At 62.7% G+C, this 449,620-nt stretch carries 445 protein-coding genes, 6 tRNA genes, 1 pseudogene and 1 riboswitch (2 of these 453 cut by a window edge); of the genes and pseudogenes, 216 read left to right on the top strand and 236 right to left on the bottom strand.

All coding sequences use genetic code 11. The features are described from left to right. The 17 genes in view from K3163_RS08200 to K3163_RS08120 are tightly spaced (at most 27 nt apart) and all read left to right on the top strand, a layout consistent with a single transcriptional unit that may run on beyond the window. Window positions 1–98: the 3' portion of a hypothetical protein gene (locus K3163_RS08200; RefSeq protein WP_221553769.1), read on the top strand. The gene continues 46 nt to the left of window position 1, outside the view; the window shows 98 of its 144 coding nt (coding positions 47–144); the start codon falls outside the window, past its left edge; its stop codon occupies window positions 96–98. Continuing rightward, the gene (nuoF, locus tag K3163_RS08195) at window positions 98–1,390 is read left to right on the top strand and encodes an NADH-quinone oxidoreductase subunit NuoF (protein WP_221553768.1); all 1,293 of its coding nucleotides are present in this window, start codon (window positions 98–100) and stop codon (window positions 1,388–1,390) included. The genes K3163_RS08200 and nuoF overlap by 1 nt, the downstream gene beginning before the upstream one ends. Continuing rightward, window positions 1,387–2,025, top strand: a complete 639-nt coding sequence (locus K3163_RS08190; protein WP_221553767.1) for a hypothetical protein — start codon at window positions 1,387–1,389, stop codon at window positions 2,023–2,025. Before nuoF ends, K3163_RS08190 begins: the two co-directional genes overlap by 4 nt. Further along, complete coding sequence (locus tag K3163_RS08185; protein WP_221553766.1) at window positions 2,022–2,804, top strand: hypothetical protein; 783 nt, start codon at window positions 2,022–2,024, stop codon at window positions 2,802–2,804. The genes K3163_RS08190 and K3163_RS08185 overlap by 4 nt, the downstream gene beginning before the upstream one ends. Beyond that, window positions 2,797–4,791 carry an NADH-quinone oxidoreductase subunit NuoG gene (nuoG, locus tag K3163_RS08180; protein WP_221553765.1) on the top strand — a complete coding sequence of 665 codons (1,995 nt, stop codon included), beginning with the start codon at window positions 2,797–2,799 and terminating at the stop codon, window positions 4,789–4,791. Before K3163_RS08185 ends, nuoG begins: the two co-directional genes overlap by 8 nt. Beyond that, window positions 4,788–5,840 (top strand): NADH-quinone oxidoreductase subunit NuoH, encoded by a 1,053-nt coding sequence (nuoH, locus tag K3163_RS08175; protein WP_221553764.1) that lies wholly within the window; start codon window positions 4,788–4,790, stop codon window positions 5,838–5,840. The genes nuoG and nuoH overlap by 4 nt, the downstream gene beginning before the upstream one ends. Further along, window positions 5,837–6,322 carry a hypothetical protein gene (locus K3163_RS08170; protein ID WP_221553763.1) on the top strand — a complete coding sequence of 162 codons (486 nt, stop codon included), beginning with the start codon at window positions 5,837–5,839 and terminating at the stop codon, window positions 6,320–6,322. Before nuoH ends, K3163_RS08170 begins: the two co-directional genes overlap by 4 nt. Further along, window positions 6,319–6,807, top strand: coding sequence for an NADH-quinone oxidoreductase subunit NuoI (gene nuoI, locus K3163_RS08165; RefSeq protein ID WP_221553762.1), 489 nt, complete (start codon window positions 6,319–6,321; stop codon window positions 6,805–6,807). The genes K3163_RS08170 and nuoI overlap by 4 nt, the downstream gene beginning before the upstream one ends. Before the next feature lie 27 nt (window positions 6,808–6,834). Continuing rightward, a complete protein-coding gene (locus K3163_RS08160; RefSeq protein ID WP_221553761.1) occupies window positions 6,835–7,455 on the top strand; it encodes an NADH-quinone oxidoreductase subunit J in 621 nt (206 codons plus the stop codon). Further along, window positions 7,452–7,757 carry an NADH-quinone oxidoreductase subunit NuoK gene (nuoK, locus tag K3163_RS08155; protein WP_221428376.1) on the top strand — a complete coding sequence of 102 codons (306 nt, stop codon included), beginning with the start codon at window positions 7,452–7,454 and terminating at the stop codon, window positions 7,755–7,757. Before K3163_RS08160 ends, nuoK begins: the two co-directional genes overlap by 4 nt. Before the next feature lie 6 nt (window positions 7,758–7,763). Then, window positions 7,764–9,758 carry an NADH-quinone oxidoreductase subunit L gene (gene nuoL, locus K3163_RS08150; protein WP_221553760.1) on the top strand — a complete coding sequence of 665 codons (1,995 nt, stop codon included), beginning with the start codon at window positions 7,764–7,766 and terminating at the stop codon, window positions 9,756–9,758. Next, complete coding sequence (locus tag K3163_RS08145) at window positions 9,758–11,302, top strand: NADH-quinone oxidoreductase subunit M (RefSeq protein WP_221428378.1); 1,545 nt, start codon at window positions 9,758–9,760, stop codon at window positions 11,300–11,302. Before nuoL ends, K3163_RS08145 begins: the two co-directional genes overlap by 1 nt. After that, window positions 11,302–12,756, top strand: a complete 1,455-nt coding sequence (gene nuoN / locus K3163_RS08140) for an NADH-quinone oxidoreductase subunit NuoN (protein WP_221553759.1) — start codon at window positions 11,302–11,304, stop codon at window positions 12,754–12,756. The genes K3163_RS08145 and nuoN overlap by 1 nt, the downstream gene beginning before the upstream one ends. Next, window positions 12,753–13,475: a biotin--[acetyl-CoA-carboxylase] ligase gene (locus K3163_RS08135; protein ID WP_221553758.1), complete on the top strand. Its 723-nt coding sequence runs from the start codon at window positions 12,753–12,755 to the stop codon at window positions 13,473–13,475. The genes nuoN and K3163_RS08135 overlap by 4 nt, the downstream gene beginning before the upstream one ends. Before the next feature lie 3 nt (window positions 13,476–13,478). Continuing rightward, on the top strand, window positions 13,479–14,255 hold the full coding sequence (locus tag K3163_RS08130) for a type III pantothenate kinase (protein ID WP_221553757.1): 777 nt from the start codon (window positions 13,479–13,481) through the stop codon (window positions 14,253–14,255). Continuing rightward, on the top strand, window positions 14,252–15,910 hold the full coding sequence (locus K3163_RS08125; protein WP_221553756.1) for a ribonuclease J: 1,659 nt from the start codon (window positions 14,252–14,254) through the stop codon (window positions 15,908–15,910). Before K3163_RS08130 ends, K3163_RS08125 begins: the two co-directional genes overlap by 4 nt. Window positions 15,911–15,924: 14 nt before the next feature. Next, entirely contained in the window at window positions 15,925–16,197 is a 273-nt protein-coding gene (locus K3163_RS08120) for a DUF1467 family protein (RefSeq protein ID WP_221429398.1), read from the top strand. Between the two features lie 4 nt (window positions 16,198–16,201). On the opposite strand, the gene K3163_RS08115 is transcribed toward K3163_RS08120, so the two are convergent. After that, the gene (locus K3163_RS08115; protein WP_221553755.1) at window positions 16,202–18,844 is read right to left on the bottom strand and encodes a coiled-coil domain-containing protein; all 2,643 of its coding nucleotides are present in this window, start codon (window positions 18,842–18,844) and stop codon (window positions 16,202–16,204) included. A 150-nt stretch (window positions 18,845–18,994) separates the two neighbouring features. On the opposite strand from K3163_RS08115, the gene K3163_RS08110 reads away from it, so the two are divergent. Genes K3163_RS08110 through K3163_RS08100 form a run of 3 tightly spaced genes read left to right on the top strand, consistent with a single transcriptional unit; the run spans window position 18,995 to window position 22,583 of the window. Continuing rightward, window positions 18,995–20,206: a hypothetical protein gene (locus K3163_RS08110; protein ID WP_221553754.1), complete on the top strand. Its 1,212-nt coding sequence runs from the start codon at window positions 18,995–18,997 to the stop codon at window positions 20,204–20,206. A gap of 53 nt (window positions 20,207–20,259) precedes the next feature. Beyond that, window positions 20,260–21,207 (top strand): hypothetical protein, encoded by a 948-nt coding sequence (locus K3163_RS08105; RefSeq protein WP_221553753.1) that lies wholly within the window; start codon window positions 20,260–20,262, stop codon window positions 21,205–21,207. Beyond that, a complete protein-coding gene (locus K3163_RS08100; protein WP_221553752.1) occupies window positions 21,204–22,583 on the top strand; it encodes a sensor histidine kinase in 1,380 nt (459 codons plus the stop codon). Before K3163_RS08105 ends, K3163_RS08100 begins: the two co-directional genes overlap by 4 nt. Before the next feature lie 51 nt (window positions 22,584–22,634). Here K3163_RS08100 and K3163_RS08095 read toward each other — a convergent pair whose 3' ends face one another. Continuing rightward, window positions 22,635–23,921 carry a citrate synthase gene (locus K3163_RS08095; RefSeq protein ID WP_221428387.1) on the bottom strand — a complete coding sequence of 429 codons (1,287 nt, stop codon included), beginning with the start codon at window positions 23,919–23,921 and terminating at the stop codon, window positions 22,635–22,637. Between the two features lie 20 nt (window positions 23,922–23,941). Beyond that, complete coding sequence (gene gltX, locus K3163_RS08090) at window positions 23,942–25,372, bottom strand: glutamate--tRNA ligase (RefSeq protein WP_221553751.1); 1,431 nt, start codon at window positions 25,370–25,372, stop codon at window positions 23,942–23,944. Window positions 25,373–25,400: 28 nt separating this feature from the next. Between gltX and K3163_RS08085 the strand changes: the two genes are divergently transcribed. Next, window positions 25,401–27,587 carry a ComEC/Rec2 family competence protein gene (locus K3163_RS08085; protein WP_221553750.1) on the top strand — a complete coding sequence of 729 codons (2,187 nt, stop codon included), beginning with the start codon at window positions 25,401–25,403 and terminating at the stop codon, window positions 27,585–27,587. A 68-nt stretch (window positions 27,588–27,655) separates the two neighbouring features. On the opposite strand, the gene lexA is transcribed toward K3163_RS08085, so the two are convergent. The 10 genes from lexA to K3163_RS08035 all read right to left on the bottom strand — a co-directional run bounded on the left by lexA (window position 27,656) and on the right by K3163_RS08035 (window position 37,142). After that, window positions 27,656–28,348, bottom strand: a complete 693-nt coding sequence (gene lexA, locus K3163_RS08080) for a transcriptional repressor LexA (RefSeq protein WP_221428390.1) — start codon at window positions 28,346–28,348, stop codon at window positions 27,656–27,658. 141 nt (window positions 28,349–28,489) lie between these two features. After that, window positions 28,490–28,963, bottom strand: coding sequence for a cyclic pyranopterin monophosphate synthase MoaC (moaC, locus tag K3163_RS08075; RefSeq protein WP_221553749.1), 474 nt, complete (start codon window positions 28,961–28,963; stop codon window positions 28,490–28,492). 1 nt (window position 28,964) lies between these two features. Beyond that, a complete protein-coding gene (gene trpC / locus K3163_RS08070; RefSeq protein ID WP_221553748.1) occupies window positions 28,965–29,759 on the bottom strand; it encodes an indole-3-glycerol phosphate synthase TrpC in 795 nt (264 codons plus the stop codon). Beyond that, window positions 29,756–30,748 (bottom strand): anthranilate phosphoribosyltransferase, encoded by a 993-nt coding sequence (gene trpD, locus K3163_RS08065; RefSeq protein ID WP_221428393.1) that lies wholly within the window; start codon window positions 30,746–30,748, stop codon window positions 29,756–29,758. Before trpD ends, trpC begins: the two co-directional genes overlap by 4 nt. Continuing rightward, on the bottom strand, window positions 30,745–31,344 hold the full coding sequence (locus tag K3163_RS08060; RefSeq protein WP_221553747.1) for an anthranilate synthase component II: 600 nt from the start codon (window positions 31,342–31,344) through the stop codon (window positions 30,745–30,747). The genes trpD and K3163_RS08060 overlap by 4 nt, the downstream gene beginning before the upstream one ends. 11 nt (window positions 31,345–31,355) lie before the next feature. Continuing rightward, complete coding sequence (locus K3163_RS08055; protein WP_221553746.1) at window positions 31,356–31,883, bottom strand: YcxB family protein; 528 nt, start codon at window positions 31,881–31,883, stop codon at window positions 31,356–31,358. Beyond that, the gene (gene pip / locus K3163_RS08050) at window positions 31,876–32,838 is read right to left on the bottom strand and encodes a prolyl aminopeptidase (RefSeq protein WP_221553745.1); all 963 of its coding nucleotides are present in this window, start codon (window positions 32,836–32,838) and stop codon (window positions 31,876–31,878) included. The genes K3163_RS08055 and pip overlap by 8 nt, the downstream gene beginning before the upstream one ends. After that, on the bottom strand, window positions 32,831–33,679 hold the full coding sequence (locus tag K3163_RS08045) for a phosphodiester glycosidase family protein (protein WP_221553744.1): 849 nt from the start codon (window positions 33,677–33,679) through the stop codon (window positions 32,831–32,833). The genes pip and K3163_RS08045 overlap by 8 nt, the downstream gene beginning before the upstream one ends. Continuing rightward, complete coding sequence (gene trpE, locus K3163_RS08040; protein WP_221553743.1) at window positions 33,676–35,190, bottom strand: anthranilate synthase component I; 1,515 nt, start codon at window positions 35,188–35,190, stop codon at window positions 33,676–33,678. Before trpE ends, K3163_RS08045 begins: the two co-directional genes overlap by 4 nt. Window positions 35,191–35,198: 8 nt before the next feature. Continuing rightward, entirely contained in the window at window positions 35,199–37,142 is a 1,944-nt protein-coding gene (locus tag K3163_RS08035; protein ID WP_221553742.1) for a peptidylprolyl isomerase, read from the bottom strand. 213 nt (window positions 37,143–37,355) lie between these two features. On the opposite strand from K3163_RS08035, the gene tpiA reads away from it, so the two are divergent. From tpiA to pyrG, 3 genes are all read left to right on the top strand, one after another. Further along, the gene (gene tpiA, locus K3163_RS08030) at window positions 37,356–38,117 is read left to right on the top strand and encodes a triose-phosphate isomerase (protein WP_221428400.1); all 762 of its coding nucleotides are present in this window, start codon (window positions 37,356–37,358) and stop codon (window positions 38,115–38,117) included. A 68-nt stretch (window positions 38,118–38,185) separates the two neighbouring features. After that, window positions 38,186–38,545, top strand: a complete 360-nt coding sequence (gene secG / locus K3163_RS08025) for a preprotein translocase subunit SecG (RefSeq protein ID WP_221428401.1) — start codon at window positions 38,186–38,188, stop codon at window positions 38,543–38,545. Between the two features lie 102 nt (window positions 38,546–38,647). Further along, window positions 38,648–40,282, top strand: coding sequence for a CTP synthase (gene pyrG, locus K3163_RS08020; protein ID WP_221428402.1), 1,635 nt, complete (start codon window positions 38,648–38,650; stop codon window positions 40,280–40,282). 340 nt (window positions 40,283–40,622) lie between these two features. On the opposite strand, the gene K3163_RS08015 is transcribed toward pyrG, so the two are convergent. Continuing rightward, on the bottom strand, window positions 40,623–41,093 hold the full coding sequence (locus tag K3163_RS08015; RefSeq protein WP_221428403.1) for an Hsp20 family protein: 471 nt from the start codon (window positions 41,091–41,093) through the stop codon (window positions 40,623–40,625). Window positions 41,094–41,259: 166 nt separating this feature from the next. On the opposite strand from K3163_RS08015, the gene grxC reads away from it, so the two are divergent. The 4 genes from grxC to K3163_RS07995 all read left to right on the top strand — a co-directional run bounded on the left by grxC (window position 41,260) and on the right by K3163_RS07995 (window position 42,930). Continuing rightward, entirely contained in the window at window positions 41,260–41,523 is a 264-nt protein-coding gene (gene grxC / locus K3163_RS08010) for a glutaredoxin 3 (RefSeq protein ID WP_221428404.1), read from the top strand. After that, window positions 41,524–42,342, top strand: coding sequence for a carbon-nitrogen hydrolase family protein (locus K3163_RS08005; RefSeq protein WP_221553741.1), 819 nt, complete (start codon window positions 41,524–41,526; stop codon window positions 42,340–42,342). A 7-nt stretch (window positions 42,343–42,349) separates the two neighbouring features. Beyond that, window positions 42,350–42,814 (top strand): DUF1178 family protein, encoded by a 465-nt coding sequence (locus tag K3163_RS08000; RefSeq protein ID WP_221553740.1) that lies wholly within the window; start codon window positions 42,350–42,352, stop codon window positions 42,812–42,814. 39 nt (window positions 42,815–42,853) lie between these two features. Further along, a tRNA-Arg gene (locus K3163_RS07995) sits at window positions 42,854–42,930 on the top strand. Between the two features lie 8 nt (window positions 42,931–42,938). Here the strand turns inward: K3163_RS07995 and K3163_RS07990 are convergent. The 5 genes from K3163_RS07990 to hppD form a co-directional block, all read right to left on the bottom strand. Next, window positions 42,939–44,114, bottom strand: a complete 1,176-nt coding sequence (locus K3163_RS07990; RefSeq protein WP_221553739.1) for an MFS transporter — start codon at window positions 44,112–44,114, stop codon at window positions 42,939–42,941. Then, window positions 44,111–45,025: a haloalkane dehalogenase gene (locus K3163_RS07985; RefSeq protein ID WP_221553738.1), complete on the bottom strand. Its 915-nt coding sequence runs from the start codon at window positions 45,023–45,025 to the stop codon at window positions 44,111–44,113. The genes K3163_RS07990 and K3163_RS07985 overlap by 4 nt, the downstream gene beginning before the upstream one ends. Before the next feature lie 74 nt (window positions 45,026–45,099). After that, entirely contained in the window at window positions 45,100–45,978 is an 879-nt protein-coding gene (locus K3163_RS07980; RefSeq protein ID WP_345719715.1) for a mechanosensitive ion channel family protein, read from the bottom strand. Window positions 45,979–46,054: 76 nt separating this feature from the next. Further along, complete coding sequence (locus K3163_RS07975) at window positions 46,055–46,627, bottom strand: VOC family protein (RefSeq protein ID WP_221428410.1); 573 nt, start codon at window positions 46,625–46,627, stop codon at window positions 46,055–46,057. After that, window positions 46,624–47,730 carry a 4-hydroxyphenylpyruvate dioxygenase gene (gene hppD, locus K3163_RS07970; RefSeq protein ID WP_221553737.1) on the bottom strand — a complete coding sequence of 369 codons (1,107 nt, stop codon included), beginning with the start codon at window positions 47,728–47,730 and terminating at the stop codon, window positions 46,624–46,626. The genes K3163_RS07975 and hppD overlap by 4 nt, the downstream gene beginning before the upstream one ends. Before the next feature lie 144 nt (window positions 47,731–47,874). On the opposite strand from hppD, the gene K3163_RS07965 reads away from it, so the two are divergent. From K3163_RS07965 to K3163_RS07955, 3 genes are all read left to right on the top strand, one after another. Further along, window positions 47,875–48,189 carry an FtsB family cell division protein gene (locus tag K3163_RS07965; RefSeq protein WP_221553736.1) on the top strand — a complete coding sequence of 105 codons (315 nt, stop codon included), beginning with the start codon at window positions 47,875–47,877 and terminating at the stop codon, window positions 48,187–48,189. 137 nt (window positions 48,190–48,326) lie between these two features. After that, window positions 48,327–49,397 carry a pyruvate dehydrogenase (acetyl-transferring) E1 component subunit alpha gene (pdhA, locus tag K3163_RS07960; protein WP_221428413.1) on the top strand — a complete coding sequence of 357 codons (1,071 nt, stop codon included), beginning with the start codon at window positions 48,327–48,329 and terminating at the stop codon, window positions 49,395–49,397. A gap of 3 nt (window positions 49,398–49,400) precedes the next feature. Continuing rightward, window positions 49,401–50,792: a pyruvate dehydrogenase complex E1 component subunit beta gene (locus tag K3163_RS07955; RefSeq protein ID WP_221553735.1), complete on the top strand. Its 1,392-nt coding sequence runs from the start codon at window positions 49,401–49,403 to the stop codon at window positions 50,790–50,792. Window positions 50,793–50,873: 81 nt separating this feature from the next. On the opposite strand, the gene K3163_RS07950 is transcribed toward K3163_RS07955, so the two are convergent. The 3 genes from K3163_RS07950 to K3163_RS07940 are packed head-to-tail and all read right to left on the bottom strand — an operon-like array spanning window position 50,874 to window position 53,550. After that, window positions 50,874–51,458 (bottom strand): TadE/TadG family type IV pilus assembly protein, encoded by a 585-nt coding sequence (locus K3163_RS07950; protein ID WP_221553734.1) that lies wholly within the window; start codon window positions 51,456–51,458, stop codon window positions 50,874–50,876. 5 nt (window positions 51,459–51,463) lie between these two features. Continuing rightward, entirely contained in the window at window positions 51,464–51,916 is a 453-nt protein-coding gene (locus K3163_RS07945; protein ID WP_221428416.1) for a TadE/TadG family type IV pilus assembly protein, read from the bottom strand. Further along, window positions 51,913–53,550, bottom strand: coding sequence for a TadE/TadG family type IV pilus assembly protein (locus K3163_RS07940; protein ID WP_221553733.1), 1,638 nt, complete (start codon window positions 53,548–53,550; stop codon window positions 51,913–51,915). Before K3163_RS07940 ends, K3163_RS07945 begins: the two co-directional genes overlap by 4 nt. 151 nt (window positions 53,551–53,701) lie before the next feature. On the opposite strand from K3163_RS07940, the gene K3163_RS07935 reads away from it, so the two are divergent. Then, entirely contained in the window at window positions 53,702–54,361 is a 660-nt protein-coding gene (locus tag K3163_RS07935; protein ID WP_221553732.1) for a hypothetical protein, read from the top strand. A 36-nt stretch (window positions 54,362–54,397) separates the two neighbouring features. Continuing rightward, window positions 54,398–54,865, top strand: a complete 468-nt coding sequence (locus K3163_RS07930; RefSeq protein WP_221553731.1) for an EF-hand domain-containing protein — start codon at window positions 54,398–54,400, stop codon at window positions 54,863–54,865. Here K3163_RS07930 and trmFO read toward each other — a convergent pair whose 3' ends face one another. After that, window positions 54,866–56,233 carry a methylenetetrahydrofolate--tRNA-(uracil(54)-C(5))-methyltransferase (FADH(2)-oxidizing) TrmFO gene (gene trmFO, locus K3163_RS07925; protein WP_221429399.1) on the bottom strand — a complete coding sequence of 456 codons (1,368 nt, stop codon included), beginning with the start codon at window positions 56,231–56,233 and terminating at the stop codon, window positions 54,866–54,868. Between the two features lie 89 nt (window positions 56,234–56,322). Here trmFO and K3163_RS07920 point away from each other — a divergent pair, with 89 nt between their 5' ends. Then, on the top strand, window positions 56,323–56,982 hold the full coding sequence (locus K3163_RS07920) for a lysoplasmalogenase family protein (protein ID WP_221553730.1): 660 nt from the start codon (window positions 56,323–56,325) through the stop codon (window positions 56,980–56,982). A 79-nt stretch (window positions 56,983–57,061) separates the two neighbouring features. Beyond that, complete coding sequence (locus K3163_RS07915) at window positions 57,062–57,310, top strand: hypothetical protein (protein ID WP_221553729.1); 249 nt, start codon at window positions 57,062–57,064, stop codon at window positions 57,308–57,310. Window positions 57,311–57,359: 49 nt separating this feature from the next. Here the strand turns inward: K3163_RS07915 and K3163_RS07910 are convergent, their stop codons facing one another. Both K3163_RS07910 and gyrA read right to left on the bottom strand, forming a co-directional pair. Beyond that, window positions 57,360–58,202, bottom strand: coding sequence for a TauD/TfdA dioxygenase family protein (locus tag K3163_RS07910; protein ID WP_221553728.1), 843 nt, complete (start codon window positions 58,200–58,202; stop codon window positions 57,360–57,362). After that, window positions 58,199–61,039 (bottom strand): DNA gyrase subunit A, encoded by a 2,841-nt coding sequence (gyrA, locus tag K3163_RS07905; RefSeq protein WP_221553727.1) that lies wholly within the window; start codon window positions 61,037–61,039, stop codon window positions 58,199–58,201. The genes K3163_RS07910 and gyrA overlap by 4 nt, the downstream gene beginning before the upstream one ends. 304 nt (window positions 61,040–61,343) lie before the next feature. Here gyrA and K3163_RS07900 point away from each other — a divergent pair, with 304 nt between their 5' ends. Beyond that, the gene (locus tag K3163_RS07900) at window positions 61,344–62,675 is read left to right on the top strand and encodes a tetratricopeptide repeat protein (RefSeq protein WP_221553726.1); all 1,332 of its coding nucleotides are present in this window, start codon (window positions 61,344–61,346) and stop codon (window positions 62,673–62,675) included. A 62-nt stretch (window positions 62,676–62,737) separates the two neighbouring features. Here the strand turns inward: K3163_RS07900 and K3163_RS07895 are convergent, their stop codons facing one another. Genes K3163_RS07895 through K3163_RS07880 form a run of 4 tightly spaced genes read right to left on the bottom strand, consistent with a single transcriptional unit; the run spans window position 62,738 to window position 65,427 of the window. Next, on the bottom strand, window positions 62,738–63,460 hold the full coding sequence (locus K3163_RS07895) for an NYN domain-containing protein (protein WP_221553725.1): 723 nt from the start codon (window positions 63,458–63,460) through the stop codon (window positions 62,738–62,740). A gap of 37 nt (window positions 63,461–63,497) precedes the next feature. Beyond that, a complete protein-coding gene (locus K3163_RS07890) occupies window positions 63,498–64,139 on the bottom strand; it encodes a carbonic anhydrase (protein ID WP_221428426.1) in 642 nt (213 codons plus the stop codon). Then, window positions 64,139–64,447 carry a P-II family nitrogen regulator gene (locus tag K3163_RS07885; protein ID WP_221428427.1) on the bottom strand — a complete coding sequence of 103 codons (309 nt, stop codon included), beginning with the start codon at window positions 64,445–64,447 and terminating at the stop codon, window positions 64,139–64,141. Before K3163_RS07885 ends, K3163_RS07890 begins: the two co-directional genes overlap by 1 nt. Next, a complete protein-coding gene (locus K3163_RS07880) occupies window positions 64,444–65,427 on the bottom strand; it encodes a sodium-dependent bicarbonate transport family permease (protein ID WP_247712490.1) in 984 nt (327 codons plus the stop codon). The genes K3163_RS07885 and K3163_RS07880 overlap by 4 nt, the downstream gene beginning before the upstream one ends. An 83-nt stretch (window positions 65,428–65,510) precedes the next feature. Between K3163_RS07880 and lipA the strand changes: the two genes are divergently transcribed. Next, window positions 65,511–66,464 (top strand): lipoyl synthase, encoded by a 954-nt coding sequence (gene lipA, locus K3163_RS07875; RefSeq protein ID WP_221428428.1) that lies wholly within the window; start codon window positions 65,511–65,513, stop codon window positions 66,462–66,464. Then, entirely contained in the window at window positions 66,464–66,919 is a 456-nt protein-coding gene (locus tag K3163_RS07870; RefSeq protein ID WP_221428429.1) for a type II toxin-antitoxin system RatA family toxin, read from the top strand. The genes lipA and K3163_RS07870 overlap by 1 nt, the downstream gene beginning before the upstream one ends. Here the strand turns inward: K3163_RS07870 and K3163_RS07865 are convergent. After that, complete coding sequence (locus tag K3163_RS07865; protein WP_221428430.1) at window positions 66,916–67,419, bottom strand: CinA family protein; 504 nt, start codon at window positions 67,417–67,419, stop codon at window positions 66,916–66,918. The two genes, K3163_RS07870 and K3163_RS07865, sit on opposite strands and share 4 nt — an antisense overlap. Before the next feature lie 16 nt (window positions 67,420–67,435). After that, entirely contained in the window at window positions 67,436–68,578 is a 1,143-nt protein-coding gene (locus K3163_RS07860) for a bifunctional 2-C-methyl-D-erythritol 4-phosphate cytidylyltransferase/2-C-methyl-D-erythritol 2,4-cyclodiphosphate synthase (RefSeq protein WP_221553724.1), read from the bottom strand. Between the two features lie 80 nt (window positions 68,579–68,658). Between K3163_RS07860 and dusB the strand changes: the two genes are divergently transcribed. The 7 genes from dusB (at window position 68,659) to hflX (ending at window position 77,855) form a co-directional block, all read left to right on the top strand. Then, entirely contained in the window at window positions 68,659–69,678 is a 1,020-nt protein-coding gene (gene dusB, locus K3163_RS07855; RefSeq protein ID WP_221553723.1) for a tRNA dihydrouridine synthase DusB, read from the top strand. Next, entirely contained in the window at window positions 69,675–70,745 is a 1,071-nt protein-coding gene (locus K3163_RS07850) for a two-component system sensor histidine kinase NtrB (protein ID WP_345719714.1), read from the top strand. Before dusB ends, K3163_RS07850 begins: the two co-directional genes overlap by 4 nt. After that, complete coding sequence (gene ntrC / locus K3163_RS07845) at window positions 70,742–72,157, top strand: nitrogen regulation protein NR(I) (protein WP_221553722.1); 1,416 nt, start codon at window positions 70,742–70,744, stop codon at window positions 72,155–72,157. The genes K3163_RS07850 and ntrC overlap by 4 nt, the downstream gene beginning before the upstream one ends. 61 nt (window positions 72,158–72,218) lie before the next feature. Continuing rightward, window positions 72,219–74,459 (top strand): sensor histidine kinase, encoded by a 2,241-nt coding sequence (locus tag K3163_RS07840; RefSeq protein WP_221553721.1) that lies wholly within the window; start codon window positions 72,219–72,221, stop codon window positions 74,457–74,459. Window position 74,460: 1 nt separating this feature from the next. Beyond that, on the top strand, window positions 74,461–75,843 hold the full coding sequence (gene ntrX, locus K3163_RS07835; RefSeq protein ID WP_221553720.1) for a nitrogen assimilation response regulator NtrX: 1,383 nt from the start codon (window positions 74,461–74,463) through the stop codon (window positions 75,841–75,843). Between the two features lie 156 nt (window positions 75,844–75,999). Beyond that, window positions 76,000–76,536, top strand: a complete 537-nt coding sequence (gene hfq / locus K3163_RS07830; RefSeq protein WP_221428436.1) for an RNA chaperone Hfq — start codon at window positions 76,000–76,002, stop codon at window positions 76,534–76,536. A 17-nt stretch (window positions 76,537–76,553) separates the two neighbouring features. Continuing rightward, entirely contained in the window at window positions 76,554–77,855 is a 1,302-nt protein-coding gene (hflX, locus tag K3163_RS07825) for a GTPase HflX (RefSeq protein WP_221554005.1), read from the top strand. Here the strand turns inward: hflX and mazG are convergent. The 9 genes from mazG to K3163_RS07780 all read right to left on the bottom strand — a co-directional run bounded on the left by mazG (window position 77,850) and on the right by K3163_RS07780 (window position 85,896). Then, window positions 77,850–78,611, bottom strand: a complete 762-nt coding sequence (gene mazG / locus K3163_RS07820) for a nucleoside triphosphate pyrophosphohydrolase (RefSeq protein WP_221553719.1) — start codon at window positions 78,609–78,611, stop codon at window positions 77,850–77,852. The genes hflX and mazG overlap by 6 nt on opposite strands. 128 nt (window positions 78,612–78,739) lie before the next feature. Then, complete coding sequence (locus tag K3163_RS07815) at window positions 78,740–78,925, bottom strand: hypothetical protein (RefSeq protein WP_221428438.1); 186 nt, start codon at window positions 78,923–78,925, stop codon at window positions 78,740–78,742. After that, window positions 78,922–79,689, bottom strand: coding sequence for an MBL fold metallo-hydrolase (locus K3163_RS07810; protein WP_221553718.1), 768 nt, complete (start codon window positions 79,687–79,689; stop codon window positions 78,922–78,924). Before K3163_RS07810 ends, K3163_RS07815 begins: the two co-directional genes overlap by 4 nt. Further along, on the bottom strand, window positions 79,686–80,462 hold the full coding sequence (locus K3163_RS07805) for a TatD family hydrolase (protein ID WP_221553717.1): 777 nt from the start codon (window positions 80,460–80,462) through the stop codon (window positions 79,686–79,688). Before K3163_RS07805 ends, K3163_RS07810 begins: the two co-directional genes overlap by 4 nt. After that, on the bottom strand, window positions 80,462–82,021 hold the full coding sequence (metG, locus tag K3163_RS07800; protein WP_221553716.1) for a methionine--tRNA ligase: 1,560 nt from the start codon (window positions 82,019–82,021) through the stop codon (window positions 80,462–80,464). The genes K3163_RS07805 and metG overlap by 1 nt, the downstream gene beginning before the upstream one ends. Next, window positions 82,014–82,961, bottom strand: coding sequence for a DNA polymerase III subunit (locus K3163_RS07795; protein WP_221553715.1), 948 nt, complete (start codon window positions 82,959–82,961; stop codon window positions 82,014–82,016). The genes metG and K3163_RS07795 overlap by 8 nt, the downstream gene beginning before the upstream one ends. Next, window positions 82,958–83,599, bottom strand: a complete 642-nt coding sequence (gene tmk, locus K3163_RS07790; protein ID WP_221428443.1) for a dTMP kinase — start codon at window positions 83,597–83,599, stop codon at window positions 82,958–82,960. Before tmk ends, K3163_RS07795 begins: the two co-directional genes overlap by 4 nt. Beyond that, on the bottom strand, window positions 83,596–84,762 hold the full coding sequence (locus K3163_RS07785; protein ID WP_221553714.1) for a D-alanyl-D-alanine carboxypeptidase family protein: 1,167 nt from the start codon (window positions 84,760–84,762) through the stop codon (window positions 83,596–83,598). Before K3163_RS07785 ends, tmk begins: the two co-directional genes overlap by 4 nt. Before the next feature lie 114 nt (window positions 84,763–84,876). Next, the gene (locus K3163_RS07780; RefSeq protein ID WP_221553713.1) at window positions 84,877–85,896 is read right to left on the bottom strand and encodes a lytic murein transglycosylase; all 1,020 of its coding nucleotides are present in this window, start codon (window positions 85,894–85,896) and stop codon (window positions 84,877–84,879) included. Between the two features lie 149 nt (window positions 85,897–86,045). Between K3163_RS07780 and K3163_RS07775 the strand changes: the two genes are divergently transcribed. Continuing rightward, window positions 86,046–86,135, top strand: a tRNA-Ser gene (locus tag K3163_RS07775). 2 nt (window positions 86,136–86,137) lie between these two features. On the opposite strand, the gene K3163_RS07770 is transcribed toward K3163_RS07775, so the two are convergent. The 9 genes from K3163_RS07770 to K3163_RS07730 all read right to left on the bottom strand — a co-directional run bounded on the left by K3163_RS07770 (window position 86,138) and on the right by K3163_RS07730 (window position 93,986). Beyond that, the gene (locus K3163_RS07770) at window positions 86,138–86,317 is read right to left on the bottom strand and encodes a hypothetical protein (RefSeq protein ID WP_221553712.1); all 180 of its coding nucleotides are present in this window, start codon (window positions 86,315–86,317) and stop codon (window positions 86,138–86,140) included. An 85-nt stretch (window positions 86,318–86,402) separates the two neighbouring features. Continuing rightward, on the bottom strand, window positions 86,403–87,131 hold the full coding sequence (locus K3163_RS07765) for a sulfotransferase-like domain-containing protein (protein ID WP_345719713.1): 729 nt from the start codon (window positions 87,129–87,131) through the stop codon (window positions 86,403–86,405). Then, window positions 87,128–88,054: an aminotransferase class IV gene (locus K3163_RS07760; RefSeq protein WP_221553711.1), complete on the bottom strand. Its 927-nt coding sequence runs from the start codon at window positions 88,052–88,054 to the stop codon at window positions 87,128–87,130. Before K3163_RS07760 ends, K3163_RS07765 begins: the two co-directional genes overlap by 4 nt. Further along, window positions 88,051–89,907 (bottom strand): cation:proton antiporter domain-containing protein, encoded by a 1,857-nt coding sequence (locus tag K3163_RS07755; protein WP_221553710.1) that lies wholly within the window; start codon window positions 89,905–89,907, stop codon window positions 88,051–88,053. The genes K3163_RS07760 and K3163_RS07755 overlap by 4 nt, the downstream gene beginning before the upstream one ends. 22 nt (window positions 89,908–89,929) lie before the next feature. Beyond that, window positions 89,930–91,342, bottom strand: coding sequence for a dihydrolipoyl dehydrogenase (gene lpdA, locus K3163_RS07750; RefSeq protein WP_221553709.1), 1,413 nt, complete (start codon window positions 91,340–91,342; stop codon window positions 89,930–89,932). Between the two features lie 125 nt (window positions 91,343–91,467). Then, entirely contained in the window at window positions 91,468–91,845 is a 378-nt protein-coding gene (locus tag K3163_RS07745; RefSeq protein WP_221553708.1) for an acyl-CoA thioesterase, read from the bottom strand. 2 nt (window positions 91,846–91,847) lie between these two features. Then, a complete protein-coding gene (locus K3163_RS07740) occupies window positions 91,848–92,276 on the bottom strand; it encodes an SH3 domain-containing protein (protein ID WP_221553707.1) in 429 nt (142 codons plus the stop codon). Window positions 92,277–92,301: 25 nt separating this feature from the next. After that, window positions 92,302–92,649 carry a hypothetical protein gene (locus K3163_RS07735; RefSeq protein ID WP_221553706.1) on the bottom strand — a complete coding sequence of 116 codons (348 nt, stop codon included), beginning with the start codon at window positions 92,647–92,649 and terminating at the stop codon, window positions 92,302–92,304. A 47-nt stretch (window positions 92,650–92,696) separates the two neighbouring features. Beyond that, complete coding sequence (locus tag K3163_RS07730; RefSeq protein WP_221553705.1) at window positions 92,697–93,986, bottom strand: pyruvate dehydrogenase complex dihydrolipoamide acetyltransferase; 1,290 nt, start codon at window positions 93,984–93,986, stop codon at window positions 92,697–92,699. Window positions 93,987–94,116: 130 nt separating this feature from the next. Here K3163_RS07730 and K3163_RS07725 point away from each other — a divergent pair, with 130 nt between their 5' ends. Then, window positions 94,117–94,569 (top strand): universal stress protein, encoded by a 453-nt coding sequence (locus K3163_RS07725; protein WP_221428455.1) that lies wholly within the window; start codon window positions 94,117–94,119, stop codon window positions 94,567–94,569. Window positions 94,570–94,573: 4 nt separating this feature from the next. On the opposite strand, the gene K3163_RS07720 is transcribed toward K3163_RS07725, so the two are convergent. The 9 genes from K3163_RS07720 to radA form a co-directional block, all read right to left on the bottom strand. Then, a complete protein-coding gene (locus K3163_RS07720; protein WP_221553704.1) occupies window positions 94,574–95,089 on the bottom strand; it encodes a peroxiredoxin-like family protein in 516 nt (171 codons plus the stop codon). A gap of 51 nt (window positions 95,090–95,140) precedes the next feature. Further along, window positions 95,141–97,444, bottom strand: a complete 2,304-nt coding sequence (rnr, locus tag K3163_RS07715) for a ribonuclease R (RefSeq protein ID WP_221553703.1) — start codon at window positions 97,442–97,444, stop codon at window positions 95,141–95,143. A 36-nt stretch (window positions 97,445–97,480) separates the two neighbouring features. Further along, window positions 97,481–99,022, bottom strand: a complete 1,542-nt coding sequence (gene proS / locus K3163_RS07710) for a proline--tRNA ligase (RefSeq protein WP_221553702.1) — start codon at window positions 99,020–99,022, stop codon at window positions 97,481–97,483. A gap of 65 nt (window positions 99,023–99,087) precedes the next feature. After that, entirely contained in the window at window positions 99,088–99,642 is a 555-nt protein-coding gene (gene phaR / locus K3163_RS07705) for a polyhydroxyalkanoate synthesis repressor PhaR (protein WP_221553701.1), read from the bottom strand. Between the two features lie 84 nt (window positions 99,643–99,726). Further along, a complete protein-coding gene (gene alr, locus K3163_RS07700) occupies window positions 99,727–100,764 on the bottom strand; it encodes an alanine racemase (RefSeq protein WP_221553700.1) in 1,038 nt (345 codons plus the stop codon). Next, window positions 100,761–102,425, bottom strand: coding sequence for an MFS transporter (locus K3163_RS07695; RefSeq protein WP_221428460.1), 1,665 nt, complete (start codon window positions 102,423–102,425; stop codon window positions 100,761–100,763). The genes alr and K3163_RS07695 overlap by 4 nt, the downstream gene beginning before the upstream one ends. Window positions 102,426–102,465: 40 nt before the next feature. Then, window positions 102,466–102,894, bottom strand: a complete 429-nt coding sequence (locus K3163_RS07690; RefSeq protein WP_221553699.1) for an iron-sulfur cluster assembly scaffold protein — start codon at window positions 102,892–102,894, stop codon at window positions 102,466–102,468. After that, a complete protein-coding gene (locus K3163_RS07685; protein WP_221553698.1) occupies window positions 102,891–103,442 on the bottom strand; it encodes a CvpA family protein in 552 nt (183 codons plus the stop codon). The genes K3163_RS07690 and K3163_RS07685 overlap by 4 nt, the downstream gene beginning before the upstream one ends. A 34-nt stretch (window positions 103,443–103,476) precedes the next feature. Beyond that, entirely contained in the window at window positions 103,477–104,841 is a 1,365-nt protein-coding gene (gene radA, locus K3163_RS07680) for a DNA repair protein RadA (RefSeq protein ID WP_221428463.1), read from the bottom strand. A gap of 70 nt (window positions 104,842–104,911) precedes the next feature. On the opposite strand from radA, the gene K3163_RS07675 reads away from it, so the two are divergent. Continuing rightward, the gene (locus K3163_RS07675; RefSeq protein ID WP_221553697.1) at window positions 104,912–107,227 is read left to right on the top strand and encodes a patatin-like protein; all 2,316 of its coding nucleotides are present in this window, start codon (window positions 104,912–104,914) and stop codon (window positions 107,225–107,227) included. Window positions 107,228–107,230: 3 nt separating this feature from the next. Here the strand turns inward: K3163_RS07675 and K3163_RS07670 are convergent, their stop codons facing one another. From K3163_RS07670 to dnaK, 3 genes are all read right to left on the bottom strand, one after another. Then, window positions 107,231–108,121, bottom strand: a complete 891-nt coding sequence (locus K3163_RS07670; RefSeq protein ID WP_221428465.1) for an MBL fold metallo-hydrolase — start codon at window positions 108,119–108,121, stop codon at window positions 107,231–107,233. 62 nt (window positions 108,122–108,183) lie between these two features. After that, window positions 108,184–109,305, bottom strand: a complete 1,122-nt coding sequence (dnaJ, locus tag K3163_RS07665) for a molecular chaperone DnaJ (RefSeq protein ID WP_221553696.1) — start codon at window positions 109,303–109,305, stop codon at window positions 108,184–108,186. A 75-nt stretch (window positions 109,306–109,380) separates the two neighbouring features. Further along, complete coding sequence (gene dnaK / locus K3163_RS07660) at window positions 109,381–111,312, bottom strand: molecular chaperone DnaK (RefSeq protein ID WP_221428467.1); 1,932 nt, start codon at window positions 111,310–111,312, stop codon at window positions 109,381–109,383. Window positions 111,313–111,491: 179 nt separating this feature from the next. On the opposite strand from dnaK, the gene K3163_RS07655 reads away from it, so the two are divergent. The 3 genes from K3163_RS07655 to K3163_RS07645 all read left to right on the top strand — a co-directional run bounded on the left by K3163_RS07655 (window position 111,492) and on the right by K3163_RS07645 (window position 113,794). After that, window positions 111,492–111,977, top strand: coding sequence for a copper chaperone PCu(A)C (locus K3163_RS07655; RefSeq protein WP_221553695.1), 486 nt, complete (start codon window positions 111,492–111,494; stop codon window positions 111,975–111,977). 62 nt (window positions 111,978–112,039) lie between these two features. Then, complete coding sequence (locus K3163_RS07650; RefSeq protein ID WP_221554003.1) at window positions 112,040–112,513, top strand: vgr related protein; 474 nt, start codon at window positions 112,040–112,042, stop codon at window positions 112,511–112,513. Between the two features lie 114 nt (window positions 112,514–112,627). Then, a complete protein-coding gene (locus K3163_RS07645) occupies window positions 112,628–113,794 on the top strand; it encodes an indoleamine 2,3-dioxygenase (protein WP_221553694.1) in 1,167 nt (388 codons plus the stop codon). Between the two features lie 21 nt (window positions 113,795–113,815). Here the strand turns inward: K3163_RS07645 and K3163_RS07640 are convergent, their stop codons facing one another. The 3 genes from K3163_RS07640 to hrcA are packed head-to-tail and all read right to left on the bottom strand — an operon-like array spanning window position 113,816 to window position 117,254. After that, window positions 113,816–115,567 (bottom strand): DUF885 domain-containing protein, encoded by a 1,752-nt coding sequence (locus K3163_RS07640; protein ID WP_221553693.1) that lies wholly within the window; start codon window positions 115,565–115,567, stop codon window positions 113,816–113,818. A gap of 25 nt (window positions 115,568–115,592) precedes the next feature. Beyond that, window positions 115,593–116,198 (bottom strand): nucleotide exchange factor GrpE, encoded by a 606-nt coding sequence (grpE, locus tag K3163_RS07635; protein WP_345719712.1) that lies wholly within the window; start codon window positions 116,196–116,198, stop codon window positions 115,593–115,595. A 12-nt stretch (window positions 116,199–116,210) separates the two neighbouring features. Further along, window positions 116,211–117,254 (bottom strand): heat-inducible transcriptional repressor HrcA, encoded by a 1,044-nt coding sequence (gene hrcA / locus K3163_RS07630; protein WP_221553692.1) that lies wholly within the window; start codon window positions 117,252–117,254, stop codon window positions 116,211–116,213. Window positions 117,255–117,340: 86 nt separating this feature from the next. On the opposite strand from hrcA, the gene rph reads away from it, so the two are divergent. Further along, window positions 117,341–118,057 carry a ribonuclease PH gene (rph, locus tag K3163_RS07625; RefSeq protein WP_221428473.1) on the top strand — a complete coding sequence of 239 codons (717 nt, stop codon included), beginning with the start codon at window positions 117,341–117,343 and terminating at the stop codon, window positions 118,055–118,057. After that, the gene (gene rdgB / locus K3163_RS07620; protein ID WP_221553691.1) at window positions 118,054–118,680 is read left to right on the top strand and encodes an RdgB/HAM1 family non-canonical purine NTP pyrophosphatase; all 627 of its coding nucleotides are present in this window, start codon (window positions 118,054–118,056) and stop codon (window positions 118,678–118,680) included. The genes rph and rdgB overlap by 4 nt, the downstream gene beginning before the upstream one ends. Here rdgB and K3163_RS07615 read toward each other — a convergent pair whose 3' ends face one another. Continuing rightward, window positions 118,681–119,247: a CAP domain-containing protein gene (locus K3163_RS07615; RefSeq protein WP_221553690.1), complete on the bottom strand. Its 567-nt coding sequence runs from the start codon at window positions 119,245–119,247 to the stop codon at window positions 118,681–118,683. 48 nt (window positions 119,248–119,295) lie between these two features. Between K3163_RS07615 and hemW the strand changes: the two genes are divergently transcribed. Together hemW and K3163_RS07605 are read left to right on the top strand one after the other, a co-directional pair. After that, window positions 119,296–120,450: a radical SAM family heme chaperone HemW gene (gene hemW, locus K3163_RS07610; protein ID WP_221553689.1), complete on the top strand. Its 1,155-nt coding sequence runs from the start codon at window positions 119,296–119,298 to the stop codon at window positions 120,448–120,450. Next, window positions 120,447–121,346 (top strand): tyrosine recombinase XerC, encoded by a 900-nt coding sequence (locus K3163_RS07605; protein WP_221553688.1) that lies wholly within the window; start codon window positions 120,447–120,449, stop codon window positions 121,344–121,346. The genes hemW and K3163_RS07605 overlap by 4 nt, the downstream gene beginning before the upstream one ends. On the opposite strand, the gene K3163_RS07600 is transcribed toward K3163_RS07605, so the two are convergent. From K3163_RS07600 to rsmI, 4 genes are read right to left on the bottom strand one after another with little or no spacing between them, the layout of a single operon-like run. Beyond that, window positions 121,343–121,774, bottom strand: a complete 432-nt coding sequence (locus K3163_RS07600) for a hypothetical protein (protein WP_221553687.1) — start codon at window positions 121,772–121,774, stop codon at window positions 121,343–121,345. The two genes, K3163_RS07605 and K3163_RS07600, sit on opposite strands and share 4 nt — an antisense overlap. Before the next feature lie 2 nt (window positions 121,775–121,776). Then, a complete protein-coding gene (gene gshB, locus K3163_RS07595; RefSeq protein WP_221553686.1) occupies window positions 121,777–122,736 on the bottom strand; it encodes a glutathione synthase in 960 nt (319 codons plus the stop codon). A 10-nt stretch (window positions 122,737–122,746) separates the two neighbouring features. After that, window positions 122,747–123,097 carry a YraN family protein gene (locus K3163_RS07590; protein WP_221553685.1) on the bottom strand — a complete coding sequence of 117 codons (351 nt, stop codon included), beginning with the start codon at window positions 123,095–123,097 and terminating at the stop codon, window positions 122,747–122,749. After that, window positions 123,094–123,948 (bottom strand): 16S rRNA (cytidine(1402)-2'-O)-methyltransferase, encoded by an 855-nt coding sequence (gene rsmI / locus K3163_RS07585; protein ID WP_247710111.1) that lies wholly within the window; start codon window positions 123,946–123,948, stop codon window positions 123,094–123,096. Before rsmI ends, K3163_RS07590 begins: the two co-directional genes overlap by 4 nt. 37 nt (window positions 123,949–123,985) lie before the next feature. On the opposite strand from rsmI, the gene K3163_RS07580 reads away from it, so the two are divergent. The 3 genes from K3163_RS07580 (at window position 123,986) to K3163_RS07570 (ending at window position 127,550) form a co-directional block, all read left to right on the top strand. Next, window positions 123,986–125,131 (top strand): penicillin-binding protein activator, encoded by a 1,146-nt coding sequence (locus K3163_RS07580; RefSeq protein WP_221553684.1) that lies wholly within the window; start codon window positions 123,986–123,988, stop codon window positions 125,129–125,131. A 63-nt stretch (window positions 125,132–125,194) separates the two neighbouring features. Beyond that, a complete protein-coding gene (gene parE / locus K3163_RS07575; RefSeq protein WP_221428482.1) occupies window positions 125,195–127,186 on the top strand; it encodes a DNA topoisomerase IV subunit B in 1,992 nt (663 codons plus the stop codon). Continuing rightward, window positions 127,179–127,550, top strand: a complete 372-nt coding sequence (locus K3163_RS07570; protein ID WP_221553683.1) for a hypothetical protein — start codon at window positions 127,179–127,181, stop codon at window positions 127,548–127,550. Before parE ends, K3163_RS07570 begins: the two co-directional genes overlap by 8 nt. 2 nt (window positions 127,551–127,552) lie before the next feature. Here the strand turns inward: K3163_RS07570 and K3163_RS07565 are convergent, their stop codons facing one another. After that, window positions 127,553–128,773, bottom strand: coding sequence for a bifunctional alpha/beta hydrolase/OsmC family protein (locus K3163_RS07565; protein ID WP_221428484.1), 1,221 nt, complete (start codon window positions 128,771–128,773; stop codon window positions 127,553–127,555). An 89-nt stretch (window positions 128,774–128,862) separates the two neighbouring features. Between K3163_RS07565 and K3163_RS07560 the strand changes: the two genes are divergently transcribed. The 3 genes from K3163_RS07560 to K3163_RS07550 all read left to right on the top strand — a co-directional run bounded on the left by K3163_RS07560 (window position 128,863) and on the right by K3163_RS07550 (window position 130,909). Then, window positions 128,863–129,408 (top strand): RNA polymerase sigma factor, encoded by a 546-nt coding sequence (locus K3163_RS07560; RefSeq protein WP_221553682.1) that lies wholly within the window; start codon window positions 128,863–128,865, stop codon window positions 129,406–129,408. Next, window positions 129,405–129,977: a hypothetical protein gene (locus K3163_RS07555; protein ID WP_221553681.1), complete on the top strand. Its 573-nt coding sequence runs from the start codon at window positions 129,405–129,407 to the stop codon at window positions 129,975–129,977. Before K3163_RS07560 ends, K3163_RS07555 begins: the two co-directional genes overlap by 4 nt. A gap of 77 nt (window positions 129,978–130,054) precedes the next feature. Further along, complete coding sequence (locus K3163_RS07550) at window positions 130,055–130,909, top strand: AAA family ATPase (protein ID WP_221428487.1); 855 nt, start codon at window positions 130,055–130,057, stop codon at window positions 130,907–130,909. A 76-nt stretch (window positions 130,910–130,985) separates the two neighbouring features. Here the strand turns inward: K3163_RS07550 and K3163_RS07545 are convergent, their stop codons facing one another. After that, on the bottom strand, window positions 130,986–132,386 hold the full coding sequence (locus tag K3163_RS07545) for a methyl-accepting chemotaxis protein (RefSeq protein WP_221553680.1): 1,401 nt from the start codon (window positions 132,384–132,386) through the stop codon (window positions 130,986–130,988). 155 nt (window positions 132,387–132,541) lie between these two features. On the opposite strand from K3163_RS07545, the gene K3163_RS07540 reads away from it, so the two are divergent. Continuing rightward, entirely contained in the window at window positions 132,542–133,723 is a 1,182-nt protein-coding gene (locus tag K3163_RS07540; RefSeq protein ID WP_221428489.1) for a vWA domain-containing protein, read from the top strand. Window positions 133,724–133,788: 65 nt separating this feature from the next. After that, window positions 133,789–134,172 carry a hypothetical protein gene (locus tag K3163_RS07535; protein WP_221553679.1) on the top strand — a complete coding sequence of 128 codons (384 nt, stop codon included), beginning with the start codon at window positions 133,789–133,791 and terminating at the stop codon, window positions 134,170–134,172. Window positions 134,173–134,181: 9 nt separating this feature from the next. Here the strand turns inward: K3163_RS07535 and K3163_RS07530 are convergent, their stop codons facing one another. Together K3163_RS07530 and K3163_RS07525 are read right to left on the bottom strand one after the other, a co-directional pair. Further along, window positions 134,182–135,384, bottom strand: coding sequence for an exo-beta-N-acetylmuramidase NamZ family protein (locus tag K3163_RS07530; protein ID WP_221553678.1), 1,203 nt, complete (start codon window positions 135,382–135,384; stop codon window positions 134,182–134,184). Next, the gene (locus K3163_RS07525) at window positions 135,381–135,923 is read right to left on the bottom strand and encodes a DOMON-like domain-containing protein (protein WP_247712487.1); all 543 of its coding nucleotides are present in this window, start codon (window positions 135,921–135,923) and stop codon (window positions 135,381–135,383) included. Before K3163_RS07525 ends, K3163_RS07530 begins: the two co-directional genes overlap by 4 nt. 32 nt (window positions 135,924–135,955) lie before the next feature. On the opposite strand from K3163_RS07525, the gene tyrS reads away from it, so the two are divergent. The 5 genes from tyrS (at window position 135,956) to K3163_RS07500 (ending at window position 142,454) form a co-directional block, all read left to right on the top strand. After that, window positions 135,956–137,185, top strand: coding sequence for a tyrosine--tRNA ligase (tyrS, locus tag K3163_RS07520; RefSeq protein WP_221553677.1), 1,230 nt, complete (start codon window positions 135,956–135,958; stop codon window positions 137,183–137,185). Window positions 137,186–137,302: 117 nt separating this feature from the next. After that, complete coding sequence (locus tag K3163_RS07515) at window positions 137,303–137,641, top strand: PilZ domain-containing protein (protein ID WP_221428493.1); 339 nt, start codon at window positions 137,303–137,305, stop codon at window positions 137,639–137,641. 74 nt (window positions 137,642–137,715) lie between these two features. Continuing rightward, window positions 137,716–139,026, top strand: a complete 1,311-nt coding sequence (locus K3163_RS07510; RefSeq protein WP_221553676.1) for an MFS transporter — start codon at window positions 137,716–137,718, stop codon at window positions 139,024–139,026. Next, window positions 139,023–139,943: a cysteine synthase A gene (gene cysK, locus K3163_RS07505; protein ID WP_221553675.1), complete on the top strand. Its 921-nt coding sequence runs from the start codon at window positions 139,023–139,025 to the stop codon at window positions 139,941–139,943. The genes K3163_RS07510 and cysK overlap by 4 nt, the downstream gene beginning before the upstream one ends. A gap of 105 nt (window positions 139,944–140,048) precedes the next feature. Further along, the gene (locus K3163_RS07500) at window positions 140,049–142,454 is read left to right on the top strand and encodes an alpha/beta hydrolase family protein (protein WP_221553674.1); all 2,406 of its coding nucleotides are present in this window, start codon (window positions 140,049–140,051) and stop codon (window positions 142,452–142,454) included. Between the two features lie 75 nt (window positions 142,455–142,529). On the opposite strand, the gene K3163_RS07495 is transcribed toward K3163_RS07500, so the two are convergent. The 5 genes and pseudogenes from K3163_RS07495 to K3163_RS13695 all read right to left on the bottom strand — a co-directional run. After that, window positions 142,530–144,335 (bottom strand): acyl-CoA dehydrogenase C-terminal domain-containing protein, encoded by a 1,806-nt coding sequence (locus K3163_RS07495; protein WP_221553673.1) that lies wholly within the window; start codon window positions 144,333–144,335, stop codon window positions 142,530–142,532. A gap of 54 nt (window positions 144,336–144,389) precedes the next feature. Then, window positions 144,390–144,833 (bottom strand): MerR family transcriptional regulator, encoded by a 444-nt coding sequence (locus tag K3163_RS07490; protein ID WP_221428498.1) that lies wholly within the window; start codon window positions 144,831–144,833, stop codon window positions 144,390–144,392. A gap of 31 nt (window positions 144,834–144,864) precedes the next feature. Continuing rightward, window positions 144,865–145,239 (bottom strand): phosphoribosyl-AMP cyclohydrolase, encoded by a 375-nt coding sequence (gene hisI, locus K3163_RS07485; protein WP_221553672.1) that lies wholly within the window; start codon window positions 145,237–145,239, stop codon window positions 144,865–144,867. A gap of 336 nt (window positions 145,240–145,575) precedes the next feature. Next, window positions 145,576–146,112 (bottom strand): ComF family protein, encoded by a 537-nt coding sequence (locus K3163_RS07480; protein WP_345719721.1) that lies wholly within the window; start codon window positions 146,110–146,112, stop codon window positions 145,576–145,578. A 9-nt stretch (window positions 146,113–146,121) separates the two neighbouring features. Next, window positions 146,122–146,343: pseudogene (locus K3163_RS13695) on the bottom strand (double zinc ribbon domain-containing protein); the annotation flags it as partial. A 54-nt stretch (window positions 146,344–146,397) separates the two neighbouring features. Here K3163_RS13695 and K3163_RS07475 point away from each other — a divergent pair. Beyond that, window positions 146,398–147,156: a class I SAM-dependent methyltransferase gene (locus tag K3163_RS07475; RefSeq protein WP_221553671.1), complete on the top strand. Its 759-nt coding sequence runs from the start codon at window positions 146,398–146,400 to the stop codon at window positions 147,154–147,156. On the opposite strand, the gene ppdK is transcribed toward K3163_RS07475, so the two are convergent. From ppdK to K3163_RS07460, 3 genes are read right to left on the bottom strand one after another with little or no spacing between them, the layout of a single operon-like run. Beyond that, window positions 147,153–149,819 (bottom strand): pyruvate, phosphate dikinase, encoded by a 2,667-nt coding sequence (gene ppdK / locus K3163_RS07470; protein ID WP_221553670.1) that lies wholly within the window; start codon window positions 149,817–149,819, stop codon window positions 147,153–147,155. The genes K3163_RS07475 and ppdK overlap by 4 nt on opposite strands. Before the next feature lie 57 nt (window positions 149,820–149,876). Next, window positions 149,877–152,036, bottom strand: a complete 2,160-nt coding sequence (gene glyS / locus K3163_RS07465) for a glycine--tRNA ligase subunit beta (RefSeq protein ID WP_221553669.1) — start codon at window positions 152,034–152,036, stop codon at window positions 149,877–149,879. After that, window positions 152,033–152,932 carry a glycine--tRNA ligase subunit alpha gene (locus K3163_RS07460; protein WP_221553668.1) on the bottom strand — a complete coding sequence of 300 codons (900 nt, stop codon included), beginning with the start codon at window positions 152,930–152,932 and terminating at the stop codon, window positions 152,033–152,035. Before K3163_RS07460 ends, glyS begins: the two co-directional genes overlap by 4 nt. Window positions 152,933–153,041: 109 nt before the next feature. Here K3163_RS07460 and K3163_RS07455 point away from each other — a divergent pair, with 109 nt between their 5' ends. From K3163_RS07455 to K3163_RS07380, 16 genes are all read left to right on the top strand, one after another. Next, window positions 153,042–154,088, top strand: a complete 1,047-nt coding sequence (locus tag K3163_RS07455) for a TraB/GumN family protein (protein ID WP_221428504.1) — start codon at window positions 153,042–153,044, stop codon at window positions 154,086–154,088. 245 nt (window positions 154,089–154,333) lie between these two features. Beyond that, window positions 154,334–154,654 carry a UrcA family protein gene (locus K3163_RS07450; RefSeq protein ID WP_221428505.1) on the top strand — a complete coding sequence of 107 codons (321 nt, stop codon included), beginning with the start codon at window positions 154,334–154,336 and terminating at the stop codon, window positions 154,652–154,654. Window positions 154,655–154,734: 80 nt separating this feature from the next. Then, window positions 154,735–155,160 carry a hypothetical protein gene (locus K3163_RS07445; protein WP_221553667.1) on the top strand — a complete coding sequence of 142 codons (426 nt, stop codon included), beginning with the start codon at window positions 154,735–154,737 and terminating at the stop codon, window positions 155,158–155,160. A gap of 13 nt (window positions 155,161–155,173) precedes the next feature. Then, a complete protein-coding gene (locus K3163_RS07440; RefSeq protein WP_221428507.1) occupies window positions 155,174–155,653 on the top strand; it encodes a hypothetical protein in 480 nt (159 codons plus the stop codon). Further along, the gene (locus K3163_RS07435) at window positions 155,650–155,847 is read left to right on the top strand and encodes a helix-turn-helix transcriptional regulator (protein ID WP_221428508.1); all 198 of its coding nucleotides are present in this window, start codon (window positions 155,650–155,652) and stop codon (window positions 155,845–155,847) included. Before K3163_RS07440 ends, K3163_RS07435 begins: the two co-directional genes overlap by 4 nt. Next, window positions 155,831–156,493: a hypothetical protein gene (locus tag K3163_RS07430; protein ID WP_221428509.1), complete on the top strand. Its 663-nt coding sequence runs from the start codon at window positions 155,831–155,833 to the stop codon at window positions 156,491–156,493. Before K3163_RS07435 ends, K3163_RS07430 begins: the two co-directional genes overlap by 17 nt. Window positions 156,494–156,566: 73 nt before the next feature. Beyond that, window positions 156,567–157,505: a TraB/GumN family protein gene (locus K3163_RS07425; protein ID WP_221553666.1), complete on the top strand. Its 939-nt coding sequence runs from the start codon at window positions 156,567–156,569 to the stop codon at window positions 157,503–157,505. A gap of 117 nt (window positions 157,506–157,622) precedes the next feature. Then, complete coding sequence (locus K3163_RS07420) at window positions 157,623–158,318, top strand: 50S ribosomal protein L25/general stress protein Ctc (protein WP_221428511.1); 696 nt, start codon at window positions 157,623–157,625, stop codon at window positions 158,316–158,318. A gap of 276 nt (window positions 158,319–158,594) precedes the next feature. Then, window positions 158,595–159,164 (top strand): aminoacyl-tRNA hydrolase, encoded by a 570-nt coding sequence (pth, locus tag K3163_RS07415; RefSeq protein WP_221428512.1) that lies wholly within the window; start codon window positions 158,595–158,597, stop codon window positions 159,162–159,164. 65 nt (window positions 159,165–159,229) lie between these two features. Next, window positions 159,230–159,523, top strand: a complete 294-nt coding sequence (locus K3163_RS07410; protein WP_221428513.1) for a hypothetical protein — start codon at window positions 159,230–159,232, stop codon at window positions 159,521–159,523. An 86-nt stretch (window positions 159,524–159,609) separates the two neighbouring features. After that, window positions 159,610–160,611 (top strand): SDR family oxidoreductase, encoded by a 1,002-nt coding sequence (locus tag K3163_RS07405; protein ID WP_221553665.1) that lies wholly within the window; start codon window positions 159,610–159,612, stop codon window positions 160,609–160,611. A gap of 65 nt (window positions 160,612–160,676) precedes the next feature. Continuing rightward, window positions 160,677–161,777, top strand: a complete 1,101-nt coding sequence (ychF, locus tag K3163_RS07400) for a redox-regulated ATPase YchF (protein WP_221428515.1) — start codon at window positions 160,677–160,679, stop codon at window positions 161,775–161,777. 22 nt (window positions 161,778–161,799) lie between these two features. Next, window positions 161,800–163,062: an alkaline phosphatase family protein gene (locus tag K3163_RS07395; protein WP_221553664.1), complete on the top strand. Its 1,263-nt coding sequence runs from the start codon at window positions 161,800–161,802 to the stop codon at window positions 163,060–163,062. Between the two features lie 62 nt (window positions 163,063–163,124). Then, the gene (locus K3163_RS07390) at window positions 163,125–163,925 is read left to right on the top strand and encodes a DUF1206 domain-containing protein (protein ID WP_221428517.1); all 801 of its coding nucleotides are present in this window, start codon (window positions 163,125–163,127) and stop codon (window positions 163,923–163,925) included. A 36-nt stretch (window positions 163,926–163,961) separates the two neighbouring features. Further along, window positions 163,962–164,702, top strand: coding sequence for a MauE/DoxX family redox-associated membrane protein (locus K3163_RS07385; protein ID WP_221428518.1), 741 nt, complete (start codon window positions 163,962–163,964; stop codon window positions 164,700–164,702). Window positions 164,703–164,717: 15 nt separating this feature from the next. After that, complete coding sequence (locus tag K3163_RS07380) at window positions 164,718–165,176, top strand: MaoC family dehydratase (protein ID WP_221428519.1); 459 nt, start codon at window positions 164,718–164,720, stop codon at window positions 165,174–165,176. Window positions 165,177–165,178: 2 nt separating this feature from the next. Here the strand turns inward: K3163_RS07380 and K3163_RS07375 are convergent, their stop codons facing one another. Both K3163_RS07375 and mutL read right to left on the bottom strand, forming a co-directional pair. Then, entirely contained in the window at window positions 165,179–165,670 is a 492-nt protein-coding gene (locus tag K3163_RS07375) for a hypothetical protein (RefSeq protein WP_221428520.1), read from the bottom strand. Beyond that, the gene (mutL, locus tag K3163_RS07370) at window positions 165,670–167,472 is read right to left on the bottom strand and encodes a DNA mismatch repair endonuclease MutL (RefSeq protein ID WP_221553663.1); all 1,803 of its coding nucleotides are present in this window, start codon (window positions 167,470–167,472) and stop codon (window positions 165,670–165,672) included. Before mutL ends, K3163_RS07375 begins: the two co-directional genes overlap by 1 nt. Before the next feature lie 196 nt (window positions 167,473–167,668). On the opposite strand from mutL, the gene K3163_RS07365 reads away from it, so the two are divergent. The 5 genes from K3163_RS07365 to rodA are packed head-to-tail and all read left to right on the top strand — an operon-like array spanning window position 167,669 to window position 173,414. Beyond that, the gene (locus K3163_RS07365; RefSeq protein ID WP_221428522.1) at window positions 167,669–168,712 is read left to right on the top strand and encodes a rod shape-determining protein; all 1,044 of its coding nucleotides are present in this window, start codon (window positions 167,669–167,671) and stop codon (window positions 168,710–168,712) included. Between the two features lie 19 nt (window positions 168,713–168,731). Then, entirely contained in the window at window positions 168,732–169,622 is an 891-nt protein-coding gene (locus K3163_RS07360) for a rod shape-determining protein MreC (protein WP_221428523.1), read from the top strand. Then, on the top strand, window positions 169,622–170,173 hold the full coding sequence (gene mreD / locus K3163_RS07355; protein WP_221428524.1) for a rod shape-determining protein MreD: 552 nt from the start codon (window positions 169,622–169,624) through the stop codon (window positions 170,171–170,173). Before K3163_RS07360 ends, mreD begins: the two co-directional genes overlap by 1 nt. Beyond that, on the top strand, window positions 170,173–172,299 hold the full coding sequence (mrdA, locus tag K3163_RS07350) for a penicillin-binding protein 2 (RefSeq protein WP_221553662.1): 2,127 nt from the start codon (window positions 170,173–170,175) through the stop codon (window positions 172,297–172,299). Before mreD ends, mrdA begins: the two co-directional genes overlap by 1 nt. Next, window positions 172,296–173,414: a rod shape-determining protein RodA gene (gene rodA / locus K3163_RS07345; protein ID WP_221553661.1), complete on the top strand. Its 1,119-nt coding sequence runs from the start codon at window positions 172,296–172,298 to the stop codon at window positions 173,412–173,414. The genes mrdA and rodA overlap by 4 nt, the downstream gene beginning before the upstream one ends. A gap of 4 nt (window positions 173,415–173,418) precedes the next feature. On the opposite strand, the gene K3163_RS07340 is transcribed toward rodA, so the two are convergent. Next, a complete protein-coding gene (locus K3163_RS07340; protein ID WP_282098285.1) occupies window positions 173,419–174,129 on the bottom strand; it encodes a helix-turn-helix transcriptional regulator in 711 nt (236 codons plus the stop codon). Between the two features lie 14 nt (window positions 174,130–174,143). Here K3163_RS07340 and K3163_RS07335 point away from each other — a divergent pair, with 14 nt between their 5' ends. From K3163_RS07335 to ribH, 4 genes are all read left to right on the top strand, one after another. Next, the gene (locus tag K3163_RS07335) at window positions 174,144–174,581 is read left to right on the top strand and encodes a hypothetical protein (protein ID WP_221553659.1); all 438 of its coding nucleotides are present in this window, start codon (window positions 174,144–174,146) and stop codon (window positions 174,579–174,581) included. A gap of 110 nt (window positions 174,582–174,691) precedes the next feature. After that, a tRNA-Lys gene (locus K3163_RS07330) sits at window positions 174,692–174,767 on the top strand. A gap of 116 nt (window positions 174,768–174,883) precedes the next feature. After that, the gene (gene ribB / locus K3163_RS07325) at window positions 174,884–176,122 is read left to right on the top strand and encodes a 3,4-dihydroxy-2-butanone-4-phosphate synthase (protein ID WP_247712486.1); all 1,239 of its coding nucleotides are present in this window, start codon (window positions 174,884–174,886) and stop codon (window positions 176,120–176,122) included. A gap of 5 nt (window positions 176,123–176,127) precedes the next feature. Then, complete coding sequence (ribH, locus tag K3163_RS07320; protein WP_221553658.1) at window positions 176,128–176,550, top strand: 6,7-dimethyl-8-ribityllumazine synthase; 423 nt, start codon at window positions 176,128–176,130, stop codon at window positions 176,548–176,550. On the opposite strand, the gene K3163_RS07315 is transcribed toward ribH, so the two are convergent. Together K3163_RS07315 and K3163_RS07310 are read right to left on the bottom strand one after the other, a co-directional pair. Beyond that, the gene (locus K3163_RS07315; RefSeq protein WP_221553998.1) at window positions 176,547–177,638 is read right to left on the bottom strand and encodes an Rv3169 family protein; all 1,092 of its coding nucleotides are present in this window, start codon (window positions 177,636–177,638) and stop codon (window positions 176,547–176,549) included. The two genes, ribH and K3163_RS07315, sit on opposite strands and share 4 nt — an antisense overlap. Next, entirely contained in the window at window positions 177,638–178,606 is a 969-nt protein-coding gene (locus K3163_RS07310) for an aminoglycoside phosphotransferase family protein (RefSeq protein WP_221553657.1), read from the bottom strand. Before K3163_RS07310 ends, K3163_RS07315 begins: the two co-directional genes overlap by 1 nt. 157 nt (window positions 178,607–178,763) lie before the next feature. Here K3163_RS07310 and K3163_RS07305 point away from each other — a divergent pair, with 157 nt between their 5' ends. Further along, on the top strand, window positions 178,764–179,015 hold the full coding sequence (locus K3163_RS07305) for a hypothetical protein (RefSeq protein ID WP_221553656.1): 252 nt from the start codon (window positions 178,764–178,766) through the stop codon (window positions 179,013–179,015). Between the two features lie 4 nt (window positions 179,016–179,019). Here the strand turns inward: K3163_RS07305 and eno are convergent, their stop codons facing one another. Then, on the bottom strand, window positions 179,020–180,309 hold the full coding sequence (gene eno / locus K3163_RS07300) for a phosphopyruvate hydratase (RefSeq protein ID WP_221553655.1): 1,290 nt from the start codon (window positions 180,307–180,309) through the stop codon (window positions 179,020–179,022). Between the two features lie 176 nt (window positions 180,310–180,485). On the opposite strand from eno, the gene K3163_RS07295 reads away from it, so the two are divergent. The 6 genes from K3163_RS07295 to K3163_RS07270 all read left to right on the top strand — a co-directional run bounded on the left by K3163_RS07295 (window position 180,486) and on the right by K3163_RS07270 (window position 183,302). Then, the gene (locus K3163_RS07295) at window positions 180,486–181,115 is read left to right on the top strand and encodes a hypothetical protein (protein ID WP_221428533.1); all 630 of its coding nucleotides are present in this window, start codon (window positions 180,486–180,488) and stop codon (window positions 181,113–181,115) included. A 23-nt stretch (window positions 181,116–181,138) separates the two neighbouring features. Next, the gene (locus tag K3163_RS07290; RefSeq protein WP_221553654.1) at window positions 181,139–181,570 is read left to right on the top strand and encodes a phage holin family protein; all 432 of its coding nucleotides are present in this window, start codon (window positions 181,139–181,141) and stop codon (window positions 181,568–181,570) included. After that, a complete protein-coding gene (locus K3163_RS07285; RefSeq protein WP_221553653.1) occupies window positions 181,563–181,889 on the top strand; it encodes a hypothetical protein in 327 nt (108 codons plus the stop codon). Before K3163_RS07290 ends, K3163_RS07285 begins: the two co-directional genes overlap by 8 nt. 47 nt (window positions 181,890–181,936) lie before the next feature. Continuing rightward, a complete protein-coding gene (locus K3163_RS07280) occupies window positions 181,937–182,446 on the top strand; it encodes a hypothetical protein (protein ID WP_221553652.1) in 510 nt (169 codons plus the stop codon). A gap of 106 nt (window positions 182,447–182,552) precedes the next feature. Further along, entirely contained in the window at window positions 182,553–182,783 is a 231-nt protein-coding gene (locus K3163_RS07275) for a DUF4170 domain-containing protein (RefSeq protein WP_100258911.1), read from the top strand. A 15-nt stretch (window positions 182,784–182,798) separates the two neighbouring features. After that, entirely contained in the window at window positions 182,799–183,302 is a 504-nt protein-coding gene (locus K3163_RS07270; protein ID WP_221428537.1) for a GNAT family N-acetyltransferase, read from the top strand. A 38-nt stretch (window positions 183,303–183,340) separates the two neighbouring features. Here K3163_RS07270 and greA read toward each other — a convergent pair whose 3' ends face one another. The 4 genes from greA to carA form a co-directional block, all read right to left on the bottom strand. Further along, a complete protein-coding gene (greA, locus tag K3163_RS07265) occupies window positions 183,341–183,808 on the bottom strand; it encodes a transcription elongation factor GreA (RefSeq protein WP_425594719.1) in 468 nt (155 codons plus the stop codon). A gap of 113 nt (window positions 183,809–183,921) precedes the next feature. Beyond that, window positions 183,922–187,245: a carbamoyl-phosphate synthase large subunit gene (carB, locus tag K3163_RS07260; protein ID WP_221553651.1), complete on the bottom strand. Its 3,324-nt coding sequence runs from the start codon at window positions 187,243–187,245 to the stop codon at window positions 183,922–183,924. Then, window positions 187,245–187,469 carry a hypothetical protein gene (locus K3163_RS07255; RefSeq protein WP_221553650.1) on the bottom strand — a complete coding sequence of 75 codons (225 nt, stop codon included), beginning with the start codon at window positions 187,467–187,469 and terminating at the stop codon, window positions 187,245–187,247. The genes carB and K3163_RS07255 overlap by 1 nt, the downstream gene beginning before the upstream one ends. Continuing rightward, on the bottom strand, window positions 187,469–188,653 hold the full coding sequence (gene carA, locus K3163_RS07250) for a glutamine-hydrolyzing carbamoyl-phosphate synthase small subunit (RefSeq protein WP_221553649.1): 1,185 nt from the start codon (window positions 188,651–188,653) through the stop codon (window positions 187,469–187,471). Before carA ends, K3163_RS07255 begins: the two co-directional genes overlap by 1 nt. Window positions 188,654–188,805: 152 nt before the next feature. Between carA and K3163_RS07245 the strand changes: the two genes are divergently transcribed. From K3163_RS07245 to rpoD, 4 genes are read left to right on the top strand one after another with little or no spacing between them, the layout of a single operon-like run. After that, window positions 188,806–189,258 (top strand): GatB/YqeY domain-containing protein, encoded by a 453-nt coding sequence (locus K3163_RS07245; RefSeq protein ID WP_221428541.1) that lies wholly within the window; start codon window positions 188,806–188,808, stop codon window positions 189,256–189,258. After that, window positions 189,255–189,947 (top strand): hypothetical protein, encoded by a 693-nt coding sequence (locus tag K3163_RS07240; RefSeq protein ID WP_221553648.1) that lies wholly within the window; start codon window positions 189,255–189,257, stop codon window positions 189,945–189,947. The genes K3163_RS07245 and K3163_RS07240 overlap by 4 nt, the downstream gene beginning before the upstream one ends. A gap of 32 nt (window positions 189,948–189,979) precedes the next feature. After that, complete coding sequence (gene dnaG / locus K3163_RS07235) at window positions 189,980–191,866, top strand: DNA primase (RefSeq protein WP_221553647.1); 1,887 nt, start codon at window positions 189,980–189,982, stop codon at window positions 191,864–191,866. Window positions 191,867–191,875: 9 nt separating this feature from the next. Next, window positions 191,876–193,879 (top strand): RNA polymerase sigma factor RpoD, encoded by a 2,004-nt coding sequence (gene rpoD, locus K3163_RS07230; protein ID WP_221553646.1) that lies wholly within the window; start codon window positions 191,876–191,878, stop codon window positions 193,877–193,879. A 52-nt stretch (window positions 193,880–193,931) separates the two neighbouring features. On the opposite strand, the gene K3163_RS07225 is transcribed toward rpoD, so the two are convergent. Together K3163_RS07225 and K3163_RS07220 are read right to left on the bottom strand one after the other, a co-directional pair. Further along, on the bottom strand, window positions 193,932–194,321 hold the full coding sequence (locus K3163_RS07225; protein WP_221553645.1) for a hypothetical protein: 390 nt from the start codon (window positions 194,319–194,321) through the stop codon (window positions 193,932–193,934). Between the two features lie 78 nt (window positions 194,322–194,399). Beyond that, window positions 194,400–195,584, bottom strand: coding sequence for a sensor domain-containing phosphodiesterase (locus K3163_RS07220; protein WP_221553644.1), 1,185 nt, complete (start codon window positions 195,582–195,584; stop codon window positions 194,400–194,402). A gap of 176 nt (window positions 195,585–195,760) precedes the next feature. On the opposite strand from K3163_RS07220, the gene rpiB reads away from it, so the two are divergent. The 6 genes from rpiB to K3163_RS07190 all read left to right on the top strand — a co-directional run bounded on the left by rpiB (window position 195,761) and on the right by K3163_RS07190 (window position 199,380). Continuing rightward, the gene (gene rpiB, locus K3163_RS07215) at window positions 195,761–196,198 is read left to right on the top strand and encodes a ribose 5-phosphate isomerase B (protein ID WP_221553643.1); all 438 of its coding nucleotides are present in this window, start codon (window positions 195,761–195,763) and stop codon (window positions 196,196–196,198) included. A gap of 2 nt (window positions 196,199–196,200) precedes the next feature. Next, window positions 196,201–197,514, top strand: a complete 1,314-nt coding sequence (gene glyA, locus K3163_RS07210; protein WP_282098284.1) for a serine hydroxymethyltransferase — start codon at window positions 196,201–196,203, stop codon at window positions 197,512–197,514. A 25-nt stretch (window positions 197,515–197,539) separates the two neighbouring features. Continuing rightward, on the top strand, window positions 197,540–197,863 hold the full coding sequence (locus K3163_RS07205; protein WP_221554021.1) for a hypothetical protein: 324 nt from the start codon (window positions 197,540–197,542) through the stop codon (window positions 197,861–197,863). 14 nt (window positions 197,864–197,877) lie between these two features. Further along, a complete protein-coding gene (nrdR, locus tag K3163_RS07200; RefSeq protein ID WP_221428548.1) occupies window positions 197,878–198,345 on the top strand; it encodes a transcriptional regulator NrdR in 468 nt (155 codons plus the stop codon). After that, window positions 198,332–199,060 carry an RNA methyltransferase gene (locus tag K3163_RS07195; RefSeq protein WP_221553642.1) on the top strand — a complete coding sequence of 243 codons (729 nt, stop codon included), beginning with the start codon at window positions 198,332–198,334 and terminating at the stop codon, window positions 199,058–199,060. The genes nrdR and K3163_RS07195 overlap by 14 nt, the downstream gene beginning before the upstream one ends. 92 nt (window positions 199,061–199,152) lie before the next feature. Further along, the gene (locus K3163_RS07190; protein ID WP_247712485.1) at window positions 199,153–199,380 is read left to right on the top strand and encodes a hypothetical protein; all 228 of its coding nucleotides are present in this window, start codon (window positions 199,153–199,155) and stop codon (window positions 199,378–199,380) included. 19 nt (window positions 199,381–199,399) lie between these two features. Here K3163_RS07190 and K3163_RS07185 read toward each other — a convergent pair whose 3' ends face one another. Next, the gene (locus K3163_RS07185) at window positions 199,400–199,711 is read right to left on the bottom strand and encodes a chorismate mutase (RefSeq protein WP_221553641.1); all 312 of its coding nucleotides are present in this window, start codon (window positions 199,709–199,711) and stop codon (window positions 199,400–199,402) included. Between the two features lie 91 nt (window positions 199,712–199,802). Between K3163_RS07185 and trpB the strand changes: the two genes are divergently transcribed. From trpB to K3163_RS07160, 5 genes are all read left to right on the top strand, one after another. Next, window positions 199,803–201,017, top strand: coding sequence for a tryptophan synthase subunit beta (gene trpB, locus K3163_RS07180; RefSeq protein WP_221553640.1), 1,215 nt, complete (start codon window positions 199,803–199,805; stop codon window positions 201,015–201,017). Further along, window positions 201,014–201,244 (top strand): hypothetical protein, encoded by a 231-nt coding sequence (locus tag K3163_RS07175; RefSeq protein WP_221553639.1) that lies wholly within the window; start codon window positions 201,014–201,016, stop codon window positions 201,242–201,244. Before trpB ends, K3163_RS07175 begins: the two co-directional genes overlap by 4 nt. 184 nt (window positions 201,245–201,428) lie before the next feature. Continuing rightward, window positions 201,429–202,229 carry a tryptophan synthase subunit alpha gene (trpA, locus tag K3163_RS07170; protein ID WP_221553638.1) on the top strand — a complete coding sequence of 267 codons (801 nt, stop codon included), beginning with the start codon at window positions 201,429–201,431 and terminating at the stop codon, window positions 202,227–202,229. Then, the gene (gene accD / locus K3163_RS07165; protein ID WP_221553637.1) at window positions 202,226–203,074 is read left to right on the top strand and encodes an acetyl-CoA carboxylase, carboxyltransferase subunit beta; all 849 of its coding nucleotides are present in this window, start codon (window positions 202,226–202,228) and stop codon (window positions 203,072–203,074) included. Before trpA ends, accD begins: the two co-directional genes overlap by 4 nt. An 8-nt stretch (window positions 203,075–203,082) precedes the next feature. Then, window positions 203,083–204,372, top strand: coding sequence for a bifunctional folylpolyglutamate synthase/dihydrofolate synthase (locus tag K3163_RS07160; RefSeq protein ID WP_221553636.1), 1,290 nt, complete (start codon window positions 203,083–203,085; stop codon window positions 204,370–204,372). Here the strand turns inward: K3163_RS07160 and K3163_RS07155 are convergent, their stop codons facing one another. Next, complete coding sequence (locus tag K3163_RS07155) at window positions 204,373–206,103, bottom strand: AmpG family muropeptide MFS transporter (RefSeq protein WP_221553635.1); 1,731 nt, start codon at window positions 206,101–206,103, stop codon at window positions 204,373–204,375. Between the two features lie 71 nt (window positions 206,104–206,174). On the opposite strand from K3163_RS07155, the gene K3163_RS07150 reads away from it, so the two are divergent. From K3163_RS07150 to rsmD, 3 genes are read left to right on the top strand one after another with little or no spacing between them, the layout of a single operon-like run. Continuing rightward, window positions 206,175–207,338: an aromatic ring-hydroxylating oxygenase subunit alpha gene (locus K3163_RS07150; protein ID WP_221553634.1), complete on the top strand. Its 1,164-nt coding sequence runs from the start codon at window positions 206,175–206,177 to the stop codon at window positions 207,336–207,338. An 18-nt stretch (window positions 207,339–207,356) separates the two neighbouring features. After that, window positions 207,357–208,124 (top strand): pseudouridine synthase, encoded by a 768-nt coding sequence (locus K3163_RS07145; protein ID WP_221428558.1) that lies wholly within the window; start codon window positions 207,357–207,359, stop codon window positions 208,122–208,124. Beyond that, window positions 208,121–208,687, top strand: a complete 567-nt coding sequence (gene rsmD / locus K3163_RS07140) for a 16S rRNA (guanine(966)-N(2))-methyltransferase RsmD (RefSeq protein WP_221428559.1) — start codon at window positions 208,121–208,123, stop codon at window positions 208,685–208,687. Before K3163_RS07145 ends, rsmD begins: the two co-directional genes overlap by 4 nt. A gap of 112 nt (window positions 208,688–208,799) precedes the next feature. Here rsmD and K3163_RS07135 read toward each other — a convergent pair whose 3' ends face one another. Further along, the gene (locus tag K3163_RS07135; RefSeq protein WP_221429567.1) at window positions 208,800–209,189 is read right to left on the bottom strand and encodes a hypothetical protein; all 390 of its coding nucleotides are present in this window, start codon (window positions 209,187–209,189) and stop codon (window positions 208,800–208,802) included. Between the two features lie 121 nt (window positions 209,190–209,310). On the opposite strand from K3163_RS07135, the gene K3163_RS07130 reads away from it, so the two are divergent. Next, on the top strand, window positions 209,311–211,623 hold the full coding sequence (locus tag K3163_RS07130; RefSeq protein WP_221553633.1) for an ATP-dependent helicase: 2,313 nt from the start codon (window positions 209,311–209,313) through the stop codon (window positions 211,621–211,623). Here the strand turns inward: K3163_RS07130 and K3163_RS07125 are convergent. The 3 genes from K3163_RS07125 to K3163_RS07115 all read right to left on the bottom strand — a co-directional run bounded on the left by K3163_RS07125 (window position 211,620) and on the right by K3163_RS07115 (window position 214,544). Next, window positions 211,620–212,435 (bottom strand): sterol desaturase family protein, encoded by an 816-nt coding sequence (locus K3163_RS07125; protein WP_221553632.1) that lies wholly within the window; start codon window positions 212,433–212,435, stop codon window positions 211,620–211,622. The genes K3163_RS07130 and K3163_RS07125 overlap by 4 nt on opposite strands. Before the next feature lie 42 nt (window positions 212,436–212,477). Next, window positions 212,478–213,836 (bottom strand): DEAD/DEAH box helicase, encoded by a 1,359-nt coding sequence (locus tag K3163_RS07120; protein WP_221553631.1) that lies wholly within the window; start codon window positions 213,834–213,836, stop codon window positions 212,478–212,480. 111 nt (window positions 213,837–213,947) lie between these two features. Then, window positions 213,948–214,544: a hypothetical protein gene (locus K3163_RS07115; RefSeq protein WP_221553630.1), complete on the bottom strand. Its 597-nt coding sequence runs from the start codon at window positions 214,542–214,544 to the stop codon at window positions 213,948–213,950. Between the two features lie 154 nt (window positions 214,545–214,698). Between K3163_RS07115 and K3163_RS07110 the strand changes: the two genes are divergently transcribed. Together K3163_RS07110 and K3163_RS07105 are read left to right on the top strand one after the other, a co-directional pair. Next, entirely contained in the window at window positions 214,699–216,147 is a 1,449-nt protein-coding gene (locus K3163_RS07110) for an FAD-binding oxidoreductase (RefSeq protein WP_221553629.1), read from the top strand. An 85-nt stretch (window positions 216,148–216,232) separates the two neighbouring features. Next, window positions 216,233–217,009 carry a SapC family protein gene (locus K3163_RS07105; protein ID WP_221428564.1) on the top strand — a complete coding sequence of 259 codons (777 nt, stop codon included), beginning with the start codon at window positions 216,233–216,235 and terminating at the stop codon, window positions 217,007–217,009. A 229-nt stretch (window positions 217,010–217,238) separates the two neighbouring features. Here the strand turns inward: K3163_RS07105 and K3163_RS07100 are convergent, their stop codons facing one another. Continuing rightward, the gene (locus tag K3163_RS07100) at window positions 217,239–218,069 is read right to left on the bottom strand and encodes an N-formylglutamate amidohydrolase (RefSeq protein ID WP_247710116.1); all 831 of its coding nucleotides are present in this window, start codon (window positions 218,067–218,069) and stop codon (window positions 217,239–217,241) included. Between the two features lie 228 nt (window positions 218,070–218,297). Here K3163_RS07100 and cpdR point away from each other — a divergent pair, with 228 nt between their 5' ends. Then, window positions 218,298–218,687, top strand: a complete 390-nt coding sequence (gene cpdR / locus K3163_RS07095) for a cell cycle two-component system response regulator CpdR (protein WP_221428566.1) — start codon at window positions 218,298–218,300, stop codon at window positions 218,685–218,687. An 87-nt stretch (window positions 218,688–218,774) separates the two neighbouring features. Next, window positions 218,775–218,849: transfer RNA gene (locus K3163_RS07090), tRNA-Val, on the top strand. Window positions 218,850–218,921: 72 nt separating this feature from the next. Here K3163_RS07090 and K3163_RS07085 read toward each other — a convergent pair. The 15 genes from K3163_RS07085 to K3163_RS07015 all read right to left on the bottom strand — a co-directional run bounded on the left by K3163_RS07085 (window position 218,922) and on the right by K3163_RS07015 (window position 235,093). After that, window positions 218,922–219,830 carry a sulfotransferase family protein gene (locus tag K3163_RS07085; RefSeq protein WP_221553628.1) on the bottom strand — a complete coding sequence of 303 codons (909 nt, stop codon included), beginning with the start codon at window positions 219,828–219,830 and terminating at the stop codon, window positions 218,922–218,924. A 63-nt stretch (window positions 219,831–219,893) separates the two neighbouring features. After that, window positions 219,894–220,820 carry a glycosyltransferase family 2 protein gene (locus K3163_RS07080; protein ID WP_221553627.1) on the bottom strand — a complete coding sequence of 309 codons (927 nt, stop codon included), beginning with the start codon at window positions 220,818–220,820 and terminating at the stop codon, window positions 219,894–219,896. Continuing rightward, a complete protein-coding gene (locus K3163_RS07075; protein ID WP_221553626.1) occupies window positions 220,817–222,121 on the bottom strand; it encodes a hypothetical protein in 1,305 nt (434 codons plus the stop codon). The genes K3163_RS07080 and K3163_RS07075 overlap by 4 nt, the downstream gene beginning before the upstream one ends. A 79-nt stretch (window positions 222,122–222,200) precedes the next feature. Continuing rightward, window positions 222,201–223,457 (bottom strand): lipopolysaccharide biosynthesis protein, encoded by a 1,257-nt coding sequence (locus K3163_RS07070; protein ID WP_221553625.1) that lies wholly within the window; start codon window positions 223,455–223,457, stop codon window positions 222,201–222,203. Window positions 223,458–223,479: 22 nt separating this feature from the next. Continuing rightward, a complete protein-coding gene (locus K3163_RS07065; RefSeq protein WP_221553624.1) occupies window positions 223,480–224,385 on the bottom strand; it encodes a hypothetical protein in 906 nt (301 codons plus the stop codon). Next, window positions 224,382–225,257, bottom strand: coding sequence for a glucose-1-phosphate thymidylyltransferase RfbA (gene rfbA / locus K3163_RS07060; RefSeq protein WP_221553623.1), 876 nt, complete (start codon window positions 225,255–225,257; stop codon window positions 224,382–224,384). Before rfbA ends, K3163_RS07065 begins: the two co-directional genes overlap by 4 nt. Beyond that, the gene (rfbD, locus tag K3163_RS07055; protein ID WP_221553622.1) at window positions 225,254–226,099 is read right to left on the bottom strand and encodes a dTDP-4-dehydrorhamnose reductase; all 846 of its coding nucleotides are present in this window, start codon (window positions 226,097–226,099) and stop codon (window positions 225,254–225,256) included. Before rfbD ends, rfbA begins: the two co-directional genes overlap by 4 nt. Then, on the bottom strand, window positions 226,096–227,139 hold the full coding sequence (gene rfbB, locus K3163_RS07050; protein WP_221553621.1) for a dTDP-glucose 4,6-dehydratase: 1,044 nt from the start codon (window positions 227,137–227,139) through the stop codon (window positions 226,096–226,098). The genes rfbD and rfbB overlap by 4 nt, the downstream gene beginning before the upstream one ends. 3 nt (window positions 227,140–227,142) lie before the next feature. Further along, window positions 227,143–227,700, bottom strand: coding sequence for a dTDP-4-dehydrorhamnose 3,5-epimerase (gene rfbC / locus K3163_RS07045; RefSeq protein ID WP_221553620.1), 558 nt, complete (start codon window positions 227,698–227,700; stop codon window positions 227,143–227,145). A gap of 70 nt (window positions 227,701–227,770) precedes the next feature. Continuing rightward, window positions 227,771–228,910, bottom strand: a complete 1,140-nt coding sequence (locus tag K3163_RS07040; RefSeq protein WP_221553619.1) for a hypothetical protein — start codon at window positions 228,908–228,910, stop codon at window positions 227,771–227,773. A 4-nt stretch (window positions 228,911–228,914) separates the two neighbouring features. Beyond that, a complete protein-coding gene (locus K3163_RS07035; protein ID WP_345719711.1) occupies window positions 228,915–231,137 on the bottom strand; it encodes a GumC family protein in 2,223 nt (740 codons plus the stop codon). 1 nt (window position 231,138) lies between these two features. Beyond that, complete coding sequence (locus K3163_RS07030) at window positions 231,139–231,723, bottom strand: polysaccharide biosynthesis/export family protein (RefSeq protein WP_247710118.1); 585 nt, start codon at window positions 231,721–231,723, stop codon at window positions 231,139–231,141. 97 nt (window positions 231,724–231,820) lie between these two features. Beyond that, a complete protein-coding gene (locus K3163_RS07025; RefSeq protein ID WP_221553618.1) occupies window positions 231,821–233,209 on the bottom strand; it encodes an O-antigen ligase family protein in 1,389 nt (462 codons plus the stop codon). Between the two features lie 91 nt (window positions 233,210–233,300). Beyond that, complete coding sequence (locus K3163_RS07020) at window positions 233,301–233,585, bottom strand: hypothetical protein (RefSeq protein ID WP_221428579.1); 285 nt, start codon at window positions 233,583–233,585, stop codon at window positions 233,301–233,303. Window positions 233,586–233,767: 182 nt separating this feature from the next. Continuing rightward, the gene (locus K3163_RS07015) at window positions 233,768–235,093 is read right to left on the bottom strand and encodes an exopolysaccharide biosynthesis polyprenyl glycosylphosphotransferase (RefSeq protein WP_247712484.1); all 1,326 of its coding nucleotides are present in this window, start codon (window positions 235,091–235,093) and stop codon (window positions 233,768–233,770) included. 241 nt (window positions 235,094–235,334) lie between these two features. On the opposite strand from K3163_RS07015, the gene K3163_RS07010 reads away from it, so the two are divergent. The 7 genes from K3163_RS07010 (at window position 235,335) to K3163_RS06980 (ending at window position 244,860) form a co-directional block, all read left to right on the top strand. After that, entirely contained in the window at window positions 235,335–236,555 is a 1,221-nt protein-coding gene (locus K3163_RS07010) for an NADP-dependent isocitrate dehydrogenase (protein ID WP_221428580.1), read from the top strand. 104 nt (window positions 236,556–236,659) lie between these two features. Next, entirely contained in the window at window positions 236,660–238,315 is a 1,656-nt protein-coding gene (locus K3163_RS07005) for a bifunctional GNAT family N-acetyltransferase/carbon-nitrogen hydrolase family protein (protein WP_221428581.1), read from the top strand. Window positions 238,316–238,379: 64 nt separating this feature from the next. Then, the gene (locus K3163_RS07000; RefSeq protein ID WP_221553617.1) at window positions 238,380–239,498 is read left to right on the top strand and encodes an endo-1,4-beta-xylanase; all 1,119 of its coding nucleotides are present in this window, start codon (window positions 238,380–238,382) and stop codon (window positions 239,496–239,498) included. A 210-nt stretch (window positions 239,499–239,708) separates the two neighbouring features. Next, a complete protein-coding gene (locus K3163_RS06995) occupies window positions 239,709–242,237 on the top strand; it encodes a M10 family metallopeptidase C-terminal domain-containing protein (protein ID WP_221553616.1) in 2,529 nt (842 codons plus the stop codon). A 116-nt stretch (window positions 242,238–242,353) separates the two neighbouring features. Next, window positions 242,354–244,114 carry a cation:proton antiporter domain-containing protein gene (locus tag K3163_RS06990; RefSeq protein WP_221428584.1) on the top strand — a complete coding sequence of 587 codons (1,761 nt, stop codon included), beginning with the start codon at window positions 242,354–242,356 and terminating at the stop codon, window positions 244,112–244,114. Between the two features lie 2 nt (window positions 244,115–244,116). After that, window positions 244,117–244,638 carry a hypothetical protein gene (locus K3163_RS06985; protein ID WP_221553615.1) on the top strand — a complete coding sequence of 174 codons (522 nt, stop codon included), beginning with the start codon at window positions 244,117–244,119 and terminating at the stop codon, window positions 244,636–244,638. A gap of 42 nt (window positions 244,639–244,680) precedes the next feature. Further along, window positions 244,681–244,860, top strand: a complete 180-nt coding sequence (locus tag K3163_RS06980; protein WP_221553614.1) for a hypothetical protein — start codon at window positions 244,681–244,683, stop codon at window positions 244,858–244,860. A 46-nt stretch (window positions 244,861–244,906) separates the two neighbouring features. Here K3163_RS06980 and alaS read toward each other — a convergent pair whose 3' ends face one another. The 8 genes from alaS to smpB all read right to left on the bottom strand — a co-directional run bounded on the left by alaS (window position 244,907) and on the right by smpB (window position 256,570). Further along, window positions 244,907–247,570, bottom strand: a complete 2,664-nt coding sequence (gene alaS / locus K3163_RS06975; RefSeq protein ID WP_221553613.1) for an alanine--tRNA ligase — start codon at window positions 247,568–247,570, stop codon at window positions 244,907–244,909. A 72-nt stretch (window positions 247,571–247,642) separates the two neighbouring features. Continuing rightward, a complete protein-coding gene (locus K3163_RS06970; protein ID WP_221553612.1) occupies window positions 247,643–248,269 on the bottom strand; it encodes a glutathione S-transferase family protein in 627 nt (208 codons plus the stop codon). 211 nt (window positions 248,270–248,480) lie between these two features. Continuing rightward, window positions 248,481–249,542, bottom strand: a complete 1,062-nt coding sequence (gene recA, locus K3163_RS06965) for a recombinase RecA (RefSeq protein ID WP_221428589.1) — start codon at window positions 249,540–249,542, stop codon at window positions 248,481–248,483. Window positions 249,543–249,655: 113 nt separating this feature from the next. Further along, window positions 249,656–251,332 (bottom strand): DUF4139 domain-containing protein, encoded by a 1,677-nt coding sequence (locus K3163_RS06960; RefSeq protein ID WP_221553611.1) that lies wholly within the window; start codon window positions 251,330–251,332, stop codon window positions 249,656–249,658. Between the two features lie 16 nt (window positions 251,333–251,348). Continuing rightward, entirely contained in the window at window positions 251,349–252,848 is a 1,500-nt protein-coding gene (locus K3163_RS06955; protein ID WP_221553610.1) for a DUF4139 domain-containing protein, read from the bottom strand. Between the two features lie 44 nt (window positions 252,849–252,892). Continuing rightward, window positions 252,893–255,376 (bottom strand): hybrid sensor histidine kinase/response regulator, encoded by a 2,484-nt coding sequence (locus K3163_RS06950; protein ID WP_221428592.1) that lies wholly within the window; start codon window positions 255,374–255,376, stop codon window positions 252,893–252,895. Then, window positions 255,373–255,906 carry a DUF2062 domain-containing protein gene (locus K3163_RS06945; protein WP_221429416.1) on the bottom strand — a complete coding sequence of 178 codons (534 nt, stop codon included), beginning with the start codon at window positions 255,904–255,906 and terminating at the stop codon, window positions 255,373–255,375. Before K3163_RS06945 ends, K3163_RS06950 begins: the two co-directional genes overlap by 4 nt. Before the next feature lie 181 nt (window positions 255,907–256,087). Next, entirely contained in the window at window positions 256,088–256,570 is a 483-nt protein-coding gene (gene smpB, locus K3163_RS06940; protein ID WP_221553609.1) for an SsrA-binding protein SmpB, read from the bottom strand. Between the two features lie 89 nt (window positions 256,571–256,659). On the opposite strand from smpB, the gene K3163_RS06935 reads away from it, so the two are divergent. Next, on the top strand, window positions 256,660–258,636 hold the full coding sequence (locus K3163_RS06935) for an alpha/beta hydrolase family protein (protein WP_247712482.1): 1,977 nt from the start codon (window positions 256,660–256,662) through the stop codon (window positions 258,634–258,636). Window positions 258,637–258,674: 38 nt separating this feature from the next. Continuing rightward, on the top strand, window positions 258,675–260,636 hold the full coding sequence (locus K3163_RS06930) for an alpha/beta hydrolase family protein (RefSeq protein ID WP_221553608.1): 1,962 nt from the start codon (window positions 258,675–258,677) through the stop codon (window positions 260,634–260,636). 10 nt (window positions 260,637–260,646) lie between these two features. Here K3163_RS06930 and dapA read toward each other — a convergent pair whose 3' ends face one another. Beyond that, window positions 260,647–261,537, bottom strand: a complete 891-nt coding sequence (gene dapA, locus K3163_RS06925; protein ID WP_221553607.1) for a 4-hydroxy-tetrahydrodipicolinate synthase — start codon at window positions 261,535–261,537, stop codon at window positions 260,647–260,649. A gap of 96 nt (window positions 261,538–261,633) precedes the next feature. Here dapA and K3163_RS06920 point away from each other — a divergent pair, with 96 nt between their 5' ends. The 3 genes from K3163_RS06920 to K3163_RS06910 are packed head-to-tail and all read left to right on the top strand — an operon-like array spanning window position 261,634 to window position 264,579. After that, complete coding sequence (locus K3163_RS06920; protein WP_247712481.1) at window positions 261,634–263,595, top strand: lytic transglycosylase domain-containing protein; 1,962 nt, start codon at window positions 261,634–261,636, stop codon at window positions 263,593–263,595. A 26-nt stretch (window positions 263,596–263,621) separates the two neighbouring features. Further along, complete coding sequence (gene greB, locus K3163_RS06915; RefSeq protein ID WP_221553606.1) at window positions 263,622–264,101, top strand: transcription elongation factor GreB; 480 nt, start codon at window positions 263,622–263,624, stop codon at window positions 264,099–264,101. Then, window positions 264,094–264,579: an invasion associated locus B family protein gene (locus tag K3163_RS06910; protein WP_221553605.1), complete on the top strand. Its 486-nt coding sequence runs from the start codon at window positions 264,094–264,096 to the stop codon at window positions 264,577–264,579. The genes greB and K3163_RS06910 overlap by 8 nt, the downstream gene beginning before the upstream one ends. 57 nt (window positions 264,580–264,636) lie before the next feature. Here the strand turns inward: K3163_RS06910 and K3163_RS06905 are convergent, their stop codons facing one another. Further along, window positions 264,637–265,305: an outer membrane protein gene (locus K3163_RS06905; RefSeq protein WP_221553604.1), complete on the bottom strand. Its 669-nt coding sequence runs from the start codon at window positions 265,303–265,305 to the stop codon at window positions 264,637–264,639. Window positions 265,306–265,603: 298 nt separating this feature from the next. Here K3163_RS06905 and rlmN point away from each other — a divergent pair, with 298 nt between their 5' ends. The 7 genes from rlmN (at window position 265,604) to K3163_RS06870 (ending at window position 270,878) form a co-directional block, all read left to right on the top strand. Continuing rightward, entirely contained in the window at window positions 265,604–266,845 is a 1,242-nt protein-coding gene (rlmN, locus tag K3163_RS06900; protein ID WP_221553603.1) for a dual-specificity RNA methyltransferase RlmN, read from the top strand. Next, entirely contained in the window at window positions 266,842–267,441 is a 600-nt protein-coding gene (locus K3163_RS06895; RefSeq protein WP_221553602.1) for a class I SAM-dependent methyltransferase, read from the top strand. The genes rlmN and K3163_RS06895 overlap by 4 nt, the downstream gene beginning before the upstream one ends. Continuing rightward, window positions 267,441–268,085, top strand: a complete 645-nt coding sequence (locus K3163_RS06890; RefSeq protein ID WP_247712480.1) for an MOSC domain-containing protein — start codon at window positions 267,441–267,443, stop codon at window positions 268,083–268,085. Before K3163_RS06895 ends, K3163_RS06890 begins: the two co-directional genes overlap by 1 nt. Window positions 268,086–268,206: 121 nt before the next feature. Beyond that, a complete protein-coding gene (locus tag K3163_RS06885) occupies window positions 268,207–268,596 on the top strand; it encodes a glycine zipper 2TM domain-containing protein (RefSeq protein ID WP_221553600.1) in 390 nt (129 codons plus the stop codon). Between the two features lie 113 nt (window positions 268,597–268,709). Then, window positions 268,710–269,480 (top strand): SDR family oxidoreductase, encoded by a 771-nt coding sequence (locus K3163_RS06880; RefSeq protein WP_221428604.1) that lies wholly within the window; start codon window positions 268,710–268,712, stop codon window positions 269,478–269,480. After that, window positions 269,477–270,148: a cytochrome b/b6 domain-containing protein gene (locus K3163_RS06875; protein WP_221553599.1), complete on the top strand. Its 672-nt coding sequence runs from the start codon at window positions 269,477–269,479 to the stop codon at window positions 270,146–270,148. The genes K3163_RS06880 and K3163_RS06875 overlap by 4 nt, the downstream gene beginning before the upstream one ends. Next, window positions 270,138–270,878 carry a molybdopterin-dependent oxidoreductase gene (locus tag K3163_RS06870; protein ID WP_221553992.1) on the top strand — a complete coding sequence of 247 codons (741 nt, stop codon included), beginning with the start codon at window positions 270,138–270,140 and terminating at the stop codon, window positions 270,876–270,878. The genes K3163_RS06875 and K3163_RS06870 overlap by 11 nt, the downstream gene beginning before the upstream one ends. Window positions 270,879–270,881: 3 nt before the next feature. Here K3163_RS06870 and K3163_RS06865 read toward each other — a convergent pair whose 3' ends face one another. Then, the gene (locus K3163_RS06865; RefSeq protein ID WP_221553598.1) at window positions 270,882–271,319 is read right to left on the bottom strand and encodes a DUF1801 domain-containing protein; all 438 of its coding nucleotides are present in this window, start codon (window positions 271,317–271,319) and stop codon (window positions 270,882–270,884) included. A gap of 45 nt (window positions 271,320–271,364) precedes the next feature. Between K3163_RS06865 and K3163_RS06860 the strand changes: the two genes are divergently transcribed. Beyond that, window positions 271,365–272,690, top strand: a complete 1,326-nt coding sequence (locus K3163_RS06860; RefSeq protein WP_247712479.1) for an SAM-dependent methyltransferase — start codon at window positions 271,365–271,367, stop codon at window positions 272,688–272,690. 4 nt (window positions 272,691–272,694) lie between these two features. Here K3163_RS06860 and K3163_RS06855 read toward each other — a convergent pair whose 3' ends face one another. Next, the gene (locus K3163_RS06855) at window positions 272,695–274,014 is read right to left on the bottom strand and encodes an acyltransferase family protein (RefSeq protein ID WP_221553597.1); all 1,320 of its coding nucleotides are present in this window, start codon (window positions 274,012–274,014) and stop codon (window positions 272,695–272,697) included. 116 nt (window positions 274,015–274,130) lie between these two features. Between K3163_RS06855 and K3163_RS06850 the strand changes: the two genes are divergently transcribed. From K3163_RS06850 to K3163_RS06840, 3 genes are all read left to right on the top strand, one after another. Beyond that, window positions 274,131–274,892 carry a GGDEF domain-containing protein gene (locus K3163_RS06850; RefSeq protein WP_221553596.1) on the top strand — a complete coding sequence of 254 codons (762 nt, stop codon included), beginning with the start codon at window positions 274,131–274,133 and terminating at the stop codon, window positions 274,890–274,892. 81 nt (window positions 274,893–274,973) lie between these two features. After that, complete coding sequence (locus K3163_RS06845) at window positions 274,974–276,188, top strand: argininosuccinate synthase (RefSeq protein WP_221553595.1); 1,215 nt, start codon at window positions 274,974–274,976, stop codon at window positions 276,186–276,188. A 909-nt stretch (window positions 276,189–277,097) separates the two neighbouring features. Then, window positions 277,098–277,610, top strand: a complete 513-nt coding sequence (locus tag K3163_RS06840) for a septal ring lytic transglycosylase RlpA family protein (RefSeq protein ID WP_221553594.1) — start codon at window positions 277,098–277,100, stop codon at window positions 277,608–277,610. Window positions 277,611–277,725: 115 nt separating this feature from the next. Here the strand turns inward: K3163_RS06840 and K3163_RS06835 are convergent, their stop codons facing one another. From K3163_RS06835 to K3163_RS06825, 3 genes are all read right to left on the bottom strand, one after another. Then, window positions 277,726–278,367: a TIGR02466 family protein gene (locus K3163_RS06835; RefSeq protein WP_221553593.1), complete on the bottom strand. Its 642-nt coding sequence runs from the start codon at window positions 278,365–278,367 to the stop codon at window positions 277,726–277,728. 80 nt (window positions 278,368–278,447) lie between these two features. Next, window positions 278,448–278,876 carry a CHRD domain-containing protein gene (locus K3163_RS06830; RefSeq protein ID WP_221553592.1) on the bottom strand — a complete coding sequence of 143 codons (429 nt, stop codon included), beginning with the start codon at window positions 278,874–278,876 and terminating at the stop codon, window positions 278,448–278,450. Window positions 278,877–278,969: 93 nt separating this feature from the next. Further along, window positions 278,970–279,824, bottom strand: a complete 855-nt coding sequence (locus K3163_RS06825) for a hypothetical protein (protein ID WP_221553591.1) — start codon at window positions 279,822–279,824, stop codon at window positions 278,970–278,972. 15 nt (window positions 279,825–279,839) lie between these two features. Between K3163_RS06825 and K3163_RS06820 the strand changes: the two genes are divergently transcribed. After that, entirely contained in the window at window positions 279,840–280,049 is a 210-nt protein-coding gene (locus tag K3163_RS06820) for a hypothetical protein (protein ID WP_221553590.1), read from the top strand. A 226-nt stretch (window positions 280,050–280,275) separates the two neighbouring features. On the opposite strand, the gene K3163_RS06815 is transcribed toward K3163_RS06820, so the two are convergent. Both K3163_RS06815 and uvrA read right to left on the bottom strand, forming a co-directional pair. Continuing rightward, window positions 280,276–281,736: a hypothetical protein gene (locus K3163_RS06815; protein WP_221553589.1), complete on the bottom strand. Its 1,461-nt coding sequence runs from the start codon at window positions 281,734–281,736 to the stop codon at window positions 280,276–280,278. A 119-nt stretch (window positions 281,737–281,855) separates the two neighbouring features. Continuing rightward, window positions 281,856–284,771, bottom strand: coding sequence for an excinuclease ABC subunit UvrA (uvrA, locus tag K3163_RS06810; protein ID WP_221553588.1), 2,916 nt, complete (start codon window positions 284,769–284,771; stop codon window positions 281,856–281,858). Window positions 284,772–285,192: 421 nt separating this feature from the next. Here uvrA and K3163_RS06805 point away from each other — a divergent pair, with 421 nt between their 5' ends. The 7 genes from K3163_RS06805 (at window position 285,193) to K3163_RS06775 (ending at window position 294,820) form a co-directional block, all read left to right on the top strand. Continuing rightward, window positions 285,193–286,581 carry an outer membrane protein assembly factor BamB family protein gene (locus K3163_RS06805; RefSeq protein WP_221553587.1) on the top strand — a complete coding sequence of 463 codons (1,389 nt, stop codon included), beginning with the start codon at window positions 285,193–285,195 and terminating at the stop codon, window positions 286,579–286,581. A gap of 356 nt (window positions 286,582–286,937) precedes the next feature. Next, the gene (locus tag K3163_RS06800) at window positions 286,938–287,864 is read left to right on the top strand and encodes a lysozyme (protein WP_247712478.1); all 927 of its coding nucleotides are present in this window, start codon (window positions 286,938–286,940) and stop codon (window positions 287,862–287,864) included. A gap of 78 nt (window positions 287,865–287,942) precedes the next feature. Further along, a complete protein-coding gene (locus tag K3163_RS06795) occupies window positions 287,943–289,103 on the top strand; it encodes a GGDEF domain-containing protein (protein WP_221553586.1) in 1,161 nt (386 codons plus the stop codon). Between the two features lie 56 nt (window positions 289,104–289,159). Next, a complete protein-coding gene (gene thpR, locus K3163_RS06790; protein ID WP_221553585.1) occupies window positions 289,160–289,699 on the top strand; it encodes an RNA 2',3'-cyclic phosphodiesterase in 540 nt (179 codons plus the stop codon). Further along, the gene (locus tag K3163_RS06785) at window positions 289,696–290,346 is read left to right on the top strand and encodes a TDP-N-acetylfucosamine:lipid II N-acetylfucosaminyltransferase (protein ID WP_247712477.1); all 651 of its coding nucleotides are present in this window, start codon (window positions 289,696–289,698) and stop codon (window positions 290,344–290,346) included. Before thpR ends, K3163_RS06785 begins: the two co-directional genes overlap by 4 nt. Window positions 290,347–290,459: 113 nt before the next feature. Further along, a complete protein-coding gene (locus K3163_RS06780) occupies window positions 290,460–292,409 on the top strand; it encodes a hypothetical protein (protein ID WP_221553584.1) in 1,950 nt (649 codons plus the stop codon). A gap of 164 nt (window positions 292,410–292,573) precedes the next feature. Next, window positions 292,574–294,820, top strand: coding sequence for a M3 family metallopeptidase (locus K3163_RS06775; RefSeq protein ID WP_221553583.1), 2,247 nt, complete (start codon window positions 292,574–292,576; stop codon window positions 294,818–294,820). Window positions 294,821–294,881: 61 nt separating this feature from the next. Here the strand turns inward: K3163_RS06775 and K3163_RS06770 are convergent, their stop codons facing one another. The 6 genes from K3163_RS06770 to K3163_RS06745 are packed head-to-tail and all read right to left on the bottom strand — an operon-like array spanning window position 294,882 to window position 300,669. Beyond that, entirely contained in the window at window positions 294,882–295,880 is a 999-nt protein-coding gene (locus tag K3163_RS06770; RefSeq protein WP_221553582.1) for a hypothetical protein, read from the bottom strand. A 41-nt stretch (window positions 295,881–295,921) separates the two neighbouring features. After that, window positions 295,922–296,212 carry a GCN5-related N-acetyltransferase gene (locus K3163_RS06765; protein WP_221553581.1) on the bottom strand — a complete coding sequence of 97 codons (291 nt, stop codon included), beginning with the start codon at window positions 296,210–296,212 and terminating at the stop codon, window positions 295,922–295,924. A 14-nt stretch (window positions 296,213–296,226) separates the two neighbouring features. Beyond that, entirely contained in the window at window positions 296,227–296,952 is a 726-nt protein-coding gene (locus K3163_RS06760) for an ABC transporter ATP-binding protein (protein ID WP_221553580.1), read from the bottom strand. Continuing rightward, window positions 296,952–297,905 (bottom strand): FecCD family ABC transporter permease, encoded by a 954-nt coding sequence (locus tag K3163_RS06755; RefSeq protein WP_221553579.1) that lies wholly within the window; start codon window positions 297,903–297,905, stop codon window positions 296,952–296,954. Before K3163_RS06755 ends, K3163_RS06760 begins: the two co-directional genes overlap by 1 nt. Beyond that, complete coding sequence (locus K3163_RS06750; protein ID WP_345719710.1) at window positions 297,902–298,714, bottom strand: ABC transporter substrate-binding protein; 813 nt, start codon at window positions 298,712–298,714, stop codon at window positions 297,902–297,904. The genes K3163_RS06755 and K3163_RS06750 overlap by 4 nt, the downstream gene beginning before the upstream one ends. Beyond that, window positions 298,711–300,669 carry a TonB-dependent receptor plug domain-containing protein gene (locus K3163_RS06745; RefSeq protein ID WP_221553578.1) on the bottom strand — a complete coding sequence of 653 codons (1,959 nt, stop codon included), beginning with the start codon at window positions 300,667–300,669 and terminating at the stop codon, window positions 298,711–298,713. Before K3163_RS06745 ends, K3163_RS06750 begins: the two co-directional genes overlap by 4 nt. A gap of 93 nt (window positions 300,670–300,762) precedes the next feature. Next, window positions 300,763–300,953, bottom strand: a riboswitch (cobalamin riboswitch). Between the two features lie 181 nt (window positions 300,954–301,134). Here K3163_RS06745 and K3163_RS06740 point away from each other — a divergent pair. From K3163_RS06740 to K3163_RS06690, 11 genes are all read left to right on the top strand, one after another. Further along, complete coding sequence (locus K3163_RS06740) at window positions 301,135–301,461, top strand: hypothetical protein (protein WP_221428629.1); 327 nt, start codon at window positions 301,135–301,137, stop codon at window positions 301,459–301,461. A 322-nt stretch (window positions 301,462–301,783) separates the two neighbouring features. Beyond that, the gene (gene mdh, locus K3163_RS06735) at window positions 301,784–302,746 is read left to right on the top strand and encodes a malate dehydrogenase (RefSeq protein ID WP_221428630.1); all 963 of its coding nucleotides are present in this window, start codon (window positions 301,784–301,786) and stop codon (window positions 302,744–302,746) included. A gap of 31 nt (window positions 302,747–302,777) precedes the next feature. Beyond that, window positions 302,778–303,668, top strand: a complete 891-nt coding sequence (sucD, locus tag K3163_RS06730; RefSeq protein ID WP_221428631.1) for a succinate--CoA ligase subunit alpha — start codon at window positions 302,778–302,780, stop codon at window positions 303,666–303,668. Between the two features lie 34 nt (window positions 303,669–303,702). Then, window positions 303,703–306,516, top strand: a complete 2,814-nt coding sequence (locus K3163_RS06725) for a 2-oxoglutarate dehydrogenase E1 component (protein WP_221553577.1) — start codon at window positions 303,703–303,705, stop codon at window positions 306,514–306,516. A gap of 28 nt (window positions 306,517–306,544) precedes the next feature. Continuing rightward, window positions 306,545–307,783 carry a 2-oxoglutarate dehydrogenase complex dihydrolipoyllysine-residue succinyltransferase gene (odhB, locus tag K3163_RS06720; RefSeq protein ID WP_221553576.1) on the top strand — a complete coding sequence of 413 codons (1,239 nt, stop codon included), beginning with the start codon at window positions 306,545–306,547 and terminating at the stop codon, window positions 307,781–307,783. A gap of 10 nt (window positions 307,784–307,793) precedes the next feature. After that, window positions 307,794–309,206, top strand: a complete 1,413-nt coding sequence (lpdA, locus tag K3163_RS06715) for a dihydrolipoyl dehydrogenase (protein WP_221553575.1) — start codon at window positions 307,794–307,796, stop codon at window positions 309,204–309,206. A 25-nt stretch (window positions 309,207–309,231) separates the two neighbouring features. Next, the gene (locus K3163_RS06710) at window positions 309,232–310,065 is read left to right on the top strand and encodes a hypothetical protein (protein ID WP_221553574.1); all 834 of its coding nucleotides are present in this window, start codon (window positions 309,232–309,234) and stop codon (window positions 310,063–310,065) included. An 89-nt stretch (window positions 310,066–310,154) separates the two neighbouring features. Then, a complete protein-coding gene (locus K3163_RS06705; RefSeq protein WP_221553573.1) occupies window positions 310,155–311,615 on the top strand; it encodes a DUF4403 family protein in 1,461 nt (486 codons plus the stop codon). Between the two features lie 58 nt (window positions 311,616–311,673). Next, on the top strand, window positions 311,674–313,002 hold the full coding sequence (locus tag K3163_RS06700) for an amidase family protein (RefSeq protein ID WP_221553572.1): 1,329 nt from the start codon (window positions 311,674–311,676) through the stop codon (window positions 313,000–313,002). A gap of 44 nt (window positions 313,003–313,046) precedes the next feature. Then, window positions 313,047–313,751, top strand: a complete 705-nt coding sequence (locus K3163_RS06695; RefSeq protein WP_221428638.1) for a PepSY domain-containing protein — start codon at window positions 313,047–313,049, stop codon at window positions 313,749–313,751. Beyond that, entirely contained in the window at window positions 313,748–314,395 is a 648-nt protein-coding gene (locus K3163_RS06690; protein WP_221553571.1) for a trimeric intracellular cation channel family protein, read from the top strand. Before K3163_RS06695 ends, K3163_RS06690 begins: the two co-directional genes overlap by 4 nt. On the opposite strand, the gene K3163_RS06685 is transcribed toward K3163_RS06690, so the two are convergent. The 40 genes from K3163_RS06685 to K3163_RS06490 all read right to left on the bottom strand — a co-directional run bounded on the left by K3163_RS06685 (window position 314,380) and on the right by K3163_RS06490 (window position 341,539). Next, entirely contained in the window at window positions 314,380–315,111 is a 732-nt protein-coding gene (locus tag K3163_RS06685) for a hypothetical protein (RefSeq protein ID WP_221553570.1), read from the bottom strand. The genes K3163_RS06690 and K3163_RS06685 overlap by 16 nt on opposite strands. A 223-nt stretch (window positions 315,112–315,334) precedes the next feature. Next, complete coding sequence (locus tag K3163_RS06680) at window positions 315,335–315,916, bottom strand: hypothetical protein (protein ID WP_221428641.1); 582 nt, start codon at window positions 315,914–315,916, stop codon at window positions 315,335–315,337. A 131-nt stretch (window positions 315,917–316,047) separates the two neighbouring features. Next, complete coding sequence (locus tag K3163_RS06675) at window positions 316,048–317,442, bottom strand: serine hydrolase domain-containing protein (RefSeq protein WP_221553569.1); 1,395 nt, start codon at window positions 317,440–317,442, stop codon at window positions 316,048–316,050. Then, window positions 317,439–318,590: a saccharopine dehydrogenase family protein gene (locus tag K3163_RS06670; protein WP_221553568.1), complete on the bottom strand. Its 1,152-nt coding sequence runs from the start codon at window positions 318,588–318,590 to the stop codon at window positions 317,439–317,441. Before K3163_RS06670 ends, K3163_RS06675 begins: the two co-directional genes overlap by 4 nt. Then, on the bottom strand, window positions 318,583–319,239 hold the full coding sequence (locus tag K3163_RS06665; RefSeq protein WP_221553567.1) for a DUF4166 domain-containing protein: 657 nt from the start codon (window positions 319,237–319,239) through the stop codon (window positions 318,583–318,585). Before K3163_RS06665 ends, K3163_RS06670 begins: the two co-directional genes overlap by 8 nt. A 35-nt stretch (window positions 319,240–319,274) precedes the next feature. After that, a complete protein-coding gene (locus tag K3163_RS06660) occupies window positions 319,275–319,841 on the bottom strand; it encodes a GbsR/MarR family transcriptional regulator (RefSeq protein WP_221428644.1) in 567 nt (188 codons plus the stop codon). Between the two features lie 102 nt (window positions 319,842–319,943). After that, the gene (gene rplQ / locus K3163_RS06655) at window positions 319,944–320,363 is read right to left on the bottom strand and encodes a 50S ribosomal protein L17 (RefSeq protein WP_221428645.1); all 420 of its coding nucleotides are present in this window, start codon (window positions 320,361–320,363) and stop codon (window positions 319,944–319,946) included. A gap of 101 nt (window positions 320,364–320,464) precedes the next feature. After that, on the bottom strand, window positions 320,465–321,520 hold the full coding sequence (locus K3163_RS06650; RefSeq protein WP_221428646.1) for a DNA-directed RNA polymerase subunit alpha: 1,056 nt from the start codon (window positions 321,518–321,520) through the stop codon (window positions 320,465–320,467). Window positions 321,521–321,630: 110 nt separating this feature from the next. Further along, the gene (rpsK, locus tag K3163_RS06645) at window positions 321,631–322,020 is read right to left on the bottom strand and encodes a 30S ribosomal protein S11 (RefSeq protein WP_006831904.1); all 390 of its coding nucleotides are present in this window, start codon (window positions 322,018–322,020) and stop codon (window positions 321,631–321,633) included. 53 nt (window positions 322,021–322,073) lie between these two features. Next, the gene (gene rpsM / locus K3163_RS06640; RefSeq protein ID WP_221428647.1) at window positions 322,074–322,442 is read right to left on the bottom strand and encodes a 30S ribosomal protein S13; all 369 of its coding nucleotides are present in this window, start codon (window positions 322,440–322,442) and stop codon (window positions 322,074–322,076) included. Between the two features lie 438 nt (window positions 322,443–322,880). Further along, window positions 322,881–323,492: an SRPBCC family protein gene (locus K3163_RS06635; RefSeq protein WP_221553566.1), complete on the bottom strand. Its 612-nt coding sequence runs from the start codon at window positions 323,490–323,492 to the stop codon at window positions 322,881–322,883. A 55-nt stretch (window positions 323,493–323,547) separates the two neighbouring features. Continuing rightward, window positions 323,548–324,192: an adenylate kinase gene (locus K3163_RS06630; RefSeq protein ID WP_221428649.1), complete on the bottom strand. Its 645-nt coding sequence runs from the start codon at window positions 324,190–324,192 to the stop codon at window positions 323,548–323,550. 32 nt (window positions 324,193–324,224) lie between these two features. Continuing rightward, the gene (gene secY, locus K3163_RS06625) at window positions 324,225–325,589 is read right to left on the bottom strand and encodes a preprotein translocase subunit SecY (RefSeq protein ID WP_221553565.1); all 1,365 of its coding nucleotides are present in this window, start codon (window positions 325,587–325,589) and stop codon (window positions 324,225–324,227) included. Window positions 325,590–325,694: 105 nt separating this feature from the next. Next, on the bottom strand, window positions 325,695–326,225 hold the full coding sequence (rplO, locus tag K3163_RS06620; protein ID WP_221428651.1) for a 50S ribosomal protein L15: 531 nt from the start codon (window positions 326,223–326,225) through the stop codon (window positions 325,695–325,697). A 96-nt stretch (window positions 326,226–326,321) separates the two neighbouring features. Then, the gene (gene rpmD, locus K3163_RS06615) at window positions 326,322–326,510 is read right to left on the bottom strand and encodes a 50S ribosomal protein L30 (protein ID WP_221428652.1); all 189 of its coding nucleotides are present in this window, start codon (window positions 326,508–326,510) and stop codon (window positions 326,322–326,324) included. Window positions 326,511–326,515: 5 nt separating this feature from the next. After that, window positions 326,516–327,301 carry a 30S ribosomal protein S5 gene (gene rpsE, locus K3163_RS06610; protein ID WP_247710129.1) on the bottom strand — a complete coding sequence of 262 codons (786 nt, stop codon included), beginning with the start codon at window positions 327,299–327,301 and terminating at the stop codon, window positions 326,516–326,518. Further along, the gene (gene rplR, locus K3163_RS06605) at window positions 327,301–327,645 is read right to left on the bottom strand and encodes a 50S ribosomal protein L18 (RefSeq protein ID WP_221428653.1); all 345 of its coding nucleotides are present in this window, start codon (window positions 327,643–327,645) and stop codon (window positions 327,301–327,303) included. Before rplR ends, rpsE begins: the two co-directional genes overlap by 1 nt. Before the next feature lies 1 nt (window position 327,646). Beyond that, window positions 327,647–328,180 (bottom strand): 50S ribosomal protein L6, encoded by a 534-nt coding sequence (rplF, locus tag K3163_RS06600; RefSeq protein ID WP_221553564.1) that lies wholly within the window; start codon window positions 328,178–328,180, stop codon window positions 327,647–327,649. Further along, window positions 328,180–328,575, bottom strand: coding sequence for a 30S ribosomal protein S8 (rpsH, locus tag K3163_RS06595; RefSeq protein ID WP_221428655.1), 396 nt, complete (start codon window positions 328,573–328,575; stop codon window positions 328,180–328,182). The genes rplF and rpsH overlap by 1 nt, the downstream gene beginning before the upstream one ends. Before the next feature lie 11 nt (window positions 328,576–328,586). Continuing rightward, a complete protein-coding gene (gene rpsN / locus K3163_RS06590; protein WP_221428656.1) occupies window positions 328,587–328,892 on the bottom strand; it encodes a 30S ribosomal protein S14 in 306 nt (101 codons plus the stop codon). A gap of 41 nt (window positions 328,893–328,933) precedes the next feature. Then, window positions 328,934–329,512: a 50S ribosomal protein L5 gene (rplE, locus tag K3163_RS06585; protein ID WP_221428657.1), complete on the bottom strand. Its 579-nt coding sequence runs from the start codon at window positions 329,510–329,512 to the stop codon at window positions 328,934–328,936. Beyond that, window positions 329,505–329,825, bottom strand: a complete 321-nt coding sequence (gene rplX, locus K3163_RS06580) for a 50S ribosomal protein L24 (protein WP_221428658.1) — start codon at window positions 329,823–329,825, stop codon at window positions 329,505–329,507. The genes rplE and rplX overlap by 8 nt, the downstream gene beginning before the upstream one ends. Next, entirely contained in the window at window positions 329,825–330,193 is a 369-nt protein-coding gene (gene rplN / locus K3163_RS06575) for a 50S ribosomal protein L14 (protein ID WP_067464754.1), read from the bottom strand. Before rplN ends, rplX begins: the two co-directional genes overlap by 1 nt. Window positions 330,194–330,249: 56 nt before the next feature. After that, window positions 330,250–330,540: a 30S ribosomal protein S17 gene (gene rpsQ, locus K3163_RS06570; RefSeq protein ID WP_221428659.1), complete on the bottom strand. Its 291-nt coding sequence runs from the start codon at window positions 330,538–330,540 to the stop codon at window positions 330,250–330,252. Window positions 330,541–330,550: 10 nt separating this feature from the next. Next, window positions 330,551–330,760: a 50S ribosomal protein L29 gene (rpmC, locus tag K3163_RS06565; RefSeq protein WP_221428660.1), complete on the bottom strand. Its 210-nt coding sequence runs from the start codon at window positions 330,758–330,760 to the stop codon at window positions 330,551–330,553. Beyond that, a complete protein-coding gene (gene rplP, locus K3163_RS06560; protein WP_040963569.1) occupies window positions 330,760–331,194 on the bottom strand; it encodes a 50S ribosomal protein L16 in 435 nt (144 codons plus the stop codon). Before rplP ends, rpmC begins: the two co-directional genes overlap by 1 nt. Before the next feature lie 21 nt (window positions 331,195–331,215). Next, window positions 331,216–331,911, bottom strand: a complete 696-nt coding sequence (gene rpsC / locus K3163_RS06555; RefSeq protein WP_221428661.1) for a 30S ribosomal protein S3 — start codon at window positions 331,909–331,911, stop codon at window positions 331,216–331,218. A 1-nt stretch (window position 331,912) separates the two neighbouring features. Then, complete coding sequence (gene rplV, locus K3163_RS06550; protein ID WP_006831883.1) at window positions 331,913–332,290, bottom strand: 50S ribosomal protein L22; 378 nt, start codon at window positions 332,288–332,290, stop codon at window positions 331,913–331,915. Then, a complete protein-coding gene (gene rpsS, locus K3163_RS06545; protein WP_006831882.1) occupies window positions 332,290–332,565 on the bottom strand; it encodes a 30S ribosomal protein S19 in 276 nt (91 codons plus the stop codon). The genes rplV and rpsS overlap by 1 nt, the downstream gene beginning before the upstream one ends. A 6-nt stretch (window positions 332,566–332,571) precedes the next feature. Then, window positions 332,572–333,408, bottom strand: a complete 837-nt coding sequence (gene rplB / locus K3163_RS06540) for a 50S ribosomal protein L2 (protein WP_221428662.1) — start codon at window positions 333,406–333,408, stop codon at window positions 332,572–332,574. Window positions 333,409–333,422: 14 nt separating this feature from the next. Next, entirely contained in the window at window positions 333,423–333,731 is a 309-nt protein-coding gene (locus K3163_RS06535; protein WP_221428663.1) for a 50S ribosomal protein L23, read from the bottom strand. Beyond that, window positions 333,724–334,347, bottom strand: coding sequence for a 50S ribosomal protein L4 (gene rplD / locus K3163_RS06530; protein ID WP_221428664.1), 624 nt, complete (start codon window positions 334,345–334,347; stop codon window positions 333,724–333,726). Before rplD ends, K3163_RS06535 begins: the two co-directional genes overlap by 8 nt. Window positions 334,348–334,349: 2 nt before the next feature. After that, window positions 334,350–335,207, bottom strand: a complete 858-nt coding sequence (gene rplC, locus K3163_RS06525; protein ID WP_221553563.1) for a 50S ribosomal protein L3 — start codon at window positions 335,205–335,207, stop codon at window positions 334,350–334,352. Between the two features lie 246 nt (window positions 335,208–335,453). Continuing rightward, a complete protein-coding gene (rpsJ, locus tag K3163_RS06520) occupies window positions 335,454–335,765 on the bottom strand; it encodes a 30S ribosomal protein S10 (protein ID WP_006831877.1) in 312 nt (103 codons plus the stop codon). 321 nt (window positions 335,766–336,086) lie between these two features. After that, complete coding sequence (gene tuf, locus K3163_RS06515) at window positions 336,087–337,262, bottom strand: elongation factor Tu (RefSeq protein WP_221428666.1); 1,176 nt, start codon at window positions 337,260–337,262, stop codon at window positions 336,087–336,089. 93 nt (window positions 337,263–337,355) lie between these two features. Next, on the bottom strand, window positions 337,356–339,449 hold the full coding sequence (fusA, locus tag K3163_RS06510; protein WP_221428667.1) for an elongation factor G: 2,094 nt from the start codon (window positions 339,447–339,449) through the stop codon (window positions 337,356–337,358). Between the two features lie 110 nt (window positions 339,450–339,559). Next, window positions 339,560–340,030, bottom strand: coding sequence for a 30S ribosomal protein S7 (gene rpsG, locus K3163_RS06505; protein ID WP_221428668.1), 471 nt, complete (start codon window positions 340,028–340,030; stop codon window positions 339,560–339,562). Between the two features lie 24 nt (window positions 340,031–340,054). Further along, a complete protein-coding gene (rpsL, locus tag K3163_RS06500) occupies window positions 340,055–340,426 on the bottom strand; it encodes a 30S ribosomal protein S12 (protein ID WP_006831873.1) in 372 nt (123 codons plus the stop codon). A 345-nt stretch (window positions 340,427–340,771) separates the two neighbouring features. Then, window positions 340,772–341,194 carry a hypothetical protein gene (locus K3163_RS06495; RefSeq protein WP_221553562.1) on the bottom strand — a complete coding sequence of 141 codons (423 nt, stop codon included), beginning with the start codon at window positions 341,192–341,194 and terminating at the stop codon, window positions 340,772–340,774. A gap of 81 nt (window positions 341,195–341,275) precedes the next feature. Then, the gene (locus tag K3163_RS06490; protein WP_221428670.1) at window positions 341,276–341,539 is read right to left on the bottom strand and encodes a cold-shock protein; all 264 of its coding nucleotides are present in this window, start codon (window positions 341,537–341,539) and stop codon (window positions 341,276–341,278) included. Window positions 341,540–341,952: 413 nt separating this feature from the next. Between K3163_RS06490 and K3163_RS06485 the strand changes: the two genes are divergently transcribed. The 3 genes from K3163_RS06485 to K3163_RS06475 all read left to right on the top strand — a co-directional run bounded on the left by K3163_RS06485 (window position 341,953) and on the right by K3163_RS06475 (window position 344,282). Next, the gene (locus K3163_RS06485) at window positions 341,953–342,678 is read left to right on the top strand and encodes a HipA family kinase (protein WP_221553561.1); all 726 of its coding nucleotides are present in this window, start codon (window positions 341,953–341,955) and stop codon (window positions 342,676–342,678) included. Beyond that, on the top strand, window positions 342,678–343,526 hold the full coding sequence (locus K3163_RS06480) for a DUF3037 domain-containing protein (RefSeq protein WP_221553560.1): 849 nt from the start codon (window positions 342,678–342,680) through the stop codon (window positions 343,524–343,526). The genes K3163_RS06485 and K3163_RS06480 overlap by 1 nt, the downstream gene beginning before the upstream one ends. A gap of 66 nt (window positions 343,527–343,592) precedes the next feature. Then, window positions 343,593–344,282, top strand: a complete 690-nt coding sequence (locus K3163_RS06475) for a hypothetical protein (RefSeq protein ID WP_247712476.1) — start codon at window positions 343,593–343,595, stop codon at window positions 344,280–344,282. 20 nt (window positions 344,283–344,302) lie between these two features. Here the strand turns inward: K3163_RS06475 and K3163_RS06470 are convergent, their stop codons facing one another. Next, window positions 344,303–345,349, bottom strand: a complete 1,047-nt coding sequence (locus K3163_RS06470) for a copper resistance protein B (RefSeq protein WP_221553559.1) — start codon at window positions 345,347–345,349, stop codon at window positions 344,303–344,305. After that, entirely contained in the window at window positions 345,346–347,061 is a 1,716-nt protein-coding gene (locus K3163_RS06465) for a copper resistance system multicopper oxidase (protein ID WP_221553558.1), read from the bottom strand. Before K3163_RS06465 ends, K3163_RS06470 begins: the two co-directional genes overlap by 4 nt. Before the next feature lie 85 nt (window positions 347,062–347,146). On the opposite strand from K3163_RS06465, the gene K3163_RS06460 reads away from it, so the two are divergent. Both K3163_RS06460 and K3163_RS06455 read left to right on the top strand, forming a co-directional pair. After that, a complete protein-coding gene (locus tag K3163_RS06460) occupies window positions 347,147–347,416 on the top strand; it encodes a metal-sensitive transcriptional regulator (protein WP_221428676.1) in 270 nt (89 codons plus the stop codon). A gap of 47 nt (window positions 347,417–347,463) precedes the next feature. Then, a complete protein-coding gene (locus tag K3163_RS06455) occupies window positions 347,464–347,949 on the top strand; it encodes a DUF411 domain-containing protein (RefSeq protein WP_345719709.1) in 486 nt (161 codons plus the stop codon). A gap of 15 nt (window positions 347,950–347,964) precedes the next feature. Here the strand turns inward: K3163_RS06455 and K3163_RS06450 are convergent, their stop codons facing one another. After that, window positions 347,965–348,585: a DUF305 domain-containing protein gene (locus K3163_RS06450; RefSeq protein ID WP_247712474.1), complete on the bottom strand. Its 621-nt coding sequence runs from the start codon at window positions 348,583–348,585 to the stop codon at window positions 347,965–347,967. A gap of 206 nt (window positions 348,586–348,791) precedes the next feature. Between K3163_RS06450 and K3163_RS06445 the strand changes: the two genes are divergently transcribed. Then, window positions 348,792–349,499: a helix-turn-helix transcriptional regulator gene (locus K3163_RS06445; RefSeq protein ID WP_221553557.1), complete on the top strand. Its 708-nt coding sequence runs from the start codon at window positions 348,792–348,794 to the stop codon at window positions 349,497–349,499. A gap of 10 nt (window positions 349,500–349,509) precedes the next feature. Next, a complete protein-coding gene (locus K3163_RS06440) occupies window positions 349,510–350,106 on the top strand; it encodes a GNAT family N-acetyltransferase (protein WP_345719708.1) in 597 nt (198 codons plus the stop codon). Here the strand turns inward: K3163_RS06440 and K3163_RS06435 are convergent. The 12 genes from K3163_RS06435 to K3163_RS06380 form a co-directional block, all read right to left on the bottom strand. Continuing rightward, complete coding sequence (locus K3163_RS06435; protein ID WP_221553556.1) at window positions 350,103–350,633, bottom strand: GNAT family N-acetyltransferase; 531 nt, start codon at window positions 350,631–350,633, stop codon at window positions 350,103–350,105. The genes K3163_RS06440 and K3163_RS06435 overlap by 4 nt on opposite strands. Before the next feature lie 11 nt (window positions 350,634–350,644). Further along, window positions 350,645–351,304 carry a hypothetical protein gene (locus tag K3163_RS06430; protein WP_221553555.1) on the bottom strand — a complete coding sequence of 220 codons (660 nt, stop codon included), beginning with the start codon at window positions 351,302–351,304 and terminating at the stop codon, window positions 350,645–350,647. Window positions 351,305–351,339: 35 nt separating this feature from the next. Then, window positions 351,340–352,125, bottom strand: a complete 786-nt coding sequence (locus tag K3163_RS06425; RefSeq protein WP_221553554.1) for a LysR substrate-binding domain-containing protein — start codon at window positions 352,123–352,125, stop codon at window positions 351,340–351,342. Between the two features lie 66 nt (window positions 352,126–352,191). Beyond that, a complete protein-coding gene (gene trxA / locus K3163_RS06420; protein WP_221553553.1) occupies window positions 352,192–352,512 on the bottom strand; it encodes a thioredoxin in 321 nt (106 codons plus the stop codon). Between the two features lie 54 nt (window positions 352,513–352,566). After that, window positions 352,567–356,046, bottom strand: a complete 3,480-nt coding sequence (addA, locus tag K3163_RS06415) for a double-strand break repair helicase AddA (protein WP_221553552.1) — start codon at window positions 356,044–356,046, stop codon at window positions 352,567–352,569. Continuing rightward, window positions 356,043–359,069 (bottom strand): double-strand break repair protein AddB, encoded by a 3,027-nt coding sequence (gene addB / locus K3163_RS06410; RefSeq protein WP_221553551.1) that lies wholly within the window; start codon window positions 359,067–359,069, stop codon window positions 356,043–356,045. Before addB ends, addA begins: the two co-directional genes overlap by 4 nt. Continuing rightward, a complete protein-coding gene (locus tag K3163_RS06405; protein WP_221428684.1) occupies window positions 359,062–359,784 on the bottom strand; it encodes a nucleotidyltransferase family protein in 723 nt (240 codons plus the stop codon). Before K3163_RS06405 ends, addB begins: the two co-directional genes overlap by 8 nt. Continuing rightward, a complete protein-coding gene (locus K3163_RS06400) occupies window positions 359,781–360,767 on the bottom strand; it encodes an aminoglycoside phosphotransferase family protein (RefSeq protein ID WP_221428685.1) in 987 nt (328 codons plus the stop codon). The genes K3163_RS06405 and K3163_RS06400 overlap by 4 nt, the downstream gene beginning before the upstream one ends. Beyond that, the gene (tsaE, locus tag K3163_RS06395) at window positions 360,764–361,201 is read right to left on the bottom strand and encodes a tRNA (adenosine(37)-N6)-threonylcarbamoyltransferase complex ATPase subunit type 1 TsaE (RefSeq protein WP_221428686.1); all 438 of its coding nucleotides are present in this window, start codon (window positions 361,199–361,201) and stop codon (window positions 360,764–360,766) included. The genes K3163_RS06400 and tsaE overlap by 4 nt, the downstream gene beginning before the upstream one ends. Further along, window positions 361,198–363,540, bottom strand: a complete 2,343-nt coding sequence (locus K3163_RS06390; RefSeq protein ID WP_221553550.1) for a sensor histidine kinase — start codon at window positions 363,538–363,540, stop codon at window positions 361,198–361,200. The genes tsaE and K3163_RS06390 overlap by 4 nt, the downstream gene beginning before the upstream one ends. 90 nt (window positions 363,541–363,630) lie before the next feature. Then, window positions 363,631–365,040 (bottom strand): adenosylhomocysteinase, encoded by a 1,410-nt coding sequence (ahcY, locus tag K3163_RS06385; RefSeq protein WP_221553549.1) that lies wholly within the window; start codon window positions 365,038–365,040, stop codon window positions 363,631–363,633. Between the two features lie 134 nt (window positions 365,041–365,174). After that, window positions 365,175–365,633: an S-adenosyl-L-homocysteine hydrolase gene (locus tag K3163_RS06380; protein WP_221428689.1), complete on the bottom strand. Its 459-nt coding sequence runs from the start codon at window positions 365,631–365,633 to the stop codon at window positions 365,175–365,177. A gap of 177 nt (window positions 365,634–365,810) precedes the next feature. Between K3163_RS06380 and K3163_RS06375 the strand changes: the two genes are divergently transcribed. From K3163_RS06375 to K3163_RS06365, 3 genes are all read left to right on the top strand, one after another. Beyond that, on the top strand, window positions 365,811–366,293 hold the full coding sequence (locus tag K3163_RS06375) for a peroxiredoxin (protein WP_221553548.1): 483 nt from the start codon (window positions 365,811–365,813) through the stop codon (window positions 366,291–366,293). An 82-nt stretch (window positions 366,294–366,375) separates the two neighbouring features. Further along, window positions 366,376–366,630 (top strand): hypothetical protein, encoded by a 255-nt coding sequence (locus tag K3163_RS06370; protein ID WP_221428691.1) that lies wholly within the window; start codon window positions 366,376–366,378, stop codon window positions 366,628–366,630. Between the two features lie 272 nt (window positions 366,631–366,902). Next, entirely contained in the window at window positions 366,903–368,261 is a 1,359-nt protein-coding gene (locus K3163_RS06365; RefSeq protein ID WP_221553547.1) for a S41 family peptidase, read from the top strand. 119 nt (window positions 368,262–368,380) lie between these two features. Here K3163_RS06365 and K3163_RS06360 read toward each other — a convergent pair whose 3' ends face one another. Both K3163_RS06360 and K3163_RS06355 read right to left on the bottom strand, forming a co-directional pair. Beyond that, window positions 368,381–368,611 (bottom strand): hypothetical protein, encoded by a 231-nt coding sequence (locus K3163_RS06360; protein WP_221428693.1) that lies wholly within the window; start codon window positions 368,609–368,611, stop codon window positions 368,381–368,383. A gap of 91 nt (window positions 368,612–368,702) precedes the next feature. Continuing rightward, window positions 368,703–368,915: a cold-shock protein gene (locus K3163_RS06355; protein ID WP_221553546.1), complete on the bottom strand. Its 213-nt coding sequence runs from the start codon at window positions 368,913–368,915 to the stop codon at window positions 368,703–368,705. 327 nt (window positions 368,916–369,242) lie between these two features. Between K3163_RS06355 and K3163_RS06350 the strand changes: the two genes are divergently transcribed. Next, complete coding sequence (locus K3163_RS06350) at window positions 369,243–369,707, top strand: hypothetical protein (RefSeq protein WP_221428695.1); 465 nt, start codon at window positions 369,243–369,245, stop codon at window positions 369,705–369,707. A gap of 245 nt (window positions 369,708–369,952) precedes the next feature. Here the strand turns inward: K3163_RS06350 and folE are convergent, their stop codons facing one another. The 3 genes from folE to K3163_RS06335 are packed head-to-tail and all read right to left on the bottom strand — an operon-like array spanning window position 369,953 to window position 372,610. After that, the gene (gene folE, locus K3163_RS06345; RefSeq protein WP_221553545.1) at window positions 369,953–370,564 is read right to left on the bottom strand and encodes a GTP cyclohydrolase I FolE; all 612 of its coding nucleotides are present in this window, start codon (window positions 370,562–370,564) and stop codon (window positions 369,953–369,955) included. After that, on the bottom strand, window positions 370,561–372,117 hold the full coding sequence (locus K3163_RS06340) for a phospholipase D-like domain-containing protein (RefSeq protein WP_221553544.1): 1,557 nt from the start codon (window positions 372,115–372,117) through the stop codon (window positions 370,561–370,563). The genes folE and K3163_RS06340 overlap by 4 nt, the downstream gene beginning before the upstream one ends. 1 nt (window position 372,118) lies before the next feature. Beyond that, the gene (locus K3163_RS06335) at window positions 372,119–372,610 is read right to left on the bottom strand and encodes a hemerythrin domain-containing protein (RefSeq protein ID WP_221428698.1); all 492 of its coding nucleotides are present in this window, start codon (window positions 372,608–372,610) and stop codon (window positions 372,119–372,121) included. Between the two features lie 94 nt (window positions 372,611–372,704). On the opposite strand from K3163_RS06335, the gene K3163_RS06330 reads away from it, so the two are divergent. Beyond that, complete coding sequence (locus K3163_RS06330) at window positions 372,705–373,103, top strand: metallopeptidase family protein (protein WP_221553543.1); 399 nt, start codon at window positions 372,705–372,707, stop codon at window positions 373,101–373,103. Between the two features lie 48 nt (window positions 373,104–373,151). On the opposite strand, the gene K3163_RS06325 is transcribed toward K3163_RS06330, so the two are convergent. Continuing rightward, window positions 373,152–373,228: transfer RNA gene (locus K3163_RS06325), tRNA-Arg, on the bottom strand. A 44-nt stretch (window positions 373,229–373,272) separates the two neighbouring features. Beyond that, window positions 373,273–373,665, bottom strand: a complete 393-nt coding sequence (locus tag K3163_RS06320; RefSeq protein WP_345719707.1) for a (deoxy)nucleoside triphosphate pyrophosphohydrolase — start codon at window positions 373,663–373,665, stop codon at window positions 373,273–373,275. Window positions 373,666–373,781: 116 nt separating this feature from the next. Here K3163_RS06320 and K3163_RS06315 point away from each other — a divergent pair, with 116 nt between their 5' ends. After that, window positions 373,782–373,970 (top strand): Flp family type IVb pilin, encoded by a 189-nt coding sequence (locus K3163_RS06315; protein ID WP_221428701.1) that lies wholly within the window; start codon window positions 373,782–373,784, stop codon window positions 373,968–373,970. 130 nt (window positions 373,971–374,100) lie between these two features. Next, a complete protein-coding gene (locus K3163_RS06310) occupies window positions 374,101–374,274 on the top strand; it encodes a Flp family type IVb pilin (protein ID WP_221428702.1) in 174 nt (57 codons plus the stop codon). Window positions 374,275–374,361: 87 nt separating this feature from the next. On the opposite strand, the gene K3163_RS06305 is transcribed toward K3163_RS06310, so the two are convergent. The 5 genes from K3163_RS06305 to K3163_RS06285 form a co-directional block, all read right to left on the bottom strand. Further along, entirely contained in the window at window positions 374,362–375,828 is a 1,467-nt protein-coding gene (locus K3163_RS06305) for a M48 family metalloprotease (RefSeq protein WP_221553541.1), read from the bottom strand. Between the two features lie 119 nt (window positions 375,829–375,947). Then, window positions 375,948–376,892, bottom strand: coding sequence for an acetyl-CoA carboxylase carboxyltransferase subunit alpha (locus K3163_RS06300; protein ID WP_221428704.1), 945 nt, complete (start codon window positions 376,890–376,892; stop codon window positions 375,948–375,950). Window positions 376,893–376,902: 10 nt separating this feature from the next. Next, window positions 376,903–377,781, bottom strand: coding sequence for a tyrosine recombinase (locus K3163_RS06295; protein WP_221553540.1), 879 nt, complete (start codon window positions 377,779–377,781; stop codon window positions 376,903–376,905). A gap of 10 nt (window positions 377,782–377,791) precedes the next feature. After that, window positions 377,792–379,654, bottom strand: coding sequence for a hypothetical protein (locus K3163_RS06290; protein WP_221553539.1), 1,863 nt, complete (start codon window positions 379,652–379,654; stop codon window positions 377,792–377,794). Continuing rightward, the gene (locus K3163_RS06285; RefSeq protein WP_221428707.1) at window positions 379,651–379,791 is read right to left on the bottom strand and encodes a hypothetical protein; all 141 of its coding nucleotides are present in this window, start codon (window positions 379,789–379,791) and stop codon (window positions 379,651–379,653) included. Before K3163_RS06285 ends, K3163_RS06290 begins: the two co-directional genes overlap by 4 nt. A gap of 70 nt (window positions 379,792–379,861) precedes the next feature. On the opposite strand from K3163_RS06285, the gene K3163_RS06280 reads away from it, so the two are divergent. Genes K3163_RS06280 through K3163_RS06265 form a run of 4 tightly spaced genes read left to right on the top strand, consistent with a single transcriptional unit; the run spans window position 379,862 to window position 382,753 of the window. After that, on the top strand, window positions 379,862–380,431 hold the full coding sequence (locus K3163_RS06280; protein WP_221553538.1) for a shikimate kinase: 570 nt from the start codon (window positions 379,862–379,864) through the stop codon (window positions 380,429–380,431). Further along, entirely contained in the window at window positions 380,422–381,531 is a 1,110-nt protein-coding gene (aroB, locus tag K3163_RS06275; protein WP_221553537.1) for a 3-dehydroquinate synthase, read from the top strand. Before K3163_RS06280 ends, aroB begins: the two co-directional genes overlap by 10 nt. A gap of 11 nt (window positions 381,532–381,542) precedes the next feature. Further along, entirely contained in the window at window positions 381,543–382,319 is a 777-nt protein-coding gene (locus K3163_RS06270) for a cyclase family protein (RefSeq protein ID WP_221553536.1), read from the top strand. Next, window positions 382,316–382,753, top strand: a complete 438-nt coding sequence (locus tag K3163_RS06265; protein WP_221553535.1) for a hypothetical protein — start codon at window positions 382,316–382,318, stop codon at window positions 382,751–382,753. Before K3163_RS06270 ends, K3163_RS06265 begins: the two co-directional genes overlap by 4 nt. Before the next feature lie 30 nt (window positions 382,754–382,783). Here the strand turns inward: K3163_RS06265 and K3163_RS06260 are convergent, their stop codons facing one another. From K3163_RS06260 to K3163_RS06200, 13 genes are all read right to left on the bottom strand, one after another. Beyond that, window positions 382,784–383,041, bottom strand: a complete 258-nt coding sequence (locus K3163_RS06260; protein ID WP_221428712.1) for a hypothetical protein — start codon at window positions 383,039–383,041, stop codon at window positions 382,784–382,786. 198 nt (window positions 383,042–383,239) lie between these two features. After that, window positions 383,240–385,306: an acetyl-CoA carboxylase biotin carboxylase subunit gene (locus tag K3163_RS06255; protein ID WP_221553534.1), complete on the bottom strand. Its 2,067-nt coding sequence runs from the start codon at window positions 385,304–385,306 to the stop codon at window positions 383,240–383,242. 77 nt (window positions 385,307–385,383) lie between these two features. Next, window positions 385,384–385,818 carry a hypothetical protein gene (locus K3163_RS06250; RefSeq protein ID WP_221428714.1) on the bottom strand — a complete coding sequence of 145 codons (435 nt, stop codon included), beginning with the start codon at window positions 385,816–385,818 and terminating at the stop codon, window positions 385,384–385,386. Between the two features lie 136 nt (window positions 385,819–385,954). Further along, on the bottom strand, window positions 385,955–386,740 hold the full coding sequence (locus K3163_RS06245; protein ID WP_221553984.1) for a heme-dependent oxidative N-demethylase family protein: 786 nt from the start codon (window positions 386,738–386,740) through the stop codon (window positions 385,955–385,957). 202 nt (window positions 386,741–386,942) lie between these two features. Then, the gene (gene bioB / locus K3163_RS06240; protein ID WP_221553533.1) at window positions 386,943–387,953 is read right to left on the bottom strand and encodes a biotin synthase BioB; all 1,011 of its coding nucleotides are present in this window, start codon (window positions 387,951–387,953) and stop codon (window positions 386,943–386,945) included. Between the two features lie 220 nt (window positions 387,954–388,173). Beyond that, a complete protein-coding gene (scpA, locus tag K3163_RS06235) occupies window positions 388,174–390,423 on the bottom strand; it encodes a methylmalonyl-CoA mutase (RefSeq protein ID WP_221553532.1) in 2,250 nt (749 codons plus the stop codon). Window positions 390,424–390,467: 44 nt separating this feature from the next. Next, window positions 390,468–390,974, bottom strand: a complete 507-nt coding sequence (locus K3163_RS06230) for a hypothetical protein (RefSeq protein ID WP_221553531.1) — start codon at window positions 390,972–390,974, stop codon at window positions 390,468–390,470. A 33-nt stretch (window positions 390,975–391,007) separates the two neighbouring features. Continuing rightward, complete coding sequence (mce, locus tag K3163_RS06225) at window positions 391,008–391,457, bottom strand: methylmalonyl-CoA epimerase (RefSeq protein ID WP_221553530.1); 450 nt, start codon at window positions 391,455–391,457, stop codon at window positions 391,008–391,010. Then, entirely contained in the window at window positions 391,454–391,681 is a 228-nt protein-coding gene (locus K3163_RS06220; protein WP_221428721.1) for a hypothetical protein, read from the bottom strand. Before K3163_RS06220 ends, mce begins: the two co-directional genes overlap by 4 nt. 1 nt (window position 391,682) lies before the next feature. After that, complete coding sequence (locus tag K3163_RS06215; RefSeq protein WP_221428722.1) at window positions 391,683–393,215, bottom strand: acyl-CoA carboxylase subunit beta; 1,533 nt, start codon at window positions 393,213–393,215, stop codon at window positions 391,683–391,685. 54 nt (window positions 393,216–393,269) lie between these two features. After that, window positions 393,270–393,503, bottom strand: coding sequence for a helix-turn-helix domain-containing protein (locus tag K3163_RS06210; protein ID WP_221428723.1), 234 nt, complete (start codon window positions 393,501–393,503; stop codon window positions 393,270–393,272). Next, entirely contained in the window at window positions 393,503–394,126 is a 624-nt protein-coding gene (locus tag K3163_RS06205; protein ID WP_221553529.1) for a DUF2975 domain-containing protein, read from the bottom strand. Before K3163_RS06205 ends, K3163_RS06210 begins: the two co-directional genes overlap by 1 nt. A 100-nt stretch (window positions 394,127–394,226) precedes the next feature. Continuing rightward, on the bottom strand, window positions 394,227–394,964 hold the full coding sequence (locus K3163_RS06200; protein WP_221553528.1) for a TlyA family RNA methyltransferase: 738 nt from the start codon (window positions 394,962–394,964) through the stop codon (window positions 394,227–394,229). A gap of 34 nt (window positions 394,965–394,998) precedes the next feature. Between K3163_RS06200 and K3163_RS06195 the strand changes: the two genes are divergently transcribed. Both K3163_RS06195 and K3163_RS06190 read left to right on the top strand, forming a co-directional pair. After that, window positions 394,999–395,571 carry a hypothetical protein gene (locus K3163_RS06195; RefSeq protein WP_221553527.1) on the top strand — a complete coding sequence of 191 codons (573 nt, stop codon included), beginning with the start codon at window positions 394,999–395,001 and terminating at the stop codon, window positions 395,569–395,571. A gap of 429 nt (window positions 395,572–396,000) precedes the next feature. Further along, complete coding sequence (locus K3163_RS06190; RefSeq protein ID WP_221428727.1) at window positions 396,001–397,080, top strand: branched-chain amino acid aminotransferase; 1,080 nt, start codon at window positions 396,001–396,003, stop codon at window positions 397,078–397,080. Here the strand turns inward: K3163_RS06190 and K3163_RS06185 are convergent. Further along, complete coding sequence (locus tag K3163_RS06185; protein WP_221553526.1) at window positions 397,077–397,991, bottom strand: LysR family transcriptional regulator; 915 nt, start codon at window positions 397,989–397,991, stop codon at window positions 397,077–397,079. The genes K3163_RS06190 and K3163_RS06185 overlap by 4 nt on opposite strands. A gap of 129 nt (window positions 397,992–398,120) precedes the next feature. Between K3163_RS06185 and K3163_RS06180 the strand changes: the two genes are divergently transcribed. The 3 genes from K3163_RS06180 to K3163_RS06170 are packed head-to-tail and all read left to right on the top strand — an operon-like array spanning window position 398,121 to window position 399,877. Then, window positions 398,121–398,822: a pirin family protein gene (locus K3163_RS06180; RefSeq protein ID WP_221428729.1), complete on the top strand. Its 702-nt coding sequence runs from the start codon at window positions 398,121–398,123 to the stop codon at window positions 398,820–398,822. A gap of 14 nt (window positions 398,823–398,836) precedes the next feature. Then, on the top strand, window positions 398,837–399,430 hold the full coding sequence (locus K3163_RS06175; protein ID WP_221428730.1) for an FMN-dependent NADH-azoreductase: 594 nt from the start codon (window positions 398,837–398,839) through the stop codon (window positions 399,428–399,430). A gap of 27 nt (window positions 399,431–399,457) precedes the next feature. Then, a complete protein-coding gene (locus K3163_RS06170) occupies window positions 399,458–399,877 on the top strand; it encodes a DoxX family protein (protein ID WP_221553525.1) in 420 nt (139 codons plus the stop codon). Between the two features lie 60 nt (window positions 399,878–399,937). On the opposite strand, the gene K3163_RS06165 is transcribed toward K3163_RS06170, so the two are convergent. The 3 genes from K3163_RS06165 to K3163_RS06155 form a co-directional block, all read right to left on the bottom strand. After that, on the bottom strand, window positions 399,938–401,281 hold the full coding sequence (locus K3163_RS06165; RefSeq protein WP_221553524.1) for an MFS transporter: 1,344 nt from the start codon (window positions 401,279–401,281) through the stop codon (window positions 399,938–399,940). Window positions 401,282–401,388: 107 nt separating this feature from the next. Then, complete coding sequence (locus tag K3163_RS06160; RefSeq protein ID WP_221553983.1) at window positions 401,389–403,449, bottom strand: NAD(+) synthase; 2,061 nt, start codon at window positions 403,447–403,449, stop codon at window positions 401,389–401,391. A gap of 273 nt (window positions 403,450–403,722) precedes the next feature. After that, window positions 403,723–404,724 (bottom strand): DNA topoisomerase IB, encoded by a 1,002-nt coding sequence (locus K3163_RS06155; RefSeq protein WP_247712472.1) that lies wholly within the window; start codon window positions 404,722–404,724, stop codon window positions 403,723–403,725. Between the two features lie 94 nt (window positions 404,725–404,818). Between K3163_RS06155 and yghU the strand changes: the two genes are divergently transcribed. Then, a complete protein-coding gene (gene yghU, locus K3163_RS06150) occupies window positions 404,819–405,670 on the top strand; it encodes a glutathione-dependent disulfide-bond oxidoreductase (protein WP_221553522.1) in 852 nt (283 codons plus the stop codon). Here yghU and argE read toward each other — a convergent pair whose 3' ends face one another. Beyond that, the gene (argE, locus tag K3163_RS06145; RefSeq protein WP_221553521.1) at window positions 405,671–406,822 is read right to left on the bottom strand and encodes an acetylornithine deacetylase; all 1,152 of its coding nucleotides are present in this window, start codon (window positions 406,820–406,822) and stop codon (window positions 405,671–405,673) included. It lies immediately after the preceding gene. A gap of 80 nt (window positions 406,823–406,902) precedes the next feature. Here argE and K3163_RS06140 point away from each other — a divergent pair. The 5 genes from K3163_RS06140 to K3163_RS06120 all read left to right on the top strand — a co-directional run bounded on the left by K3163_RS06140 (window position 406,903) and on the right by K3163_RS06120 (window position 411,302). Next, a tRNA-Gln gene (locus K3163_RS06140) sits at window positions 406,903–406,977 on the top strand. A gap of 46 nt (window positions 406,978–407,023) precedes the next feature. Then, a complete protein-coding gene (locus tag K3163_RS06135) occupies window positions 407,024–408,532 on the top strand; it encodes an acetyl-CoA acetyltransferase (RefSeq protein WP_221553520.1) in 1,509 nt (502 codons plus the stop codon). A 78-nt stretch (window positions 408,533–408,610) separates the two neighbouring features. Continuing rightward, window positions 408,611–409,396, top strand: a complete 786-nt coding sequence (locus K3163_RS06130) for an enoyl-CoA hydratase-related protein (RefSeq protein ID WP_221428737.1) — start codon at window positions 408,611–408,613, stop codon at window positions 409,394–409,396. Between the two features lie 3 nt (window positions 409,397–409,399). Continuing rightward, entirely contained in the window at window positions 409,400–410,215 is an 816-nt protein-coding gene (locus K3163_RS06125) for an HTD2 family dehydratase (protein ID WP_221553519.1), read from the top strand. A gap of 43 nt (window positions 410,216–410,258) precedes the next feature. After that, complete coding sequence (locus tag K3163_RS06120) at window positions 410,259–411,302, top strand: methyltransferase domain-containing protein (RefSeq protein WP_221553518.1); 1,044 nt, start codon at window positions 410,259–410,261, stop codon at window positions 411,300–411,302. Window positions 411,303–411,366: 64 nt separating this feature from the next. On the opposite strand, the gene K3163_RS06115 is transcribed toward K3163_RS06120, so the two are convergent. Beyond that, window positions 411,367–412,884: a hypothetical protein gene (locus tag K3163_RS06115; RefSeq protein WP_221553517.1), complete on the bottom strand. Its 1,518-nt coding sequence runs from the start codon at window positions 412,882–412,884 to the stop codon at window positions 411,367–411,369. A 100-nt stretch (window positions 412,885–412,984) separates the two neighbouring features. Here K3163_RS06115 and K3163_RS06110 point away from each other — a divergent pair, with 100 nt between their 5' ends. Next, complete coding sequence (locus K3163_RS06110; protein ID WP_221553516.1) at window positions 412,985–413,218, top strand: hypothetical protein; 234 nt, start codon at window positions 412,985–412,987, stop codon at window positions 413,216–413,218. A gap of 39 nt (window positions 413,219–413,257) precedes the next feature. After that, entirely contained in the window at window positions 413,258–413,560 is a 303-nt protein-coding gene (locus tag K3163_RS06105) for a hypothetical protein (RefSeq protein WP_221553515.1), read from the top strand. Window positions 413,561–413,654: 94 nt separating this feature from the next. Here K3163_RS06105 and K3163_RS06100 read toward each other — a convergent pair whose 3' ends face one another. Genes K3163_RS06100 through K3163_RS06090 form a run of 3 tightly spaced genes read right to left on the bottom strand, consistent with a single transcriptional unit; the run spans window position 413,655 to window position 416,514 of the window. Then, on the bottom strand, window positions 413,655–414,341 hold the full coding sequence (locus K3163_RS06100) for a PIG-L deacetylase family protein (protein ID WP_221553514.1): 687 nt from the start codon (window positions 414,339–414,341) through the stop codon (window positions 413,655–413,657). Further along, window positions 414,338–415,252 carry a methionyl-tRNA formyltransferase gene (locus K3163_RS06095; protein WP_221553513.1) on the bottom strand — a complete coding sequence of 305 codons (915 nt, stop codon included), beginning with the start codon at window positions 415,250–415,252 and terminating at the stop codon, window positions 414,338–414,340. Before K3163_RS06095 ends, K3163_RS06100 begins: the two co-directional genes overlap by 4 nt. A gap of 44 nt (window positions 415,253–415,296) precedes the next feature. Beyond that, window positions 415,297–416,514, bottom strand: a complete 1,218-nt coding sequence (locus K3163_RS06090) for a glycosyltransferase family 4 protein (protein WP_221553512.1) — start codon at window positions 416,512–416,514, stop codon at window positions 415,297–415,299. 341 nt (window positions 416,515–416,855) lie between these two features. On the opposite strand from K3163_RS06090, the gene K3163_RS06085 reads away from it, so the two are divergent. From K3163_RS06085 to K3163_RS06065, 5 genes are all read left to right on the top strand, one after another. Continuing rightward, on the top strand, window positions 416,856–418,949 hold the full coding sequence (locus K3163_RS06085; protein WP_221553511.1) for a polysaccharide biosynthesis protein: 2,094 nt from the start codon (window positions 416,856–416,858) through the stop codon (window positions 418,947–418,949). Further along, complete coding sequence (locus K3163_RS06080) at window positions 418,946–420,166, top strand: DegT/DnrJ/EryC1/StrS family aminotransferase (RefSeq protein ID WP_221553510.1); 1,221 nt, start codon at window positions 418,946–418,948, stop codon at window positions 420,164–420,166. Before K3163_RS06085 ends, K3163_RS06080 begins: the two co-directional genes overlap by 4 nt. Continuing rightward, window positions 420,163–421,020, top strand: coding sequence for a sulfotransferase domain-containing protein (locus K3163_RS06075; RefSeq protein WP_221553509.1), 858 nt, complete (start codon window positions 420,163–420,165; stop codon window positions 421,018–421,020). Before K3163_RS06080 ends, K3163_RS06075 begins: the two co-directional genes overlap by 4 nt. 155 nt (window positions 421,021–421,175) lie before the next feature. Beyond that, window positions 421,176–421,751, top strand: coding sequence for a polysaccharide biosynthesis/export family protein (locus K3163_RS06070; protein ID WP_221553508.1), 576 nt, complete (start codon window positions 421,176–421,178; stop codon window positions 421,749–421,751). Between the two features lies 1 nt (window position 421,752). Further along, a complete protein-coding gene (locus K3163_RS06065; protein WP_221553507.1) occupies window positions 421,753–422,982 on the top strand; it encodes an outer membrane beta-barrel protein in 1,230 nt (409 codons plus the stop codon). Here K3163_RS06065 and K3163_RS06060 read toward each other — a convergent pair. Together K3163_RS06060 and K3163_RS06055 are read right to left on the bottom strand one after the other, a co-directional pair. After that, on the bottom strand, window positions 422,976–424,088 hold the full coding sequence (locus tag K3163_RS06060) for a glycosyltransferase family 4 protein (protein ID WP_345719706.1): 1,113 nt from the start codon (window positions 424,086–424,088) through the stop codon (window positions 422,976–422,978). The two genes, K3163_RS06065 and K3163_RS06060, sit on opposite strands and share 7 nt — an antisense overlap. Window positions 424,089–424,153: 65 nt before the next feature. After that, window positions 424,154–425,494 carry a pectate lyase family protein gene (locus tag K3163_RS06055; protein WP_345719705.1) on the bottom strand — a complete coding sequence of 447 codons (1,341 nt, stop codon included), beginning with the start codon at window positions 425,492–425,494 and terminating at the stop codon, window positions 424,154–424,156. 277 nt (window positions 425,495–425,771) lie between these two features. On the opposite strand from K3163_RS06055, the gene K3163_RS06050 reads away from it, so the two are divergent. From K3163_RS06050 to K3163_RS06030, 5 genes are all read left to right on the top strand, one after another. Beyond that, on the top strand, window positions 425,772–427,064 hold the full coding sequence (locus K3163_RS06050; protein ID WP_221553505.1) for an O-antigen ligase family protein: 1,293 nt from the start codon (window positions 425,772–425,774) through the stop codon (window positions 427,062–427,064). Further along, entirely contained in the window at window positions 427,061–428,437 is a 1,377-nt protein-coding gene (locus K3163_RS06045) for a lipopolysaccharide biosynthesis protein (protein ID WP_221553504.1), read from the top strand. The genes K3163_RS06050 and K3163_RS06045 overlap by 4 nt, the downstream gene beginning before the upstream one ends. Next, window positions 428,434–429,597 carry a glycosyltransferase family 4 protein gene (locus K3163_RS06040; protein WP_221553503.1) on the top strand — a complete coding sequence of 388 codons (1,164 nt, stop codon included), beginning with the start codon at window positions 428,434–428,436 and terminating at the stop codon, window positions 429,595–429,597. The genes K3163_RS06045 and K3163_RS06040 overlap by 4 nt, the downstream gene beginning before the upstream one ends. Window positions 429,598–429,690: 93 nt before the next feature. Further along, window positions 429,691–432,018, top strand: a complete 2,328-nt coding sequence (locus tag K3163_RS06035) for a GumC family protein (RefSeq protein ID WP_221553502.1) — start codon at window positions 429,691–429,693, stop codon at window positions 432,016–432,018. 5 nt (window positions 432,019–432,023) lie between these two features. Continuing rightward, window positions 432,024–432,617 carry a sugar transferase gene (locus tag K3163_RS06030; protein ID WP_345719704.1) on the top strand — a complete coding sequence of 198 codons (594 nt, stop codon included), beginning with the start codon at window positions 432,024–432,026 and terminating at the stop codon, window positions 432,615–432,617. Between the two features lie 3 nt (window positions 432,618–432,620). On the opposite strand, the gene K3163_RS06025 is transcribed toward K3163_RS06030, so the two are convergent. From K3163_RS06025 to K3163_RS06015, 3 genes are read right to left on the bottom strand one after another with little or no spacing between them, the layout of a single operon-like run. Beyond that, on the bottom strand, window positions 432,621–433,292 hold the full coding sequence (locus tag K3163_RS06025) for an HAD family hydrolase (RefSeq protein WP_221553500.1): 672 nt from the start codon (window positions 433,290–433,292) through the stop codon (window positions 432,621–432,623). Next, window positions 433,289–434,257, bottom strand: coding sequence for an ATP-grasp domain-containing protein (locus tag K3163_RS06020; RefSeq protein ID WP_221553499.1), 969 nt, complete (start codon window positions 434,255–434,257; stop codon window positions 433,289–433,291). Before K3163_RS06020 ends, K3163_RS06025 begins: the two co-directional genes overlap by 4 nt. Further along, complete coding sequence (locus K3163_RS06015; RefSeq protein ID WP_221553498.1) at window positions 434,254–435,381, bottom strand: glycosyltransferase family 4 protein; 1,128 nt, start codon at window positions 435,379–435,381, stop codon at window positions 434,254–434,256. Before K3163_RS06015 ends, K3163_RS06020 begins: the two co-directional genes overlap by 4 nt. A 198-nt stretch (window positions 435,382–435,579) precedes the next feature. Between K3163_RS06015 and K3163_RS06010 the strand changes: the two genes are divergently transcribed. From K3163_RS06010 to K3163_RS05980, 7 genes are all read left to right on the top strand, one after another. Continuing rightward, window positions 435,580–437,160: a glycosyltransferase family protein gene (locus K3163_RS06010; protein ID WP_221553497.1), complete on the top strand. Its 1,581-nt coding sequence runs from the start codon at window positions 435,580–435,582 to the stop codon at window positions 437,158–437,160. A 155-nt stretch (window positions 437,161–437,315) separates the two neighbouring features. Next, window positions 437,316–438,137 carry a glucose-1-phosphate cytidylyltransferase gene (gene rfbF / locus K3163_RS06005; RefSeq protein WP_221428760.1) on the top strand — a complete coding sequence of 274 codons (822 nt, stop codon included), beginning with the start codon at window positions 437,316–437,318 and terminating at the stop codon, window positions 438,135–438,137. After that, a complete protein-coding gene (gene rfbG / locus K3163_RS06000; RefSeq protein WP_221553496.1) occupies window positions 438,130–439,272 on the top strand; it encodes a CDP-glucose 4,6-dehydratase in 1,143 nt (380 codons plus the stop codon). Before rfbF ends, rfbG begins: the two co-directional genes overlap by 8 nt. Continuing rightward, window positions 439,263–440,483 carry a DegT/DnrJ/EryC1/StrS family aminotransferase gene (locus K3163_RS05995; protein ID WP_221553495.1) on the top strand — a complete coding sequence of 407 codons (1,221 nt, stop codon included), beginning with the start codon at window positions 439,263–439,265 and terminating at the stop codon, window positions 440,481–440,483. The genes rfbG and K3163_RS05995 overlap by 10 nt, the downstream gene beginning before the upstream one ends. Beyond that, complete coding sequence (locus K3163_RS05990; protein WP_247712470.1) at window positions 440,476–441,735, top strand: class I SAM-dependent methyltransferase; 1,260 nt, start codon at window positions 440,476–440,478, stop codon at window positions 441,733–441,735. The genes K3163_RS05995 and K3163_RS05990 overlap by 8 nt, the downstream gene beginning before the upstream one ends. Window positions 441,736–441,763: 28 nt before the next feature. Further along, on the top strand, window positions 441,764–442,732 hold the full coding sequence (locus K3163_RS05985) for an NAD-dependent epimerase/dehydratase family protein (RefSeq protein ID WP_221553494.1): 969 nt from the start codon (window positions 441,764–441,766) through the stop codon (window positions 442,730–442,732). Beyond that, window positions 442,725–443,720, top strand: a complete 996-nt coding sequence (locus K3163_RS05980) for a glycosyltransferase family 2 protein (protein WP_221553493.1) — start codon at window positions 442,725–442,727, stop codon at window positions 443,718–443,720. The genes K3163_RS05985 and K3163_RS05980 overlap by 8 nt, the downstream gene beginning before the upstream one ends. On the opposite strand, the gene K3163_RS05975 is transcribed toward K3163_RS05980, so the two are convergent. From K3163_RS05975 to K3163_RS05965, 3 genes are all read right to left on the bottom strand, one after another. Next, window positions 443,659–444,099, bottom strand: coding sequence for a GtrA family protein (locus K3163_RS05975; protein ID WP_221553492.1), 441 nt, complete (start codon window positions 444,097–444,099; stop codon window positions 443,659–443,661). The genes K3163_RS05980 and K3163_RS05975 overlap by 62 nt on opposite strands. Before the next feature lie 2 nt (window positions 444,100–444,101). Beyond that, the gene (locus tag K3163_RS05970; protein ID WP_221553491.1) at window positions 444,102–445,403 is read right to left on the bottom strand and encodes a UDP-glucose dehydrogenase family protein; all 1,302 of its coding nucleotides are present in this window, start codon (window positions 445,401–445,403) and stop codon (window positions 444,102–444,104) included. Window positions 445,404–445,602: 199 nt separating this feature from the next. After that, the gene (locus tag K3163_RS05965; protein WP_221428767.1) at window positions 445,603–446,220 is read right to left on the bottom strand and encodes a LuxR C-terminal-related transcriptional regulator; all 618 of its coding nucleotides are present in this window, start codon (window positions 446,218–446,220) and stop codon (window positions 445,603–445,605) included. A 740-nt stretch (window positions 446,221–446,960) separates the two neighbouring features. Between K3163_RS05965 and K3163_RS05960 the strand changes: the two genes are divergently transcribed. Together K3163_RS05960 and K3163_RS05955 are read left to right on the top strand one after the other, a co-directional pair. After that, entirely contained in the window at window positions 446,961–448,325 is a 1,365-nt protein-coding gene (locus tag K3163_RS05960; protein WP_221553490.1) for a phosphotransferase, read from the top strand. Further along, on the top strand, window positions 448,325–449,611 hold the full coding sequence (locus K3163_RS05955) for an acyl-CoA dehydrogenase family protein (RefSeq protein ID WP_221428769.1): 1,287 nt from the start codon (window positions 448,325–448,327) through the stop codon (window positions 449,609–449,611). The genes K3163_RS05960 and K3163_RS05955 overlap by 1 nt, the downstream gene beginning before the upstream one ends. Here K3163_RS05955 and K3163_RS05950 read toward each other — a convergent pair. After that, window positions 449,608–449,620 carry the 3' portion of an acyl-CoA dehydrogenase family protein gene (locus K3163_RS05950; RefSeq protein ID WP_221553489.1) on the bottom strand. It continues 1,625 nt past the right edge of the window, so only the last 13 of its 1,638 coding nucleotides appear in the window; its start codon lies beyond the right edge, outside the window; the stop codon is at window positions 449,608–449,610. The two genes, K3163_RS05955 and K3163_RS05950, sit on opposite strands and share 4 nt — an antisense overlap.

Genomic DNA, 449,620 nt, shown 5'->3' with positions numbered 1-449,620 from the left:
TGATCGCATGGAAGGTCTTCAAGGGCATCGTGAAGACGATCGCCCTGGTCGTGATCCTCATCGCGGCTGCTATTTTCGTATTCGGAGGGGTTCTCTGATGCTCGCCGACAAGGATCGCATTTTCACCAACCTTTACGGCTTCCAGGACTGGGGCCTGAAGGCAGCGCAGCAGCGCGGCGACTGGGACGACACCAAGTCGCTGATCGCGCGCGGTCACGATAACATCATCGAAGAAGTGAAAGCCTCGGGCCTTCGCGGGCGTGGTGGTGCGGGCTTCCCGACCGGCCTCAAGTGGTCGTTCATGCCCAAGGAAAGCAAGGACGGTCGTCCGAGCTTCCTCGTCATCAACGCCGACGAATCCGAGCCTGGCTCCTGCAAGGACCGCGAAATCATCCGCCACGATCCGCACAAGCTGATCGAAGGCGCGCTGGTTGCCGGTTACGCCATGCGGGCAAGGGCGGCCTACATCTACATTCGCGGCGAATACATCCGCGAGGCGCAGACGCTCCAGGCTGCCATCGACGAGGCTTACGACGCCGGCCTGATCGGCAAGAACGCCTCGAAATCGGGTTACGACTTCGACGTATTCCTGCACCGCGGTGCGGGCGCTTACATCTGCGGTGAAGAAACCGCGATGATCGAAAGCCTCGAGGGCAAGAAGGGCCAGCCGCGCCTTAAGCCGCCGTTCCCGGCAGGTGCAGGCCTCTACGGCTGCCCGACCACGGTCAACAACGTGGAATCGATCGCTGTTGTCCCGACCATCCTGCGCCGCGGCGCGAGCTGGTTCGCAAGCTTCGGCCGCGAGAACAACAAGGGCACCAAGCTCTTCCAGATCAGCGGCCATGTGAACAAGCCCTGCGTGGTCGAGGAAGCGCTCTCGATCCCGTTCAGCGAGCTGATCGAAAAGCACTGCGGCGGCATCATCGGCGGCAAGGACAACCTCCTCGCCGTGATCCCGGGCGGTTCGTCGGTCCCGCTGGTTCCGGCAGAGCAGATCTGGGACGCGCCGATGGATTTCGACGGTCTCAAGGACCTTGGTTCGGGCCTTGGCACGGCCGGTGTCATCGTGATGGACAAGTCGACCGACATCGTCCGCGCTATTTCCCGCCTGAGCTACTTCTACAAGCACGAGAGCTGCGGCCAATGCACTCCCTGCCGCGAAGGCACGGGCTGGATGTGGCGCATGATGGAGCGCCTGCGCACCGGCGATGCCGCGATCGAGGAAATCGACATGCTGCAGCAGGTCACCAAGCAGGTCGAGGGCCACACCATCTGCGCGCTCGGCGATGCGGCTGCTTGGCCGATCCAGGGCCTTATCCGCCACTTCCGTCCCGAGCTCGAACGCCGGATCGAAGAGCATAACGCCAAGTTCGCCGAGGCTGCCGAATGAAGCGCTTGATCGCTTCCATTGCCCTTGCGGCTGTTGCTGCGACTTCTGCGCATGCACAGACCCGCTCGCGCGAGAACGAGACCGATGTCTCGAAGCAGCGGGCGGCGGTGGAAGCGTGGACTGCGTGTATCGCGGACGAGCGCGGCGAGGAAGTTCGCGAAATGCTGTCGCTGGACTTCCGTTCGAGCGACTACCGCACGCTCATGGGCAAGCTTTCGAAGGCACGCGTGTCTTCCGAATGCTTCAACGCGATGCCGCGTGCCTATCGCAAGATCGAGCTGGGCGGCCTGCCGTTCGCTGGTGGTCTGGCAGAGCGTATCATCGAACAGGACGACGAGCCGCTGCTGCAGCGCCTTTCGATGGCGGCACTGGCAGGCGAAGTTCCCACCTATTCCCGTACCGATGCCATTGCCCAGTGCATGGCGCGAGGTGCACCGCATCTGGTCGCAATCCTCTTCGACACCGAGATCAACTCGGGCGAGGAACTCCAAGCTCTGGCAGATTTGCAGCCGGTTTCGGCCGCATGCACGCGCGGCGCTGCTCTTGAAGCATCGCCGTTCGGTATGCGCTCGATGCTGGCCACTGCCAGTTACAGGCTGCTCGTGGCAGCGAACGAGGGGGAGACGGAAACATGATGAGGGTCGCAGCCCTGATATTCGGCTCGATGGCACTGGCGGCGCCGATGGCGACGCCGGCATCGGCACAGTCGCAGGAGCGCTACGAGCGCGGTGACGAGCAGAAGATCGGTACGCGCTTCAAGCGCAAGGCGGAATCGCCGAACGTTACCGATACGCGTCTCATGCAGAAGTCGGTCGCGCGCTGCGTGGTGTACCGCAACAAGGACCTTTCGCGCGAGCTGCTCGCCAACAGCGACACCATGCGGATCGACTTCTACAAGGTCGAAGATCTCGATGCCGATGGCATGTTCAAGGAACTCGACGTGGCCGATTGCCTGGGTCGCGCGGCAAAGTTCCGTACCCTGTCGATCAGGATGACCATGCCGCTGCGCACCCTGCGCAACCTGATGGCGGAAGAGGTCTACCTGATGGACCAGGACGATCCGCTGGCGCTGCCGGCCGATGCGCCCGAATATCTCGAGAACCGGTATTATGCGACCGGTCGCCACCCGGGTGCAGTGTCCACGGCGAAGCTTTCGGATTGCATTGTCAGGCATGGCACGGCGAGTTCGGACGCGCTGCTCCGCAGCCGGCCCGGTTCAGACGACGAAAATGAAGCGATCGATGCGCTTTCCCCCGCGCTTGTGAAGTGTGCGGGCGAAGACATCGCCGACGCAGAAATCTCTACCTCCATGGTGCGCACGGTCGTCGCAGACGGCCTGTGGGCGCGCATGCATTACGGCCCGACCGCGCCGGTCGCCGCCGTTGAAGAAGAAACGAAGGACGACGATGCCTAAGGTCACAGTAGACGGCCAGGAACTCGAGGTACCTGAGGGCGCAACCGTCCTTCAGGCCTGCGAGCTTGCGGGTAAGGAAATCCCGCGCTTCTGCTATCACGAGCGGCTGTCGATCGCCGGCAACTGCCGCATGTGTCTTGTCGAAGTGAAGCCTGGACCGCCGAAGCCGCAGGCCAGCTGTGCCCTGCCGGCTACCGAAGGTCAGGAAATCCGCACCGACAGCGAAATGGTGAAGACCGCGCGCGAAGGCGTGATGGAATTCCTCCTGATCAACCACCCGCTCGATTGCCCGATCTGTGACCAGGGCGGCGAGTGCGACCTGCAGGACCAGTCGGTCGCATATGGTCGCGGCGCGACGCGCTACGACGAAAACAAGCGCGCCGTGACCGAGAAGTACATGGGCCCGCTGATCAAGACGGTCATGACCCGCTGCATCCACTGCACGCGCTGTGTGCGCTTCAGCGAGGAAATCGCCGGCGTGGACGAAATCGGCGCGGTGGGCCGTGGCGAAGACATGCAGATCACGACCTATCTGGAACAGGCAGCCGAACACGAGCTGTCGGCCAACGTGATCGACCTGTGTCCGGTCGGTGCGCTCACGTCGCGCCCCTACGCTTTCGAAGCGCGTCCCTGGGAACTCAAGAAGACGCTCAGCATCGACGTGTCTGACGCGGTCGGCGCGAACATCCGCCTCGACAGCCGCGGCCGCGAAGTCATGCGTGCGCTTCCGCGCGTCAACGATGCGGTCAACGAGGAATGGCTGTCGGACAAGGGCCGCTACATGGTGGACGGCCTGTCCAAGCGCCGCCTCGACAAGGTCTTCATGCGCAAGCGGGGCAAGCTCCAGCAGGCAAGCTGGGACGATGCCTTCAAGGCTATCGCGAAGCAGCTCAAGTCCGACAAGTCGAGCATTGCCGCCGTCGCCGGTGACATGGTCGATTGCGAGACGATGTTCGCCGCCAAGTCCTTGCTGAAGGCCTGCGGTTCGACCCTGATCGAGGGACGCCAGACCGGCATGGACTACGACGTCTCGAACCTCGCTGCCGTCAACTTCAATTCGACCTTCGAAGGTCTCGAGCACGCCAAGGCGATTTTGATCGTCGGCAGCCACATCCGCTGGGAAGCACCGCTCGTGAACGTGCGTATTCGCAAGGCGGTGAAGCGCGGCGCGAAGGTCTTCGTGGTCGGTCCCAAGTGGGATACCACCTATCCGGCTGAATTCCTTGGTGAAGATCTGGGCGTTCTCAACGACCTGCCGGGCGAAATCGCCGATGCCTTCAAGGACGCAGATCGCGGTGCGGTCATCGTCGGCGGCGGCGCGCTCAAGGGTGCCCATGCCAAGGCGCTCGCGCTGGCAAGCGATTGGGGCGCAGACTTCAACGTGCTGCACTTCTCTGCTGCCCGCATGGGCGGCCTGATGCTCGGTTTCGCCCAGAAGGGCGGCATGGCGGATATCGCCAAGGCGAGCCCCAAGGTCGTCCTCAGCCTCGGCGCGGACGAAATGAACTTCGAACCCTTCGCCGACGCGCTGAAGGTCTACATCGGCCATCACGGCGATCGCGGTGCGCATGCTGCGGATATCATCCTGCCGGCAGCCAGCTATGCCGAGAAGGACGGAACCTACGTCAATACCGAGGGCCGCGTGCAGTTTGCAGAGAAGGCCGTTTTCGCACCGGGCGACGCCCGCGAGGACTGGACCATCCTTCGTGCGCTTGCCGATGCGCTGAAGGTCGAAGTCGGTTTCGACAGCTTCGCGCAGCTTCAGGCTGCGATGATCGCCGAAGTGCCAGCACTGGGCGAAGAGGGGCTGGCTGACTATGGCGCGCTGCCGAAAGCCGATGCCAATGCGAAGGCCGAAGGCACGATGAGCGCCTATCCGATCAAGGATTTCTACCTGACCAATCCGATCGCCCGCGCGAGCGAGGTGATGCAGCGTTGCTCGAGCGAACTGCTCCACGGCGGCGAGCTGGCGGAGGCCGCAGAATGACCGAATTCTTCCAATCCCTCGGCATGAGCTACGAATGGGCCTGGGGCCTGGCGACGCTCGCCGGTATCCTGCTCATTGCACTGCCGCTCATGCTTGCAGTGGCAATGATCATCTATGTCGACCGCAAGGTCTGGGCAGCGATCAACCTGCGCCGCGGCCCCAACGTGGTCGGTCCTTTCGGCCTGCTGCAGTCGTTCGCGGACGGCCTGAAGGTCTTCCTGCAGGAAACGATCATCCCGAGCGCTGCCAACAAGGGCATCTTCATTCTCGCGCCGATCGTGACGTTCACCGTCGCACTGGCTGCCTGGGCGGTGATTCCTTTCGACGCAGGTATGGTTCTGGCAGACATCAATGTCGGCCTGCTCTACATCCTCGCGATCAGTTCGTTGTCGGTTTACGGCGTCATCATGGCGGGCTGGGCTTCGAACTCGAAGTATCCGTTCTTCTCGGCCATGCGCGCATCGGCGCAGATGATCAGCTACGAAGTCTCCATCGGCTTCATCCTGGTCTGCGTGGTGCTTTACGCGGGCACCTTCAACCTGAGCGAAATCGTGATGGCCCAGGAAGGCCATGGCTTCGGCATCGTCAACGGCTACGTCTTCAACCTGCTGCTCTTCCCGATGTGGGTGATGTTCTTCATCTCCTGCCTCGCAGAGACGCAGCGCGTGCCGTTCGACCTCACCGAGGCGGAGAGCGAGCTTGTTGCCGGCTACCAGACCGAGTACAGCTCGATGAGCTTCGCGCTCTTCTGGCTGGGTGAATACGCCAACATCCTGCTGATGTGCATGCTCAACGCCATCCTGTTTTTCGGGGGCTGGCTGCCGCCGCTGAACATCGACCTGATCCCCTGGTTCGACATCCCGGGCATCGTCTGGCTGCTGCTGAAGACCTTCTTCTTCTTCTTCATGTTCAGCTGGGTCATGGCGACCGTACCGCGCTACCGCTACGACCAGCTGATGCGCCTGGGCTGGAAGGTCTTCCTTCCGATCAGTCTGCTCTTCGTTGTCCTCATTTCCGGTTACCTCATGGCGACGGGGCATTACGGATGATCGGCGCAGCACTAATTCTGGCTTCGGTTCTCACTGGCTCGGCGGCGGCCGAATACGACTGTGTCGCCGAAAAGCAGATCCTCTTGATGAGCGATGATGGCAAATGGTCCTACAACGCGAGCGATGTCGCGCGCGACCAACGCGATGTCTTCAAGTGGAAGTTCATCGTCGGGCCAGGTGATGAAGAGGGTTCGTTGAAGGTTTCGCACGATCCCGGGATCATGGATGCTGTAGGCGTTGGTGGTGAGTATGATGCAACTCCGCTGGCGCCTGGACAGTTTGCGTTTTCGACCAGCAAAGAAGGCAATTGCCTTTTCACTGAGCTTGGCTGCGGAGCGATGGTCGAGATTTCCGATATCAATGCCAAGAAGGCGAGTTTCTCACTGGTCCCCATGGGGTCGGTGAAACAGCAGGACGACACCCGCGAGATATTCCAGATGGTGATGCTAGGCACATGCAAGAAGGCCGAGGTGAAGCAATGAGCGCGGTCACCCACTTCATCAAATCGTTCACCCTCTGGGAGTTCGTGAAGGCGCACGCCCTCACGCTGAAGTACTTCTTCAAGCCCAAGGTGACGATCAACTATCCGTTCGAAAAGAACCCGCTCAGCCCGCGCTTCCGCGGCGAGCATGCGCTGCGCCGTTATCCCAACGGTGAAGAACGCTGCATCGCCTGCAAGCTGTGCGAGGCCGTCTGCCCGGCGCAGGCGATCACGATCGAGAGCGAGCCGCGCGAGGACGGCAGCCGCCGCACCACGCGCTACGACATCGACATGACCAAGTGCATCTACTGCGGCTTCTGCCAGGAAGCATGCCCGGTCGATGCCATCGTCGAGGGTCCGAACTTCGAATATGCAACCGAAACCCGCGAAGAGCTGCTTTACGACAAGGCCAAGCTGCTCGCGAATGGTGACAAGTGGGAGCGGGCAATCGCCGCGAACCTTGAAGCCGACGCACCCTATCGCTAACCGCGCCGCAACCGAAACCGGGGCATTATGATCCAGACTTTCGCCTTCTATCTCTTCGCGGTGCTCATGATTGCATCGGCCGTGATGGTAATCACGGCGCGCAATCCCGTGCACTCGGTGCTGTGGCTCATCCTCGCGTTCTTCAACGCGGCAGGCCTCATGGTGCTCGTCGGTGCCGAGTTCATCGCGATGCTGCTGGTCATCGTTTACGTCGGCGCAGTCGCCGTGCTGTTCCTCTTCGTGGTGATGATGCTCGACATCGATGTCGCCGCAATGCGCGCCGGCTTCATGAAGAACTTCCCGCTGGGTATCGCGATCGCGCTCATCCTGCTTGCCGAGCTGGTCCTCGGCATCGGCGCCTACCAGGCCGGGGCAATCGACCTCGGTACGGCGGCGGCGAGCGATGCTCCTGCCATGGTCGAGAGCAACACCGCCGCCATCGGCGCGTTGCTATATTCGAAGTACATCTTCCTGTTCGAAATCGCGGGCATCATCCTGCTGGTCGCCATGATCGGTGCGATCGTCCTGACGCACCGTCCTTCCAAGTCGAAGCGCGGGCAGCAGGACATTGGCAAGCAGGTCCGCCGCAATCCCGACGAGGCTACCGTCATGAAACAGCCCGAAGTGGGCAAGGGGGTCGAGCTGTGATCGGCATCGAACACTATGTCGTCGTGAGCACGCTGCTGTTCGTGCTCGGCGTTCTCGGCATCTTCCTGAACCGGAAGAACATCATCATCATCCTGATGGCCATCGAGCTCATCCTGCTCGCGGTGAACATCAACATGGTCGCGTTCAGCGCCTTCCTCGGCGACCTGGTCGGCCAGGTCTTCGCGATGTTCATCCTGACCGTTGCTGCGGCTGAGGCAGCCATCGGTCTCGCCATCCTCATGATCTACTTCCGTGGCCGCGGCACCATCGCGGTCGACGATGCGAACCAGATGAAGGGATAGGCACCAGTGCAAGCCCAGATCCTCGCCATCGTCTTCCTGCCGCTGCTTGCCAGCATCGTTGCAGGTCTCGTCAACAAGAGCGCACCGAGCGTCTTCGCCAAGTCGATCACGACCGGCGCGCTGTTCGTCAGCGCGCTGCTGAGCTGGCCGATCTTCCTCGGCTTCGTGACCGGCAGCGCCGAAGCGACCGTCGTTCCGGTCCTCACCTGGGTGCAGTCGGGCGATCTCGCCTTCGACTGGGCACTGCGTGTCGATACGCTCACTGCAGTCATGCTGGTGGTGATCAACACCGTCTCGGCGCTCGTCCACCTCTACAGCTGGGGCTATATGGAGGAAGACCCGGACCAGCCGCGGTTCTTCGCCTACCTCTCGCTCTTCACCTTCGCCATGCTCATGCTGGTGACCGCCGACAACCTCGTGCAGATGTTCTTCGGTTGGGAAGGCGTGGGTCTCGCCAGCTACCTGCTGATCGGTTTCTGGTTCAAGAAGCCCAGCGCGAACGCCGCCGCGATCAAGGCCTTCGTCGTCAACCGCGTAGGCGATCTCGGCTTCATGCTCGGTATCTTCGGCACCTTCCTGGTTTTCGGCACGGTATCGATCCCCGAGATCCTCGAAGCAGCCCCGGGCATGAGCGGTGCGACAATCGGCTTCCTCGGCATGCGCGTGCACACGATGGATATCCTGTGCATCCTCCTGTTCATCGGCGCGATGGGTAAGTCGGCACAGCTCGGCCTGCACACCTGGCTGCCGGACGCGATGGAAGGCCCGACGCCGGTTTCGGCGCTGATCCATGCCGCGACCATGGTGACCGCGGGCGTGTTCATGGTGGTTCGCCTGTCGCCGATGTTCGAGACGGCACCCGTCGCGCTCGGCCTCGTGACCTTCATCGGTGCGGCCACCTGTATCTTTGCCGCTACCGTCGGCACGACGCAGTGGGACATCAAGCGCGTCATCGCCTATTCGACCTGTTCGCAGCTGGGCTACATGTTCTTCGCAGCAGGTGTGGGTGCTTATGGCGCAGCCATGTTCCACCTGTTTACGCACGCCTTCTTCAAGGCGCTTCTGTTCCTGGGTGCAGGCTCGGTCATCCACGCGATGCACCACGAGCAGGACATGCGCTATTACGGCGGTCTGCGTAAGGAAATCCCGCTCACCTTCTGGGCGATGATGGCCGGTACCCTGGCGATCACCGGTGTCGGTATCTATCACCTCGGTGCAGGCTTTGCCGGCTTCTGGTCGAAGGATGCGATCCTCGAAGTGGCCTATGGCCGCGGTACCGAGCTCGGCAACTTCGCCTTCTGGATGGGTACGCTCGCCGCCTTGCTGACCAGCTTCTACAGCTGGCGCCTGATGTTCCTCACCTTCTGGGGCAAGCCGCGCTGGATCCAGAGCGAGCACATCCAGCACTCGGTTCACAAGACACCGGAAGAGGCCGGCGAAGACACGACGGGTGGTTATCACCCGCACGAAAGCCCGCTTTCCATGCTGATTCCGCTCGGGGTGCTGTCGATCGGTGCCGTGCTGGCAGGCCAGCTGTTCGCGCCGACCTTCCTCGACAGCGAAGCATTTTGGAACGGTTCGATCTTCTACAACGAAGACCTGATCCACCGTATGCATGCAGTGCCCTACTGGGTGAAGTATGCTGCCTTCGTGGTCATGCTGATCGGCCTGTTCGTGGCGTGGCTGGCCTACATCAAGGACACCACGATCCCCGGAAAGGCAGCCGAGCAGCTCGGACCGATCTACCGCTTCTTCTACAACAAGTGGTATTTCGACGAGCTCTACCACTACCTCTTCGTCGTCCCTGCCTTCTGGCTGGGCCGCCAGTTCTGGAAACTCGGCGACATTGGCACCATCGACCGCTTCGGTCCGAACGGGGTTGCCTGGGTCGTCGAGAAGGGCGCCGTCGGTGCCAAGAAGTTCCAGACCGGATATCTCTATAGCTATGCGCTGGTGATGCTCCTCGGGCTCGTCGCCGCTGTCACCTGGGTGCTCTTCTGATGGAATTCCCCATCCTCTCGCTCATGCTCGCCGTGCCGCTGATCGCGGCCATCGCCTGCCTGTTCCTCGACGCGCCTGCCGCGCGCATGACCGCGCTGTTCGCAACGCTGATCGACCTCGCGCTCGGCGTGATGCTGTGGATCAATTACGACATCGGCGGCGCCCAGTGGCAGTTCCAGGAGAACCTGCAGCTCTTCGCCGGGTTCGAATACGCTCTCGGCATCGACGGCATTGCGCTGATGCTGATCATGCTCAGCGTCTTCCTGATGCCGATCTGCATCCTCGCCAGCTGGGATTCGATCAGCAAGCGCGTCGGCGAATACATGAGCGCCTTCCTGCTCATGGAAGTGCTGATGATCGGCGTTTTCGCCGCACAGGACCTGTTCCTGTTCTACATTTTCTTCGAGGCCGGCCTGATCCCGATGTACCTGATCATCGGTGTGTGGGGCGGCGATAACCGCATCTACGCTTCGTATAAGTTCTTCCTCTACACGCTGCTCGGCTCGGTCCTGATGCTGATCGCGATGCTGTGGATGGTGAACGAGGCGGGCACGTCGAGCATCCCGGTGCTGATGCAGTACGACTTCCCGGTCGGCGCGCAGTTCTGGCTGTGGCTCGCATTCTTCGCCAGCTTCGCAGTGAAGATGCCCATGTGGCCGGTTCACACCTGGCTGCCCGACGCCCACGTCCAGGCACCGACTGCCGGTTCGGTTATCCTCGCCGGCGTCCTGCTGAAACTCGGTGGCTATGGCTTCATCCGCTTCAGCCTGCCCATGTTCCCCGACGCGAGTGCCGATCTGGCCTGGCTGGTCTTCGGCCTGTCGATGGTAGCGGTGATCTACACATCGCTCGTCGCGCTGGTGCAGGAAGACATGAAGAAGCTGATCGCTTATTCCTCGGTTGCCCACATGGCGATCGTGACCGTCGGCCTGTTCGCCTTCAATGTGCAGGGGCTCGAAGGCGCGATGATGGTCATGCTCGGCCACGGGCTCGTCTCGGGCGCTCTCTTCCTGTGCGTCGGCGTTATCTACGACCGCCTGCACACCCGCGAGATCGCGCGCTACGGCGGCCTGTCGATCAACATGCCGAAGTACGCACTGTTCTTCCTGCTGTTCACCATGGCCTCGATCGGCCTGCCGGGGACCAGCAACTTCGTCGGCGAATTCCTGGCTCTGGCCGGTATCTACGAGGTCTCGACCTTCGTGACGCTGGTCTGCACGACGGGTATCATCCTCGGTGCCGCCTACATGCTGTACCTTTATCGCCGCGTGGCATTTGGCGAGCAGAAGAACGCCGATGCCGCAGCCATGCCCGACCTCAATGCCCGTGAATGGGCCATGCTCGCCCCGATCGCGGCCGCAGTGCTGTGGATGGGCGTCTATCCGGAAAGCTTCCTTGCACCCATGCGCCAAGACATTGCTTCGCTCGAAGCCCGCCTTGCCAGCGTTGCCCCGCATTACGACAGCGAACTCGCCGTAGGCACGCCGCGTGAAACGGCCGCCAATTACGTCGAGTACGATGGCGACAAGGAAGGAGCGCACTGATGGACTACGCAGCTTCGCTTCACCTGACCGCCGCCGAGATCGGCCTTTCGGTCGTCGCGCTTGTCCTCCTGCTCGTGACGGCATGGACCGGCGCCAAGGCCGTGCGCGGCGTCACCATCGCCGCTGTCGCTGCACTGTTCGGCGCGCTGATCTTCTCGGTGTCGCTGCCCAATGGCGGCGTCCCGGCAGAAGCATTCGGAGGCCTTCTCCGGGTCGATGGCTTCGCGCTCTTCGCAAAGACGCTGATCTATCTTGCGACCATTGCCTGCCTGATCGTTGCGCCCCGCTATTTCGAGGGACGGGGTGGCTACCGCGGTGAATATGCAGTGCTGCTGCTGTTCAATGCGGTGGGCATGGGCATCATGGTTTCCGCCGTCGACCTGATGGCGCTCTATGTCGGTCTCGAGCTTTCGAGCCTCTCGAGCTACGTGCTCGCCAGCTTCGCGCGCAAGGACGAGAAGTCCAGCGAAGCAGGCCTCAAGTACTTCATTCTCGGCGGCCTCGCCTCGGGCATCATTCTTTACGGTGTGAGCCTCGTCTACGGCTTCTCCGGCACCACCAGCTACGACGGCATCCGCGCGGCATTCACTGCCGATTTCGCGACCGGCGCGATGTTCGGCGTCGTGTTCGTGCTGGCGGGTATGGCCTTCAAGATCGCCGCCGTTCCGTTCCACATGTGGACGCCCGACGTCTATGAAGGCGCGCCGACGCCGGTCACCGCATTCTTCGCCAGTGCGCCCAAGGTAGCCGCTGTCGCGATGATGGTGCGCATGGTGACCTCGCCCTTCGGTGGCCAGGTCGAAGCATGGCAGCAGATCGTGATCTTCGCGGCGCTCGCGTCGATCGTAGTGGGTGCTCTCGGCGCGATCGGCCAACAGAACCTCAAGCGACTGCTCGCATACTCGTCGATCAACAATGTCGGCTTCATCCTGATCGGTCTTGCAGCGGCAACTGCTGCCGGCATTTCGGGTGTGCTGGTCTACCTGTTCATCTACGTCTTCATGACCATCGGCAGCTTCGTTGCCCTGCTCATGCTGCGCGATGCAGACGGCCAGCCCCTTGCGACCTTCGACGACATCAGCGGTCTTGCCACGCGCAGCCCGGCACTCGCGTGGTGCCTGCTTGCGCTCATGTTCAGCCTCGCCGGCATTCCGCCGCTGTTCGGCTTCTGGGGCAAGTTCGTCGTCTTCCAGGCCGCTGTCCAGGCAGACATGATCGCTCTGGCCGCCATCGGTATCGCTGCCAGCGTGATCGGCGCCTTCTACTACATCAAGTTCGTCAAGGTGATGTTCTTCGATGAGGCGAAAGGCGAAGCACCTGCCAAGGCGCCGGTATCGCACTGGGTCGTTCTCGGCCTGTGTGTCCTGATCGTTTCGCCCCTCGGCTACCTGCTGACGCCTTGGCTCGGCACAGCGGCGGATGCGGCAGCGCAGGCGCTGTTCCTGGGCGCTTGATCCACACGGTCCCAGAAACCGGCAGCACCAATGCGGACCTCGCCGCGCGATTGCGCGCGGGCGAAGCCCTGGGTGAGGGGTACTGGCTCGTCGCCGACCGCCAGACGGCGGGGCGGGGTAGGCAGGGCCGCACCTGGTTCGACGGTCACGGCAATTTCATGGGGTCGACTATCGTCCGGCCGCATGAACGCGATCCCGCGCCCTCGAGCCTGGCTTTGCTGGCAGGTGTGGCTCTCTACGAGGCCGTGGTTCCGCTCATCTCGACGCCGGGCAATCTGTCACTGAAATGGCCCAACGATCTCATGCTGGGCGGTGCGAAGCTTGCCGGGATCCTGCTCGAGCGGGAGGGCGATGCGATCATTGTCGGCATCGGCGTGAATCTCGCCGCGGCTCCTGACTTGCCAGATCGTCGAACGGTGGCCTTGTCGTCATACGGACCGGCTCCTGATCGCGACACCTTTGCCAGTTCGTTGGCCAGCGGCTTCGACCGTGAGCTCGAGCGCTGGCGTACCTACGGCCTCGACCCGCTGGTACGCCGCTGGGAAAGCATTGCGCATGCGCATGGCACCCCGCTCAATGTCCATCCGCCGGGTGAGGAGCCTATATCGGGCGCATTCGCTGGATTGACCGAAGCGGGCGCCTTGCGTCTTCGCTTGGCGGGAGGCGAGGAGCGTGTCATCCATGCCGGAGACGTGATGCTTGCGGAAGAGGAGGGCTGAGCCATGCTGCTTGCAGCCGATGTCGGTAACACCAATGTGGTTTTTGCCCTGTTCGAGGGGCGCGAGATCAAGGCGCGCTGGCGCATCGCGACCGATGCCCGCCGTACCGGTGACGAATATGCGGTCTGGCTGCTCCAGCTTCTCGCTATCGAAGGCTACACGCGTGAGGATATCGACCAGATCATCATCGGCTCGGTCGTCCCGCGCTCGATCCACAATCTCAGCGTCCTGTCCCGCAAGTACTTCGATGTCGAGCCGATGATCGCCGGCGCGGGCGAAGCGGACTGGGGCATCGAAGTGGATGTCGACGAACCACGCTCGCTGGGCGCAGACCGGGCCCTCAATGCCATTGCCGCCCACGAGAAATACGAAGGCGACCTGATCGTCATCGATTTCGGGACGGCCACCACCATCGATGCGGTGGACTTCAACGGTGCCTACAAGGGCGGCATCATCGCACCGGGCATCAACCTTTCGCTCGATGCGCTGGTCGGGAACACTGCAAAGCTTCCCCGCATCGCGATCGAGAAACCGTCGAGCAAAAGCGTTATCGGCCGGAATACCGAAGACCAGATGCTGATCGGCGTGTTCTGGGGCTATGTGGCCCTGATCGAGGGGCTGGTGGCGCGCATGAAGGCCGAAATCGGTCGTCCGGCGCGCGTCGTGGCCACTGGCGGCCTCGCCTTGTTGTTCGACGAAATCACCGACATGTTCGACGAGGTCGATAGCGACCTGACGCTCGACGGTCTTGCCATCCTTGCGGAGCGCGCATCCCCTTGAAGAAGAATTTTACCCCCGAAGACGAACTGCTTTTCCTCGCGCTTGGCGGGTCTGGCGAGATTGGCATGAACGTCAATCTTTATGGCTGCCAGGGTCGCTGGATCATGGTCGATCTCGGCATGACCTTTTCGGGCGGACAGTATCCCGGCGTCGACCTGGTATTCGCCGATCTCGAGTTCATCGAGGACCGTGCGAAGGATCTCGAAGCCATCGTGCTCACGCATGCGCACGAGGATCATATCGGCGCCGTCCCCTATTTCGCAGCAGACCTCGGCGTACCGATCTATGCAACGCCGTTCACTGCTGAACTCGTGCGTCGCAAGCTCGAGGAAGCCGATCTCGAGGGAGAGATCGAGGTCCACATCATCGAGGAGGACCACGGCAAATTCAGCGTGGGGCCGTTCGACATCACCTATATCCCGCTCGCGCACTCGATTGCCGAAGGGAACGCCTTGCTCATCGAGACGCCGCATGGGCGCATCTTTCATACCGGTGACTGGAAGCTCGACGAGGATCCCATCATCGGAGAGCCGACGACCGAGGAAGAGCTCACCGAGATTGGCGACGAAGGTATCCTGGCGCTCGTCTGCGACAGCACCAATGTCTTCAATCCATCGCCGAGCGGCTCGGAGGGTGCCGTCTTCAAGGGACTGCTCGAAGAGGTCCAGCGGCACCCGGGCAAGCGTGTGCTCGTCACCACCTTCGCCAGCAATGTCGCTCGATTGCACACCTTGGGGGAAGTGGCCCGAGAGACGGGCAGGCAGGTCTGCGTTGCAGGGCGTTCGCTAGACCGGATCATCGATGTGGCGCAGGAGAACGGCTATCTCACCGATTTCCCCGAGCCGGTCGATTTCGACACCGCGATGGGCTTGCCCCGGGGCGAGGTCCTCATTCTCGCGACTGGCGGGCAGGGCGAGCCTCGCGCGGCGCTTTCACGGATATCGGAAGATAACCATCCGCTCGAACTGGTCCCCGGCGACGTAGTTCTTTTCTCCAGCCGCCAGATCCCGGGGAACGAGCTCTCGATCGGCGCAGTCCAGAACCGCCTTGCGGCCAAAGGTGTGACCATGGTCACCGACCGCCAGAGCATGATCCACGTTTCAGGGCATCCCGGCAGGCCCGAGCTGGAGGCCCTCTACAGCTGGCTTCGGCCGGAGATTCTTGTTCCTGTCCATGGCGAGATGCGTCACATGCAGGAACAGGCGCGCCTCGGCATCGCAAACGCAATTCCCGACGCGGTCGTGCAGCAGAACGGCGATATCGTTCGGCTTGCGCCCGGAGCGCCGGGCAAGATCGCCGAGGTGAGGGCGGGGCGCCTCGTCCTCGATGGAGACATTATCGCTCCGGCAGATGGCGACAGCATCGTCATGCGCCGCCGGATCATGAACGAAGGTGTCGTGATCGTTGCGCTGGATGACCACCTCAACCCGCTGATCGACAGCCTCGGGCTGCCGCTGGACGAGGATTACGAAGATTTCCTCGCGGAGGCGCGGCAGGACATCGCGACTGCAATCAAGCGGCTCAAGGGTAAGGACGGGCGCTCGGCTCCTTCAGTTCATGAGGCAGCTCGCCTCGCTGCTCGAAGGGCGGCTCAGCGCTGGTCCGGTAAGCGTCCCCAAGTGCGTGTGCTGCTGCCTACGAGGCTGCAACCATGAACTTCTCGCTTCCGATGGAATGGACGTCGATCGTCGCGATCTACATCCTGTTCTGGGTCGTCAGCGCCTTCATCATGCTGCCTTTCGGTGTGCAGACGCACGACGAGGCAGGGATCGCCAAGATCCCGGGCCAGGCCGACAGTGCTCCGGCAAATTTCCAGCCCAAGCGCGTTGCCAAGCGGGCGACGGTGCTCGCGACGATCCTCTGCACGCTTTACGTGCTGAATTATGCCTATGGCTGGATAACGCCGGAGGACCTGATGTTCTTCGGTCCCGATCCAAAATGACCTGTTACTGCCGCAGACGCTCGAGGGCCTGAGCCAGAACCACGTAAAGCTTGCCCATGTCGCTCGACAGCAGCGTCACGCTCACCGCGTTGCCGTCGCGCGTGGAGAGCAGGGTACGAAGCATGGCCTCGAAATCGTGAATGTACCGGTTCACGTGCTCTCGGAAGTCGGCATCCGCATCGTATAGCTCGGCGATATCCCTCGCTTCGCTATTGTCGATGAGGCGCACCGCGCGGCGCGTGAAGATACCGCGGTCGCCGCGCAGATAGCTGGCCCATGCGGTGTCTGTCACCTCGCTGGAGAGCGCTTTCGCAATATCGATCGAGCTCGAATTCAGGCTCTCGGTAATGAGTGCCACGCGGCGGGCGAAGTCGCCGTCCACATTGTCCGTCGCCTTGTCACGGGCGTGGGCAATGCGGGTTTCGAGGTTTGTCGTGAGATCGTTGAGCCTGCCGAGCTGGTCACGCAGCTGCTGCGTCATCGCCTTGGCGGCTTCGTTCGAACGCTGGCGTGCTTTGTCCAGCTGGGCGATCGTATCCTGCGTCTTGTCGGTCAGTGCCTTCTCGACCGCTCCGATGCTTTCTTCACCGACCTTGTCGGAAATCTGAGCGATCCGGTGTGCCTGCTCATGTTCGATCGCTGCAAGCGATGCGCGTGCCTTGTCTTCCAGCTGCCCGATGGCTTCGCGCAGTTCGCCTTGGACGTGCGCAGCGAGCTGTGTGCTCTCGTGCGAGAGCTCCACGAGGCCGGCACGCAATCTCTCGACGCTGTGGATCTGCGCGCTTGCAGTTTCGCCGAAGTTCGACTGGAAGGTATCGAAGCCTTGCATCGCAAGCCTGGTGCGCTCCTCGATCGAACCCATTCCTTCAGTAAGCGCGTCGCCCGTCTTGCGGGCCTGCTCGAGCAGTTCGCGGACTTCGCCCGCACGCCGTTCGATTTCCGCCAGGCGGTTTTCCGAGGCTTCCATCGCTACCGGCAAATCATCCTTGCTGTGCTTTGCGCTCGCCTGGATCAGTTCGAGAAGACGTACGCTGGAGTCGGTAAGACGGGCAATATCCTGGTCCGTGCCTTCCAGCGCTTCGCGGCTCTCGCGAAGTTGCGCATCGAGCGCGTCGATCCCGCCGGCAACGGCTTCACGCGCCTGGTGCCCGTGTGCCGCGATGTTGGAAAAGGTCTCGCCGAGCGCGCCTATGCGCTCGCCCAGAGCTTCGCCTTCCTCCGTGAGTTTCGCGATCTGGGCAATCTGGGCTTCACGACGCTCCGCGATAGCCTCGTCGAGAATGGCCAGCTTTTCCTGAAGCTTTGCCAGCATGGCGTCCTGTGCCTCGGCCATCTTGGCAGTGCGCTGCTGGGTCTCGTTTTCGAATAGCCGGTTGCGCTCGGTAATTCTCTGATCGACACGTGCGGCCTCCTCATGGAGCGCGCCAAGCTTGGCGTTTGCCGCTTCGAGTGCTGCCTCGTCGATCTGCCTGATCTCGTCGATGGCTTCGTTAAGTCGCATGCGCATTGCGTCGATCTGCGTCGACCAGGCGCCCATGGCCGCATCCTCGCCTTCACGAACAGAGCGGGCGATTTCCATGGCCTCGTTACGCAGCGTGCCGATCCGCTCGCGCATTGTGGCAAGGGCAAGCTCCTCGTCGGCACTGGCCTGCTTATGGACCTCGGCGATTTCGCTTCTAAGAGTTATCGAGCGGGCATTCAGCGCGGCGAGCGCCTCGATTTCCTGACCCTGCAGCTCCTCGCGGAATGTAGCGCTTTCTTCCCTCAGCGCGGCAAAGCGCTGTTCGGCAAGCTTTTCAAGTTCCCCGGCCTGCTCGCTGAATGCGGTCATGGCCGTATCGACGCTGCCACGGACTGCAGCGATCCGTTGCTCGCTGCGTTCGCCATGCTCTTCGAGCAGCGCAAAGCTGTCGACCAGCGCATTGACCTGTTCCTTCGCTTCGCGTCCGGCGCTACCGATCCGGTTGGTGACATCCTTTGCCGAGCTCGCAATCACGGGCAGATCGTCGCGAAGGCTGCTCATATTCTCGAGCGCCGTCTGGCTTACGCTCGCAATTGCATCGACTTGTTCGCCATTGCCCCTGATCAGCTCCTGCAAACGGTCGGCGTTCTCGGAAATTCGCTCGGTGGCACTGCGCCCGAGATACTCGAGATCACGGGTCTGGCTGCCGAGGAATTCGCGAGCGAGACTGAGCTCGCGGTTCACCACCGCGAGGCGGTTTTCCAGGTTCTGCGACTCTTCAGAAAGGGTGCGAGCTACCTCGCCAAAGCGTTTGGCTTCATGTGAGGAATTGCGAGTGGCCAAAATCCATAGGCCGACCACCAAAAGGACGGGGACGGCCCACGAAGTGATCCAGTCGATCCATTGCTGCGGGCCAGCGCCGGCAAGCATCTCCGTTTGATTGGTCCAGCCGAAAAACCCGGTCCAACCCAGGATCACGATGATCGCAATGGTCGGCACAACCCAGCCGCGATGGCGCCGGGGCGTGTCCTCCTCGTACCACTCTGCCTCTTCGACGAAGTCGTCTTCGGAAAGCTCTTCGGTCTCCGTTTCCAAGGGCTGGGTGGAAACCTCGGTGTTTTCGACCGGGCCTTCGCCGGGGGCCTGTTGCCCTTCGACGACCGAGATGTGCGAGCGCTTGTTCATGCCAGCGATTTACCACATTCGCTCGGGTCATAAAGCCCCGATTAACCATAGGGTTGCCGGATGGCTGTTTTGCGGCGGGTTGTGCGAGCGATGCCGGCAATCGGGCAAAGCGCCGATAACACGGCTTGGCAGCAGGGGCACTGCATCTCTATGACCGTTGTCGGACCCGAGGGAGTATTCCGTTTGCGCATCGCATTGCTGTCGACGCTCGAGAGAAATCCCGAGGGAGGATTGGTGCGCCCCGCCTTCCGTACCTATGCGGGAGCGATGGTCGTCGAGCGGCAGCTCGATCTCGCCCTGAAGATGGGTTGCACGCAAATCGCTTGTTTCGTCGACAGCGTCGAGCGCGAAGTCATCGAGTTGCAGCGCAGGGCCCAGGATGCCGGGATCAAGTTCGTTCACGTCCGTGAGCCAGCTCGCCTTTTCTCGCTCGTGGGCGAGGAGGACGAACTGCTGGTCATGGCGTCGGGTGTCCTGCCCGATTTTGATGCGGCGGAGGCAAGCCTGAAGCGTCAGGGCGTGCTGGCCCTGCCAGCCGATATCGCGGTTCCGCTTGGCTACGAGCGGATTGACCTCGAGTTTGCCTGGAGCGGTGTGATGCTTATCCCGGGCAAGCTGATCAAGACATTGGGTAACCTGCCCGATGACGTCGATGCACCTTCGGCCCTGATGCGTCTGGCGTTGCAGACCGGGACACGGGTGGTGCCGCTCGATCGCGCCTTGATCGAAGATCAGGAATGGCACATCGATCCCGATCCTTCCGCCCTCGCAGCCCGCGAGAAGAAGTGGATCGATGCCCAGCGCGAGCCGGTTTCCTTCGCAGCCCCGGGTCTGGCAGTCGCAGAATATGCCGGCGCACGGCTCGCCCGCGACGTCGTGGGGAGGGGGGCAGAGCGGAGTGCGACCATCGCTGCCGGCCTTTTCGCGTTGTTGGCGGTCGGGTTCGGAGGCTATTTCGCACCGGCTTTGGGACTGGCGTTTGCTTCCGCATCCGCGCTTTTCGCGCGCATGGGACGGGTCGTCGAAAGGGTCGCCCAGCTTGGAAAACCGGAGGCCAAGCCCAGCCTTTTGCACCGGGTCCTCGACTGGGGCCTCGATCCGGTCATCGTGTTCCTGCTCTATCTTGGCTCGCCCGAGGAATACGGGCCGCTGCGCGGTTTCGTACCGATCACGTTGATCGGGCTGCTTCGCCTCTCGGAGAAGTTCGGAAGCGAAAAGTGGCATTCGACCTTCGGCGATCGCATCCTGTTGTGCCTCCTGCTCGCAGGGGCGGCATTCGGCGGGATTTCGCTGGAAGTTTCGGCCGCTCTTGCCCTTATCGTACTCGTCAGCAGGTTTTTCGCGCCCTTCCGGGATAAATAACGGCGGCTTAACCATGTGGGTGCTACACGCGCACGATGGACGGGCTACCACCCATGAATGACGCCGAGAACAAAGGCGGAAGCGGGCTGCGCGAAGCGTTGGCGCGCGCCGATGCGACGCTGGCGGGTATCGAGCCTATTCTCGGGCACCTGCTGTCGGCTCCCGACCACTCGCTTTTCAGCGACGAGATTGTCGCCAGGGTCCGCGGCATGGTGGCCGATCTGGCTCGTCAAATACTCAGGGCGCAGGCCGAAGCGACCGGCGAAAGTGGCCGCGATGCCTTCGTGGAGCGGCACGGGGAAGCGCTACGCGAGCACCTGCAAGGATTCCCGGACCTTTTGCTCCATTGCCATGCCCTGGCCATCGAATGGCAGCTGACCGAGCGCCTGGAAGCCCAGCTGGGTCTCGATCCCGTGCTTTCCGGGCTCATGCAGCGCATGATTGCCGATGCGGATGGCTGGATTTCTTCAGGCGCTATGGCGGCGCTTGCCGCGCAAGCCCGATATGCCCAGGCGCAGCGCCGCATGGAGCTTCCTCTCGGTGAACTGACCGGCGACCTTTTTCATCGCACGCTTCTTGCTTGGCGGGACTACTGCGGGGACGGGCAGTCCGACGCAGTCTCCCGCGCGGAAACGCGCTTGCGGTCCACATATGACGAAAGTGCTGGGCGTCTTGCGCTGTTCGCGCGGCTTGTTTCCGCACTCGGCGACCGTGCAAAGGGGGCGCTGGTCATCGAAGATGCAGGCTGCGGACTGTTCTTCTCGGCGCTTGCCGCACTATCCTCGCAGTCCCGCGATCTCGCGGTTCTCGCAAGCCACGGCAAGCAGGCCGTTCGCCTGGCGTTGAGCCTGAGGGCTGCAGGCATGGAGGCAGGACAGGTCGACGAGCTCCTTCTCATGCTCCATCCCGGAGGCGCGCCCATCGCCGGTCTTGCGGAAATGAGCCAGCGCGAGGCGATGGACCTGCTGTCGTCGGCCGGTAACCCGGGGGCGACACGATGAGCGCATCCGTCCAGAGCTTTTCCCGCGCCCGGACCGACGGCGAAGACCGCGTCATCGAGGTCGAGGGCGAACTCGCTGCGCTGAACGAGGCTTGCGGCGGGGGTGTGGGCAAGACGCTCGCGATCCCGGAATTGCTCGCCCTGGTGACCAAGTCACGCGAGTACGGCTTGAGGCTGGCAAGGCAGTTTCGGGCAGTCGCGGGCGACGACAGGATAACCGCATGGGCCGAAATCGCTCCGATTAAGGGCGAAAGTGAGGGCGCCGATATCTCGATTTCAAGCTGGAAGGTCGAAGACGCGCCTGTCCAGAGCGAGGAGGATGTGCATCAGCGCAGGGCCGAGATCGATCGGCATCTCGCCGAATGTTCGGCGCATCTCGATCCCCAGCAGCGTGTCCTGTCGATCGAAACCGATGCGGAGGACCTTACCGACCTGTCCGATGCAGTCCGTGCGGACATTGGCAAGCCCTGGACCGATTTCGTGGACCTGCCGGGCAATGCGCACGAACAGCCCATGCACTGGCGCCTGCTCGACGGGTCAGAGTGCACCATCGCGGGTTCACGCCGCCGCTGGACGGCGCACCTCGAACCGCTGGGCAAGCCGGAACCCGGAAGCGCCGGTTTCGTGCTCTACCTGAGCGCGGCACAACCGCTTGCCGCCATCGAGAATGCCGGCGGCGGCAGGACGCCGTCGCTGGGCCGGGAACTCACGCCGGTCCTGCGTCAGCCGATCAATCGCATCATCGCGAATGCCGAAACGATCCGGACCAAGCTTGCAGGTCCGCTGGCAGACGAATACGCCGATTACGCAGGCGACATCGCGAGTGCGGGTCAGCATTTGCTGGCGCTCATCGACGACCTGTCGGATCTCGAAGTCGTCGAGGCAGAGGACTTCACCACCGCGCCGGATCGCATTGATCTAGCCGATGTTGCGCGCAGGGCATGCGGTATCCTCGGTGTCAGGGCTACCGAGAAGCAGATCAAGCTGGAACCGCCGGTCGACGGCGAGAGCCAGCCAGCAACCGCCGAGTTCCGCCGTGTCCTGCAGGTGCTCCTCAACCTGATCGGTAACGCAATCCGCTATTCTCCCGAGGAGAGCCGCGTCTGGGTCAGGCTGGACCGGATCGGTAGCCGTGCGCTTGTGACAGTGGCCGACCAGGGCCACGGCCTCGACGATGAGCAGCAAAAGAAGGTGTTCGAGAAATTCGAACGCCTCGGCAAGCACGGCGATGGCGGGTCGGGCCTCGGCCTCTACATCTCGCGAAGGATTGCGCGCGCCATGGGCGGGGACCTGACGGTGGAAAGTGCGCCGGGGCAGGGTGCGCGCTTCACGCTTTCGGTACCGGTCGACGAGGACGGCGGCACCGAAGAACGCTGATACGAAAAAGGGGCGCCGAAGCGCCCCTGATCCATTGTTTCCGGTTCTCTATTAGCGCTGGCCGATCGGAACGTAGTCGCGTTCGGTGGGGCCAGTGTAGAGCTGGCGCGGGCGGCCGATGACCTGGCCGGGATCCGAGATCATCTCGTTCCACTGAGCAACCCAGCCCACGGTACGGGCGAGGGCGAAGAGTGCGGTGAACATCGTGGTCGGGAAGCCGATCGAGTTCAGGATGATGCCCGAGTAGAAGTCGACGTTCGGGAAAAGCTTCTTTTCCTTGAAGTAATCGTCGTTGAGCGCGAGCTCTTCCAGCTGGAGAGCGGTCTCGAAGACCGGGTCGTTCACGTTCAGCGCTTCGAAGACTTCGCGCAGCGTCTGCTGCATCACGGTCGCACGCGGGTCGTAGTTCTTGTAGACGCGGTGACCGAAGCCCATCAGGCGGAACGGGTCGTTCTTGTCCTTGGCGCGCTCGATGTAGTGCGGGATGCGATCGGGCGAACCGATTTCCTGCAGCATGTTGAGCGCCGCTTCGTTGGCGCCGCCATGCGCCGGGCCCCACAGGCAGGCGATGCCAGCTGCGATACAGGCGAACGGGTTCGCGCCCGACGAACCGGCGAGGCGGACGGTCGAGGTCGATGCGTTCTGCTCGTGGTCGGCGTGGAGGATGAAGATGCGGTCCATCGCCTTCTCGATGGCGGGGTGCACTTCATATTCCTCGGCCGGGACACCGAAGGTCATACGCAGGAAGTTGCCCGTGTAGCTGAGGTCGTTCTTCGGCTGCAGGAAGGGCTGACCGACTGCATACTTGTATGCCATCGCGGCGATGGTCGGCATCTTGGCGATCAGGCGATGGCTCGAGATCTTGCGGTGTTCGGGATCCGAGATGTCGGTGCTGTCGTGATAGAACGCCGAAAGCGCGCCCACGACGCCGCACATGATAGCCATGGGGTGCGCATCGCGACGGAAGCCCTGGTAGAACTGGCGCAGCTGGTCATGCACCATGGTGTGGCGCGTGATGGTATAGTCGAAATCGGTCAGTTCTTCCTGGCTCGGCAGTTCGCCGTTGAGCAGCAGGTAGGCGACTTCCATGAAGCTCGAGTGCTCGGCCAGCTGGCCGATCGGGTAACCGCGGTGGAGGAGGACGCCCTCTTCGCCGTCGATATAGGTCAGCGCGCTTTCGCAGCTCGCAGTCGACTTGTAGCCCGGATCGTAGGTGAACTTGCCGGTGGTGCCATACAGCTTGCGGATGTCGATCACATCCGGGCCGACGCTACCCTCGAGTACGGGGAAGTCCTGGCTCTGGTCGCCTACGTTGAGAGTTGCCTGCTTGTCGGCCACGCGTATCTCCTTGGTCCGTCTTATTCCTTGCCTGCGGGCGAGGCCTGCGCGTCGATACGCGCGAGCGATTCATCCTTGCCCAGCAGGACCAGTACATCGAAAATTCCGGGCGATGTGGTGGTGCCCGTCAGCGCCGCCCGCATGGGCTGCGCCAGCTTGCCGAGACCCAGTTCGAGCTGCTCGGCATACGATTTCGTAGTGGCTTCGAGAGCCTCGATTGTCCAGCTATTTTCCTCGGCAAGAACCTTAGACAAACCGCTAAGCCTGTCTCGGGCTTCATCGTCGAGGAGGCCTGCGGCTTTCTCGGTCATTTCGAGGGGGCGCTTCTGGAAAAGGAAGGCCGCGCCATCGGCGAGCTCGTTAATGCTCCGCGCGCGGGTCTTGAGCACCGGCATCGCCTCGGTCAGGAGCGCCTCGTCAGCATCGGGACCGAGCTTCTCGGCGACCAGCGCGGCAAGCCGGGCATCGTCGGCTTCGCGAATGTAGTGGCCGTTCAGGTTCTGGAGCTTCTTGATGTCGAAGCGCGAGGGGCTCTTGCCGACACCGTCGAGGTCGAACAGCTCGATCGCTTCTTCGCGCGTGACTTCTTCGCGGTCGCCATGGCCCCATCCGAGGCGCAGGAGGTAATTGAAGAGCGCTTCGGGAAGCACACCTTCCTCGTCGCGATAGGCTTCGACGCCGACGGCACCATGCCGCTTGGACAGCTTTGCGCCGTCCGAGCCATGGATCAGCGGAACGTGGGCATAGACCGGGTCGGGCCAGCCGCCTTCGATCTCGTTCATCGCGCGGATCACAGGAAGCTGGCGGAATGCGTTGTTGAGGTGGTCGTCACCGCGGATGATGTGGGTGACGCCCATATCGTGATCGTCGACGACCACGGCGAGCATGTAGGTCGGCGTGCCATCGGCGCGTAGCAGGACGTAATCGTCGATTTCGGCGTTCTTGACGGTGACCTTGCCCTGGACCTCGTCTTCGATGACGGTTTCGCCCTCGGTGGGAACCTTGAGGCGGATCACATAGGGAGCACCGGCAGGTGCTTCACTCTCGTCGCGATCGCGCCAGCGACGGTCGTAACGCATGGGCTGCTTGTTCGCGCGCTGCTCAGCGCGCATTTCCTCGAGTTCTTCGGGCGTCGCGAAACATTTGTAGGCGTGGCCGGCTTCGAGAAGCTGGTTTGCCACCTCTGCATGGCGAGCCGCGCGGTCGGACTGGAACACCGGGGCTTCGTCGAAATCGAGGCCCAGCCAGTCGAGACCTTCGATGATCTTGTCGATGGCTTCCTGGGTGCTGCGTTTGCGGTCGGTATCCTCGATGCGCAGCAGAGCCTTGCCGCCGTGGTGGCGCGCATAGAGCCAGTTGAACAGCGCCGTACGTGCACCACCGATGTGGAGGAAGCCCGTGGGCGAGGGTGCGAACCGCGTGACGACCTCTTTACCGGTTTCGCTTGCCATTCCCTCGTCAATCCTTTCAACAGTTTACATGGCGACGCAGGGGACGCCGCTGGTTCCGTTCGGCGATGCGGATGATACCGCCGATGCTGCAGTGCAGCGCCCTTGGCGCATGCGCGCCATATTGTCCAGATTCGCGAGCGGTTTCGAAGGGTTTCTTGGCGCATCGGGCTTCGACCGTGGCCCCTGGCTGGTGGTGGCCCTGGCCAGCGGAGTTGGGAGCTGGTTCGTGCTGGGGGCCCAGTGGCAGTGGATCCTGGCAATCGTCATGGGGCTTGGCCTTTCACTGGCAGCGCAATCACTTTGGCGACAGCGTGAAGACAGAGCAGAGTTGCGCCTCGCAGGAACGGCGCTCGGCGTTGCGTTCGCGATAGGCCTCGTGCTGGTCTGGGCGCGATCCGAGACAGTCGGTGCGGAGCCCGTGGCGCGACCTTCGGTGATGATGCTCGATGCGAGGATACTCGAACGCGAGGAGCAGCCGGCAGAAGGAAGAGTTCGGCTCGTGCTCGCTACGCGCGATGCCGAGAACGGGCGGGCCATGCGTGTCCGGGTCAACGTTCCGCTGGATAAGGATCGGGATTTCCTGCGCGAAGGTGCGAGGATCGAAGCGAGAGCGCGCCTGATGCCCCCATCGGCACCGCTCCTTCCCGGGGCATATGATTTCGCAAGGGCAGCCTGGTTCAAGGGTTTTGCTGCCACGGGGTCGCTCGTTGGGACTATCCGCCTGGTCGAGGAAGCGCCGGGAGGGGAGGGCGCCATCGCGCAAGTGCAGCGCTGGCTTTCGGCGCATGTGAGGGACCAGCTCGGCGGGGCGTCGGGCACGATAGCCGCGGCATTTGCGAGCGGAGATCGCGGATCGATCGCGAGGGAGGACGAGGTCGCCATGCGCGATGCGGGTCTGACCCACCTGCTTTCCATCAGCGGCCTTCACGTGAGCGCCGTCATCGCTGCTGCGTATTTCCTCGCATCGAAGCTGATCGCCCTGTGGCCTTGGCTCACGCTGCGCGTACGCCTGCCGCTCGTCGCTGCAGCGATCGCTGCTCTGGCCGGGATCGCCTATACCTTGCTGACCGGCGCCCAAGTGCCGACCGTGCGAAGCTGCATCGGAGCGCTGCTCGTGCTTGCAGCCCTTGCATTGGGGCGCGAGCCCTTGTCCCTGCGCATGGTGGCTGTCGCGGCGGCCACTGTCCTCTTCCTGTGGCCCGAATCCCTGGTCGGGCCGAGTTTCCAGATGAGCTTTGCCGCGGTTATCGCGATCGTCGCACTGCATAATTCGCAGCCGGTGAGGAGCTTTCTTGCTCCGAGGGAAGAGGGGCGAAGCCGCTGGCTGGTTAGGCGCGTGCTCATGCTGTTCGTGACCGGTGTGGTTATCGAGCTGGCTTTAACCCCCATCGTCCTGTTCCATTTCCACCGGGCGGGTCTTTACGGGGCGTTCGCCAATGTGGTTGCCATCCCCCTCGTCACATTCATGTCCATGCCCCTGATCGCGGTCGCGCTGCTGCTCGACCTCGTCGGCGCAGGTGCTCCGTTCTGGTGGCTCGCCGGACAATCGCTCGATCTTCTCCTGTGGATCGCGCGTGTAACCGCCGGACAGCCGGGAGCAGTCAAACTCGTGCCGCACATCGGGCTTGGCACATTGCTGGTGTTCCTCGCGGGCAGTCTCTGGCTGGCGCTCTGGCGAGGGCGGGAAAGACTGCTTGGTTTCCTCCCGGTCCTTGTCGGCGTGGCGATGCTGATGGCGACCCCGACGCCGGATATCCTCGTGACCCGGGATGGTCGCGACATCGGATTGGTCGATAGTGACGGGGGGGTCTACGTCCTGCGAGACACCGCGGGATCATACGCGCGGGAGAACATCGTCGAGCTGGCAGGCACCGAGGCAGTTCCCATGCTCGTGTCGCAATGGAAAGGGGCGCGCTGCAGCGCGGACTTCTGCAGCCTACCGATAGTGAAAGGCGGTCGCACCTGGCATCTCATGGTCGCTCGCACCAAGAACCGCATCGATGAGCGGCAATTGGCAGCAGCATGCGAAAGGGCCGACATCGTGATTGCCGATCGCTGGCTACCGCGCAGTTGCGCCCCGAAATGGTTGAAGGCCGATGGCCGCTTTCTTGCCCAGAATGGGGGACTTTCGATCCACCTAGAGGAAGAGCGGATCGACAGGGTAGCGGATGGGCAGGGTGCGCATGGTTGGTGGGACCCGCCCGAATTCGACTAGGCAATGGAAAAGGGCGCCCAATCGGCTTGGACGCCCTTTCGAAATCTCCGGACTACTCCGCCGGGTTATCAGTGATAGCGGCGCAGCAGACCGGCAAGCTTGCCCTGCACCTTAACCCGGCCAGCCTCATAGACCTGCGGTTCGTAAGCGCCGTTCGCCGGATCGAGGCGGACCATCGCACCTTCCTTGCGCAGGTACTTCAGCGTCGCTTCCTCGTTGTCGACCAGTGCAACGACGATCTCGCCATCGCGTGCTGTTTCCGCGCGCTTCACGAGCGCGAAGTCGCCGTCGAAGATTCCGGCTTCGATCATGGAATCGCCCGAGACTTCGAGCGCATAGTGATCGCCCGGGCCGAGGAGGGCGGCGGGGACGGGCATGCTCGACTGTCCCTCGATCGCTTCGATCGGAGCGCCTGCGGCGATCCGGCCGTGCAGCGGGACCTCGATAATGTCATTGGCAGGTTCGGGCGCGACTGCCTTTGCGGAATGCGCAGCGACTACGGCGTCATTCGCAGGCGCGCTCGGCCTGGAGGGGCTGGTGACCGAATCTTCGGGCAGCTTGATGATTTCCAGCGCACGCGCCCTGTTGGGCAGGCGGCGGATGAAACCGCGTTCCTCGAGCGCAGAGATCAGGCGATGAACCCCGGACTTACTCTTGAGATCGAGCGCATCCTTCATTTCCTCGAAAGAGGGCGAGATGCCTGTCTCTTCCAGACGTTCCTGGATGAAGCGGATCAATTCGTGCTGCTTGGCAGTCAGCATCGGGTCACTCCCCAATTCGTTTCACATTTATCCTGTTCACAAACCTGTGAACGAATGTGGAACAATTAGGCAACCAATTTTCGCAAGTCAAGCAATCCCGCCATTCTGGAGCAGGTTGTGTGGAGAACAGGCGTTCCCGTTTCAGTCCTCTGCTCGCCAGTTTCCGGACTTGCCGCCCTGCTTTTCAAGGAGGCGCACGCCGTCGATGACCATGGCTCTGTCGAGCGCTTTGCCCATGTCGTAGAGCGTGAGTAGCGCAACGCTGGCAGCGGTCATCGCCTCCATCTCCACGCCGGTTTTACCGGTCAGCGAGGCACTTGCGGTTACGCGAATAGCATCCGATTCGCGGCTGAATTCGACGGTGACACTTTCCAATCCCAAAGGGTGGCACAGGGGGATGAGCTCGCCGGTCTTCTTGGCGGCCATGATCCCCGCAATGCGCGCAGTGGCAAGCGCATCGCCTTTCGCGGTCTCTCCGGACATAATCGCCTCGAGCGCCTCGACGGTCATCCGGATCCGGCCCTCGGCCACGGCCTTGCGCGTCGTTTCCGCCTTTCCTCCCACGTCGACCATGCGGGCCGCGCCGTGCTTGTCGAGATGGGTCAGGCTGCTCACGTCAGTTCGCCTGACCTTTAAGCAGCGTCCTGGTGGCTGCCTCGACGTCAGCTTGCCGCATCAGGCTCTCGCCGACAAGGAAGCTGCGTACACCGGAGCGGGCGAGCCGCTGGCAGTCTTCGTGACTGAAGATTCCACTTTCGCCGACCAGCAACGCGTCAGATGGCGCGAGTGCGGAAAGTTGCTCCGTGGTCGCAAGATCGGTCTCGAAGGTCTTGAGATTACGATTGTTTACCCCGAGAAGGCGTGACGCCAGTGCAGCAGCGCGTTCAAGCTCTTCGGCATCGTGAACTTCGACGAGGACATCCATGCCGCGTTCGATCGCGGCGCTTTCGATCTCCGCCATCTGTCCATCCTCGAGGGCAGCCACGATGATCAGGATGGCGTCGGCACCGAGTGCGCGTGCCTCGGCGACTTGCCAGGGATCGACCATGAAATCCTTGCGCAGGACCGGAAGGTCGCAGGCCGCACGTGCTTCTACGAGGTAATCCTTGTGTCCCTGGAAGTAGGGCGCGTCTGTCAGGACAGATAGGCAAGCGGCGCCGCCTGCCGCATAGGCACGCGCGTGCTCGGCAGGCTGGAAGTCGGCACGGATGAGACCTTTCGAGGGTGAGGCCTTCTTTATCTCGGCGATGAGGCCGAAACCCTTGTCCTGAGCCGCAGCGAGACGCTTCTGGAATCCACGCGGCGCGGATTGCTCGCGGGCAATGCCGTCGAGCTTATCAAGGCTGTGCTCCGCCTTGCGCGCGGCGACTTCATCGCGCTTGGTCGCGCAGATTTGTTCGAGCTTGTTCATCGGGCGAGAGCGATCCAGTCAGCGAGAAGCTGCTTGGCACGGCCGGAATCGATCGCTTCGGCAGCGATTTCGGCGCCTTCGGTCCAGTCGTCGGTCTTGCCCGCGACGATCAGCGTTGCGGAGGCATTGAAGAGCACCGCGTCACGATATGGGCCGGGCGCACCCATCAGGAGTGCCTCGAGCGCTTTTGCATTGTGTGCCGGGTCGCCGCCGCGGATCGCCTCGACCGGCGCGTGGGGGAGGTTGGCCTGCACTGCGACAATCCGGCGCATTTCGAAATCATTGCCGGTGACATCAGCCAGCTCGTTTCCGCCTGCCAGGCTCAGTTCGTCGAGCCCTTCGTCTCCCGAAGCGATGAAAGTGCGTTCCGTGCCGAGTTTCGCCTTGGCGGCAGCGTAGATCGGTACATAGGCAGGGCGCGCGATACCGATCAGCTGGCGCTTGACGCCAGCCGGGTTCGACAACGGTCCCATGAGGTTGAAGATTGTCCGCACGCCCAGCTTCTGGCGAATTGGCTGGATGCGACCCATGGCCGGGTGATGGTTCTTCGCGAATAGGAAGCAAATGCCCAGTTCTGCCAAGGTCTTCTCGGCGGTTCTTCCGGCTGCTTCCATGTCGAGGCCAAGCGCTTCGAGCGTGTCTGCTGCGCCAGATTTGCTGCTCGCGGCGCGGTTGCCGTGCTTCGCCACGGGGACACCGCTGGCAGCGACCAGCAGGCTGACTGCCGTCGAGACGTTGAGCGTATGATGCCCGTCACCGCCCGTCCCGCAGCAATCGACCGTGCCCTCGGGCGCATCGATCGGGATCAGGCGCTCGCGAAGGGCGCGGGCTGCACCGGCGATTTCTTCGGAAGTTTCGCTACGCGCCGACATTTCGACCAGGAAGCGGCCGATCTCGTCGTCACTGGTTTCCCCGTCGAGGATCCAGCCGAATACCTCGTGCGCCTTGTCTTCGGTGAGATGGGTGTCGGCAGGGGGCAGGGTCTTCACGCGGGCTCCTTGGCGTCGATGCCGCAGATTTCGAGGAAATTGGCGAGCAAGGCATGACCATGTTCGGTGGCGATGCTCTCGGGATGGAACTGCACGCCGTGGATGGGCAGATCGCGGTGGCGGAAACCCATGACGCTTGAGCCGTCCAGGCCCGGTGTTTCGCTGGTCGCGTTCACCAGGAGGGAATCGGGAATGTCCTCGACGATGAGCGAGTGGTAGCGGGTTGCTTCGTACGGTGAGGGGAGGCCCGCGAAGACGCCTGTCCCGTCATGAGTGAGCGGGCTGGTCTTTCCGTGCATGAGCCCGCCGCGCACCACGCGCCCGCCGAAATGTTGTCCAATCGACTGATGGCCTAGGCACACGCCAAGCAGAGGCTTCCTCGCATCTGCGCAGGCGGCCACGAGATCGAGACTGACACCAGCCTCGTTCGGAGTGCAAGGCCCCGGTGAAATGAGATAGCCCGCAGCCTCGCGCTCCAGCGCCTCGCGCGCCGTAATGGCGTCGTTGCGAACGACTTCGACCTCGGCGCCCAGTTCCATGAGGTAGTGGACGAGGTTGAAGGTGAAGCTGTCGTAATTGTCGATTACGAGGATCATGATGCGCTGCGCTAAATCTGCTTGCCGGAAGACGCAACCAGCCAATCCTTGATATCGCTAAGGATTGCAGCATCGATCTGCTTCTTGTCGAGATAGTAGAACACTCTGGGGGCTCGGTAGATCAGAAGTAGATCGGCGGCATCATGCCATCCATGCAGTTTTTCCCAAGGAATCGAGCCGCCCAAGAAGTCGGATTCGACGACCATTCCAACTTGGTCGAAATAGTAGGTGGTGGTTCCCTCTTCTAACCCCAATTGCTCCTGCCGGGCCTTGATTTGCGGCTTCAGCCCAAAAGCCTCGAACCTCTTGGGCGGCCACGCAAGCAAATAGGCAACCAGGGTGGCCACTCCCAACATTACCGAAATTTCCAGAACTCCGTCGGGCCGGTGCAAGGAAAAAAGAAGCAGCAAATTCACAAACATCATTCCGACGAAGATATTTCGCCGGATGGTTGGAGTCTTTCTAAGTGAACAGTCGAGCGCAACGGCTCGTACCGCAAGATCGAGATCGTATTCCTGAGTTATCGAATGCTCAGTCATGCTTGCCGGCGAGCTTGTCGGTGGCGCGCACCAGCCCGTCGATGATCCCGGGTTCCCCGGCAGAATGGCCCGCATCGTGGACGATCCAGAGGTCGGCTTCCGGCCAGGCCTTCTTCAGGGCCCAGGCGGAGGTCGGCGGAGTGCAGATGTCGTGACGGCCCTGCACGATGATGCCGGGGATGTGCTTGATCTTGTCGACGTCTTTCAGCAGTTGCGCTTCATCGAGGAAGAAGTCCTCGAGGAAGAACTTGGCGCAGATCCTTGCGAAAGGAACGGCCTTGGAGGGATCGGCGAAGCTGTCGAGCAGGTCCTCGTCGGGCAGCAGCGTTGCGACATTGCCTTCCCACAGCGACCATTCCTTCGCAGCGGCGAGACGGGTTTCCTCATCCTCGCTGGTGAGCCGGTCGTAATAGGCCTGCACGAGATTGCCGCGTTCATCCACCGGGATCAGGCCGGAGAAATCGTCCCACTGCTCGGCCATGATCTCGCTGGCACCATAGGTGTAGAGCCAGTCCTTCTCGGTCTGGCGGGCAAGGAACACGCCGCGCAGGACCAGTTCGCTTACCCGCTCGGGGTACTTTTGCGCATAGGCCAGGGCGAGGGTGGAGCCCCAGCTGCCGCCGAATGCCTGCCACCTCTCGTGGCCGCACATTTCGCGGAGTTTCTCGATGTCCTCGACGATGCGCCAGGTGTCGTTGTTCTCGATGTCTGCGAACGGCAGCGATTTGCCGCAGCCGCGCTGATCGAAAAGAAGCACATCATAGAGCTCCGGATCCCATTGGCGGCGATGGTCCTCAGACATGCCGCCTCCGGGGCCGCCGTGAAGGAAGACCGCGGGCTTGGCTCCAGGCGTACCGACGCGCTCGTAATACAAAGAGTGACCTTCGCCGACATCCAGCATGCCGGTCTCGTAAGGCTCGATTTCGGGGTAGAGGCCGCGGCGTTCGCTATTCACTGGATGCTTCCTTCTTTTCGACCACGATGATCGGCCCGATCGGTGCGCCCGTGTCGAGGCGCTCGGTGACCGGGTTCCACAGGGCCGACACGTTGCCATCGAGATAGAGCGCGTTCTTCACATCGAGTTCGTCGCGGTAGAAACGCGCGAGTTTTCCGAAGCTGATCGGGGCATTCGAGATGACGAAATGCGCACGGCCACGTTCGTCGACGCCTACGCCATTGCGAACGAGGCGCGATTCCCCGTCATGCGAAATCTCGGGATGGAGCTGGCCGTCGATCACCAGCATGGGGCCGGATTGCGTTCCGAACTGCGGGCGCTCGGTCACATTTGCAAGGAAGTCGTCGGTGCTGCGCACTTCCCATTTGCCGTCGGAGCCGAAGAACACACCGTTGGGCTTCATGTGGAAGTTGCCCGCGCCGTCGTTCGTATTGAGCGTCTGGAGACGTTCCGAATCCTCGACAAAGTAGCCGATCGGTTCGCCATCCTCGTCATACATGCCGCCGTTCATCGCGAAGGCGATACCTGCGCTGTCGCGGGTGCGCGAGAAGGCCGAAAGGCTGCGATAGGGTTCACCTCCGGAGGGGCCGAGGTCCGCAGAGATCGTGTGACGCGATGGCGTCGCGAGGCAGTGGGTGAGCGGCGTGTCCTCGAAGATAATCGAGCGGCAGGCGCTTTCGACCTGCGTCGTGACACTCTCGGTCGGCTCCGAGGCGGGAGTGACCTGCTCCTGTGGTTCCGCCTTGCCGTCGATACGCGTGCGGGTAACCGGCTCACCTTCCGCAGGCGGCTCGCATCCTGCGAGCAAGACGAGCGGCATGAGCAATATCGCGCGCATCATTGGCCGTACCCCGGTTCACCGGCGAGGCGCACGGCCTCGCGGGCGGCGGCGAAGAGCGCTCCGGCCTTGGCTTCGCACTCGCGCTGTTCATAGGCAGGGTCGCTATCGGCAACGATACCCGCGCCGGCCTGCACATGCATCGTTCCGTCCTTCACCACAGCGGTACGCAATACGATGCAGCTATCAAGGGATCCGTCCGGCGCGAAATATCCGACGCCGCCCGCATAGGGACCGCGCGTCGCAGGTTCGAGTTCGGCGACGATTTCGCAGGCGCGTACCTTGGGTGCACCACTGACGGTGCCCGCAGGGAACCCCGCGAACAGCGCGTCGATCGCATCCTTCGATTCATCAAGCTGGCCGACCACATTGCTCACAATATGCATGACATGACTGTATCGTTCTACGGTGAAGCTGTCCGTCACCGTGACCGTTCCGCTCTCGGCCACCCGGCCGACATCGTTTCGGCCCAGGTCCAGCAGCATGAGATGCTCTGCGCGTTCCTTGGGGTCAGCGAGAAGCGAAGCTTCGGCGGCCCGGTCCTCTTCGGGAGTGGCGCCGCGGGGACGCGTGCCGGCGATCGGCCGCACCGTCACTTCCCCGTCACGAACGCGAACGAGGATTTCGGGGCTCGATCCAACGACTGCAAACCCCGGCATGTCGAGGAAATAGAGGAAGGGTGAGGGGTTTACCCGTCGCAAGGCGCGATAGAGCGAAATCGGGGGCAGCTCGAAGGGCGCGGTGAAGCGCTGCGAGAGGACGACCTGGAAGATGTCGCCTGCCTCGATATATTCCTTCGCGCGGTGGACCATCGCGGCATAGTCCTCGCTCGCCATTGTGGGCCGTGGCTCGGGCGTTGCGAGGTCGATGGTGCTTGCGACCGAACGGTCTAGACCACTCGTCAGCTTGGCAAGGGCCGCATCTATACGATCCTCCGCCTGGAAGATGGCAGCCTCGGGGTTGCCCTTGTCCGGCCATAGGGGGGCGATGCAGAACAGTTCGTCGCTGAGGCTGTCGAAGACCAGCAGCAGCGTCGGACGTGCGAAAAGCATGTCGGGCACATCGAGCGCCTGCTCTCCTGCGCGAGGCAGTTTCTCGACGAGGCCGATGGTTTCATAACCGAAGTAACCGACGAGGCAGGCGAGGGCAGGGGGCAAGCCCTCCGGCACGTCGATCCGGCATTCATCGAGCAGTGACCTGAGCGCGGCGAGTGTCGGCTCGGCTTGCTTCTCGAAGGCATCGCGGTCGGTAGCCCAGAAACGGTTGATCTCTGCAGTCTCGCCATCGGCGCGGAACACGAGATCGGGATCTAGGCCGAGCAGGCTGTACCGCCCGCGAACTTCGCCGCCCTCTACAGATTCCAGCAGGAAATCGCCACGTCCCTCCTCGATCAGGCGCAGCGCTGCGCCGACAGGAGTGAGGGTATCGGCAACTAGCCTGCGCCAGACGAGCCCGGGCCGGTCCTGCTCCAGCGCACTTTGCGCTCTTGCGCGGCCTTCCAGTTGGCCTGCCAAGCGCGGCCTCAGTTCGTTTCGCCGAGGAGCTGGCGGCGCACCGCGTCGATCGCAGTCTGGTTGCGCTCGACACCGATGGCTGCGCGCATGGCACGCAGCATCTGCTCAGCATATTCGCCGCTCCAGGCCTGTGCGACCTGTGCCTTTGCCTGGTCGATGATCGGGTCGTTCTCTTCGAGCTCATCGAGCGTGATCGTCTCGAGCGCAACGACGTACCAGCCCTGGTCACGCGTGCCTTCGAGCTTCTTGGTCGTGCCCTGGGCCATGCCGAACATCAGAGCGACCGGCGCGGGGACATTGCGCCCTTGCAGGCGGGCAAGCTGTTCGCGGCTGTACTCGACGTCCTCGGGAGCGCGGATCGCTGCTTCCTCGGCTGCAACTGCTTCGGCAAGCGTGCGACCCTCCTGGACACGAGCGAGGATGCGGTCCGCTGCGGCTTCCGCCAGTTCGTCACCGCGTGTGCTGCGCCAGGCGGCGATCGCTTCCTCGCGGATTTCCGCGAGCGGAGCTGCTGCCGACGGCGTGATGCGCGCAACTTCGTAAAGGAGGAAGTTCTCGCCTCCGGGCAGAGCACCGATCTCGGTGTCGCCTTCGTTGATCTGGAAAGCGAAATTCAGCACGGGTGCGAGCACGTCCGGTGCCCGCTGGAGAGTGCCGTAGACCTGGCCGGTTGCAGTCAGCGGAGCCGTCGTCTGCAGTTCGAGGTCCAGTTCTTCTGCGATCGCGGTCAGCGAAGCGCCGTCGGACAGGCGGTCCTCGATCGTCACGGCGAGTTCTGCAATGCCGCGCTGGCGATTGCGTTCACGAAGCGTCGCGACGATTTCCTCGCGGGCATCCTCAAGTGTACGGGCCGGTGTCTGGGTTACGCGGTCGACACGCGCGAGGTGCCAGCCGAGCGGGCTGCGGGCAGGTTCTGTCAGCGAACCCTGCGCGGCAGCGAAGTAGGCACTGGCGACAGCGTCGGAGCCCGAAGCCTGTTCGCGGATTTCCTCGCGGGTCGCGCCTTCGATGCTCGTGGTACGGAAATTCGCATCGGCAGCTGCCTGGGCAAAGGTTGCGCCGGCATTGACGCGTGCTGCGATCGCCTCTGCACCTTGTCGCGTCGAGACGATGAGCTGGGTGAAGCTGCGGCTTTCTCTCGCCGCGAATTCCTCGGCATTCGCGTTGAAGTAGGCGGCGATATCTTCTTCCGAAGGCTGGATGCGATCGCCAAGCGCCTCGCTACCGAAGGTGGCGTAGCGAAGGGTCCGACGTTCGGGACGCACGAAGCGTTCGCTATTGTCGTTGTAGAAGGCGGTCAGGACTTCGTCGCTGGGATCGCCGGACGGAGCATAGAGGCTCGCAGGGATCGTGGCGATCGCGCCGCTGCGGCGCTCCTTGAAGGTCTGTGCGTAATTCTCGGCAAGCGATTCGGGCAGCTTCGCACCGTAGATCGCCGGAAGGATGGTCTGGCGGAAATAGAGCGAGGTGCGCAGTTGCTGGCGGAGCCCTGCATCGGTCAGCTGGGCCGACTGAAGGAACTGGGCATAGGCGTTCTGGTCGAACTCGCCGGTCGCTCCGCGCGCGGCCGGGATGTTACGGATCTCGTAATTGACGAGGTTATTGCCAGCCCGGAACCCGTTCTCCTCGCCCCATGCTGTAATCGCATAACGATCGATCAGATCGTCGAGGATCCGCTCGAGACCGCCGTTGGCGAGCAACTCGTTCATCGTAATTTCGGGGTCTTCCTGCCGCGCTTCGCGCAGAGCATCGTTCGCAGCCTGCTGCAGTTCGGCCGTACCGATCTTCTCGTCGCCCACGACAGCAACGCTATCTCCACCGGCTACGCCGCCGAAGGTGCCGGTGCTGGAGACGTCCATGCTGGCAAAGGCAAAAGCGATCAGCCCCAGGAACGCCAGGGTGATGGCGAGACCGATCTTGGATTTGAAGAAATTGCGGAAGAAAGTGAGCATGGCTTGCGGTGCGGCCTTTTCAGTGCTTTGGGGCGCACCACATCCAACGCTGGACACGGTGCATTGCCTTTGGTGCAGCGCGCTTTATCCGCCCTGCGACCTCCCCGCAACAGGTCCCGTCCGGTTTTGGTGCAGAAACAAACATCTCTGGCGAAGACACGCGCAGTCCCTATATAGCGCCTCGCCTGAATCAGAACGCAGCAGGATTATTCTATGGCCGAACGGCCCTACATTGTTGGCAATTGGAAAATGAACGGTACGCGCGCAATGCTTTCGGAAGCGCGTGCGATCGACCGTGCGGCGCAGCGCTACATGAAGGCCGAAGTGGCCGTGGCACCACCGTACACTCTCATTCACGCCGTACATCGCGAAGCCGAACAGATCGGTGTGGGTGCGCAGGATTGCTTCCCAGGCGAAGATGGCGCGCACACGGGCGACATTTCGGCTAACATGCTGGCCGACGCCGGCGCGAAGTTCGTGATCCTCGGTCACAGCGAACGCCGGACCGACCACCGCGAGACGAACAAGCTCATCAATGCCAAGATCGAAAGCGCGCTCGAAGCGGGCCTGCGCATCATCTTGTGCTGCGGTGAAAGCCTTGAGAAGCGAGACGCTGGCGAGGCCGAAGACTTTGTCCTGAAGCAGCTCGCCGCCAGCCTTCCCAAGATCGAGGATGCTGCCGAGCGCCTGACCGTTGCTTATGAACCCATCTGGGCGATCGGCACGGGCCGGACCGCGACCACCAAGGACATCGCGGCAATGCACAAGGCGATCCGCGGTCTGCTCGATGAGACCTATGGCGAAGAGACTTCGGCAGAAGTCCGTATCCTCTATGGCGGTTCGGTAAAGCCCGAGAATGCTCGCGAGATCCTGTCGACGCCTGAAGTCGGCGGTGCCCTGGTGGGCGGGGCCAGCCTGAGCGCCGAAAGTTTCCTCGGTATCGTTGTCGCGGCTTCGGAAAGCGAAGACGCCTGACGCTTGCCGTTTCACACTCGCGCGCCTAGATGCGCGGGGTACAGATTATTCGATAGAGTTGGTCACCAATGTTCCTCTTCCTCACCGTCGTACAGGCAATCGTCGCAGCAGCACTGATTGCCGTTATCCTGATGCAGCGCAGCGAAGGCGGCGGCCTCGGCATCGGCGGTAGCCCGAGCGGTATGCTCAGCGCACGCGGCGCGGCAGACTTCCTGACCCGTTCGACCAAGTGGCTGGCAGTTATCTTCGTGGTGCTGTCGATCGCGCTGGCAGCGATGGCGGTTAACGAGGATGCCGCGACCGTCGAAACCACGCTGGGCGGGGAGGTTGCTCCGGTCCAAGATTTCGATCCGCTTGGCGGGCCGGGCGCTGCTCCCGCAGCACAGCCGGCACCGGCAACTCCGGCAGACGATCCGCTCGCCGAATAAGCCTTCGGGCACCAAAATTCGCATTGCGCTTGTGGATGGCGGGCTTTTTGCGCGCCTTTTCCCTTGCGCCGACTCAACCCCCACGCTTAAGGCCCGACTCCCATGGCGCGGTATATTTTCATCACCGGCGGCGTGGTCTCCTCGCTCGGTAAAGGTCTCATGGCGGCTTCTCTCGCAGCGCTCCTTCAGGCGCGCGGGTACAAGGTCCGCATTCGTAAGTTCGACCCCTATCTGAATGTCGATCCGGGCACGATGAGCCCGTATCAGCATGGTGAGGTCTACGTGACCGACGACGGGGCCGAGACCGATCTCGACCTTGGCCACTACGAACGATTCACCGGGGTGTCCGCTCACCAGGGCGACAACATCACTTCGGGCCGGGTCTACCAGCAGATCATCGCGAAGGAACGCCGCGGCGATTATCTCGGCGCGACCGTGCAGGTCGTCCCGCACGTCACCGACGCGATCAAGGAATTCGCGCTGGCCGGGCAGGACGATCACGATTTCATCCTGTGCGAGATCGGCGGCACTGTCGGCGATATCGAAAGCCTGCCGTTCATGGAGGCGATCCGCCAGCTCAGGAACGAACTGGAGCCGATGCAGTCGCTCAGCGTCCACGTGACGCTGGTGCCCTACATCGCGGCGGCGGGCGAGTTGAAGACCAAGCCGACGCAGCACTCCGTCCGCGAACTCGCAAGCCTCGGCATCAAGCCCGACGTGCTGCTTTGCCGCGCCGAACATCCGATCCCCGATGGCGAGCGCCAGAAGATCGCCAACTTCTGTAACGTGCGCAAGGAAGCGGTCATTCCCGCGCTCGACGCACCTTCGATCTACTCGGTCCCTCTCCAGTACCACGCGGAAGGCCTCGATACCGAAGTGCTGCGCGGATTTGGCATCACCGATGCGCCTGAGCCCGATCTGTCGCGCTGGTACGACGTGGTCGACCGCCACTCGAACCCCGAAGGCGAGGTTACGATCGGCGTGGTCGGCAAGTATGTCGGTCTGCAGGATGCCTACAAGTCGCTGAACGAGGCGCTCGTTCACGGCGGCATGGCGCACCGCGTGAAGGTCAATATCAAGTGGATCGATGCGGAAGTCTTCGAGCAGAGCGATAGCGACATCGCGTCGCAGCTCGAGCCGATGCACGGGATTCTCGTGCCCGGCGGCTTCGGTGAGCGCGGCAGCGAGGGCAAGATCGCCAGCGTACGCTTCGCGCGCGAGCGCAAGGTCCCGTTCCTCGGCATTTGCCTGGGCATGCAGATGGCCTGCATCGAGGGTGCGCGTAACGCCGGCTTCGACAAGGCGAGTTCGACTGAATTCGGTGAAACCAGCGAACCGGTCGTCGGTATCATCACCGAGTGGATGACCGAAGAAGGCCTGCAGAAGCGGGAAGCTGACGGCGATCTCGGCGGCACGATGCGCCTCGGCGCCTATGACGCGAAGCTTGCGGCAAACAGCCACGTCTCGTCGATCTATGGCGGCGCGACCGAGATTTCGGAGCGCCACCGTCATCGCTACGAAGTGAACGACAAGTACATCGAGCCGCTCGAAAAACAGGGGCTGATTTTCTCGGGCATGTCGCCCGATGGCCTGCTTCCTGAAATCGTCGAGCGACCCGACCATCCGTGGTTCGTCGGCGTGCAGTTCCACCCCGAGCTGAAGTCGAAACCCTTTGATCCGCACCCGCTTTTTGCCGGATTCATCGGTGCGGCGCTTGAACAGGCGCGTCTCGTCTAAAAAAAGTTGCAAAAAATGCAGGCGGGTAAACGCTTGTAATCATTAGACCGGCTGTCGCGGGCTTGTAACCACGCGACAGCGTCCTTTGTCGCGCCCCGGGCCGGTCCCTTTATCTTTTGATATATCTGTTGCAGAACGCTGCCGACTCACAGGCGCAAATGCCTTAAGTCATTGCAGTTTTCGCTGCGCCAGCCAGCGGTGGGGCTTGTCTCGAACCCGGTTGTCTTCTGCGACCCGGACGACCGAATTCGGGACTTGGCGGCGCTAGACGTCGCGGGGGCGGTCCTCTTACGAGGCCGCCCCCTTTCGTTTCCAGTCTAAGCTTGGAATTGAGCCGTTATTAGGCGGCCGCGCTGTCGTCCTTGTCGCCGTCGATCACTTCGAGCGGCTTCTGGTCGCCGATAGCAATCTTCTTCGGCTTCATCGCCTCGGGCACTTCGCGCACGAGGTCGATCACCAGCATGCCGTCCTTGAGGTCGGCGTTTTCGACGCGCACGTAGTCGGCAAGGTCGAAGCGGCGTTCGAAGCCGCGGTTCGCGATGCCGACGTGCAGCATTTCGCCATCGACTTCATCGTCGCGCTTGCGGCCCTGGATGGTGAGCAGGTTCTGCTGGGCGGTGATATCGAGGTCCTGTGCGCGGAACCCGGCCACTGCCAGGGTGATGCGATACTGGTCCTCGTCACGGCGTTCGATGTTGAACGGCGGATAGTTGTCACCACCGGCATTGCGAGCCTGACGTTCCATCAGGTCGAAAAGACGGTCGAAACCTACGGTCGAACGGCGATAGGGGGTGGTGTCAAAACGGTTCATCGAAACAAATCCTCCTGTGAGCAATTTGAGTATGTATTGGGAGCCCGTCAGCGGCACTCCCGCATCGCTGCACCATGCAGCGACACAATCAAGATAGGGAAGGGCAAAGGGCTTTCAAGACACCTTGCAACACCCTATTCTCCGGCCAAGCGACCAAGGAATTTTCATGAGCCAGCCTCATATCGACATCTACACCAAGTTCGGCTGCGGTTTCTGCTATCGCGCCAAGGCGCTGCTCGACAAGAAGGGCGCGACCTATGCCGAACACGACATCACCATGGGTGGCCCCAAGCGCGACGAAATGCTCGATCGGGCCCCGGCAGCACGTACGGTCCCGCAGATTTTCATCGGTGACACTCATGTCGGCGGTTCGGACGAACTGGCCGAGCTGGAACGTGCAGGTAAGCTGGACGCGCTCCTCGAGGGCTGAATGCCGCGCATAGCCGTCCTGCAGATGCAATCGGGCATCGATCCCGAGGCGAATTTCGAAACGATCCGCGATGCTGCGCGCGAAGCCGGTGCGGGTGGGGCGCAGGTACTGTTCACTCCCGAGATGTCGCTCCTGCTGGACAGGAACCGGAAACGCGCCGCCCCGCTGGTAAAAGCAGCGGCCCGAGAATTCCCGGACCGTTTGGCGGCCCTTGCAACCGAGGCGGGGATCGATCTTGCGATCGGCTCCATGGCTGTTGCGCATTGCGGAGGGAAATGGGCGAACCGCGCGTACTATTTTAAGCAAGGCGCGAGCGATGCCGCCGCGACCTATGACAAGATGCACATGTTCGACGTGGACCTAGAGAGCGGTGAAAGCTGGCGCGAGTCGAATGCCTATGAACCCGGTGAGGAGGTCGTGGCGGTCGAGGATACGCCTGTCGGCAGGCTCGGACTTTCGATCTGCTACGACATGCGTTTCCCCGCGCTCTTCGAGAAACTGGGCAACCTTCGCTGTGACACGATTGCCGTTCCCGCGGCCTTTACCGTTCCCACGGGGAGGGCCCACTGGCACGTCCTGCTCAGAGCCCGTGCGATCGAGGCCAGCGCATTTCTCGTGGCCGCCGCGCAAGTCGGGACCCATGAGGACGGGCGTGAAACCTATGGCCACAGCCTGGTGATCGACCCCTGGGGAGAGATCATCCTCGACATGGGCGGCGACGGACCTAGCCTTGGTTTTGCAGATATCGACCTTTCGCGCATCGAAGATGTTCGCCGACAGGTTCCAAGCCTTGCGAACCGGCGCGAAATCGCCAAATAGCGCCCGCATGATCGTCTTCGACCTCCACTGCGACAATGGCCACAAGTTCGAGGGCTGGTTCGGCTCGTCCGCCGACTATGAAAACCAGCGCGAACGGGGGCTCGTCGATTGCCCGCAATGCGGCAGCACGACTGTCGGCAAGGCGCCGATGGCACCTGCTGTCGGTGCCAAGGGCAACACGGTCGAAGCGCTACCGGCGGGCAAGGACGCACAGCTTTCCAACGCGCCCATGCCGCCCGAGGTCGAGAAAGCCTTGAGGCAACTCGCCAAGGCACAGGCCAAGGCGCTCGAAAGCAGCACCTGGGTCGGAGACAAGTTTGCCGACGAAGCGCGCTCGCAGCACTATGGCGAGAAGGACGAGGCGCCGATCCATGGCAAGGCCACCCGCAAGGAGGCGGAGGATCTTGCGAATGAAGGTATCTCGGTCGCGCCGATACTTTTCCCGGTCGCCGAGCCCGACGAACTCAACTGATTGTTTCTTTACGGCGAGCCGCTATACGAACGCCCCGGGGCGCCCGTAGCTCAGTCGGATAGAGCACCAGATTCCTAATCTGGGGGCCACAGGTTCGAATCCTGTCGGGCGCACCAATTCCTTCCTACCTGCCGAGTTTCCGCGCCACGCTGCAAAGAAGCGTCAGCACGGCCGACGAAAGTGTCAGCATGATGCAGACGCCTGGCCAGCCGAAGGCGTCGTAAACCGCGGTGCCCAGCAGGCTGCCAAGCCCGCCGCCGACGAACATGATCACGATGTAAACCGTCGTCAGCCGAGTGCGCAGGTCCGGCTCGAGCGAGAGGAAGGTCATTCGCCCGGTCACATCGACTGCAGGTCCGACTAGGTTAACGATGACCAGAGGAATGAGAAGCGTCCAGACAGAGCCGCCCAATGGCCAGAAGAGCGCGATCCCCAAGAGCTGGATGCCCGCAAAGACAACGCGGGCCTTTCGCGGGCCCACCATGTCCGACCACCGCCCGAGGCGCGGAGTGGAGAAGATGCTGACTGCCGCGATCGCAGCCAGGTAGCCGACGACATCGGTCCCGTAGCCCATCTCAGGTGCGGTGAGATAAAGGGCTAGGCCCAGCCACAAGCCGATGAATTGCGCAAAGTTCAGCGCCTGTATCGTGCCTGAGAGCAGGACCTCGCGATGCTGCCCGGCGAGCCGGAAAACCGAGAATACCAGCGGCCAGTACCTCGTATTGCCGGACGTTCGCTCTCCGCTCTCCATCAGGCGGGGAAGGGCCAGCGTAATTGCGACCATCAAGCCGGTCGCAATCCAGTAGACAGTCCGCCATCCGAACTGCTCAGCGATCCATCCGGCTCCTACCCGTGCGAGCAGGATGCCGAAAATGACACCGGCAGTAAGGAGCGCCGTGACCTGGCCCAAGCGCTCGGGCGCGACGCGCTTCGAGGCATAGGCCGGTAGCAGGTATGGTGCGATCGTACAGAAACCGAGGAGCGTTGATCCCGCCGTGAAGGTCACGAAATCCGGCGCGAGGGTCATGATGGCAAGCGAGGCAGTCTGGCCGATTGCGAAAAGCACCGTCAGGCGGCGGTTCGAATAGCGGTCCCCCAGCGGCAGAAGCAGGAGGATACCGACCGCGAGCGCCAGCTGGTTCAGAGCGGGGACGAGGCCGATCCGCGCCTCGCTCACACCGAAATGCGCGGCAACATCGCCGATGATCGGATGGATGTAATAGGCGTTGGCAGTCACGACGGCCGCAGCCACCGCAAGGAGATATTCCTGCGTGCGGCTCAGCCGCGCGGGTTCGCTCACGTCAGGAGACCGGCCTTGCGGGCCATGTCGATGACGCCTTGCGAGAGCCTTTCGGCCTGGTCTTCCTGGCAGAAGTGTCCGCACGGACTGAGCGTCTCGTGATCAAGCCCCTTGGCACCGGCAATACGCTCGATGAGGAACTTCTCGCTTCCCTTGGTGATCGGATCCTCGTCGCCGAAGAGCGTTAGGAATGGCTTGTCGAACGCCGCCAGATTGGGCCACGCCGCCTTGTTGTCCTCAACCCCGGGCATCCCGTCTTCGACCGGCACTAGCGCGGGGAAAGCGCGCGCCGCCGCCTTTGAGGGTTCGTCAGGGAAGGGCGCATCGTAGGCTGCGATCTCTGCTTCGGTGAGCGGTGTTTGGGTCGCCCTGTCGAGTAGCGGTCCGATCTTGAAGTCAGGCGAAGAGCGGGCGAATTCGCGCCATGCAAGGAAGGCGGGGGAGGGCGTTCCCCCGGCAGGCAGGAAGGTGTTGCTTGCTACCACGCAAGCGAAGAGATCGGGATCGTGCGCCACCATGCGCAGGCCGAGCAGGCCGCCCCAATCCTGACAGAACAGCGCCGCGGGTCGCGGCTCGACCTTGGAGCGCCATTGCTTGAGCCAGTCGACGTGGCGCTCGTAGGTGAAGAAGTCGATGTCGTCCGGCTTGTCGCTCTTGCCGAAACCGATGAGGTCGGGTGCGAGCACGCGGAAGCCTGCGTCGACGAGGACGGGGATCATCTTGCGATAGAGAAAAGACCAGCTCGGCTCGCCGTGGAAAAGCAGCACGGGCGGGGCGTCCTTGTCACCTTCGTCGACGTAGTGCTGGTTGGCGGTGAGGCCGTCGCCCAGATCGATCTCGATCCAGTTTTCAGCGAAGGGGTAATCCGGGATATCGGCAAAACGTTCTGCCGGTGTGCGAAGGATTTCCATGCCTTAATCTCCCCGATTGCGCGGGAGCGGCAAGGGACGAACCGATGCCGTACTCCCGTTTCTCTTTGCAACCTTTAGGGCGTCGGCTTGCTGCTGTCACCCAGCTTGCTGACCGGCACCGTCTCCTTGAAGGTATGGGTGACATAGGGGAAAGGAATCTCGATCCCTGCCTCGTCGAGCGCCGACTTGATGCCGCGCACGACCTTGTCCTTGCTCTCCCACCCTGAGCGCGGGGTGGAACCAGCCCACCAGCGGACCAGGAAATCGACCGAGCTCGAATTGAACTCCTGCGCGAAGATATCGATGCCCTTGCTGGCGAGTACGTCGTCGATGCCCTCCACAGCGCGGCGGATGACAGTAGCGGCATGGTCGAGATTGGTGTCGTAGGACACGCCGACCACAACCTCGTGGCGGCGTTGGTCCTCGTCGGTGAAGATCTCGACAGGGTTCTTGAACAGGATCGAGTTGGGAACGACGGTGAGTTCACCCGAGAGTTTGCGGACATGTGTTTCGCGAAGGGTTATGTGCTCGACCTTGCCGGTGATGCCCTCGCACTCGATGATGTCGCCGATGCGCATCTTCTCGCGCAGCATGATCAGGATGCCGGCGAAGAAGTTTTCGAAGATATCCTGGAAAGCGAAGCCGATCGCGACAGCGCCGATGCCGAGCCCTGCCAACAGACTGGCGGGCGTCAAATCCGGCATCACCACGACTGCCGCAACGAACAGTCCGATGATCCATATGGTCAGCCTGACAGCGGTATCGACGAGGTTCTTAAGGCTGGCGCGGATTTCGGTGCGCCCGACGATCATGTCCGAGATCTTCACCGCGAAACGCGCGACGATCCACGTGATGATGACGATGAACAGCGCGATGGCGAGGCTGGGAAGGCTTTCGACGAAGCCTTCGGCCATTTCCTGCAGCTGGGCGCGCAGAGTTTCGATGTAATTCACACGAGGCTCCCTTTGCGGGGCAACGGTGTGCACCGCAACGGGTTCCGAAATCGCAGAAAATCGCGCTTAGCGGCGATTAACCGTGTCCGTGTTCCTTGCGCGCGATCTCGTGCAGCCAGTCGGCGTGGCGGGGGGCTTTCTTCGTCTCGCTCCATTCGTCGAGCATCAGCGGCGCAACGCGCTTGAGCTCGGCATACTGTTCTTCGGTGCCGATGTCGGCCGCGAGTTCGACGCGGTGTCCATTGGGATCAAAGAAGTAGATCGACTTGAAGATGCCGTGATGGGTCGGACCGAGGACGTCGATGCCAAGGCCCTCGATGTGTTCCTTGGCCGCGAGCAGTTCTTCCTCGCTGCCAACGCGGAAGGCGAGGTGCTGGACCCAGGCCGGCGTATTCTCGTCGCGGCCCATGTCCTTCTGGTTGGGCAGTTCGAAGAAGGCGAGAATGTTGCCGTTACCTGCGTCGAGGAAGACGTGCATGTAGGGATCATAGGCGCCGGTCGAGGGAACATGGTCCTCCGCAAATGCGGTGGTGTAATCCATGCCGAGGACCTTGCCGTACCATTCGACGGTCTCTTTCGCGTCCTTGCAGCGATAGGCGGCGTGGTGGACGCCGCCCAGCTTCACGGGATGTTCGGCAACGTCGCTCATTCGGCAGGCTCCTTGTCAGCTACTTCGAGCACGCCGCGCTTGATCTGGTCGCGTTCCATGCTCTCGAAGAGCGCCTTGAAGTTGCCTTCGCCGAAGCCCTCGTCGCCCTTGCGCTGGATGAATTCGAAGAACACCGGTCCGACCTGAGCTTCTGCGAAGATCTGCAGGAGCAGGCGCGGCTGACCGCCTTCGGTCGTGCCGTCGAGGAGGATGCCGCGCATCTGGAGCTCGCCCACCGGCTCGCCGTGACCCGGGAGACGCTCGTCGAGCATTTCGTAATAGGTTTCGGGCGGTGCGGTCATGAAGGGAACGCCCAGGTCCTTGAGATTGTCCCAGCACTGCACGAGATCATCGCAGATAAGCGCGATGTGCTGGATACCTTCGCCGTTGAATTCGCGCAGGAACTCTTCGATCTGGCCCTTGCCGCCTTCGCCTTCTTCATTGAGCGGAATGCGGATCTTGCCGTCGGGTGCGGTCAGCGCCTTCGAGGTGAGGCCGGTATACTCGCCCTTGATGTCGAAGAAGCGGATTTCGCGGAAGTTGAAGAGCGTCTCGTAGTAGTCCGCCCAGTACTTCATGCGGCCGTTGTAGACGTTGTGCGTGAGGTGATCGATGACGTTGAAGCCAGCGCCCTTCGGCCATTTTTCGACGCCGTCGAGATATTCGAAGTCGATGTCGTAGATCGACAGGCCTTCGCCGTCTTCGTCGGCATAGCGGTCGATCAGGTAGACGATCGCACCGCCGATGCCGCGGATGGCGGGAATGCGCAGTTCCATCGGGCCGGTTTCGACAGCGACAGGTTCTGCGCCACGCTCGAGCAGCTCGTCATAGGCCTTCCTTGCGTCACGGACGCGGAAGCCCATGCCGCACGCCGAGGGGCCATGTTCGCGAGCGAAGTACCATGCTGCGCTGCGCGGTTCGTAGTTGAGGATGAGGTTGATGCTGCCCTGGCGCCACAGGTCGACGTCCTTCGAGCGGTGCGTCGCGACCTGCGTGAAGCCCATCGCCTTGAACACGGGTTCGATCACGCCCTTCTCGGGTGCGCAGAATTCTACGAATTCGAAGCCGTCGAGGCCGATGGGGTTTTCGAAAAGGTCGGGCATGGAATTCCTCTGTCCGCTAGATAGTTTCAATGGAAACCAAATAGGCGGCGAGCGCCTGTCTGTCAACAAACCAACCTAGTGAATGCGTTGGGGGTTCCGCTTTTGTCCTTGCGCCCAAAGGTTAACTGTGATTCTGTGCGTTTTATGAGGCGGCAGGGCAGACTCGATCTCGGACGTAAACGGAAGACGACGCAGAATGCGGCGCTTGCGGTCCTGCTCGTGCTTGGCGGCCTCGCGATTGCCGGTCCTTCGGGTCTTCTTGCATGGAGCGAGAACCTGCGTCTTCTCGACCAGCGTGAAGCCCAGCTCGAAGCGCTCCAGAAGGAACGGGCTGCGCTAGAAAACAAGGTCCAGCTGCTGCATCCCGATCACGCCGACCCCGATATGGTCGGTGAATTGCTGCGCAGCCAGCTCAATGTCGTCCACCCGGACGAAGTCGTGATCAAGCTCGACGACTGAAGGTCTCCGGTCAGCCGGAACCCCTCATTTCCGTAAGGTTTTCGTATGCAGACGCTGCGCCCCGTTGCGCTGCCTGCGAGGCTGTGCCTATAGGCGCGGGCAGAGAGAATTCCCCGATAGGAAAAGGGACAAGCATTTTGGCCAAGGCCCCCAAGAACAAGACCCCCCGAAGCCCCGCGGAAAACCCGGACTTCGCGCTCCATTCGCTTCAGGAAGAGTTCGAGAAGAACAAGCGCTTCGATGCGTCGAAGGAGCAGATGCAGGACTTTTACGAGCAGATGCTGCTCATCCGCCGTTTCGAAGAGCGCGCCGGACAGCTTTACGGCCTCGGCCTGATCGGGGGTTTCTGCCACCTCTACATCGGACAGGAAGCGGTCGCAGTAGGCCTGCAATCCGCGCTGACCGAGAAGCTCGACAGCGTGATCACCGGCTATCGCGACCATGGCCACATGCTCGCCTACGGCATCGATCCCAAGGTCATCATGGCCGAGCTCACGGGCCGCGAAGCCGGTATCTCGAAGGGCAAGGGCGGGTCGATGCACATGTTCTCGACCGAGCATAAGTTCTACGGCGGCCACGGTATCGTCGGCGCGCAGGTCGCGCTTGGTGGCGGTCTGGCGCTCGCCCACCAGTACAACGAAGACGGCGGCCTGTGCCTTGCCTATTTCGGTGACGGCGCAGCCAACCAGGGCCAGGTCTACGAGACCTTCAACATGGCCGCCCTCTGGAAGCTTCCGATCGTCTTCGTGATCGAGAACAACCAGTATGCCATGGGTACGGCGGTCAGCCGTTCCTCGGCAGAAACCGAATTCTACCGTCGCGGGACCGCGTTCCGCATCCCGGGCATGAAGGTCAACGGAATGGACGTGCTCGAAGTGCGCCAGGCTGCCGAGATCGCCTTCAAGCACGTGCGTGAGGGCAGGGGCCCTGTTCTCATGGAATGCGAGACCTATCGCTATCGCGGACACTCGATGTCCGACCCGGCGAAGTACCGCACCCGCGAGGAAGTGCAGGACATGCGCGAGCATCGCGACCCGATCGAAGGATTGAAGAAGACCCTGATCGAACAGGGCAGCAGCGAGGACGATTTGAAAGCCATCGACAAGGACATCCGCAAGGTGGTGAGCGAGGCCGCAGACTTCGCCGAAAACTCGCCCGAGCCGGATCCGAGCGAACTCTACACCGATGTCCTGGTGGAGGAGTACTGAGCCATGGCTATCGAACTCAAGATGCCCGCGCTGTCGCCCACCATGGAGGAGGGCACACTCGCCAAGTGGCTCAAGCAGGAAGGTGACGAGATCGTCGCCGGTGACATCATTGCCGAGATCGAGACCGACAAGGCGACGATGGAATTCGAAGCTGTCGACGAAGGCACGCTCGGCAAGATCCTCGTGGCCGAAGGCACGGAAAACGTGAAGGTCGGTACCGTTATCGCGATGCTGGCGGGCGAGGGCGAGGATGTCTCTGCCGCTGCCGAAGCCGCTCCGGTCGAAGACGTACCGGGTGAGGGCAAGGACGTGGGCCGTCCCGAAAGCTCGGGCGAGGGCAGCGAAGCGGAAATCGCCAAACCGGCCAAGAAAACGGGTGTGAAGGATCCCGAGATTCCGCATGGCACCAACATGCAGACCATTACCGTCCGCGAGGCACTGCGCGACGGCATGGCCGAGGAAATGCGCCGCGACGAGCGCGTCTTCGTGATGGGCGAGGAAGTCGCCCAGTACCAGGGTGCTTACAAGGTCACTCAGGGGCTGCTCGACGAGTTCGGCCCCAAGCGCGTGATCGATACGCCGATCACCGAGTACGGTTTTGCCGGCATCGGCACGGGCGCGGCAATGGGCGGCCTACGCCCGATCGTCGAGTTCATGACCTTCAACTTCGCCATGCAGGCGATCGACCACATCATCAACTCGGCCGCCAAGACCAACTACATGTCGGGCGGCCAGATGCGCTGTCCGGTCGTGTTCCGCGGTCCCAATGCAGCCGCAAGCCGCGTCGGCGCGCAGCACAGCCAGAACTACGGTCCTTGGTACGCGAGCGTCCCCGGCCTGATCGTGATCGCGCCCTATGACGCGTCGGATGCCAAGGGCTTGATGAAGGCAGCGATCCGCTGCGAAGACCCTGTCGTCTTCCTCGAGAACGAGCTCGTCTACGGCCGCAGCTTCGAACTTCCCGAGCTCGACGACCACGTGCTCCCGATCGGCAAGGCCCGCATCATGCGCGAAGGTTCGGACGTTACGATCGTCGCCTATTCGATCGCGGTCGGTCTTGCGCTCGAAGCAGCCGAGGAGCTGGCGGGCGAGGGCATCGATGCCGAAGTGATCGACCTGCGCACGCTGCGCCCGCTCGACAAGGAGACGGTGCTCGAAAGCCTCAAGAAGACCAATCGCATGGTCATCGCAGAAGAAGGCTGGCCGACCTGCTCGATCGCGTCGGAAATCGTCGCGATCTGCATGGAGGAAGGCTTCGACCACCTCGATGCGCCGGTCACCCGCGTTTGCGACGAGGACGTGCCGCTGCCTTATGCAGCGAACCTCGAGAAGCTTGCGCTGATTGACACTCCGAAAATCGTGAAGGCCGTCAAGAGCGTCTGTTACCGCGACTAAATCGAAGAAAGCCGGGCCCGGGATGACGGGTCCGGCTTTCTTTTTGGCATTGGCCGGGTTGTCGGCCTATGCAAGCAGCTGTCAGTTGGTGTGGCCGTAACAGTTGCCCGCTTCGGCGCAATCGCCTTCGACGGGATCGGTCGTTTCGCCATCACCACCGCCAGTTCCATCGTCGATGCCGCCTTCGCCGAACCCGGTGCCGTCGTCGACTGTACCGTCGAGTTCTGATCCGTCTTCGCTGTTGTCGACCTCATCGATCAGGAAGATTGGGCGGGTGAACGACACGTCGAACTTGTCTACCCCAAGGAACGATACAACGGACATGACCTCGTAAGTCGTGGTCAACGTAAGTTCGGTCGCACCCTCGATCCGCTGTGTCGTAGCGGTTTCGACGTCGATCGTGAATTTTGTGGGGTCCAAGCCATGGCTGCCGGCTCGCGCCCTACCATCATCCTCGATCTGCGTATGCGTGAGCTCATTGCTGATCTGGTATTCTACCAGCGTGTAACGCGATGTCTCGGCCGACAGATTGCGCAGCGAATTGTACGTCATCATGCTCATTCCGGCCTGGAGCACGCCGAGGAAACTCCCGAAAATCACCGGGAGGAGAAGGGCGAATTCGACGACCGTTGCGCCGCTCTCGTCGTTGCGAAGGCGTTTCATCATAGCCGTTATCCCACTTGTACCATGCGGACGAAATTGAACCGGAGCGGTTTGGCTCCGGAGATGGTGGACCAAGCCGAAGTGTAGTCCTCGACGATCTCGATACGGATGAAGCGTGCGTAGGGACCGGTGCCGCAGAGATCCGAGTCCGCGACGTAATCGGCGTCCGTGCCGCAACGATAGCTTTCCGTGATGGATACATGATCGGTGTCCAGACCGGTCGAGGTTTGCAGAACCTCTTTCACTGCCTGTCGGGCCGAAGCATCGGTGGGCGCTGCGGCAAGTGCAATTTGCGAGGCTTCCGCCATGGCATTCTGGAGCTCGACCTGGCGCGCGAGCATCGTGCCGTAGTCGATCCCGCCAAGTGCCATGAGAAGCAGGACGGGGACCACGATTGCGGTTTCGATAACGACTGCGCCGTCTTCTTCCTTGCGGAAGCGGTTCTTAATCGCCTTGATCATGCCACTAGCCTCACAGAAATGGTGGTGCCGCCGATTTCGAACGAGGTGACATTCGTCGGCAGGCAAAGGCTCTGAATCGTGTTGTTACCGGTCAACTCGATCGTGCCGGCCGCAAGCATCATGCAGCTTCCGCCGACGGACGAGTTGCCGTTAAACTGGGCATGCCGGTTCGGCATGTAGAGAATGCCGTCGAATACCACGTTGGCTCCGCCGTTGATCGCGATGTCCGCTGTGGATTCCGGATCGTAGACGATCATGCCGTTCATAACTTCGGCATCTTCCGCAGACACGGAATACTCGTTCACGAGCTGGTCGTAGGTAATGCCGGTAAAGTTGACGATCGACTGGGAATTCAGCTTCATCCGCTCGGTGCCTTCGCCGGTGAAGACGAAAAGCACGTTGTTGCCCTGCACTATGTGGTTCTGACCGAAATCGAGAACCCCGGTGATGACATAGACGCCCGGGTTGAAAGTGGTGTCACAACCGATCGTGATGTCCCCATAGGTACCCGGGAGCAAGCCATTCGCGGTGCCCGAAGTCGCAGTGGAGGTCCCGCTGTCGGGAACCACGTTCGAATAGAGCTTGGTTACGACCTCTTGGCGATACTCGTAGATATAGGCGTTCTTCTTGGCGGTGGAGGGCCAATTCTGGCCGGTGTAGACTTCACCGGTATCACTTACCGTCTCGTTGTAGCCCTCGGCCGGAGTATAGCTGAGGTCCTGGGCCAATGCCCTGACGGTCGTATCCGAATTGGTGTTCGACCCGCTCCCCGTATAGGTCACGACGGTTTTCGCGCTGCTCTGGTTTGAACCCTGGTAATAGGTGTAGGTAATCACCGTACGCGTTGCGACATCAGCAGTGGAGTCGCCGGCCACGATCGGCGTCGTCGTGGTCGTCGGACAAGAGTATGTTCGCGCATAGGGCGAATCCGGCGGCGTTACTCCATCGAAAGGATCGCTCAGGTTACTGATGAACTCGTGGATCGTGCCGTTTACGGCCAGGTCCTCATCGATACCGCCTGCGGCAATGAGGTCGGCCACGTCGATCAGCGTCGAACCATTCTTGCGGATTGCAGACACGGAGTTGGACAATGCGCCCACACCGCAGGTCACGTCACCGGTAAGCGACCCCCCGATGACGAAGGCATCGTCAGCGTCCGGATCGAGTGCGAGCAGGCAAGTGGTATAGTTGGTCGCCGCCTGATAGCTGGCCTGCGCCCTGACATTCACAGTCGCCTGGTTCTTCCAGAAAATCGAAGTGAAAGGCAGTGCCTTGGTGTAGGTAGCCGTGGCGACAACGGTATTTCCCGTGCCTCCATTCCAGTCTTCATACCCGATGGTCGGGTCGGCTACCTGGCCCTTGAGGTAGGACAGGTTCGAATTGAACTCGAGCTTCGAGAGCGCGACGTAGTTGTCCCTCTGCTCCGGTTCGGCACTGGCCCAGGCACCGGCCAGCGCAGCCTGGTCGGTCGCGAATTGCAGTTCGCGCTTCCACACGTACCACTGCGCCACGTCGATCGCCATTCCCGAGCTGCCGATGAGGATAGGCATCCCCAATGCAGTCAGCAGCATCGCGTTACCGCTGGTATCGCCTTTGAGCCGACGCATCAGCTTGTTCAGTCGCTTAAGTGCCATAGTGCCCCCGAGCAGGATTCATTGCAGCTTCCGCAATTAAGGCGGAAATCCTGCGGCAACATGGAGGGGAACAGTTAACTTCCGGTTTCCTTGGAGAATTAACAGGCGTTCTGCTTGACAGGGCGGGCTGCCTGATCGGATGCGGGAAAGCATGGATAACGCCGCTAACGAGCAATTGGGCGATTGGGAGAGTTTGGTGGTGGGCAATGCCCGCCCCGGATTGCGCGATCCGCTGCGCGACCTGTTGCTTGTCGACCGGTTGCTTGCCCGCATAGTCCTGACTGCGAACGAACCTGCACTTGCGCAGATACGGCTTGCATGGTGGCGCGAAGAACTGACCCGTGAGCGGGAGGGGTTGGGGGCACCGCCCGACCCGCTGCTTGCATCCTTGCTGGAGAGCTGGCCCTCCGAGCGCAAGGTCCTGGCATCTTTGGCGGACGGTTGGGAAACGCTGCTCCCCGAGGACGAGGACAGCGCCTTCGAGGCTGGTGGGCTTGCTGGGGCGAGGGGCGAGGCATTTGCGGCGCTGGCGACCATAAGCGGATCTGCCGATGCTGCTTCCGATGCAGCCCGTCACGGCCAAGCCTGGGCGCATGCCGAGCTGGTTCTCATTGGTGGAAGTAAAGAGAGCGCGCTCTTGAGCGAGGGATTGCGCGTCGCCGAAGAATTGCCGCGTTTGCCGGCAGGGCTTCGCCCGCTGGCCATGATCGGCGGGCTGTCACGCCGTTCTCTCAAGCGTGGCGGCAAGCCGCTTTTCGGTGACCGCCTCAGTCCCTTTGCTGCATTAAGGCTTGGAATTTTCGGTACTTAGACCTAGGCAGGCACCCTGCAAGAGGGGAACTTGCCGATGAGCCGCATAGTCCTTGGGTGCATCCTGACACTGGTTGCCGCAGGCATCGGCCTGTTCTGGTGGCAGGGCCCGGCGGAAGTCGAGGCTGCTGCTCCTCCGCCGTCGCTGATCTCGCTGGCAGGCGAAGCACCTGATCCCGAAAACCTCCCCACGGTCGATCCCGGTGACCTCGAAGGCCCGGCGCCGCCCGAGGCGAGCGAGCTGACCAAGGAACAGCGCCGCTTCTTCCGCTACGACCGAAACCGTGACTGGCGGATCACGCGCAGCGAGATGCTCTCGACGCGAAGCGATGCCTTCCGCAAGCTCGACAAGGACGGCAACAACCTCCTCACCTTCGAGGAATGGGCGGTGACGACGGTCGAGAAATTCGAGGGCGCGGATGCCAATGGCGACCGCGAACTGTCGCCCGGTGAATTTGCGACCACGAAGCCCAAGCGGACTAGGACCAGGCGCTGCAATTGCTGATCAGGCGGGCACCGCCTCGAGCGTATCGAGCCATTCCCCGAATTCCTGTTTTGCGCGCGAGGTATAAGCTTCCTTGCGCTGCTTCTTCTTCACATCGTGAAGCGGCGGGAAAAGGCCGAAATTGACGTTCATGGGCTGGAAGGTGTCCGCTTCTGCATCGCCCGTGATGTGCGATAGCAGCGCACCGAATGCCGTGGTGCGCGGCGGAGGCGTCCAGTCGCGCCCGGCCAGCTCGCTCGCTGCCATCATGCCTGCCATCAGGCCGACGGCGGAACTCTCGACATAGCCCTCGCAGCCGGTGATCTGCCCGGCGAAACGGATGTGTTCGCCACCGCGGAGGCGCAGCTGGCGGTCGAGCACCAGCGGCGAGTTGATGAAGGTGTTGCGGTGGAGCCCGCCGAGACGCGCGAACTCGGCGTTCTCGAGGCCCGGGATCGTACGGAAAAGCTCGACCTGCGCGCCATACTTCAGCTTCGTCTGGAAGCCGACCATGTTCCACAGTGTGCCCAGCTTGTTGTCCTGCCTCAGCTGGACGACCGCATAGGGCCAGCGGCCCTGCGGGTGTTCTTCGGTGGTGTCATAGGGGTTGTCGAGGCCGACGCCTTTCATCGGGCCATAGCGCAAGGTCTCGACGCCGCGCGAGGCCATTACCTCGATCGGCATGCAGCCGTCGAAGTAGGGGGTGTCGGCTTCCCACTCGCGGAATTCGGTTTTTTCGCCGTCTATCAATCCCTGGTGGAAGGCGAGATACTGCTCCTTGGTCATCGGGCAGTTGATGTAGTCGCCATCCTCGTTCGAGGCCTCGGTGCGCTTGTTCCAACGGCTCTGGATCCAGCATTTCGACATGTCGATGCTGTCGCGGTGCACGATCGGCGCGATTGCGTCGAAAAATGCGAGGCGATCCTGGCCGGTCGCGCTGACAATGCTCTCGGCAAGCGACTGCGCGGTCAGCGGGCCGGTGGCGACGATCGCCGGGCCGTCCGAGGGGAGGGCATCGACCCGCTCGCGCACGACCGTGACATTGGGATGTTCCTCGAGGGTCCGCTGGACTTCGGCCGAGAAAACGTCGCGATCCACCGCCATGGCGGAACCGGCCGGAACGCGTGCCTTTTCGCCGGCGCGCATCACGATGCTGTCGAGGCGGCGCATTTCGTGATGGAGGAGGCCGACGGCGTTCTTGTCGCTGTCATCGGAGCGGAAGCTGTTCGAGCAGACGAGTTCCGCCAGGCCGTCGGTCTGGTGAGCAGGGGTCGTCTCGCCGCTGCCACGCATTTCCGAGAGGCGCACCTTGAACCCTCGCCGCGCAAGCTGCCACGCTGCCTCGCTTCCGGCGAGGCCGCCGCCGATGATCTGGATGTCGTGTGTCATTGCGAGGGCCATCTAGTCGTGTGCGTGGCGGCTTGCAACGCTGCGGCAATTGCGCGATGCGCATCCGCCTATCGAGGGGAATAGACGAAATGCCCAAGCGCGCCCTGGTCGAGCATCGGCCTTACCTGGTTCTGAGCCTCCTTTTCGCCATCACCTATTTCTTCGTGATGGACGGAAAGGTCGGCGGCAGCTGGCTCGCATTGTGGAAGGGTGCGGGCGTGGGTTTCCTTGCCGTCTATGCGGCACACCGAGGTGTAGGCCGTGATGGCGCGCTCATTGCGATTGTTATGGCGCTGGGTGCATTGGCCGACGTGGTTCTCGAATTTAGCTTCATTATCGGCGGAGCGATTTTCGCGCTGGGCCATCTGGTTGCGATATGGCTCTACATGTCGAACCGCAGGCCGAGCACCACCGGCAGCCAGAAAATGGCCGGCATTGCGCTCCTGTTCGGAACGCCGATCCTTGCGGCGCTGCTGACCTATCCACTCGAGAACTGGGCTCTCGTGGCGCTCTACGCGCTCGTGGTCGGAGCGATGGGCGGGGCTGCATGGACCAGCAGTTTTCCGCGATACCGGGTTGGTGTTGGCGCAGTTCTTTTCGTGGTGAGCGACCTCATCATTTTCGCTCGCGAATCCGGCCAATTGCCGGGCGAGATCGCCGAATGGCTGGTCTGGCCGCTGTATTTTGCAGGACAATTCCTCATTGCGACGGGAGTCGTGCAGACCATTCGGGGTAAGTCAGAGGCATAATTGCCTGACTGCCGCGACAGGAGCATACCCCCGCTGCCGAGTTCCTTCGGGCCGCGTTTAGCAAAACGGAGGAGAGACCATGAAGAAACTGGCAATAGCGCTCGCCGCGAGCGCGCTCGTGACAGCCGCGCCGATTTCGGCGGGAGAGGTCAACGGAAACGGCGGCTTCGTTCCCGGCGGAGTGAACGGAGCCTCGGAGTGCTCATACTCCGGGCTTAACGACGATCTGAGCGATGGACTGGGCTTTACGCAGACGTTTGCAGCGGTCTTCCGCCTGTTCGGGCTGCATCCGCGTTTCTTCAATCCCGGTGAATTCTGCCGCGGTTAGCGCGTGAAGGTGTGCCGGAGGCCTGTTTCAAGCGGCCTCCGGCCTGCCGTCACTTCGTCCAGGCCGCAATCGTCGTGCGGTGCAATTCTCGGCGATGGCCTTCGTATCCGCCGGTCGCCTTGTGCAGGACCGAGCGGTTATCCCACATCACGAGCATGTCGTTTTCCCAACGGTGGCGGTAGGTGAATTCCTCGCGCCCCTGCCAGGCGGCCAGTTCGGTGAGGAGTGCGAAAGCTTCCTGGGCTTCCATCCCCTCGATACCGATGATGTACCCGAGCGTTGAGTAGAGACATTCCTCGCCCGTCTCCGGGTGTTGCTGGACGAGAGGGTGGGTCCGTGTTTCGCGAGCGCTTTCGTCCGGACGGATCGCCATGGAACGCCCCTTGTCGCGTTCGCCGTAGGTTCCTTCGGGAGCATAGGCGAGCTGTGCGCTATGGATTGCGGTGAGCGAGCGGAGGTAATCCCTGCGCTCTTCCGGAAGCGCCGCGAAAGCGGCTGCCTGGTCCGCGAACAGCGTATCGCCACCGGTAGGCGGTATATCGACCGCCATAAGGCAGGTGCCTGCAGGGGGATGCTCGAGGAAGCTCCAGTCGCTGTGCCAGTTTTCGGCGAAGAGCGGGGAGGTTTCCTCGGCCTCGCGCAGGATCGCAGCGATATGCTGGCGCCCTTCGATGGGCGCGAAGAACGGATCCTCCCCGAAGCCGCCCATGGCGAGTGTAAATGCCTCGAGGGCATCGTCGTCCATTGACTGACCGGGGAAGGCGAGCACCTTGTGCCTTAGCCAAATCTGCCGGATTTCGGCCGCAAGGTCCTCGGCAACCGGCTCCGAAAGGTCGAGTCCGGTCACGCGCGCACCGCACGCCTGACCGGAGGGCTCGACCTTCAAAGTCATCCACCCGGCTCGTCGTCGATGTTCTTGTCGGAGTGTTTGGTAGTGTAGGGCTCGGTCTTCTCGAGGCCGCCGCGCGCGGCGATCTCGTCCTGCACCAGTTCTTCCGCTTCGTTCTCCGGTTCCTCGGTCTCGTCAATCAATGCTGCCCCGACAATTTGCTCACCTTTGGCGACATTGAAGATGCGGACACCCGACGAACCGCGGCCGGATACCGAGAAACCTTCGTGGCTCTCGAAACCGCCTTCGATCATGTGACGGAACTGGATCGGCAGGCGGATCAGCTTGGCCTGGTCGGTCACCAGCATGAGCTGCGAACCGTGCTTGACCGGGAAGCTTGCCACCACCGGACCGTTGCGATCGGGATTGCTGGAGGGCTCACCGATATTGGTAAGGCCCATGCCGCCGCGGCCGATCGTCCGGTACTCATAAGCGGACGAGATCTTGCCGTAGCCATTGGCGGTCAGCGTGAGGATGAACTCCTCGCCTTCGGCCATTTCCTCGACCTTCGCTGCGTCCAGCGTGGCTTCGTTCTCGTTGTTCTTCCACTCGGCGGCACGCAGGTAGGCATCGCGCACTTCGGTGTCGCGCTCGCCCGCGTCGAGGATTGCCATCGAGACAACCTTCTGGCCTTCCTTGAGTTTCATACCGCGCACGCCGATACCGGTGCGGCTCTTGGTTTCGCGCGCATCGGTGGCGGAGAAACGGATCGCCTTGCCGGAGTTGGAAGCGAGGAAGATCTCCTGCTCTTCGGTCAGCAATTCGACGCCGATCAGGCGGTCCCCGCTGCCATCAACGAAGCCCATGGCGTATTTGCCGTTGCTGGGCACGTTGGTGAAGGCATCCATCGAGTTGCGGCGAACCATGCCCTGCTCGGTCGCGAAGACGATGTTGAGGTTTGCCCATTCCGCCTCGTCCTCGGGGAGGGCGAGCACGTTTGTGACTCGCTCCTCGTCGCCGAGCGGTAGAAGGTTGACCATCGGACGGCCCTTGGTCTGCGGGCCGCCTTCGGGCAGCTTCCAGACCTTCATCCGGTACACGCGACCGGTATTCGTGAAGAACAACACAGGGTTGTGCGTCGAAGTTACGAACATTTCGACAACGGCATCTTCGTCCTTCGTCGCCATGCCGGAGCGGCCCTTGCCGCCGCGAGCCTGCGCACGAAAGGCATCGAGCGGGGTGCGCTTGATATAGCCGCCGTGAGTGACGGTGACGACCATCTCCTCGCGCTCGATCAAGTCCTCGTCCTCGATTCCGTCCCATGCGGGAGCGATCTCGGAGACGCGCGGCGTGGCGTAGGCGGCCTTGATCTCTTCGAGTTCACCGCGCATCACGCCGTAAAGCTTTACGCGGTCGGCGAGGATCGAGAGATATTCCTCGATGGACAGCGAGAGCTCTTTCAGCTCGTCGCCGATTTCGTCACGGCCAAGTGCGGTCAGGCGGTGCAGGCGCAGGTCGAGAATTGCCTTCACCTGCCGTTCGGACAGGCGATAGGTGCCGCCTTCCTGTTCGGCATTGGGTTCGATCGCTTCGACAAGCGCGATATACTTCGCGATGTCGCCGATCGGCCATTCCTTGGCGAGCAGCCGGGCACGGGCCTCGGCCGGCGTCGGAGCGCCGCGGATCATCGCCACGACTTCGTCGAGGTTCGAAACCGCGACCACGAGACCGAGCAAGATGTGCGCACGGTCACGGGCCTTGTTCAGTTCGAACTTGGTCCGGCGGGTGATAACTTCCTCGCGGAAGGATATGAACGCCTGGATGAATTCGCGCAGCGTCAGGACTTCGGGGCGGCCGCCGCTGATGGCCAGCATGTTGGCCGGGAAACTCGCCTGTGCGGGCGTGTAACGCCAGATCTGGTTGAGCACGACCTCGGGTGAGGCATCGCGCTTGAGGTCCACGACCACGCGCACGCCCTGGCGCGAGGATTCGTCGCGAATGTCCGAGATGCCCTCGATCCGTTTGTCCTTCGCAGCCTCGGCGATCTTCTCGACAAGCCCGCTCTTGCCGACCTGGAAGGGGATCGATGTCAGCACGATCGACTTCCGGTCGCCGCGCTTTTCTTCGATTTCGTGGCGCGCACGCTGCAGGATCGAACCTCGGCCAGTGGTGTAGGCCGCACGGGCGCCCGACTTGCCGAGGATCAGAGGCGCGGTCGGAAAATCCGGTCCCGGGATGATCTCGAACAATTCCTCGCTCGTGATCGCGGGGTTGTCCATGTAGGCGAAACAGCCGTCGATCACCTCGCCGAGATTGTGGGGCGGGATGTTCGTTGCCATGCCGACTGCGATACCGCCTGCACCGTTTACGAGCAGGTTGGGGAAGCGGGCGGGAAGCACGGTCGGCTCGCGGCGCGAGCCGTCGTAGTTGTCGGCGAAATCGACCGTGTCCTTGTCGAGATCGTCGAGCAGCGAATTGGCTACACGGGCAAGACGCGCCTCGGTATAACGCATCGAGGCGGGCGGATCGGGATCCATCGAGCCGAAGTTACCCTGGCCGTCGATAAGCGGGACGCGCAGCGACCAGTCCTGGGTCATGCGGGCCAGAGCATCGTAGATCGCGGCGTCGCCGTGCGGGTGGTAGTTACCCATCACGTCGCCGACGATCTTGGCGCTCTTGCGGAACGGTCGCCCGGTAACGAAACCGCCTTCGTTACTGGCGAAAAGGATACGACGGTGAACAGGCTTCAGGCCGTCACGCACGTCGGGCAGCGCACGGCTCACGATCACGCTCATCGCGTAATCGAGATAGCTCGTCTTCATCTCGTCGACGATGTCGATACGGGTATATTCGTCGCCGCCGGGGGCAGGGGGATCGATCAGGTCGGTTTCGTCAGCCAAAACTCGGTATTTCCGTCTGTTGATACAGGTCAGTTATGATTGCAGATGAATGTAGGGTATGCAGGCCAGCGGCGCCACTGCGAACGGGGCCGACGGTAGCCAAACCGGGAGGTTTTCCACATATGGCTGCGCCCAAATGCGTCACTTTGGCTGAACGCGAGGGCGCGGCGTTATTCAATCGCCATTCAGCGGCTTTTCGCTACAAAAATTTGCAATGGGGACGCAGAAACGGCATTGGCGCCGTCGATGACGTATCAGAACGCATCAGGCGTTCCCGCTCCATCCACTCTTGGGAGTTTATTTGATGATTTTCACCCGTCTCAGCCGGGCCTCGCGCCCTTCTTCGGCGATTGCCATGGCTCTTGCTCTCGCAGTCGGCGGCACGCTTACCGCTACCGCGATCGAGCAGCCTGCCCACGCGCAGCGCGACAAGAAAAAGAAGGACGAGGCCAAGCCCGAATACTCGAAGGCTTTCCTCGAGGAATACACCAAGATCTCCGACATCCAGAAGTCGGAAGCACCGGACTACGCCGCTGCCAAGGCGCTGATCCCGGCGATGCTCGCGGAAGTTAAGTCGGACGATGAAAAGAACGCTGCCGGCGGCATGCTGTTCAACCTCGCCAACGACACCGGCGACGACCAGCTGCAGCTTCAGGGCATCGACCTCATGATCGAAAGCGGCAAGATCGATACCGCTCTCGTCGGCCAGCTCAGCTTTGCTGCATACCAGACGTACAACGGCATGGGCGACATCGCGAATGCTCGCGCTGCACTCGAGCGCGCGATCGCTGCGAACTACACGTTCAACGCCACGATGACCGACGGTAGCACGCAGGTCTTCGGTCCTGACCGCATGCATTACCTGATCGCCGACCTTTATCTAGAGAACGGCAATTACGCTGAAGGTATCGGTTATCTGACCGGCCTCATCGAAGCCAAGCATGCTGCGGGCGAGAAGGCTCCGGAAGTCTGGATCCGCCAGGGTCTCGCGAATGCCTACGAGAACAACCTGAACGCCGAGGCGGCCAAGTACGCTGCATTCCTCGTGCGCGACTATCCGACCGACGTTTCGTGGGGCGATGCCGTGATCATCACGCTGAACGGCAGCAACTACGAGAACCCCGAGATTCTCGACCTGCTGCGCCTGTCGCGTCGTACCGGTATCTACAACGACCAGCGTGTCCTTTCGGAATACGTCGAAGTGCTCGACCCGCGCCGTTACCCCGGTGAGGTTGTCGCAGTGATCGACGAAGGTTTCGCAAGTGGCGCTGCCGACCGTACCGATCCCTATCTGATCGAGACGCGCAAGGAAGCTTCGGGCCGTATCGCGGCCGACAAGGCGGACCTTCCGAACCTCGCATCGGACGCTCGTTCGAGCTCGGACCCGAAGACGGTCGTCGTCGCAGGCGACACCTTCCTCAGCTACGACCAGCCGGCCGAGGCAGAGGAATTCTACGCCAAGGCGCTGACCATGGCCGGTGTCGACACCCAGATGGTGCTCACGCGCCTCGGTATCGCACAGTTCGACCAGGGCAAGTATGCCGAAGCTATCGAGACCTTCGGCAAGGTTGACGGCAAGCGCGCTCCGGTTGCGAACCTCTGGGCCATCTATGCTGCCCAGAAGAGCGGCGCATAAGCCAGATCTGACAGATCGAAATCAGCGGCGCGGGTCCCACGGGATCCGCGCCGTTTTCTTGTTCAGCGCAGGCGCTTGACCCAGAGCGTGTTGTCGCGGCGTTCGACCTTGAACTGGTCGAGCGACTGGAACAGGTCCGACAGGCGTTTGAAGCCATAGTTCCGGACGTCGAAGCTGGACCGGTTACCGGCGAGGCTTCCGACCTCTCCCATCTGAGCAAACCCTTCGTCGTCGCGGTTGGCGGCTTTCCACGCAGTACCGAGAAGCTCGACGAGTTCATCGTCGATGGTAGCCTTGACCTTGCCGTTGTTCGACTTCGACTGGGAGGGTTCGTCCGACGCACCGGCAATCAGGGCATCGATATCGATGAACCTCGTGCAGGCGCTCTTGAAAGCGTCAGGCGTCTTCTTCTCACCAAAGCCGTAGACGATCAGGCCGTCCTGCCTCAGCCGCGTGGCAAGGGGCGCAAAGTCGCTGTCGGAGCTCATGATGCCGAAGCCATCCACCTTGCCCTGGTAGAGCAGGTCGATCGCATCGATCGTCATGGCCATGTCGGTGGCGTTCTTGCCCGCAGTCAGGTCGAACTGCTGCTGGGGGAGGATGCCGAACTTGTGGGAGATCTTGTCCCACTTCGAAAGATTGGTCTTGGCGAAGTTGCCATAGGCCCGCTTGATGTTGACCTGGCCCAGTTCGGCCATGACGGTCAGGACGGGATCGATGCCCTGCGGCTTGATGTTGTCCGCGTCGATCAACAGGGCGATGTTTTTCAGTTCTTTTTCTGCCATGCGCGTCCACATGGGCCGCGCACGTCAGGAGCGCAAGTCACTCTGCCGGTTCGAATTCCCCGGTTTTCTCGTTTCGCACGTGAAGCACACCATCCGAGATCGCGAAAAAAGCGCCCCGCAGCTTGAGTTCGCCGCTTGCTTCCTTTTCACGAACGCACGGAAAGGTCCGCAAATTCTCGATGCTCACACCGACAGCAGCCATTTCCATGGCGCGTTCGGCCTCGCGACTTTCGGTGCCGTATTTCTGCGCAACCGGTTCGCGGGCCTCGTCGAGGAGGTGCACCCAATTCGCGACGAAACCGCCTTCGCCGAGCGGATTGCCATGCAGGTCTTGGGTTAGTGCGGCCTTGCACCCCCCGCACATCCCGTGCCCCATAACGACAATCTGGCGCACCTTCAGAAACTGGACCGCGAATTCGAGTGCCGCCGACACGCCATGCTGTCCCGGCGATGTCTCGAACGGGGGGACCAGTGCGGCCACGTTGCGGACTACGAAAATTTCACCCGGATCGACATCGAAAATCTGCGCGGGATCGACCCGGCTGTCGGAACAGCCGATAATCATCAGCTTTGGACTTTGGCCTTTGCTGACGAGGTCGTCATAGCGGGCTTTCTGGCGTGGGTATCCTTCCTTGCGGAAGCGACGATAGCCCTGAAGTAGCTCGGCAAACTCGGGCATCAGAAACGCTCTCCGCGGATGACTTCAACATCCCACATAGTCAGGAGCAATCCGTGAGATGTCAGTATGGGAGCAAGTGCCTGGGCCAAGGCTTGCGAGTTCTCTTGCGACGCGATGGTTACCACCAGATTCTTGTCCGTTCCCATGACGCGTTCTTCGCGCCAACGGCCCTCGCGCCCCCGGCCTGAAGAAACGGGAAGTACCGTCCACCCCGTAATGCCGACCTCATCGATGATGGAGGTCACGCGCTTTACCTGCGCCTGGTCGGCAAGGATTTCGATACGCTTGCGGATAACTGTTTCGATCATGGGGTCACGGCTCCTGCGCCGGTCAGCGTCGCGGCAAGGGCTCCGATCAGGCCGATGTTCAGCAACACGTTGAAGGGGAAGGTGATGCTCAGCGACATCGTCAGGTAAATGCCCGGATCAGCTTCGGGCAGGGCGAGGCGCATGGCCGCTGGTACGGCGATATAACTAGCGCTCGCACACAGCACGCCGAGCGCGGCTGCGGAACCGGTATCGAGCCCAATCGAGACACCGAGGACGGTGCCGATGGCGCCGTTCACCAGCGGCAGCACGATGGCGATGGCGACCAGCCGCCAGGTCAGAGAACGCGCATCGAGAATACGTCGCGCCGCGATAAGACCCATATCCAGCAGGAACAGGCAGAGGATGCCCTTGAAGAGCCCATCGAAGAACGGTTTCACATCGGCGAAGCCTTCGGGACCCGCGATCATGCCGATGATGAATGCGCCCAACAGCAGGACAACCGAAGGATTGAGAAGCACCTCGTGGGCCAGTTCCTTGCGGCTCTGTCCCTCTTCCGAACCGAGACCGCGAGCCAACAGAAGACCAGCAAGGATCGCCGGGCTTTCCATGGATGCCATCACGGCGACCATGTACCCCTGAGGCGGATTGCCCTGAATAGTGTAGATCTCGACAGCGGTGACGAATGTGACGACGCTGATCGAACCATAATGCGCTGCTACCGCGCCGGCATTGATTCGGCTGAGCCGCCCGAAGCCCTTGAGCACCCAGTAAGCGTAGATCGGCATAACAAAACCCGCGCCGATGCCGGCTGCGAGTGCGGCAAGCACCGTGCCGTCGAGGCCGGATTCGGCGACCTCGATGCCACCTTTCAGGCCGATCGCCGCCATGAGGTAGAGGGACATGCCCTTCGCGATGGCTTCGGGTATTGCAAGATCGGACCGTGCGAATGCCGCCAAGAGTCCGAGAACGAAAAACAAGATGACCGGAGAGGTCAGCGCTTGGATGCCCATCGTTTCCATAGCGCGCCGCGTAATCCCAGCTTCGCGAAAGAGCAAGCTGCACCATTGCAGACATACTCGCCTTTCCCTAGATGGGCCGCGCAATGAACGACCTTTCCTCCCCTCCGAAGCCCGAAGGCGAACAGCCCAAGCGGCAGCGCAAGCCCGACTGGATCCGCGTCAAGGCTCCGGTCAGCAAGGGCTATCACGAGACGCGCAAGCTGATGCGCGACCTCTCGCTCAATACGGTGTGCGAGGAAGCGGCCTGTCCGAACATCGGCGAATGCTGGGACAAGAAGCACGCCACGGTCATGATCCTCGGCGATGTCTGCACTCGCGCCTGCGCCTTCTGCAACGTGAAGACCGGCATGCCGCGGATGGTCGACCCGATGGAGCCGGAAAACGTCGCGATCGCGGCGGGGCAGATGGGTCTCAATCACATCGTCATCACCAGCGTCGACCGTGACGACCTGCCCGACGGCGGTGCGGACCAGTTCGTCAAGGTGATCAAGGCGCTTCGCCGCGAGACGCCCGACACGACGATCGAAATCCTCACGCCCGACTTCCGCGGCAAGATGCGCGCTGCAGTCGAAAAGATCTGCGAGGCTGGGCCCGACGTCTACAACCACAATCTCGAGACGGTGCCGCGTCTCTATCCCACGATCCGTCCGGGTGCGCGCTACTACGCTTCGCTGCGCCTGCTCGAGGAAGTGAAGGCGCACGACCCCATGATCTTCACGAAGTCGGGCATCATGCTCGGCCTCGGCGAACAGCGCCTCGAAGTGCACCAGGTCATGGACGACATGCGCAGCGCGGATGTCGATTTCATCACCATGGGTCAGTACCTCCAGCCAACGCCCAAGCACGCCAAGGTCGAGGATTTCGTCACGCCCAAGGCGTTCGCAGCCTATGGTTCGATCGCCCGCGCCAAGGGCTTCCTGCAGGTTGCCTCGAGCCCGCTGACGCGTTCGAGCTATCACGCAGGCGACGATTTCGCCGTGATGAAGGCTGCGCGCGAAGAACGCCTTGCGAAGGAGCAAGCGAGGCAGAAAGCCTGATGCCGGGCATCCGCGAGACGCGCCGTCTCCCTTACAGCTGCGAACAGATGTTCGACCTCGTCGCGGACGTGGCGAAATATCCCGAGTTTCTGCCCTGGGTCGTCGCCACGCGGATTCGCAGTGACAGCGAGAGCGAAATGACGGCCGACATGCTCGTCGGCTTCAAGGCAATCCGCGAGAAGTTCACCTCAAGGGTGATCAAGAATCGCCCGGATCATATCGAGGTGTTTTACGTCGACGGTCCGCTCAAGGATCTCGACAACAACTGGCGTTTCACCTGCCTGCCGGACGGTGGCTGCGAGATAGATTTCTGCGTCGACTTCACCTTTCGCAACGCCATGTTCGAGCGGCTAGCGGGCCAGTATTTCGACCGCGCTTTCCGCAAGATGGTCGAAGCGTTCGAAAAGCGGGCGGACGAACTCTACGGCCGCGAGAACGCGGCAGCCAACCTTTAGGGCAGCAGCAATTCCAGCGCGCAGACGGTCGCTTCTCGGCGGATATCCGCGCGCGAGGTCGGTTCGAACTTCTTGAGTTCACCCTCTGGCTCGCCTTCCTCACCGCGAATGACGCGAGCGAATACGACGGTTCCGACCGGCTTCAGCTTGGTGCCTCCGGTGGGCCCTGCAACGCCGCTGATGGCGACTGCGACGTCGGCGTTGCTCTTCGCCAGAGCGCCTTTCGCCATGGCCCAGGCGCAGGCGATCGAGACCGCGCCGAATGTCTCGATGATGTCGAGCGGGACGTCGAGCGCTTCCATCTTCGCTTCGTTCGAATAGGTGACGAAACCCCGGTCGAAGACGGCAGAAGAGCCGGGAATCTCGGTAAGTGCGGCCGAGACGAGCCCGCCGGTGCAACTTTCGGCGACCACCACTGTGCGTCCGGCCGCTTTGTTCTCGTCGATGACCCGCTGCGCCAGCGCGTCGATGTCTTCGGGGAGAAGTGCCTCGAGCGTCATGCTCACCTCATAGAGTCTATTTACGCAGGACCGTGACAGCCGCCTGGGCTGCGATCCCTTCACCGCGGCCGGTGAAGCCCAGCCGCTCGGTGGTGGTCGCCTTCACCGATATCACGCCCGTGTCAACGCCCAGCAATTCCGCGATGCGAGTTCGGATAGCCTCGCGGTGAGGGCCGATCTTGGGGGCCTCGCAGATAATCGTCAGGTCGACATTGCCTGTCCGGTAGCCGGCTTCGTCAACGAGTTCAGAGGCATGGGTGAGGAAACGGTCGCTGCTCGCACCTTTCCACTGCGGATCGGAGGGCGGAAAGTGATCGCCGATATCGCCATTGCCGATTGCGCCGAGAAGTGCGTCGACGATCGCGTGGAGAGCGACATCGGCATCGCTGTGTCCGGCGAGCCCCTTGTCGTGCTCGATCCTGATACCGCCGAGCCAGAGCTCTTCACCGGCTGCGAGCTTGTGCACATCGAAACCCGTGCCAATGCGTACTGGGGGAAGGTCGGACACGAAATCCTCCGAAAATGTCAGTTTCTTGAGCCTTGCGTCGCCTTCGACCAGCGCAACCGAACCACCAGCAGCGCGCAACACCTGCGCATCGTCTCCGGCATCTCTCGAGCCCTGCCAGCTTTCGTGAGCTGCGTGGATATCGGCGAAGCGAAAGGCCTGCGGTGTCTGGACGCGCTTCAGTTTCTCGCGCTCGCCGCTTCCTGCCATCACGCCGCTTTCGTCGATGACGAGACTATCGACCACCGGCAGGACCGGAATGGCGCCGGGATGCTTTTCGAGAGCGTCCAGCAATCGTGAGATCACGGGGCGGGGAAGGTCCGGGCGAGCCGCGTCATGGATCAGGACGCGTTCGGCCTTCGGTATCGCCAGCAAGGCGTTCCGCACCGACTGCTGCCGCGTTTCTCCACCCACCACGGTCGTCCAGCCCTCGAGGCCAACAAGCGCTTCAGCCGTTGCCGCCTCGCCGCCCTCGGGAATCGCGATGACCAGCGGATCGGCACCTGCCTCGAGTAGCGCCTCGACCGAATGGCGCAGCACCGGCTTGCCGCGATAGGGGGCAAACTGCTTGGGCAGTGGCTGGCCCGCACGCAGACCTTTGCCGGCGGCAACCACGATCGCAGCGAATGGGGGTAGGGCGGTATCGTCCTGCATAGCTATGCCGCGCGCTAGCGGCTTGCCGTTTTCGCTGCAACGCACTATGTGCCTGCCCAATATTTAGGCACACATCGAAAATGAGCGCGATACCCACCCCTCCGGTCGAACCGAAGCCGATCCAGATCGGCAATGTGACCATCGACACGCCAGTGATCCTGGCGCCGATGACGGGTGTCACGGACCTTCCGTTTCGCAAGCTCGTCCGCAGATACGGATCGGGACTCAATGTCACCGAGATGATCGCGAGCGAGGCTGCTATCCGCGAGACGCGGCAGTCTGTGCAGAAGGCCGCGTGGGATCCGATCGAAGAGCCTGTTTCGATGCAGCTCGTAGGCTGCGACCCTCATAGCATGGGCGAGGCTGCCAAGCTCCAGCAGGGCAACGGCGCCGACATCATCGACATCAACTTCGGCTGCCCGGTCCGGAAGGTCGTGGGCCAGCTGGCCGGTTCTGCCCTGATGAGGGAAGTGCCGCTCGCCACGAAGCTGATGGAAGCAACGGTGAAGGCAGTCGACGTTCCTGTGACCGTGAAGATGCGGATGGGCTGGGACCATGCCGATCTCAATGCACCTGAGCTTGCCCGCATCGCCGAGGATCTCGGTGTGAAGATGGTCACCGTCCATGGCCGCACCCGCAACCAGATGTACAAGGGCAGCGCGGACTGGGAGTTCGTGCGCAAGGTGAAGGATGCCGTTTCGATACCGGTCATCGTCAACGGGGACATCTGCACCATCGATGATGCCGGGAAGGCACTGGAACAGTCCGGTGCCGACGGGCTGATGATCGGCCGCGGTGCTTACGGCAAGCCGTGGCTGCTTGCACAGGTGATGCACTGGTGGAAGACCGGCGAGACGCTCGAAAGCCCGAGTTTCGACGAGCAGTACGAGGTCGTCGTCGAACACTATCGCGACATGCTCGAACTTTACGGCGAGCAGGTTGGCGTCAAGATCGCACGCAAGCATCTGGGCTGGTACACGAAGGGAATGCACGGTTCGGCAGAGTTTCGGAACCGGGTGAACTTCATCGACCAAGCCCCTCTTGTTCTTGAAGAACTCGAACGGTTCTACGAACCTTTCCTGCACCGGCGAGCAGCGTGAGCACAGTCCCGGCGGCGTCCGACCAGATAGCCGCAATGGTCTTTGCCGTCCTCTGCATCGATGGCGAGGGCAGGGTGGCAAGCGTCAATCCGGCAGCCGAAGAATTGCTTGGCCGTAGCAGCAAGCGCCTGGTCGGTGAGCCGCTGTTTGAATCGCTTTCGATATCCGACGAACGCGTCGCCGCTTCGCTGCTTCAGTCCGAGGCGCAGCTGATCGTGCGCGGCCTGATACTGAGCGCCGGTGACCGCGAACGCGTCGTGAACCTGAGTTGTTCGCCCATGCACAGCTACCAGGGGTGGCGAGTGATCACCATTTCCGATGCCGGTCAGGATGCGATGGAGGCCGAGGGTGACGAGGAGCGCACCGAACTGCGCGCTCCGGCCGTACTCGCTCACGAGATCAAGAACCCCCTGTCTGCGATCCGCGGTGCAAGCCAGCTTCTGGCCCGACGTTCGGCGGCCAAGGACAAGCCGCTTGCGACCATGATCGAGGGCGAAGTCGACCGCATCGCGCAATTGATCGACCGGATGCAGCAGCTCGGAAGCCGCAAGAAGGTCGAAACCGGCCCCTGCAACCTCCACGAGGCCATCCGCAATGCTATGGCCACGGTGAGGGCAGGGCGCGAGGATGCGTGTGAACTTGCCGAGGAATTCGATCCCTCATTGCCAGCGGTCGAGGCTGACCAGGGCGCGCTCGAGCAGGTCCTGATCAACCTCCTCGCCAATGCCTGTGATGCAAGCTCGGATGTCGAGGACGCCCGTATCATCGTCCGAACGCGCTTCGTAAGCGGGCTGAGTTTCTCGGCCATCCGGCTCGGCAAGGCGACCCGCCTTCCGATCGAGATCACGGTGAGCGACCCGGGTCCGGGCCTGCCGCCTGACCTTCGCGACCAGGTGTTCGAACCCTTCGTATCGGGCAAGCCGCACGGGCAGGGTCTTGGCCTTGCACTGGTGCGAAAGCTGCTGCGCGATATGGGCGGACGTATTTCGCACGAACGCGACGAACGTGCAGGCCGAACCCATTTCCGGATCAACCTACCCGTCGCTGAAGGCAAGACCCAAGCATGAGCCATTCCGTCCTCCTTGTCGAAGACGACCGCGGTATTGCGACGGTCATTACCGAGGCCCTTCGCGACGAAGGTTTCGAGGTGACCGGTTGTACGAGGATATCCGATCGCGACCGCCTGCTTAAAGAGCGGCGTTTCGACGTCATGTTGACCGACGTCATGCTTGAAGACGGTGACGGTCTCGACGCGATCGGCGAAGTTCGCGCGGCGGCACCCGATATGCCGATCATTGTCCTTTCCGCACAGAACACTCTTGATACGGCAGTGCGTGCAAGCGACAGCGAAGCCTTCGAGTATTTCCCAAAGCCGTTCGATCTCGACGAATTGTCGCAAGCTGTCCGGCAGGCCGTCGAGAAGGCACCTCGCCGGGAAGAAGACTCCTCCGCTACGGATGGTGCAGAGCTTCCGCTGATCGGCCGCAGCCGCGCGATGCAGGACGTCTATCGCATGATCACGCGGGTCTTGCGCAACGACCTCACCGTCTTGGTGACCGGGGAAAGCGGGACCGGCAAGGAACTGGTTGCAGAGGCGATCCACCAGCTGGGTTCTCGCCGGACCGGACCCTTCGTCGCGGTCAACATGGCGGCGATCCCGCACGACCTCCTCGAAAGCGAACTCTTCGGTCATGAGCGCGGTGCATTCACTGGCGCCCATGCCCAGCAGATCGGCAAGTTCGAGCAGGCCAACGGGGGCACGCTCTTCCTCGATGAGATCGGCGACATGCCGGCCGAGGCCCAGACGCGGCTCCTGCGTGCCCTCCAGTCTGGTCGCATCCGCCGGGTCGGTGGACGCCAGGAGATCGCGGTGGACGTCCGCATCGTTGCGGCCACGAACCGCAATCTCGAACCGATGATTGCCGATGGAAGGTTTCGCGAGGACCTGTTCTACCGGCTCAACGTCGTTCCCATCCACTTGCCGCCGCTTCGCGAGAGGCGCGAGGATATTGCGGATCTCTCGTCTCACTTCCTCGCGCAGGCGGTCGACGAGGGTCTGCCGCGCCGTCGGCTTTCGCTAGAGGCGATCAACGGGCTGCAGCGGCATGACTGGCGGGGCAATGTCCGCGAGCTGCGCAATGTGACCTTCCGTCTGGCGCTTGTCGCGCGCGATGACGTTATCGACGCCTCGACGCTCGAAGGCATTCTTCCTTCAGGAGTGCCGGAGAAAGGGGAGGGCAGCCGTGATGCGTTCGATGTAGCGCTCTCGACCTGGCTTGCCGGGGCTGGGCCCAGCCACGGCACGCTCTACCATGGCGCGCTCGCCGCGTTCGAGAAGCCTCTTTTCGAGCATGCCTTGCGTGAAACCGAGGGCAACCAGCTCAGGGCTGCACAGCTTCTCGGTATCAACCGGAACACCTTGCGCAAGCGGCTGAGCGATCTCGAAATCGAACCGGAGCGCTTTGCCCGGCGGCGATAGCTGTCGACTGATCGAATTAGGGCTTGCAAAAATGCAACAGGGGCGATGTAACGTTGCCACGATGGCGACGCAGGCTGCCCCCCAGACTCGACGCACACCGCGCTGGTGGCGCAGGTTCGTGGTGGCTTCGCGCCGGGCGAACTTCTTCACTGTCGTCGAAATTCTCGCCGCCACGGCATTCCTGCTGATGGTCGCAACGACTTGGGCAGCGTTTACGAGTGCGCCGGATACAGGCGAACTCCTGCCCAGCAGGCAGGTCGCCGTCCTGCTGATCGGGACGCTCATTCCGGCAATGGCCCTGCTGGTCCTTGCAGGACGCAGGCTTGCCCTTCGAAGGGCAGCCGGCAGCACGGCGAGATTGCACGTCCGCCTCGTGTTCTTTTTCTCGATGATCGCTGCCGTCCCGACACTGCTCGTGGCCGCCTTCGCCGCGATCCTGTTTCAGTCAGGCGTCGATTTCTGGTTCTCCGACAATTCGCGCGGGCTGATGGAGAACGCCAACGACCTCGCGGAGAGCTATTACGAGGATAACCAGCTCGACCTTGCGCAGGAAACCATCTCGATGGCGATGGACATGCGCACGATCCTCCAGCAGGTCTCGGTTACCGATCCGGATTTCATGCTGGTCTACGAATACCAGGCGCAGCCGCGCGAAGTGTTCGAGAGCGCAATCCTGCAGACCTTTCCCGATGGCACCGCCCGCACCGCAGTCGTCTATGGCATCACCGAAAGCAGTGATCCGGTCGGCTTCACCGAGGAAAGCCTCAACGCACTGCGCCGGGGAGAAGCAGTCGCGGTCCGCGGTAGCCCCGAGCGGATCGAGGCCATTGCTCCGATCGACCGGATCGCCGGAATCTATCTCTACACCGCACGCAATGCCGAGGCGGCAAGCTTCCGAAGCTGGGAAAGCGCGCGATCGATCTCGACTGCATATGAGGAGCTGACCAAGCGCGCGCGCGCCTTGCAGTTGCGGTTCAACCTCGCTCTCTTCTTCGTCAGCCTCGCCCTGGTCGGCATTGCCGTGTGGTTCGCACTGCGCTTCGCCGACCGGCAGGTTGAACCGCTCACGGACCTCGTCGCGGCTGCACGCAAGGTCGGCGCAGGTAACTTCGCGCTGCGGGTCGAAGGCCGGACCGGCGCGGACGAGATCGGCCTCCTCAACCGAGCCTTTAACCGGATGACGGCACAGATCGAGAAGCAGACCGACGCTCTCGTCTCGGCAAACAACGAACTGGAAGACAGGCGCAGCTTCATCGAGGCAGTTCTGGAATCGGTCTCTGCCGGCGTCATCACGATCGATGGCAAGCGGCGTGTCCTGCTGATGAACGCGCCTGCACAGGCTACCCTGCTCGAGGGCGGGGAGGGGGCAGCGCATCCCGAAACCCTGGACGAGATGGCCCCGCAGATTGCAGCGATGGTCGCTGCGGGGCTTGAGCGCGGCGTGGTCAGCCATTCGCGGCACGGCGAACTCATGACGCTTGCGGTCAAGCTGGTGCCGGAAGGCGACGGGCACGTGATCACTTTCGAGGACATCACGCGCCAGTTGCTCGACCAGCGACAGGCCGCATGGTCCGATGTCGCGCGCCGTATCGCCCACGAGATCAAGAACCCGCTGACCCCGATCCAGCTTGCCACAGAGCGCCTCAAACGCCGCTATCGCAAGCAGATCGAGGCGGATGGCGAGCTGTTCGACGAGTTGACCAGCACGATCGTGCGCCAGGTCGGCGACCTCAGGAAGATGGTCGACGAATTTTCCAGCTTTGCCCGGCTGCCCAAGCCCGTCTTCCGCCCGGAAGATGCGCTCGACCTGGTTCGCCAGTCACTGTTCCTGCAGGAAGTCGCCAACCCGGACATCAACTACGGGATGACCACCGAGATCGAAGGTCCGCTCAAGATCCAGGCCGACCGTCACCAGCTAGGTCAGGCAGTGACCAACATTCTCAAGAACGCTGCCGAAGCGATCGAAGCGCAAGCCGCACATGCGGAAGCCGATTATCGTGGGCGGATCGCTGTCGAAGTGGCGCAGGACGAGAACTCGATCACGATCACCGTTACCGACAACGGGATTGGCCTGCCGCAGGATCGCGAACGCATCCTCGACCCCTATGTGACCACTCGCGAGAAAGGCACCGGTCTCGGCCTGGCGATCGTCAACAAGATCGTCGAAGAGCATGGCGGCGACATGAGTTTCTCATCCGTCGACGGCGGCGGCACGCGTGTGATGCTGCGCTTCGCCCGCGACCCGCACGGCATGGTGCGCGACAATTCCGAAAAGAACTCCGAAGAAAGAACGGGAAGCTGATATGGCCCTGGATATCCTCATCGTCGACGACGAACGCGACATCCGCGAACTCGTGGCGGGCGTGCTGAGCGACGAGGGCTACGAGTGCCGAACCGCTGCCGACAGCATCTCGGCACTCGACGCGGTGGACGAGAAGCGCCCCAGCCTCGTCCTGCTCGACGTGTGGCTGCACGGCAGCCCGATGGACGGGCTCGAAGTCCTCGATGCGATCAAGCTGCGCGAGCCCGAACTCCCCGTCATCATCTTCTCTGGCCACGGCAATATCGACACGGCGGTGTCGGCCGTCAGCCGCGGCGCGATGGACTTCATCGAGAAACCTTTCGAGGCAGAACGCTTGCTTCACCTCGTCGAGCGCGCAACCGAGACCGAGAGCCTGAGGCGCGAGAATTCGCGGCTGCGCGAAGGTACCAACGAGAGCGGCGAATTCACGGGTAACTCGGCTGCGATCAATGCCGTGAGGGCGACGCTGAAGCGCGTTGCCGCGACCGGCAGCCGCGTGCTCATCAGCGGCCCTGCGGGATCCGGCAAGGAGGTGGCTGCCCGCCTGCTCCACAGCTGGTCCACCCGCGCCGACAAGCCCTTCGTGATCGTCAATTCTGCACGCATAACGCCCGAGCGCTTCGAGGAAGAGCTCTTTGGCGAGGAGGCCGAAGGAAAGCTGGTCCGCCCGGGTCTGCTCGAGACGGCCGATGGCGGCACACTTTATCTGGATGAAGTGGCGGACATGCCGCTTTCAACGCAGGCGAGGATTCTGCGCGTCCTGACCGAACAGAGCTTCGTCAGGGTAGGGGGCAATAGGCAGATCGGTGTCGACGTGCGGGTGATCTCATCGACGGCGCGCGATCTGACGAAGGAGATGGAAGAGAAGAACTTCCGCGAAGACCTGTTCTACCGCCTCAATGTCGTGCCGGTCGAGATACCGTCCTTGGCCGAGCGGCGTGACGACATTCCCGCGCTCGCCGAATACTTCTTCGCGCGCTACGCCACCGAGCAAGGGCTCCGGCCGCCAGCCATCAGTGAGGAAGCGATGGCTGCGCTGCAGGCCTATGACTGGCCGGGCAATGTCCGCCAACTGCGCAACGTTGTCGAGCGCACCATCATCCTCACGCCGCGCGACCAGATCGAGACGGTCGAGGCAGACATGCTTTCCGAAGAAGTCACTGGCGGCAAGGTTGGCGGAACCGGCGGAATGGCGTCTCTCATGGGAGCTCCGCTGAGGGAAGCACGAGAGAGTTTCGAGCGGGAATACCTCGCGATCCAGATCCGGCGCTTCTCGGGCAATATCTCCAAGACGGCCAGCTTCATCGGAATGGAGCGGTCCGCACTCCATCGTAAGCTGAAATTGCTGGGCATGGCCGAAAGGAAGAGCGGGGATCGCAAGTAGGGCTACAGGCCACCTATCCCATTTATTTTATTGCTAAGAGGGAACCAAGAAGGCACATTGCGTTTCAATTCCGGACGGAAATCCGGTGCCCGGACGCGGTGGGAGCGTCCAGATCGTCGCCCATTATACGGGCGGCCAACAACAGGAGACACAACGATGTCTGGCGAACGCACTCTCTCGGCCCGCCCGCGCCCGTCAAAAGAGCCAGCCCCGAAAGGCAAGGCGCCCAACCTGCAAGACGCTTTTCTGAACCTTCTTCGCAGGGAGAAGGCACCCGTCACCGTATTCCTGGTGAAGGGCGTAAAGCTGCAGGGCATCGTTACCTGGTTCGACAATTTCTCGATCCTGCTCAGGCGCGATGGCCAGTCGCAGCTGGTCTACAAGCACGCCATCAGCACGATCATGCCCGGTCAGCCGATCGATGCGCACCAGTTCTCCAGCCAGGGCTCGAACGCGAAGCAACGCCTGCTGCAGGACGTGTTCCTCAGCCGTGTCCGCCAGGCCGAAGCGCAGGTGACGATGTTCCTCGTCAATGGTGTGATGCTGCAGGGCAAGATCGCGGCTTATGACCTCTTCTGCATGCTGCTCGAGCGCGATGGCTATGTGCAGCTTGCCTACAAGCATGCGGTCTCCACCATCCAGCCTGCCACTCCGGTCGACCTGACCGAGGAGTGGGACGAGGACGACAGCTGAGCTTCGACGACGATCTTCTGGGCGAGGTCTCCCGCGGTGCGCGGGCTCTCGTCATCTGCCCCGATATTCGCGGGATGGCCTACGACCTCGACGCGGACAGCCGTCTGCGCGAGGCGGAGGGGCTTGCGCTTGCCATCGGAATTGCCATCGAAGACAGCTTCATCCTGCCTGTCCGGGATGTGAAACCGAACCTTCTGTTCGGTGCTGGCCAGGTCGAAAACATCCGCATCGCCTGCGAGCAGCACGAGGCGGAGCTCGTCGTGGTCGACGGTGCGCTCAGCCCGATCCAGCAGCGCAACCTCGAGGAAAAGCTGTCTCGCAAGGTCATCGACCGGACCGGCCTGATCCTCGAGATATTCGGCGAAAGAGCCGCGACTGCCGAGGGCCGCCTGCAGGTCGAGCTGGCCCATCTCGATTACCAGCAAAGCCGGCTCGTACGCAGCTGGACCCACCTCGAACGCCAGCGTGGCGGCTTCGGCTTCCTCGGTGGTCCGGGTGAAACTCAGATCGAGGCCGACCGGCGGATGATCCGCCAGCGGATGGGGCGCCTGCGCAAGGAGCTGGAGCAGGTTCGCAAGACGCGCGGGCTGCACCGCGAGCGCCGAGAGCGCGCCCCGTGGCCGGTCGTCGCGCTCGTTGGCTACACGAATGCGGGCAAGTCGACCCTGTTCAACCGACTGACCGGTGCCGAGGTCATGGCCGAAGACCTGCTCTTCGCCACTCTCGACCCGACGATGCGGGCTATTTCTCTCCCCGGTGTCGAGAAGGCCATCCTGTCCGATACCGTGGGCTTCATCTCCGACCTGCCCACACAGCTGGTCGCCGCGTTCCGCGCCACGCTGGAGGAAGTGACTGCCGCAGATATCATCTGCCACGTGCGCGATATTTCGAACCCGTCTGCCGAAGCGCAGAAAGCGCAGGTACTTCGCGTCCTGACAGATCTCGGCGTCATCGACGGGGAGGGGGCGCAGTCGTCAATTCCGATTCTCGAAGTGTGGAACAAGTGGGACCTTCTGACGCAGGAGCGAGCAGAGGAACTGGAACCACTGGTCGAGGGCAGCGAGGACATTGTGCGGGTTTCGGCTCTCACTGGCGCAGGCGTTGACGAACTCCTCGCAAGGCTCGGTGACATTCTGACGGCCAAGGCGCTGGTGCAGGAGGTATCCATCCCGGCCAGTGACGGCCGCAGGATCGCGTGGCTTCACGCGCATGGCGAAGTTTTGTCCGAGGAAGACGCCGGCGAGGGTCCAGAAGGCCCGATGCGCCGCTTTGTCGTTCGATTGAACCCGAAGGAAATGGGTCAGTTCGAAACTTTATGAGGCCGCCTTTTCGCGGCGTTTCACTTCCTGCCAGAGCTCTTCCTGGGCCGCGAGATCGCGTTCGGCAAAATCGCCGCCTGCCAGAGCTTCCATTTCCCTGAAACGACGTTCGAACTTGGCGTTGGCGGCACGAAGTGCACCTTCAGCGTCGACGCCATAAGCTCTCACGAGGTTGACGGCAGCAAAAAGGAAGTCGCCCGCTTCTTCTTCAATTTCTTCTCGGGTTGCGTCCCGAAGTTCCTCTATTTCCTCAATAACCTTTGCGCGAGGCCCTTCCGTATCAGGCCAGTCGAAGCCATGGCGAGCAGCTCGCTTCTGGAGCTTCTGGGCCCGCAGCAAGGCCGGTAGAGCCTTGGCCACGCCATCGAGCGCGCCGGTCGCGCCGGATGACTTGCGTTCAGCGGCCTTGATGTCTTCCCAGCGGGATTCTTCCATCACACCACCTTCGTCGCCGAAAATGTGTGGATGGCGCGCTTCCATCTTGTCCGAGATGTCCTTCGCCACGTCGGTGAAGTCGAAATTTCCCGCTTCCTCGGCCATCCGGGCATGGAAAACGACCTGGAAGAGCAAATCGCCGAGTTCACCACGCAGATCGTCCATATCGGAGCGCTCGATGGCATCGGCGACTTCGTAGGCTTCCTCGATCGTATAGGGCGCGATGGTCGAGAAGTCCTGCGCGGTATCCCATTCACAGCCGCGTTCCGGGTCCCGGAGGCGCGCCATGATGCTCAGCAGTCGGTCGATCTGTTCTGACATCGGTTTTCGATAGTTTGCGGAGCGTCAAATCGGAAGGGGAGCCCTGTCGACAACTCCAACTGTTAGAGTGATAATATATATTATGTTAAATAATGGATGGGGTAGCAGGAGGAAAAGCCCCCTCTGGCTCAGCTCATCCCCGTGAACCAGCTGACGATGAAATACGCTACGCCGATGATGCCGACCCAGATCAGCGCCATCTTGATGATCTCGGTCGAACGCAATCCATCGCCGCGTTTCATGCCGACCAGATAAGCCACCACAAGAGCGGCCATCATTGCCGCCCAGGCTACTTCGCCACCACCCATGCTCATAACCGAACCTCCAACCCGTCATATCCGACGATGACGCCCTTGGGCACTTTCTCGCACAGTCGGCGATAATCCATCGATTTGTCCATATGGGTCAGGACAGTTTTGCGCGCTTTACAACGCCTTGCGAGGTCCAGCGCCATGTCGAGGTGCGCATGTGTCGGATGCGGCCGTTCGCGCAGGCAATCGACCACTAGGAGGTCGCATCCCTTGAAGGTTTTGACCATTTCAGGCGTGATCTGGCTGAAATCGGTCGCATAGACGATCGACTTGCCGTCAGCCTCGAACCGGAATCCTGTACTCCGAGCAGGACCGTGAGGCATTATGACATCGTCGAAGGAAAATCCCGCAACCAGCTGTGTTTGCGATGTTTCTTTCAATTCGACGATCGTCGGATATCCGAATTGGCCTTCGAACACGTAGTCGAAGCGCCTGCGCAGCCTTTCGCAGGTCTTTTTCGTGGCAAAACCGGGAAGCGGATTGCTGCGGTCGTACCGCATCACGCGAAGGTCATCGATCCCGTGACAGTGATCGGCATGGTCGTGGGTCCAGAAAACGGCATCGACCTTGGCGATACCGTTGGCCAGCAGCTGCGCCCTGAGATCGGTCGACGTATCTACGAGAATGCGCTGGCCGGCATCGTTCTCCACGATGATCGACACCCGCGTACGGCGATTGCGTGGCTCGTTCGGGTCGCATTCGCCCCAGTCATCTCCGACACGAGGCACGCCTGTGGACGTGCCCGAGCCGAGCATGATGAGCTTCACGCGGCAGCCTTGCTGAACAGCCGATAGAAATTGCGCGTGGTGTATTCGGACAGCTCCTCGAGCGTTTCGCCGCGCAGGTCGGCGATGAAGCTGGCCGTATCGCGCACGAAACCCGGTTCGCAGGTCTTCCCACGGTGCGGCACCGGCGCAAGGAACGGGCTGTCGGTTTCGACCAGCAGGCGGTCTTGCGGAACCGTCTTGGCGACTTCCTGCAGCTCTTTCGCGTTCTTGAAAGTCACGATGCCCGACAGGGAGATCGAGAGCCCGAGTTCGAGCACTTTCCGGCCGAACTCTTCCGAAGCGGTGAAACAGTGGATCAGGGCAGGGAAAGCGCCCTTCTCCATTTCGTCCGCCAGGATCGCGATCGTGGCGTCCTCGGCATCGCGGGTATGGATGATCACAGGCAGGCCCGTTTCGCGTGCCACGTCGATATGCATGCGGAACAGGCGCTGCTGCTCGGTGCGGTCCGAGTGATCGTAGTAATAGTCGAGCCCGGTCTCGCCGATACCGATGACGCGAGGATCTCGGGTTGCCTCGAGAAGCTCCTCGCGCGTCAGATCCGGATGATCGTCGGCATTGTGCGGATGAATGCCGACGCTGGCCCAGACATCGGGCTTGGCATTGGCCGTGCCGACCACCTGGGCCCACTCCGCGCGCTTGGTCGAGATATTGAGGAAAGCCCCCACCCCTGCCCCGCGGGCACGGTCGAGCACTTCGGACTGGCTCTCGACCAGTCCTTCGTATTCGAGATGGCAGTGGCTATCGACCAGCATTACGCTTCTTCCGCCTCCGGCAGTTCGAGACGCGGGAAGGCAGGCGTGGGTTTCTCTACCACGTGACCAGAGGCCACAAGTGCGGGGAACCAGCTTTCATCGGCCAGATCGGCGAAAGTCCGGCGATCCGCCGTGACGCCAAGCTGGTCCAGAACCGCTGCCGATTTTGTCGGCACGACTGGCTGGATCGCGATGGCGAGATCGCGGATGGCGATGAAGAGCGTCTGGAGGACGGCTTTCATCCGCTCCGGATCGGTCTTCCTCAGGGCCCACGGCGCCTGCTCGTCGACATAGGCGTTGCAGGCGAAAACCGCCTTCAGCCATGCCTCGATCCCGACGCTGAAATTGAGCGCTTCGAACTCGCGCGGCAGGACATTGCGGCAGGCATCCTGCACGGTGGTCAGAAGCGTCTTGTCGTCACCGTTTGGCTCGAAGGTCTCGAGCTTGCCGTCCATGTTCTTGTGGATCATCGACAGCGTGCGCTGCGCGAGGTTTCCAAAGCTGTTCGCAAGCTCGGCATTCACCTTGTTTACAAGCGCTTCTGCGGAATAGCTGCCGTCTTTTCCGAACACGACTTCGGCCATCAGGAAGTACCGCAAGGAGTCCACGCCGAACAGGTCGACCAGCTCGTTCGGGTCGGTCACGTTGCCGGCCGACTTCGATTCCTTGACGCCGCGATTGAGCAGGAAGCCATGGCCGAAGACGTGCTGCGGCACTGGCAGGTCCGCGCTCATCAGGAACGCGGGCCAGTAGACCGTGTGGAAACGGACGATGTCCTTGCCTATAAGGTGCAGGCTAGCAGGCCAGTACTTGTCCCACATCTCGCCGCCGTCGGGATAGCCGAGGCCGGTGATGTAGTTGGTCAGCGCATCGACCCACACGTACATGACATGGTTTTCGGCACCGGGGACCTTTACGCCCCAGTCGAAGCTGGTGCGGCTGACCGAGAGATCCTTCAAGCCGCCCTCGACGAAGGCGATCATCTCGTTGCGGCGGCTAGCCGGCTCGAGGAAGCCCGGCTTGTTAAGCAGCTCTAGCAGCGGCTCGGCATATTTCGACAGGCGGAAGAACCAGGTCTCCTCCTCGGTCCATTCGACCGGGGTGCCCTGCGGCGAAAGCTTCTCGCCCCCCTCCCCTTCGATCAGTTCCTTTTCGTCGTAATAGGCTTCGTCGCGGACCGAGTACCAGCCTTCGTAGCGATCGAGATAGAGGTCCCCCTTGGCCTCCATCGCCTTCCAGATGGCGCGGCTCGCCTTGTGGTGATCCTCGTCGGTCGTACGGATAAACCGGTCGTAGGTGATGTCGAGGCGGTCGAAGAGGTCCTTGAAGGCGCCGGACATCTCGTCGGCCAGCTCGCGCGGGGTCTTGCCCAGATCGCGCGCCTTCTGCGCCATCTTGAGGCCGTGCTCGTCCGTGCCCGTCTGGAAGCGCACGTCGCGCCCCATCAGGCGCTGGAAGCGCGCGATGACGTCGGCTGCGATGGTCTCGTAGGCATGGCCGATGTGCGGCCTGCCGTTCGGATAGTGGATCGCGGTGGTGATGTAATAAGGGTCAGCCATTGCCGCGCTCGCTAGCCGCGCCTGCGCCCGCTAGCAAGGTTCCGATTTCCATCCCGAGCAGGCCGGGATCGAAATTGTAGGTCGGCTGCTCGCCGGTCAACCTTACGAGCTGGGCGTGGGTGTCGACCAGCTTGCGCGGATCGCCCGACACCGAAGGGACCTTTTCCGCGAGAATGGCGCGTGCCAGATCGAGCACCGCCTGGAGACGCGGAATGTCCTGCTTCGCGCCGATAACGCCCGCCAATTGGCCGCGCAGGCTGAAATCCCGATCACCCTCATCGACGATGCGCCGCATCAGCTGGGCAGCCTTGCCGAGGTCCAAATCGACGAAGGACAGGGCCGCCCCGGGCGATCCGGCTGCGGCCGCAATGGCGGCATCCCGCGTGGCGATATCCACCTGCGGTGCGAGGTCGCGCAGCAACTCGTCCATCGCCTCTTTCGACAAAGCGGGAAAACGGACGGTGCGGCAGCGTGAGCGGATAGTCGGCAGCAGCCTTGCAGGGCTGTGAGCGACGAGGAGGAAATACGTGCCCTGTGGCGGTTCCTCGAGGCTCTTGAGCAGGGCGTTAGAGGCAGAGACTTCCATGTCGTCGGCAGGATCGATGATGACGACACGCTTCGAACCCATGGTTGGCCGCGTGGTCAGGCGCTTCTGGATCTCGCGTACCTGGTCGACCTTGATGCCGCGCGCCAGTTCGTATGGCTTGCCCTCGTCGCGCTTCTTGGCCTCGTCCTTGTTCTTGGGGCCATAGGTCAGCGTGATGATATCGGGATGGTCGCCCGAACCATCGGCCCCGAGCATTTCGCGAGCGGCGGCCCGCGCGAAGCTCGCCTTGCCGAGGCCCTTCTTGCCGGCGAGCAGCCAGGCGTGGTGCATGCGCTCACCGCCCATCGCTGCCCGCCACTGCGCCCAGGCTTCCTCGTGACCGACCAGGATCATATCCCACCCTCGCCAAGCAGTGGAGCGACCGCCTCGAGCACCCGCGTATGGACTTCCTCGATCGTGCCATTTCCGTCGATGAGTGCGAAGCGTTCCGGCTCCGCCTCGGCGAAATCGGAAAACGCGCGGTTCACCCTTGCGTGATAATCCGCGTCCCTTCCGCCGATCGCGTCCGAAGTATCGCCGTCCCGCTGGCGGAGCCTGTCGGAAACGTCGTGGCCGCTCGCCTCGATCACGAGGGTGAGATCGGGCAGCAAGCCATCACTGCCGATGGCATGGAGCTGTTTGACCTTCTCGTCACCGAGCTCACCGGCAATCCCCTGGTACGCCCTGCTGGAGTCGAGGAAGCGATCGCAGATGACCCACGCTCCGCGCTCGACCGCGGGGGTAATCAGCCTAGCGACATGGTCGGAGCGGGCAGCAGCAAAGAGGAGTGCCTCTGCCTGTGGCCCCCACCCCTCCCCCGGGGGATGGAGCAGGAGGTTGCGGATCGCCTCTGCACCCGGCGTCCCGCCCGGTTCACGGGTGAGTTCGACCGACAGCCCGCGATCTCTCAGAGCATCGGCCAGCAGCCGCCCTTGCGTGGACTTGCCCATCCCCTCGCCGCCCTCGAGCGCAATGAACTTGCCCTTGCTCACGTGATCCAGCTCCGCAGGCCGTTTATGGCACGTTCGAGAACATTGGCGGTATCGACGTCTTCTGCTGCGACTAGCGGGACGCGATAATCGTCCATGCCTTCGACGCTGACCCGCAGGTGGGCGATCAGCTCGCCCTTGGCGATAGGTGCGCGCAGCGGCCCTTCATACTCGAGTGAGAGTTCGTAAGCTGCCGGAGTGCCTTCTGGCAGGTCGACATAAACGCCCTGCGGAGCCACGGCATTCACGCTCCCGCTCGATCCACCCTGAACGCGGACTTCGCCAACTGCAGTCTCCGGCGCGAATAGCTGGGTCTGTTCGAACGCCGCGAAACCCCATTCGATAAGCTGACGCGAAGCACGGTCGCGTGCCCTCGCCCCGGGGCTTCCGGCGACGACCATGACAAGACGCCGACCATTTCTTTCGGCAGAACCGAGAAAGCCGAAACCTGCCTGGTTGGTGAAGCCTGTCTTGATCCCGTCTGCGCCCGACAAGCTGCCGCTGATCGGGTCGTGATTGGGCTGCGTGATGCCGCCGTAGGTGAAAGAGGGCTTGCCGACGAAGTGGCGATATTTGACCGGATGGCGCCGGACCATGACGCTGGCGAGAGTGCTGAGATCGCGCGCCGTCACGAACGTCCTGCCCTCGTCCATCCAGCCATTGGGCGTGCCGAAGTGGCTGTCCCGCATTCCGATCTCGGTCGCCTTGGCATTCATCGCATCGACCCATGCCTCGACCGATCCCGCAGCGCCATGAGCGAGGAGTGCGGCCCCGTCATTGGCAGACACGGTGGTGACCCCATGCACCAGCTCGTCGACCGTGACCGTTTCGTCATATGCGAGGAACATGGTCGAGCCCACACCGCGCCACTTGCGCCATAGCTCCTGCGGCGGCGCGAAGCTCTGCTGCGGGACGATCCGCCCCTCTTCCATCCATTCGAAAGCGAGGAAGGTGGTCATCACCTTGGTGATCGATGCAGGCATGAAGCGCCTGTCCGCCTCGCGTGCGAAGAGAACTTGCCCGCTGGTGACGTCGTAGAGATAGGCGATCGGCGCGTCCTCGACCGCCGGTGGGCCGAGAGGATTCTCAGCCTGCCGCGCTGATACTGCGCCCGTGCAAAGCAGGCAGGCAGAGGCAGCCAGGGTTAGTCGGACAGATAGTCTCAAGCCGCTTAAATCGCCGGGCTCTTCCGGCGTCTCCCTCAATTCGGTGTTACGGCAATTCTATAGCCACCGGTGCAGGCCTTGGCGAGCGTGCGGACGGCCTGTCCACCACTTAGCTCAGCGGGTGATCTCGTCCGACAAGATACCGACGCCCATCGCGTAATAGTTCGAGCAATTGTATTCGAGGATCGCGCGGTAGTTGCTCGTCAGGAGATAGGCATTCGTGCCCGGCCCGTCGGGCTGGAACAGCGTCACGAGCGTATTTTCCGGCAAGGGGATCTGGGGCTGGATGCCAAGCGAGCGCCATTCCGCGACGGTCTTGTAAACGCTGTGGCGCTCGTGGACGCGCACGCAGCTCGGTGCGACGATCTTGGTGCGGTAACGATCGACATCGAACCCGCTCGGGACATAGGCCCTGACGCCCCACGGCTCGCCTTCGCGCCAGCCCGCATCACGCAGGTAGTTCGCGATCGATGCGAGGGCATCAACCGGATCATTCAATATATCGGCGCGGCCATCACCATTGCCGTCCGCGGCGAGGCGCAGGTACACGCTCGGCAGGAACTGCGGATTACCGAAAGCCCCGGCCCAGCTGCCCTTGAGTTCGCTGCGGGAATAACCCTTGTCGGCGACCTGCATCAGGGCGACGAATTCGGACGAGAAGAGTTCGCGCCTGCGGCCTTCCCATGCGAGCGTCGCTAGTGCCTGCGAAAGGTCGAAACCACCCTTCACATTGCCGTAGGCCGTTTCCTTGCCCCAGATAGCCACCAGGATTTCCGCCGGAACGCCGTATTCGCGCTCGATGCGGGCGAGGTCGCCGCGATACCTGGCATAGGCGCGCCTGCCCCCGTTGATGCGGGCATCATCGACAAGGCGTGCAACGTAGGGAGCGAGCGGCGGATAACCGCTAATGGTCGGAGTACCGGGCTGGCTCTGGTCGAGTTCGATGACGCGCCGGTTGGGCGTAAGGCCATCGGTCATGCGCTGGATGGTCGCTTCGCTGACGCCAGCCGCACGAGATCGCGCGATCAGCAGCTGCAGATAGGCATCGAAGGACATGTCCTGTGCCGACGCGGGCAGCGGGGGGAGAGCGATAAGGCTGGCGAGGCCGAGAGCGAAAAGGCGCGAAAACTTCATGCGGTATTCCTCGCATGGGAAAGCTGAACGGTAAATGGCACTTTTGCCATACGCGTCGGAATTGAAACAGTTTCTGGAAGACAGGTCGGGCCTTCAGGCCTTTGGGCGTGACAACCAGCACACAGCGCGCTAGCGGCCTTGGTGCTCGCGGACAGGTGGCAGAGCGGTTGAATGCACCGGTCTTGAAAACCGGCAAGGGTGCAAGCCCTTCGTGGGTTCGAATCCCACCCTGTCCGCCAGCCTATTCTTGCTGTCCAGGATTGACGAGGCTCTGCGCCTTTCTCGTTGCGCGAGGGTAATCCTCCGGCGACACGCTCGACTGGTTCTTCAAGGCGATATGATCTTCGACGAGGCCGCCGTCCGCGGTGTTCTCGTCTTCATCTTCTATGCCCTGAGGTTCGTCCTTGATCTCGTATTCCATTGCGTTTCTCCTCACCGGATCAACGCGTTGAGGACTTTTCGGCGCCTGTAGTTGCGGCCAAGTGAGCAACTGGCGCGCCGGAATGTCAGGCAGAGATGCGATACCGGGCGAGCGCCTCGTAATCATCGCGGCATTCCTCCGCGACTTGGAGATATTCGCCCTCCAGCTCGGGGAGGTCACCCGGCGGCGCGCCGAAGCCTGTCGAGGCGTTAACACGGTCGTACCAATGTGTGCCCCAGACGCCGTCTTCGGGATGCGGACCTTCTTCCCAGGTAAGCATTGCCGGGTCCCAGTCGATTCCAAGTGCTTCGCAAAGCCGGATCAGGACACCTTCGGGATCGGCAAGAATATCGTCGGAATCGACTACCGGCGGCACGGTCCCGCTGCGCTCGCATTCGAAATCGAAATAGCTTCGCATCTGCGCGAAGCCGAGCATCTCGGCACGCCGCAATTCATTCTTCTTGCGATAGCTTGCCACGACGCGCTCCGGTGCACGGATCAGGAAGGCGTGGAGGTGATCGCCGAACGCGGCAATCGAAACCGGCCCGACCATGTGGTGAGGCATATGCTTCTGATACCAGACCGGCTGACCGCCGGGCGCATCGCCCGACTTCTGCCGGAGCACGGTGTGCCAGTCGCACTCCATGCTCTCGATCGTCTCGCGCGCCAGGGGGTGCGGCTCGCCGGTCGCCTTCAGGAACGCGCCATAGAAGGGTTCATCGGATACTGCGCAGTCGGCGCGCGACCCGAAGCTGCGCATCATGGCAGTCGAGATGTTGCGCGGTCCCGACCACATGGCGATCCGGATCGTCACGGGCGCTGCCTCTCCCCGACATCGCGCGACAGACGATCGAGATACAGGCCCTGTAGACGCTCCACCATGGGACCCCTGCTCTCCCCGAGTACACGGCCGTCGACCGACCCGACCGGTGCGACCCCGGCGAAGGTGCCGGTCGTGAAAGCTTCGTCCGCACCATAGACGTGGGTGAGCGAGAAGTTGCGTTCGCGAACGGTGATACCCGCTTCCCGAGCGATCTCGATAACGACACCGCGCGTAATCCCGTCAAGGCAATAATCACCACTCGAGGTCCAGATCTCGCCGTCCTTCACGATGAAGAAGTGGGTCGAATTGCAGGTGGCGACAAAGCCGTGAGGGTCGAGCATCAAGCCCTCGTCCGCGCCGGCCTGTGCTGCCTGGATGCAGGCGGTGATGCAGTTGAGCTTGCTGTGCGAATTGAGCATCGGGTCCTGCACATCCGGATATCCCCTGCGCACATGGACCGTAGCGAGCTTCAGCATCCGCGTCGCGGTTTCGGGAGCGGGCTCCTTCCACTCGGGGATCATCACGATCGTTGCCGGAGTGATGACCACGCGCGGATCCTGGTATGGTGTCGAGCGAATACCGCGGGTCACCATCAAACGGATATGTACCCCGTCCCCGCGCATGCCATTGGCGTCGAGCACGGCGTAGAGCCGGCACTCCATCTCCTTCCGGGTGATGCCGATGTCCATGTGGATCGCCTTGGCACCGCGCCACAGCCGGTCGAGGTGACGGTCTAGGAATGCCAGCCTGCCGTCGTGCAGACGGATACCTTCCCACACCCCGTCGCCAAGCATGAAACCGCTATCGTAGACGCTGATCTTCGCATCAGGGCGCGGCACATGCTCGCCATTGATGTCGATAATGACCTGTTCGTTTCGCTCGTCGGGGACGTATAGATGGGTTCCCTGCGTCATGAGCCCCTCTTCAGGATTTCGTCCATCTGTTCGCGCAGGACCGGGTCCCATTCGGCGCGCAATTCCTTCACGCGGTCCATCAGAGGCTCGTTCTCGTGGTAGGGAATGTCGAGACGGTAGAGATTGGCGACCTCGGGCATGAACTTGCGGTCCATTTCCTCCCAGGCGTCCGTTGCGGCTATGGCCTGCTGACGATCCATACCCAGCGCCTCGTAGGCGGAACGACCCATGCGCAGCGAGCTGTCATAGGTCTCGCGGATGATGTCGCGGCATCCATAGGCCCAGAGCTCGTACACGTGGTTGCGATCGATCGCGCGGGCGATGATGTGAACCTTCGGATAGTGCTGGACGACGTGCTTTACGAGCCGGTCGATCTGCTCTCGCTCGTCCATGGCGACCACCAGCAGCTTGGCATTCTCGATCCCGGCGGAATGCAGCAGGTCGGGCCTTGTCGCATCGCCGAAATAGGTGCGGAAACCGAACTTGCGCACAATCTCGAGCTGCTTGCTGTCGTAGTCGATAACGGTGGTCTGGAACCCAGCGGCCTGGAGCATGCGGTCGACGATGCCGCCGACGCGTCCGCGGCCTGCTATGATGACCGGGTTTTCCTCCTCGATCGTGTCGGCCTGCCGCTCGTCCTCGGTGCAATAGGCATGCGCGATGACCTTGTCGTAGAGGATGAACAGCAGAGGCGTGACGAGCATGGTCAGCGCAACGACGAGCAACAGCAGGTCCGCAAGAGTCTCGGGCAGGACGGCATTGCCGACTGCGAATGCAATTAGGACGAAGGCGAACTCACCTGCCTGGGGTAGGCTCAGGCAGAAGAGCCACAAGGCCTGTCGGCGCAGGCCGTAGAGCCAGCCGACAATCAGCAGAACCACGAACTTGGCTGCGATAGTGACGCTGGCCCAGAAGACGACATCGCGCCAGATCTCGCTGGCCAGAACGAAGTCGATCCCTGCCCCAACAGTGATGAAGAAGAGACCCAGCAGCAGGCCCTTGAAGGGATTGATGTCGCTCTCGAGCTCGTGCCGGTATTCGCTGGTCGCGAGGACCACGCCGGCGACGAAGGCCCCAAGTGCGGGCGACAGGCCCACAAGTGACATCAGAAGGGCAATGCCGATGACTACCCCGAGCGCCGCCGCGGTGAAGAGCTCGCGCAAGTTGGCTCCCGCGATGTAGCGGAACAGCGGACGTATCGCGAAGATCCCGATGGCGATGACCGCCGCCACAGCAGCGATGCGCGAAAGGGCCGCGAGCCAGACGGGCATGCTCGCCGTCAGATCCAGCCCTCCGTGTCCGTGCCCACCGCCATGATCGCCGCTTGCACCGTAGAGTTCTGGCATAGCCAACAAGGGCAGCAGCGCGAGCATCGGGATGACCGCGACGTCCTGCACCAACAATACCGAGAAGCTGGCCTCGCCGCCCTCGCTGCGCATGAGGTTCTTTTCGGTCAGCGTCTGGACGATGATCGCGGTCGAGGACAGCGCGAGCACCATGCCGGTCGCAAGAGCGGTCTGCCACGGGTTCGAAGCGAGGAGGGCAATGCCGGTAATCGCCAGTGTCGTGAGAAGGACCTGCCCTCCCCCGAGGCCGAGCAGCTTGCCACGCATCGCCCAGAGCCTGCGCGGTTCCATCTCGAGCCCGATGATGAAAAGCATCATGACCACGCCGAACTCGGCGAAGACCTGCAATGCCTCGACATCGACATTGAGCCCGAGAAGCACCGGACTGATGGCCATCCCGGCGAGCAGATAGCCGAGAACCGATCCAAGCCCGAAACGGCTTGCCAGCGGGACCGCAACGACCCCCGCCACGAGGATGAGGAAAGCGAGGATCAGGAAACTGGTCATCGCTATCCCCTAACCCAGAGTGTCAGATGTGCAAGGCGCGGCCGTAGCTCGCAAGCACGCTTTCGTGCATGCTCTCGCTGATGGTCGGGTGCGGGAAGACGGTGTTCATCAGTTCCGCCTCCGTCGTCTCCAGTGTCTTGCCCACGACGAAGCCCTGGATCATCTCGGTCACCTCGGCGCCGACCATGTGCGCGCCGAGCAGTTCGCCGGTCTTCGCATCGAACACGGTTTTCACGAAGCCTTCCGCTTCTCCGAGCGCAATCGCCTTGCCGTTGCCGATGAAGGGGAACGTGCCCGCCTTCACCTGGTGACCAGCCTCCTTGGCCTTTTCCTCGGTCAGACCGACCGATGCGATCTGCGGGTGGCAATAGGTGCAGCCGGGGATGTTCGAGCGGTCGAGCGGGTGGGGATGGACGTCCTTGTTGCCGAGTTCCTTTGCAATCGCCTCTGCGGTGGTGACGCCCTCGTGGCTCGCCTTGTGCGCCAGCCAGGGGCCGGGCGTGCAGTCGCCGATGGCCCAGAGGCCCTTCGACTTGGTGCGGCCGTAGTCGTCGATCTGGATAAAACCGCGGTCCATCTCGACCAGCTTTTCGAGACCCACGTTCTCGGTGTTCGGCACGATGCCGATGGCGGTGATGCAGTGGGTGAACTCGGTCTCGGAGACCTTGCCGTCCTTCGCCTTGATCTTGGCCTTCACGCCCTTGTCCGAGACCTTGATGTCTTCCACACCTGCGCCGGTCATGATGGTCATGCCCTGCTTGGTCAGGCTCTTTTCCAGGAAGGCGGAGACGTCCTTGTCTTCGACCGGCACGATCCGGTCGAGCATTTCGACCACGGTCACGTCGCAGCCCATGTCGTTATAGAAGCTGGCGAACTCGATGCCGATCGCACCCGACCCGATCACGAGCAGCTTCTTGGGCATTTCGGGCGGGGTCATGGCATGACGATAGGTCCACACGCGCTTGCCGTCGGCAGGGGCAAACGGCAGGTCGCGCGCCCGCGCGCCGGTGGCGACGATCACGTGCTTGGCGGTGAGCTTCTCCTCGCCCTTCTCGCCCTTCACGGTGAGGCTGGTCGGGCCGGTCAGCGTTCCCTCGCCCATATGTACCGTGATCTTGTTCTTCTTCATCAGGTGCGTGACGCCCTGGTTGAGCTGCTTCGCCACTCCGCGGCTGCGCTTCACCACTGCTTCAAGGTCGGCCTCGATCTCGCCGGCGATCTTGAGGCCATAATCCTTGGCATGCTGGGCATAGTGGAGGATCTCGGCCGAGCGCAGCAGCGCCTTGGTCGGGATACAGCCCCAGTTGAGGCAGATGCCGCCGAGCAGTTCGCGTTCGACGATGGCGGTCTTCAGGCCCAGCTGCGCGCAGCGGATCGCCGCGACGTAGCCGCCGGGTCCGGAGCCGAGAACGATGACGTCGTAATTGGTAGCCATTTGGATTTAGCCTTCGGTTGGTCCGACAGGATGGAACGGATGGAACACGGCCCTGGCGCAAAAAAGCGGCTCAGGCGCGTGAGGGGAAACGGAATAGGTATTCGGGTGCGAGATGGCGGCGCTGCTCATGCCCAGCGCTCCCCGACCGCACGGGGTCGGTTGTTCTCGTCGAGCAAGACGAATTTGAACGTCCCCTGCGCCACCTTGGTCTCGGCCTCGCCATTACGCTCGCGGGCGATGGCTTCTGCGGTGATGGTGAGCGAGGTGTTTCCGGTCGCCGCGATCTCGCAATAGACCGATAGTTCGTCGCCCACCTGCATCGCGCCGGGGAAAGCGAAATCGGATGCCGAGACCACCACCGCCTTGCCCTTGCCCTCACGGCTCGCGAGCGAACCTGCACCAAGCGCCATCTGGCTCATCAGCCAGCCACCAAACACCCCGCCATAGGGATTGGTGTCGGCGGGCATCGCGGTGACCCTGATCATCGGAGTGCGTTCGGTCATGGTCATCCCGCAATCAACCTGATGTAGTCGTCGCTCACCCAGCCCGAGCGGCAGGGTCCGTCATATGCGCGCACCGAGCCGACGGGCGAACCGGTACCGCATTGTAACTCGGGCTCATCCGACGGCGCATAGACGATACCGAGCCATCCACCGGTTTTCTGGCACATGGACACGCCGGTACCCGGACCGATCCGGTCGACTTCCTCCGCACTGGAAGAAGGTCCGGCGCGCACGGACAGGAAATTGTCGCCCTGCGGGTTCAGGTTGTAGACTTCGCCAAAGCTCGCGCAGGCATCGAAACGCGGGCCGTCGAAACCCACCATGACCGGCCGTTCGAGGTTTCTCGTGGTCCGGTCGAGCGGCGTTGGCGGCGTGTCGTCACGCTCTGCTTCCTGCGCACAGGCGGCGGCGAGAAGAGCCGCGAGAGCCACGCTCAATCGCTTCGATACGGCAGTGCTAGGCATTGCCGTTCTCACGCATCGGCCGAAGGATCCAGAACCAGCCGAGCACGGCATAGGTCAATGCGGCCATGACGCTCGGAAGGCCAAAGAACAGGATGCCGAAACTGCCGGCGATCCAGTAGGCGGACAACAGCAGCATCACGCAGACGAGCAGGACAGTGATAGCCAGCGTCTCCACCGAATGAGCCAGCTGTCGTCCGGAAAAGGCCACGACCAGGGTGGCCACGGGAAATCCGATCAGCAGCGTGGCAACGAGCGCCGGGCCGAACATCTTCACGATTTCATCGAAACCGGGACCGCTGTCGCCTGTCAGGAGACCCAGCACAGTAAGCCATGCTGCCACTGCAGCGGCCACGCTGATTGCAAGGAGTTTTGGGATGTGGCGGGCGATCAAACCACCAGCCCCATCGGGTTCTCCACCAGCTGCTGGAAGGCCTGCATGAACTGTGCGCCGTCCGCGCCGTCGATGGCGCGGTGGTCGAAGCTGCCGGTGGCGCTCATCACGGTGGCGACACCCAGTGCGCCGTCGATCACGTAGGGGCGCTGTTCGCCTGCACCGACCGCAAGGATCATCGCCTGTGGCGGGTTGATCACGGCGTCGAACTGCTTGGTACCGAACATGCCGAGGTTGGAGAGCGAGGCGGTGCCGCCCTGGAATTCATGCGGCTGCAGCTTGCCGTCGCGGGCCTTGCCAGCAAGTTCCTTCATCTCGGTGCTGATCTGCGCGAGGCCCTTGCGGCCCGCATCGCGGATGATCGGCGTGATAAGGCCCGACGGCGCAGCCACGGCGACCGAGATGTCCTCGCGCGTGTACTGGTAAAGCTCGTCGCCCTGGAAGCTGACATTGCACAGCGGCACGCGCTGCAGCGCGCGGGCCTGTGCCTTGATCAGCAGGTCGTTCACCGACAGCTTGATACCGTCCGCCTCGAGGCTCTTGTTGAGCTCGCTGCGCAGCTTGAGCAGCGCGTCGAGGCGCACGTCCACGGTGAGGTAGATGTGCGGGATGGTCTGCTTCGCCTCGGTGAGGCGGCGCGCGATGACCTTGCGGACATTGTTGAGCTTCTGCGCTTCGTAAGGCGCGTCGAGATCGCCGCCCATGGTTGCGGGCTTTGCCGGAGCAGGCGCAGGAGTTGCGGCAGCTTCCTTCGCCGGAGCGGCGCCGGGCTTCGCGTCCTCGACATCGGCTTTCACGATACGGCCATTGGGACCCGAACCGTTGATGGTCGACAGGTCGAGACCCCTCTGCTCCGCAATGCGGCGAGCGAGCGGCGAAGCCTTGATGCGATTGCCATCGTCGCTTTTCGCAGCGGCGGGTGCCGGAGCCGGTACAGGAGCAGGCGTGGGAGCCGGCGCAGCTTCTTCCTTCGCTTCGGCCGGAGCCGGTGCGGGTGCTGCATCGCCAGCGGGAGCAGCAGCGGCTGCTTCATCGAGGTCCTCGCCGTCTTCGGCGAGCATGGCGATTACCGTGCCGACCTTCACGCCCTCGGTGCCTTCCTCGACCGCGATCGAAGCGATGACGCCTTCATCGACGGCCTCGAATTCCATCGTTGCCTTGTCGGTTTCGATCTCGGCCATGATGTCACCGGCGGAAACCGTGTCACCCGGCTTCACCAGCCATTTGGCGAGCGTGCCCTCTTCCATGGTGGGCGACAGTGCGGGCATCTTGATCGGCGTGGGCATGTTTTGACGTTACGTCCTCGCTGGGGAGAGTGTTTTGCAGGTCTCTGGCCAATTTGGCCCGCCCTCGCAAGGTCCTTGCGCAGAATACGAATTAGCGGGTAGCCCTTGGCGCAAAGAGGGAGCGGGACCTTTGAGAATATATCTGGTCGTGATGGACGAAACCGAGGAGGCGAAGCTCGCGCTGCGCTTTGCCTCGCTGCGTGCGATGAAGACCGGTGGATCGGTGCATATCCTCGCATTAGTGCCGCAGCAGACCTTCAACGCTTTCGGGGGCGTACAGGCGACGATCGAGCAGGAAGCCCGCGAACGCGCCGAGGTCATGGCCAACAATGCTGCCGGGAATGTCTTCGGGGAAATGGGCAAGATGCCCGTCATCACCGTCAAACCCGGCTCGCCCGCCGAAGTTATCCGCAAGTATATCGAGGATCACGGCTCGATCGCCGCACTCGTCCTGAGCACGGCGAAGGAAGGCGGGAAGAACCCGCTCGTGAGCCACTTCGCAGTGCACGCGAACGCCCTGCCCTGCCCGGTCTATATCGTGCCCGGCAATCTCACCCGCGAACAGATCGACGAATTGGCTTGACCTATCAGGTCAGCGCGCCGCGCGTCGGGTAATCGTTCTCGAGGGTAAAGGTGAGGCCGCTGAGCAGGTCGTCGAGATCGGGGCGCGTGAACGGCGCATTCTGGACCACGGCGAAATGCAGAGTGCCGTCAGGTTTCACGAGGAAGAGGCCCGGTTCGCTGAAGGTATCGGGCTCACCGCTGCCTTCGCGCTTTTGCGAGATGTAGAGACCCCATTCGCGGGCCTTGTCCTCGCTCATTGAATGGGCGAGCGGGAGGTCGCCGGTGTGCCATTCTTCGTGAGAGACCGCAGCGCGTTCGGGGCTGTCCATCGAGACCGCGAAGACGTTGATGCCCTTGTCGGTGAACTTGCCAAGCTTGCTGCCAAGCTCCTCAAGGTACTTCTTGCAGATCGGGCAGTGCTTGCCGCGGTAGAAGACCAGCATGGTGAAGGCCTCGGGGCTCTGTTTCGCCAGTTCGAAACGCGCATCGATGGTCAGCGGCAGGTCGAGATCGGGGATGGCTTTTCCGGGTACGAGCATGGGGGTTTCTCCTTTGACCCTTCAATGGGGATCCCCCCTCGCCCGTTCCGCCTACTTCTTCTTGCGTCCCTGGTGCCGGATGTTGCCCGGACGCCCTCGCTTGCCCTTCGCATGCGACTGGCGCGGGGCGCCCTTGCCTTTCTGGAAGTGCTTCTTCTTCGGCGGTGGGCGGAAACCGCGCTTCTCGATGCCCGAGCCGTCGCTGTCGGGCACTTCGAACTTGAGCGCTCCGGTCAGCGGATTCGCTTCGGCGAGTTTTAGCTTGAGCCTGTCGCCGACGGCATAGGTTTTGCCGCTGTCCTCGCCGGTTAGCTCCTGCGCGCCCTCGTCGTAGCGGAAATACTCGCGCCCCAGCGTGGAGACCGGGACCAGCCCGTCGCCGCCAAGGTTCTCGATGGTCGCGAAGAAGCCGAAGCCCTGCACGCCCGTTATGCGCGTGTCGAAGGTCTCGCCGACACGGCCGGAGAGCCATGCGGCGACATAACGGTCGATCGTGTCGCGCTCTGCTTCCATCGCGCGGCGCTCGGTCTGGCTGATCGCGTCGGTGATCTGGTTGAGTGCAGTGCGGTCGCGGTCCGACAGCCCCGACCCCTCGGGGATCTTGCCCTTGGGCTTGGGTTGTTCGAGCTTGTAGGAATCGACCAGCGCGCGGTGCACCAGAAGGTCGGCATAGCGGCGGATCGGCGAGGTGAAATGGGCATAGCTGCCCAGCGCCAGGCCGAAGTGACCTGCGTTCGCCGGCCCGTAGTAGGCTTGCGTCTGGCTGCGCAGGACCGCCTCCATAATCAGTGCTTTTTCAGCAGGATCGGAGATATCCTTGAGCATCCGGTTGAAGATGCCCGGAGTGATGACCTGACCCATCGCGAAGGGGCGGCCCTGGCTCGCAAGGTATTCCTTGAACGCCATCAGCTTCTCGCGGCTCGGCGTTTCGTGGACGCGGTAGACCACCGGAGCTGCCTTCTCCTCAAGCGCCTTTGCCGCGGCGACGTTCGCTGCGATCATGAAGTCTTCGACGACGCGGTGCGCATCGAGGCGTTCGCGCACGGCGATTTCCTCGATCTGGCCCTCGTCGTTGAGGCGGACCTGCCGCTCGGGCAGTTCCAGATCGAGCGGATCGCGCGCGTGCCGTGCCTTGAACAGGAGTTTCCATGCGCCCCATAGGTTCTTGAGCACCTCGTCAGCGCTGCCATCGTCGATGGCCTTCTGCGCGTCTTCATAGGCGATGTTGGCTGCAAGCCGCACTATCGCCCGGGTGAAGCGCCACTTGGTAACCTTGCCCTCGGGCGAAATATGCAGGTGGCAGGCCATGGCCGCACGGTCCTCGTGCTCAACCAGCGAGCAGACATCTGCGGACAGGATTTCCGGCAGCATCGGCACGACGCGGTCGGGAAAATAGACCGAGTTGCCGCGCTTCCTCGCTTCCTTGTCGAGAACGCCGCCCGGGCGAACGTAGAAGCTGACGTCGGCAATCGCGACGATCGCATTGTAGCCGCCATTCCCGTCGGGTTCGGCCCAGATTGCATCATCGTGGTCGCGCGCGTCCGCGGGATCGATGGCGATGATCGGCACATCGCGCAGGTTCTCGCGCTTCTCCTCGCTAAGCGGAAGTTCGGCGACGCGCTGCGCTTCGTCGAGCGCTTCCTGCGGGAAGATGTGCGGAATGCCGTGCTTGGCGATGGCGATGAGGCTGAAGCTCTTGGGAGCGAGCGGATCGCCGATGACCTCGACCACCTTCACCTTCGCACGAGGCGACTTGCCCATGGGTTCGGCAAGCACGAGGTCGCCCTCGTTCGCCTCGCCCAGATCGCCGATGGGCGATGAATTGCGGACGCGCTTGTCGACCGGTGCAAGCCAGGGCTTTCCGCCGCCGTCGAATTCGACGACGCCCATCAGGCCTTCGGTGCGGGCGGGCAGCTTCTTCATCGGGTGGGCAATCCACCCCTTCCCCCGCTCTTCTGTACGCGCGAGGAAGCGGTCGCCGCGCTTGAGCGCTGCGACCTTCTTGCTTTCCTTCACGACCAGGCGCGGCGGCTTGTCCTTGCTGTCAGGATCCCAGTTCTCGGGAACGGCGATCGGTTCGCCGTCCTCGATCTCGACGACCTTGAGCACGGTCACCTTCGGCACGCCGCCCATGCGGTGATAGGCGGTCTTCCTGCCGTCGATCAGGCCTTCTTCGGCCATGTCCTTGAGGCGCTTCTTCAGCGCGATCTTTTCCTGCCCCTTGATGCCGAAGGCCTTGGCGATTTCTCGCTTGCCTGCGGGTCGGTCGGAGCTCTGGATGAATTCGAGTATTTGCGTTTTGGAGGGCAGCCCCTGCGGCCGCCCTGTTCTGTTCTGTTTTTTCATTGCCGCCATATGGGGATGGCGGGAGCGCATGTCACGCCTTGGCGATCAATATGCCTTGGCAAGGAGCACGCGCTCGGTCGCGGGCGCGCCGGTAAAGATGCACTCGCCGTCAACCGGCGCGGCATCCATCGGCACGTTGCGGATGGTGAGCTTGTGCTCCTTGAGGCGCTCGACGACCTTCTCGAGTCGCTCGCCGGTGGGCTTCGACCACTGAACCTCGACCCAGCCGGGATAGCGCGAGGCAGAGAAGAACTTCTCGACCTCCTCGAAGCTCGTCACGCCGCGGGTGATATTCGTCTCGCGCCGCTCGGCCGCTTCGGTGAGGAAAGCGGACTGCATGTCGGCGAGGATATCGGGGACCGTCTGCCCGGCGACTTCGCGCGTGGGGGTCTGGAAAGCGGGCTTGCCGTTTTCCTCGTTCCACAGCTTGTCGCGGCGAAGCAGGCTGACGACGCCGTTTTCCATGTCGCGGCCACCGACTTCGATAATGATCGGGGCGCCCTTGCGGACATAGTCCCAGCGCTTGGCCGCAGCCTTGCCCGGACGGGTGTCGAGCAGGACGCGCAGCGGTTCGCCAAGGACGTGTTTGCTCGCAAGCGTGGCACGCAGGGCCTCGCAATAGTCGATCAGCGCCTCATCTTCGGGCTTGTCTCGCAGCATCGGCAGGATGACGACCTGCTGCGGAGCGATCTTGGGCGGCAGGCGCAGGCCGTCGTCATCGCCGTGGGTCATGATGACGCCGCCGACCATGCGGGTCGACACGCCCCAGCTGGTCGTGTGGCAGAGGCTCTCGCTGCCTTCCTTGTTCTGGAACTTGATGCCCGATGCCTTGGCGAAGTTGGTGCCGAGGTAGTGGCTGGTGCCGGCCTGCAGCGCCTTGCCGTCCTGCATCATGGCCTCGATCGACCAGGTTTCGACTGCACCGGGGAAGCGCTCGTTCTCCGGCTTCTCGCCGGGGATCACGGCCAGCGCGAGATCTTCGTCCGCAAAGGCGCGGTAGACCTCGAGCATGGTGAGCGTGTGCTCCTTGGCTTCAACCTCGTCCGCATGGGCGGTGTGGCCTTCCTGCCAGAGAAATTCGCTGGTGCGCAGGAACATGCGGGTGCGCATTTCCCAGCGCACGACGTTCGCCCACTGGTTGAGCTTCAGCGGCAGGTCGCGCCAGCTCTGGACCCAGCGCGCCATGGCGTCGCCGATGATCGTTTCCGAGGTCGGACGTACGACCAGGGGTTCTTCGAGCTTGGCTTCGGGATCGGGGATCAGGCCGCCATCGGGGCCAGCGATCAGGCGGTGGTGCGTGACGACCGCCATTTCCTTGGCGAAACCCTCGACATGCTCTGCCTCGCGCTCGAAATTGGAGAGCGGGATGAAGATCGGGAAATAGGCGTTAGAATGGCCGGTCGCCTTGATCCGGTCATCGAGCAGGCGCTGCATGCGCTCCCAGATGCCATAGCCCCACGGCCGGATGACCATGCAGCCACGAACGCCCGATTCCTCGGCCATTTCGGCAGCGGAGATGACTTCCTGGTACCAGGCGGCGAAGTCGTCGGCGCGCTTGGTGTTCAATGCATGGCGGATCTGGGCCACGGAGCGATTCTCACTTCAAAGTTGGATTTGCGCCCGCCCCTAGCGTGTCGCGCGAAGCGGGTCGACTACTTGCTCAGCTCGTCGAGCTTCTTCTGCATGGCAGCCATCTGCTGGCGCATCTGAGCCAGCTCGTCGTCGGCATCCTTCTTCGCCGCATCCGCGCCCTTGCGCGTCACGGGAATGAAGGCCTCCGCGGCATTCTGCATCATCTTGAAGTTGGCCTCGGCCATCTTGGCCAGCGGGTTCGCCTCGATGCCTTTGGCAAAGGCTGCCTGCAGCTGTTCGCGGTTCTTGCGGAAGTTCGCCATGCTCGCTTCGAGATAGCTCGGCATCATCGACTGCATCGAATTGCCGTACATGCTGATCAGGTCGCGCAGAAAGCTGACCGGGAGCATCTGCTGGCCGCCCTGGCTCTCTTCCTCGACGATGATCTGCGTGAGGATCGTATGGGTGATGTCGTCACCGCTCTTCGCGTCGAGGACCTGGAAGTCGACATTTTCGCGGACCATCTTCGCCAGATCGTCGAGCGTGATGTAGCTCGATGTATCGGTATTGTAGAGACGCCGGTTGGCGTATTTCTTGATGATGATCGGTTCGCCGTCGGCGGTCCGCTTTGCCATGTTTTCGCTCTCCCCAAGCGTGCGTTGTTTGTGCAATGCGATGGTGCTTAGCACCTGCACAATGTGCAGCGCAACATGAACTGATCAACGTTGGAAGCGGTGTCCCAGAACGGTAAGCAATTCGTATTGCGATAGAGAGGTTTGCTGCGCAGCATCGGGCAGGTGATAGGGCAATTCCACCCAGTCGCCCTCGGCAATATCGGGCGCTTCGGCAAGGTCGATTACGATCATGTCCATCGACACTTTGCCGAGGATCGGCAGCGATGCATTCCCGCGCTGGAAGGATGCTCCCGACCATGCGCGCAGGATACCGTCAGCGTAGCCGAGCGAGAGTACGCCCACGCGCATATCCTCTGGTGCGGTGAAGGTTGCGTTGTAGCCGACCGTGTCGCCTGCCGAGAGTTCGCGCACCTGGATCACGGCGGCGTAGGGATAGGCGACCTGCAGTATCTCACCGGCAAGTTCGGGCCGCGGTACGCCGCCGTAAAGTGCAAGTCCCGGCCGCGTGAGGTCGAAGTGGTAGGCCTCGCCCAGCACAATGCCTGCACTGTTGGCAAGGCTTGCCTTGCGGTGTTCGACAGCGCTGCGCGCCTCGTTGAAATCAGCCAACTGCTGCGCGTTCATGTCGCTGTCCTCGTCGGCACATGCGAGATGGCTGAGCAGGACTTGCACATCGAGCGCCTGGATCACCGGATCGCCGATGTTCTTGCGGGCGACCCCGAGCCGGTTGATCCCGCTGTCGACCATGAGGTGGCATGGGCCGCCCCCACCCTCCTTCCAGAGGCGTGCCTGGTGGAGGGAATCGATCACGGGGATCGCGCCGGTCTCTTTGGCGAAGGCGACCTCGGCCTCGTTGATCGGTCCGTGCAGCACCGCAAGCTGCTCGGGCGGAATGTGTCCGAGAACCGCCGGCACTTCGCTCCAGTGCGCAACAAAGAAGTCGCGGCAGCCCGCATCGCGCAGAGCGGGAACGCAGTGCTCGACACCGAGGCCGTAGCAATCCGCTTTTACCGCAGCGCCCGCCCTTGCCTTGCCCGACAACCGGTCGAGTGCGCGCCAGTTATCTGCGAGCGCGGTGCGGTCGATGCGCAGCTTGAGGGTTGGCGGCGGGGTCAGCGTCACGGGGTTACGGGCGAGACGGGCGGAGCTTCACCCGAATCCTCGAAATCCGTCGGCGGGCCGCTCGGCAGGCCCCACCATGCGACGACGACACCGAATGCCACCACGACCCAGGTGTACCAGAGGCCGGAGTAGATATTGCCGGTGCTCGCCACGATGACGCCTGCGATCAGCGGCAGGAAGCCGCCGAGATAGCCCGCACCGATGTGATAGGGGATCGACATGGAGCTGTAACGGATGCGGGGTGGGAACATTTCCGACAAGAGTGCGGCGACCGAACCGTAGGTCAGTGCCGAGAGCATGCCGAGGCCGAGCAGCACGGCCACAATGCCCAGGATGTTGCCGAATGCCGGCTGCTGTTTGCTGAAGTCGAAACCGTAGTTGCTGAGTGCACCGCGAATGCCGTCGCGGCGGGCCGCACCGTCTTCGAACCACACAGGATCGATCGCGATCGCTTCTCCGCCCGCAGAAAGCTGCAACTCGCTGCCTTCGGTCAGTTCGTAAGGAACGCCCGAGGCGGTCAGCGTCTCGAGGATCTTGCCGCAATCGCTCTGCTCGCGGTCGAAAAGGTCCGCGAAGGGATCGGTAGTGCATACGGGACCCGAAACAGTGATCGGCGTGCGCTCAGCAGCTTCGGACAGCGCCGGATTGGCAAGGCTGCCGAGCGTCCAGAATGCCGGAAAGAGCAACGCCAGCGTCGCCACGGCACCGATGATGATCGGCTTCTTGCGCCCAACCCTGTCCGACCATTTCCCGATCAGGATGTAGAAGGTCATGGCGATCAGGCCGGAGACGAACAGGATCAGCTCGACCGTGAGATCATCGACATGCATCGGTCCGCGCAGGAAGCTCATCCCGCTGAAGAATGCGGTGTACCAGATCGTGGTCAGGATGCCCGTGACACCGAAGAGCGCGACGAAGATGCGCTTCTTGTTACCCGGATAGGTGAAGCTCTCGACGAAGGGATTGTGCGCGGTTTCGCCCGCTTCCTTCATCGCCTGGAAGACCGGGCTTTCCGACAGTTTCAGGCGCATCCACAGCGAAATCCCCAGCAGGATGATCGACAGGAGGAAAGGCACACGCCAGCCCCAGGCGACGAAATCGTCTTCCGGAATGAGGAACCGGCACGAGAGCACGACCGCGATCGAGAGGACGAAGCCGCCCGCAACACTCGCCTGGATGAAGCTGGTGTAGAACCCGCGCTTTTCGGGCGGAGCATGCTCGGCGACATAGATGGCCGCACCGCCGTATTCGCCGCCCAGCGCGAGGCCCTGAAGCACGCGCAGGATGATGACGATGATGGGCGCGGCTATTCCGATGGTGGCCACTGTCGGAATGAGGCCCACGCCTGCCGTGGCGATCCCCATGAGGGTCACTGTCACAAGGAAGGTGTACTTCCTACCCAGCCTGTCGCCGAGGAAGCCGAAGAGGATCGCGCCGATCGGGCGGAAAGCGAAGCCGACTGCGAAGGTCGACCAGACCAGCAGCAGCCCGAGGGTCTCGTTATCTACGTCGTAGAAGGCATCCTTCAGGATGTAGGCCAGCGTGCCGTAGATGAAGAAATCGTACCACTCGAATACGGTGCCCGCACTGCTGGCGCCGATGACGAGTTTGATTTCCTTCTCGCTCGGCTCGCGCTGCGTTACCGTTGTACCGCCTGCCATGAAACTCCCGCTCCCCTCTCTCTGGTAGGTTGGGTGCGGTTTAGCGAGGGGCGGAAGGCTTGGAAAGCACGTCGAGCGCGGCTCTCCACGGCAAGAGTATCGCGCCGTGCCGCCCGGGATAGGCGCGCGCGGCTTCCAGCATCGCGATATCGGGCCAGGCGGGCGTATCGCCCTCGCCCGCGAGCCAATCCATGATTTCGGCAAGAGACGTCTGGATATCCGCACCGGCTTTCCCGTGAACGTGCCGTGCGAAAATCGCAGCTGCGGCCTGTCCTACGGCGCAGGCGGTCACCTTCAGGCCGAGATCTTCGAACCCATCGGTCGCGGAAATCCGGATAGTGCTCCCGCAACTGCGTGAGTGCGCCTCTCCGATGAATGGTGCGGCGGCGTCGAAAGGATAGGCAGCCAGCTCGACAGCAAGCGCGAGCAAGGCCGGGGAATAGAGAGCGCCGCCCGGGGGGCTCGTCACTCTGCAGCTTCCTCCGCTTCGGCTTCAGCCTCTGCTTCTGCCTCTTCACCGCGTAGCGCCGCACGCCTCTGGGCCAGCACCTCGACAAGCGAGCGCGAGCCGCCGTCGACCAGCTCATAGCTCTGGGCAGTCGTGATCCACACCGGTCGGCCGCGATAATCCCAGACACGGTCGTAGCCGAGAACGAGGAGCGAGAAGCCGATAATGACGATCACGAGCCCCTTGAGCGCACCGAACCCGAAACCGAGCACGCGGTCGATCGGGCCGAGCACAGAATTGCGCGATGCCTTGCCGACATTGTTCGCGATGACTTTCATCGCCGCATAGGGGATCAGCAGCAGCAGCACGAAGGCCATGACGGAGGTCGCAACGCTCGCCCCGATCACATCCTGCATCGCGATGGCGAGCGGCGTGTGGAGATAACGGATGGCAAAGGCAGCCAATATCCACGCGCCCAGCGACAGGATCTCCTGAAGAAATCCCCGCAGGAAGCCACCGATCGCAGCGATTGCCACGATGAACAGTACGATGAAATCGAAGCCCGTCATGAAACCCTATTAATCCCTCAGGGTTGGGGCTTTATTAACTGCTCATCACCCGGTCAACGAGGTTGGCCAGTTGTCCCAAGCCCGAATATTGCAGTTCTGACGAGCCGTTCTTGGTGTCGGACGGGCCGAAACCCTTTTCAAATCCGAGCTTTGCTGCTTCCTTCAGGCGAACTCCGCCATGGGCAACCGGGCGGACTTCACCGGCGAGGCTGACTTCTCCGAGCCATACGCTGCGATCCGGCAAGGGTTTGTCTGCGAGCGCGCTGACCAACGCAGCGGCAACTGCGAGATCCGCCGCAGGATCCGACAGGCGATATCCGCCCGCCACGTTCAGGTAGACTTCCGCCGAGCTGAACGAGAGACCGCAGCGCGATTCCAGCACCGCGAGCAGCATGGCAAGCCGGCCATTGTCCCAACCGACCACGGCACGGCGCGGCGTAGCGCCCGACTGAAGCTTCACGATCAGCGCCTGGATTTCCACCAGCACCGGACGCGTACCTTCCATGGCCGGGAAGACAGCACTCCCCGCCATCGGCTGCTCGCGCCCGGACAGGAACAGCATGGAGGGGTTCTCGACCTCTTCGAGACCGTCGCCCGCCATGGCGAATACACCGATCTCGTCGACCGCACCGAAACGGTTCTTGAGCGCGCGCAGGATACGGTACTGGTGGCTGCGTTCGCCCTCGAAACTCATGACGACATCGACCATGTGTTCAAGCACTCGCGGCCCGGCAATATTGCCATCCTTGGTCACGTGGCCGACGAGCACCAGCGCGACGCCGTTTTCCTTGGCATAGCGGATCAGTTCGAAGGCGCAGCCGCGGACCTGGCTCACCGTCCCGGGCGCCCCTTCGATCGTGTCGGAGTGCATGGTCTGGATGGAATCGATCACCAGCAGCTTGGGCGTCTCCATGCTGCCGAGTGTCGTAAGGATGTCTCGCACGCCGGTTGCAGCGGCCAGCTTTACCGGAGCATCCGACAGGCCGAGCCGAGCTGCTCGCATCCGGACCTGCCCCGCCGCTTCCTCGCCGCTTACGTAGACGACGCCGTGCCCCTCACGCGCAACCTTGGCTGCGGCCTGGAGCAGCAACGTCGACTTCCCGATACCCGGATCGCCGCCCATCAGGATGGCGCTGCCCGGCACGAGCCCGCCGCCGAGAGCACGATCGAATTCCGCAAGACCCGTCTTTTGGCGGATCGGGACTTCACCAGGCTTGTCGAGGTCGACAAACTCCACCGCCCTGCCCCCGCTCGACAAGTCGTGCTTGAGCGAGAACACCGTTGCGGGCGCATCCTCGGCCAGGGTGTTCCATTCCGCACAGTCGGCGCACTGGCCCTGCCAGCGGTGAGATACCGACCCACAGGCCTGACAGACATAGCGTTTCTTCGGTTTCGCCATGCCAATTCACTAACAGAACATTTGAGGAACGCAATTGCCTTTGCAGCGCAACTGTGCACAACGAATAGCGATGCGGCAGAAGGAACTGAGGATCGCGCTGGTCTGCTACGGCGGGGTAAGCCTGGCGGTCTATATGCACGGCGTCACGCGCGAGCTGTGGCAACTGGCCCGCGCGAGCCGCGATTTCCACGCAGGACACGAAGCGCGCGACGGGATCCACAAGGTCTATCTCGATCTCCTGAAGCACCTTGAAGAACATGGTGGACTGCGCCTTCGCGTCCTGCCCGACATCTGCAGCGGTGCCAGCGCAGGCGGAATCAACGCGGTTTTCCTCGCGCAGGCGATCTACTCCGGCCAGAGCCTCGAGCCGCTGACCGACCTCTGGCTCGAAGTCGCTGACGTCGATGAACTGACACATCCGGACGCAAAGATCCGCTGGGCGGGCGGCAAATTCTGGGCGCAGCCGTTCGCAAGCTGGCTGCTAAGCAGGCCAGGCACCGAAATCGCGACCGAGGTGGCTCCTGAAACCCGTAGCGAGGTGCGCCGTAAGGTATCGCATCTCATCCGCGGTCGATGGTTCGAACCGCCCTTCTCGGGCTTCGGCTTCTCGAGCCTCCTCGAACGCGCATTTGCCGCGATGGAGCAGACCGAGAAAGAAGAGCCGCTCCTGCCGCCCGGTCATCCGCTCGACCTATTCGTTACCGCGACCGACTTTTTCGGCCATCTCGAGCTGCTGAAACTGAACAGTCCGCCGGTGGTCGAGGACAGCGAACACCGGATGCCCATCTCGTTCAGGTGCAAGACGCCGCTTGTCGGGGGCGAGAACCTTGCCGACCCGATGGAGCTTGTCTTCGCCGCGAGGGCAACGGCCAGCTTCCCGGGCGCATTCCCGCCACTTCAAGTTAGCGAGATCGATCGGCTGGCTGAAAGCACCGGCCGTGCGTGGCATAGCCGGGAAGAGTTTCTTGACCGGATCATGCCGGTCCATGTCATGCGCGACAATGTCGAGAGCGTTTCGCTGATCGACGGATCGGTGCTGGTGAACAAGCCTTTCGGCGGCGCGATGGCGGCGCTGCAGGGTCGCCCTGCCCAGCGCGAAGTCGACCGCCGCTTCGTCTATGTCGACCCGCGCCCCGACCGGTTCGGTGAACGTCACGCACAGGCCCGGCACGAGGTGGGGTTCTTCTCCGCGATCTTCGGTTCACTGTCGACCATCCCGCGCGAACAGCCGATCCGCGACAACCTCGAACAGCTCGAGGAACAAAGCCGCGAGGCTGCACGCCTGTCGCGTATCGTCAGCGCGCTGCGCCCCGAAGTCGAGCGAACGGTCGAGAAGCTGTTCGGCTACACGCTGTTCCTCGACAATCCTACGCCCAAACGGCTCAAGGCATGGCGTCAGAAGGCACAGCAGGCAGCGGCGGAACAGGCGGGCTATGCCTTCCATTCCTACGCCCAGGCGAAACTGAGCGGGATCGTTACCCGCCTTGCCAAACTGACCTGGGAAGCGGCCCCTGCGCTACACTTGTCCGATCACATCCCGATCGAACACGTGCTGCGCGAGGAACTCCGGTATCGCGGGCTTGAAGTCCTTGTCGGGCAGAACGGCGGCGCAACACCCGACGCGATCCGTTTCTTCCGCGAACACGATATCGGCTTTCGTATCCGCCGTTTGAGGCTCCTCGCCCGCAGGCTGGCGCGCGATTGGGAAGCGGATCCCGACATTCCCGACGATGCGCTCGAGAAGGGCCGCGACGAGATATACAAGATACTCGCGCTCTATTTTCAGAAGGAGAGCCTCGCCTCGCTGGGTGATGAATTCCCTGCCCTCGCGGAAAACGTGCTCGTCGATCCCTCAGGCGTGCTCGACCATATCGAGGCGCGGAGGCTCCTGCCCGACGAAGACGACCATGCAGAGGAAATGCTCGCCGAGGCGCTGGCGGAGATGCCCGACCACCTCAGGCGGCGCATGCTGTTCGCCTATCTCGGCTTCCCGTTTTACGACGTCGCCACGCTTCCCCTGCTGCGTAACGAGGGCCTTACGGAGTTCGATCCGGTCAAGGTGGACAGGATCAGCCCCGACGACGCGCGCAGCATCCGCGAAGGCGGTACGCGCGCGACGCTCCGCGGTATCGAATTCTATAACTTCGGCGCGTTTTTCAGCCGCTCCTATCGTGAGAACGATTACCTCTGGGGCCGTCTCCACGGGGCCGAGCGGATGATCGACCTCGTTTGCTCGACGCTCGACACACCAATGGCCGAAGGAACCTGCAGGGCATTCAAGCGCGATGCCTTCCTCGCCATTCTCGACGAGGAGGCACAGGCCCAACGCTGCGATCCGGGTCTGCTCGACGGTATCCGGGCCGAAGTCCTCGACCGGATGCGCTGAAGCCTATTCGGCCTGGTCGAGGCTGGTGTAGATGGCGGTCACGAACTGGTCGGGCCCGATGAAGCCCTCGCCCCTGTTGAAACCGGCGAGCGGCTTTGCGGCCACCGCCTCTTCGACGGAGCTTCCGGCGTCCCGCAAGGCTCTCACCCGCGACACAGCATCGCCCATCATCGCGCGATAGGCGACGAGTTCGGCCTTGTTCGACATCGGGCCATGGCCGGGAATGACCTTGGTCTCGTCGTCGATCATGCGGATGACAGCATCGAGCGAGTTCATCGCGTGGATGACATTCCCGCCCGACCCGGTGTCGATGTAGGGATAGCCCGGGATCTTGAAGTAGAGATCGCCCATGTGGACCACGTTGCTCTTGGTCCAGTGGACCACGCTGTCGCCATCGGTGTGGCCACCGCCGACGAACATCACGTCGACACGCTCCCCGTTTAGATGGAAGCTGACACCCTGTTCGTACGTCACGACGGGTAGCGCTGCCTCGGGTGCGGGCGCGATGGGTCGCTCGCCCTCGCGACCTTCAGCGAGGCGCGTTCGCACATTGTCATGGGCAAAGATGAGAGCGCCCTTCTCGCCGAGGTTCTCGTTGCCGCCGGTGTGATCGCCATGCCAATGCGTGTTGACGACGAAGCGTACGGGCGTTGCACCGAGGTCGGCGATGGCTGCTTCGATCTTTTGCGTGAGCGGCGCAAACTGGTCGTCGATGAGGACGGTGCCGTCTTTGCCGTGGCTGACGCCGATATTCCCGCCAGCCCCGTAAAGCACCGCAATCCCGGGAGCGAGCTCCTCGGCAGTGATCTCGACTTCGCTGAAATCGCGCTGCGCGGCGGCCGGCGCGGCAAGCGCCAGGAGTGCCGTGCCTGCTACGAGTGCCTTCAAATGCATTCCTCTTCCCCTTTCGCGTCAATCGCTAGTCGGGGAAGCCTTCGCTGTCGAGCGCTTGCCGGTTACCCCCCGAAAGCGGTTTTCAGCTTGTCGAAGAAGCCGCGGCTCTCGGGACATTCGTCGCCGGTCTCGGTGGCGCGGAACTGTTCGAGCAATTCGCGTTGTTCCTTGCTGAGCTTGGTCGGGGTCTCGACGGCGATCTCGATCACCATGTCACCGCGACCTCGCCCCTGCAGCACGGGCATGCCCGCACCGCGCTGGCGCAGCTGCTTGCCCGACTGAATGCCGGCGGGGATTTCGAGGGTGAGTTCTTCGCCATCGAGGCCGGGGATCTCGATCGATCCGCCGAGCGCTGCCTTGGTGAAGCTGATCGGTACGCGGGTGGCAAGCGTAGTGCCCTCGCGCTGGAAGATGGGGTGCTGTTTCACATGGACGAAGATGTAGAGGTCGCCCGCTGGTGCGCCGCGCGGTCCGGCCTCGCCCTTGCCCGACAGACGAATGCGGGTGCCGGTATCGACGCCCGGGGGAATATCGACTTCGAGCTTCTGCGGGACGTCGACGCGCCCTTCGCCGCGGCAATCGCGGCACGGGCTGGTGATGATCTCGCCAGCGCCGTGGCAATTAGGACACGGGCGTTCGACTACGAAGAAACCCTGCTTTGCGCGGACATTGCCCTGCCCGCCGCACAGGTTGCAGGTCCTCGCCCGCGTACCGGGCGTCGCGCCCGAACCGTGACAGGTGTCGCAGGCCTTGCTGACCTCGATCTCGATCTCGCTCGACTTGCCGTGGAAGGCCTCTTCAAGGCCGATTTCCATGTCGTAGCGCAGGTCCGCACCACGCCGGGGACGGGCGCGACCGCCTCCGCCTCCGAAGGCAGAGCCGAAAATGGTTTCGAAGATATCGCCGATATCGCCGAAATCGGCATTGCCGTGCCCGCCGCCGGGGCCGCCGTTCTGAAAGGCGGCATGGCCGTACTGGTCGTAGGCCGCGCGCTTCTGCGGATCTTTCAGGCAATCATAGGCGACACTGATCGCCTTGAACTTGGCTTCGCTCTCGGTGCAGCCCGGGTTCTTGTCCGGGTGATGCTTCATTGCGAGTTTGCGATAGGCGCTCTTGATGGTCGCGCCATCAGCGTCGCGGCTCACGCCAAGCAGTTCGTAAAAATCGACTTCGGTAGCTGACATGCTGTCCCCCGCCCAAAACCTAACCCCCACCGGCGCGGATTTGCACCGGTGGGGGCGTGGTTTTCATCAGGCGTCTCAGTTCTTCGCGTCTTCGTCGACTTCGGAGAATTCGGCGTCGACCACCTCTTCCTCCGACGAGCTGTCCGAACCGGCGTCCCCGCCTTCCGGAGCATCCGAAGCGGCATTCGCCTGCTCCTGCTCGTAGATCGACTGGCCCATCTTCATCGCGCTCTGCGACAGGTCCTGGGCCTTGGCGTTGATGTCAGCTGCATCGTCGCCTTCAAGAGCGGTCTTGAGTGCAGCGACCTTCTCTTCGACTTCGCTCTTCAGCGAAGCGTCGATCTTGTCGCCATGCTCTTCGAGCTGCTTCTCGGTCGCGTGGACGAGGCTGTCGGCCTGGTTGCGGGCTTCCGCGCCTTCGCGGCGCTTCTTGTCCTCGTCGGCAAACTTCTCGGCGTCCTGGACCATCTGTTCGATGTCGCTGTCCGAAAGACCGCCCGAAGCCTGGATGCGGATCTGCTGCTCCTTGCCGGTGCCCTTGTCCTTGGCCGACACGTTCACGATGCCGTTGGCGTCGATGTCGAAGGTGACCTCGATCTGCGGCACGCCGCGCGGTGCGGGCGGGATACCGACGAGGTCGAACTGGCCGAGCAGCTTGTTGTCGCTCGCCATTTCGCGCTCGCCCTGGAACACGCGGATCGTCACCGCCTGCTGGTTGTCCTCGGCAGTCGAGTAGGTCTGGCTCTTTTTGGTCGGGATCGTCGTGTTGCGATCGATCATCTTGGTCATGATGCCGCCAAGCGTTTCGATACCCAGCGAAAGCGGGGTCACGTCGAGCAGCAGCACGTCCTTGACGTCGCCCTGCAGGACGCCTGCCTGGATGGCAGCACCCATGGCAACGACTTCATCCGGGTTCACGCCGGTGTGCGGCTTCGAACCGAAGAATTCCTCGACCGTTTCGCGGACCTTGGGCATGCGGGTCATACCGCCGACCATGATCACTTCGTCGATCTCGTCCTTCGAGACGCCGGCATCGGCCAGTGCCTTCTTGCACGGTTCGAGCGTGCGCTTGATCAGGTCGCCGACCATCTTTTCGAGGTCTGCGCGGCTGATCGTTTCCACGAGGTGGAGCGGAGTGGACGCGCCGCCTTCCATGCGGGCCGTGATGAAGGGCAGGTTCACTTCCGTGGTCTGCGCCGAGCTGAGCTCGATCTTCGCCTTTTCGGCGGCTTCCTTCAGGCGCTGCAGCGCGAGCTTGTCGCTCCGCAGGTCCATGTTTTCCTTCTTCTTGAACTGGTCGGCGAGGTATTCGACGATTGCGCTGTCGAAGTCTTCACCACCGAGGAAGGTGTCGCCATTGGTCGACTTCACTTCGAAGACGCCGTCACCGATCTCGAGGATCGAGATATCGAACGTACCGCCGCCAAGGTCATAAACGGCGATGGTCTTGCCGTCTTCCTTGTCGAGGCCATAGGCGAGCGCCGCGGCCGTCGGCTCGTTGATTATGCGCAGCACTTCGAGACCGGCGATCTGGCCGGCGTCCTTGGTTGCCTGTCGCTGGGCGTCGTTGAAGTAAGCCGGAACGGTGATGACCGCCTGCTTCACGTCTTCGCCGAGATAGCTCTCTGCGGTTTCCTTCATCTTCTGGAGGATGAAGGCCGAGATCTGCGAAGGGCTGTATTCCTCGCCGCCGGCTTCGACCCATGCGTCGCCGTTCTTGCCCTTGACGATGTCATAGGGGACGAGGTCCATGTCCTTCTTGGTCATCGGATCGTCGAAGCGGCGCCCGATGAGGCGCTTGATCGCGAACAGCGTGTTGTCAGGGTTGGTGACCGCCTGGCGCTTGGCCGGCTGGCCGATAAGGCGCTCGTTGTCCTTGGTGAAGGCAACGATCGAGGGCGTGGTACGCGCGCCTTCGGAATTCTCGATGACCTTCGGCTTGCCGCCGTCCATCACGGCTACACAGCTGTTGGTGGTGCCGAGGTCGATACCGATAACTTTGCTCATGGTTTCCCCATCTCTTACAGGTCGTTGGACGCCGCACAGCTGGTTTCCCGTATCTGGCAAAACCGATCGGCGGCTCGATAAAACGGTGTATTACATGGGCGATATAGGAGCGCTTTTCCTTGGCACAAGGGATGCACCACGCTAGTTTTTTCACCCTGTCACGAGAGGGGAAAATTCCAATGAAGAAGCCGATTTACGCTGCCATCTTGCTCGCAGGTACCTCGCTGGGCCTTGCTGCATGCGGGGGCGAAGCGGAAGAACCCGTAGAGGTCGCAGTCGAAGATACCATCGAGGGCGTCGAGATTTCCGATGCTCGCCTGATGCTCCCGCCCGTCGCGGGGAACCCGGCAGCCGTCTATTTCGAACTCGCCAACAACAGCGACCGCAACCTCGCCTTCCGTGGTGCCGAAGTCGAACAGGCTGCCCGCGCAGAAGTCCACGACATGATGGAGTGGGACGGCGAAATGGTCATGGGTGAAGCACCCCCGGTCATGGTGGAAAGCGGAGGCTCGGTTTCGTTCGCGCCCGGCGGAAAGCACGTCATGGCCTTCGACCTGGCCGAAGGCTTTGCCGAAGGCGACACCACGAAGGTGACGCTGATCGCAGCCGGTGGCAGGCGCCATTCTTTCGAAGCGACCGCGCAGGCCGCGGGGGATGATCGCTGAACGATTTGCGCGATACACTCGGGGTCGAAAGCCACGATAAGGCCGTGCCACCGGCATGTCCGGTGGGCGGCGACCGGCCCCTGACCCCGGGTGAAATCACGCTCGCGCGCACCGTCTTCGGTGACGCGATCGATTATGGGAAGGTCACGATCCGGCGGAGGAAATGGTTTCCGTTCCAGCCCCGCCGGATCACCATGGCCCCGCGCGGCCACCTCCACTTCCATCCCAACTCGGAAAACTACTGCGACGATTTCTCGAAGGAGAGCGTGATCCGGCAGGGGCTGCTGATTCACGAGCTCGTCCACGTCTGGCAGACGCAGACGAAGGGCAACTGGTATCTGGTCACCCACCGAATGCCGTGGGCACGCTATGACTATTCCCTCAAGCCGGGCTGGTCGCTCGAGCGATACGGCATCGAGCAGCAGGCCGAGATCGTGAAACACGCATTCTGGCTTCGCAAGGGTGTGAAGATCGCGGGAGTTTCCGATCCAGCTGCCTACGATCTTTTGGTGAAGTTCCCCGGCGCCAGTCGCTGACGCTGCGGTATCCTCAGTTTTCCACCGCCCCCATTTGAGCAAACCGGTTTCATTGGATACGAATGCAGGCATTGACCGGTCGGCCCAACCCGCGACCGGCGATGAGTCATCACAATGGAGCTTAAAGACTACGGTATGAGCCGCGAGCGCGGCTACCTTTCGCATTACGAGATCGACGAGATCACGCTTCCCGAGACCTTCGAACCGATCACGAAGGCCGCCGGCATCCTCTCAGGACTTTTGACCACCGGCCGCGTCCGTCACTTCCTCGACCAGTTGCCCGATCCGGGCATCGAGACATGGGTCAAGGACGCCCCCGAGGAAGAAGTCCGCACCGCGATGGTGCATTACTCCTTCATCGTGCAGGCATATGTCTGGGGTGAAGCAGACCCGCCCCAGCACCTTCCCGCAAATCTCGGTCGGCCGATGTGCGCCCTTGCAGACCGCCTCGGCCAGGCACCCTTGCTACCGTACTCGGGCTATGTGCTCGACAACTGGTACCGGCTCGACAAGTCGGGGCCGATCAGCCTCGACAATGTGGTGATGCACCAGAACTTCATGGGTGGTGCGGACGAGAACTGGTTCGTGCTGGTCCACGTCGCCATCGAAGCCGAAGCCGGCGTCCTGCTCGACAATGCCGCAAAGCTGGTCACGATCGCCAAGGAAGGTGACGAGGCTGAAGCAACGCGCCTCCTGATTGAAATGGACGAGGCGTGGGAGCGTATCTACGGCCACTTCGCGCGGATGCCCGAGCAGTGCGATCCGTACATCTACTTCCACCGCGTACGCCCCTACATCCATGGCTGGGCGAACAACCCTGCGCTCGAGGGCGGCGGTCTCGTCTACGAAGGCATCGACAAGTTCGAAGGCAAGCCGCAGGCATTCCGAGGCCAGACCGGTTCGCAGTCATCGATCGTCCCGGCGATGGATGCGCTCTTCCAGGTCGGTCATAGCGATGATCCGCTCAAGAACTTCCTCGACGAGTTGCACCACTATCGCCCGGTCGAGCACCGCCGCTTCATCGAAGATCTCGCCAAGCATTCGACGCTCCGCGATTTCGTGAGCGCTAGCGACAATCGTGAGCTCAAGGATGCGTTCAATGCCTGCCTCGAACAGTCGGCGCGCTTCCGTACGCGGCACCTTGAATATGCCGCGAGCTACATCAACAAGCAGGCGGGCTCGATTGCCGGCAACGATCCCGATGTCGGTACGGGTGGCACGCCCTTCATGAAGTACCTCAAGAAGCACCGCGACGAGAACCGCGCGCAGGTCGTTTCCTGATTTCAGCCGGTCCGGGGTGGCCTAATCGTAGGTCACTCCGGGCAGGCCTTGCCCGCCATCCACGATGAAAGCATCGATCCGCTCTTCGAGCGCGGGCAGCGGTACCGACCCAAGCGAAAGAACGACATCGTGGAACTTGCGGATGTCGAAGTCATCGCCAAGCTCGGCCTCGGCTTTCGCACGAAGACGCCGCAAGGTCATCTCGCCCAGCTTGTAGGCCAGCGCCTGACCCGGCCAGCTGATGTAGCGATCGATCTCCGTCCCTACTTCGCGGTCTGACAGTGCCGTGTGACTGGACAGGTAATCGACCGCCTGTTCGCGGGTCCAGCCATAATGGTGGAGGCCGGTGTCGATCACGAGCCGCGCGGCGCGCCACATCTCGTATGATAGCTGGCCGAAACGCTCGTAGGGATTGCGGTAGATGCCCATCTCGTTGCCGAGATACTCGGTATAGAGCCCCCATCCCTCGCCGAAGCCGGAGAAATAGGTCTGGCGACGGAAGCGCGGAGCAGCTTCACGCTCGAGTGCGATGGCTGCCTGGAAGGAGTGGCCGGGCGCACACTCGTGCATGGTCAGCGCGGGAATGTTGTAAACCGGACGCGACGGCAGATCGTGCGTGTTGATCTGGCAGTATTCGAGCCCGCCCCTGCCCGCAGTATAGAACGGCGCGATCGCGGGATCGACCGGGCGTATGCCATGGCGATAGCGCGGCAGGAAACCGAAATACTCGCCCAGCTTATCGTCAACGCGCTTGGCGGTGTAGGCAGCCACACCCATCAGCTCGTCCGGCGTATCGGCGACGAATTGCGGATCGGTGCGCAGAAAGGCGATGAACTCTTCCAGAGTGCCATCGAAGCCTGCGTCGGCCTTGGCCTTCTCCATCTCAGCCGTAATGCGCGCGACCTCGTCGAGGCCGATCTGGTGGATCTCCTCCGCGCTCAGGTCGAGCGTGGTATACTGGCGGATCTGCTGCGCATAATAATCGGCGCCTTCGGGAAACTCGCTCGCCCCGAGGCTGGTGCGGGCGCGGGTCATGTACTCGCCCCGGAAAAAGGCGAGCCAGTCGGCATAGGCCGGCGTCACGCTGTCGCGAATTGCGGCCCGTCCTGCGGCTTTCAGGCGATCTCGATCCTCGGCCGGAATGCTCTCCGGCATATCCGCGAAAGGCCGCCAGAACGGGCTCTTCTCAGGATCGTCGACGACGTAAGAAGCGATCGAAACGTCGCGGCCTTCAAGGGTCACTCGAGGAACCGAGAAGCCGCGATCAAGTCCGGCACGCGCGTTGGCGGTATGCTCCGCGAAATAGCGCGGGATATCGTTCATCCGGCCGATGTAGTTCTCGTAGTCCTCGATGCTGCCGAAACCGCGACTGCCCGCGAGGTAGGACCAAAAGTTGCTGTCGCTGTTGAAGGGCATCTCCCACTCGGCAAAGCGGACATCGCCGATATTGCTCTCTAGCAGGGTACGAAGGACGAGCGCATCGGTGGTCGCAGCGTCGGAAAGGCCTTCCTGCTCTAGCGCAGATAGCTGCTCCAGGAACTGCGCGTAGCGGGCGGCACGGGCACGCTCGGCCTGGGGCGTCACCGACCAGAGCCTGTCGCCCTGCCGCGTTCCGCCACTCTCGCCCTCGACAAAGCCGTATTGGGCGAGCTGGTAGTCCTGGTAACTGTCACCGAGCGCCGCCAGCTTCTCGTCTGCGCTCTCCTGCGCAGACAGGGGCATTGCGAACGCAGAGGCGGCGAGGACCGCCGCTCCGAGAATGGCTGTCCTCATCGTTCCTCTCCCAAACGGTCGATTATCAATCCGGCTTCTTCGCCACGCCGACCATGGCCGGGCGCAGCAGGCGATCCTTGATCATGTAGCCAGCCTGCATTTCCTGCACGATGGTGCCGGGTTCTGCATCCTCGGTCGGGATTTCCATCATCGCCTGGTGCTGGTTCGGATCGAGCGGCATGCCCTTGGCAGCGATGCGCGTGATGCCGTTCTGGTTGAAGACCTTTTCCAGCTCGCGCTGCGTGGCCTCGATACCGGCGATGAAGCCCTTGAGTTTCTCATCCTCGCGCTGTTCGGCGGGGATCGCATCAAGCGCCCGGCCAAGGTTGTCGGCAACGCTGAGGATGTCGCGTGCAAATCCGGTCGCGGCATAGTTGCGCGCATCCTGCACGTCCTTCTCCATGCGGCGGCGCACGTTCTGGGTCTCGGCGCGGGCATAGAGCGCATCCTGCTTGGCCGCTTCGAGATCGCCGCGCAGGCTTTCGAGAGCCTGTTCGAGAGCATCGTCCGCGTTACCGGCTTCGTCCTCGCCGCCATCGTCACGCAGGTGCTCGGGCACGCCTTCCATCTCGCGCGCTACTTCTTCATCGACCGCGTTGTCCTGCGGTTCTTTCATCTTATCGTCGTTCACTGAAAAACCCTGTCATCCAATTCGTTTGCCCAAGGAGCGGGCCGTGAAGTCCACCATGGGGACGACACGCGCGTAATTCAACCGAGTCGGGCCGATCACACCCAGCACGCCGACCACCTTCCCCTCGCGATCGCGATAGGGGGAGGCGATGACCGAAGAGCCCGAAAGCGAGAAGAGACGGTTCTCGCTACCGATGAAAATCCGCATGGCTTCGGCCTCGCGTGCGCTTTCGAGCAGGCTGGAGACCGATTGCTTGTTTTCGAGGTCGTCGAGGAGCGAACGGACGCGCTCGATATCCGACAGCGCAGTCTCGTCGAGGAGATTCGCCTGACCGCGAACGATCAGGACGGGCCGGTTGGACGCATCCTCCGTCCAGGTCGCAAGCCCGCGAGCCACGAGATCACGACTGGCCTCGTCCAGTGCGCTTCGACCGCTGGCGATCTCCTGTTCAACCAGTCGGGCTGCCTCGGCCAGTGTGCGGCCCTCGGCCTTGGCGGTAAGGAAATTGCTCGCCTGTTCGAGCGAGGTCCCAAGAGCCTCTGCAGGAAGCGCGAGGATGCGGTTTTCGACATTGCCGTCTTCGCCCACGAGCACCGCCAGCACGCGATTTGCATCGAGAGCGGTCAGTGAGACCTGCGCAAGGCGTGGCTCGCGGCGCGGAACCATGACCATGCCGGCTGCACCCGAAAGATCGGAGAGCAAGGCGCTGGTCTGCTCGAGCGCGCGTTCGATCGGTCCGGGCTCGCCGATCCTCTGTTCGATCGCCGCACGCTCCTGCGCGGTGGGCTCTGCGACCTGCATCATCGCGTCGACAAAAAGGCGCAGCCCGCTGTCAGTCGGCATGCGCCCGGCGCTCGTATGCGGTGCGGCCAAGAGGCCGCGTTGTTCCAGCTCCGCGAGGACGGAACGGATCGAGGCAGGCGAGAGGTTTACCCCGCCCTCGCCCGCAAGCGCTTTCGAACCCACCGGAGAGCCGCTTTCGAGATAACCTTCCACCACGAGGCGGAATATCTCGCGTGCGCGGTCGGACAAATCGGTGAGCGGCGGGGAATTCATGTGTCCTATCTAACCACTCCCCTTGCGGCCTCAAGGGGCTTGGTCCTAATCCGCTCACCAGAGATTCGACTGCATTGGAGACATTGATGCGACCTTCAGGACGCGCGCCCGACGAAATGCGCGCCATCACCATCGAGACCGGTTACACGAAGCACGCCGAAGGCAGCTGCCTGATCAGCTTCGGAGAGACCCGCGTCCTGTGCACCGCCAGCGTGGAAGAACGCATTCCGCCGTGGCTGCGCGGCAAGGGCGAAGGCTGGGTCACCGGCGAATACTCGATGCTTCCGCGTGCGACGCACACCCGCGGCCAGCGCGAAGCGGCCAAGGGCAAGCAGAGCGGACGAACTCAGGAAATCCAGCGCCTTATCGGACGTAGTTTGCGCGCTGTCGTAGATATGAAGAAGCTCGGCGAACGCCAGATCACGCTCGATTGCGACGTCATTCAGGCAGATGGCGGCACGCGCACCGCCTCGATTTCGGGCGCCTGGGTCGCGCTGCGCCTCGCGGTTAACGGCCTGATGAAATCGGGCGACATTGTCGAGGATCCTATCACTGCAAAAGTCGCGGCGATTTCCTGCGGCATCTACAACGGCACTCCGGTACTCGACCTCGACTATCCCGAGGACAGCAATGCCGATGCAGATGCCAACTTCGTGCTGATCGAAGGCGGCAAGATCGCCGAGGCACAGGCCACGGCCGAAGGTGCCCCCTATGACGAGGAAGCGTTCCTGCGCCTCCTGCGCCTCGCGCAGATGGGCTGTGCGGACATCTTCCGCGCACAGGACGAGGCGACCCGCGCATGACACGCCGCATCGGTTCGGGCAGCCTCGTGATCGCCACGCACAACGAAGGCAAGCTCAAGGAGATTTCCGCGCTGCTCGCCCCTCATGGCGTCAAGTGCATCTCCGCAGGCTCGCTGGGCCTGCCCGAACCGGCGGAAACGGGCACGACCTTCGTCGAAAACGCCCTCATCAAGGCACGGGCGGCGGCGGAGGCTTCGGGCCTCCCTGCCCTCGCCGACGACAGCGGCCTTTCCGTCGATGCGCTGGATGGCCGCCCGGGTGTCTATACGGCGGACTGGGCCGAACGGCAGTGGTTCGAAGGCGATCCGGGCCGCGACTGGTACATGGCCATGGGCAAGGTCGAGGGAATGCTCCAGCAGAAGGGCGCGGATGTCGACCGCTCCTGCGCCTTCCATTGCGTGCTTGCGATCGCCTGGCCCGATGGAGAGCAGGCGGTTTACGAAGGTACCGCTCCCGGGACACTGACCTGGCCTCCGCGCGGCGAAATGGGCTTCGGCTATGATCCCGTCTTCGTGCCCAAGGGCCGCGAGCAGACCTTTGCGGAGATCGATCCCGAAGAGAAGCACGCCATCAGCCACCGGGCCGATGCCTTCGCAAAGCTCACCGCCAAACAGTTCGGTTGATCAGTAGGCTTTCTGGCCCCAGACGTTGCCTGAGGGCCAATAGCGGCAGACCAGAACGTCCCAGCCCCTGTCGGTGACGACCGAGCAACCGACCTCCTGCGTGTCGCGCCAGACGATCTGGGTGTAGTGCGCGACGTCTGCCCATTTTCCCGTGGTCGATATCTCGGGGAAATCGCCGTGCCGGTACATACGCTTCTCGTCGATCATCATCTGGAGGCCGCTCAGAACGTCCCATTGACCGGCGCTGCCCATCCACAGGTTCTCGCCGGTGCCGTTGCGGCGCTTGTTGTCGGCATGTTCGAGCCTGCCCTTGCGTGCGAGTTCCCGGCCCCATTCCCCGGCTTCGCGCTCAAGTGCGCGGTTCCACTTGAGCCGCGGCAAGCCGAGGCTTTCCCGCTCGCGATTATGCGCGTCGAGGAGGCGAACCGCGAGCCGGTCGTTCATGCGATTGTCGTAATATGCCCGCTCGGCGCCGCTGTCTCGCGCGCTTGCGGAAACGGCCACACCCGTGGCAGAGAGCGCAGCCATTCCGGCCAGCGCAGCGATGATGATTTTCGACCCGTCCATGCATCGCTATAGAACAACCTCCCGCTTAATTTGACGTGAAGGCAGACCTTGGCGCGATCGCTTTACATCCACTGGCCATTCTGTCTCGCGAAATGCCCCTATTGCGACTTCAACAGCCATGTCCGCGAGCGAACCGACATGTCCGCGTGGGAGGCTGCGTTGCTTGCCGACATGGGCGCCGAACACGCGGCTGCGCACAGCCATGAGCCGCTCGCCAGCATCTTCTTCGGTGGCGGAACGCCATCGCTGATGCCGCCTGCCCTCGTGGCGTCACTGTTGAACGAGGCTGAGCGGCTCTGGGGATTTGCACCCGGCATCGAGATCACGCTGGAGGGCAATCCCTCATCGGTCGAAGCGGCGAACTTCGCCGATCTTGCGAGCGCGGGTATCAATCGCGTGTCGCTTGGCGTGCAGAGCCTGCGCGACGATGTGCTCAAGTTTCTCGGTCGCCTTCACGGAGCGCAAGAGGCCCTCGACGCGGTTGCAATTGCGCAGAAGCATTTCGCACGTGTCTCGATCGACTTGATCTACGCTCGCCCGGACCAGACGCCCGAGGATTGGCGCCAGGAACTTTCCGAGGCGCTGACGCTCGGCACCTCGCACATGTCGCTCTACCAGTTGACGATCGAACCGACGACGCGCTTCGCAACCGATGTGAGGCGCGGCGTGTTCGACCCGCTCGAGGACGATCCGGCCGCCGATCTCTTTGCCCTCACCCGCGAAATGACAGCCGCCGCAGGCCTGCCTGCTTACGAGATCAGCAATTATGCCCGTCCCGGCGAGGAGAGCAGGCACAACCTGACCTACTGGCGCTATCTCGATTACCACGGCATCGGTCCGGGGGCGCATGGACGGCGTGACGGGATTGCGACCCTGCGGCACAAGAAGCCCGAGAACTTCCTCACCGCTGTTGCGAAACAGGGAGACGGTATCGTCGAAGCGCGTCAACTTGGCAGACGCGAACAGGCCTCGGAAGCCTTGCTCATGGGCCTTCGGCTGACAGAAGGCGTCGATCTGAGCGGCATAGCCCGCAGGTTCGATATCCCCTCCGGGCAGCTCGTGGACGCGAAAAAACGCGACCTCTACTGCGGGCTCGGCCTCACGTGGCAGGATGGCGAGCGCTTCGGCGTCACCGATGCGGGTATGCCCTTGCTCGACGCGCTGCTCGGCGAACTCGTGCCCGCAGAACTGGTGAGCAGTTGAGCCGCGCCGATATCCTCCAGGCTTGGCACGATCACCTCTCGCTCGGCCTCAGGCGTTCGCCGCATACGGTGCGCGCCTATCACAAGGCGGCCGAGCGCCTACTGACCCGGCTGGACCTCGAGACATTCGACGCGGTAGCGATCCTTCCGGCCGGCAAGTTGCGCACACATCTAGCCGCACGGCGGGCCGACGGTCTGACCAACGCATCGGCAGCGCGCGAGCTCTCGGCGCTCAAGGGGTTCATCAGCTTTGCCAAGGTACAGGCCGGACACGAAGTCACCGAACCGCCGCGGCTTCGCGGGCCGCGGTTGAAGAAGGGGCTTCCCCGCCCCGTCTCTCCGGATGACGCCATGGGGCTTGCCGAGACCGTCGAGGCGCTCGCGGCGGACGGCTGGATCGGCGCACGCGATCGCGCCGTTCTGCTGCTGCTATACGGTGCCGGCATGCGCATTTCGGAAGCGCTGTCGCTTACCGGAAGCGTATTGCCTCTTGGCGAGACGCTGACCGTCACCGGCAAGGGCAACAAGCAGAGGGTCGTGCCCATCGTCCCGCTGATACGCGAAGCGCTTGACGACTATGTGCGCAAGTCGCCCTGGCCGTTCGGACCGCAGGATCCGCTATTTCGGGGGGCCAAGGGCGGGCCGCTCTCACAAGGGGTGGTTCAGAAAGCGACCGCACGCGCCCGGCGGGCGCTGGGCCTCCCCGATACCGCCACCCCCCACGCCTTGCGCCACAGTTTTGCAACGCATCTGCTGGGGGCAGGAGCCGACCTGCGTAGCCTGCAGGAACTGCTCGGCCATGCGAGCCTGGGGTCGACACAAATCTACACGAAAGTCGATGCAGCGAGCCTGCTCGACACCTATCGCAATGCCCACCCGCGAGAGCGCGAAGACTAGGCTGGCTTGGGCTTCCTGACCGCGGCAATCAGAGCGCACAGGACAATGCCGGCCACGAGGTACCAGATCTTCGGATTGATCGTCAGGTAATTGGCGAAGAGCGCTGCGTGCATCGCAAGATACAGCGCGATCAGCTTCACGCCCCAGCTCTTCCGGCGGAGCGCCCCGATTGCCCCGATCGTCACGACGACACCCATCGCCACGATATAGGCGAGATAACCCTGTACGCTGAACGCGAAGAGGCTTCGCTCGGAACTCATCGCGAGAAACTCGCTGGTGTCGGCAATTGCCGAAGCGAACTCAGAATATTGGACCATGCCCATGGACTGGGCGAGCAACCCGCCTCCGACGCCGATACGGATGATACCGAAGGCGAGGAAGCCGATGCAGGCGAGCAGCGCGAGCGCGCGGGTGAATCCGTTGTCCATGGTTACAGCTTGCTCTCGATAGCGTCCCAGATGCGCCCTGGTGTGTCGGTTCCGTTGAACTTGTCGATTGCCACGATTCCGGTGGGCGAGGTGACATTGATCTCGGTGAGCCACTTGCCGCCGATGACGTCGATACCGACGAAAACAAGGCCACGACGCTTGAGCTCGGGCCCCATCGCTTCGCAAATTTCCTGCTCTCGATCGGTGAGCGTCGCCGCCTCGGCATAGCCGCCCTGCGCGAGATTCGAACGAAACTCACCTTCGCCCGGGAAACGGTTGATTGCGCCTGCAAATTCCCCGTCGACCAGCACGATCCGCTTGTCCCCCTCGGCGACCTCGGGAAGGAATGGCTGGATCATGTGCGGCTCTGGCCAGGTCTGGTCAAAAACCTCGCTCAGCGCCGAGAGGTTGGTGCCCTTTTCGTCGAGCCGGAAGATGGCCTTGCCGCCATTGCCGTGGAGCGGCTTGATAACGACCGAACCGTGCTTGCGCTGGAAGGCGCGCAGGTCGTCGAGATGTCGCGCGATCATCGTGGGCGGCATGAAACGCGAATAATCGAGGACGAACATCTTTTCCGGTGCGTTCACGACTTCACGCGGGTCGTTCACGACCAGCGTCGTGCCCTTCAGGCGGTCGAGCAGGAAAGCGGCGCTGATGTATCCGAGGTGGAACGGCGGGTCCTGCCGCATCAGGATCACGTCGATGTCTTTCGCAAGGTCGATCCTGCGGCGCTCGCCGGCGGTGAAGTGGTCGCCTTCCACGCGCTGCACGGTTACAGGAGCGGCGTGAGCGGTGATCTTGCCGGAGGGCGTCCCGTCGCTTTCCCAGGCGATGCTGCCGACGTCATAGTGCCAGACTTCGTGACCCCGCTCCTGCGCAGAGAGCATCAGGGCAAAAGAACTGTCGCCCGCGATCTTGATGCTTTCGAGCGGGTCCATCTGGACGGCGACGCGTATCGGCATGGATATTCCTTCAGGGTTGCCAGGCATTGGCGATGTGGCGAGGGAACGCGCCGGGTGCAAGGAGGATCACGTCCACGCGGATGTCCTCGCCCTCCCCGGCATAGCGATGAGCAACCGCTTCAGCGGCTGCTGCGACCCGCGAAAGACGATGCTGATCGATCGCGTGATCGAGTTCCTCACGTTTGCGGCGCCATTTGACCTCGACGAAAGCCACCAGCTTGCCGCGCTTCGCCACGAGGTCGATCTCTCCCACAGGGGTCTTCACCCGCTCGTCGAGTATCTGCCAGCCCTTGGCGCGAAGCCAGAAAGCGGCACGACGTTCACCGCCGCGGCCGCTGCGCTCGGCAAGCTGGCGCTTCATTCGGCCTTGATCTCCATCGCGCGGGCATAAAGCGTCTTTCGGTCGAGACCGGTCGCCTTCGCGACATGCGCGGCGGCCTGGCTCGTCTTCATCGTGGCCAGTGCCTCGCGCAGCATGGCCTCGGCATCCGCATCGCTGGGCACCTCTTCTGCCGGTGGGCCGACCAGCAGGACGATCTCTCCCTTGGGCGGGTTGGCCTCGTAATAGGCCAGCAATCCGTCGGAGAGGCCACGGCGACACTCCTCGTGCAGTTTGGTGAGTTCGCGCGCGACCGCGATCTCTCGTTCGGGCATTACCTGCCCGAGCGCGACGAGGGACTTCAGCAGGCGGGGCCCGGTCTCATAAAAGATCAGCGTCGCATCGATCGGCGCAAGCTCTTCAAGCGTCTCGCGCCGCGCCTTGTCCTTCGCGGGCAGGAAACCTGCGAAGAGGAAACGGTCGTTGGGAAGGCCCGAGAGGGTCAGACCGACGATGGCTGCACAAGCTCCGGGAAGGCTCGTCACCGGGATGCCCTCGAGGCGGCAATCGTTGACGAGGCGATAGCCGGGATCGGAAATCATCGGCGTTCCCGCATCGGTCACCAGCGCCACGGCCTTTTCTCGCATCGAATCGACGAGCCGCTGGCGGTCACGATGTTCGCTATGGTCATCGTACCGCCACATGGGCTTGGAAATGCCGAGATGCTTCAGCAACTTGCCAGTAACCCGCGTGTCTTCGCAAGCTACGCCGTCGCAGCGTTTCAGGATATCGGCGGCCCGAAACGTAATATCGCCGAGATTCCCGATAGGGGTGGCGACAAGATAAAGACCGGGTGTAAGGCGGTCCGAAAGGGAAGGCGCTTTGTCGCTCACCTTCCTTCCATGAACTACCAATGAGGGACGCGGCAAGATGAAGAGCGGATTTGTAAACCGGCGTAATGTAATGGTGGCTGCAGGCGCAGTCCTGCTGTCGGGTTGTTCCATCATCCCGAAGACGGCGGATACCCCGACTTCAGGTACGCCCACGCCGGAGCCGAGCGCGACCGCCCTCCCCGAAGACGAAGCCCGCCACCGCGTCGCCCTGCTCGTTCCCCTTTCGGGCCAGAACGGCGAAGTCGGCCAGTCGATCGCCAATGCGACGACCATGGCGATTCTCGACACCGGTGCCGACAACCTGCGCATCACCACCTATGACACCGCGCAGGGCCCGCAATCGGCGGCACGTCGCGCTCTGGCAGACGGCAACAAGCTGATCCTCGGCCCGCTGCTCGGCAGCAATGTCGTCTCGGTCCGCGCCGAGACAGAGGGCACCGCAGTCCCGATCATCAGCTTCTCGAACGACACGACGATTGCCGGCCCCGGTGTTTTCGTGATGGGTCACATTCCCGAACAGTCGATCGCGCGCAGCGTGCAGTATGCACGTAGCCAGGGTTCGCGCGATTTCGCGATCCTCGCGCCCGACGGTGACTACGGCAACCGCGCCGAGGCAGCTCTCCGCAATGCGCTTACGGAATATGGCGGACGCTATGTGACCGGCGAACGCTATGCGCGAACCAACACCTCCGTGGTCAGCGCTGCCGGGCGGCTGAAGCAGCGCGGCGGTTTCGACACCGTGCTCATCGCCGACGGAGGCAGCAACTCGATCCGGGGCGCCGGGGCGGTCAACTCCGATGGTCTCCAGATCCTCGGCACCGAACGCTGGAGCGGCGATAGCGCCGTCCTGCGGTCGTCCTCGCTGAGGGGCGCGCTTTTCTCCGCCGTAACCGACAGTCGCTACGGCGGGTTCGTCAACAGCTATGAAGAGCGCTTCGGCGGCCAGCCCTACCGCGTCGCCACGCTTGGCTACGATGCCGTCCTGCTGACCCTGCGCGCGACGCGCGACTGGGGCGTAGGCCGCGATTTTCCCGTGAACCTGCTTTACCAGGCAGGCGGCTTCGACGGCATGGACGGTCCGTTCCGTTTCCAGCGCAATGGCGTCGTCGAGCGCGCGATGGAAGTGCGCGAAGTGCAGAGCGGGGACGTTTCGGTCGTATCGGCTGCACCGGTAGGCTTCTGACAGGCGGATAACGTCACGCGCCTCCTTGTGCGCGGGAATTTGCACGCGATATAGCTTGCAACCATGTCCGACGATCTGTTCGAAAACACGCCGACATCTTCCGGCGACTATGACGCTTCCTCGATCGAGGTCCTCGAGGGCCTCGAGCCCGTACGTCGCCGTCCCGGCATGTACATCGGCGGCACCGATGACCGAGCGCTGCATCACCTCGTAGCCGAAGTTCTCGACAACGCGATGGACGAGGCGGTTGCAGGCCATGCGAGCCGTATCGAGATGCGACTCGAGGAAGGCAATCGCGTCACGATTTCGGACAACGGGCGCGGCATTCCCGTGGGCGAGCACCCTAAGTATCCGGGCAAGTCGACGCTCGAGGTGATCCTCACCACGCTGCACTCGGGCGGCAAGTTCTCGGGCAAGGCTTATGCCACCAGCGGCGGCCTGCACGGCGTGGGCGTCAGCGTGGTCAACGCGCTGTCGGACTACACGCGCGTCGAGGTAGCCCGCGACAAGACGCTGTACGCGCAGGAATTTTCCAAGGGGGCCCCGAAGGGCAAGATCGAGGAGATCGGATCGACCCCGAACCGGCGCGGAACCACGGTCACCTTCGTGCCCGACACCGAGATTTTCGGCGACCGCAAGTTCAATCCCAAGCGCCTGTTCAAGCTCGCCCGCTCGAAGGCCTATCTCTTCGCTGGCGTCGAAATCCGCTGGAAATGCGCGGACGCGCTGGCGTCGGAGGACGTGCCTGCGGAAGCTGTATTCAAGTTCCCGGGAGGCTTGGCAGATCACCTGACCGAACAGCTCGGCGGGCGCGAATGCGTCACCGCGCAGCCCTTCGCAGGCAAGCAGGACTTCCCGGAAAACGAAGATGGTCTGCAGCAGGGCAGCGTAGAATGGGCTATCGCCTGGCCACTCTACTCCGAAGGTTCGACCAGTTGGTATTGTAACACGGTCCCAACCCCTGACGGCGGAACGCACGAGCAGGGTCTGCGCGCAGCCTTGACCAAGGGCTTGCGGGCATTCGGCGAGCTTACCGGAACGAAGAAAGCCAAGGATCTTACCGCCGACGATATCATGTCGGGCGCAGAGACCATGCTCAGCGTCTTCATCCGTGATCCGCAGTTTCAGAGCCAGACCAAGGACCGCCTGACCTCGCCAGAGGCCGCGCGACTGGTCGAGAACGCAGTTCGCGATCACTTCGACCATTTCCTCTCCGACAACATGGACCGCGGCAAGGCGCTGCTGGGCCAGGTGATGGAGCGGATGGACGAGCGCCTGCGCCGCAAGCAGGAACGCGAGATCAAGCGCAAGACCGCGACCAACGCCAAGAAGCTGCGCCTGCCCGGCAAGCTGACCGACTGTTCCGGTGAGGGCGACGGCGAGACCGAACTCTTCATCGTCGAAGGCGATTCGGCAGGCGGCAGCGCCAAGCAAGCGCGCAACCGCAAGACGCAGGCAATCCTTCCGATCCGGGGCAAGATCCTCAACGTCGCCAGCGCAACCGCCGACAAGATCCGCGCGAACAGCGAAATCGCCGACCTCACGCTCGCCATGGGCTGCGGGACGCGTAAGGACTGCGATCCGGAAAACCTGCGCTACGACCGCATCATCATCATGACCGACGCGGACGTCGACGGCGCGCATATCGCAACGCTGCTGATGACATTCTTCTTCCAGGAGATGGCGGAGATCGTTCGCGACGGGCGCCTCTATCTCGCCCAGCCCCCGCTCTACAAGCTGACGGCGGGCAAGGAGAGCCGCTACGCCCGCGACGACGAGCATCGCAAGGAGCTCGAAGAAACGGTCTTCAAGGGCAAGAAGGTCGAGGTTGGCCGCTTCAAGGGCCTCGGCGAGATGAACCCGCAGCAGCTTCGGGAGACCACGATGGACCCGGAAACGCGCAGTCTCATCCGCATCACCCTGCCCAGCGAATTCGAACAGCGCGCGGTGGTGAAGGAACTGGTCGACCAGCTGATGGGCCGCAACCCGGAACACCGCTTCAATTTCATCCAGAACAACGCGGGCGAATTCGACCGCGAGATGATCGATGCCTGACGGGCGTTATCCCGACCCGCGCGAGGAAGACATCATCTACGACGATCGCCGCATCTCGCGGCCCGACGTCTCCCTGCCCGATTGGGAAGTGCCCGACAGCACCTATCGCCCGGTGCCGATCGTCTGGTTCACCCGGGCGCTGATCCTGCAGATCATCCTCCAGCCCGTGCTATTCGCCGTGCTTGCAGGCCTCCTTGGATTGCCCCGGGTAATCCTCGGCGGTACCGCATTGCTGCTGACTGCGATGATCGGCTTTCACGCGTGGGAAAGCGGCATACAGAACTCCGCAAGGGGTTGGCGGATCGCGACCTTCCTGATTCTGGCCGTCACGCTCGGCTTAACCCTGCTCGTGATCCAGGTCTGATCTCAATCCTCGCGCGTGCTGGTGTGAACGTGGAGTTCGCCTTCCAGCGTGCGGTGAACAGGGCACTTGTCCGCGATCTCGATCAGGCGGGTGCGCTGATCTTCATCGAGATCCCCGCGGATGGCGATTACCCGGTTGAGCGCCTGCAACTGCTTGCCCTCCTCCATCGCCTCGACATGGTGGCACTTGTGGCCATGGTCGCGTTCATGCGTGACTTCCACGCTCACACCTTCGAGCGGCCAGCCCTTGCGATCGGCGTACATCTTCATCGTCATAGCCGTGCAGGTGCCGAGCGCCGCGTTGAGCAGGTCGTATGGCGTGGGTCCCGTATCGTCGCCGCCATAGCTCTTCGGTTCGTCGGCAATAAAGCGGTGGCTGACGGTGTGGACCTCGGTCCCGAACTTGCCGTGGCCGGTGCAGGCGACGATGCCTTCCTCGGGCATCGGCCAGTCGTCGCGCAGCGGCAGGTAGCGATGCGCCCAACCGGCGATGACGCTGGCGACGAACCGCGCATCTTCCTCGCGCACGAGGAGGTGGTCGGCACCCTCCAGGCTGACGAAACTCTTCGGATGCTTGGCGGCCTGAAACAGGGCACTTGCATGTTCGATGCCGACAATGTCGTCGGTCGGTGAATGGAGGAACATGAGCGGCTTGCGCAGCCGTGCGACCTCGGCAAGCAGGTCCGTGTTCTCCACCTTCTCGATGAATTCGCGCCCGAGAGTGAACGCGCGGCCGCCGATTTTGACCTCGCCTTCTCCCTGCTCGCGGATCTGTTCGATATCGCCGTCGATATTGTGGAGCACATGGGGCACGTCGGAAGGTGCGCCCAGCGTGGCGATGGCGGCGATCCGATCGAAGCCGATCTGGTCCGCTGCAGCCAGTACCGCTGCGCCTCCCAAACTGTGACCGACGAGCAGTATGGGTGCCGAGAATCGATCGATCAATTCCTCCGCCGCCGCAACAAGGTCCGATACGTCGGCAGCGAATCCCGCGCGGCCGAAATCGCCTCCGCTTCCGCCGAGCCCGGTGAAGTCGAAGCGGAGCGTCGCAATTCCTTCCCCCGCGAGCGCACGAGCGACGGTGACGGCCGCCTTGCTGTTCTTCGTGCAGGTGAAGCAATGCGCGAACAGCGCCGCGCCCCGAACCAGTCCGGTGGGCAGTTCGAGCGATCCTGTCAGCTCGTGTCCGGCGTCGGTTTTTATGGAGATATTCTCGGTCGGCATCGTCGCTCCCTGTGTCGGCTTGAGCCATCGTGACGGGATTTTTTTGGCCCGGTGTGTAAGAAATACGCTCGGGGACGGACTAAGGATACATGACCGTAGCAAATCAACACGATCTGTATCGCGAAGCCGGCGAACTTTTCGCCCCGGCCATTGCTCGCCTAGCGCGGGCCATGGAGTATGACGGCGAGAAAGCGCGCGATCTCGAACAGGACATTCATTGCGAGCTGTTTCGCAGTTTCGCGCGCTTCGAAGGGCAATGCGCTCTCAAGACCTGGGTTTACCGGGTGGCGCATAACGTGGCCGCGGAGCACCGCCTGCGAGAGAGCCGAGGGAAGACGCCCCTCGCTCTAGACGAGATCGAGGACCTTCCCGAACCCGGCGACGCCGAGCGGTCTGCGGCTGAAAACCACGCCGTTGCCCGCGCCCAGCGCATGATCCGCCGCCTACCCACGCTCGACGCGCAGGTCATGCTGCTCTGGCTCGAGGGCGAGAGCGGGAAGGACATAGCCGACGTCACCGGCCTTTCCTCCGGCAGCGTCACGACCCGCATACACCGCCTCAAGTCCGCCCTCGCTTCGGAGTTCGAGGCCGAGACCTCTCCCTCCCCCGCCCCCAATCAGGAGACCGCCCGATGACCGACAAGCCCTTTTCCTTTTGGACCTCGCAGAACACCGCCGCTTCCTTCAGCGAACCGGGCGCCTGTCAGGCACGCGCCACGGCCTTCGAGAAGAAAATCCGGCGCCGCAACGTGATCGAATTTGCTGCGGGCGGTCTCGTCATCGTCCTGTTCGGAGCGATGGCCGTCATGGCCGCCTCTGTCGGCGAATGGCTGTTCGCCGCGGCGGGCCTCGCGATCGGGATCGCTGCGATCTTCGTGATTGCGAAGCTTCATCGCGATGGCAGCGCACAGCCACGCGTTCCCGAACAGAGCTGCCGCGAACACCTGCGCGCACAACTCGTCCGTCAACGCGACCTGCTTCGCAGTGTGCCCAAGTGGTATCTCGCCCCCTTCGTCCCCGGGCTGCTCGGCTTCTACCTCGTGGTCACCGCGAAGGTTGCAGAGGTCCAGGGCTGGACCGTAGCGATCGACGGGGTCTGGCTGAAGGTCACCGGTACCGCTGCGTTCTTCGTTTTCGTGGGCTGGCTGAACCTCTATGCCGCGAAGAAGATCGACCGCGAAATCGGTGCGCTCGACCGCGCCTGAGACATCGAGTGCCGGAGCGCCCTTGCGTGCTCCGGCGCTTGCCCCTAACGCAAACGTAAAGTTGCAAGGGAAAACCGATGTCCGAACCGACCCGCTTTGAAGGTACCAGCTCCTACATCGCGACCGACGATCTCAAGGTCGCTGTCAACGCCGCAGTCACGCTGCGCCGCCCGCTGCTCGTGAAGGGCGAACCCGGGACCGGCAAGACGGTGCTGGCGCACGAAATCGCCAAGGCCATCGACGCACCGCTGATCGAGTGGAACGTCAAGTCGACCACCAAGGCGCAGCAGGGTCTCTACGAGTATGACGCGGTCGCGCGCCTGCGCGACGGCCAGCTCGGCGACGAGCGCGTCCACGACATCTCGAACTACATCAAGAAGGGCAAGCTGTGGGAAGCCTTCACTTCCGAACAGCTCCCGGTCCTGCTGATCGACGAGATCGACAAGGCCGACATCGAGTTTCCGAACGATCTCCTCCAGGAACTCGATCGCATGAGCTTCGACGTTTACGAGACACATGAGCGGATCGAGGCGAAGGAACGCCCCATCGTCGTCATCACCTCGAACAACGAGAAGGAACTGCCCGACGCTTTCCTGCGCCGCTGCTTCTTCCACTACATCAAGTTTCCCGACCGCGACACGATGCGCGACATCATCGAGGTGCACTTCCCCGACATCCAGAAGAACCTCGTCACCAAGGCGATGGAGATCTTCTACGAACTGCGCGATGTGCCCGGCCTCAAGAAGAAGCCCAGCACCAGCGAATTGCTCGACTGGCTCAAGCTGCTGCTGAACGAGGACATGCCGCTCGAAGTGCTGCAGGACAGCAACCCCAACAGCGCCATCCCGCCGTTGCATGGCGCGCTGCTCAAGAACGAGCAGGACGTGATGATGTTCGAACGCCTCGCGTTCATGGCACGCCGCCAGACCTGATCGCGCGCTTCAGGCAAACAGAAAGGGCCGGGAAGCTGATTGTGCTTCCCGGCCCTTTTCCTTGGGGATCTGGTGATCAGCCGAAGCTGTAGGCGAGCTCGGAATCGCCCCAGCGACGTCCGTTGATGTACAGCGGGACGTAGACGTTGCGAACCACGAGGTAGTTCGTGCCATCGCCTTCCTGGCGGTAGACGGCCATCATGTAATCGTCCGTGTTCTTCTTGGCCTTCTTGTCGATCGTGTCGAGCAGGATGCGGCCGTTGCGGCAATAGGTGGTGTCGTGAACCACATCGCCGGTCGGCTTGCGCGAACGCTCGGAGACGTGGGTCGGCAGGAAGCCGTTCATATCGGCAGGCGAGCACATCTTGATCGCGCCCCCTTCCGAGACGACCTCGTCGATAACCGGGCGCCAGTTGTTGTCCGCCCAGTCGCTGGCCTTGCTGCGATAGAGCTGCGGGTTGGTCCCCTGCACCGGCACGTAATTCGTGTCGAACAGCTCCTCCATCGTGATATCGCCGCGAGCAATCGCTTCCTCGGCGATTCTCGACAGGTTCCTCGCATGCTCGAGCGCACGCTCGACGAGCTGGCTGTCCTGAGGTGACAGGCCCGCCTTGACGATGCGATCGAACATCTCGCTCGCCGTAAGCTCGAGGTCCTCGATGCGGTCGTGTGCGGTGGCGAGGCGTTCCTCGTTCTCGTTCGCAGCGCGGTCGTAGCTGTCGAGCACCGACGAAACGCGGTCGACGTGTTCGGTCATCATGCCGGTTGCGCGGGTGATCTGGTCGTTCTGCTGGTCGACTTCTTCCACCAACTGGCTGACACCTGCGATGGTAGCATCGATGCTGGCGACCGAGGACTTGGCCTCGTTCGACGCCTTCGCGCCTGCCTCGATACGCTCGATCACGGTCGAAGCCTCGCTGCCGAGAGTTTCGATCACGTCGCTGATCTCGTCTGTAGCCTTGCGGGTTTCGCCCGCGAGGGTCTTCACCTCGTTGGCGACCACGGCAAAGGTGCGACCGGCCTCGCCTGCACGCATCGCTTCGATGGTAGCGTTGAGAGCGAGGATGTTGGTGGTTTCCGCGATCTGTTCGATGTCCTGCGAACAGCGCTTCACCTGGTCCATCGCGGCAGCAAAGCCCGTGACATGGGTTGCCAGCGTTTCGACGAGGTCGAGCAGGTCGGTGATCTGCTGCAGCGAGGACTGGATCTGGCTGGTGCCGAGTCCCAGACGTTCGATGGCGCGAGCAGAGAGAAGGCGCGCTTCGTCGCTAGCTTCTGCGACCTTGCGCTGATCCGCTTCCAGTTCCTTGACGGTACCCTGCAGTTCGATGTGCTCGGCGCGCAAGACGCCCGAACTGTCGATCACTGCCTGGACGATCCCGGCGACATCCGAACATCCAACGGTTACCTTGCCGCAGGCCTCGGGAATTTTATCCAGCGCCGATGCTCCCCGTGCATCGATGGCATTCAGTTCCATATGTGCTGACCCCTTTTTGGTCTTTTGCACGCCGGTCACTAGGAGAAAATGGTTATCAGCGAATTAAGACTGGCGAAAATCTACAAAATGCGAACCTCGCCTCCAGTTGCGTTTTGCCACTGGCCTACGGCATCGCTTTTCCCTAGGCAGAGATCATGTTCTTCAATTTCGTAGACGAGCTGCGCGCCGCGGGCATTCCCGCCAGTTTCAAGGAGCACCTCACCCTGCTCGAAGCCCTCGATCGCGAGGTTATCGAGCAGACGCCGGAAAGCTTCTATTACCTGAGCCGAGCGACCTTCGTGAAGGACGAGGGCCTGATCGACCGCTTCGACCAGGTCTTCTCGAAAGTTTTCAAAGGCATCCTGACCGATTACGGGCAGAACCCCGTCGACATTCCCGAGGACTGGCTGAAGGCAGTCGCCGAGAAATTCCTCTCCGAAGAGGAGATGGAGGCGATCAAGAGCCTGGGCGACTGGGACGAGATCATGGAGACGCTGAAGAAGCGCCTCGAGGAGCAGGAAAAGCGCCATCAGGGCGGCAACAAGTGGATCGGTACCGGTGGCACCTCGCCCTTCGGCAACTCGGGCTACAATCCCGAAGGCGTGCGGATCGGCGGCGAGAGCAAGCACAAGCGCGCGCTCAAGGTCTGGGACAAACGCGAGTTCAAGAACCTCGACAACACCAAGGAACTGGGCACGCGCAACATCAAGATGGCGCTGCGCCGCCTGCGCCGCTTCGCCCGTGAAGGTGCGGCGGACGAGCTCGATCTCGACGCGACGATCGACGGTACCGCCAAGCAGGGCTGGCTCGACATCCACATGCGCCCCGAACGGCACAATGCGGTCAAGCTCTTGCTCTTCCTCGATGTCGGCGGATCGATGGATCCCTTCATCAAGATCACCGAGGAACTGTTCAGCGCGGCCACCAGCGAGTTCAAGAACCTCGAATTCTTCTACTTCCACAACTGCCTCTACGAAGGTGTCTGGAAGGACAACCGCCGCCGCTGGCAGGAACGCACCAAGACCTGGGACGTGCTCCACAAATACGGCCACGACTACAAGGTCGTCTTCGTCGGTGACGCGGCGATGAGCCCTTACGAGATCACCCACCCCGGCGGCAGCGTCGAGCATATGAACGAGGAAGCCGGCGCAACCTGGATGCAGCGGGTGGTGAATACCTATCCTGCCACGGTCTGGCTGAACCCCGTTCCCGAGAAGCAGTGGGGCTATTCGCAATCGACCAAGGTGATGAAGCAGCTGGTCAATGACCGGATGTATCCACTCTCGCTCGAAGGGCTGGATGATGCCATGCGCGAGCTGAGCCGCAAGCAGGGCTGAGCCGGGCATTCATCCTCGGTATAGTCTCTCCGGCCTAGTCTCGGCGAAGTATTGGGGAGAATGCCATGAAAAACCTGTCACTTTTCGCTTTCGCGGTGCTTAGCGGCGGTTTGGCATCTGGTATCGCCAGCGCTCAGGACGCTCCGCCGCCCGAGCCGCACAGCAAGCTCGATATGCCCGCCTATGAAGAACCCGCTTCCCGCTGGGAGACCATCGAAGAGGCGACCGCGGAGGACGAGAACTGCCGCGACCGTATCCGCGAGGTGCGCGAGGAAACCGGCCAGCCCGAACTCGAGGATGACACCGGCAAGCCCGAGGAGCCCATGGTGATTGCCGCGGTCGACCACCGGATCGACGGGTGCAGCGTGCTAGTGATGCGCGGGAATACGGACGATGTCCGCCCGCTTCCAAAGCCCGCCGGCGAGCCGAAACTCGTTCCGGCCGAATAAGCCTTCCGCTCAACCGTAGATGAGATGCGGCGCGATGGTCTCGCGCCAGGCCTGCTCGTCAGCATTCGCAATGGCATCGAGATCGCCGGCCTCTGCGTCGCTGTCGTCCACCCATTCGCGTAGCGCCGGACCGCCGTTGATCACGTCGATCGCGAGCCGGTCGAACTCGTACTCGTAGGGGAAATCGCGCCAGATCTCGTAGTCGGGATAAAGATTGCGAATTGCCTTGAAAGCGAGCGCTTGCAGGCGCCATGGTTGGAATTCGTGATGATCGTAGAACGGACCTTCTGCGTGGATCATCAGCCCGTTACAGAGCGTTCCTGCGTGCTTGTGGAAAGTCGGTTCGAACCAGCATTCGCGCAAATGGCAGCCGCGTAGCCATGCCGGAGCAAGTGATTTCATCTCCGCCAGCACGGCCCCCGCATCGATGTCGGGGGCGCCGAACAGGACTTCGAGCGGGCGGGTCGTCCCCCTGCCCTCGCTCAGCGTCGTTCCTTCGAGCATGACCGTGCCGGCATAGGCCCGCGCCATGTTGAGGCTCGCGGCATTCGGACTTGGATTGATCCAGACCCGGTCTTGCGGCCACCCGTATCCCGGCGCCTTGCCGGGCTTCCAACCCTCCATCTCGATCACGCGGTAATCGACATCGAGATTGAAGTGCTTGACGAACCAGTGCCCCATCTCGCCCATGGTCATGCCGTGACGCATCACCATCGGAGCGGCGCCCACGAAGCTTTCCTGACCTGGCAGCAGCAAGGTTCCCTCGACCGGGCCGCCTGCCGGATTGGGCCGGTCCAGTACCCATACGGATTTCCCCGATTTCTCGGCTTCCTGCAGCAGGTAGAGCAGCGTCGTGACGAAGGTGTAGATCCGGCAGCCGAGGTCTTGAAGGTCATAGATGAACACGTCCGCGCTCGACATCATCTGGCCGGTCGGGCGGCGCACTTCACCATACAGGCTGAACACCGGAATGTTGTACCGGGGATCGGTCTCGTCCTCGGTCTCGACCATATTGTCCTGCTTGTCGCCCTTGAGGCCGTGCTGCGGTCCGAAGGCCGAGGTCACGTTCACGCCCTTTTCGATGAGGGCGTCGAGCGAGTGATCGAGCTGTGCGGTGACAGAAGCAGGATGAGCGATGAGCGATACTCGCTGGCCTTCCAGCGGTGCGCGCAGATCGTCTTCGGTGAGGAGGCGGTCTATGCCGAATTTCATGAGGTTGTGCGTGCCGGAAGCCGCGCGGTGAAGCAAGCGGGATCGTGAAAATCGGGCTCGTCTTGCGGGTGATATAGCGCCCAGAAGCTCTTGATGCCGCCTTCTTCCTCCAGAACGCAGGTCAGACCTGCATCGCAATCGCTCCGGGGAAGCGCCGCGGCGGGGATGGCTGCATCGAAGATGGCAAAGCTGCTGCCCTGGCGCATCGTGCAATCGGGCTCGCGCGGAGCGGGCCGATTCTCCATCCCGTCACGGCGCGAGGAGAAATCGTAAGCTGCCCAGCGCTCGGAAGGTGACAGGTTGAACTCGCTGTACGCCTCGCCCCCGTCGGGCTTGAGGAAGAGCTCGAAACAGGTCGTACGCCACAATTCGTCGGCCCTGCCCCGCCCTGCAAACGGCGGCACGACGAGCTTGCCCGAGCCTTCGATCCGCCAGCGCAGGCGCAGCCAGTTCTCGTCGCGCGATATGATGCTCGCGCGGACCGCCGAGACCATCAACGGCGGATAGGCGCGGTGTGCGCTCAGTTCATGCGTTTCCAATTACAAATACCCATGCTAGCGGGCGCTCCGTCATGAGCACCTACAAATCCGAACTCCTGCGTCTGCTCGAAGAGCGCGGCTATATCCACCAGATTACCGATGCGGAAGGACTGGACGCCCTTGCCGCGCGGCAGGTCGTGCCGGGCTATATCGGTTTCGATGCGACCGCGCCGAGTCTTCACGTCGGAAGCCTGGTCCAGATCATGATGCTGCGCCGCCTCCAGCAAGCCGGCCACAAGCCGATCGTGGTCATGGGCGGCGGGACGACCAAGGTGGGCGATCCGTCCGGCAAGGACGAAAGCCGCAAGATGCTCACGGATGCGGATATCGATGCGAACATCGCGGGTATTCGCGAGGTGTTCGAACGCCTCCTCACCTTCGGCGACGGCCCGACCGATGCAGTCATGGTCAACAATGACGAATGGCTGAGCCAACTCGGCTACATCGAACTGCTGCGCGATGTCGGCCCGCACTTCACGGTAAACCGCATGCTGACCTTCGATTCGGTGAAGCTGCGCCTCGACCGCGAACAGCCGCTGACCTTCCTCGAATTCAATTACATGATCCTGCAGGCCTACGATTTCCGCGAGCTGGCGCAGCGTTACGACTGCCGCCTGCAGATGGGTGGAAGCGACCAGTGGGGCAATATCGTCAACGGCATGGAGCTTGCCCGCCGCATGGACGGACGCGAGCTGTTCGGCCTGACCACGCCGCTGCTTACCACGGCAGACGGTTCGAAGATGGGCAAGACCGCTGCAGGTGCGGTCTGGCTCAACGAAGCACAGCTGCCGAGCTACGATTTCTGGCAGTACTGGCGCAATGTAGACGACCGCGACGTGGGCCGCTTCCTGCGCCTCTTCACCGACTTGCCGCTCGAAGAGATCGAACGCCTCGAATCGCTCGAGGGCGCCCAGATCAATGATGCCAAGACCGTGCTCGCCAACGAAGTCACCGCGCTCGTGCGTGGCCGCGAGGCCGCCGAGACTGCGGCCAAGACCGCAGCGGAAACCTTTGCCGGCGGGGGTGCCGGTGAAGACCTGCCAACACTCTCGGTCGGCGCGGAAGGCATGCGCATCGGCGCGGCGCTCACCGCGATCGGTTTCACGGCCTCCAACGGCGAGGCAAAGCGCAAGCTTGCCGAGGGCGCTGTGAAGCTTGACGGCGAAGCGGTTTCGGACCCTGGTCACCTCGTCGAAATCGAAGAAGGTGGCGAGGTGAAGCTCTCTCTCGGCAAGAAGAAGCACGGCATCCTGCGCCGCTGATTTTCCTCGCGGGAGACCCTCCCCGCGGGAAAAGTGACCCGCCGGTTTACCATTTATCAGCCTTTCTGGGCGATTAGGGAGCGGGTCATAGAGAAATAACAAGAGGGTTCACGTCGCATGAGTGCCGGAGCACAACTCAGCGTTACCGACCAGCGCCGCATGGCGCGCCATCCGGTCGACCATCCCGTCATTGCCGAGCACTTCGGCAAGGGCGACATGCGCATGCATATCGCGAACATTTCGGCCAACGGTTTCATGATCGATGACGCCGACGGCGTGAACCGCGGCGAGCGCATCGTCGTTCGCCTCCCGGTCATTGGCCGTATCGAGGCCTACTGCATCTGGTGCCGCGACAATCGCGCGGGCTTCCAGTTCGAACGGATCATCCGCGTGGACGACTTCCTGGCGCTGATCGACACGATCCAGCCCAATCCGCGCCTGCGCAAGATGCGCTGATCGCCAACATTCAGTTCTGAATTCAAAAGCAGGCGTCTCTTCACAAGCGAAGGGGCGCCTGCCATGCGTCTGGCGTGACTTCCGCCGCCGACACACCTGCCGAAACATCGCCGCTGCGGATACCGAATTTCCGCGCCTACTGGCTTTCGCGCCTGACGATGACGCTCGCGCAATATGCGATGATGCTCATCATCGGCTGGCAGACCTACAACATCGCCCGCGACGGCGGCATGAGCGTGGGCGAGGCTTCGGGCCAGCTTGCACTTATCGGCCTGCTCCAATTCGTCCCGCTATTCATTCTGACGCCGTTCTCCGGCTGGGCCGCCGATCATTTCGACCGTCGCAACCTCGGCCGCCTGATGGTCCTGCTGCAGCTGCTTTGCGCAGGCATTCTCGCGTGGCTGACCTGGAGCGAGACGATCTCGCTCACCTGGATTTTCGGCGTAGCCATTCTGCTGGGTATCTCGCGCGCCTTTGCAGGGCCGGCATTCTCGGCCCTTGCGCCGAACCTCGTGCCCAAAACGATCCTGCCCAACGCGATCGCGCTCTCAAGCATCTCGTGGCAGGTCGGCATGATCGTCGGGCCCGCGCTCGGCGGCTACCTCTACGCAGTGGTGCCCGCCCTGCCCTATGCCGCAGCGGTCGGACTGTTCCTCTTTTCCGCCACCGCGCTCTCCTTCATCGGCAAGGTTCCCCAGCCACCGCGCCCGCAGAACCAGCGGCCGATCCATGCCATGGTGGAGGGCCTGCGCTACGTGGTGCGCAACAAGATGGTGCTCGGAGCCATCACACTCGACCTCTTTGCCGTATTCCTCGCCGGGGCCACCGCGCTCTTTCCGGTCTACGCCCGCGACATCCTGGAAGTCGGAGAAACGGGCCTCGCGCAATTGGCCATGGCACCGGCTGTCGGAGCCGCGCTGACCGCGCTATGGTTCAGCTTCAGGCCGCTGAAGACCAATGTCGGTCCCAAGATGCTCTGGGCGGTTGCACTTTTCGGGCTCGCCACGATCGTCTTCGGTTTCTCGACTTCGATGCCGCTCAGCCTCGCAATGCTGTTCATCGTGGGCGCGGCGGACATGTTCAGCGTCTATATCCGCCAGTCGCTGATCCAGCTGCATACCCCGGACGAGAAGCGTGGACGCGTTTCTTCCGTCAGCTTGCTGACTATCAGCGCCTCGAATGAATTCGGCGACTTCTTTTCCGGCAGCCTCGCCTATGCGATAGGTCCCGTAGCAGCCGTGGTCAGCGGCGGTGCCGGGGCGATCGCGACGGTTGCCTTGTGGAGCCGGTTGTTCCCGGTCCTGCGCACTACGCGGACCTTCGACCCGCCTGATGAATTGCTAGAACCAACCCCGGAAGAAAAGCTGCAGGAGCAGATGCCATGAAAGCCCAGTCCGTCCTCGAAACCATCGGCGGCACACCCCACATCCGCCTCTCGCGCCTGTTTCCCGACCACGAGGTCTGGGTGAAGAGCGAGCGCGCCAATCCGGGCGGTTCGATCAAGGACCGCATCGGCCTCGCCATGGTCGAGGATGCCGAGAAAGCCGGCAAGCTGAAGCCCGGTGGGACCATCGTGGAGCCGACCAGCGGCAACACCGGTATCGGCCTCGCAATGGCGGCAGCGGTTAAGGGCTACAAGCTCATCCTCGTGATGCCGGAAAGCATGAGCCTCGAACGTCGCCGCCTGATGCTTGCCTATGGTGCGACCTTCGACCTGACGCCCAAGGAAGGCGGCATGAAGGGCGCGATCCAGCGGGCCGAAGAGCTCGTCGACCAGATAGATGGCGCATGGATGCCAAGCCAGTTCGACAACCCGTCGAACTTCGAAGTCCACAAGCGTACCACGGCCAAGGAAATCCTCGCCGATTTCGCCGACAGCCCGATCGACGTGATGATCACCGGCGTTGGCACCGGCGGCCACCTTACAGGCTGCGCAGAGGTCCTGAAGGAAACGTGGTCCGGCATGAAGGCCTATGCCGTCGAGCCCACACTTTCACCCGTCATCAGCGGCGGGCAGCCCGGCCCTCACCCGATCCAGGGCATCGGCGCAGGCTTCGTACCGGAAAACCTCCACACTCAGGCCATTGACGGCGCGATCCAGGTCGAGCCCGAAGATGCCAAGGAATGGGCACGTCGCTGCGCTGCCAAGGAAGGCCTGCTGGTCGGCATCTCCAGCGGTGCGACCCTCGCGGCCATCGCGAAGAAACTGCCCGAGCTCGATGCAGGCAGCCGCGTGCTCGGGTTCAATTACGACACGGGCGAGCGCTATCTCTCGGTGCCGGACTTCCTGCCCACTGAATAAGCGCTTTTCCACGAAGGGCTTACCCCTCACCACGAAGGCATTGGCAGTTCCCCCCACCTCGCGCTAACCCATTGGGAATACGCGAACAGGGAGGGACTGCCTTTTATGAAGACTTTCGCCAGCATCGCAGCGCTTGCCGCGGCGACCATTGCCGCACCGCTCGCCGCACAATCGACCTATGACACGCCGCCGGCCGCTATTGCCGACATTGTGACGCGCGCGCCCTCCCCTGGGGTTTCGCTCTCACCAGACGGGTCCACCATGCTGCTGATGGAGAGCGAAGCGCTGCCTCCGGTTTCGGAGCTCGCGAAGCCGATGGAACGGCTCGCCGGCCTGCGCCTCGATGCAGCGACCAACGATCGCCACAACCCGCGCAATGTCGTGGGCCTCATGCTGCAAGACGTCGCGAGCGGTGAAACCCGCCGAGTTGCGCTTCCTGCCAATGCAGACATCTCGGACATCAACTGGGCGCCCGACGGAAGCAAGATCGCCTTCACCAACACGCTGGCCGACGGCATGGCGCTCATGGTCCTCGACGTGGAGACCGGCGAAGTCACCACGCTGATGCGCGATGGGATCAACGCGATCTTTGCCGAACCTCGCTGGATGCCCGACGGCAAGCTGCTGGCGCTCGCCATCCCCGAGGGCCGAGGCGCCAAGCCTGTAGAGAGCCTGACCCCCGTCGGCCCCGCCATCCAGGACGCAACCGGCGGTGAAGAGGCCCAGACGCGGACCTATCAGGACCTGCTGAAGGATGCCTATGACGAACGCCTCTTCGAATGGCTCGTAACCAGCGAACCCCGCCTGTTCGATCTCCGCAACGGCAAAGGCACGACGATCCTGCCGCCGCGCATCTACACCGGCATCGCACCCTCGCCCGACGGCAAATACCTGCTTGCGAGCTGGCTGGAGAAACCGTTCTCCTACCAGGTTCCCTACTATCGTTTCCCGACAACGACGGCCGTTTACACGACTGACGGCAAGCTCGTGCAGACGATTGCCGAGCAGCCTCTGGCCGACAACCTGCCCGTGCAGGGCGTTCCGACCGGACGGCGCTCCGTGGGATGGCACCCCAACGAAGATGCGCTTCTCGTCTGGGCAGAGGCTCAGGACGGTGGTGATCCGCGCGTCGAAACCGATGTCCGCGATGCGGTCTATACGCTTGCGGCGCCCTTCGATGGTGCCCCTCGCGAAATTGCCAAGCTGGAAGACCGGTATTCTGGATGGATCGGTCTGGAGGACAGCGACGACCTGATCGTTGTCGACTATGACCGCGACACCCGCGAAGTGCGCCAGACACTGGTCGATGTGACCGGCAGCGATCCGGCCCGCATGCTCAACATCCGCAACTACCAGGATGTCTATGCCGATCCGGGCAATCCGATCACGGTGCCGAACGATGCCGGATACTACGTCGCCAAGGTGGACGACGGCCAACTGACCATGAGCGGCATGGGCGCGACGCCCGAGGGCTATCGCCCGTTCCTGCGCCGCTTCGATCTGGTCACGACCGAGACAAGCGAGATCTGGCGCAACTCGGGCGAGAACTTCGAATATGTCGTCGGTCTGACCAACGACGATGCCTCGAGCTTCCTCACCTATTACGAGAGCCCGACGAACCCCGGCAACTTCCGCCTTCATGAGGCAGGCGATGCCCGTTTCGTCACCGACTTCAAGGACCCCCACCCCGAACTCAGCGGGATCGAGCGCGAGCTCATCACCTACAAGCGCTCCGACGGGGTAGACCTCACCGCGACGCTCTATCTCCCGCCGAGCTACAAGGAGGGCGACAAGCTGCCCGTGGTCGTCTGGGCCTATCCGCGCGAGTTCAACGACGCGGCAACGGCAGGCCAGGTGCGCGATTCCAACTACCGCTTCACCCGCGTGGGTGGCTATTCGCACCTCTTCTTCCTGATGCAGGGCTATGCCGTGATGGACCGCGCCGCGATGCCGGTCATCGGTGACGATCCCGAGACGGTGAACGACACCTTCATCGAGCAGATCGTCGCCTCGGCGCAGGCCGCAGTGGACGAGAGCGTCCGACGCGGCTTCGGTGACGGCGAACGTGTCGGCGTGGGCGGCCACAGCTACGGCGCATTCATGACCGCGCACCTCTTGGCGCAGAGCGACATCTTCCGCGCCGGGATCGCGCGTTCGGGCGCGTACAACCGCACGCTCACGCCCTTCGGTTTCCAGTCCGAACGCCGGATCTTCTGGGACACGCCGGAAACCTACTACAAGCTTTCGCCCTTCATGGCGGCGAACAAGATCAACGAGCCGATGCTGCTGATCCACGGCGAGAAGGACAACAACTCGGGTACCTTCCCGCAGCAGTCCGAACGCATGTTCGCAGCGATCAAGGGCACGGGCGGTACTGCCAGACTGGTCATGCTCCCGCACGAGAGCCACGGCTATCGCGGCAGCGAGAGCGTGCTCCACACGCTCGCTGAAATGATCGACTGGTTCGACACCTATGTGAAGCCTGAAGAGGTAGAACTGGCCGGCGACTGAGCCAGCTGAGCAACCAAACGAAAAGGGCGCCACCCGCGAGGGAGGCGCCCTTTTCTTGTGTCGTGACCTAGGGTGTTAGGCGGCGGTTGCGAATGCATCCTCGCCAAGCGCCATCAAGCTGTCGCTACCGGCTTCGAGCTTGCGGCGCAGTGCGCCTGCGTCGGGCAGGTAGCGGTCCATGTAATAGCGCGCGGTGGCAAGCTTCTGCTCGTAGAAGGCCTTCTCGTCGCCGGCACTGCCGACCTTGGCAGCGGCGACCTTGGCCATCTTGAGCCACATCAGGCCGAGCGTCACGATGCCCATGATGTGCATGTAGTGGTGTGCGCCCGCGCCGAGGTGGTTCGGGTTCTGCATCGCATTGTTCATGAACCACATGGTCGCAGCCTGCTGCTGGCCGAGTGCCTTTTCGAGCTGCTCTGCCATTTCCTTCAGCTCGTCGACTTCCTTCGCAGCAGCGATTTCCTCGCCGACATGCTTGAAGAACGCCTGCACCGCTGCGCCGCCCTTCTGGGCGAGCTTGCGTCCGCAAAGGTCCATGGCCTGAACACCGTTGGTTCCTTCGTAGATCTGGGCGATACGGGCATCGCGCACGAACTGGCTCATGCCCCATTCCTCGATGTAGCCGTGGCCACCGAAGACCTGCTGCATGTTGGTGGCGACTTCATAGCCCTTGTCGGTGCCGTAGCCCTTGATGACTGGGGTCATCAGGCCGAGCAGGAGATCTGCTTCCTCGCGCTCTTCCTCGGTCTGTGCCTTGTGCGTCAGGTCGACCAGCAGGCCGCCCCAAAGTGCAAGAGCGCGCATGCCCTCGGTGAAGGACTTGGCGTCCATCAGCATCCGGCGAACGTCGGGGTGCACGAAGATCGGATCGGCCTGCGCTTCTGGTTCTGCCGGACCGGTCAGGGCGCGGCCCTGACGACGGTCGAGCGCGTAGGCGACGGCGTTCTGATAAGCGACTTCGGCCTGGCTCAGGCCCTGAATGCCGACGCCGAGGCGCGCAGCGTTCATCATGATGAACATGGCAGCGAGGCCTTTGTTCTCTTCACCGACAAGCCATCCCTTCGCGCCATCGTAGTTGAGCACGCAGGTCGAGTTGCCGTGGATGCCCATCTTGTGCTCGATCGAACCGCACATCACGCCATTGCGTTCGCCAACCGAACCATCGTCGTTGACGATGAACTTCGGCACCACGAACAGCGAAATACCCTTGGTGCTGTCAGGCGCGCCCGGCGTCTTGGCGAGCACCAGATGGATGATGTTCTCGCTCATGTCGTGTTCGCCGGCCGAAATGAAGATCTTGGTGCCGGTGATCGCGTAACTGCCGTCAGCCTGCGGTTCCGCCTTTGTGCGGATCATACCGAGGTCGGTACCGCAATGCGGCTCGGTCAGGTTCATGGTGCCGGTCCATTCGCCCGAGACCATCTTCGGCAGGTACATTGCCTTCTGCTCTTCCGAACCCTTTGCGACCAGCGCACTGATGGCGCCGTTGGTGAGGCCCGGATACATTCCGAAAGCCTGGTTCGCGCTGGAGATGAACTCTTCCATCACGAAGCCGAGGACATGCGGCATGCCCTGCCCACCGAATTCTTCCGAGTGAGCGAGCGTGCCCCACCCTGCCTCGCGGAACTGGTCGAAGGCTTCCTTGAAACCCGGAGGCGTGGTCACCGAACCGTCTTCATTGCGTACGCAGCCCACTTCGTCGCCAACGCGGTTGAGCGGCGCGAGAACCTCGGCGCAGAACTTGCCGCCTTCATTGATGACCGCATCGGTCACATCGTCGGTCGCCATCTCGAAACCGGGAAGGTTGCTGTAATTCGCGAGCTCGAGGACTTCGTTGATGATGAAGCGCGTGTCGCGGGTGGGAGCGGTATAGGTGGGCATTGTTTGTCCTTGGAGAGAGGTTGTTTTTCTGGCGTCTCGCCGGGGAGGAAAAGATTAGTCGAGCTGTTCTTCGACAAGCCCGATGAACTCGGTCAGTTCCTTGATCGAACTGTCGATATCGGCACGCTGCGCCTTCAGCTTGGCAACGTGCTTCCTGCACTTCTCGAGCGTGACGCGCCGCTGTTCGGCACGGCCATCGTCGAGATCGTACAGGTCGATCATCTCGCGGATTTCGGTCAGCGAGAAGCCGACGTTCTTGGCGCGCATGATCCACGCAAGGCGAGCGCGATCGCGCTTTGAATAGATGCGGGTCAGACCGACGCGCGAAGGAGCGATCAGCCCTTCGTCCTCGTAGAAACGAAGTGCGCGGGCCGTACAACCGAACTCGCTGGTGAGATCGGAGATCGAATACTGCTCACGCTCGAGCTTGTCGGGCCGCTCTAGATGCGCCCCTGCATGGCGACGGTCATTCTCTGGGATTGGAAGCGACTGGGTCATGTCGCTTTCCTACCCAACGTTTACGTAAGCGTCAAGAATTGACGGGTTGGAGAATGCCCTCGTCCAGCCTTCGATAGAAGCAGCTCCGGGCGCCGGTGTGGCACGTCGGCCCCTTCGGACGACATCTGAGCACCAGGGCATCCTGATCACAGTCCACCAGGACCTCGTCGACGCTCAGGACATTACCGGAGGTCTCGCCCTTCTTCCAAAGCTTGCCGCGCGAACGCGAATGGAAATGCGCCTCACCGCTTTCCAAGGTAGCCTCAAGCGCTTCTTCGTCCATGAAAGCTACCATGAGAACCTGCGAAGAATCGGCATCGAGAACCACCGCAGTCAGCAGGCCCTTGTCATCGAACTTGGGCATGAATTCACTACCGCTCTCGCGCATGGTCTTGGCGTCGGACAATCTTGTCTCCGCTATTTGTATGTTTGCGACATCTTGTTGCAGGATAACCACAAGCTGATCCCAAAATCGTACATAGGGGAACAAGCCTGTTTGAGGAACGGGCATTTTCGGAGATTAACGTTCTCACAGGTCATGTGTGGCCTGTCCACCGGAACGACGGTGCCGCGAGAGCGCCAGGTTCAGGGGGTCCCGGGTCCGCGGCCGCATGGGGGTTTTATGCGGCGCACCCGGTAACGATGAGGGATAGGATCTGGTGCATGCTGGGGGGCAGCACCAACATGATCCGGTGTATTTCGTCACGTGGCGCCCGGGATCGAGAGATCCCGGGCGTTTCGTTTATGCGGCGTGTTCCAGCGCCTCGTCCAGCACCCGCGCGAAGCAGGCTATCACGACCGATTTTGCCCCGGCACGCTTGAGCGCCTTGACGCAGGCCGTGCTGGTTGCGCCCGAAGTGAGCACGTCGTCCACCAGCAGGATATGGCGTCCCTTAATCCGCTCGGGCTGTGGCACCGAGATCGCGCCGGAAAGCACCCTCGCCCGCGCTTTCGCCCCCATTCCTCCGAGGCTGGGTGTACGCTTCACACGTTTGAGCCCGTCGACGAAGAGTTCACCCTGCCCGGACCGTCCGAGCTCGCGTGCCAGCAGGGCCGCCTGATTGAAGCCGCGTTGCCACAGGCGCCAACGGTGCAATGGAACGGGCACGATCAGCCTGCCCCCACTCTCGGCTTCAGGCAACCGGGCCGCAATTAGTCGTGCCAGCATCGGTGCGAGGGCGATACGGCGTCCGTGCTTGAGCGCCAGCACAAGTTTTCGCGCAGTGTCTGTATAGAGCGTTCCCGCAGCGATCCCGTCATGTACCGGGGGCGCAGCCATACAGGGTGCACAGGCTGCTCCCTCTCCCGGTCCCCTATCACCGAATGGTCTCTGGCAGAGCGCGCAGCTCGGTTCGGTCGGGATGGCAAGGCCGATCCAGCAGTCCGCGCACAGCCCGCCATGCTCTCCGATACCCTCGCCGCAAGACGGGCAACGAGGCGGATAAACGAGGTCGACGATCGGTGCTAAACCCTCGCCAAGCGTTTGACGCAGTTTGGTTACTCTCCCCACAAGGTCTTGCTGCACGGCTTGCGCGGCCGATGCAAGCACGGCAGGTGCATCGCGATGGATTCGCAAAGCCCTCCCCGAATTTTCAGCCGCGACCGCCGTCGCGCCGGACTGCGCCGTGCGCTTGTCCGCCAGTCGCAGCGCGACGCTGCACGCTACGTCCTGCAGGACATGGTCGAGGATGTTCTCGACCGGCTCGAATTCATGCGCTTCGAACCGGCGCGCGTGCTTGTCATCGGTGACTGGACCGACACGCTTGCGCTCTCATTGCGTGGCCGCGGAGCCAAGGTCGATGAGGCGAATGTCCGGACGATGGACGAGGAGCTACCGATCGAGGGTGCGCCCTATGACTTGATAGTGAGCCTCGCCTCACTCGACCGCGTGAACGATCTGCCCGGCGCCTTGCTCCACATCCGTAATGCTCTGACCAAGGACGGCATCATGATCGCCAGCATCGTGGGTGCGGGAAGTCTCGCAAACCTGCGTCGTGCGATGATCGCTGCAGAACCGGACAGGCCCGCTGCGCGGATGCACCCGCTGGTCGACAATGCTGCCGCCTCGGCGTTGATGCAACGCGCGCTGTTCAAGCGGCAGGTAGTGGACAGCCATGCGCTCGAGGTCTCGTTCGGATCGCTCGACAAGCTTGTCTCTGACCTGCGTGACCAGGGCCTGGGTTCGAGCCTCGCCTCGCGCGCCCCGGCGCTCGGCAAGAATTCGCTTGAACGCGCCCGCGAGGCCTTCCTGCAGGCCGCGAACCAGCAGGGCCGCGTCCTCGAAACCTTCGAGGTTCTGACTCTAACCGGCTGGAAAGACTAGCGCAGGCTCGCCTGTGCCGCTGCGAGCCGGGCGATCGGTACGCGATAAGGCGAGGCGCTGACGTAGTCGAGCCCGGTCTTCTCGCAGAACGCGATACTGGCAGGATCGCCGCCATGCTCACCGCAGATGCCTAGCTTGATGCCGTCGCGCGTCTTGCGACCGCGTTCGGCGGCCAGTTCAACCAGCTGCCCCACCCCGTCCACATCGAGGCTGACGAAGGGGTCGCGGGCGAAGATACCCTTGTCGACATAGTCAGTCAGGAAACGGCCGGCATCGTCGCGGCTGACGCCAAGCGTCGTCTGCGTGAGATCGTTGGTGCCGAAGCTGAAGAATTCGCCCACCTCGGCGATTTCGCCTGCCATCAGCGCAGCACGCGGCAATTCGATCATCGTGCCGACGAGGTAATCCACCTTGCAGCCCGATGCTTCGAAGACCTCCCCCGCTACGCGGTCGACCACCGCCTTGAGCAGCTCGAGCTCCTTGCGGGTCGCGACCAGCGGGATCATCACTTCGGGCACCGGCGCTTCGCCGCTGCTCTTTGCAACTTCGCAAGCCGCCTCAAAGATTGCTCGCGCCTGCATTTCGTAGATTTCGGGATAGGTGATCCCGAGACGGCAACCACGGTGCCCAAGCATTGGATTGAATTCGTGCAGCTCGCCCGCACGGCGCTTCAGCTGGTCCACACTCTTGCCCGTGGCCGAGGCCAGTTCCTCGAACTCGGCATCGCCATGTGGCAGGAACTCGTGGAGCGGCGGGTCGAGCAGGCGGATGGTGCACGGAAGGCCCGTCATCACCTCGAAGATCTTCACGAAATCGGCGCGCTGTTCGGGCAGCAGCTTGGCGAGCGCTTCGCGCCTTCCCGCCTCGTTATCGGCCAGGATCATCTGGCGCACGGCGCTGATGCGGTCGGCATCGAAGAACATGTGCTCAGTTCGGCACAGGCCGATGCCCTCGGCACCGAACTGGCGCGCCATGCGGCAGTCGTTCTCGGTCTCGGCATTGGTGCGAACGCGCATGCGGCGATGCTTGTCGGCCCAGTCCATGAGTGTCCCGAAGTCCCCGGCGAGTTCGGGTTCGATCGTGGCGACTTCGCCCGCCATGACCTGGCCGTTCGCGCCGTCGATGGTGATCGTGTCGCCTTCCTTCAGCTCGCGATTGCCGAGGGTGAGCGTGCGACCTTCACGCGCGATCGAGACCTGCGAGGCGCCCGACACACAGGGGCGACCCATACCGCGGGCAACCACTGCCGCGTGGCTGGTCATACCGCCGCGTGCGGTAAGGATACCGGTTGCTGCGTGCATGCCGTGAATGTCTTCGGGGCTGGTTTCGACGCGCACGAGGATGACCTTCTCGCCGCGGTTGGCCCACAGCTCTGCTGTATCCGCATCGAGCACTATTTTGCCGCTTGCTGCACCCGGCGATGCGGGCAACCCGGTGGTCAACACGTCTCGCGGCGCGTCGGGATCGAGCGTCGGGTGAAGCAGCTGGTCGAGAGCCATCGGGTCGACGCGAAGAATCGCGGTCTTCTCGTCGATCAGCCCCTCGCCCACCATGTCGACCGCAAGCTTGAGCGCTGCCTTTGCCGTGCGCTTGCCGCTGCGCGTCTGGAGCAGCCATAGCTTGCCCTGCTGCACGGTGAACTCGATGTCCTGCATGTCGGTGTAATGCTTTTCGAGCAGGTCGAAGAGGCGCGCCAGCTCTGCGAAGGCTTCGGGCATGGCTTCTTCCATGCTCGGCTTGTCGGCCCCGGCAGCCTCGCGGGCAGCCTTGGTGAGATACTGCGGCGTGCGGATACCCGCGACAACGTCCTCGCCCTGCGCATTGACCAGCCACTCGCCGTAGTAGGCCTTTTCACCGGTCGAGGGATCGCGGGTGAAGGCAACGCCGGTTGCCGAAGTATCGCCCATATTGCCGAACACCATGGCCTGCACGTTCACGGCGGTGCCCATGTCGTGCGGAATATCGTTCAGGCGGCGATAGACCTTCGCGCGCTCGGTATCCCAGCTGTCGAACACCGCGCTGATCGCGCCCCAGAGCTGCTCGTTCGGGTCCTGCGGGAACGGCTTGCCCAGCTCCTGCTCGACGATCGACTTGTACTCGGCAACGAGCGTCTTCCATTCTTCGGCGGAAAGCTCGGTGTCGGCGTAGTAGCCATTGTCTTCCTTTGTGATCTCGAGCGCCTCTTCGAACAGCCCGTGATCGACGCCGAGGACGACGTCGCCATACATCTGGATGAAGCGGCGGTAGCTGTCCCAGGCGAAACGCTCGTCGCCACTGGTCTTGGCGAGGCCTTCGACCGTCTCGTCATTGAGGCCGAGGTTGAGGACGGTGTCCATCATGCCCGGCATCGAGATCGCCGCGCCCGAACGCACCGAGACGAGCAGCGGGTCCGATGCATCGCCGAAGGCCTTGCCGACCGTCTTCTCGACATGCTTCAGCGCTTCGGCGACGTCGCTGCGCAGCTTTTCGCTGAAGTCGCTGCCGCCAGCGAGGTACTTGAGGCATTCCTCCGTCGCGATGGTGAAACCGGGAGGAACCGGAAGGCCGATGCTTGCCATCTCGGCGAGGTTCGCGCCCTTGCCGCCGGTGACGGTCTTGTCCTTCTGCCGTGCATTCGAATGCGGAGCATCGCCGCCGAAGGTGAAGACCGTGTCGTTACTCATCAACGCAATTCCTACAGCTTGGAACGCTTGGAACAGGGTCCAGGCGATGTAATCTCGTCAGCCTTCGATCCGGCTGAAATCGGCGACTTTGTGCACTGCAGCACGGAAGTCCGCAAGCAGGTCGAGACGATGTGCCCGCTTGTTTTCTTCATCAGCATTTACCGTCACTTCATCGAAGAAGCGGTCGATCGGTGCGCGCAGGCTTGCCAGAGCTGCCATTGCGCCAGAGAAGTCTTCCGATTCAATGGCTTTGGCCGCCGCCGGTTCCGCTTTCCCGAGTGCATCCATGAGTGCCTTTTCGGCAGGCTCGAAGTCGTAGGAAAGCTCTTTGGCGTGGCGCTCGGCCATCTTGGCTTCGACAACGGCCTTCATGTCCGGATCATCGACCAGCGCGAGCGGGTCTTCCTCGCCGGTGCGGGCAATTTCACCCTCCGCGCCGTGCCAGTCTTCCTTCTTCAGGATGTTGGCCGCGCGCTTGTAGCCGGCAAGCAGGTTTGCTCCGTCTTCGGTCCCGAGGAAGTCTGCCAGAGCCCTCGCACGTGCCTCCACGCGGTCGACGCGCATGTCGGGGCGACCCTGCCAGTTTCGTGATGCCTGGATGTAATCATGGCGAACGCCTTCGTCGCGCAATTGCACGGCGAGGCGGTCGAGGAGGAAGTCGGCAAGTTTTTCGGCGAGATCGGTATTCGGGCGGCCATCCCATGCGTGGATTACCGTATCGAGCGAAAGCTTGAGATTGTTCGCCTGAACGAGACGCAGGTAACCGAGAGCTGCGCGGCGGAGCGCGAAGGGGTCCTTCGAACCGGTCGGCAGGATGTCGATCTTGAAGAAGCTCAAAAGATTGTCGAGCTTGTCTGCGAGGCTGACGGCAACCGTGGTCGGCGCGGTTGGCACTTCGTCATTCGCGCCGACCGGCTTGTAATGGTCGCGGATCGCTTCCGATACTTCGGCCGGCAGGCCCTCGGCCTTGGCGTAGTATCCGCCCATCAGGCCCTGAAGCTCGGGAAACTCGCCCACCATTTCGGTGACGAGATCGGCCTTGCTCAACTCGGCAGCCTGACGCGCAAGTTTGTGATCGCCGTTCGGAGCCTTGGCGTCGAAAACCAGCCAGTCGGCCAGCTTCGCCACGCGGTCCACCTTGTCGGCGACCGTGCCCAGCTTCTCGTGGAAAGTGATGCGCTCCAGCCCCTTGGCGTGTTGCGCCAGGGTCTTCTTGCGGTCGACGTCCCAGAAGAAGCGCGCGTCGGAAAGGCGTGCGGCGAGAACCTTGCGGTTGCCGTCGACCACGCGCGCGCCGCCGTCTTCCGCCTCGATATTGGCGGTGCAGATGAAGGCGTTGGCGAGTTCGCCCTTGTCGTCTTCGCAGACGAAATACTTCTGGTTCACGCGCGCGGTGAGCTGGATCGTCTCGGGCGGGACCTCGAGGAAGTCCTCTTCGAAACGGCCGAGCAGCGGAACGGGCCATTCGGTAAGGCCGGCGTTCTCGATGACGAGACCTTCGTCTTCGACCAGCTTGAGACCGGCGTCGGAGGCGACTCTGGATGCGCCCGAGCGGATAAGGTCCTGACGCTCTTCGTGGTCGACGATTACGTGACCGGCGCGCAGCTTCATCGCGTAGTCGTCGGCATTGCCGATTGTGATATCGCCCGAATGATGGAAGCGGTGGCCCAGCGTGACCGAGCCAGAAGTGACGCCATGCACCTCGCATTCGACCACATCGTCGCCCAGCAGCGCGACGATGCCCGACAGCGGGCGCACCCAGCGCAAGGACTCGGTGCTGATCGAGGCCGCGCCCCAGCGCATCGACTTGGGCCAGCTGAAATCGCGGATGATCGCGGGGATCGCTTCCGCGAGCAGGTTCTTGGTCGCACGGCCGGGCACGTTCTTCACCGCGAAGTAGGTCGCCCTGCCCTTCACATCGCGCGTTTCGAGCGATGCCTTGTCGACACCGGCCTTGCGGCAGAAACCGTCGATGGCCTGGTCGGGCGCTCCGACCGGAGGGCCTTTCAATTCTTCGCTGACGGCCTCGGTAGCCTCGGGCAGCCCGCGTGCGATCAGCGCAAGACGGCGCGGGGTCGACCAGACGGTGATCTCGCCCGTCGTGACACCGGCAGCGTCCATCTCGCGGCGGAACAGCTTTTCGAGTTCGGCGCGCGCACCGGCCTGCATGCGGGCGGGGATTTCTTCGCTGCGCAGTTCGAGGAGGAAGTCGCTCATTTCGACCACTCCGGATATTTCTCGGCCCACACGGGCGCTTCCTTTTCCATGTAGGCTTCGCAGCTGCCGCGGGCGAGATCGCGGACGCGGCCCATGTAGCTGGCGCGTTCCTGCACGCTGATTACGCCGCGTGCCTGCAGCAGGTTGAAGATGTGGCTGGCCTCGATCGCCTGCTCATAGGCGGCAATGGGCACTTCGTTGGCGAGCGCATTCCTGCACTCGGCCTCGGCCTTGTTGAACAGGTCGAAGAGCGCATCGGTATCGGCGACTTCGAAGTTCCACTTCGACATCTGCTTCTCGTTTTCGAGGAAGACGTCGCCATAGGTGACGCCCCGCCCGTTGAAGTCGAGATCATAGACGTTGTCGACGCCCTGGATATACATGGCGAGACGTTCGAGCCCGTAGGTCAGCTCGCCCGCGACAGGCTTGCAGTCGAAGCCGCCCATCTGCTGGAAATAGGTGAACTGGGTGACTTCCATCCCGTCACACCAGACTTCCCAGCCAAGACCCCAAGCGCCCAGCGTCGGGCTTTCCCAGTCGTCTTCCACGAAGCGGATGTCGTGCTTCAAGGGATCGATGCCGATCACACGCAGGCTTTCGAGGTAGAGGTCCTGGATGTTCGCCGGGCTCGGCTTCAGGATCACCTGGTACTGGTAATAGTGCTGCAGGCGGTTCGGGTTCTCGCCATAGCGGCCGTCGGTCGGGCGGCGGCAAGGTTGCACGAAGGCCGCGTTCCACGGCTCGGGCCCCAGCGCGCGCAGCGTCGTGGCGGTGTGGAAGGTGCCCGCGCCCATACGCATGTCGTAGGGCTGCAGGATGAGGCACCCGTTGGCACTCCAGAAATCGTGGAGCGCGAGGATCATGTCCTGGAAGGATTTACGCGGATTACGGTCCATGGAGCGGCGCAATGGCGGATGCGCGAAAAGCGGTCAATGCCGCATTGCGGCGCGATTGCGCATCGCACACCGCGACCCTATGCTCGCCGAAGTATTCTGAAAGGGTCACATGAAGAAATCGCCTCTCGTAGCAGTGCTCGCAAGTCTCTTGCTGGCCCCGCTTCCCGCCGCCACTTGGGCGCAGGGCATCAATACTGACGAAAGGCCGGGCAGCGCCAAATCGACGCGCAATATCGGCGCCGGAAACTCCGTCACCCAGCGGACGCCGGACCCCATCGTCGTGGAGCAGGATTACGAGCCCGCACCGGCGATCTGGCTGCTCGAAGACGAGGACACGAAGATCTACATGTTCGGCACGATCCACGTGCTGCCCGAAGGCTTCCGCTGGCGGAACGAGACCTTCGATAACGTCGTCAGCGAGGTCGACGAGCTGGTCGTAGAGACAAGCGATGCCGACGGCGAAGGCGCGATGGCAGCCTTTACCGCCAAGATGATCGCCGACACGCTGACGCGGACACCCACTTCGCAGCGCCTGTCGCCCGAGGCTGGCGAGAAGTGGCTCAAGATCGCCGAACTCACAGACTTGCCTGTGGACTATTTCGATGGCCTGCCCCCGCTGTTCGCAATGTTCGGCGCGGGCATCTCGATGCTCGAAGGTCAAGGGTCCCAGCATGAGTACGGCGTGGAATCGGTTCTCGAGGCGGAGTTCGCGGCGGCCGGAAAGCCCATCGGCTCGATCGAGGATTCGCTCGAAGTAATGACGGCGCTTCTCGCGATCGATGAGCAATTGCTCCTCGATCTCCTCGAGAAGGACCTCGCCGAATGGGACGGCTCCTCGATCGAGACGCTCATGGTGGATGACGCGGTCCTCAATGATGAGGGCGCCCTCGCCGACCCTTTCCAGGGCGAGCACAACTGGGCGCAGGGCAAGACTGAAGGTCTCGAAGACTTGGGTTTCGAGGATTCCCCCTTCGAGATCGAACTCGAGCGCGTCCTCCTTGAAGACCGCAACCGCGACTGGAGCGTCTGGCTGGAGCAGCGGATGGACGAGCCCGGAAGCATCCTGCTCGCTGTCGGGGCTGCACACCTGGCCGGGGATGTCTCAGTGCAGTCGATGCTTTCCGAACGCGGATTCGAAGTGAAGCGAATCCAGTAACTTTCAGAGCGAATCGCCGAATCGATTCGCTGCAGATCAGGGGCCGGGAGCGATGCTTTTCAACGCATTGCTCCCGGCCTTCTGGCGTCGAGATCCGCAGAATTCTGCGGCTGTGACAGGTTATCCCGACAGGATGTCAGGTCTTGTTGACAACGGAAACAAGACGCGACATAAAGTAAGGGCAACCTGACATTTCGGAAGGTTGACCTAACCACTGGACCCAATATCCAAGCTGGAGACCTGACATGAAAAAGACCTTCGTTCTCGCCGCTGCTGCCCTCGCTGCCATCGCAACTCCCGCCATGGCCAAGGATGCTCCCGACACCTCCGTCGCCATCGGCGATCTCGACCTGACCAAGCAGGCCGACCAGGACAAGCTCGACAACCGCATCGACAACGCCGTGCGCCGCATGTGCCGTGTCGAAGGCTTCGACCTGCAGGCCCGCAAGCTCGAACGCAGCTGCCGCCTCGCAGCAGAAGCAAACGCCGCCCCGCAGATCGAACTGGCCATCGCCGGCGCCCGTGAAGAGCGCTTCGCAGCCATCGAACTCGACGTGCAGGGCTGAGCCTTTCGCCGGAGCGCGCTGGCGACAACCCGCGCTCCGGCGGCCCCTTCCTTCCCCAAACCAGACAGGATCGCGAACCGATGAACGGCAAGGCTCTTACCCCCCGCGAGAAGCGCGTCCGCAGGCACAATGTCTCGACGCTTGTCGCTTTCTTGTCCTTCGCTGTCTGGATCACCGCGTTCACGGCATTTGAAGCTGAATTCGGAGCGGTGCGGGGGTTCACCTCCATGCTCTTCCTGGCCGCGCTCCTCGTGATGTTCACCACCCGCAATGCGGATGAGTACACGGCAGCAATCTGGCGGGCCGGCACCAGCCTCGCATTCGTGGTGACGGTAGGCTTCATGTTCTTCGCACCGTTTATCGAGGGCTTCCTCGACGGGCTGTTCGAAGGATTCACCGAGCAGCCGACCGAACGCGATCTCGACACGGGCGAACTCCTCCCCCTCGTCGCCCTCGCCTCCTTCTTCATCGCCAACGCCTGGACCCGCATCCGCGGGACATTCTGACAGGGGAACGCTCGTGACCGAGACGACAGCAAAGCGCGATTTCAAATACCGCCTCTATTTCTGGCTGATGGACTTCTCGTTCCTCTCCGCCCTCGTGATCATCAGCAATGTGGTCCTCGACCACGGCTTCGGGATCGACACCTTGCCTGCGGACAAACCCTGGGCAGCAGTTATCGCAATCCCCTCGATAATCGGCGTTTCGCTGATCCCGGGCTTCCTGATCGTGGCCAAGTTCATGCGCGACGAATATGCCGAGCTGCTCTGGCGGCGAACCGGCGTCATCGTGATCTACCTGCTCGCCTTCACACCATACGTCTACATGATCTCCAACTGGATCACCTATTGGATCCTGCGTTCGGAGAAGGCCCCCTTCCCCTACAACATCACCGTGCCCGAGACGCATCTCCATACCGTGATGGCGTATGTCAGCATCTACGTGATGATCGTATTCGTGTGCGTTTTCCAGTTCCTGCGCTGGAAGGACAGCCGTTGAAGAACCGCCTCCGCGTCCTCCGAGCCGAGCGCGAGTGGAGCCAGGCCGAACTGGCCGGCCGTCTCGACGTGTCGCGCCAGGCGGTCAACGCCATCGAAACGGGCAAGCACGACCCGTCCCTGCCGCTCGCGTTCCGCATCGCGCGCCTGTTTGAAATGCCAATCGAGGAAATTTTCGATGACACGGAAGGATGAAATGTTCGAGGACGAGAAGCCCTTCCACATGGGTCGCTATTTCGCTCATGTCATTGGCTGGAGCATCCTTCTGAGCTTCCTGCTGGTCGGCCTGATCTTCGTGTGGGCGGGCAGCAAGGACATCGTCACTGGCGAGGCAACGCAGTCGGACTGGATCTTCACCGCAATCGGTATCCTGATGATCCCTCCGGTCTGCTGGGCGCTCTGGAGGTACATGCCCGATCTCACCATGGGTGAACCCAAGACCCCTCGCGGCAACCGGATCCGCTGGATACTGGGCGCCGTCATTGTAATCGGGGTGGCAATCAGCTTTCCGCTGATCAACCGCGATGGACCGGATGGCGAACGGCTGCACCTGTTCTCGAACAGCCCTTTGCCCACCGATGCCGTCTGGCCGATGATGGCACTGTGGGCGATCGCGATCCCGATCATCGCCTACATCGCGCGGCGCAACTCGGACGACTACACGCTGGCAGCGAACGACTTCGGGTTCATGCTGGGCGGCTACCTCTTCTACTTTACGGCCCCGCTCTGGTGGATCGGCTGGCGCGGCGGATTGCTGCCGCAGCCGGACGTCATGATCATCTTCATCGCCAGCTTCGTAGTCATCAACTTCGGAAATTTGTGGAAGCGCCATGTAGGCTGACCGCAATGACTGTGGACTGCTGCCCGAATATTCAGTCTAGTAGTCGTCAAGTATAGAGAAGGAACATTTGGCCGTGACGAAATCGAACCTGTTCAAGAGCACCGTAGCCGGCCTCGCCCTCGTGGCCCTCCAGGCCTGTTCCACCCTGCCAGACGAAGCCGCGGTTGCCGCGGTAGCGGAAGAAGCGGCGGCAGAACTCGCCGCCGAGAGCGGCCCAGCCATGTGGAAAGTGGCTGACGAGGACACCACGATCTACCTCTTCGGAACGGTCCATGCCCTGCCCGCGGATGTCGACTGGTACAGTGGCCCTGTGAAGACCGCGCTCGACAGCAGCGGTTCGCTCGTCACCGAGATCGACATGAATCCCGAAGTGATCGCCGCCATGGGCCAGACGATCGCTGCCAAGGGCATGCTGCCCGAGGGGCAGACGCTTCGCGGGCTGATGAATGCAGAACAGCTCGCCACTTACGAGGCGGGCCTTGCCCAGATGGGCATCCCGCCCGAAGCGCTGGACAGTCTCGAACCGTGGTTCGCGGCGATCAACATCACGCAGGTGCTGCTGCAATCTGCGGGCTACAATGGCGAAAACGGCGTCGAGAAGGTGCTCGAGGAAACGGTCAAGGAAGGCACCGCCCGTGTCGCACTCGAGACCGTGGACTTCCAGATCTCGATCTTCGACGAGTTGCCGATCGAGAACCAGCTCCAGTTCCTGCTGCAGGCGGTCGAGGACCCTCAGGCGGGCGTCGCCATGCTAGACAAGATCATTGCAGAGTGGGCCGAGGGCGATGCCGAAACGCTTGGCGCCATGCTGCAGGAAGCCAATGCGCAGGACCAGCTCATCACCTCGCGCCTGTTCTATGAGCGCAACGCCAACTGGGCGGTCTGGATCGACGAGCGTCTGGATACGCCGGGTACCGCGTTCATGGCGGTCGGTGCGGGCCACCTCGCCGGAGAGAACAGCGTGCAGGATTACCTCGCACAGCGGGGTATCAGCGTGACGCGCGTCCAGTAGCTTCACGCTTGCATTTCGCGCGTGTCACGCTATAGGCGCGCGCTTCGGCGTCATGGTCATCCCTGGAGGCGTGGCGGACCGAACTTGTAAATCAATGCATTTCGAAAGGTAAGCGACATGAGCGATGCTCTGACACTTCCGGCCGAGACGCGCGAACGGGCTGGCAAGGGAGCCTCCCGTGCACTGCGTCGCGAAGGCCGTGTCCCCGCCGTGATCTATGGCGGCAAGGAAGAACCCATCACGATCCACGTGGAAGCCAAGGAACTGGTTCGCCAGCTCGGCACCGGCCACTTCATGAACTCGATTGTCACGATCGAGCTGGGTGGCAAGAAGATCAAGACTCTCCCCAAGGACGTGTCGCTTCACCCCGTCTCCGACCGCCCCGAGCACGTCGACTTCTTCCGCCTCGCAAAGGGCGGCAAGATCGAAGTCCACGTTCCGGTGGTCTTCATCAACGAAGAAGCCTCGCCGGGCCTCAAGAAGGGCGGCGTGCTGAACGTTGTCCGTCACGAGCTCGACCTGATCTGCGAAAACGACAAGATCCCGGGCGAAATCGAAATCGACGTCACCGGCAAGGAAGTCGGCGATTCGATCCACATCAGCGAACTCACGCTGCCGGAAGGTGCCGAAAGCGCCATCACCGACCGTGACTTCACCATCGCGACCCTCGTCGCTCCGTCGGCGCTCAAGAAGAGCGAAGGCGACACGACCGCCGAAGGCGAAGAAGAAGTGGATGCCGATGCCGTTCCCGCAACCGAGCAGGGCGAAGACGCCGATGCTGCGGAAGAGCAGGAAGAGAAGAGCGAAGACTAATTCGCACTTTCCACTCGGAAATCACCAAGGCGCCGGTCTCGCAAGAGGCCGGCGTTCTTGTTTGTGAACCCGCCTCCGCGGGTTCATCCTCGCTAGATGTGCGGCAAACCGCACCCGCTGCGGGCGCGCGGTCGCGCTTGCCGGGCCCATCGGCCCGGTCTTGGTCACGGCAGTCAAAGGCCGACCGGCCGTCGCGCCAAATGGCGCGCAGCCAAGCCGCACGGAGGTGCGGCGCCCGGCGCTTGAGGGGCACGCGCAGCGTGCTAAAGGCAAAATATGCAGATCTGGACAGGCCTCGGAAATCCCGGACCGCAATATGCGATGCACCGGCACAATATCGGTTTCATCGTGTGCGACACGATTGCCGAGATGCACGGATTCGGCCCGGTGCAGAAGAAATTCTCCGGCTGGGTGCAGGAAGGCCGCATCGGCAACGAGAAGATCGTCCTTCTCAAGCCTGCGACGTACATGAATGAAAGCGGCCGCGCCGTCGGCGAGGCGATGCGCTTCTATAAGCTCGATATCGAGGATCTTACCGTCTTCCACGATGAGCTCGATCTCGCGCCCTTCAAGGTCAAGGTACGCCGCGGAGGCGGGCTGGCAGGGCACAACGGCCTGCGCTCGATCAACCAGCATCTCGGCCCAGACTTCCGCCGCGTGCGGATCGGCATCGGCCATCCGGGCAGCAAGGACCGTGTCACCGGCCACGTGCTCGGCAACTACGCCAAGAGCGAGATGGACGACCTCGCCGATATGCTCGGGGCGATCGGTGCGGAAGCCGAATGGCTGGCCAAGGGAGACGATGCGCGCTTCATGAACGATGTGGCGCTGCGCATGCAGGAATAAGTGCTTTGTCTTCCTGTGTTTAACCAAATATTTGGTGGTACTCTGACACAGCGATTACCACCATCATGTCGAACAAAATTACCACCTTTCTGGCCCTGCTCATAATTGCCTTTCAGGCAGTCGTTTTCTTCGCGTTGGAGATGAGCACAGGTGAACGGATATTCATCCTTGTGCTAATATCGATAGCAGCCGCGACTACGATTCTCGGCAACATCTACAAACGGACCCTCATCCGTGCGGTTGGAGAGGCGATGGCCGATGAGGACCGTGGCGAAGAGTTCGATGTGGACGCAGCGTTCGAGCGCGCCATGCGGCGTCGCGGAAAGACCGCTCAGGATTACGACACGCCGCCCGAGTGAGTGACAGGCTGCGCGTGGCCGACATTCGAATTGCCGACTTGGCGCAAACCTGTGTAGCCTTGCTATCAAAGTGAGGAGAGCTGCACATGCCCCAGATCAATCGCCGTACCCTTCTTGCAGGTGTCGCTGCTACCGGCGCGATCGCCGCCACCGCCACCCGCGCACAGGATGACCAGGTAGAGGCCCCTGCCCCCGACCTGTCCGGCAAGGCGATCCTCATCACGGGCTGCTCGTCTGGCTTCGGCCGATTGTCAGCAGAGCATTTCGCGCGGCTCGGCGCGACGGTCTTCGCCACCATGCGCAACACGCCGCGCCCGGAAGCGGAAGAACTCCGCCAGCTTGCCAGCGACGAGAAGCTGGATATCCGGGTGAAGCGTCTCGATGTGCTTCTCGATGACGAGGTTGCGGCGGCTGTCGGCGAGGCAGAGCGCGAGATCGGGCGCGGTTTCGATGTCCTTGTGAACAATGCGGGCATCGGCATCACTGGGCCGGTCGAAGTGCAGGACATGGAAGCCACCCAGCTCGCCTTCGACACCAATGTCTTTGGCTATCACCGGCTCGTGCGGGCGGTACTCCCCAACATGCGTGCGCGCAAACAGGGACATATCTTCAATATCTCGAGCCAGCTCGGCCGCGTGATTGTACCCTTTGCGGGACATTACTCGGCCACCAAATTCGCGGTAGAGGCTATGGGCGAACAGCTGGCCTACGAGCTGGTGCCGCACGGCATCGGCGTGACCGTGATCGAACCCGGCGGATACCCCACCAAGGTCTGGGTCAATCGCAACCGCTATTCCTCCGAGCTCAAGGCACGCGCGCTGGACCTGCATCTCGACGGCTATCCGCAAGTGGTCGCGCGCATGGGGCAGGAAGACGGTTCGGGCCGAAGCGCGGACCCGATGGACATACCGCACGCCATGGCCCGGGTCCTCGCCATGCCCGCCGGAACACGCCCCGTTCGCCTGCCGGTCAGCGGCGGCGGCATCCCGCAGGCAGCGATCAACGAAGTCAGCGCGAAGACCCAGGTCGAATGGCTTGGCCGCTCGGAAACGCTCGGCCCGCTCGTTCGCGCGGTCCACAACGTCTGATCCTCTGGCATTCGGCGCGCACCGGCGCTAAGGGCGCGGCCAACACATTTTTTCCGGAGTAATCGATGGGTTTCCGTTGCGGGATCGTCGGCCTGCCGAATGTCGGCAAGTCCACCCTTTTCAATGCACTGACCGAGACGCAGGCCGCGCAGGCTGCGAACTATCCGTTCTGCACGATCGAACCGAACGTGGGCCAGGTTTCCGTACCTGACGAACGTCTCGACAAGATCGCCGCGATTGCGGGTTCGGCCAAGATCATCCCGACCCAGCTCGCCTTCGTCGACATCGCGGGCCTCGTTAAGGGCGCGAGCCAGGGCGAAGGCCTCGGCAACCAGTTCCTCGGCAACATCCGCGAGGTGGATGCGATCGTTCACGTTCTGCGCTGTTTCGAGGACGACGACATCCAGCATGTCGCCAACAAGGTCGATCCGATCACCGACGCCGAAGTCGTCGAAACCGAGCTGATGCTTTCGGATCTCGAAAGCCTCGAAAAGCGTGTCCCGGCCGCCGAGAAGCGCGCCACCGCAGGTGACAAGGAAGCCAAGATCAGCGCGAGCGTTCTTGGTCAGGCCCTGCAGTTGCTGCGTGACGGCAAGCCTGCCCGCCTCACCGAACCGAATGACGAGGAAGAGGCACGTGTCCTGCGACAGGCGCAACTGCTGACTGCCAAGCCCGTCCTCTACGTCTGCAACGTGGGCGAGGAAGATGCGGCCAATGGCAATGCCTTCTCCGATCTCGTATTCGAGAAAGCCAAGGCAGAAGGCGCGCAGGCCGTCGTCGTCTCAGCCGCCATCGAGAGCGAACTGGTCGCAATGGATGCGGAAGACCGCGCCGAATACCTTGCCGAGCTTGGCCTCGAAGAAAGCGGCCTCAGCCGCGTGATCAAGGCAGGCTACAAGCTGCTCGGCCTCAACACCTTCTTCACCGCCGGCCCCAAGGAAGCGCGTGCATGGACCTTCCCCGAAGGTGCCAAGGCACCGCAGGCCGCAGGCGAAATCCACACCGATTTCGAAAAGGGCTTCATCCGCGCCGAGACCATCGCTTACGAGGACTTCGTTGCCCTCAATGGTGAAAGCGGTGCACGCGAAGCAGGCAAGCTGCGCCAGGAGGGCAAGGAGTACCTCGTCCAGGATGGCGACGTAATGCTCTTCAAGTTCAACGTCTGATCCACTCCGGAATGTCGCCAAGATGAAAAAGCTCGCTGCCGCCCTCGCCCTTGCCGCCATCACGGCGCTCCCCGCCTGCGCACCGCAGGTCGAGAGCGTTTCGGCGGCAACCGTGGAAGTCCGCGAGCCGGTCACGATCCTCGTGTCGATCGACGGCTTCCATCCGGACTATCTCGATCGCGGCATCACGCCGGGTCTGTCCGCGCTCGCCGAAGGCGGCGTGAACGCCGAGATGCGGCCCTCATTCCCGACGAAGACCTTCCCCAACCATTGGACGCTGGTGACGGGCCTCGTCCCGGACCATCACGGCATCACCGCCAACCGTATGGAAGACCAGGGCAGGCCCGAAGAGACCTTCACCATGGCGACGGTCGATCCTTACTGGTGGAACGACGCCAAGCCTGTCTGGGTCGAGGCGGAAGAAGCCGGTATCCGCAGCGCCGCCATGTTCTGGCCGGGCTCGGCAGTGCCATGGGGCGGCACCGCTGTACGTTTCGGGCCGGTTATGGACGGCATCCTGCCGAGCGACTGGCAGCAATTCTCGATGCAGGTTTCGAACACGCAGCGCGTGAATTCCGTGCTCGACTGGCTCCGCCGTCCCGCGGACATCCGCCCGGAATTCGTCACGCTCTATTTCGACACCGTGGACACTGCTGGGCATGACGACGGCCCCGAAGGCGAAGAGATCGACGCCGCGCTCCGCGATGTAGACGCGCACATCGCAATGTTGGTCGAACAGCTGCGCGCGATGCAGCAGCCGGCGAACCTGGTGATCGTCTCCGACCACGGCATGGCACCGACCAGCTCCGAGCGTGTAATCGCCCTCGACGAACTCTTCGACAGCTCACTCTACCGCCTCGTCGAAGCCGGCGCCTACGCCACTTTCGAACCGGCCGAGGGCAAATCGCGCGAGTTCCGCGAGGCCATCCTCGCCGATCACGACAACATGACGTGTTGGGCGAAAGAGGACATTCCGGCGCGCTATAACTACGGCACGCATGACCGTATCCCTCCCTACTTCTGCCTGCCGGAAACAGGCTGGACCATTTCCCGCTCGCGTTCCTCCGCCAACTGGAGCGGCGGGAACCACGGCTATGATCCGTTCTCTCCCGAGATGAAGGCGCTCTTCATCGCCAACGGCCCGGCATTCCGCGCAGCGACGACAGTGCCGATTTTCGACAACACCGATGTTGCGCCTCTGCTGCGCCATCTGGTCGGTCTGCCGCAGGCGGGACGCGCAGACGGTTCGCTCGACAGTCTCAGGCCCGCTCTCGTAACGGACTGACTGAACACTAGGAACACCCCGCCCCGCCTCCCGTTAGGCATTCAAACAAGGGGAGTATTCCGGTGGTAGACAAGTCCGAGAAGTTCAATTGGCTGGTGCGCGTTGGCTATCTGAGCCGCGCGATCCTTTATTTCGTTCTCGGCCTTGTCGCCCTGACGAGCGCGAACCAGATCGCCGAAGGCACCAATGGAATTTTCGAGGCCATCAAGGCTTATCCGGCGGGCACTGCCATCCTCTGGATCATGGTGATCGGACTGTTCGCCTATGCCCTATTCCGGTTTTGTTCGCCGCTCTTCGATATCGAGAACAACGGCTCGGATGCAAAGGGATGGGGCAAGCGGCTCGGCCATGCCGGTAGCGGTGTGGGCCACCTTGCGCTTGCCTATTCGGCCTACCAGTTCGCCAACAACAGCGGCGGCTCCTCCGGCGGAGGCGCGCAGGAAGCCGCTTCAGGGGTCCTCTCGATGGAATTCGGAGGCGTGTTGCTTGGCCTGCTCGGCATTGCCCTGTTCATCGCCGCGGCCTTCCAGGCAAAGAAGGGTATCACCGGCGAATTCATGCAGCGCATCAGTGGACAGGCACCCAGTTCGGTGCGTTGGCTGGGCCTGGCAGGCTACCTCGCCCGCGCCGTCGTCTACACGGTGATCGGCTGGTCGCTGTTCAAGGCAGGCTTTATGTCGAGCGGCGCAAGCGAAGTGAAGACACTCGGCGATGCCGTAGCCAGCCTCGCTGGCGAAGGCTTCATCTTCACGCTGACCGCCGTCGGATTGCTCCTGTTCGGCATCTACAGCGTCATCCAGGCGCGCTACCGGATCATTCCTGAGCTCGATAGCGATGCCGGAGTTCCGCAATTCAGGGCGTGACTTGAAACATACCCCCTAGGGGTATATTTCACGGACATGACGAAGACCGCACAACTCTACCGGATGGTGATGGACAAGCATGTCTGTCCCTATGGCATCAAGGCCAAGTGGCTGCTTGAAAAGCACGGCTACACGGTCGAAGACCATCACCTCTCCACCCGCGAACAGACCGATGCTTTCAAGGAAAAGCACGGGGTCAAGACGACACCGCAGGTCTTCATCGAGGGCGAACGGATCGGGGGCTACGATGCCCTGCGCGAACATTTCGGAACTCGCACCAAGGCAGAGGGAGAGAAGAGCTACAGGCCCGTCCTCGCGGTCTTTGCCGTCGGCGCCGCGCTGGCCATCTCCCTGAGCTTCTTTGTCTATCAGGCACCGTTCACGATCCGCGCCGCGGAATGGTTCGTCGCATTCTCGATGGCCATGCTCGCGATGCTGAAGCTGCAGGACGTGGAGCAATTCTCCAGCATGTTCGTCGGCTACGACCTGCTGGGTCGCCGCTTCGTGCCCTACGCTTATGCCTACCCTTATCTGGAGGCGACCGCGGCGGTACTGATGGCAGGCCGCATCCTGCCCTGGCTCTCGATACCGATTGCCCTGATTATCGGCACCATCGGCGCGGTCAGCGTCTTCTACGCCGTCTACATCCAGAAGCGCGACATCAAATGCGCCTGTGTGGGCGGCAGCGCCAGCGTACCGCTGGGCTTCGTGTCGCTCACCGAGAATCTCGCGATGATCGGCATGGCAGTTTGGATGTTGCTTCGCCCGACGCTGTAAGCCACAGCAACGCACATGAAGTTCTATGAAGACATCGAGGTCGGCACGAAGAACGCCTTCGGCCGCTACGAAGTGACCCGTGAAGAGGTGATGGATTTCGCCTCGAAATACGACCCCCAGCCCTTCCACCTCGACGACGAGGCGGCTGCGCAGACGCACTTCGGACGTTTGTCCGCGAGCGGCTGGCACACCTGCTCGATGACGATGGCCATGATGGTCGAGAACATGAAGGACGAGAAGTCGGCCGGTCTCGGCTCTCCGGGCGTCGACCAGATCCGCTGGAAGAAGCCGGTGTACCCGGGCGACACCCTGCGCTGCGAAACCGAGATCATCGAAAAGCGCCGCAGCGCTTCGCGTCCCGAAATGGGGATCTTCAAGAGCCGCATCCGTACGTACAACCAGGACGATGTAGTGGTTCTGGAAATGGTGTCGAACGGGCTCATCAGGACCCGCGATCCGGAAGGATCAGACTAACCTCAGGCCCCGCATTGGGTCAAACCTTCTGCCCGGTAGACGACTGCATCGCTGCTGTCGCGTACCGTTAGAATCCCGCGATAATCGCTTGTTTCCATACCGGTTTTTTCACCGCTCGCCTCGTCGAGGTCGAGTGTGAAGGAGTATTCGAGCCCGTCGTATTCGCGGCGCGCGAGATAGGGGAGTTCAGCACTGCCCTTGTCCGCGGCAAAGCGCAGCAGCTCGCCATTGCGGATGGCGTAGCCTTCGTCGGCCATCGCGATCGCGACCGCGCCCAGTCCGCCACCATCGGGCACGAAACTGCAGCCCGCACCGTAAAGCTCGAATTTTTCGATCTCGCGGTAGCGAATGGGGTCCAGCACGAGCTGCTCAGCCGGAGCATCCTGGTTGGCCTTCACCTCGGCGACATCGCGCGCATCTGCTGCGGCCTGTTCCTCTGGAGTGGGGCCGCAAGCCGCGACGGCAAGGGCAAGACCGACAGCAATCCAGCGCATCAATGTCTCCCGAACAGCTTCTCGACGTCTTCCATCGAGAGTTTGACCCATGTGGGACGCCCGTGGTTGCACTGGCCCGATCGCGGCGTGCGCTCCATTTCGCGCAGCAGGGCGTTCATCTCGTCGACGCGCAAGGTGCGCCCTGCCCTGACAGACCCGTGACAAGCCATGGTGGCAAGCACGAGGTCGAGCTTTTCACCAAGGTGCAGCGCCTCGCCATTGAGTGCGAGATCGTCGTCTATATCGCGCAGGAGCTTTTCCGGATCGGTACGCGCAATTGCGTGCGGAAGGCTGCGAACGAGCATGGCCGAAGGGCCGAAGCGTTCGATCGCGAGGCCGTGCTTGGCCAACGTGTCGGCAGCTTCCTCGAGCCGGTCGCAGCTGGTTTCGTCCAGTTCCACCACTTCGGGGATGAGCAGCGCCTGGCTGCGTGCAACCGCCTCTTCGGCGCCGGCCGCTTTCAGGCGTTCTAGCACGAGGCGCTCGTGCGCAGCGTGCTGGTCGACGAGGACCAGCCCATCCTTCGCCTCGGCCACGATGTAGGTGTTCGCAACCTGACCACGCGCGATGCCGAGTGGGTAGTCCTGCGCTTCGGCGGCGACCGGTGCGGCTTCCTCTGCGCGGCCCTGCGGAGCGGCCATCACATCGGTATCGGCCCCGCGCCAAGCCTGTGACGGTTCGGACACGCGCTGCTGCGGTGACGACCAGTCTCGGCCTTCGAAGATCGAGCGAAGCGCCGGTGCAGGTTCTTCGCGAACCGGTTCCTGCTGCCAGCGCGACATTGCGCCTGCATCGGGAGACTGGGCGCTGCGCTTGTCCCCGGTCGCAAGTGCGTTGCGGAGGCCCGAGACAATGAACCCGCGCACCGCCTGTGCGTCACGGAAGCGCACTTCGGTCTTCGCGGGATGGACGTTCACATCCACCTCTTCTGGCGGGAGATCGAGGAACAGCGCGAGCACAGCATGGCGATCGCGCGCCAGCATGTCGGCATAGGCACCGCGCACTGCGCCCGTCAGCAGCCGGTCCTTCACCGGGCGACCATTGACGAAGAGGTACTGGTGATCGGCAATCCCGCGATTGTAGGTCGGCAGGCCGGCGATACCGCTGAGGCGCATGGTCCCGCGATCGAGATCGATAGCGACGCCGTTTTCCTTCAGCTCGCGTGCCACGACCTGTGCCACGCGATTGGCCAGCCCTTCCCCGCCCTGCAGGCCGAGAATGCGCCGCTCGCCATGGTCGAGCGTGATGGCCACATCGGGCCGCGCCATCGCGAGGCGCTTCACGACATCGAGGCAGGCGGCATATTCGCTGCGGGGCGTACGGAGGAACTTGCGGCGCGCGGGGATCTTGCCGAACAGGTTCTCGACCCGCACGCGCGTTCCTGGCGGGAGAGCTGCGGGCCCTTCCGAAACCAGCTCGCCGTGATCGACCACTCGCTTCCAGCCCTGCTCGGCGCCCTTGGGGCGACTTTCGAGCGAGAAGCGCGCCACGCTGGCGATGCTGGGCAATGCCTCGCCCCTGAAGCCGAGCGTGGCGACCTGCTCGATCGCTTCGTCGGGCAGCTTCGAGGTGGCGTGGCGCTCCAGAGCGAGGGCCATCTCGTCCGGAGTCATGCCGCAGCCATCGTCGGTCACTTCGAGGCTCGTCAGACCGCCTTCGACCAGCTTCACGGCGATCCGTGTCGCACCGGCATCGATGGCGTTTTCGACCAGCTCCTTGAGCGCCGAAGACGGGCGCTCGACGACCTCGCCAGCAGCGATGCGATTGACCAGATTATCGGGCAGGCGGCGTATTTCGGGCATGGACATCACAACATAGCGCCGAACCGGCAGAAATCCGAGACGATACGAATTCCTATCCCCCATCGAAATTACGGAAATTTTTGGCTTTCGGAGCGTAATATCGCTAAAGCACCGCCACCGCTTTCCCCCGGGCGCAAACGAGCGGTGCGATTCACATCATTCGCCAACCCCGCAGTACACGGATTACGACACCAAAATGGGCTTCTGGAACAACCTCTTCAAATTCGGCGTGCAGAACATGGCTATCGACCTCGGTACCGCCAACACGCTGGTCTACGTGCAGGATCAGGGCATCGTGCTGAACGAGCCGAGCGTGGTTGCGCTCGAGACGATCAACGGCATGAAGCGGGTCAAGGCCGTGGGTGACGATGCGAAGATGATGATGGGCAAGACGCCCGATTCCATCGAGGCAATCCGTCCGCTGCGTGACGGCGTGATCGCCGACCTCGACGTGGCCGAAGAGATGATCAAGAGTTTCATCAAGAAGGTCACCGGTCGCAAGAGCCTGATGCGCTACCCCGAGATCACGATCTGTGTCCCTTCGGGCTCGACTTCGGTCGAGCGGCGCGCAATCCGCGATGCGGCATCCAACGCCGGGGCTTCGCAGGTCTACCTGATCCTCGAACCGATGGCCGCAGCTATCGGTGCAGACATGCCCGTGACCGAGCCGGTCGGCTCGATGGTCGTCGACATCGGCGGCGGCACCACCGAGGTTGCCGTCCTCTCGCTGCGCGGCCTCGCCTACACCACTTCGGTCCGCACCGGCGGCGACAAGATGGACGAAGCGATCGTCAGCTATGTCCGACGACACCACAACCTGCTGATCGGTGACAGCACGGCAGAGCGTATCAAGAAGGATTACGGTGTCGCCCGCCCGCCCGAAGACGGTGTCGGCGAGCAGATCACCATCAAGGGCCGCGACCTGGTGAACGGCGTGCCCAAGGAAATCACGATCAACCAGGGCCACATCGCAGAAGCCCTGAGCGAACCGATCGGTGCCATTGTCGAAGGCGTGCGTATCGCACTCGAGAACACCGCTCCCGAACTGGCAGCCGACATCGTCGACCAGGGCATCGTCCTGACCGGCGGCGGCGCGCTGATCGGCGGTCTCGACGAGTATCTTCGCGACGAAACCGGTCTGCCGGTCACCATCGCGGAAGATCCGCTGTCCTGCGTTGCCGTGGGCACGGGCCGTGCCATGGAAGACCCGATCTATCGCGGCGTTTTGATGACCGCATAAGCGAAGAAGGGGGCAGACCATGGCGCCGAGCGGCCAGCGGCGCTCCACTTATTCCAAGCGGGCGCAATACAATCTGTTCACCGGCTACATCGTGGCCGGTCTCGGTGCCCTCATCGGCGCTGTGCTGCTTGGCGTTTCCTTCTTCCAGCCCGACCTTTTCGGCGGCCCACGTGGTGCGGCACAGGATGCGGCAACTCCGGCTACCGAAACCGTTGCGACGGTGAGGACGGAATCCAAGGGACTGTGGGACTCGATCAGCGGCTACTACCGCGCCGGATCCAAGAACGCAGAACTGCGGCGCGAAATGGAACTGGCGCGTATCCGCCTCGCCGAGGCAGAGGCCATCCGTCAGGAGAACGTGCGCCTCAAGGGTCTGCTGGACCTCCAGGACAAGGACCGTACGCCGGTCGCGGTTGCGCGACTGGTTGGCTCGTCCTCTTCGAGCACGCGGCGTTTCGCCTATCTTGGAGCTGGGTCGGATGACGGTGTCGAAGTCGGCATGCCGGTGCGCAGCCCGCGCGGCGTGGTCGGGCGCATCCTCGAAACGGGCGGCTCGTCCTCGCGCGTCCTGCTGCTGACCGACAGCGAGAGCGTCCTGCCGGTTCGCCGGGCCGGAGACGAGGTGGTCGCCTTCGCGGAAGGCCGCGGCGACAGCCTGCTCAGGATCAAGCTCATCAATCTCGGCATCAACCCGCTGCAGCCCGGCGACATGTTCGTGACGAGCGGCGCAGGCGGTTACTATCCGCCCGGCATCGCGGTCGCGATCGTGACCGAACTCAACGATGACGGCGGCCTCGCGCGCATCGTCAGCGATCCCGCCGCAACCGATTTCGTCGCTGTCGAGCCCATCTTCGAACCCGATGCCGCCATCGGCGCGCAGACGCCCATCGAAGAGGAACTGACCGACTGATGGAGCGCAACGATCCGCGAGCGCGTAGCGACGCCTATGGAAGCAGGATCAATCGCTCGCACTCCCCCCTGCTGGCGAATATCATTCCCTGGGCCAGCATACTGATTGCCTCGCTGCTACCGATCTTCGCAGTTGCAGCCGCTCTCCCGATGGTGCCGCCACTCGGGTTCATGCTGCTCATCGCATGGCGCCTCGTCAGGCCAGGACTGCTGCCCGTCTGGGCCGGCTTCCCGCTTGGCCTGTTCGACGATCTCTATAGCGGCCAGCCCTTCGGCTTTGCCATCCTGACATGGTCGGTGGTCCTTCTCGTGATCGAGCTGATCGAAAACCGATGGCCGTGGCGCGCCTTCTGGCAGGACTGGTTCACAGCCTGTATATTGATCGCAATATATCTCCTCGTGGGTTGGCTGCTTTCCGGCGCCACCCCCACGCTGCATTCGCTGATCGGTGTCGTGCCCCAATTCGTGCTTTCCATCCTGATTTTCCCCCTCATCGCCCGCATGGTCGGGTGGTTTGACGACCTGCGGCTGCGTCGCTGGAAGCGCGTCTGATGGGCCTGTTCAGGAAGCGGGGCATCCGTAACAAGCCCAAGGAACTGGTCAGCCAGACCACGCTGGAGAACGCCTTCAACCGGCGCACCTTCGTGATCGGCGGCGGCATGGGCGGGATCGGCGCAATCCTGGCTGCGCGCATGGGTTACATCGCCATCGCGGAGAACGAGCGCTGGGTGCTGGAATCGGAAAGTAACCGCGTAAACCTCTCGCTGATCCCGCCGCGCAGGGGCTGGATTCTCGACCGTAACGGTGCCCCCCTCGCCTCCAACCGCGCCGACTTCCGCGTCGACGTGATCCCGGACAGGATGGAAAATCCGGAACGCACGCTCGATGCACTTGCCGATATCCTTGACCTGCCCGACACCACGATCGCCGACATCTCCAAGCGGATCGACGAAGCGCGCGGCTTCCAGCCCATCGAGGTGGCGACGGGTCTCGATTATGACGAATTCGCCGCGATCAGCGTGCGGCTTCCCGACCTGCCGGGCGTAGTCCCGCAACGTGGCTTCTCTCGTTTCTACCCGACCGGGCCGAGCGTCGGTCACCTGCTCGGCTACGTAGGCCCCGCGTCGGCAGAAGAATACGAGGAACGCCCCGACCCCATCCTGATCACACCAGGCTACAAGATCGGCAAGGATTCGCTCGAACAGCAGTTCGAGGAAGAGCTGCAGGGCAAGCCGGGCGCGCGCCGGGTCGAAGTCACTGCATCGGGACGCATCGTGCGCGATCTGGAAACCCGGGAGGACACGCAGGGCAAGCCCGTACGCCTCACGATTGACGGCCCGCTTCAGGACTATGCCGCACGGCGCATCGGCCTCGAGAGCGGGTCCTGCGTCGTCATGGATTGCGAGACCGGCGACGTCCTGTGCATGTCCTCCATGCCCAGCTTCGATCCGAACAGCTTTTCCGCCGGCATCGGCCGCGTCGAATATGCGATGCTTCGCGAAGACGAGCGCGTGCCGCTGCGAAACAAGGTTCTCAAGGGCCTCTATCCTCCGGGATCGACGGTCAAGCCGATGCACTGCATGGCCTTCCTCGATGCGGGGGTGAAGCCGGAAGAGACCATCATCTGCGGTGGCGGACGGCGTATCGGCAACCGCTTCTTCAATTGCTGGAGCAATCACGGCTCTGTCGACATGGCGAAGGCCATCTACCAGAGCTGCGACAGCTATTTCTATCACTTCGCCCAGCAGGTCGGCTTCGAGAAGGTCGCCGAATGGGCCCACAAGATGGGTCTGGGCGAGGAATTCGATCTGCCGGTCACCAGCCAGTTCTACGGCACCGTGCCGGAACCCTCGTGGAAGCAGCGCAAGTACGACCAGGCGTGGCAGCCCTTCGACACGGTCAACGCCTCGATCGGCCAGGGCTATTACCTCGTGAACCCGCTGCAGCTGGCGGTGATGGCCTCGCGACTGGCGACCGGATACAAGGTCGTCCCGCACCTGCGGATGGACGACCCCCGGCCGGAATTCGAACATTTCGACTTCAGCGCCGAAGAGATCGACTACGTCCGCAAGGCCATGAGCGACGTCGTCAACGGCCCGGGAACCGCTGGCCGTGCGCGCTTGCCGATCGAAGGCATCCAGATGGCAGGCAAGACCGGTACGGCTCAGGTGGTCTCGCTCAGCATTTCGGACGGGAAGACAGGCCCGTGGAAGTACCGCGACCACGGGTTGTTCGTTTTCTTCGCGCCCTTCGACAAACCGAAATACGCAGGCGCAGTGGTCATCGAACACGGCGGCGGTTCGGGTTCGGCCTACCCGATCGCGCGCGACGTGATGACTTATCTGTTCGATCCGGCAAAGGGTCTCGAAGCGCTCCGCGCCCTGGAAACGCAATGGGGCGGAACCGCCCAGCAGCGCCTCGATGCCAAGTACCGCGCCTATGCCGCGGCAAACGGTGCCTCGGTGCCGCCTATCCCCACCCGCGACGACGATATCTTCGACAAGGTCGAGGCCGAGGCTCGTCTTGCCGCGAGGCAGGCCGAGCAACTCGGGGATTCGGTCACCCCTCGACGCGAGGACAACGAGGCAACCAGCCAGATCAGCCGTGCACCACCCTCCGCGCAGACGCCCGACAGGCAGGCGGCAACCGCAACCGATGTGCCGGAGGCAGGTGAATGAGCGGGATCGTCCCGGATCCCGTAGCCCGCCAGCCATGGCAGATGCTGTTCCCGCTCTTCGCGCTGATCATGTTCGGGGCGTTGGTACTGACATCTGCCGCAGCAGGCGATTTCGACGCCTACGCACGCTCGCACCTGCTGCGGTTTGCTATCCTCTTCGTAATGGCTGTGGTGATCTCGCGTTTCTCGAAAGAGTTCGTGAGCTTCTTCACCTATCCCGCCTATCTCGTCATCCTGCTGCTGCTGATGGCGGTGGAGATCGTCGGCCAGGTTGGCGGCGGTAGCCAGCGTTGGCTCGAGGTCGGACCGATCCGCATCCAGCCTTCGGAACTGATGAAGCCCGCCGTGGTGGTCGCATTGGCGAACTACTACGGCTCATTGCCCGTCGGCATGATCCCAAGCTGGCGGGCGCTGATGCCGGCAGCCGGTATCATTCTCGCGCCTATGGCTTTCGTCCTCCTGCAGCCTGACCTCGGCACGTCGTTGGCGATCGCTTTCGGCGGAGGTGTCGTGATGTTCCTCGCAGGGCTTCCACTGCGCTGGTTCGTCTTTGCCGGGATCGCCGGTGTAGCCTCGCTGCCGCTTGCGTTCTTCTTCGCGCTCCAGCCCTACCAGCAGGACCGCGTGACGACGTTCCTCGACCCTGAAAGCGACCCGCTCGGCGAGGGATACCAGATCACCCAGTCGAAGATTGCGATCGGGTCCGGGGGTATTTTCGGAAAAGGCTTCAATGAAGGGTCACAGAGCCATTTGCGCTACCTGCCCGAGCCGCACACCGACTTCGTCTTCGCCACCATGGCCGAGGAATGGGGCTTTGTCGGCGGCCTCTTCGTTCTTGGCGCCTTCGCGATGATCCTGCGCTGGGGCCTGTCGGTCGCGCGCAACGCGAACGACCGTTTCTCGAAGCTGCTGGCGGCCGGCATGACCGCGACGATCTTCTTCTACGTTGCGATCAACCTGCTGATGGTGATGGGTTTTGCCCCCGTCGTCGGCATCCCCCTGCCCTTCATCAGCCACGGCGGCAGTTCGATGATGACCAACATGATCTGTATCGGGGTGTTAATGATGGTCTATCGCTGGAACCAGAAAGCTCCGCGCACCGGCCTCATCACCTGAGCCCTCAGATCGTGATGAGGCCCAGCCTGAGCCCCTTCACCGTCGCCGCAACGCGGTCCGTCACGTCCAGCTTCTCGTAGAGCCGTCTGATGTAGGTGCGCACAGTATCGGGCGAGATCTTCAATATTCCCGCGATCTCGCTCGCGCTCTTGCCACCGGCCATCCAGCCCAGGACCTCTCGCTCGCGGTGGGACAGTTCGACACTTGCCTCGTCTTCGGAGGTAATCTGGCAAATCCGGACATGAGCGGCCTGCACCATGCTGTTCATGAGGCTGACCAGCCCCTCCGGCAATTCTTGCGGCGGCTTGTCGAAAATCATCGTAGCGTAGCCGTTTCGCGAACGTGGTCCGTAAAGCGCGAAGCTCGCGCCATTGCCCATTCCGAACGACCGCATCCTGGCGAAGTACCGCATGGCTTCGGGGTCGTTTTTCGAGAGCGCGATCGCTTCGTCCCAGAAGAGCACCGGTGGATTGTCGAAGGTCAGTCGAGGTACCGGATCCTTCCTGATCAGACCCTCGCTGACGTAGGCTTTCTCCCACTCGCGCGGGAAACCTTCGGCATGGACGAACGCTCCTCGCGCAATGGGTGATCCGAAAATCGGAAAGTAATGGTAACTAAATGCCAAGATACCGTGATCAGAGCCGAACGAAATTACGTATGTGAGGATTTTCTCACAATCATCGAGTCGTTCGAGTTCTGCTACGAATTCCTGCATTTGTTGATCCAAAAATGGCCGGTCACCTACTCAGGGGACTACCAATTCTCCGGGAAGAATATATCGGCTCTCAAAACTTCGAGCAAGCGAAGGAGAGAGCGCTTGCGATTCGCAAGGAAACACTTGTGTCTGGTCGCATCAGCTCTCACCCGAAGAGCACCCTGGAATTCGAGCAACTCGATTGCTCAAAGCTTGCCGAGCTTGCGGGCGACGGTGCCTGCAGTGTCGTGCTTGAAACAGTCTGCACCCGAGCCCGCGAGGGGCTGGAAAGTACCGTGTGGGAAATCCACCAGTCGACCGGCCTGCCGCTGCACGAATCCTTCGCTGCACTGCGCACGCTCGAGTACGGCAAGGTCATCGAAATCCGCGACAATCCCAGCGATCCGTTCGGGGCGACAATCTGCCTTCTCCTCGAAGGGATCGAGGCGATGAACAAGCGAAATGTCGCCTAAGGCAATTTTGCCTCTTTCAATCGCGGAAGCAGCCGCTATATGAGCGCCTCCCCCGAGTCGGGGGCCGCCCGCACCACCGGGCCGGACACGGAAAAGAATGCCGTGAGAGTGGACGCATAGCTCAGTTGGTAGAGCAGCTGACTCTTAATCAGCGGGTCCTAGGTTCGAGCCCTAGTGCGTCCACCATTTCCTCCCTTCCCCGATCGATGCCGATCCACACTTTGCGTCACCCTTGCGTCTGATGCACATTGAATGTGATGTTCGTTTGCGCATCACATTATGATGTGATACCGGCTGTGGGTATGGATACGATCGAAAAAGTCCGCACCATCGTCGGCACCGGTCTGATGACCCGCGCCGGGCTCGCCCGCGCAGCCGGCCTCCACGCCAATACCTTGCGCGACTGCGCCGAAGATGGCTGGAACCCCACCGCCGAAACGCTGGGCAAGCTCGAAGCCTTTCTCGAAGCCAATGACGAGACCCCGGTCATCGTCGGCGCCGAGGAAATCATCGACGAGGCGCGCAACGGCCGGATGTTCATCCTGGTCGATGACGAGGATCGCGAGAACGAGGGCGACCTCGTCATTCCCGCACAGATGGCCACGCCGAACGCAATCAACTTCATGGCGACGCATGGCCGTGGCCTCATCTGCCTCTCGCTCGACACCAAGCGTGTGAAAGCTCTCGGCCTCGAACCGATGAGCCGCGACAATCGCGAAAGCATGCAGACAGCCTTCACCACCTCGATCGAGGCGAAGACCGGCGTCACCACCGGCATCAGCGCAGCAGACCGCTCGCGCACGGTCTCGGTCGCAATCGATCCGACCAAGGGTCCTGAGGATATCGTCACCCCCGGCCATGTCTTCCCCCTGACTGCCCGCGACGGCGGCGTGCTCGTGCGCGCTGGCCATACGGAAGCTGCGGTCGATATCTCGCGCCTCGCTGGCCTCAATCCCTCGGGCGTGATCTGCGAGATCATGAAAGACGACGGGACGATGGCCCGCCTCGACGATCTCGTCACCTTCGCGCGCAAGCACGACATGAAGATCGGCACGATCCGCGACCTGATCGAATATCGAATGCGCCATGACCACCTGGTCGAACGCATCGCAGAGGACAGCTTCACCTCCGACTATGGTGGCGCGTGGCAGATGCTGACCTACCGCAACACGGTCGACGGCAGCGAGAGCTATGTCCTCCAGAAGGGCGAAGTGAGGGAAGGCGAGCCCACCCTCACCCGCGTCCATCCTATCTCTATCTTCGACGACGTTCTCGGCAAGCCCGGCCCGCGCAAGCGCACCCTACAGCGTGCCATGGAAGCCGTGGGCGAGCATGGTTCGGGCGTTATCGTCATTATCACCGGACGTCCCGCGACAGGCTATGGCGAGAACGAGGCCCAGCGTAATGTCGGTATCGGCTCGCAAATCCTCGCCGATCTTGGTGTCGAGGACATGATCCTGCTCAGCAATTCCCAGCCCAATGTCGTTGCTATCGAAGGCTACGGCCTCAATATCGTCGACCACAAACCCATTCCGGAGTGAACCAGATGGCCAATTTCCTGATCGTCGAAGCGCGTTTCTACGACCACTTGAACGACATGCTGGTTGCCGGTGCCAAGGCAGCACTCGAGGCCGAAGGCCACTCGGTCGAGGTCCTCACCGTCCCCGGCGCGCTCGAAGTTCCGGGCGCAATCGCCATGGCCGCCGAGAGTGGCCGCTATGACGGTTTCGTAGCCATCGGCGTGGTGATCCGCGGCGAAACCTATCACTTCGAGATCGTGGCGGGCGAAAGCGCACGCGGGATCATGGCACTGACGATGGACGGTATCGCCATCGGCAACGGCATCATCACGACCGAGAACGAAGAACAGGCTATCGTACGCGCGGATCCGACCAAGAAGGACAAGGGTGGCGAGGCTGCCAAGGCCGCCATGGCGCTGCTCGACCTGCAGGGCCGTTTCGGGGTCTAGTCCGCTCCGTCCACCATCCCGGTCAGACCAAGCGGTGCGAACGGCCCCATGATGAGCTGTTCGAACACCCCCAGCCCTTCGCTGCCGTCGTTTCCGTTGACACGCACGAGCGTTTGTACGTGCAGGTTCTCGGGCGCGAGCGGATCGATCGCGTCGAGTTCGATGTCCTCGCGCTCGACGCGGAGCTTGCCGTGATGCAAGCCATGGTTCCACTCGGGATGCGTGTAGCCGATCCCGCGCATCTGGAAGCGACCCAGCGGTTCGAAAGTGACCTGCTCGGGCGCGCCTTTCACCGCTAGCGACAAGGTCCCACCGGCAGGCCATCGCGTGCCCGGCAAGAGCCGCGTGCGCATGCTGCCATGCCCTTCGGCAATGTCGCGAGCATCCGCGCCGTCGCCAGCCCAGGCAGCACGGGTATTCCATGCCTTCCCGCTCGGGTCGTTGTTCACATGGAAGAAAAGGCTGCCGTTCGCAAAACCGATCGGGGTCCATTGCCAGAAGAATGCAGGCACCGGCGCATCGGGCATCGGCTGCATGTCGCGCGCGCCCACCGGCCTGATCCCCCAGCTGCGATCGCGCGTACCGGCGGTGCCTTCCGCCATATCGTGACGCTCGCCATCGAGGGAGATCCAGCCCTCGTAGTGCCCGTTCTGCGTCATTCGCGTGTAGTCCATGAAAGCGCGCGGCCCAATCCTGTGCGTAAAGCGCGGCTCTTCGATCGGGAATGCGCGGCCCGTGAAGGTAAACTCGCCGGCGATCCCGTCGGTCTCGTCTATCGTGACTTTCAGTGCGTGCAGCGGTTCCACGATCTCGATCGAGATCGGCCCGACGCGCATCGCCATCCGCTCCATTCCCATCTCGGCGCTTGCATGCAGGCAGTACTGCACCCCGCCCCGGATGAAACTGAAATGCGCGTCCGCCACATCGAGGTGCGGATAGATGCCGAAGGCGCAGGCAAAGAAGCCGCTCCCGTCGGGCGCATAGCCATTGAAAAAATAGCGGTCGTAGAAATTCCGGTCGGTCCCGGAATATGCGACCGGCTCGGGCGTCTGGTGGATCGGATATTCGTCCCCGCGGGAAAGTACCATCAAGCTGCCTCCTTCAACGCGCCGATACTGTCATGCTTCAGGGCCAGCGCGCAGGCTCCTCGTGCCATGGACAGGAAATTGTCATCTCCGCGCTCGGTGCGCTCGACGAAAGCTGCGCTGAATACAGCGGTCGAAACACCATGGAGGATGCCGCGGCGGTAATCCTGCGCAATATCGGCGCGCGTCAGCTCAACACCCCTGTTCGCCATTTCGCCGAGGTAGAGATCGAGCAACTCACCCTCGTGATCGAGGCCGAGCTTGCCGATCCCGCAGCCGAGGAAATAGCCGACGTCGATCATTGCCTTGCCGACAGTCACCGTCTGCCAGTCGAGGATGGCGACGGGTTCCTTTCCGCCGCAGATGTCGAACAGCATATTGTCTAGCCGGAAGTCACCATGGACGAGGCACTGCATCTCCGGCTCGCGACGGAAATAGCTCGCCGACAGGCCTGCCAGTTCTTCGCAAATTTGCATGTACTCGCCCTCGAGCGAATCTGCGTAGCGATCGCGGAAGATTGCCTGCGCTTGCGGATACATCGCACCGACCTTGTCTCCCAGATCCTCGGGCGGCTGGATCCAGTCGGCCTCGATGATGTCGGCCCTGCCCCAGCTCGGCGCATGGATCGCGGCCGCCTGCCGGATCGCCGCGCGGGCATCCTCGATGCCACATCCCGAGATCTGGTCGCCTTGCCTTGCCGGCCCCATGTCTTCGAACAGCAGCGTGAATTCCGCCCCGTCTTCGCTCACCTCGGCAAGATGGGTTTTCGGGACACGCACGTCGAGCAGCGGCGCGGCCTGGCGATAAAATTCCACTTCCTTGCGATAGAGGCCGAACATGGCTGCCGTGCCCCGGCTTGTCGCGTCGGCGGCGGGAAATTTGCCGGCAAGCGTTGCAGGAACATCGCCCCCCTCGAGATGGAAACGGGCACTGTCGCCGACCTGCCCCGTGCCGATCGGTTCCCAGCTCACGCTCGTGACCGGCCGCCCGAAAATCTCGGACAGCAACCGCGGCGTAACTTCATCCGGATGCACGGGAAAATCGCGCAAAGCCCCTCTCCCACAAAGAGCAATTGCCGGAACGCTAACCCGCGAGAAGCGTCGTGGCAATCATGGGAGCATGCAAATCATGAACGGTCCGTTGGAGTGGATCGCCTCGATCGGTACTGTGATCGCTGCATCGATGATCGCGTTCGATCTGGGGCGACGGGCAACCGCCTGGGGCTTCATCCTCTTCTGCGCCGTATCCTGCCTGTGGATCTATATCGGCCTGAGCGAAGACGCGATGCCGCTGGCCGCAATGAACGGCCTGCTGCTGCTCATCAACGCATGGGGCGTTTACCAGTACTGGTTCCACCCGAAGAACCGGGCGGGCGACTAGCGTCTCAGCAGACGATCTTGCCCAGGCAGTCGCGCCCTGCGTAGATCGCGCTGTCACCGAGCTCTTCCTCGATACGGATAAGCTGGTTGTACTTGGCAAGCCGGTCCGAACGCGCAAGCGAGCCGGTCTTGATCTGTCCGCAATTGGTCGCAACCGCGAGATCGGCGATGGTCGCATCCTCGGTCTCGCCCGAACGGTGCGACATCACGGCCGTGTAACCCGCGCGGCTGGCGATATCGACAGCGTCCAGCGTCTCGGTGAGCGTGCCGATCTGGTTGACCTTCACCAGCAGCGAATTGGCCAGCCCCTGGTCGATACCTTCGCGAAGGCGCTGCGGGTTGGTGACGAAGAGATCGTCACCGACCAGCTGGACATGCTTGCCGATCCGGTCGGTCAGCGCCTTCCAGCCTTCGAAATCGTCTTCCGCCATGCCGTCCTCGATCGAGCGGATCGGGTATTCGGCGCAGAGTTTGTCGAGATATTCGGCCATCTCGTGACCGTCGAGCGAGAGGTTCTCGCCCGAGATCTCGTATTTGCCGTCCTTGAAGAACTCGGTCGATGCGCAATCGAGCGCGAGCACGACATCCTGCCCCGGCTTGAAGCCTGCCTGTTCGATCGAAGCCATGATGAAGTCGAGCGCGTCGCGCGTGCTTGCAAGGTTCGGAGCGAAGCCGCCCTCGTCACCAACGGAGGTCGCCAGACCTTTCTCGTGCAGCTTCTTCTTCAGCGTGTGGAAGATCTCCGCACCCCAGCGCACGGCCTCTGCGAGGCTGTCTGCACCGACCGGCATGACCATGAATTCCTGGATGTCGATCGGATTGTCGGCATGCTCGCCGCCATTGATGATGTTCATCATCGGCACGGGGAGGACGTGGGCCGATACGCCGCCGATGTAGCTGTAGAGCGGAAGGCCGCGGGCATTCGCTGCAGCCTTTGCAGACGCCATGCTGACACCGAGGATGCCGTTCGCGCCGAGCCCGCCCTTGTTCGGCGTGTCGTCGAGCGCGATCATGGCGTGGTCGACATCGCGCTGGTCCTCGGCATCGAAGTTGCCGACCAGCAGGTCGCGGATCTCGGTGTTCACCGCATCGACCGCCTTGGTGACGCCCTTGCCGAGATAGCGAGACTTGTCGCCGTCGCGCAGTTCGACCGCCTCATGAGCGCCGGTCGAGGCACCCGACGGCACGGCCGCGCGGCCGAAGCTGCCGTCTTCCAGAAGGACATCGACCTCCACCGTGGGATTGCCCCGGCTATCGAGGATTTCACGGGCGTGGATGTCGATGATCGCGGTCATGAAAATTTGCACTCCGGGGACAGGTGTTGTAATTTAGTAGAACACCCCCAAATCGAGGGTAGGAAAGCGCTCTATTCGCCGGAACATCGGCGCGCAAGTTGCGTTGCACCATTGAAGACCCCGTTTGCCTCCAAGCAGCGGGAAATGAATACGAATTGAGGGCAAGGACAAGAGCAATGTCAGAAACGACCGGATCGGGCGCAACCAAGAAGCGCAAAACGAGCGCCGCAAAGAAATCAAGCACCGCCAAGAAGCCGCGCAAGACCGTGGCGAAGAAGGGCGCAGCAAAGGAGACCACCCCCGTGACCAATACTGCAATCACCGAAACCAACGCCGACCATCGCTCCGAAGCCAAGAGCCGTTTCAACGCTGCTCTGGAAGAAGCGAAGGCAGGTGCCGCCGCACTCAAGGCAGAAGGCCAGGAACGCGCCGCCGCCTATCGTGGCCAGGCCAAGAGCAAGGGCGACGACTGGGTTGCGGAAGCCAAGGCCTATGGCGCAGACGCCAAGGTCAAGGGCAAGGAACTCGCCACCGAAGGCAAGGTCAAGACCAGCGACGGCATGCGCACGCTGAGCCGTACGATCAGCGAGAACGCACACCAGGTCGACGAGAAGCTCGGCGCGAAATACGGCGACTATGCCCGCAGCGCATCGACCGCTCTCAACGACTATGCCGCCAAGCTCGACGAAAAGAGCGTGGACGATCTGGTCGAAGACGGCCGTGAATTCGTCCGCAAGAGCCCGGGTACCGCGATCGGCATCGCCGCAGTCGCAGGCTTCCTGCTCTCGCGCCTGTTTCGTCGCTAATCGAAAGCGGCTACGGGGGCTCGATGGTGGACAGCGAAACTCAGGATCGGGCGGATTATGAAGGTCCGCTCGACCTGCCCGACGACTACGAGCCCGAAGCGGAGGATCATGGCGATCCGGGACCGTCACTGACCGACGATCTCGTGGCCTTGCTGGAAGACGGCAAAACCTATGCCGAGGCCGAAGTCGCCTACCAGAAGAGCCGCGCTGGCTTTGCCGCGAATCGCCTCAAGGGCGCCATTGCCTTCGGGCTTGGCGCCTTTGGTGTCTTTCACCTTGCGCTTATCGCTTTCACGGTGGGTGCGGTCATCGCGCTGATGCCCCTCCTCGGTCCGTGGGGCGCGACTGCGCTGGTGACCGTGATCCTCATTGTGGCCGGTGTCATCATGCTGCGGCTTCTCAAGGGCCGCATCGACGACATCCGCGACGCATTTTCGGACAATAACGATGAGTGACCGCAGGGCCCGCATGCTGGAGGACAAGTACCTGCGCGATTCTGCGCGGGCGCTGGTCGAGGCCGATATCCAGCACATCAAGGCGGACTTCGCGCACAAGAGCCTTGGCGAGCGTGCGATGGACCGCGTCACCGAGGGTGCGATGGACCTCTACGAGGAAGCCATCGATGTCGCCGAAGACAACAAGGGCGCTCTCGCCGCACTCATCGCTGCAATCGTGGTATGGTTCGCGCGCAACCCGCTGATGTCCCTTTTCGGCCTCGAGCCGGATGAAGACGATGACGAGTGGGACGGGCGCGACGAACCGGCGGAACACTGACCCTGCCGACACCGTTGAACAGGTGAACGCAAATTCAAGAGGATATCATGGCAAACGCCGAAGAAACCAACGTCACCCCGATCAGCGCCGACCGCAGCCTGACCGATGAACAGAAGCGCGAACAGCTGCGTGCCCGCATCGAAGCCGGCGAAAAGCGAAACGAAGAACGCTCGCTTGCCGACCAGGCCAAGGACGTCGCCGACAGCGCGATCGAATTTGCGAAGAAGCATCCGGTCGCAACCGTCGCCGGCGCAGTAGTTGTCGGCCTTGCGATCGGCGCGATGACCAAGCGCGGCCGCGACCTCGGTCGCCGTGGAGGCTCGCTCGCTTCCTACGCCGCCGATGCAGCCCTCGCCTATGGCCTCGCCATGATCGAAGGCGCGGGCGACAAGTTCGAAGACATCAGCGATGCCGCCGGCACGCAGGCCCGCCGCATCAAGCGCGACGCAGGCTACAGGCTCGACTCGATGGGCGACACCATCCGCTCGAGCGGCCGCAAGGCAAGCCGCAAGTCGTCGCGAACATATCGCGACCTGCGCAACCGCCTGACCAGCTAAACCGAATCTCAACCAAACTGCATTAGCGGCGTGATAGGCTTGCCTGTCGCGCCGCTTTCGCTATTGGCGTGGCCGATTTCCTCCTCCCCTAGCGAAAGATACGACCATGGAAGAAAAAGAGAGCAAGCAGACGCTGTACCTGGTGATGGGCGGCCGCGTAACCGATCCGCGCAGCGTCACCTTCTCCGACCCCGAGAGCATCCACGTTGCCGGGGTCTATTCTACCTACGAGGATGCCGAGAGCGCGTGGCGCGGCAATGCCCAGCGTACGGTCGACGATGCGGAAATGAAGTACGTCATCGTCCACCTTCACAAGCTGCTCGATCCCGAAGCTTAAGGACCTGCCGAGACGATGGGCTATTCGATCCGCTCTTTCGAGGATGGCGATGCCGAAGCGCTCGCCGAGCTCGGGCGCGCAGCGATCGGGGCCATTGGACCGGATGCCTATAGCGAAGAGCAGGTAGACGCCTGGCTCTCCAACTTCGCGGGCCCCGAGGTCTACCAGGCGCAGGCAGATGCCGGCACTCAGATCTTCATCGCCACCAACGATGATGACGAGCCGGTCGCCTACGCGATGCTGGAGGAGACCGGTCATCTCGACCATCTCTACTGCCATCCCGACCATACGCACGAAGGCCTCGCCTCCAGCCTGCTGGAGACGGCGGCACTCTATGCGAAGTATCACGGGATCACCCACCTCTTCACCGAGGCGAGCGAGATAGCCAAGCCTGCGTTCGAAAGCGCGGGCTATACGGCGATGAAAAAGCGGACATTCGAGATCGACGGCGTGACCATCACCAATTGGGCGATGGTTCGGACGATCGAAACGGCCACGGGCGCGAAAGTCCCCGCCTAGAAAAAAGCCCCGGCGATGGCCGGGGCTTTTTCACATTCTCAGACGAATTCGATCTTCTCGACGAGGTAGAACTTGTCGCCGCTCGGCACGGTGACCTCGATCTCGTCCTCGACCTGCTTGCCGATAAGCGCGCGTGCGATCGGCGAGGTGTAGCTGATGCGACCCTTGCCTGCATCCGCTTCGGTCTGGCCGACGATCTGGTATTTCACCGGCTTGTCGTCTTCGTCGAGCAAGGTCACGGTCGCACCAAATACCACTTTGTCACCCGACAGCGCGGTCGGATCGATGATCTGGGCTCGGCTGATCTTGTCCTCCAGATCACCGATCATCGCCTCGACCTGGCCCTGTCGTTCCTTGGCCGCGTGGTACTCGGCGTTTTCCGAGAGGTCGCCATGCGCGCGCGCTTCCTCGATCGCGTCGACGATCTTGGGGCGTTCGGCACGCAGAGCCTTCAGGTCTGCGGTGAGTTTCTCATAGCCCTCGGCCAGCATCGGCACTTTTTCCATGGGCTTCAGTCCTTCCTGCTTTGCGCCCCTCTCCCGGACAATTCGACCCAGGTCCGCAATATCGCGGAAGCCAGATCGGTCGAATGTGAGGAAGGGGTACGCGTGTGTTCTTGTCAGCTATAATAGTCTTGCAAGGAACGCACTTCAAGCTGCTCGGTGGAAACCTCTGCAATTGCACGCGCCGCAGCCAGGCTTCCGGCTGCCGTCGTGTAATAGGGAAGCTTTTTTTCGAGCGCCGCCTCGCGGATCGACTGGCTGTCGAGAAGCGACTGCCAACCCTCGGTCGAGTTGAAGATCAGTGCCACCTCGCCGTCGATGATTGCATCGACGATATGCGGGCGACCCTCGGCTACCTTGTTGACGCGCTCGACCGCAAGGCCCTGCTCCTCGAGGAAGCGCTGCGTGCCGCCTGTTGCGATTACCTTGAAGCCCTGTTCGATCATGGTGCGCACCGCGGGAAGGATGACTTCCTTGTCGCTGTCCTTGACCGAGACGAACACGGTCCCGCCCGTCGGCAATCTCATCCCCGCACCGAGCTGCGACTTGTAGAACGCCGCCGGGAAACCGCGGTCGATGCCCATCACCTCGCCGGTCGACTTCATCTCGGGCGAAAGGACCGGGTCGGAGCCGGGGAAACGGGCGAAGGGGAATACGGCTTCCTTCACCGCCATGTGGTCCGGGCGCAGGTTGAAGGGCTCGAACGATGACAGGGGCTCGCCCGCCATGACACGCGCTGCCACCTTGGCGACCGGCTGACCGATCGCCTTGGCGACGAAAGGCACGGTGCGGCTGGCGCGCGGGTTCACCTCGATCAGGTAGACCTCGCCGTCCTTCACCGCGAACTGGACGTTCATCAGGCCGCGAACCTTGAGGGCTTCCGCAAGTGCAGTCGCCTGGCGCTCCATCTCTTCGACGATGTCGTCAGGCAGGCTGTATGGCGGCAGGGTGCAGGCGCTGTCGCCCGAGTGTACGCCGGCTTCCTCGATATGCTGCATCACGCCGGCAATGCGGACGTCCGTGCCGTCGGCGATAACGTCGACATCGCATTCCACTGCGTCGCGCAGGTACTGGTCGACCAGCACGGGGCTGTCGCCAGAGACGTTCACGGCGGTGTTGATGTAGTCATCGAGCTGCGCCTCGCTGTCGACAATTTCCATCGCGCGGCCGCCAAGAACGTAGCTGGGGCGAAGCAGGACCGGATAGCCGATACTGCGGGCGACCGCCGCCGCTTCGTCGCGGCTGCGGGCAATGCCGTTCTCCGGCTGCTTGAGCTTTAGCTGTGCGACCAGCTTGGCGAAGCGCTCGCGGTCCTCGGCAAGGTCGATCGCATCGGGCGAGGTACCGAGGATCGGAATGCCCTCGCGCTCGAGTGCGGCTGCCAGCTTGAGCGGTGTCTGGCCGCCGAACTGGACGATGGTGCCGACCACCTCGCCCTTCGACATTTCGACGCGCATGATCTCGAGCACGTCTTCCTCGGTCAGCGGCTCGAAATAGAGGCGATCGGAGGTGTCGTAGTCGGTCGAAACCGTCTCCGGGTTGCAGTTGACCATGATGGTCTCGAAACCGGCTTCGGCGAGCGCGAAACAGGCGTGGACGCAGCAATAGTCGAACTCGATGCCCTGCCCGATACGGTTCGGGCCGCCACCGAGAATGACGATCTTCTTGCGGTCGGACGGATCGGCCTCGTCCTCGGCCTCGCCGAAGCTGGGCGCCTCGTAGGTCGAGTACATGTAGGGCGTAATCGCCTCGAATTCCGCGGCGCAGCTGTCGATGCGCTTGAACACGGGATAGACGCCAAGCTTGTGGCGCAGCTTGCGCACCTCCTGCTCGCTCGTCGCGCCCGCCATGGCGCGCAAGGCATCGTGCAACAGGCCGGACCGGCGCGCCTGCGTCTCGGCAAGGCCGCCTGCGACACCGACCGAACGTACCGCCAGCGTGGCGAGGCGCTTGTCGGAGAAGCCCATCGCCTTGAGACGGCGCATCTCGGCCTCGTCACGCGGCAGGCCGTTGTGGCCGAGCATCTTCTCTTCGTAGATGATCGCCTCGATCTGGCGGAGGAACCACGGGTCGAAGCCGGTGATCTGGGAGATTTCCTCGACCGTGAAGTCCTCACGGAACGCCTGCGCGATCTTGAGGATACGGTCGGGCGTGCGCTGTGAAAGCGAAGCGGTGATCTTCTCTTTCGAGACGCCTTCGAGCTCGGGCACCCGATTGAAACCGTCGAGGCCCGTCTCGAGGCCACGGAGCGCCTTCTGCATGCTTTCGGCAAAGCAGCGGCCGATTGCCATGACCTCGCCAACCGACTTCATCGCGGTCGAAAGCTCGTTCTTCGAACCCTTGAACTTCTCGAATGCGAAGCGCGGGATCTTGGTCACCACGTAGTCGATCGTCGGCTCGAAGCTCGCGGGCGTCGCGCCGGTGATCTCGTTCTGGATCTCGTCGAGCGTGTAACCCACGGCAAGCTTCGCCGCGACGCGCGCGATGGGGAAGCCGGTGGCCTTCGAGGCGAGCGCCGAGGACCGCGAAACACGCGGGTTCATCTCGATCACGATCAGGCGGCCATCCTTGGGATTGACTGCGAACTGTACGTTCGAACCACCTGTTTCCACACCGATTTCTCGCAGCACCTCGATCGAGGCGGTGCGCATGATCTGGTATTCCTTGTCGGTCAGCGTCAGCGCCGGGGCGACGGTGATCGAGTCGCCGGTATGCACGCCCATCGGGTCGACGTTCTCGATCGAGCAGATGATGATGCAGTTGTCCTTGCGGTCGCGCACCACCTCCATCTCGTATTCTTTCCAGCCGAGGAGCGATTCCTCGATCAGGACTTCGGTGGTGGGCGATGCGTCGAGACCTTCGCGGACTATGCGCTCGAACTCGGCCTTGTTGTAGGCGATGCCGCCGCCGGTGCCGCCAAGCGTGAAGCTCGGGCGGATGATGGCAGGAAGGCCTGTGCGTTCGAGGACGGCATATGCTTCCTCGACGGTATTCGCGACGCCGCTGCGCGCGCTTTCGAGGCCGATCTTGTCCATCGCCTCGCGGAAGCGCTGGCGGTTCTCTGCCTTGTCGATGGCATCGGCATCGGCGCCGATCATCTGCACACCGAACTTCTCGAGTGTGCCGTCATTGAACAGCGACAGGGCGCAGTTCAGCGCCGTCTGGCCGCCCATGGTGGGCAGAACCGCATCGGGGCGTTCCTTCTCGATGATCTTGGCCACGATCTCCGGCGTGATTGGCTCGACATAGGTCGCGTCGGCCATTTCCGGATCGGTCATGATCGTGGCGGGGTTGGAGTTGACCAGGACGACCCGGTAGCCCTCCTCCTTGAGCGCCTTGATCGCCTGCGTGCCGGAATAGTCGAACTCGCAGGCCTGGCCGATGATGATCGGGCCAGCGCCGATGACGAGGATCGAGGAGATGTCTGTGCGTTTGGGCATTAGAGGTGCTTTCTGGCCAGCTCTGCAAGCTGTTCGACAGCTTCCTTGCTTAGGCGGAGTGTCTGCGAGACTTTTCCAGGGATTTCGCGGTCTGCTGAACCCATGGTGTTGATTTGGAGAAACTTTTCACCGTCTTGACCCTGGATGGACCAACCTCCGTAGGTCTCCGAATGACGAGCGTTTGCTTTGAGTTCGAGTTCCTCGAAATTCCGAATGATCGCCATTAGTTTTCTCCAAGACCTCCTACGAACTTCTCGAACAGGTAGAAGCTGTCTTGCGGTCCCGGGCTCGCTTCGGGGTGGTACTGCACGCCGAAAGCCTTCTTGCCCTTGATCGAGATACCGCAATTGGTGCCATCGAACAGCGAGACATGGGTCTGCTCAACCGTATCGGGCAGCGTTTCGGCATCAACTGCGAAACCGTGGTTCATGCTGGTAATCTCGACGAGGCCCGCGCTTTCGCCCCAGCCCTCGCCCACACGCTGGACCGGATGGTTCGCGCCGCGGTGGCCCTGGAACATCTTCGCGGTCTTCGCGCCAGCCGCGAGGCCGAGCATCTGGTGTCCGAGGCAAATGCCGAAGAGCGGAATATCGCGTTCGAGCAGGCCCTGGATTACCGGAACTGCATATTCGCCGGTCGCCGCCGGATCGCCCGGTCCGTTCGAGAGGAACACGCCGTCGGGCTGGAGAGCGAGGATATCGTCGAGGCTTGTACGCGCGGGAACGACAGTGACCTTGGCACCGGCGCGAACGAGGTTGCGGAAGATGTTGTCCTTCGCCCCATAATCGATCGCGACGACATGCGGCTTCTGGTTGTCGGCTTCGGCATAGCCCGTGCCGAGCTGCCAGTAGCCGCCCTTCCATTCCTCATGGGCTTCACGAGTGACGCTGGGGACGAGATCGAGGCCCTCGAGGCCGCTCCATTCCGCAGCCTGCTTCTTCAGCGCCTTCAGATCGAAATCACCGCGCGGGTTGTGCGCGATGACCGCATTGGGCGCGCCCTGCACGCGAATGCGGCGGGTCAGTGCCCGCGTGTCGACACCCGAGAGGCCGATCTTTCCGTGCCTGACGCACCACTCGATGAATTCGTCTCGCGCGCGGAAGTTCGAATGACGCGTCACGTCCTGACGGACGATGCAGCCCACCGCGCCGAGGCCGCGGCTTTCCACGTCTTCCTCGTTCGCGCCGACGTTGCCGATATGCGGGAATGTGAAGGTGACGATCTGGCTGTCGTAGGAGGGATCGGTCATCACCTCCTGGTAGCCCGTCATTGCGGTGTTGAAGCAGACTTCGCCGACGGCGCTACCGGAAGCGCCGAAGCCTTTGCCCCAGATAGTTGTACCGTCGGCAAGGACGAGGACTCCCGTCGCGTCTTTAGGTTGCGCGTGCGAGAATGCGGACAGGGCCATGGGCGCTCCGGGTCAGGGGTTTACCAGCGATGTGTGCTAAGTCCCAGCCGCTAGAAGGCGTAGCGATTCCCGTCAAGCGCAACCCTTGGCTTTCCGCGTCCGTTCGCTACATGATGCGCGAAACTTCCACAGCTTAGCGAAAAAGAGGCCCGATGCTCCGCGAAAAGATCCAGTCCGAAACCGTTGCCGCGATGAAAGCGAAGGACAAGGAGCGTACCGCAGCGCTCCGTCTCATCGGCGCGAAGATCAAGGACCGCGACATCGAACTGCGCACTGCCGACAAGAAGCCCGAGGACGACGAGCTCGTCACCGATGTGCTGATGAAGATGGCCAAGCAGCGCAAGGAATCCATCGCCATGTACGAAGATGGCGGACGGCAGGAACTCGCCGACAAGGAAAAGGCGGAGCTGCTGGTCATCGAGGAATTCCTCCCCCAGCAGATGAGCGAGGAGGAAACCCGCGCCGCCATCGCACAGATCAAGGCCGATACCGGTGCCGAAGGTATGAAGGACATGGGCAAGGTCATGGGCGAGCTGAAAGCACGTCACGGCGCCACGCTCGACATGAGCAAGGCCAGCGGTCTCGTAAAGGAAGCTCTTTCGTGAGGAAGCTGCTGCTACTCACTCCTCTCGCCCTGGCGGCCTGTTCCGATAGCGAACCTCGCGAGAAACCCACGCCCACGCCGACCGTCGCGCAGCCCCGTGCTCTTGCATCGGCGGACTTCGACCTTCGGACACTGGGGGCGAGAATCGTCGGACCGCAGGGACCGCAGGTGGAGACCGTGCTGAGCGCAGGCAATCGCGAGATCGCCAAGATGGTGAGCTACGTGGCCTGCCCGGAGGAGTTCGACGAGTGCAATCCGGGTGAACTTCCGGAAGGCACCCTCTTTACCTACGTCCACGAAGTCACGCTGGCAGAAGAAGCGGCAGATGACAGTCCGGCGGAAATGGCCGAAGGCCCGGAGATGGTCGAAAGCCCGCCAACGCTCTTCCGCACGACAGAGCGCGCCCACGGCTCCAATTTCGCAGTCGGCTACTCCAACTCGCAGGCGCTCGAGGCGCTCGGGAACGAGGATGCAATATCGATCACCGCGGATGACGGCCGCCTGATCTGGCGCGTGGTAGAAGGGGACGGCTGGGCACCGGGTACGACCATCACCTTCTGGTGGCAATCGACCCAACCGCCCGCCGGGCCTGCCGATGCGTACCTTCTCGAGGTGAACGGGAACCAGGCGATTGCCCGCGGGCCCTTCCCCGCCGAAGAAAAGCGGGCAGAGCAAACGCCTGCCAACTAGCGGCCACGCCCCGCCCGCGATAGGTAATCGCCATGGCCCTATCACCCCAATGGCTGGACGAATTGCGCATGCGGACCACGCTGTCCGCTGTGATCGGCCGTACAGTTCGCCTGACCAAGGCGGGGCGTGAGTTCAAGGCCTGCTGCCCCTTCCACAACGAGAAGACGCCGAGCTTTTACGTCAACGACGAAAAGGGCTTCTACCATTGCTTCGGTTGTGAGGCGCATGGCGATGCGATCCGCTGGCTGACCGACCAGCGCGGCATGCCGTTCATGGACGCGGTGAAGGAACTGGCAGCAGAGGCCGGCATGGAAGTGCCCGCGCCCGATCCGCGCGCCGCAGAGCGGGCTGAAAAGCGTGCCAGCCTCCACGACGTCACGGCCGCAGCGCAGCAGTGGTACGTCGATCAGCTGGGCTCTGCAGAGGGCGCCGAAGCGCGCGCCTATCTCAAGAGCCGCGGTTTCTCTGCAGACGTCGTACGAGAGTTCGGCTTCGGCTTCGCACACGAGGACCGGCAGGCGCTGAAACGGGCATTGTCGAAATTCGACGAGCGCATGCTGATCGAGGCCGGCATGCGGATCGAGGTCGAGGACAAGGACCCCTACGACCGGTTCCGTGGCCGCCTGATGCTGCCGATCCAGGATACGCGCGGACGGGTCATCGCCTTCGGTGGCCGCATCCTCGACAGCGATGCCTACGGGCCGAAATATCTCAACAGCCCCGATACCCCGCTATTCGACAAGGGCCGAACGCTCTACAATCTTCACCGCGCGGCACCTGCCGCACGCCAGAGCGGGCGGATCATCGTCGTCGAGGGCTATATGGACGCGATCGCGCTCGCCAATGCGGGAATTGCCGAAGCCGTGGCTCCGCTCGGCACGGCGCTGACCGAGAACCAGATCGAACTGCTGTGGCGGCAGGTCGAGCGCCCGATCCTTTGCTTCGATGGCGACAATGCCGGCCAGCGCGCCGCCATGCGTGCGGTAGGCCGCGTCCTGCCGATGCTGCGTCCGGGCCATTCGCTTTCGATCGTACGCATGCCCGCGGGCAAGGACCCGGACGATCTCATCCGCGAGAAAGGCGTCGGCGCGATGGAGGAACTGCTCTCCTCGCCCGCGAGCCTGCTCGACACGCTCTGGACTTTCGAACGCGACGCAATGCCGCTCAACTCGCCCGAGGAGAAGGCGGGATTGAAGGAGCGGTTACTGGGCCATGTAGAGGCGATCCAGCACCCCGACATTCGCGCGCTTTACAAGAAAGAATTGCTCGAGCGGTTTTCCGCCTTCGCCTTCCCCCCGCGCGAATTCAAACCGCGTGGCAGCTGGCAAAAGGGCGGTTTCAACGCCCCTCCCCCGCGCCTTGCACCCGAGACTGCAGCGCGGCTCAAGCACGCCATGTCGGGCGGCGCGCGTGATGGCCTGGCCATCGCCGTCATCCATGGACTGCTGCGCCATCCCAGCGAGATCGCACGGCACGAAACGGCCCTCTCGCGCTTCGCCGCGCGTGACCGAAATGTCGGCCCGGCGATAGATTCGCTTCTCGCCGCGGCGGAATTGCTTGATTCGCGCGCCGATTCCCCCATATCCGTTCCAGAAGGCCTACCCGCCCCACCGGCAAACACCCATTTCGCCTTTCTCGACAAAGGCACCGACCCGGTAGATGCGTGCGAGGATCTGGCTGAAGCCGTGTCACTGCTGGTCGAAAGACCTGCACTCGAAGCTGCGCTCGCCGAGGCGACTGCTCGTTTCGAGACAGACCCCGAAGGAGCTTTCGCGGATCAACAGCGTTTGTTGAAGCGGAAGCTGGAATTCGAGGCACGACTCGGGCAAATGGCAAGCCGCAAGGCCGCATCGCCGGCCGGAAGAGATTTAGACACCGCGCGGGAAGATGGTCCCGAGAGCGGTCACAGTACGGACTGATTGCAGTTTATGGCAACCAAATCGAAGTCGGGTGACAAGGACGATGCACCCCTGATCGATCTCAACGAGGCGTCGGTCAAGAAGCTCCTCACCAAGGCGAAGAAGAAGGGCTACGTCACCTATGACGAGCTCAACGACGCGCTGCCGCAGGGCGAGATGAGCTCGGACCAGATCGAGGACATCCAGTCCGCCCTGTCCGAAATGGGCGTCCAGATCGTCGAGAACGACGAGGATGCGGAGCAGGAAGACGAAGTCGAAGAAATCGCACCGGCTCCCTCCGCCAAGGAAAAGGATGCCGCGAAGAAGCCTGCCGCCAAGAAGACCGGCACCGGCGAACGCACCGACGACCCGGTCCGCATGTACCTGCGCGAAATGGGCGCGGTGGAACTGCTCAGCCGTGAAGGCGAAATTGCAATTGCCAAGCGCATCGAGGCCGGCCGCGACATGATGATCATGGGCCTGTGCCAGAGCCCGATCACCTTTCACGCCATCATTCAGTGGTCCGAAGCGCTCAACAACGAGGAAATGCAGCTGCGCGAGATCCTCGATCTTGACGCCATGCTTTCCAAGGAGCCGCCGGCCGACAAGCTGAATGATGACGCCGAGGACGACGATGACGACGGCGAGATCTCGGAAGAGACTGCCGGTCCGTCGATCCGTGACGACGACGAGGATTCCGACGAGGATTCCGAAGGCGAAGACGGCGAGGAAGGTTCTTCCAAGGACGACGAGGAAGAAGAAGACAACACCATGTCGCTGGCGCAGATGGAAGCGGCCCTCAAGCCCGATGCCATCGAGCGCTTCGCACGCATCAAGGACCTCTTCGGCAAGTTCGAGAAGCTCCAGATCGAGCGCGTCGAAACCATGGCCAAGGGCGAGAATTTCCCGCCCGCCAAGGAAAAGAAGTACGAAGCGCTATCCGACCAGCTCACCGCTGAAGTCGAGAGTGTCCAGTTCCACGCGACGAAGATCGAGTTCCTCGTCGACAACCTCTACGCCTTCAACCGCCGCCTGACCGCCCTTGGCGGCCAGATGCTGCGCCTTGCCGAACGCCACAAGGTCAAGCGCGTCGACTTCCTCGATGCCTATATCGGCAACGAGCTCGACGACGGCTGGATGGATGACCGGGTCAAGAAGGACAAGAAGTGGGCTGCCTTCGCCGAGAAGGAAGCCGACGCGATCGACCGCATCCGTACCGAGATCTCGGACATCGCCAGCGCCACCGGCATGGCCCTGCCCGAGTTCCGCCGCATCGTGAACATGGTCCAGAAGGGCGAGCGCGAAGCGCGTATCGCCAAGAAGGAAATGGTCGAGGCGAACCTGCGTCTCGTGATCTCGATCGCGAAGAAGTACACCAACCGCGGCCTGCAGTTCCTCGACCTGATCCAGGAAGGCAACATCGGCCTGATGAAGGCGGTCGACAAGTTCGAGTACCGCCGCGGCTACAAGTTCTCGACCTACGCGACCTGGTGGATCCGCCAGGCGATCACCCGCTCGATCGCCGACCAGGCGCGCACGATCCGTATCCCGGTCCACATGATCGAGACGATCAACAAGCTGGTCCGCTGCTCGCGCCAGTTCCTGCACGACCAGGGCCGCGAACCGACACCCGAAGAGATGGCGGAGAAGCTCTCCATGCCGCTCGAGAAGGTGCGCAAGGTGATGAAGATCGCCAAGGAACCGATCAGCCTCGAAACGCCGATCGGCGACGAGGAAGATTCGCACCTCGGCGATTTCATCGAGGACAAGAACGCGATCATCCCGGTCGACGCTGCGATCCAGGCAAACCTCAAGGAAACGGTCACCCGCGTCCTTGCTTCGCTCACGCCGCGTGAAGAACGCGTGCTGCGCATGCGCTTCGGCATCGGCATGAACACCGACCACACGCTGGAAGAAGTCGGCCAGCAATTCTCGGTGACGCGCGAACGTATCCGTCAGATCGAGGCCAAGGCGCTGCGCAAACTCAAGCACCCGAGCCGCAGCCGCAAGATGCGCTCGTTCCTCGACCAGTAACGATGAATTGGGGCCGGTTGGGACATTTCCTGACCGGCCTCTTTTTCTGGACTCAGATCGCCGGGTCCACCAACTTACCGGTTACGACCTGGTAGCTTTGCACTCCGCCGATGACCGGCATGGCGATTTTCATTTCGAAGCTGTCGCTGCGGTACCACCCGGAAACGCTCTGCGAGTGCGCCGGGAACGGTGCCACCGCCCCCTGATCGAGATGCCCCGAGATTTCGCCATCTTCAAAAGTCACGTTCGCTGCCTTTGCGCCGTGATAGAATTCTGAAAAGAAAACCGCTTTCGGAGAGGCCGATGCGAGATCCTGGGTGATCGTGACGCTGTCCGTCATCTCCCCCGCCCGCACACCCGGAGTATCGCCCTCGAGCCACGCTTGGAGTTCCCAATCGCCGGGCTGGAATGAATTCGGATCACTTCCACAAGCAGAAAGCATGACAATCGCTCCCAGAAGGACCGCGCCGGACTGAAACCTTCTCAACGTTACAGCTCCAATATCAAGGGGGGGGCGTTCTCAGCCCTTCTTCAGATGCTTTACCGCGTCTGCAACGGGCATGGGTTTGGCGTAGAGGAAGCCCTGCCCGAATTCGACGCCGAGCCGCTTCAGGACTGACGCTTCCTCTGCATATTCGATGCCTTCCGCAACCACCTTGCAGCCGATCGCCTCGGCGAAGCGAACGATCGCACCCACAAGCGCACACCGCGCAACGTCCTGGTGAATGTCGCGGGTGAGTTCCAGGTCGAGCTTGAGAAGTTTGGGCGACAGGTCGATCAGGTGCCGCAAACACTCATAGTCCAAGCCGACGTCGTCGATGGCGATCCGCGCGTAGGGCGAAATCCGCTTAAGGGCCGCGCGCAAAGCATTGAAATCGCTGGCACGATGATGGCCCGTGACCTCGACAACGATATCGCGGTTCCCCATCTTGGCTAGCATCGGCTCCAACCTGCCCGAAACGATGGTTTCAGGAGACGCATTAACCGAGATGTAGAACTCGGGCGGGATCTTCTCGAGGCTCGCCAAAGCGACCTCGACTGCCAGCACCTCGAGTTCCACTCCGCGTCCGATTTCGGCAGCTTCCGTGAACCATTTGTCCGGACTGCGCATCATCGCATCGGGGAATCTCGAAAGACACTCGACACCCACCGGCTTGCCGGATTGCACCGAGTGTATCGGCTGATGGACGATCTCCAGCGCTTTTTCCTCGATCAGCTTGGTGATCCGCTCGTCGATGCGCTGACGACGGAAATCATTCTCGACCACTTTCTCGACCTGCTCCGCAGCCAGCGCAGCGAAACCGCGGAACACGGCTAGATCACGTTCGTGCAGGGTGCGGTCCGGCGTACGGCTGAAGCTGCAAAGGCTGCCATAGAGCGTGCCGTCGGACAGCCTTAGCGGAGTACTCAGATGGCACCCCACGGGCAGCGAGCCGGTGATTGCAATTTCTTGCGTAAGCGCATGATCGGCAGGATCCTGGATCAGTTCGGGCAAACGCTTTTCGGCGACGTACCAGCAATAGCTATTCTCACGCGGATCACGAAAACCCGGCCCCATGGCGATCTCAATACCCGCATCAACATGCGTCAGCTCGCGCTCGTTGTTCTGGGTGAATCGCGATACGACGGCAACTTCGGTTCCCAGATGCTCGCGAACGGCGCGGAGGATGCGCTCGATCGAAGGATTCTGCAGCGGTTCGGCCAACGACCTGCCGGCCGCGGCGGTTACAAGGGAGGCGTTTGCGGACATATCCATATGCGCGCAGATAGACCGGCATTCATTAATTATTTGCCATAACCAAGGCGTTTTTCGGCACTTTCGTGTGCACTAGACCCGCCTTCGGGGTGGAGAGAATCGCCTTGAGCGCCTATGTGCGCCCCATGCGTATCGCCCTTGCCTCAGACCATGCCGCAATCGAGCTCAAAGCGACCTTGCGCGACTGGCTTATCGAACTGGGTCACGAGGTCGCAGACCTCGGGCCGGAGACCACCGACAGCGTCGATTATCCCGATTTCGGCTACAAGCTGGCCAGCGTGGTTGCAGATGGTACGGCAGAGCGCGGGATTGCGCTGTGCGGAAGCGGCATCGGCATCTCGATTAGCGTCAACCGCAACCCGAACGTGCGTTGCGCGCTCGTTTCCGAACCGCTCTCGGCCTCGCTCTCGCGCGAGCACAACGATGCGAACTGCCTCGCCCTCGGTGCCCGACTGACCGGCGTCGATATGGCCAAGGCCTGCGTCACCGCCTTCCTCGAAACCGAATTCGCCGGCGGTCGCCACCAGCGCCGCGTCGACAAGCTTTCCAACCCGGACATCTGATCATGGCTACCCAGGCAAAAGAAACCGCGCGCACCCCGATGGACCGCTTCTGGCACGACAGCCTCGCCGAAGCCGATCCCGAGATCTACGACGCCATCCGCAAGGAGCTGGGCCGCCAGCAGGACAAGATCGAGCTGATCGCGAGCGAGAACATCGCGTCGACCGCCGTTCTCGAAGCCACCGGCAGCGTCTTCACCAACAAATATGCCGAAGGCTACCCCGGCAAGCGCTATTACGGCGGCTGCGACTATGCCGACGTGGTCGAAACGCTGGCGATCGAGCGCGCGAAGGAGCTGTTCGGCTGCAACTTCGCCAACGTGCAGCCCAACTCGGGCAGCCAGATGAACCAGGCTGTCTTCCTCGCGCTGCTTCAGCCGGGCGACACCTTCATGGGCCTCGACCTCAATTCTGGCGGCCACCTCACCCATGGCTCGCCGGTCAACATGAGCGGCAAGTGGTTCAATCCGGTCAGCTATGGCGTGCGCAAGGATGACGAGCTCATCGACATGGACGAAGTCCGCGCGACCGCTCTCGAGCACAAGCCCAAGATCATCATTGCAGGCGGCACCGCCTATTCGCGCGTCTGGGACTGGGCGGCCTTCCGCGCGATCGCTGACGAAGTCGGCGCCTACCTAATGGTCGACATGAGCCACATCTCCGGCCTCGTCGCCGGCGGTGCTCACCCCTCGCCCTTCCCGCATGCTAATGTCGTCACCTCGACGACGCACAAGAGCCTGCGCGGCCCGCGTTCGGGCATCATCCTGTGGAACGACGAGGAACTCACTAAGCCGATCAATATGGCGGTCTTCCCCGGCATGCAGGGCGGCCCGCTGATGCACGTGATCGCTGCCAAGGCCGTGGCCTTCCGCGAAGCGCTGCGCCCCGATTTCAAGGATTATGCTGCAAATGTCGTCGCGAATGCCCGTGCATTGGCACGCGGTATCGAGGCGAACGGCCTGCGCGTTGTCTCGGGCGGCACGGACAACCACTCCATGCTGGTCGACCTCACCGCCAAGGACGTGACCGGCAAGGCCGCGGAAGCCGGCCTCGACCGGGCATGGCTCACCTGCAACAAGAACGGCATTCCCTACGACACGCGCAGTCCCTTCGTGACCAGCGGCATCCGCCTTGGTTCGCCCGCCGGCACGACCCGCGGATTCGGCGAGGCCGAGTTCGAAACCATCGGCAAGCTGATCTGCGAAGTCGTCGACGGCCTTTCGAAGAACGGCCCCGAGGGCGACGGACAGATCGAGCAGAGCGTGCGTGACCGCGTGGCCGAACTATGCAAGGCTTTCCCGGTCTACCCCGGACGCTAAGGCCCGGAGGCTAAGGAGAGCAATCATGGCCAATATTCCCGACGACCGCGAGCCGACCGGCTATCGTCCGTCCGATGACGACCGCCCGAGCGGCCGCGACGACGACTTCGGCCGCAATCGCGAAGACGAACCGTCCAAGCCTGCATATGGCGATCACGACCTCGTCCCGGATGCGACTGCCGAGATCAAGGCCATGGCGAAGGAAGGTCTCGACCATCCCTCGACCAAGCCCGTTCTCACTGGCGCTGCCATCGGCGCGATTGCTGGTGGCGTGCTGCCCGTCGTGACCTGGCCCATCGGCCTTATCGCTGGCGCCGGCTTCATGCTCTACAAGCGCCTGCGTCCCTGACCGGAAATACCTGAATGCGTTGCCCATTCTGCGCCCATGACGACAGTCAGGTGAAGGATTCGCGTCCCACCGAGGACTCGACATCGATCCGTCGCCGGCGCCAGTGCTCCAAGTGCGGAGCCCGCTTCACCACTTTTGAACGCGTACAGTTGCGCGAGGTTACCGTCGTGAAGTCGGGCGACCGGCGCGAGGCGTTCGACCGTTCGAAGCTCGAGCAGTCGATCTCGCTCGCCTGTCGCAAGCGCGAGGTCGCGCAGGAGCAGATCGACCAGCTCGTCAGCGGTATCCAGCGACAGGTCGAAACGGCCGGTGAACCCGAAATCCCATCACAGAAGATCGGCGAACTCGTGATGGACGGCCTGCGCCAGCTCGACAGCGTCGCCTACATCCGCTTCGCCTCGGTCTATCGCGACTTCAGCGAAGCACGCGACTTCGAGGAGTTTGCCAGCACCGTGCAGGAAGCCGCCAATGGGCGCCCCTGACGAGCGCAAGCCCGTCGTCGTTCTCGTCCGTCCGCAACTGGGTGAGAATATCGGCAAGGCGGCACGCGCCATGCTCAACTTCGGGCTGACCGAAATGCGCATGGTCGAGCCGCGCGACGGCTGGCCCAATCCAGACGCGGGCCCGGCAGCGGCGGGCGCTGATATCGTGCTGGAGAACGCCAAGGTCTATTCCTGCACCGCCGAGGCAGTGGCCGACTGCGCGCATGTCTATGCGACCACGGTGCGCAAGCGTGGCGTGACAAAGCCCGTCTACACGCCCGAGGAAGCAAGCCGCGAGATGGCAGCTGCCGAAGGACGCAGCGCGATCCTCTTCGGGCCGGAGCGCTCGGGCCTCGAAACCGAGGACGTTGCCCTCGCCCGCGCCATCCTCACCGTGCCCATCAACCCGGAATTCGGTTCGCTCAACCTCGCACAGGCCGTGATCCTGTGCGCCTATGAATGGTCCAAGCACGAGAGCCTCGTGCAGCCAACGCAGGAAGAACTCCTTCCGCCCGCGCCGCAGGAAGAGCTCGAAGGCCTGATCGGCCATCTCGAGGGCATGCTGGAGCCGAAGGGCTATTTCCTTCCCGAGGCGCGCGCCGAGGCCACGCGCAGGACCTTGCGCGGTGTGCTTACCAAACCGGGCTGGAACCACCTCGAAGTGCGCACGCTTCGCGGAGTACTTTCTTCGCTCCAAAGAGGACCGAAGAAGTAACGAAGTAGTTCGTCGAATTGTCATCGACGGTTCATGGAAGTCTGGTTAGCCCGCCAGCGAACTAAATCTCCTGACAATTCAAGGAATTTCTAATGCGCCTCGCACTGCCTGTTCTCGCCCTTGCCGCTCTTTCGATGCCCGCTCTCGCAGGCGAGCCGGAAGAAAAGAAGGACGAAGGCGAGAAGACAGAAGTGCAGGCGACCGAGAAGTCGGACAACAAGAAGATCTGCCGCTACATCCGCATGGACATGAGCAGCCGCCGCAAGGAGCGCGTTTGCCTGACCAAGGAAGGCTGGCAGGAGTTCAACCAGGGCAACTAAGCGCCCTCTAGGGTCGCGATCAGCTGCGGATTCGGTCCCACTCGACCAGTTCGTAAGCGATCGAGGTTTCGACCAGAAGCTCCCAGATTTCAGCGATTTTTTCGGCCGGCAGCTCGCGGGCCGAGGCATCGTGGCGGGCATTGTCGATAACTTCGGTCTTGCGCGCCTCGTCGCGCACAACGCCACGATCGGTCTTGATCCGCGCGGCGGCGCGCATGTAGCCGAAGCGCCGGTCCAGCAGCGCCATCAGTTCGCGGTCGGTCGCATCGACACCTTCGCGCACCTCGCGCATGTCGTTGCAGTCTTCGGGAAGCTTGATTCCGTCCTTCATGGCCGCGCCGAATGGCGGTTTGAATTCGGCTTGTCGAGGACAAACGAAACCCTCACTCGACTTGTCTGCTTCACCTCGGCAATAGGGCCACATGGCAAGCAATCCCAACACTTACCGCAACCAGCCCGACGAGCGGGGCCATTTCGGCGACTATGGCGGACGTTATGTCGCCGAAACGCTGATGCCGCTGATCCTCGACCTCGAGCGCGAATATCGTGCCGCGCAGGCCGATCCGGAATTCCAGCGCGAATTCGACGACCTGCTCGAACACTATGTCGGCCGCCCCAGCCCGCTCTATTTCGCAGAGCGGCTGACCGAAGCGCTCGGCGGCGCGCAGGTCTGGTTCAAGCGTGACGAGCTCAATCACACTGGCGCGCACAAGATCAACAATTGCATCGGGCAGATCCTTCTCGCACGCCGCATGGGCAAGACGCGTATCATCGCGGAGACCGGTGCAGGCCAGCACGGCGTGGCCACGGCTACCGTTTGCGCGCGTTTTGGCCTCCCTTGCGTGATCTACATGGGTGCAGAGGACGTGAAGCGTCAGTCGCCCAATGTCTTTCGCATGAAACTGCTCGGCGCCGAAGTCGTCCCCGTCACCAGCGGCGGCGCGACGCTAAAGGATGCCATGAACGAGGGCCTGCGCGACTGGGTCGCGAACGTCCACGACACCTTCTACATCATCGGCACCGCCGCAGGTCCTCACCCCTACCCCGAGCTTGTCCGCGACTTCCAGAGCGTGATCGGCCGCGAGGCGCGCCAGCAGATGCAGGACCGCATCGGCCGCTTGCCGGACCTGCTGGTGGCAGCCATCGGTGGCGGCTCGAATGCGCTGGGCCTGTTCCATCCCTTCCTCGACGATCCTGAAGTGAAGATGCTCGGCGTCGAAGCTGCAGGCCACGGCCTCGACGGAGATGAGCACGCAGCCAGCCTGCTCGGCGGCGTTCCCGGTGTACTGCACGGCAACAAGACCTACCTGCTGCAGGACGAGGACGGCCAGATCACCGAAGGTCACTCGATCAGTGCCGGCCTCGACTATCCCGGCATCGGCCCCGAGCACGCCTGGCTGAAGGAAATGGAGCGCGTCGAATACACCGCCGTGACCGACGAGGAAGCGCTCGAAGCCTTCCAGCTCCTCTGCCGCACCGAAGGCATCATTCCCGCCCTCGAACCCAGCCACGCCATCGCGGCCGTGGCGAAGATCGCGAAGGACATGCCGAAAGACAGCGTGATCCTCGCCAACCTGTGCGGGCGCGGCGACAAAGACATCTTCACAGTCGCCGAACGGCTGGGAGTGGAAATGTGACGAGAGACTGGCGGCTCCTGCTGACTGCCGCATTGCAAGCGCTGATGTGGATTTGCGCCGCCATCTGGTATCGGTTGGCTTCTGCCAGACTGAGGCGCGCAGATAGCGACTTCATCAACAACTACATGCCGGGCATGCAGGAAATGGCGGTGTTCTTCGCCGCATTGTCATGCGGCGCCCTCACTTTCCTGATCCTCGGATGGATGTGGCTGAGGCCGAAGCCATGACCCTTGCAATGCCCACCTATCGAGAAATGCCTATGTCCTACTCGCCCTCGGGTCTGACATAAGACCGTTTTGATGCTGATTCCCGGTCTTCCACCCTCGCTTATCCGCCATTTTCGGCACAGGATAGTTTTTCCGCCTAGACCGTGTTCCAAGTGTTCCAAGCTGTAGGATTGCCGACCAAATCATGAGCGCCGAAAGCCGCCTCTCCAACGCCTTCTCCAAGCCCCACCCCGCGCTCGTCTGTTTCGTCACCGCGGGTGATGGCGACACTGCGGCCAATCTCGACGCGCTGGTCGAGGGCGGTGCGGATGTGATCGAGCTGGGCATGCCCTTCACCGATCCCATGGCCGATGGCCCCGCGATCCAGGCAGCGAACCTGCGCTCGCTCGGTGCGGGGACGACGACTGCCGATGTGCTGCGCATCGCGCGCAAGTTCCGCGAACGTCATCCCGAGGTGCCGCTGGTGCTCATGGGCTATGCCAACCCGATGATCCGCCGCGGGCCCGAATGGTTCGCCAATGCCGCCAAGGAAGCGGGCGCGGACGGCGTGATCTGCGTCGATATCCCGCCCGAGGAAGACGATGCGCTCGGCCCGGCCCTGCGCGAGAGAAGCATCGCGCCCATCCGTCTCGCCACGCCGACCACCGATGCGAAGCGCCTGCCTCAGGTTCTCGAAGGATCGTCCGGCTTCCTCTACTACGTCGCCGTGGCCGGCATCACCGGCATGCAGCAGGCGGCGATCGAATCCATCGAAGCGAATGTCAGCCGCATCAAGCAGTCGACCGATATCCCGGTCGCCGTCGGCTTCGGTGTTCGTACACCCGAGCAGGCTGCAGAAATTGCCGAGGTCGCGGATGGCGTGGTCGTCGGCTCGGCGCTCGTCGAACTGGTCGGCGAGCATGGCGAAAAGGCGCCGGAAAAGCTGCGCGAATACACTGCAAGCCTTGCCAAGGCGGTCCATTCGGCGGCAAAGGCCTCCGCATGAACTGGTTCACACGCGTACGCAATTCGATCTCCTGGCTGCCCAAGCGCAGCACCGACAAGGACCTGTGGGTCAAGTGTCCCAACTGCCAGCAGATGGTGTTCGGGCAGGAATATGCCGAGAATGCCGACGTCTGTCCGCGCTGCGACCACCATGGCCGCATCGGCGCCGACAAGCGCCTCGCCATGCTGCTCGACGAAGGATTCCAGACGCTTCCCGTGCCGGAGGTGACCGAAGACCCGCTCAAGTTCCGCGATTCGAAGAAGTACACCGACCGCCTGAAGCAGGCGCGCGCCAAGAGCCCGCACAAGGACGCATTCCTCGTCGGTGAAGGCACGATTGAGGGCAAGCCTGCTGTAGTCGGCGTTCAGGACTTCACCTTCATGGGCGGAAGCATGGGCATGGCCGTAGGTACTGCCTTCTGCCAGGGCGCAGAGCGCGCGTTGACACTGCGTGCACCCTACATCGTCGTCACCGCCGCCGGCGGTGCGCGCATGCAGGAAGGCATTCTCAGCCTGATGCAGATGCCCAAGGCGACCGTGATGACGCGCCGCCTGAAAGAGGCAGGCCTGCCCTATATCGTCGTGCTGACCGACCCGACCACGGGCGGCGTTACCGCAAGCTATGCGATGCTGGGCGATGTCCATATTGCCGAGCCCGGTGCGCTCATCGGCTTTGCCGGCCAGCGCGTGATCCAGGACACGATCCGCGAACAGCTGCCCGACGGCTTCCAGCGGGCCGAGTACCTGCACAAGCACGGCATGGTCGACATGGTCGTCCACCGCCACGACTTGCGCGACACGCTGGCGACGATCATCGACTATCTCGCGCCTGCGGAAGCGGCCTGACCCCTCCCATGCGGGACTTCGCCCGCTCCGAGAATGCCAAGGTGCAAGCCCAGCTCGACCGGCTGGGGCGCTTGAGTGTGCCCGACGGGCGACTGGGCCTCCATACGATCCGCGCACTTCTGGAGAGGCTCGGCAATCCGCATCACAAACTGCCGCCGACCTTCCATGTTGCCGGGACAAACGGCAAAGGCTCCACCTGCGCCTTCCTGCGCGCGATGCTGGAGGCAGAGGGCTACAAGGTCCACATGACCACCAGCCCGCACCTGGTGCGCTACAACGAGCGCATACGAGTCGCCGGTGAGCTGATTTCGGACGACAGACTGGCCGATCTGCTTGCCGAGGTCCTTGACGCCGGTGAGGACCTGAACCCTAGCTTCTTCGAAGTGACCATAGCCGCCGCCTTCACCGAATTCGCGCGCGTCCCGGCGGATGTTTGCGTGGTGGAAGTCGGTCTTGGCGGACGCTTCGACGCGACCAATGTGCTCGAAAAGCCCGCCGCCTGCGGGATCGCCGCGCTCGGCATCGATCACGAACGGTTCCTGCTCGCGCCCGAAGAGGGCACTCCTGATGTGCCGATTGCTCGTATCGCCTTCGAAAAGGCCGGGATCGCGAAGCCCGGTTCGTCACTCGTGACGCTCTCCTATCCGGACGAGGCGACCCACGAGGTCGAGACCGCTGCAGCTCGCAATGGCGCTCCGCTGGCCATGCGTGGGCGTGAGTGGTCGATGAGCGAGAGCGGAACAGGTCTCCACTATTCCGACCGGCATGGCGAACTCGTCTTGCCGCTGCCAAGCCTCCCCGGCCCTCACCAGCCCGAGAATGCCGCGCTGGCCGTCGCTATGCTCCGCCATCAGGATTACATTTCAATCTCGCGCGATGCGCTGGCTGAAGGCATCCGCACCGCGACCTGGCCTGCGCGACTCCAGCGACTCGCGCCCGGCCCGCTTACCGGCGACCGAGAGATCTGGCTCGATGGCGGGCACAACCCTTCCGCCGGTGCCATCCTCGGCAAGCACTTTGCAGGCCAGAGGCTGCACCTCGTCGTCGGAATGCTCGATGCGAAAGACCCGACAGCCATTACGGGTCCACTGGGCGACTCGATCTCGACCGTTACCGTGGTCCCCGTCCCCGGGCACGACTGGCACCCCGCCTGTACATTCGGGGACGAGGCGCGCGAGGCACAGGATGTCCCTACGGCGCTCGCAGCACTGCCCGATGACGGATTGCCGGTGCTGATCGCGGGCTCTCTCTACCTCGCCGGCGAGGTGCTGCGTCTCAACGACGAACTGCCGGACTGATCACTCCGCGGGAACGCGCTCGCCGGCTTCGGGTGCGACGATGCCTGCAGCAGCCTTGCCGCGGCTCTCGCGGTACCATTCGAAGCACACGAGCACTGCTGCAGCGAGGCCAATCCATGTCGTCAGGATGAAGACGTCGTAATACCCCTGGTTCTCGATCATCTCGCCCAGCGCGCCGCGTCCGAGGGTGCCGACCAGCAGCGTCAGCGAGGACAGCAGCGCATACTGCACGGCGCTGAACTTCTTCGACACGATCGAGGACAGCCAGGCGATATAGGCGGCTCCCGCGATGCCGATCGCGAGGTTCTCGAAAGCGATGGTGATCGTGAGCTTTGCGAGTTCCGGATCGCCGATCTCGGGGATCTGCGAGATGAGGTAAGTGAAGCCCACCGCATCGCTGAAGGCCTGCATGTTGGCTCCGCCCATGGCCATGTCGGCATAAAGCAGGTTGGTCAGCGCTGCGAGGACACCGCCGATCAGCAGTGTCGCCATGCGGCCGATCGAGGTCAGCATGAAGCCGCCAAGTGCGAGACCTGCGATGATTGCGCCCACTCCGAAGAACTTCGAGGCGAAGGCGACATCGTCATTCGTGTACTCGAGCTCACCGAGGTAGAACGGGTAGGCAAAGGTACCCCAGATCGCGTCGCAGATACGATAGGTGAGGACCACGGCGAGGATCAGCACGAGCGACCAGCCCATGCGGCCGACGAACTCTACCAGCGGAAGCACGAGCGCGCGATACAGGTGGTCGAGCGCATAAGCGCCGCCTGTCGCGGGTGCCTCGTCCTCGGTTAGGAGGTGTTCGCCCTTCGCCTTCTTGGAAGCCAGCCAGCCTGCAATCAGTGCGGGCAGGATAATCGTCGCCACGATGATCCACGGGCCGATATTGAGCGTGAACTCGGTCGGGTTCGGCCGGTCTTCCGGCGCATAGGTCATCGACATGATCATGAAGGCGAGGACAATGCCGATCGCGCCTGCCCAGAGCAGTCCGACCAGCGCCAGCGCACGGTTGCGGACAGTTGGCGAAAGTTCGCCCGCCTTGCGCAGCGCGCGGACCTGCAACTCGCTCTCGGTCGCCACGTCCGCGTCAGTTTCCGAGGCGTTGGGCGCCCACAAACCGACAAAACCGACAGCCAGCAGGATCGCGCCCATCAGCGCATAGGTCTCCGGCCAACCGATACGTGCGGCGATGATGAGGCCGAACGCGCCCCCCACGAGTGACGATAGACGGTAGCCCATCTGGTAGACGGTCGAGAGGATATCGATCGTCGCCTCATCGTCGGCAACGTCGATACGCCAGGCGTTGATCGCGATGTCCTGCGTCGCGCTGGCGAAGGCACCGATACCGGCAAGCAGGCTGAACCAGCCAAGCTGGCTCTTGGGTTCGAGCACGCTCATCGTCACGAGGATGGTGCCGAGCAGAACCTGTGCAGGCACGATCCACTGCTTGCGGCGGCCAAGGCGGCGCAGCAGCGGTATGTTGACCTTGTCGATCAGCGGCGACCACAGGAACTGGAATGCATAGGCAAGGCCGATGAGCGAGAAGATGCCCATCGTCTCGAGGTCGACTTCCGCCTCGGTCAGCCAAGCGAACAGCGTGCCCAGGAAGAGCGCGAATGGCAGGCCGCTGGCAAAGCCGAACAGCAGCATGAAACCGGTTTTTCTGTTCCTGAGTGCGAGCCCGAGGACCTTCCACGCGGATTTTTTCTTTTCTGCAACCGCTTCGGCCATTCCCTAGCGTCCTTCCTTTGAGACGTATTTTTTGCGACACTAGCCGCCGGAGAGAGAAAGGAACAGGCGCGATGGGAGGTTCCTCCACGCTGCTCGAAGGACGCCGGCCTACCGATGGCATGCTGGCGCTCGCACAGGATATTGCGGACAACAAGACACGCGACGGCCTGGGCCAGACCGTGGTGCCCGCGCATGTCTATACCGATCCTGAATATTTCGCGCGTGAGAAGAGCGCCATCTACGACCGGCTGCCGCAGATCCTCTGCCCCAGCGCGCTCCTGCCCGATCCGGGAATGGCGGTTCCGCACGATGCGACCGGCCGTCCGCTGCTGATCACGCGCGACGCCGACGGCAAGGCGCATGTCTTTCTCAACGTGTGCCGTCACCGCGGAACTCGCCTCGTCGAAGGCAATGAGGTCAGCTGCACCAAGAAGCTGGTGTGTCCCTATCACGCGTGGACCTATTCGGTGGACGGACGGCTGCTCGCCCTGCCCCGCCCCGATACCTTCCCCGATCTCGACAAGGGATCGATGGGACTGGTCGAACTACCCTCGATGGAAACAGGCGGCGTCATCTGGTTCAGCCCGAAGGAAGAAACCGCCGACTTCACCTTTGCAAAGAAGGTGGGTGAGGATTTCGAAGCGCTCGGCATGGGCGAACATTTCCTGTTCCGTCGCAAGACCCACGAGGTCGCGGGCAACTGGAAGCTCATCATGGATGCCTTCCTCGAAAGCTACCATGTCACCCGGCTTCATGCGCAGACCATCGGGCCTTTCTTCAAGGACGGCGTGACCAGCGGCGACATGATCGGGCCGCATGCGCGCAGTGCCGTTGGCAGGTTGGAGGAAATGGATGGCGTCGACCTGACCGACATGGCGCAGATGCGCCGCGTCGTGACTTTCGCCTACCAGCTGATGCCGGGCGCGCTGGTCATTCCGAGCCCCGATTACATTAATCTCATGGTGATGATGCCGCAGGCGCATGACCGCACGCTGGTCGAAGACTTCATGCTCATCCCCGAACCGCCCGCCAACGACAAGGCGCGCGATCATTGGGAGCGCAGCTGGGCACTGCTCGACGGCGGCGTATTCGCCTCCGAGGACTTCCGGGCCGCCGAACTGGGACAGCAGGGCCTTGCCACCGGAGCGGTGCCCGAACTCACGCTTGGGACGATGGAAGGCGGTATCCGCCGCTATCACGAGACGGTCGAGGAAGCCTTGCGCGCCGCCAATTGAGCGCCTAGCGGGCTTTGCATGTCCGACAACAGACTTCCCGAAACCGGCGACCGTATCGCCAAGCTGCTTGCGCGCGCTGGTGTCGCAAGCCGCCGCGAGGTCGAGCGCATGATCGCCGACGGTCGCGTGGCCATCGACGGCAAGGTTCTCGATACCCCCGCTGTGAAGCTCGAAAGCCTGCGCGGCGTGACCGTGGACGGCAAGCCGGTGGGCAAGCCCGAAGACACGCGCCTGTTCGCCTTTCACAAGCCTTCGGGCCTGATCACCGCCGAACGCGATCCCAAGGGGCGCCCGACGATCTATGCAGCGCTTCGCAATGCGCTGCCCAAGGATGCTGGCCGCGTGATGCCGGTCGGCCGGCTCGACTTCAACACCGAGGGGCTGCTGCTGCTGACCAATGACGGCGAGATGAAGCGCGCGATGGAACTGCCCTCCACCGGCGTTCCGCGCACCTACCGCGCGCGAGCATTCGGCGACATCACCCAGGCGCAGCTCGACGAACTGATCGAAGGCGTCGAGATCGACGGTGTGCGCTACGGCCAGATCGAAGCGAATCTCGAGCGTGGATCGGGCCGCAATCGCTGGATCGAAATGACCTTGCGCGAAGGCAAGAACCGCGAAGTGCGCCGCGTACTCGAACATCTCGGCATGGAAGTGAACCGCCTGTTGCGTATCGGATACGGGCCGTTCCATCTCGGTGACCTTCCCCGCGGACAGGCAGCCGAGATCAAGCGCGGCGATGTCGAAGCATTCAAGCGCGAACTCGCTCGCGGGGGCCGCCAGTGAGGATAATCGCCGGCGACTGGCGCGGTCGCAAGCTCGTTGCGCCGAAGGGCGATGCGACACGCCCGACCGCCGATCGCACGCGCGAAACGCTCTTCAACATGCTCTCGAGCCGCCTCGGCAGCCTCGAAGGCCTCTCAGTGCTCGACCTCTTCGCAGGATCGGGAGCACTGGGCATCGAAGCCCTCTCGCGCGGAGCGGCACACTGCCTCTTCGTCGAGCAGGAGCCCGACGCCGTGAAGGCTATCAAGGCCAATATCTCCTCGCTCGATGCGCGTACCCGCACGACCGTGCAGCAGGGTTCGGTCATGAGCCTTGGCCCGGCGAAGGCGCCGCACGACCTCATATTCCTTGATCCGCCATACTATACCGGCGCTGCCAATGTGGCGCTTGACCGGATGACGCGGCTTGGCTGGATCGGACCGGCGACGTGGATCGCGGTGGAAACAGCGAAGAACGAGGATGTCGAAGTCAAGCGCCTCGAACTCGAGGCTGAACGCCGCGTCGGGAAAGCGAAGATCACGCTTCTGAAACTGGGCTCCGACGCGGCGCCAACCGGCGACTGAGATCAGCGACCCTCAGGCCGATCGCCAAAGAAAAGGGCGGAACCGCTCCTGCAGCCCCGCCCCTTTCCAAGCGTGAGCGCTTCGACGAAGCGCCCTACAGATTCGGTCGATTTTATTCCGGATCGGCGCTGTCAGCGTCGTCCTCGACCTTTTGCATGCTTTCGAACTCGGCCTGCGTGGCAGGAAGCGGCTCGTCGATCTCGCTTGCCGGACGACCAGGCCAATATTCCAGCGGACGCGTGCCGGTCTTGTTCGCTTCCCAGCTGTTGATGCAACCGTCCTGCTGACCTTCGTTACAGACCGGCAATTCGCCATCGCTGGCAGCGGCATAACCTGCAGGGGTAGTCTGCGTGACTTCGCTGCGAACGAAGCGCGGTGCGGGGGTCTCGGTCGAGACTTCGGCCTGCGTTTCCGTCGTCGCCTCAGCCTGTGCATGGTGGTCGGCGGCTGCGGGAACTGCGGCGAAGGCCAGGGCGGCGCCGGCCAGATAAAGCGTTTTCATACAAATATCTCCGTGTTCTGTTATGGCCCATCTACGCTGGAGCTTCCACGAAAGTTCCGGGCGCACCCGTGAGCGCAGGTCTTGTGCTGTAGCGCAACGTTCCCTAGCTGTTCCCTAACGCATGCCAGATTTTTCCAACTCTTCCGAAATCGCCCGAAATGACGCGATTCCGCCCTATGCGGAGCGTTTGAACACGGCCCAGCGCGAGGCGGTCCTTACCACGGAAGGACCCGTGCTGATGCTGGCAGGTGCCGGCACCGGCAAGACCGCTGCACTGACCGCACGGCTGGCACATCTCATCGCAACCCGCCGCGCCTGGCCCAGCGAAATCCTGTGTGTCACCTTCACCAACAAGGCTGCGCGCGAAATGCGAGAGCGTGTCGGGCGGCATATCGGCGATGCTGTCGAGGGAATGCCATGGCTTGGCACCTTCCACTCGATCGGGGCACGCATGCTGCGCCGCCACGCCGAACTCGTCGGGCTGCAGAGCAATTACACGATCATCGACACCGACGACCAGCTGCGTCTGCTGAAGCAGCTGATCCAGGAAAACGACCTCGACGAAAAGCGCTGGCCCGCGCGGCAGCTGGCAGGGCTCATCGACCGCTGGAAGAACCGCGGTCTAAACCCGGGCGATCTCGATGCGGTGGAGAACGAGGCCTATGCCAATGGCAAGGGCGCGCAGTTCTACAGGCTCTACCAGGACCGGCTGAAGGCGCTGAACGCCTGCGATTTCGGCGACCTGCTGCTGCACATGCTCAACATCTTCCGCAAGCACCACGATGTGCTCGAGCAATACCAGCAGCGCTTCAAATACATCCTCGTGGACGAATATCAGGACACCAACCAGGTCCAATACCTGTGGCTGCGCCTACTCGCCCAGACCCGCAAGAACATTTGCGTGGTCGGTGACGATGACCAATCGATCTATTCATGGCGCGGCGCCGAAGTAGCCAATATCCTGAAATTCGAGAAGGATTTCCCGGGTGCAGCGGTGATCAAGCTGGAGCAGAACTATCGCTCCACCCCGCAGATCCTTGCTGCCGCATCAGGCCTGATCAACGCCAACAGCGAACGTCTCGGCAAGACCTTGTGGACCGAACTTCCGGCAGGCGAGAAGGTCCGCGTCGTGGGGGTGTGGGATGCGCCCGAGGAAGCGCGCCGGGTCGGAGAGGCGATCGAACGCCTCGAAAGTGAAGGCGCACCTCTAGACGAGGTCGCAATCCTCGTCCGCGCCCAGTACCAGACGCGTGAATTCGAAGACCGGTTCATCCAGATCGGCCTCAATTACCGCATCGTCGGCGGCTTTCGCTTCTACGAGCGCGCCGAGATCCGCGACGCTCTCGCCTACTTGCGCACCATCGCGCAGCCCGCGGACGACCTTGCATTCGAGCGCATCTATAACCAGCCCAAACGCGGTCTCGGCGCGAAGACGCTGGAGGCCATGCGTCGCCACGCCCGTCGCACCCAGATGCCCCTGGCCGCCGCATCGCTAGACCTTGCCGACAGCGACGAGCTGCCCGCCCGTGCGCGCAACACGCTCGTGGGTTTGCTGGGCCAGTTCGTGGCCTGGCGCGAGATGGCGGAGAAGGTTACGCCCTCCGAGCTACTCCGCACCGTCCTGACCGAGAGCGGCTACGAGGAGATGCTCCAGAAGGACCGCAGCGCCGAGAGCGCGGGCCGTCTCGAAAACCTCACCGAACTCGCCCGCGCGATGGAGGAATACGAGACGCTCACCGATTTCCTCGAACATGTAAGTCTCGTCATGGACAACGACCGCCGCGATGATGGCGAGAAGGTCACGATCATGACCATGCACGCGGCAAAGGGTCTCGAATTCGATCACGTGTTCCTCCCTGGCTGGGAAGAAGGCGTTTTCCCAAGCCAGCGCGCGATCGACGAGGGCGGGCTCGCCAGCCTCGAGGAAGAGCGCCGCCTGGCCTATGTCGCGATCACTCGCGCAAAACGACGCTGCACGATCTATCATGCCGCGAACCGGCGGATTTATGGTCAGTGGACCAGCTCGATCCCGAGCCGCTTTATCGAGGAATTGCCGGACGAACACGTCGAGAGCGAGACCACGATGAGCGGCGGCGCTTCGCTCTGGCGCGCCAACTGGACCGAGCAGGAAGATCCCTTCGCTCACGTATCGAGCGCAAGGCCCGACCGCAGCACCGCGCGAGGCCCGGGCTGGCAGCGCGCACTATCGACCGGATACGACAGCACTCCCAAGCGCCTCGCCGAACCTGGCAAGAGCGCGGCGAGCTTCGCCGCCAAGCCGAGGAGCGATATCGCCATCGGTGCGCGCGTCTTCCATGAGAAGTTCGGCTACGGCTTCGTTACCGATCAGGAGGGCAACAAGCTGGAAATCGAGTTTGAAAAGGCCGGTACCAAGCGGGTGCTGGACAGCTTCGTAAGCCTCGCAGGCGACTAGGCCGGCGCTTCGGTCTCGTCCGAGGTTTTCTTCCAGTAACGTTTCTCGAACGGCCGCATGAGCTCGCCGGCAACCCCTCGCGTGCCTTCGGCAATACCGGTCTCGCAATCGAGATAGGGCGCGGGATCGACATAGGTGCCGAACACCTTGTCCCACAACGTGACCGTGTTCCCGTAGTTGCTGCCCATCAGCGCTTCATCGCGAATGTGGTGAAGGCGATGCGCGGCGGGCGAGATCAGCACATTTCCGAAGATGCCGAGCGTCCATGGCACGTCGCAGTGGATGAAGAATGCCCACCAACTGCGCAGCAGCAGAGCCGCCCCAACTGCCCAAGCAGGCACCCCGAGATAAAGCACCAGCAACATATCGACGCACACGCTCAGCAGCTTGCTCAGCGGGTGCTTGCGCAGCGTGCTCATCCATTGAAGCGTCGTATCGGCATGGTGAGTGGCATGGATCGGCCACAGAAGCGGATGATGTTCCAGCCTGTGCCGCCAGTAGACCACGAGGTCGAGAAGCAGGATCGCGAGCAACAAGGTGACGGGTTTCCAGACCCCGTCCCACAGACCCGCGAGCGTCTCGTTTACGCCCAGCGCCCCCGAGATTGCATTGCCCGGGAAAACGAACAGGGGTGCTAGGATGATCGCATTGATCAGCGCCAACCCGAGATTGGTCATGAACTCCCGCCGCGAGAGCTTCACCGCTTCGACTATCCGGTTGCGTTTCACCACGAGCGCAAGCAGGCCGAAAACCAGCCCGGTCGATGCGAGCAGGGTCAGCGTTGCGCGTGCGTATGGAGCGAAGATTTCCATGACCGCTCAAACATGCAACGGCCTTGGTAAAAACGCAATTAATCAGAGAGCGGAAACGTCGAGGAAACCGGGGCGTGGGCCGTTCCATTCGCCGGCGGCGACGGGCTCGTCATCCTCGCGGTCGCGACGGCGCGAGCGCTTGCGCTTGTCGTCTTCCGCCCTTGCAGGCTTTTTCTCGCGCTTCGGTGGCGCATTCCTCGGCGCTTCGTCCTCGTCGCGCTTCTTGCCGCGCTTGGGCTTGCTCTCGGCCTCTTCCGCAGGCTTTTCGACGAGTTCGACGCGGACGTCCTTCTTGCCGAAGACGGGAATTTCGCTGCCGGTCAGCTTTTCGACGTTCTCGATCGCTTCAGCGTCTTCGTTCGCGACGAAGGTGAAGGCGCGGCCCTTGGCCCCTGCCCTGCCCGTACGGCCGATGCGGTGGACGTAATCGTCCGGGTGCCAGGGCGTGTCGAAGTTGAACACGTGGCTGACGCCCTTGATGTCGAGACCGCGGGCGGCGACGTCCGAGGCAACGAGGATGTTCACATCGCCCGACTTGAAGCGGTCGAGTTCCTTGATGCGGCTCGCCTGGTCCATGTCGCCATGTATCTCGCCACTCGCGAAACCGTGGCGCTGGAGGCTCTTGTTGAGCTCGCGCACGGTCGTCTTGCGGTTGGCGAAAATGATCGCGGTTTCGACATGGTCGTTGCGCAGGAGCCAGCGAAGCGTCTCGCGCTTCTGGCGGCTCTGGACGGGCACCTTGAACGCGGTGATGTCCTTGTTGGTGGTCGCCGCGCGTGCCGTCTCGATCCGCTTCGGATTGCTCATGAATTTCTTCGCGAGCTTTTCGATCGGCGGCGGCATGGTGGCGGAGAACAGCATGGTCTGGCGGTTCTCGGGCAGCTTGTCGCAGATGAACTCGATATCGGGAATGAAGCCCATGTCGAGCATGCGGTCGGCCTCGTCGATGACGAGCAGTTCGCAACCGTTGAGCAGGATCTTGCCGCGTTCGAACAGGTCCATCAGGCGGCCCGGCGTTGCGATCAGCACGTCGACGCCTTCGTTGAGCGCCTTGACCTGGTCACCCATTTGGACGCCGCCGATAAGCAGGGCCATCTTGAGATCGTGGTTCTTGCCGTATTTCTCGAAGTTCTCGGCGACCTGTGCGGCCAGTTCGCGGGTCGGCTCGAGGATAAGGCTGCGCGGCATGAGCGCACGGCGGCGACCGCTGGCCATCACGTCGATCATCGGCAACACGAAACTGGCAGTCTTGCCGGTTCCGGTCTGCGCGATACCGATGATGTCCTTCATCATCAGGATCGGGGGAATGGCCTGCGCCTGGATCGGAGTCGGCTCGGTATAGCCTGCCTCTTCGACGGCTTTCAGCAGGTCTTCAGATAGGCCGAGATCGGCAAAACTCATGCGGTTGTCGGACGCCCCAACGATAGTGGATATAGAAAAGGCCGCTCGCAGGCAGCCTTCACCGAAGCGCGCCCTTCGCCTTTTTGCCGGTTCAAGTCAAGGAAAAGCGCCCTATTCGGGCCGCTCTGCCACCAGTTCGCTGAAGCGGTCGATCTGGCATTTCGCGCCCGAGCGACTCATGATCCGGTCACGCTTCACGCACAGCTTCCCGTCATCGCTCCGCTCGACATAGAATCCGCGGTAGAAATCGCGCGGACTGCAACCCTTCTCGAGCCGTGCCACCATCATGCTGCGATCACGCATCAGCATCAGGAGATGGTCGCCTCGATCCGAAACCCCGCGGATGCGGGCGCTATCGAGGCACTTACCCGCCTTGCGTTCCACAAGTTGTGCAGGCGGCTGCTGTGCACGGGTGGCCTCCGCCGTCAGGTTCTGGCGAGCAGGACCGGGCGCGCGTGCGGGAGAAATCCGCAGGATTACGCGGCGTTCGATCCTGACCTGCTGGGAGGCCGGCGGCGCGATCCCATCGAGGATGGGAGACCATGCCGGCGCATCGGCCGACAACGGCAAAGCGGAGACATTGCGGTCCGAGGGGCGCGACTGCTGGGCAACCGGCTCTTCTGCCGGCTCTCCAGTCACCGACAATCCGAGACCGCCAAGAGGCAGTATCAGCGCTATCGGCGCGATGAAGGCGGCAAGACTGGGCATGTCGGGTGCGAAAAGCTCCTCATGGCCGCGCGAAGGATGCACGCGACGTTCGCTTGCCGCCTATGCCCCCGCTCAATTGAATATCGGCTTAATTGGTTTGCGGGGTTTGGCAAGAGGTGGCCATTCGATGCCCGAGTGTGGCATGGGCGCAACCATGAGCGATATCGATGCCTTCGCAGAGGCTGCCCTGCAACTCCTCGGCCCGCGTGGCTTCACGCGTGATGGCGACATCGTGGAGCCTTGGCTGTCCGACTGGCGCGGCCGCTACACTGGCAGGGCGATCGGCCTCGCCTCTCCTGCCTCCACGAGCGAAACCGCCGAACTGGTGAAGCTCTGCGCCCGTCATGGCATCCCGATCGTCCCCCAGGGTGGAAACAGCGGGATGTCGGGCGGCGCGACGCCGGACGACACCGGAACGGCTATGATCCTGTCGCTTCGCCGCATGGACCGGATCCTCTCGCTGGACCCCGACGCGATGCAGGTCACCTGCGAAGCGGGAGTTGTCCTGCAGAGCCTTCACGAGGCGGCCGCAGAGCATCGCCTGCGCTTTCCTCTGACCCTTGGCGGCAAGGGATCGGCCACGATCGGCGGTCTGATTTCCACGAATGCGGGCGGCACGCAGGTCCTGCGCCACGGGACGATGCGCGCGCAGGTCCTCGGCCTCGAGGCGGTGCTGGCAGACGGCAGCGTCCTCGACACGCTCACGCCGCTGAAGAAGGACAACCGCGGGTTCGACCTCAAGCAGATGCTGATCGGTTCGGAGGGAACGCTAGGCGTGGTTACGGCAGCAACCCTCCGTCTCCTTCCTGAGATCGGCGGAAGAGCGGTGATCTGGGCGGGCCTGCCGTCGGTCCAGCAGGCACGGCGCTTGTTGCTCCATTTCGAACGGGCCGCCGGGAACAGCCTCGAAGGCTTCGAAGTCCTTCCAAAGCAATGTCTCAAGGCCGTCCTCGACTATTTGCCGGATGCCCGAGCGCCGCTTGCGGGCGAGCACGAATGGCACGCGCTGATCGAGCTCGTGTCAGGCCCTGACGGCAGCGATGACTTGCCTGACTTTGCGCAGGGCATACTCGAAAGCGCCTTCGAGGACGGCTTGCTCGACGATGCCACCATCGCCGCCAACGACAGCCAGGCCGAAGCGTTCTGGCTGTTGCGCGATTCGATATCCCCCGCCGAACGTGCGATCGGCCCGGCAATGCAGCACGATATCTCGGTTCCCGTGAGCCGCATGGCCGATTTCGTGGCTGCCGCCCTCCCCGCGGTCGAACAGCGCTTTCCCGGCAGCAGCGCGCTTGCCTTCGGGCATTTGGGTGACGGCAATGTCCATTTCCACGTGCTCGCCCCCGGCGATGCGACGCCGGGTGAGTGGGAGGATGGCGAAGGCAAGCATATCAGCGCCTTCGTTCACGACCTCGTCACCGAGTGGGGCGGATCGATCAGCGCGGAGCACGGAATCGGGCAGATGAAACGCGACGAACTGGGCCGTCTGGGCGACCCTGTTTCACTCGCGCTGATGCGAAGCGTGAAGCAGGCACTCGACCCCCGGGGACTGTTCAACCCGGGCAAGCTCCTTCCGCTTGCGCAAACCGGCGTAAAACCCTAAAGCGCGCAGCTTCTGGCGTATGGGGTCGTCTGGGTCCTTCGCCTCACCCAATCCTGCTAATTTCTAAGATTTTCGGAGAGTATTCATGGCGAGCGCGCCGCAGCAGCCCCAACTGCCCCTGTTCTTCAACGACCTGATGCCGTTGAACAGCAACGATCACAAGAACTTCCGTACGCGTTCGCTGGACAGCGCGCCGTGGCTTTCCAAGGCGCATGCCATCCCGCTGACGGTCGATGAATTCGTGCAGTCGCAGCGTCACTTCCCGATCGTGTTCTCGAGCGGCGACAATCCGCTTCCGCTCGCCCTCATGGGCCTCAACGAAGGTGTGAACACCTTTGTCGACGACGCCGGCAAGGTGACCGAGCAGATCTATCTGCCGGCCTATATCCGTCGCTATCCCTTCATGCTCGCCAAGCTCTCGCAGGATGCGGACGAGCTTTCGCTGATGTTCGACCCGAGCAGCGGCGCAGTCGGCGAGTTCGAAGACGGCGAGCGCCTGTTCGACGACGAAGGCAAGCCCACCGACGCCACCAACCGCGTTCTGGAGTTCTGCCAGCATTTCGAAGGTGCCGCGCAGCGTACGCAGGCTTTCCTGACCGAACTGAAGGACAACGGCCTGCTGATGGCCGGCGAAGTCGCCATCCAGCGCGAAGGCGTTGAACAGCCCTACATCTATCGCGGTTTCCAGATGGTCGACCAGGAAAAGCTGCGCGAACTCAGCGACGAGAAGGTGCTCGAGTGGAACAAGAACGGCATCCTTATGCTGATCCACGCGCACATTTACTCGCTCGAGCTGATGCGCACGATTTTCGCGCGCCAGACCAGCCAGGGCAAGGCTCCGCAGCCCGAAGCCGCAGCCTGATTTCTGCCGGCACCGCCGGACAGAACCTAAAAGTGGCAGAATCGCGCTCTACCGGCCGATTCTGCCACTTTTTGCATGCTTGAAAGCAAACACCATCGACACCATCTAGATCATGCCGGCGGCGCTCCCCTCATGGCCTGCCGGCAGGATGCACGAAAGTGCATCTCCTCCCTGAACCTTGGCCACCTCGTGCAAACTGCACGGGGTGGTTTTTTCGTGGGTTTTCGGACTACTCGGCCGCCTGCGCCAGCTGCTCGCCGCGACCAATCTCGACCACCTCGCCAGCCAGCCTGCAAACAAGGCCCGACAACAGCTTGGCGATCGCAGGATGCCTCGCACTAGGCGTCTCGAGGCGGGCATCGAGATAGGTGCTCCGGCACACTTCGATCTGCATCGCGTGTATCCCGCGAAGCGGCGCACCGTGACGATCGAGGACATAGCCACCTGAATAGGGGCGGTTGTGCGCGACCGCCCTGCCCTCGCCGCCAAGATGATTGAGCGCACTGGCGATCAGACGCGAATCGCAGCTTGCCCCGAAACGGTCCCCAATCACGAATTCTGCAGTCCGCTCTTCAGGATGTCTGCGGCGTAGCGGAGGCATCGAATGGAGGTCGATAAGGAGCGCCGCCCCCCAATGGTCGCGTAGCGCCTCCAGAGTACTACCCAAGGCCTGGTGGTAGGGCCGGTGAACTGTCTCGATCCGCTCGTCTAGATCCGCCCTTTCCAGCTTGCGCTTCCATATCTCGCCAAGCCCGGGCAGCCGGCGCGGAACCAGCCCCAGACCGCTGCGTGCTCGCCGGTTTGCAAGCGAGTGGCGCATGCGGACGGCCTTCTTTCCCTGAACCATCGTCCAGTCGACGTCGTCAGGCGCACGGTTAAGATCGATGACCGCGCGCGGCGTATTCGCCACAAGAAGAGAAGCACCCGTCTCTTTCGCGATATCATGAGCGAGCCCGTCGACATGGCGATCTTCGAGACGGGTGAGGCAATTTGGGTCGCGGAGGTTGGCGAGAATTTCGTCCGAGTAGTCCCGCCCCCCGTGAGGTGCGGCTATCAGCACCGGTACTGCCGGAGAATCGGTAACTGATAGGCTGAAACTCGAATTCGGCATTTTGCCCCAATCTCGTTGGAATAAGCCACGAATCGGCGCAAGAGCGCCAGATTTTCCCCTGCCTTGCCCGGAATGCTGCCGCCTCAAATTCTCCGTGTCAAAGAAAGTGGTCTCGATTAGGGACATTGGTGAACGGAACGGAAGATTTGTTAAGTCATTTCAGCTATGGACGCCCGTATGAGTGAGCTGCACCAGAAACGAATCCTGCTGGCCGAAGACGACGAGGCCATGCGCACCTACCTCGAGCGCGCGCTCGAGAATGCCGGTTATTCGGTCGACGCCGTCGATCGCGGTACAGCCGCCCTCCCGCTGCTCGAGGACGAGCGTTACGATCTCCTGCTTTCCGACATCGTGATGCCGGAAATGGACGGAATCGAACTGGCGCAGCGTTGCAACGAGATCAGCCCGGCGACGAAGGTTATGTTCATTACCGGCTTTGCCGCAGTCACTCTCAAGGCGAGCCGCGAGCAGCCGAACGCCAAGGTTCTTTCCAAGCCGTTCCACCTTCGCGACCTCGTTCTGGAGGTCGAAAGGGTGCTGGAAGACAAGGTCAGCGCGCAGCTCTGACGAATTCCGCAAGATTGCCTCTTGCGCGCCTTTCGTGCCCTCGCTAAAGGGCGCGCCTGCCGCACAAAACGGCTTGTTCGATAGCGTGGGCGTATAGCTCAGTGGTAGAGCACTATGTTGACATCGTAGGGGTCCCAAGTTCGAACCTTGGTACGCCCACCATCGAACGAAAAACCCGCCTCTCCGGCGGGTTTTTTTGTAACTGACATCGATGTGAAGCCCGTCCGACTTGCGTCAGGAGGGCTTGCCCCAGGGCAGCTCCCGTCCGAGCAGAGCCTCTAGCCTGCGCGTGTCCTCGGAGAAGATGCTGGCATATTTGGCGCGGTCCTCGGCGCTCAGCACCATTCGCTCGCCAGTGTTCATTTCCTGCAGCTTGCGCTTAACGGCCGCGCCAATACCGCGCGGGACGACTTTCTTGGCGAAGGTCGCCAGCGGGCTGGCGTCCAAGGCCCGGGCGACCAGTCGCGACTTGGGCAGTCCGGAGCGATTGAATTCACCTTCCAGGTCGAGATCTGATCTTGGAGCCACACCGATGAACTCCTGGATCGACATGACCGTACCAAGCGTATCCTCGCGCATCTCGCTTGCGAGGATCACCTTCACGTTGTCGCGTCCGAAAGTGTCGAAATAGCGTTCGACCGAATCCGCGCTCATGGCAGAACGGCGGTAGAGCCACATGTCGCCCCACCCCTGCGCAAACCGGCTGTCCTCGGCTGCCAAGGCCGCTTCGAAATCGAGATCCTCGCGCGCGGCGCGGCGCAAATGCATGTACTGCGAATACATGCGGTCCACCGGGTCGCGCAGCATGATGATGATGCGGACATCGCCGAGCAGATCCTTGATCCGCGAAGGTGCCGAGGGCGAATTCAGGTAGGACGGCGAAATGTCGCCGCTGATCGCGTTGTCGGGGACCGCGGAGAACAGAGCGCGATACTCTTCCTCGCTGCGGATGATGTCCTCGAGCACGTAACGCATGCCCGGGCCATTGGGCCTCTCCAGCAGGTCTTCCGACGAGAAGAAGTGCAGTTCCTTCTGCTCGGTCAGGAAGATGTCGGGATGGCCCTTGAGATAGTGATAGAGCGAGGTGGTCCCGCACTTTGCTGCTCCGACACATACGAAGCCGGGCAGTTTCGTTCCGCTCATTGTTTTCTCATCGTTCCTGTCTTGCGCGCTCGGCGCTTCGATACTTCTAATGGCCGGCGGTAGTCAGCCCGCAGACCTGGCTTTCCAGGTCATGTATTTCATCCGCAGCATGGCATGCATGGCCAGCCGCGAGATCGGCCGGTCGCGATAGGTCTTGTCGATGAACACGCGAAGACCGTCGAATTTGAGATCCACGACCTTGCGCGATGCCTTCACGCTCTTGCCCCAACCGAACTCGTGGATCACCGGTGTGACATTTGCTTTCTTGACCTTCCAGCCATTCCGCGATGCGCGCAGACACAGCTCCTCGTCCTCGCCGTACATGAAGATGTCCGGATCGAAGGCATGGCCGGCTTCTTCGATGGCGGCATCGCGGATGATCATGGCGGCGCCGCACACCCAGTCGACGTCCTCTGCAGGAGGTTGCTCTATGTCCGTGCTTCCACCCTCAGCATGGGTCGCGACGAAGGTGCGACCAAGACGGTGCTTGCCAAGCACGCGCGCAGCCAAACCCTCGGGGTTACCCTCCACCAACTTCTTCACCAGAGCACCGATACCCAGACCCTGCAGGGCCCACTTCAGCGGTGTGCTGGCCGAATATGCGGAGGTTTGAGGGCTGAAATCGGGAAACACCAGCGGCAGTCCCACAATACCCAGCTTCGGATCGGCATCGAACAGGTCGATTGCTGGATCGAGGACATTCGCCTGCAGGTAGGCATCGGCGTTGTGGCAATAATAGAACCGCGCCGGCGCGTGCTCGAAGCCGGCATTGTTGCCCCGCCCGAAGCCCACATTCTCCGGCAGGCAAACCAGCTCCACCTGAGGGAATTCGGCGCGCACGATGCTCGCAGTCTCATCTGAGGACGCATTGTCGACCACGACGATACGATGCGAGCGGCGAGGCCGGTTTTCCAGCACGCTGGTCAGGCACCGCCGGATGAACTCCTGCGAGTTGTAGGTGACGATGACTATGGAAATGTCCGTCTTCACCGGGCGTCCTCGCGCGATAGCCTCGCCCGGGTGACGAGTGCGGTGAGCCAGGCGGCGAGAATGTAGAACAGCGGGTGTAGTGTGAAGATCGACAGGACAGCCATGAAGCCCGCACCGAAGAGGCAACCGAGCCAGAGGCCGATTGCAAGGCTGTCCATGCCCTGAGCGGCGAGACGTGCCCGCGTGATCCCCTTCAACAGTACGTCCTTCCCCTGAGCAAGGATTGCCGCGATTAGCGCAAGGAAGGCAAAGAAGGTGGTGAAACCGGAGCTGAGGAGCACCGACAGGAACCAGTTGTCCACCGTCGAGAGGTTCTCGCGCCAGAGCCGCATCGCCCCGACACCGCCTCGCATACCGTCCGTGATGGCTGCAATGGCTCCCGGTCCCGGACCATAGCCAAACCATGGCTTGGCCTGGATCCCGATCATCCCGTTCCTGATCTGCGCCGAACGCACCCCGGATTCGAACAGGCTGGTTCCCGATATCTGCTGGGCGACATAGATTGCCAGGCCGATTGCGATCGGGCCTAACAGCAGGGCAACACCACGCGATGTGAAGGTCGTCGCTCCGGTATTGAACCGGATCGGCCGCAGCATCGACCAGATTCCGAGCTCCAGGACCATCAGGACCACGAGTGTTCGCGACCCGGTCGAAAGGCCCATCAAGATCAGCGCCAGTACCGCCGCGACCCGGACAAAAGGACGAAGTCCCACGCTGGAGAAGAGCAGCACCGGCAGGATCATCACAACCATGTGGGCAAGCGTGAGCGGATGCTCGAAGGTCCCTTTGACGCGCAGCAGCCCGCTTCGAACGATCGCTTGGTTGTTGATGGCCGTACCCGCTCCTTCCGGGGCGAGCGAAGTGAGGAAGTTCTGTCCGAAGGCCAGTTCAACCAGAACGATCAGTAAGATGAAAAAGATCGACAGTGCAAAGATCACCCCGATCTGACGCCGCAAATCGAAATGCAGGAAGAGCGAGAAGAAAACCAGGAACACGAAGAGCTGCGAAGCGATCTCGTTGACAACGAACAGCACCGAAACCGGAAAGGGCGAGAAGAGCGCCGAGATGAAACGGAGCATGAAATACGCCGTCAAAGTGACCGCTACGAGCGCTCTTTGCCGAAGCAGTACATTCGATCCTCGGAAGAACATTTGCGCACTGCCGCGATCGATCAGCGAGGCCGCCAACAACACCAGCAGGAACCTTTCTGCATTCAGCTGTGCATTGGGCGCCAGTTCCGGCCCGATGTAGAAGGGCACCACCAGCAGCGCAGCCAGGAATATGAGGGCGATTCTGGTCATCAGCCGATAGAATTCCGGACACCTTGCAGGGCCAGCTCGCTCCGGCACAATTCGTGCGATGAAAGCTTGAGAATTACGTTCACTGTCCCTGCCCTGACCCGATTGGCGAAGCCTTTGCGGACCTCGCGATAACGAGCGATGAGATAGTGAAGCTGCTGGCCCAGACGAAGGCCGAGACAGCAATAGCCATCGCTCCTCCGACGAAGCCATATCGCGGAGCAAGGTAGAAACAAAGCGCGAGGAACACCGCAATGTTGCCGCAGTTCAGCATAAAGCGGACGGTCTGGCGCCCAGCGGCAACAATCCAGATCGAAGGGCCGAGCAACCAGAGCCTGAACAGGATCGCCAGGGACAGCCAGAATGCCATCGCCTTGGTCCCCTCGAAACCGTCTCCGTAAAGGATGTCGACCGCCAGCGGGAATGCAAAGTAGAACACCAGCGATATAACCATTCCGAGGGCAGTCGTGCTGGCAGCGATCGTCAGGAGGCTCTTGAGGTCGAGGCCTGCCTTGCGCTCCTTGGCGCTGAGAATGGGGAGGAACACGTTGTTGGTGATCTGGTTCACGGCCAGTGCGACCAGCAGGAGCTTTTGCCCTGCCTGATACAGGCCCAGTCCCGCGTTTGAGACAAACAGTGACAGGACCAGGACATCGACGAAGCCGAAGGAGCGTGTGACCCAGATATCCGCCGCGTAGCTTATCCCACCGCGCACTTCACCGATCACATGCGATGCCGAACTCGCCTCTGAGACAATTCGGCTTCTTGCCCGGAATGCACGCCAGCTGAGAGTGAAATAGATAGCTCCAAGGACGATGAAGAGCGCGAAGTATGCCAGCGGCTGATCGTTCTCCGAAAGATAGAGAAGCACCGCAAGCGCTGCGGCCGTCCCGTTCGCCGCGAGCAGGTTCGTACTGTCGACCTTGTGCTCACCCATGGCGCGCAAGCATGAGCCGAAGAATGCTCCGAAACTGACAAGCACAATGCCGGTCCAGATGACACCCATCAGGGCTAGCTCGATCCCCATCACCAGGCAAACGACGAGGTTGATGAGGCTCGCAAGGATCAACAGGGCGAATTTCGTCTTGAGCACCCGTGAAGGGAGTCCACCGAACTTCTCGGTATAGACGTAAAAGTCCTTCAGGAAGCGCTGCGGATAGCCGAAGTCGACCACCAGCCCCAAGACGCTGGCGGTTGCATAGATCACCGCGAAGCGGCCGAAGTCTGCCGCACCGAATGCCCGTGCGATGATCAGGAAGATGAACGCATTGCCCAGCAGCGAAGCGAAGAGGCCTGCACCGCTGCTGAAGAACTTTCCAAGGTGAAGATGGCGCGTCAACGGGATGTTCCGAGGTGGCTTTTCAGACAGGCACGACTGTCGAGGAGAGCTTGTCGTCAAGCCGCTGCGCCAGCTCGCCGTTGAGATCAAGGGCAAGTGTCACCTCATCCTCATCGAGCAAGGTCTTCCAGTAGTCCGTGATGCTCTTCGCGTCGCGATTAGCGATGTGCGCCTTCTGCGGCAGCGGCTCCTGCGATGGGACAGTCATCTCGGACTCGGCCTTTTCGAGGGCAACCGGAAGTCCGGTAATCCGGTGAAGCCTTTCGCTGACCTCGTCGGCGCTGAATAGCAGGTCGTCGTTTCTCACCACATGCACCGGTTCACCATCGTCGAGCCAACGTAGGAGCGCTAGGTTCAAGAGATGCCACATCAACGCACCGGTTTCAGTGGGCGTTGAGGCATCCTGGCAGCGGATGAGCAATCCCGGGTCGATATCGTATCCCGCTTCGCCCATTCGTTTCGACAGGTCACCCACTGGGGCAAGCCAGTCCATGCGCTTGAAGCTGCCCACGAGACTGAGATGGTTCCTCACAGTCACGATGACCGGCATTCCTCGCCGAGCAAGATGCGGGGCACAGAAAAACGCGAACGGATCCTTCCAGATCAGATGCGTCACCAGGGGCACGAAATTGGCCCCTGCCATGCTCATATTGGTGCGATTGAGGTAGGGATTCCGCTGCTTCAAGAGCGACTTACGCAGCCGGAGCCGACCGGTCTCTATCCGCTCGACCAGGTCATCGAGCGCTGCTTTGGAAAAGCCCCCTGCACCCGGAACTTCGAACTGGTTTCTTATCGCCTTGTCACCGACGAAAGCATTCATCGGCTCGTAAATCTCGCGATGCCGCCACGAGGTACGCAGGGCATTGCCGACAACGGTTGTGCCCGAGCGCGGAGCTCCCGTGACTAGGACGATCTGGCGCTTGCTCACCGGACGAGCAGCCGCTGGAGATAGGCGCCATAGTCGGTCTTGCCGAAGAGTTTCGCACGCTCGCGAAGCTGAACTTCGTCGATCCAACCGTTGTCGAAAGCGATCTCTTCGGGACTACCGACCAGCATGCCCTGCCGCAGCGAGAGCGTACGCACGAAATTTCCGGCATCGAGCAGCGAACCGTGCGTGCCCGTGTCGAGCCATGCGAAACCGCGTCCCATTGTCTCGACCGAGAGAGTACCCTCGCCAAGATAGGTTTCGAGCAGCGAGGTGATCTCGAGTTCACCGCGCGCGGAGGGCTTGATTTCCTTGGCACGCCTCGGCGCATCACCGTCGAGGAAATAGAGGCCGGTGACCGCATAGTTCGACGGCGGGTCGGAAGGTTTTTCGATAATCTGGTTCGCCTGCCCGTTCGCGTCGAAACCGACAACGCCGTAATGCTGGGGTTCTGCCACATGGTAGCCGAAGACCGTGCCTCCATCGGCGCGTTCGTCGGCAGACTTGAGCATCTTGGGGAGGTCGTGACCGAAGAAGATGTTGTCGCCCAGGACCATGACCGACGGAGCACCATCGAGGAAATCCTCGGCGAGCAGATAGGCCTGCGCCAGCCCGTCGGGCGAAGGTTGTTCGATATACTCGAAACTCATCCCCCACTGCGAGCCGTCGCCCAGCAGCCGGCGGAACTGCGCCTGGTCTTCCGGCGTGGTAATGATCGCCACTTCCCTGACGCCTGCCAGCATGACGATTGACAGCGGATAGAAGATCATGGGCTTGTCGTAGATCGGCATGAGCTGCTTTGAGACGGCCATGGTCAACGGATAGAGCCGCGTGCCCGAACCGCCTGCCAGGATGATGCCCTTGCGCTGGGTCATGATGCTGCGAATTCCTCGATTATCGGTTTCAGGTAGAGCCGCCAGTCGGGCCGTTCCAGGCCAAGGCGCTCGAGGCTGGAGCAATCCAGCCTGCTGTTCAATGGACGTTTCGCCGGCGTTGGGAACTCGGCGCTCGGAATGTCGGCAACCTCTACATCCATCCCGGCCTGCGCGAAAATCTCGCGCGCGAAGTCTGCCCAGCTTACATCCGGCGCTCCGGAGAGATGGTAGGTGCCGCAAAGGGCCTTGTCCGCAGTAATCGCCGCAAGCGAACGTACGCAGGCTTCTGCGATGGCCGCAGCAGGTGTCGGGCCGCCGATCTGGTCCGCGACTATCCGGAGGCTGTCGCGCTCGCTCCCCAACCGCAACATCGTCTTCACGAAGTTGTTGCCGTGGGGTGAGAACACCCAGCTCGTGCGGATGATGGCATGACCGGCGCCGCTCGCGCGAACGGCGGCCTCGCCCGCCGCCTTGGTCCGGCCGTATGCATTGGGAGGAGCGATCTCATCGCCCGGCTGGTGAAAATGATCCCCCTCGCCTGCGAAGACATAGTCGGTGGAGATATGGATCAGCGGGATCCCGGCTTCGGCGCAGGCGGCAGCGATAGCGCCCGGCGCTTCTCCGTTCACGAGCGAGGCGAGTTCTTCCTCGTCCTCAGCCTTGTCGACTGCGGTGTAGGCGGCGGCATTGATGACGCCGGCGGGTTTCAGCTTTCGAACAAGTGCAGCGCATTCATCGGGACGCGACAGGTCCGCTTCGCTACGGGCAGCGAAATGTGCATCGGGCAGCATCGGTGCGAGCTCGCGTGCAACCTGACCTGTTTTGCCGAAGACGAGAATCATGCCTTGGTGCCGAGCCTTTCGCCCACACCCTTGCGGTCCAGAAGCGCCTGCCACCAGACCTCGTTGTCGAGATACCAGCGAACCGTACGCTCCAGGCCTTCCTCGACCGTCACCGAGGGGCGCCAGCCAAGTTCGTCACGAATACGGCTCGGGTCGATCGCATAGCGCTGGTCGTGTCCCGGACGGTCGGCAACGAACTCGATCTGGTCGAGATAGGAGCCATCCGCCTTGGGCCGGACCTCATCGAGAATGGTGAGCAGCGTGCGGACGAGCTCGAGGTTGGTGCGCTCGTTCTCGCCGCCGATATTGTAGCTGCGACCGATCTTCCCTTCCTGCACCACCAATAGGAGGGCGTCGGCGTGGTCTTCAACGAAGAGCCAGTCACGTACGTTGTCACCCTTGCCGTAGATCGGGATGGGCTTGCCTGACAGCGCGTTGATGATGACGACAGGGACCAGTTTCTCCGGGAAGTGGAAAGGCCCGTAGTTGTTCGAGCAATTGGTGATGACGACGGGGAGGCCATAGGTCTCGTGCCATGCGCGTACGAGGTGGTCAGCCGACGCCTTGCTCGCAGAATAGGGCGAGCGAGGATCATAGGCCGTCGTCTCGGTGAACAGGCCCTCTTCGCCAAGCGAGCCGTAGACCTCGTCGGTCGAGATGTGATGGAACCGGAAGCTTTCCGGCTTGCCCGCATCGATCCAGTATCCGCGTGCAGCCTCCAGCATGTTGAAGGTACCGGTGATATTGGTTTCGATGAAGTCGCTCGGCCCGTCGATCGAACGGTCGACGTGGCTCTCTGCCGCAAGATGCATGACCGCATCGGGCGCGTACTCGCGAAACACCTCGTCGAGCTTGGCACGATCGCGGATGTCGGCGTGAACGAAGTGATAGCGCGGATTGTCCGCCACCGCGGCGACGTTTTCCTGGCAGGCCGCATAGGTAAGCGCGTCGAGGTTGATGACCTCGTGACCGCGCGCGATCGCCAGCCTGACCACTGCAGACCCGATGAACCCGCTCCCTCCCGTAACCAGAATTTTCACGGTTCAGTCCTCGTATTTGAAAGGGGTTTCGAATTCGGCGAAGGGGATGGCGGCCCGGTCCTTGTCGGAAAGGGTCGGTTCCAGATCGCCCATCGGCCAATCGATGCCGACACTGTCCCAGCGGACCGCGCCATCGCACTCGGGCGCGTAGTGATCGGTGCACTTGTAGATGATTTCGCTATCGGGCTCCAAGGTCGCAAACCCGTGGAGGAAACCCACAGGAACCCATAGTTGCCTGCCATTTTCATAGCTCAGCTCCGTGCCGAACCACTTTCCGTAGGTTGGCGAGCCCTTGCGTACATCCACTGCCACATCGAAAATACTGCCCCGGCCGCAGCGGACCAGCTTGCCCTGTGCGTGCGGAGGGGACTGGTAGTGCAGCCCGCGTACCGTGCCGGCATCAACCGACATCGAATGGTTATCCTGCACGAAAGCAGGCAGTTCGAGTCCTGCATTGCACAAAGTCTTCGCATTCCAGCTCTCGCTGAAAAACCCGCGCGCATCGCCGTGGCGAGGCGGGGTGATCTGGAAAACTCCGGGAAGAGGAGTTGCTTCAATCATCAGCCGTCCAATTTCAGAATTCGAGAACAAGAAGCTCCGGCGAACATCCGGATCAGTGCGCGCGTCTAGGTTATAGCTTGGTCAGTTTCAAATCCGCCACGCGCCCCCGCCTTGCGTTCAGGGCTATGAATTGCATGGGGCATCCCTCGGGCACGATGAATTCGTAGACACCCGCTTCGTCCGATTGATCGGGAAGAAATGGGCCACTGTCCCTGTTTCCGCATCGCATGATGAGGCTTGTCTCCCCCGTCTCGCGTGAAACGGAGGGGCGCTGGTCGTCCGATTGCAGGCGGAAACGGTGCCTACCCGGCTCGAGGAGTGCAAACCGGGAAGCAACGAGACGGGCTGCCGGCGAGCGGTTGACCACGGTCACTGCATCATCATCCCGCCCCGGGCGCGTCGAAACGCCGCGACCGCGCTGGAATTGCCATGCGAAGGGCCCCGCTTCCTCATCGCTGTAGACGAAACCATAATCGTTGATCTCGGCTAGTGTACCGCAACCGGCGGTCCAGCTTTCCAGAGCGAGGTCCGCTTCGCCTTGAATAAGCAGGTGACGCCCGATGCGGGAGACCTCTTCGCAAGGAACTTGGTAGTCGAGTTCGCTCGCATGGATAATCGCGCGCGCCGCATCCGGCGCAAGGGTGCGATCGCGCTCCACCAGCTGCGTCATCTGGAACGAAAGCCGCGGGCTATCGGCAAATCTTGCGGCGAATTCCTGACGCGCGCTCTCGACTTCGAGCACCTGGCGCGCAGCAGCGATCTGGATTTCCCACTCGTCGCGGCCACGCATCAGCGCCTCGAGCCGCTGTGCCGCAGCCGCGCCATTGTCGTTCGCGACAGCTGAAGCCAGCACCATGATCTGTGTGTAGCGATCCCGCCAGCCACGCTGCGCTGCCAGTGTAAGGGCTGCACCACCCTCCTCCGGACGGTCGTTCTCGACAAGGTAGTATGCCCGCAGGCTGAGGTGCGAAGACGGGACCGGTCGATGCCGCAGGAGCGAGGTCGTGGCGAGATCGGCCAGCTCGGGATTGCTCGTCGCAAATTGTTGCGCGCGCTCACGATCCGCCTCGCCGCCAAGCCCCATCGGGACATAGGCAGTAAGCGCCGGACGCTCGGCGGACGCCCGGTCCAGCTGGAACAGGCCGATTATTCCGCCAAGCAGCAGGAACAGGCCGATCCGTACAAGCAAGCTGGCTGTCCGGCCTTGCACGATATCAATCCTTCTTCGTGCTTTCGTACGTGTAGTAATCGGCCGCATAGTACTCGTATTCGCCGCCCAGCTTGCGGGCATCGAACTTGGTGAGAACCGCGCCGATCAGATTGGTCTTCACGAGCGAGAGCCTGCGCAGCGATGCCTTGATCGCGCCGCGATTGGCGCTCGAGGAATCGATCACCATCAAGAGCGCATCGACATGGGCCGCGAGCGTTGTCGCATCGGCAAGCCCAAGGACCGGCGGCGCGTCAAAGACGATGCAATCGTACTTGCCGCGCATTTCCTCCAGCAGCTGGTCGAAACGCTCCGACACGAACAACGCAGCCGGGTTCGGCGGGATAGGCAGTGCCGTCATGTAGTGCAGGTTCGGTTCGCCCGAAGGGAAGACCACGTTCTCGAAGCGGTTCTCGCCTGCAAGGATGGTGGTGAAGCCTTCGCGCTCGAGATCGCCGGTCCGCTTGTGCAGCGTGGGACGGCGCAAGTCGGCATCGATAAGCAGCGTCGAACGGCCAAGCTCGGCAATTCCGCGAGCCAGTTCGTGCGACGTCGTGGTCTTGCCCTCGCCAGGTTGCGAGCTGGTGATCGCAATGGTTTCGGGAATTCCGTTCGCGCTGCTGTACCGGATGTTGGTGAGCAGGGAACGATAGGCCTCGCTCATCGGGGACTTGGGATCCTCGAGCTCTTCCTCCGGAGTTTCCTCGATGGTCTTGGGCACCAGTCCCAGCAGCGAGACGCCCAGCTTGCGCTCGACATCGTCGGGCGAGCGGATCACGTCGTCGAAGTGGTCGCGCAGGAACACGAAGCCCGAAGCCGCCACCACGCCGCCCAACAATGCGATGATCATGTTGATCAGCGGATTGGGATAGCTCGGCTCGCGCGGCGTCTCGGCAAGGTCGACCAACGAAACGTTGTTGGAAGAAGCACCGGCAGTCGCGTTCAACTCGTTGAAGCGCGTGAGCAGCGTGTTGTAGAGCGCGCGGTCGGTTTCGGCGACGCGCTTCAACACGTTGTACTGGACACCGCGATCCTGTTCGTCGAGCGCGGCCGAACGCAGGCTGTCGACCTGGCCGGAGATCACGTTTTCCTGTTCGAGCGCGGATTCGTACTGGAGCTCGACCGAGCTCTTGATCGACCGTGCCACTGCGTCGATCTGCGCGTCGATCTCGGCGACGCGGGCTTCCAGCGCCTTCACGTTGGGGTGATCTTCGAGGTGACGCGAACGTTCAGCGGCGAGAGCCGACTCTGCTTGGCTCTTTTCCGCCAGAAGCGATTGTACTGCATTGTTCTGCAGAACCTGCGGAATCGCCATGAGCGGCTGGTTCGAAATGCTCTCCCAGCTCTGCTGCGCGGCGATCCTGCGCGCCGTCGCGAGGCTCGCAGCCTCGTTGATCTGCTGCAACGCATCGTTGGTGATGGAGAGCGTCGTCTCCTGGTCCGCGTTCTGACCCTGCCCGGTGACACGGATCAGGCCGGCGGCGCGCGAATACTGGTTCAGGTCGCGCTCGCTCTGCTCGAGCTTGGCGCGCGCATCGGCGAGCTGTTGGCCGAGATAGTCACGCGCATAGGCCGAACTGTCGAACTTGCGGGACAGATTGCTGGCGATGTAGCTCTCTGCCATTGCATTCGAGATCGTGGCGGCCAGCTGGGGATCCGCGCTCCTGAAGGACACCGAGATGATGCGGCTGTCGAGCGGAAGCGTCACGTTCAGATTTTCCTGGAGGATGTCGATTGCGACTTCCTCGCGGAATTCAGGAAGTGCCCGCTCGGCATTCACGCCTTCGGGAAGATCGCCCTCCGAGGGGAGTTCGGCGCCCTGCGATGCGAAGAACTCTTCGCTTTCAGACAGGTTCTCCTGCTCGACGACCCGCCGCGCCAGCGATCGGCTGCGGATGATGTCGATCTGCGTTTGCAGGAAGCGGTCTGCATCCTGGTAGGCAGCCGTGGGGAGCGTCTCGGCGCCCTCGATAATCTGTTCCGATTCAAGCTCGACGAGCACGCGCGACGTCGCGACATATTGCGGCACGACAAGAACAGTGAACAAAGCACCGGCCACAAGCGCGCCGCCAACAATCAGGCAGACCCACAGCAGGTTACGACGGAATGCCGAAATGATCGCGCGCAGATCGACATCCATCGAAGTCGCATCACCCTGCCCCATGGCAGAGTCCGACCGGGTCTTGGCATCGACATCGGCGAGCGCCGGCGATTGGGAAAGAATGTTCACGTCAGAACCTTGTGAAGAGGTTTAGGATCGGCGCTGCACGAAGGAAGTCCTGATAGACTCCGCGCACTGCAGAATAGCCGACCACGATGCGGTCCCCCCCGAGAACTTCGGGATCGTCCGCACGACCTTCGCGGATGTGCTTGAGATTGAAAACGGCGCCGTAACGTTCGCCGTCGATCTCACGGAAAATGATGACTTCATCGTCGACCGCGGTGTTGGTGATGCCTTGCGCTCTCGCAATCGATTCAAGGAGCGAGGAAGTGCCGGCGATCTCGTAGACGCCCGGCGCCGCGACCATGCCGTCGACCGTGACGCGCTGCGCCGCCGATGATACGACGCCGACGACAACCTGCGGGTCGCGGATATAGCGCGATCCGAGGCCAGCCTCGAGCTCGCGGCTGAGTTCGATCGGGGTCTTGCCCTCGGCAACCACCTCACCGACGAAAGGAAAGTTCAGCGTGCCGGCAGAGTTCACCGAGATCTGGTCGAAGGTGAGTTCGGGTTCCTGGAAGACGCGGACCGAAAGAACGTCGAGCACGCCGATGCGGTATTCGCTCACCTCTTCGCGGTCGCCTGCAGCAGGCATGACACGATAGGCGTCCTCGCCCCTCGGCAAATCGGCGGACGGCGAGAAGCATCCGGCCAGAAACAAGGGTGCGCCAAGAACGCACAGTTTCAGAAATTTAAGTCGCATTACGATCCCTCTTCGCGGGCTCCCTGCCAACCATCACAGCTATGAGCAAGCCCGCAATGCAAAGCATTGCCTGATTTCTGAGGGGGTAATCGATCAAAGATTGCGCAGCGATGCACAGGAAGCCGATTGCTGCAGCCTGCACCACCGGCCAGTGCTTGTTATTGCGCGCTGCAAAAACCTTGATCGCGAGCCAAAGGCCCCATGCCGCAACGAGGAGGAGCCCGAAAATGCCGGCTTCGATCGCAATCTCCATATAGTCGTTATGGGCACGGCCAGCCTGCCCGGCCAATACGTATTCAAGGGATTCGTCGACGGGGAACACATCCCTGAAAGTGCCCAGACCGCTTCCGAAAGGGAAGAATCGCTCGATGGATACGAGACTGTCCGTCCAGATTTCGGGTCGATGATCCTCCAGAGTGGCAAATCGCGAAGCTGTCGCGCCCAACCTGCTGTTCTGTGTGAATAGCAACGCCATCCCGCCGAGCGAGACGACAGCCGCGGCTGCGACTGCCATTCGGACCTTGCCACCGAAGCGGGCTAGCTTGTTCCAACCGATCCAGCCCGCAAGCGCCAACGGCAACAGCAGCAGTGCGGTCGACGAACGCGAGTTGGTGAGAACAGCGCCAAGGGCGAAGATCGCGCCGCTACCCCAGAAGAATGGCCGCAAGGCTGGGGTCGCGAGCGATGAACGCGCCGCACCGATAGCTGCACACAGGGCGATCACGAAAAACAGCCCGCTGGAGTTATGATTGGCGAAGAACCCGTAGAGCCGGCCCCCATCGCGTACGGGATAGGGATTGAGTGCATTCTGCGGCGCGAACAATTGGAGCGCTCCGAATGCGAAATTGAGCCAGCCAAGCACGACGATAAGAAGAAGCGCCGCCTCGGCAGCCCCTTCCTTGCCCCATGGATAGAGAAGCAGGATGGCAAGAACCGGCACCAACGACGCCATGGCGACCAAGGTTCGCCCGTAATCGACGCTCAGCGGAAACCACGCAGCCGATTGCCCGATAAGTTCGAGGCTTTCAGCGACCAGGTCCCTGCCCGGAAGCGCTTGCCACAACGCAGGAGGGAGCGGGACGATCTGCAGAAGCGGGAGAAGGAACGAGCAGACAACCAGAAGGCGAAGGCCGCGAGGCATATCGCCAAGGCTCTTTCGGAAGTGCGGGATTGCAAAAGCCATCGCGCCAAGCGCGGCGATCTGCACGAGCAGGTTCGCAAGGGCATAGCGACTACCCCCGCCTCCCATCACGAACGCAAAGAACGCGAGGGCCAGCAACACCACCCCAAGCTGCCCTGGCGCTTGCCTTAGGTTCAGCAGCTCAGCGTCGGCGCTCTTGCGCTTGTGACTGCGACTGCGTCCAGCGGAATACCCCATCTACCGTCTTTCCCACAAACGCATGGCACAATAGAAAAATCCCGCCGATCATCAAGGATCGGCGGGACTTTAAATCTAGCAGTCGAGTGTCTTACGAACCCGGCGACAGATCGTCGTCGTCGTCGTCGACAGCTGCGATGATACCGATGATCACAGCGACAGCTGCGATGATTGCAACGATGGTAGCGGTGCCGCCAGCTTCGCTACGGCTCTCAGCGCCTTCCGAAGCGCGGCTGACTGCCGACATCTTCACCGGCTGAACCGAAACGACTTCGGCGTCAGCAGCGCGGGTACCTGCGTTGGCAACCATCGGGGTGGCGACCATTGCCATTGCACCGGCACCGGCCATGATACGTCCGAGCGTCTTCTTGATCATAAGGTACTCCTAGTAATTATTATTCTGAGAACTCTGAGTGGTGGCTAGCAACATCTCTTGAACCACGCAACCACGAAAAGCCTAACAAAAAGCATCAGTTGTTCGCTATATCGCTGATTAGACACAGTTCATCCAGATCAGCGAAATGTTGTTGCACAGAAGCAACAGCTCGCATTCGTATTCTAAAAGGCATTCTCGTGCAGCATCACCCTCGCGGTCGCCAACACGATCTTAATGTCTGTGACCAGTGACCAGTTCCCAATATATTCCAGATCGGCATTTAGCCGTGATTTCAAATGGCTCTCGCTCTCGGTGGCGCCGCGGTGGCCGCGAACTTGGGCAAGGCCAGTGAGGCCCGGCTTGAGCGAATGGCGCTGCCAGTATTTGTCGTCGACTTCCCAGAACAGCTTCTTTTCCGCGAGCGAACCAAGGGCGTGCGGCCGTGGCCCGACAATGCTCATTTCGTTGCGCAGCACATTGAAAAGCTGGGGCAACTCATCAATCGAAGTCTTGCGAATGAAGCGCCCTATACGCGTTACGCGATCGTCCGACCTCGACGTCGACCTTGCACCGTCGTGATCAAGTCCGTCGATCCGCATCGAGCGGAACTTGAACATCCTGAAAATGCAATTGCCTCTTCCCATTCTCGGCTGAACGAAGAGAACCGGTCCGCCGTCCTCGAGCTTGATCAGGATCGCAGTGATGATCATCACCGGGCTCAGCAGGACGAGTGCAGCGGTACAAACGACCACGTCGAAAGCACGCTTCAAAAGGCGTGAACGCAGACTGAGGGGCCCCGTCGACACGACCAGGAAGGACTGCCCATCCTCGCGATTGAGCGAGATTGCGCCCAGCTCCTGTATCACTTCCGAGATGACTTCGCCGCGCACGCCAGCCGCACGCAGGATCTCGGCCCAGTAAGCGCGGCGATCGGCCGTACAGCTCACGATGACACGGTCCATACCCCTGATCACGCGCCCGATCTCGTCGAGGCTGGAGGGATCGGAACGGGCCCCCTCGATGTTCATCGTCCCCGTGTTGATGGTGACGGTACGCTTCGCATTCACAGGCGGGCCACCATCGAGAATGACGAGCGTGGAAACGACGCTCTCGCCGTAAACGCGGCGCAGGAGCTTGTGCAGCGCCGCCCTTGTCATCGCCATCATCGCGAAACCGAAGATCAGTGCCAGCGAAAGCATGACGCGCGAGAATGCCTGAGCCGCCTTTGCATAGAAGATCATCACCATGCACAGGATAGCGGATATCGCGAGGGCTGCGCCCAGCCGGGTGATCGAATAGCGAAAGTCGTCCAGTGACCTGAGCGAATAGCACCTCTGGTAGAAGGCGATCGCTGCGAATACCGGTATGAAGGCATAGGCCATGTTGAGGGCGAAAGGCATCGGCCAGACCCCCCGGTAGATACCCCCTGCCAGCACGAACGCGGCCAGCAGAGCCGCCATATCGGTGACGAAGAGCAGCAGGTAGAGCTGGAGGCGACGTTGCTCCATAATCGGCCGGGAACCGGACTTCTGCTCTGTTTCCATTAACATTCTATACGATCCAACTTCTTGGAATATCGAAAACTTTTCCAGAGTTCGGAGCTTTGCGAGCGACCGCGTTCCCCATGGAACCAAGCCCCGCCCTTACTCCCAAAGGGGCGAAAATAACAAGCCTGCACTTGGTCGACCTTGTCCCAGCGGGTGTCTCTGCTAAAGCGCCGCCAACTTCATTCGAACTGACAGGAAACCCATGGCCAAGATCAAGGTAGCCAACCCGGTCGTCGAACTCGACGGCGACGAAATGACCAAAATCATCTGGAAGTGGATCCGCGAACGGCTGATCCTTCCCTATCTCGATGTAGACCTCAAATATTACGATCTCTCTATCGAGAAGCGCGACGAGACCGACGACCAGATCACCATCGATGCGGCCAACGCGATCAAGGAACACGGCGTCGGCGTTAAGTGCGCCACGATCACGCCCGACGAAGCGCGCGTCGAGGAATTCGACCTCAAGAAGATGTGGCGTTCGCCCAACGGCACGATCCGTAACATCCTCGGCGGCGTGGTCTTCCGCGAGCCGATCGTCATCGACAACGTGCCGCGTCTCGTCCCGGGCTGGACCGATCCCATCGTGGTCGGCCGTCACGCCTTCGGTGACCAGTACCGTGCCACCGACACGCTGATCCCGGGCGCCGGGAAGCTGCGCCTCGTCTTCGAAGGCGAAAACGGCGAGAACATCGATCTCGACGTGTTCGAATTCCAGAGCCCCGGCGTCGCCATGGCGATGTACAACCTCGACGACAGCATCCGTGACTTCGCGCGCGCCAGCTTCGCTTACGGCCTCGACCGCAAGTGGCCGGTGTACCTGTCGACCAAGAACACCATCCTCAAGAAGTACGACGGCCGCTTCAAGGACCTGTTCCAGGAAGTGTTCGACGCCGAATACAAGGCCGAGTTCGAGAAGCACGGCCTCACCTACGAACACCGCCTGATCGACGACATGGTCGCAGCAGCGCTCAAGTGGAACGGCAAGTTCGTCTGGGCCTGCAAGAACTACGACGGCGACGTGCAGTCGGACATCGTCGCGCAGGGTTTCGGCTCGCTCGGCCTGATGACCTCGGTCCTGATGACGCCCGATGGCAAGACCGTCGAAGCGGAAGCTGCCCACGGCACCGTTACTCGCCACTATCGCCAGCACCAGCAGGGCAAGGCGACCTCGACCAATCCGATCGCCAGCATCTTCGCCTGGACGCGCGGCCTCATGTATCGCGGCAAGTTCGACAACACGCCCGACGTGGTGAAGTTCGCCGAAACGCTCGAGCAGGTCTGCATCAAGACCGTCGAGAGCGGCAAGATGACCAAGGACCTCGCGCTGCTTATCGGCCCGGACCAGAGCTGGATGACCACCGAGCAGTTCTTCGAAGCCATCGTCGAAGGCCTCGAAGCAGAAATGGCGAATTGGGGCTGAAACTTCAGCACATCTGGGGCATTACCCAGATAAGCCAGATCACCGGGGTCGGCGAAAGCCGGCCCCGTTTTCGTTTGGGGTCGACACATTTAGACGGGGTTTGAATGGCCAAGCAGCCAGCAAAGAAGCGCACCACACGCCGCAAGGGTTCGGAAAAGTTCGGGCAGAAGCGGCTCGACGTGCGCAACGCGATGATCAAGGACATCCCGGGCATCGCGAACCTCGTGCGCCGCGTCTACGAAGACATGCCCGCCTATACGCACGGCGAAATCCGCGGCCAGATCAACAATTTCAAGGAAGGCTGCTTCGTCGCCCTGCTCGACGACGAGGTCGTGGGCTATTGCGCGACCATGCAGGTCGCCGAGGCCCTCGCCTTCCAGGACCACGACTGGGACGAGATCACCGGCAACGGTTACGGCAGCCGCCACGATCCGACCGGCGACTGGCTCTACGGCTACGAGATGTGCGTCGACCCCAAGGTGCGCGGCGTGCGCATCGGGCGGCGCTTGTACGAAGAGCGCCGTGCGCTGGCAGAAGAGCGCGACCTCACCGGTATCGTCTTCGCCGGCCGCATGCCGAACTACCGCCGCTTCCGCCGCCGCGTGGAAGGGCCGCAAGATTACCTCGAGAAAGTTGTCGAAGGTAAGCTGCACGACCCCGTGCTGCGCTTCCAGCTGGCAAACGGCTTCGAGCCGGAGCGGATCATCGAGGGCTATCTGCCCGAGGACAAGGCCAGCATGGCCAATGCCGTGATGATGGTCTGGCGCAACCCTTACGTGGAACGCGACCAGCCGGTGAAGAAGCGCATCCCGCGCGGCGTGGAGGCGGTGCGCGTCGCGACATGTCAGCTGCAGGCTCGCCAAGTGGCCGACTATGAAGAGTTCATGCGCCACGTCACATATTTCGTAGACGTTGCAAGCGATTACGAGTCAGACTTCATTGTCTTTCCCGAGCTCTTCACCTTGATGCTGCTGAGCTTCGAGGAGAAGGAGCTCTCTCCAGTCGAGGCGATCGAGCGCCTGTCGGAATACACCCCTCGCCTGCGCGACGACATCTCCGAAATGGCGATGCGCTACAACATCAACATCATTGCCGGCAGCCACCCGACGCGCATGGATGACGGCGACATCCACAATGTCGCCTATGTCTGCCTGCGCGACGGCTCGGTCCATGCACAGGAAAAGATCCACCCCACTCCCAACGAGCGGTACTGGTGGAACATCAAGGGCGGCGACAAGGTCGAAGTGATCCAGACCGACTGCGGACCGATCGGGGTGCAGATCTGCTACGACAGCGAATTCCCCGAGCTCAGCCGCCGTCTTGCCGACGAGGGCGCGCGCATCATCTTCGTGCCCTTCTGCACCGACAGCCGTCAGGGTTACCTTCGAGTGCGCTACTGCGGACAGGCGCGCGCAATCGAGAACCAATGCTTCGTCGTGCTCTCGGGCAATGTCGGCAACCTGCCGAACGTGGGAAACATGGACATCCAGTATGCCCAGAGCTGCATCCTGACGCCTTGTGACTTCCCCTTCGCCCGTGACGGTATTGCCGCGGAATCGACCGAGAATGTCGAAACGCTCACTATCAGCGACGTGAACCTCGCCGACCTGCAGTGGGCCCGCGCCGAAGGCACCGTCAGGAACCTCGCCGACCGGCGCTTCGATCTTTACCGGATCGAGTGGGACGAGGACGGCAAACACCCCGGCAAACCGCGCCCGCGCCGCGAACCGCTCGGCCCGGCACATCCCGGCGGAGGCTGAACCGGGACACCGTGAGGGTTTAAGCGGTGGTTCAGTGCCATCTGCGAAAATTGCCGCAATGCAAATGAATCGCAGATCATTCCTCAATGCCGCGAGTACGGCGACACTCGCATGCGCTTCGGGCATGGCGACCCCGTCACTCGCACGAGGCAGCTCTACGCTCGATGCCCTCGCCCGAAGGAAAGGCCTGACCTTCGGTATCGCCACCAGCCATCTCGAGCTGGCCAACCCGCAACTCGCCCGCCTGCTGGCCGCCAGTGCTTCCGTTACGCTTGCCCGCAACGAAATGAAGTGGAAGCGGATCGAGAAGGTCGAAGGACAGCGCGACTACAGCCGGGCACGCGTGGTTGCCGACTTTGCAGCCAATAACGGGTTGTCTCTGCGCGGACATAATGTCGTCTGGAACATGGACGTCTTCCTGCCACCTTGGCTTGTGGAGATAGGCCAGGGCCCTCCTGCCGCAGCCCGCAAGGCGGTCGCAAGGCACATGTGGCATCACGGGCATCGCCTTGCGAAGGCATTCCCCGAAGTCGGCTCGTGGGACGTCGTGAACGAGGCGATCAATCCGTTCAGCGGAAAGCTGCGCAACTCGGTGCTCACCCGCCTCTTCGGCGAGGGGGTCTTCGATCTGTCTTTCAGGATCATGCGGCAAAAATCACCCGGTACCCAGCTCGTCTACAACGATGTCGTCGACTGGCGAGAAGACTCCATGCACCGTACGGCCCTGCTGCGGACGGTCGAGGGCGCGCTGAAGCGCTCGGTGCCCATCGATGCCATCGGCATCCAGAGCCATCTCGGACCGAATCTGGGCAAGCCGATCGATGTCGCTGCCTGGTCATCATTCCTCGACGATCTTTCGGATTTCGGGCTGCCGGTTCTGCTGACCGAACTCGATTGCGACGACCGTAACCTGGGGCGCATCGACCCGACGAAACGCGATCGTATTCTTGCAGACGAAGTGCGGCGTTACCTCGATGTCACGCTCGATAGCCGCAACGTGCGTGAAGTGATTTCGTGGATGAGCCTCGATTTCGACATGCGCCGGTTCTGGCATGGAAAACAGCGTCCAAAATGGATTCCTGAAGAGCAGAATTTCGTTGGCGGCGTATTCGACGGGAATTTGCAAAGAACACCTGTCCACCACGCAATCGAGGCTGCATTTAGAAGCGCTCCCGAACGCTAACCGAAATCCATTGCCATGATGTCGCCGCTCTTTCCGTCCACGGGAGGGGGCGCTCCGACTATTAACTATGGTGAAAGCGGGGACTTTTAATTACTGCTATGCAGGATTCGGCATGTCGGGATTTGCCGTTTCTATCGACCAGGGGTCTTCAAAATGTTCGCTGCCAATTCAACACGTGCGCTTGAAATTGTCGAGGCCGACAATGCTACCATGACCGTTCGCAGTGCCTACGATCTTTCGCGTCTCGATCTGGCGACCTTTGACTTCAACCACCAGGAATCCTGTGGTTGCGTCTGCTGCGGCGCACAGGATGCGATCAAGATCGCGAATGCGGATATCGTGAATCAGTCGTCTGGCCAGTCCTCCGCCAATGGTGTCGATATCCCGGGCGATACCAGCACGACTGCCACGATCGGCATCGGCGGCAGCGTGACCGACGAGCTGGAAGTGGTGGGCGATACCGACTGGTTCCGTATTACTCTCCAGGCCGGCGACCAGATCGATATCTCTCTGTTCGGTTCGGGCGCTACTCCGGTTAGCGACACCTACCTCCGTCTCTATGACGAGAACGGCGTCCTCGTTGCCGAGAACGACGATGGCGGTACGGGCCTGAACTCGTTCCTTCGCTTCCTATCCGAAAACGGCGGCACCTATTACATCGAGGCCGATTCCTACGCGAACAACAAGACCGGCGAGTACACGATCGAGGTCACCGAGACGCAGCCGATACCGGTCTATACCTATGACCAGATCGCCGATCAGCTGACCCATGGTTACTGGGGCGGAGCTTCGCGGTCATTCAACGTGGGCGCGGATGGCCAGCTGACCTACGATGTCAGCGCGCTTCCCGCAGATGCCCAGTATCTGGCCGAGCAAGCGCTGGCGCTTTGGTCGGACATTACCGGCATCGAATTCGTATCGGTCACTTCCGGTGCCGAGATCACGTTCCAGGACACGGATTCCGGCGCTTACGCATCATCGTCACGCATCGGCTCGACGATCACCTCGTCCACGGTGAATGTTGGCACCGACTGGCTGGCGAGCTACGGCACCGACCTGAACAGTTACTCGTTCCAGACTTACATTCACGAGATCGGGCACGCGCTGGGCCTTGGCCATGCCGGCAACTACAATGGCGGCGCCGACTACGCGACCGACGCGCTCTACGAGAATGACGCATGGTCCACTACCGTGATGTCGTACTTCAGCCAGCTCGAGAACAGTTACTTCAGCACCCAGGGCTTCACCTACGCCTACGTCACGACCCCGATGAATGGAGACGTGGTCGCGATTACCAATCTCTACGGGTTCTCGTCCACGACGCGCACAGGCGATACGACCTATGGCTTCAACAACAATTCGGGCCGCGACGTCTACGACGCCACGCTAAACCCGGACACCGCCTACACCATCTACGATAGCGGCGGTAACGACACTCTCGACTACAGCGGTTTCACCAACGACCAGCTGATCGACCTGCGACAGGAGTTTTTCTCGAACGTCGGAGCCGAAGTCGGCAATGTCATGATCGCACGCGGAACCGTGATCGAAAACGCGATCGGCGGTTCTGGGGCCGACCGGTTCTTCGGCAACAGTTCGGCGAACCAGATTACCGGCAACGGCGGTAATGACCGTGTGTTTGCGCTTGGCGGTAATGATATCGTCGATGGTGGCGCCGGTGCCGACCTCATCTTCGGCGGCGACGGCGCGGACCAGCTTTCGGGTGGTACCGAGAATGACGCCATCTATGGCGGCAACGGCAATGACGACATTTTCGGCGGCGCCAACGACGACTTCCTCGACGGGGAAGCCGGCAACGACACCATCAACGGCGAGGACGGCGCTGACCTTCTTCGAGGCGGCGCAGGTGACGACATCCTTTCCGGCGGAATCGGCGCCGATCACCTGGAAGGTGGCAATGACAATGATACGCTGAACGGCGATGCCGACAATGACCGCCTCTTCGGTGGGGCTGGCAACGACATCCTCAATGGCGGAGACGGCGAGGATTCGCTGTTTGGCGGCAACGGTGCAGACACGCTCAACGGCGGTGCCCTGGCAGACCTGATGTATGGTCTTGCGGGCAGCGACATCGCGTCCGGCGGTAGCGGCAATGATTTCGTGCACGGCGGGACCGAGAACGACCAGGTCAACGGCAATGACGGCAACGACCAGCTCTTCGGCGGCGCGGGTCTCGACACGCTCGACGGCGGCAACGGCGCGGACTCGATCTATGGTGATGGCGGCGACGACACGCTGATCGGCGGTGCGGGCAATGACCGTATCGTCGCCGGCGCGGACAACGACACCATCTACGGCCAGCTGGGCGCCGACATCATCAACGGTGGTCCCGGCGACGATGTCTTCGTGTTCGATACGGCACTGGGCGCCGATCAGGTCGACCAGATCTACGATTTCGGGAATGGCGACGACACCATCTGGCTCGACAATTCGATCTTCACGTCGCTGAGCCTGGGTGCGCTCGACCCGTCGGCCTTCCACCTCGGAACCTCCGCACAGGATGCCGACGACCGGATCATCTTCGATTCGGCGACCGGCAACCTCTGGTACGACGAAGACGGAGCTGGCGGTGCTGCGGCGCAGCTTGTGGCGAAGCTCAACCTTTCGGCGGGCCTCACCGCGCAGGACTTCCTCGTGGTCGGCAACGTGCCGCAGACCCCGCTGGCCGATCCCGACAAGGACGCGCTTGCAATGGTCGAAAACGCGATCTTCGTCTAAACCGCACCCGACCCAGACTGCCCCGATCTGGCTAATTGGGGCAGCGGGTGAGCCTGACGGTCAATAACCCGATCTTGTGGTGTGACAGCACGACTAAATACCACTAACCAGCGGTTATGGCATCGGGCGAACTCGCATCACCGGCACTCTCGGACGCGCTTGTAATCCTGGGCGCGGCCGGGCTCGTCATCCCGGTCTTTACGCGTTTCCGGATCACGCCGGTCATCGGCTTCATCCTGATCGGCATTCTCGTCGGTCCCTATGGCCTCGGCCAGATGGTTTTCGAGCGACCATGGCTCGAACACATAACAATATCGGATCCCGGGGCGCTCGACATATTCGCCGAGTTCGGGATCATCCTCCTGCTGTTCGCGATCGGGCTCGAGCTTTCCTTCAAGCGCTTATGGCAGTTGCGCAGGCTCGTGTTCGGGCTTGGCGCAGCCGAGCTCCTGATCGGCGGCCTCTGTCTTGCCGTCGTCCTTTCGATGATGGGGCAGTACTGGATTGGCGCCCTGGCGCTGGGCTTTGCCCTTGCCTTTTCCTCGACCGCCATCGTCCTGCCGATTTCGGGCAGCACCAGCCCCGTTGGCCGCGCGGCGCTATCGATGCTCTTGTTCGAAGACATCATGATCGTGCCGATCGTCTTCATCCTCGGCGCAATGGCACCGAACGCCGCGTCCGAGGGCTGGGAAGGCCTGATGACCACGCTGTGGCAAGGCGCTCTGGTCATAGCGGTCATGATGATCGCGGGGCGCTTCGCCCTCCCCCGCCTCTTCGCTCAGGCGGCCCGCACCAAGAGCCCCGAACTCTTTCTTGCCGCTTCGCTGCTGGTCGTGATCGGCGCGAGCCTTGCCACTGCCGCGGTTGGCCTCTCGCCGATCGTCGGGGCCCTGATTGCAGGGCTACTGATCGCGGAGACCGAATATCACAGCGAGGTCGAGAGCATCATGGAGCCCTTCAAGGGGCTGGCGCTCGGTATCTTCCTCATCACCATCGGCATGACGATCGACCTGCGCACGATCTGGGACAATCTGGGTGCGATCGCCACCGCCGTCATTGGCGTGCTCGTCTTCAAGGCGCTGCTTACGGGCGTCTTGCTGCGCCTAATGGGGGCACGCCGAAGCACTGCGGCTGAAACCGGCATCCTGATGGCCAGCCCTTCGGAGACGACGCTGATCGTCCTCGCAGCCGCCGGATCGGCGCTGCTACTGCAACCGGGCACGGTCCAGTTCTGGCAGATCGTGACCGCCATCGGCCTCACGGTCACCCCGCTCCTGGCTCGCCTCGGCCGGATCGTTGCGCGGCAGATCGAGCCTGCCCCCGAATTGCCCGACGAAGACGAGGACGAACCCCGCGTGATCATCATCGGGGCCGGCCGCGTCGGCCAGATCATCGCGCAGATGCTCGATACGCATGAAAAGCCCTATGTCGCGCTCGATTCCGATGCCGACCTAATCGAGAGCGCAAAGCGGCAGGGTTTCCGCGCAGTTTTCGGGGATGCGGCCCGCGGCGACGCGCTCCACCGCCTCGGGATCGACAACGCTCTGGCGGTCGTCCTCACCATGGACGAACCCATCCTGGCCGAACGGCTCGTCCGCAAACTGCGCGGCGAATATCCCGACCTGCTGATCGTGGCTCGCGCACGCGACGTGGAGCACGCCGCCGAACTCTACCGCGCAGGTGCCAGCCACGCTGTGCCCGAGACGCTCGAGGCCACCTTGCAGCTCACCGAAGCGGTGCTGGTCGACATCGGCGTCGCCATGGGGCCGGTTATTGCTTCGATCCACGAGAAGCGCGACGATTTCAGGGCGCAGATCGAGGAGAAGGGTGCGCTCGACTACAAGCCCAAGCTTCGCTCGAGCACGAGCCAGGGCTGACGATGTCCGCCAAGCTGGAAACGCGCGCTGATTGCAGCCGCTGCGCAGCGTTGTGCTGCATTGCCTACCCGTCGGATGAAATGCCCGGCTTCTCGGCTTCAAAAGCGGCAGGCCAGCCCTGCCCCAAGCTCGGTGGCGACGGGTTTTGCACCATCTACGAACGGCGCGAGCAGGAAGGCTTCAGCGGCTGCATTCGCTACGAATGCTTCGGTGCCGGCCAGCATGTGGTCCAGACACTGTTCGAGGGACGAGACTGGCGGGAGGACACCAAGCTTCTCGGCCCGATGGTCGAGACATTCCTCGCGATGAGACCGCTCAGCGACCTCGCCTATCTCGTCGAAAGGGCGCAAGCGGTCGTGGACGACGAGACGGCCAAGGAAGAATTGTCCGGCCTCGAAAAGGAACTCGCGCGGATCGGGCAATCACGTGCCTCGCTTGCGGATTCAAAGGCGTTGAAGAAATGCCAGAACGCAGTCAGACGCATCTACACCACGATCGATCCCGCCAAGCTGCGGAAATCATGATCTTTTCCGTTCGTCGACCGTTGGTCGGGAAAGGAGATCATCATGAGCAATCCCGACCCGACCAAGCCCCTCCCGAACGACGAGAAGTTCAAACCGCAGAATGTCGAAGGTCCGCTGAAGGATCAGGCGCCCGACCAGCTTCGCGGCAAGCCGGGCGATACCGAAGGTTATGACATAGAACAGGGTTCGAGTGGCGTAACGAAGAAGACGCCCTCGGCCTGATCCACTCCGGAGAGGAGAGCAGAACGCCTGATCGGTTTCGCGCCGGTCAGGCGTTTTCTTTTGCCAAGGCCTCGCGGACCGCGGCGATCGCTTCATCGCCCTTCGAACCGTCGGGTCCGCCGCCCTGCGCCATGTCGGGACGGCCGCCGCCGCCCTTCCCGCCCAGCGCTTCCACGCCGGCCCGAACGAGATCGACAGCGCTGAAGCGGTCGGTAAGGTCGTCGGTTACGGCCACGGCGAAGGCCGCCTTGCCCTCGTTGACCGCGCAGATCGCTGCCACACCGGATCCCATGCGGGTCTTGGCCTCATCGAGCAGCGGGCGCAGTTCTTTCGGGCTGAGACCGTCGATCACCTGGCCCGAGAAGGTCACGCCGCCGATATCCTCGTCGGCAGGCCCTGCATCGCCGGAACCGCCGCCGCCGAGCGCCAGGACGCGCTTGGCCTCGGCCAGTTCCTTTTCGAGCCGCTTGCGCTCGTCGACCAGTGTTGAAACGCGTGCCGCCGCTTCATCGGGCGAGGTCTTCAGCGCGCCTGCGATCAAACGGACAGTCTCGTCGCGGGCGAGCAGCCATTGGCGCGCGGCCTCACCGGTGAGTGCCTCGATGCGGCGCACGCCCGAGCTGACCGCACTTTCGGAGACGATCTTGAACAGGCCGATATCACCCGTCGCCTCGACATGCGTTCCGCCGCAGAGTTCGACAGAGTAGTTCTTCCCCTCGTCGCCCTTGCGGCCCATCGAGAGGACGCGGACTTCATCGCCGTATTTCTCGCCGAATAGAGCCAGCGCACCTGCCGCGACGGCATCATCCGGTGTCATCAGGCGAGTGCCGACGGTCTCGTTGGCGCGGATTTCCTCGTTCACCTCGGCTTCGATGGCCGCAATGTCCTCGTCGCTCAGTGGCTTGGGATGCGAGAAGTCGAAGCGGAACCGATCGTCCGAGACGAGCGAACCCTTCTGAGTGACGTGGTCGCCGAGGCGATTGCGCAGCGCCGCGTGAACAAGATGGGTGGCCGAGTGGTTAGCGCGAATGCGGTCGCGGCGTTCTGCGTCGATCTCGAGATGCACGGCATCGCCGACCTTCACGCTGCCCTTCTCGATCTTGGCGATGTGCGTATGCAGACGACCGAGCGGCTTGTTCGTCGTCGAGACAGCGATCTCGAGGCCTTCGGGCGTCCAGATCCGTCCGGCATCGCCGGTCTGGCCACCGCTTTCGCCATAGAAAGGCGTCTGGTTGGTCAGCACGATCACATCGTCGCCTGCCGAGGCGCTGTCCACTTCCTTGCCGTCCTTCACCAGCGCGACGACTGCGGCCTCGCCAGTATCGGAGCTGTAGCCGGTGAACTCGGTCGAACCCTCGCGCTCGGCGATGTCGAACCAGACTTCCTCGCTGGCAGCTTCGCCCGAGCCCTTCCAGGCAGCGCGTGCGGCAGCTTTCTGCTGGGCCATGGCTGCATCGAAGCCGTCCTTGTCGACGCCGATGCCGCGATTGCGCAGGGCGTCTTCGGTAAGGTCGTAAGGGAAGCCGTAGGTGTCGTAGAGCTTGAATGCGGTTTCGCCGTCGAGAGTGCCGCCCTCACCCATATCGCCGGTCGCTTCGTCGAGCAGCTTGAGCCCCTTGTCGAGCGTGCGGCGGAATTGGGTTTCCTCGCGCTCGAGAACTTCCTGGATAAGAGGCTGGCCACGAACCAGCTCCGGATAGGCGGCACCCATTTCGCTGACGAGTTCGGGCACGAGGCGGTGCATCAGCGGTTCGCTCGCGCCGAGAAGATGGGCGTGGCGCATGGCGCGGCGCATGATGCGGCGCAAGACATAGCCGCGGCCTTCGTTGCTCGGCAGGACGCCGTCGGCCAGCAGGAAGCTGGTCGAGCGCAAGTGGTCCGCAATGACGCGGTGGCTGGCGGTCTTGTCGCCCTCGGCCTTGACGCCGGTCAGGCTCTCGCTCGCGCCGATCAGTGCCTTGAACGTGTCGGTATCGTAGTTGTCGTGGACACCCTGCATGACCGCAGCCACGCGCTCGATGCCCATGCCCGTGTCGATGCTGGGCTTCGGCAGGTCGCCAACGATCTCATCCGCTTCCTGCGTGAACTGCATGAAGACGAGGTTCCAGATCTCGACAAAACGGTCGCCGTCTTCTTCGGGGCTTCCCGGAGGGCCGCCCCAGATGTGATCGCCGTGATCGTAGAAGATTTCCGAACACGGACCGCAGGGACCATCCGAGCCCATCGCCCAGAAATTGTCCTTGGTCGGGATGCGGATGATCTTCTCGTCAGCAAAGCCGGTGCGCTTCTTCCACAGGTCGAAGGCCTCATCGTCGGTGTGGTAGACGGTGACCAGCAGGCGCTCTGGATCGAGACCCCATTCCTTTGTCAGCAGCGTCCAGGCGTGATCGATCGCCTGTTCCTTGAAATAGTCGCCAAAGCTGAAGTTGCCGAGCATCTCGAAAAACGTGTGGTGCCGCGCCGTGTAGCCGACATTGTCGAGATCGTTGTGCTTGCCGCCTGCACGCACACACTTCTGCGCGCTCGTCGCACGCGGCGCGGGCGGCGTTTCGAGGCCTGTGAAAGCGTTCTTGAACGGCACCATGCCCGCATTGACGAACATGAGCGTGGGATCGCTGAACGGCACGAGCGGCGCACTCGCAACCTCGGCATGGTCCGCGGCTGCGAAATAATCGAGGAAGGATCGGCGGATTTCGTTGGTCGACGTCATGCCAGCGCAGTTAGGCAATCACTGCCCGCGCGACAAGCCGGAAAGCTCCCTGTCTGTGAGCGAATTGACCGCTTACCAGACGAAGTAGGGACCGCCCCGCTCACGTGCCCGCTGCCATGCGGGGCGCGCGTGGATCGCTTCTACGAAGCGTGCAAGCTTCGGGGCCTTCTCACCATAACCCTGCATTACAGCGATCTCGGCAGGGAAGCTCATCATCACGTCGGCGGCGCTCCATTCGTTGCCGACGAAATGCAGGTCGTCCGAGATCTTCTCCTCTGCATAGAGGATATGAGCCTCGAGTTGTTCGTCGACGCGCGGCATGAGAGGTGCTGCCGCCTCGCCAAGGCGTCCGGCATAGATCTTGAGCATGACGGGCACGAAGAAGGAACTTTCGCCGAATTGCATCCATTCGAGGTGGTCGATCCATGCATCGCTTCCGCAATCGGGGATCCAGCTTTCCCCGCCGTGGCGGGTGCAGAGATACTCGATGATCGCCCCGCTCTCGCTGATCATACGGCCGTCGTCCTCGATCACCGGAGATTTCCCGAGAGGGTGCGCCTGCTTGAGTTCCGGCGGTGCGAGATTGGTTTCCGCATCACGCTGGTAGGAGACTATCTCGTATTCGGCACCCAGTTCCTCGAGGAGCCAGAGGATGCGCTGCGAGCGGCTGTTGTTGAGGTGGTGGACGGTGATGGTCATGGCGATCTCTCCTTGCTTGGGAGCGGCTTAGGCGGCCCGCCCGCCCTCCGCCAGCAGGAATTTCCCGCGTCAGACGCGAAAAGCCGGTGCGGCGGCAATGGAGAGAGCGCGCGCACCGGCTTTCCGTGTTTCCGGGAGCGCCGGGGGACAGTCCGGCTGGCGCGTGGCGGGGGAATGGTTGCCGCGCGCGCTCCCGCTTGAAGAGGCGTGATCAGTCTTCCGCGTCCGGACCAGTCATCATCTCTTCGGCGACCTCGTCGGTTTTGCCGCGGATCGCGGCTTCCAACTTGGCGCACATTTCGGGGTTTTCCTTGAGGAAGGTCTTGGCGTTCTCGCGGCCCTGGCCGATGCGGACGCTGTCGTAGCTGAACCAGCTGCCCGACTTTTCGACTACGCCGGCTTTCACGCCGAGATCGAGGATCTCGCCGATCTTGGAGATGCCTTCGCCATACATGATGTCGAATTCGACCTGCTTGAACGGAGGGGCGACCTTGTTCTTGACCACCTTCACGCGGGTCGAGTTGCCGATCACCTCGTCACGGTCCTTGATCTGACCGGTACGACGGATGTCGAGACGGACCGACGCGTAGAACTTGAGCGCGTTGCCGCCGGTGGTGGTTTCCGGGTTACCGTACATCACACCGATCTTCATGCGCAGCTGGTTGATGAAGATCACCATGCACTTCGAGCGGTTGATCGAGCCGGTCAGCTTACGCAGCGACTGCGACATGAGGCGCGCCTGGAGGCCGACGTGGCTGTCGCCCATCTCGCCTTCGATTTCTGCGCGCGGAACCAGCGCGGCGACCGAGTCGACCACGAGGATGTCGATCGCGTTCGAGCGAACCAGCGTGTCTGTGATTTCGAGTGCCTGCTCGCCAGTGTCGGGCTGCGAAACGATCAGTTCGTCCACATCGACGCCCAGCTTCTTGGCGTAGACGGGATCGAGGGCGTGTTCCGCATCGACGAACGCCGCAGTGCCGCCGGCCTTCTGGGCTTCGGCAATGGCATGCAGCGCCAGAGTGGTCTTGCCCGAGCTTTCCGGACCGTAAACCTCGATCACACGGCCTTTGGGCAGGCCGCCAATGCCAAGCGCGATATCAAGGCCGAGCGAACCGGTGGAGATTGCCTCCACATTCATCGCTTCCTTCTGGCCCAGCTTCATCGCCGAGCCTTTGCCGAATGCGCGATCGATCTGCGACAGGGCGGCGTCCAATGCCTTCTGACGGTCTGCGTCCACTTTCTTTCCTTCTACAAGCTTCAGACTAGCCGCCATGACACATTCCCCTTTTGCATTTCCAGAGCCGGATGTGACTCTTCAACTGCCAAGGCATGTACCGTGTTTGTTCCACAAGAACAAGAGTGGAACAGAAATTTTTTCCAACTTCGCTAATTTTCGCTCAGCCAGAGCTTCGACCGGCGCACCCTGAAGCTGCGGTCGAAGCGGGAATTGGCGGGGACATCCACGTCGATCACGAGGTCGCCATTCTTGACGTAGGCCTCGGGGCCCCAGCTTCGCACCTGCCAGTCGTCGGGATATCCGAGCACCAGCCTCACGCGGGCGGTGGCTTCATTCGCATTCCACAAGACGACGTTGATATTCGACCACTTGCGACCGCGCTCGTCGGGGTCGTCCTCGTGCGTATAGCCACATTCGGCGTAGACCTTCGCGCTCTCACCGAGGTCGAGATCTATTTCCTGGCCCACGGGATAATCACGCAGATCCAGTTCGGCGACAAGCTGAGGTCCCTCACTGGTCGATTCGAACGCATTGAGCTTCCCGAGCGGCAGGGATGCGCCGAGCCCGTAGTCCTCCTCGTTGCGGGTCAGCAGCTTGATCTCCGTCTCGTCGAGGTCGTCCATTTCCTCGACCTCGTACCATTGCTGCTCCAAGTCGCATTCCGCCTCGTAGAGCCAGCGGGTGCGAACTGCTTCGCGCGAGAGGAACGCGACCTGTTTCATGCCCTTCGAAGCGACCGTTACCCGGCGCGGAACACGGTAGAGCTTAAGGTCTGCAAGCTGTTCTTCGCGGGCCATCGCCTCCTCGGAGAGGACCGCGATCGGACTGGCGGATTCCAGATTGCTGCGCCTGATCCTGGAGGCGGTGACCACGATCGCGTCGCCATTGAAGCCGTCTGACATGGGGGGTGGCGGCGGCGCCGGCGGCGGCGGCGGGCCATAGTTCGGGATCGGCGAACCGCGCGATGTGCTGCCGATCGGATAGCAGGTGAGGTAGAGCCCGCGCGCCTCCGGTGGCTCGGCCAATTCCTCGAAATCGGATTCGATCGCGATGTCGCCCGCGATCACCATCAGCTCGGCATCTTCGAAAGACTGTCCGTTATCGTTGAGCACAGTGAGCCAGCTCATCAGACCCATGTCGAATGTGCCGTCGCGCCTGCCCTCGCCCAGCTGCGCGACATAGTTTGCCTCCCAATCGAAGCCCCAAGATAGATAGGTCAGCACCACTTCATATGTGCCGCCGGTTTCGCTGAAGGTATCGATGTTGAAGATCGGCCGCGCCGAAAGCTCGGGCGGGACACCGTCGAAGGTCAGCTTTTCGGGAAGCCCGGAACAGCGCACCGCTTCATATCCGGCGCTTGTCTGGAGCACGAGGCCGCCGTCGGCTCGAGTGCGAACGATCGCTTCCTCGCTCTGCGATACACCTGTCGCCGGGTTCTGGCGCGTAATCGTCACGCGGTTGCCGAGCGTCCGGTCGACCAACGCCGCGGGCGAAAGAAGATCGGCATTGCGGTTCTTCTCGATGGTACCGCCGGGCAGGCCCGTGACGATGGCGCTTACCGCCACCATGCCTTCCGCGACCCCTTCGAAGAGGATCGTCGAACGGCCGGGAGGCAGGGTGACCGTACGCGTCTCGCTGATCATCGCGTAGCCGCGCGGCATGTCGCGCTCCATGCGCTCGCCAACCGAGCGCTCGGGATCACGGTAAACGGTCACGGCATAATGGCTCGCATCGGAGGCGAAGACACGCTGCCGATCATCCTGCGCGGATGCGGGAGTGCCCGTCGCAACAGCAGCAAGGATGCCTAGTGAGGTTAGGAAACGCATGACCGCGCGCCCCGGCTCAGTGCTTCGTCTCGTAGACCACCCGGACCACGCGTTCGCCCTCGGCAGGCACGCGCACGTCCCACTTGCGGGTACCGACACCCTGCTGTTCGCCCTGGACATCTTCGGACACCACACGGAAATCACGCGCCCACCATCCACGATAAAGACCGTCCTGGTAGAACTCGACATTCACCGGAATGCGCTTCGCGTTGTAGAAGGTGTAGCGCATCGTCGTGCGGTAATACTTGATCTCGCGCTCGGTCTCGACGGTGCGGACGACCTGGTCATCCTCGATGACGCGATAGCGCGCAGTCTTCTCCCATTCGCCCTTGCTGATCTCGTCGCGGCTTTCGACCTCGGCCTGGACATAGACATCGAAGGCGTTGCCGGTCCTGAGGAAGAGACTGCTGCCCATCGGCGTGTGGCCGATGCGCGATTCCCCGATGAACTGCGGAGTGCCCTGGCTGTCGCGCTGGTAGAAGCGCACGGTTCCGGCCGGCAGCGCGTCACCGAGTCCCTGCGAGCGAGAGGTATTGAAGGAAATCGCCGTGCTTACGGCCACCGGCTGGTCATCGCGCGACAGCCAGCCCAAGCGGCGTTCGTAGCGTCGCTGGGCTGGTACGCGCTGGACGTCGAGGAAGCTGACCTGCTTGGTCTGCGCATTGGCGACAGTCGTCCGCTCGTCGAGCGGGTAGAGATAGAAGTCCCCCAGCGATTCGCGTTCGGCCGCCTCCGTACCCGGAGTGACCATGCTGCGCCCGCGATTGCTGCGCCCATTGCCGCCTGTCGGGTCGCCCGCGACAAGCAGGAGGTCGGCATCATGGAAGGTAGTGCCGGTCTGGTTGGTCAGGGTCACCCAGCCCTGCATATCGATCGTGCTGTTGCCCTCGTCGAACAGAGCGACATAGTCGGAGGTCCAGCCAAGCCCGCTGGTAAGATAACGGATCGAGGCGGGGCGCGTGCCCCCACGCGTGGAATCTAGGGTGACCGAAAGTGTCGGGCGAGCGCGCAGGTTGCTCGGCACGCGGTCGAAGATTGCACGGACCGGGAGACCGTCGTCACGCAACACCTCGATGCGTTCGCCGATCTTGACGACTACTCCGCCTGCGGTCGAGAGTACCGTCGCACGTTCGCGCGTCTGCTGACCGGTCGCCGGGTTCGTCCGCAGCAAGGTAATCGTCTGCCCGATCGCCTTTTCCATCAGCTTGGTCGGCGTCAGCAGGTCGAAGTCGAAATTTTGTTCGACGATTGCGGTGCCGTCAGCAGCAAAGCTCAGCGTTTCAGGCTGGATACGCGCCGAGACATCGGGAAAGCTGATCGTGGACTGTCCCGCCGGGATCGACAGCTGGCGAACGTCCTGCACGAGGCTGCGTCCGCCATTGTAGATCGTGATCGAGACATCGCCCTGCGCAGTGGCATCGGGATCAGCGAGCGCCTCCGCGCTCGACTGCGCCAACAGCGGAGCCGTGCCCGCCAGTGAAACCAATGCTGCAAAAGTAAAGCCGCGAACCCTCATCACAATCCCCCCTTTACGAGGCCAGGATCGTGACACCCATTCGGTCAGGCGTCGACCTTGGCCTGCTCTCCAAGCACTTCAGATACCTTCGCATTTATTTGCTGAACACTGAACGGCTTCGGAATGAAGTGCATGTTGTCGATATCGATGTTGTTGCGCAACTGCTCTTCTGCATATCCCGACATGAAAAGTATCGGGATGTTCGGTTTTACCTTGCGAATTGCACGCGCCATGGCCGGTCCGTCCATCGCTGGCATGACCACGTCGGACACGATGAGGTCGAATTCCGTATCGCCGTTCGCAATTTCGGCGAGGCCCTCCTCGCCGTCGCTGGCGGTCGTGACCTGGTAGCCCGCGCGGGTAAGCGCCCGCTCTGCAACGGCGCGCACCATGTCCTCGTCTTCGACCAGAAGCAGCTTGCCGCCACCCGACCAGTCGCTGGCCTTGGCCTCTTCCTGGTCCTCGCCGCGCTGATTCTCGGGCAGCTCGCCCTTGTGCACCGGGAGGTAGACCGTGAAGCGGGCGCCCGCGGGGGTTCCGTCGGCACCGGTCACGTTGTCGGCGAAGATGAAGCCGTTGGACTGCTTCACGATACCGTAAACGGTCGAGAGGCCGAGGCCGGTGCCCTTGCCCTGCTCCTTTGTAGTGAAGAAGGGCTCGAAGATCTTGTTGAGATGCTGTTCCGGAATGCCGCCGCCGGTGTCCTGGATAATCAGCACCGTGTAGTCGTCGGCGGGCATGATATCGATGCCCATCTTGCGAACATCGCGGGCCGATATACGCCGCGTGGCCAGCGTGAGCCGCCCCTTCCAGTCCTGCTTGCCGGTCTTGTCGGCATGAGCCTGCATCGCGTCGCGCGCATTCACGGCGAGGTTGATGATCACCTGTTCGAGCTGCTGGGGGTCGGCCCTCACCGGCCCAAGCTCGCGGTCGTGGCGCACGGCGAATTCGATCTTGTCGCCCATCAGGCGCTTGAGGAGCTGGCTCACTTCGCTGACGACGTCGGGCATCTGCAGGACGACCGGACGCAGCGTCTGCTGTCGGCTGAAGGCGAGGAGCTGACGCGTCAGCGACGCAGCGCGGTTCGAGTTGGCCTTGATCTGCTGGATGTCATCGTAGTCGCTGTCGCCCGGCGTGTGGCGCAGCAGCATGAGGTCGCAATAGCCGATGATGGCGGTGAGCACATTGTTGAAGTCGTGCGCGACACCCCCCGCGAGCTGGCCGACTGCCTGCATCTTGGTTGCCTGCGCGACCTGCCTGCGCAGACGCTTCTCCTCGGTGGAATCGCTGATCGAGAGCAGCACGGCAGCATCACCGAGGCCGCGTACACCGGCGAGGCCGATGGAAACCGGTTCCTCTGTATCGCCAGCCAGTCGAACCGCCATGTCGCCGCTCGCTGTCGCGCCCTTGGCGAAGCGGCGCACCGTGTCTGCCATCGCCGATTTATCCTCGCGCACCACGAGATCCGAAGGGAATTGCGGAAGGCCGACATTCTCGCGCTCGACAGCTCGGAGGAATGCCTTGTTGGCGAAGAGGAAGCGCCCGTCGCGATCGGTCAGCGCCAGGCCGAGCGGAAGTGCCGAAAGCAAGGCCTCGAGCTGCGGGATCGCCGCCTTGCCGCTACCCTGCCAGCCACCGCCGATCCCGACGCTGCTGTCGACGAGCAACATCAGCGAAGGCGCCTGGTCCGCAGCCAGTCCTTCGGATGTGCGCGGCAGGTCGAGCGGTACGTGCACCAGCGTTTGCGGCGTGCCTTGCTGGCCCTCGCGCGCAAAGAAAATGCGGTCTCGGTCGTCCGAACGAAGCAGCTGGACGAATTCCTGTCCGTTGAGCGAAGAATCCTTGGCCCCGGTCGCCCTTTCACCGAGCCCCGGAGTTGACGCCTGGACAATACCATCGGGCGAGACGAGCGCGAGTTCGATCCCGGCACGCGATATCATCGTTCCAAACGGTCCGGAAATACGCTCGGCAACACCATCGTAGGTCTGGCGCATGACCACTTCGGTGAAGCGCCACACCAGATAATCCTCGCCGCGCCCTACCCGCTCGATCGACAGGTTGAAGATCTGGCTACCTTCCTCGAGGCGCAGATTGTTCCTTTCTGCGACGCCTTCGCGCCAGGCCTGGCGCTGCCCGTCGATCAGCTGCTGGCGCGATTCCGCGTCGAGCGGGACTTCATGCGGCGCGACATCGTGCCCGAACCAGTTCGAAAAGCTTTCATTGGCGCAGGTCAGGCGGTTCGCACGGTCCGAAATAGCGATGGCTCGGCGTGCGTTCTCGATCGCCGCCGCAGTGACTGCCCAATCGGGCTGGCCCGCAGCCTCCTCGACCGGCGCGCTGCGCAGGCGGGCGGCGAGTAGCAGACCAAACAGAACCGCTAGGAGTGCGCCGCCATAGGCGATTGCAGCGAGCGAATTTCCGGCCGCGAGCCAGATCACCCCGACCGATACCGTAAAGGCGAGCAATATCCCGAACAAAAGCGGGAACGGCGGAAGACCTTGTTGTGCCTCGTCGCCCGAGAGGCTCATTCACCCTTCTCCCGCATCCTCTCGTCGAGGCGCTTTTCCATCGCCACGAGCCGTTTCTTGCGCTTGCGCGCGACGACGAAGCGCCACGCAAACCCTGCGATCAGATAACCGACCGCAGCGCTTACTATCGCAAGAACGAGGAATCCGAAAGCGGTCACACCGCCGACCTCGAGCCAGCGGGCCAGCGCACCGCCGTCCTCTGCGAGCTGACCTGCGCCGGAACCCATCGCCCGGTCGATGTTGAGAACGAACGCGCCCGTCTTGTTGGCGAAGATCAGCCAGAAAGGCAGCGTGAACGGGTTCGTCACGAAGGTGACCAGCGCGCTCAGCGGGACATTCGCCCGCGCGGGAAGCGCAAGGAAGGCGGCGAGGAAGATCTGTCCGATCGGGACGATGAAGGCAGCAAAGAGGCCCAAGGCCACGCCGCGCGGCACGCTGCGCCGTGTGAAACGCCAGAGCTCGGGTGTAAGGAACCGGTGCGCGATCGGCTTGAGATATTTGTTTCCGGCCATTTCCTCGCGCGTCGGCATGTACTTGCGGATAAAATCCGCGAGGAAAGTCTTGGACCTGAAGCTGCTCACGACCGCGCTCCTGCAGGGTTGCCCGCGACAGCTTCTGGCACAGGCAGGTTACAGGCAAAGGGCGGCGAGATCAGCATAACATCCTATGTGGTAGCGCGTCGGCGTTGAAAAAGGGCAAATATCGGCGCGATTATCCCTTTTCGCGCATCAGCCTCGCCTTGTCGCGCTTCCAGTCGCGTTCCTTGATGGTCTGGCGCTTGTCATGCGCCTGCTTGCCCTTGGCCAGCGCGAGCTCGACCTTGGCGCGTCCGGTCGCATTGAAATAGATCGAAAGCGGGACCAGCGTCATGCCCTTGCGCTCGACCGCGCCGAACAGCTTGTCGATCTCGCGCGTGTGGAGGAGCAGCTTTCGCGGACGGCGCGGTTCGTGATTGAGCCGGTTGCCGTGCGAATATTCGGGAATGTTGGCATTGATGAGCCACACCTGCCCGTCGCGCACCTCGGCATAGGCTTCCTTGATGCTCGCCTCGCCAGCGCGCAGCGCCTTTACCTCGGTGCCCTGCAAAGCGAGGCCCGCCTCGAACTTTTCCTCGATCGCATAGTCGAAACGCGCGCGACGGTTGTCGGCGACGACTTTCTGCTTGTCGAAGGTGGCGGGCTTGGGACGTGCCATAACGAGGCGCGCATGTAGGCGCTGTGGGGGAAAAGGGAAAGGGGCTTGCGGGCCCCTTGCAATCGGCAGGTAATTCGAAGACATTACAAATGGATCGTAAGTACTTCGGGGGTCGTATGCTGAAGCTGGGTCGCTTCCTGCCGCTATTCGCGGCAGTTCTACTTATTTCGATGGGAACGGCTGCACATGCGCAAGTCGATGAGCCGCCGCCGCTCTCGGCTTATGGCGCGCTACCGGGCGTCGAAATGGCCGCGATCTCGCCCAGCGGCGCCAATATCGCTGTTCTCACCACGATCGGAGAGACGCGGCTGGTACTCTTCCTCGGCCCCGACATGCGGCCGATCCGCAAGATGGAAGTCGGCGATTCCAAGGTCCGCAGTCTCGACTGGATCGGCGATGACCGGGTCCTGCTGCAGACCAGCAAGACTGAAGATCTCTGGGGCTTCACCGTCGACAAGGCCGAACTCTTCAGCGCCCATATCGTGCCCGTCACCTATGACGGAGAGGTCACGACCGTATTCAAGCGCACGCGTCGCCTCGTCGATGCAGTATTCGGTTCGCACGGCATCCGCTTTGTCGATGGCCGCTGGCAGGCCTATTTCGGCGCGCTGGAACTGCGCCGCGACAGGCGCGACGGTTACACTTTCAACCACAGCCGCCCGTATCTCTACAGGTTCACGGTAGACACACAGGACGCCACGCGGATCGCCACAGCTACAGGCGAGGACCACTATCGGGACTGGCTGGTTGGCAGCAATGGCGGTGTCGCCGCCGTTTTCGACCTTGCCCGCAGCGACGGCGACTGGAAAATCTCCAATTCACAAGGGGTAGCCATTGCCGAGGGTACCCATGCAGCCGGCCGTGTCGGCCTGGTCGGCCTCGGCTACGAGGGCGCATCGGTCATCTACTACCTGCGCGACGAGGACGGCGTATCGCACTGGTACGAAGTGCCGCTGGCGGGCGGAGCGTCTACCCCGTTCCTGCCGGATGCCGACGTCGACCGGCTCTATTTCGATACCCCGACCGGAAGACTGACCGGCTACCTCGACGCCGAGGACGGTCCGGTATTCGCCGATCCGACACACCAGATGGCCGTGAGCCGCATTCGCAAGGCGTTTGCCAAATACGACATGCGGATGGTCGACTGGACCCCGAATTTCGAGAAGGTGCTCGTGCGCACCAGCGGCAATGGAGACAGCGGGTCGTGGTACGTTGTGGACCTCGGCACGATGCGTGCGGACGGTTTCGCCTATGAACGCATGCGGATCCTGCCCGACATGGTCGGCCCGATCTCGACCTTCTCATACACTGCTGCCGACGGCCTCGACCTCGACGGGATCCTGACGCTTCCGCCTGGTCGTGAAGCGAAGAACCTGCCGCTCGTCATGCTGCCGCACGGCGGGCCTCATGCGCATGACAGGGAACAGTTCGACTGGTGGGCGCAGGCCTTCGCGTCGCGAGGCTACGCCGTGTTCCAGCCCAATTTCCGAGGCTCGACCAATCGCGAACAGGCTTTCAAGCTCGCAGGCTACGGCGAGTGGGGCCGCAAGATGCAGACCGACCTTTCCGACGGCCTTGCTGCGCTGGCCGAGAAAGGCATCGTTGATCCCGATCGCGCCTGCATCGTAGGCGCAAGTTATGGCGGATACGCCGCACTTGCCGGAGTGACCTTGCAACAGGGCCTCTACCAGTGCGCCGTAGCGGTGGCCCCTGTCAGCGACATCGGGGACATGTACAACGAGGATTATCGCGCCTCCGGACGGCAGAGGATCACAAAGGCCGCCCTGCTGGAACAGCTCGGCCCGAAAGACCGGTGGGACGCAGTCTCGCCGCGCCGCCATGCCGATCAGGCAGATGCCCCGATCATGCTGATCCATGGCGAGGACGATACGGTCGTTCCTTACGACCATTCGTACAAGATGGCCGACAAGCTCAAAGATGCCGGGAAGCCTTACGAACTCGTCACGCTGGAGGGCGAGGACCATTGGCTCTCGCTGTCCTCGACACGCCAGCAGATGCTCGAAGCCGCAGTAGGCTTCGTCGAAAAGCACAATCCCGCCGATTGACGCGTCGGCAAGAACCACATTTCACGGAAACCGACAGAATGAAGACGAAGACGTTTGCCTTGATCGGCGCGAAACTCGGAATGCTGGCTACAACCGGAGCAATCGCGCTCGCCGCTGTACCGGCCAATGCGCAGGCGCCCGCTGCGCTTCCGATCGAGGCCTATGGCGCGCTACCGGCGCTGGAAGAGGCGGTGATCTCGCGTTCGGGCGCCTATACCGCCATGCTCATGACGGCGAACAACCAGCGCCAGATCCTGGTGGTCGACAGCAGCGGTGCGCCGGTCAAGCAATTCGTTGTCGGCGATGCGAAGGTGCGCGGCATCGACTGGGTCGGCGACGAGGCTATCCTGCTTCGCCGCACGGAAACAGATACGGTCGCTTATGGTGCAGGCCAGAACAAGGGCGAATGGGCCCGCGCAAACGTTCTCCCGCTGGACGACAACCGCGATGTTGTCTCGATCTTCGCGGAGCAGCGCTCGATTGCCAATTTCGTCGCCGGATTTGACGGAATCCGCGAAGTCGAAGGTCGCTGGAAGGGCTTCTTCCGCGGCTATCGCATGGGCAGGCGTTCGGGTGAGGATCGCATCCTCCATTTCCGCCCTGCTCTCTTCTCCGTCGACCTGTCTACCGGCGAAGCAGAGCAGGTCGCCTATCCGGCGGGCGAGAACGAGTTTCGCTCGTGGCTCGTCGGTGACGAAGGCAAGATCGTGGCCACGCTTTTCATCGACCAGAAAAGCGGCAGCTGGAGGATCGAGAACGAAGGCGGCAAGACCATCGTGCGCGACAAGCAGGAGGAAGGACGTATCAGCCTCGTCGGTCTCGATGCCTCCGGCTCGTCCCTGATCTACCGCAGCTACGACGACGACCTTGCCGAGACGACTTACCTCACCTTGCCGCTTGCCGGCGGTGAACCGCGCGAGGTGTGGGCCGACGAGGAAGTACACCGCCTGATCCACGGAGATGATGGCCGCGTGCTCGGCATCGTGAGCCGTTCGCGCGAGGTGATGCTTTCGGAAGGCCAGGAAAACCCTGCACTTTCCGAACTTTACGCCAAGTGGACCGCGGGAGACATCGACCTCGAGAGCTGGACGCCCGATCTCTCTGCAGTGGTGTTCGCGACCAGCGGAAACTACGACAGCGGTACCTGGTACCGGATGGACACCACCTCGGGCGCGCGTGCGATGCTCGGGCTGGAACGCCCCTTCGTGCAGGGCCTCGCCATCGGTAAAATCCAGACAGTAGAGTTCGAGGCGTCGGACGGCCTCACGATCGAAGCCATCCTCACCCTGCCCTCGGGCAAGGAAGCGAAAGACCTGCCGGTGGTCGTGCTGCCCCATGGCGGCCCGACCTCGCGCGACGAAGAGGCTTTCGACTGGTGGGCACAGGCCTTCGCTTCGCGCGGATATGCGGTGATCCAGCCCAACTTCCGCGGATCAACCAATATTGACGACAGTTTCGTCGAAGCGGGCGACGGCGAATGGGGCGGCAAGATGCAGACCGATATCGGCGACAGCCTGCGCGCACTTGCCGAACGCGGAATTGTCGATGCCGATCGCGCCTGCATCGTCGGCGCGAGCTACGGCGGCTACTCGGCGCTGGCCGGAGTGACGATCCACCAGAACGGCTATCGCTGTGCGGTTGGCGTAAACGGTGTCTACGACATCGAGGACTTCTTCCGTTACGAACTGTCCGGACAGTCGAGCATCCTGAGCCGCGGCATCGAACGGCTGGTCGGAGAGGGAACGAACCTCGACGCGATCTCGCCTACCGCGCAGGCCTCCAAGGCGAGCGCTCCCGTGCTCCTCGTCCATGGCCGCGACGACACCGTGGTTCCCTTTGCGCAATCCGTCCTGATGGAGGATGCTTTGCAGGACGCCGGAAAACCGGTCACCCTAATCGAGCTCAAGGGCGAGGATCACTGGCTATCGCAAGCCGATAGCCGGACGGCCATGCTGAAGGCGGCAGTTGCCTTCGTCGAGAAGCACAACCCCGCCGATTGAGTTCTGCCGTTCAGGCGGTCTCGAGGATCCCTGCGTGCACGAGAGCCTCGTCGACCGCCTTGCGGCTGGCTTCGCTGGCGTTGCACAGCGGCAGGCGGACATCGCACGCGAACCAGTCGTGAACGCGGCTGAGCGCATATTTCACCGGTGCCGGGCTCGCGTCCGAGAACATGGCGTAATGGAGCGGGAAGAGCCGGTCGTTGAGTTCACGCGCCCTGACGAGATCGTTTGCGGCAATCGCCTCGTGGAATTCCGCGCACAGCGCCGGTGCGACATTGGCCGTGACCGAGATGCATCCCGAACCGCCGGCCGCGCTGTGCGGCAGCCAGAGTTCGTCATTGCCCGATAGCTGGCAGAAATCGTGATCGAGCCCCATCCGGTGGTCCGCCACGCGCGAAAGATCGCCGCTCGCATCCTTGATGGCGACGATCCGGTCCGGATACTTGCGGACGAGTTCGACGACCGTCTCGTCCTCGATATCGGTCACGGTACGGCTCGGAACGTTGTAAAGCACGATCGGCAAGTCGCTGTTTTCCGCAAGGTAGCTGAAGTGCGCGATCAGGCCCGCCTGGCTCGGGCGGTTATAGTATGGCGCCACGCACAGTCCCGCGGCGGCGCCAGCTTTCTTGGCGAACTGCATGTGCAGGAGCGCGTTGCGCGTATCGTTCGAACCGCAGCCTGCGATCACGGGCACCCTGCCCGCGGCCTGTTCGATGCAGACCTCGATCACGCGGTGATGTTCCGCATTCGAGATCGTCGAAGCCTCTCCGGTGGTCCCGCAGGGAACCAGCGCCTTGCTTCCGTTTTCGATTTGCCAGTCGACCAGCTTGCGGAAAGCGGACTCGTCAAACGATCCGTCGCGAAAAGGAGTCGCTAGAGCCGGAATTGAACCTGAGAACATTTACGGAAGTCCTGCGTTATAAATATGGAGCGATGTTGCTCCGATGCTTCAAAAGATAGAATTCATTCAGCGCCTGATAAGGAGGGTCTTGGGATAATGTCCACCATGGGCAAGAAAACTCTTACGTCTTACGTACTTATGGCTGGCTCCGCGCTGGCCCTTCCCTCCGTGGCGCAGGCACAAACGCCCACAAGCTGGCCCGACAGTGGCACTTCAATGGTCGCGCAGCAGCCCACGCGCGCCTCTCAGGCCATCAACAACTGGGAATATCTGACCAAGCGGGACGACCTCTCGTTCGCCAGCTACTCCGGTTTCGTCTCGAAATACCCCGAGTTCCCCAAGAGCGAACTCCTGCAGCGGCGCGCTGAAGCGGCGCTCGACCGTGATGCTGTGTCGCCGCAGTCGCTCGTCGCCTTCTTCGACAAGCATCCGCCGATCACCAATGGCGCCAAGGCACGCTACGCGCTGGCTCTCGCCTCGATGAACCGACCCGAGGCGCAGAAGGTGGCGCTCGAGGCTTGGCGCGGCGGGATGATGAGCGGTCCTGCAGAGGCCTATATGCAGGGCCTGTTCGGACAGTCCTTCTCGCCCGAAGATCATGATGCGCGCATGGACGCGCTTCTGTGGCAGGGCGAACTCGAAGCCGCATCGCGCCAGATCGTGCGCGTTTCGCCTGCCTATCGCGGCATGGCACAGGCGCGGCTCGCGATGCTTCAGGGCACCACGCCCAGCGAGGCCGGGCTGACCGTGCCCGCAGGCGCTCTCGGCGACAGCGGCTATGTCTACAATCTTGCGCGCTACTATCGCAGCAACGGACAGTTGCCCCAGGCGATCAACCTGCTTGCGACCCGTGCCGATTTCGGAACGCCCGCCCTCAACGGAACCTCGTTCGTCACCGAAAGCCTGCGCATCGCTCAGGGCGCGGACGCACGAAGCGCGGTCAGGATCGCTTCGAAAGTCGACGATCTCTTCGCCCCCGGCACAGACATTTCCGACGGCAGCTTCACGCTGCGCGACAAATATACAGATCTCATGTGGCTTGGCGGCACCAAGGCGCTGTGGTCGCTGGGCGACGGCGCGCAGGCCGCGCCGCTCTTCTATCGCTACGGCGCAGCGGCCAAGACTCCGCTGACCCGTTCCAAGGGGTTCTTCTGGGCTGGCCGCGCCTCCGCGCAGGCCGGCAACCGCGCCGAGGCAGAGCGCTACTGGAACATGGCGGCAGCCTATCCGGACTATTATTATGGCCAGCTCGCGCTGAGCGAACTCGGTCGTCCCATGCCCTCGTTCGCTTCGCTGCGGACAGACGGTATCGACGAGGCAGACAGGCGCGCCTTCGACGCCGATCCCCTGACCGAGGCCCTGCGCGAAATGGCCCGCAACCGCCGTGCGTGGCAGACCGAGCGGGCATTCTTCGAAGCCTTGGCGGAAAAGGCCCAGACCCCGACGCAGATGGCACTCGTCGCCGAGCTGGCCCGCGAGACCGGACTCGACGAAATGGCCGTTGTCGCGGGAATGGTCGCAGGCGAAACCGGAGTGAACGGATTCGAGCGGCTCGGTTTCCCGACGGTTCCGACCCATTCGGGCGCAAACTGGACCATGGTCCATGCGATTGCCCGCCAGGAGAGCGAATTCGACCGCAATCGCGTCAGCCATGCCGGTGCGCGCGGCATGATGCAGCTGATGCCCGGCACCGCCCGCGAGGAGGCCGGCAAGATCGGCGTCCAGTACATGTCGGCCAATCTGACCGAGAGCCCGAGCTACAACATCCGGCTCGGCGATGCCCATTTCGCGCGTCTGATGGACCGCTATAATGGAGCTTACCCGCTGGCCATCGCCGCGTACAACGCAGGCCCCGGACGCGTTAACGAGTGGCTCCGCCTCAACGGCGATCCACGTACCGGCGCCGTCGACTGGGTGACGTGGGTCGAACAGATCCCCGCCAATTTCGAGACCCGCTACTACGTGATGCGGGTGATCGGGAACGCGGTGACCTATGCGAACATGCACCCCGACAAGTCCCGCAGCTATGAGCGCGATATCCGCCATTACCTGCGCTGACTTTTGCCGCTAGGGACGCTCCTGCAATGCAGGGCAAGACCAATCCGATCACTCCGGCAGGCTATGCCGCGCTCAAGGCGCGCTACGACCACCTGCTCGGCACCGAGAGGCCAGAGATCGTCGAGATTGTCAGCTGGGCGGCCGGCAATGGCGACCGCAGCGAGAACGGCGACTATCTCTACGGCCGCAAGCGCATGCGCGAGATCGACCGCGAGCTTGGCCATCTCTCGCGCCGGATGAAAGCTGCTCGGGTAATCACGCCCGAGGACCAGCCCGACAAGTCGCGCGCATTCTTCGGGGCTACGGTCACGCTGGCCGATGAGGACGATAACGAGAAAGTGGTCGTCCTGGTCGGCGATGACGAGCAGGATGCGAGCGCTGGGCGGATCGGCTGGTCGAGCCCGCTCGCTCGCGCATTGAAAGGCGCGGCCGTCGGCGATTTGCGAACCGTGCGACTTCCGTCGGGCGACAAGGAATGGGAAGTGATCGCAATCGACTATGCGTAGGCTTGCCCTCCCCGCCCTCCTCCTGCTTGTCGCCGCGCCGCTCGCAGCCAAGGACAGTCTGGGCATTTTTTCCGATTGGGGCGCTTTTCGCGAGCCTTCGGTGCCGCAATGCTATGCCATCGCGGAGGCCGAAGAGAGCCCCTTCTCGCGCGAATTCGATCCCTATGCGACTATCGCCACATGGCCGGCGCGCCGCATACGCGGACAGGTCCATTTCCGTCTCTCGCGACCGATGCGGCAGAATAGCCGCGTCTCACTGCGGATCGGGCGCCAGACCTTCACCCTGACCGGCGGCAGTGCAGATGCCTGGGCCCGTGACGCGGCAATGGACGCCGCAATCGTTGCTGCGATGCGTTCCGCCGATGCGATGACCGTCAGGGGCACCGATACGCGCGGACGGCGCTTCTCCGACCGCTATTCGCTGGCCGGCGCAGCCACTGCAATGGACGCAGCGACGTTGGCCTGCCCGCGACGATAGATACAAAAAGGGCCGGAAGCGCGAGGCTCCCGACCCTTCCATTGCTATCGAAGACGCTTAGAAGCGCATGCCGAAGCCGACCATGACCTGGTGACGGTCGAGGTCGATATCGGGGACCGCCACGTCGGGAGCGTCACCCTCGAAATCCAGCTCAGCATCGCTGTAGTTCGAATATCGGTACTCGACCTTGGCAAAGGTATTGTCGCTCAACGCATATTCGACGCCTGCACCGAGGCGATAGCCATCAGTGTCGAGATCGGCATCGTACTGCGTCGTGCCATCGTCAGAGCGGATGTTGTAGCTTGCGTTGGTATAACCGCCCTTGGCGTAGATGAGCAGGTCATCGGCCGGTTTCACACCGACGCGCGCACCGAGATAGAGGTCGCGGCCCGTTTCGACGTTGCCGATACCAAGGTTCTCGAAATCGCCATCGTCGAACTCGGTTTCAGCCGTGGAACCGGCAAACTCGCCTTCGACGCCAAGGACGACACCGCCCGCATCATAGTCGTAGCCGATACCGAAACCGTAGGAGAGGCCGTCGATCGACTGGTCGTCATTGGGATTGGCATCATTGTCGACGGTGCTGCCGGCCTGGCTGACATCGTAACCGGCAAGAGCTTCGACACGAAAGCCGCTGAAATTGTCGTCATCCGAGCTCTGCGCCATGGCGGGGGTTGCCACTGCAAACATCGAACCTGCGACAAGAAGGGCTGCTGTCTTTTTCATTTTTGTACTCCGTTATTGTTTTCCCGCGAGCCGTCATTGCGACCGCGTGGACCCATCAAACGGAGCTGAACGGGTTCGAGTTTCATGAACGCTGCACAACAAGAAAACGTTGTTTTTACGTCACATTTAAGCGGTCACGCCGTGCGGTGCGTGCGATGAAATGCTTGCCCGAAGTTTCATCGACTAACCGAAGCCGACATTCGACGGAGTGTTGGAACCCGATGACGATGTCGCGACTTGTTTCGCCCCCGCTACGGGCTTTCAATCCGCGCCGCTTGCGCCTATATGCGCCGCTCCCATGGCAGATACGAACCTGATGAGCATTCCCGGGCAGGTGGACCCGGTTCCCGTCGCGCGTGACATCACGCCGCGCGAAGATGGCCGCGTGGACCTGATCGGCTTGCCGAAAGAGCGTATCCGCGAACTGTTCGAAGAAGCCGGGCTCGAGCCGAAGCAGGCCAAACTGCGTTCCAAGCAGGTCTTCCATTGGCTCTACCACCGCGGTGTGACGGACTTCGAGTCGATGACCGATATCGCCAAGACCATGCGCCCCTGGCTTGCCGAGCGGTTTGTTATCGGTCGTCCCGATGTCGTCGAGGCGCAGCACTCGACCGACGGCACGCGCAAGTGGCTGCTCAAGACCGCCGACGGTCACGAGTTCGAGATGGTCTTCATCCCCGACGCCGATCGCGGAACGCTATGTGTATCGAGCCAGGTCGGTTGCACGCTCAATTGCCGCTTCTGCCACACCGGCACCATGCGCCTCGTGCGCAACCTGACGCCCGGCGAGATCGTCGGCCAGGTCATGCTCGCTCGCGATGCGCTTGGCGAATGGCCCAAGGGTTCGATGGCCGGCCTCGACGAAGCGGAGGACGAAGGCCACTATACGTCCGACGGTCGCCTGCTCACCAACATCGTGATGATGGGCATGGGCGAGCCGCTCTATAATTTCGATAACGTCAAGGGCGCGCTCAAACTCGTCATGGATGGTGACGGCCTCGCCCTGTCCAAGCGACGCATCACGCTTTCGACCAGCGGCGTCGTTCCGGCGATGGAACGCTGCGGCGAGGAAATCGGCGTGAACCTCGCCGTCTCGCTCCACGCGGTGACCAAGGAAATCCGCGACGAGATCGTCCCGCTGAACAAGAAGTACGGTATCGAGGAACTGCTCGAGGCCTGTGCTTCATATCCCGGCGCCAGCAATGCCCGCCGCATCACTTTCGAATACGTGATGCTCAAGGACAAGAACGACAGCGACGAGCACGCGCGCGAACTTGTACGCCTGATCAAGCAGTACAAGCTGCCCGCCAAGGTAAACCTCATTCCGTTCAATCCCTGGCCGGGCGCGCCCTACGAGTGTTCGACACCCGAACGCGTGAAGCGCTTTTCCGACATCGTTTTCGAAGGCGGCATTTCCGCCCCCGTCCGCACGCCGCGCGGGCGTGATATCGATGCAGCCTGCGGCCAGCTGAAGACGGCGGCGGAAAAGAAAAGCCGCGCCCAACGCGACCGCGAGGCGGCAGAGGCTGCCTCCGCGTGAGCAGCGACGCGGCGACGATTGCCTATTACGAGGCAAACGCGCCGCGCTATACACTGAGCTTCGGACAGGCGCCGAGCCGCCATCTCGACAGGTTCCTAGATCGGCTTAGCCCGGGAGCTCGCATCCTCGAACTGGGCTGCGGCGGCGGACGCGATTCCGCGCGCATCATCGAACGCGGCTTCGATCTCGATGCGACCGATGGCACCCCGGCCATGGTCCGCAAGGCCAACGAACGTTTCGACGTGGGCGCGCGGGTCATGCTATTCGGCGATCTCGCCGCCAAAGAAGAATATGATGCGGTCTGGGCACACGCGTGCCTCCTCCACGTACCGCGCAGCGACCTTCCGCCGATCCTCACGAAAATCCTGGAGGCGTTGAAGCCCCGCGGCCTCCATTTTGCGAACTACAAGCTCGGCGAAGCGGAAGGCCGCGATCCTCTGGGCCGCTGGGCAAACCTGCCCGACGAGGAATGGCTCGAGAGCACCTATCGCGAAGCGGGCTTCGAAGTGCTTGCGGCGGAGCGCTATCGCGGCAAGGGTGCCGACGGTGTCCAGCGCGACTGGTACGCCCTCACCCTCTCCGGGAAAGACGGTTGATGCCCGAAGTCTTCGCAATCTGCACTGGCCTGCCCAAGCCCTTCAATGGTGCCGAACTGAGCGCGATCGACAAGAAGCCCGTCGAAGGCCCCGTCACCATTCGCAGCTTCGGTATCGAAGGTGACATGATCGCCGACACGAAGCATCACGGCGGACCGGACATGGCCGTGCATCTCTATCCGCACGACCATTACGCCGAGTGGGACGCATGGCTGGGCGGCCATGATTTGCTCTCTGCCCCTGCGGCCTTCGGCGAAAACCTGATGGTCGACGGTCTTGCCGAAGATGGCGTCCACATCGGCGATCGCTTCCGCCTCGGCGAAGCCCTGCTCGAGATCAGCCAGCCCCGGCAGCCGTGCTGGAAGATCGAACATCGGTTCGGTCGCAAGGGAATGGTCGCGCGGATCGTGAAACGGCACAATTGCGGCTGGTACTTCCGCGTATTGGAAGAAGGCAGCACCAAAGCAGGTGACATGCTGCAACGGGTCGAAACCGGCCATGACCAGTGGACGGTCGCGCGCCTTTTCGCGTCTCTCTATGACCCCGCCGAAAGGGCCGACCGGGGCCAGCTCGAAGAGATCGCGAATCTCGAACGCCTCTGCGTCCCTTGGCGAGAAAAAGCGCGCAAAGCCTTGGAAAGCTAACGCTTCGTCGCGCACTTCCAGTCGGTTTATCGCTAATTTCGGATTAATCGCGTTCGTTCAGCCGCGGTTGTCCTTCCGCGCTCAATCTGGCTGCAATCCACTCTTCAGATGGGAAGCAATAATGAAGAAGTTCGCAATCGCTTTTGCCGCCGGAACGCTCGCCGTTACCGGCATCGGTACCGCCGCTCCGGCTGCTGCAGATCCTCCCTCCTGGGCTCCTGCTCACGGCAAGCGCGCAAAGGATCGCGCCGCCCGCTACGATTCCCGCGGCTACTATGTCGAACCTCGCCGTATCACGCGCGACAGCTACATGTGGCGCGGCCGCGACGGGCGCTACTATTGCAAGCGCGACAACGGCACCACCGGCCTGGTGATCGGCGCCGGCGTAGGTGCGCTGGCGGGTCACGAACTCGCCGGTCGCGGTGACAAGGCGCTCGGCACCATCCTCGGCGGTGCCGTCGGCGCGGTGATCGGTCGCGAGATCGATCGTGGAAGCCTGCGCTGCCGCTAAGTTCCTCGGGTCGCACCTTCGAACCCGGCGGCGTCGTCACTCCTTGAGTGGCGGCGCCGCTTTGGTTTTGCAGCCCTTTCCTTTGTCGATGCGCGCCTTATGGTGGCCGCTGCATGACAGAGAGCAAACCCAGCGTACTCGTGACCGGCGGCGCCAAGCGGATCGGCAAGGCAATTGCCGAGACTTTCGGGCGGCAGGGCTGGCATGTCGTCATTCACTACAATCGATCGGGCGACGCGGCTCGCAAGGTCGCCGAAGACTTGCCCAGTGCCGAAACAATCGGTTGCGATCTAAGCGACGGTGATGCCGGCGTCGCCATGGTCGAGGAATTCGCTGTAAAACTGGGCGACTGGGCCGTGCTGGTAAACTGTGCCTCTATATTCGATCCTGACGATGTAACCGCGCTCGATCCGGTAACGAACAAGCGTGCGATGCAGATCAATGCCCGGACACCCACGCGCATGGCGCAGGCCTATTTGGCCAAGGCAAAAGCCAGTGGCGGGCGGCGCGTCATCCAGGTGACCGACCAGAAGCTGTCAAATCCAAATCCCGACTTCTTCAGCTACACCATGAGCAAGCACGCGCTCGACGCGACGATCGCAATGCTGTCGATGGGTGCGGCGAATGAGGATGACCGCGTCTACGGCCTCGCTCCGGGAGCCATTCTCGCAAGTCACGACCAGACGAGCGAGGAAGCGGAGATATCGCACCGCCTCAACCTCCTCCAACGGCGAACCCGCTCGCAGGAAATTGCAGATGCGGCCTACTTCCTAGGCCAGGGGCATCTGGCCAGTGGCCAGACGATCTACTGCGACAGCGGACAGCACCTGCTGCGCCAGTCGCGCGACGTCATCTACCTTGCCCGCGAGGGAAAAGAGGCATGAAACGCCACGCGGCAACCACGCGCATCTGGCATTGGCTCAACCTAGTTTGCGTCGTCGTCCTGTTCATGTCCGGGCTGACGATCTCCAATGCGCACCGCAGGCTCTATTGGGGCGACTGGGGCTTCTCTGTCGAACAGGCCTGGCTGATCGTTCCGCGCTTTCCCGACTGGATGACCATTCCCGGCTATTACAGTCTCGCGGTCGCCCGCGACTGGCATATCCTGATGGCATGGCCCTTCGCGCTGCTACTGCTCTTCATGTGGGTCGCCATGCTCGTGAACCGGCACTTCTCGCGCGATATCGCGACTTCGCGCAGGGAATGGAGACCGTCGGCGATCCGGCATGACATCGTCCAACACCTGAAGCTGAATTTCGAACACGAAGGCGGGAAGTATAATTTCCTGCAGAAGCTCGCCTACGGGCTCGTTCTCGGCGTCTTCCTGCCGATGATGATTTTCACCGGCATCGCCATCAGTCCTGGCATGGAGCCGACCTTCGGCTGGCTGGTCGACCTGCTCGGCGGGCGGCAATCGGCGCGCAGCCTGCATTTCATCTTCGCGTTCGCCCTCTTCGGGTTTTTCGTGGTCCACGTCGTTCTGGTTATCCTGGCCGGGCCGATCGGGCAGATCCGCGACATGATTACCGGAGGCAGGCATGATGAAGCGTAGAGGGTTCATAGCCGCAGCCGGTGCCGCCTTCGTGGCCGGCTGCAACAAGATCGCCGATAGCGATACGGGTTCGCGGTTGCTCGGCGCGGCAGAGGACTGGCACAAAAAGGCGCACCGCCTGCTGACCGATCGCGAAGCGCTTGCCCCAGAGTATCCGCGCAGCGCGATCTCGCCCTTCTTCCGCGGCAACGGTTCGACCGATCCGCAGAACGGCGACTACCAGCAGCAGGCGGCCGAGAACTTTGTTAACTGGCGCCTCGACGTGCGCGGGCTCGTCGACAACCCGATGAAGCTCAGCCTAGACAACATCCGCAAGCTCCCCCAGCGCACGCAGGTCACGCGGCATGATTGCGTCGAAGGCTGGAGCGCGATCGGCGAATGGACCGGGCCGCAGCTTTCGTTGCTGCTCGATGCTGCCGGACTGAAGCCCGAGGCGAAATTCATCGTTTTCCGCTGCGCCGACAATCTCAACGGGCAGGACTATTACGAGAGCGTCGACCTGATCGATGCCTACCACCCGCAGACGATCGTCGCGCACCTGCTCAATGGCGAACCCCTGCCCATCCGCAACGGCGCCCCCTTGCGCATGCGGGTCGAGCGGCAGCTCGGATACAAGCACCCCAAGTACCTGACCGCGATCGAAGCGGTCGCCAGTCTTGACGATATCGGCGGCGGCAAGGGCGGCTATTGGGAAGATCGTGCCGGTTACCAGTGGTACGCCGGCATCTAGCCGCTACTCCGGATATATCCGGCCCATCGTCTCCCAGTCCTCGCGGATCATTTCCTCGAGCACGTCCATGTCCACATCGGCCAGCTTGTTGATGTAGAGGCAGCTCTTCCCCGTCGAGTGCTTGCCCAGCCTCTTCAGCTGCGCCTCTCTGCGCTTTGCCGCCACATCGTCGCAATAGCCGCCCATGAGGTAGAGCGAATGCTTGGCCTTGCGCGGGCTGAACCCGCTGCGCATCCAGTGCACGTCACGGCCGCTGGCATAGGTCGTCCGGTATTGACCGTAGCCGATGATGCTCGGGCCCCACATCTGCGGCTGCTCGCCTGTGACCTTGCGGAACAGCGCGTCGAGCACCTTCGCTTCCTCGCGTTTCCTCTCCGGCTCCACACCATCGATGAAATCCGCCGGATCGACGTCGGTGATCTGGGTCTTTGCCTCTGCCATGTGGGCAATCCTAGCATCCGATTGACTTGCCGCCAACGCGGGGCGATGCTCCGCCCGGGTTGGATAGGGGAGACCAAGCCGGTGTGGCTACTCGATAAATTTCTGAAGACCGCGATCAAGCATGGCCGGATGGTCGTTACGGATCATGACGGCAAGACTTATGAGTACGGCACGGGAGACGCCTCCGAACCGCCGCTCCGCATCACGCTGACCAACAAGAAGGCCGCCAACCACATCGCGCGCTATCCGCAGATGGGTGCGGGCGAGGCGTTCATGTGGGGCTGGCTGAAGGTCGAGGAGCCGCACGATATCCGCGACCTGATCCTTTTCGTCACCCAGCAGGCGGGCAAGCCGGGCGACAAGGCTCTCAAGCCCAAGGGCAAGCTGCGCACCGCCGCCCAGCGCATGCTCGCGAAGGCCGACAGCATCAATTTGCGCAGCAAGGCGCGCAAGAACGCAGAACACACCTACAATCTCACCCGCGAACTCTACGAGCGCTTCCTCGACGAGGACCGCCAGTACACCATGGCCTATTATCGCGAGGATCCGGAGACGACCTCGCTCGAAAAGGCGCAGCTCGACAAGAAGGCGCACCTCGCCGCCAAGATGTACATAAAGCCCGGCCAGCGCATCCTCGACATCGGCTGCGGCTGGGGCGGCTTCGCACTCTACCTTGCCCGGCATTACGACGTGGAGGTCCACGGCGTCGCCCTCGCCCCCGACCAGATCGCCTTCTGCAAAGAGCGCGCGGAGGAAGCGGGCGTGGCCGACAAGGTCAAATTCAGCCTTACCGATTACCGCGACGTCGAAGGCCAGTTCGACCGCATCAGCTCGGTGGGCCTGCTCGAACACGTGGGCACGCCGCATTACCCGCAGTTTTACGAGCACACGAGCCGCCTGCTCAAACCCGATGGCGTGATGATGAGCCACTGCTGCGGGCGCGCCGGCCCTCCCGGCTTCACCGACGCCTGGACGCGCACCTACATCTTCCCCGGCGGCTACATCCCTGCCCTGTCCGAACTGGTCAGCCAGTCCGAGCAATACGGCTGGCAGGTGATGGACGTGGAGGCGATGCGCTTCCACTACAGCCACACGCTGGAGGAGTGGTACAACCGCACGGTCCAGCACCGCGCCGAGATCGTCGATATGTACGACGAGACCTTCTACCGCATGTGGCTCTACTACCTCGCCGGCGCCGAACAGAGCTTCCGCCACGGCGACATGGTCAACTGGCAGTTGATCTACGTGAAGGACCGCAGCGCCATTCCCATGACCCGCGAATGGATCATGGAAGAGAGCGCCCGCCTGCGCGCCGCCGACGCGGACAAGGTGCCCGAGTGGCGCTTCGCCCAGCGGGAAGCGGCGGAATAGCGGGCTAGCTTTGCACCCACCGATAAACCGGCCCAAACCCTACCAGCGCGGCTCCCACGAAGGGCAGCGCCACGACCCATAGGCGGACGCCGGTCACGCCCTCGGGGCTGGCGATGCTGATGGCGGCGGTCATGGCGAGGCCGACGCAGATCGCGATCATGGCGATCACGAGGCGCAGGCGCGGGATCGGGGCCTCGCGCTTGGCGGCACCCATGCCTCGCTCGTAGCGGGCAAAGATGGCAATCAGCGGGAGCGTTGCGGCGATATAGAGCACGAACCAGACCGGGCGGCTCCACCACCATTCGGCTGTTCCCGGCATGACGCGCAGGCCTATGCCTCCGGCTGCCCAAGCGGCGACCATTACCAGCACGTAAGCCGTCAGGTGCCAGAGATAGACGGTCATGATCATGCCGTTCATCAGCACCGTCGCGGTCCAGACGGAGAGGTTGTCGAGCAGCTTCCTGCCCCACGGTTCCAGCCCCAGCACCAACCCCGTCTGCGTCACACCCAGCGCCAGCAGCGCGAGCGTCGGCGGCATGGAATTGGTGATCTCGGCCCCCGGCACGCCGATCATGGCGATGGGATAGGGGCCGTAGATGGTGAGGCCGATAAGCGTGGCAAGGCCGGCGAGGAACAGCGCCAGCGCCCTCCCCAGCGAAAGCCTCCCCTGTTGCCACGCATAACCCAGCTGGTGGATGCCCAGCCACACGAATAGGAAATTGAGGAAGTTCACATAAGGCACACCCTGCGAGAGCGTCAGCCAGTCGATCGCCACCGCGCCCGCGATGAACAGCGCTATGCTGCCCCAGCCCAGCTTCTCCCAAAGCTTCCACGTCAGCGGCGCAAGTGCAGTCACCAGCAGGTAGACCGCGAGGAACCACACGGGGATCAGCGCGAGGAACACGGCCATACGCACCGTCTCGCGCGCCATACCAGCCTGCGTGGCGACGAAGGCGAATGCCGCCCACACCAGCAGCACGGGGAAGACCGGATTGATCAGGCGCTGGATACGGCTCGCGAACCAGTCTGAATAGTGGCCGTTTTTCGCGCGGGTCGAGGCCCAGCTCACCCCGTTCGAATAGCCGCCGACGAGGAAGAAGATCGGCATGACCTGGAAGCCCCAGGTAAGCCACTGCGTCCACGGCAGGATGCCGAGCAAATGCCCGCCGACCACCTCGCCGTCCGCGCCGATATAGGGTGCGGCGACCAACCAGTGCCCAACCACCACCGCGAGGATCGACAGCGCGCGTAGGAAATCGACATATCGATTGCGCTCTGGCGGCGCCTGTTCCGCCAGCGATTTCGCCTTGTTCAACAATCCCATGCTGCGCGTCCCCTACCCCGTTACCCGTGTCGCTATGCCAAATGGCGGGCCTCCGGGAAAGCGACTACGTGGTAGCGGTTAATGGCCCATCAACCCCTCTGACCTAGGAAGAGTTCATGGCTTCAGACCTGCTCATCAACCGTCGGGTCGTGAAAAATACCGCGCTCATCGCTGGCACGCTCACCGCAGGATCGCTGCTATGCACGCTGATCGTCATGGCCTTCCAGCCCAGCGACGGCGAGAATGTAGTCCTCGCGCTCTCTCTCGCGCTCGTGATACCGTTGGTGTGCAGTATCCCTGTCGGTCTTTACGTCACCTCTCAAGGGGAAAGGCTCGCACAGCTCAATGCCCTGCTCGAGCATGAGGCCACTCAGGATGCGCTGACCGACCTGCCCAACCGACGGGCCTTTTTCGACGCGCTCGAACGTCGGTTGGACACCGGGAAAGAAGCAGGGCTCCTGCTGATAGACGCCGACCGGTTCAAATCGCTGAATGACAGTCACGGGCACCACACGGGTGACGAGGCGCTAAAGGCACTCGCCCGACTTTTCGCCGAAGAGGTTCCGGTAGAGGCATTGGTCGCAAGGCTCGGCGGTGAGGAATTCGGCGTGTTGCTTCCCGATGCGACGCTCGCAAAAGCGCGGGATTGTGCCGAAAGCCTGCGCCGACGCGTGTCTGAACTCGACTTCCGCTCGCCCGAGGGTGCATCCTGCCTTCTGAGCATAAGCATCGGTATCGATGTCCTGCGAATTGAGGATCGCCCCTTCCCGCTCAAAGGTGCTGACCACGCGCTCTATGCGGCCAAGCAGGACGGGCGTAACCGCGTTTCCTTTTACACGCCGCCAGCCAGTTCCGCGCGTGACGAAAAGGCTGCCTGACCGCTACAACAGCGCTTCTTGATTGCCACGCGCCCTGCCCCCCTGCTAGCGGCGCGGCAAACGCAATCAAGGTGCCTGCACATGACCGATATCAAGCGCGTCGTCCTCGCCTATTCCGGCGGCCTCGACACTTCCGTCATCGCCAAGTGGCTCGAAGTCGAGCGCGGGTTGGAAGTCGTGACCTTCACCGCCGATCTCGGTCAGGGCGAGGAAATCGAGCCGGCACGCGAAAAGGCCCGCGCTATGGGCATTCCGGACAAGCACATCTTCATCGAGGACCTGCGCGAGGAGTTCGTGCGCGATTTCGTCTTCCCGATGATGCGCGCCAATGCCCGCTACGAGGGCGACTATTTGCTCGGCACCAGCATCGCACGCCCGCTGATCTCCAAGCGCCTCGTCGAGATCGCGCATGAGACCAACGCGGATGCCATCGCCCACGGTGCGACCGGCAAGGGCAACGACCAGGTGCGCTTCGAATTGTCGGCCTATGCGCTCGACCCCGACATCAAGGTGATCGCTCCCTGGCGCGAGTGGGACCTGACTTCGCGGACCGCGCTGATCGCATGGGCCGAGGCACACCAGATCGCCGTCCCCAAGGACAAGCGCGGCGAGAGCCCCTTTTCGACCGACGCGAACCTCCTGCACACCTCTTCGGAGGGCAAGGTGCTCGAGGATCCGTGGGAAGAGACCCCCGACTACGTCTATTCGCGTACCGACCATCCAGAGGATGCGCCCGACACGCCCGAATACATCACGATCGACTTCGAGAAGGGCGACGGCGTCGCACTGAACGGCGAAGCAATGAGCCCTGCAGAACTGCTGACCGCGCTCAACGATCTCGGCCGCAAGCACGGCATCGGCCGCCTCGACCTCGTCGAGAACCGCTTCGTGGGCATGAAGAGCCGCGGCATGTACGAAACCCCCGGCGGCGAGATTTACGCTCGCGCCCATCGCGGTATCGAGCAGATCACGCTCGATCGCGGCGCTGCGCATCTCAAGGACGAACTGATGCCGCGCTATGCCGAGCTGGTGTACAACGGCCTCTGGTTCAGCCCCGAGCGCGAGATGCTGCAGGCGGCGATCGACCTCAGCCAGGAGAAGGTCAGCGGCACCGTTCGCCTCAAGCTCTACAAGGGGAATGCCCTGGTGGTGGGCCGCAAGTCGGACAATTCGCTCTACTCGGAGGCCCACGTGACCTTCGAAGACGACGCCGGCGCCTACGACCAGAAGGATGCGGAAGGCTTCATCAAGCTCAACGCGCTTCGCCTGCGCCTGCTCGCCAAACGCGATCGGTAGAAAATGTCGTCTGGAAATCGCTTCGGGGGCTGAAAATTACGCCCTCGCCGCGATGACGTTCCGATTTTTGCGATGAACCGTTGACTTATCCACCCCCCTCCACAGCGAAATGCGGGGAAAGTGGATAACTCGCCTCTTGTCAGCTTGAAGAATCGGCTTTCCGGGTGCAGCTTTAATTCATCGGAACGGCGAAGAAAGCTTCCAGCCAAGACGGTCTAACGACTTGAAAGGCAACGGAAATTCGGAGCCGGAAAGACGCAGCGGGATCTGTCCGCGCACATCTCGAGACCCTCGCGCAGAAGGTTCACGCCGGACGCAAGGCGGGTCGATGACGGAAGTGCGAAGGTTTCCAGCTGTGAGTCAGGCCAACCCGGCCGGATGCCGAAGGTGGCGTCGTATAAAGGTCTTCGGACCGGAAGGCGATGTGACCGTTTGAGGTACCGGCCACCAACGGAAGGTCAGACTGCGGAACCGCCCGTTGAAGCGCGGCTGGGCAAGGTAAGCGAGCGATTGCAAGATCGTGACGCGACCGACACCGGGCCGAGTGGAGGGTAGATCCGGATGCCGGTGCGAGCGCCGGTGACAGAACCTGAAGACTGTCTTCGGATAGCCGGATGGGAAAACATCGGATGCCAAGTCTGCGTCCCTGGAACTTCGGTGAAAGGAACACGGCCACGCATCGGTGAGAGTGGGGTCGGCAGCGATGCCGGCCCCATTTGCTATGGGCAATCCGCAAGCCCGCAATATGCGGCTCACAGTTCCCGGATCGTCCAGAAAACCCCATGAAACCCGCATATCGAGGCGAAAGCCGCGCCGAATGGTGGCGATTTCAAGGCAGTTTACGTCCGCGTTAAGGACTCGGCGATTGCTATGCCCTATATCCTCCCGAACCGAACGGGAGGTCCATTCATGGCCAAACGCGCGCTTTTGAGCACGATCTTTCTTGCAGCGCTGGCGCTGCCCGGCACCGCCGGTCATTCCGAGGAAAGCGATGCCAAGCCGATCCTTCAACCGACATTCGAACAGCATTTCGCGGATTTCGCGGAGCTGCCGCCTGCGCCCGAACCGGGTCCGCGGGTCGTAGACCTCGAGACCTTCGAACCGCCTGTAGAAGTCGAGCCCGCCGGAACACCGCTCGGCACCGGCGTCGCATCTTATTACGGCAAGCGCTTCCACGGCCGCCGCACCGCCAATGGCGAGCGGTTCGACATGCATGCCATGACCGCCGCCCACAAGACGCTGCCCTTCGGCAGCATGGTCCGCGTGACCAACCCGCGCAACGGCCAGTCGGTCATCGTTCGCATCAACGACCGCGGACCGTTCACGCGTGGCCGCACGATCGACCTCAGCCGCGCCGCAGCCGAGGAAATCGGCATCGTGCGCCGCGGACACGGCTCGGTCGAGATCGAACTGCTTGATTAGGTCCCTTCGGCCTTACCGCTTCGCTGCTTGAGGGCGAATTTCCCTTCCGCACTACCGCTTCGCTGCTTGAGGGCGAATTTACCGTCCGCCCTACCGCTTCGCTGCTTGAGGGCGGTTAGAGCTTCAGTTCGCTCACATCCCGGTAATCGCCGATCTTCCCGCGCGGGAAGGTGTTGAAGGCGATCGAGTAGCGGTTCTGCTGCGAGTGGTTGGTCTCGACGAAATGCAGGATCGAGCTGGCGAACAGCACCAGGTCGCCCTCTTTCGGCACGATCGCGTTGCGCTGCGTATTGTAGACATTCGTGCGCGCGCTATCGACCGCCATCTCGATCTGGCGATAGCCATTGGTGCGCTCGAAGATCATGTTGCCCGGCGGATCGGGCATCGGCGCGTAGTAGAGCGAGCCCGAGATCAGCGAGTTCGAATGCGTGTGCGCGTGCATCCCCACGCCCGGCGGATTGATCAGCGACCAGCTCTGCGTGACGTCGAGCTTGTGCGAGATGCCCATCACCTCGAGCGCGAAGGTCGCCAGCGCCTCGTCCACCGCCTTCTTGATGCTGCGCATTTCCGGCAGGTCGAACAGGTAGAGCTCTTTCGAAATCTTGTTCACCTGGTTCTCGATCATCTCGAGCGACTGGATGAACTTCACTTGCTTCGGCGAGATCGCGTCCTTGATGTTCATCACGAAATACGGCTCTGCGAAGAGCGGCTTGACGGTGAATTCGCGCGCAGAAGCGCCTTTGGCAGCGGTGGCCATGTATGCAGTCCCCAATTGTAACCCCGCCCAGGGTCATAAACCGGACGCAAACGGGCTTTCAAGACCGCCACGAGCGGTGTTCAACCGCGCAATTGGCCGCGCAGCGCGCCGCGGGGGTGCGCATCGGTGTGCACATCGATGTAGTAATGGGCGGGCCGCGCGATCATCGCTTCGATCGTCGCGCCATCGGCCGCGGCGCATACCTCGTCCATCTCCGCCAGCTCCAATGCGACGAGCTCGCGCCCGTTCTTGCCCGACTTGCCGAGATGCACATGCGCGGAGGTCACTTCCCCCACGCCGGCGACTTCGAGGTAGTAGCACAGGCTCTGCGCGTCGGGTTCGGCATAGGCGTTGAAATCGCCATATGCCTCGCTGCCCGCGCCGCCGCCCACCACCTCGTCACCGAAGAGGTTCGCGCTCAGCACTGTGCCGGATTGCGCTGTCGCACTCAGGAAGAGCGCTGCTGCGGCAATACCGGCCAATGCGATTGCCCATGGTCTGAGTGTCATGACCGGTCTCCTTTCCTAAGGGACCGTGCGCCCGCAAGCGGTTCCCGGATGCGGGCCCGGTCCCGCAAAGCGCAGTATATACCCCTTTTGTTCTCATGGGAAGCGTTTCAGCGAGCCGCCCTCGCCTGCCGCTGCACAAGCCTCACCCGCCTTCGCGATCGAGGCCTCCAGCGCCTCCTCGCTCGCGACGAGCCACCATTCGTGCCCTCCCGCCTCGTAGGCCTCCATCTGCAGCGCCTCGACCTCTTCTGCGTCATAGCCATCGCTGGCGAGCCGGGCGACATCAGGCACGCCGCGCGGCCGCGCATCGTAGAAGCGGTCGAGCCGGTTGCCGAACCACTGGCAATCGGCCTGCGTGAGCGTGGCCTCCGGATCGTCACACTTCCCTCCGCAGCTTTCACAAGCTGCGTATTCCTGTCGCCCTACCCCGTTGGTGCTTGAGGGCGGGTATTCCCTACAGGGTGGAACGGATGGAACACGGTCCTGGGAGAAATCGTCCGCCCCCTCCCCCCGTCCGCTTTCGGCACACGCATCCGGCGCAAGCTCCGGCCCAACATCGGGCAACGCCTCCCCTTCCCGCAAGCCGTCGATCAGCGCATCGAGCCGCGTGAGCGTTTCGGCGACCTCCTCGCGCGCCTCCAACCGGTCGAGCCGCGCCAGGTGCGCGAGCAGCAGGCGGCTGTCATAGCGCCTGCGCCGCGCGACCTCCTCCCCGTGATAGAACACTGCCTCCTCCACCCCGTTGAGCGCGCGATCGGCGAGCGTCGCCTCGGCATGCGCCCGCGCCGCGAGCAACGCCGCATCCCACGCCTGCGCCAGCGCCGGAGAGGCCCGCCGCTGGCGATAGGCCGTCTGCGCCGAAATCCGCGCCCCGCGGCAGGCGAGCCGGACATTGCCGAACAGCTGGAGGCTTGCGAGAAACTCGGCCTGCCGCCGGGGCGAGAACACGGTCTGGCCCTCCCCGTGCGGACCGGCGGTGGGGGCCTGCTCTACAGTCACGAGCGCATTCATGCGACACCTCCCACGCTGCTGGCCGGCGAGATGACCGAGCCGCTAGGCGAGGCAAGGCCGGAAGCGAAGTCGAAGACGCAGCTGGCCAAAGGCCACCTGCAAGGCCGCCGCGGCTTATGCCGCGAAGCCAAGGAGCGCGGACGCGCTCTGCCCGGCGTTTGAAGGCGCAAACAAAAAACAGCGTTCATGGTTCACCTCATGGGTTTGAGTGAACCGGGTTAGCTATACTCGGGATGGAGAGTAGGACAGCCCAATCCTCAGGCCAAAGTTCTTGAACAAGCTGAAGATCAGAGAATTCGTCAGTGGGCGGATACCGAGGCGAATACCGTGCCGAAAACATCTGGAGGCCCAAGGTCGAATCCGAAATCTCGCGCGAATGATTAGGACTTCAGAACAAGGTCTTCCAGTTCTTCGAGAATGCGAACAAAAGAGCCAATCCCGCTATCAATGCGGAGACGAAGGTCGCCACTAAGGAGAACCGAGCAATTCGAGCCATTTCAAACATTGCATAGGTCTCATTTATCGCACGCCTTGCATCGACAATATTTCTGTGATGCGCCTTAACGGCTTCAGCGCGCTGGAGAATTTGCTCCATCACTTGCTCAGGTAGGCTATGGAAGCCCGATCGACTTGGGCTTTCCATCGTAAAGTTATGCATTTGGGAAGCGAGCCAAGACAACCGTTCTTGAGTGATTTCGGCCGTCACCAATTCGATATCCATCATTTCGTGGGCCTTCTCCTCGGTCAGGACTCTGCCGGACTTCCGAAAGGAAGTTAGAGGCCTGAATTCAGCATCGCGGACTCGCGAAATGATTTCGTCATAGATCGAGAGAAGTTCGGTTACGGCAAGCATTGTCCAATTCGATGGCAGCGAAAACGATAGTCTAGAGATTAGAGCATCGACGTTTTCACCACCCCAAACTTCGAAGTCTTGGCCCTCGAAGCTTCGCGACGTGAACGACATGACCGAATGCCCAACAGGCGCTTCCCGAGAAGTAGACCAAATGAGATCATTAAGGCTTCCGCTCCAAGACCGTATATCGTCATAGAACGCTTCCCGAAAACGAGCATTTACCCCCGGAGAGAACTCTAAAACCTCAACGGTCGTGATTCTGCTGCGATCATGGCTAGTGAAAAAGCCACCAAAGTTCCGCGCCATGAATTCGGAAACTTCGCCTCTCAAGGTCTCTCTAAGCTGCTGGATTTTTCCCTTCTTGATGACCCAAGGATCATGAATAGCAATCGATCCGTCTAGCTGGGGTATTGCTCTTTGAAAGTGATGGGATTTGAAAATATCCTGATATGCAGATCTATTCTCTCTACTCAGAAAGAAACAGCCTACAATCGCCGAGACTGATGGGGTAACTTTGATTGCATGAAAGTTCGCATATTCAAAAGACTTAGGAAATCTTCTGAATTTTTTTCGCAAACCGAGCCAATTCTTGCCAATCGGTGCAGCGGAACCCAGATTTTTCCAACCACCTGAACTGATGTTCCGATTTCGCTCTACCCAATCATTAGCCCCGTCGTTCGTACCGATTGAAGCATTCCAGTCTACACGAGCAATCTTCCGACTTGATCTCTTGAGCTGTGAAGGCGTAATTAGTTCGACAGCCCAGATTGCATGCAGCGTCGCCGATTCATCTTTCAAGGGATGATAGTCGAAGTATTTTGAAGTACGCAGTCGGTTCTCACTCCTGCCTAAGAACGCCATCTCCCTAAGCGGAGGTAGAACCGGAAACTTGTAGGCGACAATATTGTAGGTCGCCCGAATTCTGCGGCGAGCAATCAAATATCCATGTCGAATGTAGTCACGCAGCGACATCCGCTCCCCCAAAGAAATGCTCACTCAGCTAGGGGTGAACTTGATGTTATTGCAAACTATTTTAGCAACAGAGGCCTGATGCAAGTCCGTCGCATGTACAAACCGCAGCGAAAATGCTGCAGAGGTCGGGTTCGCGCTCGCGTCTACTCCGCCGCCTCGCGCTGCCGCTCGAGCATCGGCTTGAGATACTGCCCCGTATAGCTCTCCGGCACCTCTGCCACATCCTCCGGCGTGCCCTGCGCAACGACCTCGCCGCCGCGTACGCCGCCGCCCGGCCCCAGGTCGAGGATGTGGTCGGCGGTCTTGATGACGTCGAGATTGTGCTCGATCACCACCACCGAATTGCCCTGGTCCACCAGCCGGTGGAGCACTTCGAGGAGCTTGCGGACATCCTCGAAATGGAGGCCCGTGGTGGGCTCGTCGAGGATGTAGAGCGTCTGGCCGGTGCTGCGCTTGCTGAGTTCCTTGGCGAGCTTCACGCGCTGCGCCTCGCCGCCTGACAGCGTGGTCGCCTGCTGGCCGACCTTGACGTAGCCCAGCCCAACCTCGTTCAGCATGTGCATCTTGTCGCGGATCGGGGGGACGGCCTTGAAGAAATCCTCCGCATCCTCGATCGTCATGTCGAGCACGTCGGCGATGGAGTGGCCCTTGAACTTCACCTCCAGCGTTTCGCGGTTGTAGCGCTTGCCGCCGCATTCCTCGCAGGTGACGTAGACGTCGGGCAGGAAGTGCATCTCGATCTTGATGAGGCCGTCGCCCTGGCATGCCTCGCAGCGGCCACCCTTGACGTTGAAGCTGAAGCGGCCGGGCTTGTAGCCGCGCGCCTGCGCTTCGGGGAGGCCGGCGAACCAGTCGCGGATCTGGGTGAAGGCGCCGGTGTAGGTCGCCGGGTTCGAGCGCGGGGTGCGGCCGATGGGCGACTGGTCGATCTCGATAACCTTGTCGCAATATTCGAGGCCGGTGACCTTGTCGTGCGCGCCCGCCACGATGCGTGCGCCGTTCAGCTGGCGCGCGGCGGAGGCGTAGAGCGTGTCGATGGTGAAGGACGACTTGCCCGAGCCCGAGACGCCGGTGATGCAGGTAAAGGTGCCGAGCGGAATGGAGGCGGTGACGTCGTTGAGGTTGTTCGCCCGCGCGCCGTGGACGGTGAGCTCGTGCCCGTTGCCCTTGCGGCGGGTGGCGGGGACTGAAATTTCGCGCCGCCCGGTGAGGTAGTCCGCGGTGAGCGACTTCTTCGACTTCAAGACCTGTTTGAGCGTGCCCTGCGCCACCACTTCGCCCCCGCGCACGCCCGCGCCGGGGCCGAGGTCGACCACGTGGTCCGCCTGGCGGATCGCGTCTTCATCGTGCTCGACCACGATTACCGTATTGCCGAGATCGCGCAGGCGCTTCAGCGTTTCGAGCAGCCGGTCGTTGTCGCGCTGGTGGAGGCCGATGCTGGGCTCATCGAGCACGTAGAGCACGCCCGAGAGGCCCGAGCCGATCTGCGAAGCGAGACGGATACGCTGGCTCTCACCACCGGACAGCGTACCGCTGGTCCGGTCCAAGTTGAGGTAGTCGAGCCCGACATTGTCGAGGAAGCCCAGCCGCTCGTTGATCTCCTTGAGGATGGCCTTGGCGATCTGGCCTTGCGTATCGTTGAGATCGTCGGGGAGCTTCAGGAAATACTCCTTCGCATCGGCGACGCTCATCTTCGTGGGCGTGGCGATGTCGGTCCCTGCGATCTTCACCGCGAGCGCCTTCTCGTTGAGGCGCTTGCCGTGGCAGGTCTCGCACGGCTGGCTGGTCTGGAACTTCGACAGCTCCTCGCGCATCCACGCGCTCTCGGTCTGGAGCATGCGGCGGTTGAGGTTGCCGATCACGCCCTCGAACGGCTTCCTGACCGTGTATTCCTTGCGCCCGTCCTTGAAGGTGAGCGGGATGGCGCGGCCCTTGGTGCCGTAGAGGATGATCTCGCGGATCTCCTTGTCGAAATCCTCCCACGGCGTCTCGAGGCTGAACTCGTATTCGCGCGCGAGGCTGGCGAGGACCTGCATGTAATAGGGGCTCGGCGGGTTGCTCTTCGCCCAGGGCACGACGGCGCCCTTCTTGAGGCTCAGCGCCTCGTTGGGCACGACCAGCTGCGGGTCGAAGAGCTGCTTTTCGCCGATCCCGTCACAGGTCGGGCAGGCCCCCTGGGGCGCGTTGAAGGAGAACAGGCGCGGCTCGACCTCCTCGATGGTGAAGCCCGAGACGGGGCAGGAGAAGCGTTCGGAGAACACGATGCGGTTCGCGGGCAGCCCCGCCCCCTTCATCGCACCGCCACCCTCGGCCTCGTCCTCGCGCCCCGGCACCACGCCATCGGCGAGGTCGACATAGGCGAGGCCGTCGGCGAGCTTGAGCGCGGTCTCGAAACTGTCGGCGAGGCGCGTTTCCAGCCCCTCCTTCACCGCGAGACGATCGACCACCACTTCGATGTCGTGCTTGAACTTCTTGTCGAGCGCAGGCGCTTCCTCGATCGGATACATTTCGCCATCGATGCGCACGCGGGTGAAGCCCGCCTTCTGCCACTCGGCCAGTTCCTTCCGGTATTCGCCCTTGCGACCGCGCACCACCGGCGCGAGCAGGTAGAGGCGCGTACCCTCGGGCAGCGCCATCACCCGATCGACCATGTTGGAGACGGTCTGCGCCTCGATCGGCAAGCCGGTGGCGGGCGAATAGGGCACCCCCACCCTCGCCCACAGGAGGCGCATGTAGTCGTAGATCTCGGTCACCGTCGCCACGGTCGAGCGGGGGTTGCGGCTCGTCGTCTTCTGCTCGATCGAAATGGCGGGAGACAGCCCGTCGATATGCTCGACATCGGGCTTCTGCATCATCTCGAGGAACTGGCGTGCGTAGGCGCTGAGGCTCTCCACGTAGCGCCGCTGGCCTTCCGCATAGATCGTGTCGAACGCGAGGCTGGACTTGCCCGAGCCAGAAAGGCCGGTGATCACGATCAGGCTGTCACGCGGCAAATCGATATCGACGCCCTTGAGGTTGTGTTCACGCGCGCCGCGGACGGAGATCTTCGTAAGTGCCATGAAGGAAGCGTGTTCCCGAATTGTTCGCTTGGGTCAAGTGGGCTGCGAAACCGATGCCATCATTCCCCGAAGCGTTCGGTGACGGCGTAGTTCCCGCGACCCCTATCTGGTGACAGGCGCGCCAATCGCAAGGCTGTGGCCAGTATCGATCATCACACTTGTAATGCACAAGAAATCGTCGCATTGTTTCTGAGCCCGTTTCGAACAGGATCGATCGAGAACGGTAATTTGGTAAGTATTTATTGGGGGGTTTCAAATGCGGGTCGCTTCCGTTCTCGCGCTCGGCGCGAGCGCCATTGTTCTTGGGTCTTGTGGAGGCGGCGACAGCTCCGGCCCTCCTACCGGCGGCCCGACGCCGCCCCCTACGCTGTCGGTCACTCTTTCCAAGTCGTCGGACACGATCGTTCTCCAGGAAGGAGAAATGGCATCCTTCGGGTTTGACGCTAGCTATACCGGCACTTCGCCGCAGCCGATCGTTGCCGATGTCGCGATCGGGGGTGAGCGCTACGCTCTCAAGGGGAGCCCGACCGCGAATGGAACCAGTTTTACGCTCGAGTTCGAAACGCTTCCGCTCGCCGCGGGCGGCGAAAAGACGAGCACGATTACCTTCCGGCTGTGCACCTCCGCCAATTGTTCAACCGTTTATCCCGGTTCCACACAAACGTTCCAGCTCACGCTGGATGTCCAGCTAGAAGATTGGGGCATGTTCCAGCGAAATGCTGCACATACCGGCTATGTCGCGGCGCATTACGATCCGGCCGACTTCGCCGATGCCTGGACATGGGACCTGGCCGCTGGCGAGACACTCGAACTCTCGTCGACGCGTGGCAAGGTCTTCGTCACGCAGCGCAACTACTTCGGTCAGTCCGACGTGCACGCTCTCTCCGCTGAAGACGGCAGCAAATTGTGGACCCGATCGCTGGGCGACCAAGCATACACCAGCGGGCCGAGTTTTTCGGATGGCAAGGTCTTCGTGACCTCGATGCAAAGCTCGTCCGATACCAACCCCCAGTGGGTGCTGGACAGCGAGACCGGAAACGTCCTCCAGCAGATGATCTTTTCGGCGCAATGGCATGATTTCGCTCAGCCCACCGTTTTCGGCGACAGCGTTTTCGTTGCGGCAGGCTATTACGGCAATGTTGTCTATGACTTCGACCACACCGACGGCACAAAAGTGTGGGAGAGGAACGGGTCCGGTGGCGCCATCTGGGACGGCCAGACCGTGGCTGCTGACGAAGACTACGTGTACTACTACTCCGGCGGAGCGATGGATGTTTTCAATCGCCTGACAGGAGAGCTGGTCAAGTCGATGGCTGACCCGGACTTCGATTGGCGCGGCTATTCGTGGGAGGCGGCACCTGTCCTTGACGGGAATGGCCGTGTGTTCGGATTCACCTCGCCCAGGGCATATGAATGGGACACGAAACTTTCGGGTTATTCGGTCACCTCAGGCGCCAAGATCTGGAACACCGAGGCGCTATACACGACCGCGCCAGCCTATGCGCATGACCGTCTGTTTGCGGCTCGGCACGGGCTTCAGCTGATCGACGCGATCAATCCGGCTACCGGAGCGGTCGACTTCTCGCTGGCGTTCCCGGGAAGCGACACTGCCAGAAGCAACGTCGTGATTGCCGACAATCTCCTGTTCGTATCGGGTACGACCAAGACCTACGCATTCGATCTCTCGCAAACGGGCTATCCGGTCGTATGGGAAACCGATACCTACGGAATGCACCTCGCCATATCTCCGGACAATCTCCTGCTGATAAGCGACAGCAACAGGGTGCGCGCGGTCTCGCTTGCCCCCTGACACGGATGCTGGAGGGGCTTCCTGCTCCTACGCTTTGAAGTAACCAGTTTCGGCCGGGCGCATGCGAGAGCTCCCGGCCGATTTCGTGTCGGTCGCGATCTTCAGCCCGTTATTCGAAGTCCCAGCCCTGCTCGTGACCCAATCGATCGTCTGACGGGGCAGTTCGTGCCTCCGCCGTCAACCGTCAGGCGTTGCCCACCATCGGCAGACTGTGGACCCAACTGCGCCTTTCGTCCGTTCTAAAGACAAGCACCAGCCGGACGCCTCCCGCCCAGCGGATCAGGCCAGAAATCCGGAGACGCGAAACCCGACGACGGGTTTCGCCAGCAATTACAGTTACAAGGCGCACGAATTACATGTCAGACGAAAAGCAAAGGGAAAAGGTCGCGCGCCCTTCATCGACTACGCCTGAGAGCACCGCCCGCCAGACAATCCAGAGCGAGCGGCTCAAGGCGATCATGAAGGAGCTCGACCGTCCGCTCGACAACGAGAAATGGACATCGACACCCCATGCGGGCGAAAGCAAGCGGGCCTCGGGCCTGCTGCACCGCATAAGGCGTCACCGCGATCACCGCCGCGCCCTGAAGAAGGCGCGCCAGGCGGCAGCGACGGTCTACAAGGTCAAGCCGCGCCTTTCGACACGCAAGCGCGCATCGCTGATGATGGGCGCCGGCGCGATCAGCCTCGCCGCCTTTACCGGACCTCCGGCACAGACGCCGCGAGCAAAGCCCGAAGTAAAGGTCAGCCAGCCGATCGTCGCGAAGGACGTGCGCATGCCCGCCGCCCTGCTCAAGGCCAGCGACGAGTTCAAACAGGCGCTGATCGAAGAGGAAGGCGTGCGCTACACGGTCTATCGTGACGTAGCCGGATATCCGACGGTGGGCGTCGGCCATCTCGTACGCCCCGCGGACAACCTCCGTGTCGGCGACCGAATTTCCGAACAGCGCGTGCTCGACTTCCTCGATGCCGATCTCGAAACGGCCGAGGAAGGCGTCCGTATCCTCGTAGGCGACCTGCCGCTTTACCAGCACGAATTCGATGCGCTGCTCGACCTCGTTTACAACGTCGGCCTCGGCAACGTGTCGGAGCGCGAAAGCCCGCGTCTCAACGCGGCCATTGCGGCCGGCGACTACGAAGGAATCGCGAGCGAACTCGACTACCGACACGCGGGCGGAAAAGTTGCCCGCGGTCTGGAATTCCGCTCGGAACGTCGGGCGAAGATCTTCATGGATGCGACCTACGAAGACCCCCGCGAACCGACCAGCGGGGCTTCGAATACTTAGCTTCCGATTGTTGGTTTCTTAGGACAAGGTTGATAGGGCGCGCACCTCAACGACACGGGTCTAACGGGAAATTCGGGTATGCGCCGCGACGAGCGCGATTCTGACTGGCTTGCAGAACGGCAAAGTGAAACCCTGCGCGCGATTGGTGACGTTGAAAAGCGCACCCTTCTTGCGAATATCCTGGCAAGCGCCGCGATTATCGGTCTTTCGCAGACGCTCCCCAACGCAACGGCATTCTATCTGCCGGCGCTATTGCGTTTCGTCATCATATTCCTGTCTGCCATTGTCTACACTCGGATAAGGCGGGAACTGGGGGTGAATGCCCCTACCATGACAACCATCTACTTCGGCGTGTTCGTCAGCCTGCTCGGTGGCCTGAGCTGGGGACTGCTGCTGTTGCCCGTGATGCTCGAACCGGTGCTCCACGCTGCCTCGTTCATGATCTTCGGCGCCATTCTGGTCTGCGTGAGCCTCATCTCCTCGAACACCTCCTCCGCGCCGCACATGTGGGTGCCCTTCATCCTCTCCTTCCTTGCCTCGGCCTTGGCCGGGCTGGCTATGGACGCCGGGCCCTTGGCACTGCAATTCGGTCTCGGTCTCACGATCGTGGTGGCAGTACTCACCTTATTCAGTTTCGGAACGGCGAAGCAGAGCATCAGGGCTGCGGACATGCTGGTCGAAAACCGCAGGCTCGGCGAAGAGCTCGCCGATGCGCTCAGCCACGCGGAATTCCTCGCCAAGCGCGATCCGCTGACCGGCCTCTACAATCGGCGTGCGGTCTTCGAATACCGTAACCACGAGAATGCCCGAAATGATCGGGCACACGTCATGCTGATCGACATCGACAGGTTCAAACAAGTCAACGACCGCTTCGGTCACGACCTTGGCGATCGCCTGCTTGTCGCGATCGCCACTGTCATACGGGACACACTGCGCGAATTGCCGGGCGAAACTCATTATGCCGCGCGGCTCGGTGGCGAGGAGTTCGCGATATTCCTGGACCTCTCCGAAGAGGCAGAGGCAAGCGCCTTTGCAGAGTGTGTGAGAATGAAGATCGAACGGGTCGCCTTCGAATTCTCCATGCCCGAAGGCTTAGCGACCGCGTCCATCGGGCTTTCGCATCTCTACCGGGGCGAGCCGATTGCGCATGGCTTGCAACGTGCCGACACGGCACTCTACGAGGCCAAGAACGCGGGACGCAATACCGTGCGCTCCCGCGACCGCGAACTAGCTGCCTGATCGCGGTACCGAACCAAGCCGCGTTCTGTTACGCGCTCTGAAAAATCCGTACCGTCATGTCCCACCGCCTCTTCATCGCCATCCGCCCGCCATGCGCCATCCGTGATGCGCTTATCGACCTCATGGACGGCGTCGAGAATGCGCGTTGGCAGGATGACGACCAGCTGCACCTGACGCTGCGCTACATCGGCGAAACCGATCCGCACCAGGCGGACGACCTTGCCGAAGCGCTAGGGCGGCTGAGCGTTGCCCCGTTCGAATTGGCAGTTAGCGGCGTCGGCTCGTTTGAGCGCAAGGGCGTGCCGCACACGCTGTGGGCGGGCATCGCTGCCAGCGAACCGCTTCTCCATCTCCAGCGCAAGATCGAGCGCATATGCGTGTCGGTCGGCATCGCGCCCGAGAGCCGCAAGTTCGCGCCGCACATAACTCTGGCCCGCCTCAACCAGTCATGCGGACCGCTTGCCCCATTCCTTGCACGCCATGCAGGGCTTGCGCTTGGACCATGGCAGGTGGACACCTACGCACTGTACGAGAGCCATTTGCGCCCGCAGGGTTCTCTCTACGAACCGGTCGTGACCTACCGCTGCGAGGAATGATGCAGAACGCACTTCGCCTTACCCTGACCGTCGCCCTCACCGGCGCGCTGGTGGGCGCATGTTCGCGAGCCGAAGGCGAAGCTACGGACGAGGCCCCGGGGAGCCAGCAACTTCTCGAGACGATCACCGAGCAGGACGATCCTGACGCCATAGAGAATTGCCTCCTGCTGGTTTGGTCGGAGGAAGAGGAACCCGACATCGAGTTCGACCGGGCGAACGACGTCGTCAAAGGTGGCGCGATATCCTGTGCGACCGGCGCCAGCCCGAGCCGGTTCGAGGCCGCGATCGCCGCGCTTCGCGAAGCCGCGCGGAGCGGCGACAAGGCGCGCATCCTCGCGCAGCTCGGCATACCGCTGCTCTACATCGACGAGAATGGCGAGCGGCAGGACCTCACCGAAGAGCAGGTGGAGGCTTTATTCGATGACATCTTCGATCCGCACATGCTCGATATGCTGCAGGGCCTCGACCTGTCGCAAATGACCGTCGAGAAGGAAAAAGGCGCGTTTTTCGCGTTAGGATCCCTGTGGCTCGTCGTCGACGAAAAGGGTCAGCCCAAAGTGGTAACCGTGAACCGCCAGGCTCTGCTCGAAGCGGCTACCGCTGCTGTCGACCAGGCCGATCTCGGACAGGGTCGACTAATCGACTGACGAGACGAAATGCCGGTCTGCGAAATTCTGCAGATGGCGTGCGGATTTATTTGCTCTCGCCCCTGAAACGCGGCAAATTACGCACAGGGATTCGTATATTCAGGGGTTGTATCATGAAATATCTGTCTGGCGTCGCCGGTTCGGCGGCAATTGCTGCGCTTTGCGTCGGTTCAATGGCGGCTGCGCAGGAGCGTCCGCCCGTGCCGGTTCAGGCCGTACCTGCGCCATCGTCCACGACACCGCCGCCGGTCATGGTACCTCCGCCCGCACCCGCCACTCAGGAAATCGAGGCGGAAGAACGCTCGCTGTTCGAAATCATGGCGGAAGGCGTGAACCGTCGCCTCGATCCGCAACAGCGCGCACAGGCTCTGCTCGACGAAATTCCCATCGCCGTGGCGATCGAGCCGATGGCTCTCGCCGAGATGTTCACCCGTACCGAAATCCTGCACCGCTCGGTCGCGATCGACGTGCCGCTGCGCCTCACCGCGCTCTCGGGCAACGAACGCGCCGGCAGTGTCTGGCACACCGGCGATGCGCCGAAGGACCGCTATCTCGGTGAAACCGGTGCGCGAGCTGCATCGGCTGCCACCACAAACGTGACCTGGAAGGACGGCAGCACCGGCGAGATCGACCTCTACGAGGCTCGCTTCCGTTCCACCGATGACAAGAACAGCCTGACCACGCTCGAAGGCGTCGTCTATTGCGGAACGCAGGTTGCAACCCCCAGCGGCGAGAAGGACATGTGCCTGATCGACCGCGACGGTGACCGCAGCTTCGACGAGTTCGCCTTCATCGCCAGCCGCAGCGGCAAATCGGTCCACGGTGCAACCGTGCTGACCGCGGCGGTCCCGATGCAGGCAGCCGCGCCCTACACCGTGCGTAACGATGGCCTTCCCGAGATGAAGGCCCAGTGGACGACCTGCGGCAAGGACTGGGACCTCCCCTACTACCAGCTGCGCCTCGGCACCGACGAGCATGGCAACGAGCCGGCTTCGCGCGCGGGCACCTATTGGGGCGATCCCTACTGCGCCAAGTCGGAGAAGTACGAACGCGTCGAGCCTGCCAACAAGGGTGGCCGCGTGGCGCGCATGGGTCCGGCCTATGCACAGATCAGTTCGAAAAAGTCGGGCGCCTCGATCCAGCTCGAGCGCGTGCTCGACACCGAGACGCTCTACCGCGTCGAGGGCCGCGACAAGCTGGCACCGCTCAGCGCCGGCTTCGCCCCCGCCCAGGCGCAGCTTTCGGCGAACCAGCAGTTCACCCGCCTGCCCTACCAGAGCACCGGTGACGTGACTGTCGCCGAGACTCCCTTCAAGGTAGGCGACCACTTCGTCACCTCGGCCTTCCGCCATGGCTACACCGGCGTCGTGACCGAGGACGTGAAGATCCGCACGCTGCTCTCCAGCCGTTCGGTCGAAGGCGGTATGCCGGTCTATGGTGTCCCCGCCAAGCGCACGACCGTGACCTATGGCGGCTATGGCTACCAGATGCCCGCGACCCCGGCGATCGAGCGAAAGATCGACATGGACCTCATCTGGTGCCTGCCGACACGCGAGGAAATTCCCCTCGTCGACAGGGACAAAAAGCCCACGGGCAATGTGAAGATCGAGTGGACCGCGACATGCCTGCCCGACAACCGTCGTGGCCAGCACACCATCCTCAAGGACCAGTCGCCCGCACTCGCAGTGCGCAACATGCGCATGGACGCGACGATCTCGACCAATGACGGCCCGCCGCCCGTGGCAGAGCGTGCCAACGCCGACTTTGGCGCACCGCTCTACTTCCGCTATTCGCTGAAGGAGGCGAGCAAGAACCTCTACACGCTGACCGAGGAAGTGCTGCTGGGCGAGGAAGTCACCTCGAGCAACGACATCATCCTCCTGAAGGACGAGGACGGAAAGGCAGTGGTCGAAGTGGCCGGCGGCTCCTTCATGCTCGAACCCGATGGCGAGCAGTACAAGCTCACCGCCATGCTGCCTCCGCGCGAAGGCGAGGATGCACGCGTAAAGGGTCTCGACGTGATGGCGCTCATGCGCCGCCTCCTGGCCGATATCGAACGGTAGAGCCCGAAACACTGCAGAGAATGTCCTCCGCCGACCGGAATCGGCGGTTGGACGCCCTGTAGCTTGCCAAAAACCGCGGTTTCCGCTCAATAGCGCGCGTCGCACGCGCGTGCGCCCGGCCCTGCCCGCAATCCACGCGCCACCGCAGAAATATTGGAGAGACCATGAAGGCCCACATTCTGGCCACTACCGCCGCCGCCGCCCTGCTCGCAGCATGCAGCACCACCCCGGGAGGAGAGATGGACCCGCTTGCCGACGCCGATGTCGAAAACACCGTGACCATCCCCGAAGGCACCGGCTACTTCGCAGCCGACAGCACGCTGCCCTTCCTCGCGCCCGATTTCACCAAGATCTCGGAAGACGACTACATCCCCGCGTTCGAGCAGGGCATGGCGATCCAGAAGGCAGAGGTCGAAGCGATCAAGGCCAATCCGGAAGCACCGACCTTCGAGAATACCATCGTCGCGCTTGAAAAGTCGGGCCGCATGCTCGGCCGCGTAGCGCGCGTTTTCTTCAACCTCACCGGCACCAACACCACGCCGGGTCTCGACGCCATCAACAAGGAAATCAGCCCCAAGCTGACCGCGCATGGCGACAGCATCCGTCTCGATCCCGTCCTCTTCGCACGCGTGAAGGCGGTGTATGACAGCCGCGCTTCGATGACGATGACGCCCGAAGATGCGACCCTGCTCGAGAACACCTACGAGGGCATGGTCCAGGCCGGCGCCCTGCTGACCGATGAGCAGCGCGAGCAGGTCAAGTCGATCAACTCGCAGCTGTCGACGCTCACCACCGAGTTCGGCCAGCTCGCACGCAATGCGATGTCCGAACAGCCGGTCATCTTCGACAGCCGCGATCAGCTTGCCGGCCTTTCGGATGCCGACATCCGCTCGGCCGCCGATTTCGCGACCGAGCTGGGTCATGAAGGCAAGTATGCCATCGCGCTCCAGAACACGACGCAGCAGCCGCTCATCCCCGCGATGGACGACCGCGAAGCACGTCAGAAGCTGTTCGAGGCAAGCTATCACCGCGCCGACGGCACCACCGATATCGACACGCGCCTGCTGATCGCCCGCATCGCCGAGCTGCGCGCCGAGAAAGCAGAGCTCTTCGGCAAGCCCGACTGGGCGAGCTACACCATGTGGGATCGCATGGCCGAAAAGCCCGAAACCGCGCTCGCCTTCATGGAGCAGATGGTCCCGGCCCTCGCCGCCACGCAGCGCCGTGAAGCCGCCATGCTGAACGAAGCGATCGCTGCCGACGGCGGCGATTACGAAGTGAAGCCGTGGGACTGGTATCGCTATGCCAACCGCATCAAGGCCGAGCAGTACGATCTCGATGAAGATGCCGTCATGGAATACTTCGTCCTCGACCGCGTGCTCGAAGACGGCGTCTTCTTCATGGCCGAGAAGCTTTACGGCCTCACCTTCGAGCGCCGCACGGACATTCCGGTCTATCACCCCGACGTGTGGGTCTACACCGTGTTCGACCGCGACGGCAGCGAGCTCGGCCTGTTCTACTTCGACCCGTTCCAGCGCCCCTCGAAGCGCGGCGGTGCATGGATGAGCAACTTCGTCGACCAGAGCTACCTGTGGGACACCAAGCCGGTGATCTACAATGTGCTCAACATCCCGAAGGCGCCCGAAGGCGAACCGCAGCTGGTCAGCTTCGACTGGGTCAACACGACCTTCCACGAATTCGGCCACGCGCTGCACGGCTTCTTCGCCGACCAGCGCTATGAAAGCCTCTCGGGCACGGCGACCGCGCGCGACTTCGTGGAATATCCCAGCCAGGTCCACGAGATGTGGATGACCTGGCCCGAAGTGCTCCAGAACTACGCATTCCACTACGAGACCGGCGAACCGATCCCGACCGAGATGGTCGAGAAGATCCAGGCCGCCTCGAAGTTCAACCAGGGCTATGACTTCGGCGAAGTCGTCGAGGCCGCCCTGCTGGACATGAAGTGGGCCGCGCTGAGCAAGGAAGAAGCTGCCGCACTCGACACGCCGGAAAAGGTCTCGGCCTTCGAACGCCAGTCGCTCGAAGAGCTCGGCCTCGAGATCGATCTCGTGCCGCCGCGCTATCGCAGCACCTACTTCAACCACATCTTCAGCAGCCCGGAAGGCTATTCCGCCGGCTACTACAGCTACCTGTGGACGCAGATGCTCGACCACGACAGCCGCAACTGGTTCCGCGAGAACGGTGGCCTGTCGATCGAAGCCGGCCAGCATTACCGCGACACCGTGCTGAGCCGCGGCGGCACGCAGGACTACTTCGAGATGTACCAGACCTTCGCCGGCCGTAAGCCCGACGTCCGCTACATGCTCGAAGCGCTCGGCCTCATTGCTGGCGACGAGACGGGCGAAGGCACGGCATCGGACGGCAAGCTGCCCGAAACCGCTGTCGAATAAGCCTTCGATACGAGGAAACGATTGGGGGTCGGGCCGCGAGGTCCGGCCCCCTTTTTCTTGCCTAGAAGAGAGTCTGCTTGAGCGGGATCGGAAGGCCGGTCTGGCCAGCGATAATGCCGACCCATTTCTCGACCTGCTCGATCTCCTCGACCAGTTTCGCGTCTTCTTCCTCGGCAGCCTTTTCCTTGAAGGAGCCGCCCAGCTTCGAATGCTGAGAGAAGACATCCCCCGTGGCCAGCTGGCCCACCAATCCGTCCGGCGCATCCACACCGGCGAAATCGAGCACGGATGCGATCGTGGTCTCGCGCTCTGCATCGAAGCGGTCGCCATCGAGAACCCGCATGCGGTCACCGGCAACGCCCTGCACCTGCCCGCCGAGATGCAGCGCAAACCAGCGCTGGGCTAGGAACCAGGCGAGGCCTGCCGCCTGCAGGTCGCTCATCGCGAAACTCTCGCGCGCGTCCATGCCGAAATCCATGCCTGCATAACCTTGCATCTCGAGGAATAGCTGGCGGCCCCAGCGCCTGCCCATGAGGCCCTTGCGGGCGACAGAGCGCAGGAACACCGGAAGGGCGTTGGACATGAGGATCGCACGCGCGTCGGGCCGCGCCTGAAGAAGCGAGGGCATCAGCATGTTCGAGTGATTGGTAGGCTTCACGAAAACGGCTTCGCCCGGAGCATGCGGCCTAGCGAGCAGCGCCAGCAGCGGCGCGATAAGCGGCCTTGCTGCCTCGCCCGCATTGTACATGCTCACGATGATGCCCGGCTCGTTGAGCCCGACCGAAACGCCGGGTGCATCGAGCGCACGCGCCAGGAGGGTGGAGCGGCAGAACGCGGTGTGAAAGATGAAGTGCAACTTGCCGCTTTCGGGGCGCATCGCGGTCACCTCGTCCCACGAGACCATCGCCTTGGCGTCGCCTTCCCCGCTGCGGTCGGCGAGGAAGCCCTGTGCGGACAATTCGTCGCGCTCGACACGGATGAATTCCACCATCCGCGTGGGCACGTCGATCCGGTGTGGGAGCCAGCTGGGGTCGGCGGCAATACTGCTCGTGTCGGTCATGCGACACGCCTAGCCCATCATGACGCTGGCGCAAGCCGTGCCTAGAGCTTGCCCCGCCATGCCAGCGAATTGGCGTTGAGTTCGGAAAGGTCCGCCTCGCCCGCGATCACGGCCTCGCCCAGGCGTGTCGCCCGCTCGAGCACTTCGTCCGGCGCATGGCGATAGGCCGGGGCGGGAATTTCCTCGTTCCACTTAGCGCCCACTGCATTGTCGAGCAGGATGCGCTGGAAACAATGGTCGAACCGGACCGGCCACGAACGCGCCTCGGCAAGCCCGGGCATACGCTCGCGCGTCAGGTCGAACCACTTCTCGGTCAATGCATCGCGTCCCATGGAAGGATAACGCCTCAGCTCGTGACGAGTGCCCTCGCCCCGGCTTCCCCCAGCCACCTTGCGTCGACTCCCCAGACCTTGCGCAGGCGTTCTTCCGACAAGGCAAGCTCCGGCGCTTCGGTGGCGACCAGCCTGCCTTCCGACAGCACGAGGACGCGGTCGGCGAAATTCATCGCATGCGCGAGGTCGTGGAGGACGATGACGACGCCGCATCCGCTGTCCGCCGCTGCGCGAAGATGCGAGATCAGCGAGAGCTGGTGGCCGAGATCGAGCGCTGCGAGCGGCTCGTCGGCGAGGATCCAGTCGGGCTCGCCCGCAAGGACGCGTGCGAGCAGGACGCGCGCCGTCTCGCCGCCCGACAGCGACTGCGCGCGGCGGTCGGCGAACTCGGCAAGGTCGAGAGCGGCAAGCGCCCTGTCCACCGGCTCGGCAAGATGATCGCCATGCGGCATGCGCCCGAGCTCGACCAGACTGCGCACCGACACGTCCCACGCGATCTGTGCAGATTGCGGCAGGTAACCGATCCTGCGCGCCCGCTCGCGGGGATGCATGCTGGCAAGGCCCTGCTCGCCGATGACGACCTCACCGCCGTCGGGCACGAGCAGTCCGGCAAGTACTTCGAGCAGGGTCGACTTGCCCGCTCCATTGGGGCCGCAGATCGCGGTGATCTTGCCCGGCTCGATCCGGCAGTCGACACCCTGAAGGCGATCTTCGACCGAAAGGTTCATCGTCCCGAGCATCAGGCCAGTCCTTTCCGCATGCGCAGGAGGAGCAAGAGGAAGAACGGTGCCCCCAGCAGGCTCAACGCGATGCCGAGGCGAAGCTCGGTGACCAGCGGCAGGACGCGCACCACGCTGTCGGCCACGAGTACGAGCAATGCGCCTGCGAGCGCGCTCGGGATGATCAGCTGCGAAGGCCTGCGATCGGTCAGCGGCCGGACGAGATGCGGCACGATCAGGCCGACGAAGCCGATGATCCCCGCCACGGCGACACCCGCCCCGACAGTGAGGCCGATGCCGAGCACGAGGAGCCAGAGCAGCCGTCTCGTGTCGACGCCCAGCGAGCGCGTCACCGGCTCGCCCAGCGTCAGCGCGTCGAGAGAGCGCCCGCTGCGCCACAGGAGCGCGATACCGACCAGCACGAGCGGTGCGGCAAGCCACACCTCGCGCCAGCTGCGGTCGGTCAAAGCGCCGTTGAGCCACAGCACGATCTGGCTCATCGCGAAGGCATTGGGAGCCATACTTATGGCAAGCGCGGTCAGTGCTCCGGCCAGGCTCGCCACCATCAGACCGGCCAGCGTGAAGAGCGCGATGCCGCCTGTTCGCCCCGCGATGGCAGCAAGCAGCGCCATCGCCCCGCCCGCCCCGATCAGCGCGAAAAGCGGCAGCAGCCAAGCGCTTGCCGTGAAGCCGAACCACAGCGCCACGACTGCACCCAGCGCGGCACCCGGCGCGATGCCGAAAAGGCCCGGATCGGCGAGCGGATTGCGCAAGTAGCCCTGCATCGCCGCACCGGCAGCACCGAGGCCGCCACCCACCACGATCGCCAGCAGCGCACGTGGCAGGCGCAGTTCGGCGAGTATGAGAGTGGCATTGGGGGTCGTCGCCGGATCGATCCAGACCCGCCCGGCCATCAGCGAAAGCGGGACTGCCACGAGCAGCAGCAGCGCGAAGACGAGTGCGGCGCGGTTCATGTCGAACTCCCGCGGATCTCGGCGAGCCTTGCAGCGGCCTCGATGATCGTCGGGCCGCCGCAATAGAGCAGGCGCGTATCGAAAGTCTCGCGGCGCAGGCCCGGCAGCGTGTCGAGCACCGGATGTTCCTGTCCTGCCTCGCTGCCCGCCACGAGGAGCACCTCGGGCGGGTCCGCCACAACTTGTTCGAGCGGGAGGTAATCAGCCTGGGCCAGCCCGCGCTTGGCTGAATAGCTGCCGAAGCCCGTGCGGCGCATAAGATCGCTGACCAGCGCGCCCTCGCCCGGCACGATCCCTCCCGGCTGCCAGAGCACGGCCTCGATCTCGTTTCCATCTGCTGACAGGTCCGCGATCGCCTGCTCGATCTCGCCGACCAGCACCGCTCCGGCCTCTTCCCTACCCGCAAGCGCAGCCAGCCTGCGCACCTGCGCGATGCTGTCATCGACGGTCGCGGCGGCGCCGAAGGTCTCGACCGTGAAACCAAGTTTCTCAAGCGCATTGCGCGTCGCCGGCGCGATGAAGGTGCTGGCAATCACAAGGTCGGGTTCGAGCGCGATGACCTCCTCAACCGTCCCGCCGGTCGCAGCAAAGCGCGCCGCGTCACTCTCGCTCATCGAGCTGGCCCGCGGGTCCTTGCTGTAGTGCGAGATAGCGAGCAGCTGCCCCGGCGCGGCGACCTCGGCGAGGATCGCATCGGTGCAGGGATTGAGACTGACGATGGTCGGCCCGCTCACGCTTCCGGACGAAGGGTCACCGCTGCCCGCGCATCCGGCGAGCAGCAGGCCCATCGCCGCTGCGAGCGGCTTCACATCCTGGCCCTCACTCCGGCGAAGACGCCTGTGCCTGGGGTCCCGTAACCGGTGACCGTTTCATACTCGGTGTCGAAGACATTCTCGACACGGCCGAAGACTTCGAAATTGTCGCCGAAGTCGAAGGAGGCGCGCAGGTCGACCAGCTCGTAGCCGTCGATCGGCGTGAAATTGCCCGCGTCGTTGAAGCTGTCGCCCACGATGCGCAGGTCTGCGCCGAGGCTTAGCCCGAACTGCGATTGCCAGTCGGCGAAGAAGGTACCGAAATTGCGCGGACGGCGGGCGAGCTCGTTGCCGGTCATGCGGTCTTCGGCATCGACCAGCGAATAGACACCCGACAGGCGAAGGTCGCTCGTCAGGTTGATCCCGGCCTCAGCCTCGACCCCCTGCGAACGCGCGCGTTCGACGTTGTCATAGGTGCCGAACTGTCCCGGGCTGCAGGGCGTGGGTGCCACGCCGGTGCAGAAAACGAAATCGATCAGGTTCTCGCTGTCGCGGCGGAACGCGGTCAGCGAGAAATAGCGACCTGAATCGCGGCGACCCGTCTCGATACCGATGTCGACGCTGGTACTCTGTTCTGGCTCGAGCGCACGGTTTCCGTAATCGGAAAACAGCTGGAAGAGCGATGGAGCCTTGAAGCCTTCGCCAACACTCGCACGGACACGCCAGCCGTTGGAGAGCACGTAGCTCGCATCGGCGCCGAAACTGGTCTCGCTGCCGAAATAGTCATGATCGTCGACGCGCGCGCCTGCATGGACGGAGAGGTTGCCCATGACCCAGCCCATCTGGGCGTAGACGCCCTGAATATCGGCCTGCGCGAACTGGTCGAAGGTCGTTTCGTACTGGTTGCGCTGGTAGTCGTAACCGAAAGCAGCCGTCAGCCCACCGACAAGGCGGTACTCGCCGCGAATGTCGGCCCGCTCCATCTGGCCCTTGCTTTCGAAAGCAACTGTCCGGTCCTCTGCACGGTTGGTGCGATCGGTGTCCGCGCGGCTGTAGCGGGCACGCAGGGTAAGGTCGGTGCCGTAGTAACTAAGTCCGATATCCCCCCAGTAACGCAGCGTTTTCTGGGTCTCGCCCGTATCGGCCAGCGCGAACGAAGGTGCCGGGAAGCCGTCGATGTCGAGCTGGCTCTCGCTCATGTTGAGGTGGCCGGAGAGCTCGAGATTCCCTGCCACGTCGTAGAAGGCGGTGATGCCCGTGGCCATCTGCGTGAAGCCGTCGTCCTCGACACCGTTTGCGGCGCTGGAGAACCCGTCGGTCGCGTACCACGAGCCGGTCAGGCCGACGTAGAACTTGTCATCGCTCACGCCGCCGAGCGCGCTGGCGAAGACCGAACCGCGCGAGCCCGCCTCGAGGCTGCCCTGAAAGCCTGTATCGGCGCGGGTGGAAATGTCGATCACACCGCCGATCGCGTCCGAACCCCAGATCGTGGAGTTGGAGCCGCGCAGCACGTCGATCTTGGACGCCGTGCCGGTAAGGAGGCTGCCGAAGTCGAAGCCGCCGGCCGGCGCGGAAGGATCCGCAACGGGAACGCCGTCGACCAGAACGAGCACCTGCTCGGAGCCTGCGCCGCGCAGGTTCACCCCGGTGAATCCGCCAACTCCGCCGTTGCGGGAGAAGGTAAGTCCCGGCACGCGCGCCAGGACGCGGGTCGGATCGGCACCCTGCACCGAGACGATTTCCTCGCGCGCGATGACAGTGACGGGCTGGCCGGTATTGCGGATATCGGTGCCCAAGCCGTTGGCCGTGACGGTAATCGAAGCTGCCGGTTCGTCGACTACAGGGACAGGCTCGACCTGACCTCTCGGCGGCTGGCCGTAGTTAGCCTGATCGGCGGGTTCACCGGCATCCTGCGCAGCGATGATCTCCGCCAGCGCATCCTCGGTCGAATCCTGCGCGAGCGCGGCGCTGGGTATCGCCGATGCAGTCAGCAAGAACACATACTTAGTCACTCAAACCTCCAATCATGAACGCATACGCCGTCCATGACGGGAGAGAGCCGGTTTGCCCCCATCCCCGCTTGCCATCGGTACACCCCGCCCGCGGCCGAACGACTGGTACGGGCAGGTCTCCTGGCTCGCCGGATCTTCGCTTTCCCGCCGCCTTCCCGGCCCGAAGGCCAGTGGCATATGGCGGGATCGCTCCCCGGTCACAGTTGCGGGGGCAGCCGGGGCATCGAACCCCGTTCCCTCTTAGGGGCAGCTTTCGCTACCCAACCCGTTCCAATTTGCCCGCAATAACGGCGTTGTTCCGCGGCGACAAGTTTCCTCGCGCAACGATCATAACCCCGAGCGCAAGATTTACATCTTCTCAAGCATGATGCGGAACCGATGTTTAGCGAGGTCGCGATTACACAGGTCCCACGAGCCGGACCGGGCTTGGTCGCATCGGTCCCTGCCTTCGGGGAGAAAAGAACAATGTCCGTCCATTTCGCAGCCGCGCGCTGCACCACGCGATCGCCCCTCGCCCGCATCCTCGCCAAGAAGCCTTGCGGCAAACCGGCCAACGACAATGGCAATGCGGCGCTGGCTCCGATCATCGACCAGCGCACGCGCGATGCTCTGCTGCATTTTGCCGCGCACGGCCTCGATGCCGCCAATGTCGCCGCCCGCCAGGCAGAGACTGCCGCTGCGATCGAAGACAGCGAAAGTTACGATCGCTGGCTCGGCATTTGCGATGCGCTCGACACGCGCGAAGCGGCCCGCGTGCGTGAAGCTTCACGCGACGATTACCTGATCGGCTGACACCTCCAAGATATCCCCAGATACGCGACTGCGGTACCTGCCGGCTATAGAGCCGCGCAGTTCCCGCTGCATGCGCGTCGTGGAACCGGATCGGCTCCCGTGCGCTCTTAGGATATCCCCCGCAATTCCCCACCTTATTGCTATTGCGAACTACTTGCAAAGATAGTTCGTATATCCGACCTTTTGACGGTTGCATTCACCGACTGCGAGGCCTAGGTCGCGAGCCGAAACACCGGGCGCGCGCACCCACGCGGGACACTTTGCGCAAGCCAGATCGGTCGGACATCTCGGTCCCGCGCTGTTGGAAGGACGTCTTACTCCTATGGCACGCAAGAAGATCGCGCTCATCGGCTCCGGCATGATCGGCGGCACCCTCGCCCACCTCGCCGCGAAGAAAGAAATGGGCGACATCGTCCTGTTCGACATCGCCGAGGGCATGCCGCAGGGCAAGGCGCTCGACCTCAGCCAGTGCGGCCCGATCGAAGGTTTCGATGCCAAGATCACCGGTTCGAACGACTATGCCGACATCGCAGGCGCGGACGTCGTGATCGTCACCGCCGGCGTGCCCCGCAAGCCCGGCATGAGCCGCGACGACCTGCTCGGTATCAATCTCAAGGTGATGAAGGCCGTCGGCGAAGGCATCAAGAACAACTGCCCCGACGCATTCGTGATCTGCATCACCAACCCGCTCGACGCGATGGTCTGGGCACTGCGCGAATTCAGCGGCCTGCCGCACAACAAGGTCGTCGGCATGGCCGGCGTGCTCGACAGCGCGCGCTTCGCCACGTTCCTCGCCTGGGAATTCGACGTATCGGTGAAGGACGTGAACGCCTTCGTCCTCGGCGGCCACGGCGACACCATGGTCCCGGTCACCAGCTACACCACCATCAACGGCATCCCGGTGAACGACTTCGCCAAGATCAAGGGTGTGTCGGAAAGCCGCATCGATGAAATCGTCGACCGCACCCGCAAGGGCGGCGGCGAGATCGTCGGCCTGCTCGGCAACGGCTCGGCCTATTACGCACCGGCCACCAGCGCGATCGCGATGGCCGAAGCCTACCTCGGCGACCAGAAGCGCATCCTGCCTTGCGCCAGCTACGTTGAAGGCAAGTACGGCCTCGACGGCCTTTATGTCGGCGTGCCCACCATGATCGGCGCAGGCGGCACCGAGGAAGTGATCGAGATCGAACTGTCGGACGAAGAGAAGGCCAACCTCAAGGTCTCGACCGACGCTGTCGAAGAACTGCTCGAAGCCTGCAAGGGCCTCGACAGCTCGCTCGCCTAACCCACAAAACCAATCGAACAGGAGAGGCGAAATGAGCATTCTCGTCGACAAGAACACCAAGGTCATCACCCAGGGCATGACCGGTAACACCGGCACCTTCCACACGCAGCAGGCGCTCGACTACGGGACGCAGATGGTTGCGGGTGTGACCCCAGGCAAAGGCGGCACCGACCACATCGGCCTGCCGCAGTACAATACCGTGCGCGAGGCCAAGGCCGAAACCGGCGCGACCGCTTCGTGCATCTACGTGCCGCCGCCCTTCGCAGCCGACGCGATCCTCGAGGCGATCGATGCCGAGATGGAACTGATCGTCGCCATCACCGAGGGCATTCCGGTGCTCGACATGGTCAAGGTGAAAGCCGCCCTCACCGGTTCGAAGAGCCGCCTGATCGGCCCGAACTGCCCCGGCGTGCTGACGCCTGAAGAGTGCAAGATCGGCATCATGCCCGGTTCGATCTTCAAGAAGGGCAGCGTCGGCGTCGTCTCGCGCTCGGGCACGCTGACCTATGAAGCCGTGCACCAGACCACCATGGTCGGCCTCGGCCAGACCACCGCAGTCGGCATCGGCGGCGATCCCGTGAATGGCACCAACTTCATCGACGTGCTCGACCTCTTCCTCGACGATGAGGAAACCAAGTCGATCATCATGATCGGCGAAATCGGCGGCAGCGCGGAAGAAGAAGCAGCCGAATTCATCAAGCAGGAAGCTGCCAAGGGCCGCAAAAAGCCCATGGTCGGCTTCATCGCGGGCCGCACGGCGCCTCCGGGCCGCCGCATGGGCCACGCAGGCGCCATCGTCTCGGGCGGCCAGGGCGGCGCGGACGACAAGATCGCAGCGATGGAAGCAGCGGGCATCCGCGTGTCGCCCTCGCCCAGCGAGCTTGGCACCACGCTCGACGCGATGCTGAAGGAACTCGCCTGATCCTCAGGCGCTCCCTCCCTAGCGAGGTACGATAATGGGTAACGAGAGCCAGAACTTCCTGCCCGAAATGGGCGACCAGGAAGGGCCGCAGCAGGGTCCCAGCTGGGGCAACCCCCGGTGGCTGGCAGAAGTGGTCGACAGCGGCGCGGACCTAACCGCGGCGCTCGACCCGACGCAAATGCGCATGGCGGTCAAGGCCGCAGCGGAAAAGGCCGGCAAGCCGACCGATCCCAAGGCGATCGAACAGGCCGCAGACGACAGCATCAAGGCGATGCTGCTCGTGCGCCTTTACCGTGTGCGCGGTCACCTTGCGGCGGATCTCGACCCGTTGGGCCTCTCGCACCGCGACGTGCCCGATGACCTGACGCTCGAATGGCACGAACTTGCCGGCCTGGAAGACCGCGAGGTCTATGTCGGCGGCGTGTTCGGCTTCGAATGGGTCACCGTCGGCGAGCTCTTCCGCGTTCTTCGCGAGACCTATTGCGGCAAGGTCGGCCTCGAATACATGCACATCTCGGACACGGAGGAGCGCCGCTTCCTCCAGGACAAGTTCGAGACCCCCGAGGACACGATCCAGTTCACCGAGGAAGGCAAGCGCGCCATCCTCGCTGCCGTGATCCGCGGCGAGCAGTACGAGAAGTTCCTCGGCAAGAAATACGTCGGCACCAAGCGCTTCGGCCTCGATGGCGGCGAATCCATGATCCCCGCGCTCGAAGCGGTGATCAAGTACGGCGGCCAGCTCGGCGTGCGCGAGATCATCTACGGCATGGCCCACCGCGGCCGCCTGAACGTGCTCGCAAACGTCATGGGCAAGCCCTACAAGGTCATCTTCCACGAGTTCTCGGGCGGATCGTCCAACCCCGACGACGTCGGCGGTTCGGGCGATGTGAAATACCACCTCGGCACCAGCACCGACCGTTCGTTCGACGGCATCGACGTGCACATGAGCCTCGTTCCCAACCCCTCGCACCTCGAGGCGGTGAACCCGGTCGTGCTCGGCAAGACCCGCGCGCAGCAGGCCATCCGCGACGATCTGAAAAAGCACGAGCAGGTCCTGCCGGTCCTCCTTCACGGCGATGCGGCCTTCGCCGGCCAGGGCATCGTATGGGAGTGCCTCGGCTTCTCGGGCGTGCGCGGTTACAATACCGGGGGCTGCCTGCACTTCGTCATCAACAACCAGATCGGCTTCACCACGAGCCCGCAGTTCGCGCGCTCCAGCCCCTACCCGAGCGATGTCGCCAAGGGCGTCCAGGCACCGATCCTCCACGTGAATGGCGACGATCCGGAAGCGGTGACCTTCGCTTGCAAGCTGGCCGTGGAATACCGCCAGAAGTTCGGCCGCGACATCGTGATCGATATGTGGTGCTATCGCCGCTTCGGCCACAACGAGGGTGACGAGCCGAAATTCACCCAGCCGCTGATGTACGACGCGATCCGCGCGCATCCCAAGGTGAGCGAGCTCTACACCAAGCGCCTCGAGGAAGAGGGCGTGATCGAGAAGGGCTATGCCGACGGGCTGATCAGCGAATTCAACGATCATCTCGAGCAGGAATTCACCGAGGCGAAGGACTACAAGCCCAACGAAGCCGACTGGTTCGGTGGCCGCTGGGCTGGCATGAACAAGCCGGCCGATCCGGAAACCGCGCGTCGCAACGTGGAAACCGCGATCGACAAGAAGCTGTTCGACAGCCTTGGCCGTACGCTGACCACCGTCCCCGACGACGTGACGATCCACAAGACCCTGGGCCGCGTGATCGACGCTAAGCGCGAGATGTTCGAGAGCGGTGAAGGCTTCGACTGGGCGACCGGCGAAGCGCTCGCTTTCGGCAGCCTCGTGACCGAGGGCTTCGGCGTGCGCCTGTCGGGCCAGGATTCGGGCCGCGGCACCTTCAGCCAGCGCCACGCAGTCTGGATCGACCAGAAGAACGAGCGCAAGTACATTCCGCTCACCACGCTGCCGCACGGCAAGTTCGAGGTCTATGACAGCCCCTTGAGCGAATACGGCGTGCTCGGCTTCGAATACGGTTTCGCCATGGCGGACCCGAAGAGCCTCGTGATGTGGGAAGCGCAGTTCGGCGATTTCGCCAATGGTGCGCAGATCATGATCGACCAGTTCATCGCGGCCGGCGAAGTGAAGTGGCTGCGCGCCAACGGCCTCGTCCTGCTGCTGCCGCATGGCTACGAAGGTCAGGGTCCGGAACACAGCTCGGCGCGTCTCGAGCGCTTCCTGCAGCTGTGCGCGAACGACAACATCCAGGTCTGCAACATCACCACGCCGGCGAACTACTTCCACGTGCTTCGCCGCCAGATGCTGCGCCCGTTCCGCAAGCCAATGGTCATCATGACCCCCAAGTCGCTGCTCCGCCATCCGCTGGCGAAGTCGAGCGCCGAGGAGTTCATGGGCGATCATCACTTCATGCGCATCAAGTCCGACATGAAGGACATCGACGACAAGAAGGTGAAGCGCCTCGTCCTGTGCAGTGGCAAGGTCGCCTACGACCTCATGCAGCGCCGCGACGAAGCGGAGCTGGAAGATGTCTCGATCGTGCGTATCGAACAGCTCTATCCCTTCCCCGGCGAACCGCTGGCCGTGCGTATCGAGCGCATGACCAATCTCGAAGAGATCGTCTGGTGCCAGGAAGAGCCCAAGAACAACGGTGCATGGTTCTTCGTCGATCGCCTGATCGAGGAAGCGGCCACCAAGGCGGGCAAGGACGGCATGCGCCCGACCTACGCCGGCCGCGAAGTCGCCGCATCACCAGCAACCGGCTTTGCCAGCCGCCACCAGGTCCAGCAGGAAGCGCTCGTGAATATCGCGCTCGGCCTGAACGGCGGCACGAGCAACTGATCGAGGCCCGAAGAGGAAAGCAATCACCATGGCCACCGAAATCAAAGTCCCCACGCTCGGCGAGAGTGTCACCGAAGCCTCCATTGGCGAGTTCCTGAAGAACGTCGGCGATGCCGTTGCGGTGGACGAGCCGATCGTCAGCCTCGAGACCGACAAGGTCGCTGTCGAAGCACCCTCGCCCGTCGCCGGCGTGATCAAGGAATTCAAGGTCGAGGTCGGCGACACCGTCGAAGTCGGCGCGGTTCTCGCCATCGTCGAAGAAGGGGCAACCGGCGCAGCTACCGGCGAGGAAGCCGGTCGTGCAGCGCAGGAACGCGAAGAGGGAAAGGAAATCCGCGAGGTAAAGGGCGAGGCAGCTTCTTCAGACGCCTCGCAGACGCTTTCACCCGCAGTACGCCGCGCGGTTCTTGAGCATGGCGTCGATCCCTCGACCATCAAGGGCACCGGCAAGGACGGCCGCCTGACCAAGGAAGACGTGATCGCTGCCGCCAAGGCCAAGGGCGATCCGGCACCCGCCCCGGCTCCCGCAGCATCGGCTCCCGCACCGGCCCCTGCAGCCACCGGCGAGCGCCGCGAAGAACGCGTCAAGATGACGCGCATGCGCCAGACGATCGCCAAGCGCCTCAAGGGCGCGCAGGAAAACGCCGCACTGCTCACCACCTTCAACGATGTGGACATGAGCGCGGTCATCGAAGCGCGTACGAAGTACAAGGACCTGTTCGCCAAGAAGCACGACATCCGTCTCGGCTTCATGGGCTTCTTCGCCAAGGCTGCCTGCCTTGCGCTGAAGGACGTGCCGGCGGTCAACGCCTATATCGAGGGCGACGAGATCGTTTATCACGACTACGTTGACATCTCGGTCGCCGTTTCGGCGCCGAACGGCCTCGTAGTCCCTGTCATCCGTGACGCGCAGGACAAGGGCTTTGCCCGCATCGAAAAGGACATCGCGGACTTCGGCAAGCGCGCCAAGGAAGGCACGCTCACGATGGAAGACATGAAGGGCGGTACCTTCACCATCTCCAACGGCGGCGTGTTCGGTTCGCTCATGTCGACCCCGATCATCAACCCGCCGCAGAGCGCCGTCCTCGGCCTCCACCGCATCGAGGACCGCCCGGTCGTCGTCGACGGCGAAATCGTCATCCGCCCGATGATGTATATTGCCCTGTCCTACGACCACCGCCTGATCGACGGCCGCGAGGCGGTCACCGCACTCAAGATCATCAAGGAAGCGATCGAAGATCCGACCCGGATGCTGATCGACCTCTGAGGAAAGACACATGGCTGAATACGACTACGACGTCCTCGTCATCGGTGCTGGCCCGGGTGGCTATGTCGCCGCGATCCGCGCTGCGCAGCTGGGCCTGAAGACCGCCTGCGCCGAAAGCCGCGAGACGCTGGGCGGAACCTGCCTCAACGTGGGCTGCATCCCTTCTAAGGCGATGCTTCACGCGAGCGAGTTCTACGATGCTGCCGCAAACGGCGCGATGGAAGACATGGGCATCGAGGTGAAGCCGAAGCTCAACCTCGGCAAGATGCACGAACAGCGCCTCGACGCGGTGGGCGGGCTCACCAAGGGCATCGAGTTCCTGTTCAAGAAGAACAAGGTCGACTGGAAGAAGGGCCACGCCACCTTCCAGGACGCGCATACGGTCAAGGTCGGCGACGAGACGGTCACCGCCAAGAACGTGATTATCGCGACCGGCTCCTCGGTCACTCCGCTGCCCGGCGTCGAAGTCGACAATGACAAGCAGGTCGTGGTCGATTCGACCGGCGCGCTGGAACTCAAGGCAGTTCCGAAGAAGATGGTCGTCATCGGTGGCGGCGTGATCGGTCTCGAGCTGGGGTCGGTCTGGAACCGCCTCGGTGCGGAAGTCACCGTGGTCGAATTCCTTGACCAGCTGCTGCCCGGCATGGACGGCGACGTCCGCAAGGAAGCGGCCAAGATCTTCAAGAAGCAGGGCATGGAGCTGAAGCTCAAGACCAAGGTCACCGGCGTGACGGTCAAGGGCAAGAAGGCCACGCTGACCCTCGAACCCGCCGCTGGCGGCGATGCGGAAACGCTCGAAGCCGATTGCGTGCTGGTCTCGATCGGGCGCCGCCCGAACACCGAAGGCCTTGGCCTCGAGAACATCGGTCTCGAAGTGAACAAGCGCGGCCAGATCGAGACGGATCACGATTTCCGCACCGCCGTCGACGGTGTCTGGGCGATCGGCGACTGTGTCCCCGGCCCGATGCTCGCGCACAAGGCCGAAGACGAAGGCATCGCCTGTGCTGAGAACGTCGCGGGCCAGACCGGCATCGTGAACCACGACATCATCCCGGGCGTGGTCTACACCCTGCCGGAATTCGCCGGTGTCGGCCTGACGCAGGAAGAAGCGCTCGAGAAATTCGGCGGCGACAAGGCGAAGATCAAGGTCGGCAAGTTCCCGATGATGGCCAACAGCCGCGCCAAGACCAATCACGAGCCCGACGGCTTCGTGAAGGTTATCGCCGAAGCCGAAAGCGACCGCGTACTCGGCGTCTGGGCGATTGCCAGCGTCGCCGGCACGATGATCGCGCAGGCCGCGCAGGCGATGGAATTCGGCGCTACGTCGGAAGACATCGCCTATACCTGCCACGCCCACCCGACGCATTCCGAAGCGATCAAGGAAGCGGCCATGGCGGTACAGGGCAAGCCGATCCACATCTGACCGGAGACACAGGCGGGGGCAGGATATGGGACAAGCGCTTCGCAGCCGGCTGACCGCGCTGCTTGCGCTTGCCCTCCCCGTCCTCGCCGGTCTCGGATATCTCCAGCTCGCTGGCGCTCCTGCCAACTACCTGCTGGTCAACGCGGGTGCGCTCGTTGTCGCCCTGCTGCTGGTACTCTTCGTATCCGCGCCGCGGTCGCTGCGCGTTCGTCGTGGCATTATGCTCGCGCTGTTGCTCGCCCTCTTCGTGCCCCTTGTCACCGGACCCTCGGTCGAAGGCGTGGCGCGCTGGCTCCCTCTCGGACCATTTCGCCTGCATACAGCCGGCCTGCTGGTGCCCACCATTCTAGTCCTCGCGCTGAAGGACAAGGACTATGCCGCCCCGATCCTGCTGACCGCGATCCTTGCCGGCCTTTTGCAGCCCGATGCCGCGATCGGTTTCGCCATCGTCTTCGCGGCAATCGGCTTCCACGATGTCTCCAAGGACTGGCGCATCGGATTGGTCACGATCTTCGCATTCTTTGCAGCCATAGTGATGGCGATACGCGGCAATCCCCCGCCCCAGCCCTTCGTCGAGCGTGTCCTGATCGACGCGGCAGGCGTTTCGCCGCTCCTGATGGCGGGACTGTTCCTTTCCCTGGCTGCCAGCTTCTTCCTGATGCTGCGTACGATCCACGCTCCAAGATCGATGCGCTACACTCTCGCAGGTAGCCTGTTCGGATTCACGATCCTCTCGATCATGAACCACTACCCCAGCGTCCTCATCGGATACGGCGCCGCACCGATCCTCGGCTATGGCCTCGCGTTGGCCCTCGCCTGCGGCGATACGCCCGAAGTTTCCGAGGCGAATGGAGCCTAGAAAGGCAATCGGATTACAATTCTCTGGCTGATTCTGGCGTTTTGCCTATCCTCGCAGGCGTTATGCAGGGCTTGGGGACAGGTGCGGCCATGCGCGGAGCAACGATTTTCGCCATCATGCTCGCGCTCGCTGCTTGCGCGAAGAAGGAGGCCGAGCCGCCGCCGCGCGCAGACGATCCGGTAGAATTCGAGAGCGGGACCAGCCAACTTTCCGCTCTGGTCGAAATTGCCCTGTCCGACGTGAAGCGCGAGCTTGAGCGCGAGATTCCCCGAAGACTTTTCTCGATTTCGCAGGAAGATGCGACCTGCGTTGCACCCGAGAAAGTCCGCATTGCATTCATCAAACTCAAGACGCCCGAAATCGAATGCGATATCCGTGGCCATGCCGACCGCGGGCGCTTGCAGGTAGCGGGACGCGGCGAAGTCTTCACGGTCACAATGCCAGTCACGGCAGTGGTCCGCGCGAGCGATATAGGCGGTATTCTGAAGAACGAGACTGCGACGGCCCGCGCCCGCGTCCACGCCGATGTGAGGCTCGATGTCGACGAGGGCTGGGAGCCCAGTGCCAGGGTTTCCATCCGCTACCAGTGGGTCGACGCGCCGCATTTCGAGTTCCTCGGGCGGCGCATCGACCTGCAGAAGCATGCGGACGAGAAACTGGCACCGATTGTAGGTCGTATCGAAACGCTGCTCGAACGACGCGTCGCGAACTTCGGGCTTCGCGAGCGGATGGAGCCCTTGTGGGAACAGAGCTTCACCGTGATCGAACTGAACCGCGAGAACCCTGCCGTCTGGATGCAGGTCGAGCCCAAAGCCCTGAGATACGGCGGATACGATGTCGCTGGCGAGACGATCACCCTCAAGCTTGCCATGGATGCACTCACCACCACTGCCGTCGGCACGAAACCGCAGCGACCAGCGCCTGTGCCGTTGCCGCCAAGGAGCCCGTGGCTGGCTCAGTCGGGAAATCTCGCGCTCACTGTGCCGGTCATCGCGGATTATGCCGTGCTCGAACCGGTCATCCTCCGCGCACTCGAAGAGCGCGCGGAGCGCCCGTTCGACATTCCGGGGCTCGCCCCGGTCGAGGCGACTTTCTCCAACATAAGGGTTTATGGCACGATCGGCGGCAGGATCGCAGTCGGAACCGATATCGAAGCACGCCTGGCGGGATCGGAGACGCTCGAGGCCGACGGAACGGTCTGGATCACCGCCCTGCCCCGCAATTCCGCGAATTCCCGCAAGGTCGAATTCGCCGAGCTGGACATCCACGGCGTCACGAGTTCGCTTCCGACCGAACTGCTCCTCAGGATCGCGCGATCACCGACCTATCGGGCAACTATCGCCGATGCCCTGACGCAGAATTTCGAGAATGATTTCGATGACTTGCTAGGAAAGATCGACACCGCACTAAAGGACAAGCGCATCGGCGATGTCGTGCTCGCTGCCAGTATCGAGAGCGTCCAGACGGGGCAGCTGAAAGCCGCAGGCGCGGGCCTCTACCTGCCGGTAGAAGCAACCGCAGATGCAGCCCTGACCTACAACCCCCAGTAATCCCTCGCCTTGCTTTCGGCGCTGTTTACGCCAGACTGCGCGGAGAGAGGGGAATCGATTGGCTTATCCGAAACTGACCGACCAGCCCGGAGCGCTCGAGCTGGCAGCGAAAATTGCAGGCGGCGAGCTTACGCCGCTCGAAGCGGTCGACGATGCGATCGCGCGGATCGAGCATCTCGATGCGCATATCGATGCCGTGGTGGTTTGCGATTTCGATAGGGCACGCGATGCGGCAAAGGCACTCGGCAAGCCGTCCAAGGATCAGCCGCTGTTCGGCGTGCCGATGACGATCAAGGAAAGTTTCGACATTGCAGGCCTGCCCACGTGCTGGGGGCACGAGGCGTACAAGGACAATATCGCGAGCCGCGATTCGATTGTGGTCCGCAAGCTCAAGCAGGCTGGCGTCGTCTTCCTCGGCAAGACCAATGTCCCGCCCGACCTCGCCGACTGGCAATCGGCCAACCCAGTCTATGGCCGGACGCATAATCCGCACGATCACGAACGCTCGCCCGGCGGCTCGTCCGGCGGATCGGCTGCGGCAGTAGCGGCAGGGATGGTGCCATGCGAATTCGGGACCGACATCGGCGGCTCGGTTCGCGTACCGGCGCATTTCTGCGGTGTCTGGGGCCACAAGACGAGCTGGGGCCTGATCAGCAAGAAAGGTCACGATCATCCGCTGATGGCGGGTCGCGGGGCGCATGACGGGGCGCTCTCCATCGCGGGCCCCCTTGCCCGCAACGCGCAGGATCTTGCGGCCCTGCTTCGCATCACGTCCAGCCTGCCGCTGGTGCAACCGAAGCAGGCCCTGCGCGATACGCGCGTCCTCATGATCATCGACCATCCCGACTGCCCGACCTCCGATGCCGTGCGAGGGCCGATGGAGGCAGCGGCAAACGCGCTGGAGGCCGCAGGTGTCCGCGTCGACCGGCAGAGCGCGCTCGTCCCGGACCTCAAGGCCCAGCACGCCGACTACATGCGTATGCTGAACGTCGCGATGGCGCGCGGTGCTCCCTCGAAGGACGGAAAGCGCGCGAGCGCGACCGACTGGTTCAACATGCTCGACCAGCAGGCGCGCAACGAGATGGCCTGGGCCGCACTGTTCGAGGAGTACGATTTCGTCCTCGCTCCGCCCGCCCCCGTCCTCGCCGTGCCGCACAGCAAGACGCGGGTCTTCGATGGCATGATCGATATCGACGGCACCGACGTGCCGGGCGCTGCGGGCCTTTGCTGGGCCGGCCTTGCGACCTTTCCCAACCTTCCTGCGACCGTCCTGCCCATTGGCGGGACCGGAGGCCTGCCCTGCGGAATGCAGGTGATGGGACCGCGCTGGTGCGATCTGGCCTGCATCGCGGCTGCGGATGAAATCGGGCAGGTGTTGCACTCCTGAACGCCATTGCCCAATGCTCGCGCGCAAAGTTCGGGAGCAAATGAATGGCGCAACAGCGCATGATGCAGCGATACGCAAAGTGGCACATCTGGCTTGGCTGGCTGGTGGGTTTTCCCATCCTGATGTGGACCGTCACCGGTCTCGTCATGGTGATCAAGCCGATCGAGGAAGTGCGCGGCAACCACCTTCGCCTGCCTGTGCAGGAGGAGGCGCTGCCCAAGGACACCAATATCTCCGTCTCGCTTCCATCGGAAAGCACGGCTCCGGTGCGTTCGGTCGCAACGCAGGTCGAGCGCGGCGAAACCGTCACGCGCATCACCTATATGGACGGCACCAGCGAACGCTTCCGCGCGAATGGCAAGAAGATGTCGCCGCTCTCCGAAATAGAGGCGCGCATGATCGTCGAGAGCGGAATTGTCGGCGGCGACAAGGTGGTGAGCGCGACGCGCTTCGATGCCGAAAACGTCCCCTTCGATTTCCGCCGCCCGATGCCGGTCTGGCAGGTGGCACTAGCGGACGGGACGCATGTCTATGTCGGCACCGAAACAGGCCGGATCGAGGCCGTGCGCACCGAATGGTGGCGGACCTTCGATTTCGTCTGGGGTCTGCACATCATGGACCTCCAGACCCGTGAGGACACCAGCCATCCGATCCTGATCCTGTTTGCAGGCCTCGGCGTCCTCGGGTCGCTCCTTGGCTGCATCCTGATGTTCCGCCGCCGCAAAGCGAAAGTGAAGGTCCCGGCTTGAACGAGACGATCCTCACTCCCGTGCTCGACTGGCTCGATCTTGCGGGCGTGGCGATCTTCGCCCTGACCGGAGCGCTGGTTGCGGCCAAGGAGAAGCAAACGCTCGTCACCCTGGTGTTCTTCGCACTGATCACGGGCGTCGGTGGCGGCTCGATCCGCGACCTACTGATCGGAGCGCCGGTCTTCTGGATCACCGATGGATGGGTGGCCGTGGTGTGCCTGGCCGTGGCGCTCTTCGCCTGGTTCACGCCAACCCGCTGGTGGGAAGGACGTTTCCTGTCGATCGCCGACGGGCTCGGCCTTGCCGCCTATGCAGTGCTCGGCTCGGCCAAGGCGCTGGAGTACGGCGTGCCGGTCGTGCCGGCGATCCTCATGGGCGTGATCACGGGTACGGCGGGCGGCATCATCCGCGACGTGCTTGCCGGACGGCCATCGATCCTCATGCGGCCCGAGCTTTACGTCACCGCCGCAGCGCTGTCGGCCAGCCTCACCGTGCTTGGTTCGATGATCGATCTGGAACGCTGGTGGGTGTGGATCGCGGCGACGGTGGCAGGCTTCGGCCTCCGGCTCGCCGCAATCCACTGGAACCTCGGCCTGCCTTCCTACGGGGAGCGCGAGGCCGGGAGCGATCAGGCGCCCGGGTAACCGGTCCCGATTTCGAGGTCGCCGTCGACCTCGTCCTCGCCTTCGATCGGCCCGCCCGGATAGGCGGCTTGGGCATCGCCAGCATCCGCCGCAATGCCGCCATCGATGCGCGCACGCTCGGCTGCGTAACGATCGTCGTCCCACTGCCGGTCCTCGACATCCGCACGCGCGAAATCGTCGTCCAGATCTTCGTCGCCGGGGATGTAGCGGGCATCGCGATCGCCATAATCGATGTCGCGAATGCGGCCGTTCTCGCCGATGGTGCAGGTGAACGCGTCGCCGTTGAAGATCGTACCCTCGACCTGCCAGCCACGAGCGGTGCGGTCCACGCGGTCCACCGTCTCGACCCGCGTATCGCGCTCGACCCGGTCGATGCACATGCGCACCGCACGGTCGATCCCGCGGACATCGTCATAGCGGACGTCGTCGCGGCGATAGTCGGGATAGTCCCGATCCCGGTATTCGCGGTCGCGATAATCACGGTCCCGGTCGCGGCGGCTCGCACGGTCGGCGGCAGCGGCGATCGCGCCGAAGATCAGCACACCCGCGATCACGTCGCCTGCATCGGGCCCGCGGCGATAGCGATAACGCCGGTAGCGGCGGTGCTCTGCGGTCTGCGAGTTCTCGATATCGAATACCGGAGCCGCGTCTGCATGCGCCGGAGCGGCCCGGACGAGCTGCGGCAATTCGGCTGCCGAGGCGGGGGTCAATGTCATGGAGAAAGCCGCCAGCAAGGCAGGTGCTGCGGCAAGAGTTCTAATTTGCGGCATGGGCCGGTCCCTGTCTGTCACCCGCACCCCCACCTGGCACGAGTCGTGTCACACTGCGTATCCCGTGCGCCTCGCGGCATGTAGCGTAGCTGAACCGCGCACGAAAAAGCGGCCCGGAGATGTGGTCCGGGCCGCCCGTGACGACTGTGAATGTCGCTAGATGATGGGATTAGCGGAGGCCGCGAATTCCCTTGAAATCGACCTGGGCACCGCGGCCTCGCTCGACGTAGCAGGTGAACTTGCCGCTATCGCGGTCGCGGTAGCCGCGACGATCATAGCGACGGTCGTAGCGGTCATATCCGCCCCAACCACGATTGCCGTCGACAACCATGCGGCCCTTGACCCTCCAGCCATAGCGCGTGTCGTCCACGTCGCGGATGTCGGTCACCTGGGCGAAGCGGTAGCCGCTGCGGTGCGCGATGCGCTCGGCCTTGCGGATACAGCGTTCGACGGCTTGGCGCGGGCTTCCACGGTGGCGATAGGCGCCGCGGCGATATTCGCGGCCGTCTCGATAGTAACGACCATCGCGGTAATAGCGGCCGTCGCGGTAGTAGTCGCGGTCCTTGCTCGCCGCATTGGCGATGGCGGCGATACCACCGATGATCACGGCACCGGCGATCACGTCGCCAACAGAAATGCCGTCATCGTCGCGGTCACCTGCATATGCGGGGGTAGCTCCTGCCAGCGCCATTGCGCCGACAGCTGCGGTTGCGATCCCACCTTTCGCAAAAGCCTTTGTCTTGATGTTCATGTGAGGCTCTCCTCAAATTCGACCGCGGCGGGATTGCCTCGGTTGATTGAGGTTCTAGGCGAGTCGCTCTGAGGTGACGCTGAATCCCGATTGCAGGCGATGTTCAGGAAAGTAGTCGGTTTTCTGAATACCTATTTCTCAAGAGATTCAAGGACATCGCGCGTGAATGACGCAATATCGAAGCGCGAGCCTGCAGGATCTTCACCCCTTCTGACGATCACGACGTTCAGACTCGGGACGATAATTATGAACTGTCCGCGATTGCCCATGGCGGCGAAAGTGTCGCTCGGAATGCCCTCGGACTTGTTGAACAGCCAGAACCCCGCGCCATAGCCGAAAGGGCCATCCGGTTGCGGACCCGATGGGGTGGAGACGTATTGCGCCCAGTCGGTCGGAAGGAGGCGCTCCCCGCTGGGTAGGATACCGTCGTTGAGATAGAGATTGCCGATCCGCGCTAGATCGCGCGCCGTCGACCAGACCTGGCTCGAGAGAATGTAATTCCCCTTCCAGTCGGTCTCGGCGACCGTGTGGTGCATCCCCAGCTTGGCAAAGAAGTCAGAGGGCGGGCTCTCCTCGAACCCCTCGGAGATGGCCTGCACCGCGGCGAGCGTATCGTTGTTGGCATAGCGGAAGACAGTGCCGGGCGTATTCACCAGCGGCCAATCGAGCGCGACCTCGGTCACGGTGGCGCCGCCGAAGTAGAGCGCGTCGGTCCGGTTGCCCGGCGTATCCGAATAGCGGCCGCTCGCCATCCGTATGGCATGATCGATCGAGATTGCGTGACGCGGTTCGCCCAGCCTGCCGAAGCCCAGGCCGGCGCTGTCACTCACATCGACTTCGCCGCGATGGACGGCCGCGCCCAGAAGCGTTGCGGCGATGCTCTTGGCAACCGACCACGTTCGCTGGGGCACATTCCATGCGAAGTCAGGATGGTACATCTCGATGAGACCCGCACCCTCTCTCTGCACGAGGACCGCAGTGGTACGCGTGCCGTCCCCATAGGGGCTCTCCTCGCTAAGTGCGCTGGCGGCGACGTCGCTGAGGTTCTCGTGCACATCACTTCCAAGCCGGGCTTCGACACGGCTGTCTTCGAGCGCAGCGCTTGATGGGACCTGCGGCGCTATGAAAGGTATTTGTGGGCCGCCCATGGCGGTCAGGAAGCAGCCCTTCTCGTTGTTGTGCATGGCGGTGCGTGGAGCCATCTCCTCGTCCCACCAGACACGAACCGAATGCACCAGTTCCTGTCCATCGAAGAGCGGCTTCCGGTCGATCGAATAGCGCAGCTCGCCCACGATCCCGTCGAACGGCGACTGGATGCCGGTCAACTCCCACTTCTCGACGCTCTCCGGCGTGCGAGTCGCACCGTTCCTCTCGGCATTGAAGACTGCACTGCACAGGAACAGCGCCTTGTAGCCTGCCGCTAGAGCGCGGTCGTAGCGTGCATCGATCTGTTCCTGGGTGGTCGACTGGGCGAGAGCCGGCGTGGCGGCGAGCAGCGCGGTAGCTGCGAGGGCGGTCCTGATCATGCGGCGGAGGATTGCAGCGCCTTGGCCTCCAAGTCAAAGCCCGCCACGTCGCCATCCATCCAGTGCTCCATGCCGAGAGCCTCCATGTCGGGCAGGAAGTCGGCAAGGTCGAGCAACCCCGAGCAGACGTGCGCGCCTGCAGGCGGGCCGCTCTCATCGCGAAACCGGCGTATCATGGCGAGTGCGGCCAGCGTCGGAACATATGGCCCGCGATTGGCATCGGCGCGCAGCGTCCAGAGCCGTTCGACCTGCTCGCCGGAAGGTTCCTCCCCGCTTGCCCTCACCGTCATGGCACCGCGATCGGAACCGACAAGGCGAATGAGTTCGGCCAGTTTGAGCATCGGCAGCGCGAAGGGTTGCAGGCTCTTCAGCCAGCCCCAGCGCACCGGAAGCGAGCAGAGCCACAACCCGACATGGAGCAGGCCCAGTTCCAGCCCGGCGAAGAACTCGGCCGATTGGCGCGGCTTGTAGCGGGCCACCAGGAGATCCTGCTCGGGCGTGTCGCAGACCGAGGCCCAGCGCTTGCCGATCCGCGGTATGTCTTCCCGATGTAGCCCGCCCCACCCGGCAATCTCCTGCCATTCGCCGTCACGAAACACGCGCACGGGCTTGCCGACATAGGAGAGAATGGCCTCCACGACCGAGCGTCCACGCGGGGCACGATTGCCGGGGTAAATGCCGATGCGGATGCTATCGATCGCGCTCCAGCCCTTCGTGAGTTCGTCGAGAACCGCATGGCTGAGCGCGGGGATCGAGCTAGCGCCCGTCACCAGCGAAACACCGGCCTCCCGCGCGTCCTTGTCGAAGCGCGGGAAGCGGGCGATGAAATCGCGCCCGTCGGCCAGGTCGACATAGTGGACCCGCGCGCCGATGGCGGCATCGATCAGCTTTGCGTGCGAGGACTGGAATGGGCCGGCCGCATCGATCACGAGGTCGTAGCCGACAAGGTCGACCGATTTCACGCAGTCGCGGTCGATCCGCGCCAGCCCGACATAGTGGGGAAGGCGGGCGGCGAGTGCTTCCAGCTTGCGCAGATTGCGCGCGGCTAGCGTCAGGTGGACGCCCTCCTCGCATGCCGCGAGCTCGGCAAGGCGCGAACCGAAGACGCCGCTTGCGCCGACCAGCAGGACCTTCAGCGGATCAGCCATCGCGGAACACTCCCGACTGGTAAACCATCTCGCCAAGCAGCGGGTGGACCAGCTGCAACGAGAACTCGAAGCTCCCCTCGCCCAGATCGCGGTGGCGGACTACCGTCCGGCCCGGCCCGATCCAGTGCGGCAGGCGCAGGCGGACGGGGCCGACATCGAGGAAGTAGTGATCGCTGCGGAATTCGAGGCCATCCTCGATCGCCACCACCTTGAGCGCCATGGCGATCCCGCGCCCGAGATATTCCTCGAGCCCTGACTTGCCGGCAAAGCGCTTGGCGCTGTGGATCACTTGGGGGAAGCCGCGCTTGCGGCCGTAAATCCTCGTCCAGCACTGGCCTCCGCTCGCACCGTCTTCGCTGACCGAGACCGTGGCGGGCACGCCCTTGTCTGCATGGAGAGGCAGCGGCGCGCCAATCACGCGGCACAGTTGCGCCAGCAGCCAGCCAGCGCGGCTGAAGCGGACTTCCTCGATGATGCCGGGGTAGATCGCGACCCTCGCCTCTGCGAGGCGCTTCGAGAAACGCTTCTGCACCGCGAGGGGCAAACCATACCAGGCCTCTTCGCCCACGAGGGCACGGAAGCGCGTGTCGTAAGCCTCGCCGCCCCTGAGTGGCTCGATCCTTCCGACTTGCTGCAGCTGCGCCTGCATTGCACTTCCCCTTTGTTGCCCCTTTGACGGGGTCGCTATTTCTTACCCTTGCCGGGCCTCCATCCGATGACCTTCACGATGCCCGAACCCATGGCGATCAGCGTCATGAGTGCGCCCTTGGGCACGCTGAGCATCTCGTCGTGCCAGCGCGACATCGTGGAGACGAACTCGAGCATATCGGCGAGCTTCTGGCGGGCCTGCGGGCTGATCTTGGGATCATTCGCCGCTTCTTCGTTGCATAGCTTGAGAGCGGCCTCAGCGGGATCGATCTCGCGTTCCTTACGGCCCTTGGCGATGCGCGTCGCCATTTCCCAGATATCGGCTTCCGCCGTGAAATGGTCGCGCCGCTCGCCCAGCACGGGCACACGCTCGATCAGTTTCCACGAGAGCAGCTCGCGAATCGAATTCGACACGTTCGAACGTGCGAGGCCGAGCGTGGCAGCGACCTGCTCGGCATTGAGCGGCTCGTCCGAAATAAACAGAAGCGCGTGGATCTGCGCCACCGAGCGGTTCACGCCCCACTGGCTGCCGAGATCGCCCCAATGCAGCACGAAGCGTGCAATCGAGGGCGACAATTCGATCCTGTCACTTTTTTCTGTCATGACAGAAATGTCTGCCCAAACGAGCAAAGAGTCAAGCGGATAAACAAAAAGGCCGGAGGATTTCTCCCCCGGCCTCTCTTTGTCTCGGTATGGAGCCGCGGATTACGCGTCTTCCATTTCCTCGTCATTCATGACGGGGCCGCTGTCCTGGCCCTTGGCGTCGACGTCACGGTCGACGAACTCGATCACGGCCATGGCGGCTGCGTCGCTGTCGCGGTAGCCGGCCTTGATGACGCGGGTGTAACCGCCGTCACGGTCCGAATAACGCTCTGCCAGAACGTCGAAGAGCTTCTTGAGCTGCGTTTCGTCCTGAAGCTTGCTCATCGCAAGACGACGGTTCGAAAGACCGCCACGCTTTGCAAGCGTGATCAGCTTTTCGATGTAGGGACGCAGTTCCTTGGCCTTCGCCTGGGTTGTGAGGATCTGTTCGTGCTTGATGAGCGCGGCGCTCATGTTGCGGAACAGGGCCTTGCGGTGGCCAGTCTTACGCTGAAGCTTACGGCCTGCAATTTTATGACGCATTGTATTTCCTTCTTCGTTCGAAAAGGGCCCGTTCTAGGTAGCCCAGTGCTGGCGGCGGTTAGGGCCCGCCGCCCCTGCCCTGATAAGCCCGAAGGCCCGGATTAGCCGAGAAGTTCCTGTTCGAGCTTCTTGGCCATTTCTTCGATGTTCTCCGGCGGCCAGCCAGGGATGTCCATGCCGAGGCGCAGACCCATCGACGAGAGCACTTCCTTGATCTCGTTCAATGACTTGCGGCCGAAGTTCGGTGTACGGAGCATCTCGGCCTCGGTCTTCTGGACCAGGTCGCCGATGTAGATGATGTTGTCGTTCTTGAGGCAGTTTGCCGAACGGACCGACAGTTCCAGCTCGTCGACCTTCTTGAGGAGGTAACGGTTGAGCTGGTTGGTGTCGCTTTCCTGCGGCTCAGCAGCCTGGCCGATCATGGCCGAGCTGGGCTGCGGAATGCCGTCTTCGAAGTGGACGAACAGCGTCAGCTGGTCCTGGAGGATGCGTGCGGCATAGGCCACCGCGTCTTCCGGAGTGACGGTGCCGTCGGTTTCGATGGTCAGCGAGAGCTTGTCGTAGTCCAGTTCCTGGCCAACGCGGGCGTTCTCGACCTTGTAGCTCACCTGGCGAACCGGCGAGTACAGGCTGTCGACCGGGATGAGGCCGATCGGCGCGTCGGCCGGACGGTTCATCACTGCCGGGCGGTAGCCCTTACCGGTGTCGGCGGTCAGCTCCATGTTGAGCGTGGCGCCTTCGTCGAGGTGACAGATCACGAGGTCCTTGTTCATGACCTCGATGTCGCCCGAAACGGCGATGTCGCCAGCCTTCACTTCGCCCGGGCCGGTGGCCGAGAGCTGGAGGCGCTTCATGCCTTCACCTTCCATCTTGAGCGCGATCTGCTTCACGTTCAGGACGATGTCGGTGACGTCCTCGCGCACGCCGGCGAGCGAGGAGAATTCATGCAGCACGTTCTCGATCTTGATCGAGGTGATGGCTGCACCCTGCAGCGAGGACAGGAGAACGCGACGCAGCGCGTTACCGAGCGTCAGGCCGAAGCCGCGCTCGAGCGGTTCTGCAACGAAGGTCGCCTTGCGGTCCTTGTCGCCACCGTCCTTGATGTCGAGGGTGTTGGGTTTCTTGAGTTCCTGCCAGTTCTTGATGTTGACGGACATGGATTTCCCCTGGTGTGGATGCGGGCGGGACCGGAGCTCTTTATCGGAGCGTCCGGTCCGTCGAAGGGTGTCGGTGACCTAGAGAACCCAGGCCACCAGGCAGGTACGGATCAGACGCGGCGACGCTTGGAAGGACGGACCCCGTTGTGCGGGATCGGCGTCACGTCGCGGATCGAGGTGATCGTGAAACCAACTGCAGCGAGACCGCGCAGTGCACTTTCACGGCCCGAGCCCGGGCCCTTCACTTCGACCTCGAGGGTGCGAACGCCGTGTTCGGCGGCCTTGCGGCCTGCGTCGTCGGCGGCAACCTGCGCGGCATAGGGAGTCGACTTGCGGCTGCCCTTGAAGCCCATCATGCCGGCGCTGGACCAGCTGATCGCATTGCCCTGCGCATCGGTGATGGTGATCATGGTGTTGTTGAAGCTAGCGTTGATGTGCGCAACGCCCGAAGAAATGTTCTTCTTGTCGCGGCGCCTAACGCGGCCGGGTTCGCGTGCCATGGTGTTTCTTCCTCTATATTCTCAAGAAGGGAAAAGCGTCGGGAGGCCCGAGCTTACTTCTTCTTGCCGGCGATCGGCTTGGCCTTACCCTTGCGGGTGCGGGCGTTGGTGTGGGTGCGCTGGCCGCGAACGGGCAGGCCGGCACGATGGCGAAGGCCGCGATAGGACTTGAGGTCCATCAGGCGCTTGATGTTCATCGCGGTGTTGCGACGAAGGTCGCCTTCGACGGTGTAGTCAGCGTCGATCGTTTCACGGATGCGCAGGACTTCCTCGTCGGACAGGTCCTGGACACGCGCGGTGTGATCGATGCCGAGCTTGTCGGCGATCTCAACGGCCGTGGTACGGCCGATACCGTGAATATAGGTGAGCGCGATGATAACGCGCTTGTTTGTGGGGATGTTTACCCCGGCAATACGAGCCACTTAATTCTCCATGCTCCACAGGGTCTCTTTAAGCGGGACCCCATCTCAACGCTTTGTTTTCATTGATATTGCGAGAGCGCCGGTAGCGCAAAAAGCCCGGATGGCGTGCACGATGGCTGCCGCCTGCCGGACTTCCCGAAATATCGAATGAACGGCGCGCTTAGTAGGATTCGCTCTCAGCGTCAACCTCCAGCGCGCGCAAACAGCCGAGGCCGCCCATATGGGCGGTCTCCGGTCATGTTCAAGTGGCACACATAGACTGTGGCATCCCGAACGTCAAAATGCGGTTAAACGATGCCGAAGTCGAGCATCACCGCGGAGAGCATTCAGTCGAGCTTCTCTTGTTCCCCGCTGACACGCCCGATCCCCAGGCTCATCCAGAAGCCCTCTACGGCAACACCGTCGTCTCTCGCAGCCCTCACCGGCAGGAGCGGACGCTCAGTCCTCTTCTGCAGGCTCATCCTCGTCTTCGGGAGCGTCTTCCGCGTCCTGCTCTTCGTCTTCCTCGTCGAGTGCCCCGAGGTGATCGCGCAGTCCGCGAAGCTGCTGTGTCATTACGCCGTCGACTGCACCGGCAATCACATCGATATCGAAGCCGGTCACGCTACCGACGTGATATTCCCAGCCAATCTGCGTACCGCCATCGATCTCGGTAAGGGTGACCGTCAGGACACCGGTGGCAGGCACCGCCTGAAGCGGCCCCAGCTCGCCCCTCATCCGGAGTGCCTTGTCGGGGACGGCCTGCACCACCAGCGCGTGCTGCGCGCTTCCGTCGAGCGGGATATCGCCCTCGCCCGGAATCTTCTCACAGAAGCAGCCACCGGCACTCGGCACCAGTGACATGTTCGAAGCATCGGCCGACCAGGTGTGACTGTCGTTCCACCAGTCGCCCGGCTTGATCAGCGCCATCCACGTCTGGCGCGGACTGGCCGCAACGCGCGCGGTATCCTGAGTGACGAAGCTGTCTTCGCCCGTCGCGACCACTTCAGCGGCCGCCGGTGCAGCAGCGGCCACTGCCAGAGCGCCAGCCAGGATTGCGTGTTTCATCATCGACCTCTCCCCTTCGAGGAGCGGTTCTATGACCGGGCGATTGGTTTGGAAAGCCTCAGGAGAGGATTGCGTCGATCGCGTGCGTGACTTCGTCGATCCCGCCCATGCCGTTGACCCGGCTGACAATGCCGCGTGCCTCATAGCCGGGCAGGATCGGAGCGGTTTCGCTGCGATAGACGTTCATGCGGTGCCTCACGGTTTCTTCCGTGTCGTCGGGACGGCGTTTGAATTCGGTCGAACCGCACTCGTCGCACACGCCTTCGGTCTTCGGCTGCTTGAACGTGTCGTGATAGCCAGCACCGCAATTGCCGCAGGTGAAGCGACCGGTGATGCGCTCGACAAGCGCATCTTCGTCCACCTCGAGCTCGATCACGTGATCGAGACTGCGGCCGTGCTTGGCGAGGATCTCGTCAAGCTGATCGGCCTGTGCCGCGGTGCGCGGGTAGCCGTCGAAGATGGCGCCCACATCGGGGCCCATATCGCTGAGCTTGGCGTCGATCATGGCCGAGACGATGTCGTCCGAAACGAGCGAGCCCGAATCCATGATGTCGGCGACCTTGCGGCCAAGTTCGGTATCGGCCTTGCGCGTTTCGCGCAGCATGTCGCCGGTCGACAGCTGGAGCATACCGTGATGCTCGACCAGGCGCTGTGCCTGAGTGCCCTTGCCTGCGCCCGGAGGGCCGAGAAGAATGATATCCATCGAAAGAGGTCCCCTTCCTCGATAGCCCTGCCTTAACGCAGGCGGCCCTTCAACTTAGCCTTTTTGATGAGATCGCCGTACTGGTGCGCCAGCAGGTGCGACTGGATCTGACTGATCGTGTCGACCGTGACGTTCACGACGATGAGCAGGCTGGTACCGCCGAGGAACAGCGGCACGCCGGTCTGCGCGATCATGTATTCGGGCACCACGCAGACGAAGGTCAGGTAGATTGCACCGATCACGGTGATACGCGTCAGGACATAGTCGAGATATTCTTCGGTACGCTTGCCCGGACGAATGCCCGGAATGAACCCGCCGTTCTTCTTCAGGTTCTGCGCGGTCTCTTCGGGATTGAAGACGACGGCAGTGTAGAAGAAGGCGAAGAACATGATGCCGATCGCATAGAGCGTCATGTAGAGCGGCTGGCCATGCTGGAGGTACTGCAGCACGGTGCTGAAGCTACCGCCCACACCGCCTTCGGGATCGAGCGAGTTGCCGGCGAACTGCGTGATCGTCAGCGGCAGCAGCAGAAGCGAGCTGGCGAAGATCGGCGGGATCACGCCGGCCGTGTTGAGCTTGAGCGGCAGGTGCGAGCGATCAGCCTGCATCATGCCCTTCTGCGTCGCGCGCTTGGGATACTGGACCAGCAGGCGGCGCTGTGCACGCTCGAAGAAGCTGATCAGCAGGATCAGGCCGATGACCATGGCGATGAAGCCGAGGAGGATGCCGGTGGCGATCGAACCTTCGCTGTAGCCCGAAGCCATGTTCGAGACGAAGGTCGGGAACTGGGCGACGATGCCGGCCATGATGATCAGCGAGACGCCATTGCCGATACCGCGGCTGGTGATCTGCTCACCCAGCCACAGGAGGAACATGGTGCCGCCGACGAGGCTGATGACCGCACCGATGCGGAACATGTAGCCCGGGTCGACCACGGCTGCGATGCCGCTGGAGGCACCGAAGCTCTCGAGACCTGCTGCGAGGAACCAGCCCTGGATCGTGCACAGGAAAACCGTGCCGTAGCGGGTGTACTGGTTGAGTTTCTGGCGCCCGACCGTGCCTTCCTTCTTCAAGGCGGCAAGCGTGGGGTGGAGGGCCGAGGCCATCTGAACCACGATCGAGGCGGTAATGTAGGGCATGACGCCGAGCGCGATGAGACTCATGCGCTCAAGGCTGCCGCCCGTGAACATGTTGAACATGTCGATGATGCCGCCCTGGGTCTGGTCGGCAAGCTGCGTCAGGGCGCGAGCGTTGATACCCGGAAGCGGAACGAAGCTGAGGAAGCGGAAAACGATCAGCGCACCGATGGTGAACCAGATACGCTGCTTGAGCTCCGTGGCTTTGGAGAAAGAGGCGAGGCTGATGTTGCTCGCGAAACTATCGGCGCTTGATGCCATTGGTCGTCTTCGATCCTAGCTTGTCGCCGGCCCGTCCCGGCTTAGACCGGACAGATAGGGAGCGGGATGACCTTTGTCGAACCCCGCTCCCAGATTTCCATCAATTTATTTGGACTTCTTGGCCTTGTTGGCTTCGGTCCGCTTGGCCTTCTTCTCGGCTTCGCTTTCGCCCTTGGCGATCACTTCGACCGAACCGCCGGCCTTCTCGACCGCCTCGATGGCGCCCTTCGAGGCACCGGCGACGATGAACTTGGCCTTGGCCTTGATTTCACCCTTGCCGAGCAGGCGGACGCCGTCCTTGCCGCCACGTGCGAGGCCGGCGGCCTGCAGTGCTGCGTGATCGATGTCCTTCTTGGCGTCGAGCTTCTTCGCGTCGATGAACTTCTGGATCATGCCCAGGTTCACTTCGGCATAGTCCTTGCCGAACGGATTGTTGAAGCCGCGCTTCGGCAGGCGCATGTGAAGCGGCATCTGGCCGCCTTCGAAACCCTTGATGGCGACGCCCGAACGGCTCTTCTGGCCCTTCTGGCCACGGCCGCCGGTCTTGCCCTTGCCCGAGCCGATGCCACGGCCGACACGGATGCGCTCCTTGCGGGCGCCGGGATTGTCGCGGATGTCGTTAAGTTTGATAGTCATGTCTGCACTCGCTTTCGCTTTTGTTCGCGCTGTAAAATGGAAGCGGCCCGCTAAAGCAGCAGGCCGCCCCCGTCAAATTGTCTTTCGCCCGAAGACTTAGTCTTCGACGATCGCCACGAGATGCGGGACCTTGGCGACGGCGCCACGCACCTCGGGGGTGTCCTGGCGTTCGACGACCTTGTGCATCTTGTTCAGGCCGAGACCGATGAGGATCTGGCGCTGACCTTCGGGGCGGCGGATCGGCGAACCGATCTGCTTGATCTTGATGGTTTTCGCTTTGGCCATCTTGATTACTCCACGACTGCCGCGGCGTCGGCTTCAGCCTCTGCCTCGGAAGCACCACCGCGGCCGAGAAGGTCAGCAACCTTCTTGCCACGACGCTGGGCAACCGACTTCGGCGAAGTCTGGTCGGTCAGCGCGTCGAAGGTGGCGCGGATCATGTTGTAGGGGTTCGAGGTGCCGACCGACTTGGTCACCACGTCGGCAACGCCGAGGCTCTCGAACACGGCACGCATCGGACCACCGGCGATGATACCGGTACCCGGAGGCGCCGTACGCACGGTGACCTTGCCTGCACCGAAGCGACCGTTGCCGTCGTGATGGAGGGTGCGGCCCTCCTTCAGCGGAACGCGGATCATCTTCTTGCGAGCAGCGGCCGAAGCCTTCTGGATCGCTTCCGGCACTTCGCGGGCCTTGCCCTTGCCGAAGCCGACACGGCCCGAACCGTCACCCACGACCACGAGTGCAGCGAAACCGAAGCGCTTACCGCCCTTCACCGTCTTGCTGACGCGGTTGATGTGGACGAGCTTCTCGATGATGCCGTCGTCTTCTTCCTCGCGGCGGTTGTTCCGGCGGTTGTCGCGACCACCACGGCCACGGCCACCATCACGGTTGCCACCACGGCCGCCACGACCACGACCTTCGCGCTGCTGCGGCTGGCCTTCGGCGCCCTGTGCGGGATCCTGGTTGGCAGCGGCTTCCGAAGGAGTGTCGGCGATCGCCGGCTGCTCGTTCGTCACAGCGGTTTCGGTTTCAGCCGTCACGGCTTCTTCGTTCTTGTTTTCGTCAGCCATCATCAGAACTCCAGCCCGCCTTCACGAGCGGCGTCGGCCAGCGCCTTGACGCGGCCATGGAACAGGAAGCCACCGCGGTCGAAAACGACGGTGGTCACACCGGCCTTCTTGGCAGCAGCAGCGATATCGGCGCCGACCTTCTTGGCGGCATCGACATTCGCGCCCGAGCCCTTGGCACCCAGCGTCGACGCCGAAGCGACGGTCTTGCCGGCTGCATCGTCGATGACCTGCGCGTAGATGTGCTTGCCGGTGCGGTGCACCGACAGGCGAGGCTTGCCACCGGCACGGCTACGAAGAGCGGTGCGGACACGGCGACGGCGACGTTCGAAAAGAGAAAGCTTTGCCATCTTACTTCTTCTTCCCTTCCTTGCGGAAGATATACTCGCCGCGATACTTGATACCCTTGCCCTTGTAGGGTTCGGGCTTGCGCCACTTGCGGACGTTCGCCGCGAACTGGCCCACGGCCTGCTTGTCGGAACCGCTGATTTCGACGGTGGTCTGGTCCGGGGTCTTCACCTCGATACCTTCCGGAACGTCGAGATCGACGTCGTGCGAGAAGCCGAGCTGAAGCTTGAGCTTCTTGCCCTGGGCCTGTGCACGGTAGCCGACACCATTGATTTCGAGAACCTTGGTGAAACCTTCGGTCACGCCTTCGACCAGGTTCGACACGAGCGTACGCTGCATACCCCAGTGGTTGCGCGCCTGACGCGTGTCGTTGGCCGGAGTGACGGAGATTTCGTCATTCTCGAGCTTGTACTCGACGAGCTCGGACAGACCCATCGAAAGGGTGCCCTTGGGACCCTTCACGTTGAGCGTGCCTTCCTCGATCGTGGCAGTGACCCCGCTCGGGATCGCTACCGGCTTTTTGCCGATGCGGCTCATCAGAACACCTCCGCCAGCACTTCGCCGCCGACGTTTTCGGTGCGGGCTTCCGCGTCGGAAAGCACGCCCTTCGGCGTCGAGACGATGGTGATGCCAAGGCCGTTGCGAACGACGGGCAGTTCTTTCGAACCAGCGTAGACGCGGCGGCCGGGCTTGGAGACACGGGCAACGTGCTTGATCGCAGGTTCGCCCTCGAAATACTTCAGTTCGATCCGCAGCGCAGCGTGCTTGCCGCTGTCGTCCTGCGCGTAGCCACGGATGTAGCCTTCACGCTGGAGAACTTCGAGCACGTTCGCACGCAGCTTGGAAGCGGGCGAAAGGACGCTGTCCTTCTTCGCCTGCTGGCCGTTGCGGATACGGGTGAGCATATCACCCAGGGGATCGGTCATAGCCATCTGTCTCTACCTCACCAGCTCGACTTCGTGAGGCCCGGAATCAGGCCCTTGTTGCCGAGGTCACGCAGTTCGATACGGTTGAGGCCGAACTTGCGGTAATAGCCGCGCGGGCGGCCGGTGGTGGCGCAGCGGTTGCGCACGCGGGTCGGGTTCGCGTTGCGGGGCAGCTCAGCCATCTTGAGGCGCGCGATGAGGCGCTCGCCTTCGTCGAGGCTCTCGTCATTAGCGATAGCCTTCAGCTTTGCGTACTTGTCCGCATACTGCTTGACGAGCTTCTTGCGACGCTCGTTCTTGTTGATCGAACTCAGTTTCGCCATTGGACTTAAGTTCCTTCCTTATCCAGCGATCCGGGGGCGGCTCACGCCGCCTCCTTCTCTTCCGACTTGTCAGCCGGGAACGGGAAGCCGAACAGCTTGAGAAGCTCGCGAGCTTCTTCGTCGGTCTTCGCCGTGGTGGTTACGATGATGTCCATACCGCGAACCTTCTCGATCTGGTCGTAGGAGATTTCGGGAAAGACGATCTGTTCTTTGAGGCCCATTGCGTAGTTGCCACGACCGTCGAACGACTTGGCGTTGAGGCCACGGAAGTCGCGGATGCGGGGCATTGCAATGGTCACGAGACGGTCGAGGAATTCGTACATGCGGTCACGGCGCAGGTTCACCTTGCAACCGATCGGCATGCCGTCGCGCAGCTTGAACTGTGCGATCGACTTCTTCGCGCGCGTGATAACCGGCTTCTGGCCGGCGATCTTCGCCATTTCTTCAGCAGCGGTCTGGACCTTCTTCTTGTCCTGGCTGGCTTCGCCAACGCCCATGTTGAGCGTAATCTTTTCCAGCTTCGGGACTTCGAGACGGTTCTTGTAACCGAACTTTTCAGTCATCGCCTTGACGATCACGTCTTCGTAGCGCTGCTTCATACGGGGGGTGTAATCAGCCATCGATGGTCTCCCCACTCTTCACGGCAACACGCACCTTCTTGCCGTCCTTTTCTTCGAAACGGACGCGGGTGGGCTTGCCATCCTTGGGATCGGCCACAGCAACCTTGCTGATCGGCATCGGCGCTTCGAAGCGATCGATACCGCCCTGCGGGTTCTGCTGGGTCGGCTTGCGGTGACGTGCAGCGACGTTGACGCCTTCGACGACGATCTTGCCTTCCTTCGGCATGACCTTCGCGACGGTGCCGGTCTTGCCCTTGTCCTTGCCGGACAGGACGACGACGCTGTCACCCTTCTTGATCTTAGCGGCAGCCATTACAGCACCTCCGGAGCAAGCGAGATGATCTTCATGAAGCCACGGCCGCGCAGTTCGCGCACCACCGGGCCGAAGATACGGGTGCCGATCGGTTCTTCGCTCTTGTTGACGAGAACAGCGGCGTTGCTGTCGAAGCGGATCACGCTGCCGTCGGGGCGGCGTACGTCCTTCTTCGTGCGCACGATGACAGCGCGATGGACATCGCCCTTCTTCACCTTCGTACGCGGCTGGGCTTCCTTGACGGAAACCACGATCACGTCACCGACGGACGCGGTGCGGCGCTTCGAGCCGCCCAGTACCTTGATGCACTGGACGCGCTTGGCGCCGCTGTTGTCCGCGACGTCGAGATTGGATTGCATCTGGATCATTGATCCGGTTCCTTCTCTTGGCTTGCCGGGACATCTGCCCGGCAGTTCCTAAAACGTCAGTTGCCTGCGGCTTCGACTTCGAGGTCAGCCTCGACAGCCTGGGTTCCGCCTGCCGTCACGCGGTCCTTGACCATCCAGGTCTTGGTCTTCGAGATCGGCTTGGTTTCTTCGATGCGCACGACGTCGCCGAGTGCGTACTCGTTCTTCTCGTCGTGTGCGTGGTACTTCTTCGAGCGACGGATGATCTTCCCGTAGAGGGGGTGCTTCACCTTACGCTCGACCAGTACGGTCACGGTCTTGTCGGTCTTGTCGGAGGTGACGGTGCCGATAAGGATACGCTTGGGCATGGTCTACTCCTTACGCCTTGGCTGCCGCTGCGCGGGCACGTTCGCCCTGCAGCGTCTTGATCTTGGCGATCGTACGACGGACTTCGCGGATGCGCGCCGGAGCTTCGAGCTGGTTCGTTGCCGACTGGAAACGCAGGTTGAACTGCTCACGCTTCAGCGTGGTCAGCTCTTCGTCCAGCTGGTCGTCGCTCTTCTGGCGCAGATCTTCGATCTTGCTCATTATTCGCCTCCGAGGTGCGAGGTGTCGCCCAGGCGGGCCACGACCTTGGTCTTCACCGGCAGCTTCATGGCTGCGCGGCTGAACGCTTCGGCAGCCAGCGGGCCGGCCACGCCGTCGAGTTCGAACAGGATGCGGCCCGGCTTCACGCGAGCTGCCCAGTATTCGACCGAACCCTTGCCCTTACCCTGACGGACTTCAGCAGGCTTCTTCGAAACCGGCACGTCGGGGAAGACGCGGATCCAGAGACGACCCTGGCGCTTGATGTGACGCGTGATCGCGCGGCGAGCCGCTTCGATCTGGCGCGCGGTGATACGCTCGGGCTCGAGAGCCTTCAGCCCGTACGAGCCGAAGTTGAGCGTGGTGCCGCCCTTGGCGTTGCCGTGGATCTTGCCCTTGAACGCCTTGCGGTACTTGGTTTTCTTCGGTTGCAGCATGGTTCTTTCCTATACCTGCAATCAGCGAGCCGGACGGACGCCGGACGTCTGCGATTCCATCATCAGACGGTCCTGCGCGGTCGGGTCATGGCCGAGGATCTCACCCTTGAAGACCCACACCTTGATGCCGATGATGCCGTAAGCGGTCAGAGCTTCGGCTTCAGCGTAATCGATGTTGGCGCGCAGCGTGTGCAGCGGCACGCGGCCTTCGCGATACTGTTCGACGCGGGCGATTTCCGCACCGCCGAGACGGCCGCCACACATGATCTTGATGCCTTCGGCACCAAGGCGCATGGCCGACTGCATGGCGCGCTTCATCGCACGACGGAATGCCACACGGCGGATCAGCTGATCGGCGATGCCCTGGGCGACGAGCTTCGCATCGACTTCCGGCTTGCGGATTTCAACGATGTTCAGCTTCACTTCGCTTTCGGTCATTTCCGACAGCTTGGCGCGCAGCTTCTCGATGTCCGCACCCTTCTTGCCGATGATGACGCCGGGACGCGCAGCATAGATCGAGATGCGGCAAAGCTTTGCCGGACGCTCGATCACGACCTTCGAGATAGCGGCCTGGGCAGCGTTCTCGAGGATGTACTTGCGGATCTCGATGTCCTCGGCCAGCAGCTTGGCGTAATCACGCCCTTCGGCGTACCAGCGGCTGTCCCAGGTGCGGTTGATCTGCAGGCGCAGACCGATCGGATTGCTCTTATGGCCCATCTTACGCCTCTTCCTGCTCGCGGACGACGATACGAAGGCGGCTGAACGGCTTCAGGATGCGCGTCGACTTGCCGCGACCACGGGTGTGGAAGCGCTTCATCGTGATCGACTTGCCGACCGAAGCCTCAGCGACGACCAGCGAGTCGACATCGAGGTTGTGGTTGTTTTCCGCGTTGGCAATCGCCGAGGCGAGAACCTTCGTGGCATCCTTGGCCATCGACTTCTTCGAGAAGGCCAGGATGTTGAGGGCCTCTTCGGCCTTCTTGCCGCGGATGAGCTCGGCAACGAGGTTCAGCTTCTGGGCGCTACCACGGATGGTGGTACCCACTGCCAGTGCCTCGTTGTCGGCGACGCGACGCGGTGCTTTCTGCTTGCTCATCAGCGCTTACCCTTCTTGTCGGCAGCGTGACCCGGGAACGTACGCGTAGGAGCGAATTCGCCGAGCTTGTGGCCGACCATTTCTTCCGAAACGGAGACCGGGATGAACTTGTGGCCGTTGTACACGTTGAACGTGAGACCGACGAACTGGGGCAGGATGGTGCTGCGGCGCGACCAGGTCTTGATCGGCTTGGCGTTGCTTGCTTCCTGCGCCTCTTCTGCCTTCTTCAGAAGGCTGAGTTCGACGAACGGACCTTTCCAAACGGAACGAGCCATGTCGGATTACCTCTTCTTCTTCGCGTGGCGCGAACGGATGATCATCTTGTCCGTCTGCTTGTTCTTGCGAGTACGGGCGCCCTTGGTCGGCTTGCCCCACGGAGTGACCGGGTGACGGCCGCCCGAGGTCCGGCCTTCACCACCGCCGTGCGGGTGGTCGACCGGGTTCTTGGCGACACCGCGGGTCAGCGGCTTCACACCCATCCAGCGACGACGACCGGCCTTGCCCAGGTTCTGGTTCTGGTTGTCCGGGTTCGACACGGCGCCAACGGTGCCCATGCAGTCGGCGCGCAGGTAACGCTGCTCGCCGCTGTTGAGGCGCACGATGACCATGCCGCGGTCACGACCGACCAGCTGGACATAGGCACCTGCCGAACGTGCGATCTGACCGCCCTTGCCGGGCTTCATTTCGACGTTGTGGCAGATCGTGCCGACCGGCATCTGGCCGAGCAGCATTGCGTTGCCGGGCTTGGTGTCGGTCTTTTCGGCCGCGATGACCTTGTCACCCACAGCGAGACGCTGCGGAGCGAGGATGTAGGCCATCTCACCGTCGTCATACTTCACAAGCGCGATGAAAGCGGTGCGGTTGGGATCGTATTCGATCCGTTCCACGGTGCCTTCGACGTCCCACTTGCGACGCTTGAAGTCGATGAAGCGGTACTTCTGCTTGTGACCGCCGCCGATGCCACGCGAGGTGACATGGCCCTTGTTGTTCCGGCCGCCGGTCTTGCGCTTGCCTTCCGTGAGCGACTTGACGGGCTTGCCTTTGTACAGGCCCGACTTGTCGACGAGGATGAGGCCGCGGCGTGCGGGGCTCGTCGGTTTGTAGTTCTTGAGTGCCATTTCTCTCTAGCCCCTCAGATACCGCTGGTGACGTCGATCGAGTCGCCGTCCTTCAGGGTGACCACGGCCTTCTTCAGGTCATTGCGCTTGTAGGGCTTACCCCTCCAGCGCTTGGTCTTGCCCTTCACGTTGATGGTGTTGACGCCCGTGACGCTCACGCCAAAGATCGCCTCGACGGCTTCCTTGATCTGCGGCTTGGTCGCATCGTTCGCCACCTTGAAGACGACGGCGTTATGCTCGGAAGCAAGCGTCGACTTTTCGGTGATGTGCGGAGCCAGGACGACGTCGTAGTGACGTGCTTCCACTTCCTGCTTCTTAGCCATTGAAACGGCCCTCCAGCTTTTCGACAGCGTCCTTGGTAAGGACGAGCGTGTCGTGCTTCAGGATGTCGTAGACGTTGGCGCCCATCGCGGGGAGGACGTTCACGCCCGGCAGGTTGCCGGCGGCCTTCTTGAAGCCGTCGTTCACGCTTTCGCCGTCGATGATCAGGACCTTGCCGGCCCAGCCATTCTTGTCGAAGTGACCCTTGAGCGCCTTGGTCTTGGCGTCCTTGAGCTCGAGGCTGTCGACGACGACGAGGCCGTCCTTAGCCTTGCTCGAAAGAGCCATCTTGAGACCGAGTGCACGGATCTTCTTGTTCAGCGACTGCTCGAAGTCACGCTTGCGCGCACCATGAGCCTTACCACCGCCGATGAAGATCGGAGCGCCACGATCGCCGTGACGTGCGCCGCCCGAACCCTTCTGGCGGCCGAACTTCTTGCCCGTGCGGGCAACGTCCGAACGCTCACGCGTGGGGCGTGCGGTACCGCGACGGTTCTCGAGCTGCCAGGTGACAACACGGTGCAGGATGTCAGCGCGCGGCTCGACGCCGAACACATCGTCGTTCAGCTCGATATCGCCCGACGCCTTGCCGTCGATTTTCTGGACCTTGACCTTCACGATCAGGACTCCTTGCTCTCACCGCCGGCATCGCCGTCGGTCGTGGTTTCGGCGTCCGCACCCGAATCCTGCTGCTGCATCAGCTTTTCCTGCTGCTCAGCGGAAACTTCGGTGCCGACTTCATGCTCGGCTGCGCTCTCGATGAGACCCGCATCGGCTTCTTCCGATTTGAACTCATCTTCATTGCGACGCATCACGCCGGGGAACGGCAGATCGTCGGGCATGGCAACCTTCACGGCGTCGCGAACCATCAGCCAGCCATTCTTCGCACCCGGGACCGAACCCTTGACGAAGAGGAGACCGCGATCGGCGTCGGTGCGCACGATCTCGAGGTTCTGCTGCGTACGCTGGCGGTCACCCATGTGACCGGCCATCTTCTTGCCCTTGAACACGCGGCCCGGGTCCTGACGGTTACCCGTCGAACCGTGCGAGCGGTGCGAGATCGAAACACCGTGGGTGGCGCGCAGACCGCCGAAGCCCCAACGCTTCATGGCGCCGGCAAAGCCCTTACCCTGGGTGTGGCCGGTGATGTCGACCTTCTGGCCTGCAACGAAGTGCTCGGCAGAAATGCGGGCGCCGACCGGAAGCAGGGCTTCCTCGCTGTCCACGCGGAATTCACCGACCTTCATCTTCAGCGGAACCTCGGCCTTGGCAAAGGCTTCGCGCTGCGGCTTGCTTACGTTCTTTTGCTTCGCTTCGCCCGAACCGACCTGGACGCCATAATAGCCGTCACGGTCTTCCGTGCGATGAGCGGTGACCTGGCAGTCTTCCAGCGAAAGAACGGTCACGGGAACGTGCCGTCCGTCCTCCTGGAAGAGGCGGGTCATCCCGACTTTCTTTGCGATAACGCCTGTGCGCATCGTCAAACTCCTCAACAGAGGCACCCAGAGGCCCATCCCCAGGGTGCTTGCCAGCCCGAATGTGCGATGCGTGCCCCCGTCCGGGCTGATTGCCTCTGCTGAGAGAGGCAGACGGGGGACGCAGTCCCGGATGAAATCCGGCGGTATCCCGATGTCTTGCCTGATCCTTGGATCAAGCGGGGCTATCGAGCGCCCCTTAACTTCCCTGCGGCTTTAGGTCCTGCAGGTGGACCGAAACCAATGCGCTTAAGCGAGCTTGATTTCGACGTTCACGCCGGCAGCGAGGTCGAGCTTCATCAGCGCGTCGACGGTCTGGGCGTTGGGCTGCACGATGTCGAGCAGCCGCTTGTAGGTGCGCACCTCGAACTGCTCGCGCGACTTCTTGTCGATGTGCGGGCCGCGGTTCACGGTGAACTTCTCGATGCGCGTCGGCATGGGAATGGGACCACGAATAAGGGCACCCGTGCGACGCGCGGTGTCTGCAATCTCTCCAGTTGCCTGGTCGAGAACGCGATGGTCGAACGCCTTGAGGCGAATGCGGATATTCTGTGCTTCCATTACCTACACCGATGCGAAAGAGCCAAGCGGACCAGCGGGTGGCCCGCAAACAAAAAGAAAGGTCAGCCCCACGTTGAGCCCGGTTTCCCGGTTGCGGGCGACCTTCCATGAATTCTCGTGACGGGGACGAATCCCTGTCTGTGGGCGCGCATATACGGGCGAGACCCGCATCTGGCAACCCCCGATTTCCGCACCACTGAACAGGCGTTCATCGGGAGCGGCGAACCGTGCATCAGCGCGGTTCACGTGCCCTCATAAATAGCCAAGGGCCCGCCCTCCCCTGACGGGAGGACGGGCCCTCAACTAAGTTTCAGCTAAAGCTTACTTCTTGATGGTGCCGACGACACCCGAGCCGACCGTACGGCCGCCTTCGCGGATTGCGAAGCGCAGGCCCTGGTCCATGGCGATCGGTGCGATCAGCTTGACGTCGATCGTCACGTTGTCGCCCGGCATAACCATCTCGGTGCCCTCGGGAAGGATCACTTCGCCGGTGACGTCGGTGGTGCGGAAGTAGAACTGCGGACGGTAGTTCGCGAAGAACGGCGTGTGACGGCCACCTTCGTCCTTCGAAAGGACGTAGACTTCTGCGCTGAACTCGGTGTGCGGCGTAACCGAACCCGGCTTCGCGAGAACCTGGCCACGCTCGACTTCTTCACGGCCAACGCCGCGGATCAGTGCACCGATGTTGTCGCCAGCTTCACCGCGATCGAGCAGCTTGCGGAACATTTCGACGCCGGTGACGGTCGTCTTGGTGGTGTCCTTGATGCCGACGATTTCGACTTCGTCGCCAACGTTCACGACGCCGGTTTCGACACGGCCGGTGACAACCGTACCACGACCCGAGATCGAGAACACGTCTTCGATCGGCATCAGGAAGTCCTTGTCGACCGGACGATCGGGGGTCGGGATGTAGCTGTCGACAGCGTCCATCAGAGCCTTGATCGAGCTTTCGCCGATTTCCGGATCGCGACCTTCGAGAGCGGCCAGAGCCGAACCCTTGATGATCGGAATATCGTCGCCGTCGAAGCCGTACTCGCTGAGGAGTTCACGAACTTCCAGTTCGACGAGCTCGAGGATTTCCTCGTCGTCGACCTGGTCGACCTTGTTCAGGTACACGACCAGCTTCGGAACGCCGACCTGGCGTGCAAGCAGGATGTGCTCGCGGGTCTGCGGCATCGGGCCGTCAGCTGCGTTCACGACCAGGATGGCGCCGTCCATCTGGGCTGCACCGGTGATCATGTTCTTCACGTAGTCGGCGTGACCCGGGCAGTCGACGTGTGCGTAGTGACGCGCGTCGGTTTCGTACTCGACGTGTGCGGTCGAGATGGTGATGCCGCGCTCACGCTCTTCGGGAGCCTTGTCGATGTTTGCGAAATCGACGGCCGAACCCTGGACCTTGGTGATCGCCGCGGTCAGCGTGGTCTTGCCGTGGTCAACGTGACCGATGGTGCCGACGTTAACGTGCGGCTTATTACGCTCGAACTTTTCCTTCGCCATTTTCCAATAACCTCTGTCTTAAAATTTGGGATTTCTGCGGGGAGGAAACGGCGCCCGCTGAATCAGGCGCCGCCCCTAGACCGGTCGGCTCGCTTACGCAAGCTTCTCCTTGACTTCCTGTGCCACGTTAGCCGGAACTTCGTCGTAGTGGCTGAACTGCATCGTGTACTGTGCACGGCCCTGGGTGAAGGAGCGCAGCTCGTTCACGTAGCCGAACATGTTGGCCAGCGGCACGAAGGCTTCGACGGCCTGTGCGTTGCCGCGGCTGTCGGTGCCCTGGATCTGGCCACGACGCGAGTTGAGGTCGCCGATGACGTCGCCGAGGTAGTCCTCGGGGGTCACGACCTCGACCTTCATGATCGGTTCCAGCAGCTTGATGCCAGCACGCTCTGCGACTTCGCGCATAGCGCCACGGCCGGCGATTTCGAACGCGATCGCGCTCGAGTCGACGTCATGGTAGGCACCGTCGTACAGGTTGACGGTGAAGTCGATGATCGGGAAGCCGACCAGGTGGCCGCTTTCGGCCTGCTCGCGCAGACCCTTCTCGATCGCCGGGATGTATTCCTTCGGAATGTTACCGCCCTTGATTTCGTCTTCGAAGACGAAGCCCTGGCCGCGCTCACCCGGAGTGACCTTCAGCTTGACGCGACCGAACTGACCCGAACCACCCGACTGCTTCTTGTGGGTGTAATCGACGTCGACCGGCTTGCCGAGATATTCACGGTAAGCAACCTGCGGTGCACCGACGTTCGCCTCGACCTTGAACTCGCGCTTCATGCGATCGACGAGGATGTCGAGGTGAAGCTCGCCCATGCCCTTGATGATCGTCTGGCCCGATTCGTGGTCGGTGGTGACGCGGAAGCTCGGATCCTCGGCTGCCAGGCGGTTGAGGGCAACGCCCATCTTTTCCTGGTCGGCCTTGGTCTTCGGTTCGACCGAAAGCTCGATCACCGGCTCAGGGAATTCCATACGCTCGAGGATGATCGGAGCGCTCGGTGCACACAGCGTGTCACCGGTGGTGGTTTCCTTGAGACCCGCGATTGCGACGATGTCGCCTGCGAATGCTTCATCGATGTCCTCGCGGTTGTTCGAGTGCATCAGCAGCATACGGCCGATCTTTTCCTTCTTGTCCTTCACCGAGTTCAGGACGCTGCCCTTCGACAGCTGACCCGAGTAGATGCGGGTGAAGGTGAGCGAGCCGACAAACGGGTCGTTCATGATCTTGAAGGCCAGCGCGCTGAAGGGCTCGTCGTCCGAAGACGGACGCGTCTCCTCCTTGTCGCTGTCGGGCAGGACGCCCTTAATGGCCGGAACGTCGAGCGGCGACGGCATGTAGTCGACAACCGCGTCGAGCAGGGGCTGGACGCCCTTGTTCTTGAACGCCGAGCCACACAGCACCGGAACGAACGCGCGCTCCATCGTGCCCTTGCGGATGAGACGCTTGAGCGTCGCCGCGTCGGGCTCGTTACCTTCGAGGTAAGCTTCCATGACATCGTCGTCCTGTTCGACGGCGGTCTCGATCAGCTTCTCGCGGTATTCGGCAGCCTTGTCAGCCATGTCGGCGGGGATGTCGACGTAGTCGAACTTCGCGCCGAGGTCTTCGGCCTGCCACACGATGCCGCGGTTGTTCACCAGGTCGACAACGCCCTGCAGGTCGCTTTCCGCGCCGATCGGGAGATAGAGGACCAGCGGGTTCGCGCCGAGGCGGTCGATGATCGACTGGACGCAGTAGTAGAAGTCTGCGCCGGTGCGGTCGAGCTTGTTGACGAAGCACATGCGCGGAACGCCGTACTTGTCGGCCTGGCGCCACACGGTTTCGGACTGCGGTTCAACGCCGGCAACGCCGTCGAAGACTGCAACCGCGCCGTCGAGCACGCGCAGCGAGCGTTCGACTTCGATGGTGAAGTCGACGTGGCCGGGGGTGTCGATGATGTTGATGCGGTGCTTGGGACCCTGGCCGTCTTCAGCCGACCAGAAGGTCGTCGTCGCAGCCGAGGTGATGGTGATGCCGCGTTCCTGCTCCTGCTCCATCCAGTCCATGGTCGCAGCGCCGTCGTGGACTTCGCCGATCTTGTAGGACTTGCCGGTGTAGTAGAGGATACGTTCGGTCGTGGTGGTCTTGCCGGCATCGATGTGGGCCATGATGCCGATGTTGCGGTACCGCTCGAGCGGATATTCGCGTGCCATGTGAAATTCCTCGTGGGGTTGGGACGACAGTTTCGCCGCCCCTTTGGAAAACTAATGTGACCGTCCGGCGACCGTTCCACCCGAAGGCGAAACGGTCTCCGAGCCGGTGCTTACCAGCGGTAGTGCGAGAAGGCGCGGTTCGCGTCCGCCATGCGGTGCGTGTCTTCGCGCTTCTTGACGGCGTTGCCGCGGTTGTTCGCAGCATCCATCAGCTCGCCCGACAGGCGCGCGGCCATGGTCGTTTCGGGACGACCACGTGCAGCGCCGATCAGCCAGCGGATGGCGAGTGCCTGTGCACGCTCGGGGCGAACCTCGACCGGCACCTGGTAGGTCGCACCACCGACACGGCGGCTGCGCACTTCGACCTGCGGCTTGATGTTGTTCAGCGCCTCGTGGAACAGCTCCACGGGGTTCGTCTTGGCCTTGGCTTCGACGGTGTCGAGCGCGGTGTAGACGATACCTTCAGCAACGGCCTTCTTGCCGTCATACATCAGGTTGTTCATGAACTTCGAAAGGACCTGATCGTTGAATTTCGGATCAGGCAGGATTTCCCGCTTCTCGGGACGACGACGACGACTCATTGATTATCTCCTAAGTCCCGTGGATTACTTCGGACGCTTCGCGCCGTACTTCGAGCGCGACTGCTTGCGGTCCTTCACGCCCTGCGTATCGAGCACGCCGCGAAGGACGTGGTAGCGAACGCCGGGAAGGTCGCGAACACGGCCGCCGCGGATGAGCACAACGCTGTGCTCCTGCAGGTTGTGGCCTTCGCCCGGGATGTAGGAGATGACTTCGCGCTGGTTGGTCAGGCGAACCTTGGCCACCTTGCGAAGTGCCGAGTTCGGCTTCTTCGGGGTCGTCGTGTAGACGCGGGTGCAGACACCGCGCTTCTGCGGGTTCTGCTCCATCGCAGGGACCTTGCTCTTGGCCTTCTGCGGAACGCGGCCCTTGCGGACCAGCTGGTTAATAGTCGGCATATGAGTTCTTTCTCTTCACCGTTTGATGGCGGCGACTAGCAGGTTGATCGGTGGTGTATCGGGTTCGTGTTCTCAGGGCGCACGCGGCGCTGGCAAGCACCGGGGCGGTCTGTTCGCACGAGCCTGAAACGCTCCACCCATCGGCCCACACGGCCACCGGGTTACTTTGACGGCTGCCCCGAGCGATCCATGAGGTTCGCTGCAATAGAAAAGAGCCTTATCGCATCAGCGACAGGCCCCCGGGTCATGACCGGCAATGTTCAGCTCTATCTGGCCAGCGTTGGCTTCGCGCACAGCGATTCCCTCACCGGATGGGCGCGCACATAGTGTTGGAGGGGGAATTGGTCAAGCCGTGCCGTGGTCGGCCGCAGCGAGCTGTCGCAGGTGTTCGGCCACCGCCAGGTCCAGATCCTGGTAGACATACGGCCCGACGCGATACTCGCGCACCAGCTTCATCTCAATGCCCTCTGGCAGGGGCGTAAGCGGATGGCGCACTGCCCCGCCCTCGTCTTCCCACGATGCGACTGGCGGAGAGCTCTCGGCTTGCGCGTCATCGCCCGCATAGGTGCCGTAAATGATGGTCGGAGGACCTTCGGCCTTGTTCGGGGTGTCGGGCATGGGCTCTATCTTTCTGAGCGCGCGAACACGCTCGGCATATTCGGCGACCTTGGCGAAGTGGTTATCCCGTTCCGCCCCGTCTCCGGCGGCCGCGGCTCTCATCACCGCAGCCTGGTGCTCGTGCAGCAATTCATTGAGGTCCATTGCCATGTCGTGTTCCTGAGGCGGAGGATGATGGGATCGGGCGGAATGAACCGGGCGCATCCCGCAGATGCGCCCGGCCATCATGTGTCAGCCCTGCTGCTGGCGAGCCTGCTCGCGCTGCTTGCCGCCCTGGCGGACAGCCTGCTCCTGCTGGCGCAGGTTGGTAGCGCATTCCTTGCCGCCATCGACCTGCTTCGTTTCATAGCTGAAACGCTCGCCGGACTTGGGGGTAGAGGCTTCCTGCTGCAGGTCGGACTTTCCGAATTCGAGCACTGCGCCGCCCTGCTCGGGAGCGATGGTGCCGCTGCCCTTGCCGGTGTCGTAGCTCCTGATGTTGCCGTATTTGGTCATGGGAATGTCCCTTCGATTTCGCGCAGGCGCTCAAAAGCGACCGCTTGTGCGCGGTGGCTAGAAGGCGAAATAGAAAGAAGGGAGGGCAACTGGCCCTCGGGACCGTCGATCGCGACTGGTAGCTAGGTCTGAGATGGGGTGGGCGCGGGATGCTTACAAGGGGCTGGGCCGCCTAAATCGCACGAGGCTGAAACACTGCCCCCATCGGGCCGCCCGGGCGCAGGGTGATGACCGGCAATATTCAGCTCTATCTGGGCAGCGTCATATCAGCCCGTTGGACGAAACCTACGCCGGATGGGCGCGCACTGAGTGCGGACGGGGGGATTGGTCAAGGGCGGGGGAAAAGGAGCGAGCGAGGTTGAGCAGAGCAAAACAATCCCTTAGCTCAGTGACTTCCGGAGGACTGCCTCGCTGTGATCGAAATATTATCCGTTACAGAAGTTATCGATCCGATTGTAAGCGGCATGACGGAACCGTTTCGCTGCCGATTGTCGGATGACAATCTGTATGCGGTCAAAGGTAGGCAGGCGCTCATCCGTGGGCTTATTTCGGAAGCTGTCTGCGCTCACCTAGCCCGTAGAATAGGTATTCCCATACCCGATTTTGTCATCGCGCACGTAGACCACGGCCTAATTGCGGCAGCGGAAGACCCGCAATTCGCACGCTCAATCGGTGAGGGTTATGCGTTCGCTTCGATCTGGATCGAGCCAACGCAGCCACTTCCTCAGTCATTAATCCCTAGCCTTGACCGCCGACTCCTGGCGACCATTTATGCGTTTGATCACTGGGTGAAGAATGGCGACCGAAGTCTTACCGAGTATGGCGGCAACCCAAATCTGCTGATCGAGCTTGAGACCAACTCGCTCATCGCGATCGACCACAACCTTGCCTTTTCGCCAACCTACACCCCAGCCGAGCTGGAAGTTCATGCATGCCGAAATGCATGGCTGGACGAGCGCCAAAACATGGTGTTTAGAGATGAGTGCAAGACGAATTTCGACAACGCAATGGAAGGCTTGGGCCGCTTCATAGACGGCCTGCCCGAAGATTGGTTGGAGGCGGAAGAGGGATTGGTTGACGAGATTGGAAGTAGCCTCGCTAGGGCCTCTTCCGACATGTTCTGGGACGAGATGGGCTAGTGGGCATTTATCGTTATCTGATTGTGCGGTTTCGCCCATATGCCGAGACCGGAGAATTCGCCAATATTGGCGTGATCGTTTTCGATATGGAGAACGATGAAGCGGATTTTCGTCTAGCTAACCGTCGCTTTGCTCGGATTGGTCACTTTTTTGACCCCAAAGCCCACCGCGCCTATTCCCTTGCCATTCAGAATTTACGGGTCGAAATCCCCCGTATTACAGAGTATCTACCAGAAAATTTTGCTTCTCACCCAGCAAGCGATCGCAGTCACTTTTGGGAACTTAAAGAGTCAAGTATTCTATTCTCTACTCCTAGAGTAATTAGAAGTGACTTGTCCCTTAAGGCGGTTACGCATCAATTATTTGACAGATTCGTGAAACGTGACTTCGAAAAACCGGAGGCACTTGAGTCTGCTCTTATTAGGGATATACGGAGGTTGCTCAAGCGAGAAGGTATTACTCATTTTCGCGGTATAGCGATTGAAGATGAACTAATCCCTCTGAAATTGCCATTGGGATTTCAGAACGGCCGTTTAGCTGCGATCAAGCCACTTGCTTTCGAGCACAAAAATCCCCTGCATATCATTGATTATGGCGCGCATTGGAAAAAGCGACTTTCCTATCACCTCGACAAGGGCAACCTTTTCGAGAAGCGCGTCTTATTGCCGCTCAAGCTCCCGAAAACAGCTGACAGTGCACATCGCGAAGCTTTTCAGATTGCGTATAAAGATTTGAAGCAACTGCCTTTCGATTTCTCGCTCGATTTCGGAAATGACGACCACATTGCAGGCGACGTTTTGAACTTTGCGAGCCGCTTTCCTCCGTTACAGCGAGAATGGACGAGTTAGCTCTGCCGAGCGACGGGGCCGATAGCATTTTCCTACTTCGCCCAAATATGCATCCTGCTTCGGGCCATGACCGAAAGCACCCGCAAGATCGCCCGCCAGGCCACCTCTGCCGTTGCGCATGTCGCGCCCGAGCCCGAGGACGACGATCCCCTCCTCGCCTTCGCGCCCTTCATCCACTCTCACCCGCGGCGCAATTCGATTACACCGCAGCTCCAGCGCCGTTTCGTCGCCACGCTGGCGGCCACCGGGATCGTCACGCAGGCGGCGCGCTCCGTGGGCAAGAGCATGGAGGCGCTCTACAAGCTGCGGGCGCGGCCCGGGGCGGAGGGGTTTGCGGCAGCCTGGGACGCGGCGCTGGAGCGCGGGGTCCAGCGGCTGGAGGATTGCGCGCTCGAACGCGCATTGAAGGGCACGCCGACGCCGATCGTCTCTGCCGGCAAGCTGCTCGGCGTGTGGGACAAGCCCGACAACAATTTGCTGAAGTTTCTCCTCCAGCACCGGTTGGGGGAGAGATACTCCCCGGCCTCAAGCAGCGCAGCGGTAGGCCAGAACAAAAACGCCTCAAGTAGCGGAGCGGTAGGCCGACAAAATCTCTCACCCGGCCATCCGGAATACGAGCGCATCCGTGCCGAAGTGCTGGCGGCGGACCATGCGGAGCGCGCCGCGCGCGAAGGCTGTCCGCAGGCGCAGGAAGCCGAGCGCCGCGCCCTCGCCTTCGAGCTCTACGGCTGCGATCCGATGGAGGAACCTGACTAGGAGGACTGGTGGCGGGCGCCCTAGAACCAGGCGCGGATGCCGACCAGCGCCACCAGCGCATTCGGATCCTCGCCCGCCGCGCGTGCGATATCCGCGGTCTCGCCCAGTTTCGCCTCGTATTCCACGCCCACATAGGGCGCGAATTCGCGGGCGATCTCGTAGCGCAGGCGCAGGCCCGGCTCGATCTTGGTGAGGCCGGCGCCGATCGCGCGTTCGGGAATGTCCTGTGCGGACAGTTCGAGCTCGACGCGGGGCTGCAGGATCAGGGCTTGCGTGATCTTCTGGTCGTATTCTCCCTCGATCCGCGCGGTGAGGTCGCCGCGGTCGGACAGGAACAGCGCGCCGTCGACGTGCCACATGTAGGGCGCGAGGCCCTGGATGCCGAGGACTAGGTGGCTGCGCGTGTCCGGTTCGAGGTCGATGCGCGCGCCGGCCTGCAGGTCGAAGAACGGGCCGATGGCATGGCCCCAGAGCGCCTGAATCTCGGCGTCCTCTATTTCGCCGCCCAATTCGCCCTCACCTTCGGACTTGAGCACGAAGTTGTCGATGTCGCCGCCGTACCAGCCCTGGAGGTCCCACAGGAAGCCTTCCTCGCCGTCCTTGAAGCGGGCCTCGAGCCGTTCGGCCATCAGCGTGCCGGTCAGCATGTCGCCGTGGGTGGCGTGGTTGTTGGCGCGGGCCTCGGCCATCGCCTCGGCGCCGAAGATCGCATCGGCCGCGTGCTGCGGGCCCTCGAAGGCCTCGGGCGGCGGCGGACCCTGCGGGACATCGCCGACCTGGTGCATGGAGTGGTCGGCCATCATCGCGTGGCCTGTGTGGTCTTCCTGAGGTTTCTCCTCGTGCTGACCATGCGCGGAGTGGTCCGGCATAGCGTGGCCTGAATGGTCCTCCTGCGGCTTCTCCTCGTGCTGCGCGTGCGCGGAGTGGTCCGGCATCGCGTGGCCCGAGTGGTCCGCTTGAGGCTTCTCCTCGTGCTGGGCGTGCTGCCCATGCGCGGAGTGGTCCTGCGCAGCGGCCGGAAGGGCGAGCGCCATCAGCGGCAGCGCGAGCGTCGATGCGAGCCTCATGCCGCGTCCTCCGGTGCGGGGAACGGGCGGACAGTCACCGTCTGCATCATGCCGGCGTGCATGTGGTAGAGCAGGTGGCAATGGAACGCCCAGTCGCCCGGCTCGTCGGCGGTGAGGTCGAAGGTCGCGGTGCTGCCCGGCTGGACGATCACCGTGTGCTTGAGCGGCTGGTTCATCATCCCCGCCCCGTTGACCAGCTCGAAGAAGTGGCCGTGCAGGTGGATCGGGTGCGCCATCATCGTGTCGTTGACCAGCTTCACCCGCACCCGCTCGTCATAGGCGAAGCGGATCGGATCGTCGGTCACGGCGGAGAACTTCCTGCCGTCGAAGCTCCACATGTAGCGTTCCATGTTGCCGGTCAGGTGGATTTCGAGGCTACGCGTCGGCATGCGATGCGGGTTCGTCCGCTTCGCCTTCAGATCGGTATAACGCAGCACCCGGTGGCCAACATTGTCGAGACCGAGGCCCGGGTAATCCATCCGGTCCATCGGCATGGGCGAGACCATGTCCAGCCCCGGCCCAACCTTCACATCCGCCGGCAGCTTCGAGGTATCGCGCATCGAGTGATCCATGTCGCCATGCCCCATCGCGCCATGGTCCATCCCGCCATGCTCGCCGCCCATCGAACCCATGCCCATATCGGCCATGGTGAGCGTAACCGGCTCGCGCAGCGGCGGCGGCGTGGCGCGGTGGCCCTTGTGCGAGGTCAGGGAAGCCACACCCATGCCCGAGCGGTCCATCGCCTCGGCCACCAGTGCATGGCTGCCGTCGGGCGGCGTCACGATCACGTCGTAGGTCTCGGCCGTGCCGATCTGGAATTCGTCCACCTCGACCGGTGCAACGTCCTTCCCGTCGGCGGCGATCACGGTCATCGGCACGCCGGGAATGCGCACGTTGAAGAAGGTCATCGCCGACCCGTTGATCACCCGCAACCGCACCCGCTCGCCCGGCCGGAAGAGATATTCGAGACCGTCCATCGGCCCGTGGCCGTTGATGAGGAAGGTGTAGGTCGAGCCGGTCACGTCCGAGATGTCGCGCGGGTTCATGCGCATACCGCCCCACATCAGGCGGTCCTTCACCGACATCTCGCCTTCGGTCGCAGTCTGCATCTGGTTGTTGAAGTAATGCTCGCCGACCTTGAGCAGCCGCGCGATCTCGTGGGGGTGCCGCGGCGTGAATTCGCTCAGCAGGACGACATAATCCCGGTCGTAGCGCGGATCCGGTTCGGCGCTTTCGATGATGATCGGGCCATAGTGCCCCGCCTGCTCCTGCAGGCCCGAGTGCGAGTGCCACCAGTAGGTGCCGTTCTGCCGGATCGGGAATTCATAGGTGAAGGTCTCACCCGGCTTGATACCGGGGAAGCTGACCCCCGGAACACCGTCGAACTGGAACGGCAGCAACAGGCCGTGCCAGTGGATCGAGGTGTCTTCATCGAGATTGTTGGTCACGTCGATGCGGACCTTCTGGCCTTCCTTCAGGCGAAGGAGAGGCCCGGGCACGGTGCCGTTCACGGCAATCGCATGCCCCTTTCGCCCGCCGACACCGAAATGGTGGTCGCCGACACTCAGCGCGATCTTCTCGCCGGAAACCTCACCGAAACCCTGCTTCGCATGGGTCAGGCTCTCACCGCGCGCCCATGCCGGAAGCGGAAGCGACATGGCTGCTCCGAGGGCTGCAGTGCTGGTGATGAATTTTCGGCGATCGATGGACATGAATGCTACCGTCGGAATGCTCGGTTGTAGGACTTGGAGCGATCACATATATACCCCCACAGGGTATTACAACTGGATGGACGACATGGCTGCGAACGCCGACGCAAAAATCAATCGACTCAACCGGATTGCCGGCCAGGTGAACGGCGTCGCCAAGATGATCGAGGACGATCGCTACTGCATGGACATCCTCCACCAGATCCAGGCCATCAAGTCGGCCCTCGCCAAGGTCGAGACGCAGGTCCTCAAGGACCATGCCGCCTGCTGCGTGGCCGAAGCGATCGCCAGCGGCGACGAGGCCGAGCAGCGCGCAAAGTTCGAGGAACTGGTCGAACTGCTGGAAAAGCGTCGCTAGTCCGCGCCAAGATACCCCCTCTCAAGAGATATCAGGAGCCCCGCCCCGTGAGCATTCGATCGCTGACCCGCACCCCGCTTCGCCTCGCCCTCGGCCTGTCGCTTGCCGCATGCGCCGGCGCCGCGCAGGCGACGAGCATCGCCATGTACCGTGATCCCAATTGCGGGTGCTGCCTCGCGTGGCTTTCCCATGCGAACGAACACTTCGCCAAGCTCGACGGCCAGCTGACCAGCAAGACGATCGACAGCGAGAACATCGCGGCGGTCAAGGCGGACAACGGCGTGCCTGCGGACCTTGTTTCGTGCCACACCGCCATCGTCGACGGCATGGTGATCGAGGGCCATGTGCCTGCAGCCGATATCGAGCGCCTGCTTGCCGAACGTCCGGACGGCATCACCGGCCTCGCGGTCGCCGGAATGCCGCTCGGATCACCGGGCATGGAAATGGGCAACCGGCGCGAGGCCTACCAGGTCATCGCATTCGGCCCCGAGAAGCGGATGGTCTGGGCGAATTATCCCGCCAGCGCCCAATAGGCCCGAAGGCCGGGCTCAGGTCCCGGTCTCGACCTCTTCCAACAGTTCGGGCGTCACGGGGCGCTCGACGGCCTTCTTCGCCTCTTCGAGCAATTCGGGCGTAAGCTCTGCCGTTCGCGGCGGGAGCGCTTCACCGCTGCCCATCTCGCCGTTCACCTCGATATCCTCGAGCAGCAGCTTCATTTCGGCTATTTCCTTCACCTGGGCCTCGATGATCGCATCGGCGAGCTTGCGTACGCGCGGGTCGCTGATCTCGGCCCGGCGGCTGGTCAGGACTGCAATCGAGTGGTGCGGGATCATCGCCTTCATCCACGCCTCGTCCTCGACGGTTGCCTGGCTGCGGGCAAGGAACAAGAACAGGAAGAACCCCGCGATGGCCGCAACCATCACGATGATCTTCGTGGTGAGCGTCTTGTACATGCCCCACATGAAGCCGAGCATGACGACGATCATGGCCATGCCCATCATCAGCGCCATCCACATGCGGGTCTGGCTGAAGAAGGCGTGGTCGGGTTCGTAGACGTTCGAATATTTGAGCACGAACATGGTCACGATGGACGTCGCAATCATGGCGAAGAAAGTGGTCCACTTGCCCTGATTCGAGCTGCTTTGAGAGTTTTCCTGTTGGTCGTTCATTGTTTCCCCTTTCGGTGGAAACAAAGACCAAGAGGAAGATCGGGTTCCGGTGTGCCCGATTTCAGTGCCCAATAGGACCGAGGCAATTCGTCAGTTCGGACAAGTGTTTAGCGCGCTGGTTCATGACAAAACCGGACAGGACTGGCGCTCCGGGCGATGAGTAGTATGATACCACGTCACCCGCAGCCAGTCCCGGTCGCCCAACCATGGAAGCATTTTTCACCGAAATCGCAGAGAGCCCCGACGTGGGCTCGCTCTGGGATAGCCTGAAGAAAGCTGCTGCGACCTACGGCGCGGACAAGTTCAGTTACCACTTCACGCCGGTCTTCGCCTCGCAGGTCTCTCGCGAGACGCAGGTCATGGCGGAAGGGTTCTCCCTGGCCTGGCTAGATCTCTACGAAAGCGCTGATTTCCGCAGCGTCGATCCGATCCCCGATGTCGTGATGAAAGCCGGTCACACCATCTCGTGGGACGAAGCGCTCGAGCGGGTCGAACATTCGCCCGAAGTGAAAGCCTTCGTTTCCGCCATGCAGGAGTACGGCATCGTGAACGGCTTCGGCGTGCCGCTCTACGGACCCGACGACCGCGATGCCTATGGTGCTTTCGGTTTCCCCGAGGGACACGTGCCCGAGGTGGAGCAGATCGTTGCGCTGACCATCATCGCACGCGCCGCGCATGATCGGGTGTGCCAGCTGGTCAATGTCGAGCAAGGCGAGATCGCATTTTCACGGCGCGAGGCAGAGGTGCTCGAACTGATCGCGCAGGGCAAGTCGAACCCGGTCATTGCACAGGTGCTCGGTATCTCGCCCGACACCGTCTCGACGTATGTGCGCCGGATCTACGCCAAGCTTGGCGCCAGCGACCGGGTGGGCGCGGTGATAAAGGCCCTTAAACTGAAGCTTATAGCGTTGTAGGCTCGACCCCGTGCAGAACGCCGATATCGTCATCCACACGAAGCTCGAGAACGGGCATCCGGTGTGTATCCGCTCTATTACGCAGAGCGATGCGGAGCGGATGCGAGTGGGGATTTCGCGCATGTCGGCCCAGTCGCGCTACCTGCGCTTCTTCTCGGGCGCTGCCACGCCTCCCGACTGGGTGATCGAGCGCCTCACCGAGGTCGACGGGCACGAGCATATCGCCTGGGGCGCGGTCGATGCGGCCGATGAGGGCGAGCCTGCGATCGGCGCAGTCCATGCCTTCCGCCACCATGAGGACGAGGATTGCGCGGAGTTCTCCGTCGGCGTGCTCGACGATTATCACGGGCTCGGCCTCGGCAAGATGCTCACCGCCACGATCCTGATCGACGCGCGGCGCGAGGGGCTGGCGCATTTCGCGGTCAACATCCTCGCCGAAAACCGCAGCGCGCGTGACTTCGCCAAGTCGCTGGGCGCGACCTACGAGGGTCTCGAAGACGGGGTCATGCAGTTCCAGCTGGACGTCGAAGGCGCGATCGAGGCGCTGCGTGCCGAGTGCGACCCGCCGGGGATGGCGGAAGTGTTCGAGGCGTTCGAAGGCGCCTAGCCGAGCGCCGACCACTCGCTGGCGAGCAATCCGTACATCATCACGTCGCGCAGGCCGATGTGGGTGGTTTCGTGCTCGCGGAAGAAGGCCTCGCGGGCAAAACCGAGCCGCTCGAGCAGGCGGACAGAGGCGGTGTTGTCCGCATCGACCTCGGCGGTGAGCTTGCGCAGGCCGTCGGCGGTGAAGAGGTGTGCGACCAGCGCCCGAGTGCATTCGCGCGCCACGCCCTCGCCCTGCCGGTGCGCGCAGGTGATGTAGCCGATCTCCTCGACGCCATCCTCGTGCCCCGGCACGGAGACGAAGCGCGCGGCGACTTCGCCCTCACCATTCTCGGCAATCCATGTGCGGCCGTTCCAGTCCGGATCGGACAGCCAGCCCCACAGCTCCTCCTCGCTCTCGAAAGCGGGGCGCGTGAGATAGCGGCACTGGCCTTCGTCGCCGAGCGTCGGGAACAAGGCGGCAGCATCCTCGCGCCTGAGGGGGCGCAGGATGAAACGGTCGGTCTTGAGAGTGGGAACGTCGATCATGGCGCCCGCACTTAGACCGCAGCGACCGCAGAGACGAAGGCAAGAATGATCACCATGGCCAGCAGGAAACTCGACACCGCACTGCCGAAGCCGCGCCAGAAGCTGTAATCGAGCGTCCGCGCAAACCAGCGCGCCTGGAGGATAAGATACCAGATAGCCGCTACGCCGATCACGCCGAGCGCTGCCCCTAGCGAGTCCAGGGTCGCCCCACCCCAGGCGAACGCCAGGAGCGGAACGGTGCCCACGACCAAGGCCCACGGCGCCGCGACGTAGCATTGAGCGTAGAATGGCCCCTTCAGCGCTTTGCGGTCCAGCGGTTCCCTGCGTTTGCGCAACAGCCGCACCGCCAGAACCAGCGGAAACGTGCTGAACATGACCATGCGGAACGCGAGCAGGTTCCTGTCGTCCGCGAGAAAGCCTTCTAATTCAGAGGAGCCAAGCCCCAGTTCCAGCAGGTGCGCCAGCCCGAGGGTGATGGCGAGAAATATGGGCGGGCTGAGCTTGTCCGAATACCGGTCCTCATCCTCGTCACCGAGCTCGTGGGCGGCATAGGCCATCATGTATGCCGGCTGCGTCAGCACGCGCCAGAAGGTCAGCGGGTAGAACACCAGCCAGACCATTACCTCGTACAAGGCCTCTTCGAGGCTCTTGAGTATTTTCATGAAATCCATTGCGCACCCCCGTTGCCGGAGAATGCTAACGCGTGTCAGCCCGCGAGGAAAGCGACCAAAGCCTTCACCTTCTTCGTGCGCCATTGCGGCGTGGGGGCGACGAGCCAGTAGGCGCGCGTGCCCTGCTCGGGTCCGTCGAGCACTTCGAGCTGGCCCGCCTCGATCGCTTCCTTGGCGAGCAGTTCGGGCAGGATCGCCTTGCCCAGCCCCGCCATCGCGCCGGAGAGCGCCTGGCCGGCATTGCTCACCGTGACATGTGCCTGCACGCCGTCCTGCAGAGGGAGGCCCCAGTCGATCCAGCGATCGGGAGCACCGGGAGCTGCCACGGTCACGCGGCGCGCGGCGGCGAGTTCGACGCCCTGGAGATCGCCCGGCCCGTCGACCAGACGGATCGCGCAATCGAGGTTCGCCTCGGTGAAATCGGCGTTCTCGTCCGCCACGAAGACGAACTTGATCTCGGGATTGTCCTTCGAGAACTGAGCAAGCCGCGGCGCGAGCCACTGCGCGTAGAATTCGCGCGGGCAGGCGATGGTGTAGCTGTCCGAGGCCTGCCCCGCCTGCATGGCAGAGACGCTTTCCTCGAACTTCAGGAATCCTTCGCGCAGCGCGTCGAGACCCGCCGCGCCTTCCTGCGTCAGTTCCAGACCCTTGCTGGTGCGGCGGAACAGGACGGTGCCGAGGTGATCCTCAAGCGCACGGATCTGCTGGCCGACAGCGGCCGGCGTCACCGCCAGCTCGTCCGCAGCGCGGGTAAAGCTGAGGTGCCGGGCAGCGGCGTCATATACGCGCAGGGCGTTCAAGGGCAGATGCGTGCGCTTCATGGTCTCACGCGTTTAGCAATGTTGCACCGCAACGCAAGATTGCGGCGAAAGGATGGCTGAGAGAGCTTAGAGCTCGCTTTCGAGCCACTGCTTGAGCTGGCCCTTGGGCGCAGCGCCGCGCATCTGGGCGGCCGGCTCGCCGTTCTTGAACAGAACGAGGTAGGGGATCGACTGGACGCCCATCGCGCCGGGCACGCCGGTGTTTTCCATGATGTCCATCTTGGCGATGGTGACCTTGTCGCCCAGCTCGTCGGACAGTTCCTCGAGCGCCGGAGCGATCATCTTGCACGGCCCGCACCACTCGGCCCAGAAGTCCACGAGAACGGGCTTTTCGCTTTCGAGAACGTCCTTCTGGAAGCCTTCGTCGGTGACGTTGATGGTGGCCATGGGAATACTCCTGATATCTGAAATCTTGCCGCTCCATATGGGCGGCGCGTGCAATTACTCAACCGGCGGGAGGGCAAAGCTTTCCTGCCGATCCGCAAACGCGGCCTTGTAGGCGGCCAATTTGTCCTGCGGCAAGGCGATGAGCTGCGGCGTCTGGGTATAGAGCACCGCGGCCTCGACCGCGCGCCCGGGATAGATCGCCTCGAGCGCTGCCACATAGGCGGCCATCTGCCGCATGGTGCTCTCCGGAATGCCTTCGAGCGAGGAAGGCGGACGCCGCGCGGTCTTGAAATCGACCACGGTGACCTTCTCAGGCGTGACCAGCAGGCGGTCGGCGGTGCCCATCACCACCTGGCCTTCGACAGTGGCGGCGAGCGGTATCTCGGCCAGCGCGTCCGGACCGAAGATGTCGGCAAAGCCTGGCTCCTCCAGCATGGCGAGCGCGCGCGCCAGCATCTCCTCTCGCTCGGCATCGTCCAGATCGGGAGCCTGCCGCGCGAGCCAGCCGCGCGCCTTCTCTGCGCGCTTGTCCGTCGCGACCTCTGGCAAACGCTCGAGCAGCGCGTGGATGAGCACGCCGCGCCTCGCGGCTCCGGCTGCAACTTCGGGCGGGAGCGGCGGATCACTGCCCTCGACCTCGCCCAGACCCGAGGGGGCCAGCGGACGCGGCGGGCGCGGCTCGGGGCTGACAGGTTGCTTTGCCCACAAGGGAAGCTCCATTGCGGGAGCGATCTCGGCCTTGGCACCGACAGGCACCGGCGGGGCACGCTCGCCCACCTCCCAGCGTGCGCCCCAGATCGGGTCTTCCAGCCCCTCACCTTCCTCGAACAGCTGCGCCAAACGCGCATACCAGCTGTCCTCGTGCGGACCGTTCTTCGCATCGCGCGGACCGAGCGAGCCGCCGACGAACAGCGCCTCTTCCGCACGCGTCATCGCGACATAGAGCAGCCGCCAGTGCTCCTGCATCGAGCGCGCGGCATTCTCGTCCTCCACATCGCGCACCGGACCTACCTTCTCGTCCTTGGTGAGCGAGGGGAGCGGCACGACATTGCTCTGGTCCGCACCCAGCGGTGTTTCTTCCAGCGACAAGTCTCCCGAGGCATCGGGGCGGATCGCGGCATCGGCAAGAATGACGATCGGGGCCTGCAGGCCCTTGGACCCGTGGACGGTCATCACCTTGACCTGGTCACCGCCCTCGCCCGCCTCGCGCTTCAACTCGCCATCGCCCGCGTCGAACCAGCGGATGAAGCCCTGAAGGCTCGCGACATGGCTCGACGCATAGGCATTGGCGGCGTTGAGAAGCTCGTCGATCGGATCATTGGCCTCGCGCCCCAGCCGCGCGACCAGCTTGCGCCGACCGTCCATCGGGCCGACGAGGATCCAGTGGAGCAATTGCTGCGGGCTGTCGAAATCGGCGCGGCGCAGGATTTCGCGAAGATCGTGCACGGTCCGGGCGACGCGCGGCTGGTCGGAGCCCCGCAAGTGCTCCCACAGCCGGATACCCTTCTCGCGATAGCCGAAGACCAGCAAATCCTCCTGGCTCCAGCCGATCAGCGGCGAGACGAGGAGGTTTGCAAGCGTCAGATCGTCCAGCGGCTGGGCGGCAAAGCGGATCGCGGCCATCAGGTCCTTCACCGCCAGCGGATTGCCCAGCCTGAGCCGGTCGACACCCGCCACGGGCACGCCATGCGCATAGAGCCGCGCGACGATCAGCGAGGCGAGCTCGCGGCGCTTCTGGACGAGGACCATGACATCGCCCGCCCCTGCGCGGCGCGGTGCGCCTTCCTTCACCAGCGTAAAGCCGTCTCCCTCGGGATCGAGCCATTCAGCCACCTGCCGCGCGATCCTGTCGGCCATCAGGCGATCATGGCGGGCGAGCCAGCCGTTCTCCTCCTCACCCTCCTCGTCCTCGCCTTCCGCGATGCGGACGTCCTTCCAGAGCGTGACGAGGCCCGGCTTGTCGCTGCCCCTGTGCTCGCCGTCGGTCTTTTCGAGGCCCAGTCCTTCCGGGCCGATCGCGCGGATTGCCTCGTCGACGAAGCTGAGCACGATCTGGTTGGTGCGGAAGCTGCGCTCGAGGTCGTGTTCCTGCAGCCGTCCCGCGCTGCCGTTTGCGCGCGCTTCCTCGGCGGCGCGAGCGGCCTCTTCCATCCGGTCGCGGAAATAGTCGCGTGCGGCGCGGAAATTCTCGGGGCTGGTACCCTGGAAGCCGAAGATCGCCTGCTTGTAGTCGCCCACGGTGAAGATGGTGCGGATCGCATCGCCGCGCGCACCCAGACCGTCGAAATAGTCGTCGGTCAGCGCCTTCACGATCTGCCACTGCGCCTCGTTGGTGTCCTGCGCTTCATCTACGAGGATATGGTCGAAGCTGCGGTCGAGCTTGTAGCGGATCCAGTCGGCCATCTGGCTGGAGGACAAGAGCCGCGCGGCGCGGTGGATGAGGTCGTCGAAATCGACGAGGCCTTCGCGGGCCTTGGCCTCTTCCCAGCGCTCGGCAAAGGCGCGGCCAGCTTCGAGTTGCGGGGCGAGGAAGCCGGCAAGGTCGAGCAGTGCGGCGCGTTCGGCTACCGCTCGGACTGCCTCGGCAATGATCGCCTGCTTGTTGCCGAAATCGGGATCGTTCTTCTCCGCGCCCTTCATGACACGCGGATCGCCATCCTTTTTCAGCAGCGTGTCGAAGAAGCCGTCGAGACGCTCGAACCGCTCTTGGGGATTCGCAACTAGCCAGGCTGGCACGAACTCGCGGACCTTGTCAGCGCCCTGCGATTTCCACCCGTCCATCGCCTGTAGGGCACCACGCAGTGTGTCGACAGGGAAGTTCTCGTCCGAGCAGCCTTCGGCCACCCAGCCCTCGTCCGCATCGACCGGAATGCCAAGCAGGCGGCGCACCGGGTCGCGAAGCCCGTGCTGCCAGCCGGGCTGGTCCCACAACTCTTTGTGGCGCGCACAGCGCATCAGCCAGCCGAGCACGGCATCGGGGCCCTTGCGGCGGCTCATCTCGGCCACTGCCTCGGCGATGTCGGGTTCGCCTTCCGCCAGCAGGTCGGAGAGGACATCGCGGCTCAACAGGTCGCGGTCGCGATCTTCCATTGGCTGGCTACCGGGCAGGACGCCCGCCTCGCTCGGGAATGCAGCGAGGAGGTACTGCGCGAAGGCGTGGATCGTATCGATCCGGAGGCCACCTCCCGGGCAATCGAGCACGCGGGCGAAGAGCGAGCGAGCGCGGGCCTGCGTATCCGGATCGACGCCTGCGCCGAGATAGCCCAGTTCCTTTGCCAGCTGGCCTGCATCCATCCGCACCCAGCGCGCGAGCACCGAGTTGACGCGCACCGCCATTTCCGCCGCGCCCGCCTTGGTGAAGGTAAGGCAGAGGATCTGCGAGGGATCGGCATGCGGTTCGAGCAGCAGGCGCAGCACGCGCGCGGAGAGCACCTGCGTCTTGCCCGTCCCCGCGCTGGCGGACAGCCAGACGCTTTTCCGCGGATCGACCGATGCGCGCTGCGGGCCTTCGAGATTGTGGACCTTGCCGCTCACGAAGCGTCCTCCTCGTCGGCCTGGCGCGGAAGCCACTCCTCGAGCCGCATCAGCTGGTCGTAAGTGTCGTAGGCCGGGTAATCGGGGTTCTCGCGCGCAGTGAACGGTGCATCGCCCTTGATGTACTTGCCGATGGCCTCGCCCAGTTTCGTGTGCGTGTGCGGCAGGAAGTCCTCGGGCAGCACGCCTTTCTGGCGGTCGGTAAGCTTGAGCGGAACCTCGACATAGCCGAAGCCATGCGGGTTATCGTCCTTCGCGCGGCCGAGCGACCAGTATTCGTAAGCCCCGGGCTGCCCTTGCGCGTCCGGGAAGCCACCGCTTTCGGCGATCAGGCCGAGGATGCCGAGCTGCAGCGCAAACCCCTCTTCCACCATCGCCTTGCTCGGCGGCTTGCCGGTCTTGTAGTCGACGATGGCGAGCGTGCCGTCCTCCAACCGGTCGATCCTGTCGGCGCGGCCGTGGACGAAGACATCGTCGAAATGCATCGCACCCCTGGCCTCCACCGCCACGACCTCGCGGCCAGAATAGCTGGTGACCGTCTCCTCGATCCATTCGAGCGCTTTCTGGAGGCGCGGCTGCCAAAGGCCGCGGACCAGCGGATCGGCGTTCTCCTCGTCGAGCACTTGCTCCATGATCGGGGCGATGCGTGCGGCAGCATCGGACTTTCGCGCGATATGCCAGCGCTCGAGAATCTTGTGGGCGACGTTGCCCTGCCAGAGCGGGTTGGGATCGGTGTCGAGCGCGTCGAGGTCCGAGAGGCCCATGATCTTCTGAGCGAAGAATTGGTAGGGATCGCCCAGCAAGCGGTCGAGCGCGGTAGCCGAGATATCGACATCGCGCTGGTCGGCACTGGGCGTAGGCTTCGGGCGCGGATATTCGGGCGCGGGCGCGGCGTGCGTCATGGTGCGGGCGAGTTCGATGATCTCGTGGTCCTCGTAGCGCGGCAGCAATTCACCGAGCAGCGCCTGAACGCGCAGGAGGAAGCGGCTGGGGATGGCAGGGCCGCCCTCGTCGCGCTCGCTGCGGCTCAGAACCACTTCGGGCGCGCCCATCGCTCCGGCAAGGTCGTGTGCGGACAGGCCGATGCGGAAATCGCCGCCGGGCACGCCCAGCGCACGCAGCACCGGCGGGGCGAGCAGAGCGTCGACACTGCCACGCGCGGGCCAGATGCCCTCGTTGAGCCCCGCACAGATCACGAGGTCGGCGCGGTTCATGCGGGCCTCGAGGAGGCCGAGCACCTGCACACGCGCATGGCCACCATAGGGCGGGCGCACCGCGCGCTCTTCCATCGCATCGGCAAGCACGGTCGCGACATCGCGCGGGGCCACGGCAAAGCCGGCCTCGCGGGCGTGGAGGCGGAATTCCTCGACGAAGCTTGCAAGCGTGCGTCCGTCCTCCTGCGCCCACAGCTTCTCGCCGCACAGCGCCTCGGCCGAGGCCGCCAGAGTGTCGATCAGGTCGGCAAGACTTGCAGGCGCATCGCGATCGATCTCGACCAGCGGGAGGAGCGTCTCTTCCGCTGCCTCCCACCATTCGGCGATCTCGGGGCGTTTCTCGGCCAGCTTGGCGACTTCCGCGCGTGCCGGTTCGAGACCCGGTGCAAGGCGCGGGCCGCGCATGGCACGCTCCAGACGGCGCACCCGCCGCAGCCAGACACCGCGCTCCATCCCGCCATCGACCAGCGGATGGCCGAGCAGCGCCATCAGCGGAACCGCCCTCGCCCCTTCGGACATGACCTCGGCGGCAAGCAGGAATGCCCGGCCAGCGGCAGTCTGCGAAAGCGGGCGACCGGCGGAATCGTCGGCGACGATGTTCCAGCGCGAGAGGTGGTGGACGACGCGGCGCGCAAGCGGACGGTCGGGCGTGACCACCGCGACGCGCTTTTCCGGCTCGGCCAGGGCTTCACGCACCAGGAGCGCTATCGCCTGCGCTTCCTCTTCGGGATTGGCGGCCTGCATGATGCGCACACCAGAGAGGCGGCGTTTCTCGGCCGGCAGATCGACCCAGGCCTTGCTCGCCTCGGGCGGCAGGAAGACGGCGGAAATCGCGTGGCTGCGCTCGGGCGGCGCGGCCGTCATGCCCTTGCGGTGCCAGGGCTGCACTTCCTCGCGGCCCACGCCCATGCGGTTGAGCAAGAGCTTGAGGTGATATTGCGGATGCGTCACCGCGTCATCGCGGGTGAAGACCGTATCGGCCGGCGTCGGAGCAGCCCCCGCGCGGCCCAGTTCGTCCCAGACATCGGCATCCATCGTGAGATCGAAATCGGGCAGGATTACCGCACCTTGCGGCAGTTCGCTCACAACCCGTAGCAACTTCGCGAGAGCGGGCGCGGCACTGGTCACACCGGCGGCCACAATGGGCGTGTCGGGCGGCGAGGCCTTCCATGCCTGTCTTGCTTCATCAAACAGGCGGTTACGGCGCGCGGCAGCATCGAGCACGCCGTTCTCGCCCAGCCACGCGAGCCATTTTGCCTGCACATTGGCGAAAAGCCGGATCGAATCCTGCCAGTGCTTCGACAGGTCGGGGAAGATGTCGACCACCTTCTCGTCGACCAGCTGTTCGGGCCCGATATCCTCGACCAGCAGCCGGTCCATGGTGGCGCCGGTCTCGCGAGCGAGCCGGAGCAGCGTTGCGCCCTTGAGTGCATCGTCGCCCATTTCCTCGGCAATAAGTCCGGCCAGCGCGAACAGGCGGCGCTGCGGGTCGATGGCTGGCGGAATTTCGCTTGCCCCGAGCGGGTCGAGCAACGGGCCAAGCGCCTCGTCGAGGTCGAGATCGCCCACCACCGCCATGCGCGGCATCAGCAATCCGCTGTGCCCCGTCTCACCCGCATGGCGGATGAAGGCTTCCGACACGGTCCGGCGCGCACGCGAACTTGGCAAGAGAAGGGTGAGCTTCGCCAGGCCCAGCTCGGGATCGGCGTAACGCGGGACCAGTCCCGCGACCAGCGCATCGGCGAAACCGCGGTGCGCGGCGATGGAATAGACCTTCGGCTGGCTTGCGACCCTGCCCTCTTCAGCCACCCGTCAACGCCTCCTCGGTAGGCTTGATGTGCTGCGGCGTGCCGACCTCGTACCACATGCCGGTGAAGGCGACGCCGAACAGGCGATCCTCCTCGATCGCGCGATCCCACAGGATGTTGGTCGAGAACTTGCCCTCTGGCGCATCGCGCAGGAGGCGGTGCGAGACCAGCTGGATGCCGGTGTAGATGAAGGGGGCGATCCGGCCCGGAAGCTTGCGCTTCAGCCGTCCGGCGCCATCCATGTAGAAATCGCCCGTCCCGTCGAAATTGTGTGCGCGGGCATGGGTCACGACCAGCAGAAGCGCATCCATCCTGTCGGGATCCCACGCCGCAGAAAGGTCGGCAAAGGCATTGCGCGGCCCGTCGAGCCAGATGCTGTCCGCATTGCAGGCGAAGAAGGGATCGGGAAGCAATCCCGCCTGCTGCGCCTTCACCATGCCGCCGCCGGTTTCGAGCAGGAGCTCGCGCTCATCGGAGAAGGTCACCGCGGGCGCCTTGCGCGACTTGATATGCGCCTCGATCGTCTCGGCAAGGTAGTGGACATTGACCACGGCCTTGTCGACGCCGGCATCTTCCAGCCGGTCGAGCGCGCGATCGATCAGCGGCTTGCCCGCAACGCGTACCATGGGCTTGGGCGTGGTGGCCGTCAGGGGCCGCATGCGTTTGCCGAGACCGGCAGCCATCATCATGGCGGTGTCGGACACCAGCTTGCTCATGCGATCTTGCCTCCCAGTTCGTCGCGAAGCGAGCGCGGGATATTGGTATCGAACCAGGCAGCTACCGGCTCCATCGCCGGATGCGAGAGGTCGCGTTCCATGGCGGCCCAGACACGCGGGATCATGTCGAGATAGCGCGGCTTGCCGTCGCGCTTGTAGAGGCGCGTGAAGATGCCGACGATCTTGGCGTTACGCTGTGCACCGAGCCGAGCGTAATCGGCTTCGAAGTGCTCGCCCGGATCGGCGGCGGCGCGATAGCGGCACATCATGTCGTGTTCGAGTTGCTGGGAGACATCGCGCCGTGCGTCCTGCAGCAGGCTGACAAGGTCATAGGCCGGGTGTCCGACCAGCGCGTCCTGGAAATCGATCAGCCCCTGCTCGCCGGCAAGCTTGCCCGGCTCGAGCAGCATTATGTTCTCGGCATGGTAATCGCGCAGCACGGTGACGCCGGGCTGCTGGCGCTCCATCAGCGGGAACAGCACCACGTCCCAGGCGGCCTTCCAGCCCATCTCGTCGACATCGAGACCGGCTGCCGGACAATACCATTCGGTGAACAGGCCTGCCTCGCGCTGGTAGACCGCGACATCGTAGGGTTCGAAAGGCCCGGGCGGCAGCTGGTGGAGCTGAACCAGCGTGTCGATCGCCTTGGCATAGACCTCCGCTTCACCCTGCGGATTGTCGTCGATCCACTCCTTCATTCGGGTATCGCCGAAATCCTCGGTCAGGACCCAGCCATTGGCCGCATCCTCGGCAAGGATGGCCGGTCCACGCATGCCGCTTTCCTCCAGCCAGCGCGCGACATGGAGGAAGGGCTTGGGATCCTCGTGCGGCGGCGGGGCGTGCATAAGCATCGCGGTCTTGCCGCCCATCTTCAGGCGGAAATAGCGGCGGAAGCTGGCATCGCCCACCAGCGGGGCGATTTCGGCGCCCTCCCACTGGGTGTCGCCAAGAAAATTGTGGATGCCGTCGGGTAGCGCGCTCATGGCATGCGGCTTTGCCAAGCCTTGCCTCCCTTCACAATGGCTTGGCGGCCCTCTCCCACGGTTTCCAGCGTGATCGAGAGGCAGCCCGCCTCATGTTCGAAGCCGCCCGCGTGATCGGGCCATTCGGCGATGAGCGCGGCACCCTCGCGATAATCGTCGAGACCGATCTCCAGCGCTTCTGACGGGTCCTCCAGCCGGTAGAAATCGGCATGCACCAGCGGCAGGCGCAAATGATCGTAGGTCTCGATGATCGTGAAGGTCGGGGACGGCACCTCGCCTTCGTGGCCGAGCGCGGCGATGATCTCGCGTGCGAGCGTGGTCTTGCCCGCGCCCAGCCCGCCCGTGAGCGCCACCACATCGCCCGGCTCGAGCCGTTCGGCAATGCGCGCGCCGAAGCCCTTCATGGCCGCAAGATCGGGAAGGTCGACGGTCACGGCAGCGTGATCGTCGCAGTGGTGCCCGCGTTCTTGCGGCTCTGGATGTCGAGCGTGCCGCCATGGGCCTCGACCAGCTGGCGGGCGAGCGGGATGCCGAGCCCCTGGCGGCGCTCGATACCCTTCCCGTCGGCACTCATGCGAATGCCTTCGAGCGCGCGGGCAAGCTCGTGCTGGCTCATCCCTGCGCCATTGTCCGAGATCACGATCCGGTTGAGGCCGCGACGCTTGGCGATGTCAATCAGGATACGGCCACCGCGCGGCGTATTGGCGATGGCATTGTCGAGCAGGTGGCCGATGGCGCGCTGCATCTGCTGGCGGTCGGCTTCGACGACCTTGTTGGCATTGCCCTTCACATCGAGCGTCAGCCCGTTTTCTATGATCCGGCTCTCGCGCTTGCGCACGATCTGCTCGATGAAAGGCAGCACCTCGAGCTTGGACTTGCGCAGCGGCATGAGGCCGGCTTCCGACTGCGATAGGTCGAGCACGTTTTCGACCTGCGCGGTGAGCTTGCCCACCGACATGGTGATCGCCTGCACATATTCCTGCGCCTGCGGCGTCAGCTCGCCCGCAATGCCCTGCGCAAGGAGCTCGGCAAAGCCGCCGATCGAGGTCAACGGAGTGCGGAACTCGTAGGACATGTTGGCGAGGAAACGGGTCATCACCGCATCAGCCTCTTCGAGTGCGCGGTTGCGTTCGCGCAGCGCCTCTTCTGCCTGCTGCGAGGCGGTGACGTCGAGAATGGTCAAGAGGCCGTTGCCGTCGGGCAGCGGAACGCCCGCGTAGTCGAGCGTGCGCCCGTCGGCCAGAGCGATGCGCCCGCGGCTGTTCTTGCGGTCGAGCGTGGCGGAGCGGATCGTCTGCCCGATCTCGGTGATCTGCTTGGGATCGGCGAGTTGGCCCGCGATCGCCTCGAGCAACTCATCGACCTGCGGGTGTCCGTCGAGCACTTCGCCTTCAAGCCCCCATGCCAGCGGAAAGCCGCGGTTCCACAGCTCCAGGTGTCCGTCGGGCGCGAAGACGGCGAGCGCCTCGAACAGGCTGTCGAAAGTGGCCGTACGGGTGCGCAGGAGCGTGTCTCGCGTCGCGGAAAGCGCGAGCTGTTCGGTCTGGTCCTCTGCAATGAGGACGAGCCCGCCATCTGGAAGCGGCTGCGCGACGAGGCGCAGGTGCGTACTATCGGGCAGCGGCCAGGCGACTTCCTCGGTCTCGTCGAGCTGGAACCACTCGGCCAGCTCCTTGCGCCATGCTGGGAAGTCGCGGACCTCGGGAATGCGGCCGTTCTCGCGCGCGATCATCAGCATCTGCTCGAAGGTCGTGCGTTCGTTGACGACCCCGGGTGGCAGCGAGAAGACGCGGTGGAACGGCTGGTTCGCAAAGGTCATCCGGTGCTGCGCGTCGAACTGCCCCACCCCGATCGACAGCTGGTCGAGCATCGAGCGCTGCGCTTCGCGGAAGGCCCGGAATTCGCGCGCCTGCTCTTCCATTTCCTCGATATCGACCGCGTATCCGGCAATCCCCTCGCCCACGAGCGGGAGGTCGGTCACGCGGATCGTGCGGCGCGCGTTGTTGATCGTCGCGGAGAGGATACGTTCGATCGGCTGGCGGCGGTCGGCCGCCTGCTGCGCGACCTGCGCGGCGCTGCGTCCGCCGACTTTCTCGACCAGCTCGATCTGTTCGGCGACGACCTGGTCAGCGCTCTTGGCGCCCACCGCTTCGACATAGGCCTTGTTGACCAGCCGCAGCTGCATGTCCGCGCCGCGGAACCACATCGGCATGGGCGCAGCCTCGATCAGGCCGACCAGCGCGCCGAAATCGTCACGCGCACGCGCCGCTTCCTCGCCGAGGCGGGCGAGCTCGTCTTCAGTTTCGGTAAAATCGAAGACCCAGATCAGCGCCGCGCCGCTGGGCGATACGGCCGGGTCAGCGAGCGCTCCGCGCAGGGCAAGCGACTTGCGCGAACCGGGCGGGCGCAGCGCCATCTTGAAGGGCTTGGCGCTTTTCTGCGTGCGGCGGACATTGGCCGAGAGCTGCTCGACCTGTTCCTCGGAGAGGCCCATGTCCTCGCCGCCTGCGAGTTCGGAGAGATATTCGGGGACCTTGTCCAGCCCGATCCAGCGGGCGAAGCGGTCCGGGGCCTCGATCCGTCCGTCGACACGGACAAGCAGCGGGATCGCGGGGCCTTCCTCGACCATGCGCGACAAGCGCCGCGCGGCCTTCCTGTGGCCTGCCGCGGCCTGGCTGTCGCGGCTGGCCTTCAGCATCAGCCAGACAGCCGCGCCGGTCCACAGCGCCAGCAGCAGGCCGATGATGGGCAGGAATACGGAGGAGTTTTCCATCAATTGCGAGCTATGCGCCCTGCGGCATTGATGCAACTCGAAGATTCAGGCGCGCGCCATGAAACACGCACGGCGCGCGCCCGATAATGCTTAGTAGCGGTAGTGCTCGGGCTTGAACGGCCCTTCCACCGGAACGCCGATGTAGTCGGCCTGCGTCTTGCTGAGCTTGGTCAGCTTCACGCCGAGCTTGTCGAGGTGTAGCGCAGCCACCTTCTCGTCGAGCTTCTTGGGCAGGACGTAGACGTCGTTCTCGTACTGGTCGTCGTTCTGCCACAGCTCCATCTGCGCCAGCACCTGGTTGGTGAAGGAGCAGCTCATCACGAAGCTGGGGTGACCGGTGGCGCAGGCGAGGTTCACGAGACGGCCCTTGGCCAGCACGATGATTTCCTTGCCATCCGGGAACTTCACGAGGTCCGTGCCCGGCTTGAGTTCGGTCCACTCGTAATTGTCGAGCGCCGAAATCTGGATCTCGCTGTCGAAGTGACCGATGTTGCACACGATGCTCATCGGCTTCATCGCCTTCATGTGCTCGGCGGTGATGACGTCTTCATTGCCCGTGGTGGTGACGAAGATGTCGGCGCGCTTCACGGCGTCTTCCATCGTCACGACCTCGAAGCCGTCCATGGCGGCCTGAAGGGCGCAGATCGGGTCGATTTCGGTCACGAGCACGCGCGCACCGCCGTTGCGGAGCGACTGGGCCGAACCCTTGCCGACATCGCCGAAGCCGGCGACGCAGGCTACCTTGCCCGAGAGCATCACGTCGGTCGCGCGGCGGATCGCGTCGACCAGCGATTCGCGGCAGCCGTAGAGGTTGTCGAACTTCGACTTGGTGACACTGTCGTTCACGTTGATCGCCGGGAACGGCAGCTTGCCGGCCTTGGCGAGGTGGTAGAGGCGGTGCACGCCGGTGGTGGTTTCTTCCGAAACGCCCTTGATGGCCTTGACCGACTTGGTGAGGTAGCCCGGCTTCTTCGCGACGAATTCCTTGAGCGCGCGCTGCATTTCGATTTCTTCGGCATTGGTCGGCGCGGGCATTTCCTCGCCGGCCTCGATGCGTGCGCCCCACAGCGCGAACATGGTGGCATCGCCGCCATCGTCGAGGATCATGTTGGCGGTGCAATCGGGGTCTTCATCGCTCGACCAGTCGAAGATCTTGCCGACATAATCCCAGTATTCGGCGAGGCTTTCACCCTTCACGGCGAAGACGGGGATGTCCTGCGCAGCGATCGCGGCTGCGGCGTGGTCCTGCGTCGAATAGATGTTGCAGGTCGCCCAGCGCACTTCTGCGCCGAGCGCGACCAGCGTCTCGATCAGGACGGCCGTCTGGATGGTCATGTGGAGCGAGCCGGTGATGCGCGCGCCCTTGAGCGGCTGCGCTGCGCCATACTCCTCGCGCGTGGCCATCAGACCCGGCATCTCGGTTTCGGCGATGCGGATTTCTTCTTTGCCGTAATCGGCAAGGCCAATGTCTTTGATGACGTAATCGGTGAATTCGGTCACGGGCGATCCTTGATAATGATGGAATTTACGCCGCGCACGAAGAAGGGGCGGCACCTTCGAAGCGCCGCCCCTAGCCTTTCAGCGGAGGCAGAGCAACTGCCCCTCCGCTCTACCTCATTTGATCCCGAAAGGCCTTAGCGGCGCGCCCAGCGTCCCCCGCTGCGCGGTGCCGGTCCAAGCAGCTCGTCGGCAGCCTGTGCAAGGACGTTCGAGTCCTTCGAGTTGGAGAGATCATGGGTGATCTCCTTCAACTCCTGGCAACCGAGCCACGGATGGCCCTGGCCATACTGGTTGGCCATGCCGACGCTGATGCGGTCGAGTGCGCGCTTGGCGCCCTTCTTGCCGTGGCGTGCAACCAGGCCGCTCTCGAGATTGCGGGCAGCGTGGTTGAGCGCCGTGATGTGGTTGGCAGAAAACTTGCGATAGTGCGGCTGGAAGTCATGTTCGCCCATGCGGCAGCGGAGCGAGGTCACCATCAGCATGATGTCGAGCTTGCGGATCTGCTCGTGCTGGCTTCCTGCAGATGCGGCGGTAGGCGTCATGGTAAGGGCAGCGGCCGTCGCGGCGGCTGCCAGAGTCTTCTTGAAATGCATGTCCCTGGTCTCCCGTCGGCAGGCGTCCCTTGCCTGCAACTGGAACATGCGTGCAAAAAGTTTACCCCCATTTAAAGGTCCGAAGTAAACCGCGGTTAACCATCCACCACTCTTGCATGCACGGCCCATCGCACTAGATCGGGGGTGTGCGCTGAAAGACACAGGAGAACTTAACAAATGACAATCGCTGTAGGCGACCGCCTTCCCGACGTAACGCTGGTCAAGGCTACTGCCGAAGGCCCCGAGCAGGTCCAGTCCGCTGACTATTTCAAGGGCAAGACCGTGGCGTTGTTCTCCGTACCCGGTGCCTTCACTCCGACATGCTCTGCCAAGCACCTTCCCGGCTTCGTGGAAAAGGCCGGCGAGCTCAAGGACAAGGGCGTCGACGAGATCGTCGGCACCGCCGTGAACGATGCCTTCGTCATGGGCGCGTGGAACCAGGCCGCCGGCAGCCAGGACATCACCATGCTGGCAGACGGCAATGGCGACTTCGCCGAAGCAGTCGGCCTCACAATGGACGGTTCGGGCTTCGGCATGGGCAAGCGCGGCCAGCGCTACTCGATGCTGGTCGAAGACGGCGTCGTGAAGCAGCTCAACGTCGAGGCACCCGGCGACTTCAAGGTCTCGAGCGCGGACCACATGCTCTCGCAGTTGTCCTGAGCTAGGAAACAGAAGGTCCCTTTGCGGACAAAGCGGCGCCCCGCCTTGCCATCCGGCACGGCGGGGCGCAGTCTTTCGGGCCATGGGACAGGGACCAACCGACAAGGACGCTTTCGGCATGCTGCTGGGCTGGAAGGCCGATCCGGCAGGCGAGAAGATCGCCTTGCTGATGCAGAGCACGAGCAAGGTCGTCGACAGCAGCGAGGACGTGCGCGAGTACCGCTATTTCATGACCAAGCAGCAGGCGGTCCAGCTGGGGAATTACCTTTACGAGCTGGCCGGTGAAACTGCGCCGAAGCGCAAGCGCGGGTGGATGGAGAAGCTGTTCGGTGGGTGACCGCTAAGGACGCGACTGCGACAGCCGGGTTTGGTCGCGAACTGGGTGGATAGCGGACTGCCAGGTTCTCGACAGAAGGGGCCAATAGCGGACCGCCAGCTTTCTATTCATTGCCGACATCGGTCGAGTTTCGTATACAGTTCGAGGTGGCAGCCTTGTCTTTGCGCGGCGCAAGATGCAGCCCGCCGAACATGACCTGTTCGATAAAGCCCATCGCCGTTTTCCTGCTCCCCGTACTTGCGGCGTGTACGCCAACCTCGACCTCTTCCGAGATGGCTCAGCCATGGCGCTCTGCCGGACCGATCCATCCTATCGAGACCGATCAAGGTGAAACCAATCCGGCGATCCGCGGCGTTTGGCAAAGCCGCGGCTATGGTCGATTGTTGCGGATTGACGAGGCTGGGGTGGCCAAATTTGAAATCGGCGAGACCTGCTATCGTCCTCCAATCTCAGGCGAGGCGCTGAGCGCGATGGACTCTGTTTCCTACCGCTATTTTCGCATACTTCCAGGTGGCGATAGCGCGATCTTTCAGCTGCTGCGCGGCGATACCAATGTGGTATTCGATAGGCTCGATACGCTTCCCGAAGGATGCACCGAAGACCCGGTTGCCACGCCGCCAGCGGTTGCGGATGCTTTTCTCGATGCCTTCGATCGGCACTACGCTTTCTTCGACCGTCGCCTACCCGACCATTCGACCCGGGCCGCGCGCGTGCGTGCTGCCATCAGGCCAGACATGAGCCAGGCCGAATTGTGGGATGCCTTGGCTGGCTACATGCAATCTCTGTCGGATAGTCACACAAAGCTGATCGGCACTGTCGGCGGTGAACGTCGCCGGGTGCAGGACGGTCAAGGCACGACCCTGCCCCGAATGCGTGCGGCCAATGGCGGAGAAACTGCATGGCTGGTCGGCTTGATCGACACCACCATGCAGAAGCTCGGCGATTCAGCGCACCACACGGGCAACGACCGAATTGTCTGGGGCCTAATCGACGGACGCATCGGCTATATTCAGGTCTTCCAGATGGGCGGCTTCACAGACCGGCAGGACTTCGGCAGCGAGGCTTGGGCAGCGGCCGAGATTGAAGAGTTCGACCGCATCATGGACGAAGCCATGATCACCTTTGCCGATGCCGAGGTGGAGAGCGTGATCCTCGATCTGTCGAACAATCGCGGTGGTTGGGATAAGATCGCCAAAGCGATCCCGGCGCGTTTCACGGACGAACCTTATGTTGGTTTCACGACCGTAACCCGCGGATCGGGACTCTCTCCGTTTCCGCACATGATCGAGCCTGCATCCGGCCCGAGATTTAGCGGTCCGGTCTACCTGTTGACCAGCGATGTGACGGTGAGTGGCGGAGAGCTCGCCACGCTTGCGCTGCGGCAAAACCCCCGGGTGGTACATGCCGGCGGCGTGACACGCGGTTCTTTCTCGACTCCGCTTGCCAAACGGCTTCCCAATGGCTGGCTGCTCGAGCTTTCAAACGAGGTCTTCGCTGCGCCCGACGGCAGCGTTTACGAGGAAAGCGGGATAGCACCCCAAGTGCCGCTCGCAGTCTATCCTGCAGATGCACCGGTTGAAGGTCACTGGCGCGCAGTCGAAACGCTTGTCACAATGATCGACACTCACTGATCGAGCATTTCTAGGCTTTTCGAAGTTGCAGTCATGACTGCTATCGGCCCGTTAGCTGACGGTCCGCCCTCGGCACAGCGCTATCTCGGTGTAAGCGTCGTCAGATGGGTGGATAGCGGTCACTCGGCAGTATCAGCCGCGCTTGATCGCTCCTCGATTTCGCGCCGCACAGCCCTAGCTTTCCTTGCCTTTTCACGGTCGACTTCAACCTTCCGCGCCTGTTCTGCCAAGCCCCGCCATGTCTTCTCGGCCTGGAGATGGCGCTCCTTTACATTCGAAAGTGTAGCGCCTTTTGCTTCGGAAGCTGCGTCCTCCGCCCTGGCTTTGTAAAACGCATAGGACTGACTCATGGCGTAGCTCCCGAAGTCAAACCCGCATAAGTGAGATGCCCCTTCCGTGCGCCGGGTCGCAGAAGCACACGGAAGGGACCAGCGAAACCTGCTAGTCGGCGGCCGAAAGGTTGACCGCGCTCACTTTACCGTTGCGGCCAGTCTCGACTTCGTAATTTAGGCGCTGCTCTTTATCGAGCGTTTGCATTCCGGCGGCTTGCACCGCGGTCACATGCACGAAATCATCTGACGAACCGTCGTCGGGCTGGATAAATCCATAGCCCTTGTCGCTGTTGAAGAATTTGACTGTTCCGGTCTTACTCATGTCCGGGTCCTTTCAAGAACATTTGTGTTGCCTCGCAGCAGCGCGCTGCGAAGATCGTGCGTAAAATCGTCCGATGAAAGGAAGTCGTCGTAAGAATAGCGCCGGAGCCATTGGAGGCAGATGGCGATCGTCAGAATCCGAAGTCCGTCGCAAATTTCGACGTCAGCAAAGCTCTATTAGCATCATCATTGCAATGAGAAAACACTTTCAAACATTTTTCGTACAAGGTTGCGAAAAAATGTTATACGATTTTCCATCGCGGTAGAATTCCTGCAAGATCGCGACTGAGAGACACGTTGCGCTCCCGCCAATTTGGAGGATGCCGACGTGGATCTCAATCAACTATATCGCGACCATCAGACGGCGCGGATGCGCGCCGGTGCCGCTGTTTCCGAAGGTTTCCGTGAAACTTGCCTAAGCGACGCCGCACGCCTGGCTCGCAAAATCGCCCGGCATCAGGTTTCGTTAGGCGCCGCAGCAGCGGCGGCATGGACAGCGATGGGCAGCAAGCGAAATCTCAAGACTGAAATTGCGTCGGGACTTGCAAGTGCGAGTACGGGCGCCCCGACAAGGGCTTTACAGCGTGATGATGAGGGTCCGGAAGGACTCAGTCGACAACGTGAAACGTCGCGATTGGCGATGCTCGTATTGGGACGAGATGCAGCAATTGAATTTATGAACGGCGAAAATTCGGCATTGGGGGGACGTCCCATCGATATCGCGCGGGCTAGTGAAGAAGGCCGTGCGCGCATCGAGACCCAGCTCTTAGAACTGACGTTGAACGCAGAATAATCAAATCGGTCACGAAATGCGGCAGTCGGCTGCGACAAAGCGACCCAAGGGGTTAGGCGGAATACACGTGCTTGGCCCCCTCCTATCAGGCCTCCATTTCATTCGAGATGGGGGCCTTTTTTCTCCGCTTAGATAAGGCCTTCGAACCGTCGGGGATTATTACTCACTCGAGTGTTGAGGCTCGCGAACGTCCGCAATCGGGTCGTTAGCAGAATGTCCGCTCAGAAGCGCCCTGCCCCCCCAATTCAGCCATACCCCATCAGGCTCAGCACTTCTTTGCGGCTGCGCTGGTCTTCGAGGAAGGTGCCCATCATGCGGCTGGTGACCATGCCAACACCGGGCGTGCGCACGCCGCGGGCGGTCATGCAGCTGTGCGAGGCCTCGATCACCACGGCCACGCCCTGCGGCTGAAGGTTTTCCCAGATGCAGTCGGCGACTTCGGCGGTCAGGCGTTCCTGCACCTGGAGGCGGCGAGCGAAGCCGTGCAGCACGCGCGCCAGCTTGGAAATGCCGACCACGCGGTCGTTAGGCAGGTAGGCGATCGCCGCCTTGCCGATGATCGGCGCCATGTGGTGTTCGCAGTGCGACTGGAACGGGATGTCCTTCAGGAGGACGATCTCGTTGTAACCGCCCACTTCCTCGAACACGCGGCTGAGGTGGTATCCGGGGTCTTCCTCGTATCCGAGACAGTATTCTTTCCACGCGCGCGCGACGCGCGCGGGCGTATCGAGGAGGCCTTCGCGGGTCGGATCATCGCCCGTCCATTCGATCAGCGTGCGGATCGCGTCCTGCACATTCTCGGGGACCGGGGGCTTACCGCGGGGATCGTCTTCGTCGGGTCCGACCAGGCTGCTCACTTACCGTTCTTCCTTCTGAATTTGTCGCGCATGCGTTGCAGGCGGCTTCCCTTGCGGAAAAGCCCGCCCTTTGCAAACGGCTCGAACATATCGTCAGGGTCTTCGGGGTCGAGAAGGCCGCTTTCGGCGATCGATTCCTCGATGTCGTTGAGGTCGGGCGGATGGTAGCGCACGAGGTTGCGCCCACCCTTGGTCGTCGAGTGGTCGATCATCGTCGCCATGCTCTTGTGGAGCTCGAGCAGTTCGGCGACCTCTTCTTCTTCCAGGCCGCAATGCTCTGCGAGCAGCGAGTGGCGGATCCTGGCGATCGCCTCGCATGCGTGCCCGTTACCCTCCCGTTCGCAATCGATGAAGACGTCGCATTCACTGTCGAGCCCCATCGAGCGGTTGTTCATGTTGGCCGAACCGATGTGGAAGATGCGATCATCGACGATCATGATCTTCGCATGGACATAGATCGGGGTATCGCCGGTGTAGGGGTTCCAGATGCTGAAGCGGCTGTGATCGTCGGCCTCCTCGATGCAGCGCACCAGTTCCGCGCGCGAGTGGTCCATCGCCTGCTGTTCGAGCCAGCCGTCGGCATTCTTCGGGTGCACGATGACGATTTCTGGCGGGTCGTCCTGGTGGAGGCGCTCGACGATCGCCTCGCAGATCGAGCGCGAGGCGAAATACTGGCTCTCCGCATAGATGAAGTGCTTCGCCTTGCGGATGTGCTCGACGAAGAGGTGCTCGATCTCATCGACCGCGTCCCAGTCGCGATAGGCTGCGCGGGTGCGAGCGATGCCGACTTCCACATTCTCGAAATCCGCGCGCAGCCCCTCGGGCCACAGGCTCTCCTCGCGGCGCTGGATCGGCAGCAACGGCTTGCCGCCCGCCCTTTCCCAGCGGTCGCGGCCGAGCTCGCTCAGCGCATCGGCGATCTCGCCTTCCATCATCATGGAAGCATCGTGCCAAGGCTCGTAGTCAGAGCCGCGCGGTGTCTTGCGCAGCGGCTCGTCTTCCTTGTGCTCGCGCGTGTCCCAGCGACCGACCGTCATGTCGATCCCGCCGCACACGGCAAGCGAATTGTCGAGGACTGCGATCTTCTGGTGGTGGCTGCAGCCGACCGGGTGCGCGGTATCGAATTTGAAGTCGATCCGCCGGTGCCTCAGCCAACGCAGCAGGTCCCACCACATCGAACCGCGTATGGCGAACTTGAAGACGCCGAAGCTCCATTTGAGAATGCGGATCTCCAGCGTCGGGCGGTGGCGGACCAGCCAGGTGAAGAAACTACCCAGCCGCGACGGATACTTGTCCTTCCAGCCTTTCTGCCACCAGCTGCGCCCCTCGGCGAGGTGGATACGCGTGTCGAAGTCCCAGCCGATCAGGAATATGCGGTGCTTGGCGTTGAGCATGGCCGCCTGCATCGCGGCGAAATAATCCGCCGCGTCGATGATGACGGCTGCCCGGTCTACCTTGGCATAGCGCCAGACGCTGGGCGAAACGCCCTCGTCCAGCCGCGAGACGCGTTCCGGATCGGTCTCCGTGTCGTGGGGTGCCCCCTCCCCCGACATGCTAGTCCTTCGCGTCCTCTTTGGCCTCGGGCGTCACCTCGGCCTCGGCCTTCTCCTCGCGCTTCCGGCGCTCGAAGACCTTGCGCATGTGCTCCATGTCCTTCTCGTCGAGATGCTTCTCGAAATCGGGGAAGTGATCGTCTTCCTCTTCCTCGATGTGGTGGCGATAGCGGTGGTCGAAGCTCTTGAACTTCGTCAGCCAGCCGCCTTCGGACATATCAGTCGCGGCGAGGTCGTTGAGCGCTTCGTCGATCTCGTGGTGCTCGGCAACCGAGTGGCGCGTCTCGCCCGTGGTCGGCGGCTTGCGCAGCATGGTGGAATAAAGAGCCTGCTCTTCGGCAGCGGCATGGCTCTTCAGTTCCTTGGTCAACTCGGTGAAGAGCTCCTTGCGCTCGGGCGAATCGCCGGTGGTCTCGAGCAGCTTGTCGAGCAGTTCGCGATGCTTGTCGTGGTCCTGTTTGAGCTTGGCAAAAATCTCGGTGGCGTCTGACATGGGGCAAATCTCCTTTTCCATTGGAGAACAGGCGGCAAGCACCCCGGTTCCGAGCATCCTTGAATGCGGTATCCGTGCACCGCATATCGGGGCCATGATGCACGATCGAACCGGTCCGACGCAGGCGCAGATGCAGCAGATGGCGGAAAGCGTTGTTGCCAAGCTGCCGCAAGAATTCCGCGCGCAGATGGGCGAGATCGTGATGCGGGTGGAAGATTTCGCCACTGCAGAACAGCTCGAATCGGTCGAACTTTCCGACAAGTGGGAACTGACCGGCCTCTATGAAGGCGTGGCCCTGACCGAACGCTCGGTTTGGGAAAGCCACCGCATGCCCGCGCGGATCTGGCTGTTTCGACAGCCGCTGATCGCCGAGTGGCGCGAGACCGGCGTGCGCATGGACGACCTGGTGCGCCACGTCGTCATCCACGAGGCCGGACACCATTTCGGCTTCAGCGACGACGACATGCACTGGCTGGAAGACCAGGCCGACTGACCCCCAGAACCACAAAAGCCCACGACCCTTGCGGGTCATGGGCTTTTATGGCGCGCCAGGAAGGATTCGAACCTCCGACCGCCTGATTCGTAGTCAGGTACTCTATCCAGCTGAGCTACTGGCGCGTTGGAGGGCGGCAAATAGGCAGGTGGCCTGAACTTGGCAACACCTAATCCGCCTTTTTTTGCATCAACCCTGCAGCGAGTTCCACATCGAGCGGCGGCTTGGCCAGTTCGGCGATCGCATCGGGGGTGAACCAGTCGATGGCGCCCCCTTCCAGCGCGGCTGGCTCACCCTCCCAGCGGGTGCATGTGTAAAGGAGTATGACAATCGGGCGCTCGCGCGCGTTCTCCTCTTCCTGCGCGAAACCGGCAGGTATGAGGTCGCCCGCGCGGATAGTGATTCCAAGCTCCTCCGAAATCTCCCGAACCAGCGCATTTACGGGCGTTTCGTGCGATTCCACCTTTCCGCCGGGAAACTCCCACAAGCCGCCATGGTGCTTGTGATCGGGCCGCCTGTGCATGAGCCAGCGCCCCACCTCGTCCTCGAGCGCCAGCGCCACGACCAGGGTTATTGTCGGGATATTTTGCAAATCGTTGGAACCTCGAAACACTTTCTTAACACCTGGGCGATTACCTAGCCCCTGTCAGCTACGAATTGACATTGGGGGCAACCAAAGTGGTCGAGTTCTTCAAGAAACTGAAACGCGACGACCGCGGTGCCACTGCAGTCGAATACGGGCTGATCCTCGCGCTGGTCTTTCTTGCGATGATTGGTGCTGTCCAGAGCTTTGGACAGACTTCCATTCAGATGTGGGATCGGATCTCGGTGGCCACTCAGGGGGCTAACCAGTCGGCCGGCGTCTAAAAAGACGCTGCGAGGTCTAAAAGCGTCGATCGAGTTACGATTTGTCAACTTGTCGGCGTCAGAACGAGGATTGCTCAAGCCGTGGGACACGGTGAGAGTCGGGTACGAAGACTGAACCAGGAGACTACACATGAAGTTCATCAACAAGCTGCGTCGCAACGAAGAAGGTGCAACCGCTATCGAATACGGCCTGATCGCTGCTCTGATCGCCGTTGCTGCTATCACTGCAATGCAGACCCTCGGTAACGAGCTGAACACGACCTTCGGCACCGTGTCGACCACGATGCAGACTGCTAACGTCTAATCGACGCAAGCATCTCATGAAGAAGGCGGCGAGGATCACTCCTCGCCGCCTTTTTCTTTGCCTGAAACGGATTTGTGAAACGTCGTCCTAGCTTCCGCGGACGACGATCTTCACCTTCTGGCCGGCCCGGACTTCTTCGCCCGAGGCAAGGCCGTTGAGGACGCGGAAGCGTTCTTCCTGCGCGCTCGAATACGCCATCCGACGCGAAAGCGAAGCTACCGTATCACCCCGTGCGACCGTGATGACGTCGAGCACGCGCGGCACGACACTGGCCGCTTCCTGGGTCGAGATACGGCGCACCGACGAATACATCTGGTTGAACGTGCTTGCGCTGCCCGCAGGCGTAATGCCGAGGAAGTGGTATGCGCGGTCGTTGCTGAACTCGTAGGCGAAGACGGTCACGTCGACCTGGCTCTGCCCGTTGTTCACCCGTGCGGTGCCATAGGCGGCAGGCAGTCCGTTGACCGTGGTGCGCTGAATGTTCGACGGCCGGATCTGCTGCTGCTGGCTAAGCGAGCTGAAAACGCTGTTCACGTAGCTGTTGAGGTCGCCATTGTACTGGGCCAGCGTGAATTGCGCCTTGCCCGACTGGCCGTTGACCGTCACCGCCCGCGTACCGTTGACCATGTAGAAGCCCTGCGGCGCAGTGAATGCGAGACGCAGTTCGGGATGGATGAACTGGCGTCCTTCCACGACGCCCTGCTCGGGATCATCGCCATAGACCAGCCCGTCGATGCGGGTGAGGAATGTGTCGCGATTGATCGTGCCGGTCATCCCTGCCGCCTTGTTCAGCGCTGTCTGCACGCGGCTGGCGGGATCGGGGTGGGTCGAGGCCCATTCGGGGAGACGCGCATCGTCCCGGCCCTGAAGGCGGGCGTCGAGTGCGTTCTGCGCCGCGAGGCTGGATAGCACCGTGCCCATCGCGCGCGGATCGTAGCCCGCAGTGTCCAGGTACCGGATGCCCAGCTCGTCGGCCTCGAGCTCCTGGCTGCGCGAGAACTTGAGAGTGAGCAGCTGCGAACCCTGCAGAGCGGCCTGGCCGAGCTGCTGGCCGAGCGGATTTCCGCCCAGCAGGATGCCCGAAAGGATCGCCCCGGCTGCGCCCAGGATCGAGTTGCGCTGCGCGGTCGCCTGCCGGCGCTGCGAGTGGCGCGCCGCGACGTGGCCCACTTCGTGGCCGAGCACGGCGGCGAGTTCCGCCTCGTTATTCATCAGCGTCACCAGCTGGCGCGTCGTGTAGACATAGCCGCCGGGGATCGCGAAGGCGTTGTTCACCGGGCTGTTGACGAGGCTTACGGTGAAGCTGTCGCGCGCGCCTGCAAGGCCCGACTGGACCGCGATGTTCTTGCCGACCTGTTCGACATAAACCGCCTGGCTGCCCGTCATCGCGCCGCCGAATTCGGCGAGCAGCTGGGGATGAGCCTCGGCCCCGGTCTGCGCTTCGCTCTGCGTGATCGGAGCAGAAGCATCGGGGATATTGCCCCCCATGCAGCCTGCGAGCGCAAGCGACAGGACGGCGGTGGTGGAGGTGGCGGCTATTCTGGTGCGCGACATGCGATACTCCCTCGTGGAGGCTGCGCGCGATCTTGGTGCCGGTACGCAGGCCCGATTCGTTTACCTTGGGAGAACAGTGGGATGGGCCGCTTTGTTCCCGTCCCCGTGCAAGCAGCAGATCAGCCTGCCATTTGCAGGAAGCGTTCCTCGCGCATGCGCTTGAGTTCCTCGGCCGATTTGTTCGACAGCATGTCGAGCTCTTCGCCGATCGCTTCGCCCAGCGCCTTCGCCATTGCCTGCGGGTCACGATGCGCGCCGCCTACAGGCTCGTTGACGATGCGATCGATCACGCCGAGCTTTTCGAGGTTCTGCGCGGTGATCTTCATCGCCTCGGCCGCATCGGGTGCCTTTTCCGCGGTGCGCCAAAGGATCGAGGCGCAGCCTTCGGGCGAAATCACCGAGTAGACCGCGTGTTCGAGCATGAGCACGCGCTCTGCACTGGCCAGCGCGACAGCGCCGCCCGAACCGCCCTCGCCCACGATGGTCGCGACCATGGGGACGGGAAGCGCGAGGCAGGCCTCGGTCGAACGGGCGATGGCTTCCGCCTGTCCGCGCTCTTCGGCTTCGACACCCGGGAATGCACCCGAAGTGTCCACCAGCGTCACCACCGGCAGGCCGAATCGGCCCGCCATGTCCATCAGGCGGATCGCCTTGCGATAGCCCTCGGGCTTGCCCATCCCGAAGTTGTGGCGGATGCGGCTCGCCGTATCGTTGCCCTTCTCGTGGCCGATCAGCACGACCTTGCGGCCGTTGAGCTTGGCAAAACCGCCGAGAATCGCCTCGTCCTCACCGAATGCGCGGTCACCGCCGAGCGGCACGAATTCGTCGAAGGCATGCTCCACGTAGTCGCGGAAATGCGGGCGCGAGGGATGCCGCGCGACCTGCGTCTTCTGCCACGGGGACAGCGCCTCGTAGGTGCTCGCGAGCAGCTGCGCGCTCTTCTTCTCGAGGCGCTTCAGTTCCGCGGAAATATCGACATCGTCGCCTTCCGACGCGTCGCGCAGTTCGGCGATACGCTTGTCGAGCTCGGCAACCGGCTTTTCGAATTCGAGATAAGAAACCATCGGCAGTCCGCTAGTCGCTACGGCGGGCCTGCGCAAGCGGGTGACGCTCGTTTACCAGCTTCACGAGCCGCGCGGCATCGACATGCGTGTAGATTTGCGTGGTGGCGATATCGGCATGGCCGAGCAGGGTCTGCAATGCGCGAAGGTCCGCACCGCCCTCCAGCAAGTGCGTGGCAAAGGCGTGGCGCAGGACGTGGGGGCTGAGCTTTTCGGGCGGCAGGCCGGCACGTGCAGCCAGTTCCTTCAGCATCTGGAACAGGCGGACGCGGCTCAGATGTGATTTTCGCGAAGGGAAGAGCCACTGCGATCCATCCTCGCGCAGGGCAAGCCAGCGCGAGAGGACCTTCTTCGCCCGCGAGCTCACGGGCACAAGGCGCGCCTGCCCGCCCTTCCCCGTAACCGTCAGGAAAGGCTCGTCGCGCGGGACTGCGGACAGCGGCAGCGACACCAGCTCGGTCGCGCGGAGGCCCGAGCCGTAGAGCAGTTCGAGCATGGCGAGCAGGCGCACCGCCTCGGGCTTGTCGCCGCTCGCCTCCTCCTCCGCTCGCTGGAACAGCGCCTCGACCTGCGCATGTCCGAGGATCTTGGGCAGTGGTCGGCGTGTCGCGGGCCGCGGGAGCGCGTGGGTCGGATCGTCCTCCCGATCGCCCTCGTCGATGAGGAAACCGTAGTATTGCCGCAGCGCAGAGACCTTCCGCGCCAGCGTCGAGGGCGCGAGCGAGGACCAGCCCTGCCCCAGCCGTGCCAGTTGCGCAGGCTTCGCCTCGGCCAGCGTCACGCCCAGCATCTCCTCGGCCTGTCGCAGGTCGCGACCGTAAGCGAGCAGCGTGTTGCGTGCCGCGCCGCGTTCGGCGGCGAGCATGGCGAGGAAATCCTCGATATCGCTCATCTTGCGGGCATCAGGCCCGTGCGACCGCCTCCGCGGCGATCATCCGGGCTTCCGCTTCGAGCCCCACGCGACTGAGCGCGGAGACGATATGGTAGAGGTGACGCGCGGTCATCTGGTCCCAGTCGGTGCCCTGCATGCCGAGGCCTGCGAGGATCACCACCAGCGCGGCATTATCTGCAGCGGCGGCCTTCTCGATCATGCGCGTCCAGGATGTCTGCGCGGAGAGGTTCACGCCGAGCCGTTCGCTGTACTCGGCGATATTGTCGCTGTCGGTGCGGCCAAGACCGGCAAGGCCAGCGAGCAGCATCTTTGACTTGCGTTGCCCGGCGGATTCGTCGCCATTCTCGAAAGTGTCGAGCTGACCGTCGGTCACCTGCACGTCCTGCGGGTTCGCGAGAGCCAGCAGGGCCCAGCCTACGCTGCCAACTTCGACCACGCCTGCCCAGCGCATCGCATCGCGATCGAGGCCGGCGGTCAGCATCGAGGCGATGAGCTCGGGCGCATCATCGGCGAAATCGTCCGAAGGCGTCAGGCGCGCAGCCGCATAGGCGGTCAGCACCAGGCCGCTGTACCCGTCCTCGCCGTTCCAGACCTCGCGAATGGCGGCCATGCGCTGGCCGGCATCGGGATCGACATAGGCGTTGCGCAGGCTGGCAGCGCGCGCAATCGCCTCCTCAGCGGTGCTGTCCTCCTGCCGGTTGGCGTATATCTGCGAATAGAGATCGACCATCGCGGTCGCCGAGAGGATGCCCGATGCGGCCGCAAGGCTCGCTCCGCGAAGGCGCTGGGCAACCGGCAATGCAGGCGTGCTGGCGCTGGCTTTCAGGTAATACGGCCCGAGCGTTTCGGAGAGACCTTCCGGGATCGGCTCGCCCAGCGCGTTCGACAGGGCAAAGCGCCAGGGCGTCATCGATTCGATATCGTCCCACTCGATAGTGACGGCGCGGCGTCCCGATCCGGCGGCTCCGGCAAAGCGCTGCGCCAGCAACACGTCGATGCGGTCGTCCTCGGTTCGGCTCAACAGGCGGCGCAGGTCGTTGTTGGCAGCGGTCGTCTCGCCCGCATAGGCCGAGCAGATGCCCTCGAGCATCAACCATTGCAGGTCGTCACGTTCCGACTGGCCCAGCCGCACCACCGGGCACGCGCCGAGAATGTCCGAGGTCCCGATATGCGCATCGAGCGCTGCCGTGGTGAGATCCTCGGAATAGTCCGCCGTATCGACGTCCTGCACCAGAGCGCGCGCAGCGGCATGTTCACCCATGGCATTGAGCGTGGCGGCCCTCAGCGATGCGAACGCCACCGGGTCCATCCCGGCCGGCGCATTCAGGCGGCTCGCCAGTGCACGGCGCAGGACGATATGCCCCCAGCGCGACACGAGCGGCTGCGTCGTATTGGCCAGGGCAGCACGCACGATCGAGGCAGGCTGGCGGGCGAGCGAGCCGACCGGCAGGCCGCCCTCGGCCTCGCTGATGATACCTACGCGCTCGGTCGAGCGGCGTGCGGCAGGCGGAATGTCGTAGCGCGGCTTGAGGCCCAGAAGGTCGTCGAGATCGTCGACGGTCATTTCTTCCAGTTCCTCGACGGAGGGGATATCCGACAAGGTCACGCCGGACACATCGACAGGGCCCGATGTGGAAGGAACTTGCTGTACGACCTCTCCCCCGCCAGCGGGCGCTGCAGGAGCTGACGGTGCAGTTGGCGTCGAAGGCGTCGGTGCCTGCGTTGCCGTTGCCGTCGGCCTGGGCGTGGGTGTCGGTGTGGGCGTCGACGTACCGACTCCGGGCGGGAGCAGGCTTTCAGGCGCCCGCTGGGCGAGCACCGCACTGGAACCGAGCACCAGCGCTGCTCCGGCAAGGAGTGCTGCGCGCTTCATCGTGCGCTCTCCGGGATTTCCACCGGCTGCGAGATGGGATGCAGCGGCTCTTCGCCCCCGTCGATCCATGCGACGACAAGGATGGCGACCAAGCCGAGAATGACGATCCCTGCGATGCGCGAACGTTTGACGGCCAAGTTTTTCGTATCCCCGGTGAACAATCCGATGTCTTGCCCGCGCCCTAGCGCATCTATAACCCCACCGGCAATGAGCAACACGCCTTCCCCTGCCTACGATATCGACACTGCCGCGATTGCTGCACGCATCGACCGGCCGCTGGTGCTCGTCGGGCTGATGGGCGTGGGCAAGTCGACCATCGGCAGGCGGCTGGCGGGCGCGCTCGGCCGCAGCTTCGTCGATGCCGACGAGGAGATCGAGCGCGCGGCCAACCGAAGCGTGGGCGAGATCTTCGAGGCGCATGGCGAAGCCTACTTCCGCGACGGCGAGCGGCGCGTGATCGCGCGGCTGATGGAGGAAGGTCACGGCGTGATCGCAACCGGGGGCGGTGCCTTCGTCGACGACGAAACCCGCGCCCTGGTGCTGGAGAACGGCCTTGCGATCTGGCTCGACTGCGATCTCGACACGCTGGTCGAGCGCACCTCGCGCAAGGACACCCGCCCGCTGCTCAAGACCGGTGACCCGCGCGAAATCCTCTTCAACCTCAAGGAACAGCGCGGTCCTGCCTATTCGCAGGCGCAAATCCATGTCGTGACCGACGACGGCCCGCACGAGGCGACCGTTGCACGCATTCTCGAGGAGTTGGCCGCATGGCGGTAATCCCCGTCGCACTGGCCGGCCGCAGCTACGAAGTGCGCGTGGGCGGCGGACTGCTGGCGAATGCCGCCGGGGAAGCCGCTGCTTTCCTGCGCAAGACGCGCGTGCCGATCGTGGCCGATGCCAATGCGAGAGCGAAATGGGGCGACGCGGTTGAAAGCTCGCTCGTCGCAGCGGGCAAGGAAGCACGCTGGTACGACGTCGAGCCGGGCGAAGGTTCGAAGAGCTGGGAAAGCCTCGCCCGCCTGACCGACTGGCTGCTGGCGGAAGGCGTCGAGCGCGGAGACCACGTGCTGGCACTCGGTGGCGGCGTGGTCGGCGATCTCACCGGCTTTGCCTGCGCCATCCTCAAGCGCGGCTGCGGCTTCGTGCAATTGCCCACCACCCTGCTGGCGCAGGTCGACAGTTCGGTCGGCGGCAAGACCGCGATCAACACTGTGGCTGGCAAGAACCTCATCGGCGCATTCCACCAGCCCTCGCTGGTGCTGGCCGATCTGGACGCGCTTTCGACGCTTCCGGCGCGGGAACTGCGGGCGGGCTATGCCGAAGTGCTCAAATACGGCGTGCTCGGCGATGCGGAGTTCTTCGGCTGGCTCGAAGAGAACGGATCGGACGTGCTCGCGCTCGAAAGCGACGCACTGACACACGCAGTTGCGACCAGTGTCGCCGCCAAGGCGCGCATCGTCGCCGAGGACGAACGCGAGACGAGCGGCGCGCGCGCACTGCTCAATCTCGGCCACACCTTCGGCCATGCGCTCGAGGCGGAGACCGGCTTTTCCGACAAGCTGCTTCACGGGGAGGCAGTGGCGCTCGGCATGGTTCTGGCCGCCCGCTATTCGGCGCGGCGCGGTGAGATATCTTCCGCGGAAGCTCAGCGCGTGACCCGCGCGATCGACGCAGCGGGACTGCCCGCCGAGATCGCCGCACTCGGCCTCGATTGCAGCGGCAAGGTCCTTGCCGACCACATGCTGCATGACAAGAAGATGGATGCAGGCACCCTGCCCTTCATCCTGCTGCGCGGGATCGGCCAGGCTTACCTCGCGCGCGATGTCGCGATGGACGATATCGCGGACTTCCTCGACGAGCAGCTCCAGTCGCACTAACCTCCGCGTCCATGACGCGCTTCATCGACCTGTCCATCCCGATCACCAACGACGTCGTCTCCGATCCGGAGGTGATGCGGCCCAAGATCCAGTACATGACCCACGAGAACACGTGGGAGCAGATCGCCATGTTCTTCCCAGGCCTGGAGAAAGCCGACCTGCCCGACGGCGAAGGCTGGGCGGTCGAGATGCTCGAGCTCTCGACGCACAACGGCACCCATATGGACGCGCCGTGGCACTATCACTCGACCACCGATGACGGGGTCAATCCCGCACCCAGCATAGACGAGGCCCCGCTCGACCGCTTCCTGCGCCCGGGCGTGAAGCTCGATTTCAGCCATTTGCCGCATGGCCACGTGGTGAGCGCGGCAGAAGTGGAGGAGGCTTTCGACAAGATCGGATACGACCTCCAGCCGCTCGATATCGTGTTGGTGCAGTCGGGCGCGGTCTATGGCACCGAGAATTTCACCGACCAGGGCGTGGGGTTAGGCGCGGAGGCAACGCTCTGGCTGACCGAGCGCGGCGTCGAGGTTGTCGGCACCGATGCGTGGAGCTGGGATGCTCCCTTCAGCCACACGGCGAAGCGCTGGGCGGAGAAGCGCGACCCCTCGATCATCTGGGAAGGCCACAAGGCTGGCCGCATCCGGCCCTATTACCAGATCGAGAAGCTCACCAATCTCGAAAGCCTACCGTCGCACGGCTTCACCTTCAGCTGTTTCCCCGTGAAGATCGAGCGCGCAAGTGCAGGCTGGATTCGTGCGGTTGCGATGATAGAAGGCGAGGAATGACAAAGAGATACATCCCGCTCGCCCTCGCTTTCCTCGCCACGCCGCTGGCTGCCCATGAGGGCAGCACAGAGATCATGTCGTCGCCCTCGCCGGTTGACTATGCGGCTTCGCAGGCGGTCGTCGAGCCGGTGCTTGCAGAGCTCGAAGCGGGCAATACGGACACGGCTATCGAACTGATTACCAGTCAGAGCGAGATTTTCGCATCGAAGAAGGCCGAGGTGAACGTGCTCGCCGGACAGGTTCGCACGGTCTACGAAATCTATGGACCGGTCACGAAGTGCATCATGTCGGAACGTGAGCACGCGTCGGAACTGCGGATCAAATACACATATGTGTGCCAGCACCGTGAACTGCTGGTGCGATGGAACTTCGCCGTCGACAATGTGCCGAAAGGCTGGATCATCACCAACTTCCGGTTCTCAGATACCTTCTGACCTGGCTGCCGACACACAGGTGTCGGCAGGTCAGCTCGCGCGCGCCTTGATCGGCGTGACCTTGCCAGCGCCGTGCGGCTGGTATTCGGCCATCATCACGTCGTGCTCGGCAAAGAGACGCTCGATTTCGCTGCGGCGGTCCAGCAGCATCTGCGCGATGCCCGGCGCGAGGCTGTCGCCTTCACCGATCTTGCCCAGAATGCCAGCGAGATCGCTGATCGTCGCGTCTTCAGGGGTCTTGTGATAATTGCCCCTGCCGTCGAAGAACCCTGTTCCCCTGTGTGCCATGTGCTTGCTCCTGTTTGCATGTGTCAGAAGCGACTCGAAGGCATGCAGTATCTCAACGGCGGGAAATTCTTAAAAGTGCGTTTACCCTGAAACGCGCCCCGACCCCCAAATTCGCAAGATTCGAAAAGCACCCGGCAAGCCGGATTGCGCGGCGATTTGGTTAATCGCCACGCCCGATATCCGATTCAGCAATTTCGACTATTCGAGTTCGAGGATGACCTCGTCGACCGCGAGCGAATCGCCCTCGCCTGCATTGATCTTTCCGACGGTCGCCTGCTTCTCGGCGCGAAGGATGTTTTCCATCTTCATCGCCTCGACCGTGGCGAGCGGCTGGCCGGGCTGGACTTCCTCGCCCTCGGCTACGTGCAGCTTCACCAGCAGGCCCGGCATCGGGCAGATCAGCATCTTGGAAAGATCCGGCGGCTCCTTCTCGATCATGTGCGATGCGAGGTGGGCGATACGGCTCTGCAGGATGCGCAGCGAATGGGTCGCGCCGCGGGTGGTCATGTCATAGCCGGTGCGCGTGGGCTTCAACTGGATCGTGTAGACCTCGACCGGCTCGGCGTCCTCGTCGGCATCGTTATCGTAGAGCGCGACGTCGACCATGTTCTCGCCGGGCGTATACTGCATTTCGATCGTGACCTGCTCGCCGTCGACCGTGAGCGCGGTTTCCTCGAGACGGACCTCGTGCCTGGTCGAGCCTTCCTCGCGGTCGCCGATGCGGATGGTCCAGTCGCCCGGCGCATATTCGTCGCCGTCGAGCTGCTGGTTGATCCGGCGTGCGCGGTCGGCATCGGCCGTGGCGATGACACCGCCCACTGCCGCAAGGACGCCCTTAAGCCGGTCACCGGCAGGTGCACCCTCGAAGCCTTCGGGATATTCCTCTGCGATGAAGCCGGTGGTCAGCTCGCCCGAACGGAAGCGCTCGTGCTGCATGATCGCACTGAGGAAATCGACGTTGTGGCCGAGACCCTCAATGCGGAAGGCGTCGAGCGCGGCAATCTGGAGGTCGGCTGCCTCGTCGCGCGTTTCGCCCCAGGTGATCAGCTTGGCGATCATCGGGTCGTAGAACATCGAGACCTCGCCGCCTTCGAACACGCCGTCGTCGACGCGGATACCGTCGAGGCCGCGGCGGCCGTTCGCCTCGCCATCGTCGGCCCAGGGCTCGACCGGCGGCTGGTAGCGCACGAGGCGGCCCGTCGAGGGCAGGAAGCCGCGATAGGGGTCTTCGGCATAGACGCGGTTCTCGATCGCCCAGCCGTCGATCTTCACGTCATCCTGCGTGATCGACAGCTCTTCGCCTGCGGCAACGCGGATCATCTGCTCGACGAGGTCGACGCCGGTGATCGCCTCAGTAACGGGATGCTCCACCTGCAGGCGGGTGTTCATTTCGAGGAAGTAGAAGCTCTCGCCGGTCTTGTCCGCGCCCGAGACGATCAGTTCTACCGTGCCCGCGCTGTGATAACCGACCGCCTTGGACAGGGCGACGCACTGTTCGCCCATGGCCTTGCGCATCTTGGGCGTCACGAAAGGCGAAGGCGCTTCCTCGACCACCTTCTGGTGGCGGCGCTGGATCGAGCATTCGCGTTCGTTCAAATAGATCACGTTCCCGTGCTTGTCGCCGAGGATCTGGATCTCGATGTGGCGCGGGTCCTCGATGAATTTCTCGATGAAGACGCGGTCGTCGCCGAAGCTGTTCAGGCCTTCGCGCTTCACGCTTTCGAAGCCTTCGCGCACGTCCTTTTCCGAATAGGCGAGACGCATGCCCTTGCCTCCGCCACCGGCGGAAGCCTTCATCATCACCGGGTAGGTAATCTCGTTCGAAATCTCGACCGCGTGATCGGTATCGCGGATTTCGCCGACGAAACCGGGGACGACGTTCACGCCTGCCTCGCGGGCGATCTTCTTGGATTCGATCTTGTCGCCCATCGCCGCGATCGCATTGGTGGGCGGGCCGATGAAGGCGATGTTTTCCTTGGCCAGCGCCTCGACGAAGCTCGCACGCTCGGAAAGGAAGCCATAGCCCGGATGCACCGCCTCGGCGCCGGTCTGCTTGCAGGCTTCGATGATCTTGTCCGCGATCAGGTAGCTTTCGGCTGCCGGAGCGGGGCCGATATGCACTGCCTCGTCAGCCATGCGCACGAAGGGCGCGCGGGCATCGGCGTCGGAATAGACGGCAACCGTGGCAATTCCCATGCGCCTGGCAGTCTTGATGACACGACAGGCGATTTCACCGCGGTTGGCGATCAGGATCTTGGAAAACAAACGGGCCTCCGGAAGGCAGGTGTACAAACGTATGCACGCCCATGCCGCACCGGAGGCCCCGTATCAAGGCAGCTACCTCAATCGCGGTCGATATGACCGATATGACGCTGTTCGCGCAGGATCAGGGAATCGAATTCTTCCCAGATCGCCTTGGCCTTGTCCTCGCCGCCCATCTGGCGAACGAACTCGGCTTCCCACTTCTTGCCCTCGGGATTTTCGCTCCAACCCATGGCGGCAATGCCCTGCCGCATCGGCAGCGCGACGATGGAATCCCATTCGCCGGTCGCCATGTGGAAATCGATCACGTCGCTATGACCGAGAGCGGTGTCCACCTTCTGGAACATCTCGATGATTTCGTGGGCGCGCTCGCCTTTGCCCGGTTTCCACTTGATCAGGTTGATCCGGTACCAATCGAGCTCTGCAAGTGCAGGCTCCTCGTGATTGTCCGCGAATGCCGGTGCTGCGGGAATTGCAAGGCCGATCGCGGCCATTGCGAGTACAAGCTTCTTCATACAGTCCACTCCCCTGTAAGGATGCGCGACCCCGAGAAGCGACCCGGAAACCGATCCTTTTTCCCAGGACCGGAACAGGCGGGAAAACAGTCTTTTGAGGCGATAAAGTCAATCACCCGCGGCAGGGGCAGGAGGGTTACTCCGGATGCGCCACATAGCCTGCCAGCGCGTGGGCATAGGCCTGTGCGCCGCGGCGGTCGCCCTCGCCTTCGAGCAGCGAGGTGACGGCAGTGGCGAGACGGTGCTGGTTCTCCTGCGAAAGCTCTCCCAGCGGCGAGACGTAGATGCCGATGGTGAACAGGATCGCGCCGGTTTCGGGCAGGCGTCGCAGGGTCTGGCGTTCGGAGCGCACGAAGAGCGTGTCTCCGGCATTCTCGGGCGTGACATGCGCGAAGGCCTCTTCGGGCGGCTCGGCCACCCAGCGGCGTTCGCCCGTGGCGGCGATGAACCAGTTGCAACGTCCGTAGATCGCGCCGGCCTTCAGCTTTGCCATGAAATGATCGACGCCGCTGGCGAGTTGCTCTTCATAGCCCTGGATCGGCGCGTGGAGCGCGCGGAGCGGCAGGCCCATCTTGTCGGCCGGCGTCCAGTCGGAAGGCCAGGCAACAGCCGCGCCGACGAGGCGGTACTGATCGTCCCCTTCGCGCAGGGTGAGGAGGCACATGTCCTCGTGATGCGCGGCGGCTACTTCGGGAAGTCCGCCCGACAGGCCGAGCATGGCGGCAAGCTCCGCACCAGGAGCCTCGCCTTCGGGGGAAACCTGGACACCCTCGGGATAGGCTGCGAACCCCGCTTGCCGCGCGGCTAGGTCAGGCTTGGGCTGGAGCCAGTCGCTCTCGTCCAGCTTAGCGAGCCCCATCTTGAGCACCCCGCCGCCGCGCGCCTTGGGTAGCAGATCGTCGACGGAGAAGCCGAGGGTCATGGTTGCGGCCGCCAACGCACTAAATATGCAAGCCCTAGGCTCAACAGCATTCCGCCCCACCCCAGAAAATCGAAAAGGGGATCGACGGCCGCGCATTCAAAGGACTGGTCAATCCATTCGCAGGAATGAGAACTCCAAGCGTAAAATGCGAGAGCCGCGGAGAACAGAAAGCCCAAAAGGCAAACTGTTAGGCCAATTCGTCTCACTCGGCGGGCTCCATTGCCTTGCAAGCCCGCATAGGTTCCTCCTGCGCCAATGCCGTCAGGCCCAGCTTGGCAAACAGCGCCGCATCGCTGTCGTCGCCCGCATTGGGCGCGGTGAGCAGCTTGTCGCCGGTGAAGATCGAGTTCGCGCCGGCCATGAAGCACAGTGCCTGGGCGGCCTCAGACATGCTTTCACGACCTGCGGAGAGACGCACCATGCTCATCGGCATCGTGATCCGCGCGACCGCCACGGTGCGGACGAATTCGATATCGTCGATCTTGGCGAGCGGCGTGTCGGCCAGCATGTCGCCCAGCACCGTGCCCTTGACGGGTACCAGCGCATTGACCGGCACGCTTTCGGGATGGCGTTCGAGCGTGGCGAGCGTGTGGACGAAGCCCACCCGGTCCTCGCGCGTTTCGCCCATGCCGACGATCCCGCCGCTGCACACGTTGATGCCCGCATCGCGAACGTTCTGCAGCGTGTCGAGCCGGTCCTGGTAATTGCGGGTCGAGATCACGCGCTCGTAATATTCGGGGCCCGTGTCGACATTGTGGTTGTAGTAATCGAGGCCCGCTTCCTTCAGCATGTCCGCCTGTTTCGGCGTCAGCATGCCCAGCGTCATGCAGGTTTCCAGCCCCATGGCGCGCACGCCCTTCACGATCTCGACGATCGCGGGCATGTCGCGGTCCTTGGGATTGCGCCACGCCGCGCCCATGCAGAAGCGCTGCGAGCCCTGGTCCTTAGCCTGCGCCGCGCGCTGGAGGACCGATTGCACCTCCATCAGCTTGGTCGCCTCGACCCCGCTGTCGGCCTTCACCGACTGCGAACAATAGCCGCAATCCTCCGGACACCCGCCGGTCTTGATCGACAGCAACGTGCAGAGCTGGATCTGCTCGGGCGGATGGAATTCGCGGTGGACGGTGGCGGCCTGGAAAAGCAGCTCGGTAAAGGGAAGGTCGAACAGTCCCGCGATTTCCTCGCGGGTCCAGTCGGTGCGGATTTGGGTCATTCAGTTGGTCCCGAGTTCGTAATCTTATGAATTAGAAAGAGAATGAAAACCGCGCCGAGGTAGCCGAGTAGTACGAGTCTGTGAGGCCATGGAGACATGTCGTCCGTAAGGCCGAATTCAGAATCTGCAGCCCAATAGTAGGTGGCTTGGCCTGCCCAGGACAGGCCGATTATCCAATAAGCAACCGAGCAAACAAGAAAGAGAACTACCCGGCGCGGCCTCACTCCGCCGCCTCATCCAGATCCTCTCCGGCAGGCGGCATGTTGTGGCCGAGCAGGCGCAGCACGTCCGCCGCGCACTCGACCACGTTGCTGCCCGGGCCGTAGATGCCCTGCACGCCTGCATCGCGCAGGAAGTCGTAGTCCTTCTGCGGGATCACGCCGCCGGCGATCACCTTGATGTCCGCCCGGCCTGCATCGCGCAGGTGGTTGATGAGTTCGGGAATGAGCGTCTTGTGGCCCGCCGCGAGGCTGCTCGCGCCGATGGCGTCGACATCGTGGTCGAGAGCCATCGCTGCGGTTTCCTCGGGCGTCTGGAACAGGGGGCCGGAGACCACGTCGAAGCCCATGTCGGCAAAGGCGCTGGCAATCACGTTCGCCCCGCGATCGTGGCCGTCCTGGCCCATCTTGGCGACCATCAGACGCGGTGCGCGGCCGAGGCGGCGCTGGACGGCCATGACGCCTTCCACCACCCGGCGGTAATAGGGATCGCCCGCATAGGCGCTGGAATAGACGCCGCTGACGGGCTTGGGCGTGGTGTCATAGCGCCCGAAGGCCTCTTCCATGGCCGCCGAAATCTCGCCAAGCGTGGCGTTGTGGCGCGCACATTCGACCGCGCGGGCAAGCAGGTTGATGTCGCCGCCCGACTGGAGCTCCGCCATCTGCGACGGACGCAGCGGCACGCCCCGTTCGTCGCGTCCCTCGGCGAACTTCGCGCGGGCTGCGGTGGGATCGGCCTTGGCTGCCTCGGTCAGCGCCTTGAGTGCAGCCTGGCAGGCGTCCTCGTCACGCGCCTCGCGCACCTTCCTAATGCGCGCGATCTGGCTCTCGCGCACCGCGTGGTTGTCGATGTCGAGCGTGTCGATATCGGCCTCGGTCGGCAGGCGGTACTTGTTGACGCCCACGATGACCGTATTGCCCTTGTCGACGGAGGCCTGCTTGGCGGCGGCCGCTTCCTCGATCTGCGCCTTGGGCTTACCGCTGGCGACATATTCGGTCATGCCGCCTGCCGCCTCGACCTCTTCGAGCAGCTTGCGGGCCTCGTCCACCAGAGCGGCGGTGAGGCTCTCGATGTAATAGCTACCGCCCAGCGGATCGGCGACATTGGTGATGCCGGTCTCTTCCTGGATCACCAGCTGCGTGTTGCGCGCGATGCGGGCGGAGAAGTCGGTCGGCAGTGCGATCGCCTCGTCCAGCGCGTTGGTGTGGAGCGACTGCGTGCCGCCCAGCACCGCTGCCATCGCCTCGATCGTGGTGCGGATGACATTGTTGTAAGGGTCCTGCTCCTGCAGCGAGACACCGCTGGTCTGGCAGTGGGTGCGCAGCATCTTCGACTTGGGGTTCTGCGCCCCCAGCCCTTCCATGACATCGTGCCACAGCGCACGCGCGGCGCGCATCTTGGCGATCTCCATGAAGAAGTTCATGCCGATGCCCCAGAAGAAGGACAGGCGCGGCGCGAAGGCATCGATATCCAGCCCCGCTTCCATCGCGCGCTTGGCGTATTCCTTGCCGTCGGCGATGGTGAAGGCGAGTTCCTGCACGGCGGTCGCCCCGGCCTCGTGCATGTGATAGCCCGAGATCGAAATGCTGTTGAATTTCGGCATGTTGGCCGAGGTATATGCGATGATGTCGGAGACGATCCGCATGCTCGGTTCGGGCGGGTAGATATAGGTGTTGCGGACCATGAACTCCTTGAGGATGTCGTTCTGGATGGTCCCGGCGAGCTTCTCCTGGCTCACCCCCTGCCGCTCTGCTGCGACGATGTAGAAGGCGAGCACGGGGATCACCGCGCCGTTCATCGTCATCGACACGCTCATGGTGTCGAGCGGGATCTGGTCGAACAGGATTTCCATGTCGCGCACGGTGTCGATCGCGACACCCGCCTTGCCGACATCGCCGACCACGCGCGGGTGGTCGCTGTCATAGCCGCGGTGCGTGGCGAGGTCGAAAGCGACCGAAAGGCCCTTCTGGCCCGCCGCGAGGTTGCGGCGATAGAAAGCGTTCGATTCCTCGGCGGTCGAGAAGCCCGCATACTGGCGGATGGTCCACGGACGGCCGGTGTACATCGAGGCATAGGGCCCGCGCGTGAACGGCGCGATGCCGGGAACGCCGGGGTCGATCGCTTGCGTATCCTCGCTCGTGTAGAGCGGTTTCACCTCGATACCCTCGGGCGTGTGCCAGGTGAGGTCGCGGCCCTTCACCTCCTTGTCGGCAAGGGGCTTCCAGTCGTCATATGTCGGCTTGTCGGTCATGCGGCCTCCCCTAAACGCATTCCTATGCGCAGAAAAGCCGCCGATTAGAAAAGCTCTTCAAGCTTGGGCAGGCCCGGCCCGGTCCAGGCGGACGCTGCCTCGATTTCCTCCACGGTCATCGCCCCGTGGATCGCGAACCAGCGGTCGTACTGGTGGGCCGCAGCGTGCGCGAGCACCCCGGCCAAGACCAGGGTCGCTGCCACCCACAGGCTCTTCACGTAACGGCCCAATCCCATGCCCTCGCGGCCCGCGATGAAGAAGTTCGACAGCACGGTCCATCCGCCAATGCCGATCAGCCCCCACCCGACCCAGCGGTAGTACTTGCCCATGTCCGGATCGGGCGGCGCGTTCTGATACAGGAAGCCGTCCGCTTGCAGGCCCGGCCCGTAGAATATGGCCCACGCCAGCCCGACGATCATGGCATTGAGCATGACGAGCGACACGATGCCTGCCCAGCCCTCGTTCTGCTCCCGGCTCCTCCGCGCATAGTCGGCGTAGGAACGGCGCAGGTCACCCCAGCGCAGCGGCTTGGCCTCATTCCACTCGAACATTCACACCCCTCCCCGGTAGGAATGCCGCTGGCCTCAGTTCGACCAGTGCGCGGTTTCCTTGGGCGTTTCCATGATTTCGGTGAGCTGGCCCATCATGTCCTTCGGGTGGAGGAAGAAGATGGGCGTGCCGTGCGCGCCGATGCGGGTGGGGCCGAGGATGCGCTTGCCCATGTCCTCGAACCACTTGCGCGCGTCCTCGATATCCTCGACCTCGTAGCACAGGTGATGCTGCGCGCCGGCGGGGTTCTTCTCGAGGAATTTCGCGATGGGGCTGTCAGGGCCAAGCGGCTCGATCAGCTCGATCTGCGTGCCGTTGGTTCCGTTCTCGCCGGGCGTGTCGACGAAGCAGACTTTCACCCCCTGCGCCTCGAGATCGAAGGGCTTGTGGAACGAGGTCGCGCCCATGACATCGCGGTAATAGCGGATCGATTCTTCGATCGAGGGCGTGGCGACGCCAATGTGGTTGAGACGGCCGAGTTTCATAGAACTTCCCAAAAAATTGCCAGAAGAAGGCCTAGGCTGAAAAGGGAGAAGATGGTCGTGACGATCATCTGGACGTAGAACGCTCCACGATCCTCCTCCCGATCGAAAAAGACAACCAGCCTCGAAGGAAAACGCACGATCTTGCCGGTCGCAAAGGCCCCGATGATATTCGCGGCCCAACCTACGAGGACACCGAAGATCAAGAGCTTGCCTAGCGTTTCCATATCACAGCGGAATATTGTCGTGCTTCTTCCACGGGTTCTCAAGCTGCTTCGTCCGCAGCTTGCGTAGCCCCAGCGCGATCCGCTTGCGGGTCGAGTGCGGGTAGATCACCTCGTCGATATAGCCGCGCTGGGCTGCCACGAAGGGGTTGGCGAAGCGGTCTTCGTATTCCTTGGTCTTCTCGGCGATCTTGTCGGGATCGTCGCGGTCCTGGCGGAAGATGATCTCCACCGCACCCTTCGCGCCCATCACGGCGATCTCGGCGGTGGGCCATGCGTAGTTGAGGTCGCCGCGCAGGTGCTTGGAGGCCATCACGTCGTAGGCGCCGCCATAGGCCTTGCGGGTGATGACGGTGATCTTGGGCACGGTCGCCTCGGCATAGGCGAAGAGCAGCTTCGCGCCGTGCTTGATGATGCCATTGTGCTCCTGCGCGGTGCCGGGAAGAAAGCCGGGCACGTCGACGAAGGTCAGGATCGGGATTTCGAAGGCATCGCAGAAGCGCACGAAGCGCGCGGCCTTCTTCGAGGAATTGATGTCGAGCACGCCGGCGAGCACCATCGGCTGGTTCGCCACAACGCCCACCGTGCGCCCTTCCACCCGGCCGAAGCCGCAGATGATGTTGGCGGCATGGTTCGGCTGGATCTCGAAGAAATCGCCCTCGTCCAGCGTCTTCCTGATGACTTCGTGCATGTCATAGGGCTGGTTGGCATTGTCGGGGATCAACGTGTCGAGGCTGTCCTCCATGCGGTCCCACGGATCGCTGGTCGGTCGCTCGGGCACGTCCTCGCGGTTCGACAGCGGCAGGTAATCGAAGAAATTGCGCGTCGCGAGCAGCGTCTCGATGTCGTTTTCGAAGCTGTTGTCGGCAACGGAGGTCTTGGTGGTGTGCGTTTTCGCCCCGCCCAGCTCTTCCTGCGTCACGACCTCGTTGGTCACCGTCTTCACCACGTCGGGACCGGTGACGAACATGTAGGAGCTGTCCTCCACCATGAAGATGAAGTCGGTCATCGCGGGGCTGTAAACCGCGCCACCCGCGCACGGGCCCATGATGAGGCTGATCTGCGGCACCACGCCCGATGCGAGCACGTTGCGCTGGAACACCTCGGCATAGCCGCCGAGCGAGGCCACGCCTTCCTGGATGCGCGCGCCACCACTGTCGTTGAGGCCGATGACGGGAGCGCCGACCTTCATCGCGGTGTCCATCACCTTGCAGATTTTCTCCGCATGACGCTTGGAAAGAGAGCCGCCGAAGACGGTGAAATCCTGGCTGAAAACATAGACGAGACGGCCGTTGATCGTGCCCGATCCGGTGACCACGCCGTCGCCCGGGATGCGCTGCTTCTCCATGCCGAAATCGACGCAGTCATGTTCGACGTAACGGTCGAGCTCTTCGAAGCTGCCTTCGTCCAGCAGCACGTCGAGCCGCTCGCGCGCGGTCAGCTTGCCCTTGGCGTGCTGTGCGGCGATGCGCTTCTCGCCGCCACCCAGCTCGGCTGCGGCGCGGCGGCGTTCCATTTCGGCGATATTGGCGGACATGTTCTCTCCGTTTGAACTCTCGGCGAAGCGCCTAGAGCGGGGAGCGTGGTAACGTCAATCGCCGCCCGCCTCTTCTTCTTCCTCGCCGGGTCGATATTCGAGGATATCGCCGGGCTGGCAGTCGAGCTCACGACAAATCGCGTCGAGCGTCTTGTAGCGCACGCCCTGCACTTTTCCGGTCTTGAGCAGCGAGAGGTTGGTGTTGGAAATGCCGATGCGGTCGGCCAGCTCTTTCAAGCTGACCTTCCGCTTCGCCATCATGACATCGAGATTGGTGACGATCGCCATCAGACCACACTCTCGCTGTCTTCGCGGAAGTTCATTCCGAGCCGGAAGGCGGAGGATGACAGGAAGGCGATGAATGCCATCAGCAAGGGCAGGATCGGCGGTTCGTATTCGAGCCAGATGTTGTTGACGCCCTTTGCATCCCAGCTGATCGACGGGTGGACCTTGATGCCCTCGATCGGTGGCAGGGCCTTGAGCATCCCGGCCTGCACGATGATCGTGGCGCCGATCGATACGAGGCTGGCGATCAGCAGGAACCAGCCGATCCGGCGCAATGCGTCGACATTGGCATCGTTGAACATGTCGCTCGACGCGATGCGCCCGAGAATGCCGCGCAGCTTGACGAACACCGCAAGCATCAGCCCCAGCACCACCAGCCGGGCGAGCCAGTAGATGGCGTTCACGATGTAGAGGCCTTCAACCGAAAGATCGCCGGTCTTCGCTGAAAAGGCGGCAGCATCGCCGATCGCGATTTCCGGACCCGGATGGCCCGAAGCTTCCCACGTCACTGTGCCGAATGTGTCGCCCATGATCGAGCCGACAAGCTGGATCAGCGACCCAAGGATCACCAGCGCGAACATCGCCACCAGCACATCGACGAAACGTCTTACCCAAATTGCATTCATTGTCTTGCCCTCATCGGATTTGATGAGCGCATGTAGACTCAGGCCATAACGATTCGCAAGGTATTTTTTATGTTTTACGTAAATTCGATGTTGCGAAGCACTAAGATCGATGAGTGCTTATCAGGAACTCCACATTGCCTTCCGGTCCCTTGATCGGGCTTTCGACAATGCCCTGCACCTCGAAGCCGAGCCCCTCTGCCCACTCGCGAATTTCGTCGCAGACGCGCTGGTGGAGAGCGGGGTCGCTGACGACACCTTTCTTGCCCACCTCGTCCCGGCCGACTTCGAATTGCGGCTTGATCAGCGCGACGAGGCGGCAGTCCCGTTCGGCGAGTTCGAGCGGACGCTCGAGCACCTTGGCGAGGCCGATGAAGCTCGCATCGCACACCACCCAGGTGACGGGCCTATCGATCATCTCGGACGTCAGGATACGCGCGCTCGTCTGTTCGAGCACGGTCACCCGCTCATCCTGCCGCAGCTTCCACGCGAGCTGGTTTGTCCCGCTGTCGACCGCGAAGACGTGGCTAGCCCCGCCCTGCAGCAACACGTCGGTGAAGCCGCCGGTCGAGCTGCCGATATCCATCGCGGTGACGCCCTTGGGATCGAGCCCGAAATGCTCGATCGCATGCGCCAGCTTGATGCCGCCGCGCGAAACCCAGGGATGGTCGCGCCCGCGTACTTCGAGCGGCGCGTCCTCGGCCATCTGCTGGCCGGGCTTGGCCAGCTTCTGCTCGCCCGAAAAGACGAGGCCCGCCATCACCAGCGCCTGTGCGCGGGTCCGGCTTTCCACGAGCCCGCGGTCGACGAGCATCTGATCGAGGCGACGTTTTTTCGACATAGGAAACAAAGCCGTTAGCGAGCATTGGGGAAGCATGAAAGCCTCGCGCACCGCCATCGCCCTCTCGCTGCTCGCTACTGGCGCGCTCGCCATTGCCGCTTGCGTGCCCGCACCCGATTCCACGCCTGCGCCGAGCCCGAGCCCGAGCCCGACGCCGGTGACGCAGGCTCCGCGGCCCGAGCCGACACCGACACCGTCTCCGGCGCCCGCTGCCGCCGCCCAGTTCGAGAACTGGATCGATGCGCCGCGCACAGCTGGCAATTGGCGCTACCGGAGCGGAAGCGGCCTCAAGGTTGCGGAATATGTGGGCGCCGACAAAGAGGTGAAGTTCCAGATGGACTGCTCGCCCGAGATCGGGATGCTCCTTTCGGTGGCCGGCGACGCAGCCAACGCAACGGCGATCCAGTTCCGCACGGAATCCACCGAACGCCTGGTACCGGCCGACGCGCGCGAGGGCTGGGTCCAGGCTGTCGTCAGGCCGACAGACCCCCTGCTCGATGCCATGGCGCGGACCCGCGGTCGATTCGCTGTGGAAACTCCCGGGTTATCCACACTCTACCTTCCGCCATGGGCCGAAGTGACCCGCGTCATCGAGGAATGTCGCTGACCCGATTCCCTGTCCGGGCTGCCGACTGCGGACCCCGCCATAAGCGGACATGAAAAAGGGTCGGAGAACGCTCCGAGCCACAAACGCCAATTCTGACGTGGGAAAACTTTTTTGCAAGCCTTGTTTTGCATCCCGAAACGACTCAAATTGTGCACAAGATCAGCGGCGAACGCGATCTTGGAGCCCCTGATAAGGCTTCTAGCTCACTAGCGCGAAAGGAGGTGATCCGATGTCTCATGGTTCAGCAGAGAGGTCGGCAAGTTTCCGCGCGAGGTACTATCGGTAATTCCATACCCTTAGAGACTTCGTGAGCGGCGCTTCCGCCGCTGACCATGAAAAGGGCAGCACCATCTCAGGATGGAGCTGCCCTTCTCATTTTTGGCCCTAGAAAACTTGCCCTGCGCGCCTACTCACACTAACCGCGCGGGCATGAATTTCGAGCACATCCCCCATCCCGCCCCCACGCCCGCCGACAAGCGCGAACAGGCGTTGAAGGACCCCGGTTTCGGCAAGCTGTTCACCGACCACATGGTCGTGATCGACTATGACGAGGCAAAGGGCGGCTGGCACAAGGCAACGCTCGGCCCGCGCGAGGCGATCAGCCTCGATCCGGCAGCTGCCGTGCTGCACTACGCCCAAGAAATCTTCGAGGGGATGAAGGCCTACAAGCAGGGTGACGATACGCTCGCCCTCTTCCGCCCCGAACAGAACGCGCGCCGCTTCAACGAAAGCGCACGCCGCATGGCGATGCCCGACCTGCCCGAGGAACTGTTCCTCGAATCGATCCGCCAGCTAGTTGCCGCCGATCGTGACTGGGTGCCTGGCGATCCCGACGGCTCGCTTTACCTGCGCCCCTTCATGTTTGCCTCGGAAGCCTTCCTCGGCGTGCGTCCGGCCAAGCAGTACAAGTATATCCTGATCGCCAGCCCCGTCGGCCCCTATTTCAAGGGCGGCGCGAAGCCGGTGAAGATCTGGGTCAGCCGCAACTACACGCGCGCAGCCCCCGGCGGCACCGGCGCGGCGAAGACCGGCGGCAATTACGCCGCAAGCCTCGTCCCGCAGGCCGAAGGCATCGAGAACGGCTGCGACCAGGTGGTCTTCCTCGATGCGGTCGAGAAGAAGTGGGTCGAGGAACTGGGCGGAATGAACCTGTTCTTCGTCTTCGACGATGGCACGGTAATCACGCCGCCGCTCACCGGCACGATCCTGCCCGGCATCACCCGCAACAGCCTGATCGAGCTGTTGCGCGAAGAAGGCCTGCAGGTACGCGAGGAGCCCTACAGCATCGACCAGTGGCGCGCCGATGCGACCACGGGCAAGCTGCTCGAGACGATGGCCTGCGGCACCGCGGCTGTCGTCACCCCGGTCGGCACCGTCCTCGGCCCCGATGGCGAATTCCATATCGGCAGCGGAGGGATCGGCCAGATGACCAACAAGATCCGCGAGAAGCTCGTCGGCATCCAGAAGGGCAAGGTCGAAGACACCCACGGCTGGGTGACCAAGCTCTAGACGGCTTCGGCCCCGCTGCATTTGCCCAATTGTTCACGGATCGCGTCGATCAGCCAGCTGGTCGCGGGACCCGGACGCGCATCACGGCGCCACAGCGCGCTCAATATGTAATTCGCGCCCGGCTTTTCGGGCAGGTCGAGCTCGCACAGCCGCCCCTCATCGATATCGCCGCAGACCATGTGGCGCGGCATATTGCCCCAGCCGATCCCTTCCTTGAGCAGTGCATGCTTTGCGCCGAGGTCCGCCAGCCGCCAGCTTTCGGGCGCAAGGACCGAAAACTCGCGTCCCTCGGTCAGCGGTGACCGATCCGTTAGCACGAGCTGGAGGTGCTTGCGGCTCTCGCCCGGCTTCACGCCCGAGCGTGACAGCGGATGATCGGGCGAAGCAACCGGCACCAGTTCAACCGCTCCGATAGCCTGTCTTTCGAGTTCGGCATGGTCCGCCAGCACCGGCCCGCCGATCGCGAGGTCCGCGCTGCCGTCGAGCAGGCAGGCTGCCACAGCCCCCAGCGCCTCGACCTGCAGGCGCAGGGCGACGTTGGGGTAGAGACGGCGGAAATCGCGCAGCACGCTCGCCGTCACTTCACCGGGCAGCATGACATCGACGACCAGCGAGACCTCGCTTTCGAGCCCCGCATGGAGCCCCTGCGTCTTGGCCAGCAGAGTATCGATTCCATCCGCGACCGCCTTGGCCTCGGCCAGCAGGCCCTTGCCTTCCTCGGTCAACACCGGCCTGCGCGAACCTTCGCGGGCGAAAAGGGTGACGCCCAGCTGTGCCTCCATCTGAGAGATGCCGTAGCTGACCGCCGAGACCGCGCGCCCCATCTTGCGTGCAGCCGCACCGAAGCTGCCCTCCTCCGCCACCGCGAGGAAGATGCGGATCTGGTCTAGGCTCGGCTCACCCAATTTCATCGCGAGCGCTTCACTGTTCGTATTTCCTGAACATCTTGCCGTGTTTTATCGCAGTTTTCGGAACGCGAGGCAACGCCTAACTCTTGGTCCAACGAAGCAATCCTCCCGACCATTTTCAGGAGACCAAGCATGATCGAACATCGTCCCTTCGAAAGCCTCGGCTCGGCCAACCATGGCTGGCTCGACGCGAACCACCACTTCTCTTTCGCCGGCTATCACGATCCGTCCCGCATGAACTGGGGCGCGCTGCGCGTCTGGAACGACGACAAGATCGCCCCGAAGAGCGGCTTTCCGACCCACCCGCACCAGGACATGGAAATCATCACCTATGTCCGCACCGGCGCGATCACGCACCGCGACAGCATGGGCAATGAAGGCCGCACCGAGGCCGGCGACGTCCAGGTGATGAGCGCCGGACGCGGTGTCGCGCATTCGGAGTTCAACCTCGAGGACGAGGAAACCACCCTCTTCCAGATCTGGATCATCCCGTCCGAGCGTGGCGGCGATCCCGACTGGGGCGCACGCAAGTTCCCCAAGGGTGACCGCGCAGGCCAGTTCGTCCCCCTCGCCAGCGGCGCTGCCAACGATGACGACGCCCTGAAGATCCGCACCGACGCCCGCGTGCTCGGCGCGACGGTGAAGGCCGGCGAGAGCGTGACCTACACCCCGCGCACCGCCGACCGGCACCTCTATCTCGTGCCCGCCACCGGCAGCATCCGCGTGGGCGACATCGAGGCAAAGGCCCGCGACGGCCTCGCCATCACCAAGGAAGACACCATCACCATCACCGCGCTCGAGGACAGCGAACTCGTCCTCGTCGACGCAGCCTGAACAGGAGACCACACATGAGCAATATCCTCCACATCACCGCCAGCATCCGTAACGGCGAGAGCGTCTCGCGCAGCCTCGGCACCAAGCTTGTCGAAGGTCTCGCAGCCAAGCAGGGCGCAAGCGTCGTGACCCGCGACCTGTCGAAGAACGACATTCCCTTCATCGACGAGGACCGCTTCGCGGCGAACCTCGCCCCTTATGCCGAGCGTTCGCCCGAGCAGCATGAGCTCGCCAAGATTGCCGACGAGCTGATCGATGAGCTGCAGAATGCCGATACGCTGGTGTTCAGCGTGCCGATCTACAACTTCTCGGTTCCCGCGACCGTCAAGGCATGGGCCGACCTCGTCGCCCGCGCCGGCACCACTTTCCAGTACACCGCCAACGGTCCGGAAGGCCTGCTGACGGGCAAGAAGGCCTACATCACGGCCGCATCGGGCGGCACGCCGGTGGGCAGCGACTTCGACTTCATGACCCCGTGGCTCAAGTTCTTCCTCGGCTTCCTCGGCATCCAGGATGTCGAAGTCGTCGCAGCGGACGGCATCATGGGTGAAGGCGGCGAAGAGAAGATCGCCGAAGCACACGACCAGGTCGAACGCCTCGCCGCCTGAGGCAGGTCAAGTAAAAGGGGAAGTACAATGAACACTGCAACCACGATCGACGGCGCAGCGACCACCGGCTCCAGGAATGACGTGGTGCTGCTCGCAGCACGTGTCATGCTTGCCGCCCTCTTCATCCTTGCCGGCGTGAACAAGCTTGGCGGGATGGAAGGTACGGTCGGTTACATCGCCGCCATGGGCCTGCCGCTTCCCGAGCTGGTCTATATCGGCACGGTGGCGCTGGAAATCGGTGCGGGCCTCATGCTCGCGGTTGGCTTCAAGGCCCGCTTCGCGGCAACCGCACTGGGCGTCTTCACGGTGCTCGCCGCGGTCATTTTCCATCGCGATTTCTCGCAGCAGATGGAGCTGACGATGTTCCTCAAGAACCTCGCCATCGCAGGCGGCATGTTCGCCGTCGCCCTGTCGGGCCCGGGTCGATACAGCCTCGATCGCGGCTGACCCGAAGACAAAGTTCGAGAGCCCGCCGGAGAGCACCTGCTCCCGGCGGGCTTTATGCATTCAGGCAGGCTTGTGCGCGGACACGATCTCGCGCCGCTTCTGTATCTCGTAATATTCGGGCCGCCTCGGGAATTTGGCCGTCACCAGGATCGTCAGGGCGATCGTCAGGCCCGTACCCACGACGACGAAGATGCTCGACAATCCGCCCATCGCGTCGGTCCGGCCGAGCATGAAGGCGCCGAATGAAATGCCGAAGTTCGACACCGCCATGTAGATGGTGAACTGGGTCGCCGCGACGGTGGGGTCGCACAACCGCATGGAGATCGGCAGCAGCGCCACGGTGATCAGCATGTCGAGCGGGATCCAGAGGTAGACGAAGGCCATGAAGAAGGTCGAATTGCTCCAGAATTCGACACCGAGGAACATGACCGTGCACAGGCCGATGCCGCTCGCCAGCCACATCACGCCGATCCGCTTGGCCCCGAACTTGTCGCCGAGCCAGCCGCCCAGTGTCATGCACAAGACGCCCGCCACGAGGCCTGCCGTGGCGGTCAGCGCGGCGATTTCCGAGGTATCCCAGCCGGCATAATTGGCCCCGATCAGGGGCGTTGCACCGGTAAAGCCGCCGTAGAGCACGCCCCTGCCGAACAGGCAGGGTATCCAGAGCAGGCTCACCCCGCGCCGCATCGAGTTGAAGGTGGACTTCAGGATCGGCCACCAGGCGCCGAGCTGGATTTCGAGGTTGCGCTCATGCGCCTCGCCCCTGCTCCAGGGCAACACGCGCTCGCCGCCCCGCTCGCGGAAGAAGGCGACATAGGTACTCAGCGCGAGCAACAGCGCCGCCACGATCAGGAAGGCCGCAGGTGCGCCGAAATCCTCGATCACGAAGCCGCAAATCGCGGTCGCCGAAGCAATCCCGATCGCCTGCCCGCCGAACATCATGCCCGCGCCTCGGGCGCGCTCTCCTTCGGTCATGATATCGACGGCGAGACCGTCGACGGCAACGTCCTGGAAGGTGGTCGCCATGTTCACGGCGAAGCCGATCGTGCCGAGGACGGCGACATCGCTCACCGTCGGATCGATCACCGAAGCGGCAAGCAGGAAGGCGATCATCACCAGCTGCGCGCCGAGGATCCAGATCCGCCTGCGTCCCATCGGCAGGAAGGTATAGCGGTCCATGATGAAGCCGTTCACCAGCTTCAGTGACCACGGCAGCGCCGTCAGTGCGGCGACTGACCCGACATCGGCCGCCGAAGCACCGTTCACCGCCATCCACGCAGGGATCGCGAACCAGAAGAGGCCGATGGGCATGCCCTGCCCGACGTAGAGGATGAAAAGCGTGAAAAGCCGCAGGCGCTGGCTTGTTTCGAGAATGAGCGAATTCGCGGACGCGGCTGATGCCATCCCGTACCCCCTTGGTCAGAGTGTCGGCTGGCTATATGCCCTTGGCCGATCGCGTCCCTACGATCCGATAAGCCGAACGCTGCCCCAATCGGCGGTTTCGCGCAAGATCAGCCGGGCAGGTTCTCGCGCAGGTCCTCGAGCCAGATGTCGGCCACGGCATCGCTCGGCGCGCGCCAGTCGCCGCGCGGGGACAGGGCTCCGCCAGCGCTCACCTTGGGCCCGTTGGGCAATGCGCTGCGCTTGAACTGGCTGAAGCCGAAGAAGCGTTTCACGAAGTTTTCCAGCCATTTGGTTATCTTGGCGAGATCGTATTCGTTCTTTCCCTCTTCGGGGAAGCCGATCGGCCACTGCCCTGCCTTCGCATCCTTCCATGCATGCCAGGCGAGGAAGGCGACATGGCTCGGGCTTTGTCCCCAGCGGATCACGTGATGCAGGAAAAAATCGTTGAGTTCGTAGGGACCGATGATCGATTGCGTGCTCTGGATCGTACCGTCCGCGCCTGCCGGGACGAGCTCGGGGCTGATCTCGGTGTCGAGAATGGCGTCGAGGATTTCATCGACGCCGTGGTCGAACTGCTCGGTCGTGATGGTCCAGCGGATGAGATACTGGATGAGCGTCTTGGGCACGCCCGCATTGACGCCATAATGGCTCATCTGGTCGCCCACGCCATAGGTGCACCAGCCCAGCGCCAGCTCCGACAGGTCGCCCGTGCCGATGACCCAGCCGCCGTGCTGCCCGGCGAGGCGGAAGAGGTAGTCGGTCCTGAGGCCCGCCTGTACGTTCTCGAAGGTCACGTCATAGACCGGCTCGCCGTCGGCAAAGGCATGGCCGATATTCTCGAGCATCATGGTCGCGGTCGGTTTGATGTCGATTTCCTCGGCGGTGATGCCGAAGGCTTTCATCAGTTTCCACGCGTTCGACTTCGTGCCTTCCGAAGTGGCGAAGCCGGGCATGGTGTAGCCGCGAATATCGGTGCGCGGGCGGCCGAGCCGGTCCATCGCCTTTGCCGCCACCAGCAGCGCATGCGTGCTGTCGAGCCCGCCCGAGATACCGATGGTGAGGCACTTGGGCCGCGTCGCCTCGATCCGGCGCATGAGCCCGTCGACCTGGATGTTGAAGGCCTCGTAGCAATCCTCGTCGAGCTTCTCCTGCCGATTTGGAACGAAGGGGAAGCGGCGCACGGGTCGCTCCAGACCAATATCCTTCGGCGCGTGGCCGTGATCGAACGGGACACGGCGGTACCAATCCTCGGGCCGTCCTGCGGCATCGGCAGCATCGCCCCAGGTCTGCATCCGCATGCGTTCTGCGAGCACCCGCTTGGTGTCGATATCGGCGACGCACATCTCCGGCTCGAGATCGAAGCGGGTGCTTTCGACCAGCAGGTCGCCCAGCTCGTAGATCATCCCCTGCCCGTCCCACGCGAGATCGGTCGTGCTCTCGCCATAGCCGCTCGCCGAATAGGCATAGGCGCAGACCGAGCGGCTCGAACTTGCGCGCGAGAGCATGTGCCGCTCGTCCGACTTGCCGATAGTGATGTTCGAGGCGGAGAGGTTGAGGAGGATGGTCGCTCCCGCAAGCGCGGCCAGCGTGCCTGGCGGATTGGGCGACCAGTAGTCCTCGCAGATCTCGATACCGAAGACGAAGCCCGGCATGTCCGACGCTTCGAACAGCAGGTCGGTGCCGAAGGGAAGCGTTTCGCCGCGCAGCTCGATCTCGAGACCCACGCAATCGCGTCCGTGGCTGAACCAGCGCTTCTCGTAATACTCGCGGTAGTTGGGCAGGTAGCTCTTGGGCACCACGCCGAGGATCTGCCCGCGGGTGATCACCACCGCGCAATTGTAGATCCGGCCATTGCGCCGCAGCGGAGCACCGATCACCAGCACGGGAGCAAGCGAACGCGACGCCTCGCAAATCTCGCCCATGTGCCGCTCGACCGCTTCAAGCATCGCGGTCTGCAAATGAAGATCGTCGATGGCGTAGGAGGAAAGCGAAAGCTCGGGGAAGAGCAGCAGGTCGACACCGCGCTCGTCGGCCAGCTTCGCCTGCTCGATGATCCCTTCGGCATTGTAGGCGACATCGGCCGTGCGGACCTTGGGAGTGGCCGCCGCCACGCGGACGAAGCCATGCGTGTGCAGATCGAAAAAGGGATGCGTGCCTGATTTCGCCATGCGCTTGGTATCTTTCTTTTCGGGTGCGGCGGGTTCGATCCAGTCGGCTGGCTGGCAGATGCCTAGCTGAGCCAGCTTGCGCTGCGCATCGGCGCGTGCCACCCGCCCCTTGCTTTCCCAACCGAACACCGTCTGCGTCTTGAAGCCGTGACGCGCAGCAAATTCTTCCGCCGAAAGAGGCGGTTGCTGCGCGAGGCGCCACGCTTTGAGCTTCTGTCCCGCAAGGTGCATGAACAGGCAATTATCTCTAAAAGATAATTACTGCAAGGCCTGTCAGGCCGCCAGCAAATCAGCGGCGCTCGGGCTTTCCTGCAGCAATTCGATCAGGCCGCGCTCCTCGCGGGTGAGCCAGCGGGTTGCGCGCGGCAGTTGAAGTCCGTCTCGCCATTCCTCCTGCCGCTCGACAAGCTCGATCACGGCAGGGTGGATGTAGCTTTTGCGGGTGACGGCGGGCGTATTGCCGAGCTGTCCGGCCACGCATTCGAGCACGGCCTTCATCGGCATCGCGCCCTCGCCCGTGCGCAGGCATTCGAAGCCCATGACACTCGCGTGCCAGGTGCGGAAGTTCTTCGCGGTGAAGCGCTCTCCCATGCACTCTTCGAGATATTCGTTCACGTCGGACGAGCCGACGGCCTGCACATCGCCATCCTCGTCGACATATTTGAAGACGTTCTGCCCGGGCAGGTCCTGCATCTTGCGCACGATGCTGGCGAGGCTCCCGTCGGTCAGCGTGACCTCGCGCATGCTGCCGGACTTGCCCTTGTAGCGCAGGCGGAGCGTCTTGCCCGTCACCTCGGCATGGCGGCGGCGAAGCGTCGTCGCGCCGAAACTCTTGTTCTTCTCCGCATATCCCTCGTTGCCGACACGCACGGCACCCAGATCGAGCAGGCGCACCACGCTTGCGATCGCACGCTCGCGGGTGAGCTTGCGGCCGCTGAGGTCCTCTTCCACCCGCTTGCGGACCAGCGGCAGCAGGTTGCCGAATACGAGGCAGTTGTCGAACTTCTCGCTTTCGCGCGCGGTCCTGAAATCGGGGTGATAGCGATACTGCTTGCGCCCCTTGGCATCGATCCCCGTGGCGAGGATGTGCCCGTTGGGAGCAGGGCAGAACCACGCATCCGTGTAAGCCGGAGGCAGGGCAATCGCGTTCAGGCGCTGCTTCTCCGCCCGGTCGGTGATGAGCTCGCCCTTCGGACAATAGTAAGCCCATCCCTTCCCCGCACCCTTGCGGGTGATGCCGGGCAGCTGGTCGTCGACATAGATGAGCTTCGTCATAGCGAAGGCAAGAACCGTGGCATGGCTGTATCCGTTCCCCATCTTGCGACGAACGGTTGGGCGTAATAGCCACCGACCAAACAGGAGAAAGAGCTTGGCCGATCCCACCTACACCCCGCCCGAAGTCTGGAGCGTCGACACCGAAAGCGGCGGCAGGTTCGCCAATATCAACCGCCCCACCGCCGGCGCGCGCGAGGAGAAGGACCTCCCCTCGGGCGAGCATGATTTCCAGCTCTATTCGCTCGCCACGCCCAATGGCGTGAAGGCGACGGTGATGTTCGAGGAGCTGCTCGAAGCAGGCCATTCGGGCGCGGAATACGATGCCTACACGATCAACATCGGTGACGGCGTGCAGTTCACCAGCGGCTTTGTCGACGTGAACCCCAATTCGAAGATCCCCGCCCTGCTCGACCGCAGCGGCGACGAGCCCGTTCGCATCTTCGAAAGCGGTGCGATCCTGATGCACCTCGCGGAGAAGTTCGGCGCCTTCCTGCCGACCGACCACACGCGGCCCGAAGTGCTCAGCTGGCTTTTCTGGCAGATCGGCAGCGCACCCTTCATCGGCGGCGGCTTCGGCCATTTCTACGCCTACGCGCCGGAGAAGTACGAGTACCCCATCAACCGCTACGCGATGGAAACGAAGCGCCTGTTCGACGTTGCCGACCAGCGCCTCGCGAAGAGCGAATACCTCGGCGGCAAGGACTACACGATCGCCGACATCGCCGCCTGGCCCTGGATGGCGCCCTTCGTCGAAGGCACGATCTACAACGAGGCGAAGAAATTCCTCTCGATCGACGAATACGAAAACGTTGCCCGCTGGGCGAAGCAGATTGCCGCGCGTCCTGCGGTGAAGCGTGGACGGATCGTCAACAAGGCGTGGGGCGATGAAGACACGCAGCTTCTCGAACGGCACTCGGCCGCCGATTTCGAGGGCAAGAAGCTCTGATCAGGCGAGAGCCCGGGCAAGGCGCTCCATGAAGCGGGCGCCTTCCTCGAACTGGGAAATCGCAATCCACTCGTCGGGCTGGTGCGCCTGCTCGATCGAGCCCGGACCACATATCAGGGTCGGGAAACCGGCCTGCTGGAATTGCCCGCCCTCGGCGCCATAGGCGACCTGCGAGGGCGGAGCATTCTCGCCCGTCAATTGCCGCACGAATGCCACCGCATCCTCGCTGCCCGCAGAGGTCATGGGCGGGGCCGAGGCGAGCTGGGCGAATTCGATCCCCGTATCGGGGAAACGCGACTTCATCTCCGCGTCCAGCTTCGCGCAAAGCTCCTTGAACGGCGCGAGCACCGCGTCGGCATCGACATCGGGAGGACAGCGCAGGTCGAAGATGAAGCGCGCGTGGCCGGCGAGTATATTGATCGCCGTGCCCCCGTGCATCTGGCCGATGGTCAGCGTCGCCTGCGGCGGGTCGAAGCCGTTGGAGGTATCGGCATTGCGCGCGAGCTCGTCGGCGATCTCGTAGAGCTTCGCCATCAGGCGGACCGCGATCATGTTCGCCGAAATGCCGTGATCGACCAGCGAGCTGTGCGCTTCGTGCCCGGTCACATTGACCTCGAACGCGGCGATGCCCTTGTGGCCGGTGATGATCTTCATGCTGCTCGGCTCGCCGATCACCGCGAGGCGCGGCGCGGGGATCTTGGCCGCCATACGCTCGATCATTGCAGGTGCGCCCTTGCAGCCGATTTCCTCGTCATAGCTGATCGCAAGGTGCACCGGCTTCGAACCACGCACGAACTGCGGGACATAGGCCAGCGCCAGCGCGATGAAGCCCTTCATGTCGCAGGTCCCGCGGCCGAAATATTTCCCGTCGGCCTCGCGCAGGGTCCACGGGTCGCTGCTCCAGTCCTGCCCTTCGACCGGAACGACATCGCTGTGCCCCGAAAGGATCACCCCGCCTTCTGCCGCAGGGCCGCAGGTGGCGAAGAGATTGGCCTTCTTCCCGCCTTCTCCGAGCACGCGCTCCGCCTCCACGCCGTGCTCGGCGAGGTATGCCTCGACCCAGTCGATCAGGTCGATATTGCTGCGCGAGGAAACCGTGTCGAAACCGACCAGCGTTTCCAGAATCGAGCGGGCTGTCGCGGTATCGGTCATGCAGGGGTTATCGCCCATCATTTCGCGCGCCGCTACCCCTTCACATTGTCGCCCAGCGCGCTATAGGAGCGCCCGCCTGCTGGGGTGTAGCCAAGTGGTAAGGCATCGGTTTTTGGTACCGACATTCGCAGGTTCGATCCCTGCCACCCCAGCCACTCTCCCACATTTGCGAAATCGCTCCGCCCCGCTAAGCCTTGCGGGATGAGCGAAACAGACCCGCGCAAAACCCCCGTCATCATCGGCGTCGGCCAGATCAACGACCGGCCGGAGGACCCCGGCGACGGTCTCGATCCCGTCCATCTGATGGCGGAAGCATTGAAACTGGCCGACGATGACGCGGGCGGCGGATGGCTGGGGACCTGCGATTCGCTTGCCGTTGTCGCGCAGCTCGCCTGGCCGCAGCTCAATCCGGTCGACGGAAAGCTTGCGGAATTGCTCGGGATCGATCCCGCGCACCGGATGCAGACCGCCATGCCCAATGGCGACAGTCCGATCCTTCTATTGCACGAAGCCGCGAACAGGATTGCGCGCGGCGAAGCCAGTGTCTGCGCGGTCGTTGGCGGAGAAGCGCTGCGCACCGCAGCCAAGCTGGCCGCGATGAAACCGCGCGAGGACGGCAGCAAGCCCAACGCACTGCGCGATGCCAGCCACCGCAAGCGCACGGGCTATGCCCAGAGTTACGGCCTCGTCGTGCCGACCGATGTCTATCCGCTTTACGAGAACGCAGGCCGCGCGGCCTATGGGCAGACGCTCGAGGAGGGGCAGGCCGAAAGCGGTGCGATCTGGTCGCGCATGAGCGAGGTCGCGGCAGGCAATGAGGGCGCGTGGATCAGGCAGCCGGTGAGCGCCGAAGACGTCGTGACGCCATCGGCCTCGAACCGGCCCATCGCCTTTCCCTACACCAAGCTGCAGGTCGCCAATTCATCGGTGAACCAGGGAGCAGGCTTCATCGTCACCAGCCTTGCCGAGGCGCGCGAGCGGGGCCTTGCCGATGATGCACTCGTCTTCCTCGGGCACGGCGTAGCGGCGCACGAGAGCGGCAATTTCCTTGCCCGCGACCGCTATGACGCCTCGCCCAGCCTCGCCACCTCGATCGAGCGGACGATGCAGCTCAACGGCGTGGGCGCAGACGACCTCGCGCATGTCGAGCTTTACTCATGCTTTCCCTGCGTGCCCAAGATGGCGAGGCGCGTGCTGCGATGGCCGCTCGACAAGCCTGCGACTGTCTTTGGCGGACTGACTTTCGGCGGCGGCCCGATCGGCAACTACATGAGCCACGCGGTCGTGGAGATGGTCCGCCGGTTGCGCGGCACATCCGATAAGGGCCTGCTTTTTGCCAACGGCGGATACGCGACGCACAACCACACGATACTGGTTTCCGGCGCGCCGACCGGAGCCGCCTTCCCGCAGGACTTCGACTACCAGGCCGAGGCCGACGATCGCCGGGGAGACGTGCCGGCCCTGGACGAAGGCTACGCAGGCGAGGCGACGGTCGAGAGCTATACCGTCCACTACGGGCGCGACGGCACGCCGCGTTCGGGAGTGGTCGTGGCAAGAACGTCCGATGGCGCGCGGACGCTGGCGCTGGTGCCGGGCTACGATGCATCCACCATCGCTTTCCTCACCGATGGCAAGATCGAGCCGGTCGGAACCGCCGGCAGCATCGTGCGAGACGCGGATGACATGGGCATCTGGCAGAAATCCGGGTAAGCGCCCGCGCGCATTCGGTTGCAATCGCAGACCGATTTGCCCAAGAGGTCAGCGAGAGAAGATTCCAGGGAGCGAGCAATGAGCGATTTCGAAATGATCCGGGCCGAACGTGCAGGTGACATCCTGACCATCACGCTCAACCGGCCCGAGCGGCTCAACGCCTGCCCTCCGGCAATGGCGGATGAAATCTTTGCCGCCCTGCGCGATCTCGGCGATGCGCGAGCCGTGCTGATGAAGGGCGAAGGCCGCGCCTTCTGTTCGGGTGCAGACCTTGCCGCCAATGCGGAGATGTCCGTGAGCGGAGGGGACCGCGCCTTTGCCTCGCTCAGCCAGCACTACAACCCGATGGTCCAGGCGCTCGCCACCGCGCCCGTACCCGTGGTCTCGGTCGTGCAGGGTCCGGCAGCAGGCGTCGGTTGCTCGATCGCGCTCGCAGCGGACTTCGTGCTCGCCGGCAAGAGCGGCTATTTCCTCCAGGCCTTTGCCAATATCGGCCTCGTTCCCGACGGCGGGTCGAGCTGGATGCTCCCGCGCCTGATCGGCACTGCCCAGGCCACCCGCATGATGATGCTGGGCGAGAAGATCCACGGCGAAGAAGCGGAGCGCATCGGCCTGATCTACAAGTGCGTCGAGGACGATGCGCTGGAAGCAGAGGCGCAGGCGCTCGTCGAGCGTCTCGCCAAGGGTCCGACGGTGGCGCTCGGCCTCATGAAGCAGACGCTGCGCTCCGGTCTCGAAGCCGATTTCACCGCCACTCTCGCGGCAGAGGCCAAGGCCCAGCGCGAGGCCGGCAATACCCAGGACGCCGTCGAAGGTGCGCTCGCTTTCCTCCAGAAGCGCAAGGCCGAATTCAAGGGCGCCTGAGCAATGTCCGGCGTCAGCGAAGCGCAGCTCGCCCAATGGCAGGCTGCGGTAGGGCGCGAAATCATCGAAGAAGAAGTGCTCGACCCGCTCGCCTTACGGCGGTTTGGCCGCGCAGTGGGCCGCCAGGACGAGAACGACCGCGTTCCCCTGCCGCACTGGGCCTTCTTCCTCCCCTGCCCACATGATGACGAGATCGGGCCCGACGGTCACCCGCGGCGCGGGGGCTTTCTCCCCGATGTGACTCTACCCCGCCGGATGTTCGCGGCGAGCGAAATCGAATTCCATGGCGAGCTTGAGCTTGGCACGAGAGCACGGCAGACCAGCCGCGTGGCGGAGCTGACGCACAAGTCGGGTCGCTCGGGCGACCTGGTCTTCGCCAAGGTGGAAAAGCTGATCGAACAAGGCGGGAATTTGCGCGTCCGCGAAGTGCAGACCTACGTCTACCGCGAGGATGGTGCCCCCTCCCCCATGCCCGAACCGGCTGCCGAGGCACCGGACGGCGAGGAATGGAAGCCCGACGGTGTCAACCTCTTCCGCTTTTCGGCCGCGACCTACAACGGCCACCGCATCCATTACGACAAGCCCTATACGACCGGTGTGGAAGGCTACCCGGCGCTCGTAATCCATGGCCCCTTCACCGCCGCAAAACTCGCGGCGCTGGCGATGGAAGACGGCCCGCTCGCAAGCTTCTCCTTCCGCGCGATAGCGCCGCTGTTCCTGGGGCAGCCGGTCTACCTGCGGAAGGCGGATGAGGGTCTCGTCGAAGCGGTGCGCTGCGACGGTGTGACCGCAATGCAGGCGAAAGCGGCGCACAACTGAGAAGGGCCTGAAAAGCGCTACAAATTGCCCCAAATGATTAGGCGTGACCCCGATCGCGGGTCATTGGGGGTATGGCCTTGATACAATCTGCTCGGCACAACAGACTGACACCCGACGTTGCCGATGTGCAGGAGCCGGAATGCTAGTCAGTGTCGAGGATTGCATCGCGAACCTGCGCTGCCCGGTGAGCAAGCGGCCGCTTGAGAAAATCGGCGACCGATTGCTGTCTGTGCCCGCCAACGGCGATGCCCGGCGGGAATACCGGATCATCGACGGGCGTCCCGTGCTGGTCGACTTCGAGACCTCGGTGCTTGAGGAAAGCACTGTCGAGACAACCGCAGCAGCCAGCGAGGTGGAACGCGCCAACTATTCGGGCATGTCCCAGCTGATCAAGAAGATGCTCTCCCCGGACAAGGACGGCACCCGGAAGCATATTGAGAAGCTGAGGGAACAGCTTGCCACCTCGGAAGGAAAGTCCCGCGTTCTCGTCATCGGGGGCGGTTCGATCGGACAAGGCATGCAACCGCTCTACGATGATCCGCAGACCCAGATTTACAGCTTCGACATCTACGCCACGCCCAACGTCCAGTTCGTCGCCGATGCGCATGCGATCCCGATCGAAGACGGGTTTTTCGACGCCGTTGTGATCCAGGCGGTTCTCGAACACGTGCTGGAACCCGAGAAAGTCGTTGGCGAGATATGGCGGGTCCTGAGGCCAGGCGGGACGGTCTATGCCGATACGCCCTTCATGCAGCAGGTCCATGAAGGCGCGTATGATTTCACCCGCTTCACCGAAAGCGGGCACCGCTACCTTTTCCGACGGTTCGATCTGATTGAATCGGGTAGCAATGGCGGTCCCGGACTGCAGCTCATGTGGTCCGCGGATTACTTTGTCCGCAGCCTTTTCCGGTCACGCATCGCTGGCAAGATTGCGAAGCTGGCCTTTGCATGGGCGCAGCTTCTCGATCGCTTCATTCCGGAGAATTATTCTGTCGACGGGGCGAGCGGCGTCTATTTCCTGGGCCGCAAGATGGATCGAACCATCTCACCGCAGGAAATTATCGAGCACTACCAAGGCGCCCAGTAGGTTCTCGTAGGCACAATCGTTCGGCGGCGCGCATCGCTCGAGAACGAGCGCGCCGCCGTGATCGTCAAGGGAACTGCGGGCGGCCGCAGTTGTAAGCCGGCAGGGCGCCTTTCCCCGAACTGTAGATGTCGCGGTACCTCAGGTGGTCCTGCGCGAGCATGTTCAGGTACTCTTCGATGTTCGGATAACCGTCACCGTCCGCGTCCTCGTTGGCATCCCAAACGCCTGCATTGGTGTTCGAGTAGAGATCTTCCCACTCGTCGGGCATGCCGTCGTTATCACGGTCGGGCTTGGCCCCGCCCGTCGACGAGATCCGCGCATAGCCACCGACCGAGGCGGCCGTCCTGATGTCCGCCGGGTTCTCGACCAGGTACGGTGCCGCATCACACGACCGCACATCCTCCACGAATGCGCTGTCGATGTTGTCGCGGCAGGTTCCGTCGCGGCAGAGTTCGGCACCGGCATATGCAAGCACGTTGCGCATACCCTGCATCGGGCTGGCGATCATCCAGTCCTCGAAGGTCTTCTGCGTGCCCGGGGCCACGACGATACTGCTGTCCTGGACCACGTTCTTGCCCGACCTCGAGCAATCCTGGAGGCCGTTGGACGTCACGCCGCAAACCGTGGATGCCACCACTCCCTTGAAGAAGCCGACCGCGTCCCTGAAGAAGTCCGTGACAGTCGATCCGAACTGCCCGGATATCCGGTTACGCGGAGAGATGTTGTTCTTCATGTAGATCGAGAATCCGAACGGCTCGGTCGTCGCACTGTTATACAGGGCGGGCCAGTAGTTGCCGTTCTTGTCGGTGTAGACCGAGCCGCGGAAATACACGTTGCCGATGTAATTGGCGTAGACCGAACCGTACTGGTTCGAAATGAGCCCGCCTTCCTCGACGAAGTTGTAGATCACGTTGTTGAGCGCATCGACCTGGCTAACCGTACCGGTCGGGGCGCGCAGGACACCGGGGGCAACGTTCAGCCCGCGCTGCACGCCGTGCTGCGACAGGTTGTAGGCCAATGTCACGCGGTTACCGGGTTTCAGGAACAGCGTCTTGCAATGCAGCGCAGAACTGTGTCCCGCGTCACGGCAGATGTTCGGGCCGACGATCGACCACTGGATAGTGCAATCGGTACAGCTCGCCTCGATGCTTTCGTCAGTGCCGTACTGGGCGGTGACGTGGTCGAGAATCTGGAACCGTGTTCCGTTGAAGCGCACCGCGTCCCCATTGTCCGAGGGGCGGTCGGGATGTTCGCCGATGCGCGCGCGGATGTGCCGCGCAATCAGGTGATCGCCTCCCCGCCGTGTATCGATGAGCGAGTCCACCGGATCGTAATTGGCGCCGAGGCGCAGTTCGATACCTCCGGGAGAGGTCTGGCCCGCGATGTAGATCTTGGGAGTCTGGATCCAGGCCTCGGACTGCAGCACGATCGAACCGGCGACGTCGAACACGCAGTAGCGCGGCCTACCGGCAGGAATGCTGTAGGGCGAGTTGACCTGCAACGCCTTCGCACACTCGCGATAGGTGATCTTGCCGTCGTCCGGGTTGGCCGTGTCCTCGAGCGAGTTGATCTTGTAGACCACGGCATTGGGTGAACGAACCGAGGTCTCGCGTCCGAAGCCGATTGCCGTGGGAAATGCGATCGGGTGTGTCCCGACATCGGGAATGCCGCCGTCATCGGGGTTGGCGAAAGCATCCGACTTGCCGCCGGTCGTCGGGGGCGGTGTCGGGCTGGGAGTAGGAGTAGGAGTAGGCGTCGGTGTGGGCGTCGGAGTAGGAGCCGGGGTCGGCGTCGGTGTGGGGACCGGTGCGGGCGTCGGAGTAGGCGTCGGCGCGGGTGTGGGCGTCGGGCTCGGTGAAGGTGTCGGCGACGGGCTCGGCGTCGGCGAGACGGTCGCCGACGGAGAGGGCGCCTGACTGTTACTGTCGCTTCCGCCGCCGCAGGATGCGAGGGCGATGGCGGAAGAAGCTAGTGCGGCGTTTTTGACAAACGTGCGGATGTTCACAGGCAATACCTTGCTGGTGCGCAGAAATGCGCAAAATCTTGAATTTATGAATGTTTATCGTCGTTGGGCCCGCAAGGACCGACGGCACAAGGACGATATCGCTACCCGAATAATCTTCCCGTCCGATTGGTGCGATAGGACAATGATGGTTAGCATCCAATTACCAACGCCTAGAGCACGCGGCGAATTGTGTCGGGAATTCGGTAAGCCGTATTTATTTCAACCAATGCAACTTGGTGAATCTTTCAAGTAACCGAAAGAAATATTCACCCCGTTCATTCAGCCAACAAACTGATTCACAAGGGTTTTACCAACCGGAGGGAGAGTAGTGGCGATCTCCCGCCGCTTCAGCGGATGATCTGTCTCACGTTCATGAAGGCTTCGGCAGCTTTGACATGCACCGTTGCACCGCGCGAACGGGCGAGCGCCTCGAGCGCCTCGATGGACCTTTCTTCCGGGAACGGCCGGACCTGGGACTGGAAGCAACGGAAGGCATCGAGCTTGCGGTCCAGCGTTTCGGAAACGTCGATGAAGACATTGGGCATGAACGCCGGTGTCATCGGCGGCGCGTACCAATTGGTCTCGGACAGCGTTTCGTAACACAGGATGCGGGCCGGGGCGCGATTGTGGCGCGGCCGCGCAGCGACCATCGAGGCCTGGAAAACGATGGCATGGTCGCCATGGATGTCCCCGATGTGAGGCAGGAACAGCGTGTCGGGCGATATGTCCTCGATGATCCTGCCGATCTCGGCATTGACCTGTGCCGCCGGAACCGTGTCGAGTGCGGCCGCGGGCAGGTCGACCTCGTGCGTTTCGACCACTTCCAGCAGCTTGTGCGCCTCGAGCATTTCTGCCCGGACCTGCGCCACGCCCTCGGGGTCGAAGGCTGGAGGCTTGCCCTTTGTCGCCACAAGCACGTGGACCGAGATACCCTCGGCTGCCAGCCGCGCCATCGTGCCGCCACAGCCCAGCACCTCGTCGTCGGGGTGCGGCGCCACCACGAGCACCCGGCCTAGGCTCGCCAGATCGTTCATTCCGCCCTCCCCAGTATCGCGTGGAGCCGCGGTACGGCGTCACACTCGCACTCCCACTCGTTGGCTCTGAGCAAACCCGATCCGCACTGGATCAGCAGGCATCCCTCCTCGCGCGCCACGATCTGTCCGGGTGCCGCGTGATACGGGGAAGGACCGTGAACCGGCGTGCTCGACCAGATGACCAGCTTCTGCCCCCGGTCATGGGTGAAGGCCCCGGGATAAGGCTTGCCGACGGCGCGGACCAGCCGGTCGACGGAGACCGCATCGCCATTCCAGTCGATCAGCCCGTCGCGCGCCGTGCGCTTGGTCGCCCATGTCGCATAGCGCTCGTCCTGTACGGTCCGCGGCTCCTCGCCCGAGGCAAGCCTGGGCAGGCTTTCATCGAGCATCGCCCGAAGTGCCCGCATGTGCTTGTCGTAAAGCTCAGATACCGTCTCGTCGGGCGCGAGGTGGAAATAAGACTGGGCCAGCAGGTCCCCGTCGTCCGTCCCTTCTTCCATCCAGAACAGGCTGCCAGCGGTGATCTTTTCGTCGAGCAGGATCGTCCAGGGCAGCGCCGCCCTTCCCCTCAGCCGCGGGAGAGCGGCAGGATGATAGCCGATGACCTTGCGCGGCCTGATGCCGAGAAACGCGCTCTTGCAGAGCTGCGACCAGCCGACGACGAAGATGTAATCGGGTTCCGCTCGCCGGATGGCATCCAGCGTTTCGGGATCGTTGGTCTTGCTCGTTCGCAGCACTTCGGCGCCGAGGCCTTCAGCCTGGGAAGCGAGGTCGACGAAGTCCGAATGGCGGGAACTGAGCTCGAGCGGCAGTGTGACGACGAGCGGGACTTCCCACCCCTCGGCCGAGGCAAGGGCGTCGAGCACGACCTCGGTGCTACCCACCGCACCGACGACAACCGCACGCGTCACAGAAGCTTCTCCATCGCAAGGCCCATGCCGTCAGCCCCCACCGTTCAGCCCTGCTTTCTCGCAGGCGCAAGGGCGCGCGCAGGCTTCTCGACCGCGCCCAGCTCGATTGGCGCTCCCGGGGTGGATGGCCTGCCCGAATGGCGCAGGAGGTCCATTTCGTAGAGTAGCGTGCGGTTGACCAGCTCGACGTCGTAAACCTTCTCGGCGCGCCCACGCGAACGCTCCCCCATCGTCGCTGCCAGCTGCGGGTCGGCCACGAATTTCAGCATTGCGCGCGCGAGGTCGGCAGCATTGCCGGGCTCGACGAGGAAGCCGTTGGAACCGTCATCGACCGCGTCTCGGCACCCGGGTGCATCGGTCGCGATGATCGCGCGTCCCGTAGCCATGGCCTCGAGGATCGTGCGCGGCAGGCCTTCGCGATAGGTCGTCGGAAGGACGAAGACCGTGCTGTCGGCTAGGAACGGCCGCACGTCGTCGGTGCCCGGTACGAATTCGACGGGATAGTCGCGTGCGAATTCAGCCAGCTCTTCCTCGGTGAAACCGGCCGGGTTCTCGCAATCGATATGGCCAAGGACGGAGAAACGGGCGTCGGGCTTGGTCTTCTGTACCTGCCTCGCAGCTTCGAGGAATTCGGGAATGCCCTTATTGCGCAGCAGCCTCGCGATGAGGAGGAAGTGCAGCTTTCCGGCCTCGGGCTGGACATGGGCAAAGCGCTTGAGGTCGACCCCCGAACCGGGGACCTGCAGGACCTTCTGTTCCTTGGTGACGATCCCGAGATCGAGCATGTCCTTCCGGTCGTCGGAGTTGAACACGAAGATGGTCTGCGCACGCCGGATGGCAATGCGATAGAGGCGCGCGACCAGCCGCTTTATCGTTTCGCTCACCCCGCTGTCCGGGCTGAAAACATGGCCGAGGCCCGACATGAGCGGGAAAAAGCGCGGGATTGCCAGGAGACGTGTGACCAGCCCGCCGTAAACAATGGGCTTCTGGGTATAGGCAAGCACGAGCTCGGGACGCTCACGCAGCATCAGCATGATGTATGCGAAGATCAGGCGGAGGTCGGCGAAGGGGTTCATGCCCGCCCGGCTCATCGGGACGGTGCGGAATTCGATCCCGCTCTCGGCAAGCTCGCGCTCGACCTGTTCGTCGCGATCGGGCGCGACGGCGACCACCTCGTGACCGTTCTCCCTCATTGCGCGCAGCAGGTCGCCGCGGAAGTTGGTGAGGGAGTAGGCCAGGCTCGATAATACGACGATCTTCAAGCGGGGCTGGTCCTTCGGGCCGGTTCGTTTCTCATTGTTTCACCAAGGACAGCATCTGCGCCCCCATCGCGGTGCATCATCGGCGTGAAGCGAGGCCGAGAGCAATCGGCAATAGGGGGCATACCCATTCGAGATGGGGCACGGGCGATCTTGCCAAAGGGATATGGCAGGCCACCCCCTTCACGGGATGGAGTAGTGGCGGGCACCACCTTTTGCGACGCGGCGACCATTCCGGCTGATGTCTTTCTGCGCCGCTTATGCATCGCGCGCGATGGACTATTCATACCGGCTCCAGAACCCGTTTCCATTCAGCGCGCACGCCAAGGAACCCGACCGCCGGCATGACAGACAAGGTCCGATCCGCAAATGACGACTGGAGCGCGGATAGCGTGAAGACCCCGCCCATCCGCAAGGTGGTGGGCCTTGGTCGTGCGCCTCGCAGGGTTCGGCCCTATCGCCCTGCCTCGCTACGCCGGCTGTTGAGGACGACCCTGCTGGCGGCCCTCGACATGACAGCATTTGTCGTCAGTCTCCTCGTGGCGGCCTTTATGGTCCCGCTTGCCGAGATGGGCCTCGAGGTGGTGAACCTGCCGACGCTCTTCGGATTTGCATTCGCGGCGACGGCAACCCTCTTCGCGCTCCGGCTTTACAAGCACAGCTGGCGCTTTTTCGGATTCCGTCACGCTGCGGCAGTTGTCGCGTTCGGCCTTGCCGGTTCTGCCTTGGGCTGGACCGTGATCCTCGTGAGCCAGGGGATCGCACTCACCTTGCCCGTCACGGTCACGGCAATCACCCAGTGGATGCTGGCAACCGGCCTGCTGCTCGCGCTGAGATCGGCCCGGCGGCTTGCACGAGAGAGCCTTTCGGGTTCGCACATCACTCTGGGCAAGGCCACCCGCACCGACCTTCCCCAGGCGCTGCTGATCGGCCCGGCACAATGGGCAATGTCGGTTATCGAGCTGATGCGCGCAGAAGACGAACCGCAGTTCGCGATCGCGGGCATCCTGTTGCCATCGGAGGCCGACGTGATCGACCGGATCGGCGGCGTTCGCGTGCTCGGCAGTCACGACAAGCTGGTCGATGTGGCAAAGGCCGCCGAGGAACAGGGACGACCCTTCTCGATCGCGATCACGCTCGATGACGGGATGTATCTCGGCAACCGCGAAATGACCCGCCTCACCCACCGGGCCCGCGAGCTCGGCCTGGAGCTTTCGCGGATCAAGAACCACTGGAGCCAGATCCTGCAGCGCCCGGGCAATGGCGAGGCAACCGAACTGTCGGTGCCCGACCTGCTCGGCCGCAACGAATACGAGCTCGAGGGCGACGTGATCACCCGCCAGATCGAGGGACAGAGCGTGCTGGTCACCGGTGCGGGCGGCACGATCGGCGGCGAACTTGCACGCCAGCTCGCAAGTTTCCGACCTTCGCGCCTGATCCTGCTAGAGCTGTGCGAGTACAATCTCTACTCGATCGAGATGCAGCTGCGCGAGGCCTATCCGGACCTCGATATCCGCCCCGAACTCTGCGACATCCGCTCGCAGGAAGAGGTGCTCCGCGTGTTCGACGACCACCGCCCCTCGGTGGTCTATCACGCAGCCGCGCTCAAGCACGTCCCGATCGTGGAACTGAACCCGTGCGCGGGCGTGCACACTAATATCATCGGCACGAAGCACGTGGCCGATGCCGTCACCCAGTTCGGCGCGCGGGCCATGGTGCAGGTCTCGACCGACAAGGCGGTGAATCCGGTCGGCATGATGGGGGCGACGAAGCGCGTGGGCGAACTCTACAGCCAGGCGCTCGACATGTGCGGCGTCGACGATCCGGGCGCCCCGCGTTTCATGACCGTCCGGTTCGGCAACGTGCTCGGCTCGAGCGGCTCGATCCTGCCGCTGTTCCGCCGCCAGCTCGAAGAGGGCAAGCCGCTCACAGTCACCCACCCCGACATCGAGCGCTTCTTCATGACCGTGCGCGAAGCCGTGCAGCTGATCCTGCAAAGCAGTGCGGCAGCGCTGGCAGAAGACCTCGAGCGCGGCAGCATTTACGTCCTCGACATGGGCAAGCCGGTGCGCATCGTCGATCTCGCCTATCGCCTGATCGCGCAATACGGGCTCGAACCCGAAGTCGACGTGCCGATCGAATTCGTCGGCCTGCGCCCGGGCGAAAAGCTCTACGAGGAGCTCTTCGACGATTGCGAGGAAGAAGTGGAATCGCGGATCAAGGGCATCTTCGAAGCCCGCTCGCACCCGATCCCGCTGCCCTTCATCAACAAGAGCATCGACCGGCTGCGCGAAGCGGTTATCCGCGGCGATCCCAGCGAGGCCGAGCGCATCGCGCATCACCTGGTCAAGATCCCGAGCAGCGGCGCGCGTTTCGACCTCATTCCCGCAAAGCGCGGTAGCGAACGGCTCGGCGAGGCAGCGCCGGTGACGACATGAACAAGCCGGTCGTGCCCGAGCATCCCGTCGCCGCCCTGCGCCCTCGCCCGAGTCATTGGCCAAGGCACGAGCAGGACGAGATCGACGCGGCGTGCGCGGTCCTCGCATCTGGCAAGGTCAACGGTCTTGTCCACGGCGAACAGACGACTGCCTTCGCCAGCGAGTTCGCCGAATACATCGGCATGCCGCACGGCTTCTGCGTCGCCAACGGCACGGTCGCGCTCGAAGTAGCCTTGCGCGCGCTCGGCATCGGTCCGGGCGACGAGGTCATCGTCCCCGCACGCAGCTTCTTTGCAACGGCCAGTGCAGTGTTGGCGGTTGGCGCGTCGCCCGCCTTTGCCGACGTGCTGTCAGATACGCACAATATTGACCCCGCCTCGATCGAGCGGCTCATCGGTCCGCAGACCAAGGCGATCATCTGCGTGCATCTCGGCGGTCTTCCGGCCGAGATGCCGCGCATTTGCGAAATCGCCGACGAGCGCGGGCTCTTCGTGATCGAGGATTGTGCGCAGGCCCATGGCGCTGCGATCGATGGCCGAAAGGCAGGCGCATGGGGCGACGCTGCGGCGTTCTCTTTCTGCACCGACAAGATCATGTCGACTGGGGGCGAAGGGGGGCTTTGCCTGTTCCGCGACAGCGAGGCCTGCGAACGCGGATGGTCTTACAAGGACCACGGAAAAAGCCGCGCCAAGATGCAGGACGGCCAAGGCATTCCCGGACAGTTCCGCTATGTCTGCACGCAGCCGGGCACCAATTTCCGCATGACCGAAATGCAAGCCGCCATCGGCCGGCGCCAGTTGCATAACCTGCCCGGCTGGCTCGACCGACGACGCTCGAATGCCGCGATCCTCGAAGAGGCCCTGCGCCCCGATCCACGCATCAGGCTCCAGCGGCGGGAACAGGGTTATGAGCACGCCTGGTACAAGTTCAATTTCACCCTCGCCGATCCTCTGCACGAGCCGGTCGAGGACCTGCGCGCGCAGTTGATCGCGAAGCTGCTGGCCAGCGGCGTTGCCATCGGGACGGGTACCTGTCCCGACATGAGCAGCGAGCGCGCTTTCGACGGGATGGGCGTCAAGCGCGACGGCCATCTGGAGGTCGCACGCGACCTCGGGCGCAGATCACTCATGTTGCAGGTCGACCACACGCTCCTGTGCGACGATATGCGGGCGACCGCTACAGCCCTGCTGCTGGCGCTCGACGAGCTCTCGGCATGAGCGCAAGCCGCCGCCTTCCCGACTTCGTGATCATCGGCGCAGCCAAGGCCGCGACGACATGGATCCAGATGCGCCTGCAGGAGAACCCGTCGATCTTCATGCCCGATCCCGAGCCGCACTTCTTCTCGCGGGAGTACGACAAGGGCGAGGACTATTATCGTTCGTGGTTCGAGGACGCTCCCGGCTGGGCCGCGCTGGTAGGCGAAAAATCGGCCGATTACCTATCGGATCCGGCAACTCCCGCGCGGCTCGCAGCGATGATGCCTCAAGCGAAGCTGGTCGCGCAGCTCCGAAATCCCGTCGACCGGGCCTATTCGGACTACAAGATGCTCTACCGCCGCGGGCTGGTGAGCGATCGTCCCGAAGACTACCTATCCTCGCCCGACAACCCCGAGCCGCGCTTCCTGCTGGACGGCCTTTACGGGCGGCACCTCTCAACCTGGCTGCGCCACTTCGACCGCGAGCAATTGCTGGTCTTCCCGTTCGAGGATGTGAAGGCCGATCCGGCCGGCGTGATCGAGCGGGTCTCGGCCCACATCGATGCGCCGATTGCCCCCGATACCGACCGTGAAACGGTGAGCCGGCGTGAAAACAACAGCCGCGAAAAACTGCTTCCCTTGCCCCTTCGCCAGATGCTCGCCCCATTCAAGGAGACGGTGCGGCCATTGCGCGGAAAGCCCTGGTTCGAGGGCGCGCGCGCGCTCCTCGCACGCGAGGTGAAATACCCTGCGCTGGAACCTGCCCTGAGGCGCAGGATGGAAGAATTCTACCGCGATGACATTGCACTGACCGAAGAGATCACAGGACTCGACCTCGCGCACTGGAAAGTGCCTGCAGCATCGGTTGCCGCCTGACCGTGGCGTAGCGCTCAACCGCACCTAACCCGAAAGGATTAGGGCCAATAACCGCTTTATGATCATCGCCTTAATGGTCGACCCGCAAGCGGCGCGCTTGGGCTAGGGTAACATTGGAAACACTTCCATCGGTCGCGATGATTATGGAGATAAACATGTCCCAAATGCTCCGGAAAACAGGCCTTCTGATCCTGGCGCTGCTTGGCAGTCTTTCGCTGGCGAGTTGCGGCGGTGCCGGTTCGCTCGCGTCGATCCCCGCTCCGCCGGGCGGCGAGTATCGGGTCAATACCGGTGACAGCCTGCAGATCGCGGTCCAGGACCTCGATGCTGCGGACGGGGAATACACCGTCGACGACAGCGGCACGATCTCGCTGCCCATGATCAAGGAAATCGAGGTCCGCGGCCTGACATTCCGCGAGATCGGGACCAAGATCGAGGACCAGTATCGCTCTTCCGGCATTCTGAATGCGCCAGTGGTCAACGTGCAACCCGCTGCCTTGCGTCCCTATTACGTGCTTGGCGAAGTGAACCGTCCAGGCGAGTTCGAATACCGCCAGGGCATGACTGTCCTTGCCGCAATCTCCGCCGCCGGTGGCTATACCTACCGCGCGGACACAAAGGCTGTCGAAGTCACGCGCACGATCGAGGGCCGCGAGGTCGTCGGGCGCGCGGACGAGACGACGGTCGTCCAGCCGGGCGACCGTATCCGCGTCTTCGAGCGCTGGTTCTGACATGACGCGCGGGGGCAAATACCTGTCGCTTTCGGCTAGTGCGCTGGCGCTGCTGCACACGCCTCTTGCGGCGCAATCCATTCCGGAAACCGCGCCGGCCATCGAGCGCGACGATCCCGAGTTCGAAATCGATCCCACCCGGATCGGTCCGTTCGATGTAACTGTCGGTGTCGAGCTATCCTCCCACTACGACAGCAATCTCTATGCGCTGCCGGACAACGAAATTGACGATGTCGTGTTCGAACTGGCGCCCCAGATGCGCGCCGTGCACAGTTCCGGTCCGGTCGAGATTGCCTTCGGGACCCGCACGGTAGTCCGCCGTCATGCCGACCAGACCTCGGAAGACAGCGAAGCGGTGCGCTTTTCGGGGGATTTCACCTGGTCACCCCATGAAGAGGAAAGCCTGAGCCTCGGCGCAGCTTTCGAACGCGCGATCGAGGATCGCGGCGATCCCGAAGCGCGCGATATTCTGGCGCCGGGCCCGCGCGAGCTCGACATCTGGTCCGGAGCGGCTCAGTACCGCCGGGCACGTGGCAGGATCCTGCTCGATATCAGGGCACAGGCCGCGAAGTACGATGCCCTCTCGTCCCTCGACGACAATCGCGATTTCAGTGCCTATTCGGGTAGCGCTACTGTCGGCATGCGGGTCGGCGGATCGATGTTCCTCACTGCGACCGGCTTCGCCAATCGCCGCGATTTCCGCCTCGAGACCGATATGCTGGGACAGGAGCGCAACGCGACGACCTGGGGCGGCCGTGTCGGCTTCGATTTGGCCCCGGGCGGCCTCGTGGAAGGTTCATTGTCCGCCGGTGTTTTCCGCTACGAACCCGACGAGCCGACCTTCGAGGATCGCACGGGCTTTTCGCTGGCGGGCAATCTCATCTACCGCCCGCGACGGCGGACTGCCCTCATTCTGGACGCGTCGAGCGGCGATGTCGCGACCTTCCGGACCGGAGCGACCGGACGAACCGACCTGACCGGCAGGATCACCTGGCAACAGGAAATCCGTCACAACCTGCGTTCCAGTTTCAGTGCGGGCTATCGTCGTAGCCGCTTTCGCGGGACGGACGTGACCGAGAAAACCTTCGTGGGCCGGGGCGAGCTCGAATTCCTGTTCAGCCGCCACCTCTCACTGGTCGCCGAGGCAAGCTACGGCGATCGCACGAGTGATCTGGATTTCGATGAATTCGACAGGTTCCGCGGAGGCCTGAGCGTGCGCCTGCGCTACTGAACCAGTTCGTGGTAGATCGCCTCGATGGCAGCTACATGCCTCTCTCGTGAGAACCTGTCCTTCGCGCTCACCCGTGCCCGCTCGGTTATATCACTGCGACGCAGATCGTCGGCCAGGAGTTCGTGAGCAGTCCTGGCCATGGCCAAGCAGTCGCCGGGTGGGACAAATATCCCGCAATCCCCTCGCAGGGCTTCCGGATTTCCACCTGAATGCGTCGCGACCACGGGCGTCCCGACCAGCATCGCCTCGACGAGTGTACGTCCAAGCGGCTCCTCGATCGCGGGCACTAGCAACAGATCGCAACCTCCGAGCCATTCGTGCCCCGGTGTGCGATAGCCCATCAGGATTGCGGTGCCTTCCGATGCCTTGACCCGTTCCTCCACGGCTCGTCCGAGTTCGGGCTCGACGGCCTCGCCGAACAGCAGGCCGACGACCGGCCGGTCCTCGAGTTCGGCCAGCAACTCGACCGTTTCGATGAATTCAAGCGGCTTCTTCCGGTCGATGAAGGTGCCGAAATAGCCGCAGATCACCGTGTCCTCGGCAAGGTCGAGTTCCGAGAGTATCCTCTTTCGCGCCTCCACCCTGTCGACCGTGATGGACACATCGAAGGGGCTATGGACCACACGGGCCGAACGCGCCGACCCGCGCTTGGTCCGCGGAAGCGCGAAGGAAGACACGGTCACGATCCGGTCTGCAAGCAAGGGAGCCACGAAGCGAAGCCCTCGGGCGGTCGGATTGCCGCGGTGATGCCATAGCAACTTGGCTCCTGCGATCTTGGCCGGAAGTGCCCAGGACGCGTGGCTTCGACCGTCGTTGGTATGCACGATATCGACCCCGTGTTCCTTGAGGAATCGCGCGCGCTTCATGACGGAAGGGAGGGTCCTGAAGAATTCGGAAACTCCGAAGGGTACCCCGGCTTCGAAGGGTCGGTCGGGAGGTGATGGATCGGGAATTTGCTCGTAGGCGGCATAGTGTTCGGCCAGCCTGCCGTCCGGCGCCTCGGGCACGATGATGATCCGGACCTCGTCTCGATCAAGCCCGTCGAGCAGTCCGCGCAGCGAGACATGGCTGCCACCCATCACATCGCCCGCGAACGGGTAGCACACGGTCAATGGCCTATGTGGTGGCCCATCGGCCATGTCGGCGGGTTCGATGGGGTGCCGCGAGGCATTCATCGTGCCAGCTCCGCATCGCGGTGGGCAAGAAACGCCGACAGGTTCGAGATACCGTCGCCATCGGCGTCGCCCCAAGGGTCCGACACTCCCGTGTCGGCGCCATGTGCCAACTCCCAGACATCGTCCATCCCGTCGAGATCTTCGTCCGGATAAGGCCTTTCGCCGCGTCCCTGCGCGAGCATCTTGGGCCATCTCCCGATCCTGCCACCGCGTGCGTGAACTTCACCGACGACTTGCCGGTCGATGGGGTCGCGCGGCATGGCACCTGCATTCGCAAGAACGTCCAGCATCGCCTCATGGGAGGAGCGCGGCTCCGTGGTCAGCGGACAGGGCGGATCGCCGACCAGCCTTTCGCGCGTGGCCGGCGCGACCTGTGTGAACTCGCCGAGAAACGCATTGTCGTGGAGGAAGACGCTTGCCGGCCCCGTAGAGGCAATGCGCTCGTTCGCGATGCCGATGGTCGCGCGCCGCGTATCGGGTCCCGCAACGAAGCTGTTGCCGATCAGCGAGACCGGGGTGCCGCCCGCCCCTTCCCACACCTCGGCGAATTCCGACTGGGCATTGTAGAACACGTTGTTGAGCACTTCGATGCAGGAACCGGGCGGGAAGTTCACGTCGGGATTCCGGTCACCGTTGTGGGCGCAAAGGTTCGAGATGAAGCTGAAGTTCTGGGGGCCGACCGGGTCGCTGCCGAGCAGCGCGCATTTGTCATGCCTCGGAACGCCATAGGAAAAGATCGAATTGGTGATGGAAACTGCGTCGTTGTCGGCGAAACCGTTGATGTTCTCGTCGCGCGCACCGCTGACGCTCACATGGTCGATCATAACCCGCCGGGAGTTCTCGATGGTGATTCCGTCTTCGGCTTCGCGCGCACCGCCCGGCCGGTCGAGCCGCACGCGTATGTTGCGCACGACGACGTCATGGGTGCCCTTGATGACGAGCGGTGTGCGCCCGTGCGGAGCGCCCGAGTGAGCCAGGGTAATTCCGTCGCCAGGTGCGGTCTGTCCGGCAATGGTGAGATAGGGCGACGATATGATCGGAGGCCTGCCGGTGAACCGGATCACGCCTTCCACACGGAACACGCAAACGCGCGGCATATCCGCTGTTACACAGGCCCGGTAGGAACCCGGACCGTCGTCGGCCAGCGTAGTCACCTGGATGATCTCGCCTTCCGCCCCTCCTTTCGAGATTGCCCCGAAACCAAGCGCGCCCGGAAAAGCGTTCGCCGAAGTCTCCACGACCGGCAGGGTGCCTTCGAATGTGAACTGCCCCTCGGCATCTCCCGCAGGACCGTTCGAACACGCATGAAGCATCGCGAAACACAGGAAGGTGCTCACTGTAAGCGGCGCGGCCCTCCGCGCAGGCTTTTGCTTCACTAACGTCGTGATCGCGTGTCCTCCTCCATCTCGTCTAACTTGCGGAGGGGACGGAAGATAAGCGGCGCTCTGGCGGCCCGACAGCTATCAATTCGAGTTACGCTGTCGATGGCAAAAGTGCCGGAGACTACTGCCAAAGATTCGCGCGCGATCCCGACTTGCTTTTGCCTTGCGTGCAGGCAGGCGACATCATCGGGACATGGAGTCTCACAGCGCAGACTTGCCCGCCGCCTCTCGATTGGCGGAAAATCGGCATGCGACCAGCATCGCGCCGATCACTGTCGCGCCGCTATTCGGCCAGATTACCATCATCGCCTGCTTCTTCCTTTCGTGGAACCTGCTGCGCGTACCTTCGACGAATATCACCTTCTCGGCGGCCGCGATCTTCCTTGTGGCGTTCCTCTTGCTCTTCTCAACCCGTCTGAGAATGGCCGTATTCGGGCGCTTCACTGCATTCTGGCTGCTGGGCGTAGCTATGCTGATCGGGGGACTTCTCATCGGGTCCGTGCTCAATGGGGCGACGACCCGATGGCTCATCGTCGGTGGGCAGTACTTCTTCGCGCTGGCAATGCTGGCCGCGGTTTTCGCCAGCCTGAGCGAATGGACCCTGCATCGAGCGGCGCTGGCGTTCGTTTTCGGTGTGGCGCTGTCGCAGCTGATCGGCGTGATTGCGATCCAGTTTTACACCTATGAGGACCTCACGCCGATCGTCGGACGGACCTTCCTGATGGGCAACGGCCGCCTCGGGGCGATGACCGGGGAACCCAACTCCAATGGCGCCCAATGCGCCTTCGCGCTTGTCCTTCTGGTTCATGCAGCGCTTGGACATCGCATCTCGGGCTGGCTCGCTTTTCTCACCGGGGGCGTGATTGTTGCGGGAATGGTCGCCAGCGCCAGCGTGACTTCCTTTATCGCCTGCGTGCTTGGCCTTGGCATCCTGCTCGTTTTCACGAGCTTCGGAGTAATGGCCAAAATCATCGTGCCGACTGCGCTGCTGGCAATTGCCTATGTCGGCATGGGCGGTCCCGTACCCGAGATTTTCCTGAGCCGCGTGGCCGAAGCCCTGGTATCGTTCGATCCGACACAGGCCGGTACGTTCACCGGGCGAGTTGCGCTTATGGATGAAGCCTGGCGCATGGCAGACGACAATATCTTCTTCGGCCTCGGCGTCGACCGTTTCCGCGAGGTCAGCGTGTTCGGCGCACCTGTTCACAACCTCTACCTGCTGCTGCTAAACGAGGGCGGCATCCTGTCGCTGCTCGGGCTGATCACGCTGATCATCTGCCTGTTCGCAGCAGCCTTCGACATCCAGCGCCGCAATCGCCTGAACGGTGCCATGTGCCTCGCCATGGCGTCGATCTTCTTCACCTACGCCGCCTCCATGCCGCACATGTACGACCGCATCTGGGCGGGCCCCGTGCTCCTCGCCTTCGCCATCGGGATGGCTCCTGTCGCCTCCTGGCTCCAGACCTATGCCGGACCGCCCAGCTATGCGCCGCCACGCGGGGGCAACGCCGGGGCGGTCGCATGAGCCGGACTCACGACCTGCGTGGCGCCGTGGATGGCGGTTCGGGCACGAATGCCAGCGCCCATTCGCTCGGCGAACTGGTGAGAAGCCGCATCGCGAGCATCGCCCATCTGCTGACCGGCAATTTCGGTGTCGCCATTCTCATGTTCGCCAGTATTTCGCTTGCGGCACGGGCGCTTGGTGCGGCCGAATTCGGGGCCTTGGCGCTGATCCTTGCTGTCGGTCGAGTGAGCGAGCGACTTGTCCGCTTCGAATCGTGGCAGCCCCTGATCCGATATGTCGCGCAGGAGGAGAATTCCGGCGACGCTCAAAGCCTTTCACGACTTTATGCATTCGGACTGCTCCTCGACATATGCAGCGCGCTGCTGGCAGCGGTCCTCGCCATCTCGGCAGGCCTGTTCCTCGGTCAATTCTTCGGTCTCGAAGCCGACCAGCTGCACCTCGTGGCAATCTATGCATGCGCCATCGCACTGAACATCCGGGGCATGCCGAGTGCGGCTCTCAGGATGTCCGGAAGGTTTCGCACGCTCGCCTATATCCAGGGCTTTTCGGGCCTGCTTCGCCTCTTGGGCACGCTCGTACTGCTCGCTCGTGGGGACGGCCTCGCCAGCTTTGTGCTGCTCTGGACTGCCGCGCAGATCTTCGACGCGATGCTGTTCAATCTGGCCGGCTTCAGGGCGCTGCGCGACCAAGGGGTTCCCAATCCGCTGCGGGCAAGCTGGCGCGGCCTGAGGCAGCGCTATCCCGGCTTCCTCAAGTTCGCGTTCTCGACAAACCTTTCTTCCATGCTTCGAACACTGACGCACGAGGTCGATACCCTGCTCGTCGGCGCATTGGTCGGACCTACCGGGGCCGGCCTCTACTACCTCGCCAGGCGCATTGCGAAGGTGGCGCAGCAGGCTGGCGACCTGGTGCAGACCGTTGTCTATCCGGACATGGCCCGCGTCTGGACGGGAGTGGCGTGGCGCAACATGAGCAAGATCGTAACGTCGGTGCAGCTTGTGCTCGCAGCTCTCGCCCTCGCCGCGATCTTTATCATCTTCCTCACCGGAGAGCCGCTGCTGGTCTTCGCGCTCGGCAACGATTTTGCGGATCTTTTCCCGCTGCTCCTCGCCCAACTCGTGGCGGTCGGCCTCATCCTTCACGCCGCACCGTCGCGTTCGGCGCTGCTGGCCATGAACAGGCCTGGCCTGGTGCTGGTGGTTGCTGCGGCCGCAACGGCCCTATTCTTCGCAGTCGCATTGCTGGCAATCCCGCAGCTCGGACCGCTGGGTGCAAACTTTGCGCACATCGCCTTCGGCCTGTTCACCGCCGTCTGCCTCGACATCGCCATGTGGCGCGGGATCGGGGCTCGTGGCGCGAGTGAGAAGCCATGAACGTCGCGGGTCTTGAAGCCCGGATCGCGGAGAAGCCGCTGACCGAGGAGGCTACGGTACCGTCGCAGACGGTCTGGTCGGTGATTACCAGCCTGACATCGGGCGGGGCCGAAATGCTCGTGGTCAATCTGAACCGCGAATTCGTGAAGGCGGGTTGGCGTCACCATGTCATCGCACTGTGTGACGCAACCGAGCTGGGCAATTCCGAGACCACCGAGGCAGCCTTGCGCCAGCGTATCGAAGATACGGGCGGACAGTTCACATCATTGAAGCTGCCCAAGTCGCGGAACCCCCTCTCGGCCGCTTCGCCGCTGCGTCGCCTGCTGAGAGGAGAGGCGCCGGATGTCGTGCACCTGCATACGGCACGCGCGGTTCCGATGCTGGCCCTGTCGCGCTATCGCGGGCCGACCTGCCTGACACATCACAACAGCCGGCTTTCCTTCCCGCGGCACATATTCCCTGCCCTTGATGCATATGTCGACGAGTACGTGGCGATCTCGCCCGAGACGGAGGATATCTACGCTCGCCTCAGCAAGCGGCCGGTCACCACGATACCCAATGGCCCCGGCGAGGATTTCGCCGCCTCCGAACCGCGCAAGTCGGTAGGAACACCGGCCCGGATCCTCAGCGTGGGAGCCATTTCGGAGCAGAAGAACTATCCTCTCCTCCTCGACGTCGCTCGCCGTCTGGCGGCCCGACTGGGCAATAGCGAGCCGCCGCAGTTCGCCATTGCGGGAAGCGGGAGGCCGCTTGAACAGTTCCGCGCAGAAGCCGAACGGCTGCCGGACAAGGACATGGTTCGCTTTCTCGGCGAGCGAGGAGATGTGCCGGACCTGCTCGACGAGACCGACATCTTCCTCAACACCTCGCTCTACGAGGGTCAGTCTGTTGCGATCCTCGAGGCCATGGCAAAGGGGCTGCCAGTGGTCGCCACCGACGTTCCCGGCAACCGGGACCTGATCGCTCACGGTAAGAACGGCCTTCTCTGTCCGGTCGACAATCCCGACGCGATTGCCGAAAGCATCCTGACCCTGGTGAGAAATTCCGAAATCTATAGCCGGCTATCGGCAGGTGCCCTTGCCACCGGAAAGCGTTTTTCGATCGGGAATACTGCGGCGCGCCACATCGATCTCTATCGGCGGCTAATCAGCGCAAGCTAGCCGACTACCCGAATGGGCTAAGCCCCTTTACCCTGCCTTCCACACCTCTGCCCGATAGGCGCGCTCTGCGGCCGGGTGCATAATCCAATCGCCATGCAGAACGCCCTCGCACCAACATACGCTAGCCAGGTACCGGCCGGTCCTGCCCAGCTTTCGGCCCACCCGCTCTCGCAGGACATCGTCAGACCGATCTCCTTGCGCGACCTGCTGCGGATTGCGGAGCGCTACCGCAAGATGATCATCGCCATCGTCGCGACGATCACACTGGGAGTGCTCTTCCAGCAGTTGATCTCTCCCACGATCTATCAAGCCACGAGCCACGCGCAGGTCGAGCTGATCGACGAGGTCGGGACGAACCAGGCCGACATCAGTTCGCGCAACGCACAGCGTGTCGCGAACGCCGTACGCCTGCACCGATCCCGTGCATCCGCCTCACGCCTGATCGACGATCTCGCGCTGCTGAGGAATTCCGATTTCGCCCGTGAACTGGGTGGGTTCGATCTTCCCGAACAGGAATTGCGCCAGGCGGCGATCAACAAGGTCATCGACATGGTGTCGGTCACCTCGGAGCCGAATTCGGACCTGCTGCAGATCACCGTCAGCTCGCGCTCGCCCGAGCTCGCAGCCGAGATCGCCAACCAGCTGCCCGTTTCGGTCGGCACCGTCCGCAACGAGACCAGTGAGCGCCGGCGCGAGGAACTCCTCGCTTCGCTCGAGGAAGAAATGGAAACCCGCGGAGAAACCGCCAGGGAGGCAGCACAGAGGGTGGCCGATTTCCGGGCCGAGAACCGCATGCTCGTTGGTGCAGGCGGTGCTGAAGACATGGCGCAGGTGAACCGTATTGCCGCCCAGGCAGCCTCGGCCAGCGCAATGCGCGCGGGATCTGCAGCGCGCAGCGGCGGCGTGGCTTCGGCAAGCACCATGTCGAGCTCGGCCAATGCAACTTCGGCCGCAGTGCAGACGCTCGAACGCCAGCGCGCGGAGCTCGTCTCCGAACAATCGAAACTTGCGACCAGTTTCGGTCCCAACCACCCCGACATGGTGCGCGTGTCGTCCCAGCTAGCAACCGTGGACCAGAACCTCGCGACCGAGCGCGCCCGCGCACAGTCCGCGGCTGACGAAGTGAATGCCGCGAATGCCGCCCGCATGCGTCAACTGGCGCAGAGCGAGGCCTCGCGCGACGCGGCAACCGCTGCCCGCCTCGCGGGTATCGCCTCGCAACTCGAAGGCGCGGCATACCGCAATGTCGAGAACTCGGTCGCGCTCGAACAGCTCGTGCGCGAATCCACGCTCGCCGACCAAGCCTACAGCGCGATCGCGGACCGCGTAGAGCAAATCCGCTCGCAGATGCAGCTCGAAGGCGTGTCGACCACCATCGTTTCATCGGCAGTGCCAGACTACGATGCCGTTGCACCGGCACCGCTCAAGATGACGCTGTTCGCGCTCATCGGTTCGATCGTGATCGCATTCCTCGCCGCATTCGTTCGCGAATTCCTCGACGACCGCCTCAGGACGGCGAAAGAAGTCCGGCGCAACTTCGCGCTTCCGACTTTCGGCATGTTGCCGGCGCTGCCCGACGGTTCGCTCGCAGACGATCCGAACGAGAGCCCCGTTATCGAGGACCCCCAGTCGCTGTTCGCGGAGGTTGCCCGCTCGGCCTATACCGATGTGCGCATGCTGCGCGAGCGCAATGGCTCGCAGGTCGTGCTCGTCACCTCGCCGCTGCCGGGCGATGGCAAGTCGACTGTCTCGCTGACACTTGCCGCGGCAAGCGTTGCTGCGGGCGACAGGGCCGTGGTTCTCGATCTCGACCTTCGCAAGCGAGGGATCCTGCAGAAACTGCAGAACAATGCCGAGGCACCCGACCTGCTCGATATCTTCACGGGGCAGGTGGATCTCGATTCTGCCTTCCCTATCGGCATCGAGAGTTTCGACGAGGACCACGCCTCCTTCGTCGAAGACATCGAGCCCGGGCACATCACTTTGCTCAGCACGCGGCGTCCGGTCGATGATCCGGCAGCGCTGTTGTCATCGCGACGCCTCACGCAGCTGATCGACGAGCTTCGCGAGCGCTTCGATTTCATCGTCATCAACGCACCTGCCACCCTGGCGGTGCGCGACGCACGCGCGATGGGCCAGTTTGCAGACCACACGCTGATGGTCTCGCGCTGGGGCCGGACGACCAGCGAGCAGATGAATGCCGCGCTCGAGCTTCTCGGCCAGTCGGTCAACGCCGTGATCTTCGACCATGTCGATTACGCCGAGCACGCAAGGCGCCGCTATGGGGACTCGGTGCAATTCTATGTCGACTCCTCGGATTATTACTCCGATGATTTCGAGCAACCGCAGTCGTTCACCCGCTTTAAGCGTTTCCTGAACCAGCTGCGTGGTGGACTTCGTCCGAGCGTCGAAGCCGGTTAGTTCCGGTGCTCGCCGAGGTCCCCAGCCGGTTTGCTGCGGCGGTCATGCTACTCCTGTTGGCGCCCGTTGCAGCATTATTGGCACTGGTCTCGCTCATCTCGATGGGCGGGCCAGTGCTTTTCCGGCAAGAGCGCTCGGGCTTGCACGGACAGCCCTTCACCATGGTCAAGTTCCGCTCGATGAACGATGCCCGCGACGCGGAAGGTCGATTGCTTCCCGACGGACAGCGCGTGACGGCCTGGGGACGCTTCCTGCGCCGTTCGCGGCTCGACGAACTGCCCGGCCTTTGGTCCATCGTGCGCGGCGACATGGCGTTCGTTGGCCCCCGCCCGTTGCTTCCCGGTACCATAGCGTCGCTCGGAGAACGCGGTCGCCAGCGAGGACAGGTGCGGCCGGGGCTAACCGGCTGGGCGCAGGTCAACGGCAATACGTTGCTCAGTCTCGACGAGAAGGTGGCGCTGGACCTCGACTATGTTCGCAATGCCTCGCTCGGCCTCGACTGCAGGATCATCCTGCGCACCATTGCCGTCATGATCGCGGGCGAGAAGCGCACCGGCGAAGCGGCAATGATCGATCCGCCTTCGCGGCGGCTTCGCTAGGCATCAGGCAGGTTTCAGCTCCTTCAGCGAGGTGAGCGAGAGCCGCGCCGCGTGATCCGGCGTCGGCGGGGAACTGTTGTGGACACGTCCCGGCCGCACGACCTGGATCGTGAGCCAGCCCATTTCATTCGGCGCAAGAAAGTCCTTCGAGGCATTGTCCGCAATGTAGACGAGCTCTTCCGGCGCGTGACCGCTGCGTTCGGCGACTTCGCGGAAGGCTCGCGGATGCGGTTTCCCGAAGTCCCCCTCCCACTGGCCTGTCAGGATAATGTGGTCGATCCGGCTGTCGAGACCGAGCGCGCGAACCTTCGCCGCCTGCATGGCCTCGGGCCCGTCGCTGATCAGCGCGGTGCGTTTTGCGGAGAATCGCTCGAGGAAAGCGGGCACGTCGTCGCAGAGGGCAATGTCCGGCTCGTGCCCGCGATAAGTGCGAACCATCGCGGGAATGTCCCGCTCATCGCCCTCGATCCCGAAGTAATCGAGCGCGCGGTCGAAGATGTCGCCCCTGTGCCCGATGGCGAGCAGTTCGAAGCAAACGGTTGCGAACTGCTCCGGATCGACGAGCCGGGAAAGCGAACGGCCCACTGCCGCATATCCGCTGCGCGCGAAATCGCGCTCGAGATAGAGCGTGTCGTCGAGATCGAGGACGATGGTCTTGGCGGTGAGCTCGATCACACGAAGATCGCCGCATCGTAGCGCAGCATGGTCGCGCCCTCGCGCCAGTCGTCCGATGCGCATTCGGCATTGCCGCTGGCGAGCGCGAGGATGCTCTCGGCAAACCTTCCCCCCGCGTGATCGGCAAGCGGATAGCCGCCCCCGAAGCGCGCGTTGATCTCGAACACCCGCAGCCCGCGCGCTGCGTCGCCGATCAGCTGGAAGCAGGCAATTCCGCGCAGGCCGGGTAGCGCATCGACGATCGCCTGCGCGATGGCGTGAATGTCGGCCCTCCTGACAGTGCGCCCCTTTTCGACCTCACCTGCCCGCACGGACAGCCGGACATGGGGGATCACCGACTGCAGCCTTCCCTCGGCATCGACATAGATGTTGACTGTGTATTCGTCGCCGGAGAGCAGCTCCTGGAGGATCATCGGCTCGTCATAGCTATCGCGAATATCCGCGGAGGTTTCGACCACGCCGATGCCGCGGCTGGCGCTTCCGCCCGAGGGCTTGATGAAGGACGGCCAGTTCCAATCAGAGGGCAGCGCTTCCCCCGTAGAGAGTTCGATCGTGCGGGGTACCGGCACGCCGGCATCTCCCAGCGTCGAAGCGGTCAGTGCCTTGTCGCGCACGATCCCGATCGTCGGGGCGGAGCTCACATGGACGAAGGTTCCTATCTCGGCGAAACGCTCACGCGCTTCTGCAAGCGGTGTCAGTTCGGGATCGATCGTCGGGACAAGCAGCTTGATCCCGTTCTCGCGGCAGTAGTCGAGCAAGGTAGGGATATAGCTCTCGTCGGTGCAGCGCGGGACGGCAAATCGCCGGTCGGCGTCCCTGCAAGCGGCGCTGAGTTCGGGATCGAGATCACAGGCATGAACCTCCAGCGCGAGACCGAGCCGCTCGGCAGCATCGCGGAAACAGCGGGTCAGCTCGACGCGCCGCCCGGCAGAAGTGAAGAGAATCGGGAATGCGTGTTTGCTCATCCCTTTGCCAGAGCCCCCTCCGCGCCGATTGCCGGAATGCCGGCACTCTCGTGGCTGCTTGCGAGCCGGTCGACCAGGCCGTCCCACAGGGGCAGAATTGCCGAAGGCGCATAAGAGCGGGCCTGCTTGCGCACAGCCTCGCCAAGACGGGTGCGCAGATCCTCGTGCGTGATGAGGCGTTCCATGGCGCCTGCAAGCTGTCCGACCTGCTCGGGGGGCACGAGGAGGCCGTTCACGTCGTTATGCAGCATCTCTTCTGGACCGAAGTCGCAGGACGTCGAAATTATCGGCAGTCCCGCCGCCATCGCCTCGCCGAGGACATTCGGAAAGCCTTCGTAACGTGAAGAGAGCACGAAGATGCCGGTCGAGGTGATCCAGCTTCCGGGCTCCTCGCTCGTGCCTCGCAGCGTTGCCCTTCCCGTAAGTCCCTTGCGTTCGATCAGCGCCTCGAGCGCGTCCCGCTCAGCGCCGTCGCCCCAGATGTCGAGCTGCCAGTCATCATGCCTCGCCGCGACGAGCGCGAAGGCCGAAACGAGCACATCGAAACCCTTCTGCCGGTCGAGACGACCGACCGCCGTTATCCGCTTGGAGCCAGTTTCGGGCGCAAATCCGGGCGCGGCCACCGGATTGTGGATCACCACCATCCGGTCACGCAAAGTGACGGGGAAACAGCGTTTTACGGCATGGGTCTGACAAACGATGGCATCACTGCGTTTGTAGGCATGGCGCAGCAGCCGGTTCCACAGCGGATGGGTCTTCTGCCGTTCCGGATTGTTCCGCTCGCACGCAGCCCAGGCGTGATCCATCCCCAGCCCCGCCAGGGCGGCAACGAGGTTGTTCTTGGTCAGGAAGGACAGGAGCACATCGGGCTGCAGCTCCTGCAGAACCTTGCGCAGGCGCCAGGCCTTGCGGAGGACCGAACGCACACCGCCTCCCGGGCAATCCAGCCGGACGAGATCGATACCCTCAGGAAGCGGGTGGTAGACCGGGTCATCGGGCGCATCGAAGGCGATGACCGTGACCTCGCGCCCCGAAGAGGCCCAATGCGCACACAGCTGGGCGATCACCCGCTCTGCTCCACCCGCTCCCAGAGCGGTAATGAGTATGGCGACATGACGGGCCACGAAACTGGTCTTCGATCTCCTGAATCCGGGAATCTGAAATTAGCACAGGGGTGCACTCAAACGAGCGGTGCATCCGGTCTAACCCCTATTGCCAGCGGACACGCCCAGCCTCGCTAGCGATCGTGAAGTTTCGCCGCCCGAAAGGGGTATATCGTCATTCCAGTCGCTTGGATGGGCGGAGGCGGTCAGTCTGCCTCAATGCACACGCCGAGAGACGACGCAGCGCCGACGATGGATGCGGCCTTGCAGGGGCAGCCGTTCTGGCGCGCCTTGGGTGTTGGCGCGCTTGCCATCGCCGTTCTCGGACTGATCGGAAGATTGCTGTCCTACCCCTTGAATCGCGACGAGAATATGTTCGTTTCGGTGGCGCAAATGCTGGGCAGCGGCGATCTCTACCGTGACTTGGGGTACAATCACCTGCCCAACCTGCCCTACCTGCTCGGCGGAATCTTCGCCGTTACGGGGTCCTCCGGATATCTCCTCACGGCGCGGCTCCTTGTGGCCGTGTTCTGGGTGCTGGCGCTGTTCTTCCTTTGGCGCATTTCGCGCAAGGAAGCTGCCGGCCTCCCCGCCTTCCTTGCGGCTGCGTCGGTGCTGGTCGGCAGTACATTGCTGCTCGGCGAGCCGGGAATGCTGGCGACCAACAACCTGATCCCGGTCGCGCTGGTTTTTCCCGCGGTTTTCTTGCTGTTTCGAGGCCTCGATGAGGAACGGCCCTCCGCCGGATACCTTCTCGGTGCAGGCCTCGTCGCCTCGCTGGCGATCGGGTTCAAGGCGAACTACACTTTCCTTGCCGCCTTCTTCGTACTCGCCGTGCTGATTGCGCCCAAGGGGGCAACCGTGGGCCAGAAACTGCTATACGGGCTGCTCCCGCTAGGGATCGGAGGTCTCCTTGGCGGGCTCCCCTCCCTCGTGCACATGCTCGGCGATCCCGATGCATTCTTCGCGCATACGCTGCGCTACTTTACCGAGCTGCAGACCGCCTACTGGGCGGAGAGCGAAGCCCCGAAGACCGTATCGCTCAAAGGGAAGATCCTGCTCGCCCAGAGCATCTGGTTCGCCAATACCAGCCTCATCGCCCTGATGCTCGTGGTCACACAAATGGCTCTCATCGCTTCGACCGACGGTTTGCGTGCCCTCTTCGACTGGAAGGTCACGATCCTCGGACTGGCCGTGATAAGCGGTCTCGTCGTCGCCTTCGTACCGACGCCGTCATTTGCCCAGTATTTCGTTCCGCCCCTGCCCTTCCTTGTCCTGTTGATCCCGGTGCTTGCCGGAAAGCTACCAGGAGGAGCGCGCCAGTTCGCGGGCATCCTCCTCGCGGCTGGTGCGGCGCTAGCGCTGGTCAATGCCGTTCCGCGCCTCGGTGCCGGACTGGCTGCCTTCGCAAGCCCGTCTTCCTGGGGCACGATCGCCGACGGGCGAGCGATTGCTCGTGCCGGTTCGGAGGCGGGCCTCCGGCCGGGAGATCGCGTTGCCGCCTTCACCCCCGTCTGGGCACTCGATGCCGGCTATTCGATCTATCACGAGTTCGCAGCCGGCCAGTTCGTCTACCGCGTCGCCCCTTACATTCCGCCCGAAGATCGCCCTTTCTACCGAACCACTTCGCCGGCCTCGCTCACCAGCTTTCTCGATGCCGATCCCCCGGCAGCTGTCCTAGTGAACCGGGCAGAGCCGATGGAGGCAGACCTCGCCGCCTACGCGCTCTCGCGCGGATACCGTCCGGCAGGCCCTTCCGGCGAAGATCGCTCCTTTGATCTTTACGTCGCTCCGCGCTGACCATTTCGTATGGTGCTAGCCCCTTGGGAGGGGCGCTGGCTAAACCTGCCTAACCCCGATGCCCATTTCGGCAAAACCCGCACTTTCCGTAGAGTCTTCAGGTGGACGGGGCGCTTTTTCGCCCTCCAACCCGATTGAGGCGAAAGGAAGCTCAGATGAAGGTCGTTCTGCTGGCAGGTGGGCTCGGATCCCGACTTGCGGAAGAAACCGTCCGCATCCCGAAGCCCATGGTCGAAGTGGCTGGCCGCCCGATCATGCTTCACGTCATGGATATCTACGACCGCTTCGGCTTCACCGATTTCATCGTCGCCTGCGGCTACAAGGCGATCTCGATCAAGAGCTTCTTCCAGGACCTGCACCTGATGAACAACGACTTCACCGTCGGCATCGGGAATGGCGAGATGGACCTGAAGCCGACTTCGAAGGTCGACTGGAAGGTCTCGGTGGTCGACACCGGCCTGTCCACGATGACCGGCGGCCGCCTCCGCCGCCTGCGCGAATGGATCGGCGACGAGCCCTTCATGGTCACTTACTCGGACGGTGTCGGCAATATCGACATCGGCAAGCTGGTCGAATTCCACAAGGCGCATGGCAAGCTCGCGACGGTCACCGCTGTCCAGCCGCCCGCTCGCTTCGGCAACCTCGAACTCGACGGCGACAAGGTCTCCGAATTCACCGAGAAGGTCCGAAAGCACGAGACCTGGATCAACGGCGGCTTCTTCGTCTTCGAGCCGAAGGTGCTCGACTACATGCTGGGCGACGACGAACCGCTCGAGCAGGCACCCCTGACCAATATCGCGCGCGACGGCGAGCTGATGGCCTTCAAGCACAAGGGCTTCTGGCATCCGATGGATACCGTCCGCGACCGCGATACGCTCAACAAGCTCGGCACCCAGCCCGTGCCGCCATGGCTGGACTTCGAGAATGGCAAGCCGGTCCTTTCGACCGACGCGCCGGTGCAGCTGGTCAATGCCTGACAATCCCCCCGTCCCGATGAAGGCATTGGCCGGCTGCTTCTCCGGCAAGCGCGTGCTCGTGACCGGGCATACGGGCTTCAAGGGTAGCTGGCTCTCGCTATGGCTCGACCGCCTCGGCGCCGAGGTCACGGGTGTTGCACTGGAGCCGCCGCCCGGCCCCTCGATGTTCGAGATGGTCGGCCTGTCGTCCATGGTCGATCACCGGATCGGGGACATCCGCTCGGCAGAGGACTTCGAGCGCGCGACGGCAGAGCTTGATGTCGATCTCGTGATCCACATGGCCGCCCAGTCGCTGGTGCGTCCGTCCTACGAGAACCCGGTCGATACCTTCGCCACGAACGCCACCGGCACTGCGGTCGTTCTCGACCGTGCGCGCCGCATGCCGTCGCTCAAGGGCGTGGTCGTGGTGACCAGCGACAAGTGCTACGAGAACCACGAGTGGGAGTGGCCCTACCGCGAGACCGACCAGCTCGGCGGCGCCGATCCCTACAGCGCCTCGAAGGGCTGCACCGAAATCGTCGCAAGCTCGTTCCGCCGCTCCTATTTCGCCGGGGACGACACGGCGCACATCGCCACGGTTCGTGCCGGCAACGTCATCGGCGGCGGCGACTGGGCAGTCGACCGGCTGATCCCGGACATCATCCGGGCCACTCTTGCTGGCACGGCCGTCACGATCCGCAATCCGGCCAGCGTGCGCCCCTGGCAGCACGTGCTCGAACCGCTTTCGGGCTATCTCGAGATCGGCCGGCGGCTGATGGAAGAAGACGGCGCCGACTTTGCCGAAGCATGGAACTTCGGACCCTCGCCTAGCGCCTTCCAGGAAGTCGAGCCGATCGCACGCAAGCTGCAGGCTGCCTGGGGGCCGGGAGCGGCACAGATCGCCTTCGGCAAACGCCCCGACGAGCCGCACGAAGCGCGTCTTCTCACCCTCGACAGCAGCAAGGCCATGCAGCGCCTCGGCTGGACCCCGCGCCTGACCACGGACGAGGCGATCACGATGACCGCCGAATGGTACCGCGCCGCAGCCGAGGGATCGCTCGACATGCGCGAACTCACCCTCGCCCAGATCGACCGCTTCTGCGGCAATCCGACATCCACGAACCAGCTTGAAGGGAAACGCCCGGTATGCGCGTAAATTACGGACAGACCGTCCACGGCGAAGAGGAAATCGCAGCCGTCGTCGAAGTGCTGCGGACCTCCACGCAGATGGGGCCGAAGGTGCGCGAGATGCAGGAGCGCGTCTCCAAGCTCTTCGCCAAGAAGCACGGGATCATGGTGAATTCGGGTTCCTCGGCCAACTACTTGGCGATGGAGCTGCTCGACCTCGAAGAGGGCAGCGAGGTCATTACGCCTGCACTTACCTTTGCCACCACGGTGGCGCCGATCGTGCGCGGCAGGCTGGTGCCCGCATTCATCGATGCCGCCGTGGGAACCTACAATATCGACGTCGAGAAGATCGAGGAGATGATCACGCCGAAGACCAAGGCGATGATGATCCCCTCGCTGATCGGCAACCTGCCAGACTGGGACCGCATTCGCGAGATTGCTGACCACCACGGCCTCATGGTGATCGAGGACAGCGCGGACACGCTCGGCGCAACGCTGCGCGGTGAAAGCACCGGTACGCGTTCGGAAATTAGCACGACCAGCTTCTACGGTTCGCACGTCATCAATGCGGCGGGCAATGGCGGAATGCTGTGCGTCTCGGACGAGGAGCTCGCCCGCAAGGCCTTGCTGCTGCGTTCCTGGGGGCGGACTTCCTCGCTCTACCAGGACAGCGAGAGCATCGAGAAGCGTTTCAACGTCGATGTCGACGGGATCAGCTACGATGCGAAGTTCCTGTTCGACGAGCTCGGCTTCAACGTCGAGCCTTCGGAAATGGGCGCGGCCTTCGGTCTCGTCCAGCTGGACAAGCTCGAGAACAACATCTCCGCGCGCGAGCACAATTTCGCCCGGCAGATGGAATTCTTCAAGCAATACGAGGAATGGTTCATCCTGCCCGAGCAGATGCCGGATTCGCGCACGGGCTGGCTTTCCTTCCCGCTCACCATCCGCCCCGATGCGCCGTTCGAGCGCCGCGAGTTGCAGATCTGGTTCGAGGAACGCGACATACAGACGCGTCCTGTTTTCACCGGCAACATCCTGCGCCAGCCGGCAATGCAGAACGTCGAAACACGGGTGACCAAGGATGGCTACCCGGTTTCCGATGCCGTGATGCGCGGAGGCATTCTCCTCGCCTGCCACCACGGTCTCGACGAAGCGCAGATCGACTACATGCACGAGACTTTCGAGGGTTTCGCAAAGTCCCGCCTGTCCAACCCAATCAGCGAGGCCGCCAATGCTTGATCCCCGCAATACCGAAGCTCACCGTGAATCGACGATGGAAAAGTGCCGTGCCTGCGGCGCGGATCAGCCCTATCTCTTCCTGAGCTATGGCGAGCATTCTCCCGGCCAGATGCTGATCCGGCCCGAGGACATCGACGCGCCGCAGCCGGCATTCCCGCTCAATGCGCAGGCGTGCCTCGAATGCGGCCTGATCGCGGTCGCAGACCAGATCCCGGAAGGTTTCTTCACGCACTACCTCTACGTTCCGTCGGGCGCGGCGACGATGCACAGCCATTTCGACGAATTCGCAGACGTCATTGCCGCCCGCGCAGGGGACGGGCTGGTTGTCGACATCGGCAGCAATGACGGCCTGCTACTGGCCGCCTGTAACGCGAGGGGCTGCAAGACACTCGGCTTCGACCCGGCCGAGAACATTGCGGAGATTGCCGCCCAGCGCGGCGTCGAAACCCACGTGGATTATTTCCACCCGCAATCCGCCCGCGAAGTGCGCGATTCGCGGGGGAAGGCAAAGGTCATCACGACGACCAATACCTTCAACCACATCGGCGACCTGCACAGCTTCATGGAAGCGGTCTGCATCATGCTTGAGGATGACGGAACCTTCATAATCGAGGTGCCGTGGGCGAAGGAAATGCTCGAGAAGGCCGAATTCGACAACATGTACCACGAGCATGTTTCGGAATTCAGCGTGCTCTCGATGGTGAAACTGGCCGAGCAGTTCGATCTGGAAGTCAGCGACGTCACCTATCTCGACGGCATCCATGGCGGTTCGTTCCGCACCTTCATGACCCGCAAGAGCGCCGGTTTCCCGATCGGCGGGAACGTGGCGAAGATGCTCGAGGAAGAAGCCGCTATCGGCATGCTCGACCAGGCGACCTACGATGCACGCACCGAGGAATTCGACGCGATCGGCACCGAACTGCGCCGGATCATCGACGAACTGAAGGCGCAGGGGAAAAAGATCGCAGGCTACGGCGCATCGGCCCGTGGCAGCACCACGATCACCTACTTCGGCATCGGCGCAGACGATCTGGACGCTCTCTTCGACAAGAACCCGCTGAAGCACGGCCTCTATTCGCCCAACACGCGAATTCCGATCAAGCCGGTGGAAGCGATCGAGGAAGACAAGCCCGACGTGCTCTTCATGCTCGCGTGGAATTTCTTCGACGAGATCTACGCGCAGCAGGAAGCATTCCGCGCGCGTGGCGGCCAATTCCTCGTGCCCTATCCGAAACCCCGGCTGGTTTCCTGACCCGGCCCAGCGGAAGAAGGACTTAAGCGTGGAAGGCAAACGCTGCCTCGTTACCGGAGCTGCAGGGTTCATCGGATCGCATCTTTGTCGCCGGCTGGCGAGCGAGGGTGCCGAGGTTCACGCGCTTGTGCGACCCGGAAGCGGGCCGGAAAGGATCGTCGGCATCGCCGACAGGATCACGATCCACCGCGTCAACATGGTCGACCGGCGCGCGATGGAAGACTGCCTGAAGTCGGTGGAGCCGGATCTTGTGTTCCACCTTGCCACGCCTACACGCGGGCTCGGAGAGCCGACGGCCGAAGCCTCCCGCTCCTCGGTCGACACGATCCTCCTGCCGCTGATCGATCTGGTCGACATCCTCGCCGCGCTGCCACGCCCGCCGATCAATGTCGTGCGGGCGGGCACCATTGCAGAATACGGCCACATCGCCGTGCCCTATCGCGAGCACCAGCACGAAGAGCCGGTCACTCCCTATGGTGCCGCCATGCTGGCAGGGACCAAATACCTCGGGATGCTGGCTAGCCAGCTGCCCTTCCCCATCGTGAGTGCACGCCTTGCGCTGACATACGGGCCCGACCAATCGCGCAATTTCCTGCTTCCTTCACTGTTCGAGGCATGCAGCCGCGGAAATGAAATCGAGATCAGGCGACCCGACGACCGGCGCGACCTCATTCATGTGGAGGACGTGGTCGACGCCATGATCTGCCTGGCCGGGGATCCGCGTCCCGGAGCCAGTCACGTCAATATCTGCACCGGCATCGCTCCCACGATGAGCGAAGTCGCCCTGATGGTTGCCGAAGCCATGGATGCCGATCCTGGGATCGTGAGGCTGGGCAAGACACGGACGGGAGAAGAGGTCAGCCATCTTCTGTCCGATCCCGGAATGGCAGCACAGGTCTACGGATGGCGTCCGAAGATCGGCATCAGGGAAGGCATCGGTATGCTCGCAGACCATTTTTCCGGCTCATTGAAGGCGGAGGTGCGTTCGCGTGGCTAGCTCCGACAAAACCCTCGTTTCCGTTCTCGTTCCGGCCTTCAACGAGGAGGAAAATGTCGAACGGGCCTACAGCTCGATCGTGACGACTTTCGACCGGCTGCCGGACTACGACTACGAGATCATCTTCACCGACAATCACTCGACCGACCGGACCTTCGAACTGCTCGAGGGGATTGCGCGCAAGGATCCCAAGGTGAAGGTCATCCGCTTCTCGCGGAATTTCGGATACCAGCGCTCGCTACTGTGCGGCTACAAGGCGGCCACCGGCGCCTGCTCGATCCAGCTCGACTGCGACCTGCAGGACCCGCCCGCGCTCATTCCGGAAATGCTCAAGCTTTGGCGGATGGACCACCAGGTGGTCTACGGCATCCGCCGCTCGCTTCCCGACGGTTTCGTCGTCCGCCAGCTTAGGCGCGGCTTCTATCACCTGATCTCTAAAGTGAGCGAGGACGACCTTCCGGTGAACGTCGGCGAATACCGCCTGTGCGACCGCCGCATCCTCGACGAACTGCGCAAGGTGAACGACACCACGCCCTATTTGCGCGGCCTGATCAGTTCGATGGGCTTCTCCCAGATCGGTATCGAATACGACCGGGCAGACCGCGTTGCGGGGCAGAGCAAGTTCCCGCTGCGCTCGATGATCTCGCTGGCGGTGGACGGCCTGCTGAACCACTCGCTGCTACCGCTGAGGCTCGCCTCCTATGCGGGCATCATCATCGGCCTGCTGACGATGGTCCTCTCCTTCGTCTACATCGTCGGCCGCGTGCTGTTCGGTCAGGCCTGGCCGGCCGGCTTTGCAACCACCACCATCCTCCTGCTGATGTCGATCTCGATCAACGCGATCTTCATGGGGATCCTCGGTGAATATATTGGGCGGCTCTTCATCCAGTCGCGCACCGACGCCGACCCGATCATCGAGGCAAAGCTCAATTTCGACGAGCCGCGACAGCATCCTCCGCACCTTCGCGAAATACGAAACGGCGGCTGAGCAGGTAGAATACCGCGGCATAGACGCAGATGGCCGCCAGCTGGACGAACGGGTTTTCGACAAAGCCCGCCGCTCGCCCTGCCGTCACTATGCCGAGATTGACGGCGTAGGATACGGCCACGACCGCGATGTAGCGCCCCATCTCGCCTCTCGAGATACGCTTGCGTACGCGGAAGGTCAGGACACGGTGCAGCATCCACGAAATCGGCACGCCCAGCGCGAAGCCGATGGCATTGGCAGCATAGTCTCCTGCCCCGAAGAACAGAGCAGCGAGGATAAAACCGTAGCCCAGCAAGGTGTTGAAGCCGCCGACCAAGAGAAAGCGCGCGATCTCCGCGAGGTCGCGCGTCGGCGCATTGCCTGACGGAATGCGGTCCATTCCTAGCGCCCCACGGCCACGTATTTCATGCCGAGCCGCTCGACCTCCTGCCGGTGGTAGATATTCCTGAGGTCGACGAGGACGAGATCGCGCATGCAGTCGCGTATACGCGAAAGGTCGAGGGCGCGAAACTCGTCCCACTCGGTAACGATGACAACCGCCTCTGCATCCTCAGCCGCTTCGTAAGGCGAGGACGCATAGTCGACGTGGGAGAGAACCTTGCTGGCCTGTTCCACCCCTTGCGGATCATAGGCGGAAACATTCGCGCCCGCATCCTGCAGCGCCTGGATGATCGCGATGGCCGGGCTGTCGCGCGTGTCGTCGGTCTCTGGCTTGAAGGTCAGGCCGAGGATGGCGACCTTCTTCCCCCGCGCATTGTCGCCGATGGCATGGACGATGCGCCGCCCCATCGCCCGCTTGCGCTTGTCGTTCGACGAAACGACCGATTCCACGATCAGCTGCGGCACCTCGTAATCCTGCGCTGTCTTCAGAAGGGCGAGCGTATCCTTAGGGAAGCAGCTCCCGCCATATCCCGGGCCGGCGTGGAGGAACTTGGGACCGATGCGCTTGTCGAGCCCGATCGCATGGGCGACGTTCTGGACATCCGCGCCGGTCTTCTCGCACAGGTCGGCGATCTCGTTGATGAAGGCGATCTTGGTCGCGAGGAAGGCGTTGCTCGCATATTTGGCAAGCTCGGCGGAAGAGCGGTTCATCTCGACCACCGGCGACTTGTTGAGGAACAGTGGGCGATAGACCTCGCGCATCACCTCGAGCGCGCGCGGGTCGTCGCTGCCGATCACGATCCTGTCGGGTCGCTTGAAATCGGAGATGGCAGCCCCTTCACGCAGGAACTCCGGGTTGGAGACGACTGCGAAATCGGCATCCGGATTTGCCTCGCGGATGATCTCCTCCACCCGCTCTCCGGTTCCGACCGGCACGGTGGACTTGGTCACGACCACGGTGAACCCCTCGATCGCAGCTCCGATCTCGCGGGCAGCGCTTTCGACATAGGAAAGATCGGCATGCCCGTCGCCGCGACGTGAGGGAGTGCCGACAGCGATGAAAACGACATCGCTGGCGCGGACCGTTCCGGCCAGGTCGGTCGTAAATGCGAGGCGACCTGCGGCAACGTTGCGCTCGATTAGCGTGTCGAGCCCCGGCTCGAAGATGGGTACTTCGCCGCGGTTGAGTGCGGCCGTCTTTTCCTCGTCGATATCGACGCAGGTCACATCGTGTCCGAAGTCGGCAAAGCACGCGCCCGACACCAGTCCGACATAACCCGATCCGACAACGCCAATTCGCATTTTTCCGTGTCCTTCTGCGCAGGTACCGCAGGGACCATGCGGAGCCTCGCCGAGACCCGCAATTGCTCTTAAGGCTACGAAATCACTAGCAAAGCCAGCTGGATGCTAGCCTTGCGAGATGTACGAAAAAGGGCGCCGGGAAAAGGGGTTAGCCCCTGATCCCGACGCCCGAAAATTTCAGGCTATGATACGTCGCGCTTCAGGCCGGCTGGCTGATGCGCTGCTCCTCGGCCGGCTCATCTGCAGGCCGAGCTTCAGCTGCAACCGTCGCACAGGCCGCATTTGCGTCCACGCCATTGTTGACGGCCCAGATCGCTGCCTGCGTGCGGTTCTGCACCATCAGCTTGCGCAGGATGGCTTTCACATGGACCTTCACAGTCGCCTCGCTGATATCGAGACGGTGGGCGATCACCTTGTTGGGATAGCCCATGATCAGGCAGCGAAGCGTTTCGATCTCGCGCTCCGAGAGCAGCTTGACGAGGTCTGCACCGCTCTTGCCGCTCGGACCAGGCATGACACTGCGGTCTGCCAGGTGGTCGAGAAGGGCGCTCGGAAGCACCTTCTCGCCAAGCGTCACGAGACGCAGGGATTCAACGAGCGAACGGCAGGCAATTTCCTTGACGATGTAACCGTCGATCCCGGCACGGAAGGATTCGACCATCATCTCGTATTCGAATTCGTCAGTGAGCAGCACCAGGCGCGAATTGCCGAAGGCTTTCCTGAGCGCGTGCACTTCGGTCTTGATGTCGCTTGCGGCGCTGACGTCGATGACGATCAGCTCGGATTCATCAATCGGGTCTTCCCCACCCGAGAGCATCGCTTCGCAATTTTTATAAGAGTGGGAGACGACGAATTCTTCTTCAAGAATACGGCTCAGCCCTTCCCTCATGATAGAATTGGCACAGACGAGCGCCACATTTACTTCGGATTTTTCCAACATATTCGAGTACCCCGTACAAAAGTGGAAGTACGCGAACCCAAGTGAGAGATTTTCTTATTTTTGTAAGAAACCGCCGCCGTCTGATATCTGAGGTCCCGTCCTCGAGCCCCGGCTGTTGTCGATTTCGTTATTTAGAATACGTGTTTTTCCGGGATGCTCAAGCTGAAAGGCGTAGGGATCGCTCCTCAAGGATGATGGTAGCGGCACCGGGACACGGCAAAAATGGCGGATTCCCTAGGGCAGTTGCTTGAAATGCAACGAAAACAGAAACTGGTATCGCTTACCTCCGGAAACCGATAATTTTTTTCAGAAATGCGCGTTTGAAATCTTCATAACGTTCACAAAAACGCGGAATTGTCGGATATTTCCAAATCGCAGAGCCAGTTTTGGCGCGACTCGGACTCGACCGATTCTCTAATTTAGTTCGGCCTAAAGTCGGCACGGGCAAGGCCGGGACTGCAACAAAAGTTAACCCTACCCCATTGTTGCCAAGGCCGCCTTCTCCACATTGGAGGCGACACCCTTGCAGTATTGCAGTCTCTTGGCGCCGAGAATTACTTTCGCGCCTTCGATTTTCGGGCCTTGCCCCGGTTTCCCGCATAGGTCAGTGTGACCGCATGGGAGAGAGCGAGGGCGACAGCCTGCTGAAAGACGGTCTGGCCAAGGCGCTCGCGCGCGCCGGCCTGCCAACGCCCGATGCGCTGCGGCGGCTGACCGGCGGCGCCACCATGGAAAGCTGGCGGTTCGTTTCGGGTGGTGAGGACTTCGTTCTGCGCCGTGCGCCAAGCTCGGCCTTCATGGAAGAGCGTCCATACGGGCACGATACCGAGGCCGCGATCATCCGTGCGGCCAGCGAGCAGGGCGTCACCGCACCCGAAGTGATCGCGGAGCTTGAACCCGCAGACGGGATCGGCAGCGGCTTCATCATGCGCGCCCTGCCTGGCACGCCCGATCCGCGAGCAATCCTCGCCATGGACGATCCCGCGCAATTGCTGCGCGAGGCAGCACGAGACCTCGCGCTGATCCACCGGATCGCCCCGTCCGACCTCCCTTCCGACATTCCGACACTCGATTATGCCGAAGGGGTCGGAAAGTTGCGCGAGCAGTTCGAGGATGCTGGCGGCGACCGGCCAATCATCGCGCTCGGCCTGCGCTGGTTGATGGACAACCTGCCCGATCCGGTCGAGCCTGTGCTCAATCATGGCGACTATCGGCTCGGCAATATCTTGTGCGAGGACAGCCACCTTACCGGCGTGCTCGATTGGGAGCTCGCCCATTTCGGCGACCCGCACGAGGACCTCGCCTTCGGCTGCATGCCCGTCTGGCGTTTCGGGGCCTATAAGCGCCCTGCCCTCGGTTTCGGCTCTCTCGACGACTATTTCGCAGCCTACGAGGAAAATGGCGGCGGCAAGGTGAATCCGGCGCGCTTCCGCTTCTGGACCATCTACCGCACAGTCTGGTGGGCGCTGGGCTGCCTCAGGAATGCGCAGATGTGGCGCGGCGGCGATGATCGCATGCTGGAACGGGTCGTGATCTCGCGGCGGACAAGCGAGCAGGAGCTGGACCTGTTGCTGCTGCTCGAAGAAGACGTGCCCGAAGAATTACGCTCGAGCAGGCTAGAGAATATCAATGCCGAACTCGTCTACCGACACGTCGACAAGGGCGAGGCCACACCGGGCGAGATTGCCACCGCGGTTTCCGAATGGCTGGCGCAGATAAAGGACAAGGTGTCGGGCCATGACAGGTTCCAGCTTGCGGTCGCCCGCAATGCACTGGGAATGATCGCCCGCGGGGACGACTGGGGTCGCCTCGCTGTCGTCGACCGCGAATTGTGCGATGAAATCTTCGCCGGAAATGTCACGCTCGAAAGCGGCGACCTGCTCAATGAAATGCGTCTGGCAGCACTCGACAAGGTCGAAGCCGATGTGCCCAAATACCCCTCGTTAGCGGTCGCTCGCTCCAAATGGCTCGGAGACAATTGATGGATTTCACCGTCCCGCAGGATCTCGAAGACTACTACGCCGAACTCGAACGCTTCATCGAGGCAGAGATCGAGCCGCTTGTCGCCAAGGACGACAATATCCGCTTCTTCGACCACCGCCGCGAGAACGCCCGGACCGACTGGGAGCGCGAGGGCCTGCCCAATCACGAGTGGGAAGACCTGCTGCGGCAGGCCCGCAAGGTAGCGGACGAGGCCGGCCACTGGCGCTTCTCCGCACCGAAGAAGTATGGTGGCAAGGATGGCTCGAACCTCTGGATGGCAGTCATCCGCGACCGTTTCGCGCAGCGCGGGCTTGGCCTCCACAACGATCTACAGAACGAGCATTCAATCGTCGGCAACTTCCCCTTCGTCGCCATGTTCGAACAGTGGGGTACCGAGGAGCAGAAGCAGGAATTCATCCTCGGCGGGTTCGAGGGAACGCGCCGCGTCGCCTTCGGCCTGACCGAAGCGAACCACGGCTCCGATGCGACCCACATGGAGACGACTGCCGTTCGCGAGACACGCGACGGTGTCGACGGCTGGCTGATCAATGGCGAGAAGATGTGGATCACCGGCATGCATGTCGCCACCCACTGCGCGATGTTCTGCCGAACGTCAGGCGAGGCGGGCGATGCGCGCGGGATCACCTGCCTGCTCGTCCCCAACCCGACCGAGGGGCTGGAGATCGAAGAGTGGATGTGGACCTTCAACATGCCCACCGATCATCCCCGCCTGTCAGTGAAGGATGTCTGGGTGCCGGAGAGCGCTATGCTGGGCCGCGAAGGCCTCGGCCTCGCTCTCGCGCAGAGCTTCGTCCACCAGAACCGTATCCGGCAGGCCGCAAGCTCGCTGGGCGCGGCTCAGTACTGCGTGGAGGAAAGCGTGCGCTATGCCCGTGAGCGCAAGCCCTTCGGCGAGGAGCTTGCGCGCAATCAGGCGATCCAGTTCCCCCTGGTGGAGCTCGCCACCCAGTGCGAGATGCTGCGCCTGCTGATCTACAAGACCGCCTGGGAAATGGACAACATGCCGCACGAGGAGATCGAGAAAACGATTTCCGACAAGGTTTCCATGTGCAATTACTGGGCGAACCGGCTCGTCTGCCAGGCCGCCGACCGCGCTATGCAGGTACATGGCGGTATCGGCTATTCGCGCCACAAGCCCTTCGAGCACATCTACCGCCACCACCGCCGCTACCGGATCACCGAGGGCGCGGAGGAAATCCAGATGCGCAAGGTCGGCGCATACCTGTTCGGCTATCTCGGCCCGCGTCGGGGCAAGTTCGGCTAAGCGTCTTGT

Source organism: Qipengyuania xiapuensis, assembly GCF_019711395.1.
GTDB classification, from domain to species: Bacteria; Pseudomonadota; Alphaproteobacteria; order Sphingomonadales; family Sphingomonadaceae; genus Qipengyuania; species Qipengyuania xiapuensis.
This window is presented reverse-complemented; position numbering and strand designations above follow the sequence as displayed.

What these genes read in the sequence shown, in the direction of transcription:
- nuoF (WP_221553768.1), top strand. Translation starts at nt 98, where the DNA reads ATGCTCGCCGACAAGGATCGCATTTTCACCAACCTTTACGGCTTCCAG.
- K3163_RS08190 (WP_221553767.1), top strand. Translation starts at nt 1,387, where the DNA reads ATGAAGCGCTTGATCGCTTCCATTGCCCTTGCGGCTGTTGCTGCGACT.
- K3163_RS08185 (WP_221553766.1), top strand. Translation starts at nt 2,022, where the DNA reads ATGATGAGGGTCGCAGCCCTGATATTCGGCTCGATGGCACTGGCGGCG.
- nuoG (WP_221553765.1), top strand. Translation starts at nt 2,797, where the DNA reads ATGCCTAAGGTCACAGTAGACGGCCAGGAACTCGAGGTACCTGAGGGC.
- nuoH (WP_221553764.1), top strand. Translation starts at nt 4,788, where the DNA reads ATGACCGAATTCTTCCAATCCCTCGGCATGAGCTACGAATGGGCCTGG.
- K3163_RS08170 (WP_221553763.1), top strand. Translation starts at nt 5,837, where the DNA reads ATGATCGGCGCAGCACTAATTCTGGCTTCGGTTCTCACTGGCTCGGCG.
- nuoI (WP_221553762.1), top strand. Translation starts at nt 6,319, where the DNA reads ATGAGCGCGGTCACCCACTTCATCAAATCGTTCACCCTCTGGGAGTTC.
- K3163_RS08160 (WP_221553761.1), top strand. Translation starts at nt 6,835, where the DNA reads ATGATCCAGACTTTCGCCTTCTATCTCTTCGCGGTGCTCATGATTGCA.
- K3163_RS08145 (WP_221428378.1), top strand. Translation starts at nt 9,758, where the DNA reads ATGGAATTCCCCATCCTCTCGCTCATGCTCGCCGTGCCGCTGATCGCG.
- nuoN (WP_221553759.1), top strand. Translation starts at nt 11,302, where the DNA reads ATGGACTACGCAGCTTCGCTTCACCTGACCGCCGCCGAGATCGGCCTT.
- K3163_RS08130 (WP_221553757.1), top strand. Translation starts at nt 13,479, where the DNA reads ATGCTGCTTGCAGCCGATGTCGGTAACACCAATGTGGTTTTTGCCCTG.
- K3163_RS08120 (WP_221429398.1), top strand. Translation starts at nt 15,925, where the DNA reads ATGGAATGGACGTCGATCGTCGCGATCTACATCCTGTTCTGGGTCGTC.
- K3163_RS08115 (WP_221553755.1), bottom strand. Translation starts at nt 18,844, where the DNA reads ATGAACAAGCGCTCGCACATCTCGGTCGTCGAAGGGCAACAGGCCCCC.
- K3163_RS08110 (WP_221553754.1), top strand. Translation starts at nt 18,995, where the DNA reads ATGACCGTTGTCGGACCCGAGGGAGTATTCCGTTTGCGCATCGCATTG.
- K3163_RS08105 (WP_221553753.1), top strand. Translation starts at nt 20,260, where the DNA reads ATGAATGACGCCGAGAACAAAGGCGGAAGCGGGCTGCGCGAAGCGTTG.
- K3163_RS08100 (WP_221553752.1), top strand. Translation starts at nt 21,204, where the DNA reads ATGAGCGCATCCGTCCAGAGCTTTTCCCGCGCCCGGACCGACGGCGAA.
- gltX (WP_221553751.1), bottom strand. Translation starts at nt 25,372, where the DNA reads ATGGCAAGCGAAACCGGTAAAGAGGTCGTCACGCGGTTCGCACCCTCG.
- K3163_RS08085 (WP_221553750.1), top strand. Translation starts at nt 25,401, where the DNA reads ATGGCGACGCAGGGGACGCCGCTGGTTCCGTTCGGCGATGCGGATGAT.
- lexA (WP_221428390.1), bottom strand. Translation starts at nt 28,348, where the DNA reads ATGCTGACTGCCAAGCAGCACGAATTGATCCGCTTCATCCAGGAACGT.
- trpC (WP_221553748.1), bottom strand. Translation starts at nt 29,759, where the DNA reads ATGAACAAGCTCGAACAAATCTGCGCGACCAAGCGCGATGAAGTCGCC.
- K3163_RS08060 (WP_221553747.1), bottom strand. Translation starts at nt 31,344, where the DNA reads ATGATCCTCGTAATCGACAATTACGACAGCTTCACCTTCAACCTCGTC.
- K3163_RS08055 (WP_221553746.1), bottom strand. Translation starts at nt 31,883, where the DNA reads ATGACTGAGCATTCGATAACTCAGGAATACGATCTCGATCTTGCGGTA.
- K3163_RS08045 (WP_221553744.1), bottom strand. Translation starts at nt 33,679, where the DNA reads ATGATGCGCGCGATATTGCTCATGCCGCTCGTCTTGCTCGCAGGATGC.
- K3163_RS08035 (WP_221553742.1), bottom strand. Translation starts at nt 37,142, where the DNA reads ATGCTCACTTTCTTCCGCAATTTCTTCAAATCCAAGATCGGTCTCGCC.
- tpiA (WP_221428400.1), top strand. Translation starts at nt 37,356, where the DNA reads ATGGCCGAACGGCCCTACATTGTTGGCAATTGGAAAATGAACGGTACG.
- secG (WP_221428401.1), top strand. Translation starts at nt 38,186, where the DNA reads ATGTTCCTCTTCCTCACCGTCGTACAGGCAATCGTCGCAGCAGCACTG.
- pyrG (WP_221428402.1), top strand. Translation starts at nt 38,648, where the DNA reads ATGGCGCGGTATATTTTCATCACCGGCGGCGTGGTCTCCTCGCTCGGT.
- K3163_RS08015 (WP_221428403.1), bottom strand. Translation starts at nt 41,093, where the DNA reads ATGAACCGTTTTGACACCACCCCCTATCGCCGTTCGACCGTAGGTTTC.
- grxC (WP_221428404.1), top strand. Translation starts at nt 41,260, where the DNA reads ATGAGCCAGCCTCATATCGACATCTACACCAAGTTCGGCTGCGGTTTC.
- K3163_RS08005 (WP_221553741.1), top strand. Translation starts at nt 41,524, where the DNA reads ATGCCGCGCATAGCCGTCCTGCAGATGCAATCGGGCATCGATCCCGAG.
- K3163_RS08000 (WP_221553740.1), top strand. Translation starts at nt 42,350, where the DNA reads ATGATCGTCTTCGACCTCCACTGCGACAATGGCCACAAGTTCGAGGGC.
- K3163_RS07985 (WP_221553738.1), bottom strand. Translation starts at nt 45,025, where the DNA reads ATGGAAATCCTTCGCACACCGGCAGAACGTTTTGCCGATATCCCGGAT.
- K3163_RS07975 (WP_221428410.1), bottom strand. Translation starts at nt 46,627, where the DNA reads ATGAGCGACGTTGCCGAACATCCCGTGAAGCTGGGCGGCGTCCACCAC.
- hppD (WP_221553737.1), bottom strand. Translation starts at nt 47,730, where the DNA reads ATGCCCGACCTTTTCGAAAACCCCATCGGCCTCGACGGCTTCGAATTC.
- K3163_RS07965 (WP_221553736.1), top strand. Translation starts at nt 47,875, where the DNA reads ATGAGGCGGCAGGGCAGACTCGATCTCGGACGTAAACGGAAGACGACG.
- K3163_RS07955 (WP_221553735.1), top strand. Translation starts at nt 49,401, where the DNA reads ATGGCTATCGAACTCAAGATGCCCGCGCTGTCGCCCACCATGGAGGAG.
- K3163_RS07950 (WP_221553734.1), bottom strand. Translation starts at nt 51,458, where the DNA reads ATGATGAAACGCCTTCGCAACGACGAGAGCGGCGCAACGGTCGTCGAA.
- K3163_RS07945 (WP_221428416.1), bottom strand. Translation starts at nt 51,916, where the DNA reads ATGATCAAGGCGATTAAGAACCGCTTCCGCAAGGAAGAAGACGGCGCA.
- K3163_RS07940 (WP_221553733.1), bottom strand. Translation starts at nt 53,550, where the DNA reads ATGGCACTTAAGCGACTGAACAAGCTGATGCGTCGGCTCAAAGGCGAT.
- K3163_RS07935 (WP_221553732.1), top strand. Translation starts at nt 53,702, where the DNA reads ATGGATAACGCCGCTAACGAGCAATTGGGCGATTGGGAGAGTTTGGTG.
- K3163_RS07930 (WP_221553731.1), top strand. Translation starts at nt 54,398, where the DNA reads ATGAGCCGCATAGTCCTTGGGTGCATCCTGACACTGGTTGCCGCAGGC.
- trmFO (WP_221429399.1), bottom strand. Translation starts at nt 56,233, where the DNA reads ATGACACACGACATCCAGATCATCGGCGGCGGCCTCGCCGGAAGCGAG.
- K3163_RS07920 (WP_221553730.1), top strand. Translation starts at nt 56,323, where the DNA reads ATGCCCAAGCGCGCCCTGGTCGAGCATCGGCCTTACCTGGTTCTGAGC.
- K3163_RS07915 (WP_221553729.1), top strand. Translation starts at nt 57,062, where the DNA reads ATGAAGAAACTGGCAATAGCGCTCGCCGCGAGCGCGCTCGTGACAGCC.
- K3163_RS07910 (WP_221553728.1), bottom strand. Translation starts at nt 58,202, where the DNA reads ATGACTTTGAAGGTCGAGCCCTCCGGTCAGGCGTGCGGTGCGCGCGTG.
- K3163_RS07900 (WP_221553726.1), top strand. Translation starts at nt 61,344, where the DNA reads ATGATTTTCACCCGTCTCAGCCGGGCCTCGCGCCCTTCTTCGGCGATT.
- K3163_RS07895 (WP_221553725.1), bottom strand. Translation starts at nt 63,460, where the DNA reads ATGGCAGAAAAAGAACTGAAAAACATCGCCCTGTTGATCGACGCGGAC.
- K3163_RS07890 (WP_221428426.1), bottom strand. Translation starts at nt 64,139, where the DNA reads ATGCCCGAGTTTGCCGAGCTACTTCAGGGCTATCGTCGCTTCCGCAAG.
- K3163_RS07885 (WP_221428427.1), bottom strand. Translation starts at nt 64,447, where the DNA reads ATGATCGAAACAGTTATCCGCAAGCGTATCGAAATCCTTGCCGACCAG.
- K3163_RS07880 (WP_247712490.1), bottom strand. Translation starts at nt 65,427, where the DNA reads ATGGAAACGATGGGCATCCAAGCGCTGACCTCTCCGGTCATCTTGTTT.
- lipA (WP_221428428.1), top strand. Translation starts at nt 65,511, where the DNA reads ATGAACGACCTTTCCTCCCCTCCGAAGCCCGAAGGCGAACAGCCCAAG.
- K3163_RS07870 (WP_221428429.1), top strand. Translation starts at nt 66,464, where the DNA reads ATGCCGGGCATCCGCGAGACGCGCCGTCTCCCTTACAGCTGCGAACAG.
- K3163_RS07865 (WP_221428430.1), bottom strand. Translation starts at nt 67,419, where the DNA reads ATGACGCTCGAGGCACTTCTCCCCGAAGACATCGACGCGCTGGCGCAG.
- K3163_RS07860 (WP_221553724.1), bottom strand. Translation starts at nt 68,578, where the DNA reads ATGCAGGACGATACCGCCCTACCCCCATTCGCTGCGATCGTGGTTGCC.
- dusB (WP_221553723.1), top strand. Translation starts at nt 68,659, where the DNA reads ATGAGCGCGATACCCACCCCTCCGGTCGAACCGAAGCCGATCCAGATC.
- ntrC (WP_221553722.1), top strand. Translation starts at nt 70,742, where the DNA reads ATGAGCCATTCCGTCCTCCTTGTCGAAGACGACCGCGGTATTGCGACG.
- K3163_RS07840 (WP_221553721.1), top strand. Translation starts at nt 72,219, where the DNA reads ATGGCGACGCAGGCTGCCCCCCAGACTCGACGCACACCGCGCTGGTGG.
- ntrX (WP_221553720.1), top strand. Translation starts at nt 74,461, where the DNA reads ATGGCCCTGGATATCCTCATCGTCGACGACGAACGCGACATCCGCGAA.
- hfq (WP_221428436.1), top strand. Translation starts at nt 76,000, where the DNA reads ATGTCTGGCGAACGCACTCTCTCGGCCCGCCCGCGCCCGTCAAAAGAG.
- mazG (WP_221553719.1), bottom strand. Translation starts at nt 78,611, where the DNA reads ATGTCAGAACAGATCGACCGACTGCTGAGCATCATGGCGCGCCTCCGG.
- K3163_RS07815 (WP_221428438.1), bottom strand. Translation starts at nt 78,925, where the DNA reads ATGAGCATGGGTGGTGGCGAAGTAGCCTGGGCGGCAATGATGGCCGCT.
- K3163_RS07805 (WP_221553717.1), bottom strand. Translation starts at nt 80,462, where the DNA reads ATGCTGGTCGATAGCCACTGCCATCTCGAATACGAAGGACTGGTCGAG.
- metG (WP_221553716.1), bottom strand. Translation starts at nt 82,021, where the DNA reads ATGGCTGACCCTTATTACATCACCACCGCGATCCACTATCCGAACGGC.
- K3163_RS07795 (WP_221553715.1), bottom strand. Translation starts at nt 82,961, where the DNA reads ATGATCCTGGTCGGTCACGAGGAAGCCTGGGCGCAGTGGCGGGCAGCG.
- K3163_RS07780 (WP_221553713.1), bottom strand. Translation starts at nt 85,896, where the DNA reads ATGAAGTTTTCGCGCCTTTTCGCTCTCGGCCTCGCCAGCCTTATCGCT.
- K3163_RS07770 (WP_221553712.1), bottom strand. Translation starts at nt 86,317, where the DNA reads ATGGAATACGAGATCAAGGACGAACCTCAGGGCATAGAAGATGAAGAC.
- K3163_RS07760 (WP_221553711.1), bottom strand. Translation starts at nt 88,054, where the DNA reads ATGACGCAGGGAACCCATCTATACGTCCCCGACGAGCGAAACGAACAG.
- K3163_RS07755 (WP_221553710.1), bottom strand. Translation starts at nt 89,907, where the DNA reads ATGACCAGTTTCCTGATCCTCGCTTTCCTCATCCTCGTGGCGGGGGTC.
- lpdA (WP_221553709.1), bottom strand. Translation starts at nt 91,342, where the DNA reads ATGGCTACCAATTACGACGTCATCGTTCTCGGCTCCGGACCCGGCGGC.
- K3163_RS07745 (WP_221553708.1), bottom strand. Translation starts at nt 91,845, where the DNA reads ATGACCGAACGCACTCCGATGATCAGGGTCACCGCGATGCCCGCCGAC.
- K3163_RS07730 (WP_221553705.1), bottom strand. Translation starts at nt 93,986, where the DNA reads ATGCCCACGCCGATCAAGATGCCCGCACTGTCGCCCACCATGGAAGAG.
- K3163_RS07720 (WP_221553704.1), bottom strand. Translation starts at nt 95,089, where the DNA reads ATGCTCGTACCCGGAAAAGCCATCCCCGATCTCGACCTGCCGCTGACC.
- rnr (WP_221553703.1), bottom strand. Translation starts at nt 97,444, where the DNA reads ATGGCGGCAATGAAAAAACAGAACAGAACAGGGCGGCCGCAGGGGCTG.
- phaR (WP_221553701.1), bottom strand. Translation starts at nt 99,642, where the DNA reads ATGGCAAAGCGGACCGCCGACGGCGAACCGATCATCATCAAGAAATAC.
- K3163_RS07695 (WP_221428460.1), bottom strand. Translation starts at nt 102,425, where the DNA reads ATGGCAGGCGGTACAACGGTAACGCAGCGCGAGCCGAGCGAGAAGGAA.
- K3163_RS07685 (WP_221553698.1), bottom strand. Translation starts at nt 103,442, where the DNA reads ATGACGGGCTTCGATTTCATCGTACTGTTCATCGTGGCAATCGCTGCG.
- radA (WP_221428463.1), bottom strand. Translation starts at nt 104,841, where the DNA reads ATGGCGAAACCGAAGAAACGCTATGTCTGTCAGGCCTGTGGGTCGGTA.
- K3163_RS07675 (WP_221553697.1), top strand. Translation starts at nt 104,912, where the DNA reads ATGCGGCAGAAGGAACTGAGGATCGCGCTGGTCTGCTACGGCGGGGTA.
- K3163_RS07670 (WP_221428465.1), bottom strand. Translation starts at nt 108,121, where the DNA reads ATGCATTTGAAGGCACTCGTAGCAGGCACGGCACTCCTGGCGCTTGCC.
- dnaJ (WP_221553696.1), bottom strand. Translation starts at nt 109,305, where the DNA reads ATGTCAGCTACCGAAGTCGATTTTTACGAACTGCTTGGCGTGAGCCGC.
- dnaK (WP_221428467.1), bottom strand. Translation starts at nt 111,312, where the DNA reads ATGAGCAAAGTTATCGGTATCGACCTCGGCACCACCAACAGCTGTGTA.
- K3163_RS07655 (WP_221553695.1), top strand. Translation starts at nt 111,492, where the DNA reads ATGAAGAAGCCGATTTACGCTGCCATCTTGCTCGCAGGTACCTCGCTG.
- K3163_RS07645 (WP_221553694.1), top strand. Translation starts at nt 112,628, where the DNA reads ATGGAGCTTAAAGACTACGGTATGAGCCGCGAGCGCGGCTACCTTTCG.
- K3163_RS07640 (WP_221553693.1), bottom strand. Translation starts at nt 115,567, where the DNA reads ATGAGGACAGCCATTCTCGGAGCGGCGGTCCTCGCCGCCTCTGCGTTC.
- hrcA (WP_221553692.1), bottom strand. Translation starts at nt 117,254, where the DNA reads ATGAATTCCCCGCCGCTCACCGATTTGTCCGACCGCGCACGCGAGATA.
- rph (WP_221428473.1), top strand. Translation starts at nt 117,341, where the DNA reads ATGCGACCTTCAGGACGCGCGCCCGACGAAATGCGCGCCATCACCATC.
- rdgB (WP_221553691.1), top strand. Translation starts at nt 118,054, where the DNA reads ATGACACGCCGCATCGGTTCGGGCAGCCTCGTGATCGCCACGCACAAC.
- K3163_RS07615 (WP_221553690.1), bottom strand. Translation starts at nt 119,247, where the DNA reads ATGGACGGGTCGAAAATCATCATCGCTGCGCTGGCCGGAATGGCTGCG.
- K3163_RS07600 (WP_221553687.1), bottom strand. Translation starts at nt 121,774, where the DNA reads ATGGACAACGGATTCACCCGCGCGCTCGCGCTGCTCGCCTGCATCGGC.
- gshB (WP_221553686.1), bottom strand. Translation starts at nt 122,736, where the DNA reads ATGCCGATACGCGTCGCCGTCCAGATGGACCCGCTCGAAAGCATCAAG.
- K3163_RS07590 (WP_221553685.1), bottom strand. Translation starts at nt 123,097, where the DNA reads ATGAAGCGCCAGCTTGCCGAGCGCAGCGGCCGCGGCGGTGAACGTCGT.
- K3163_RS07580 (WP_221553684.1), top strand. Translation starts at nt 123,986, where the DNA reads ATGAAGAGCGGATTTGTAAACCGGCGTAATGTAATGGTGGCTGCAGGC.
- parE (WP_221428482.1), top strand. Translation starts at nt 125,195, where the DNA reads ATGTCCGACGATCTGTTCGAAAACACGCCGACATCTTCCGGCGACTAT.
- K3163_RS07570 (WP_221553683.1), top strand. Translation starts at nt 127,179, where the DNA reads ATGCCTGACGGGCGTTATCCCGACCCGCGCGAGGAAGACATCATCTAC.
- K3163_RS07565 (WP_221428484.1), bottom strand. Translation starts at nt 128,773, where the DNA reads ATGCCGACCGAGAATATCTCCATAAAAACCGACGCCGGACACGAGCTG.
- K3163_RS07560 (WP_221553682.1), top strand. Translation starts at nt 128,863, where the DNA reads ATGACCGTAGCAAATCAACACGATCTGTATCGCGAAGCCGGCGAACTT.
- K3163_RS07555 (WP_221553681.1), top strand. Translation starts at nt 129,405, where the DNA reads ATGACCGACAAGCCCTTTTCCTTTTGGACCTCGCAGAACACCGCCGCT.
- K3163_RS07550 (WP_221428487.1), top strand. Translation starts at nt 130,055, where the DNA reads ATGTCCGAACCGACCCGCTTTGAAGGTACCAGCTCCTACATCGCGACC.
- K3163_RS07545 (WP_221553680.1), bottom strand. Translation starts at nt 132,386, where the DNA reads ATGGAACTGAATGCCATCGATGCACGGGGAGCATCGGCGCTGGATAAA.
- K3163_RS07540 (WP_221428489.1), top strand. Translation starts at nt 132,542, where the DNA reads ATGTTCTTCAATTTCGTAGACGAGCTGCGCGCCGCGGGCATTCCCGCC.
- K3163_RS07535 (WP_221553679.1), top strand. Translation starts at nt 133,789, where the DNA reads ATGAAAAACCTGTCACTTTTCGCTTTCGCGGTGCTTAGCGGCGGTTTG.
- K3163_RS07530 (WP_221553678.1), bottom strand. Translation starts at nt 135,384, where the DNA reads ATGAAATTCGGCATAGACCGCCTCCTCACCGAAGACGATCTGCGCGCA.
- tyrS (WP_221553677.1), top strand. Translation starts at nt 135,956, where the DNA reads ATGAGCACCTACAAATCCGAACTCCTGCGTCTGCTCGAAGAGCGCGGC.
- K3163_RS07515 (WP_221428493.1), top strand. Translation starts at nt 137,303, where the DNA reads ATGAGTGCCGGAGCACAACTCAGCGTTACCGACCAGCGCCGCATGGCG.
- cysK (WP_221553675.1), top strand. Translation starts at nt 139,023, where the DNA reads ATGAAAGCCCAGTCCGTCCTCGAAACCATCGGCGGCACACCCCACATC.
- K3163_RS07500 (WP_221553674.1), top strand. Translation starts at nt 140,049, where the DNA reads ATGAAGACTTTCGCCAGCATCGCAGCGCTTGCCGCGGCGACCATTGCC.
- K3163_RS07495 (WP_221553673.1), bottom strand. Translation starts at nt 144,335, where the DNA reads ATGCCCACCTATACCGCTCCCACCCGCGACACGCGCTTCATCATCAAC.
- K3163_RS07490 (WP_221428498.1), bottom strand. Translation starts at nt 144,833, where the DNA reads ATGACCCAGTCGCTTCCAATCCCAGAGAATGACCGTCGCCATGCAGGG.
- K3163_RS07480 (WP_345719721.1), bottom strand. Translation starts at nt 146,112, where the DNA reads ATGGCTGCGCCCCCGGTACATGACGGGATCGCTGCGGGAACGCTCTAT.
- K3163_RS07475 (WP_221553671.1), top strand. Translation starts at nt 146,398, where the DNA reads ATGGATTCGCAAAGCCCTCCCCGAATTTTCAGCCGCGACCGCCGTCGC.
- ppdK (WP_221553670.1), bottom strand. Translation starts at nt 149,819, where the DNA reads ATGAGTAACGACACGGTCTTCACCTTCGGCGGCGATGCTCCGCATTCG.
- glyS (WP_221553669.1), bottom strand. Translation starts at nt 152,036, where the DNA reads ATGAGCGACTTCCTCCTCGAACTGCGCAGCGAAGAAATCCCCGCCCGC.
- K3163_RS07460 (WP_221553668.1), bottom strand. Translation starts at nt 152,932, where the DNA reads ATGGACCGTAATCCGCGTAAATCCTTCCAGGACATGATCCTCGCGCTC.
- K3163_RS07455 (WP_221428504.1), top strand. Translation starts at nt 153,042, where the DNA reads ATGAAGAAATCGCCTCTCGTAGCAGTGCTCGCAAGTCTCTTGCTGGCC.
- K3163_RS07450 (WP_221428505.1), top strand. Translation starts at nt 154,334, where the DNA reads ATGAAAAAGACCTTCGTTCTCGCCGCTGCTGCCCTCGCTGCCATCGCA.
- K3163_RS07445 (WP_221553667.1), top strand. Translation starts at nt 154,735, where the DNA reads ATGAACGGCAAGGCTCTTACCCCCCGCGAGAAGCGCGTCCGCAGGCAC.
- K3163_RS07430 (WP_221428509.1), top strand. Translation starts at nt 155,831, where the DNA reads ATGACACGGAAGGATGAAATGTTCGAGGACGAGAAGCCCTTCCACATG.
- K3163_RS07420 (WP_221428511.1), top strand. Translation starts at nt 157,623, where the DNA reads ATGAGCGATGCTCTGACACTTCCGGCCGAGACGCGCGAACGGGCTGGC.
- pth (WP_221428512.1), top strand. Translation starts at nt 158,595, where the DNA reads ATGCAGATCTGGACAGGCCTCGGAAATCCCGGACCGCAATATGCGATG.
- K3163_RS07410 (WP_221428513.1), top strand. Translation starts at nt 159,230, where the DNA reads ATGTCGAACAAAATTACCACCTTTCTGGCCCTGCTCATAATTGCCTTT.
- K3163_RS07405 (WP_221553665.1), top strand. Translation starts at nt 159,610, where the DNA reads ATGCCCCAGATCAATCGCCGTACCCTTCTTGCAGGTGTCGCTGCTACC.
- ychF (WP_221428515.1), top strand. Translation starts at nt 160,677, where the DNA reads ATGGGTTTCCGTTGCGGGATCGTCGGCCTGCCGAATGTCGGCAAGTCC.
- K3163_RS07395 (WP_221553664.1), top strand. Translation starts at nt 161,800, where the DNA reads ATGAAAAAGCTCGCTGCCGCCCTCGCCCTTGCCGCCATCACGGCGCTC.
- K3163_RS07385 (WP_221428518.1), top strand. Translation starts at nt 163,962, where the DNA reads ATGACGAAGACCGCACAACTCTACCGGATGGTGATGGACAAGCATGTC.
- K3163_RS07380 (WP_221428519.1), top strand. Translation starts at nt 164,718, where the DNA reads ATGAAGTTCTATGAAGACATCGAGGTCGGCACGAAGAACGCCTTCGGC.
- K3163_RS07375 (WP_221428520.1), bottom strand. Translation starts at nt 165,670, where the DNA reads ATGCGCTGGATTGCTGTCGGTCTTGCCCTTGCCGTCGCGGCTTGCGGC.
- mutL (WP_221553663.1), bottom strand. Translation starts at nt 167,472, where the DNA reads ATGCCCGAAATACGCCGCCTGCCCGATAATCTGGTCAATCGCATCGCT.
- K3163_RS07365 (WP_221428522.1), top strand. Translation starts at nt 167,669, where the DNA reads ATGGGCTTCTGGAACAACCTCTTCAAATTCGGCGTGCAGAACATGGCT.
- K3163_RS07360 (WP_221428523.1), top strand. Translation starts at nt 168,732, where the DNA reads ATGGCGCCGAGCGGCCAGCGGCGCTCCACTTATTCCAAGCGGGCGCAA.
- mreD (WP_221428524.1), top strand. Translation starts at nt 169,622, where the DNA reads ATGGAGCGCAACGATCCGCGAGCGCGTAGCGACGCCTATGGAAGCAGG.
- mrdA (WP_221553662.1), top strand. Translation starts at nt 170,173, where the DNA reads ATGGGCCTGTTCAGGAAGCGGGGCATCCGTAACAAGCCCAAGGAACTG.
- rodA (WP_221553661.1), top strand. Translation starts at nt 172,296, where the DNA reads ATGAGCGGGATCGTCCCGGATCCCGTAGCCCGCCAGCCATGGCAGATG.
- K3163_RS07340 (WP_282098285.1), bottom strand. Translation starts at nt 174,129, where the DNA reads ATGCAGGAATTCGTAGCAGAACTCGAACGACTCGATGATTGTGAGAAA.
- K3163_RS07335 (WP_221553659.1), top strand. Translation starts at nt 174,144, where the DNA reads ATGGCCGGTCACCTACTCAGGGGACTACCAATTCTCCGGGAAGAATAT.
- ribB (WP_247712486.1), top strand. Translation starts at nt 174,884, where the DNA reads ATGGATACGATCGAAAAAGTCCGCACCATCGTCGGCACCGGTCTGATG.
- ribH (WP_221553658.1), top strand. Translation starts at nt 176,128, where the DNA reads ATGGCCAATTTCCTGATCGTCGAAGCGCGTTTCTACGACCACTTGAAC.
- K3163_RS07315 (WP_221553998.1), bottom strand. Translation starts at nt 177,638, where the DNA reads ATGGTACTTTCCCGCGGGGACGAATATCCGATCCACCAGACGCCCGAG.
- K3163_RS07305 (WP_221553656.1), top strand. Translation starts at nt 178,764, where the DNA reads ATGAACGGTCCGTTGGAGTGGATCGCCTCGATCGGTACTGTGATCGCT.
- eno (WP_221553655.1), bottom strand. Translation starts at nt 180,309, where the DNA reads ATGACCGCGATCATCGACATCCACGCCCGTGAAATCCTCGATAGCCGG.
- K3163_RS07295 (WP_221428533.1), top strand. Translation starts at nt 180,486, where the DNA reads ATGTCAGAAACGACCGGATCGGGCGCAACCAAGAAGCGCAAAACGAGC.
- K3163_RS07290 (WP_221553654.1), top strand. Translation starts at nt 181,139, where the DNA reads ATGGTGGACAGCGAAACTCAGGATCGGGCGGATTATGAAGGTCCGCTC.
- K3163_RS07285 (WP_221553653.1), top strand. Translation starts at nt 181,563, where the DNA reads ATGAGTGACCGCAGGGCCCGCATGCTGGAGGACAAGTACCTGCGCGAT.
- K3163_RS07280 (WP_221553652.1), top strand. Translation starts at nt 181,937, where the DNA reads ATGGCAAACGCCGAAGAAACCAACGTCACCCCGATCAGCGCCGACCGC.
- K3163_RS07275 (WP_100258911.1), top strand. Translation starts at nt 182,553, where the DNA reads ATGGAAGAAAAAGAGAGCAAGCAGACGCTGTACCTGGTGATGGGCGGC.
- K3163_RS07270 (WP_221428537.1), top strand. Translation starts at nt 182,799, where the DNA reads ATGGGCTATTCGATCCGCTCTTTCGAGGATGGCGATGCCGAAGCGCTC.
- greA (WP_425594719.1), bottom strand. Translation starts at nt 183,808, where the DNA reads ATGGAAAAAGTGCCGATGCTGGCCGAGGGCTATGAGAAACTCACCGCA.
- carB (WP_221553651.1), bottom strand. Translation starts at nt 187,245, where the DNA reads ATGCCCAAACGCACAGACATCTCCTCGATCCTCGTCATCGGCGCTGGC.
- K3163_RS07255 (WP_221553650.1), bottom strand. Translation starts at nt 187,469, where the DNA reads ATGGCGATCATTCGGAATTTCGAGGAACTCGAACTCAAAGCAAACGCT.
- carA (WP_221553649.1), bottom strand. Translation starts at nt 188,653, where the DNA reads ATGGCCCTGTCCGCATTCTCGCACGCGCAACCTAAAGACGCGACGGGA.
- K3163_RS07245 (WP_221428541.1), top strand. Translation starts at nt 188,806, where the DNA reads ATGCTCCGCGAAAAGATCCAGTCCGAAACCGTTGCCGCGATGAAAGCG.
- dnaG (WP_221553647.1), top strand. Translation starts at nt 189,980, where the DNA reads ATGGCCCTATCACCCCAATGGCTGGACGAATTGCGCATGCGGACCACG.
- rpoD (WP_221553646.1), top strand. Translation starts at nt 191,876, where the DNA reads ATGGCAACCAAATCGAAGTCGGGTGACAAGGACGATGCACCCCTGATC.
- K3163_RS07225 (WP_221553645.1), bottom strand. Translation starts at nt 194,321, where the DNA reads ATGCTTTCTGCTTGTGGAAGTGATCCGAATTCATTCCAGCCCGGCGAT.
- rpiB (WP_221553643.1), top strand. Translation starts at nt 195,761, where the DNA reads ATGCGTATCGCCCTTGCCTCAGACCATGCCGCAATCGAGCTCAAAGCG.
- glyA (WP_282098284.1), top strand. Translation starts at nt 196,201, where the DNA reads ATGGCTACCCAGGCAAAAGAAACCGCGCGCACCCCGATGGACCGCTTC.
- K3163_RS07205 (WP_221554021.1), top strand. Translation starts at nt 197,540, where the DNA reads ATGGCCAATATTCCCGACGACCGCGAGCCGACCGGCTATCGTCCGTCC.
- nrdR (WP_221428548.1), top strand. Translation starts at nt 197,878, where the DNA reads ATGCGTTGCCCATTCTGCGCCCATGACGACAGTCAGGTGAAGGATTCG.
- K3163_RS07195 (WP_221553642.1), top strand. Translation starts at nt 198,332, where the DNA reads ATGGGCGCCCCTGACGAGCGCAAGCCCGTCGTCGTTCTCGTCCGTCCG.
- K3163_RS07190 (WP_247712485.1), top strand. Translation starts at nt 199,153, where the DNA reads ATGCGCCTCGCACTGCCTGTTCTCGCCCTTGCCGCTCTTTCGATGCCC.
- K3163_RS07185 (WP_221553641.1), bottom strand. Translation starts at nt 199,711, where the DNA reads ATGAAGGACGGAATCAAGCTTCCCGAAGACTGCAACGACATGCGCGAG.
- trpB (WP_221553640.1), top strand. Translation starts at nt 199,803, where the DNA reads ATGGCAAGCAATCCCAACACTTACCGCAACCAGCCCGACGAGCGGGGC.
- trpA (WP_221553638.1), top strand. Translation starts at nt 201,429, where the DNA reads ATGAGCGCCGAAAGCCGCCTCTCCAACGCCTTCTCCAAGCCCCACCCC.
- accD (WP_221553637.1), top strand. Translation starts at nt 202,226, where the DNA reads ATGAACTGGTTCACACGCGTACGCAATTCGATCTCCTGGCTGCCCAAG.
- K3163_RS07160 (WP_221553636.1), top strand. Translation starts at nt 203,083, where the DNA reads ATGCGGGACTTCGCCCGCTCCGAGAATGCCAAGGTGCAAGCCCAGCTC.
- K3163_RS07155 (WP_221553635.1), bottom strand. Translation starts at nt 206,103, where the DNA reads ATGGCCGAAGCGGTTGCAGAAAAGAAAAAATCCGCGTGGAAGGTCCTC.
- K3163_RS07150 (WP_221553634.1), top strand. Translation starts at nt 206,175, where the DNA reads ATGGGAGGTTCCTCCACGCTGCTCGAAGGACGCCGGCCTACCGATGGC.
- K3163_RS07145 (WP_221428558.1), top strand. Translation starts at nt 207,357, where the DNA reads ATGTCCGACAACAGACTTCCCGAAACCGGCGACCGTATCGCCAAGCTG.
- K3163_RS07135 (WP_221429567.1), bottom strand. Translation starts at nt 209,189, where the DNA reads ATGAAAACGCTTTATCTGGCCGGCGCCGCCCTGGCCTTCGCCGCAGTT.
- K3163_RS07130 (WP_221553633.1), top strand. Translation starts at nt 209,311, where the DNA reads ATGCCAGATTTTTCCAACTCTTCCGAAATCGCCCGAAATGACGCGATT.
- K3163_RS07125 (WP_221553632.1), bottom strand. Translation starts at nt 212,435, where the DNA reads ATGGAAATCTTCGCTCCATACGCACGCGCAACGCTGACCCTGCTCGCA.
- K3163_RS07120 (WP_221553631.1), bottom strand. Translation starts at nt 213,836, where the DNA reads ATGAGTTTTGCCGATCTCGGCCTATCTGAAGACCTGCTGAAAGCCGTC.
- K3163_RS07115 (WP_221553630.1), bottom strand. Translation starts at nt 214,544, where the DNA reads ATGCCCAGTCTTGCCGCCTTCATCGCGCCGATAGCGCTGATACTGCCT.
- K3163_RS07110 (WP_221553629.1), top strand. Translation starts at nt 214,699, where the DNA reads ATGAGCGATATCGATGCCTTCGCAGAGGCTGCCCTGCAACTCCTCGGC.
- K3163_RS07105 (WP_221428564.1), top strand. Translation starts at nt 216,233, where the DNA reads ATGGCGAGCGCGCCGCAGCAGCCCCAACTGCCCCTGTTCTTCAACGAC.
- cpdR (WP_221428566.1), top strand. Translation starts at nt 218,298, where the DNA reads ATGAGTGAGCTGCACCAGAAACGAATCCTGCTGGCCGAAGACGACGAG.
- K3163_RS07085 (WP_221553628.1), bottom strand. Translation starts at nt 219,830, where the DNA reads ATGAGCGGAACGAAACTGCCCGGCTTCGTATGTGTCGGAGCAGCAAAG.
- K3163_RS07075 (WP_221553626.1), bottom strand. Translation starts at nt 222,121, where the DNA reads ATGACCAGAATCGCCCTCATATTCCTGGCTGCGCTGCTGGTGGTGCCC.
- rfbA (WP_221553623.1), bottom strand. Translation starts at nt 225,257, where the DNA reads ATGACCCAGCGCAAGGGCATCATCCTGGCAGGCGGTTCGGGCACGCGG.
- rfbD (WP_221553622.1), bottom strand. Translation starts at nt 226,099, where the DNA reads ATGATTCTCGTCTTCGGCAAAACAGGTCAGGTTGCACGCGAGCTCGCA.
- rfbC (WP_221553620.1), bottom strand. Translation starts at nt 227,700, where the DNA reads ATGATTGAAGCAACTCCTCTTCCCGGAGTTTTCCAGATCACCCCGCCT.
- K3163_RS07030 (WP_247710118.1), bottom strand. Translation starts at nt 231,723, where the DNA reads ATGCCTGCTGCAGGCGACCGCGAAGAGGTGAGCGAATACCGCATCGGC.
- K3163_RS07025 (WP_221553618.1), bottom strand. Translation starts at nt 233,209, where the DNA reads ATGGGGTATTCCGCTGGACGCAGTCGCAGTCACAAGCGCAAGAGCGCC.
- K3163_RS07020 (WP_221428579.1), bottom strand. Translation starts at nt 233,585, where the DNA reads ATGATCAAGAAGACGCTCGGACGTATCATGGCCGGTGCCGGTGCAATG.
- K3163_RS07015 (WP_247712484.1), bottom strand. Translation starts at nt 235,093, where the DNA reads ATGGAGCAACGTCGCCTCCAGCTCTACCTGCTGCTCTTCGTCACCGAT.
- K3163_RS07010 (WP_221428580.1), top strand. Translation starts at nt 235,335, where the DNA reads ATGGCCAAGATCAAGGTAGCCAACCCGGTCGTCGAACTCGACGGCGAC.
- K3163_RS07005 (WP_221428581.1), top strand. Translation starts at nt 236,660, where the DNA reads ATGGCCAAGCAGCCAGCAAAGAAGCGCACCACACGCCGCAAGGGTTCG.
- K3163_RS07000 (WP_221553617.1), top strand. Translation starts at nt 238,380, where the DNA reads ATGAATCGCAGATCATTCCTCAATGCCGCGAGTACGGCGACACTCGCA.
- K3163_RS06995 (WP_221553616.1), top strand. Translation starts at nt 239,709, where the DNA reads ATGACCGTTCGCAGTGCCTACGATCTTTCGCGTCTCGATCTGGCGACC.
- K3163_RS06990 (WP_221428584.1), top strand. Translation starts at nt 242,354, where the DNA reads ATGGCATCGGGCGAACTCGCATCACCGGCACTCTCGGACGCGCTTGTA.
- K3163_RS06985 (WP_221553615.1), top strand. Translation starts at nt 244,117, where the DNA reads ATGTCCGCCAAGCTGGAAACGCGCGCTGATTGCAGCCGCTGCGCAGCG.
- K3163_RS06980 (WP_221553614.1), top strand. Translation starts at nt 244,681, where the DNA reads ATGAGCAATCCCGACCCGACCAAGCCCCTCCCGAACGACGAGAAGTTC.
- alaS (WP_221553613.1), bottom strand. Translation starts at nt 247,570, where the DNA reads ATGACGTCGACCAACGAAATCCGCCGATCCTTCCTCGATTATTTCGCA.
- K3163_RS06970 (WP_221553612.1), bottom strand. Translation starts at nt 248,269, where the DNA reads ATGACCATCACCGTCCACCACCTCAACAACAGCCGCTCGCAGCGCATC.
- recA (WP_221428589.1), bottom strand. Translation starts at nt 249,542, where the DNA reads ATGGCGGCTAGTCTGAAGCTTGTAGAAGGAAAGAAAGTGGACGCAGAC.
- K3163_RS06960 (WP_221553611.1), bottom strand. Translation starts at nt 251,332, where the DNA reads ATGCGTTTCCTAACCTCACTAGGCATCCTTGCTGCTGTTGCGACGGGC.
- K3163_RS06955 (WP_221553610.1), bottom strand. Translation starts at nt 252,848, where the DNA reads ATGAGGGTTCGCGGCTTTACTTTTGCAGCATTGGTTTCACTGGCGGGC.
- K3163_RS06950 (WP_221428592.1), bottom strand. Translation starts at nt 255,376, where the DNA reads ATGAGCCTCTCGGGCGACGAGGCACAACAAGGTCTTCCGCCGTTCCCG.
- K3163_RS06945 (WP_221429416.1), bottom strand. Translation starts at nt 255,906, where the DNA reads ATGCCGACGCGCGAGGAAATGGCCGGAAACAAATATCTCAAGCCGATC.
- smpB (WP_221553609.1), bottom strand. Translation starts at nt 256,570, where the DNA reads ATGGCACGTCCCAAGCCCGCCACCTTCGACAAGCAGAAAGTCGTCGCC.
- K3163_RS06935 (WP_247712482.1), top strand. Translation starts at nt 256,660, where the DNA reads ATGGATCGTAAGTACTTCGGGGGTCGTATGCTGAAGCTGGGTCGCTTC.
- K3163_RS06930 (WP_221553608.1), top strand. Translation starts at nt 258,675, where the DNA reads ATGAAGACGAAGACGTTTGCCTTGATCGGCGCGAAACTCGGAATGCTG.
- dapA (WP_221553607.1), bottom strand. Translation starts at nt 261,537, where the DNA reads ATGTTCTCAGGTTCAATTCCGGCTCTAGCGACTCCTTTTCGCGACGGA.
- K3163_RS06920 (WP_247712481.1), top strand. Translation starts at nt 261,634, where the DNA reads ATGTCCACCATGGGCAAGAAAACTCTTACGTCTTACGTACTTATGGCT.
- greB (WP_221553606.1), top strand. Translation starts at nt 263,622, where the DNA reads ATGCAGGGCAAGACCAATCCGATCACTCCGGCAGGCTATGCCGCGCTC.
- K3163_RS06910 (WP_221553605.1), top strand. Translation starts at nt 264,094, where the DNA reads ATGCGTAGGCTTGCCCTCCCCGCCCTCCTCCTGCTTGTCGCCGCGCCG.
- K3163_RS06905 (WP_221553604.1), bottom strand. Translation starts at nt 265,305, where the DNA reads ATGAAAAAGACAGCAGCCCTTCTTGTCGCAGGTTCGATGTTTGCAGTG.
- rlmN (WP_221553603.1), top strand. Translation starts at nt 265,604, where the DNA reads ATGGCAGATACGAACCTGATGAGCATTCCCGGGCAGGTGGACCCGGTT.
- K3163_RS06890 (WP_247712480.1), top strand. Translation starts at nt 267,441, where the DNA reads ATGCCCGAAGTCTTCGCAATCTGCACTGGCCTGCCCAAGCCCTTCAAT.
- K3163_RS06885 (WP_221553600.1), top strand. Translation starts at nt 268,207, where the DNA reads ATGAAGAAGTTCGCAATCGCTTTTGCCGCCGGAACGCTCGCCGTTACC.
- K3163_RS06880 (WP_221428604.1), top strand. Translation starts at nt 268,710, where the DNA reads ATGACAGAGAGCAAACCCAGCGTACTCGTGACCGGCGGCGCCAAGCGG.
- K3163_RS06875 (WP_221553599.1), top strand. Translation starts at nt 269,477, where the DNA reads ATGAAACGCCACGCGGCAACCACGCGCATCTGGCATTGGCTCAACCTA.
- K3163_RS06870 (WP_221553992.1), top strand. Translation starts at nt 270,138, where the DNA reads ATGAAGCGTAGAGGGTTCATAGCCGCAGCCGGTGCCGCCTTCGTGGCC.
- K3163_RS06865 (WP_221553598.1), bottom strand. Translation starts at nt 271,319, where the DNA reads ATGGCAGAGGCAAAGACCCAGATCACCGACGTCGATCCGGCGGATTTC.
- K3163_RS06860 (WP_247712479.1), top strand. Translation starts at nt 271,365, where the DNA reads ATGCTCCGCCCGGGTTGGATAGGGGAGACCAAGCCGGTGTGGCTACTC.
- K3163_RS06855 (WP_221553597.1), bottom strand. Translation starts at nt 274,014, where the DNA reads ATGGGATTGTTGAACAAGGCGAAATCGCTGGCGGAACAGGCGCCGCCA.
- K3163_RS06850 (WP_221553596.1), top strand. Translation starts at nt 274,131, where the DNA reads ATGGCTTCAGACCTGCTCATCAACCGTCGGGTCGTGAAAAATACCGCG.
- K3163_RS06845 (WP_221553595.1), top strand. Translation starts at nt 274,974, where the DNA reads ATGACCGATATCAAGCGCGTCGTCCTCGCCTATTCCGGCGGCCTCGAC.
- K3163_RS06840 (WP_221553594.1), top strand. Translation starts at nt 277,098, where the DNA reads ATGGCCAAACGCGCGCTTTTGAGCACGATCTTTCTTGCAGCGCTGGCG.
- K3163_RS06835 (WP_221553593.1), bottom strand. Translation starts at nt 278,367, where the DNA reads ATGGCCACCGCTGCCAAAGGCGCTTCTGCGCGCGAATTCACCGTCAAG.
- K3163_RS06830 (WP_221553592.1), bottom strand. Translation starts at nt 278,876, where the DNA reads ATGACACTCAGACCATGGGCAATCGCATTGGCCGGTATTGCCGCAGCA.
- uvrA (WP_221553588.1), bottom strand. Translation starts at nt 284,771, where the DNA reads ATGGCACTTACGAAGATCTCCGTCCGCGGCGCGCGTGAACACAACCTC.
- K3163_RS06805 (WP_221553587.1), top strand. Translation starts at nt 285,193, where the DNA reads ATGGCATCCTTCGGGTTTGACGCTAGCTATACCGGCACTTCGCCGCAG.
- K3163_RS06800 (WP_247712478.1), top strand. Translation starts at nt 286,938, where the DNA reads ATGTCAGACGAAAAGCAAAGGGAAAAGGTCGCGCGCCCTTCATCGACT.
- K3163_RS06795 (WP_221553586.1), top strand. Translation starts at nt 287,943, where the DNA reads ATGCGCCGCGACGAGCGCGATTCTGACTGGCTTGCAGAACGGCAAAGT.
- thpR (WP_221553585.1), top strand. Translation starts at nt 289,160, where the DNA reads ATGTCCCACCGCCTCTTCATCGCCATCCGCCCGCCATGCGCCATCCGT.
- K3163_RS06785 (WP_247712477.1), top strand. Translation starts at nt 289,696, where the DNA reads ATGATGCAGAACGCACTTCGCCTTACCCTGACCGTCGCCCTCACCGGC.
- K3163_RS06780 (WP_221553584.1), top strand. Translation starts at nt 290,460, where the DNA reads ATGAAATATCTGTCTGGCGTCGCCGGTTCGGCGGCAATTGCTGCGCTT.
- K3163_RS06775 (WP_221553583.1), top strand. Translation starts at nt 292,574, where the DNA reads ATGAAGGCCCACATTCTGGCCACTACCGCCGCCGCCGCCCTGCTCGCA.
- K3163_RS06770 (WP_221553582.1), bottom strand. Translation starts at nt 295,880, where the DNA reads ATGACCGACACGAGCAGTATTGCCGCCGACCCCAGCTGGCTCCCACAC.
- K3163_RS06765 (WP_221553581.1), bottom strand. Translation starts at nt 296,212, where the DNA reads ATGGGACGCGATGCATTGACCGAGAAGTGGTTCGACCTGACGCGCGAG.
- K3163_RS06760 (WP_221553580.1), bottom strand. Translation starts at nt 296,952, where the DNA reads ATGCTCGGGACGATGAACCTTTCGGTCGAAGATCGCCTTCAGGGTGTC.
- K3163_RS06755 (WP_221553579.1), bottom strand. Translation starts at nt 297,905, where the DNA reads ATGAACCGCGCCGCACTCGTCTTCGCGCTGCTGCTGCTCGTGGCAGTC.
- K3163_RS06740 (WP_221428629.1), top strand. Translation starts at nt 301,135, where the DNA reads ATGTCCGTCCATTTCGCAGCCGCGCGCTGCACCACGCGATCGCCCCTC.
- mdh (WP_221428630.1), top strand. Translation starts at nt 301,784, where the DNA reads ATGGCACGCAAGAAGATCGCGCTCATCGGCTCCGGCATGATCGGCGGC.
- sucD (WP_221428631.1), top strand. Translation starts at nt 302,778, where the DNA reads ATGAGCATTCTCGTCGACAAGAACACCAAGGTCATCACCCAGGGCATG.
- K3163_RS06725 (WP_221553577.1), top strand. Translation starts at nt 303,703, where the DNA reads ATGGGTAACGAGAGCCAGAACTTCCTGCCCGAAATGGGCGACCAGGAA.
- odhB (WP_221553576.1), top strand. Translation starts at nt 306,545, where the DNA reads ATGGCCACCGAAATCAAAGTCCCCACGCTCGGCGAGAGTGTCACCGAA.
- lpdA (WP_221553575.1), top strand. Translation starts at nt 307,794, where the DNA reads ATGGCTGAATACGACTACGACGTCCTCGTCATCGGTGCTGGCCCGGGT.
- K3163_RS06710 (WP_221553574.1), top strand. Translation starts at nt 309,232, where the DNA reads ATGGGACAAGCGCTTCGCAGCCGGCTGACCGCGCTGCTTGCGCTTGCC.
- K3163_RS06705 (WP_221553573.1), top strand. Translation starts at nt 310,155, where the DNA reads ATGCGCGGAGCAACGATTTTCGCCATCATGCTCGCGCTCGCTGCTTGC.
- K3163_RS06695 (WP_221428638.1), top strand. Translation starts at nt 313,047, where the DNA reads ATGGCGCAACAGCGCATGATGCAGCGATACGCAAAGTGGCACATCTGG.
- K3163_RS06685 (WP_221553570.1), bottom strand. Translation starts at nt 315,111, where the DNA reads ATGACATTGACCCCCGCCTCGGCAGCCGAATTGCCGCAGCTCGTCCGG.
- K3163_RS06680 (WP_221428641.1), bottom strand. Translation starts at nt 315,916, where the DNA reads ATGAACATCAAGACAAAGGCTTTTGCGAAAGGTGGGATCGCAACCGCA.
- K3163_RS06675 (WP_221553569.1), bottom strand. Translation starts at nt 317,442, where the DNA reads ATGATCAGGACCGCCCTCGCAGCTACCGCGCTGCTCGCCGCCACGCCG.
- K3163_RS06670 (WP_221553568.1), bottom strand. Translation starts at nt 318,590, where the DNA reads ATGGCTGATCCGCTGAAGGTCCTGCTGGTCGGCGCAAGCGGCGTCTTC.
- K3163_RS06665 (WP_221553567.1), bottom strand. Translation starts at nt 319,239, where the DNA reads ATGCAGGCGCAGCTGCAGCAAGTCGGAAGGATCGAGCCACTCAGGGGC.
- K3163_RS06660 (WP_221428644.1), bottom strand. Translation starts at nt 319,841, where the DNA reads ATGACAGAAAAAAGTGACAGGATCGAATTGTCGCCCTCGATTGCACGC.
- rplQ (WP_221428645.1), bottom strand. Translation starts at nt 320,363, where the DNA reads ATGCGTCATAAAATTGCAGGCCGTAAGCTTCAGCGTAAGACTGGCCAC.
- K3163_RS06650 (WP_221428646.1), bottom strand. Translation starts at nt 321,520, where the DNA reads ATGTCCGTCAACATCAAGAACTGGCAGGAACTCAAGAAACCCAACACC.
- rpsK (WP_006831904.1), bottom strand. Translation starts at nt 322,020, where the DNA reads ATGGCACGCGAACCCGGCCGCGTTAGGCGCCGCGACAAGAAGAACATT.
- K3163_RS06635 (WP_221553566.1), bottom strand. Translation starts at nt 323,492, where the DNA reads ATGATGAAACACGCAATCCTGGCTGGCGCTCTGGCAGTGGCCGCTGCT.
- K3163_RS06630 (WP_221428649.1), bottom strand. Translation starts at nt 324,192, where the DNA reads ATGGATATCATTCTTCTCGGCCCTCCGGGCGCAGGCAAGGGCACTCAG.
- secY (WP_221553565.1), bottom strand. Translation starts at nt 325,589, where the DNA reads ATGGCATCAAGCGCCGATAGTTTCGCGAGCAACATCAGCCTCGCCTCT.
- rplO (WP_221428651.1), bottom strand. Translation starts at nt 326,225, where the DNA reads ATGACTATCAAACTTAACGACATCCGCGACAATCCCGGCGCCCGCAAG.
- rpmD (WP_221428652.1), bottom strand. Translation starts at nt 326,510, where the DNA reads ATGGCCAAAGCGAAAACCATCAAGATCAAGCAGATCGGTTCGCCGATC.
- rpsE (WP_247710129.1), bottom strand. Translation starts at nt 327,301, where the DNA reads ATGATGGCTGACGAAAACAAGAACGAAGAAGCCGTGACGGCTGAAACC.
- rplR (WP_221428653.1), bottom strand. Translation starts at nt 327,645, where the DNA reads ATGGCAAAGCTTTCTCTTTTCGAACGTCGCCGTCGCCGTGTCCGCACC.
- rplF (WP_221553564.1), bottom strand. Translation starts at nt 328,180, where the DNA reads ATGAGCCGCATCGGCAAAAAGCCGGTAGCGATCCCGAGCGGGGTCACT.
- rpsH (WP_221428655.1), bottom strand. Translation starts at nt 328,575, where the DNA reads ATGGCTATGACCGATCCCCTGGGTGATATGCTCACCCGTATCCGCAAC.
- rpsN (WP_221428656.1), bottom strand. Translation starts at nt 328,892, where the DNA reads ATGGCGAAACTGAGTTCGATCAACAAGAACGAGCGTCGCAAGAAGCTC.
- rplE (WP_221428657.1), bottom strand. Translation starts at nt 329,512, where the DNA reads ATGGCTGATTACACCCCCCGTATGAAGCAGCGCTACGAAGACGTGATC.
- rplX (WP_221428658.1), bottom strand. Translation starts at nt 329,825, where the DNA reads ATGGCTGCCGCTAAGATCAAGAAGGGTGACAGCGTCGTCGTCCTGTCC.
- rplN (WP_067464754.1), bottom strand. Translation starts at nt 330,193, where the DNA reads ATGATCCAGATGCAATCCAATCTCGACGTCGCGGACAACAGCGGCGCC.
- rpsQ (WP_221428659.1), bottom strand. Translation starts at nt 330,540, where the DNA reads ATGCCCAAGCGTATCCTTATCGGCACCGTCACCTCCGACAAGACCGAC.
- rpmC (WP_221428660.1), bottom strand. Translation starts at nt 330,760, where the DNA reads ATGAGCAAGATCGAAGATCTGCGCCAGAAGAGCGACGACCAGCTGGAC.
- rplP (WP_040963569.1), bottom strand. Translation starts at nt 331,194, where the DNA reads ATGCTGCAACCGAAGAAAACCAAGTACCGCAAGGCGTTCAAGGGCAAG.
- rpsC (WP_221428661.1), bottom strand. Translation starts at nt 331,911, where the DNA reads ATGGGCCATAAGAGCAATCCGATCGGTCTGCGCCTGCAGATCAACCGC.
- rplV (WP_006831883.1), bottom strand. Translation starts at nt 332,290, where the DNA reads ATGAGCAAGCAGAAAGCACCGCGTCGCGTCGCCGACAACGAGGCACTG.
- rpsS (WP_006831882.1), bottom strand. Translation starts at nt 332,565, where the DNA reads ATGGCTCGTTCCGTTTGGAAAGGTCCGTTCGTCGAACTCAGCCTTCTG.
- rplB (WP_221428662.1), bottom strand. Translation starts at nt 333,408, where the DNA reads ATGGCACTCAAGAACTACAAACCGACGAGCCCCGCACGCCGCGGCCTC.
- K3163_RS06535 (WP_221428663.1), bottom strand. Translation starts at nt 333,731, where the DNA reads ATGGCTAAGAAGCAGGAAGTGGAAGCACGTCACTACGACGTCGTCCTG.
- rplC (WP_221553563.1), bottom strand. Translation starts at nt 335,207, where the DNA reads ATGCGCACAGGCGTTATCGCAAAGAAAGTCGGGATGACCCGCCTCTTC.
- rpsJ (WP_006831877.1), bottom strand. Translation starts at nt 335,765, where the DNA reads ATGGAAGCACAGAATATCCGCATTCGCCTCAAGGCGTTCGACCATCGC.
- tuf (WP_221428666.1), bottom strand. Translation starts at nt 337,262, where the DNA reads ATGGCGAAGGAAAAGTTCGAGCGTAATAAGCCGCACGTTAACGTCGGC.
- fusA (WP_221428667.1), bottom strand. Translation starts at nt 339,449, where the DNA reads ATGGCACGCGAATATCCGCTCGAGCGGTACCGCAACATCGGCATCATG.
- rpsG (WP_221428668.1), bottom strand. Translation starts at nt 340,030, where the DNA reads ATGAGTCGTCGTCGTCGTCCCGAGAAGCGGGAAATCCTGCCTGATCCG.
- rpsL (WP_006831873.1), bottom strand. Translation starts at nt 340,426, where the DNA reads ATGCCGACTATTAACCAGCTGGTCCGCAAGGGCCGCGTTCCGCAGAAG.
- K3163_RS06495 (WP_221553562.1), bottom strand. Translation starts at nt 341,194, where the DNA reads ATGGCAATGGACCTCAATGAATTGCTGCACGAGCACCAGGCTGCGGTG.
- K3163_RS06490 (WP_221428670.1), bottom strand. Translation starts at nt 341,539, where the DNA reads ATGACCAAATACGGCAACATCAGGAGCTACGACACCGGCAAGGGCAGC.
- K3163_RS06475 (WP_247712476.1), top strand. Translation starts at nt 343,593, where the DNA reads ATGACCGAAAGCACCCGCAAGATCGCCCGCCAGGCCACCTCTGCCGTT.
- K3163_RS06470 (WP_221553559.1), bottom strand. Translation starts at nt 345,349, where the DNA reads ATGAGGCTCGCATCGACGCTCGCGCTGCCGCTGATGGCGCTCGCCCTT.
- K3163_RS06465 (WP_221553558.1), bottom strand. Translation starts at nt 347,061, where the DNA reads ATGTCCATCGATCGCCGAAAATTCATCACCAGCACTGCAGCCCTCGGA.
- K3163_RS06460 (WP_221428676.1), top strand. Translation starts at nt 347,147, where the DNA reads ATGGCTGCGAACGCCGACGCAAAAATCAATCGACTCAACCGGATTGCC.
- K3163_RS06450 (WP_247712474.1), bottom strand. Translation starts at nt 348,585, where the DNA reads ATGAACGACCAACAGGAAAACTCTCAAAGCAGCTCGAATCAGGGCAAG.
- K3163_RS06445 (WP_221553557.1), top strand. Translation starts at nt 348,792, where the DNA reads ATGGAAGCATTTTTCACCGAAATCGCAGAGAGCCCCGACGTGGGCTCG.
- K3163_RS06435 (WP_221553556.1), bottom strand. Translation starts at nt 350,633, where the DNA reads ATGATCGACGTTCCCACTCTCAAGACCGACCGTTTCATCCTGCGCCCC.
- K3163_RS06430 (WP_221553555.1), bottom strand. Translation starts at nt 351,304, where the DNA reads ATGGATTTCATGAAAATACTCAAGAGCCTCGAAGAGGCCTTGTACGAG.
- K3163_RS06425 (WP_221553554.1), bottom strand. Translation starts at nt 352,125, where the DNA reads ATGAAGCGCACGCATCTGCCCTTGAACGCCCTGCGCGTATATGACGCC.
- trxA (WP_221553553.1), bottom strand. Translation starts at nt 352,512, where the DNA reads ATGGCCACCATCAACGTCACCGACGAAGGCTTCCAGAAGGACGTTCTC.
- K3163_RS06405 (WP_221428684.1), bottom strand. Translation starts at nt 359,784, where the DNA reads ATGAGCAAGCTGGTGTCCGACACCGCCATGATGATGGCTGCCGGTCTC.
- K3163_RS06400 (WP_221428685.1), bottom strand. Translation starts at nt 360,767, where the DNA reads ATGAGCGCGCTACCCGACGGCATCCACAATTTTCTTGGCGACACCCAG.
- K3163_RS06390 (WP_221553550.1), bottom strand. Translation starts at nt 363,540, where the DNA reads ATGGAAAACTCCTCCGTATTCCTGCCCATCATCGGCCTGCTGCTGGCG.
- K3163_RS06380 (WP_221428689.1), bottom strand. Translation starts at nt 365,633, where the DNA reads ATGCATTTCAAGAAGACTCTGGCAGCCGCCGCGACGGCCGCTGCCCTT.
- K3163_RS06375 (WP_221553548.1), top strand. Translation starts at nt 365,811, where the DNA reads ATGACAATCGCTGTAGGCGACCGCCTTCCCGACGTAACGCTGGTCAAG.
- K3163_RS06370 (WP_221428691.1), top strand. Translation starts at nt 366,376, where the DNA reads ATGGGACAGGGACCAACCGACAAGGACGCTTTCGGCATGCTGCTGGGC.
- K3163_RS06365 (WP_221553547.1), top strand. Translation starts at nt 366,903, where the DNA reads ATGGCTCAGCCATGGCGCTCTGCCGGACCGATCCATCCTATCGAGACC.
- K3163_RS06360 (WP_221428693.1), bottom strand. Translation starts at nt 368,611, where the DNA reads ATGAGTCAGTCCTATGCGTTTTACAAAGCCAGGGCGGAGGACGCAGCT.
- K3163_RS06355 (WP_221553546.1), bottom strand. Translation starts at nt 368,915, where the DNA reads ATGAGTAAGACCGGAACAGTCAAATTCTTCAACAGCGACAAGGGCTAT.
- K3163_RS06340 (WP_221553544.1), bottom strand. Translation starts at nt 372,117, where the DNA reads ATGTCGGGGGAGGGGGCACCCCACGACACGGAGACCGATCCGGAACGC.
- K3163_RS06335 (WP_221428698.1), bottom strand. Translation starts at nt 372,610, where the DNA reads ATGTCAGACGCCACCGAGATTTTTGCCAAGCTCAAACAGGACCACGAC.
- K3163_RS06330 (WP_221553543.1), top strand. Translation starts at nt 372,705, where the DNA reads ATGATGCACGATCGAACCGGTCCGACGCAGGCGCAGATGCAGCAGATG.
- K3163_RS06310 (WP_221428702.1), top strand. Translation starts at nt 374,101, where the DNA reads ATGAAGTTCATCAACAAGCTGCGTCGCAACGAAGAAGGTGCAACCGCT.
- K3163_RS06305 (WP_221553541.1), bottom strand. Translation starts at nt 375,828, where the DNA reads ATGTCGCGCACCAGAATAGCCGCCACCTCCACCACCGCCGTCCTGTCG.
- K3163_RS06300 (WP_221428704.1), bottom strand. Translation starts at nt 376,892, where the DNA reads ATGGTTTCTTATCTCGAATTCGAAAAGCCGGTTGCCGAGCTCGACAAG.
- K3163_RS06295 (WP_221553540.1), bottom strand. Translation starts at nt 377,781, where the DNA reads ATGAGCGATATCGAGGATTTCCTCGCCATGCTCGCCGCCGAACGCGGC.
- K3163_RS06290 (WP_221553539.1), bottom strand. Translation starts at nt 379,654, where the DNA reads ATGAAGCGCGCAGCACTCCTTGCCGGAGCAGCGCTGGTGCTCGGTTCC.
- K3163_RS06280 (WP_221553538.1), top strand. Translation starts at nt 379,862, where the DNA reads ATGAGCAACACGCCTTCCCCTGCCTACGATATCGACACTGCCGCGATT.
- aroB (WP_221553537.1), top strand. Translation starts at nt 380,422, where the DNA reads ATGGCGGTAATCCCCGTCGCACTGGCCGGCCGCAGCTACGAAGTGCGC.
- K3163_RS06270 (WP_221553536.1), top strand. Translation starts at nt 381,543, where the DNA reads ATGACGCGCTTCATCGACCTGTCCATCCCGATCACCAACGACGTCGTC.
- K3163_RS06265 (WP_221553535.1), top strand. Translation starts at nt 382,316, where the DNA reads ATGACAAAGAGATACATCCCGCTCGCCCTCGCTTTCCTCGCCACGCCG.
- K3163_RS06260 (WP_221428712.1), bottom strand. Translation starts at nt 383,041, where the DNA reads ATGGCACACAGGGGAACAGGGTTCTTCGACGGCAGGGGCAATTATCAC.
- K3163_RS06250 (WP_221428714.1), bottom strand. Translation starts at nt 385,818, where the DNA reads ATGAAGAAGCTTGTACTCGCAATGGCCGCGATCGGCCTTGCAATTCCC.
- K3163_RS06245 (WP_221553984.1), bottom strand. Translation starts at nt 386,740, where the DNA reads ATGACCCTCGGCTTCTCCGTCGACGATCTGCTACCCAAGGCGCGCGGC.
- bioB (WP_221553533.1), bottom strand. Translation starts at nt 387,953, where the DNA reads ATGACCCAAATCCGCACCGACTGGACCCGCGAGGAAATCGCGGGACTG.
- scpA (WP_221553532.1), bottom strand. Translation starts at nt 390,423, where the DNA reads ATGACCGACAAGCCGACATATGACGACTGGAAGCCCCTTGCCGACAAG.
- K3163_RS06230 (WP_221553531.1), bottom strand. Translation starts at nt 390,974, where the DNA reads ATGTTCGAGTGGAATGAGGCCAAGCCGCTGCGCTGGGGTGACCTGCGC.
- mce (WP_221553530.1), bottom strand. Translation starts at nt 391,457, where the DNA reads ATGAAACTCGGCCGTCTCAACCACATTGGCGTCGCCACGCCCTCGATC.
- K3163_RS06220 (WP_221428721.1), bottom strand. Translation starts at nt 391,681, where the DNA reads ATGGAAACGCTAGGCAAGCTCTTGATCTTCGGTGTCCTCGTAGGTTGG.
- K3163_RS06215 (WP_221428722.1), bottom strand. Translation starts at nt 393,215, where the DNA reads ATGTCCGCCAATATCGCCGAAATGGAACGCCGCCGCGCCGCAGCCGAG.
- K3163_RS06210 (WP_221428723.1), bottom strand. Translation starts at nt 393,503, where the DNA reads ATGGCGATCGTCACCAATCTCGATGTCATGATGGCGAAGCGGAAGGTC.
- K3163_RS06205 (WP_221553529.1), bottom strand. Translation starts at nt 394,126, where the DNA reads ATGAATGCAATTTGGGTAAGACGTTTCGTCGATGTGCTGGTGGCGATG.
- K3163_RS06200 (WP_221553528.1), bottom strand. Translation starts at nt 394,964, where the DNA reads ATGTCGAAAAAACGTCGCCTCGATCAGATGCTCGTCGACCGCGGGCTC.
- K3163_RS06195 (WP_221553527.1), top strand. Translation starts at nt 394,999, where the DNA reads ATGAAAGCCTCGCGCACCGCCATCGCCCTCTCGCTGCTCGCTACTGGC.
- K3163_RS06190 (WP_221428727.1), top strand. Translation starts at nt 396,001, where the DNA reads ATGAATTTCGAGCACATCCCCCATCCCGCCCCCACGCCCGCCGACAAG.
- K3163_RS06185 (WP_221553526.1), bottom strand. Translation starts at nt 397,991, where the DNA reads ATGAAATTGGGTGAGCCGAGCCTAGACCAGATCCGCATCTTCCTCGCG.
- K3163_RS06180 (WP_221428729.1), top strand. Translation starts at nt 398,121, where the DNA reads ATGATCGAACATCGTCCCTTCGAAAGCCTCGGCTCGGCCAACCATGGC.
- K3163_RS06175 (WP_221428730.1), top strand. Translation starts at nt 398,837, where the DNA reads ATGAGCAATATCCTCCACATCACCGCCAGCATCCGTAACGGCGAGAGC.
- K3163_RS06170 (WP_221553525.1), top strand. Translation starts at nt 399,458, where the DNA reads ATGAACACTGCAACCACGATCGACGGCGCAGCGACCACCGGCTCCAGG.
- K3163_RS06165 (WP_221553524.1), bottom strand. Translation starts at nt 401,281, where the DNA reads ATGGCATCAGCCGCGTCCGCGAATTCGCTCATTCTCGAAACAAGCCAG.
- K3163_RS06160 (WP_221553983.1), bottom strand. Translation starts at nt 403,449, where the DNA reads ATGGCGAAATCAGGCACGCATCCCTTTTTCGATCTGCACACGCATGGC.
- K3163_RS06155 (WP_247712472.1), bottom strand. Translation starts at nt 404,724, where the DNA reads ATGACGAAGCTCATCTATGTCGACGACCAGCTGCCCGGCATCACCCGC.
- argE (WP_221553521.1), bottom strand. Translation starts at nt 406,822, where the DNA reads ATGACCGATACCGCGACAGCCCGCTCGATTCTGGAAACGCTGGTCGGT.
- K3163_RS06135 (WP_221553520.1), top strand. Translation starts at nt 407,024, where the DNA reads ATGAGCGAAACAGACCCGCGCAAAACCCCCGTCATCATCGGCGTCGGC.
- K3163_RS06130 (WP_221428737.1), top strand. Translation starts at nt 408,611, where the DNA reads ATGAGCGATTTCGAAATGATCCGGGCCGAACGTGCAGGTGACATCCTG.
- K3163_RS06125 (WP_221553519.1), top strand. Translation starts at nt 409,400, where the DNA reads ATGTCCGGCGTCAGCGAAGCGCAGCTCGCCCAATGGCAGGCTGCGGTA.
- K3163_RS06105 (WP_221553515.1), top strand. Translation starts at nt 413,258, where the DNA reads ATGGCGGAAGAAGCTAGTGCGGCGTTTTTGACAAACGTGCGGATGTTC.
- K3163_RS06100 (WP_221553514.1), bottom strand. Translation starts at nt 414,341, where the DNA reads ATGAACGATCTGGCGAGCCTAGGCCGGGTGCTCGTGGTGGCGCCGCAC.
- K3163_RS06085 (WP_221553511.1), top strand. Translation starts at nt 416,856, where the DNA reads ATGACAGACAAGGTCCGATCCGCAAATGACGACTGGAGCGCGGATAGC.
- K3163_RS06080 (WP_221553510.1), top strand. Translation starts at nt 418,946, where the DNA reads ATGAACAAGCCGGTCGTGCCCGAGCATCCCGTCGCCGCCCTGCGCCCT.
- K3163_RS06075 (WP_221553509.1), top strand. Translation starts at nt 420,163, where the DNA reads ATGAGCGCAAGCCGCCGCCTTCCCGACTTCGTGATCATCGGCGCAGCC.
- K3163_RS06070 (WP_221553508.1), top strand. Translation starts at nt 421,176, where the DNA reads ATGTCCCAAATGCTCCGGAAAACAGGCCTTCTGATCCTGGCGCTGCTT.
- K3163_RS06065 (WP_221553507.1), top strand. Translation starts at nt 421,753, where the DNA reads ATGACGCGCGGGGGCAAATACCTGTCGCTTTCGGCTAGTGCGCTGGCG.
- K3163_RS06045 (WP_221553504.1), top strand. Translation starts at nt 427,061, where the DNA reads ATGAGCCGGACTCACGACCTGCGTGGCGCCGTGGATGGCGGTTCGGGC.
- K3163_RS06040 (WP_221553503.1), top strand. Translation starts at nt 428,434, where the DNA reads ATGAACGTCGCGGGTCTTGAAGCCCGGATCGCGGAGAAGCCGCTGACC.
- K3163_RS06035 (WP_221553502.1), top strand. Translation starts at nt 429,691, where the DNA reads ATGCAGAACGCCCTCGCACCAACATACGCTAGCCAGGTACCGGCCGGT.
- K3163_RS06020 (WP_221553499.1), bottom strand. Translation starts at nt 434,257, where the DNA reads ATGAGCAAACACGCATTCCCGATTCTCTTCACTTCTGCCGGGCGGCGC.
- K3163_RS06010 (WP_221553497.1), top strand. Translation starts at nt 435,580, where the DNA reads ATGCACACGCCGAGAGACGACGCAGCGCCGACGATGGATGCGGCCTTG.
- rfbF (WP_221428760.1), top strand. Translation starts at nt 437,316, where the DNA reads ATGAAGGTCGTTCTGCTGGCAGGTGGGCTCGGATCCCGACTTGCGGAA.
- rfbG (WP_221553496.1), top strand. Translation starts at nt 438,130, where the DNA reads ATGCCTGACAATCCCCCCGTCCCGATGAAGGCATTGGCCGGCTGCTTC.
- K3163_RS05995 (WP_221553495.1), top strand. Translation starts at nt 439,263, where the DNA reads ATGCGCGTAAATTACGGACAGACCGTCCACGGCGAAGAGGAAATCGCA.
- K3163_RS05990 (WP_247712470.1), top strand. Translation starts at nt 440,476, where the DNA reads ATGCTTGATCCCCGCAATACCGAAGCTCACCGTGAATCGACGATGGAA.
- K3163_RS05975 (WP_221553492.1), bottom strand. Translation starts at nt 444,099, where the DNA reads ATGGACCGCATTCCGTCAGGCAATGCGCCGACGCGCGACCTCGCGGAG.
- K3163_RS05970 (WP_221553491.1), bottom strand. Translation starts at nt 445,403, where the DNA reads ATGCGAATTGGCGTTGTCGGATCGGGTTATGTCGGACTGGTGTCGGGC.
- K3163_RS05965 (WP_221428767.1), bottom strand. Translation starts at nt 446,220, where the DNA reads ATGCTCTCGGGTGGGGAAGACCCGATTGATGAATCCGAGCTGATCGTC.
- K3163_RS05960 (WP_221553490.1), top strand. Translation starts at nt 446,961, where the DNA reads ATGGGAGAGAGCGAGGGCGACAGCCTGCTGAAAGACGGTCTGGCCAAG.
- K3163_RS05955 (WP_221428769.1), top strand. Translation starts at nt 448,325, where the DNA reads ATGGATTTCACCGTCCCGCAGGATCTCGAAGACTACTACGCCGAACTC.